This window comes from Sphingobacterium yanglingense, from assembly GCF_004363245.1.
Lineage (GTDB): Bacteria > Bacteroidota > Bacteroidia > Sphingobacteriales > Sphingobacteriaceae > Sphingobacterium > Sphingobacterium yanglingense.
Map to the genome: position 1 here is coordinate 317,625 of NZ_SNYV01000013.1, position 341,314 is coordinate 658,938.

Here is a 341,314-nt window from a genome sequence, read left to right on the forward strand (position 1 = left end):
GTTGGTAACGGTGTAGGTGTCCCAGTGCGGTGTATTGGATGGTATCTGGTATACCATCAGTATAGGTGATATCGGCATTGCCTATTTTAATTGGCTTCTCACCCTCAGGTTCTTCTAATAACTCACCTCCGCGTTCCATCATATAGAGGTGCGCTGTGAGTATATTGACCCCTTTGTGGTCACAATATTGATCTGCCAATGTTTTCCAATGTGCGCTGAGCCACTGGTTGAGTTGATTAGATTTGTCTTCAATCCCTAGAAATTGCTTGAGCCGTATCTCATTGGCATAAGGCGTCGTAAGCAAACGTACGGGATAGGGAATATGTTTGAGCTGGATCTCCAGGAATCCATGATCTGTTTTAGTGATTCGAAAATGATCTTCACTGGCAAATGGACTAATCAATGCATTCGGATAACCGATAAAGATAATACCGCAGGCTTTGGCCAATGGGTCGGCCGAGTCTATACGGTCTGGCGAGTCGTGGTTGCCAGCGATTGCAATCACTGGGCGTTTCCCATTTGCTGTAAGTCGTTTTAGGGTGTTGTATAAAAGTTCTGTAGCTTCTACGGAAGGGTTGAATGTGTCAAAAAGATCGCCAGCGACAATCACTAGGTCTACTTCTTGTTGTTCAGTAATTTGGCATATTTCATCTAAAACCTCCTTTTGTTCTTCCAGTCTCGAAACAAAATCAAGACGTTTTCCTAAATGCCAGTCAGCGGTGTGGAGTATTCTCATGGATATAAACCTGTATTTAATTTTTTAATGTCCTCTAGAGATAGGACCTCTTTTTATAGAGGAAAAATACAGATTTATATCCGAAATAGTAGTTAATAAATGTAAAACTTTAAGGTTGTATCGATACGGTTTTAGGTTCTTTGTTCCCATTATGACATGTTTCGCACGTAATGTTTTGAATAACACCCTCGTGTTCATGCTTGAAATATTTAGTGTTTATTTTTTTTGTCATCTTCATCATTTCCCGAGCGATGTTTTTATGAGGATTTGAATCGCTGGCGAAATCTAAGCCTTTTTCTCCATTGGGTTTTGCCGCATGACAATAGTTACATTTTACCCCTAAGGCAGTGTTAAAGCCCTTCATGACTGTCTCTAAGTCTTCATGTGAGATGTTTTTAGGAAGTACTTTTAGGTTTTTTGGACCATCGGACTGAACTTTTAAGGGAGCATCTGTAAAAGCGCTGATGGTAAAGACTACGGTCATAATACCGGATAGAATAAGGAGTTTTGAACGATTTATCATGGTTATTTGTATTTTGCTATAGGCAATATAACAATTTGTTTCTAATTGTCATAATAAAGTCATACAAAACGAACTCATATTATTACTTGTCGTCCTGTTGAGTAGCTAATATTTAAAGATTGGGAAATGACGTTTTGAAACGTCATGATGGTTTTATAGCTTTGCGCTCTTAATAAGCGACAACGTAATTTATGAAATATCCATGCAGCAGAAACTACATAGATACGAATGACTGCGAAGCTGCATGCCTTCGATTTGAAATAAGAAATAGGCATAATATACTTTGGATATTCCATATGACCGTTAAAAGACAAATTATTTACATATGAAAAAGAGCCTTTTTATAGTGTTATTATTTATCTGTCCGATGATCCAGGCTTTCTCGAAGGATATAACACCGATAAAGAATAAAACAGCCTACGATTTTTTGTTACGGTTACCGGAAAACTATGAAGAGACAGGCGCAAAGCAACCAATTTTGGTCTTCTTACATGGAAAGAGTTTGTCGGGTACTGATTTGGCCAGAGTAAAGCGCTATGGTGTTTTGTATGCTATGGAAAGGGGACACGATATTCCGGGAATTATTGTCGCACCGCAGACATCCAACGGTTGGAATCCTGATCAGGTAATGGAGGTGATCGACTACGTTCTTTCTAATTATAATGCAGACAGTTCGAGGGTGTATGTATGTGGAATGAGTATGGGAGGTTATGGGACGATGGATCTCGCTGGGAAATATCCAGATAGAATTGCGGCTGCCGTGGCTATTTGTGGTGGTGGTACGCTTGGATATGCTTGCAATCTGACACAAGTCCCCTTATGGATTCAGCATGGGAACCGTGATAGGGCAGTACCGCTATCAGAATCAAAAAAAATGTTTAATGCGATCAAAAAATGTGACAGTGATGCAGATGTTACGTTAACAGTTATTGCAGGGGGGACCCATGGTAGTGTGGAGCGATTGTTTCATCAGGATGGAATCTATGACTGGTTGTTTTCCTATAAGAAGTCGATCGGAGATGAAAAGGCTATAAAATAGAAGAAGGAGGTATATACCTCCTTCTTCTATTTTATAGCGCTAGATCTGAGGATCTACAGTGCATCAATTTTTGCTTGAATAGCTTTTCCTTTATCTTCTTGTTGAAGGAAGTCATAAAGACCTTTTAATCCTTTTAAAGCACTTTCATTTTTAGGGTCGTTTTCAACAACTTTTAAAAAGTGAGCTTCTGCAGGTTTGATTTGCTCTTTCAGTTCATTGATTTTTGCAGTGAACTGATTGTTAGATAGACTCTTGTCTTCATTTACTTTTTGGAGCTTTTCGCGAATACCATTCATCAATACAACACCCGCATTTAGATTTGCATCATTATAGTTAGGGTCGATCTGTACTGCTTTTGTGTAAGCTGCATATGCTTTATCCGTATCATTATTAGCACTATGTGCAATTCCTAAATAGTAGTACAGATTTTTGTTGTTTCCATCCTTGGAAATCTGGTTTTCAATCTCGCTGATAATTTTAGCCTCGTTACCAACAATAAGGTTCAACTCTATATTCTGTACAACAGCATCGTTCTCATTCGGATACGCTTTTGCTGCCAATGCAGCATACTCTAAAGCACTTGTAGTGTCTTTGAGTGATAAGTAGAGTTTCGGTAAGTCTACCATTACAGCTTTGTGCTGTGAGTAGTCTTTTTTATCAATAAGTTGCTTATACTTATCAATACCGTTTTTGTAGTCGTTGTTCTGTATAGCTGCTAATCCTGCATAGTAGGTTAGGGTAGTGTCGCCAGGCATATAGTTCAGAGCTTTGCTAAACGAGTCGTAAGCAGCTTGATACTCTTTTTTGTCCCAAAAACCAACACCATGATTGAAATTAAAAGAGTATAGGTTCTGTTCTGCCACTCCAAGGTTTGAAGCATTTTTATTGTCTTTGTCCAACTCTTTCGCTTTGGCTATCGCCTCAGCCGCTTTTGTCGCGTTTTCTTCGCTTTTTTCGTCTACTGCCAAACTTGCATAAACCAATGAATAGTATGTCCACGTCTCGGCTAAATCTTTGGTCTTTTCATGCACAGAAGCAGCATCAATGGCTTCCTTTGCTGTTTTTAGGAATGATGTTCCTAATTGGGCAGAGCCAGTGCTTCTCAACTCTTCATATTTTTGAATGTTGGAGGCGGCTTTCTTCAGGTTGCTCGATTGCGCAAATACGGTAGTACCTGCTGTGACCATCGCTGATAAAATTATTGCTTTTTTTAAATCCATATCTAATTCTAAATTATACTATTTTTAATTGTTGGAAAGCTGATTCAGTAATACATTGACCCGATCCAATTGGTCGTCATCGTCAGCCGCTTCATAGTACATTGCTAATCCCTTTAGCGCATTGATTGCGTAGGGCTGTATACCATTGGCTTTTAAGAGATAATCCTGCGCACTATATTGTGCTTCAAGATTGTCCTTGTCTTTCAAAAATTGATTCAAGAAAATAAGTCCCATCGCAAGGTTAGCGTCGTAGTTATTTTCATCGAGTTCTATGATTTTGGTGTAGTACTTCTTCGCCAAATTGATGTTTCCTCCATTTTCATTCGAAAATCCCGCCAGGTAAAGCAATTCTACATTTTCGGGTTCGTATTTAATGGCCTCATCAATAATTGGTATGATAGCTGCATAGCGCTGATAATCCGCGTAATTCTGAATCAACAAAAAGAGAATCTTTTTGTTGTCCATAAATTTATTTCTTGCAGCCTGCAGCGTATTGAGATAAAGCTGTGGTTCTTTCTTTGTATTGTATAATGTCGCGAGAGCCAGATATTTTTGAGCATCAGCATCGGTGGTTTTGATGATCTGACTGTAGTAATTTATAGCATCATCTGTTTTCCCTGCCTGTGCAGCCAATAGTGCTAGGTTATTTAAAACATCCTCGGATTTAGTACCAAGCTGTTCTACCCTTAAAAAACTGTTATAGGCTTTTTCATAATCCTTCGCTTCTATTGCTTTATTTGCTTTGTAAATATAAGCTGCCGTAAGATTTTGATTTACATAATTAATTTCACTTTCAAAGCCGCCTTTATCCTTATGCTTTAATTTTTCTATTGCAGAAAGTGCGATGTCGATTGGATCTCGATCTGTCTTTATTTTTCGGGTAGAATCTGCGTAGGCAAGTGAACTATAGACTAGCGCACGAAGGATGTTGTTCTTTGAAGATAAAGAGTCTTTCTTAGAAGCAAAAGTGGCATCACTGAATTTTTTTGCACTTTCCAGTTGCTTGATGTCACCCGTCTGTGTATAACGAGCAAAACTGTTGGAGCCCTCTTTATGATTGGATTGGGCTACAACAGTTGCGCTTAAACTTACTAATAATAGGGAAGCTATTATTGTTTTCATGTTTTAATTATTCTGTTTCGTCAGTCGCTGAATCTTCAACATCTTTAGTTTCAGAAGTGGCATCAGAATCTACGTCAGATTCTTCACCCTCTTCTTCCTCTTCTCTTGCGACTTTTGTAATCGATGCTATTTCGTCTGTCTCTTTCAGTGTTATTAGGCGAACTCCTTGTGTAGCACGTCCCATGACACGAAGTGAGTCTACTCCGATACGGATTACAATACCTGACTTGTTAATGATCATTAAGTCATCATTGTCCGTAACACCTTTGATCGCGACAAGTTCTCCTGTTTTTTCGGTAACGTTGATTGTTTTGACCCCTTTACCACCACGGTTGGTAATACGGTAGTCTTCAATATCTGTACGCTTACCATAGCCTTTTTCAGATACAACAAGTACACTAAGTTCTGAATTATCCACACTAATCATGCCAACAACCTCGTCTGTAGTGGTGTCTAGTGTAATTCCACGTACACCAGTAGCAGTACGGCCCATTGGGCGGACGGTGGATTCGTTGAAACGAATAGCACGGCCTGAGCGTAAAGCCATTACAATCTCGCTAGATCCACTTGTCAAACACGCTTCAATCAGTTGGTCTCCTTCATTAATATTAATAGCGTTGATTCCATTTGCACGTGGACGTGAGTAAGCCTCTAAAGATGTTTTCTTAATGGTACCTTGTTTAGTACACATGATAATGAAGTTGTTCTCTAGGTACTCCTGGTCTTTCAGGTTTTTAACTAATATGTATGCTTTTATTTTCTCATCTTTCGGAATATTGATGATATTCTGTAAAGCTCTACCTCGTGATGTTCTACTACCTTCTGGAATCTCAAACGCTCTTAGCCAGAAACAGCGACCTGTTTCGGTAAATAGAAGCATATAGTTGTGGGCGGTAGCAGTGATGATGTGCTCTGTAAAATCTTCATCACGGGTATTGGAACCTATCGCTCCTTTACCACCACGTCCTTGACGTTTGTATTCAGTTAAAGGGGTACGTTTGACATAGCTGTTGTGTGATATCGTGATTACGATTTCTTCATCATCAACAAAGTCTTCCATTGTCATGTCTTCTGCTGAATGGACAATGATAGATCTGCGCTCGTCTCCGTATTTTTCTTGGATTTCTAAGAGTTCGTCTTTGATAATTTTCATACGAAGACCCTCATCAGCAAGTACTTCTTTCAAGTATTCGATTGTCTTCATCAATTCTGCGTACTCTTCTTTTATTTTATCACGTTCTAGTCCGGTAAGACGACGTAACGTCATGTCTAGAATTGCGCGAGCCTGTAGGTCGGATAGTCCGAACTTTTCCATCAATCCTACTCTAGCGTCCTCTGGAGTATCTGAACTACGGATTAATTTGATGACCTCATCCAAGTGGTCTAACGCAATCAGATATCCCTCTAATATATGGGCACGTTTTTCAGCTTCGGCTAGTTCGAATTTAGTACGGCGTACAACAACATCATGACGGTGTTCTACAAACTCGTGAATCATGTCTTTTAGATTCATCAACATCGGACGGCCTTTTACAAGGGCGATGTTATTGACTGAAAAAGATGATTGCAAAGAAGTATGTTTGTACAGGTTGTTCAATACTACATTGGCGTTGGCATCACGTTTTATTTCATAGATAATACGTACATCACGCGTTGACTCGTCTCTAATCTCCGAAATACCTTCGATTTTTTTATCATTGATAAGATCAACCGTACGCTTGATCATGTCTGCCTTGTTGACCAAATAAGGGATTTCGGTGACGATAATGATTTCGCGACCTGATTTTGTCGTTTCAATCTCGGCCTTAGCACGCATAACTACACGGCCTCTACCTGTTTCAAATGCCTCACGCACACCGTTGAAACCATAAATGATACCACCTGTAGGGAAATCAGGCCCCTTGATATATTGCATTAATTCCGGAATCTCGATATCTCTGTTGTCAATATAGGCAGCGATACCTCCGATTACTTCCGTTAAGTTATGAGGAGCCATATTGGTCGCCATACCTACTGCGATACCAGAAGCACCATTTACAAGTAAGTTAGGCACTCGGGTAGGAAGAACAGAAGGTTCTTCTAAAGAGTCATCAAAATTGAGTTGAAAATCAACGGTGTCTTTTTTGATGTCAGAAAGCATTTCTTCTGCGATTTTGCGCAACCGAGCCTCGGTATAACGCATTGCAGCAGGGGGGTCTCCATCCAACGAACCGTAGTTTCCTTGACCATCTACTAATGGGTAACGCATGGACCAACTTTGAGCCATCCGTACCATTGCTTCGTAAACAGAAGAGTCACCATGTGGGTGATATTTACCTAAGACATCCCCAACAATACGAGCTGATTTTTTATAAGGTTTGCCCGAGTTTACTCCGAGCTCTTCCATGCCATATAATACACGTCTATGCACGGGCTTAAAGCCATCTCTTGCATCTGGGAGCGCTCTTGACACGATTACCGACATCGAGTAGTCGATGTAAGCGGACTTCATCTGGTCTTCGATGTTGATTTTGACTACCCTGTCATGAGCAGGAACTAGATTATTTTCATTTTCTGTTTCTTCAGCCATATTTACCTGGTTTCTGTAAAACTAATAAAGTGCCATTTAATAAGGCACTACGCATGCGAAGATACGATTTTTTTTTCTGAAATTGTCTGTTTTTAATGGACATCAAGAACTTTCATGTCTGTTGGTGATCCAAAGGAATCATGAAAGTTTTTTCTGAAATTCTAGGGCCGGAGAGGGGGTTGGGTTTTTAAAGCGAATAGAATAACGAATCTCAGTTGCCACTGATTTGATTCTCTAATTTTTATTATTGACATAAGAATGCAAACCTACTAGCGAGGGCCTAATGGAGCGATAGTGACTTTGTTTTCTGAAGTAAAGATGTGTAATGCTTTTTTTTGTTATTATCGACTGTTTTTTGTGTGGATATTTTATTAAATCGGCTAAATGATTGATTATTTGGTAATAATTAATTGTTTGTGTTATTATTAATATAAAAAAACTTGTTACATTTGTTCATAATTTCACTTATTACACACAAACAACGAGATGAAACATAATTTTGGTGCTGGTCCTTGTATCCTGCCACAGGAAGTTTTTAAAGAGGCCTCTGAGGCTGTATTAGATTTTAATAATACAGGGTTGTCTATCTTAGAGATTTCTCACCGATCAAAGGAATTTGAAGCAGTAATTGTAGAGGCAGAGCGTTTAGTACGTGAGCTGCTGAATGTGCCCCTGAATTACTCTATTTTATTCCTACAAGGTGGAGCGAGTCAGCAATTTGCAATGTTGCCTATGAATTTACTGCCTGAAGGTGGAAAAGCAGCATATTTGGATACTGGGGTATGGGCTTCAAAGGCCGCAAAAGAAGCCAAGAATATAGGTTCTGTAGAAATTGTCGCATCTTCTAGCGATAAGAACTATAACTATATTCCCAAAGGGTACGCTATTCCTTCGGACGCAGCTTACTTTCACTACACTTCAAACAATACAATTTACGGGACGGAAGTTTTTGAGGTTCCTGCAACGACAGTTCCAATCGCTGTGGATATGTCGTCGGATATCTTTAGTCGAGATATTGATATTCGTGATTTTGATTTGATCTATGCCGGAGCCCAAAAAAATATGGGACCAGCAGGATTGACACTTGTTATCGTCAAAGACGAGATTTTAGGGAAGACGGGACGCACGATACCTACTATTTTTGATTATCAACCTCATATCAAAGCAGGTTCAATGTACAATACACCTGCTGTATTTTCTATTTATGTGGCTATGCTTAATCTTCGCTGGTTGAAAGCTAAGGGGGGCGTAGCGGTTATCGAGCAGGAAAATATCATCAAGGCACGTACGCTGTATGATGAGATCGATCGAAATCCATTTTTCAAAGGAACTGCTGAGGTCGAAGATCGATCACGCATGAACGTAACTTTTGTAATGGATTCTCCCGAATTGGAAGCAGAGTTTTTAGCCTTGGCCAAAGAGCGCGATTTGATAGGTATTAAAGGACATCGTTCGGTTGGTGGATTCAGAGCTTCTATCTATAATGCTTTGAGTATAACTTCTATCAATGCGCTGGTGGATGCGATGCGCGAATTTGAGGATAAACATAAATAGTGGGTAGTTATGGAGTTATCGAGTTGAGAGGTTAAGGAGTGAGCAGTTGAATATGGTGACAAGATTATAGGATAACTCGATAACAAAATCATAAAAAGATAAAATAATGAAGATTTTGGCAAATGATGGGATAGATCCCATCGGCAAGAAGATATTAGAAGAGGCGGGATTTGTAGTTGATACAGTACACATCGCTCAAGAGGAGTTGATTAATAAGCTTAATGGTTATGATGCGGTCACAGTACGTAGTGCTACCAAATTAAGGAAGGAACTCCTTGATGCCTGTCCTAACATTAAAGTGATAGGTAGAGGTGGGGTCGGGATGGATAATATTGATGTCGATTATGCCCGTTCGAAGGGGATTACTGTGGTGAATACGCCTGCAGCTTCGTCACACTCTGTCGCGGAATTGGTTTTTGCCCATCTACTGAATGGAGTGCGCTTTCTGTTTGACTCGAACCGGAAGATGCCTGTTGAAGGAGCTACCAATTTTGGAGGTCTAAAAAAAGCTTATGCAACAGGAACAGAATTGAAGGGCAAGACTCTTGGCGTAGTTGGTTTTGGCCGTATTGGAAGGGCTACTGCGCAAATTGCGTTGGGATTGGGTATGGATGTAGTCTACTACGATTTATTTCAAGGACCTGTGTCTTTGACATTGAGTCTGTCTGGAGGTGTAGAGGTGGATTTGGCCGTTCGTCAGGTTGAATTGGAGCAGCTGTTTAAAGTTTCTGATTTTATTTCGTTGCACGTCCCATTTTTGGATAAACCGGTGATCGGTAAAGAAGAGTTTGCGTTGCTAAAAGATGGTGTTGGGTTGGTTAATGCATCGCGAGGAGGCGTTATTGACGAATTGGAACTGGTAGAGGCTCTGAATTCAGGTAAAGTTGCATTTGCTGGATTGGATGTTTTTGAAAACGAACCGACTCCACGTGAAGCATTATTGACGCACCCTAAAGTATCACTGACTCCGCATATCGGAGCAGCGACGGATGAGGCTCAAGAACGTATAGGCGAGGAACTCGCCTTATTGTTAATCGAAAGTCTGAAGAAGTAAAGCTTCCGCTAAATAAATTTTATGCGGCACATACCTAAAAGGTTTCTGTGCCGCATTTTTTTTGCGATATACTATAAAGTGGGTAAGAGTATAGTTAGGATTGTAATTATGATATTTTCATTTTTTCAATATTAAGAATGAAAAATTCGCATAATATTCGGGCTAATTGGGTATATTCACGCTCTAAAACAGATTGTTACTGTTTTTTTTAAGGTGCGAGGTTCTGTGGATTGAACCTTTTGAAATATAATATAAAGTTAAAAGTGTAATTACTTCATGAAAATTCTAAAATTCGGTGGTACTTCCGTAGGAAGTGCAGCACGTATCAAAGGGTTGTTGGAAATCGTTGACCCTAACGAACGTCAAATTGTGGTGTTATCTGCCGTGTCAGGTACAACTAATGCTTTAGTAGAAATTGGACAAGCTTTTCTTAATAGGGATAAGCAGTCTGCCAAACAACTAATCGATGCGCACAAGGATAAGTATGAAGAACTTATTAAGGAGCTCTTTACCACCGAAGAAGGGCTTAAGAAGGGGAAGCAGCTTATTGACCATCATTTTCATGTGATAGCATCTTTTGCGAATAATGAAGTGTTTACGCCGACAGAGGAAAAAGTGATTTTGGCGCAGGGTGAATTAATGTCTACGACACTTTGGCATTTTCACCTAGAGGAGATTGGTGTTCCTTCGGTGTTGCTTCCAGCGCTGGATTTTATGAAAATCGATGAGGATAATGAACCTGTTGTAGACTATATTACACAAAAAATAACTCCCTTATTGGAAGCTCATCCAACTAATAAATTATTCATCACTCAGGGATTCATCTGTCGAAATTCCTTCGGTGAGGTGGATAACCTACGTAGGGGAGGATCTGATTATACAGCATCCTTAATCGGTGCTGCAGTACAGGCTGAGGAGATTCAGATCTGGACCGATATTGATGGGATGCACAACAATGATCCTCGTATTGTAAAGAACACATCGCCTATCGCACACCTTTGTTTTGACGAAGCAGCTGAATTAGCGTACTTTGGGGCTAAAATACTGCATCCACAGAGTGTATTTCCCGCACAGCGTTATAATGTGCCGGTCCGCTTACTAAATACGATGGATCCTACTGCGCATGGAACATTGATATCCAAAGGTGGTTCTGAAAAGGGAGTCATTCGTGCGATCGCTGCGAAAGATAGTATTACAGCAATACATATACATTCTTCAAGAATGTTGTTGGCTTATGGTTTTTTACGCAAGGTATTTGAGATATTTGAGCGTTACAAGACACCAATTGATATGATCACTACGTCGGAGGTAGCAGTTTCGTTGACAATTGATGACACGAGCAATCTTTTGGAGATTATTAAGGAAGTGGAGCTTTTTGGTAAGGTGGGGGTTGATGAGGGGCAGACTATTGTTTGTGTCGTTGGAGATTTTGGAGCTAATACACACGGCTATGCAGCACGTGTATTGGATGCGGTCAAACATTTGCCGGTCCGTATGATATCTTATGGAGGTTCGGATTACAACGTATCTATACTGTTAGATTCGAAGCATAAGATTGAAGCATTACGCTCTTTACATAATAGGTTGTTTTAAATATTTAGAATAGAATAGAAGGCATGTTTGGAAATAATGAATTATTAAATCTTTTCACAGGGCAGGAGACACCATTTTATTATTACGATTTAAAGCTGTTGAAGCAGACGCTACATGAAGCCAAAGTAGCAGCAGACAAACGTGGCTTTCATGTACATTATGCATTGAAAGCAAATTTTAACAGTAGGGTGCTCGCTGTGATTCAGGCTATGGGATTCGGTGCAGATTGTGTGAGTGGTAATGAGGTGCAAAGATCAATCGATACAGGATTTGCTGCTGATAAAATTACATTCGCTGGTGTCGGCAAGTCTGATAAAGAGATTGTGATGGCGCTAAAGCATCGAATCTTTGCCTTCAATGTGGAGTCTATTCAGGAACTGGAGGTGATCAATGAGCTGGCCGGACAACATGGTGAACGGGCTAATGTTTCGTTGCGGATTAATCCCAATGTTGACGCGAATACCCATCATTACATCACTACTGGACTTGATGAAAATAAGTTTGGTGTTCCGAATTCCGAATTAGAGAAGGCGGCAGCGGTAATCAAGACTTGTGCGCACATTGACCTCGTGGGGCTTCATTTTCATGTGGGATCCCAGATTACGGATCTTAATGTATTCAAAAGTCTCTGTGTGAAGGTCAATGAATGGAAAAATTGGTTTGAAGAACGTGGAACCTATATTCGGATAATTAATGTTGGAGGAGGTCTAGGTGTGGATTATAATAATCCGGACGGTAATCCAATAGCAGACTTTGAGGCTTATTTTGATGTGTTTGATAAGTTTTTAGAACGGAATGCACAACAAGAGGTACACTTTGAGTTAGGACGTGCTTTGGTGGCACAGTGTGGTACCTTGGTTAGCAAAGTGTTGTACACAAAAAGCGGAGCAAAGAAAAACTTTTTGATCCTTGATGCAGGAATGACCGAGTTGATGCGTCCAGCGTTGTATCAAGCGTACCATAAGATAGAGCGAGTAGGGGAAAGTTCTACTGAAGAACAACTTAATTATGATGTAGTGGGGCCAATCTGCGAAAGCTCGGATAGTTTCGGTAAGGAAGTGTTGCTCCCGGTGAGTAAACGTGGTGATTTGATTGCAATACGGACTGCAGGTGCATACGGTGAAGTAATGGCTTCAAATTATAATCTGAGAGATGAGATACGCTATCTGTACTCTGAATAGACTATTGTTTTTAAGGAAGCCTCGTTAGTATTTTTAACGAGGCTTCTTTTTTTAACCGAATATTTTCTTTGTTTTAGTGTATCGAAATGTTTTTTTGTTCGTTATATATCTAGTATATAAGATGAAAATATCTTGCTGTATAGAACATAAAAGTGGAATTATCCAAACAAAATATGAGTTACAGTTGTATGTTAGGTAGGGATTGTTTTGAAGGGAGGTACGATTGAGGTTTAAAAAGAGATTAAAAATTAACAAACAATAAAAAACATGAAAAAAATATCTTCAGTATTAGTGTTGGCATTAGCCCTATTTGGAAGTTGCTCAAATCCATCTAGAGTAAAGGATACGGAGAAGCAAACGCAGACCCAAGATGAAACTAAAACAGTGTCGGTAGAATTTGTAGGTGATATGGCCATCAAGAAGGCAGAAGGAAAAGTCGCCCTTTATGCTGTGTCGGAAAATATCGCTGACGTTCCTGCGACATTAATCATGGAAGAAAAGATCGATCAGTCGAAGTTGCCATTTACGGTTACATTTAAACTACCAGCTAATCATGAGCAACTTATCAAACCTGCTGTCAAAGAGGGAGAGCCAATTAAATATTATGTTTCTCTCGATTGGGACTCTAATGGTGATGGTCAGTCTGGGGCTGGAGATGTAGCAATTGATTATGATGAAAAATTCCCTAATGTGGTGATCGGAGAGACTACACAGGTTTTTGTCCGTGAATCAAAATAGGGTTGGAGATCGCACTTAATAAAACGAAGTGCACTGAAATAGATAGAATATAAGAAGAAATGTACTATGTAGCTATACAGGTATGTTTCTTCTTTTTTTTTACCTAAATATGAGCAGTAAGGCAGGGGATACCATAGTGAAGTTGTGTAACTTTGAAAGCAGATTAATTATCCTTCATAAATTTATATACATATGCATACAAGAGAACTCAAAGTGTCAATAAAAGTTAGTGCCCCTAAGAGTGTAATAGATAGTACGGACGGACCTTATTTTTATAATATTGGATTTGAAAAGGAGGAGTTCGTTGCAAAGAATGAAGTTGAAAACGGTCTTGAAGCTTGGTTTGAAGGGTTTGAGTTGATTACTAGAACTGGCGAAGCGGCTGTCGATGTGTCTGACGAGGAACTCGTGACTGCGAAGTTGCATTATACCGTTCTGGTGGAAGGAAAATCGAAGTAGCAACACGGTTAGTCTGGACTATGTTTTTTTTGTAAAACTGTAGGGGCGGTCTCTTCTGTCTCCGATTTACCTTTGTGATACAGTAAATAGTAGAAGCGCGTGATGACCCTAAGGTCATCAGGTTTTAATTTTGATGCAGATGAGCGAAATAATCAGTAATTTAAACGGTATCCTCCGAAGGATAGAGATAGCATGTCGAGATAGTGGTCGTGATGTTAGTGAGGTAAAGTTGCTCTTAGCGACAAAAACAGTTCCGGCCGATCGTATTATAGAAGCACTTCGGGCGGGACAGACGCTGATTGCTGAAAATAAGGTTCAGGAGATCAAGGAGAAATATGAAGAGCTACAATCGGTGCCACATACCAGTCATTTTATCGGACATCTGCAGTCGAACAAGATAAAGGATATTTTGAAATATAATATCACTTGTATACAGTCTCTGGACCGATTGGATGTGGCAGAAAAACTGCAGCAAAGACTGGAGTATGAAAAACGGAAGATCGAGGTGTTGATACAGGTGAATACTTCTGGCGAACAGAGTAAGTTCGGAACACATCCTGATCAAGCGGTCGATTTGGTGCGGGAAGTGGCCCAATTTAAAAATATTGAAATCAAAGGCTTGATGACAATCGGTTTGTTCAGCGCAGAAACAGAAAAGGTAAGACCCTGCTTTCAATTGCTGAAAAGTATACAACAGGAAGTATTAGCACAAAATATAGCGGATGTGTCTATGCAAGAGCTGTCTATGGGAATGAGTGGGGATTTGGAAACTGCGATTGAAGAAGGGGCTACAATTGTACGGGTGGGGACTGCCATCTTTGGGCAGCGTATTTATGCGGATAGCTACTACTGGGACGAGACCAAGGCCTAAGCACTGTTCTTTAGGATTTTTCTATCTGTTGCCTTTTTTTTGAAATTAAAATAACTGCCCAGAATAGAAGAAGGGTCACTATGGTTGCGATCAAACTTGTTGTAAAAATCGCATTGATGTTTACTCCAGGGTTTAATATAAATAGCGAAGAAAAAGCAACTATAAAATAAAGTATACCAGATAGAACGGTTTTCATATTATATGTTTTATTCTTGTTTTGAATGTTCTTAAGCCTGTTTTTTTTTACATAGATGTATACGTCGTAGGCTTAATGAGGTTGTGTTTTCTAAATCCTGTCAAACTAATTACTCCTATAACGTGATTCTTTGGAAATCGCGACAAATTACATTAAAATTTTATGGAGATATTTACGGGTTTCCGTAAAAAATGCAGAAGAGATATATACTTGTAGATGGGGCATGGGAACGCCATCTACAAGCATTTTTTTGTATAGTTTAAATTGCTTCAGCTTTTTCGACGTTTTCTTCGAGATATTTTTCTAAGCTGTCATCCATTTCGTCCATCCAAGCGGTATGATGAGGGATAGCTTGTGTGCCATCCATTACGGATTTGTATACTTGATCACGATAGTTCAAAATGTTGTTTTCTTTGTCCTTAAGCCAACTTTTGAACATAGCAGAAACTTTATCCACATTAAAGTCGGGATAGTCAGTCAGCCCTATGAGTTCCTTGATATAGTCCGTTTGAAAATCAACATGTTCAGCACCCGTGTTAGTTTGCTCTTCATAATCCATCCATTTTTTGATGTCTTCTGTACGGTTCTCTTTTCCTGGAATCGAAATTCGGCCCAGCATATAGTCGCGGGCAAACCAGGCCTGCGTGTCAAACATGTTGAAGGTGTAATATTGATCCTGCATACCCAAATAAAGGAGGCGTTCATTATGATTGAATACCACGCCTTTGTAAAGGTCGTCTGGATAAAGTCTGTTTTTCGTTTTTAATCTCAGGTCATCCGGTAAAAAGGGGAATTTATGTTGATAGCCTGTACACAGGATAACAGCATCAAACTCTTCGGAAGAGCCATCTTTAAAGCAGGCTTTAGAACCTTCAAAATGTGTCACAAGAGATTTTTCTTTGATTCCTTCTGGCCAATTACAGCCTATAGGATTACTACGATAGGCTATAGTTACCGATTGGCTTCCATGTTTGTAGCATTGTACACCAATGTCTTCCGCCGAGTAACTGCTTCCTATCAAGAGTAGGCGCTGATCCTTGAATTGGTCTGCACCTCTAAAATCATGGGCGTGCATTACTGCTCCCGGGAAATCTTCAATTCCTTCAAAATAAGGGAAATTTGGAGTAGAAAAATGACCTGTACCTACCACCAGGTAGTCGAAGTATTCTTCGAAAGTCCGATTGTCCTTTAGGCTATCAAAAACTACTCGAAACTGCTGCTTGTCTTCGATATAATCGACCCATCTAGCTACCGTATTGAACTGTATGTAGTTACGGGCATTACTTTGGTTGATTCTACCTTGTATATAATCAAAGAGAACTTCTCTAGGAGGGTAGGAAGATATAGGTTGGCCGAAGTGTTCGGAAAATGTATAGTCTGCAAATTCCAGACATTCCTTAGGTCCGTTAGACCACAGGTATTTATACATACTCCCATGAAGGGGTTCTCCGTATTTTCCTACACCGGTACGCCAGGTGTAGTTCCACATACCGCCCCAATTATCTTGCTTTTCATAACATCTAATTTCTGGGATGGGATTACCTTTTTTCTGTTCCGATTCAAATGCTCGTAGCATGGCTAGCCCACTCGGGCCAGCGCCAATAATACCAACTTTAAAATTTGTCATATAATACTATTAATAATAAAAATTTAAGTCGCCTCATAGAAGCAACCGTGTTAAGTTCTAGAAAACGAATCTTTAGATTCAAGACCATTCCGAATAAATCCGAAATGCAACAGAAGAAATTCTTGGGAATTTCTAATCAGATGGCAATGCCAAATAGAAAGGAAAAATTAGGTTTTACCAAACGGTAAACATATTGAATACTATTGTACAACTCTATATTTTGTAGAGTAGTTTTTCCTTCAAAAAATACAATATACGGAAAATTAAACGATTATGCAAGTTTAGCCGGGAGGGAGCAGACAGATAAGCATGCTCTGGCTTGAAAAAACTCTTTTTTGACTTAGGTCAATGTCTAGCTTCCAGTGCCCCCATACCTTTGTCCGCAAATGAAAATTAAAATATAAGTTTATATGAAGAATGTTTTACAAGCGGAACCAGAACTTGGGTTTTATCAGGCTATTGTTCCAATAATTATTTCTGTTTTTTGCGTCTATTTGACGATAGGTATGGTATTGGGGGTTATCCCTGGATTTGTGCAGGAGGCACTGGGGTTTGATAGTGTAGTTGTTGGAATAGTCATCGGTTTACAGTTCTTATCAACTTTATTGACACGTGCCTATTCCGGTAAGATGACGGATACTAAAGGTGCGAAGGCGAGTAAGATGCTGGGTGTTTTTTTAGCTATTATTGCCGGGGTGACGTATATCTTAGCTATTTCGTTTCAACATAAACCAATAGTGTCTGTTAGTTTTTTGATGATAGCACGGATCATTCATGGCGTGGGGGAGAGTTTTTTGATCACAGGGGCATTGACATGGGGGATAGGACTGGTTGGATCTGCAAATTCGGGCAAAGTGATGACTTGGAATGGAATTGCTATGTATGCTGGGATAGCATTAGGAGCACCATTGAGTATTTTTATGGGTAAGAATTATGATCTTCTTTTGGTCTTTTTATTGATCGTCTTACTACCTGCTGTCAGTTGGTTGGTCACGTTGCGGCTACCTCGACTACAGGTCGAAAAAATCACCGTTAGAATGCCTTTCTATAAAGTAATAGGTGCTGTTTCGGGAGAGGGGATGAGTCTCGCTTTCTCTTCGATGGCATTTGGTTGTATTGCCTCATTCATTGCTCTGTTTTTTATACATAAAGAGTGGGGAGATGCTTCGTTTGCCTTTCTGACATTTGGAGTTTGCTACGTATTGACCCGTATTTTTTTTGCTTCTTTTCCTGATCGGTTTGGAGGCTACAAGATTGCACTCTTGTCGCTATTGGTAGAAGTGGTGGGGCAAATGCTGATTTGGACAGCTTCATCAGAATTGATGGCTATTATAGGGTGTGGATTGACCGGAATAGGATTCTCATTGGTTTTTCCTGCATTGGGGGTATTGGCATTACAACGGGTACAACCTCAGATGCGCGGTACTGCACTAGGAGCGTATGTCGCTTTTGTTGATTTATCTTTAGGCTTAGCGGGGCCTCTAGCGGGGTTGGTAGCAGGCTGGTTTGATTATCAGACGGTGTATTTATTTGGGGCTATCAGTTGTGTGTTAGCAATCTTATTGTTGTTGTTCAACAAGCGGCGCAGTACCGTGACGGGGTGAAATGGTTGAGGTACTATTTCGACGTTAGTATCAGGATAATTTAGATTAGTTAACGTATTTTTATTAGTAGATTTGTGTAATACAGGTTTACAATATCAATGACAGAATTATTAGCATCTTATATCAGAGACAAAATAACAGTGACAGATGAAGAGTTGCAGACGATATTGTCTTATTTTAAGTTTATCAAGCTCAAGAAAAACGAGGTGTTGCTCTCGCATGGTGAGGCGAGCCAAAGAACATTCTTTGTAAATAAAGGTTGTGTCCGGATATTTTTTATCAATAATGATGGACAAGAATCGACACGTTACTTTGCTTTTGAAAATCAGTTTGCTACGGCTTTAGTCAGTTTTATTACTTCTGAGCCTTCGGAAGAGCTTATACAGGCCGTAGAGTCTTCTGAAGTCTTTTATATTACACATAAGAACTTTTTCCATTTATTGGATACGATACCACAATGGGAAAAGTTCTATAGGGGGTACCTCGAACTGGCTTATGTGAATAATACGAACAGATTGATGTCATTTTTGACACAGGATGCTATCGAGAAGTATCGCTTACTACTGGAAGAGAATCCTGTAGTGGTGCGGCGACTTTCTAATAAGATGGTGGCTTCTTACCTGAATATATCCCAAGAAACATTGAGTCGATTGAAATCTAAGCTGTAAGATTACAGGATACTAACTAATTCATTTTTCTTAATATTTTATGAATGGTATTCATATTTCGTGAAGTGAATAAGTTCTTTATATTTTTTTTTGCTAATGTTTTTCCAAATTTTGAGTCTAAAGTATTTCCTTTTAATACCTTCCAGTATATGTTTTCGCCAATAATCAGAACCTGTTCTTGTTCTGTATCTATGATTTTTTCAATTTCTTCATTTAATAAGTTCTCCGTTTGATATTCTGTAGCTGTAATAATGCAATAAATATGAAATAGAGGATCACTTTCAAAGGGATTTTCCCGTATAATTCGTTCTATTTCATTTTTAGTTTTTATAAACATAAATGCTTCATAATTGAAATGTAGCGACAATGCTTTTTCTAGAATTTGTTTAAGCTCACTCTTTGGTTTCTCCGAATCGAATAATATATTTCCGGATGCTAGTATAGAGTATGCTGATTTAATTCCTTGATTTTCAAATAGTGTACAGACATCTTTCATTTTCATGTTAGTTCCGTTAACATTTACTCCTCTCAAAAAGGCACAGTATGAAACTGTTGAAATATCGTTTGGCTTATTCATGGTAAAAAAATATGCACAAATATACCAGTTACACGTCATTAGCGAAATAGTTTATCTTTAAGACCAAATTAATGTAACACTTGTCACAGATATTCAGATTTATTTGTGCCATTTTTGTGAGAACGAAAATAAAGGAGAAATGGAGATTTTAGGTTTCTTATCATCTATTTTGATTGGTCTATCTTTAGGATTGATTGGAGGTGGAGGGAGTATTCTTACGGTACCCGTATTGGTCTATTTTTTTAAAGTTGATGCGGTTTTAGCGACGGCTTACTCCTTATGTGTGGTCGGTACGACAAGTCTCGTGGGGTCTATTACCTACTTTAAGCAGAAACTTGTTAATCTGCGTACCGCATTTGTGTTTGGTATACCATCTATTATCGCAGTAATGGTGACCCGTATTTTTGTGTTGCCTCTTATTCCAACGGTAGTTTATACTTCAGACGCTTTCTCGGTTACAAAGAATATGCTGGTCATGGTCTTATTTGCTGTTTTGATGGTATTGGCCTCTTATCATATGATACGAAAAAATAATGGTGAAGAGATGCAGGAACCTGGAAAAGATGGACACGCTCTAGGCGTTCTTTTTATACAAGGTGCATTGGTGGGAATTATCACTGGTTTTATTGGAGCAGGAGGAGGGTTCTTGATCATTCCGGTTCTTGTTAACAATTTGAGGGTCCCAATGAAGGAGGCGATTGGGACATCTCTTTTGATAATTGCCGTCAATTCGCTTATAGGTTTTGCATCCTCCTTACCTGATATTATAGTCGACTGGTCATTCTTAATAAAGATTGTGTTATTGGCTATAGTTGGAGTATTTGTGGGGACCTATATTGCGCGACGTATTGATGGGCATAGGCTAAAACCTGCGTTTGGTTGGTTTATTCTAATAATGGGATTTTATATTCTGACTAAAGAACTCTTTTTTTGACCGATACTTGTCATATTATTGGTCATATGTAACATAAGTAGCTGTATCATTACAGAATAGTATGGATATTTGTATAGGATTTGATAAATAGTAAATTGAAGATAAACTTTAAAAATATTAACTATGTTTTTTAAGCACGTATATGATGAAAGCCTTGCACAGGCCAGTTATTTGATCGGATGTCAGGCTAAGGGCGAAGCCATTGTAATCGATGCGCAGCGGGATGTTGATGTCTATCTAGAAATTGCAAAGAAAAATAATCTACGCATCACGCATATTACCGAAACGCATATACATGCCGACTTTTTAAGTGGATCTAGGGAGTTGGCCGCTATCACCGGAGCGGAGCTTTTCCTTTCTGATGAGGGGGGAGAAGATTGGCAGTATCAGTTTGAACATCATGGATTGCGGCATGGAGACACGATAAGTGTTGGTAATCTAACACTAGAAGTACTGCATACCCCAGGTCACACACCCGAGAGTATTAGTTTCTTATTGACGGATCATCCTGCAACAGGTTCTCCGGTTATGATTTTTACGGGCGATTTTGTTTTTGTAGGCGATATTGGTCGTCCCGACCTTTTAGAGAAGGCCGCAGGTATTGTAGGGACACAAGAAAAGGGGGCGAGACAAATGTACCAATCTGTACAGCGTTTTGCCGAGTTGCCAGATTATATACAAGTCTGGCCAGGGCATGGAGCGGGATCGGCCTGTGGTAAAGCTCTTGGCGCTGTGCCAAGTACCACGGTCGGATATGAAAAGATCCGTAACTGGGCCTTTCAGTTTTCCAATGAAGAAAACGCATTCATAGATTATCTTTTAGATGGGCAGCCGGAACCACCAGCGTATTTTGCGATGATGAAACAGCTTAATAAAGTAGACAGACCGTTGCTTGTAGCGGTACCAAAGCACCCGCACTTGACGAAAGAACTATTCATCTCCGCTTATAATAATGGGGTGCAGGTTATTGATACGCGCGAAAAGACTGTCTTTGCTTCAGGTTTTCTACAAAGTAGTATCAATATTCAGAATAATAAGTCTTTTTCAACTTGGATGGGTTGGCAATTGAATTATCAAGAGCAGTTTATCTTGATTGCCGATGAATCAGAGATCGAAGATCTGACACGGAAGTTAATGCGTATCGGTATGGATAATATGTATGGTTATATTACCGATATAACGGAGTTGGGCTTGGAATTGAATACCGCTGATGTTGTTGATAGGGATGTATTTAAAACCTATTTGGATAGAGATGATGTGCAGTTGATCGATGTGAGAGGAGAGAGTGAGTATACTGCAGGACATATCAAAGGAGCGGAGCATATTTTTGTTGGTACTTTGCAAGATAACCTGGATAAGGTGAGCCGGGATAAGCAAGTAGTGATTCATTGTCAAGCTGGAGACCGTTCGGCTATCGCTTATTCTATTCTTAGGAAGCATGGTTTTGAGAAGGTAAAAAACTATTCAGGTGGAATGAAAGATTGGAAAGATGCCGGAGAACATATAGAAGCGTAGCCTATGTAGCTGGCTGGTAGACCGAATAATTTGTTGTTAAAATATGGAAGGGCTCTGAGCTGGTGGTAAAAATTCTTGTCTAACGGCTATTAGTACTTTTTTTTATTGAAATCGTAAATAGAGTTGAGTTTCTGCCCTTAGTTTTGGATATTTGTTAAAATATTCTCTTGTTTTAACTACTTTAGAGCGGTAGTTATACAAAAACTAAAATTATGCAGACATCGATAGAAATAATTAAGAACAGGTCAGATATTGGGGCCGGTACTAGGGGTGCGGATTTAGGGATCGATGCGATGGAAATAGCGGCAATCAATAAAGGGAGTGATTTTTTTCATAGGTATCCCTTTGTAGATGTACGTACACGTAATGAATCTGTTTATGAAAATGATCAGCATCCATTTGCAAAGTATATCCCTTATGTGTATCAACAATGTGAGGAAGTAGCATCTGTGGTCGAAAATTGCCTTTCAAATGGTAAATTCCCATTGGTATTCTCTGGTGACCACTCGTCCGCAATGGGCACAATCAGTGGGATAGAAGCAGCTTTCCCAGATAAGACACTTGGTGTTATTTGGATAGATGCGCATGCTGATATCCACTCGCCTTATACCACGCCATCAGGAAATATGCATGGCATGCCACTTGGTGCAATGCTGGGCGAAGATAATTTAAAATGTAAGATTAATGACCTCGACGAAGAGACCGAAACCTATTGGAATAAGTTGAAAGATTTGAAGGTCAAAGGCCCAAAAGTGAGCCCAGCTCATTTAGTGTATTTTGGCGTACGGGATACCGAGGATCCAGAAGATTCGCTCGTAGCGGAGTTGGGGATACGTAATTATATGGTTGCAGAAGTGAGGGAAAGAGGTGTCGAGACGTGTGTGCATGAAACACTAGAACGACTCGCTAGCTGTGACATCATATATCTTTCCTTTGACGTGGATAGTATGGATAGTGAGTTAATCTCTGATGGTACAGGTACACCAGTACCTCGAGGTTTTTTCCCGCAAGAGATTTCGATGTTATTAAGAGGTTTGACCGATTCTGGTAAAGTTCAATGTTTAGAGGTGGTAGAAGTGAATCCGCTTTTAGACAGACAGGGCAATAAAATGGCGGAAGTTGCTTTCGATATCTTAGAACAACATTTTCAAGATAAGAGCCAATAGAGGCCGGCTTTCATTTTAAAAAAGCGCATAATATTTTAAATATTATGCGCTTTTTTATTGCGTTTATTTTAATGTATGAACATTGTTGTTGTTTTATTTTTAATGAAAATGTATTTTGGTTGATATTTTTTTATAGAAAAGTTTATTTTTGAATATATTTTATAATCTAAATTAATCTATTCAAATGAAGAAAATGATTCCAATTATTGTTTTAATTGCTTTGGCCATTGTAGGCATGCTTGGGCCATGTGCAGAAATGGCAAACCGGTCCGACGTCAAGCTAGATTCTGGAGATACAGCCTGGTTACTGACCTCCTCTGCACTGGTACTAATTATGACTCCAGGTTTGGCATTTTTCTATGGGGGGATGGTCAGCAAAAAGAATGTAATCTCGACTATGTTACAGAGTTTTATTTGCATGTGCCTAATATCAATCGTATGGGTTGTCTTTGGCTTTAGTTTGGCATTCGGCGAAGATATTGGAGGAATTATTGGTGATCCTCGAACTTTTTATATGATGAAAGGGATGCTTGGAAATGTCGTGTGGGAAGGACTACCTACAGTGCCCTTGATTCTTTTCGCGATGTTTCAATTGAAATTTGCTATTATAGCACCCGCTCTGATCACTGGAGCCTTTGCCGAACGTGTTCGTTTTAACTCTTATATGGTATTTATTCTACTCTTTAGTATATTTATTTATATGCCCTTGGCCCATGCGACCTGGCATCCCGAAGGTCTTCTCGCTAGGTATGGCGTGTTGGATTTTGCAGGGGGGACAGTTGTGCATATGTCTGCTGGTTGGGCTGCATTGGCTTCAGCACTTTACCTAAAAGGAAGAAGAACCCCCACGCATTCACCAGCTCGGATAAGTTATGTGATTTTAGGAACCGCATTGTTGTGGTTCGGTTGGTTTGGTTTTAATGCAGGATCGGCAGGAGGAGCTAATAGCTTGGCTGCACATGCATTTGCAACGACCACGGTCGCTTCCGCTGTAGCGGCCATGTCTTGGATTTTTGTAGATATTATTCGAGGCAAGAAACCGTCTGCAATGGGAGCATGTATTGGCGCAGTCGTTGGGCTCGTCGCGATTACCCCGGCGGCTGGATTTGTGAGTATATCGCATTCTATCGTTATTGGTTTAACTGCAGCTTTAGTAAGTAATCTATTCGTTTTTCTACGTAGTAAAACCCATATTGATGATACGTTGGATGTATTTCCTTGTCACGGAGTGGGAGGTATGGTAGGTATGATTTTGACAGCGGTATTCGCACATAATTCGATAAATCCACTTGTGAAAGTCAACGGATTATTTTTTGGAGAGACTGGTTTGTTTATAGTGCATGTAGTTGCACTTGTCGCTGTATCGATTTTTGCATTTTTTGGATCGCTACTGCTTATTAAACTTACTGATCTGATCGCTCCGTTACGTGTTCATGAGAAGGATGAGGTGTTGGGGTTGGACAGAACTCAGCATGACGAAGAATTATAAAAAAACGCCTGAAGCGGGGAGCTACAGGCGTTCTTAACTAACCAATTATTAACCTAAATTATGAATACCCAAAGTTAAGGGTATAAGCCTGTTTAAAATGTTAAATACTTGTTAATATTATTGTAGTAATAGTATTGTGACATTTCTCATGAGCATATCGTAAAACTCTGTTTTTATGAGAATAAGCTATGTCGGTAAGAGATTGGTGATATGCCTCTTATTTTTTTAAATATCTTCGAAAAATAGCTTGGCGACGGATACCGCATTGCGTATGCGATTTCAGCAATGTCCAGTGTTAAATCCCGCAAAAGCAATTGGCTATGTTCAATACTCACCTCGTTTATCCATTGCTTGGCTGATTTTGAGGTAATGTGTTTGACACAGCGGTTGAGGTAATTTTCGGATAGGTGCAATTTTTCAGCGTAGAAGGATACCGCTCTATTTTCAATGTGGAACTGATTGACCAATTTTTTGAAATAATGGACAATTTCTACTTCGCGTCCAGACACTCTATTCTCCTGAGCGTAGGTGTTGAGCCTGGATAGGATAGAATAAAATAGAGGTAGGTGTACATTTGCCCTACTTTGAGGCAGATTCAGTTCATTCTTTAATAGATTTAGGCTAGCAATTGTAGCTTCAAAATCATAGGGACTTAATTTATAAAACGGTGTATAATTGAATTCGACTTGTTTGCCTTGAAATAAACTATACTGTGTGTAGATGTTGGATTCGTAAGCGAGGACATAGCCGCTCACATCTTCCGAAACAAATTGCGTATCTGTCCATACACCTTCGCTAATATGTGCACATTCTCCTTGTGAAATAGTGTGTATTTCGTTATTGATACATTGCTTTACGGATCCGTGGGTTACGATAATCAAAAAACTAAAAGAAGTTCTGTACGATAAGGCGGGAATAAGTATACCTTTTAAATACCGTTCTATTTCATAGACCTGTAAAGCATTTGAATTGCTTAAAATTTCCTCTTCAAGATAAGGAAAGTAGGTGCGCTTATATTCCTGGCTCGATAAAATTTTAAAAGTACTTTTCATGATCATATGCAAAAGAATACAATTCAAAATTACGAAAAGAATGTCTATGCGGAAAATGCCTAAAAAGGACAATGAATAGCCTAGTTTGGCTAATTTTTCGGAGAATTGGTTCCTTAGTTTTGCTGAAAAATAAAGCTAATAGAGTAATATGTATTTAACACATCAAGAACGGGAAAAGTTGCTTTTACTTACCGCGGCATCTGTGGCCGAGCGGAGGAAGCAGAAAGGGCTTAAGCTGAATTATCCAGAAGCTGTAGCCTATTTGTCGGGATATATAATTGAAGGGGCACGAGAAGGGAAAACCGTAAAGGAATTAATAGAGCGGTGTACCCAACTTTTAAGTGCTCATGACGTAATGAATGGTGTTCCTGAGTTGCTACAGGATTTACAGGTGGAGGCTACTTTTCCTGATGGAACAAAGCTGGTGTCTATACATCATCCCATTTCTGGCACAGATGATAAGAAAAATGAACCTGGACAATATGTATTTGCTGAAGGAGATATTCTCCTATCTGAGAATCGTAGTAGACAACGGGTAAAGGTTATTAATACGGGCGACCGTCCGGTACAAGTAGGCTCGCATTATCATTTTTATGAAGTTAATCCAGCGCTTCACTTTGATCGGGATGCGACGATGGGTTACCACTTGGATATTGCATCAGGTCTGTCGGTTCGGTTTATGCCAAAAGTAGAGATGGAAGTTGATCTGGTTGCCTATGGTGGAGAAAAGCAGATCTACGGATTTGCAGGTAAAGTCAATGGCAGTGTAGCGCAAAAGGAGGAAAATTAAGATGAAAAAAATATCACGTAAAGAATATGCAAGTTACTTTGGTCCTACCACTGGGGACAAGATAAGATTGGCAGATACCGATCTATGGATACAGATTGAGAAGGATTTTACCACCTACGGAGATGAGTTAATTTTCGGCGGCGGAAAGGTGGTGCGCGATGGCATGGGACAGCATCCAACGGCTTTGCAGGAAGAAGTGTTGGATACAGTAATTACCAATGCGGTCATATTAGATCATTGGGGAATTGTAAAGGCGGATATCGGTATCAAGAACGGCAAGATTGCGGGAGTTGGTAAGGCAGGTAACCCCTTGATTATGGATGGAGTGACAAAGGGAATGGTTGTAGGAGTGGGGACCGAAGTCGTAGCTGGGGAGAATCTCATCGTGACAGCTGGTACAATCGATACTCATGTACACTATATCTGTCCACAACAGTTTGATGTTGCACTACAGGCTGGCACAACCACCGTGGTCGGAGGGGGAACAGGTCCAGTGGCTGGTACCTTGGCTACCAACTGTACTTCTGGTGTTTGGAATCTGCGAAAAATGGCCCTAGCGACAGATACTATTCCTGTGAATTTTGTGTTTTTAGCTAAAGGAAATAGTTCGAGTAAAACCGCTTTACAGGAATTGATTGACGCCGGCGCTGGTGGGCTCAAGATTCATGAAGATTGGGGAAGCACGCCATTTGTGCTGAATAATTGTCTTGAGGTCGCCGACCAAGCAGATATACAGGTATGTATACACACCGATACGCTTAATGAAGCCGGATTTGTTGGAGACTCATTGGCTTCCTTTGCTGGGCGCTCTATCCATACTTATCATACCGAAGGAGCAGGAGGTGGACACGCTCCAGATTTGTTGAAAGTTGTTGAATACGATAATATTCTGCCGTCATCGACTACGCCTACCAATCCATTTACTATCAATACGATAGATGAGCATTTGGATATGATGATGATATGTCATCATCTCGATAAGAATATTCCTGAAGACGTTGCTTTTGCTAAGTCGCGTATTCGTGCTCAAACTATTGCAGCCGAAGGGCTATTGCACGATATGGGAGCTATCTCTATGATGAGTTCGGATTCTCAGGCGATGGGGAGAATAGGTGAAGTGGTGATGCGTACATGGCAGATTGCCGATAAGATGAAAAAGGATAGAGGTGTGTTGGGGGCTAATAAGCTTAATGATAACTTCAGAGCAAAACGCTATGTGGCAAAATATACGATCAATCCGGCAATCACACATGGTATTGCGACTCATGTAGGGTCTATTGAAGTGGGTAAGTTGGCAGATTTGGTATTCTATAAACCGCAGGCTTTTGGTGTCAAACCTGAGATGGTGATGAAGGGCGGGATTATTGCTTATGCAGGGATGGGGGATCCAAATGCCTCAATATCTACTCCTCAACCTTATATGTATCGCCCGATGTGGGGTACGCATGGGCAGGTCGTCGGACAGATTTCAGCACTATTTGTCGCACAATCTGCGATAAATCAAGGTGAACTGGAAGAGCTTGGCGTTAAGAAAATGCTTGTTGCTGTACAGAATACCCGAAACGTAAAGAAAACAGATCTCATTCATAATGACAGTATGCCTAGCATCGTTATGAATCACAATACCTACGACATCAGTATTAATGGCGATGTTGTAGCGGTAACACCTTCGGCATTCTTACCGATGGCGCAATTATATATGCTGTAGCTTTTTTCATTTTTTATATTTATTTCGAGCCGGATAATTCTCCTTTTTATCCGGCTTTTTTGTTTGTATAATACTCAGAGCTTGTGGAAAGGTCATTAAATTGATATTTTTGATACTCGGGATATAGGTTTTATTCTAAGGGAAATATGATGATCGAACAATTTTTTTTAAGCTTTGGCATTTTCAGTAAAGAAGAGATAGCTGGTTTTTTGACTTTATTCGAGCAGAGGCAGCTTCCTAAATCCAGCTATTTTGCTCAGGCAGGGCAAGTCTGTCGGGAAGTCGCATTTATAGAATCGGGAATATTCCGTTCCTATTATCATACGGAGAAAGGGGACGATGTTACCTATTGTTTCCGTTTTCCTAATGGTATGCTAGGGGCTTATTCCTCTTTTATCTCGGGAGAACCGAGTGTCGAAAATCTGCAAGCACTTACTGAAGCCAGGATTTGGGTTCTAACTAAGAAGAAGATAGAAGACCTGGAGGTATCCAACTCGAAATGGACGAAGTTCTTGAAGATCATTGCCGAACAACAATATATGGAACTTGAAGAACGTGTGTTTCAATTACAAAAAGAAAGCGCTTCATCGCGCTATGCCAGTTTGCTTAAAAAACAACCTGATTACATACAATCCATACCTTTACAGTACCTGTCTTCTTATTTGGGTATCACCCAACGACATTTAAGCCGTATCCGAAAATCGCTTTCTTTTTAGACATTTGTCCTGTATAATTGGTCGGTACAGCTGTTAGCTTTGCATAACATATTTCAGCAGCTATGAAGAAAATCGTAATTATCAATGGACACCCCAATAAGGAATCTTTTAACAGTGCACTGGTACATGCTTATGAGGAAGGAGCCCTTGGGCAGCAAGCCGAGATAAGGGTTATTCCTATTGGTGAGTTACAATTCAACCCTAATCTACAGTACGGATATCAACAACGAATGGAATTAGAACCCGATTTGATGCAAGCATGGGATAGCATTTTATGGGCCGACCATCTCGTTTGGGTTCATCCCGTTTGGTGGGGAGGGCTCCCGGCAGTAACCAAGGGATTTGTCGATCGACTCTTTCTTCCCGGTATGGCGTACAAGTATCGTCCAAATTCTGTATGGTGGGACAAGCTATTATCAGGCAAGACCGCACATATTATAACCACACTGGATCAACCAGGGTGGTATTACCGACTGTTTTTTGGAAGACCTAGTGTCAATCAATTGAAAAAGTCAATTTTAGAATTCTGTGGAATCAAACCGGTAAAAGTTACCTATGTTGGTGTTATACGTAATTCAACGGATGCTCAACGTACGAAGTGGTTGGATAAGGTCAGAGGTATTGGGCGAAGATTGATATAGTTTACTTTGTACCCAAAAGCAAATGCTTGTAATAAAAATTTATTAGGTTTGTTGGCTTAAGTTAAGTAGTACCTTTTTATTATTCTATAATGTGTTTTAATCCGCGTATTTTTTCTGTTCTTATTCTTTCTATCTTTTCTATGGCCTGTTTTAGCCAAAATCTGGAGAACGAACAGAAAGACCGAGACTTAAAGATATTGCTGATTTCGGATTTGAATGATGCCTATGGTTCGGTCACTTATAGTACAGAAGTACACCGTTTGGTGGGACGGATAAAAGACATTAATCCAGATATTATCTTGTGTGGGGGCGATATGGTTGCTGGACAAAAAGCCTCTTTACATAGGTCTCAGCTAGATAGTATGTGGAGCGGATTTCAGACTGCGGTCTTGGAGCCCATTCACCAAATGAATATTCCTTTTGGTTTTACCATGGGTAACCACGACGCTTCGCCTAATTATAAAAGTGATCGGGAAGCAGCTTCTGCATTTTGGATAGCTTATAAAGATCAGGCAAAGCTTACCTTCGTCGATGATACACACTTTCCGTATTATTTCTCTTATCTAAAGAATAACATCTTATTTTTGAGTTGGGATGCTTCGTCATCCGTTATCCCCGATGCGGTAAAGAACTGGATGGCAACACAATTATCCTCCGATTATGCACGAAAAGCAAGAGGACGGATAGTTTTGGGACATTTGCCCCTATATGCTCTGGTGGAGGCGAAGAACAAACCTGGTGAAGTAATAGATGATGCCGATGCGACCTTAGCTTTCTTTAAGGACTACGGTGTAGACATGTATATTTCCGGTCATCAACATGCTTATTTCCCTGGATCCAAACAGCAAGTCACGCTCCTACACAGTGGTTGCCTAGGGGGAGGACCTAGACCATTGATTGGTCATGACGCGCCGGCTTACAAATCTTACGCAATTATTGATATTCCAAAAAAAGGAGGGATGAGCAAGGCGAGTATACTTGGTTTTGTGGCACCAGATGATCGTAAGGTAACACTTAGTGCGCTGCCCAGAGAAGTAACCGGGTTCAATGGAACTGTAAAACGTATAGACCACTCTCTTACAGGAGAAAAATTGAATTTACCCAAGCTGCCTAAGGAGGCCTTGCCCGCAAAGAGTATTGTACAAAAACTATCTGAGTTAGATAATGAACAGCGGGAAAAAGCTATTGCCAGGTTCTTTCTTGAAGGTAACTTTCCGAAGTTTATGCGAAAACTAAAGCGTATTGATGTAACCGGTATGGATGAAAAAGGAAACAAGATTGATGCCTATTATTATGTCATGCCCGATTATTTGATGTTGGGCACGGATGCCGATTTCGTGCGATTACCGATACGACCTAGCACGGCTCAATATATAGCCGATTCGCTAGGATTGGTGTTGAGTAACAGTAAGGTCTGTGATGCTGTTTATCAGCAGGCTAAGGTAAAACTCGAGCCTTTACCCTTAACAGAAGATAGGGAGCAGTTCAGTACTTTCGTGGCACATAATACCCTCATCGAACAGCAGCGTAAGGGAAGAAAAGGTCTTATTGCCGGGATTAAGAAAGATGTCGTATCAACTGAAAAACTTCGTGGTACCAAGGGGAAAATGGCGTTGTATGGTTGGCATAGATTGGATGGTAAACCTATACAACCTGTCTTTACAGGCCATGCCGAATATTATGTGGACTATAGCCATGGGATTCGGTTTGTATATCCTTATCTCTTCGTAGGTAAGATGAAAATTGCGTTTGATGATGCGCTAATGAATCCCTCATTGCGCCTTCTGTTGACCGATGAGAACGCAAGTTCTTATTATAATTACCCTTGGTAATCCAGCAAATGAGATACATCTGGACTATGTTGTATTGTTGTTTCTGTATCATTTGACTGTTCCAGTTTAGACCTATGTTTGTACAGTGTTTATTAAACCCCGTACAACTATGGTTAAAGCTATTTTTTTTGATGTAGACGGTACTCTATTACGATTTAATGAGGAAACTATTCCAGATTCCATACTCGATAGTCTACGCTGTTTAAAAAACAGTGGAATAAAGGTGTTTGTCGCTTCTGGGCGTTCCTATGCCCAGATTAAGCGTGTCACCGACTTTCCTTTTGATGGATTTGTCGCTTCCAATGGGGCTGTTGCCATCGATACCGAAGGAAAGGTTCTTTATAAATCATCAATACCTTATATCGATTTATTTAATCTGGTGCAATACCTGGAGTCTACATCTTCCGGATTTTGTATTTCCTATATGACTGAAGAAGGTGTTTTTGCTAATGATATCAATGAATTATTGAAACATCATTATTCACTTATCCATATTCCCCTTCCCGAAAAAAGACCGTTGTTAGAGTTATTACGCTCCAAGGTGTTTCAGCTTACTGCCTATATCGGCCCGGAGCGGGAAAAGACGCTTATTGATAATATTATGGTCAATTGTGTGGCGACGAGGTGGCATGATGATTTTGCGGATATCAATAATCAGCGTTACAATAAGGCTACGGGAGTCGCCTTTTGGTTGCGCTACTATGGTCTTGCAAAGCGCGATACGATGGCTTTTGGGGATGGTGGTAATGATATCGAAATGCTTAAATACGTGGGGTATGGGGTGGCTATGGGGAATGCCCGCCAGGAGGTGAAGGATATCGCTTATCACGTCACGGGTGAGGTCGATGAAGCGGGTGTTGTACAGGCGTTAAAGTATTTTAACCTGTTACAGGAGGAAGATGGACTGATTACACTCTAAATATAATAGCATCATGAAAAAAGACAGATATGAGATCAGTAGAAGGCTTTTTTTGAAAGCCGAAGCACTTATTCCCGGTGGAGTTAATTCTCCTGTCCGGGCATTTAATAGTGTAGGCGGAAATCCTGTTTTTGTTAAAAAAGGAAAAGGGGCTTACCTGTACGATGCGGATGATAATACCTATATAGACTATGTGAATTCTTGGGGAGCCCTCCTGTTTGGCCATGCTTTCTTTCCAGTTGTCGGTTCCATTCAGCAACAAGCGCTTTTAGGTACTTCGTATGGTATTCCTACAGAAGCGGAGATAGAACTGGCAAAATTATTTGTCGATGCTGTACCTCATGTGGAGAAGGTTCGATTTGTCAATTCTGGGACAGAAGCAACGATGAGCGCTATTCGACTTGCGCGCGGATTTACAGGAAGAAATAAGATTATCAAATTTATTGGCTGTTACCATGGTCATGCCGATTCCTTCTTAGTGGCTGGAGGCAGTGGCTTGTCCACATTGGGGATTCCCGATTCGGCGGGGGTACCAGAGGGAGCGGTAGCGGATACTTTATTGGCTGATTTCAACTCGCTAGATAGTGTCGCGCTTTTGTTTGAGCAGTTTCCAGAAAGTATTGCGGCAGTAATTGTCGAGCCGGTAGCCGGCAATATGGGCTGTGTAGCACCATCGGGAGGTTTTTTGGAGGGTTTACGTAAACTTTGTTCCCAGTATCAGGCTTTATTGATTTTCGATGAAGTAATGACCGGGTTCCGTCTGGCACGGGGAGGAGCACAGGAGTATTTTAAGGTGGAGGCAGACTTGGTGACTTTTGGAAAGATTGTTGGTAGCGGATTGCCCGTCGGTGCATTTGCTGGTAAAAGACATATTATGGATCAGTTGGCCCCCTTGGGACCTGTATATCAAGCAGGGACACTTTCCGGGAATCCTTTAGCGATGTCGGCAGGAATAGAGATGCTGAAGCGTATCAATAAGGATGAAGCGTTGTATCGGAGGATTCAACATAAGACTTCCTATCTAGAGGAAGGGTTGAAGTCCGTATTTGAGGAATTGCAGGTTCAGGTCTGTATCAACAGTGTAGGTTCTATGATTTCTCTGTTTTTCAATAGCGATGTGGTGACGGATTATGCATCAGCCCAAGGTGCAGATGCAGGTATATTTCGTGCGTTTTTCCATGGTATGCTAGAGCAAGGAATCTATCTTCCGCCTTCTCCATTCGAGTCTTGGTTTTTGTCCGATGCACTTACGCAAGAAGACCTGGATTATACGATTGAAGCAGCGCGTACAGTGTTAACGGGGCTTATAAAAAATAAAATAGCAACAGAATCTACGCTAAGCTGGACTAGGTGATTTTGCCTGAACTGTCATGGCAAATTGATCCACATATGGCGTATCTTTGGGTAACAAAAGATGATCTACTAAAACGAAGATCTTAAGGTCAGGTGACTGATTGGAAGGTAAAGGTTTGCAAGACCTTTTATAATGGTTCGAATCCATTCCTGACCTCTTCTTTTCCAAAGCCATATTTTCCCAAGCCTGGGTTGATTCTAAATCATATTCTTTAAAACGAGTAATTATACTTTATGGCAATGTCAAGATTTTATCCTTTACTTTTTAGTTGTTTACTGTTGTACACCCCGCAGGTTTCCAAAGCACATGTCATGCTCCCGACCTCTTTTTCATTCCGTGACATGGATTGGATAACCTGCCTTGGGGTTGTATTGGTTTTATTTTTGTTTATCGCATCGACTTTGTTATATAAGTACATCAATCAATACTGGCAGTTATTGCAAAACCGTATGCAGCGAGAAGAAGAGGATGGAAAACGTTTGGAGTACCTGATACGGGATAGCAATGCTGAACAGATAAGCCGATTGTGGAATATAATCAATCAATTGCTTAAAAATAAGAGGATTGGAGCTGTTCTTTTCTTTATGTTGGGAACGGTTTTGCAGGGGAGGGCACAGTTTTACGAAAAAGTCGAAGATTTGGATTTGCTCAGCCAAGGTGGTGTATTGGTGACGATGGTTCTGGTAGCGATCCCACTTGTTGTCGCTATTATCCTGCTGGTTGTACAAATCAGGAAGCAAGTGCGCAAGTCCGCTCATATGGGAACAAAGAAGGAAGCAGAGGAACTTGCTACCTATATGCGGAAACAGGATGATATAGATGCCGCTGTTTTTGAGAAGCGGATGGGGGCACTTCAATACCGACTCTCGGATCAGGAATTGAGTGGGGAAGCTGCGATATCTGATGAAAAAGGACTGTTGCAGAGTCGAAATCTCGAAAATCTTCCTTTTGTGGCAAAAAAGCGAAAAGCACTCCCTAGGCCTAAAATAGATGCTTCAAGTTCCAGATTGATACAATGGTTTATCGGTACCGCTACATTTTGGCTGTTATTTGGCACGACCGTAGGTGAATATCTGGGGATTAAATTTATTGCGCCCGATGCTGAAGCTATAAGTTGGCTTAGTTTTGGACGGCTACGTCCAGTGCATACCAATGCGGTTTTTTGGGGTTGGTCATCTCTGGGGATGATTGGGCTAGGCTACTATATTGTTGCTAAAGTGAGCAATGTACAGCTACAGAAAGTCAATTGGGGATGGTACTCTTTGATATTAATCAATGCCTCCGTGTTGTTGGGTAGTCTCAGCCTGATGGCGGGGATAAACAATGGAGGCGGAGAGTATCGTGAGTATATCTGGCCCATCATGCTGTTGTTTGCTTTGGGATTGGCTTTTACTTTGGGTAGCTATCTCAAAACAATAGCAAAAAGAGAAACTAAGGAAATCTATATATCCAATTGGTATATCGTTTCGGCTGTATTGTTCATTTCTATCGTTGCGGTAGTAGGTTATCTTCCTTCTTATCAGGATGGATTGGGCGAGACGATTATTCAAGGTTACTATATGCATCAGGCCGTAGGAATGTGGTTTATGTTATTTACCTTAGGGATTGTCTATTATTTTCTGCCCCAACAGCTCAATCGGCCAATTTACTCCTATAGTCTAGGAATATTGGCTTTTTGGACACAGATTCTTTTCTATACACTGATCGGTACACATCACTTTGTTTTTAGTGCTATTCCCTGGTGGTTACAGACGGTGGCAATTGTCGCCAGTGCAGGTATGGTGATTCCTGTGGCGGCAGGTACGACCAACTTCATCATGACTTTCCGTGGCGCTTGGCACAAGGTGAGAGATAGTTATTCCCTTCCTTTTTTTGTGGTAGGTATTGTTTTTTACTTTACAGGGTCTATGCAGGGTACGGCAGAAGCCTTCCGGTATACGAATCTGCTCTGGCATTTTACCGATTTTACGGTAGCGCATTCCCATATGACGATGTATGGTATCATTGCCTTTTTGCTATGGGGCGGTATCTATGCCTTGCTTCCCCGTCTTACGGGAAAGGAATCGGGACAGGCTGCTATAGGTACTCATTTTTGGCTCGCATTAATTGGTCTGATGATTTATTCGGTCTCCTTGATGTATGGAGGGACATTGCGCGGTTTGGCATGGATGGAAAATGTGCCATTCATCGATAGCGTGACCTTAATGATGCCTTATTGGCTGTGGCGAGCGATAGGCGGAACTTTAATGTGGATTTCCCATATCATATTTGCGTACAATGTGTTCCAGATGATGGCTGTGGGGAAAGAGGAGAAATCACTTGTAGATCAGGTTGTCGATTATTTGGAAAAGGAAAATATCGAAACTAATTAAAGGAGGAAGCTAAGAAATGGAAATTTTTAATAATCATAAAAAGCTATTTACAACAGCTACGGTTTTATTTCTTTTACTGACTGTTGTTATTGCTATTGTGCCGGCTTTTGATAATCAGATGAATAATGGGCCGCTACCGGATGCTCAACCGCTGAGTGAAAATGCAAGAAAAGGTAGGGATCTCTATATATCCAATGGTTGTGTAGCATGCCATAGTCAGCAGGTACGTAATGTGCATATGGATAAAGTGTGGGGCAATAGACCATCCATAGCCGCTGATTATGCATTGAGCACGCGGGTGGATACCTGGCGAAATACCGCAACATTGATGGGAACCGAACGGACAGGACCCGACCTGACGGATGTGGGAAATAGGCAGCCTAGCTTAGATTGGCATCTCCTACATTTATATAACCCGCGTCTGGTTGTTAAGGAGTCTATTATGCCGGCTTATCCTTGGCTGTTTGCATATAAAGAGGTTTTGGAAGAAGGGGATATTGCGGTAAATGTGCCTATGGCTATGCGGAGAAATAAGAGGGTGGTGGCTACCCAAGAGGCGCTATATCTTGTCGCTTACCTGCAGGAGCTGAAGCAGGCTCCATTGCCCGAGGCGACAACTACGCCATCTTTTCTCTATAAACCCGAAGAGAAATCGGGGGCTACGGAGTCAAAGGCAGATGATGGCCTGTTGGACGGTCAGGTACTGTATGCGGCCAATTGCCAATCCTGCCATCAGGCTTCGGGCGAAGGCTTGGCAGGAGCATTTCCTCCGCTGAAAAACAGTAAGATCGTGCTTAGCAAAGACCTTAAGCTTTATGTGGATATTATTATGAACGGTTATGATTCCAGACCCGAATATAGTGCGATGCCTGCGGTGGGGCATAATATGGGCTGGACTGAGAAAGAAGTAACTGCGATTATAAACTATGAACGTAACAGTTGGGGCAATAAAGCGCCCAAAGTGAGCGAAGAAGAGGTTAAAGAAGTTATGGAGTATTTAAAAACACAAATGAAGTAATGAAGAAGTTAAGAAGTATACTCATTATTGCGTTTTTCATAATGCAACAATCGGTGTGGGCCTGTCCGGTCTGTGATAGGCATCAGCCTAAGATATTAAGGGGTGTGGTACATGGATCGGGGCCAGATAGTCAATTTGATTATTGGATTATAGGTGTTGTAGCTTTGATTGTGCTGGCTACACTCTTTTTTTCGGTTAAATGGTTGATTCGGCCTATGGAAAAAGAGCGTACGCATATCAAGCGGATGATAATCAACGAAGTGGATGTTTAAAGTGTATAGCGATGGAAGCGAAGAGCAAAATATACATATTTATGGATCAGGAGGTTAACCCTCTAGCGGTAGTGACTGCACCTATTCATATTGAGATTGATACCCGAAAACTGGTTGACGGTAAGCATAGTTTGAAATTGGTCAGTAAAGATCCTTCTGGTAAGGAGGGAATACGGATTATTCCTTTTGAGGTACGTAATGGTCCTGCAATAGCAGTGGAGGGTATTCAGGAGAATGCTGTAGTCGATGGTGTAGTACCCATTATGATTAATGCCTATGGTAAGGGGGATCAGAAATCTTTTTTGATATCGGGTAGCGAGACTCCGCAGACGATTCCATTTTGGGTTTGGATTTTACTGATTTGTTTTATTGCCTGGTCGTTGTATTATCTGGTTCGCTATATGAATCTCCCCGTTGGGGAATTGTAGTGAACTTGCTGGATCAGTAGCTATTGCACATTCTGTACTAGCAATTTCATCCATTCGAAACTTACTTTTGCAGAAAATAATAGCGGAACTCCGTATTTAACTTAAAACTTTTACGCATGATGGAATTAGACAACTTTATTTTTGATCTTATCGCTAAGGAGCGGGACAGGCAATTGAAAGACCTAGAGCTTATTGCTTCTGAGAACTATGTAAGCCCACAGGTGATGCAGGTGACAGGTTCTGTATTAACTAACAAGTATGCTGAAGGATACCCTGGTAGGAGGTATTATGCAGGTTGTGAGGTGGTAGATCAGGTAGAACAGGCGGCTATAGACCGTATAAAGAAGGTATTTAAAGCCAGTTATGCCAATGTGCAACCGCATTCCGGTTCCCAGGCTAATGCAGCGGTGTTGTCGGCCTGTCTTAAACCGGGCGATAAGATACTTGGCTTTGATCTGGTGCAGGGTGGGCACCTCACACACGGAGCCTCGGTCAATTTTTCAGGCAAGCTATACAAAACCAGTTTCTACGGCGTCGATAAAGAAACTGGTTTTTTAAATTATGACCGGATCCAAGAGATTGCCTTGCAGGAACGGCCGAATCTGATTATTGCGGGGGCTACGGCTTATTCCCGTGATATCAACTATCAACGATTTAGGGTTATAGCGGATAGTGTGGGGGCATTGTTGTTGGCCGATATTGCACATCCAGCTGGGCTTATTGCTAAGGGATTGCTGTCTGATCCAATCCCGCATTGTCATGTGGTGACCAGTACAACCCATAAAACTTTACGTGGACCACGTGGAGGAATAATATTAATGGGTGCTGACTTTGAGAACCCCTTCGGGCTCCGAGATAATAAGGGGAATATACGGATGATGTCTTCACTTTTAGATGCTTCGGTTTTTCCTGGAAATCAGGGTGGCCCATTGATGCATATTATAGCAGCTAAAGCGGTTGCTTTTGGTGAGATACTTACAGCAGAATATGATAGCTATATTAAGCAGGTACAGAAGAATGCCAAAGCCTTTGAAAAAGCCCTTCGTTCCCGCAATTTTGATATGGTATCCGGTGGTACAGATAACCATTTGCTGTTAATCGATCTTTCTAGTTGGTCTATATCTGGACGGGAAGCCGAATTGGTTCTGAATAACGCAGGTATTACTTTGAATAAGAACATGATTCCATTCGATACTAAATCAGCGTTGCAAACGTCTGGCATCCGGGTTGGAACACCGGCGATTACCACACGTGGATTGCTAGAAAAGGACATGGAAACCATTGTCGATTTGATGGGGGACGCATTGCGCAGCAAGGATGATGCTAATAAGTTGCAGCGTATTAAAGAGAAGGTAAGTAATTGGATGTTGGAGTATCCTTTGTATTAACCATAGAGTTTATCCGTCCTTGCGAATGTAGTGAAGCAATCTCATTGTTAGTAGGAGATTGCTTCGCTTCATGTTATTCCGCTCGCAATGACGAGGACTATATCCGTCCTTACGCAGCAAATGAAGCAATCTTGATTTGTCAAGTCTCTATTAAATTTGTAATTTCATTTTTATGGAACGAGGTGGATGTGTATATATATTAACCAATAAGAATAACACTACTTTGTATACTGGTGTTACTTCAAATTTGCAATCAAGAATTTACGAACACCTTAATCAAAAATATAAACATTCGTTTTCTGCTAAATACAATTTGGTTAATTTGGTCTATTATAAATTCTATCCAACAATAGATGAAGCTATTGCTGAAGAGAAACGGGTAAAAGCAGGAAATAGACAGAACAAAGAAAAGCTTATCAATTTATTCAATCCACAATGGGAGGACTTGTATGGTAAAGAGGTTAAGCATTGGTAATGGAATTTATCCGTCATTGCGAATGAAATGAAGCAATCTCATTGTAACTAGGAGATTGCTTCGCTTCATGTTATTCCGCTCGCAATGACGACAGCTATATCCGTAATTACGAATGTAGTGGCGTAATCTAAATAAATCTTTTTTACTGGGCTAATCTTGCTTTCGCTAGTATATCAGCGAGGGCAATAATTCCCTCTTTTATCTGTTCTTCGGATACCGAACCATAGCCTATACGAAGTCCTTCATAACCAGTGTTTTCGTGGTAGTTGGAAGGATGTAAGATGGAAATTGATTTTTCCTTTAGTCTGTCAAATACCATAGTCCAGTTAACGGGGTATTTAGGACAGATCCAAAAGGCAAGTCCGCCTTGGGGGATATGGTAGGTAACCTGTGTAGCAAGATGTTCGTCCAACATTTTTACCATAAAGTTCTGTCTGGATTGATAATGGAGGGTAGCTTTTCGGATATGACGTTTTATCGTTCCGTCTTTTATGAGCTCTAAAACAGCTTGCTCCATAATACTATCACCTTGAATGTCTATAATACGACGTAAATCAATGATACTATCCAGCAGTTTTTGGTTTTTGGTGGCGAGATAGCCTATCCGAAGAGCCGGGGCGACTACCTTACTTAAAGTGCCTATATAGACTACGTTCTCTAGTTCCGAGAATGCCGAGATGGGTTGTAATGGGCGGTATCCAAAATGGAACTCATAGTCATAATCATCCTCTATTATGGTAAAATTATATTGATTGGAGAGGCTGACCAACTCTAATCTACGTTGCAAACTCAGGGTCACTGTTGTCGGATATTGCCGGTGCGGAGTGAGGTATATCGCCTTTATTTTTGGATTTGAAACGAGGTGTGGTAGGATGTCTTCGACGACAATTCCATCTTCATCTACAGGGATATAAATTAGATTTGCACCCGCTTTTTCAAATGTTTTCCAGGCTGAACTATAACCTGGTGATTCGACGAGCACATAATCTCCAGGACGCAAAAGGCATTGTGATACCAAATACATCGCCATTTGGCTTCCTCGGGTGATGCACAGCTGATTTTCATGTAACTGCATGTTGCGTTCCTGGTTTAACATGCTTGCGATGGCTTTTCTAAAGTCCAGATTACCATTTGTTTCTGAATATCCCATCATTTTCCAACGGGCGTTGCGTTTGAAAATCTGGCGATAGGCCCGTCCCAATTGATCTACAGGAGCAATTTTGCTATCGGGATGTCCATCATCAAAAGGGATATGTGCAGGTAGTTGTGGCTCAGTGCTAATACCGCCTTCTGATTGTAAGGATTTTGATTTGGAAGAAATCGGGAGATTATGCGAAACAAAGGTTCCTCGTCTTTCCTGACTGGTTAACCATTCTTCATTGAGTAATACCTGAATAGCTTCAATAACGGTGTTTCTGTTGACTTGTAGGCTGTTAGCAAGCGTACGGCTTCCCGGTAAGGCGGTGCCTTTGGGAAGACGGCCAGATTTGATGCTGTCGATTATTATATCTGCTATTTGCAAATAGATTGGTTTGGTAGACGATTTGTCTATTTCGATATCAAGTGTCCAAGGTCTTAACATGTCGTGTCAGATTTAAGTTTCCTACTGGTCCAAAGATACGATTGTTTGTAGATGTTTTCTATACCAGATGGATATGATGGAAGTTGTTTGTTTTGTTTAATTATTTGTTTTTGAGCCGATTGTGTTTTGTTCGTTGTTTTTGGTCTGTTGTTTTAAAGCAAAACTGGACTAGTTGGGTTGTCTAATTTAGACGGAATTTCGTGTTTCTAAAAGATGATCGTTAGATCTCTAGTCATGTAGTTTTAAATTTTTTCATCGTATGAACCCATTTGCCGTATTTCAGAAGTCCAATATTCATATCGTAAGCGCTAAAGGTAGCTATGTATATGACGAAGATGGGCGAGCTTATTTGGATATGTATGGTGGGCATGCCGTTATTTCTATAGGGCATGCGCATCCACATTATGTCAGTACTTTACGACAGCAATTGGACCGTATTGCATTCTATTCCAATGCAGTGGAGAATAAACTGCAGGATTGCTTGGCGCTAGAGTTGGGAGAGCAGTCCGGTTACCCAGATTACAGCGTGTTCTTCTCTAATTCCGGAGCTGAAGCCAATGAGAATGCGATAAAACTAGCATCATTCCATACCGGTCGGAGTAAGGTACTGGCGATGTCCAATGCCTTTCATGGACGTACCTCCGCGACAGTAGCAGCCACTGATATTGGTTCTATGCGTGCACCGATCAATGAGAATTTCAACTTTGTTTTTACGCCTTTTAATGATATTTCCAGTCTTAGAAAGCAGTTGGAAACAGAGGTGTTTTGTGCTGTTATTATCGAGGGAATACAGGGGGTTGGGGGGATACATGTGGCGGATGACGCCTTTCTGAATGACGTACGGTCGGCCTGTGATGACACGGGTACGCTGCTGATATTGGATGAGATCCAGTCTGGATACGGACGCTCAGGACGTTTTTTTAGCCATCAATATGCAGGAATAAAACCTGATTTGATTACGGTAGCAAAAGGGATTGCGAATGGATTTCCTATGGCTGCAACCTTGATATCCCCTTCGTTTAAACCTGTTTTAGGGCAATTGGGGACGACTTTTGGAGGAAATCATCTGGCTTGTGCGGCCGCTTTGGCCGTGTTGGAGGTCATGAAAGACGAGAAGTTGCTTGATAATGTGGTTGTGGTAGGGGATTTTCTTCGTGAGGAGCTGAAAAAACTAGCTGGGGTAGAGGAAGTCCGTGGTCGGGGATTGATGATCGGGGTTGAGTTTGAAAAAGATATAACAGCATTGATGGATAATCTTTTGTATCAAGAAGGGGTATTTACAGGATATGCTGGGAATTATACGTTGCGGTTGTTGCCAGCGTTGAATTTTAGCTTGGAAGAAGCACAGTTATTTCTGAAAAAACTAAAAAACGCATTAAAAAATGAAGGATAAAGAAGCCAAAATAGTAAGCATACAGAGTCTAGTGTCAACAGGATATGTGGGTAATAATATGGCTATGTTTGCTGCCCAGTTGCACGCATCTGATGTCTGTATGCTCCCTACGGTGGTACTGTCCTCGGCTACCGATAACCCCAATTACAGGGGGGATGTGATGCCTTCTACGCTCTTTTCAGAGCTGGTAATAGGTGTAGATTTGGGGTTGGATAGGGCGAGGCTTCATTATTTTATGACAGGTTATATCTCTGCTATACCCCTTATCGATATTACTGCAACATGGATTTCTTCCTGTAAGGATAATCATTGTATAGCTCATTATATCTATGATCCAGTCTTCGGTGATTTCCGTACTTCTGGACTATATCTATCCGAAGAAGCGGTTGTGCATTCCCTAAAAAAGCTGCTTCCTCTATGCGATATTATGACTCCAAACCACTTTGAAATGGAGTATATATTGAGCGGAAAATTTGAAACTCGAGAAGAATTACTCGAATTATTGACTCATTTTCCGGAGTTAAAAGACAAGAAAATCATCGTTACAGGAGCCCATTTACGGGATACGCCGGAGGGATATCTGGAGAATTTGCTCGTTATTGATGGGCATATTCAGCGGTTTATGGCGGCTCGTATACCTATAGAAGCAGTGGGAACAGGAGATCTTTTTACCGCATTGGTGACTGTAATAATGAAGAATGGACGGACGGTTTCGGAGGCAATAGACTATGCCACGGAGTTTATTTCGTCGGTTTTGAGTCAGGTAAATAGGCGTGATTCGAACGAAATAAGAGCAGAAGATCTGCTCTATGCAAAGGAGAAAATGGATGTTTTACAAATTTATAAAGGAGGTAAAGAAGATGAAAATTCATAAGGAAGGAAGAGGTTCTATAGGACTCGCGGTAGGTGTTTATGTGTTGTTAAATCTGTTGTCATTTTATTTTTTTTACGGGATTTCGCCTCTTATCAGTTGGTCGATTTTACTGTTGAGCACGGTCCCATTCGGTCTTGTTATTTACTTTTTTAGAATACCTTTTCGACATCATGCGCATAGTGACGATTGGGTAATTGCTCCTTGTGATGGCAAGGTCGTGGCTATCGAAGAGGTGGAGTGTGACGAATATTTTGAGGGTAGAAGGATTCAGGTTTCTATATTTATGAGTGTGCTAAATGTGCATGTCAACCGGTACCCTATTGGTGGAAAAGTAATCTATAGAAAGTACCATCCGGGTAAATATCTTTTTGCATGGCACCCCAAATCGTCTACCGAAAATGAACGTTATACGACAGTTCTGCAACATAGAAACGGGCAGCTTATTTTGGCAAAACAGATTGCTGGAGCTTTGGCAAAACGTATCGTAAATTACAGCGAAGAGGGGACGGAAGTAAGGCAAAGTGAGGAGCTGGGATTTATCAAGTTTGGGTCTCGTATGGATGTGCTTTTGCCGTTGGGTACGGAGGTGCTGGTGAAGCTGGGAGATAGACCTAAAGGGGGAGTGACACCTATCGCGAAGTGGTGAATTTAATGTTAATCTTTTTGTTTATATTTTTGGTTTTAAATGTCTGATTAAGTTGTTTTTGTGATTTTTAATATTGTTTTGTTAACAAATTTTCAATGCGTTTAAGGTGTTTTAAGCTATTTATGCGTTGTTTTTCTTACTAAGTCTTGTTTTTTATATCAAGTTTTAGTTTTTCTTAAATATGTTAATTAATTCTATATTAAAGAGTAGTAGTTGGTAATTGCGAAATTCGTAATTGTATTTTAAGCTTGTTTTGAGATCTGCTTTTAGAGAAATGGCTTAAGGTGAGTGCTTACTCTCTTTTGTGATTTTTGAACCGAATTCCAGGTTACAAGATGGGGCTTGATTGGCAGGAAATAGAGTTAATTTTAATGCTTTTTTTTGACTTTTACTGAGAGGTTATTGGAGGGGGATACGATAGGTTTTAGTTGTATGTGCTACGTTCAGTTCGATACTTGAAATCGGTCCTGCACTTCGGGCGCAAGCTCGGTTTGTAAATAGACGATGTCGTCATTGCGAGGTACGAAGCAATCTGCAAATCCTGTAGGGACTGCTTCATGTTATTCGCAGTGACGAGAGCGTTTACTTTTCGAAAACGCTCATTCGGATTTTTAGAAATAGGGATGGATTGTCGGGCGTTGGTTTCTCAAAAATGAAGTCTAGAAAGTAGAGGGCGAAAATAGGAGGCCAAGTGAGAAACTGGTAAAAAGAAAAAGGTTTTCAAACGGGGAGAATGAAAACCTTTTGTAACCAATTATAAACCTAAATTATGATACCACAAAGGTAGTGTATGTTTTACACTTGTGCAAGTCTTTTTTAATTTTTTTTAATAATGTGTTTTCTGGGGTTTATTTAAAATCTCTGGATGGGAACAGTTCACCTTGGACTCCATTTGTGTTTGTTCTGTCCGGAGCTGTTTTTCCGTTGGTCGAAGTTGATTTCTGTATGGAGCCTATATCTCGGCTTCGGGTTTTGATTGCCAATAGATGATTCATGTTATGGCAGGATTCGACGACGACATGGATGACCTCTCCTTCGATCTGAAGCTTGCCGGTGACGAGTAGCAGTTGAGATTGTAAGATGACCTTACGGTAGGTTTCAAAAGTCTTGGCCCATACCACAAGATTTGAAAATCCGGTTTCGTCCTCGATGGTTATGAAGAGAACACCTTTGGAGGTGCCCGGTCGTTGGCGAACCGTAATCAGTCCGCAGACTTTTATCCACATACCGTCACGCATGGTGCTGAGTTTGGCGGAGGGGGTGACATGGAGGGTGTCCAGATTTTTCCGGGCAAAGCTTACCGGGTGTGCCTTGAGTGAAAGTGTGGTGCTTGCATAGTCGGCCATGACATGTTCCATCGGCGACAAGGTAGGTAGTGCTACTTCGGTTTCGAAAGTACTGTTCGAAGGCTGTCCCGTAAAGGCTCCCGTCGGATGGTCTGCTAAAGCCGCAACTTCCCAAAGTGCCTGCCTTCGGTCTAGCCCTATGGAACGAAAGGCATCTGCATCACTCAGTTTTTCCAGTGCGCTTAAGGGGACGCCAGCTTCGAACACCGTGTTGACCGATTTATAAGCCTTCTGGCGGCCTTTTGTTAAAAGGTGAGCATCTGCTTCATCCAATCCTTTTACTTGCCTTAAACCGAGTCTTAATGCGTAATACGACCCCGTTAACTCTTCTAGTGTGTTGTTCCATTCCGAATGGTTGATATCTACAGGTCTAACCTGTACCCCATGCTTACGTGCATCGATGATAATCTGTGCCGGAGAGTAGAAGCCCATGGGTTGACTGTTGAGCAAAGCGGCTGCGAATACGTCGGGGTAATAACATTTGATGTATGAGGAGACGTAGACGAGCAGCGCGAAGCTGGCGGCATGACTTTCAGGGAAGCCATAACTTCCGAAACCTTCCAGTTGTCGGAAGACGCGTCTGGCAAATTCTTCTTTGTAGCCGTTGTTGACCATTCCCTCTACGAGCATGCGTTCGTACTCGGCTACTTTTCCTTTGGACTTGAATGTTGCCATGCTCCGACGGAGACCATCGGCCTGTGCAGGTGTAAAGCCTGCGGCGACGATTGCGATTTCCATTGCTTGCTCCTGAAACAAAGGGACACCTAAGGTTCGTTTCAGAATAGCTTCTAGTTCGGGCGAAGGATAGTCTTCGGCTTCTTCTTTATTTCTTCTTCTCAGGTAGGGGTGCACCATGTCTCCTTGGATCGGTCCCGGGCGTACAATGGCGACTTCGATAACTAGGTCGTAGAATTCCTTTGGTTTCAGTCGGGGCAACATGGACATCTGGGCGCGGCTTTCAATCTGGAATACGCCCAGTGTATCGGCATGGCTAATCATTTCATATACATTTTTATCCTCTTGAGGTACATTAGCTAGGGTCATCTCTTTCCCGTAATGCTGTTTGATTAAATCGAATCCTTTACGGATGCAGGTGAGCATGCCCAAGGCGAGTACATCTACTTTGAGGAAACCTAGAGCTTCGATGTCATCCTTGTTCCACTCGATGTTGGTACGGTCTTCCATTCGTGCATTCAAGATGGGGCACAGTTCGGCCAGGTTGTTTTGGGTGATTACAAAACCGCCTGTGTGCTGGCCGAGTTGTCGCGGAAAGCCGATGTAGGTTTCGGTCAGTTCCAGTACCTTCCGCAGGAACGGGTCTTGTGCACTGAACCCCTGTGAGGTTTGTTCCTGTCCGTTGAGCCATTCTTCGGTCAGTTCGTACTTTGATTTGGCCAAGTGATCTACTGCGTCCACAGAGAGCCCCATAGCTTTGCCGACATCCCGTATGGCTCCCTTCCAATGTACTTGCGTTACTGTGGCAACAATGCCCGAGCGGTGGCGTCCGTATTTGTTGTAGACGTACTGCATGACTTCTTCCCGACGTTCGTGTTCAAAATCGACGTCAATATCAGGCGGTTCGTCTCGTGCGTCTGACATAAATCGGGCAAATAGCAGATTTATTTCTGTCGGATTTACCGAAGTGATACCTAGGCAGTAGCATACGGTCGAGTTGGCTGCGGATCCGCGTCCTTGGCAGAGTATTTCCCGTTCACGGGCAAAACGTACCAGGTCATATACGGTCAGGAAGTACGAGGCATAATTCTTTCGGGCTATGAATTCGAGTTCCATCTGTATGGTCGCTTTTATCTTTTCGGGTATATCTCCGTCAAATTGCCGGTCGGCACCTTTCCAGGTTTGATACTCCAGCTCTTCCTGTGGTGTTCTTCCTTCGGTGGTAATTTCTTGGGGGTAGACGTATTTCAGTTCATCCAATGAAAATCGGCAGGCTTTGGCAATTTGTAGTGCATTATGGATGGCCTGTGGGTAGTTGCGAAACAGGCGGTGCATTTCGTCTATCGGTTTGAGGTAGCGTTCGGCATGGGCATGTAAGCGGTAGCCTGCCGTATGGATAGTGCATTTCTCCCTGACACAGGTCAGTACGTCTTGTAGTTCACGGCGCTCAGGATTGTGGTAGTGTACATCATTGAGGGCCACGATGGGGATTCCAAGTTCTTGTGATAGCTGGTTCAGTCGAAATAATTTTTTGTGGTCGTCCCCATTGTACAGAAAAGATGCGCCCAGGTATAAATTGTCATGAAGTTGTTGTTGGTACTGCTTTAGCACTACACGGAAGTCCGGGGCAAAGTCGAAGTTTTCATGGAGCGTTTTTGGTGGTAGGATGACAAATTTTATGCCTGTAGCATAGCGAAACACATCTGCGCTATAGAGGTGGCACTCTCCTTTTTCAGCACGAAGGTTGCCTGTTGTGAGCAACGAAGAGAGCTTGCTGTAAGCTTTTATGTCGGTGGGGTAGGTTAGCAAGCTAGGGCCGTCGAGTAGGTCTAGCCGACAGGCCGGGATAAAATGGATGGCCTTCCCCCGTGCTGCCCGATGGGCGCGTACGATTCCGGCAAGGGTGTTGCGGTCGGTTATTGCAATAGCTTTGTAACCGAGCTGTACCGCTTGCTCGACCATTTCTTCGGGGTGTGAACCTCCCCGTAAAAAAGAGAAGTTGCTGGTGGTTTGTAATTCTGCGTATTCCATGTTCTATGTAAAATAACCATGAAGGAACCATTTGGGGTGGCCCTGTCCGTAATATCCGGAGCGAAACAACCAATATCTCGCTCCTTTTTCATCTTCCACACGATAGTAATCCCTCGGTTGTTCGCTGCTGATCCACCATTCCTGTTCGATGCGTTCAGGACCATCTGCTTTGACGAGCTTGTACACTTTCTTGCGGTGCCTAAAAAGTGCCGGGGGATAATCGGGTAGGGGCACCATGACCTCTATGGGTTCGGGCTGTGTCAGTAGGTGTAGGGGGCGCAGTGTATAGTTGGGCCAGCTCGATTGAGGCTGCATGTCCAAAGAAACGGTGGGTTCTATGGCTCGTTCGGGCCAATGGTGGGCCGACGGTAAAAAACGATGGATGCTCTGCGGGCCTAATTTGGCTGCAATGTTGTCCAGTAGTTCCGCGATTTCCGGCTGACCACCTTTAGTTAGCCAAAGGCCTTCCTGTGGAAGAACGCTGTTTTCTACCAAAGTGGCTTCCAAAACAAATAACTCAATACCTAAAGCAGGCTCGATGTTGGGTATCTTGAGGTCAAATAATTTGAAAAGATGCGAAGGGCTACAGGAAGCTCTTCCTGTGCCTATGTGGATGGATTGTAGGTTACCATCGATGCGATATCCTCTGAATACGGCTTGACGCAGTCCCTTCTCTTCTTTTCTTAATCTATCACACAAGGTGTTTAAGAGTCGTTCTAAGGCTATCTGGATGCCTGTGTTGGTCGATATAGGTTCTAAGCAAGATAGCCGCTCTTGATAGATCGGTATGGGCTCTATGGAAGTGATGTGTTCTTGCTGTGTCCCTAGGGCCTGTTCTAGCCGGGTGATGAGTTCATCTCCAAAACGTCGTCTTAATGTGCTTTTGGGGATGTGCATAAACTCTTCAATATAACGAAAGCCCAGTTTGTGTAGGCGCTGTTGTATCTGTTGGGAAATCCGGAGTGCTGATGGGGGTAGTCCGGATAGGGCTTGCGCTTGTTGTGCTGCAGGGACGATGCTGAGTCGTTGGGTATGACGGGCAACTGCCCAAGCTGTGCCTATGGTGTCGGCAATTGCTGCTTGTGCCTGGTAGCCCCCTTGGTCGAGCCTATCGATAATGTTGTTGCCGTATTTTTCTTCACCTCCCCAGAGGTGTGCACAGCCCGATATGTCAAGGACGATGCCATCGGGAGTTTGTAAGTCTACGATGGGAGCAAAACGGATGCACCATTCGCCGAGTGCTTTTAGTGTCTGGCTAAGCAGAATATAATCATAGGTCGATGATTCCAGTTGAGGTAATATAGCCTGGGCATCGGCGAATACCATACCACAGGATAAGCCTTCTTGTAGCGCAGGTCTATTTGCTGCTTGTATTTTTATACGGCCGTTTTGGGCAAGAGTGAGCACAAAAGGGGCTTTCCTGCGTTCGGGCTGTTCCTTTTCTGCTCTATCGGTTCCGAAGAAGGGTAACCAGATGCACATATAACGCTTAGGCATATTGTTCGTTGTTTTGTAGTCCCATTGCTGGGTGTGCTTCATTAGGTAGATGTACCAGTCGATTGTTTTGCCAGCATACCTGCCATTTTCCAGGTCTGCCGTTGCGGACTTTCTCTAGAGAAATCTCCCAAGTGGGATAACCTACTCCAGGGAGGCCGTCTGGAACATTGCTGGCGATGGCGCGGATTTTCCATCGGGTCACACAGGCCAAGGTGTTTTCATGTCGAGGGCGCCTCCGATGTAAGAAGCCGGTAACATTGCTTTTCTCTACAGCGAGCTGTAAGCGTTGGGACTCGGAAAAACTGACTTCTTCCATTTCTGCGACTACGGCTGCCAGTGCGGTGCATTTGAGGGCCTGCTCCATGACCCATAGGGCATCTTTGTCCTGTGCGACATCCACAAAGATGACTTTGTGTGGTGCTAACCCGAAATGCGATAGGCCAAGGGGGGATAAGCTGCGTTTGGTACTGATCCAGAGACAAAAATTGCCTGCATGCATAAGTTTGGCAACTAAACTGGCAATAAAACCATTGGTAGCGGTGGCGTGGACTGCAGTGGGACTGATGAACTCATGGACTGCGGCGGTGGGGAATACTTCGAAAGGAAAAGCGGATTCTATCTCGGCCAAACCAAAATCAATCCGGCTTAATAATCCCGTATTGGGTTTGAAGCCTTCTAATTTTAAAATCTTTTCCTGAAGTTGTCTTATCACCTCTTGTTTTGCTGTCCCCTCCATACGCTGTGCTCTTTGTTTTTAGTTCATTCTTGTATTTACCGCATTGTTTACTTATTTTTGTTATTAATAGTAACAATTTAATGTTATCTATAATAACAAATGAAGTCGGTAAATCAAAAAATATTTTTTGCTTCCAATATTAAATTCCTGCGTACACGCCAGGGATTGAGTCAGGAAACAGCTGCGGAGAAATTAGGGTTAACAAGGGCGAAATTAGCTTCTATTGAGGCTGGAAATACGAAAGCGCCTCAACCTGAGGATTATCTTAATTTCTCTAATTTTTTTTCTGTAAGCATCGATACCTTGCTCAAGGTTAATCTTCCGCTATTGGGTGAATTGAAACTGAGAGAGCTGGAATCGGGTAATGATGTTTTTATAAAAGGAGGGAATCTTCGGATATTGGCTATTAGTGTAGATAAAAGTAATAATGAGCATGTGGAGTATGTGCCGATCAAGGCCAAAGCAGGGTATGCGGCGAGTTATGCTGATCCTGAATTTATAGCTTCACTGCCAAAGTATTCACTGCCGCATCTACAGGGAGGGACTTTCCGTATTTTCCCTATTGTCGGTGATTCGATGCTGCCGATTCCAGATGGGAGTGATATTACGGGGAGCTATGTAGAAGATTGGACGGCTCTTTCTGCTGGTACGCCTTGCATTGTGATTCTCAAGGGACAACAGGATGTTGTATTCAAATTGGTCACCTGGCTTCCAGAGGGACAGTTTCTATTGTCGTCACTTAATTCTACTTATAGCCCTTATACAGTGCCTGCGGAAGAGGTGCTGGAGATATGGAAGTTCCATGCGTATAGTACGCGTGTTTTTCCGGATGAACAGTCGGATTTATCCATGGTCATGGCGGCTATAAAAGATTTGGAACGGCATGTTACGACTTGTATATCACCTCCACCTCAGGATTGATAGCTTGAATAGTACGGATAAAACCGGCTTTGTCTTTTGGGGATATCAGAACGGAATCGAAGCTGTTGTAAAATAGTTCCAACCGATCTAGGGATGCGGCAGGTGAGCTAATCATATTGTTGGTCTCTACAATCTTTCGGATGCTGTCTATGGCAAGATCTTTTTTATAAAATATTCCACTTCTGATTTTTAATGTGTTTTCTTCGATAGTATAGCGGGTGTTGAGTAGGCTAGGAAGGCATATTGCGGAGGTCAGTAATAAAAGGATTATAGCTTCCCATACATGCGTGTGGTGGTATAACATAATAGCAGGTGCAAGTAAAATAGCAACTAGAAGTAAGATTAGCAGTCCTTTGCTGATTTTTGATTTAAAGACCATGTTTTTTATTGTTTTGGCTATATTGTTAACCGTCTTGCTAAGATACAATATGTTTTGTGTTCTTAATCCTGTCGAAAAAAAATAAACCTTTCCTCCAAACAAATGTAGCTCTTAACTGTTTTTTTATTGAAATTTTAAAATGACATGATTATGAGTCTAAAAAAAGTATTGTCAATGTTCTTAGTGGCTGGGGTTGTCACTTTTGGAACAATTTCTTGTAAATCCAAGATATCGGATGCGGATTTAAAAACGAAGGTAGAAACGGCAGTTAGTGCAAGCCCGGCAGTATTGGTGGATGTCAAGGATGGGGTAGTTACCTTGACTGGTACGGTCGGTTCGGAAGATGAGCGTATGGCTTTAGAGAGTTCAGCTAAAGCAGCGGATACTAAAGGGGTGAAATCTGTGGTCAATAATATTACGGTAAAGGCTCCTATAGAAATCAATACCAATGATGCGGATCTGACGGCTAAAATTGTGGACGCAACAAAAGATTTTCCAACGGTAAAAGCTACCGTAGTAGGTGGTGTGATTACGGTCACAGGCACATTAGAGCAGGCGCGGGTTATGGTGCTGAAGCAATCGTTGGATGCCCTGAATCCCAAGAAAGTGGATATGTCGGCGTTAGTTGTTAAATAGAGGTTTTAAAAAAAAGAAAATATGTCTTTATTAAATAAATATAAAGTTTTGATTGATACCGCTAATGCTTCTGGTATCAGTGATCTGCAGATGGCAGAGCAGGATGGAGTTTTACAAATAAGAGGCACAGCTCCGAATGCTGATGTTAAGAATAAATTATGGGACATCTATAATCAGATAGACCCTAATTTTTTGTCCGGCGATGTGGTGATGAATGTAGATGTGTCTACTGCGGTAGCAGGTACACAGGCTCGTGTCATTACCGAGAATTCAAACCTTAATGTACGCAAGGGACCAGGGACAGATCAACCTATCGTTGGAAAGGCTGCTAAAAACGAAATCATCACGTTAATCAGTAGAGCTAATAGCCAATGGTGGTTGGTACGGACAAAAGATGGGGAAGAGGGGTACTGCTACGCGCAATATCTAGAGCCCATCGGCTAATTTTTAGTTTTAAAGAAAAAGATTTACTGTTTTTAATTTTGCAAAAGCCCTGCGCTATATATAGTGTGGGGCTTCGCTGTTTTTCTGAAAGTGCTTGTTTATTAAAAGTTGTTTTTGTTGTATTTTTTAAGAATAAAATTATATATATCCATTCTCTGTGTGATAGTTTGTTTTTTGGAGTAGATCAGAATTTATTGTATTTTTTTCTTGTTTATTGCGTTTTATTTTAATTAAATCCTGACTTTCTTTTGAAAATTTTAATTATTCGCTGAATTTTATTGATTTTATATTATGTTATTGGGATTTTTTTGAATGTTTTTCAATTTTGTCAACACAAATAGCGCAAGGCATTTTTAGAAATAAATTATGATTTATACTCGTAGGAGTAGCAAGAAAAATTACCATCAATAAACTTGAAAATTTAAAAAAATGTGTGGAATTATCGGAGCATTCATGCTCAAGGAAACCGAATCGTTGCTAAGACCTAAAGTTTTAGAAATGGCCAAAAGAATACGTCATAGAGGTCCCGATTGGTCAGGTGTGTTTAGCTCTCCAAGAGCGTTTTTAGCACATGAAAGATTGAGCATCATTGATCCAGAAACAGGCAATCAGCCTCTCCACAGCTCAGACGGAACGGTGACTGTGGTGGTGAACGGCGAGATCTATAATTATAATGAATTAAAAAATCTTACCCCAGATTATGAGTATCAGACAGCTTCTGATTCGGAGGTTATTTTGGCTCTTTACCTAACCTACGGTATTTCTTTTATTGAAAAATTAAACGGAATTTTTTCTTTTGCCCTCTATGACCACACAAAAGATAGTTTCCTGATTGCAAGAGATCATGTCGGGATTATCCCATTGTATTACGGGACAGATTCCATAGGGCAGCTGTTTGTCGCATCCGAACTAAAGGCCCTTGAAGGGTTTTGCACACAGATCGAACAATTTCCTCCAGGGCATTATTTAGACAGTACTGTCGGAGTAAGACCCATCTGCTGGTACCATAGACCGTGGCAAGAACATCCTGTTTGCACAACTGCGGTAGCCGATATCCAGCGTGCACTTGAAGCAGCTGTTAACCGACAGCTAATGTCCGATGTGCCTTTTGGTGTTTTATTGTCGGGAGGTCTGGATTCTTCAGTCATTGCCTCTATTGCAAAAAAGATGCTCGAGCAGCGTGATCAAATATCGTATAACCGCAGCAAGACGGTGCTACATTCTTTCGCTGTGGGGCTGAAAGGTTCGCCAGACTTACAGGCAGCACGTAAAGCAGCAGAGTTTATAGGTACCTATCATCATGAAGTCCACTTTACAGTGCAAGAGGGCCTAGATGCACTGCGCGATGTTATCTATCATTTAGAGACATACGATGTCACGACAGTAAGAGCCTCTACACCGATGTATCTTTTGGCCAGAGCGATCAAGTCCCGGGGTATAAAAATGGTGCTTTCAGGCGAAGGTGCTGATGAACTCTTCGGAGGCTACCTATATTTTCATAAAGCACCGAATGCACAGGCATTTCACGAAGAGACGGTTCGTAAGCTGAGTAAACTATACCAGTATGACTGCCTGCGTGCCAACAAAGCACTTTGCGCTTGGGGGGTAGAGGGGCGTGTACCGTTTCTTGATAAAGAATTTATGGATGTAGCGATGGGGCTTGATCCAGAAGAGAAGTTAATAAAGGACGGTAGGATTGAGAAGTGGGTACTTCGCCAAGCTTTTGAAAGCTATCTCCCGCACAGCATATTATGGAGACAGAAAGAACAGTTTTCAGATGGGGTGGGTTACAGTTGGATTGATACATTAAAAGAAGTTGCAGAAAGAGAAGTGTCTGATGTCAATTTCAGTCATGCCGCAATTACCTTTCCAATTCAGACCCCTAAGACTAAAGAAGAATATTATTACCGAAGTATTTTTGAAAGCTATTATCCATCTTCGGAGGCAGCGCTTACAGTACCTTCGGTCAAGTCTGTCGCATGTAGTACGCCCGAAGCTTTAGCTTGGGATGCTTCCTTTCAGGATCAGAACGATCCTTCAGGCCGAGCGGTAGCAAATGTGCATCAGCAGTCGTATTAAAAATTAATCAATATCAATTGAGGCTTAATAATTTGAGTTTAATGGAGCGTAATATTTAGATCAATTTCCCCCAGGGTAGTTGTTGTACAATAGCAAGCGGAATCTGGGAGAATCCAAGCAATGAGTTATTGTCAAGCTTATTATATAAGAGTTTGATGTCTTTTTCTGATGCCACATGCAAGACAAGTAATTTATCCGCTTCTATATTAATAATCTGCGTATTATGAGATCTTAAAATATCTAATGTTTTAAAACTTTCTGAATCAAATTTCATCTGATAGGTAGCCACTTGGAGTACAGCCCCAAACGATACACTTACATCTAGAATACCGTCGATAGCCTGTATTTGATTAATGAAGGTATCGACATAAAGACCTTCGATTTCGATTTCAATAGTGATCAGATTCACATCCTTGACATCGGTTAAGGACTTGGAGATCGTGCACACCTTGTATCCTTTCTGTGAGATGTGTTTAAGCAGTTGTGCTGTTGTTTCGTCGCTCGAGTTGCAACTGATACTGAATAATTTGCTTGTCATATTACTTTTTTTAAATAAAAAAGCCCCCCGGTTTTAATGGGAGGCTTGTGTAGTATATTGTTTAAAAAATATTAAATAATAATTGCTCCTCCCATTTTAATTAAAATGACGACACAGACAGCGACCACAACGACGTTGAGTGAGGAAAAAATTATATTTAACGCTTGTCTGTTCATTATCATATACTAATAACCAAATATATCGGTAAGACTTAACTTAGTGAGCTTTCCGATGCGGCTAAGCTGCTCATCGCTTACGTTTTTTTCAGAAGCTACGATACAGTACGTGTATGGCTTATTTGCTAAACCAGCTGCATGTATGGCTTCAATATCCGCAAACTGCATGGTTTTTACATTTTCATACCAGCTTTTACGACGGTCGTGCTCCATACCTTTCTTTAAGTTCTGTAAATAGCTGAATACAATACCATCTTTACGGATACGCTGTGTCTCAATGTCGCTTAAAAAACTTCTTTTTGCGGTTTCGAATGCTTTTTCTGAACGCGGCATAGTATTCAACAGATCGTTCATGCCGTTTACTGCATCAAATATTTTATCCGATTGTGTACCGATAAAAGCCGAAGCTTGAAAAGGATCTTCTTTTTTCGAAGGAGTGCTGTACCTAGCGTACGTAGTATAGGCTAATCCTTTAGCCTCACGAAGGTTTTGAAAGACCACAGAACCCATACCGCCACCAAAATAACTATTAAACAAAGCAACACCTGCTTCCTTATCGGCTTGGTAATCTTCACCCTTACGGTACCAGCTGATATCCGCCTGCACCATTTCGTAATTCGCAAACAATACCGTGTTTTCCGATTGTTCTAAACGCGTATAGCTGCTTTTTGGAGGCATAGCAGCAAATGTTTTTGGTGATTTATAATATTTCGTTAAGGTAGTATTATAGTTCTTTAACTCAAGAGGGCTGTACGCTACGATCTTATGTTGATAATCCATCATACCGTGTAAGAGAGCTACTAATTCTTCACCTTTGATTGCCATTATGGCATCGCTTGACAACTGATCATTAAAAGGATTTTTCGACCCGTAAGTAGCGTAACTCATTAGACCCTGCATAATGTTGCGCTTATTGGTCTTATTATTTTGTCGCTGCTGCATGACGTCGTTTTTAAGATTTGCCAAAGCAGCTTCATCCACTTTACAGTTTTTCAGTAGATCAGACAATAAAAGCATTGCCTCTCCGTAATTTTCCTGTAATCCCGTTAACGTTATCCGTGTCTCATCGGTTCCGATATTGATACTATAATCACAAGCTAACTTATAAAAAGCTTCCTGGACCTGTGCCGCTGTCATCTTATCCGTACCCAGGTAAGAAAGATAATTACCTGCTAAAGGCAATAACTTTTGATTCCAGCTTCCCATATCAAAAAGAAAGGTCTGGCGGAATAACTGATTGTCTTTGTTCTGTATGTATAGTACTTCCGTTTGTCCTGATTTGCTGTGTTCAATATCACGTTTGTAATCCAACCACTCCGGTGAAACAGGTAGGGAAGGCATGGCCGCGATCTCCGCAAGGTACGTAGATTGTTTATCAGCATTCGTCTTTACAGGTGTGATCGGTGGTTTTTCCACTTTTGCAATAGCGTCCGGCTGGCCTTGTTTCTTGTTCACGACAATGTAATTGTCCTGAAAGAAATCATTCGCAAACTTAACAATCTCCGCTTTCGTAACTTTAGATAGGATATCTAGGTATGTTACCTGCTGGTCCCATCCTGCGCTCTTGGTACGGATAAAATCGGTTACCAGATTTTCGGTACGCTCTTTATTACTATCCAAGCCTTGGAGATAAGCAAATGTTGCATTAGCGCGGATAGCATTGATCAAATCCTCGTCAAACTCACCCCTTTTTAATAACGCCAGTTGCTCCAGTAGCAATGCGCGTACTTCCTCTAGCGTCTGTCCTTGTTTCGGATAGCCATAGAGCATAAAGAAACCATAATCCTTTTGCTGGTTTATGTTCGTCCCTGCCGCCAACACCCGTTGTTTCTGCGTTAGATTCAAGTCGATTAAGCCCGCTTTACCGTTAGACAGAATTGCACCGACCACATCAGCTAACAAAGCTTCGCGGCTGTCGCTTTTACCAACACGGTAGCCCATCATCATATACTGCGCACGAGGACCGGATACTTCTAAAGTTTGGGATTTTTGTATAGGCTGCTCTTTTACGTCGCTATCGGCAACTGCAGTTCCGGCACGAAAGTTTCCGAAATTTGCATCTACCTTCTTAATAATCTCATCAGAGTTAAAATCACCTGCTAATACAATAGCCATATTATTGGCTACATAATACTGATCATAAAAAGAACGGATTACTTTTAGAGAAGGGTTCTTCAGATGTTCCACGGTACCTAATGTCGTTTGCTGTCCGTAATTGGTTTTCGGAAATAAAGCCTGCAGCAAAGCTTCAGAGGCACGGTTGCCATCGTTGTCCAGACTCATGTTTTTTTCCTCGTACACGGTCTCCAGTTCGGTATGGAAGAGCCTAAATACAGGATAACGAAAACGCTCGGCTTGGATCAATAAGAACTTATCGATCGAGCTCGAGGGAATGTCCTCTTTATAGATGGTCTCGTTAAACCAGGTATGTGCGTTGGTATTCTGCGAACCAATATTAGACATCAATTTGTCGTACTCGTTGGCGATGGAATAGGTAGAAGCTTCTCCCGACAGACGGTCTATTTCTTGATAGATGGACTTCCGCTTAGTAACATCCGTTTCCTTCGTATACGTTTCGTAAAGATCTTCTATTTGATCAAGTAGTACCTTCTCTTTATTCCAGTCTGACGTGCCAAATTTGCTCGTTCCCTTAAAAAGAAGGTGCTCCAGATAGTGTGCTAAACCAGTATGTGTTGATGGATCATTATTGCTTCCGGCACGTACCGCAATTTGTGCAGTAATGCGCGGCTCGTTTTTGTTTTCCGTCAGGATAACCGTCATTCCATTCTTAAGGGTGTAAAAACGGCTATTCATCGGGTCATTGCTTACGTAACGATAGCTATAACCACCTGATTGGCCTTCTTTCCAGCTATGCTTCTCTTGCGCCTGTACCGAAGATACTACACTAAGCCCGATGAAAAGCGTGAGCATCCGCAGGATAATCGTTTGTTTTATCATGTTATGTGACTAAAATTTATAGTGTAAACTAATGTGATTTATTTTATGGATACAATGAATGTTTTTTTTGTGCGATAAAGCAAAAATGACAGTGATTAAATAAACCTTTTTTTTATATCGTTCTTAATTAACAGATTAAGTAAACTTCCATATTTTGTAGAGCAAGTACAATACGGAGTCTGGTTTTCAATATTTTTTTTATTTTTTTAGTTATATGACAATATATTTTTTGGTGGTCTGGCGAATGTGGCGTGCAAATACTATAAAGCTATCTAAATAAGAAACCCATCTTATATTCATTAACAATTCGTTGAAACATAATGATAAGGATTTAAGTGAATTGTCTCTTTTGAATCAAATACCATTTTTTAATAAAAAGGAATAGCATCCGCACACCTACGAAGAGTTGATAAGAATTAGTCCGGAGATCAAAGTCAACGAAAATAAATAAACATTTGTCTTGGTAAAGTATTCTCAATATCATTAAAAGCAAAAACCATTACTCACTGTATTGCAATCGTATCGTAAGGACTATTTTTGTGTTGAACCTGTTCGTCTTATCGTCGGTATTCTGTTGTAGCCCTTTGTGAAGAGGCGGCAGATCTGGGAGGAGTTCGTCTAGTTTTTTAACAAAAAGTTGCTTTAAGGACGCTAATGTTGGTTTACTCTTTCTGTATTAAAAAAATACAATAATTATTTAATATTCTTAATTTCTATCTTTGCAGAAAGATAGATTATCTGTGTTTTTTAGTAATGACTCTTATACTTTTAAAAGTAAGCATTTATGAATAGATTAGAATATTTGAAGCGTTTTATTGGTAGAGAATTTAAGAGATCGCCTTCACCTTTCATGCGGTGGCTGAATCCGATAATTCTGATAGCAGAAGAGGGGCATTTAGAATTTAAGTACACAATAAGATCGGAATGGTTAAATCCGATAGGTTATCTGCATGGAGGAGTTACTGCAGCTATAATAGATGATATATTAGGTGCTACAATGTTTTCATTTAATGATGATACTTTTTATATTACGATCAATAATAGCATAGATTACTTCTCTATTGCTAAAGGTGGGGATGATATTGTTGCAGAGACAAAAATAATAAAAAGGGGAAAACAATTTGTGAATGCGCAGTGCGAGATCTGGAATGACAGCAAAACGCGATTAATAGCTAGAGGTACGTCTAATCTCTTTAAGACCTCATCAGAAATTTAACACATGGCAATAACGTTCCGTTGATAGTAATGTTAATCAATATGAAGGGGCGTTTTTCATCTGTTTTTTTATAACTTTGCTATTGACCTATTCAATGGCTAATTACAATCGATATACCGATCAAGATTTAGTCACCTTGCTAAAGCAAGGTGACCAATATGCCTACACCGAAATTTATAGTCGTTATATTAAGCTTTTGTATACGTTTGCATTAAAGCGTCTGCCTAACGAACAAGAGGTAGAAGATATTTTGCACGAAATCTTTATGTCACTTTGGAATAAGAGAGCTGAACTCGATGAAAGTCAACCCATAGCCCCTTACTTATACAATGCGATAAGATATCAAGTGCTAAATATATTTTCAAGAAAAAAAATCACGGATCGGTATCTGGATTCTTTTAATCAATTTCTTCTGAACGAATATCAGGTAGACGAAACGGATCACCTTATACGGCATAATGAGCTTGCAGCATTGATTGAAAACGAAATTGAAGCTTTACCGAAAAAAATGCGAGAAGTTTTTAATCTGAGTAGGAAGGTCGGATATTCGAGAAAGCAAATTGCAGAAGAGCTGGGTATTTCCGAAGAAACGGTGAAAAGTCATATGCATCACGCATTAAAGATTCTTAAACGGAAACTAGGAACATTTATACTTCTTTTCTGCTTGTAATTATTCTAGTAAACCTTTAGAGGTGTTCTTATTAACTTCTTAAAAATTTCTTAATTTTTTTTTAACCCTTATTAGGGTGCAGATTTATATTGGTGTATAAAACTTGAAGAAATGATAAACCAAGATGAGTTTACCGAACTTTTGGCAAAGTATCGTGAGGGACAATGCACAGAGCAAGAAAAAGCACTGTTAGAAAGTTGGATAACTTTTGGTGCTTTCGACGGACCGGTTTATGATGACGAAAAACTTAAGGAAAAAATACAGAGAATTAGTGTCAGGCTACCAATAAAAGAAAGGAGGCGTAGCAATTATACAAATCTACAACGAACAATCTATATCGCAGCTTCGCTAGCGGCAATCTTGCTAGCTGTCTGGTTTTTTCATATAAATAAAAATGAAGCCATCCAAGACAGGATCAAAAAGGAAGATGTGCTTGCCTATATCGAACCCGGTAAGGATCATGCATATATTACATTGGCAAATGGGCAGATTATAAATTTGGAAGCTGCTACTAATGGGGTTTTGTTTGATAAAACAGGGGTGAAGATTAATAAATTGTCCTCAGGTGAAATAGTTTATGAGGTAAACAACGATCAGAACGCGAATCTAAACGCTATGAATACGATCGAAACACCACGTGGAGGCCAGTATAGAATCATTTTACCTGATGGAACAAAAGTCTGGATGAATGCTGCCTCCTCCCTGAAATTTTCGACGGGCCTTTCCAAGTTAAAGGAGCGAAGAATAGAATTAAGAGGTGAAGCCTTCTTCGTCGTAGCGAAAGATCACAACAGACCCTTTATTGTAGAAAGTAGAGGGCAGGAAGTGGAAGTTCTTGGTACAATTTTCAATGTTAGTGCATATCAGGAAGAACCCAGCATAAAGACTACACTGATAGAAGGATCGGTTAAAGTAACCCACCAGGGAATAGTGAAAAAGCTACAGCCCAACCAACAAGCAATAGTTACAGAACATATCGATATAAAACCTGTAACCGGGAATGTCGAGTTAGCATGGAAGAACGGAGATTTTGATCTTGAAAATGACGATTTCCATAGCTTAATGCGGAAAATATCGCGGTGGTACAATGTAGATATAGAATATGATCCATCTGCCCCAAATGAATTGAAACTGGGCGGCAAAATTTCAAGAAATAAGAGTATAACCTCCATTTTAAACATAATGGAGGCTACAGGCGAAGTAAGCTTTGAAATCAAGGGAAGGAGGATTCTTGTAAAAAGATAAAATTATAAACGGTATGACACGATAAAAAGAGAGCCGGAAATGGTGGAACATTCCCGGCGATTCGGGTGTCATTTGAAAGATGCATTACTAACTTAATCAAATTTTTAACCCAAACAAATGTATAAATTTTATGCGAAATGTTTTGGTATGCCCGGTTGGCATGTCAACAAATTAATGCTTATTATGAGGCTAATAATTGTCTTAATATGTTTCAGTATGCATTTGAGTGCCAAGAGTGTAGCACAGAATGTGACTTTAAAGGGGACGGGTCTTTCTTTACAAAGCGTGTTCAATAAAATCAGATTTCAAACCGGATATGATTTTATTTACAATAAAGCTTTATTGGAGAGGGCCGCCAAAGTGGATATTGACGTCCAAGATACTCCACTAAAGGAAGTACTTAATAGTTGTCTTGAAGGACAGCCATTTATATATACCATACGAGACAGAACAATAATTCTCAGAGCGACTGCACGAAACACTAGTATAGAAGCAAACCCTGTTCAAACCTCAGTCGATGGTCAGGTCTTAAACGAAGCTGGACAGCCGCTAGTTGGGGCGAGTATTCGGGTGATAGGGTCAAGTATTAACACCAAAACGGACGAAAGCGGAAAGTTTAGCATACCAAACATTCCCGAAAAATCTCGCTTAGAAATTTCCTACGTAGGATACGAAGTGATGGAATCCCAGACAACCGGTGAATTTCTTATTATTCGTTTGGAACCATTGACTACCGTACTGGAAGAAGTAAGTATCGTTAATACAGGATATCAGAGCATATCCAAAGAGCGTAGTGCAGGTGCATTCGCCAAGCCTAATCAAGAATTAGTAGCTAATCGCTCTACAAGTATGAATGTGCTTCAGCGTCTTGATGGTCTTGTCCCAGGGTTGAATGTCAATAATTCGCCAGGTGCAGAGTCATTTCTTATTCGTGGTTTAAATTCCATTAATTCCAGCAGATCACCATTGGTCGTTGTGGATGGCATTCCCACGACAAGTATAGATGCTATAAACCCACAGGATGTTGCGGATATTACTGTATTGAAAGATGCCACAGCAGCTTCGATCTGGGGAGCTAAAGCTTCGAATGGTGTTATCGTTATCACAACAAAAAAAGGTGTTCAATCAGAAAAGGTCCGCCTAGAATACGACGGCTTTATAAATTTTAGAGGTAAACCTGATTTAGATTACCTTCCAGTGTTAAATAGTCAACAGTACATACAGGCCGCAAAGGATGTTTTTGATCCAGTGATCTATCCATGGAATACCGCTAGTGCTTACACGTTAGGTGCAATAGGAATGCCGGTACATGAATCGATATTATACGACCAATATAGAGGTATTATTACCGCTTCTCAGGCAAACAGCCGTCTGGACAGTTTGGCATCGATTAACAATCTTCAGCAAATACAGGATTTATGGTACCAAAATGCCATGCTCATGAATCATACCCTATCCATTACTGGTGGAGGTAAGGTGCATTCATTTTATGGGTCAGCGGCCTATACAGATACAAAGTCAAGCCGTGTTGGTCAGCGGGACAATACATACAAAGTCAACGTGCGACAGGACTTTAATTTTAACAAATTGGTGAGAGCATATCTTATTACGGACCTTACGGCGAATAAAGGGAAATCTCCCCGGAATGTTTCTGTTGACTCTAGATTTTATCCTTACCAATTGTTCCGGGACGCCGCAGGCGAAGATATTTCAATTCCTTACGTAGGGGAGCTGTCCGATCCAGCAAGAATTGATGCAGAAGCTAGAAGTAGAATCGGCTTGGGTTACAAACCTCTCGAAGATGCTGATCTTGCCCAGGCCAATAACAACAATTTGCTGAATAGAATTATAGGTGGGCTCACCATCAATCCCTTAAAATTTTTACGTTATGAAGGTGTGTTTGGTTATATAAGAGGGCATAATAAGTCATCTTTATACGATGACAATTTGAGTTTTGTACAACGCAATGAGCTTGTCCAATTTACAGTTGCACCTTCCAGTACGTCTGCACCTGTCTATTATTTACCTTTAGCAGGCGGGAAATACTCTGTAGGTAATGCACTTCAGAGCGAGTGGACCGTTAGAAATCAATTGGTATTTGACCACAGTTGGGATCAGTCCAAACATCAGTTGACGCTATTAGCCGGTCAGGAGGCGCAGGAGCAAAAGCTGACCCTCAACCAAAGCGTTGTGCGTGGATACAACCAGCAACTAAGGAATGCAATACCGGTAGACTATGCAGCGCTTTCTTTAGGTATTCAGAATCCTGTTATTCCCAATAATTTTAACAGAAGTGTGCTTTCGCCGGATTTTTATACCGAATCGGAAAGCCAGATCCGTTTCACCTCCTATTATGCTAATGGTGCGTATACGTATAAACAGCGATATGCTCTTAATTCAAGCTGGCGCGTTGACCGAAGTAATTTATTTGGTTTAGATAAGGGAGCGCAGGGCAAGCCCGTGTGGAGTGCCGGTGTTAAATGGAATATTGATCAGGAAGAGTTTATGAAAGAGATCGGGCTAATAAATAAGTTGGCTGTACGCGCCACGTATGGCGTTACGGGCAATTCACCGATACCTGGAGTGGCATCCTCGTATAATATTTTAACATCTGCAACTTCTGCCTCATTGCCAGGAGGTAGAAGTTATTCCGTTGCTACTGCCGCAAACCCCAGCCTGACTTGGGAGCGGACAAAAACAACCAATTTTGGCCTAGATTTTTCCCTAATCAATGATAGGCTTTCAGGATCATTAGATTATTACAATAAGAAGACTGAAGATCTGATTGGGCAACTACCCGTGAATTCACTCACAGGATATTCCGTTATTGTTGGAAATTACGGCAGTTTAAAAAATAACGGGATAGAGCTGTCCATAAATTCGTTAAACATCAATTCTCCTGCTTTTACATGGACAACCTTATTAAATCTAGCATACAACAGAAATGAAATAACCGATCTGAAATATCTTACGCCTATTTCAACAGGGCAACAGATGATTGACCAGCGGTATTTTTCAGGGTACTCTGCTTTTGCACTGTTTGCTTATCCTTACGCCGGATTGGATGCTATGGGAGACCCTCAGATTAGGAAATCTGGAGAAGTCACTAAAGCCAGAAATGTGGCAACGCCCGACGACATGCTTTATATGGGTACCAGTCAACCCCCGATTAGTGGCGGATTGTCCAACACATTTTCGTACAAAGGATTCTCTTTAGGTATCAATGCAGTCTTTAACCTAGGTCATCATATGAGACGGGATGTTGGTAGCTTTTTCAGCGGACGTTTGATCGGTACGAATGCTTTAGTGCGGGTTGCTGGAAGCTACAACTCAGCCATTAATTTGTCACAGGGCAATATAAATTCTATTTTTCTAGAGAGATGGCAAAAGGCTGGTGATGAAAACCATACCGATGTGCCCTCTTATGTGAGCAATACGGCATTGTCCAATAGCAGAAGGGATATCAACTATTATGTGTATGGCGACAATAATGTCCTAGATGCTTCTTATGTTAAACTTAGGGACATCACGCTCTCGTACAAGATGCCCAAATCCTTCTTGGATGCAACAAAGACCCGGAGCGTCACCTGGAGGATGCAGTTATCAAATATTATGCTCTGGAAAGCAAATAAATTCGGTATCGACCCCGAATTTCAAGGGGTCGGTACAGCAGCGCCGTTAGGCGGGGATCCCGAACGTGTCACAGGCGTTACACGTGGCATAAGAAGTATGCAGGGGACGATAACCATAGGCGCTCATGTATCATTTTAATTTAACAAGACACAGATGAAAAATATAGGTAAGATTACGATATTAGTGTGGGTTTCCGTTCTATTTATCGCGTGTAAAGGCGATTTTCTTGAAGTTACGCCTCCTGGTAAATTAATTGCTTCAACCACGTCAGATTATGATTTACTTCTGAATAGTTTAACTCTAGGCAATCAGTTCATTACAAAACCCCAAGCTATGGGGGATGAGATGGCTGGGATAGAGCCTTATTATGCAGGAGCGACACAACAGCAACAGCGCGCTTTTCAATGGGAGAAGGATATTTATGAACAAAATGAAGATGCGCAGGAAATAAGTGATCCAACAAAAGCACTTTATTTGTATAATATAGTGATAAATGAGGTGTTGGCTTCGGTAGGGGGGAGTGAAGCACAAAAGAAGACCCTACAGGCAGAGGCATTAGCAGGAAGAGCATGGACATATTTTCAATTGATTAATTTATTTGCTCCTCCATACGTAGCAGCGACTGCGGCAACAGACAAAGGCTTTCCCATCATTGATCGGGCAAACGTATTGCTTAATAATTTTCAGCGAAACACCGTTAAGGAGGTCTATGATTTTATTATTAACGATCTGCAGTCAGCCTTGCCTTATCTAGACCAAGTACCTAGACATAGATTCCGCATGTCTAAACCTGCCGCACAAGCGTTGTTAGGTAAAGTATACCTTTTCATGGGCCTTTTTGAACAAGCGCTTCCACATCTGGATACAGCAATGAGCGGAATTAATACCTCAACATATCCAGTCCGGCTGTACGATTATAACGTAACATTTGGTCCTGGCGGCGCCTTTTTACCAATTACAATTTTCGGACCACTACTACCCAACCTGTATAACTATGAGGAAAATCTGTACGCTAGACAGTCAATTGGCGACTGGACTGGCGTATCCAACGCACTTGTATTGACACCCGCGACAATGGCACTTTATGGGCCGTCAGACTTGAGGCGGAACTTTCTTCATTCCGCTCCTTATCCGAGTGGTGCAAATTTTCCGCTAGGTATGGCGCGAAAAACAGCACCTTTTTCTCCCATTATTGGCATGCTCGTGTCCGATATTTATCTCATGCGAGCAGAAGTCAGGGCGAGGTTAGGAAATCTTACAGGTTCAAAAGCTGATCTAGAAGCATTAAGAATCAAAAGGATGCCAGTGTCTGCAGCGCCTGTTCCCAACTCGGTTGCTATCGATCGGATTGCGCTGGTTAAGTTTGCATTAGAAGAACGAATCCGGGAATATTCCGGATTGGGCTATCGTTGGTATGATATGCGAAGGCTTTCGGTCGATGCCGAATTTAGCGCTACGGTTAAACGTGAGCATACAATATATACCAACCAAGGGAGTATTGCAAAAACATTTACGTTAACAAATAATAGGCTCACGTTCAAGATACCCCCAAAAGTATTGGCCGAAAATCCGCAGATGCAGGATAATGACTAAATAGTTTATAAGTTTAATAGAAAAAGAAAATCATGATAAAGAAATTGTCATTTGTTGTGTTGGGATTATGCTTAGCAATAGCCGTCTTCGCACAAGAACAAAAAGAAAATACACCAATTGCCGACAAGGCCAAGGTAGAACGGGAAGAATTAATAAATAGACTTTATGCCGAAAAAGATGTCGATAAAGTCAAGTCGATCGCTCTTGAAATCGTAAAGAGAATAGATACCGATCCGACGTGGTCGAGCGAAAAGAACAGAAGGGACATGTTTCGTATGCATCCATTGTATGCCTATCTAGATGCAGAAGATTTCGATGGGTTTAAAAAATTCCTTAATGAGTTGGGTGAAGTGACGGGAACCGAGCGCATACATTTTGCGACTGCGGGATATGCAAGGAGGGCAGTAGCCAAAGGGATAGACCTGGATTTTGCTGGACAAATTATGGAAAAGGAAAGAAATTGGGCGCGCGAAAAGATGGAGGATGCAAAACGGGTTGCAGATAGTACAGCTTCTATTCTGGCAGGACGGGAGTATGGCTATGCCTTATTTACCACTGACCAGGCACGCCTAGCCTACAAGCTGGGAGAAAAGCAACGTGCTTTAGAATTATCGACAGAAGCGATGCGCTATAATGTCAAGCGCAAAGATGCGGATCTGACTGATTTTTATGTCAAGTTAGCTACCGAGCTTTATCCATCCGATATGCTGAAGAAAGAGTTGGAACAGCTCATCGAAAGCCGTATGTCCACGGCCAATGTTGTTGACCGTTTAAAGGCCATTTTTGAAGAAGAAAATAAAAGTAATCAGGGATTCGACCAGTATTTAGCTTCACTCAATAAATCACAGGTAGCGGAAAAGATAGAAGAGCTGAGAACAAAGATGCTTGACGAAGACGCCCCTGTTTTCAGTCTGAAGGACTTGGATGGTAACACAGTCACTCTTGATGGACTTAAAGGAAAGGTCGTCATTTTGGATTTCTGGGCAACTTGGTGCGGACCCTGCAAAGCTTCATTTCCCGCAATGCAGTCGATGGTCAACAAGTATAAGGATGACCAAAATGTGCATTTCCTTTTTATCGATACCTATGAGCGCGGCGATAATAAGGAAAAAAATGCGAGTGACTATATTAAGAGCAAAAACTTCACCTTTCAGGTCCTTATGGACAATACGGATGAGGTGGTGAAAAGTTATGGTGCTAAGAGTATCCCCGCCAAATTTGTTATCGATAAGAATGGACGTTTGAGATTTAGGGCCGCTGGCTTTTCCAGCGACTCCGATTTAATGGCAGAGATAGAAGCGATGATACATCTAGCGGAGCAGGAATAAGTCCATGGAATAGCGTAGTCTTACATTGCGGATTAGACTACGTTATTCTATCCCTAAATGTCCATGTTAAATAAAATACACTCTTCTCTCTAATTCTAGGGGATGGCTTTGGATTACCCATATAAATGTTTAATATTGCTTTAAATATCTTCAAAGTCCTTTATGTCCCAAATTCTTGATAACGACGAATCTGATGTGTTAAAAGACCTTCGTAAAGGTAAACACACCGCATTTGCGCGTATCTATGATAGTTATTGGAAAAAGATGCTGTTAATAGCCTGGAATCACACCCGGGATGAAAGCCTCGCTGAAGACATTGTCCACGAAGTCTTTCTGAAATTATGGGACAACCGCGAGAACTATCTTATTACCCATATAGAAGGGTTTCTTGCTACCGCCATAAAATATGCCGTTTTTAATTATCATCGCAAGGAAAAAAACAGACTTATTCTAGTAGAAACACAATATGAGGTGGAGCAGATCCAAGATGGAGAAAAGGAATTGGACCGGTTGTTTCTTGAAGAATATATACGCGATGTCGTAGAGCAAATGCCTGACAAATGCAAGATCGTTTTCAAATATAGCCGTGAGGATGGTCTCAAAAATTCAGAAATAGCAGCCCTGTTAAATATTTCTGAGAAGGGAGTTGAAGCCAACCTGACCCGCGCGATTAAAATTCTTAAAACCCGAATGAATAAAGATGGATTATATGTACTGGTCTCATCTTACCTCCTCGATAGCATACTTTAACATTTATTTTACTTTTTTTTAATATGGATATAGGGGTAATGCTTTTCCATTACTTTACCTATTATATACCCCTAGTTTATGAACATAGATAGGATTACGTATTTAGTGGACAGACTGCACACCGGAATCATATCGGATGTGGAGAATAATGAACTTTTAACTTGGTACAGAAGTGTGGCCTATCAAGACGCCGAATATCCTACTGAAGAATTGAAGGTTAAAGGACGGATGTTGTATCGTCTGCTGAAAGATACAGGTTTTATACATCAGCTCGAGACTAAGAGACGGAGATTGAAAAGTATTTGGTACAGTGCGGCGGCCTGTTTACTTTTATCTTTTTTTGCGCTTACCTTTTTCCTCTATTCAGCTAAAGACAGAGACAAGGGACAACTTCTTGTTCAAGAAAACAAGGTCGACTACCTTCCTGGTGGGAACAAAGCCCAATTGCTCCTTGATGATGGTTCCGTTATCGATTTAAATAGCCATCAGTCATCCTTAATAATGGGCGATAAGATTACCTATGCCGACGGATCAATGGTTGAAAACAAAGAGGTATTGCGCAAAGGGTCTTCCCAGCTTGAGTTGTCCATTCCGCGAGGAGGGCAGTATCAGCTCACCTTAGCCGATGGCACCAAAGTCTGGCTCAATTCAGAATCCCGCTTAAAATATCCCCTTCATTTCACAGGGAAAGAGCGTACTATAGAATTAGAAGGAGAGGCCTATTTTGAGGTTTCGCATAATTATAAGCCGTTTGTCGTCAAGACAGATCGACAAAGGATCCAAGTACTGGGCACAAAGTTCAATGTTTCCAGTTATAGCGATAATACAGTCGCTACCACGACATTGTTAGAGGGAAGTGTCCGCGTAAGCACCCCCTATGGAAATAATTTGCTTGCGCCTGGTCATGAGTTGGTCGTTACCACTTCGGGATCTAAGATGAACGAAGTATATGCCAAAGACGCCATCGCTTGGAAGGAAGGCCTTTTTGTCTTCGACAATATCACCTTAGACGCCGTGATGGACAAGGTCTCGAGATGGTACAATGTAGATATTCATTTTGTCGACGAGGGGCTAAAGAAGGAACTAGTGTTTGCTGTGATTAAAAAATCAGAAAACATTTCCGTCGTACTGGACAAAATTGCCAGCACAGGAATTGCTGCTTTCAAGGTAGAGCGTGGACATATCAACGTTACTAAAAACTCAAAAAAATAAATTAAAGACTTTTATTATGAACAATACAAATGCCCCTTAACGTACATATGCCGGAATGAAAAGGGCTCCATCCTGCAAGTCGAAGCCCTTTTACTTTCTGTATTGATTTACACAGTATAATTAATCATCCCTATTCAAATCTAATAGGGCAACTAATCACATTAACAAATGTACAAAATTAACCTAAAAAGCGTTAAAAGACTTCGGTATGTGCCGCTGTCAAGACTATTTCGCATTATGAAATTAACCATTTTATTTCTGCTTATTGGATTTATACAAGTCAGTGCTGCCTCATATGGGCAGACTCTTTCCATCAAAAAGCAGGACATGACCTATCGGCAGCTATTCAAGGAGATTAGTAGTCAGACTGGGTTTGAGATCTTACTCCACAGCACCAATTTTAATCTAAATAAGCGTGTCGACGTGGATTTCAAGAGTATGCCTTTAATGACCGCGCTCTCTTGGATTAAATCAAAGGAAAACTTAGATTTTAAGATTGAAGGACAAAGTATTTTACTGCGGACGCTGGATAAAGAAAGTCTGGTTAAAGAGTCACAGCAAATGGAACGAGTGAGGGGGACGGTTACCGACGAAAGCGGTAAGCCTTTGTCCGGTGCTACACTACGGGTCAAGGGAAAGAATATAAGCACCGTAACAAATGAGAAAGGGGAGTTCAGTCTACTTGTCGTGCTCAATCAAGATGTTTTGATGGTCAGTATGATCGGTTATAATTCAAGAGAAGTTAAAATAAACTCAAGTACGCCACTTTCGGTTAAACTTCAGATTCAACAAACCGATATCGAGGATGTGGAGGTGACGGTGAATACCGGGTACCAAAGAATTCGACCGGAGCAAAGCACAGGAGCCATCGCTACGCTAGGCGAGAAGGAGTATAGCTCGCGGATCAACACCAATTTTTTAGATGGTTTGACCAATAGATTGCCAGGTCTTATGATCAACAATGATGTACAGTTTACCAGTAATGGTACTTCTCGCCCTTTGTTCAATATACGCGGTATCTCCACGATGTCTGCCAATCAAAGCCCGCTGATTGTGGTTGATGGGTATCCTACCGAGCTGACGCTGGATATGCTTGATCCGAATGAAATTTCTTCAGTCACAATTCTTAAAGATGCGGCTGCTGCTACCGTATATGGCGTACGGGCGTCCAATGGAGTTATTATCATTAATAGAAAGCAAGCGGCAGTAGGTAAGCCTAAATACGCTTTTCGAGCGACAGCGGGTATCCGGCCTAGTGAGAATTATAACCGCTATAGATGGGATGACAATCAGTCCGAAGTAGTCATGGCTTATCAAAAGAGTTTACATTCTGCCAATATCAATTCAAATACGTGGCATCAAGCGATAACCGCTACCTTGGGTCGAGAGCAACGACCCGAAACATTCTTTATCCTTGCACAATTGGCCGGAAAGGCAATTACACAGGAACAGGCAGATCAACGATTTGCTGAACTAATGAGTTACGATAACAAGAACGATTATCGTAAATTATTCTTACAGACTGCGGTCAACCAGACCTACAATTTTAATGTTTCCGGTGGAAGTGACAAGGCTACATATTATCTGACGGCAAACTATATTAATAATCGCCCGAATTCGATTGCGAATGAGAACAGTAGATTTATGCTTTCCGGTAGGAGTAACCTCAAGCTGTCCCAAAAATTGTCTCTCGAATTTACGACAGATTATCAAGAACAGTTTGCCAAAAGCTCACCGGTACCCGGTATAGCTTCCATGGCGCCTTACGAGCGACTGCAGGATCCCTCAGGTGCACCCCATTTTATAACCGGTTCTGGTATCTCTCCAGTGTACAATTCCTACTTGGTATCCCAGGGCTTATACGACCAGTTATATTACCCTCTTGTCGATGTCAATGAGATCAACGATAGGACAAATTCGGCAAACAACCGATTTACAGCCAACTTTAACTACAAGCTGGGCAATGGTTTTGACCTGTCCTTTGGCGGTATTTATGAGACTTCCCGCTCGGATATAAATTATCTAGCTTCAGAACAATCTTCAGTTGCTAGGCGCTACGTCAATAGTTATGCGACCCGTAGTACAGATGGAATCTTAAACTTTCCGGTTCCTAGAGGCGGTTTTTTAAGACAGGATGATACCAAGACCAGCAGTTATACCGGACGTGCGCAGTTAAATTATAATAAGACTTTTAAAGAAGTACATACGGTCAATGCCATTGCTGGAGCAGAGGTTAGAAACTTGGTCTACAAAAGTCACCGTTCTTCTTATTTTGGATACAATGACGAGACCCTACTGCACCAACCTGTAGATTATGCTAGTATTGCGACGGGAATGGTTCGAGGCTCCTACAATTTACCTTCCCCACTTCAGAATAGTTTCAACAGCTTATTTGATCAGCAATATGTCGAGGATCGGTTTATATCGGCTTATACCAATATGGTATATTCGTATAAGGATACCTATTCACTCACAGGTAGCATGCGTATCGATCAGTCTAATCTTTTCGGTACCGATCCCAAGTATAAATACAAACCATTGTGGTCTCTGGGGGCAGCTTGGAATATTCATAAGGAGAGTTTTATGCAACATATAGATGCTATCGATCAATTAAAATTGCGCGCTGCATATGGTTTTAATGGAAATGTTGCTAAGATGTCTTTACCTGAGGTCGTCGCACAATCTGCCTTGAATCAATTCACCTTCCCGAGATCTACTTCTTTGGAGTTAGTTTCTTATGCCAATAGCAGCCTACGTTGGGAACAGACCAAGAATATAAATATTGGTTTAGATTACGGCCTGTTGAAAAATATCAGCGGAAGTATTGACCTCTATAAGAAAAATAGCACAGATTTGTTGGGGTCAGCACTTATTGATCCGACTATCGGAGTCAGCCCTTCGCTCATCAATAAAGCAAATATCAATAATACCGGAATCGAGTTTGCACTACGAGCCGATTGGATAGCTACCGATAAGCTTAATTGGAATACAGGCCTTATATTGGCTAGAAATACCAGCAAAGTAACCGAAGTATACCAAAGAGGCGATTATAACCCCGAGACATTGCAAGCTATAGGGTTTGTCAAGGGGTATCCTGTAGGCGCACTATTTTCGCACAGGTGGGCAGGGCTTGACGGAGCTGGCTATCCGATCATTAAAGATGACCAAGGTAAAGAGTTCAGCACCAATATCAATATTCCTAATAATGGGATGTATGAGTTGATGCGTAGAGAGGATTCCGGGCTCACGTATTACCAGGGTTCTTCGATTCCAACTATCAATGCCGGTTTTAGTAATCGCGTAGACATCGGTAACTTCTACATTTTTGCGATGATCAACTACTACGGCGGTTTCAAAACCCGAATACCCAGAGCAAATCCATCATTATTACGACCATTAGAAGGAGCGGGCTCTTACTGGAAGCAGGCCGGTGATGAAAATACAACGGATGTAATGGCACTGGTAGCATTCGAAAAAGATAATCCTAGAAATGCTTACAATTATGCCGATACGTATGTGGTCAATGGTGCATACATTACCCTAGGGGATTTGACTTTATCGTACAACTTCAATCAAAGTCCTTTCATCAAGCGCGCGAGATTTACCAATTTTGAAGTCAAGGCACAAGCTTCCAATCTTTGGACCAAAGGGTTTAACAGAGACAATTATAGTGTGGCGACGGGTAGCTATCAAAAAACATATATGACACCTACTTACACGCTGGGCATTTTTACCAATTTTTAAATTTAGAGCGATGAAAATAAATAAAAACATGATCATTCTATTTGTTGCAATAACCAGTATCCTTACAGGATGCGACAAATATTTAGATATAACCCCCAAAGGAAAGAGGCTACTTACCACAGTCGCGGACTACGACCAGTGGTTGAATAGTGAGCTTTTGATTAATACCGTTGGACAGGCATTTAATACGCTGAACCTTTTGAGTGATAATGTAGACAACGTTAATATCACCAATCCACCAACAGCAGAATACGAATTGGTCTATTCCTGGGCACAGCAGTTTACAACTGACATGCAGGCACCACCTGTATTTTGGGGAGATCATTATGCGATCATCAATCATTTCAATACCGTCTTAGTAGGTATCGATGAAGCCACAGGGGGTACAAATGTGCAGAAGAAAAGTTTAAAGGCAGAGGCGCTTCTTGGAAGGGCATACGAATACTTTTATTTAGTCAATTTATATGGCAGACCATACGATAGCGAGACAGCGGACAAGGATCTGGCAGTGCCATTTGTGGTTTCCAACGATGTATCACAGCTCGTACCCGATAGAAGCACCGTCGCCGAAGTAAACCAGCGTATTATTGAAGATTTAAATTTTGCCGTCAACGATCTGCCTGCGGACAACAGTGCAAATAGATTTAGAGGCTCAAAAGCCGCAGCATATAGTTTACTGGCACGAATATATTTCTATCAGCGCAATTACGCAGAAGCTCAGAAAAATGCAGCATTAGCGCTTGATTTTACCAATGCCACGATGCTCGATCTGAATGAACCGGTTACCTCCGTACAGGTCAGTATACGACGTGACGTAATTTATGGACGAATGTTTATGGGAAGTAATACCGTTGCTTTGGAATACATGCAGTCTTTTGCCGAAAATGATCTTCGCGTGCGTACTTTTTATAATAGTGCAGACGATTATACGTTTATCGAAAGAGGCGCTACCCAATATTCACCTTTACAAGTGACACCTCAGTTTATTTACGAAAACTCAGGCACATCCGTACAGGAGATGAAATTAATTATTGCCGAGTGTGCCGCTCGCGACGGTGATATTGCCCTGGCACTGAAGCATCTGGATGAACTGCAAAAAAATAGATTGGATCGCGAGACCTATGAACCTTATGATACGGACGATAAGGAAGCTCTTTTACAAGAGATCTTGCTGGAAAGAAATCGTGAGCTAGGATTCAGTGGTCTTCGCTGGTTCGATATGCGTCGCTTGGATAAAGAAAATCGTATGCCCACGATACATAGACGCGATGCGCAGGATAACATCATTTTCTCATTGGCACCGAAAAGCGATAGGTATACGCTACAAATACCAATACAGGCTTTAAGTTTCAATCCGGGGATGCAACAAAACCCTTAACCTTCACTAACAAATAGATATGAAAACAAATTTTATATATAGCCTTGTTGTTACTAGCCTTTTGATAACAGCATGTCATAAAGATTCGGATAGCCCAAAACTACCCGAAGGACAGGTTGCTATCCAGACTCCAACGGATAAAGATACCATAGAAATGCCTTTATCTATATTAAAGGACTCCGCAATTGTATTGAATTTTAATGCAGAACTGTCTGGGAAATCATCATACGATCATTTGGTCAAATTTTCCATCGATACGAATCAAATGACAAACTATCGTGCGCGTTATGGCAAAGGCGAAGTCTTACCCTATACGTCGTACCTATTTTTTAAGCCCTCAGCTACCCTTCCTGCCGGAGCTTCTGTTTCAGAATCGGCAATACTCAATATAGGACTACAGACCAAGTTGACAGAATATACGACTTATGTACTGCCTGTCGTGGTCGAGTCTGTAGATGGCAATCCGGATGTGGTTAGTAAGCGTGTCCTTTATCGTGTCTTTAAAACTGGTCGTCCACTTTTTATCAAGAAGGAAGGTTGGAGCCTTGTGAATTTTTCTACGCAAGGATCGGCTTTACCGGCGACAAATGTTCTGGATGCCAGCCTGACCACCTATTGGGGATCCGGTTTTGCAATGAAGATGCCACAATGGGTGACGATCAATTTTAATAAGGATATTATTTTTAGTGCTGTCAATTACTCCTTTCCAGCAAATATGCGCTATCCGACACGTGGTGGTTATCCGACATTAATTAAGATCGAAACGAGTATGGACGGTACGACTTGGGTAGACAAAGGTAACTTTACGGGTAATTTGGTAGAGAATAGTCAAGTGCTTAATATTGGACTTACCACAGCGCGATACATGCGGTTTACCGTCTTAGAAGCCGCTAAATTTGTCGGTACCACAGATATTGTATATATCAGTGACATTATGTTGATGCCTTAGATTTTTTAGAAGATGCAAAAATTAATTATCACAGTTTTTCTTTGGTTGCCATTTATCATTAGCGCGCAGACGGAGTTTACAATTCAAGGCAAGATCGGGACATTAGACGCACCGGCTAAGGTTTATCTGGGTTATAATGATGATGGAAAGAGCAGGTCTGATTCTGCGGTACTAAGCAAAGGACAATTCACTTTTAAGGGGAAGGTAAAAACACCTGCACTAGCGATGTTAACTCTTCGGGGTGCATCATCGCGTGGAGGAGGGAGGCAGTCTGACCTCTTGATGTTTTATATCGAGAACTCTCTGATTAAAATCACTTCAATAGATTCAATTAAACACGCCACGGTGGAAGGTTCGCTGACCGAAGATGAGGATAAAAAGCTAAAGGAATTACAACGACCTTATATTGCTGCATTAGATTCTTTGAAAAAGATAGCAGGACGCGCAGATGATACGAATGGTATAGCTAAAAAATATCAATCGGAACTTCGGGCTGTGACTAGGACGTTTATTTTACAGCATCCCAATTCTATGGTCTCCCTACGTGCTTTCAAAAAAATCGAGTTGGCCTATAACTTTAATCCAGATACTGCCGCGTTGATTTTTGAAGCATTTTCTCTCGAGATGAAAGAGAGTGCTTATGGAAAGGAACTTGCCGGGATAATCAAAATTGGACTGGAGACCAATCGAGGAATGTTGGCTATCGACGTCGCCGAACCAGATACCTTAGGGAGTATCGTTAAGCTATCTGATTTTAGAGGGAAGTATGTCTTGTTGGATTTTTGGGCATCTTGGTGTGCTCCTTGTAGAGCAGAGCATCCACATCTGTTAGCTGCATACCACAAATATGGTGCTAAAGGATTTACGATAATGAGCGTTTCCTTAGACAATCAGCATTCCAAGCAAGCGTGGCTTGCTGCGATCAAAAAGGATGGTCTTTTATGGACGCAGGTATCAGAGCTTACAGGCTTCAATAGTAAGGCATCTAAAGACTATGGGATAAAGGCTATTCCTTCCAATTTTTTGATAGATCCCGACGGAAAGATCATCGCTCGAAATCTTCGAGGTCACGAATTAGAAGAAAAGCTTTCAGGCCTACTGAGTCGTAATTAGATCAACAAGTATAATCTTCGTGTCGTTTCTTGTTTAGACTGTTATGCAGATAAAGTAGGTAAGGTGCAGATTGCTAAGGATTATATATAATTATCAAAAAAAAAGAGGCTGTATCAGCCTCTTTTTTTTGATTAATTTAAAGCTTTTTCTAACATCTCTTCCAACGCCTTATGACTTAAACGCCTTCCGAGAATGGTGCCATCCGGAGCGATTAGAAAACTATCCGGTATAGGTTGTACCCCGTATAATTCTGCTACAGGAGCCTTACCCGTAGATAGATCCGAAGCCTGTGGCCAGTTTAGACCATCTTTAACAATCGCCTCTTTCCATTTTTTCTCGTCTTTTTTGACATCGATAGAATATTGCAATATCGTAAATCCTTTGTCTTTGAACTTTTCGTACGTTGCTTTCATATGTGGGTGCTGTGCTCTGCAGGGTACACACCAGTGCGCCCAAAACTCTAATAATACATATTTTCCCTTGAAGTCGCTTAGCTTTATTGGCGCTCCCGTCGTATCGGAAGAAGTGAAATCTGGAGCCTTTCGACCGATAGCCACAGTTTTATTTGCGGCTAATTTATCTGCTATATATTTTCCTTGGCTAGCTTTCTTTAGGTTAGGAGATAAACTATTGTAAAGGGTTTCTGCGAGATTCAGCGGCATGTTATCCTGTAGCACATACAAGTAACCGAGACTGATTTCAGAGTCTGGATTTTCTTTGATGAAATTGATCTTGAAATCATTAACTGAATCTGTCTTTGCCTTTATCTGATTCCCGAGGTCTTTATATTCAGCTGATTTTTCATCCAGTACCCTGATTTTCTGTATCAACGCCGACCTGCGGTCATAAATAGGGACTAAATACGCCTGAGTTTGCGTATATTTTTCATTCGTTTGAGTACCCGAAATTTGAAGATAGCTCAGTGAATCCATATTCCCAGAAATATTAATATTTCCAGGTTCAATATAAAAATAAGCCATTTTGCGCGACGCCATATCCCCAAAATAGATGTTTACAAAATCCGTTCCTTGAGTTTTTCCTTTGAGCAAAAATTTTCCTCCTTTGCTTTTTGCAACAAGGGTATCTACCTTATTTGCTATTTGGTTATGTATCACCACAGCAACTTGTTCATTCTGGAGGCCTTTGATATTCCCAGTAATTTTGAAAGAGGCAGGTTTGGGCATCTGTGCGACGGCACCCACAGAAATGAATGACAATGCTAGAAAAATACGAACTACTTTTTTCATATGTGTATAATTTTTGTGATCCGCCAGCTGGCGGATCATTTTGTTTTTTATTAATGAGTGTTTTTGAGATGTTTAATACGTGTTCTGTACGATAGCACCATTACTCGATATAATCTCTGTTACAGGTATCGGACTCGCATACCGCCTCGAATTTTTGGGTAAGGAATACGTTTTGACAGACTCGTTAAAAAGTACATTCGTACCATTGTAGGGATAGAAATCTCGAGTTAAAACCACATCATCATTGGGGTCCTCATTGTTGTTATACCTCCGGATGTCAAACCAGCGTTGTACAAAAGGCATTTCTCTTCTTCTTTCTTCCAGTATCTTTTTTATAGCATCATCTTTAGATGTCGCTGTCAGTGTGACCCAAGTTCCAGGTTTCATACGTTTTGCTCTCAAAATATTCAACGTATTGATTGCTCCCATATAATCATCGGTACGCGCCTGTGCTTCGGCTTTCATAAGTAACACCTCGGCAACAGTTGGGCCTGAAGGGATCCATTCTTTAAAGAAAAACACATAGCCCGGATAGCTGTAAGCGGGTTTGACCATCCCTCGATCATAAGAGTAGTTCTCAACCATGTGGTATTGATAACGTAAGTCGTTTGTTTGGTCATAGAGAGCCAACAGCTCTTGGCTTGGTATATACCACCAAGTACCCACACTCAACATCCTGAAATATAGAAATTCCTTCCATCCGATCATGTCGGTTTGATCGCTCTGATTATCATGCGTGTAAGGGTATTTCAGGGTTACAGTTTCCGCTTGCTGCGTCCCTGCATTAATACCTACAGTTCCGTCTATGCCATAGCGCATTTCTGTATTATAGTCTACAAGGGTACTATAGTCCTGCAAAACCGCATTCGCATGTGCAATGGTTTTGTTATAGTCGTTTTTGTGCAGATAATACCGAGCTGCGAAGGCATTCACACCTTCTTTACTGGCCCGCCAGTGTTTAGCTCTTCCGGATTGGGTTAAAGAAACAGGCGTCTTCAACGCTTCCGATAAGTCAGATTCGATGAGCTGATATACTTTTTCCAAGGATTGCCTTTCTATGGCTTCTTCAAAACTGGTACTCGTCTTTAATGGTAGCCCCAATTCATTTTTATTCGCATCCGTGTACGGGAGACAATAGGTGTTGGCTAGTATCCAGTAACTGTATGCACGGATAAAGTGCGCATCGGCTTTAATAATCGCTTTTTCCTGTTCAGTACCGGTTACGTTGTCTAGATTACTTAGCGCCATATTGGCGGTGAATATCTTTTTATATTCCTCCGTCCAAAGGTTATCGCGTTGTTCGTTAAGGAGAAATTGCGTATCCCAGGTTGCGAATTGTATAGCTGCGATATTGGATAAGACGGATCGGCCTCCATTGTAGAGGTTAACAGTCAACCCCCAATCGTCTGTACCATAGGTTTGTGCACGATTTTCTTCTCGGTAGAAAGTAGATTGATTATCTAGCAATGCATTCAGCTGTGCAGTAGTCTTAACCACCAGTGCGGATGTTTTAGAAGGCGGCTCTTCTAAGAATTTTTCGCAGGATAGGAGCGTACAAGAGACCGCTATCAAAGCGAGTATAGTATAAGGATGTATATATTTTATGCTCATGATTTATCTTATTATAGTTCACATTTAATACCCAGTGAGATACGTGGTTGCGGTTTTAATGTACCTAACGGATATTCAGGATCCTCTCCGGCATTATTCGCTACTACGGTGAATAGATCATTCCCCTGTGCAAATACCTGAATACGCTTCATATTAATTCTCGTACTTAAATTTACAGGAAGGTTATAGCTTAAGTTGATCTCCTGCATGCGGAGATGCGAAGCGCTCTCGACCAAGTAATTCATGTAGGGGTGGAATCGATCCCAAAAATAGTATCGGGGTTCGATCTGGTTCAATGGAAGTGGGACTATTTCCATTGGATCCCCATTTGTTACTTCCCCTACTTTTTTATTCGGTAGTACACGCGAACTCAGCGTCGCCGGATAGTTAAATCCTTTTCTTTTGAACTGGTGTCCAAACTTTCCGGTAACGATAAACGATAGATTAAAATCATAAACTTTAAACGAGTTGGTAAATCCAAAAGTATATGGAGCTACAGTAGTCCCCATATTTAACAGGTAGGAGGTGCCATCACCCGGAGTGGCTGCCGCAAAATCGTAATTTGTGCCATTAAGTCCTGCTACGGTGGGTTGATTATTGATTACTCCCGTGTATTCGTAAGCCCACAGGGTATTCGCATCTTGACCTTCGACATAAGCCACAGATCCACCGCCCACAAGCCAAGAGGCATTGTAATTCGCTACAAACAATTGCGTGATCTTGTTCTTATTGTACGAAAAGTTCGCATTACCTCTCCAGACAATATCATTTCCTTTGATCCGTTGTATCGTTCCCAGTTCCAGCTCGATCCCCTTATTGGTCATCGCAGCATTGTTTAAGTTCTGACGAGTAGTTCCATTCACGGCAGGAATGGATAAGGTCGCTATCAGATCTTTGCCAGATTTATTGTATATGTCTACTTTACCATACAGCGCACCTTGAAATAAGCTGTAATCGACACCAATATTCCATGTGCCTGTTTTTTCCCAGCGTAATGTTGGGTTTCCAAAGCTTGATATAGTAGCACGGTAGTCTCCGGTATACAGGTTTGGCGATGATTCTATTGCAATCAATGGACGGAAAGATGTCGAACGGTCTACGTTACCGTTATAGCCATAGGTAGCGCGTAGCGCAAGATGGTCTACCCAATCCACCTGTTGCATGAAATCCTCTTTATTCAGACGCCAGCTTCCCCCCAGTGACCAAAACGGTGCGTACCGATAAGACGGGTCATCTGTTATCAGGTTTGATGCATCCGTACGTATGCTTCCCGATAGCGTATACTTTGATTTATAAGTATATGCTGCATTTGCGAATAAGGAGAAATAGCGATCTGTAATGTGCGTGAATTTATTTACATAACCAAAAGACTGATTATAGCCGGTCCAATCCCTTATAGGAGCTGTCGGCGTCCCCGGACCATTCGGAAATATACCGACACTAAGTGTCTCTTCATTATAGCCATATGCTGTAGGTGCGTTGGAGGTCTGTGATATCAAATGATTTATCTCTGTTCCTCCAATAAAATTGATCTCATGGTCTTCGCCAAATTGACGATCAAAATTAAGTTGGTTACGGAAGATATAAGATTCCGTCTTACTGCTATTTTGTTCTAAAATGCCACCTTTTGGAAGATTCAACGTAATACGGTTAGTCGCTCTATCCCAGCTAGCAGCAGTGTTTACAGCATTTCTGACATAGAAAGTGTTTTCGTTGTTAAAATTTCTGTTAGTGGTGTTAAACAATTCATATTGTACCTTCGTGTCAAAAGAAAGCCCTTTGATTATTTTAAAGGTCAGGCCAGCTTGTAGTCGGGTATTCAGTTGCTCGCTGGTATATTTTCTGTTTTCAATTTCCTGGATAGGATTATAAGACCAGTCAGCATACGGAAACCGATCCATAGGTACCAAGCGATCTAAAATCGGGGTGTAATATTTCGAGATATTGGTTAGCGAGCCATCTTCATTTCTAAGCATTTCATAGGGAGCGATGTTCGCTATATCTGCTAAAGGGTTTGGCGATCCATAAGGATTTACATTATAATTGACACCACTCCGGTTTACTTTGTTATAATTGACCAATCCTCCAAAATTGATTTGCAGCCATTTAAAAACATCGGCAGATGTATTATAGTTGACCGTATATTTTTTGTTATCCGATCGTTTAAAGTTTGATTGTGTATCTTCAAAAAGTAAAGATACCCTATTCGACATTCGTTCTGTCGAGCCTGATAGATCCAAAGAATATTGCTGTACAGTAGGATTGGTGAGTAGCTCATCACGAATCTGTTTTTTGTTGTCCAGGGTTTTGTACTTGGCCAACAACGCGTCCCTTTCTGCTAGAGAGATATAGCCTAGATTGTGCTCACTCATCGCTATAGTTCCCGGTGACCAGGATTTATAAACGTCGTTCGGAAATACACCTCCATTGATCTGTGCTCCCCAGTTGCCAAAAGATTTCATCTCATAGTCGATCGTTTCGGATGAGGAGGCTAACGGATTCACATAATCTAGATCTAACTTTTTAGAGATACGCGTGAAAGCAGAGAAATTTACAGCTAAAGGAGTTCCTTTCTTTCCTTTTTTCGTGACTACCACGATTACACCATTCGCAGATTTTGCACCCCATATCGATGCTGCCGCCGCGTCCTTTAATACGGTCACACTTTCCACATCATTGGGATTGATTGTGCTGAAATCACCTTGTATTGGAAATCCATCCACCACCACAAGAGGCGCTGCATTTTGATTCCGGATTCCAAAAGGATCACGGATATTCAGCGCCGTCTGTCCCCTGATTTCAAATCTGGGATTACCATCAGTGTCCAGTGTAGCTTGCATCCCTGCCGTAGTACCGATAAGGCGTTGCGCGATGCTCGTAGCAGGTTTTTCCAGTTGTTCCTGGCTTATCGTGTTAAAAGACCCTGTAGCTCTTTCTTTTGATATTGTCTGATATCCCGTATTAACTACTGATACTTCTTCCAGTTCCGAGGTAAGCAGCTCCATTTTTATCGACAATGTATGGGCTTTACCTACCGTTATTTCTTTCTTCTTATACCCGAGAAAAGAAAGCTGCAATACGGCGCCTTCATCGACTCCGGATAGGATAAATTCTCCAGCAGCACTGGTTTGTACAGCGATATCTGAGTTTTTTACACGTATAGTTACCCCCACCAATGGAGATCCCTTTTCATCCAGTACGATACCCCTTATATCCACAGCGGCAATAGCTGATGAACTTTTAGCAATTTCATCTTTTTTTCGTATCAGAACAGTCTTATCATTTATGGCATAAAATAAAGGTTGATTTTTAAGACAGGTCTCCAAGACATTCGTGATACTGGCATTTTTAAAATCGACATCAATTAGTTTAAGGTGATTAATATCTTTGTCGAGGTAAATAAAATCATAACCGCTTTGCGCACTTATTTTATCCAATACCTGTTGGAGTGATATATTCTTCCCCTTTATAGTAATCTGGGCGTTGGTAACGGCGCTTACCTGCATCAGAGAAAAAAGCATTATGAATGTGGTCAACTTCATAATCAATAGTATTTTTTGGAGCATTTTCATACGAATATTCGCCCCATATTTTTCATCAATTTTCATTAATTTTGAATTGTTTGGTTAGTTGAGTATTAGTTCTCGTAATGAATTGTAATGATTGGCCAAACAGTTAAGCGGGGGTAGGTCGAAGTACTCCCGTTTTTTTTAGCCATTTAGTTAGAATATGTTATGGCATGACGATAATCCTCCTTCCTTCAATTTTAAATTTGGCAGCTTTTGTAAACGATATTTTGTCTAGAATTTCCGAAATATCGTCGTAGCGGCTGATGGAACCCGTGAAAACTTTATCACTGAAATCTCCTTTATAGATGACTTCTACATCGTACCATCTAGAAATTTTTAACATAATGCTTTCCAAGCTTTCACTTTTGAAAATGAACTTGCCGTTTTTCCAGGCGATCATTCTCTCTGCATCCACATTCAGAATTTGGGTTTTGTTACCATGGAGCACAACTTGTTGATTTGGCTCTAGGAGCGTATTGTTAACCTTTACCGATCCTTCCAGTAGGGTAGTGCGGCTAATTGATTCTTCGCTATAACTGTTTATGTTAAAGTGGGTACCCAGCACCTCCACGGTTTGATTTTTACTTTCTACGACAAAAGGTTTTTTAATATCCTTAGCCACTTCAAAGTAGGCTTCTCCGTCCAGTTTAACGAGACGCTTTTTTGACGTTCCCATATGCGCAGAATAAGTTAAGCTGGTAGCGGCATTTAGCCACACCTTAGTTCCATCCGATAGGGTGATCTGATAGGTTCCCCCTTTTGGAGTGGTGATCGTCTGTGTCAGGGTAGCCGAAGAGCCCTGGGGTACACCAAGCACAGTGCCATCATTATAGGTCAGCTGTTCATCATCGATCACGATACCGTTTTGATTTTCGCTCAACACGATTTGTTCGCCATTCGCTAAGGTGATTGTGGCTTTATTTCCCCCTGGCGAAATCAGTCTCTGTTGTTCTACTTTTCCTGTCAAAGGGATCTTTACCTGTTCTTTCTTGTACATTAAGGTACTTATTAGTACCATAGCGATTACAGCAGCAGCGGATATTGCCCATCTCCATAGCCCTATCTGTTTACCTCTTTTCTGTTGGATATAAGAAGGGTCTTTTATTATGCGTTGATAAAGTGCCTCACTTTGGGAGACTGAAAATGGATGTTCTTCTAAATCTTTCCAGTCTTTATCCATAAATAACTCTACGTCATCAACAGACTCGTATTCTCTGATTAAGGACAATAACTGGCGGTATTCATCTTCATTAATTTGACGATTCGTGTATTTCTCCAATAAATCTTGGATAATGTATTTTTCGTTGCGCATGTATTCAACAGTTAAAAGTTGGAGCTATTAACTGTAATACACCTCAAAATAGGGAAGGGAGTAGTCGGAAATGAAAAAAAATGTCAAACGTAGACAAACCTTCTATAGCTAATGTAGAAATAATATTGCTGCAAAGAGGCCAGGGTAGCTTTCGAGATAAAAACGAAGTGTTTTAAGTGCTTCAGCACTATGTTTTTTAACGGTTTCCTTGGAGATATTGAGTTTTTCGGCGATCTGTAGATGGCTTAGTCCTTCGTACCTACTCATTTTGAATACCTGGTGCTGTTGTGGAGACAACTTAGTGATAGCCTGATCCAGAAATTTTTGTAACTCTGCAGCGTGTACAATATCCTCTGTACTATTGCTTAATTCGATATAATTAGACCACAAGGCTTCCGCCGCCGCGTTAGATCGGGCAGCATCACGGATACGGTTCAAGCACAGTCTTTTGCAGATGGTATACAACAGAGAGCTTATAGGTTGTTCTTCGTCAATGTTATCACGCGTTGTCCAGAGCTTCACTAGGGCATCATGTACGGCTTCTTCCGCTAATTCTTTACTGTGCAAATACCGCAAATTGAAGTGATAAAGTTTCTTATGCCATCTATCAAATACCGCACGAAAGGCAAGCTCGTCATTCTGTTTAAGCAAAATGATGAGTTCCTTTTCAGAATATCCAGTATAAGAATTCATAAATATAATTATCGCACTTCTAAATAGGCAATTTTGGTCAGCCGAATTACAAAGGTAAGCCAAGATAGTTATATTTTTAAATTTATCCGTGCTGTCAAGCTTTTATTATATAAGGACAGCTCTTCCGTCTGACGTTTTTTGAAAAATAAAAAGGGACTGTCTAAAAAGTAACCAATAGTCGTCATAGCGAGCCTGAGGAACGACGGTGTGGCAATCTAATTGGCTTAAAATACAGATTACTTCGTCATTCTTTACCGATTGTCTCCGACGTAAAGAGCTCGTCGGAGACAATCGGTACAAGCTCTCGAAAAGACGAGAATTTTGACCTTTTTGGACAGTCCCTATTCGAAAACTAATGATGATAATATCAGCTTCCGGGCTTTAGTTAGGGGTTATTGGGCATCCCAGGATTTGCATCGATGACTCCCCGAGGTAGGCGTAGTGTCAATCTTAAGGGATCCAAGGTATATGATTCCAAAGCGGCTCCATTTTGACCATCGTACGTGATATGTGTATAGGTCGTATTCTCGAATAGCGGATCATTCGATAATCTTCGCATATCAAGCCATCGATGTCCATATAATGCAAATTCGCGTACGCGTTCTTCAATTACAAATTTTATCAAGTCATTTTTAGATACAGCACTTACAGTAGCATCAGCCTCGGGCATGCGCATTTTTCTAAAATTAAGGAGTGTGGTACGCGCTTCCTCTGTCCGATCTAGACGTGCTTCACATTCGGCTTGCATGAGTGTTACGTCTGGCATCGTGACTCCATGTGCTACTTGAGCACCTGTAGGCCCCTTCCTTCGCATCATTCCTGTTACCGGAAATGTTCCCGTTCCTTGATACGGAACGTTTGTGAAAGACTTTAAGCGCATATCATTTGGTTTGTACAATTCGCTTACCCAAGGAGCTAATAATATCTCATTTCCATTCAGTATCCATTGCGATATACTTATCCGAACCATTACATCCTGTATATTATTAAATCCTGATCCGACGGACCAATTGGGATTCGTGTAGGTTTGGTTAAAATCATATAGCCCCACTTCGAAACTCGTAGGCAAGTGTCCTTTTGCTGTTTTGATCCACTCCAGCGCACTTTTATAATCCGCCATATACCAGTAAATCTTCGCCAACGTAAATTCTGCCGCAGCACGGCACATACGAAGTCTATGCGGTACATTTATAGGCATATCCGGTATAGACGATTTAAGGTCTGATATCATCGATTCATAGACCTCTTTAACCGTAGCCCTTGTAAAATTATTTTGTGTGACATCAGCGATCGTGATAAGTGGTATACCCAGGTCGGTAGCCGCAGTTTCCGGATGATATGGCTTGCCGTAATAATTGACCAGCATCATGTTAAAATAAGCTCGAGAAGCGATTGCTTCTGCTTGGATACTTCGTTTATATTCCGTCGATCCTTCTTCAGAATTCATCACCTCATTGATGATTTTATTGTAGAGGTAGATGTTCTTTATCGGATCCTGCAGTTCAGAGGCACTTTGTTCCTGCTCGTAGATATCCGCTTCCCACCGAAACAAGCGCTGGAATCGTAAATTGGTCGCATTAAAGTAGGTGGATAGCGTTGTCACATCATCGCCTAGTACCAATAGCGGGATATCAAATCCAATAGATTGAGAGGTATAGAGCATATTTTCATACTCAAAGGTTTTACTGGCTATCAAGCTCCCTTTTGGAGCTACTTCCAAGAAATCTTTTCCACAGGAGGTCAAGAGCGTTATTAATAACAACAGTAAGCCAATTTTATTTAAGAGAGTCATAGTTCAACGGTTAAAATGAAAGGTTAGCCCCAAAAGAAATTGTATTTTGTCCGGTACGAAGCGCGCGCGTACCACCAAAAGTTCCTAAGCCCTGAAATTCAGGATCTATACCGTATTTATTTGCTTTCCAGAGCATGATGTTGCCCAATTGACCAAATAATCGGAGATCACTGATACGTAGTGGAGCTAGCAGCTCCTTAGGTAGGTTATAACTAAGTGTCAGATCCCGGATCTTCACAAAGGAGGCATCAAGAACATTTGTATGGCCTAGCATATAATAAAAGGTACTACGACGTGAACTGTTGAGACTTGTATTACCTACGAAAGAGGGTATATCAGTCGTTAACTCGTCACCTGCCGCCTTCCAGCGATCAGCAAAATCACTATGAAAATTATTTTGGTACGCATTGACTGTCGTATATCTGTTATTCACATCTCTACGCATCACATGACCGGCATTAAATACCATGTTGATTTGTAATCTCCACCCGTCATAGCGAAAACTATTATTAAATCCACCAGACCATTTGGGTTGGGTTGTACCCGAATAGAGGATGTCTTCCGGTTTAGACACATTTGGCTTTTTGGTTGTGCTACCATCATTCAATTGGATCAAAGGATCTCCCAATTCATCAAGCCCCACGTAATTGTAAGCAAAAATAGCGTAAGCCGAGTAATCCTGTACGTTACGCTCGCTTACTTTTCGGGCACCAGTAGTAATGCTGTTTGCATTATAGGATTTGGTGACACGATTCGTATTATAAGCACCATTGAGGGTTGTCCTCCAGTTAAATTTGCCGTGCTGTATGTTGTTGGTCGTTAACGAAAGCTCTAAACCGCGGTTTCTAATTTCTCCGGCATTACCCAATATGGTAGGGGATACCGCCGCTGCAAAAGGATTAAGCAACATCAAATCAAGTAATCCATCTGTCTTTTTCCAATAAGCATCCAATGATCCTGAGATTCGATTGTTAAGCAATCCAAAATCGATTCCAAAATTCGTGTTCTTGGTGAGCTCCCAGGTCAACCTTCTGTTTGCCGGACTATTGATGGTGTAGATATTGCCATTTGGTACTGTATACCCAGAAGGTACCCTTGCCAACAAAATGTCTTGTGATGAAGCTGTACCGGGCGATGGCGAGTTACCCGTGATACCATAGGTCGCCCTCATGCGAAGTTCATTAATCCAATCAATTTCATGTGCAAAACTTTCTTTTTTAATATTCCATACGCCCCCTATACTATACACAGGCTTATTTTGAGCTGATTTATCTTTTCCAAACAGATTCGATTGATCAATCCGCCAGCTCGCATTAACGCCATATTTCTCAAATAGCATATAGGTTAGCGTAGAATAGAAGGATATTAGCCGAGCATCTAGATTTTGTACGGAATAAATATCAGGTGAGTAGAATGCTAATCCGCCTGTTGTCGGATATATTATTCCTTGGAGTGTACTAGAAGAAAGTGTTTTATAGTCCACCATCTGTACCGTATTTAGATTATCGTCATAGCCCCGGATCAGTTCATTGACATTATCCGTGCTTTGAGACTGTATCTCATTTCCTGCAAGTACAGTCAGCTGATGTTGTCTCCCGGACCAGTTCTTGTTAAATACGAACTGATTTCTTAACGTATAATCCTCTCTACTGGTATTAGCGGTACGCAACCGCCCGCCGTTACGGGGCATATGATAAGTTACAGCATTCGTAGATGGATTGAATACAGCGTAGCTTAAGACTTCCTTTCTGACATCAAAAGCCTTTTGATCCTCAAATTGCCGAGATTCATTTTTGCCTTTGGTGTAGCTATACGTACCTTCAAAACTTAATCCTTTGTAGAGGTCTACTTTTAGTCCTGTGTTTATCCTTACCGCTAGACCATTGGTGCGTGTGTAGCCGAATCCTGGTTCATCTAGCGGAACATAGCTTAGGTCGGTTTTTCCTCTGGATTCTGCTGTATTACGGAGTTGATCCGTGAGCTGACGCCAAGAGATATCTATGTTATTTCCATTGACATCCTGAAACAATTGGTATGGCGTAAACCGAGAATCAAAATTTGTCCAAGGATTACTTCTCCCCATATTATTAGTTACATCAGTTACCAAGTACAGATTGACTTTAGAACCAAATTTGAAATCCTGTCTTAGGTTTAGTTTAAATATATCACTGGCGTTATCCGGTCTATTGCCGATACCTCTATTTCCGGTATAATTTAAAGAGCCGTAAAAAGCATATTTGTCAGTAGCCCCACTAGCCGCAATGGAGTGGTTGTTAACTATATTATTTCGAAAGAATAAATCAGAAATTTGTGCGCTGTTGGAGAGTTTTGATAGACTGTCCAATCGTTGGTCGACCTGTTGTTGCGTAGCGAGTCCTCGGCTCAGATCATACAGTGCCAGTTCATGCGGAGCCACGATGGGCGTGATGCCAGCGTTTATATTTGTCCAAGGCACGATCGTTGCGTCAAAGCTTTCCCGGGCAGCCTGTATGTAGGATCTGCTGTCAAGCACAGGGAGGTAACTTAAGTCTGGCCTCTTCTGTATCCGCAAAAAGTTGCTATATTCTAATTTTAGTTTTCCACTACCTTTTTGACCTTGTTTGGTCGATATCACAATTACCCCGTTTGCAGCGCGGGTACCCCAGATAGATGCAGCGGTAGCATCTTTTAGTACGTTTACTTCGAGTACGTCATTCGGGTTGATCAAGCTGATATCCTCATACGGTACACCATCCACGACAAAAAGCGGAGATCTGCTCGTCGTCGATACGCCAAATCCACCGATGTTGATGGTACTGCCTACAGTCGAAAGACCCCTAACTTGAAAAGGGTCAGCTCCCGGTGCGTTGTTGACCGTGAGCCCGGGGATTAGACCATCTAGTCGCTGTATTACGTTCATCGTACCTACGCGGTCGTTATAGATATCCATGTCAGGTTTTGAAATGGACCCCGCAATCCGTTCTCTCGCAATACTTTGATACCCCGTATTGACAGACACGTATACCTCATCCACGTTGTTTAGGTTGGGAAAAAGACGTACAGTTACGGCTGCATTCGACATTATTTGCTTGTTGATAGGTATCTGTTGGGAGCGATAGCCGATATATGAAATGAGTAAGACATCTTCCTCACCAACGTCTATCCGAAAGCTTCCATCTTGGTCAGATTTAGTAGATTTGTTCGCATTTCGGACCAGGATGCTGGCTCCAGGCAGCGGCTTGCCAAGAGAGTCTACAATACTACCCGTTATTTTTATGGAATCCCGTGTCGATATCTTTTTGATCTCCTCGCTCTTTTGCGGTACATTTTTCTCCGAAAGAAAGATCGTTTTGTTTCCGATGCGGTACGTAAACGGCTGATCTTTTACGACTAAGGATAAAAACTGATCAAGTTGCATGTTTTTGGCATCGATGCTTATCGGTTTAGCCTGTTCTAATAAATCTAAATTGCCGAAAACAGAATAATCGGTTTGTTTTTTGATAGCGGCAAATACATCTTTCATGGCTAGTTTTTTCGTTGAAAGCGTAATTTTTTGCCCCATAACCGGAAATAAGGAGATCACTAAAAGTAATGTTCCCATCCACTTTAAAGCGTCTGATGTCCAGCCATTGAACTTTTTGCATCGAGATTTTTGCTCGTGTGCATTAATTATTTTTTGCATATTTTTGTACTAATTAGGTTAATTAAAATGTCGCACATTTTTGTCGACCAATTTTCACCGGAGATGTTGCTGCATTTCCGGTTTTTTGTATATCGTCGACGCGTAATTGTTAGTCGAATTTGTTCTTTTGTATCGTGTTAATTACTTAATATCGTTAACCTCCTTTCTTTTAATTTGAAGCGAATACCCGATTCCTTTAAGGCATTCAATATATCAGAGAGACTTTCTTCTCGGCTTATTTCACCAAAGAATCGCGTCTGTGGTATGTTGCCTGCATAGTTCACCTCGATATCATACCAGCGTTCGAGCTGTTTCATGATTTCTTCTATGCCAGATCCGTCAAAGTTAAATACCCCTTTTTTCCAAGCCAGTACCTGATCGATATTTTCTCCATGTAAGATGGCTATTTCTCCACTGGATTTGTTTGGGTCAATGCGAGCCTGCATACCGGGTTTCAGTACGGCTAGTTTATTGTTATGTTGCACGCGCACACTACCTTCTATGAGTGTCGTATTGATTGTTTTTTCATTGGCATAGTTGTTTATGTTGAAATGCGTTCCCAGCACTTCAACAGCGCTATGAGCATCAGTTTTTACAATAAATGGTTTTTGTTTGTTGGATGTAACCTCAAAATAAGCTTCACCTTTCAATTCAACCTCACGTCGTTCGGAGTCAAATACCGTAGGATATTGCAGACTGGAGGACGCATTTAACGATACTTTAGTTCCATCCGATAAAACGATTTGATAAGTGCCGCCACGAGAAGTCTGTAATAACAATTGTTGGGCAGGTTCCACCGTTTTACCCCCTACGGATGATCCGTCTGTATATGCGATTCCATCCTTATTGACTACAATTCCACTTTTAGATTCGTTGAGATCGATGCGGCTACCATCAGCCAGTAGGATGAAGGCTTCCCCCTGTGCTGGTTTTATATCGGTTACCTGACTTTGTTCCGTCTCGGTTTGCTTAGTATATAACCATGTACCTATTCCACCACCTATCACCAGAAGAATTGCCGCTACATAGGGCAGCCAGTAACCAATCGTTTTGATTGGTCTATTTTCTTCTGTGGCAGGCCGTATCGGCGACTGGTTTTGGATATGCCTTAGCGTACGAGCGATATCGACAGGTATACTGTGAAAACTTTCAAGATCTTCTCGCAATTGGTTGGCATCATCGATTTTTCGGAGTATTGCGCTATTAGCTTCCGAACTATTTGCCCAGTTCTCTACTTTCAGCCTATCCTGTTCATCCAGCTCATCTCTTAAGTATTGCTGTAAAAGCGTAATAATTTCATTTCTATCTAGCTCCATCTTGATTCGTATTGATAGTCCAATTGGTGTCTTCTTGCTAGTAAAACGAGAAGAACAATGTAAATCTTTGGAAAAAAGATAAAAAAAATAACTTAGTTGAAACTAGCGAAAAGTAAAAGGCAGAAAAAAGGATTGGTCTTCTTGAATAGCGCCCTTATTGCTTTCGTAGCCTCGTGCTTATGGATAAAAACTGCATTTGCCGAGATGGATAGCTGTTCCATGATTTCATCGGTCGTTAAGCCGTCAAAATAGCTAAGCAAGAATACCTGCTTTTGTTTTTCGGGCAGTTTGCAGACCTCCTCATAGATAGCTTTGAGGAGCTCCGTATAAATAATATGTGATTCAATGGTCTCGGGGGCCAAAATAAGAAGCTCGTCATTTATACTTATATCTGAAGGACGGTTCTTAGGAGATTTTAAGTAGTCCAAACACGCATTTCGTACGACTACATACAGATAAGACTTCAGTTCGGATGCGCTATTAATTTTTTCTCGTTGGTTCCATGTTTTTAGAAAACTGTCATCAATGATTTCTTCGGCTACCTCTAGGTTATTCAATATGTTCTTAGCAAAAAAAAGCATCTCACGTTGATGCTTATTGATAAAGTATTCCAGTGCCACGACATCTCCGCTTTGAAAGCGAAGAAGCATATCATTATCTTTAGGATTAGCACTTATGCTCATGGATACTTTTGAGAAATTGTTGCTAAATAATGAAATCTTTAGCAAAATAGCAAGCAGATTGAAGATGAGATGACTGCATAACGGCTAATAGAGATTCAATGTTCCAGAGGAAATCTAATCATACCGAATAAAATTTTAGCCCAGCGGCCCGAATCATTCTACAGGGTGAGATAAATGAAATAGAAAATAGTGGATAAGTTGTCGATAAATTATTCTTAAAACAATCATTTATGAATCGTCGTAAAAAATATTTTAAGATAATTGGTCCTATATACTATCTTTGGTCTAGATTTCAATAGCTTATTTTTAACCTTTTAAAGCCCTTGGATATTAAAAATCTTTCAGATTTTCAGTTAGTTGCGTTGTTGAAGGACGGGGATTCCGATGCTTATAGCGAGATTTATAATCGGTATCATGCGGCGCTTTATGTGCATGTTTTTAACAAACTTAGACTTCGGGAAGAATCAAGAGATATCGTTCACGAGCTCTTTGCGAGTTTATGGAGTAAGCGTAGTGAAACGGAGATAAAAGGTAATCTTTCTACTTATTTATATGTTTCTGCCCGGTACAAAATATTTGATTTCATTGCCCGACGTGATACCGAAAGCAAATACATCAGCTCAATTAAAGATTTTATAGATAAAAACACCTATATAACGGATTATTTGGTGCGGGAAAAAGAATTGCAATTGTTGATTGATCAGGAGATAGCAGCCCTACCGCCTAAAATGCGGAGAATATTTGAACTTAGTCGCAACAACCACCTTACCCATAAGCAAATAGCGGATGAACTTGGGTTGTCCGAACAAACTGTAAAAAAGCAGGTTCAGAACGCATTGAAGATTTTGCGATCCCGACTGGGGCCAGCTGTATTTATTGCCTTTATCCTCTAAAGGTACCCCGTAAAATAAAATTTATTTTTTTCTACCCCCAAGTCCTTTCTCGTTCGACTCTAATTAAAATGAACGAAGACTAGCCTCATGGAACATAAAGACGTAATTGCCTTATTGCACAAATATCGATCAGGAACTTGTTCTGAAACAGAGCGCGCGCTACTGGAAAGCTGGTATCTTTATCATGATAGCGACGCCATAAAGGATTTATCTCCCGAGGAACTTAGTGTAGACCTCTTGATGATCAGAGAAGGACTGCCTCTGGTCAAAGCGACACCTGTACTAAAATTGTGGCGACCTAAAACTTGGGCGGTAGCCGCCGCAGCGATTACCGTGATTACCTTAGGTGTTTTGCTGTACAAAGTTTCCTCTTCTCATGTAGATTTGCAACTCGTAGATCAGGAGGACAACGAGTTGCTGTTTGACGATGTTGCTCCGGGAAAAAAATCAGCTACAATTACCTTAGCCAATGGCAGAACCATCGAATTGAGCGACAGTAAGGGTGGGCTTGTGGTTGGAGATCAACTCAAGTATGATGATAATACCGCAGTCGAAGAAGGTACACTGAGAGATCTTGCCGGGCAGGAGCTGACTATGCTCGTTGCTAGGACACCTAAAGGAGGTACATATGCGTTTGTTCTTCCCGATGGGACACGAATTTGGCTCAATGCAGATTCCTACGTTAGCTTTCCTTCAAGTTTTAAGGGAGATAGGCGAAAGGTCACATTGACAGGAGAAGCATATTTTGAAGTAGCGAAAGACAAAAATAGGCCTTTTATGGTATCTACCTCAGATCAAGATATTGAAGTACTGGGCACACATTTTAATGTTAAAAGCTATCCCGATGAAAGTGATGCCAAGACAACGCTATTGGAAGGCCGTGTCAAAGTTATTCCAAGAGAAGGAAGCTTTAAAATCCTGAACCCGGGACAGCAGGCTGTATGGTCCAAAAATAAGCTACGGCTATTGACGGTAGACTCCGAATCCGAAGTCGCTTGGAAAAATGGAGATTTTGTTTTCACTGGGCAGGGAATCAGAGACGTCATGCGTACTATTTCGCGTTGGTATGATGTTGAAGTAGATTATCAGACCGACCCAGGCGATATGAATCTGGAGGGAGCGGTTTCTAGATCAAAGAAATTATCCGTGATATTAAAAGTCCTTGAAAGTAGCAGTGATGTAAGATTTAGGGTCAATAACAACAAGATAATAGTAACCAAATAATCGAATCATAAATCTTAATACTAAAAAGGAGGTGTACCGAGTAAAATAGTTATCCAATTATCCCGTGATTTACCGAACTAGGAAGGTATGATATCAGCTAGCGAATTAAATTACTGCAAACTTAAAATCAATGAACCGAATTTTGCTCCAATCTTTAAACGGGATAGAGCAGGATTTGAAAACCACTAAATTAGATGAATAAACAACTTACCAATGTAATAGGTGATCCACCTAGCCGCGCACATAAAATAAAGTCTCTTATGAGGTTTGTTTGGGTATTGTGCTCCGTCGTTGTGTTGCAGTCTGCAGCTTTCCCTACATTAGGGCAAACGATCAATATCAGTGAAAAAAACACGTCAATTTCTGCCATTTTTCGGCAGATCCGTCAGCAGAGCGGGTATGACTTTCTCTATAACAAAAATCTTATCAAAGACGTAAAAGTTACCGTCAAATTGAATAATGCCTCTATCAACCAGGCATTAGAAGCCTCCCTAAAGGGCCTAGGTCTGACCTATAAAATCAATGATAAAATCATCTTTTTGGAGCGGCATCAAGAATCTGCCGCCAAGCAAGATTCGATGATTTACGGTCTTGTTATTGACCAGGCAACTAATGTAAGAATGCCGGGCGTCACCATTACGAATGTAAGTACTAAAGTAAAAGCCCATACCGATGTCGATGGTGCTTTTGAAATACCTGGGGAAAAAGGAACCAGATTGTTAGTCAGTTATATTGGTTACGAAACTGCTGAAATACTGGTTCAAACGGCAGATTATCATATCACGGTAAATATGAAGGAAGCTGTCAATGTCATGGAAGATGTGGTAGTCAACGGAATTTTTACCCGTAAAAAGGAAAGTTTTACAGGGTCTGCGGCCACCTTTGGAAAAGAAGAGTTGCTTCGTGTCGGTAATCAGAACGTCATAAAGAGTTTGGCCAACTTGGATCCCTCGTTTAAGTTAGTGGACAACCTGCAGTTCGGTTCCGATCCAAATCGTCTGCCCGACATTCAGCTACGTGGTCAGTCTGGACTGCCTGATTTGAATAGCGAATTTCGTTCCAATCCAAATTTACCGCTCTTTATCGTGGATGGTTTTGAATCCACTTTACAGAAAGTGATCGATCTCGATATCTATCGTGTAGCTTCCGTTACGGTACTTAAGGATGCGGCTTCCAAGTCAATTTACGGTTCTAGGGCAGCTAATGGGGTTGTAGTAATTGAAACTGTTCGACCTGCCGCCGGAAAGTTGCAGATTTCTTTTAACAACAATATAAATGTTGAAGTCCCGGATCTCCGTAGTTATAATCTCGTGAATTCGATGCAAAAGCTTGATGTTGAGCTTGCTGCAGGGATCTATTCGGGCGCCGAACCTAGTGACCAGGTAAATCAATTGCGTCAATATAACAGGAACCTAGAGGCTGCCTTAAGCGGTGTCAATACAGACTGGCTGGCTCAACCCGTTAGAAACGGGGTAGGGTACCGTAATTCGATCAGAGCAGAAGGTGGTGATGCCGCATTTCGCTATGGTGTGGATCTCATGCACAATAAGATTACGGGTACCATGAAAGGATCAGATCGGAACACCTTAACTGGGGCCATAGATCTATCTTACAGGCTTAATAATATTAGCATAAACAACATTTTGACCATAACTTCAAATAAGGCCAATAATTCACCTTACGGATCATTTGAGAATTTTGCGCGTCTAAATCCCTACAATTCACCTTTTGATAGAACTGGAAAGCTTCAAAAGATCGCGAACTACAACGTTAAAAATGGAACCGAGACAGAAGGCGGGGTGCTACTACCCGACAATATACCCGTTTTCAACCCATTATGGAATGGTTACATCGGCGTATTAGATAATGATGCTTACACCGATATTATTAACAATTTCAATGTAGATTGGAGAATATCCTCAAATTTGCGGATAAATAGCAGATTTAGTGTGACTAAGCAAGTGACGGAACGCAATATATTCCTACCACCGGACCATACCAGTTTTGGCAATTTCACGGGAGAGGATGTACAACGTAAAGGAAGTTATACCAAAGGAAACGGATCGTCCATATTGATGAATGGTAATCTTAACCTGAGCTATCTGAAACAGATTGACAAACATTACATCACATTCAATTCCGGAGTAGACGCAAATACCCGTGAAAGCGAAAACCTGAGCTATATTATAGAAGGTTTTAAGGATAAAGATATTAATTTTCCATCCTACGGTCTTCAGTATCAAACCGGTTCGCGTTTAACAGGAATTGAAAGTATTCGTCGGGAAGCAGGGGCTTTTGCTTCTACGAATTATAGTTTTGATGATCGGTATTTAATGGACGCTTCGTTGCGATTTACGGGGAATTCGCAGTTTGGTACCAACAATAAATGGGGAACTTTCTGGTCTTTAGGCTTAGGCTGGAACATACACAAAGAAAAATTTATTGCCGAGCATAATATTTTCGATCAACTTAGATTGCGTGGGACTGTGGGTTATACGGGATCTCAGGATTTTGAATCCTATTTAGGTATGACTACATTTCAATATATCCAAGATCGTACCTACCTCAACGGAAACGGATCCTTTCTGGTTGGAATGGCCAATCCAAATCTACGCTGGCAGCGTAAAAAGGACAATAATGTGGGACTTGATATGACGACGTATGGTGGTAAATTGAATCTAACACTAGAATATTACCTTAGCTATACGGATGGATTGTTAACACAGGTCAGTTTGCCTCCGTCATCGGGTTTTCAGATGTACACGGCCAATTTGGGTGAAGTAAAAAATACAGGATGGGAGGGGCGAGCGACCTATTCCATCTTTAAAGATGTGGAATCAAGAAAATCTTTATCCGTCTATGGAACCTTCGCTCAGAATAAGAATACCCTGATTAAGATCTCAAATTCTTTAGGGGCATGGAATAAAGGACAGGACACCATCAAATCAAATCTACCTAAGCTTCGATTTATTGAAGGACAGTCCTTAAATTCAATTTGGGCCGTTCGTTCATTAGGCATCGACCCTTCAACAGGTCGTGAAATTTATCTGACCAAAGATGGTGATGAAACATTTGAGTGGAACGCCGACGATCAAGTTGCCGCAGGGGATTTAATGCCCAAACTTCAAGGTAATTTGGGTTTCGACTTGCAATTGAAGGGTTGGCAGTTTAATGTCGCTTTTGCTTATCGATGGGGTGGACAGATGTATAACCAGACACTTCTGGACAAAGTGGAAAATGCAAATATTTACAACAATGTGGATAGACGCGTCTTGAATGATCGTTGGCGCAAGCCAGGTGACCAAAGTTTTTTTAAAGACATTGCTAACCCAGAAGTAACGCGTCCGAGTACCCGGTTTGTGGAGGATTGGAGCGAACTTACTTTATCAACTATTAATGTTGCGTATGAATTGGAACGTTTGAATTTTATACAGAAAATTGGGCTTCGCCGTGCAAAACTTGGTTTTAACGCCAATAATCTGTTTGTCATTTCTACGGTTAGGCAGGAGCGTGGTACCGATTACCCTTTCGCTAGGACGTTGTCTTCTACTTTACAAATACTTTTCTAATTAATCCTATGGAAACTATAAAAAAATATAAATCATTTATTTGGCTTTCCGCGCTGGCTTTTACGGTGTGCATTTCTTCATGCAATAAATGGCTGGATGTGGATCCCGATTCGAGGGTCAAAGACGACAAGTTTTTTGCAGAAGAAGCGGGCTTTAAGAATCTATTGAATGGCGCATATATCACGATGGGTGATACCGAGGCCTACGGTCGGGAGCTTTCTTACGGATTGGTCGATGTATTGGCGCATACTTACACTTGGTTGCAGAATTCTGATGCCAGAAGACCCTATATAGATGCCATGGATGGCTTATATGCTAATGCACCGACCCAACAGTTAATACATAATGCTTGGTCTAAAAGCTATAATGTGATTGCTAATCTGAACATATTGATGGAGCGGCTTGAAAATGCAGATCGATCGATATTTCAACCGAAGAATTATGAAATTATAAAAGGAGAAGCCTATGGTCTGCGAGCTTTTCTGCATTTTGACTTACTCCGTCTTTTCTCCACAAGCTATTTAGCGGGAGGCGAGAATTTACCGGCTATTCCCTACAAAAAAATGTACGGAACATCCCTGACTCCCGTTTCTACAGCCAAGGAAGTGGTTAATGAAATTCTTTCAGATTTAAAAGTGGCCGAAGAATTATTAAAAGTTGATCCTATATTCACAGGCGAAGTAATAGCTACTACTACCGACGAAGGATACCTTAGCGAGCGCAAACTTAGATTTAACTACTATGCGGTCAAAGCATTGCAAGCGCGGGTTTATCAATGGATCGGAGACAGTGCGAATGCGCTCTCGGCAGCTAAGACGGTAATCGATGTGAGCTCAACCAAGTTTCCATGGGTGCTGAACTCCGCGCTAACCGGTGAAGAAATCGTCAAAGACCGGGTGTTTACTACGGAATTTGTATTTGGCCTCTATCAACCCAAAATGTTGGAAAATCAAACAGGCTATCTGACGGAATTGTCCGCTGTTACAGGTATAGGTTTGGTTATGAGCGCAGCTACTCGCGACCAGATCTATCCAGTCAGCGAATCAGCCGCCGACGTACGTGCAGTTTACCTTCTCCGGTTCGAAGGATCCAATACCTACCTAGGGCGATTGGAACAGCATGCGGATAGGGTAGAGCGATTTTCTAAGCGGATGCCGATTATCCGAATTCCCGAGATGTATTATATCGCAGCGGAAGCTGAAGCAATAAGTAATCCAGCAAAAGCTGTCGAATATCTGGCTACGGTACGGAGCATGCGTGGTGTAAGCGGTTCACTGTCTCCTGCTCTTACAAGCGAGCAGATTAATGCGGAAATACAAAAGGAAATGCGTAAAGAATATGCCTCCGAAGGCCATTTATTTTATTATTATAAGCGCCTGAATAAAACAGCCGTTCCTGGTCATGTAGGACCATATAATACAGCAAGATATAAACTTCCTTTACCTCCGGCAGAAATTGAGTTTGGAATTTAAAATTACAGATATGGAAAAGTATTATTTTATTGTAATTGCGTTGATCTTCTTTTTTTCTTGTAAAAAGAATGATCAAGCCCCCTTTTTCGACGCGAATACCTCCATCAGTATATCGGGAGATAAACAGCAAGGGACAAAGGCCGATTCCCTGGTATATTCTTTTGCCGTCCAACCGTCTTCCTTGCAGGAGACGAATATCAAAATTCATGTTCGTACCGTCGGGAATATAGTAGATAGCGATCGAGAGTTCAGTTTGGTGATTAATCCAACATTGACCACAGCTGAAGATGCAGAGTTTGAGTTTCCAAAAGTCTTCACCATGCCGGCAAATGCGAGTACGACGACGATTAATGTAAAAATTAAAAGAAGCGAACGCCTTAAAGCGACAAATGCAAAACTCGTTATTGATGTCGCCGAAAATAAGGAGTTTAAACCAGCACCAATATTTAAAAGTTTAACAGATCCCTATCAGACAAATCGCTTTTCAATAGTATGGACAGATGTGCTTACAAAGCCAGCCGAGTGGGACGATGGCGTATACTTTCTCTATATGTTTGGCGAATGGAGTAAAACCAAGCACCAACTTATCATCGACGCGACAGGTCGAGCCTCCTACACGGATTTAGTACCTTTTGAGGAAGAGTGGTATGCTATTCTTGCGAAGTCTTCAGCCTGGTTGGCCGAATACAATGCAGCACATCCAGACGACCCCTTGGTCGATGAGCATGGAGATATTGTCGAGTTCTACTTTTAAAAATTAGTAAGTCATTATGAAAAAACTGAAAATAGTAAATGCATTCGCGTTTCTCGCTTTTATATTATCGATTGCTGCCTGTAAAAAGGACCATGGTAACTACGATTATAAAGAGCTACCCCTTTTCCAAATAGACACTTCGGGGATGTCAGGCATTTTTGAAACCATTCAAAACCAGCCATTGACTATCTCGCCCAAAATTAGATTTGAAGGTAATGAGAGCCAGCTTCAGTATTTATGGCGTCTTTACGATGGAGGCGAAGTGCCCGTCATTGACACCTTGTCTAACGTACGGGATTTCGATGAGTCAATCCATAGAGAGCCAGGGAACTATACGTTAGAATTACGTGTGCAGCAAAAGGAGGATAAACGCATGCAGATTGCGACTTTCCGCGTCAGAGTTCAATCACCTGGTTCTTATCCTTCGGGCTGGCTGATTGCCTATAATGAGGGAAGCGTGGCCGATTTTGATTTAATTACCGCTCCTCAATTTCTGACAGCAGGGATCAAAGACACTGTTTACAAAGCATTATATGCGACGGCCAATGGTGCTATAATTCCTGGAAGCATTGTCCAGCTTCGTATTGCCAGGGATTTTTCTAATGGTTCTTTGCAAAGTATATTTTTAAGTACGAACGAAACCAGTGTACAAATGTCTCACAATACCTTTCTGCATACGAAGGGATTTAATAACATGTTTACTGATCTACCTAACATTACCAAGCCTCAATTTATAAATGACGCAGGTGATGCGATTGTAAATAACGGTGTGGTTTATTCTGGTCTACAAGGAATCTACTTAGCCAGATTACTTGCTCCTAATGCCGCACCGTATACTGCAGCCCCGATGTTGCACCAGTATCTGAATTATGCGACAGCATTTTATGATACGCAACAAAAACGTTTTCTGCAAATACCAGAGATGGGTTCGCTGGCTATGGATTTAAGTAGCGATGGGCTGTTTGATGTGAGCGACATTGGCATGGACCATCTTTTGTACACCCCAGGATTTCCGGTATCCACTTCCACTCGAGGTATGTGGAATGTTTTTAAAGACGATGCCGACCGTCGCTTTCTATTAGCGACCGATCTGAGTGCCGACACTGCCTTGGCAAAGATTAACATTACGGCTGCGCCAAATATCAAACAGGCCAAGTTCTTTCAGGCGGGTTATTTGAGCGCCTACTGTCTCTATGCCGACGATCACAAGATCTATCGCATCCAGCCTGATATGAGATCCGGAACGACCTCAATTAATACAGAATCAGGGTTTGCTGTGACTGGAGATGAAGTTATAGTATCCATGAAAATTTTTAGGGCCAATAGCAATGCGCTCAATCATAAAGGACTGTTCGTTGCGACCTGGAAAGAGACCGAACAAGAAGGGAAATTATATTTGCTTCCTTTGAATGAAGTAAGTGGCGAAATTGGTTTACAGCCCTTAAAAGTATGGACTGGTTTAGGAAAGATCAGGGATATGGGATTTAAGTAATGATATTTTAAAACGAATTAAATAATAAATAAACTAAATGCTATGAGAATATTAGGAATAATTATTTTGAGTGTCTTTGCGTTAGCAATGAATGCTCATGGACAAAAACAGTATACAATAAATGGGTATTTGCCCGGGTACAAGTATTCAAAAATATACTTGCGCAAGGCTCACGATGTAGACTCTACAATAGTTAAAAATGGTAGATTTGTATTTAGAGGGACGGTATCAGAACCTACTTCCTCTGCCTTTTCTGACCGAAAAGAGGAGGTCAGATCATTTATCCTGGAGGGCGGTACCTATACCATAACAGGTGATAGTAGTTTGAATACGGCTCAGATGACGGGTGCCGGTCCGACGGAGCTTCAACGTCTAGCTTTAGAACAATCAAAGGAGCCGATAAATCAGAAACTGAAATTATTAGAATCACAAATGATTCATCAACTGACGAAAAAAGATACTGCGGCCGCTATCAAGACAAGTGACGAAATGAGGTCGCTATTCAGTGATTTGGACAAAATTGACATGGATTTCATTGTTAATCATCCGAAAAGTTTTCTTAGCTTTTTCATGATTTGGATCATGTCGCAGGTTGATGACCCTGCTAAGGCCCATCTACTGTATGATAAACTGGATCCATCAGTAAAGAATTCCGCTGTTGGTAAACGTGGCAAAGCTGCTTTTGATAAGCAAAGAGCGGTAGCTGTGGGAAGTCAGGCGCTTGATTTTACAGAAAGTGATATAAACGGTAAGCCGTTTACACTTTCGAGTCTTCAAGGCAAGTATGTTTTCTTGGATTTCTGGGCAAGTTGGTGTGGGCCTTGCAGAGCAGAACACCCAGCACTCAAACAGGCCTATGAAAATTTTAAAGATGAAGCTTTCACCATTGTAAGTGTTTCGTTGGATAGAGATAAGGATTTGTGGTTGAATGCTATTAAAAATGATGGACTTCCAACGTGGCACCATGTGTCTGATCTTAAGGGGTTTAACAGCGTATCGGCAGAGTTGTATAGTATTTCTGCCATTCCATTTAATATATTGATAGATCCTGAGGGTATTATAATTGCAAAAAATCTTCGTGGTGAAGACCTTGAGAATTCTTTAAATCAAATATTTAGAAAGTAGATAACTCGGGATATGAACAAAATAAGCTTTCTATTGGTTACTATACTGATCCCATTTTTCTTAGTTGCACAAAATACAGGAATTCAGTTTACGAACGCTTCTTCTTGGAAGGAAGTGCTCGATCTGGCGCGTGCAGAGGGAAAATACATATTTGTGGATTGTCACACCACCTGGTGCGCGCCTTGTAAAGCGATGTCGAGCGAGATATTTCCTATGCAGGAAGTTGGTGATTTCTTTAATAAGCGATTTATCTCGGTTTATCTTCAGATGGACACTTCCAAAAAAGATAATGATTTTGTGAAAGGATGGTATTCGGATGCATCAATGATTAAAAATAACTATACGGTCAAGAACTATCCTACTTTTCTATATTTCAGTCCAGATGGTGCGCTTGTTCATCGTACCGTAGGATCACTGACTGCGGATCGTCTGATCGATGAGGGAAATGCGGCTATGAATCCCGAAAGACAATATATGACGCTAATGAAAAAGGTGGAGAGGGAAGATGTTTCTCCGCGTGAATTACGTAATGGAGCCAAAGCAGCACAGGCTGCATATGAAAAAGATAAGGCGGCTAAACTCGCACTTCGGAGTATGGAAGCCGGTACCATTAATGATTTTTTGTCTAAAGAAGGGTTTGAATTTTTAAGTTTTTACACAGTTAATAGTCAAACTACTACCGATGTGGGCTTTAGAATGATCTTGGAAAATAGTGATTTGATCGATAGTACTATTGGTAAAAATGCCTCTGCACAGGTAATTACAGAAATGTTGGGTAAGGAGGTAAGAGGTGAAATAGACGAAGCAAAGGATCCTAATTGGGATAAAATTCTTGATTTTTTACAATCAAAGTACCCACGATATGCCGAGCGAACTCTATTTGCTGAAAAGACAAGATATTTTTCCCAGAACTTACTTTGGAACGAATTTGTAATGACGATTGAGGAACGGTTAAAAAGCGATCCGCTATCAATTGACAGCGAAAGCTTGTCAAATTTCGTATTGCTAATTGCTACAGGGGATAAGGTTGATGAGCAGGGGCATATGGCAGGATTAAAATGGAGTAAACAAGTATTGGCTATTGATGAACAAACAGCAGAAAGGCTGTTTTTCCATGCGGTACTTTTTTATAAGCTCGGCAAACAGCAGGAAGCGGTTGCATGGCAACAAAAGGCAGTCGATGAAGCTTCGGATGAAGATCAGCCTTGGTTTCAGGAGGTATTGAAAAAAATGTCTGGGGGGCAAGAGTTAGGCTTTTAAAAAATTAATGTAAATCAAATTTAAATATATATGAAACGTATTCTATTAATATTAATACTCGTTTGTCCATTATTTATGTTTGGACAGGATAAAAAATCTAAACTATTTGTTATCAACGGGGATTTTAAGAATTTGACTGAGAATCCAAGCAAAATTACTGTCATTGGAACTATTGGAGGCAAGGAGTTACAACGTGCCGAATTTCCCGTTGAGGACGGGAAGTTTGAAATAGCAATTGATCATCCCAATTTTGATAATTTAATTCTCTGGTTTGAGGACGTTGAATTTGAGGGGGCGACCAGAGAACCACTTCATGTATATGGCAAGAATGGCGATACTTTTACCATTAAAGGTGATGTCAAAAATGTCTCCGCCGCACATATAGAGGGAGGAAGTACGATCAGCAATGAACAAACTAAGCTCGCTATGTTATATGTAAGGGATGTCAGGTCAGAGAAAATGAACGATTATGAGTTTATCAAAAAATATCCCAATAGCATTCATGGTGCGGACGAAGTATATCTTCGAAGCCTCTGGATGTCTGCCGAGACCGTTGGATCCATTTACAATCCGCTTACCGATGTGGTGAAAAATTCGCCTCAAGGTAAGTTACTTGCTAAACGCTATGGGGTTCTGCAAAGCATTGCAAATGGAGCAATAGCACCGGATTTTGATGGGGATAAATATTTAGATGGATCTAAAGCAAGCCTCAAGGATCTTCGCGGAAAGCACGTTCTACTGGAGTTTTGGGGAAGCTGGTGTGGAGTGTGTCGCGAAGAACATCCACTTTTTAAAAAAATTTATGAAAAGTACAAGGATAAAGGATTTGAAATTGTTAGTGTATCGCAAGAAAATGGCGACGACATAGAAGTACTTCGAAAAAGTTGGAAGAAGGCTATAGACATGGACAGTATAGGGATGTGGAAACATGCCCTGGACAATGAAACCTCAACCGGTAAAATGAAGATGACCGAAAAATACGGAATATTAGCTTTCCCTACACTCGTTCTGATTGGACCTGATGGTAAGATTATTGACCGATTTCTTCCAGCCACACACAATGTAACGAAGGAAGAACTTGGCGTGCGCGATACGGAAGAATTAGAACGTAGAATAGAATCCGTAATGTCAGGAGGAGTGTAGAAATCCAATACGGATATACTACTCGTTCTGATTTGCTGTGTTAGCCGCTTTTTTAGAGAATTTACTATCTTAGATTTGTTTAAACAGGTTGAAGAAGACTAAAATAGAAGGCGTTTTTGTAATATTTTTTCCTCTTGATAGTGTAATTATGGTTAAACCCTTATTCGAAAGGTTTGAAAATTGGGTTATCCAATATCTTTCAAGATCCTAAATGGTCAATTCGCTGAAGTTTCAATGAGCTAATAATAACTAATTGAGACTTCAGTGAATTCTTATGTTTTCTCGTTAAGGAAATAATACCTTCAATTTGAAAAACTGATACCTTGGGGATCATTCTTGCTTCTTTTCCGAATAATTTGCGGAGATATACGCTAATCAATTGATTTGTCGATTTTTTTGACTAAAAATCGGCAAGATCAAACTTCTTTTTCTTGAATGTCGTGTTACTTCTTGTCTTTTTATCAGCTGGTTAAGATATTTGTTATGTAGCTATTTCATAACCCTTAGATAAATTGCAATGCGTTTCAAAGCACAGACTTCCAAATATCATGACCGATTTTTAGTTTCTTACTTGCATGATATTACTTTCAATACCCCTATTTTTGCCATCAACTACAATTATAATGGGCGTGAAGGAGTACTGTATGTCAAACAGGAAAATGCCGGTATTACTGGTCAGGTCAACGATCGAATAGCACTTTATTGGCTTAAAAGATTTAAAACAACAATTTCTGCCAACTGCCTGCCACAATATTTCCAAGGCGATGAGTTTATGAAGTGTTCCTTAGATGCACTTTTAGATCGGCTCTCTAGGGATAATGAAATTAACGCATTAGATAGCTTCCTTCTGAAAGACCGTCTGCGTCAGTATTCCGAGTCAGAGTGGGAAGACATAATGGAAGAGGTGCATTGCAGCATGACCTTTCAGGAAGCATATCATCAACTTCTTTTTCAAGGTATCCAGGTCGATGCCTTTGTCAGTAGCCGGGTCAATGACGGTATGCTTGCCGCTGCTAAGAAATATTTCGGCGCTAAGTCGCAAAATATTAAGCTGGGCTATATAACGAATGAATTAGTCTCCTCTTTTGTAAATATCGCAGCCGACCTTTATCAGGAGATTGGCAACTGTGAGATCACCAAGATTATTTCTTTTTTCAGGACGCAGTTAGGCCTCAACATAGGTCCTGTTTCGGCCTCTAATATTTTGGGTTCGATTAAAATGCAAACCACACAGTTACAAGGATCGGTATTCCTCACGACATTGGTAGATAGGCAGGATGACGCCTGGATTAGCCAGTTGGTGGGCGACAGGTGTGATACGTATCACATGCCGGATTTAGTATTTGCAGGTTATAGTGTTATTCCTGCCACCGAGAGTGCGGTTTCACTTCTTTGATAGGAGTTTAGCTTCAATATATAGTATAAAGCGTCTTCAGCAAATAACCTTAGACGCTTTAAATTAAACAAAATAAACCCCGAATTGAATAATCTGTTCGAAATATAAAGTAAATAAAGTTGGCCACTTTTGAATAAAAATGACCAACTAAAAAATTACAGACTTTATATTCTGACACAAATGTAAGTAGCCTATCCTAGATCGCAGCCAGATATTTATACTTCCGAATATTTTGTTAAATCTATTTGTTTTCGGAATGAATTCCGACTTGTCCAATTGTTTTTTGTCTTTTTTTCGAAAATTAGTTTGTTTCTCATATTAGGGGCTTTTAAGGTGGATTTGTTTTGCTACACCTATTATCAATGATGTCGAGTTTTTAATAGCCATGCAGGATTAAGTTGTAGATATGGATAGAGGTGTAAAGCAAGCGAGTGCCGTAAAAGCCAGCCCACCGGAAGAGCTACGATAATAAAAACGCCTCAATTTGTATAAAGTGAGGCGTTTTCTATTAATGAGCAGTTAGCTCCTTATAACTGTCAAAATATGATTTCAGCAATCTTTTCTGATCGGTTGATACATTTTTGAATTTTAGTTTTTTAGTCACACTCGTGAATCCGTGTTTTTCAATTAATTCACCAAAAGACGAATTGAAGAAAGAAGAAGAAATAGCCAAAGACCCTATTAGATCGATCTGAATTATTTCATTTACATGGATGGATTTTTCCAAAATAGAATATAATTGAAATCCAGCTACATTAGTACTTGTATTATCTACAAGATTGTTGATTTGTAATGTTTTCATGATTATATTTTTATTAGTGTTATTCGAAATTTTGGTAATTTAAAAATTTATTTTGTATTCATGATGTATGATTGCTGTAAAAAATATGTCAGTTAACAATATTCAAAGTCACTGATTTTCAGTTTTTCTAGATTGTCAATCATTATTTCTATTTCAATAGCTGTGCCAAAGAAGCATTTAATATCTCTCATCTTAAAGCTGACACCTGGGTTATTTATTATCCATTTGTCATATGTTACCATCCTGAATTCACCTTCATGAAAATTTGTTTCATCCAATAGGTTATTTAATCCCAGTCCCCGGTTTCTTGGGGGTGACTGTGTTGTGTTTTTCAGCGTAAAAGCCCAGGCTATAGCGTCTTCACTCGCCCAAATCTCTTCACCTTTAGACAACAAGTAGTTATTTACACAGTTAGTCAACCCGATACCTGTATCACAAATTGCCAATCTAATTGAGTTTTTGTTTTTTAATGTATTGAGCATGAGCCACTACACCGGTTTTAGACTTAGCATGGTCAAGGCAGTTATTTAATACTTCATCTAACAATATGTAAGATATATTAAATGTATATAAATAAAGTTATTGTTGCAACAATGTTGCTTTTGATGTAAAATGTTTTTATTTTTGAATAAAGAAATATATATGGAAGCGATACCTAAGAGTTTTGAAGAATGGAAGAACTGTATTGAAGAAAAATGCGGAATTCCACTGACGTTGGAGTTTGCAGAAAAGCGGTTCTCTATTTACACGAATGATCACCTGCCGGAAACACAGCGTTTTGTAAAGCTGTATGGTGCTGGACATCTTTCGAACATCAAAGAGTGGCTATCGATCGTCATTCAGGAAAAGCGATATCAAAAGTAGATAACAAAATAATAAGCAGAGATCATGAAGAAGAAATTACCGGTAACCGTACTCAGTGGCTTTTTGGGAGCAGGAAAGACCACGTTGTTAAACCATGTTCTCCATAATAAGGAAAATCTACGGGTAGCCGTAATCGTCAATGATATGAGCGAAGTCAATATAGATGCACAGACCGTAGAGCGCGAACAGGTACTCTCACGTACGGAAGAGAAATTGGTCGAGATGAGTAATGGCTGCATCTGCTGCACACTGCGTGAAGATTTGATGGTTGAAGTGGAGCGACTGGCTAAAGAAGATAGGTTCGACTACCTATTGATCGAAAGTACCGGCATCTCCGAACCCATTCCTGTAGCACAAACATTTAGTTATGTGGATGAAAATAATGGTATAGACCTGTCGTCCTTTAGTTACATTGATACGATGGTGACAGTGGTCGACTGCTACAATTTTTTCAATGACTTTGGCAGTGCGGAGACCTTAGTGGATAGGGAGTTGACAGATGATAGTCTGGACAGTAGAACCATTGTCAATCTACTCACCGATCAGATCGAATTTGCCAATGTGATCATTCTCAATAAATCCGATCTGGTGTCAGAGGAAACATTGGGCATTCTGGAAGCAGCCATCCGCAAACTGAATCCTGGCGCCAAAACTATCCGGACCCAATTTGGTAAAGTTCGCCCCAAAGATATTATCGGGACGGGCGCATTCGACTTTGATCAAGCCTCCTCTTCAGCGGGATGGATCAAAGAGCTGGAAACAGAACATACACCAGAGACCGAAGAATATGGTATTTCATCCTTTGTGTTTCGCTCGCAGAGGCCATTCCATCCGCAAAGATGGCGTAAATATCTACATGAAAATTACCCTCATAACGTTATTCGCGCTAAGGGACTATTCTGGCTAGCTTCCCGTCCTGACGCCGCTATCAGTTTCAGTCAGGCTGGCGGCAGTGTTCGCTTGGAGAATGCCGGATCATGGTGGAGCAGTATGCCCGAAGACATGCGCTATCAATATCCAGGTTATGCAGACATACGTAGTGACCTGCTAAAGCGATGGCATCCAGAGTGGGAAGATCGGAAGAACGAACTGGTTTTCATCGGTCAGGATCTGGACAAAGAAAAGTATATGTCAGAACTGGAGGCCTGCCTACTGACAGAAGATGAAGCCGATGACTGGCGTTTTACGTGGTGGAAAGATGAATTTCCGAAAAACCTTTAAAGCTTAGTTATCGATTTGTGAAAACTAGGACTATGGAAAGATCGAGTGAAATATTGAAAGAAAATTACATAAGACCTACAAGGTTGCGGGTACAGGTACTGAACATCTTGATTTCTTCAGAGCAGTCGTTCTCATCCACAGAGATGCGGCATTATTTTGAGGAAGTCCAGGATAGGGTCACCATCTATCGAATATTGAATCTACTTTATGAGGCTGGCATACTCGAAAGAACCGTGGATACCGATGGCGCGATAAGGTATTTTTACTGTGCTAAAAATACGACCTTAAGTCCCTCTTTTCGATGTCTCAGTTGTGGAATGATAGCCCAGCTCAGTCCGCTGCCTGATTTTTATCAGTATGAATTGGGTAAATACCAGGTCGATAGAGCGGTTCTTCTTTTTTCTGGAATCTGTGAAGATTGTAAAAATAAGGAGTTAACCTAGATTAGGTTTTATTGCAGTAGCTATAGTTAAAAACTTGAATAATATGCAGGAACAGGCAATACGTCCAGTAACGGTTCTTATAGGATTTCTGGGGGCAGGCAAGACAACTTATCTGAATGCGCTTAGGGTTGCTAACCCTGACAAACGGTATGCTATCATTGAGAATGAAATAGGACAGGTTAACGTAGACGGTCAGATCCTTCACCAGGATCAGGATCTACTGATAGAACTGCAGGACGGCTGTTTATGCTGCACGCTCAATAGTGATCTTTATGCCGCTCTTGATCAATTGAACCAAAGGGCTTCAGATTTTGATGAATTGGTTGTTGAATGTACCGGCTTGGCCTTGCCTGCTACGATCATAGAACCCTTTACAGTCCATCCTGTCTTTAAGAGAATTTTCCCATTAAAGAGAACAGTTTGTCTGGTGGATGCCGAATTGATAGAAGATCAATTACAGGAAAGGGACGAGGTCCTGAGACAGATCACGGCAGCAGATGTCATTTTGATCAACAAGACGGAGTATGTACATCCTGACTATGTGCTGTCCTTAAAAAAAAACTTGGCAAAACTTAACCCATTGGCTTCAGTTTTCCTAGAACGGGCAAAAGGTGTATTTCCTTTTGACGAAATTGAAAAAGTCAGATATATCGCCCAGAAGTCTTTTTTTTTCTTAGTAAATAGAGCAACTGGTCAGGCTGAAAGTGTGCCCTTGATTTCAGATACAGTAGGTAAGGTACATAAAGATATCACTGTCAAAACCTATGTTTTTGACCAAGAGTTTAATTTTATACACCTCTACTTTTTCTTAAGCAGACTTGTAGCCAGTCATCAAGATAAAATATATCGGATGAAAGGAATTGCTTTTAAGAGCGAAGAAAGAAGAAAAATATTTGTTCAGTCCGTTGGATCTCGAATCGATGTAGATTATGGAGGAGTTTGGGAAGAAAACGAAACCCGTCAAAACACCTTTGTATTTATCGGAAAGGATATAGATGGACTGAGGGTGGACGAGTACCTTAATGAACTGTTAATAATTAGTATAGACAAAGTCAGTTAGAAATGAAAATACAGATAAAATTTATTTTTCCACTACTCTTGATGGTTTTAAACAGCTGCAGTCCTCAGAAACAAGATATTGTATGGAAGTGGAATAAGGACAATGAGAAAATGCACTTCTTTGTCGGTCAACAAATACCATTGCGAGTAGACATTAACAGTAAAGATAGACCTGATTCCGTCTGGATACAGATCAAACAAGTCGATGGAGGCAATTGGTCATATTTAAAGCCTGTGCCGTCTCATCTATTATTGTCGCATAGTCCTTACAGTGTTGAAACCAATATAGAGGTCCCAGACACAGCTAATACGGGCAAATACAAAGTCGGACTTTTTGCAAAACTACCGGATGGATCCATCATTCAGGATATAGTGGATATAGATCTAAGTATAGATACATCTTTTCCATGGATATCAGACCTAGATATTGGGCTCAATGCCAGACAGGACGATCTCCATCTTGCCGCTGATCTTTCTGCTGCTAAGAAAATCAATAAAGTGCATGTTTATATTGAAGGGGCAGGCTGGAAGGGCAGCTATGATTTTCAAGGCAGTAGTCTGAAAGATCGGATAACCGCACATTTTCACGAACATGTAGATATTAAAGAAGCCCCTGCTGGTGATTACTCCCTACAGTTGGTTTTAACTGATGGTTTGGGAAGAGTTACCAAACAAAAAGGAAGCTTTAAAAAAACGAAATAGAAAATACACAGTAATCAGAAATTACGGTATGGGCACCAAAAAAAATCTTCACAAGAATAAAACTGTAAAAAGCTACAATACGATCGCTGCCGGTACTTTTCAAATTCATCTTTAGGGACACTTAAATGAACACGTTTCTTATAAGTACGAGGAGTGATTTTAAACGTTAAAAACCGCAAGGAATAAAACGTCGTATATTCTTAGCTTCAATATATAGTATAAAGCGTCTTTGGCGGATAGCCTTAGACGCTTTAAATTAAACAAAAATAACCCCGAATTGAATAAACTGTTCGAAACATAAAGTAAATAAAGTTGGCCAGTTTTGAATAAAAATGACCAACTAAAAAAATTACAGACTTTATATTCTGACACAAATGTAAGTAGCCTATCCAAGATCGCAATCAGAAAATTATACTTCCGAATATTTTGTTAAATCTATTTGTTTTCTGAAGAAATTCCGATCTGTCCAATCGTTTTTTGTTTATTTTTCGAAAATTAGTTTGTTTCCCGTATTAGGGCGCTTTTAAGGGGGATTTATTTAGATTCTCTCTTTTCATGGTTTAGTTTTTTCTTTCGGTAAATTCTCTTCCATCATTTAAATTGCTGTTTGCCATCTTTGATTTTTTTTGCTAATTATTTTAGTTTTAATGATTTTGCATTTGTATCTTTATGTGATTAACCAATAGAGAGAATTATGAATACAGGACAACGATTAAAACCTGCTAAGAAGAACGATGAACTTCTGAAAGCGATCTTCGAGGATAATTTTCCTGATTTTTTACGTTTTATGTATGCAGAAGCAGAGGATATCTTCGATCTGGATCGAGGATTGACTTTTATGGACAAAGAGCTGTTGGAGATTATTCCGGACCGCGATCGTAAGAAAGGCAAGCGTATCGCTGATCTTTTAGTGAAGGTATTCTTGAAGGACGGTAGAGAGAAATGGATTTTGGTCCATACCGAGATCGAGGGCGGTAGCGACGACCGGTTCTCGCACCGTATATTTGAGTACCACTACCGTATACTGGATCGTTATCGCGTTCCTGTAGAGACTATTGTTGTTTTTACTGGTAGTCGTAGCCAGCGGCGGTCCGACGAATACCGGTACAAAGTATTCCGCACTTCGTTCGAGTTTCGCTACTTAAGCTATCAGATATTTGATCATCAGGAGTCCGAGCTCCTTGCGATGGACAATATATTTGCGTATATTGTATTGGCATGTCAGAAAGCTTTGGATGAAAACAAGCTGCCTGAAGAGGAACTGGCCGAAGAGCGTAGTACAATAGCTCGAGCGCTTATCGAGACCAATAAATATAGTAAAGACCGTATAATGAGCTTTTTAGTTTTTTTAAAGAGTTTTCTTTTTATACGAGATAAGGATTTAAATAGTAACTTTGACAAATACATTTATCAAGTGACAGGAGGCACAATTCAAATGGGTGTAATAGAGACCATCAAAAGACAGGAAAGAGAAAAGGTTCAGCTTGAAGAACGAGCGAAAGCTGAGGCTGAGAAATTAGCTGAGAAACGTGAAATAGCTCTAGAATTCAAAAAAATGGGGCTACCTCTAGCCGATATCGCCAAAGGTACCGGGCTTACCGTTGAAGAGATCGAAAAGCTTTAGCTAGAATACATCGATATAATAACATATTAAGATAGCCATCCGGTACGACTGGGTGGCTATTGCTGTTTTATCAGCTCCCTTTACGGCGATGCGAGTGCTTGCTTATGTGTTGTATTATAGTGGTATACAGTGTTATATTTATATATTCATAAAAGGCTCCGCGCTAGCGGTTTATAATTGGTTTAAAAAAAGGTAGCCCTTGCGTCCCGCGAGGGCTGCTTAATTTGATACAATACCCATTTGCAATCATCTTCCATGTAGTCTTTGACGAATTCCATGCCTAACTTGTCGAACACGTGGATAGAAGCGGTATTCTCTACGCGAGCCCTGCCTAAGATCTGTTTCATGCCTATTCTGGCGAATCCATCCGCCATGATCGCTTTAGCGCTTTCTGTAGCGTAGCCTTTTCCCCAATGCCTTTTATAGAAGCGGTAGCCGATGTCATACTCATCCTCCTCCGGATGATATTTCAATCCGCACCATCCTAAGATTTCCCCCGTCGATTTTAATACCACAATCATGCGGCCTACACCGTATTCTTCATATTGAGTGTAATTTTCCAAAAAGCACTCGGTAGCTGTCATATCGACAAACTGTATATCGCCTGTATACTGCAACACTTCTGGGTCGTCATTCAATTCATACATAGCTGCACCGTCTTCTTTTCTGAACGGACGAAGCATTAATCGTTCTGTTTTAAGCTCGAGCCTAGATAGTACAATCGTTTTTATACACTCTTCTCGTATCTTCCACAACTCATCGAGCGAGTAGGAGATTTTATTCTCTTCAATCCAATTGTCCACAAAATCCTTGTGGTACTTGACCTTAAAGTCGGTAATCTGATCGGGTTGGATTTCGAGCTCTTGAATTATGTCAAGTTCAAATTTGGTTTCATTAATGCCAATACCAGTACAGTCTAAAATATAATTATAAGCCCGAAGGTAATTATGAGCTTCCGGGATGTATTTGAGCTTATATTTTTTAAGAGTGTCTTTTATGGCTGGTGTATTCTTAGCATTCATAGCGAATATACCAAGCATCAATTGAAGTTCTTCATTGCCATTTTCATCAGCTAGACGTTTCAATAATACATGTTTTGTACTGCAGGTGCCACATTGTTCCTCAAAAAGACATAGTACATTATCTTTATCAATATTACGCCTATAATCTAGTTTGGAAACCCATTCTGCTGCTTTTCTAAAGGAGGGGAAACCCTTATCAATTGCTACTTTAGAAATAGGACCTGATGATTCCGAGATTTCAAAGTCCACAGGTTTAAAGAATAATCTTCTTGAAAATAAGTTAGTACGGCTGTTATTTAGAATAGGATTTCCTGACTTCCTATTCGTATAATAATCGAGGGCTCGAATCATGTAGCGAGGATGAAAGTTTCGCCCGAAATTTTCCTCTTCCCGACATACATCGAATATTTCTAGTGCAGTTTTTGTATTATTGAAAAAGCCTTCACGATATAGGGTGAAAATAAAATCCCGCAAAGTCTGTTCGTCTTCTAATTCAAGACTAGTAGGTAATTCAACATGTTTTTCCTCTTCTTGAATTGAATATTTTCGATGGGAATCTGATATCCCTAAAATTTCCATATCTATTTCAAGTAATAACTTTCTCTTTAATCCTATAGATTTTTTTACTACTACCGAATAGTTGTTATTGTGAGCAATTGTCGGAAAAAGATTCTCTAACTCGTCCTCAAATATTAATAAAACATAGTTTGTATCCTCGGTTGAAAACCAAGACTTTTCTAATAAGCTTTCTATATCTCGTATAAAAAAATCGTGTTTTCCAATGAGGAACGAACACTCATATGCAGAATAGCCAATTTTCTTTCGATATTTTCGAAACATAAGGGCTTTATCCACAGAATAGACGGGAAGGGATATTTGAAATACTTTTAGCTTAGTCATAACTTCTAACCAAAGTTAGTTAAAGAATTAGATAATTAGTTTGTCAACTAACTCTTCCTTTAAGGCTGATTTGGGGTAGAAATCTTTTAAAGTATAATTTCTGTTTGATTTTTTTGAGTAATAGTCAGCAATTTTATTCAGCTGTTCATCGTTATAGGTTTCTTTATGGTACTGACTCTCTATCGGTCCCAATATATTATTGTCCGTTAAATTATTGATGGCTTTTGACACTTCCCGCTGACTAATGTTTAAAATTTTCCTAATGGCCCTGACAGTATTAATTATATATAGATCTATGGATGAAATTTTTACCGGTTTTCTCATAATGGCATTAATCTCGGTATTGGTAATGTACTCTGATGAATGGAAATAAATTTGTATTAATGCAAATATTTGTTTATGTTTGTTTTATGAAATGATTTTTATAAAAATCAAGGCATTTGACTAAATAGAGTCTCGACAACAAATTCCGACAATTTGAAACAGAACGAGACAGTAGGAAAATGCCCGTGTAGATATTTTTGTACCTTTGGTGCAAGCTATAGCTCATGGGCTTCCTATTGTAAATCCGTTTCTGTAAGGCGTCGGAACCTTGTTGTACGGTGGATAGGAGCTCGCTATAGTAAACTTCTAACCCCCTAGGGACTCATAACATAAACAAGTTATGAGAAAACAAAGAGCAAAAAACATTATTAAGCCTCCTTAGTACTAAAGGGATAGAAGTCATTATTCGTGGCTTTATGAGTCGAGTGCCAATTATAAAACGCTAAATTCCTATATAAACCAATTCTGCACTAAACGACTTTATCAGTTTACTTTTTTTATTTAAAAATGTGTGGCCTGATCGAGGATTAGGTACGGTTGGTTATTGATAGAAGTAACGCTCTGACCCGCCCTCATTAGGTCACACATAATGAATCCAAAAATGAAGAATTTTAATGGGGCTGGAAAAGAACTGCCTAAAGTGCAAATCTGCGCCTACGTAATAAAGCATATTGCTTACAGCCTATGGCCTAAAGCATGTTTAATAATATTCTGTGTGTTGTTTAGTTGGTCTTTGGTTTCTCCTGCTTTCGGGCAGGAGGACAAAGGCCTTAATGAGGTGCAGCCATTACGCATCGGACAGCGTATACCCGATGAATTCTGGGCGAAAGAACACCTGTTTTTTATCAATGGCGATACCATACGCGGTACACTAGAAGAACATAAAGGTAAAATGTTAGTATTGGATTTTTGGTCTTCAGGATGTGCACCTTGTCTTTTGCATCAAAAAGAAATCGAACATTTTAAAGCAATGTATCCTAATGAATTGGCTGTGGTTATGGTCAACAGTAAGAAAACTCGCGAGAAGTATGATGTGCTAGTTAAGCACATTAATAATGGACGATTCGCAAAAGCTGGAATGCACGGTTTAATCTCCATTATTGAAGACACCTATTTGGAAAATATGTTTTCTTATTACTGTTTTCCCAGCTATTTCTGGATTAATGAAAGTGGTGTTTTGCAGACTCATACCTTCCGTAATCTTTTGGATCGGGAATATGTACCACCTTTCCTTTTAAAGAAATAACTATGAAGATATTTCTATTTATAGTATGTGTGCTGATCGGTATCAGCGCACATGCACAAACGATACTGCGCGGAAAAGTAGTAGATACGCTTGATAACGGTCTGGAAGGTGTATCGATCCATACCGACAATAACGGGTCGCTCGCCAAGACCAATGAACAAGGTGAGTTTGAGATTCTGTCAAATTCAACACGCGGCACCCTGGTCTTTCGCCATATAGGTTACCAACAGATGACAAGGCGATTTGATGGAGCAGATAATAGCATCCGTGTGGTCATGTATTCCACAAAGACACAGATCGATGCTGTAGAAGTGGTCAGTACAGGGTATCAGTTCATTCCTAAAGAGCGTTCGACAGGCAGTTTTGAGCATATCGACAATAAAATGTTCAATACACGTACAGGGAGCAATGTGCTGGAGCGTATAGAAGGACTGGTACCGGGCTTACAGTTTGATAATCGTAAAGGTAGTGGGAGTGCCGAGATCAATATCCGGGGGATCAATACCTTGTCACAGTTCATGACAGGACCGCTTATTGTCGTAGATAACTTCCCTTATCAAGGCGATATCAACAACATCAATCCAAATGATGTAGAGTCTGTGACTATTCTCAAGGATGCGGCGGCTTCGTCGATATGGGGTGCACGGGCGGGCAATGGCGTGATTGTTATCACGACCAAGAAGGCCGTAAGCGCTGATAAAGCAGCATTGGAATACAGCTCGACGCTGAACTCCCCAGCCAAGCCAAATCTTATGTACTATCCCCATATGTCGGCCTCGGATTTTATGGAGGTCGAACAGTTTTTGTTTAATAATAAGCATTATGACGCCGCCTATTTCGGCAATGATCGAATCAGGAATAATACGGTATTCTCACCTTATGTAGACATGCTGTACCAGGAGAAGGTAGGAACTGTCGATCACTCCGATGTGGACCGTTTTGTAGCGCAATCCCGCGTTACGGATTATCGCCGCGAAATGATGGATATCTTCTACCGCGCACCTATAGAACAGCAGCATTTTCTTGCTTTCAGCAACCGCTCATCGAGGATGTCCAATCGCATCACCATCGGTTATGATAGAAAGCTAGGGGATAAGTTGGGAATGAAAAATGACAGGATCAATATACGCACCGTTACAGGGTTAAATATTCATCCCAAACTGTCTGCGGAAGCTAGGCTAGCCTTTAATGAGGGCAATAGCGAGGCTTATGCCGATCTGATGAGCCATAGTTATATCATAGGCGGGGGAAAGATTTCACTATATCCTTATGCTCGTTTTCGTGATGGGAGCGGTAATGCGCTACCGATCGCAAATAGCTATAATCTGGAGTATATAATGGGGCTTACGGATAGGCCTTTGTTGGATTGGGGGTACTATCCTGCAAATGAGATAGGTAATTCGTTGTCTTCTGTGGCCAGAAGGCATATCAATGCACAGTTTCTAATGGATTACAGACCCTTGGAAGGGTTGGCGCTTAATCTGCATTACAATATGGAGAACGAGTCCAGTGATTCCGAAATGCTCTACCGGAAAGATTCATTCTATACCCGCAATCTGATTAACCGATTTACCCAAGTAAATGGAGCTCAGGTAAAGCATATTATGCCGATGGGGGCCATCAGAAACTCGACAATAACTGACATGCAAAGCCATTCCTTACGGGCACAGGCGAATTACCGCAGGACACTTTTTGACAATCACGAGGTGGTGGGACTATTAGGCGCTGAGGTATTCGCAAATAATACGAAGGGTAAAGGTTTTTCGGTCTATGGATACGACGAAGACCTGATGACCAGCCAGGTAGTCGATCTGGTCAATGCCTATCCCATATACGATGGGCTGGCTGGCAACAGCCGAATTCCAAACAGTGGTGGCCAATCGCTGTATTTGAGACGTATGGTCTCCTTCTACGGAAATATGGGCTACACCTACAAAGAACGTTACGGCTTCAGCTTTTCGGCACGAAAAGATGCATCCAACCTGTTCGGAGTCAAGACCAATGACAAATGGAATCCGCTATGGTCTGCGGGAGCAAGCTGGACCTTAAGCAAAGAGCCCTTTTTGCATAACGAACTATGGCTGACAAACCTACGTGCAAGGGCTACTTATGGGCACAGCGGCAATTCGGGAGGAGTAGCGAATACGCTGCCAATAATAGCACATACCACTGCTGCAGCATCCGCTATCACCCAGTTACCAAGAGCGCTAATCCGAGTGCTATCTAATCCTACGCTGCGATGGGAGGATGTCCGGACGATCAATATGGGGATAGACTTTGGCCTTTGGAACAATGTGCTGAATGGCTCTATAGAGGCCTATGATAAGAAATCTACCGATCTTCTGTCCAATGACAGAATGGATATTACTACGGGGTATTCAACTATTACCCGCAATGTGGCCGAACTAAGAGGAAGAGGAATAGATGTTAAACTCACCAGTAGTTATACACTAGGTAATGTGTCAGGTAGAAGCAGTGCCAACTTTTCGTACAGCCGCACAGTCGTCAAAAAGTTCTATGGGACAAATTTTAACGGGCAGAACTATGTGCAGCGTGCAGGACGGTCGATCAACCCAGTGCTGGATAAGGAAATATATCCGGTATTCTCCTACAAGTTCGCAGGTCTTGACCCTACCAATGGGGATCCTCAAGGATACCTGAATGGGGAAGTAACAAAGCAGTATAGCAGTTTGATCAAAGATAGTATTCAGAATCTAGCATATCATGGTACCGCACTACCGCCTTATTATGGATCATTCATGCAGGAGATCAGTTGGAAAAAAATAAGATTTTCATTCTTACTTTCCTACAAATTTGGGCACTACTTTCAAAAAAGTACGATCAATTATCAAGATCTTTTCAACTCGTGGATCGGCCATCAGGACTACAGTAGACGCTGGCAGAAGTCTGGCGATGAGCTTCATACCGATGTTCCATCATTAGAATATCCCATCAGCACAAATCGCGATCTGTTTTATAGTAATTCATCTCCTCATATTCTAGACGGGGCACTCTTGCGACTACAGGACATTGGTCTGGACTATACCGCAAAAGCACGGCTGTTTCGTCAGCAGGTACAGGTGAATTTCTATATAAAGGCAAACAATCTCGGTATCCTTTGGAGAGCTAATCGATTTGGGTTGGATCCTGATTATTACGATTTGCCATCTGCTAGACGGTATTCTGTCGGTTTAAATATTAATCTTTAAAAGCTGGTGAAATGAAGAGTATAATAAAATTAATACCCGTTCTTGGGTTGTCTGTATGGCTATATAGTTGTGCAAATTTTCTGGATGCCAAACCTGATAATACCCTTGCGCATCCCAGTACACTGAAGGATTTGCGGGCTATTCTGGATAATGAAAATGCCGTTAATGATGTATACCCCAGTACGCTGGCTATGGCATCAGACGAGTTTTATATGACCTATAAGGGATATGCACAGATGACGCAACGGATTCAGGATATTTATATTTGGGAAGATCAGGGGATAGATGCCGGTTGGACTACATCTTATAAAGCCATCAGCCTGGCAAATGTCGTATTGGAAGCATTAGAGCGTATCAAAGGTGGTGACCAGCGTTTACGGAATCAACTCGAAGGAGAGGCGTTGTTCTTACGGGGATGGATGTTCTTTCATCTGGCACAGATCTATTGCCCACATTTTTCGATACACGATACCGGCGAAGGCTTAGGCATAGTGTTGCGCATGGATTCGTCGTCCGAAGTGAAGATTGGGCGCTCAAGTTTGAAAGAAACGTATAGGCAGATCTTCGGAGACCTCAACCGGGCATTGGAACTGCTGCCCGAAGAATCCGAATACATCACGAGGCCCGCAAAATTGGCCTGTTATGGAGCGTTGGCGCGCGCATATCTGACTGTAGAAGATTTTGTTGCCGCCGAAGAAATGGTAGATAAGCTGTTGAAACGGAAAGATGAGCTTTGGGATTATAACACGGTCAGTGGTGTCGGATTATACCCATTTGTATTAGCGGATAATATAGAGTTGATATATTATGGTCGGGCAGCATCGACCGGAGAATTTATATACAATCCAAATACCTACATAGACCCTGCTTTGTATAGCCTATATGAAGAGCATGACCTGCGGAAGAATCTATACTACACAGCTGGGGCAGAGGGGATGAAGTTTCGCGGTTATTACCATGGCAAGCTGGCTGACTATTTTGGAGGGATTGGCATGGATGAAATGTACCTGATCAAGGCCGAATGTGCAGCAAGACGTGAGGATACCCCGACTGGACTAAGGTATTTAAATACCCTTTTGCAGCATCGTTATAATTCCGATTATTTTAACAGTTTGACCATATTGGATAGCGATATCCTGTTGCGTAGGACACTTGAAGAACGGAGGAAGCAATTGGTCTGTAGGGGATTGAGATGGCAGGATTTGAGACGTCTGAATAGAACGAAGAGTCTAGAGACAACAATCCATAGAGAGATGGAAATAGATGGGGAATTAAAGGTTTATACCCTGGAACCTAATAGCCTTAGGTATGTGTTCTTAATTCCTTACTTAGCGACAGAGATGGGGCATTACGAGCAAAATCCGCGGTAGTTCGTTTGTTTGTTTAATGGACTGCCAGCATACTATGTATAAAGAATACGGGCAGTCCATTTTTTTTAATTTGGCCTAAAATCCTTAACCGTAGTGTTTAGAATAGGCTCTTCTGCTTCTGGATCCGTTAATGAAGCCAGAGATTCCTGGATCTCTTCTCCCACAGTAGAGCTTCCCGCAGGAGCAGTCATGATAGGTCTGCCCAGTGCATCTACGGGTGCCTCGATCTGGCAGATCGTCTGCTGAGGTAATCCACAAGGCTTGTTCGGGTCCGGATTTGGACTGTAATGATCCGGATTTAGTGGATTTGTCCCTACAAAATAGAGTGTTTCGGTAGCTGCCGGAGCCTCTATCTTAACGGTTTCCTTTTTCATTACTTCTTTCGCAATTGCAATCGTGCCGACGGCAATGAAAGTCATCATTAAAGTGAATAGTAATGTCTTCACTGTTTTGTTTTTTGTCATAACATCTGTTATAAAATAAATTCCCTTTAACCTTCACCTTGAAGATTATAGACCAAAGGTAGTCCAGGCATTGCTCACGGAGTGGCTTGGCTAGCTACCTGCCGATGGATTAGTTAGCCCCTCGTCAGCATCTAATCCTTGTATATAGGCTTGTGCCGTGATACCCGTTTGCTTTTTGAAAAAATGGCAGAAAGCCCCTAGCGAATTGTAACCACAGTCATAAGCTACCGCGCTGATGCTTGTCCCAAGCGCAAGCAACAGCTTCGATTTTTCCAATAAGAGATCATTCTTGTAACTGCTTAGCGACTGCTTGTACTGCGCAAGAAAGGCGCGCTTGATATACGACATGCTCAGTTGTAGATCTTCGCCAAGTTGGCTCAGTCTGAATTCCTGCCCCTCTTGCGCTACATATTGCTGGAGGAGTTTCTGCACTTTCTCTGCAACCAGTTTGCCTGCACTGCTCATCTCGTATTCTTCCAGCACTTTATCCCTGGAGATCAGCAGCAGCTCCGTCAGCCCGTCCAATACAAACCGCTCGGTATTGAGCTGCCCACTCTCCAGATGGGTCAGTAGATATTGGATCCGCGCTTTTGTCCGCGGCCCGACCCGAAAATCGATGCTGTACTGGGGTTCGGTCGCTTCCCTTCGGTAGGCCTCAATCAGTGCATGCAGAAATCGAAACGGCCGCTCGTTGCCCTGTCGGAACAGCTGCCCGTCAAAGTAAAATCCAAATAGCTGGGTGTAGCTCTCCGGTACCGACAGGTAATAACGTTCCTCGGGTAGATACAGATAGCGGGCACGCCCCGGTGCTATCGTGCAGATAGGATGTTGTAAGGCATCCAGTAGATAGATTTCCTCCTGTCCGTCCATGAGGTAGAGTACATGCAGGTCGGCCATATCGACCTGTATGGTAAATGAAACGGGTTCTTCTAGCCAGAGGTCATGACTATACAGATAGCCATAGTGGCCGTCAAACTCCTGCTCGATAGCTTCGGCTTCACCATTTACAAAATAGGAGCAGTCTGCATGCCGGATCGAAAGCCTGGGGCGTGGATGGTTTAGTGCCTTGGATGCTACCGCCGCACCAAAGTAATCCGATAATTCGTAATGTAATGTCTTTTTCATCAATTGGTTGGTTTACGAGTGGCATTAATAAATCGGCTAAAGAAAGGGTTTGTACCATACCTGTCAAGAGACAGGGGTGACATCATAGAATCTGGTTTTGAGATTGCTTTCGTTAGCATCATTTAGCTAAGGATTTTAAGCGTAACAGGGGGTGACAATAATTTTCATCGCCACAATCAACGCGTTCATCCCTGGTCAGGGCCTATCTATCGTTTTTTTCTTATTTGTGAAGAGACCTGCTTACGTTTGGATATACATAGACAAGTAGGGCGCCCCCTTGTATGGTTTTACTAAACAACAATATTATGAACACAACACTCAAAATTGCTGTGCAGACACAACCTGCAAAAAAAGTATTGGCATCGGCTTTACGACGCAAAGCGCACCCGGTACCCGGTATTAATACACCTATTTTTCAGAATGGAAGGCGACCTAGTCCCTGTGATGTCATATTTCCTGGGTTGGATTTGCTATAACAGATAGAAGGCATTTGCCGTGGGGGCGTTCTTTACGCCCACGGCATTTGCTTAAACCTTACTTTTTTATTTAAAATTATGGATCCACAACACCATTATTGGGCGGAGCTACAGCGCATCCAGACCAATTTAGAGTCCGACAATATAAAATGGGATATCGACACGATAAGCACCTTTACTTTCATGAGCGCCAATTTAAGCCATTTTCTACCTATGTTGAAGTTGAATACACAGAAGAAAATTTTTAGTCGGGCACGCACGCAGCAATGGCTCAATGCAATGGACGTAACGCTGTTTGCAGGCACATATCCTTGGCGTATTCAGGGATGGAACGATTTTAGAAAGCGACTCATAGTGCAGCCCGGTATCATTGCTTCCTTTCATTTTGGGGCTTATCAACTGATCTGCTATCTAATGGTCAAAGCCAAAATCCCGTTTGCCCTGCTGGTCGCCGCAACGGTCAAGGACGATTGGACCACGCGTAACGCGGTACTTCTCGAAGCGCTCGAAGAGGCACGTGCCGAAGGTCGTTTTGTACTACTCGATGCCAATAGCCCCGCCGCTCTACGCCAGTTATATAGCTTGCCGAAGCAAGGATTTCAAATCCTCATATTTGCCGATGGACTCGAGACTGTGGTCGGCAAGGATAGCCCATCCTTAGAAAGCATATCGTTTCTAGGTCAGAATATCGCAGTAGGTCGCGGAGTGGCCCAGCTCGCACATACCTTGCAGCTACCGATATATCCAATGATAGCGCATAGAAAGAACAAATCCGTGCAGTTAGAGACTTTGCCTACCATGTTTTCAATAGCCAATACGGATCGGAGGATCTTTGCTACAGCAGTCCTCAATAAACTCTTTGGTTGGTTTGCAACTTTCGTCATCCGATCGCCCGAGCAATGGACACTATGGAGCCATATTCATGTACTGCGAGGCGACGAGAAATTAGCATTGGGCGTATGGTATACACAGGAATCAGACTCTTTTAAAGATTCAGCGAAGTATGGTATTTTTAAAATGGGGGATTACTGTTATGTGTTGCGAAAAAAGGACATGAAATGTTTTTCGATAAGCAAAGCGGAATTTGAAACTTTAGCGCAGCAATGGTATACGGATCATACTGTAATTCGATAAATGCAACTTAATTTGTATTTTGGGAAGATAAACTTAAGTTGCTACCTATGCAAAGTAAAATCTTCTTGGAAGAAAACGCCAAAATACAATTATGGGGTTGGCCGATATACTTTTTACTAGTACTCTTGATCAATCATCATGTAAGACCCGAGAAAACATTCATAGACCAATTAGTAGCCTGCGGCTTGTTTTTTCTGGCGTTCAACGGATGTATTTTAATTCTGTACTTGGTCATGATGAAAAAATGGATCTGGAAATCTGTGCTCTTGGTGATCCTACTTTACCTGTTGATGACCGAATCCATCCATTTCATGGGCGGGGTGTGGATCGATCTCAAAGAGGATATCCATTCGAATGAAACGGAAACTTATTATTGGAATATGTTGAACAAATATATTGGGGCGTGGACAATGGCTGCTGTGTTGGTATTTCACATCAAGGCCACGATTAATGCAAGGCTTAGAGAAGAGGAAGCCCGCTTGCGGCATGCCAAAGAAATAGAAGCCAAGGAAATGGAGTTTGCTTTTAGAACCTTACAGAACAATCCACATTTCTTGATGAATGTATTGACCAACTTAAAGCAGCGGGCGGCGCAGGTTTTACCCGACGTCGCCGAACATATCGGACAGACAGCGACTTTAGTCACCTACCAGCTTTCAGCATCCAATGAGGGTACAAAGCAGGTATTGCTCTATAAAGAAATAAATGCTTTGCAGCTTTATTTGGCCTTAGAACGCAGCCGGTTTACAGAATGCTTTGTAGATTTCGAGATTACCGGCAAGGCCTCACACCACAAAATGGTACCGACGACCTTGATTACGTTAGTTGAGAATGCATTTAAGTATGGGCTGTATACCGATTCGTACAATCCCATTAAGATTAGACTAGACATAACGGAAGATCAGATTGTATTCCAATGTACCAATACCATAGATCAATCAAAGCAGGATAGACCATCAATGGGGTTGGGGCATAAGATAATGCGCACCCGCCTTGATTTTGTCTACGGGGAGAGATATAGCTTTGAGGCTTCAAAGACGGAACGGAACAAGTACCATGTTAAACTGATCATAGAGCAGAAACAATAAAGTTTAGATATTCCATATGACAGATAAAAAACAAATTATAGACATATGAAGCGATTAAAATGTTTGGTGGCAGATGATGAACAGATGGCGGTAGACGCCATGAAAGATTTAATTAATAGACGCCACGATCTGGTATGCACGGATACAACGACGGATGCCCGTCAGGTTGTCGACCTTGTCGAAAAGCACCGCATTGAATTGGTCTTTTTAGACCTCCATATGCCGCATGTTCACGGCATTGATTTAATAGAACAGCTACGCGGACGCGCTGAAATTATCTGTTGCTCAGCAGACCAGCTCTATGGGGAGAAGCTCTTTATGTTAGGCGTGGCATTCTACCTCTTTAAACCCATACAAGAAGAGAAATTTGCAACTGCCATCGAAAGGGTATGGGAGATAAGAGCTACGAAAACAAAGGAAGATTATGCCAACAGGGTGGTTCCGCTGGATCTGCATCAAAATATAATGCTTAAAAAGACGGATGGCAAACATATAAGTATCGAACTGATAGATATGGAATGTATAGAGTCCAGTGGCGACAATTGTATAATAACCCATACCGATGGTAAGGACGAAGTTTGCTACGGGTTAGGATTGTTCGAAAAGCTACTTCCGGCCAAAAACTTTATTAGGGTGCACAAAGGGTTTATGGTAGCTTTTAAAAACATCCGCGATATTGATTATACGAATGGCATCATCAAGCTTCGTAATTCATCGGGAACAACAATACCCATAGGGCCCACATACAGGAAGAAGGTGAGAGAAGTATTTGTTGGAAAAGAATTAAAAAACATATGATATGGAAAATGGTACCTTACAAAAATCCTATCAGGAGCTATGGAGCGCTTTCCTTCATTTGCAGGGGCATGATATTCCGCAAGAGGAACAGAAGACCAGGTTAGCGCATTTTAATAAGGAGATCTTAGAATTTTCGGCGCAGTTTGAACAGTTTTTGCAGCAGTTATTTCAAGAGATCACCGTACGCGCTGGCATGCAGGAGGCTATAGATCTTTCATTACTTAAGTCTGAGGCCTATGAAGCTTTTTTTAAAGATCAGCTCCAGTTTTACAGGCAATGGCTCAATCACTTTGATCAGCTTTTGACGCACGCCTCTGGTAAGTGTACCATGGGGCTCACAAGTCGTCAGGTGTTGCTATTTCTAAGGCTGGCGCGTGATATGGAGCTGCTGTCCGAAAAGCAGCTGAAACCCTATTTCTACTTTTTAAGGGCTAATTTCCGTACCACATATCAGGAGTCACTATCCTATGAAAGCATTCGTAAAAAATACAGCCAACTGGATGAACGTACCCTAAAAGACGTCAAACATCTGCTGGAAAAAATGCTGATCAAGCTATCTGCATACAAGACGACAGCATTGAAAAAATAATCGCACTAAATAAACCGTTAACCAATTTGATAAATCGCTTCGCGAATGGAGTTTGGAATGTATATTATTAGTTTTTACAATGATGGAATATAGCTTGCAGAAAGGGTGACAATATACATCAGCTGGTGGGATAGAAGCACATAATATCTTACCCTATGGAACAATTATTACACGTACTGATTCAACAACAGAAAAAGCACATCAAACTAAACAAAAATCAAAACAAACTCATCACGATGTTAATCGCCGTATTGAAGCCTACGGACAAAGAAAGGTTAAAGAGCACCATAATGGACAATGCCGACCTAAAAGAAATCTTCAAAGTGGCCGACACCAAGTTCTACCGTATCAAAAAACTTTTTCGCACTTACGAACTGGACACCAAGGACTATTATCTTGCCGATGAAATTCTTGAAGTAATGAAAAAGAATGAGCGCGGTGGGTGACAAAGAAGACACCGGTACAACAAGATGCTAGAGATGGCGTACTTCGGTACGCCTTATTAGGGCTTGCCCCAAGCGCGACCCAATAAACTTCTAAGCAACACACAACGATCAGCCTAGCCCAACCCAAGCGCGACCCTAGGATAAGCCTAGCTTCACACAAGAAGAACCCAAGGTAGATACAAGGACAGGCCTAGCTAGACCCAACGATTAGACTTCGACGAGACTATCTATATACGGCTTATACACAACAAACAGACAAGAAGCAAACAACAAAGCAACAAGACAGCTTTAGGGATTTTTTAGTTATATCCGGTCCAACGCACTATTTTTCATAATCGGATGCACTTCCTTTTTCTTCCTAATTCATCTTATTCCTTCCTAATCCTTCGCAAGGGTTTGGTAGCCATTGTTTTATAGGTTTTTGTTTAAACCTTTGTCATGTAATCGATGACGGAAGGCGCCCCGGAACAGCATTACACAAACAGATTTTTTAATAAAATTAAATTTAACAGAAATGGCAAAGTCAAGAGACAACGTAGTGATGCAGGGAGCATCAGGAAAAATCGGAAGAAACCTAGTGTTTCGTCAAAAAGGTGATCAGACGATCATCGCGAAGACACCGCGTAAAGTAACCGGCCGCATCGCGACCGAAAAGCAAAAAGCGGTGCAGATTAGATTTTACGATGCATCGCAATATGCAAAGCGTGCAATGCTCGATCCCTTATTAAAAGAGGCATATGCCGCGAAGGCAAACATCAATCAAAGTGCGTACAATGTCGCGTTTAAGGATCACTTTAACGATCCCGAAGTACGCAGATTGGACGATCGGGCCTACAAAGGAGAAATCGGAGATATCATAAATATTAATATTAAAGATATCATGAAGGTAACAGAAGTCAGTGTGGAGATTCTGGATCAAAGTAACACACCCGTAGAATCAGGATTGGCAATACCTACCGATAGTTCCAATTCAGAGTGGACCTATACAGCCACAGCGGCAAATGTTGATTATGTAAATGCAAAGTTTAACATCACGATGCTCGATACACCAAAGAAAATTACGACGGTGCAAAAGGCATATGGTGAAGACATGAATCCGTAATTAAGCCGTAAAAACAGGGGCGGAGCTAGACTCCGTCCCTTTATAACCTTATAACAGTCATAACCTTCATAACCTTCTCAACCCTATAAACAAAATATCATGCAAACAATAACAATCAATCCCTCATGGCTGGCCCAGGGCTGGTCAGAGGAACTAACACTCAAGCAAAAGCTATTCTTTGGCTTACTGTTTATCATCATCGGTTGGATTATGCTGTCTACTGTACTGCAGCTTCTTGATCCAGCAGTTGGGGTACTGGACTTCGGGACACTTACCTTGCTGGTATTCGGGCTACTCGTCGGCTGGCTAGCAGTGTACATCAGCATTTGGCTGCAAGAACTCTTGTGGCATCCGTTTAAATACTTCAGACAACAATTCGATAATCATTTTAATCAATTAACATCATGGCAACGGTGTATTCTTTATTTCTCGGTCTTCTTTTTACTGTTATATGCAGTTATAATGGGGATGGAAGTGGTGTTTTAATATCTAGTTTTAAAAGTTTATTTATTCCCATCAGTTCCCATCCGTCATCTCGATTGGAGCGTAGCGAAACAGAGAGATCTAAAGACTTTGCAGGTATCAATAATAATAGCTTTTTATTCTCGCTCAAGCCGCGAGGGGCTCATCTTTATTCCTTGATGAATAAAGAAGCAAACAAATCAAGACTTGGGCAATACGACGCTAAATATTTCTTGACAGGTCTAAACATCTCGGAGCCGTTACACTTCGCTCCACTTCATCGATATGTTTTTAACGACCATCAAAAAATATTTTTAACGCTGTATCGCCTTAGGTCGTTGGACGACGAAAAATCGAGAACTCAAACGGTCTCGCAACCTAGGCCAATTTATTCCGGTATTGCTAGTAGAACCGCTTTTTTATATAATTCTAGTAGCCCCTCACAATTACTCCATTTATCGCCTGCAAAATTTTTGACAATTGCAGTGGGATGCACCTCCTTTGTGTCAAAAGTTTTAAGCGATGAGTTTTTTGCCTCCTTTTTTGCGGAAAAAAAGGAGGAGCCCCGCCACGGCTCGAGTGGCATAAGAGCTAATCATTCTGGCAAAGAGGACAAAAGAAATTTAATAATACAAATAGCAAGCAAAGAACTTGGAACCCACGAAGCTACCAGTAACAACGACGGGCCACGAATAGAACAATACCTCCGCTATACAAACCTTGGTAAAGGCTATGAATGGTGCGCTGCCTTCGTAAGCTGGGTTTACGGACAGGCTGGATTATTACAGCCCCGCAACCCATGGTCTCCCGCCTTATTTCCCAAAGCACGGCAGATTGACAAAGTCAAAGCAATGCCAGCAGATGTCTTCGGGATTTATGGTGTCAAAGCCAAACGGATTAATCACGTAGGTCTGGTCAAAAAAATGTCTAAGGACTACCTGGTCACCATCGAAGGAAATAGCAACGATAGGGTAGAGTGCAGGCGACGGCATCTACGGACAATCTATGCAATAGCCAATTGGGTTAATGAGTGACAAGTGACTAGTAACTAGTAATGTGTGACCGGTAATCAGCGAACAACTTTGTCACTCCGTCACTGATCACTCCGTCACCCTGAGCGGAGTCGAAGGGTCTATGAACCATACAGGAATACATATTAAACATGCACTGGATATGAACAAAATAATCATAAGCTTTTGCGTCCTCGCAATTTGCTACGGATGCAAAGTAAACAAAGAAAAAAGTGAGCGGCTGCTGGAAGACAGGCAGACGCAAAGCAGACTGGAGACCAGTACCTCATGGCTACAGTTCAACAATTTGGACAGCACACATCGGTATTGGTACTACACAGGGGATAGCACTTTCTTTTTTCATCCCGATTTTGGACTGTGGGGGCATTCCGGTCAGATTACTTATATAGAGCAAAAAAGATCCGAGACAAATAGAAAGCAGCTGTTAAGCCAATACGATAGCCTTAGCACAGTGAAGGCTAAGATACAACTCGATAGCTATAAAATATGGACGAGCTATCTTATGCGCAACTGGATTTGGTTCTTGCTGTTACCTATACTGACAGCGGTTTATTGGATGTATAAAAAACTAAAGAAGGCAGCTCGCTTATAGTCAGGAGGTTTAACCCTTTGTATTAATCTGTCTGAAAAAAACACATCACGAACGCAATCGATTGCGTTAATTCTGATGAAATTGAGTTAATTTTAGTCATTTTATAGATATTTTACTGAATATTGGTTGTACTGTTGTTGTTTTTTAGATTATTGGAGATTTTTGTTGAATAATATCTTGTTTCCAATGAAGTCACTGTCGCCATAAATTATGGAACCAATAAAGTCGGGTAAAATATATAAACTCACCCTCTATCCCGATTGCAAAAAAACGGGAGAAAAACGGGTACTCATACTAGAGCAAAGAAGTAACCGGATATTTCAATCTGTTGATGCGGATAGCAAGATTTTTTTGAAATTAAAACCATTCAATAGTTGAAATTAGATTTTCCTTAAGTATGAATTTAGATCAGACAGACATAAAGCTACTAAGGTTGGTTCAGGAAAATGGAACGCTAAGTAATAAAGATCTTGCGTTGAAAGTTAACAAGTCAATTACTTCCGTTTATGATCGCCTACGTAGACTGAAAGAAAATGGTTATATTACTAGGGTTGTTGCGATTTTAGATAGACAAAAAGTTGGTCTAGGATTAGTGTCTTTTTCACAGGTATTCCTATTAGATCATAGAACTGGATCGATTAAGAAATTTGAAGAAAGTGTTGCAGCGTTTGATGAGGTGATGGAATGTTTTCAGATGTCAGGCTCTTACGACTTCCTTCTACGCGTGGTAACATCGGACATGGAAGAGTACCATAAGTTTTTGAGGAATAAATTGTCGACACTAGCAAATGTAGATAAAGTCCAGACTTTTTTTGTGCTTTCTGAAGCTAAATCCGAAACAGTATATCCTGTGCTGTAACAGAAAGTTTTTCCTTTTATGCAAAAGCGTCCTTAGGTTGGGAACCTCGGACGCTTTAAACTAACCAATTATAAACCTAAAATCTTTCAGTTTTGAAACTTGATTTTATACAGCAAATATACAGATTGAGTTTTTTTTAATTAAGCGAAGTTTAAACTTCCGAATATTTTGTTATTTAATCTTCTTTCAATGTGAAATTTCGATAGCTATCCTTCCTATAATATAATGAGCCGAAAATTATTCTTTTATTATACATTTTCTGTTCCATTGGTATTGCTGTTGTCGATGATGCGGTTCAATAATATTGACCGGTTTTCGTCATCGCTTTATTCAATTCTTTCATCCCTTTCGCCCATTAATGATTAATTTATTGAGGATATCTTGTTCACTATGCTTTTTTGCTAATATTTGACCTGTATCGATATCTTTTGGTCATTATAATGAAAGAATATTTGCGTTTTTCGATAAAAGAATATGACATTCTTTTTAGATTCTTTATCGCGCTCCTAGGTATTGATAAAAAAGAACTGTAACTTATCATTGGTCGAGTATTTCTTACGTGTAGCATGCATCCCTAGAAATGATATTTCGGCAGCTTCTTTCTTAGAACTAATAAAGACCGAAATTATCAATATTTTCCACCTTTATATTGTGATAGTAGCCAAAATTAAAATCTGAATTGGAATTAAGAGCTTTGATTTTGAGACAGCTTAATTAATTTGACGTATGAAGGGGAAGATATATGTTATATTAATAGTTTAAAAATATTACCATTAGACCCCGTTAGGTAAATTGTTTTGCCGTCGGGGCTTTTGCTAATCGTGTTAAAGCTATCCTGGGATATGTTTTTCCAGTTCATGCCTCCATCGTAGGAAATGTCTGTGCCGGATGTCCCGGTAGTCAGTACAATATTTTCGGTGATATAACATACATCAGAACGGTAACCTTGTACAGGGGTGTCTGGTTTGAACCAGTTTTTGCCTGCATCGTTTGTCAAAAGTATACTATTACTATTGTCCTGATCGGATAGGTAATCGCCACCTACTGCAATTCCAGTATTGGGATTGATGAAATCAATAGCAAATATTCCTGTGGAAGCTTTACCCGATAGGATCGGACAATCGTATTTGTCTACGCGGAGGGCTTTGGGGTTGAAGTCAAAAAAACTAGCATATTTTCCACCTGTGCCAATGTACAGGTGGTTTTTCCATTGTTTCATCGAGGATCCCGAAGCTGCAAAAGCGGCTTCACCCGAATCGGCAAACAGGATGAACTCATTGCTTACATCTTTCCATGAATTTCCTTTGTCTGTTGTCTTTAAGAGTTGAAAGGCACCATCGATAGGATCACCTAAGATATAGCCAATTTTTCCATCAAAGGTTAGATCATCAAGAAAAATCTCAGGCCTGTTATCTTCATACACTTTGGCCCATGTTTTTCCAGCGTCTTTAGTTTTTAGAACAATAGCTGGAGAGCCTACGCCCATGATTAGGGCTTCCTTTTTGTTGATGACAGCTATATCTCTGAAGTCAATATTTTCATATCCTACAGGGTTTACCCAATGCCAACTTTTACCTTTATCTGAGGAGTAGCCTACAGTTCCTTTGCTTCCCGATACCCATACGATTTCTTTTCCATAGGTTGCCAATCCTCTGAAGCTAGAGGGTTTGTTTTCTACTAGAGGTACAAAGGTCTGGGCGGCGCTTGTTGTTAGTATGCCAAGTGCTCCGGCAATCAGGGAGATTGTTATTTTCATTCTTTTGTTAGCTTAATTCTGCCATAAGCTTATTGAACTCTTCGCGTAAGGTAGATAGTTCGGTCTCTAATGTGGCTACACGTTCTTCTAAGGCTTGTACTTGGGAGCTTGATCCTGTGGTGGTCGGTATTGAATTTGCCTCGTAGTCTTCTTCGTCAAATTGTCCAAAAAGGTGGATATATCGGGCTTCTTTCTGTCCAGGACGTTTGGCTAGGAGTCTGACGTAAGGAGTTTCTTCTTCTGAAAGCTTGTTTAATAACTCTTGTACTTCATCCAGTGTTTCAAATTCATAAAGACGCCCTGAGTTAGAGTTGATCTCTCCTGCAGTGAGGGGGCCTCTTAAGAATAATAGACATAATGCTGCTAATTCGGCAGGGACTAAGGGGTATTGAATAGCTATGTTGTGTTTGTATTTGGTGACACGTGATCCTCCGCCTACAACAGTAGATACTAATCCACGACGTTTTAAACCATCTAATGTGCTGATGATCGTGCTTTCGTCATAGTTGACTACAGGTTTGCGTGATGTTTTCTGGTTACAGGCTGCTTGAAGACTGTTGATGGTCATAGGGTAATATTCGGGGGTAGTTTTTGACTTTTCCAACAGGCATCCTAAGACGCGAATCTCTTCTGAGCTTAATTGAGGTAAAGTTTTTATTTCTTCCATTGTTGTATGTAAAGTATAATTGTTTTCTAAGATAGTAAACTTCTCGCTCAAGCCGCGAGTGGCTCTTACTTTTTTCCGTAAAAAGTAAGCAAAACTCATCGCTTCAAAGTTTTGCAACAACGTGTATCTATTCCTGCAGTTTTGCAAAACTTTGGAGGCGATAAAAGAAGAAAATGTAAGGGTTTTGCTTTAAATTGGTATTATCATAGAATTCTGAGGAATCACGAACTTCTAAAGTTTGGATATCTTCCTTTCCAAGCTTGTAGATTTAACTTCGTTGAGCGCTTCAGGCTTTTCTGTTTCTCTACGCTGCAACAGAGATGGGGAAGAAGTAAATAATTCCCTGAATTATTTACTTCTTTGTATTTTCGTGGGCTGAAAATATAACGAATTGCTTAAAATCGCTCATCATACCAAATATGTTCACCCTGTGCGTGAGGGGCATCGCTTTCCGATGTTGAAGTATGAACTGATTCCTGAGCAGCTCTGCTACGAGGGGCTGGTGTCCGCTGTTAATTTTTTTGAACCGGAGATGGTTGATTTTGAAACGGCAGCGCTGGCTCATGATGTGGACTATTTGCGTCGACTGTTCGATTTGACGTTGGATGCTAAGATGGTACGACGTATAGGTTTTCCTTTGTCTCAGGAATTGGTAGAGCGGGAGCGTTATTTGGTGGATGGTACCTTGAAATCTGCTTTGTTTGCGTTGGAGTATGGTATTTCCTTCAATGTGGCCGGTGGTACACATCATGCTGGACGTAATTTTGGAGAGGGGTTCTGTTTGATGAACGATCAGGCGATAGCGGCGGCTTACCTGTTGAAACAGGGGTTGGCAACGCGTATTTTGATTATCGACCTCGATGTGCATCAGGGTAATGGTACGGCGCATATCTTTGAAGGAGTTTCTCCAGTCTATACTTTTTCGATGCATGGAGACAAGAATTTTCCTTTTATCAAGGAGCGCTCGGATAGGGATGTCGCTTTGGAGGATGGTATTACAGATGACTTGTATTTAAAGCTACTAAGCGAGAATCTTGCCTTTCTTTTTGAAACGGTTAATCCTGATTTTGTTTTTTATCAAGCAGGTGTGGATATCTTAGGTTCGGACAAGCTTGGGAAACTGAAAGTGTCTGCTGCTGGATGCCGAGAGCGGGATCGGATGGTGTTAGAAAGCTGTAAGGTGCATAAGGTTCCTGTTCAGATCAGTATGGGGGGAGGGTATTCGACTCAGATTCGTGATATTGTCAATGCGCATGTCGAAACCTATCGAGCAGCAATTGATATTTTTGATTTTTAACTTTTAACTTCTGACTTTAAATTTTATACTATGTTTTTTTATCAAGATGCCTCTTTTGAAAATTTATCCATACATCATGTCGGTAATAAAGCCAACGATGAGTTCTATATTCTATCGGAGGCGCCTGTGGATTTAGTCGGAGATGAGGTGTTACCAGATTTACTGATGCAGTACTTTATGAAACCTTTTGTCAAGGCTAATGAAGTGTATCGTTTTTTTCATCCGAATGAGGAATTGCAACTTAACGAAGTTTATCACTTTAGTAAGAAATTTTTCGATAGAGAGATTGATTTTCATGAATTTTCGCAACAGGTTACTAAGCATCTGTATGAGGTGTCCGAACACCCTAAGATTAAACCAGGCGAGGTGTATGTGGTATCGCTAAAGAATGTGCAGATGGAAGGGGAGGATTGGAATGCTGTGGGAATCTTTAAGTCAGAGAATAAAGAAGCTTATTTGAAAGTATACCCGGAGCAAGGGGGCTTTCAATTGAACTATGAGCAGGAGGCTATCAATATCAATAAACTGGATAAAGGGGTCGTTATTGTCAATACAGAAGCTGAAGAGGGATTTAAAGTTCTTGTCGTAGATCAGACCAATCAGTCGGAAGCAGTATATTGGAAAGATAATTTTCTACAGCTTAAATCGAGAAATGATAATTATCAGCAGACCGGTAACCTGATGAAGGTGTATAAAAATTTTGTCAACGAGAAGCTGGATGAGGTCTTTGAGTTGGAAACTGCGGATAAGATAGATCTTTTAAATCGGTCTATGAATTATTTTAAGACGAAGGAGACATTTGATAGTGCTGAGTTTGAAGAAGAGGTTATCGGTAATCCTCAGGCGGCGGGATTGTTTAATGAGTATAAACAGAATTTTGAAGATGAGTTTGATTTGCCTTTTCAGGCTAACTTTGAGATTGCTACACCCGCTGTAAAGAAAATGCAGTCTTCCTATAAATCGGTCATTAAGCTGGATAAGAATTTTCATGTTTATGTACATGGGAAACGGGAATATTTGGAACATGGGTATGATGAGGAGAAGGGAATGAACTACTATAAGTTGTATTACGAAAATGAGAGCGAGGGGTAATAACCGACATAATATTAAGTATTATGTGATTTTGGGAGGTGCGGTGCTTTTCCAATTTGTACAGTTCTTGTTGAAAGACCAGCCGGAATGGATAGAACGGTATTATTCGCGAGGGTTCTATCCGCTGTTTTCTTATTTGTCTGTTATTCTCTTTTCTTGGGTTCCGTTTAGTGTGGGAGATTTACTTTATTTCCTATTTGTCCTCGTTATTGTGGGTTTATTTATAGGGATAATGCGGTCTTTGGTAAAAAAGAACTGGCAGAAAGGAGGGCGATATGCATTGCGTCTTTTGACTTTCCTTTGTGCGCTTTATACTTTGTTTTATGTGAATTGGGGGCTTAATTATTATAGGTTACCCATTACCAAGCACCTGGGGCTAGATGTCGATGAGACGCATGCGGATGATTATAGGGATGTGCTGGGAAAGTATATTGTGATGGCTAATACCTTGCGGGATCAGCTGGATGTAAAAGGTCAGTCCCGATTGGGGGTGAGGGTGGATCTACAGGAGTATATCCGGCAGGATACTGTGTTTACTCCTTTGCTTTCCAAGACTCAGGTGCATGCTAAAAGTCCTTTGTCGAGTGCATTGGTTTCTTACTTTACGGTGTCTGGATATTTCAATCCGTTTAGTATGGAGGCTCATGTCAATCAGGAGATTCCTAATTCTTCATACCCTTTTGTGTATGTGCACGAGTTGGCTCATCAAATGGGGATTGGATTTGAAGATGAGTGTAATTTTATTGCTTTTCGCTTATTGGTGGATCATGAAAATAGATGGTACAGATATGCCGCGTATTATGCTGCGATACAGAGCCTCTTGAAGCCTTTGTACGGGAATAAAGAGCAATTGGAGCGTGTTCGTAATATGCTGTCTGAAAAAGTACGTGCAGATTTTAAGGAGGAGTATGCTTTTTGGCAATCCAAGTATGGTTGGGTTGAGCAGCTTACCAATCTGTTTTATAATCAATATCTACAGCATAACAATCAGCCCGAGGGGTTGGCGCGCTATGATATGATGGCAAAGCTTATCGTTGCTTGGGAAAAGCAAAAGCGCCATGAATTATCTGCTCCGGATCTAGGGAAGTTATATGCTCCTCCAGTAGTTAAGTAAGGCTATCGGAGGAGCTGTAATCCTGTTTTAGGCTACTGTTTTTTTCTTTTTCTTCTTCTTGATTTTTTCTATAATTTCAGTAATTAGAGGGTAGGTGTTGCCTTCTACTTTATCTAATTCCCTTGGGTCAAGCCAGATTGCTTGTGTGATGTCTTCTTCGGTTTGCGGGATTAATTTAGGGACTTTGTTTACACCCATTCCATACCACTTGGTTTGTTTTAGGACAAATTTGCCCCGCATGTAATAGGTGTGGTAGGTTGTTGCAATTTTAGGGCCTAAATAGTTCACTTTGATGCCGCATTCTTCTTCGACTTCACGGAGAGCAGCATCTTTCATTTTTTCGGACTCTTCGACCTTTCCTTTCGGTAAATCCCATTTGTCGAGTCTGTAAATAAAAAGGTAATCCCCTTCTCCATTTTTTACCAATCCACCTGCTGCATGAATTATTTTTACAGTAGATAGTATGTTTTTTAACACTTGGTTAATGTTTGGGTGTACATAGAGGTAAGTTATGTCATTGTTTTTCGTGATACTGTTGAAAAGTTTTTCTAGATCAATATCTTGTAAACCAATAGTTTGTACGTTCCCTTTGATAGAAGGGGCAAAATCTGCTAAAATTAGCAGGCTTTGGTTCATATAAATTTTATAAATTTGTGCCATGAATAATTTTAATGAGGTTGAACAAAAAATTGCTGAATCCTTATTGCAAATTAAAGCAATAAAATTACAACCTAAAAGTCCTTTTACATGGGCATCAGGGTGGAAGTCTCCAATTTACTGTGATAATCGTGTCGCATTATCGCATCCAGCTATTCGTACGTATATACGTCAAAAGCTTTCTCAGTTAATCCAAGAGGAGTTTGGATCGGTAGATATGATATCGGGTGTGGCAACAGCAGGAATACCTCAGGGTGTATTGGTTGCACAGGATTTAGGTTTGCCTTTTTCTTATGTACGTGCTAGTGCGAAAGAGCATGGCCGTCAAAATTTAATCGAGGGAGAGGTTGTCTCAGGACAGCGTGTAGTCGTTATCGAGGATCTCGTCTCTACTGGAAAAAGCTCATTGCAAGCAGTAAAAGCTTTGCGTGATGCAGGATGTAATGTTGTTGGATTGGTTTCTATCTTTACGTACGGTCTAGATGTAGCAACAACAAACTTTGCTGAGGCAAAATGCCCATTATTCAGTCTATGTGACTATAATGCCCTTATCCATGTTGCAGTAGATAAGAGTTATGTTCTAGAGGCTGATATTGCTGTTTTAGAACAGTGGCGTGTGGATCCAGCGAACTGGACGTCTGAAGTTTAAAGATAGAGTTACATTGGTGACAAAGGTTATGAAAGTTACAAACGAGATCTCTGTCACTTTAAAATATTAATTTTAGAAGAGATGACTATTATCCAGAACAACGTAGTAATAAATAAGCCTATAGGCGATGTTTATGCTTTCTTGGCTGATTTGAACAACCACGAGCAGCTGATGCCTGAGAATATTTATAATTGGACATCGACTGTGGACGAGGCTCGCTTTACCATTAAAAATATGGCGAAACTAGCCCTGAAGATCAGTCAGCGTGTTGAGAACAAAGAGATTGTTTGTGTGCCTTCTGAAGAGGCTCCTTTTGAAATCAAATTGGCTTGGAGATTGGAAGAGCAGGGTGCAGGAACTAAAGCTACGTTTGTCATCGAAGCACAGCTTAATATGATGATGAAAATGATGGCTTCGGGACCTTTACAAAAATTGGTCGATCATCAGGTTCAACGGTTGAAAGAGACGTTAGGATAGTAAAGATTGTTTTATCAAAAAATAATGAAGGGTAGATTTGTTTCTACCCTTTTTTTTATTCGCCGAAAGTTGTGGATAATAGGGGAAATTGGTGTAAAATTTTTGGTTTTGAAACGTTTTTATTGACAGGAGAGTGATATTGTAACGATTTGGATTCAGTATTTTTGTATATACAGATTTAGAATTATCTTTAGCCCATGGAATTAAATTTGAGAAGACCGTTAGCCTTTTTTGACTTAGAAACTACAGGTGTAAATATTGCTACGGACAAGGTTGTTGAGATTGCTATCGTAAAAATATTACCTGGCGGTGGCGAGGAAGTATACACAAAAAAGGTTAATCCCGGGATTCCAATTCCAGCAGCGTCATCGTTGTTTCACGGCATTTATGATGAGGACGTAAAAGACCTGCCACTCTTTAAAGAATTGGCACAAGAGATTGCTGATTTTATAGGAGATGCTGACTTAGCAGGGTATAATTCCAATAAATTCGATGTCCCTATGCTGATGGAAGAGTTCTTAGCAGCGGGAGTTGATTTCTCTTTGGAAGGACGTGCTTTTATCGATGTACAGAATATATTCCATCAAATGGAGCAGCGTACGCTGAAGGCGGCTTACCGTTTCTATTGCGATCAAAGTTTGGAGAATGCGCATCAAGCTGAGGCAGATGTCCGTGCTACTTATGAGGTGCTTAAAGCGCAGTTGGACAAATATAATGGAGTTGCTTTTGAAGATAAGCATGGAGACGTATCTTACCCTGTAGTGAATGATGTTCAGGCACTACATACGTTTACAAACCTGTCCAAGCCTGTTGATTTTGCGGGCCGTTTGGTCTACAATGAAGAGGGGGAGGTGACTATTAATTTTGGTAAGCATAAAGGTAAAAATGTGACGGATGTATTTGATGTAGAACCAAGTTACTATGCCTGGATGCAAAATGGAGATTTTCCACGTTATACTAAAAAGGTGTTAGAGAATATCTGGAATGCATATAAGAGCCAGAAAAAAGAAGTAAAAACAAAAGAGGCTACTGAGGGGGGAGGTCATGTGAAACGTGAGTTTAAGAAAAAGGTAGACGAGCCTAGTAAACCTATAACGAATGATATGTTAAAGGGGTTGCAAGATAGATTTGGGAAGTAATATAGAATAATAGAAAATAGATGAATACACAACAAGAGATTGAACACGTAAAATGTCTAATCATTGGCTCAGGTCCGGCTGGATATACTGCAGCTATTTATGCGGCGCGTGCCGATTTGAAGCCTGTCGTTTATACAGGTATAGTACCTGGAGGACAGTTGACTCAGACTACTGAGGTGGACAACTTTCCAGGGTATCCGCAAGGTGTAACTGGTCCAACGATGATGGACGATCTTCGTGCGCAAGCAGAACGCTTCGGAACAGATGTGCGTTTTGGTTATGCTACTAAAGTTGATTTCTCTAAAGAAGGTGGTATACACACTGTTGTTATTGATGGTGTGAAAACTGTTACTGCAGAGACTGTGATTATTGCTACTGGTGCTACAGCTAAATATTTAGGACTGCCTTCTGAGCAATTATATATGGGTGGTGGTGTTTCGGCATGTGCCGTATGTGATGGGTTCTTCTACAAAGGACAGGATGTGGCTATCGTTGGAGCTGGAGATACAGCGGCTGAGGAAGCTACTTATTTAGCTAAGCTATGTAATAAGGTACATATGTTAGTTCGCCGTGACGAGTTCCGTGCTTCAAAAGCAATGGTGCACCGTGTAATGAACACGAAGAATATTGAAGTTCACTATATGAGCGAAGCACAAGAAATCCTAGGTGACGGTCAGGTGGTTACAGGTGTACGTGTATTGAATAACCAAACAAAAGAAACCAAAGACTTAGAGGTAACAGGTTTCTTTGTCGCTATTGGACATCAGCCAAACACAGAGTTGTTCAAAGACGTTTTAGATATGGACGAGACTGGTTATTTGATTACAAAACCAAATATTACAGCTACTAATATCCCTGGTGTATTTGCTTGTGGTGATGTACAGGATAATGTATACCGTCAAGCAATTACTGCTGCAGGTACAGGATGTATGGCAGCTTTAGAAGCTGAACGCTATTTAGCTGCTAAAGAAGACGGTGAATAGTAACTGTTTTTCAAATAAAAAAGGGGATTTTTCAAAAGAAAATCCCCTTTTTTTATTTTAATGTAGTCCACCAAAGAGTTCGAGTGCTTCTTCTCTTGAGGATACAAAGTGGATTCGTTTCATGCGATTGCTCTCCCGTATGAAGTCTTGCAAACTTTTGCTTTCATAAACTGTAAAATCTCCTACTATAGCGAGGTAGGCTTGATAGGTGGAGAATTTTTGAAGGATATCACCTGCTAGTTTGGTTTTTAGATTAAAGAAGTTTGGAGTGATATTCTCTTGATATAAAATCAATTTGTCTGCATCACTATAGAGGCAGTTCATCATCAGATTTAATGCATCTTCCTGATTTTGAATAAAAGTTGCTTCTCCTGTTATCTCTGCAATCTTGCCCTGTTTGGCCGGTATGTAATTGATTTCCATAGCTCGTTTTGTCTGTTGCTCTAAAAATGTGCTTATCGTAAAGATAAGCAAATGAAAGGCTATAAAAAAAGGACTATTTTTTTTGAAATAGCCCTTTTGTATTTGATTTTAAATCCGAAATGGTGCTTTATGTGTTGGACTGTTCGTTTTTATTGATAAATACAAACTTTCCGTCAAAGACATCCAACTGTATGATAGAATCACTCGTTACGTTACCGGCCAGAATTTCCTTGGATAGCTCATTAAGGATGCGTTTCTGAATGACACGCTTCAGTGGTCGGGCACCATAGATTGGGTCGTAACCAAGCTGTGCTAACCAGTCTAACGCATCTTCGGATGCGGACAAGAATATATTCTGCTCTGCGAGCTGTCTTTGTACACGGTCAAACTGCATGCGTACAATGCTTCCGATTTCATTTCGGCTCAATGGGGTAAACATGATGATTTCATCAATTCTGTTCAAAAACTCCGGACGTATGGATTTTTGAAGAAGTTCAAAAACTTCGTCTTTTGTTTTTGCAACAACTTCATCTCTATTGGTATCCGTCAAGGTCGCAAAATTCTCTTGAATCAAATGCGAACCCGTATTGGATGTCATGATAATGATGGTGTTTTTGAAGTTTACTACCCTTCCTTTATTATCCGTAAGGTGGCCGTCATCTAATACCTGCAGCAAGATGTTAAATACATCTGGATGGGCTTTCTCTATTTCATCGAGAAGAACCACCGAGTATGGACGGCGTCTTACAGCTTCCGTAAGCTGTCCACCTTCATCGTAACCAACATATCCCGGAGGCGCTCCTATTAACCGGGATACAGCATGACGTTCTTGATATTCGGACATGTCGATCCTAACAAGGGCATGTTCGTCATCAAAAAGAAATTCTGCCAACGCTTTTGCTAGCTCTGTCTTACCGACACCTGTAGTTCCCAAGAATATAAATGAACCTATCGGTTTTTTGGCATCACTTAAGCCTGCTCTCGAGCGACGTATGGCATCAGAAATAGCTTCGATAGCTTCTTCTTGACCGGCTACCCGTTTGTGAAGCTCCTCTTCTAGATTCAATAGTTTTTGACGCTCAGATTGCACCATTTTGTTTACAGGTATGCCGGTCCATCTGGACACGACGTCGGCGATGTCTTCCGAGGTCACTTCTTCTTTCAGCATACGGCTGCTCTGTTGTTTTTCGTTGAGTTCAGCTTTTAGTTTTTCGGCATTGTCCTGTGCTTCTTTGATTTTTCCGTAACGTAGTTCAGCTACCTTTCCGTAATCACCTGCTCGTTCGGCTTGGTCGGCTTCGAGTTTGTAGTCCTCAATGTTTTGCACCTCTTGGTTGACTCGGTCTACCAGTGTTTTTTCGGATTGCCAAGCCGCTTTTAGTGAATCGCGTTCACTGGATAGATTTGCGATTGTTTCTGATAGTTCAGCTACTTTCTTATCATCATTTTCCCGTTTTATAGCTTCCCGTTCGATTTCGAGCTGCATGATACGGCGTTCCAGTTCATCAACTGCTTCTGGGACGGAATCCATCTCCAGGCGTAATTTGGAAGCGGCTTCGTCGATTAAATCAATCGCCTTGTCTGGTAGGAAGCGGTCTGTTATATAACGTTGTGATAATTCTACAGCAGCTATGATGGATTCATCGAGTATCCGTACTTTGTGGTGTGTTTCATAACGTTCCTTAAGCCCTCTTAAAATAGAAATAGCATCTTGCGTATCAGGCTCTTCGACCATCACCTTTTGGAAGCGACGTTCGAGGGCCTTGTCTTTTTCAAAATACTTTTGGTATTCATTGAGTGTGGTGGCACCTATAGCACGGAGTTCACCACGAGCTAGTGCTGGTTTTAGAATGTTTGCGGCATCCATAGCACCTTCTCCACCGCCCGCACCAACTAAGGTGTGGATTTCGTCGATGAATAGGATAATCTCGCCATCACTATCGGAAACCTCTTTTACTACGGCTTTTAATCGCTCTTCAAATTCGCCTTTGTATTTTGCACCTGCGATCAAGGCTCCCATATCTAATGAAAACACGGTTTTGTTCTTTAGATTTTCTGGCGCATCGCCCTTGATGATACGGTGTGCTATTCCCTCGGCAATAGCGGTCTTACCAACTCCTGGTTCCCCGACTAGAATAGGGTTGTTCTTGGTTCTGCGAGAAAGTATCTGCATTACTCTTCTGATCTCTTCGTCCCGCCCGATGACTGGATCTAATTTTCCGGACTCCGCGAATTCGTTTAGATTGCGTGCATACTTGCCTAAAGCATTATAAGTAGCTTCAGCATTCTGATCGGTCACTCTATTGTTACCGCGCAATTCCTTTATTGCAAGTTTTAAATCCTTTTCATTGACGCCTTGATCTTTTAAAAGTGCAGAAGTCTTGTCATTTGCTGCTAATAAGCTTAATAGCAGGTGTTCGACAGATATATATTCGTCGTTGAATTCTTTTAAATAACTCTGTGCTTTTTGCAGGACAGTAGATGTAGAATTGCTAAGATAAACGTTGGTACCGCTTACTTTTGGCAAGGATTCTATGAGCTTGTCTACTTCGGATGTGATGTATCCGATATTTACATTCAATTTTTTTAATAGATGACTTATTATATTTTCATCTACTGCTAATAATGCTTTTAATAGATGTGCGGGCTCAATAGCTTGTTGTTGATTGCCTACCGCAATCTCTGAAGCCTTTTGTATGGCTTCTTGTGCTTTGATTGTATAATTGTTGAAATTCATTTTTAATATGTTGAAATAAGGTGTTTACTATTTTATATGTAATTGTTAAACAAATTGAATGCCTTACGGTTTTTTTGAATTAAAATCTGAATTTTTGTCTTGTTTGATGCTGTTTAACTGTCAAATTTTCCGATTTGCGATAAATCTTATATTTTCGTGGTGAATTTCAAGGTATTATAATCCGTAATGGGTAAAATCACGTTTGGTACTTGCATAATCGCGTTAAACTTCTCATATTTGCACCGTTGAATCCAACAGGATTTACGCCTCCTTAGCTCAGCTGGTAGAGCAACTGACTTGTAATCAGTAGGTCATTGGTTCGATTCCGATAGGAGGCTCTTGAGAAACTCAGATGTTAAGACATCTGAGTTTTTTTGTTGTAGTCTGTTTTTACCTATATATTATTTCTTTTATAGTCTTTTTGTTAACCTTAAGTTGAATTTTAAGAGAATTTCGTGTTTTTATTCGAAAACAAATGTATTTCCCTTGCAAAATGGAGCTGAAATAGGTATTTTCATTTCCAATTATTATAGAAATGTTCCGATGGGTATCTATAGTAGTAAGTCCTTGAAGCCGAAAATAGTAACTTTAAGTAATTTTAAAAAGATGGTAGATGATAGAAATTAAAGATCTGCACAAGTCATATCAAATGGGGAAAAACTCTTTACATGTTCTTAAAGGTATTGATTTTATGGTTAAGGAGGGGGAGTTTGTTTCTATTATGGGAAGTTCCGGCTCGGGTAAGTCTACACTTTTGAACATTATCGGTATTCTTGATGAGGCCGATAGTGGTACTTATATGTTAGATGGTGTTCCTATTAAGAATCTTAATGAGACGATCGCTTCCCGTTATCGAAACAAGTTTTTAGGCTTCGTTTTCCAGTCGTTTAACCTTATCAATTATAAAAGCGCTTTGGACAATGTAGCGCTGCCTTTGTATTATCAGGGGGTGGGGCGTAAGGAACGTATGGAGCGCTCCATGTATTATCTTGAAAAAGTCGGACTGGCAAATTGGGCTAAACATTTGCCCAGTGAAATGAGTGGGGGGCAAAAACAACGTGTGGCTATTGCTAGAGCTTTAGCCGCAGACCCCAAAGTATTACTTGCCGATGAGCCAACAGGAGCTTTGGATACCAAAACATCATATGAGGTAATGGAACTGATACAGCAAATCAATGATGAAGGAAAGACTGTTCTTATCGTAACACATGAGTCTGATATAGCAGAGATGACAAAGCGGATTGTGTTCCTTAAAGATGGGCAGATTGAGTCGGATAAACCCGTTAACCAAGTGAGAGCGTCACAATATGTTTAGCATAGAAAGATGGCAGGAGATATTTGAAGGATTGTTTAAGAACAAGCTTCGAACTGTTTTGACCGGAGTATCTGTGGCATCGGGAATTTTTATCTTGGTGATTCTCCTTGGTGCAGGTAATGGTATACAGAATGGTATTCAGAAGCAGTTTGAACAAGATGCTGTAAATCGTATTTCGGTTTGGCCCGGTATTACACAAAAGGAATATAATGGACTAGGAATTGGTCGTGAGATTCAACTTCATAATTCGGATTATACCACGGCATTGACACTTCTATCCGACTATATTGAATATAAATCTGCCGTTTACTCCGTCTGGAGCGGAAATATGGTATTTAAAAAAGAAACCGGAACATATAGGGTGGAAGGAGTGCATCCAGACTATCAATTTATCGAGAATGCTTCTGTTGTGAAAGGAAGGTTTCTTAATCAATCTGATATCACGAATTATGAAAAGCATGTTGTAATCGGGCAAAAGGTCGCTAATGATTTGTTTAAGGGGGAAGAGGTGTTGTTGGGACAGGAACTAAGCATTTCGGGTACTATTTATAAGGTAATTGGGGTTTTTACGGATCCTGGAGGTGAAAGGGAGGAAAGCCGGGTGTATATTCCTATTTCGACTGCTCAACGTGCTTATAGTGCCGGAGACAAGATTCGTAGTATTGTTTTTACGCTAAGAAAGAATACTGATTTTGATAATGCAGTTGCTGAATCACATGAATTCACACAGAAGCTAGAAACCTTTCTTAGAGCACGGCATACTATTGCTCCTGATGATAAAGGGGCTTTGTATATTAATAACTCATTGGATCAGGCAAAGAATATTTACATAATAACTGGCGGTGTAAAGGCTTTCTTTTGGTTTGTGGGTATATGTACTATTATCGCTGGAGTGGTAGGGGTTGGGAACATCATGCTTATTATTGTAAAGGAAAGAACAAAAGAGATCGGTATACGCAAAGCTTTAGGGGCGTCTCCTTTTTCCATTATTTCTATGATATTACAAGAAGCGGTCTTTATTACGGTGGTAGCTGGTTTTTCTGGACTCGTTTTGGGATTGCTTGTGTGGGAGCTTGCAGGCCCCTCGATTGAAACTGATTTTTTTACGCGTCCTGAAGTTGATTTTAATGTTGCTATTACTACATTGGTTATTTTGGTGGTAGCGGGTGCTTTTGCGGGTTTTGTGCCTGCTTATAGAGCAGCCAAAATCAGACCGATTATTGCACTAAGGGGGGATTGATATGTTCAATAGAGATAACTGGAGTGAAATAATCGCAGCTCTTTCTGCTAATCCGTTTAGAACGTTGATCACCGCTTTTGGTGTGTTCTGGGGGATATTTATTTTAATCATACTATTGTCCGCGAGTCAGGGCTTACAGAATGGTATTAAGAGACAGATGGGAGGATTGTCCACGAATACGATGTTTATGTGGGCCAATTCTACCTCGAAACCTTATAAAGGGCTCCCTCAGGGGAGAAGTTTTAACTATAAAAATGGTGATGTAGAAGCTATCAAAGAGCGGATAGATGGTCTGCTATACGTGTCCCCAAGAAATCAGTTGGGGGGATTTGGTGGTAATAATAACGTAGTAAGAGGGACAAAAACGGGTGCTTACAATGTTTATGGTGATTATCCGGAGTTTATTTTGCAGCAGCCGATGGATATTGTGAAAGGGCGCTTTGTCAACTATGGTGATATTGATAGTAGACGAAAAGTTGCAGTGATAGGGGAAGGGGTGATTCGGGAGCTGTATATGCCTGAGGAAGAGGTCTTGGGGTCGTATATAAAGATACAAGGGGTTAATTTTATGGTGGTTGGTGTCTACAAGAGTATTTCTAATCTGGGGGGCAATGCTGAGGAAAGCCAGAAGGAGATCTTTGTGCCATTTACAACTTTTCAACAAGCATTTAATTATGGTGATGTGGTCGGATGGATGGCGATAACAGCAATAGAGGATATGCCGATTACAGATATCAAGCCGCGTATTTTCGATTTGTTAAAGCATAGGCATAGTATTAATCCTGAAGACGATCGGGCTATTGGGTATTTTGATTTGTATCAGGAGTTTAAAAAAATCAATGGTCTGTTCTCTATCTTGACTGCGGTTTCTTATTTCGTAGGTATTTTTATCTTAGTTTCTGGAATTATTGGAATTGTAAATATCATGCTGATTATCGTTAAAGAACGCACGCAGGAAATAGGGATCCGTAGAGCTTTGGGGGCGACGCCATGGATAATAATAAAACAGATACTCGCAGAGTCTGTTGTGCTATCACTTATCTCAGGAATGGCTGGGATTATTTTTGCATCATTTATACTGAGTTTTATTAACTGGGCTCTTGAGAAAGCGCCCAATGCCAATGAGATTCCGATTGTAAATCCAAGTGTGAGTTTGGGCGTAGTGGCCGCTGCTTTGTTGATATTGGTCTTCGCTGGGCTTTTGGCAGGATTAATCCCGGCAATTACAGCGGTGAAAGTAAAGCCAATTGATGCCTTACGGGTAGAGTAGGGCTAGGTGTGTTGTATATCGATTAAGATTTAAATATTGAACTTTAAACTAAAAATATAAGATGAAAAAAGGCTGTACGATTTCAATTTTAGTTTTTTTAGCACTTGCTTTTGCAGGTGCTTTAGTCTGGCTGTATCAGAAGAATAAACAACCGACGGTGATTTACGAGACAGTACAAGCTGAAATTCGCTCTATTTCTAAAAGTACGGTAGCTACCGGGAATATTAATCCCAAGGAAGAGGTGTTGATTAAACCGAATATCTCAGGTATTATCGACGTAGTTTATGTTGAGGCTGGGGATTATATCAAATCGGGAGACCTGATTGCAGAGATTAAGGTGGTGCCGAATGTCTCTAGCCTGAACCAAGCGAATAATCAGATTGAATCGGCTAAAATAGATTTGGAGAACCAAAAACGGATATTTGATCGTCAAAAGATGCTTTTTGATAAAGGCGTAATTTCAGCAAATGATTTTGATGCTGCGCAAACTACTTATAGACAGGCGCAACAGACTTATAGTTCTACGGTACAGAATGCGGAGATTATTAGGACGGGAACAACAACTGGGCTGGCGAGTATGGCGCAAACCCGGATTCGTTCGACGGTGTCAGGAATGGTATTGGATGTGCCGGTAAAAAAAGGAAACCAGGTCATTGAGGCTAATAATTTTAACGAGGGAACGACGATTGCGAGCCTTGCTGATGTCAGTAATATGATTTTTGAGGGAAAGCTGGATGAATCAGAGGTAGGTAAGATCCGGTTGGGCCTTCCTTTAGAAATCACTGTTGGCGCAATTGAAAACAAAAAGTTTCACGCTGTTTTGGATTATATAGCACCTAAAGGAGTAAATGAAAATGGAGCCATGCAGTTTCCGATCAAAGGAAATCTCATCAACAAGGATACGACGTTTATTCGTTCGGGATTGAGTGCTAATGCTTCTATTGTTTTAGAAAATGCTGAAAATGTATTGGCGCTCAAAGAGGGGGTAGTCCAGTACGATGATAAAACGAAGAAATCTTTTGTTGAAGTAGAGGTGGCTCCACAAAAGTTCGAGCGTAGAGATGTAGAACTTGGAGTGAGTGATGGGATTTATGTGGAAATAAGGAATGGGATTACTAAAGATAACAAGATTAAAATATGGAACCAAGTCAAGAAGTAATCCAAGCAGTTAACGGGGTGCCGTCATTTTATAGAATATTGGAAGCTCAATGGAGCTGACAAATAAAAGTTATAACTAGCGTATACTGAAGAAAGAAACATGAATATTGTGTCAAAAATAATTGCTATTGTTTGTCTTTTTGTGGCAAACGAAGCTTTCTCCCAAAAGAAATGGACATTGGAGGAATGTGTAGCTTACGCTATCGACAATAACGTTTCTATTGGACAGACTGAACTGGATAATAAGCTCGCTGAAATAGATAAGAAAGATGCTTTCGGAAGTTTTTTACCTAATGTGAATGCAAATGCTTCCCATTCTTGGAACAGAGGACTGAATACGAATATTACTACTGGTATCTTAGAAAATCAAACTACACAGTTCACTTCAATGGGGGCATCTCTAGGTATTGATCTTTTTAAGGGGATGCAGAATCAAAACCGTTTCAGAAAAGCAAAATTGGCATTGATATCTTCTCAATATCAACATCTGAAAATGGAGGAAGATGTGGCTTTGAATGTGGTTAATGCTTATTTGCAGGTTCTGTTCAACAAAGAGGCTGTCAAAGTTCAGACACAACAGTTTGAAACGGATAGTCTACAGTTGGTGCGTTCTGAGGTTCTGGTTGATGCGGGTATGATTCCTAGAGGGGATTTGTTTGATATTAAAGCTACTATTGCAACAGATAAACAGCGGATTATTGAGGCTCAGTATGCTTTGTTGATATCTAAAATGAGTTTGGCTCAACTGCTTCAGATGAAGGAGTTCAAAGATTTTGATATTGCAGATGTGGCGTACGAATTTCAAGTGAATAATATTTTATTAGAGGGACCTGAATCTATTTTTGGAAAAGCTAAGAATGAAAGAACCGAGCTGAAAATTGCGGAAAACAATGTGAAAATAGCTGAAAAGGAGATCGAAATAGCTAAAGGAGCCTATCTGCCTACGCTTAGTGGTTTTTATGGATTCAGTTCGCGTGTTTCATACGCTAAGATTCCAGATGGACAAGGTGGACTTAAGAATCCTCCTCCTTTTTTTGAGCAGTTTAATCTTTATAAAGGGCATAATTTTGGATTACAGTTGAGTATCCCGATTTTTAACGGATTTTCGACCCGTAATAATGTTTCAAGGTCTAAGGTGAACCTAGATAAAAGTAAATTGAATTTACAGCAGACGGAGCTTGATTTGGAGCGGAATATATATACAGCATATTCGGATGCTAAAGGGGCGTTGGAAACTTATATGGCAACGAAGGAAATGTTGAAAGCACGGGAAGAAGCGTTTCGCTATACAAAAGAACGTTATGAAAATGGAATGGCGACAGGGTTTGATTATAACCAGTCGCAGACGCTCTTGGTAAATATTCAATCCGATTTGTTAAGAACAAAATACGATTATCTGTTCCGCACAAAGATATTGGAATTTTATTTTGGTATTCCGATCATTAAGAGGGAGGTGCTTGAGGGGCAGGAATCTGATTAATTACCGTATGTTTTAATCGTTTGTAAGGTTAAAACATACGGTTAGGGGGGGGAGTGATCGGCGCACCGATTAGCTTTCTAATTCGATGATTTCCTCCGCAATTTTTTCCCAATCATTTTGTAGTTGTTGGTATTCTGCTTTAGTCGAATTGTATTTACGGGTTGTGTCCTGTAATTTGATCGCATCGGAATATATTTCCTCGTCAGCAAGTCGTATTTCTAATTCTTTAACATCTGCTTCCTTGAGTGCAATTTGTTGCTCTAATTGGGCCAATTCCTTGTTCTTTTTCAGGATTAGCTTTTTGTTGTCATCTGTAGGGGCTACCTTCTTCTCTTTTTTAGGTTCTTCTTTTATGACCTTTTTCTCTACCACTGGCTTCTGAACACGTTTTGAATTCCAGACTTCATATTCTTCATAGGTGCCTGGATACTCTTTGATTTCTTTGTCTTCGATAAACCATATTTTATTGGCTATATTATCTAAGAAATAACGGTCGTGAGATACCACAATCACTGTGCCCTCGTATTGTTGTAGCGCTTGGATCAGGATATTAACTGAAGCCATATCTAAGTGGTTCGTTGGCTCATCTAATACCAGGAAGTTGGCATCTGCAGTTAACGCTTTGGCTAATGCTACACGGGATTTTTCACCACCGGAGAGTACTTTGATTTTCTTGAAAGCATCATCTCCTGTGAATAAGAAACAGCCTAAAATAGAACGTAATTCTGTTTCTGTGTGTGTGGGTGCAAATGCCTGCATTTCGGCAATAATAGAATTTTCTAAGTGTAAAGCTTCCAATTGATGCTGTGCGAAGAATGTTTGCGAGACGTTGTGTCCCTGAGTAACTGTACCTTCAAAGTCTTTATCATCCTCTGCAACAATACGTAACAGTGTCGACTTACCTTTACCATTGGCACCGATTAAAGCAATTTTATCCCCTTTTTCTATGATAGCCTCTGTATTTCTAAGAATCTCGAGATTTGGATACGATTTAGAGATATTCTCCAAAGTCACGACATGACGTCCTGATGGCTTGGAAAATTTGAAGCTGAAGTTAACTTCAGGATTATCATCATCTACATCATCTACACGCTCCATTCTATCGAGTGCTTTGATTCTCGACTGGGCCATTTTAGCTTTTGAAGCTTTCGCACGAAATCGCTCGATTAGACGTTCTTCCTGTTTAATCTTGGCTTGTTGATTCTTGAATTGTCCAGCTTGTATCTCATTACGCAGAGATTTCTCTTCTAGGTAATAGGAGTAGTTTCCAGCGTATAATGTTAGTTTTCCTTTTCTCGATTCTACCGTTTTTTTGATAATGCGATCTAAAAAATACCTATCATGGGAAACAATGACTATCGCGCCATCAAAAGCTTGTAAGTAGTTTTCCAACCATTTGATAGAAGGTAAATCCATGTGGTTGGTGGGCTCATCCAACAGTAAGATGTCTGGTGTCTGTAATAAGATACGTGCCAACATCACACGCATACGCCATCCTCCAGAGAAAGTTGCAAGTGGTCTTTTTTGTTCTTCTTCTGAAAAGCCTAGACCGGCTAATATCTCGTGCGCCCGAAATTCAATATTGTATCCATCTAATGCTTCGAATTCCATTTGCTTATCGCTAAGCTTATTGAGGATGTCGTCGGAATAGTCAGTCTCTAGGCTTTTAAGTAAATTTTCAATTTCTAAATGCAATTGATTTTGGCGTTCGAAAGCCTCCATCGCTACATGCACGATGCTCTTGTCAGAATGGTAAGACAATAAATCTTGATTTAAGTAACCAATTTTTAAATCTTTCGCCATTGAAATGGAACCAGAGGTAGGTTTATATTGACCGACAATAAGTCGTAATAATGTTGACTTTCCAGCGCCATTTGCACCGATTAGACCAACTTTGTCACCTGGTTTGATGTGCCAGTTTGCCTCGTCGTACAAGGCTCTAGAGCCTATTTCAAATGTTAAATTGTTTATTGATATCATTTCGTATGTGTACTATTTGACTTTTAAAAGCCATACGGAATATCCAAATTTTAGTGTGCTCGTATCAGTCTAATGCGAGTTATAGATATTTCAATTGCAAAAGTAGTGATTATTTCTGCTTCTTTTCTACCTTTGTGCAGATATGCTATAAGCATACCAGCCTTTTATCGGCTATATTATTTGCTATATTTTATTTGCTATTATGTATAAATTGGTAAAGCCTTTTTTCTTCTCTATGAATCCTGAAAAGGCACATCATACCGTCACGGGGGGGCTCAAAACATTCTCAAAGATTTGGGGTGCAAAGGCCTTGCTCAAGTCTATTTATAGTGTGTCCGATCCACGTTTGGAACGAGAAGTTTTTGGACTTAAGTTTAAGAATCCAGTGGGACTTGCAGCTGGTTTTGATAAAAATGCAGAATACATTGAGGATATGGCCAAATTTGGATTTGGTTTTATCGAGATTGGTACGGTAACGCCTAGGCCTCAGCCTGGGAACGATAAACCACGTATGTTTCGCTTGGTGAATGATGCTGCCTTAATCAACAGGATGGGCTTTAACAACCAAGGGGCGGATGTGGCTGCGGGACGATTAAAGCATCTTAAAGATAGAGAAGGGGTTATCATTGGTGGTAATATTGGGAAAAATAAGGTTACTCCAAACGAAGAGGCTGTAAATGATTATATCTATTGTTTTCACGCGCTGTACGAATATGTGGATTATTTTGTAGTAAATGTGAGTTCGCCGAATACTCCGGGATTACGAGATCTACAGGAGAAAGAACCGTTGATGCGAATTTTAGATACCTTACAACAGCTCAATTTGGAGAAACCGAAAGCAAAGCCAATTTTATTGAAGATTGCGCCGGACCTGACCGATAGCCAATTGGATGATATTGTAGAGATCGTTACAGAAACTAAGATCGCGGGGGTAATAGCGACGAATACAACAATTTCTAGAGAGGGACTTTGTAGTGCTTCTAGCTTGCTTAATGAAGCTGGAGGAGTAAGTGGTAAACCACTTACAAAGCGCTCTACCGAGGTGATACGTTATTTGTCTCAAAAGTCGAATAAAAGCTTTCCGATTATAGGTGTAGGGGGGATACATTCTGGACAGGATGCTGTAGAGAAGTTGGAAGCTGGGGCGGTATTGGTACAGGTATATACCGGTTTTATTTATGAAGGTCCTGGACTGGTCAGTGATATCTGTAAGTATATTCTTAAGAAAGAAAAGTAATTTTAAGTTTTTTAACTATTTGAGGTAAAAAATCAACGGTTTTATTTGTTACCTTGTATCCATCAAATTTATAATGATATGATGTATAAAAAGCGCCTTTTGCCAATTACGATTTTACTAGGTGGAATTGTAATGAGTAGCTGTGTGAGCAATAAGAAATATGTGGCCTTAGAAACCCAGCATAGAGATTTGGCTGAGTTGTATCAAAAAGGACAGATGGATCTCACAGAAAGCCGAGCGAAGATCAAAAGTTTGGAAGATCAGCTGGAATATGAGCGTAAGAATAATGCTTCACTTAGGGAGGCTTATGCTAAGCTACAGTCGACATTGGATAACAGTATTGCACAAAACTCTCAAGGAAATGTGAATATTTCTAAGTTGGTTGACGAGATTAATGCATCTAATAAGTATATACAACACTTAGTGAACACGAAAAATAAAAGTGATTCACTTAATATGGTGTTGACGAACAATCTAACGCGTTCTCTAAGTCGTGAAGAGCTTAAAGATGTGGATGTACAGGTGTTGAAAGGTGTGGTTTATATATCGTTGTCAGACAATATGTTGTATAAATCGGGTAGCTATGAGGTCTCTGACAAAGCTGGAGAGACATTGAGTAAGATTGCGAAGATTATCCAGGATTACAGAGATTATGATGTGTTGATCGAAGGTAATACCGATACGGACCCTATCTCTAAACCAAATATCAGGAACAACTGGGATTTGAGTACATTACGTGCTTCTTCTGTAGTACAGGCTTTACAGACAATGTACGGTGTGGATCCTAAACGATTGACTGCAGGCGGCCGTGGCGAGTACAATCCTATTGCAGATAATACTACAGCAAATGGGAAAGCTAGAAACAGACGTACGCAGATTATTATTACACCAAAATTAGATCAATTCATGGAATTGATTGATAAGGCTCCGGAGACGGAAGCACCTTCTATCTAATTTTTGGTATAGAGCAATATTGAGGTCCTTGAATTTTATTCAAGGACTTTTTTTTGGAAATATCTCTGTTTTGAGGTCCTGTGAGACCTTTAATTGCGGTCGGTGTGCCGAAGTCGTAATAAAAGTTTTGTCTGGTGCAAGGGTACGGCAGAGATTGGCATGATTGTTTGGGAGAAGCAAGTATGTTAAAGAATCATTATCTCGTCGCGTTTGTGGCTTTATCGGTTAGCTTTATTTTTGGAAGTTGTAGTTCAATATATATGCCCAATGTGCCTGCAACACCTATGTTTAGGCATCAAGGAGAGGGATACCTTTCTGGGCATGTGAATTTGAAGGGGAACGCATCAGGAACTGTGGCAGTGTCCCTTACCGATCATGTTGCTCTTTTGGGGAATGCTTCAACTGTAAATCATGGCCGTGAATCCAACACACATTTCAGACAATGGCTGGCAGAAGGTGCAGTTGGTTACTTTACAGAAATAGGAAAGTCCAAGAGGCAGATTTTGGAAATCTATGGAGGCTATGGCTTAGGAAATTCTCGAGAATTAGACCAGCGTGCTTCTATACGTGACTATGAAGTGGTTGGGAACCGTAAAATGGATTTTGATAAAATATTCCTACAGGTAAATTATTCATCAACTACAAAGGGTCGGTTAAACCTATTCGGTGGCAAGCGGGTCTTAAATTATGGGACTGCGATACGTGTCAGTCGGGTAGGGATGACTGATTTCTGGCTGGATGACGTACAGGCTGACAAGGAAGAAAATCTTTTTATTGAACCTGTTTTTTTTACCCGAATGGAGTTGTTGAAAGGGCTTCAGTTGCAGTATACGACAGGATTTAATATTGGTGTTGTAAATAATTCGTATCTCAAGGCAGGAAATTCTATTTTTACACTGGGTGTCGCTTATAATTTTGGCCGGGCAACGGGCAAAAAGAAAAAATAAAATGAACAAAATGAATAGATTAAAAGTTGCAGTATTACTGCTTTGTACTTGGTTTATGTCTAGCTGTGCTATAAATCAAAAGGCTCAGGTGGAGGCATTGAGTAAATTTAATTATGATGTAGAATCTGTAGACCAAATTCGATTGGCAGGCAGGGATATTGATTCTTACCAATCAGGGGGGAGTGCTTCGTTGGCTAGTCTACCAGGGATCGCGATGGCTTTATTGCGTCAGGATCTTCCACTGGAAGCTCGGGTAAATTTGAAGATCACTAACCCTACGTCTACGGTGACCAAGATTAACGAGTTTAAATATATTATTGAAATGGCTGGTAAACCACTTTTTGAAGGTGCTGTAGCAGAGAATATCAATCTTTCCAATGGACAAAGTATGGTGGTGCCGTTGACTTTTTCCGCTAATATTTTTGGTGTGGCCAAAGAGCAAGGTTTTGATAAGGTTCTTAATGATATCTTTACCAGAAAGAGTAATGGATTCTTTGCCTTGAAAATAAAGCCTTCTGTAAAAATTGGTGGTAAAAATTTCTTTTACCCTGGATATATCACGGTGGATAAAGATTTCGGAAAAAGTGTCTCTAAAGCTGTTGAAAAAGGATTGGGGCAATTGTAAAGCCTTACGGATGTTAGGCTATACATTACCGATTGAATGTATAGCCTAATGTCCATTCTATAAAATCAGCCTTACCTGTATGGGCTTTTATAGATATACCTGCGTTGAGGTTTTTGTAAACGTAATAGCGAACCCCTGCTCGTAAGAACACTCGTTTTATTTCTCCATTGAAGTATTGGTTGTGGATGTAGTAACCGACGTTTCCATTGAGTACCAGGTCTTTGTTTAGAACATGGACCAGGTAGAATGCTGGGCCTCCAGATAGTTTTGCACTAAGCTTTCCTGTTTTATCTTCTGCGATTTCTTCGTTGTTTCCGGAAGCAGAGTAGAATATATCCATCCCTCCACCGAGCCGCCATTTCTGACTCACGTGCTTACTGGCGTAAAGGCTTAATGTTGTCTTAAGGAACTTACGGTCCATATCACGAGCCACTTGTTTTAAACCTGCTCCAAAATTTATGTGATAGAATATATTATCTGGATAGGACTCTATGCTTGTAGTGTCTTTCTTGTATGTTCTGCCATCAGGCTGATAAGTGATAGAGGCTGTTACAGGGACGAGATTTACACCTTTATTTGGGAGTTTAAGGGCTCCATTGGAAAAATGGTGAAATGCAAGACCTAGGCCTGCTTTGAACTTTGAGGATAGTCTGTACTGTGTGCGTATACCAAAGTCTATGTATACATTGTTTTTGGTTGCAATTGCTAGGTTTAAGGGATTTTTGTCCTCGTCATAAGGTTTGAAGTTGCCGGAGAGCCCTAGCCCAATGCGGTAGTCGAAAGACCATTTTTCGTTGTCGATGTTGCCGAACGGGGTCTGTACGAAACCATATATTGCGTAAGGGCTTCCAACGATGTCATTGTTGAAGGTACTCGAGTAGAATCCTATTCCATAAATCGGGTTATTGTACAATTTAAAGTATTTATCGCTCTTGGTATTCATTTTCCAGCCTACCTTAAGGTTGAACGCATTGTAATAGGCATCTTTGAATGTGGTGTTTTTTAGCTCACCTGTTGCTAAAATACCACCATTTTCTATTTCTGCCTCTAATATTAAGGAGTTCTTAATATGGGTATTTGTCAAGGTATCTGTTGAGGCTCGTGTAAAACCTATTTGTAGTGACACACCTAAGAGTAGTAGGATGAATTTAGTTTTCAAGATAATGGATAATTAAATATCAAGTTATAAATTTGGGCAAAAATATTAAATTATAACTAATCTTGAGCCTGATGGTTAACTTTTTCATTATCATTGTTTGTCTACTGATCGGATATTTGTTTCGTTTTTTCAAATTAGCGAGCAAAGACAGTTATAAAATTGTTAACAATTGGGTTATTTATGTAGGATTACCATCGATTGCTCTTTTGTATATTCCCAAAATTGATTGGACGTTAGCTTATCTTTTTACGGGTTTGTTACCTTTTTTTATATTCGGACTTTCTTATGTTTTTTTTCGGTTGATTCAACCTCTACTAGGTTTTTCTGCTAGAACACTGACGACATTGATTATTGTTTCTGGTCTGAGTAACACGTCGTTTGTGGGGTTTCCGCTTATCATTAGTTTTTTTGAAGCAGAACAGTTAAAAGTTGGAATTGTAAGCGATCAGGCGACTTTTTTTGTTCTTTCTTCTTTTGGTGTTCTGTTGGCGGCTGGCTCGAAGCGAAATAGGCTCCATGCAAGGCAGAAACTTAAACTTGTAGGGCGTCGTATACTTACTTTTCCTCCATTTATTGCGGTTGTCTTGGCATTGTGTTTTCAATATTTTCTCCGGACTGCTTACTTCGACGATTTTTTTTCCAGCCTTGCCGCTACCGTGAGCCCCTTGGCTTTGTTTTCTATAGGTTTGCAGTTGCACTTTCATCATATTAAAAAGGAGATGAAAGCCATTAGTGCTTCGCTGTTCTATAAGCTGTTGTTGGCTCCTGCTTGTGCATTACTATTTGGTGTTTTTTTGGGGTGGAAAGGAATGTTTTTTCAAGTGTCGGTTTTTGAGATGGCGATGCCTAGTTTGGTAGCCTCTAGTATGGTGATTCAAAACTTTGGTCTCAACTCTAAATTGGCGAATACTATTATTGGCTTGAGTATATTGTTCGGGTTGATGCTTGCTTTTTTGTGGCATAGTGTAATTATTACACTTCTGTAACATAAATGTTATATACAATTGGGTCTATAATTTGATTTTACTTTTACCTTTATTAAAACATTAAAGGCAATTAGCTTATAAACCCGTTGTGAGATACATGAAGAGACTTTTTTTTTCGTTATTGATATTGAGCGTCAGTTCTATAAAGGCTCAGGATAAACCATTTAAGAAATACATTCAGGAAATTAAAGGCACTTCTTTGTCCTTTTCTATGGAAGCTATTCCTGGGGGCAAGTTCAGTATGGGAAGTAACTCCGGTGAATCGGATGAATCTCCGGTGCACGATGTTAAATTGGCTCCGTATTGGATGAGTACGTTTGAGGTGACCTGGGATCTTTATGAACCATTTTTATACAAAGATTTTGAACTTTCAAAGCAGAAGGAAGGTGAGATCCCCTCAGTAGTTGATGCGGTGACTAGACCGACTAAGCCATATTTAGATATGACTTTTGGTATGGGCAAGGAGGGGCATCCTGCTCTGGCTATGACTCATTATAATGCGATTCAGTTTTGCAAGTGGTTGTATGTCCGAACGGGGGTGTTCTATCGTCTACCTACGGAGGCAGAATGGGAGTTTGCTTGTCGTGCTGGCTCAAATGATGCTTACTTCTTCGGGAATCAAGCGGATTTATTGGGAGACTATGCGTGGTATGGTGCCAATAGTGATAAGCGTACACATAAGGTAGGTGAAAAGAAACCCAATGCGTACGGTTTGTATGATATGCTCGGGAATGTGTCTGAATGGACGTATGATCAATATGTGCCTGATTTTTATACTCAGTTTAAGGACAAATTAGGAGATAACCCAGTGGCTGAGCCAACTGAATTATATGCTCATGTGGTGCGCGGTGGAGCTTTCGATAGTGAAGCGAAAGCTTTGCGTTCGTCGGCTAGATCTGCATCGGATCCTGTTTGGAAACAGTTGGATCCTCAGATGCCGAAATCGAACTGGTGGTTTCCAGAGGCTCCTTTTGTGGGGATGCGATTGGTGAGACCAGTGAAAGCACCTTCTCATGAAGAAGCTATGGCATATTATGATAAAGCTCCGATAGAAGATTTTTAATATTTTTATTTACCAGTTATAAATAGTTAAAACTATGAATAGTTTCAATAGGAGAGATTTTATAAAGTCTACTTCAATCATTGCGGGAGGCGCTGCCATGAGTGCAGCTCCCTTTAGCTCTGTATTTGCGGCAGGGACTGATGTTATCAAGGTAGCATTAATTGGTTGTGGAGGTCGAGGAACCGGTGCAGCTGTCGATGCATTAGAGTCTGGTCAGAATATCAAAATTGTAGCTATGGCGGACACATTTCAGGATAACCTGGATTCCGCTTATACCAATTTACAGAAGAAATATGCGGCTAAAATGGATATTCCTGAGAGTCGTAAGTATGTTGGATTTGATGCTTATAAAGCAGCTATTAAAGATGCTGATGTGGTGATTTTGACGACTCCTCCGGGATTCCGTCCGATGCATTTTGAAGAGGCAATAAAGGCAGGTAAGCACGTGTTTATGGAGAAACCTGTTGCTGTAGACATTCCTGGTATCCGTAAGGTACTCGAAGTTGCTGCTGAAGCAAAGCGTAAAAAATTAAATGTTGTAGTGGGGCTGCAGCGTCGCTATCAGACAAATTATCGTGAAGCTATAAAGCGCATTCAAGACGGTGCTATCGGTGATGTGGTAGCTGGCCAGGTCTATTGGAATAGTGGCGGTGTGTGGGTTCGTCCGCGTAAGCCAACACAGACGGAGATGGAATACCAAATGCGAAACTGGTATTATTTTAACTGGTTGTGTGGAGATCATATTGTAGAGCAGCACGTACATAATATTGATATCGCAAATTGGGTGAAGGGTAAGTATCCAGTATCTATTGAAGGGACGGGATCGCAAGCACATCGTACAGGTAAAGATTATGGTGAAATCTACGATAACTTTGCTATTGAAATGACATATGATGATGGTTCTGTCGTGTATAGCCAATGTCGCCACTATGAAGGTACGCATAACCGTGTGGATGAAACTTTCCAAGGAACCAAGGGGAGAGTTTATTTATCAGCAGGTAACCAGGCTGTGTTATGGGATGCCAAAGGGAATGAAATATATCGTCACGATGCTAAAGGAAATCCTAATCCTTACCGTCAAGAGCATGTTGAATTATTTGCAGCTATTGCTAATGGCGAATACAAATTTGATAATGCGGAGTACGGGGCCTACAGTACTTTGACAGGTATTATTGGTCGTTTAGCATGTTATACTGGAAAAGTGATTAAATGGGATCAGGCTATTCAGTCTAATATCAATATTATGCCGGAGCGTTACGCTTGGGATGCTCTTCCAAAGCCTCTTCCTGATGAAAATGGTTTATACCCGGTTGCCGTACCTGGAATTAACACACAGATCTATATATAGGCTATTATAATGGTTCTTTTAAATATCCACAGACTACTATTGTGTTTTTCAACGTACGATTATGTCCGTGGATATTTTTTTTCTATAATTTTTTTTGCGTTGGGGTGTTGCGCTTATGGACAACATCCCTATGCTTTATCGGGTAAGGCACAAGGAACTACCTATCAAATTAAATATTATTCGGATAAGGAGAAAGTTCTTAAAAGTGAAGTAGATAGTGTACTGGGTGTAATTGACCGATCTATGTCTTTGTACGATATGTCTTCTACAATTTGTCAGTTTAACAATCCAGATACCTCGCAGGTTATTATGGATAGGCATATGAAAAAAGTAATAGATGCTAGTATGAAGACTTATAAAGAAACTTCCGGCTATTTTGATATTACGGTGTATCCATTGGTTAAGCTTTGGGGATTTGGTGCAAGTGGAGCTCGGACAGTGCCGAGTCTTAGGGAGGTCGATAGTGTAAAGCAGATTATCGGTATGAACAAACTGCGTATTAAAGGTAACTGCCTGATGAAACTTGAACGGAATGTGTCAATTGATTTAAATGGTATTGCGCAGGGATACTCTGTGGATGTGCTTGCTGAACATCTAAAAAGTAGGGGGGTGAAAAACTTCTTGGTAGAGCTTGGAGGGGAGATTCGATCGGTTGGAAGTAAGCCAGATGGACCTTTTGTGGTGGAGTTGTATAGACCAACACATATTGCCAAAGGGGAGATGCTGCGGGTGAAGATGAGCAACAATGCTATTACCAGTTCGGGAGTCTACGAACAACAACGCAAAGTAAATGGGAAGATGATATCTCATCATATGAATCCATTGACGGGACAACCTTTACAAAGTAGTATCGTAAGTGCTACGGTAATTGCAAAGACAGCGATGGAGGCTGATGCACTGGATAATTATTTTATGAGTTTAACACCGAAGGAAGCTATTCGCTTTGCTAATAAGCGCAAGGGGATAGAGGTGTATATTGTTTATTTTGAGGATAATACTTTCAAAGAGTTGCAAAGCTCGGGATTTAATAGCTATATTTATTAAGTAATCAACGCATAAACCTATTAATAAAATAATGAAGAGATCTGATTTTATAAAAAACTCAGGATTGCTATTTGGCAGTAGTTTGTTGGCCCCAGCGGTCTCTCAGGCTACTGTGAAGGAGAAAGATACAAAGTTGGGTGATCCATTTCGCCTTGATTATGGCCCACACCAGGGCATGTTTAGCGCTAGTGCCGGTAAGAATTTTCTAGATGAGATAAAATACATGCACGACTTAGGTTTTCGGAGTATTGAAGATAATGGAATGCCTGGACGAACTGTCGACGAACAAAGGAAAGTAGGAGAGCTACTGGCCAAGTTAGGGATGCGTATGGGCGTGTTTGTAGTACCTAAAGGTGGCAACGGAGCAAATACACTTGCCGCTGGCAAACAGGAGCACATCGATATTTTTCTTAAAGGTTGCCGGGATTCTATTGAAGTCGCGAAACGAGTGAATGCAAAATGGATTACGGTTGTTCCTGGAGATTATGAGCGACGTCTTCCAATCGGTGTGCAGACTGCCAATGTAATTGAGGGACTGAAGCGTGGCGCTGAGTTACTAGAACCTCATGGTATTACAATGGTTTTGGAACCACTAAGTGATACGCCTGATTTGTTTCTGCGATTTACAGACCAAGCTTATGAAATATGTAAAGCGGTAAATAGTCCATCATGTAAGATACTATACGATGCTTACCACCAGCAGAAGAATGAAGGTAATCTGATCAATTTTATGGATCAATGCTGGAGTGAGATTGCTTATGTCCAAGTTGGTGATAATCCTGGACGTAAAGAACCAACAACAGGAGAGATAAATTATAAGAACGTATTTAAATGGCTTCATAACAAAGGCTACAAAGGTATAGTGGGGATGGAGCACGGCATGTCCAAAGGCGGAAAAGAAGGGGAAGATGCTTTGGTCAAAGCCTACAGAGAAGTCGATAATTTCTAATCAATTTAAACTTATGAATTCAACTACGAGAGTCAAACTATCGTTTATGATGTTCCTTGAATTTTTTATTTGGGGATCTTGGTTTGTTACATTGGGAACATTCCTTATCAAAAACTTAAGCGCAGGCCAATTCGAAATCGCAAATGTGTTTTCGACACAGTCCCTTGGTGCTATCATCGCTCCATTTATTATCGGAATGATAGCGGATCGTTATTTTAATGCAGAACGGATACTAGGTGTTTTACATTTAGTCGGTGCTATCTTGATGTATCAAATGTATCAAGCTCCTGATGTGGCCGTATTCTACCCTTATGTATTGTCGTATATGATTCTGTATATGCCTACTTTGTCTTTGGTGAATTCTGTATCATTTAGACAGTTGTCTAACCCCGAGAAGCAATTCTCTGGAATTCGTATTTGGGGAACTATTGGTTGGATTGTCGCTGGATTATCAATAAGTTATTTGTTTAAGTGGGATGGTGCTGAAGCCTCTGCGCAGGGAGCTTTGAAAAATACATTCTTGATGGCTGGTGTCGCTTCTCTGGTGCTAGGATTGTTTTCTTTTGTTCTGCCTAAAACACCTCCGGTTAAAGTATCTGCAGAGGAAAAGCCTTCATTTGCTTCAATTATTGGATTGGATGCAATTAAGTTATTAAAAGATAAGAATTTCTTGATTTTCTTTGTTTCCTCGATCTTGATTTGTATCCCCCTTGCTTTTTATTATCAAAATGCAAACCCTTTTTTAGATCAAATCGGTTTGGAAAACCCAACAGGGAAGATGACTATTGGTCAAATTTCAGAAGTTGGATTTCTTCTGCTTTTACCGTTGTTCTTTACCCGTTTTGGATTCAAAAAGACCATTTTGGTGGGGATGTTAGCATGGGCGGTTCGCTATTTGCTTTTTGCCTACGGAAATGCGGGAGATCTTTCGTTTATGTTGATCTTAGGTATTGCTTTGCACGGTATCTGTTATGATTTCTTTTTTGTTTCGGGACAGATCTATACTGATAGTAAAGCTGGAGAAAAATATAAAAGTGCTGCACAAGGTTTGATTACCTTGGCTACTTATGGTGTCGGACAATTAATCGGATTTTGGGTAGCTGGATATGTTGGTGAAATGTACAAAGATCTCCAAGAATCTAATGTCGCTGCATTTTGGCAACAGACTTGGATTATTCCTGCAGGCATTGCATTGGTGGTAATGGTGATTTTCATGCTGCTCTTTAAAGATGAGAAGGTCGGAACGGCAGCTAAAGTTTAGTTAAGTAAAAAGAGAGAGTTTGTTAAATAAAAAATATTTAAAGTCATGGTAGAAAACAATACATATGATGCAATTGTAATAGGTTCAGGTATAAGTGGAGGTTGGGCAGCAAAGGAACTGACAGAGAAAGGACTGAAAACAATCATGCTGGAACGGGGGCGTAATATTGAACATATTAAGGACTATACCTCGCCAAATAAACATCCGTGGGAGTTCCCACATGCAGGTGGGCGAACTCAGGAAATGATTGCTGATTATCCGGTGTTGAAACGCGATTATCCGTTGAATGAGAAAAATCTTGATTATTGGGTGAATGAAAAAGAGAGTCCTTATACTGAAATCAAGCGTTTCGATTGGTATAGAGGTTATCATGTGGGTGGACGTTCGTTGATGTGGGGTAGACAGTCTTACCGTCTTGGTGACTTGGATTTTGAAGCGAATTTGAAGGATGGGCATGGTGTAGATTGGCCGATACGTTATAAGGATATTGCGCCTTGGTATAGTTATGCAGAGAAGTTTGCTGGTATATCTGGGAATCGCGATGGAGTAGCCTCTCTTCCCGATGGTGATTATATGCCCGCGATGCCTTTCAATATTGTTGAGAAAGATCTGGCAGCTCGTCTACAAAAGGAATATGGTGGTAAGCGTCATTTTCTAATGGGTCGTACGGCAAACATTACTGTTCCTCATGAAGGGCGTGTCAATTGTCAATATCAAAACCAATGTTGGTTGGGATGTAACTTTGGTGCATATTTCAGTACGCAATCAGCAACATTGCCTGCGGCTGTTAAAACAGGTAATCTTACGTTAAGACCTTTTTCTATTGTTACTAAGATAATATACGATAAGGATACGAAAAAAGCTAAAGGGGTTGAAATCTTAGATGCAGAGACAAATCAAACGTATGAGTATTATGCGAAGATTGTTTTTGTATGTGCTTCGGCTATGAATTCTACCTGGGTGTTGATGAATTCGGCTACCGACGTTTGGGAAGGTGGGTTAGGTAGTAGTAGTGGTGAGTTGGGGCATAACTTGATGGATCATCATTTCCGTTGTGGTGCAGGAGGTACTGTGGAAGGGTATGAAGACAAATATATCTTTGGAAGACGCCCTACGGGGTTGTACGTCCCACGTTTTGTGAATGTGGAAGGAGATACCAAGCAGCGTGAGTATGTGCGTGGATTTGGCTATCAAGGGGCAGCCGGTAGAGGACGTTTTTCGGGCTCTGTAGAAGAAGAGGCTGTAGGTGGAGCATGGAAAGATGCTATTTGCGAACCTGGGTCTTGGTATGCAAGTTTCGGTGCTTTTGGTGAGATGCTCCCTTATCACGAAAATCATATCAAATTGGATAAGAATAGTAAGGATAAATGGGGGTTGCCTACACTGGCTATTGATGCGGAGATCAAAGACAATGAGATCAAGATGCGTGGAGATATGCAGAACGAGATGAAGGAAATGTTGGAGAGCATTGGTGTGAAGGACGTGAATACCTATGACAATGTATATGGCCTTGGACAGGGTATCCATGAAATGGGAACTGCCCGTATGGGAAGAGACCCGAAGACATCTGTACTAAACGGAAATAACCAAGTTTGGGATGCGCTGAACGTATTTGTTACAGATGGTGCGGCGATGACCTCTGCTGGCTGTGTGAATCCATCTTTGACGTATATGGCTTTGACAGCGCGTGCAGTAGATTTTGCCGTAGGCGAACTTAAAAAAGGGAATTTATAATATTAATAGGACTCTGTTATGAACAACGAAAGTAGAAGAGATTTTATTAAAAAGGCTGCAATAGCAGCTGCCGGTGTTACTATTGTACCCCGACACGTACTCGGTGGACCAGGGTTTCGTGCACCTAGCGATATGTTGCAAGTTGCTTCTATTGGTGTAGGTGGTATGGGAGGTTCGGATGTAAACAAAATTTTTGAAAGTAAAAAGGCGAATATTGCCTATCTCTGTGATGTAGATAAGGCAAGAGCGAAAGGGTCTGTAGAAAAATTTCCTAATGCTAAATTTTACACTGATTTTAGGGAAATGTTAGATAAGGAAGCGCAGCATATTGATGCTGTATCTATATCTACACCTGATCATAACCATGCTATACAGGCATTGGCGGCAATGGAGCTAGGTAAGCATGTGTATGTGCAAAAGCCATTGGCTCATGACGTGTGGGAAGCACGGGCGCTAACTCATGCAGCGAAGCGCTATAAAGTGGTAACGCAGATGGGAAATCAAGGTGCTTCTGGTGATGGTGTGCGGCAGATGCGGGAATGGATTGATGCAGGGCTGATTGGTGATTTGGTGGAGGTTTATGCATGGACGGATCGGCCGGTATGGCCTCAAGGGATTGCTTGGCCTGCTCAGAAAGCAGCAGTTCCATCGACCCTGGATTGGGATAAGTGGTTGGGGACGGCTCCTTACACAGATTACTTTGATAAATTGGTGCCTTTCAATTGGAGAGGTTGGTGGCCTTACGGCACTGGTGCACTTGGAGATATGGGCTGTCATAACCTAGAAGCTCCGTTTAGTATCTATGGATTACAATATGTGAAAGATGTACAGGCGAGTGTGGGCTCTGTATATGTCGATGAGTTCAAACGCGGATATTTTCCGGAATCTTGTCCTCCATCGAGTTCAGTAACTATGACTTTTCCAAAGACAGCAAAGACGAAAGGGGATGTAAAGGTGCATTGGATGGATGGTGGTATACAGCCACCTCGCCCGGATGAATTAGGAGCAAATGAGAAGTTTGGTGACGGAGGAAATGGTATTCTTATTATCGGAAAAAAAGGCAAGGTCTTAGCGGATACCTATGCGGCTAATCCTCGGTTGTTGCCTACTGATAGGCCTCATAAAAAAGTCGCTGAAAAATATGCAAGGGTACAGGGGGGAGCAAATGGACATTGGGCGCAGTGGGTGGAAGGTTGTTTGGCAGGGTATGGTAATATGGAGATGTCTTCACCATTTGAAATTGCAGGACCTTTGACAGAAGCTCTATTGATGGCAAACTTGGCTATCCGTGGCGCTGATTTAAAAATTGATAATAAATATCCTGGTCGGAGCCTAAAGTTACTTTGGGATAACGAAAATATGCGCGTAACAAACTTTGAAGAAGCAAATCAATTTGTTAAACGTACCTATAGACCAGGTTGGGAAGTAAACTATACATTTTAAATAGATAAAGATGAATAGAAGAGAAGCAATACAACGTGTGGCCATGATTTTGGGTGGTTCCGTAATTGGTGCTAACCTATTTTTGGAAGGTTGTACACGGCCTGCGTCTAAAGACGTTGCAGGACTATTTGAGAAAGATATTATTGAACGATTAGGTGATTTGGCTGATGCTATTTTGCCTCCTACGGGAACGCCAGGTGCTAAGGAAGCCGGTGTTGGTAGTTTTATTCCGGTTATGGTAAGGGATTGCTACACGGAGAAACAGCAGAAGGTGTTTTTAGAAGGTTTTGCCTCTTTGGATGCAAAAGCGAAAGAGATAAAAGGTAAACCTTTTGGTGAGCTTCCTATTGAAGACCGTACAGCAGTAGCAGCAGCACTTGATAAAGAAGCTGGTGAGTTCAATAAGAAACAGGCTGAAGAGCAAAAGGAAATCCGTGAGAAAAATAAGGTGAAACAAAATGAGCTTTACCATTCGGAAGAGAATGATCCTTCACATTGGTTTACCATGTTCAAGCAATTGACGCTTACTGGATTCTTTAATTCGGAATTAGGTTGTACGAAAGCACTTCGTTATGTGAAAGTGCCTGGTCGATATGATGGCGACTTCCCATACAAAAAGGGGGATAAGGCATTTGCTTAACCGCATAGTATAGGTTAAAAAATCGGGTAGTGTAATTGAAGCGCTACCCGATTTTTTTATTATGTTAGTTGGGGCTAAATCCCTAACTTTAATTCAAAACTATATAAAGCTATCCATGAGCAATCGTAAGCAAATTGATGCAATCGTTGAGAAAAATAATGACAATATGCGAAAGCTTCATGACATCGTCAAACAGACTATGGAAGAGGAAGCGCTTATTGTAGATCGTTTGGTGCATCCACCTAAGGAGATTTTGAGTAGGGGGCAGCGTATATCAGATAGGGTTGCGCAGTTTGGCGGAAGTTGGCGTTTTATAATTATTTTTATCGTTATTCTACTGGTGTGGATCGCCTTTAATACACTGGCCCTAAAAAGTGAACAGTTTGATCCTTATCCCTTTATTCTGATGAATCTTGTACTTTCCTGTGTTGCGGCTTTGCAAGCACCAATTATTATGATGAGCCAGAATAGACAAGAGGAAAAGGATCGAATGCGTGGCGAAAATGACTACTTGGTGAATCTAAAAGCTGAACTCGAAATACGAAGTCTTCATCAAAAGATGGATATTTTGCTTGAAGAACAGATTAAAGGTCTGTATGAAACTCAACAGGAACAGTATAAGTTGATTAAAGAGCTGTACCATAAAATTGAAAAATTAGAGCGCAAACTGCCTGGTTAAGGACTATGATAACTGAACGACTTAGACATTTTAATGCCCTGTTTTGTTTGTTGTGGTTGATCATAACTACCGTAATCTGGACAGTAAGTGATTATCAGCAACATGACCTGTTTTCGAAAACCATCTCTGTGATGGTACCACTCGGTGCGCTTATCCTATCCACATATATTCTTTGTAACCTGCTACTCCCTCAAGCTGTTGGTAAAAATAGAGGGTATTGGACTGTGCTTGTATTGGTAAGCGTGGCTTTGGTACAAGGTGTTTTATTGTACCTCTGTGAAGAGTTGCTTTTTTTTTTAGGACAGAGGGGCTTTATCGTATTGGATAGTGAACCTCGGGATACCTTTTGGCTTTCTATTATTAATGCAACTCCAATCGCGTTGTTATTGAATTTGGGCTTTGGAGGATTACGTTTTTTCTATGAACATGCTAAGCTCTCTGAAAAACATCATGTTCTACAGAAAAATCTTTTGGAAAGTCAGGTTGCGGCATTACAGGCACAGATTAATCCCCATTTCATGTTTAATGTATTGAATCATATTCATATATTGATGCAGAGCAATGTTGCAAAATCCTCCACTTTGTTGTTGAAATACGCGGATATGTTGAGGTATCAACTTTATGAAGGGAATAAGGATTCGACCTATTTAAAAACTGAAATAGCATTTATAGATAATTTTATTGAGATAGAACGGGTCCGTTGGGATGATCGATTGGTTATTGATACATTCTGGGATATTGAAGATGTACAGGTTCGTACATCACCATTGTTGTTTTTTACCCTATTGGAAAATGCGTTCAAATATGTGTCGCGTCCAGAGGATAGTAAGGGATTTGTAAAGGCCGAAATGGAGCAGAAAGAGAATCGTGTTGTTTTTGTTGTAGAGAATTCGGTTTCGAAAAGTCATCTTGTTGAAAAAAATGAGGGGAATTCTGGATTGGGCTTGTCCAATCTTCGAAAAAGATTGGATCTTTTATACACAGATAGGTATAAGTTGGACATTGTACACAGCGCTGAGTCGTATAGGGCTAGATTGTTGATTTATGTGTAGTTTTGATGACGATGGATATACTAACTTGTCTCATAGTTGATGATGAACCTCTAGCAGTGGAGGGAATGCGTTTTTATCTGGAACAGATTGATGGAGTTATTGTTGCAGATCATTGTTACTCAGCTTTGGAGGCCCGCAAAAAGCTGAGAGATGCTCCAGTTGATTTGATTTTTTTAGATATCAATATGCCAGGTATTTCTGGATTAGAACTATTAGAATGCTTGGAAAATCCTCCTATGGCAATTTTAACAACAGCGTATTCTGAGTACGCTTTGGAAGGGTATCGGTTGGATGTCGTTGATTATTTGCTCAAACCGATAGCCTTACCTCGATTGTTACGCGCTGTAGAGAAGGCTCAGGTGAAGAAAAGTCAAATTGGACAGTCGGAACTAGCCAAAAATGAGTTATATATCAAACATGAGGATTGTTATGTACGAATAGAACCTCAGGAGATTGTTTTTGTAGAGGCTATGCAAAATTATGTACGGATACATACTGTTAAAGGAACTTATGTATCCCATCAGACTTTAAGCGCTCTGATTGAAAAGTTGGGGAATAAGTCTTTTTACCAAATCCATAAATCTTTTCTAGTGAATACAACATGTATTGATAGTATCAAAGGTAATCGAGTTATCGTTAATGGTCAGGAACTGCCATTGTCTAAACATCGAAAAGAAGATTTCTTTAAGAAGATTGTGAATATCTAAATATTAGAAATGAATGGTTGCCTTTAGCATAGTGCTATGATGAGATAGTTCTGGCGTGATGTTGATATGTCTACGATCCTTAGATGGGTTTAATATATTTTTTATTTTTGGAGTAAGTAAATAGCTTAATTCTGTTGATAGGATACCAAATCCTGCTCCCGCAACAACATCGCTGAACCAATGTTTATTGTTAATAATACGCAATGCACCGGTTCCAGCAGCGATAAGATACCCTGATGAAGCAATCCATATATTTTCGTCTTTATATTCCTTAAAAAGCATATGTGCGCCTAGGAAGGCTGTCGCAGTATGACCGGATGGAAAAGATTTTGAATTAGAATCATCTGGACGCATAACTCCAACGCTACTTTTTAGGGTATGCACACTTAATAGCGTTAATAGTGCCGCCGTGCTTAAGAACTGCGTGCGGTCGACGATATTGTGTTTTGCTTGTAGTCCAGTGAAATCCAAAGCATATACGGCAAGTATTGGTGTGTACTGCATGAAATCATCAATACGGGTACCTTTTGGGGATATTCTGTTGGCATATGCTTTCGTGTCTCTATCTAGGTGTTGCAAGCTAAGAATGCCCTGTCGCGCTACACCATAACCAATCAAGCCTCCAGCCATTAAAAAAGGTTGATAGCGTGTTGGAGATGTTGCTTTTAGTTGAAGAGGATTTACGGGGTTTGTTGTGCTATCAGCCTTTAACTGGAATATAAAGAGGCAAAACAATAGTATATAGAAGAGTATAAGCTGAATTAATTTGTACATTATCTTTGCGTTTTTTTGCAAAGATGTATACCATTAAGGCTGGCCTAAAAAAAGTTTGACCACTGTATCAAGCATGTTGATAAGTGGTCAAATATGAAGGATGAACGGAAATAGGTTTAACGCTCTATGTCCTTTAAACTGTTCATTTTTTTATATTCCAAGAATCCTTTTATATCTTCAAAGTGCTCACGGACACGTTTGTTTCCAAATTCAAATACTTTGGTCGCTAGTCCGTCGAGGAAATCTCTATCGTGGGACACTAAAATAAGGGTGCCATCAAAATCTTGAAGTGCGTCTTTGATAATATCTTTGGTCTTCATATCCAAATGGTTGGTAGGCTCATCGAGAATCAGTACGTTGACAGGCTCCAAAAGGAGTTTAATCATAGCTAGCCTGGTTTTTTCACCGCCTGATAGGACTTTTACTTTTTTAGTGGTATCATCGCCGCTAAACATAAAAGCACCCAACATATCCTTGATCTTGACACGAACGTCGCCTACAGCAATCTGATCAATGGTTTCAAACACGGTCAACTCTTCGTCTAGAAGGGCCGCTTGGTTTTGTGCAAAATACCCTATTTTGGCGTTATGACCTACTTTTAAGCTTCCTTCAAAGTCTATTTCTCCCATGATGGCTTTGATCATGGTTGATTTTCCTTCACCATTTTTACCAACGAAAGCAACTTTCTCTCCACGTTCTATTACCATCGCTGCTTTTTCAAATACGACATGGTCGCCATACTTTTTAGTAAGCTCCTCTACCATCACAGGATATTGGCCTGAACGAGGCGACGGTGGGAATTTTAATCGTAAAGCTGATGTATCGACTTCGTCTATCTCGATTATTTCTAGTTTTTCCAACATTTTGACACGAGACTGTACCTGTAAGGTTTTGGAATAAGTGCCTCTAAAGCGGTCGATAAATTCTTGGTTGTCCGCTATAAACCTTTGCTGTTCTTCGTATGCTTTTAGCTGATGTAAACGACGGTCTTTACGTAGCTCTAGGTAATGACTGTATTTTGCTTTGTAATCGTAGATACGTCCCATTGTTACTTCGATGGTACGGTTGGTGATATTGTCTACGAACGCTCTATCGTGGGAGATAACAATGACGGCTTTGGCCGAATTGATTAAAAAATCTTCTAACCATTGGATACTCTCGATATCCATGTGGTTGGTTGGCTCATCGAGAAGGATTAAGTCTGGTTTTTTTAACAAAATTTTGGCTAACTCGATTCGCATGCGCCATCCTCCAGAGAACTCTGAGGTCTGACGTGTAAAATCCGTACGTTCGAAGCCTAATCCTTTGAGTACTTTTTCAACTTCAGCGTCGTAATTGGTTTCTTCGATAGAATAGAACTTTTCACTGAGTTCGGACACACGCTCGATTAGCTTCATGTAATCGTCCGTTTCATAATCGGTACGTACGTTTAGCTGCTCATTCAACGCTTCTAATTCATCACGCATCTGATAGACTTCTTCAAAGGCTTTTGAGGTCTCTTCGAAGACGGTCATATTGTCCTGCGTTAACAAATGCTGTGGCAAGTAGGCGATGACAGCATCTTTCGGCCCTGATACGTTGCCGTTTGTGGGTTTGCCAGCACCGGCAATGATTTTTAATAAAGTGGACTTGCCAGCACCATTCTTGCCCATAAGGGCTATTTTATCATTTTCATTGATAGAAAAAGATACATCGCTAAAAAGAGTTGTCCCTCCAAATGATACGGAGACATTATTTACGTTGATCACGATACGCCTATGTTAAAATAAGTTGCAAAGATAGTATTTAGAAGTTAGATGTCGGATATCAGATTTGAGATATCCGTCAACGGTAGAATCTATTGATTACCTTTTACCTCAAAAGGCTTTGGCTTGATGTTCTGGGCAGTCTATACGAAGATCTGTGGTAGCTAGTTTTTGATTTAACAATCGGCAAAAATGAAGTGTTCCATCATCAGAAGATTGGTAATAGGAACAGCTGATACACATTCTCTGAACACTTATTATTCCGGATTGATTGAGATGAGTGACAATTTCTAGAAGGCTGGATAATAGTATTTCTTTACTCGTATCGTTTAAATTATGGATAGGTGTTCTTATTTCTTCTGTAAATAAGGAGGTCTGTTGAGCGACTTCTCTTCCTCTGTCTGTTAGATGGATGGTGTAACTTCTTGTATCCTGTTCCTCATATTCCTTGGCAATGAGCTCTTTTTGCTCTAATGTTTTGACGGTCTCGCTGATCGTTGCCTTGGTCATGTTGAATTCTTCAGCGAGGTAACTTACTTTCCGATTTTCGGTATCGTGGTGAAGTAGAAAAATTAAGAGCTGTATTTGAGTAGGCGTCAGAGGAAATTCTTTGCTCTGACGCCACAGTAGTACACGAAAAGATTGGGTTATTCTTTCCAATGAAGCTACAATTTTGCTTTCTATATTGCTGTTCTGTTGTTCCAGATCAAAATCGGATCTGTTCATGTTGTCTGCTGCTTATTTACAGTTTTCCATTTCATAGATGAAAACTCCTTTTTCTTTTATTTCATTTTGCCACTCGGTTCGGACCTGTTCTACATGGCAGAATTGGCATTCATGTGATGTCAGAGGTTGCCCTTCCTGGTTTTTACTTTTAAGGTAATCTCTTCCATAATTGTAAATTACAGCAGCATCAGTTATTGCTGCAGGTACAATAATGTCAAAGTGCATAATTGTACCGTCCTTTTTTGTTACGTAGGTATCCCAAACAGCTACTTGCATTTTTATTGATTTTAATAATTGTGTGATTCTATTTTAATACTAAAAATGCCCCACAAAGATAGTTATCCTATCTAAGTGGGGCAAGCTTTTAACCTTTTACATCTGAAATCGATGCGCCAAAGTTGATGTGTAGTACATTTCCTTGCGGTGTTACTAAAGCGGGTACAGACTTTACGCCAGCTTTCTCTGCTTCTTCTATCCGGTCTCTGACTTCACCAATGTGTACGACTTCTACGTTGTCGATTCCTACAAGGTTGACGATGTCGTGCTCTGCGCTAACGCATACGGGACATCCTGCGTGGTAAAAAATTGATTTTGACATGTTCACTAAATTTTAATTCTGTCTCTGAGGCAATATTGCCATATTCAAAAGTAGTTAGGATTCCTAACTAAATCAAGGAGCAGTCTTCTATTTGCTACTGGTCTACCGTTGTTTTTTAATTCTGTACCATCTCGAGCGGCTTGTTGTTTTAAAAGCCGTATTTTACTTTAAGTATATTTTTCTTTGTGTTTACTTTTAAAACTCTTATTCCATGAAGCTCTGCCGTATCGGTAGCATGAGTGCCTCCACAAGCATAATTCAGGTAGTTGCCTATTTTTACAAGTCTAATGCTTGTATCCGCCTGGGGGGTGAAGTGAGAAGTTCTAAAGGAGTCTTTGTATTCGGAAGAGGCTGTTGAAACTATTTTGGAATGAATTGGGATCTTTTGGCGGATAAAGGTATCTAAGATGCTGTTGATGTCTTCTATATCAATGTTCTGGACTGTATTTGCTGTGTCAAACTCTATTGCGCTATTACTAGGATAGTGTGAACCTTTGATAGGGGTAAGATTGAGTTTAAGCTCTTCATATATTATCGAGGTGATAAGATGCCCGGCGGTGTGTAGTTGTGAATTTACTGCTCGCTTGATGGGATCAATTTTAAGGGTAATAATTGCATTGTCTTCTATTTCCTGCCTATCGATGTAGATTTTTAGACTATTGGAGTGAAAAGCCCCTTTGATTATCGGGATTGTTGTATTACCAATGGTTATCTCTGCGGTGTCACTTTCTTGTCCGCCTCCACCCGGAAAATAACAGGATTCCTGAGGTATGATAAAGAATCCATTATCATCCGTGCCATAATCTAGGATCTGTGTTTGGTTTAGCGTAGTCTTAGGACTGTGGTAGTATATCAAGTGCGTTTCCATATTTTGTTTTTTGTATTTGACAGGTGTAAAACTGCTGTATTTAAAGGAAACAAAATAGGAGGTTCATAACATCTGGTAATTGGTTAACATTTAAGGTCTTTCATTGCTCCTTTTCTATAGTGTCCAGGAGTGATTCCATAGTGATTTTTGAATGCTTTGATAAAGTGGCTTTCATCCGAAAAGCCGCATTGGTAAGCGATGCCTGCGTTGGAGAGGTCTCCCTTTTCGAGAAGTTCTCTGCTACGCTCAATCTTTCGTCTGCGGATCAATCGACTAAGGTCTTCACCAAAATAGCGGGGGAAGGTCCGTGAAAGATGAACCGCTGAGATTCCTATTTGCTCGGCCAATTGCTGTAAGTCTAATTGGTTAAAGTCGTAAGAATCAGATATGATTTCTTGGAGTCTATTGACCCATTTGGGAGGATGTCCTAAAGTGATTTTTTGTGCATCGCGTTGTAATAGCGCAAAAGCCTGTAGCAACATGCCTTCAATTGCTATGGGAGTGACGGCATCTTGTACATTGAGTTCTTTGTATATATTTTGGAATAGGGATTTAATCTCGGGATGATGTATGTTTATGTTACCCTCTATGATATTGGGATCTAACTCTTTTTCATGAAACCATTTCTTTTCAATCTCGATATGAAAATAATTGACACCTTCTGAGATGCTCTCATTGTAGTGGGGTTCTTGCCAATTGTGATAGAGCAGTGTATTGCGCGAACATTGTATTTTCTCTTTTTTATTGACCTCAATAAAACTTCCTTTGACGCTATAAAGGAAATAAGCGTTCTCATGATAATGCCAAGGCACGTGGGAATTAGGGGCTATTATTGCTTCGCTTATAATTAGATTGTTGAATTGAATCTTTCTTTTGCTTTCTCCGAAATGTTCGCCTAATGTCAATGATTTCATGTTTTTAGCTTTAAATATCGTTTTCTTCGGTATACTGTTGTAACATCTTACGTGTTCTGCGTTTGATACGATCGACTAAGTTTTTGGGCGCCAATACTTTCATAGATTCTCCAAAACCTAATATTTCGCGTTCTAATTCGAAATTCAATACCACATCGAGTCGTATCAATACTGTACCATCAGCTTTGGTCTCCAATAGTTGTTGGGAGGGGTGTAGCGGTTTCGTTATGACATAAGGAGCATTTTTGGAATCGACACGTAATATGACACGATGCCCCCTGTCTTTTTCTGATCTTGTGACACCGATTGTATCTGCATAATAACGTTCGAAATCTATACCATTGTAGGGCACATATCCTGATTTTTCCATCTCGTTCAAGTCTTCTATACGGTCTAGTGCTAGTGTAATGAGTGTATTTCCTTTTTTTGGTTTACATAGGACAAACCACCTATTTCGATATTCCTTGAGTAGATAAGGATAGTATACAGTTTCTTGTTCGGTTTTTGATTTAAAAGATTTATAGCTTATGAGTAGGGGGATCTGTTCACGTATGGCTTTGTGTATAGGGGTAATCCAGTTTAATCCTTTTAATAGATTGTTGCTTTCCAGTTGGATATGGGAAGGGGATTTGTCGGTTTGCTTGGATAGGCTATTTTCTAAGCGTACAATCATGTCGCTCATTTCTTCAAAATAGGAAAAACCATTGAGGTACTTTAGAATGTCTACAGCATCTTTCATTTTAGATAGATCACGGTCGGAGAGAGGCGAATTACTGATGGAATAGTTGGGAACGTCGTAGGTGTAAAATTTACGGTTGAGAACGACAATGGGTGCATTATATCCCAGTTTATTGCTTCGCATCAATTGTATATCTCCCTGTATGGTTCTTTTGCTCACCCCACTGTGTATACCTTCAAACTCATAAAGTCCATCGGAAACCCGTTCTATCAAGTCTTCTAGCGTCCATTTGCGGTGGGTCTGTCGAAGACAGTCATCAATGATTTTGTATCGAATAAGCGCGAGTTTATTAGCTGCCATAAGGTGTGGTAAGAGAAATATGTACAGTGTAAATATAGTGTATTTATTTTACTACGCATTCTATTTGCGTAATACTATCCTTTTCTTTTCTTCTTGTTTTTTATAGTATTTGATAAACAGCTTTTTATGTTATTTTTTAAAATATTTTTTAATACGCATAACTGTTGCGTAGTAGAGGCTGCACCTTTGTAATGTCGGTAACGACGATTGTTCTTTGATTAAAAATAGCGTCAAGCTTTAAGATATGTGCATAAAGCACAAAGAAGCCTTTAATATCGTATAGGCTGCCCTGGTCTCCTGTTTCTGAATAGCAGGATAGTGTTGGTTCAATAGAATACAATATACTGGCAAAGTATACGGCTTAGGGGGAGGAGTTGCGCATTGCGCAACTACAACGTTGTATGTCGCAGGTTCGAATCCTGCTTCCGATTCGTCGGAATAGTTCAGCCTGGTAGAACAGCAACTCATCAAACGTGGGTTCGAATCCCACTTCTGCGGAAGTAGAATAGCATAGTGGTCGAATGCACAGAATTTAGGGATTCTGCTTTGATTAAGTTTAGACTTTCTTTCAAAAAGTCTTCATTAAAGCTTTTCGTCTTTTGTTCGGTTGTATTTGTTTTTTAGGAGAGTTGGGTCAGTATCACTGATTCTTGCTCGAATAAAGGATGGGTAGAACAATCGTAACCGTACTCTGCAACTCAGGACAGGTGTTTTGGCGCTGTGATCATAGGAATAGTTTTATAGCCTATGGGAATAGGACTAAAATACTCCTCCTGGGTTCCGTTTGGGAGCGATGGACAGAACACGAAAAGCTTATTAAATAATTTGTAAACAGCATTAAAAAGAAATATCATGAAAAGAGTAACAGTAAATGTAAATCAGGTGGGCATAGTTGTTAAGCATAATTTGGCAGTGCGTGTGCTGACACAAGGAAAGTATTGGTTGGGTTTTGGAGAAAAATTGGAATCCTATGATCTGTCTAAACCATTTCATACCAGTCATGACGTCGATGTCTTACTGCAGATCGAAGGTTTCTCTGCTGTTGTCGAAGTAGTCGATATTGCTGACGATGAATTGGGGTTGGTTTTTGTGAACAATAATTTTAATAAAGTACTTGCGTCTGGACGTCATGTGTTCTGGAAGGGCTTGCAATCGTATCGTATACAGATTGAGAATATTTCGGGTATTGCTATTTCGGATACGGTATCGCGGCAACTTTTGGAAAAGCAGACATTGGCTTACTATGTGCGTCAATATAAGATCGAAGCGTATGAGAAAGGGGTGTTGTTTGTCGATGGGACTTTTGTAAAGCTATTGGAAGCAGGTACTTACTATTGGTGGAAGAACGCTACAAGCATTGCTGTGAGTAAGGTAGATGTACGTGTGACTACCCTAGAGATTACTGGACAAGAGATTTTGACGAAAGATAAAGCACAGCTAAGGATTAATTTCTCGGTACAATACCAGGTTAATTCGATTGAGCGGGCTTTGGTTGAAAATAGGGATTTTGAAAAGCAATTGTATTCGTCGATGCAGTTGGTTTTACGTCGCTATATTGGACAGATGACGCTGGATGAATTAATGGAAAATAAAGTAGAGATTTCCAAATATGTCATTGAAGCTACAACGGATGACGCCGACGGTTTGGGGGTACGATTGTTGACGGGCGGGCTTAAGGATATTATTTTGCCAGGTGATGTGCGGGAAATCATGAACCAGGTCTTGATTGCAGAGAAGCGTGCACAGGCTAATGTAATCATGCGACGAGAGGAAACAGCTTCTACGAGAAGCTTATTGAATACGGCGAAGCTCATGGAGGAGAATACCATGTTGTTCAAATTGAAGGAGATGGAATATGTGGAGAAGATAGCAGAGAAGATCAACAGTATCTCGGTATCTGGAAATGGTCAGATTGTCGATCAATTAAAACAGTTGTTCGTTAAGTAGGGGATATTGTAGAAAAAAATAGAGGTTTAACAGGAAATGGAAAATAAGAGAATCAATGGTAATGATTTATTGGCAATAGGCTATAAAGAAAACCATGCAATGGGTGTAGCATTAAAGATTAATAAGAGACGATTAGGATTTACGCGAGAGCAGATGCTGACCAATTTTAAAGCGGTATTAGCAGATCCAAACAGGTTTTTGACGGACGAAGTATTCAGGCCATTGGCAGAAGTGCTGTTGCAGTTAGATACCATTATGGAGAAATGTGTTCCATTACGCGATGAATCCATAGCCTATAGGGTGTTTGGGGAAGAGCATATCGAAGCAGGAGCTAGAAAACAAATGGATATAGCAATGAGATTGCCGGTTGCGGTTACGGGAGCGCTTATGCCAGACGCTCATCAGGGATATGGGTTACCAATTGGGGGAGTATTGGCTACTGATAATGCAGTGATACCATATGGGGTAGGGGTAGATATCGGCTGCCGTATGGCTTTATCCGTATTTGATATCCCGGCGACTTATATCGAGGAACATAAAGATAGATTGGAGGAATTGATTATGAAGCATACTCGTTTTGGAGCTGGTAACGGATATCTGAAGCACGAACGTGTCGATCATGAAGTGTTAGATAGCTCCGTGTTTGAGTCCAATGCTTTTGTTCGGGCCTTGAAAGATAAGGCTTGGACGCAATTAGGTTCTTCGGGCGGGGGGAATCACTTCGTTGAATTTGGGGTAATGGAGTTTGCCGATTCAGATACTGCTTTAGGGGTAGCAAAAGGGAAATATCTAGCGCTGTTGACACATTCTGGATCACGAGGGTTAGGTGCGACTATTGCAGGGCATTATACAAAGCTAGCAAAGCAATTGTGCAAGCTTCCCTATCAGGCAGAGAATCTGGCCTACCTTGATTTGAATTCGGAAGAGGGACAGGAGTATTGGTTGGCGATGAACCTGGCAGGAGATTATGCTTCTGCTTGTCATGAGGTGATCCACGATAAGATTATACTTGCATTGGGAGCCGCTCTGCTGACAAAGATTGAAAACCACCATAATTTTGCTTGGAAAGAACAGTATAATGGGGCAGAAGTAATTGTGCACCGTAAAGGGGCAACGCCAGCAGGTAAAGGTGTAATGGGAATTATTCCGGGCTCTATGGCTACTCCCGGTTTTTTAGTCCGCGGTAAGGGTGAGGTGGCTGCTGTTAACTCTGCTTCTCATGGTGCCGGACGATTGATGAGTCGTACACAGGCTATTAAGACGTTCTCTGCAGCGGAATTGAAGATGATGCTGGCTGATAATGGGGTGCGCTTGTTGGGAGCGGGAATGGATGAAGCACCAATGGCTTACAAAGATATCCATACTGTAATGGCTGCTCAAACTGGATTAGTGGATGTGGTAGCTACTTTTTTACCTCGGATTGTCCGTATGGCAGACGATGGTTCTAGAGAAGATTAGGGTATTCAATATACCTTATAAAATAAGGGTTGCAACGAGTTGCAACCCTTTTCCAGAAAATTGATATAGGTATAAAGTTATTTTATTTAAGCTGTATTTTTACAAATCCAGTTAGTGTTCCTCCTTCTTTTACTTCGAACGATTTCGTAGCGGTATTGGTAGCGTAGTTATACTCGAAATAGGCGTTCACCCCAGCAGATGCAGCTCCCCTTAGTAGAACTTTATCATCTATTTCAACTACTGCTAGTGCAGCGCCTGGGTTTACTCCAACAGGTATGCCGTTAATCTCCTTAAACTCTTTTTGATTGACATTGACCGAGTAGAACTTCCAGATATCTTTGCTGTTTATATTTCCAGTTGGCCCCCCAGTTAGCGGATCTGTATTTAAGACGAGAATTAGCTGGCCGTTTTTAGCATGCACACCAACAAACTTGCCATCATCTGCTGCTCTGAAATCGGAGAAGCGCAGTGTCCAGTCCTTGTCAATATTTGTCTCATTGGCTTTTATACGAACTATTTTCGATTTTCCTCCAAGTCCTTGGGCATGTGTTCCCTGTGTTACGATGTAAAGGTCTCCATTGGTGTCAAAGTCGTACATTGGGTTATCGTTGATATAGGCGATACCTCCCGCGTTTTCGATTTTTATCGTTTTTTCGTGTTTACCTGTAGCGATGTCTATAACGGCGATATAGATGTCTGGGAAATAATCGTCGAAAAAGCCGGCTTGCTTTGCTGCGGTCTTTCCATAGGTGATATTGGCAAATAACTTACCTCCTTTTATTGCAAGGAACTTTTGGCCTATCGCTTTGAATTTGATGCCTTCGGCATCGTTTTCTTTTATGTTTTCATTCACTGCTTGGGCGAGTTCTATGGAGCCCGTATTCCTCATCTCGGCAGGGCTGAATTTTTGGATATTCAAAGGTTCTGCGGCATCCCAATAAAAGCCCGAAGTCTCGTTTTGTATCACAAAGTTTCCTGTTCCAAAATATTTGGCTGCTTCTGTTGGGTTTTTAGAAGAAATGAATTGTCCAACAGTTACTTTCCCATTAGGGGCTACTTCTATCTTCTCGATACCTTGAGCAGCGTCGCTACTGCGGACCATTTTAAAAATCCAATTGCCATAGGGTCTCCAGCCTGCCATACCATTTACACCCTGGAGTGAATTCTCTCCTGTTACATTTGAAATAGTTCCGCTAGGGTACTGATCGAATGCTGATATGTAGCCGCCTCCATTCGGTTGGTTGCGATCGGTGACCGTCATAACGACATATTTAGATTTTGCCTGCCCTCCTGGATCTGGCTCAGATGTCTTGTCACTTTTGCAGGCACCGAAGAACAGACTGCTAGATAATAGTCCCAATATGAGTTTTAAACTGATTTTATTCATAGTATTAACTTTTGATTGATTTTATATAATAATTTATTTTAAAATGCCAGCTGCGTCCAGGGCGCTGTATTTTATAGTAATCGTATAATTTAGAGTTCATTAGATTCTTGACTTCTGCACTCAGTGACCATCTTGAAGAAGGAAAGACGTAATTGAACCCAATATTCATTAGACTCTGATCAGGAACTAAGTCTTTTGTGTCGACTTGGGAGCTACCTGTAAGTCCCAAGAAACCATCCGCTTCTTTGTCTTTCGGAATATGGACTAGATAAAACTCACGGATGAAGTTATAATGGATATAAGGTTTGATTGCATCGTTTTTGGTGAATACATTTTGGAAATTAGCCTTCAAACCAATATTGCTAAAAAAATAAGGGGTATTGGTAAGACGAGTACCTTCGATCCATTTATACAGTGGTACACCGATGTCAATCATACGGATATCCTGCCAGGTTGCATTTCCTGTAACTTCAAAATTCTTGAACAGTTTATAAGAGAGGTCTATATCAAAACCATAACCTTGTATGCTGTCTAGATTCTTATATTGTGAGAATGGGGACTGTATTGGTGTCAAGAGTATCATCCCTTTGGTGCGACGGTAGAAGGTTCCTACTTCTGACGCGAAGTTGTTCGTAGCGTAACGATAGCCTAAGTTGGCATTAAAGCTCCGCTCTGGTTTTAGGTCAAAATTAGGCGCTCTGGTATCATTATCCCCAAACAATTCCTCTTGAAGGGGGAGGCGATTGGTCAGCTCGACGGAAGCTCTTATGAAGCTCTTATTATTGATCTGATATTTGATAGCGTTTCCAAATCCCCAACTTCGGTCGGATATCGACTTATACTTATTTAAGTCGGTATCATTGCTTAAGAATGCATTGATTCCCCTCGATGTAAAAGAAAAATGTTTAATAAACAGTTGGTTTGTCAATTTTTTGTCGAACCAATTGGATTCCCAAGATAATCCCAATATTGATTTTTGATAGGTTGCCTCTTTGCTCAATACGTCTATATCAGTCCCCGTGAAGCGGAATCCTAGAGGGTCACTCCCTTGGCGTGTATTACGATTGAGGATAAAGTTAGCATGAATCTGATGTTGCGGAGCAATATGGAAAGATAGTGCCGTTCTGTTAATTATATTTTTATAATCTATGCTCGCTAAAGAAGGGTTTGGACTTTCTCCAACGGAGGTTCCAGGCGTAAATTTGCCATACCAGTCAAAAGTGCCTTTTAGGGTGTCGGTTCTGTGGCGATTGGTGCTACTGTAAGAAACAAATTGGTCTAAGTCGATGCGATTATCCCAAAAGGATTTTTTATAACGGATAGAAGGAACGATCCCTTTGTTGTTGAGTTTGATTGCGCCATATGGGTTCGTCATTAACGCGGGATGCTGGGATTGTCTGTCTATTTGGTAAAGAGCTATGGACAAGCGTAACTCATCAGCCCATTTTTTGTTTTTAATACCCGCATAAGCTTCTGTAAAATAGTGCTTGTAAGCGTTATGGAAGAGTTTTACCCGCGCTGGTTTTAGATTTGCGTTCTCGTCTACAGTCTCGATATCAACCTTGTAGTTGTTGTCAGAATAATTGACAAAGGCATCTATGCCAGCAAACCAATTGTTCTGAAACTGTTGCTGTCCCGACAGATTGATTAAGTGGGTGTTAAATGAACCTACTTCATAAGAAGCCTGAAATGTTTTTTTATGATTTTGGCTGGTCACTAGATTGACGGCCCCACCTAGAGCATCACCACCTAGATTTACGGGTATCACTCCTTTATAGATTTCGACATGTTCCAATTGATTGATCGGAACATTGTTGATGCCATAGCCACCACCGAGGTATTCTAATGGGATTCCGTCACGGAAATATTGCACTGCATTTCCTTGGAAGCCGTTTATAGATACATCCACTTGATTGCCGACTCCACCACTTTGTCTAATACGTATACCTGGGGCTCTGTTCATTACCTCAGCTAGCGAATTAGGTTGTTCGGCGACAGCTTTAGCGTCTATTATGATACTCCGTATAGGTTCTTCTTTAAGTTTTTGTATTTGTGTTTTTCCCCGTACCTCAACTTGGTCTATTGTATTTTCCTTAGGGTAGAGTGTTATTTCTAGGAAGACTTTCTTAGCGTTATCTATATCTAGGGTATCCATGTGAGGGACATACCCGATTGCAGATATTCGAATAATCTGTCTTCCCTTTATAGCTTTTGTGCTTTTGAATGAACCGTCCGAGCGTGATAGGATAGTCTGATCAGCTATTTTTATAGTCGCATCCGTAATAGGACGACCGTCCTGTTGTATAACACGACCTTGTATCCTATCATTTGATTGGGCGAAGAGTAAATTTGTTAAGCAGTATGAAAATAGCAAAAAAGCAAAGCTATAACTATAGCGCATATCCTTTCTAGTAATAAATTGAAAACAGTGCAAATATAAATCTTTATTTAGATTAAATGTAAATAAGTGGATTATTATTTAGAATCTTTCTAATTCAGTTTGAGGGATAGAGATTCAACTAGAGATTGTAGGTTTGTGATGATTTAGCTATTTTGTAGCAAATAGGTGTAACGGCGTGATTCTGTAGGGGATTGACATGAGGGGAACATAGATAGGATTTAATAGTAATAAAAAGAAGGCTAATAATGAAGAATTTCTTTTTTGTTTTAGAAGGAATATCGACTGTATGTCCCAGGGCTAGCGTGATCTCCCTCTTTAAAATCAAAAGTTACGTAGTTTACTCCTGTTTGTTCAGTCAGGGTGAATGTAGCTAAAGCGATATAGGCCTGAGCACCTGTGGATCCCATCTGCTGGGTCAGTACTTCAGGATGTTCTATTTTCACTTTTATGGTATCAGCGCCTTGTCCTACAAGAGTTAAGGTGACTTTTCCTTGGTATGTTTTATTGATTATGTTTATAGCTTCTGCCGCGGTAACGGTATTACTACGATTGGAGTCAAGTCGAATTAGAGTGTCTGCATTGTAATCATAGCTCCATATGGGCGAATCATCGACAGGGAGGCTATCCGTATTTGAGTAGGATTGCTTTTTTTGTTCTGACTCGCTGTCTGAATTGTTTTGTGTAGGACCGTTACAAGCTAAAAATAACGTACATGACAGTATGGAAGCTATTTTTGATAAAGCGGGATATTGCATGATTATTTTTTTGATAGTTACTCGTAATTAATAACGAAGTAAGTATGCTTAAAGGTATATAAAAATGTAATGAATTGTTTTTTATAAGGCTTGCGAAAAAGTTGTTACTGCAAAAATAAAAAATTTCGTGTATATTGTTGTGCAGACATTGTGTCGCATAAGAATAGGTGTGTGTATGCTTTTAAACCAATTTTTTTATGGGAATGATATTGTCCGATGCCGTACTTCTTGATATTTTGAGCTATTCCTCCTCTGAATCAGTCGCTGTCTACGACAGTGATGGCCTACGAGTTAGATTTGTTAATAAAAAGATGTTGTCTTACTGGGGTGTAAGGGATTCAGTTGTAGGAACAACATTAGGAGGAGAAGAAATGACTGTTGCCATTAATTGGCTTGTTCAGAAAGCAAAGGAGGTCTGGAGAGCTGGTTCGCCTTTTATCGCTAGTGCTATGCCCATGGAGGTTTACTTAGATGGGAAAGTAGAAACTTGCTATTTTGATATGGAGTTAAGGCCGTTCTTGGATACAGAGGGTAATACCTACGCATTGTTACATTGTTGTACGATAAGTGCTGCCGTGAAAAAGGAAGGAAGGGGCAAAGGCGAGATCGAGAAGCGGGTTTTAGAAGACCTTTTTAATACCACAACAGATGTAGCCCGACTGACTCAAGCTAATGTTAACACCATTAAGTCATTGTTTGCTAATTATCAGGATGAAGTTCAGCTGAAAGAAATGGCTAAATCCATTTTTTCGAGAATAATCGTGCGTGAGGAGCAGTTGGATATGGCATTAAAGGCGGCTAATTTTGGTACTTGGACTTTATATTTTGATAGCAATAGGCTGCATTGGGATGAGATTACACAATCGCTCCTTGGCTTTGAAGGTGTAGAGAGCTTGGATGTTTCAGTGGCCATGGAGGCTGTAGTCCCGCATGATCGAAAATCTATTGCAGATATTATTGAAAATGCAAAACGTCCGGGCAATGGCGGAGAATATGAGATTTTATTTCGTGTTAATAGTCTGAAATCTAATTCAATTCGGTGGGTGAATAGCAAAGGGAAAGTGTTCTTTGATCAAGATGGAATTCCTTTGTGGCTGATAGGTGTATCTAGAGATGTGACGGACAGTATGCTCCAACAAGAGCAAATTACAACTTATCATCATATAATCGCTCAGAAGGAAAAGGAACTTCGGATGGTGATTGATGCGGCTGGGATAGGAACATTCAGCATTTCTAAAAATATGGATGAGATTTGGTTCAACGAACATGCCCAAAAGCAATTTGGATTTGAATTAGGATCTTCTCTAGGTTTTAAACAATTTCTGTCCTGCTTTTCGGATAAATACCGTAAGCCGCTGCACGAAGCATTTTTTCAACTGGTGTCGAATAATGTACCTATGGATATGCTGTGTGAGATTGAAAACGTGCAGACTAAAGCGAGTATATGGATACAGCTTGTGGCTATACAGTATCTTGATGGGCAACAGACCTATATACAGGGGATTCTGATTGATTTGACACAGGCGAAAGAAGAGATGCAGCGTAAGTTGGACTTTATTAGTATTGCTAGTCATGAACTTAAGACTCCGTTGACAACTATTTTAACATTTTTACAGCTCTTGTCTCAACGATACCACCAATTTGAGGAGTCAAAGAAGATTGAGATGCTGGGACAGGCGTTGGATCAGGGGGGACGTATGAAAAATCTTATAGAGGGCTTTTTGAATGTCTCCAAACTTCAGAACGGACAATTGGAACTGGATAAATCTGTGTTTAATTTTTGTGATCTAATGGAAAAGATTAAGGCTATGTATGAGGTTATTCAGCCTAATAACAAGCTTTATTTTAATACTTCCAGCTGCTTTTTGGTGAATGCTGATATGCACAAAGTGGAGGGGGTAATTCTTAATTTTATCAATAATGCAATTAAGTATACTCCTGTGGAGAGTTCAGTGTATGTGACCACATTTATTGAAGGTGCACAGTGTGGTGTTACCGTAACGGATCAGGGACTAGGTATACCTATTAAGGACCAGCCTTATATATTTGATAAGTTCTATCGAGTGAATCAAAAAGGAGGGGAAAGGATTCAGGGGTTTGGGATTGGCTTATATATATCTGCAGAAATTGTCAAACAGCATGGTGGACAAATTGGCCTTAGAAGTACCTACGGCAAAGGTGCTGAATTCTGGTTTTCATTACCTGTGCACCGCGTAATAGAAAAAATCTCATATGATGTAGGAAATCTAAACTAAAATAGAAAGAAAAGAGAGCTTCGGTGGTTTTGTGAAGCTCTCTTTTTTTTATTCCAACCGTTTTAGACGGAATAACAACTGTTGAATGGTTTCTTGAGCATCATCTATTATGGATTGGGAGAAGGTCTCTGGAAACAGAGATTCTCTCGTGCTCTCGATACGTGCATAATATTGCTCTATGTGCTTAATATGATCTGTTGGACGCTTGGTTTCTGGTATGATTATATCCAGTGTTCCCTTTAAAGCAAATGTGGTCTCCACCAATCTATCTGTAATATCTATAAGTGAATCAATAGCTTGGTCTAGGGATATATGCGTCTCATAGCTCCCTTTTCCGGTAATCGACCAATGGATTAATTTTAGTGAATTACGGAATGCAACTAGTTCTGCTAGAAAATTAGCTACTTCTTTGTTGTTTGATTTTGTACTCGCCATTTTTACCTGTTTTATACTTAATTGAACTAAAAGATTGTTGTCCAAAGAACAGGCAAAACTATTTTTTGTTTTTTATAGAGGGTAACTATCTTTTTTATTACCTCCGTTGTTACATAATCATCTAGTTATTTAGAATCATTTTAAATATATCTTGCATTTTATTTAGAACTTATCTAAATTAGCGGCGCTATGTCTAGGAAGATGCATAAAATATATGTCCATATTGTTAATAATTGCTCCAGCTTTATAGGTGCCCCATTGTATTTGACCGGAACCTTTAATAATTGGTCTCCTGATCATCTTTATGTCGGCGAGATACCTGAGATTGGAGAATCTATAACTGTTGAGCTCCCTGAAGTACAGGAGGGAGACTTGGAGTTGAAAATGAGTCGCGGAAGTTGGGGAAGTCTATCTACTTCGGGAAGCGGAAGATTAGAAGGGGCTCATATGACAACTGTCAGCGCTGATTCAGAAGTGTTTTTGACGATTGAAAGTTGGCGAGATCTCTTTCCAAAGTCTACGGCGAGTAAACATGTACATGTATTGGCTGAAGATTTTTACTTTCCAAAACTGAACGTTTATAAGAAAGTCTGGATATATCTTCCTCAAAACTATTTAAAGGATGATAGGCACTATCCAGTTATTTATATGCACGATGGGCAGCATTTATTCGACGAAGCGACTTCAACGGGAAGAGCTGGACCTATAGAGTGGATGGTAGACGAAACAATAGACGGTGCTATAACGCCTTCTATTGTTGTAGCAGTAGCTCACGATGAAGATTATGAAGTGAGGAAGGAGGAGTATATGGTGCACGTGGGGGAGGAACTATCAACCGCTAAGGGATGGTGGTATCTTGATGACCTCGTCCATCGCCTTAAGCCTTATGTGGATCGACAATATAGAACGCTTATGGACCCTCTAAATACAGCTTTGGTAGGGAGTTCCTTGGGGGGGCTTGTTTCTATCTATGCTGGTCTCAAGTATCCGGAAGTCTTTGGAGTCATTGGTGCTTTTTCTCCATCTATATGGATGGATGAGGAGAATCTTTATGCTTATGCCAGTAAAGAGTTGTTTAATGGAGGCGATAAGCATAGGGATCAAGAACTGTACTTCTACGTCGGTAGTCGGGAAATAAAACGACGCATAGGAGCAACAGAGGTCAACATGGGAGAGGATTTAACGCGTTATCATCTCTGGTTGGAACCGCATTTTAAGGGGAAATTAAGTCTGGCTATAAATTCTGAGGGAAAACATGGTGCAATATATTGGCAAGGTGCGTTCCGAAGATTCTATACCTATTGGGAAAATAAAATAAATTCTTTCAAGCATAAAAACATACACTATGAATGTAAGTAAATTAAAACAATTGAATGGCTATCCGTCGAAGACTTTGTTGTTGGTCTCTGGTTTATTGCTGGGTAGTATGACTTCTTCGGCTCAGGAGGTCGAGAAATCTTCGCGTGCCGGTACAGGTGTCTATGAAGCTGTAATCAGCAAGAAAGATGGTCATATCTACGTTACAGGAGCCGGTTCTAGAACGGCACCAGGCGGCGCTATCTATAAAATAAATCCGAGTAGTCTTGCGATCGTAGATAGTATCAGTCTTAAAGATAACCCTCCATTTGGAATTGGTATTAACAATAAAACCCAAACAGCCTATACTACTAATACGCGAACAAATTCGGTCAGTGCGGTCGATTTAAAGACTGGAAAAGTGTTGGCAACAATAGTCAATGGAGCCGATAAATCACATACCCGAGAGGTGTTGGTGGATGAGGTTAATAATATCGTCTATGTGTCTGATGTGGGCGATCCGAGTAGTATATGGGTTATAGATGGTAAGACAAATAAATACCTTCACTCGATAGAGAATCTTGGAAAGACAGCTACTGGTATGAGTTTCTTAAACGGTACAGATAAAATTTTCTTAACGGTCATTGGAGAGAATGCTATTTATGTAGTGGATACAAAAAGTAAACAAGTCGAAGCTAAGTTTGCTTCAGGCGGAGAAGGTCCAGTAAATATTACAACAGATGGCGAAAGGCTATTTGTTGCGAATCAGAAATCCGGTACTGTAACTGTTTTAGACGGACAGGGAACTCTACTACAGAGTATTCCGACAGGAGCAGGTGCTATTGGTATCGCTTATGATGCGGTTAAACAACGTATCTATTCTGCAAACCGTCAAACGGGAACTACAACAGTCATTGATGCGAAAACATTAGCTGTATTGGGTGATTTTGAAACAGGTTCTCACCCTAATCATGTGAAAGTGGATCCTGTATCTGGAGCGGCTTTTGTGATCAATAAAACTAAGGGTGGTAAACCCGTGGAAGGTCAGCCTGCAGTGGTTGATACCAATGGAGATACTATTACGAGATTAAATTAACAATAGGTCTGCTATAATGCCGCAGGGAGCTTTGGTAGGTGTCAAAGTTCCCTGCGGCTTGTCTGTTTTTTGTGGTATGAGCTGTAGAATGTAGTGTACTATAGAAGTATAATTGAAAGATTTGAGTTTTTTAAAGAATAGTTTTTTTGTCTGGGCCTGTGCGCTAATCATATTACTTGTATTGATGTGGTTTTCTCTTTTTACAGGGGTGAAGGATGTTCGTTTTTGGGATTTGTTCGGAGACGGGGATAAGTTAGTTTTTTTTGTGGTTAGCCGTATCCCACGGACCTTAGCGCTGATTCTTGTTGGCTCGGGCGTCAGCATTGCGGGATTTGTCCTACAGCAACTGTCACAAAATAGATTTGTTTCTCCCACGACTTCGGGAGCTTTGGAGGCCGCGAAGATGGGGATATTGACGGCTTTGATTTTTATACCTAACTCTTCGTTGTTTGTACGGATGTTATTTGCGTTAGGATTCACCTTTCTGACCTCTTTTCTCTTTATATTTTTTGTACATAAAGTTAAATTGAGAAGTACTGTTTTTATTCCATTGATAGGGTTGATGTTTGGTAGTATTTTGAGCGCTGTATCAACCTTTTTTGCCTACAAACACGGAATCGTACAGAATATACAGGAATGGCTTTTAGGCGATTTTTCATCGGTTATGCAGGGGCAGTATGAAGCGGTATTTTTAGTCTTACCGGCGGTAGCGATTATCTATTTGTATGCAGATAAGATAACCATTGCCGGGATGGGAGAGAGCTTTGCCAAGAGTCTAGGTTTGTCGTATGAGGCGATTGTCTATCTGGGCTTATTTGTTGTGTCAATGGTGGTTAGTTCATCGGTTGTTACAGTTGGGGCAATTCCTTTTCTGGGGCTTATTGTTCCGAATGTGGTGAGTATGATTGTTGGGGATAATTTTCGGAGGACACTTCCTTTAATTGCGTATGTGGGTGCTGTTTTTTTATTGATTTGTGATTTAATGGGCAGGCTTATGGTTTATCCTTATGAGGTACCTATAGGGATGATTGTTGGTGTCATCGGCAGTGTTGTGTTCTTGGTTTTGATTTTAAAGCGGAAATAGTGGGAGGAAAATTTAAGTTTTTGATAATAGTGGCCTTGTTGCTCCTGGTCGGAGGATCTTTTATACTTTATGGTGTAGAGCTTACGAATAGTTATTCGATTGAAAAACGCTCTATTCGTTTGTTGAGCATGCTTGTGGTTGGCATTAGTGTGGCTTCTTCCTCGATTATTTTTCAGACTATTACCGCAAATCGGATTTTAACCCCTTCAATTATGGGATATGAGGCCGTTTTTATTCTTTTTCAGACGCTGATTGTTTTTTTGTATGGTGACAAGGCGTTCAAAGTAATCAGTCAGCAGGAGAACTTTTTTTATGCTATTCTCTTTATGTTGGGTTTTTCCCTGCTGCTGTATTTTCTGCTTTTTGGTAAAAACCGGAGAAGCATGTATTACCTACTGCTTACGGGAATGGTTTTGGGAACCTTGTTTATGACTTTGAGCCAGTTTTTGCATGTACTGATTGACCCAAACGAATTTTCTATTGTACAGAACTTTATGTTTGTCTCATTTGCTAAGATGAATACAAAACTCTTAAGTGTAGCAGGGATAACGATGCTTGTGGCTTTAATCTATACCGGATGGAATGCAAGATACCTTGATGTAATGGCATTGGGACGGGATCAGGCAATAAGTTTGGGAGTGGACTACGATAAGATGGTTAGACGTTTTCTATTTGTCATTTCTCTTTTGGTATCTGTTTCTACAGCTTTGGTCGGTCCAATTACGTTTTTAGGTATTTTGGTCACCAATTTGACTTACGAGCTATTCCGGACACGTAAACATCGTTACATGTTGGTGATATCTAGTTTGGTGGCTTGTCTTACACTGATTCTTGGTCAATTTTTAGTAGAGCATGTTCTACAGTTTTCTACGACGGTCAGTATTATTATAAATTTTATGGGTGGGGTATATTTTATGTATTTATTATGGATAACACGGAAAAGAATAAGTTAAAGTTTGAAACAATAGCTAAGTATTATGGCAAAAAAGAGGTGTTGAAAGATGTCTCGGGGAGTATTGCCAATAGGAAAATTACGTCTTTGATTGGACCTAACGGAGCGGGTAAAAGTACATTGTTGTCTATTATCAGTCGATTGATAAAGCAGGATGGTGGGACGGTTAGTTTCTTGGACAAGGAATTGTCTACTTATAAAGGTACAGACCTGGCGAAGAAGCTTTCTATACTAAAGCAGTCCAATCATCTGGACTTGAAATTGACTGTACGAGATCTGGTCTCTTTTGGTCGATTTCCTTATAGTAAAGGGAAATTAAGTGCTTTTGATGAGCAAAAAATCGATGAAGCGATTGCATTTTCTGATTTAATGGATTTGCAGGATACTTATATCGATGAATTGAGCGGAGGACAGCGACAACGTGCTTTTATCTCGATGATTATTGCTCAAGATACCGATTTCATACTTCTGGATGAACCTCTTAATAATCTAGATATGAAACATGCAGTACATGTTATGAAGACATTGCGTCGTTTGGTTGATGAACTGGGAAAGACGGTGGTCATTGTGATTCATGAAATCAACTTTGCAGCTCAGTATTCGGATCGAATTGTTGCACTGAAAGATGGGAATATCTGTTATGATGATGAAACGGCGAAAGTTATCGATCCAGTAGTCCTAAAAGATATATTTGATATAGAGTTTGATATTATCGATAGAAACAATAAAAGGATTTGTAATTATTTTAATCTATGAAGAAGAGTATACGTATGAGGGTAGGAAACTTATGTAAGATAACAATGTGTGGTTTGTTGTTTTTGGGTATGATTGCTTGTCAATCCAATTCAAGCAACGAGAAGGTGGAGGGTGTTTCAGATAACCTAATCACAGTACATCATAAATATGGCGATATCGCAATAGCTGTGAAGCCAGAACGTGTCGTGGTCTTGGATATTGGTGCGTTAGAAACGATGAAGGAGTTGGGCTTGGTTCCAACAGGAGTGCCAAAGAAATTTTTGCCGGATTACCTTTCAGATTATCGTGATAATCCATCTATCACGGATGTGGGCTCCGTTATTGAACCGAATTTTGAGGCCATTTCCGCATTGAAACCAAATTTAATTTTTATATCGACAAGACAGGAACGTTTTTATGATGAACTGAGCGAAATAGCCCCCACGGTCTTTGTAGGGACAGATAATAAAAATTATTTATCCTCTTTTGAAGCTAATGTTCAGATGATAGCTTCTATATTTTCAAAATCGGAGTTGGCAACTATTAAGCTTGACTCGTTAAAACATAGAATAGAGACCGCTCAGGAAAAATTTAAAGATGATCCGAATAAAGCGTTGTTCTTGATTTATAACAACGGTAAATTCAGTGCATTCGGTAAAGGTTCTCGATTTGGTTTTATCCACGATGTATTGGGGATAAAGCCTGTTTTAGATTTAGAAGATGAATCGGTACATGGGCAACGTGTTTCTAACGAGCTTATTGCAGAAGCTAATCCGGACTATCTATTTATTGTAGATCGAAATGCCGCTGTATTGGGGAAGACAGCTACTCGGGAAGAGGTGGAGAATAAGCTGATTAAAATGACGAATGCCTATAAGAATAGGAAGATGTTCTATCTGGATCCTAATGTTTGGTTTATTTCGGGAGGAGGATTGACCTCCATCAATTTGATGGTAGATGATATTGTTCAATTAATTCAATAATAATATGGAAAAGACAGTTATTGCAAGACATATATTTAAGGTAACGGCTAAAGAATACGTAACCCCGCATTATATCCGTGTTCGTTTAAAAACGGACGAAGATACCGATTTTGGAAAATGTACTTTGGGAGCGAATAATAAGATTTTTATTCCCCCAACAGGGGCAAAGGAAGTTCAATTTGCAACTTTCGATAGTGAACGGGGAGAATGGGTAATGCCTGATGAAAATCTAACACCATTGGTACGTACGTATACACATCGTGCATTTGATTCGGAAACAAATGAGGTGACTATTGATTTTGTCAATCATGGAGACAATGGACCGGCTTCCGCTTGGGCGAGAAATGCAGAAATATATGATCAGTTGGGAATAGCAATGAAAGTGAGAGAGACCAAGCATTACACGGAAGCGGACTGGTATTTCCTGATTGGAGATGCGACGGCAATCCCCGTTATCTGCTGTATCCTGGAAAGCCTCCCTGCTGATGCTAAAGGATATTGTATCGTAGAGGTCCCTAGTGAAGCCGATATTCACCCTGAAGTGAAACATGACGGGTTTCAAATCGAATGGATTATTAATGCTCATCCTGAACAAGGTAGTACAATTGCAGAACGGGTGAAAGCGGTAGTTTTGCCTACTGAAGGTTCTAGATTTGCTTATGTCGCTTGCGAATACAGCTCTGTACGTTCATTGCGTTCTTATTTTAAAGAAGACCTGGGATGGAGTAATCGCGATTATTACGCATTCTCCTATTGGAAAGCTGGTGTGGCAGAAGACAAGTCTGCCGCTGACCGACAGGAAGAAAAAACGAAGTAATGTTACATAGCCCTCTAATTTTTTAACAAGAAGTAGAGGGCTATGTTAACTTTTGTGTATTTAATGGTTTTTTTACACAGTTTTAACAAAAAAGCCTGCTCTTAACACGTACTTAATATTGGGTTAAACTTTTCTTTATATTAAAGTGCCACTTTTGTGGTAATGAAGAGAATCAGACCTATTGGTTTAACCTATTTGGGACTCGTGGTACTGACTGTTATTTACAGTTGTACGTCCAAAGATCATTCCATAAAGATGAAAGGCTCGGATACCGAGGTTAACCTAGCTGTTAACCTAGCAGAGAAGTTCACAGCGATTGATCCTAGTTTTAGTATTGCCATATCAGGTGGTGGATCCGGTTTAGGGATTACATCGTTATTGAACGGGCAGGCTGATATTGCCAATTCCTCACGGCCTCTTTCTGAAGAGGAAATAGAACAGTTTAAAAAGAAGGATATTGCACTGAAAACCGTCGTTTTCGCTGAAGATGCAACGGCCTTTATCGTCCATAAGGATTTGCCTTTGGAGGAATTGGATCTAGAAACGCTTGCTAAAATCCTAGATGGTACCATTAAGAATTGGAATGAATTGACACCTGTGAATCTTCCTATTAATATCTATGGGCGTCAAAGCAGTTCGGGGACTTATTCTTTTGTGAAGAAGAAACTGAAGATTGAGTTTTCGGCGGCAGCAAAGGAAATGACTGGTAATGCACAGATTATTGAAGGAGTAAAGGTAGATAAATCTGGTGTTGGTTACATTGGAGCAGGATATGTAGGGGATGAGCCAGAAACGAAGCAAGGCATTCGATTAATTAAGATAAAGGAAACTCCTACAGCTGTTGCCTATTCTCCCAACGATATCGAAGCGATCAATAATAGTTTGTACTTTTTTCAACGTCCGTTATATCAGTTTGTTATCGCTAGCTCCTGGGAAAAAGTTCGGCCTTTTATCGAATTTGAGCAAAGTGATAAAGGTAAAGAGATCATAAAGGACCATGGTTATTATATTAAGGATTAGTAGAGATATCTTCATAAAGAAATAATTCAGACACAGATGAAGTTTAAAACGCGATTGTCTTTGGATGTAGCATTCAAATATATTTTTAAAATAACAGGACTCCTTGTGTTGGCGGCATTGGGAGGAATATTAGCCATGTTGGTGTACAATTCATTTTCTTTCTTTTTGGATGTGAAGCCACTGGATTTTATTACAGGGTTGGAATGGAACCCGACAGGAAAGACTCCAAAGTATGGTATGCTTCCGCTTATTCTCAGTACTACATTGGTCACCTTTGGGGCGATGGTAATCGCTATACCTTTGGGGATCGGTACCGCAGCATTTATAGCAGAATATGCCAGCCCTAAATTGAAGAATATCCTGAAACCAGTGATTGAAATGTTGGCTGCGGTTCCCTCTGTAGTAATTGGTTTCCTGGGAATTGTATTGGTCGGTCCCGGGCTGGCAAATGTTGCGAATTTGCCGAATGGCTTGAACGCACTCAATGGAGCTATCTTGCTTGCAGTAATGGCTTTACCAACTATTATTACGGTTGCGGAAGATGCTATTCATGCTGTCCCTAAGACGTATAAGGAGGCTAGTTATGGTGTCGGAGCTACTAAATGGCAGACCTTATGCCGAGTTGTTATTCCTGCGGCAGCACCGGGTATTATCGCGGCAGTAATGCTAGGAGTAGGGCGTGCTATAGGCGAGACAATGACGGTGTTGATGGCTACGGGAAATGCTTCGTTACTGCCTGAGGGAATGTTTGATTCGGTAAAGACGATGACAGCTACGATCGCTATTGAGATGGGGGAAGTACCTTATCAGACCACCCATTATTTTGCACTTTACGCCATTGCTACCGTATTGTTCTTCATGACACTGATAGCGAATTTGGTAGGCGAATTTTTTATTAACCGTTTTAGAAAGTATCATGCAGCGTAGGAAGTTTAATTTTACATCAATCATCGAATGGGGTACGCTGTTGTTCAGTACGGGATTAGTATGTTTCTTTTTGATTATTGTTCTTTGGGAGATTGTATCTAAAGGTGCGGGAGTCTTATCTTGGGAGTTTATAGCGGAGGTGCCGCGTGAAGGAATGACTAAAGGTGGTATCTTAACCCCTATTATTGGTACTGTATTGTTGACGTTGCTTACCGCTTTGTTTTCTATTCCTTTTGGCGTGTGCTGTGCTATTTACCTGAATGAGTATGCTGAGGATAACTGGTTGACGCGTATTATACGTGCTGCCATACGTAATTTGTCGGGAGTTCCTTCTATTATATACGGTTTGTTTGGATTAGCTTTATTTGTACAGGCATTACAGTTTGGTACTTCTATGCTATCGGCAGGCTTGACCTTAGGGCTACTTTCTTTACCTTATATTATTACGACTACGGAGGAGGCTTTGATGCGTATTCCGGCCAGTACGCGCGAAGCAGCTCTTGCCGTAGGAGCTACTAAGTTTGAAACTATAAAAGATGTGGTATTGCCATCGGCTATGTCCGGTATTTTGACGGGTGTTGTTCTTACATTGTCCAGGGCGGCGGGAGAAACAGCACCTATTCTATTTACGGGAGCGGCGTTCTATATCAACGGAGTAGGAGGTGCTATTGATAATGAGTTCATGGCTTTGCCTTATCACCTTTATATGCTTTCTACGCAACATCAGTCTATTGAAGAGGTACGTCCTATCGCTTACGGTACGGCTCTAGTATTAATTATTGTTGTCTTCTTGCTGAATCTGACAGCTTTCTATATACGTTACAAATACAGGAAAAATGAAAACTAAATTATCTGCAGAAAATCTAGAGATAAGTTTCGGAACAAAAGAGGTGTTGAAAAAAATTAACGTTTCTTTTAATGAGCATGAAATCACAGCATTGATAGGTCCATCTGGCTGCGGTAAGAGTACTTTATTACGTAGTTTTAACCGTATGCACGATCTTTCTCCTGATGCCAAAATTACGGGATCACTTAAATTGGAAAATTTAGATCTCTACGATCGAGCTATTCCTGTTACAGAGATAAGAAAGCGGATAGGTATGGTTTTCCAGAAAGCGAACCCGTTTCCCAAGAGTATATATGAAAATATCGCTTATGGATTGAAGATTAACAACTTGCCTCATGGTAAGGATGTGATTGAAAAAGCATTACGGGAAGCCTTTTTATGGGATGAGGTGAAGAATGATCTGAAGATGCCTGCTACACGTCTTTCGGGAGGACAGCAACAACGCTTGTGTATTGCTAGGGCTGTAGCTTTGCGTCCGGAGGTTATTTTAATGGACGAACCCTGCTCTGCGCTAGATCCTGTGAGTACGTTGAAGATTGAAGAGTTGATTTCTCATCTGAAGGAAAAATATACTATCGTGATCGTAACGCATAACATGCAACAGGCGCAAAGGATTGCTGATAAGACAGTCTTTATGTATCTAGGAGAGGTAAAAGAAGAAGGGGAGACCAGCCAGATATTTAATGCTCCTGAGAACGAGATGACATTGAATTATATCAATGGTAACTTTGGTTAAATTGTTTGTTTTAATTCTGTTGCTTCCGTATGAAAGCAACAGAATTAAAGTGTTATAGACTGATGCCTCTCTTCCAAGGTATAAAGTCATCCTGTTGTAGTTGTACGGCTTTGGGCACTATCTCTCCGTTAGCGGTCTTGATACATAGTTCAAGGATGTCTTCCCCCATTTCCTGTATTGTTTTTTGACCTGAGATAACACCGCCTGTACTAAAGTCTATGATATCTTTCATACGGGTAGCCACTTGGTCATTGGTTGCAATTTTTAACGTCGGACATATCGGATTGCCTGTAGGGGTTCCCAATCCTGTGGTAAACAGAATTAATGTGGCTCCAGATGCGGTTTTACCTGTTGTCGCTTCGACATCATTACCGGGAGTACACACGAGGTTCAGCCCAGTATGGGTGATGGGTTCAGTGTAATCTAAGACATCCACTATGGGGGAGTTACCACCTTTTTTTGCAGCCCCATTACTTTTCATCGCATCTGTAATCAAACCGTCTTTTATGTTGCCGGGAGAAGGATTCATATGGAACCCAGATCCAATTTTCTCTGCTGCCTCTCCATAGCTTTCCATCAGTTTGACAAACTTATCGGCATGTTCCGGATTACGCATTCTATCTAACAGTTGTTGCTCGACACCACATAGTTCCGGAAATTCGGCTAGTAGGACGGAGCCACCTAAGCCGACCAATAAATCGGAGGTGTACCCGATAGAAGGGTTTGCAGATATTCCACTAAAACCATCAGATCCGCCACACTTGACGCCTAAGACGAGTTTACTGAGTGGGGCCTCTTGACGTTCTATTTTATTCGCTTCAACGAGGGCATTGAACGTATCCGTCATCGCTTTTTCTAGGAGCATGGTTTCTGTTCCTACTGCCTGCTGTTCAAAGTGCAATATAGGTTTGTCGAGTGTCGGATTCCTTTGTTTTAATTCGTCTAACAGCAGTTGCAACTGTAGGTTTTCACAGCCTAATCCTAATATGGTAGCTCCCGCTACGTTAGGATGATCGATGTATGCTGCTAATAGCTTGCCGAGTATTTGGGCGTCTTCGCGGGTTCCCCCACATCCACCTTCGTGTCTCAGAAATTTTATCCCATCGATGTTTTTAAAAAGCCGTCTCTCTGTAGGTCTACTAGGGTTATCTAGGGTAAATTCACTTAATGTCTGACCATTATTGTAGGCGTCTACGAGATGCGCTACGTAATCCTTGTAAGGATTACTGATACTATACCCTAGATTTTCGAGCATGGCTTCTTTGAGAATATCTAGGTTTCTATTTTCACAGAATACCGTGGGAATAAACAACCAATAGTTTGCTGTTCCTACCCGGCCATCAGCGCGGTGATAACCTTTGAAAGTTCTGTTTTTGAAACGGGATAAATCAGGTGCTTCCCATTGATGGCGATAGCCCTGATAGCTATATGGACTACTCGCATGAACGGTATTTGATGTATTGATAAGTTGACCGCAGTGCATGTTTTGAGAGACTGATCCGACGACCTCTCCGTACATATATATAAGTCCTCCTCTTTCTGAGTCTTCTGCTAGGAACTTGTGTTTTGCAGGAATCTTCTCAGTTACGGTATATGTTTTGTCGTTTATAACGATAGATGCTCCTGCTTCTAATTCTTGTAATGCAATAATCACATTGTCTTTTGGATGTAGTTGTAGTGCTTTCATAAACGTTGCATGATTTGATGTATTGATACTGTTTCCAATTGTTGGAGATGCTGTTTTATTGCGGGAGCCCAAGACGGCCAAATCATAAGGTCTGTCCCCCAGATGGTTTTATTGGATAAGAATTCTTCTATTTTGTCAAAATTTAGATTTTTAAACTCATCAGCTAGGCTTTTGTCTTCTAACAGATGTGTGTGTGTGTTCATCAAAAATAGGTAGGCCGCAAATCCGAAGCTTATATATTGAGGAGCTTGCTCTTGAAATGTGTACCAGTAGGATAATAGAGGCAGTACCCGGCTTTTTATTTTAGCATGGTAGTTTTGCGCAATATTGGCCCACTGATGTTGTATGAATGGGTTTTTAAACCGGTCAATAATACGCTCGGAAAAAAAGGCCAGTTCCTTTTTTTGTATTCCCTGTGCTTCCAGTGAGGGAATTATTTCTTGATTTATCAGCTGGCTGATAAATCTTTCGTAAGTCGGCTCAGCAAGTGTATCCTTTACGAATTGATGTTGTGCTGAGAATGCTATCGCAGCCATCAGGGTGTGGGTGCCATTAAGTATCCTTAGTTTGATCTCTCGCACTGATGCTATGGATGGTAAGATGAAGGTATGTGGGGAGAGACCTATAAAAGAAAGCTCTTGTTGTACATAATCATCTTTACTTTCGATCGCCCAAAGGAAATAAGGTTCTGCTGCGATAGCCAATTTATCGGTATAGGAGGAATCTTGTAATGTAATTGCTCCAGGTACAATACGGTCAACTAATGTATTGCAGAAATAAACATAGGTATCTAACCATTGGATAAATGCGCTTGGTAAGCTGTGACCTGTAGCTAGTTTTCTTACGATTTGTGCTAGTTTGACCGCATTGTCATCTATTAGCTCTGTGGGTAGTACGATAGCTTTTGATTCGTCTGTAGCTCCCAAGTGCTGAAAACGTGCATAGAGATAGCTTGTCAATTTGCCTGGAAAGCTTTTAGGTGGGCAAGCAAAGATATCGTCATCGGTATCGACAATTCCTTTCTCCGTAGTGTTGGATATGATGATGTTTATTTCTTTGTTTTGGGCATGCTCGAGAATAGTATTCCATGAAGTGTTGACATCGAGTATGTCATTTACGCAGGTAATTATTTGTTGTGTTGTTGTTTCTTTATTGTTTTGGATGCCAGCAGTACGTAGAGTGTAGAGTCCATCTTGTTGTAAGAAAGGTTCTATACTCCCTGTTTGAGTCGATTTGATCATTACAATTCCACCATTGAATGTGCCTGACCGATTGGCTTCTTCGATACAAAATGCAGGTAGGGCACGCAGCAGTACGCCTGTACCAAATAGTAAGACACGAGTAGGTTGTTTAGGAGAGGAAAGGCACTCCTGGTCTACTTGATTGCTGATTTTGGGAAGATTTTCTCTGTTTAAATGCATGGCTTAATGAACTTGATTACCGCTGGATATTAAAGTAATTGTTGCAATTCTATCCTTTTTTTGACAGTTAAAGAAGTAAATTAATCGGTAGCGTTATCGGAACTATATTTGGCCATTTGATTGCAAACCTGAGGAGAATCTTATTTCTTTGAACCTATCGTCTGCATGAAGACGGTATTACTATAACCCTATTTATTATGATGAGAAAAGAACTTTTAACGCGAGTCTTCTCACTTGGATTGCTCGCACTTCTTGGGATACTACAGATTAGTCTGGCAATTGCGCAGGACAATGTATCCAGGAAATTTACCGTTACGGACAAGTCCAGTCAGACTAGGCTTGTCGGTGTATCATTAATTAACAAACGTACCAAACAATCTACAGCTACCAATGCTACAGGAGAGGCTAGTCTACAAGCTGCTTCGGGGGATCAGATTCAGATCCAGATGGTCGGTTATAAGACATTGGTGCATATCGTTACATCCGCTCAGGATGTCCGTGTTGAACTGGAATCTCAGCAAGAGGCCATATCGGAGGTGGTAGTCACAGCATTGGGTATAAAAAGGGAGACTCGGGGACTCACTTATTCTACGCAACAATTGGCTAGCGATGCTGTAAACAACGTCCGGGATAATAGTGGTAACATTATGACCAATCTGACGGGTAAAGTGGCCGGTGCTACAGTAACTACAGCCTCTACCGGGCCAGGAGGTGCAGCACGGGTCGTGTTACGGGGTAATAAGTCGATTAATGGAAATAATAATGCTTTAGTAGTAGTCGATGGTGTGCCTTATGATAATACAGCTGGCCCTCAGGCGACTGGAACAACACCTAATTATGGTACCAGTGACGGAGCGGCGAATATCAATCCAGACGATATTGAATCCATTAATATTCTAAAAGGACCATCTGCAGCTGCTTTGTATGGGGTAAGGGGAGCGAATGGGGCAATTATTATTACGACAAAACAGGGGCAAGCTGGACGCTATAGTATCGATTATAATGGTAGTGCATCACTAGACCAGGTCAATATGCTGGCTGATTTTCAAAACTCCTATGGTCGCGGAAATGGCGGAAAGAAAGGTGTAAATATCGGAGAAAGTTGGGGCGAACAAGGTACTACTTATAAAAATAATGTAAGGGATTTCTATAGAAATGCTGCTACGTTTAATAACAGCATCAGCACTTATGGAGGGACTGAAAAAGTGCAGGGCTATATGTCTTACAGTAATAATAAGATCGGAGGGATATTTCAAGGGAATGACTTGAAACGGAATAGTCTGAATCTGCGACTGAATACGGAATTGATTCCAGGTCTTAAGACGGATGTCAAGCTGAACTATGTCAATCAGCAGATTGCTAATCGACCTCGATTGGGTGATACAGGGATGCCGATAGAGGCCTATATCATGCCTAGAGATATGGATGACGCAGAATTGAAAGATTTTGAGACAATTGATCCCTCTGATGGTAAACCACTGCGCAAGTATTGGTCGGGTTCTTCTATCTATGATAATCCTTATTGGAGTGTAAATCGCACATCTGTCAATGAAGCCCGGGATCGGATTACAGCATTGGGTTCGGTTTCGTATCAACTGACAGACTGGTTGAATGTATTGGGACGTTATTCGTTTGATACATATAAGGATGTGATGGATGGATCATTCTATCATAGTACGGTCTCCTTGGGCGACGTACGTGCTGGCGGTAAATATTATCAAACACATACCCAATATTCGGAACAGAATTTTGATTTCTTGTTGAACGGGAAGCACGAACTGAATGAGGATATTCAATTGAACTATACGGTAGGGACAAGTTTTTTGAAGCGAAAGTATAATAGCTTTCAGAATATGGCTAATGGACTGAGTATCCCGAACCATTTTTCTTTTTTAATGGCGACAACACCTGAATTTAAGGATATTAAAAACTATGAGCGGAGATTGAATTCTATTTATGCTAGTGCACAATTGGGTTTTTACAATAATATTTTCTTAGACTTGACAGCACGTAACGACTGGTCGTCTACATTATCCTCGCCGCATAGTTTCTTTTACCCGTCCGCAGGTCTGTCGGTTGTTTTCCACGAATGGTTGGAACTCCCTGATTGGGTTACATTCGGAAAAGCTAGAACTTCCTATACAAAAGTTGGAAATGATCCTGATCCTTTACTCTTGGCACAAATATATCAATTTGGCTTGGGTGCTGAAAAGGGATTTGTATTTAGAAGCGCAACCAAATCTATTCCTGACTTAAAACCTGAGGAAACGACGTCTTTTGAGGCCGGGGTAGATATGAAATTTTTTAACGATAGGTTGGGATTTGATGCTACTTATTATAAGAGCAATACGGTCAATCAGCTGATGTTTATCCCTATGCCAATGGCTAGTGGGTTTAGTAGAGAGTATATCAATGCCGGTGATATCCAAAATAGCGGGTTTGAGATACAATTGACTGCTGTGCCTGTGCAAAAGGAAAACTTTAAATGGAATACGGGAATCAACTTTGCCGCCAATACGAGCAAAGTCCTGAAACTACACTCGAAAACGAAGCGCGTTGACGTCACTGCGAGTACAAAATATGCTACAGTGGTCGTCAATGAGGGTGGAAAATACGGTGACTTGTATGGACATAAGTGGAAACAGGATCCGGGTACTGGAAAATATGTTGTCGATGCTACGGGCTTGCCAGTTGTAGAAAGTAATCAAAAGTTGGGTAATTTTAACCCTGATGCATTGATTGGTTGGACGAATAGCTTTAATTATAAGCGATTTACATTGAATACCCTTATCGATGCACGTATCGGAGGAGAGATTGTATCGGGGACTGCCGCTTATCTAGCTTCTTATGGTGTAGCCGAATTTACAGAGAAGTATAGAGAAGGTGGTTTGGTTCTGGATGCCGTACAGGCAGACGGTAGCGCTAATACAGTGGCTATTACCGCACAGCAATTATGGCAGAAGGTAGGACAGAACGGTCGTGATGCCTGGGGTGATTTTTTTGTGTATGACATGACTAATGTCCGTATGCGTGAGCTGGCATTGGCTTACAAATTTGATGTAAGCAAGATTAAAGGATTGCAGGCAGCCCAAGTGTCTCTAACAGCGAGAAATCTATTCTTCTTCTATCGTGGTAAGTCTAAATTGGATATCCCAGGAATCGGTAAGATCAAAAACCCTATTGACCCTGAAGGAGCGCTGGGATCGGGTAATTATCAAGGCGTGGAAGTTGGTCTTGCACCAGGTGTGCGTACTTACGGTCTAAATCTTAAACTGACATTTTAACCAAAGAAACCATGAAAAGATCAATAATATATAGTATAGTAATCAGTATGGGGTTATTATCCTGTACCAAGGACTTCGAAAAAATAAATACAGACCCTGATAATCTAACCGAGGTGGGGCCACGTGAACGGCCATTCATGTTTGCTAAAGCACAATCATCGGCAGCGATGAATCGCTCGTTCTATCAGACGGTACAGAATTTAGGTCCAGATTTGTATGCGCAGTACTTTGCATTGACTACGACCTCATTCAGGACAGACCGTTATGCATTGACACCCGATTGGCAACGTCGTTTCTGGACAGTAGTATATGTGGATACTGCTCCACAGCTAAAATCTATTTTAGATAATGTCGAACCTAATTCAGGTGAGGCTGCATTGGCCAATATTCAATGGGTGTATGCATTTCATAGACTGACGGACCAGTTTGGACCTATACCTTACTTTGATGCGGGAGAACCGAAGGATGTAATTCCTTATGACCCTGTGGATAAAATCTACGATGATTTTTTCAAAAGACTAACTACTGCGGTGGACAATCTGAAGGCGCTTCCTGCCGGAACGAAAGTTTATCAAGGGTATGAACTGATGTATGGAGGTGATATCAATAATTGGATCGCATTTGCGAATTCTTTACGGCTTCGTTTAGCTTTACGTATCTCTAAGGTGGATGCTAGTCGAGCTAAAATCGAAGCGGAGGCCGCTGTGACATCCGGTGTGATGGTAAATAATGGGCAGAATGCTTCGCTTTCGAAATCATTGAATGGAAATGATACAAATGGCTTGTCTCAAGTGGCTGCCTGGAATGAGTTTGCGATGAGTTCTACTATAGCCTCTTACTTAAAAGGCTATGTAGACCCCCGTATGGATAGGTATTTTCAGCCTAGTGTGATTGGAGGTACATTTAATAGCTTGCGGAATGGTATGCCTGCAGCCGATCTGGGTATAGTAAGGAATCAAGCCGGATCTAATTCTAATGTGGGCAGATATTGGGTGGAATATGTAGGAACAAGTTCGGTACTTACACCAAATTTGGTTGCACGTTTTCATATCATGTCTGCTGCAGAGTCTTATTTTCTACGCGCAGAGGGTGCACTGAACGGCTGGAATATGGATGGTACTGCTCAAGCCCTATATGCAGAAGGGATCAAGTTGAGTATGCAGCAATGGGGGATAAACGATGCCGGTCAAATACAGGCTTACTTGAGTTCTTCTGTTCAGCCAGTCGCGCCTGGTGATTATCACAATTCTCCGGCGGTAGCTACTACTCCGGTGAAATGGGATGCTGATCCGGCGGTGCAACGTGAACAGATTGGAACACAAAAGTGGCTTGCTATCTATCCTGATGGTATGGAAGCTTGGGCGGAGTTTCGGAGATCGGGATTTCCAAAGATGTATAATCTGTTGAATTCGGAGAATGCAGATCTTCCTGTAGGTACTTTTATCAAAAGAATGCCGTATCCATTGACTGAGGAAACGAATAATTTGGAAGAGTTAACTAAAGGAAGGGCTTTGTTGGGAGGAAAGGACAATGCGGCAACACGTGTATGGTGGGATGTTGATTAATAATTTATGCGACTCTATATCTATTTTCTTTTTATGATGGCTTCTACTTCTATGGCGATTGGACAGGATGCGGTACCCGAGGTACTGGGAATACCCAAGCATTTGGATCGGACAGCTAGCTATGTACAGCATAGATTGAAAGAGGTATGTATGCAACATAATAGTTCTAAAGAATCGATCTACGGATATGTGACTTCTCATCTCGGCTTAGATAAGGCGGAGATGGGAAGCTTGGATGTACAGGTGGTAAAGGAGATGGATCTAGGAGATTTTGTACTCCGTTATATTGTATTCCAAACGATGGAAGGGGTCTACGTCCCGGCTCATTTGTATGTCCCCAAAGGAGAGGGGCCTTTCCCCGCAGTGTTGAATAGTCATGGGCATTGGCCTAATGGAAAGGCGGGGGAGATTGTGCAGCGTACGGCCCAGTTATTGGCTAGGAATGGTTATGTCTGTTTGACTATGGATGCCTGGGGCTCAGGAGAAAGGGGAGCGAACCATGTCCATGAGTATCATGGTGCGAGGTTAGGTTCATCCTTACTTGATCTGGGTGTCCCCTTGATGGGAATGCAGGTTCTGGAGAATAAAAGGGCAATCGATCTGTTGCAATCATTAGAATATGTGGATAGCGAACGTATTGCTGCCACTGGGGCTAGTGGAGGTGGTAATCAGACGTTTTGGATTTCTACTTTGGATGAGCGGGTAAAAGCTGCCGTACCTGTGGTGAGTATCGGTACGTTTGAATCCTATATCCTGAACAGCAACTGCGTGTGTGAGCTTTTACCACACGGATTGATGCATTTGGAAACAAGTGATATGCTGGCAGCGGTGGCGCCCAAACCTATTAAGATATTATCCGCATTACGTGATGGCAATGCCGCGTTCAATGTTGGTGAAATGTTGCGCACGTTTAATAAAGCCCAACCTTTTTATAGTGATATGCATGCTGCGGAGAATCTCTCTTATGAATTGTTTGATGAGAAGCATGATTATACACTACCTATGCGATTGAGTATGTTAGACTGGTTTGATTCCTGTTTTGACGTGAAAAGAAATAAAGTGGATACCCTGTTTCATCAGATAAGCGATGCCGAATTGCGAGTTTTAGATGATGCTACACTAAAAAGCAAGGTGCCTACAACCTCATCCTACGTGAAAAAACGCGCAGCACACCTGTCGAAAGAGTTGCTGTCGAATAGTCATTTAGCTATAAAGGAAAAAATGGGGGAGCTGGATGAAATGCTCCAGGTACAGAGGGATAGTGTCCAACATGTAGAATCTATACCTGATCAGGGAAAGTATCAGCGTGTGGTCATCAGTACTGGCCAAGGCAAGTTAATACCTCTTGTGATAGAACGTTCGGTAGAGGTGACAAATAAGTTGAAAATTGTATTTGGTTCGAAAGGGAACATGGAGGTCGCTCCGGAAAAGATATCAAGCTGGGTAAAAGCTGGTGAAACGGTGGTATTGGTTGATCTTTTCGGCTTGGGCGAACGTAGCTCAACGACTGCCGATCAGATCGATGGGCAGTTGCCTCGTTTTCACACCTTGTCGCGATCGTTGTTATGGTTGGGAGAGTCTATGATGTCTATCTGGCTATCCGAGATGGATGTGGTTATCGCATACATCAAAAAAGAGTTTCCTAATACCGAAATCGAAGTAGTGGGAGATAGAGAGACGGCGGTCTGCGCCTTGATGTACGGGGCTATGTCTCCTTCTGCTATGCAATATCTCCTTTCTGATCTGCCCTACAGTTATGTGCCTGATTATGTTGCAGCAGCGGACCGAACAAAAGAGGGAACTAATATGGCGATGCATTTACCGGGTATTATCTCTTGGGGGGACGTGCAGTTGTTGTTGGCTCTTGGAAAAGGAGCGTTCTATGTTGATGGATTGATTGGTATTTCCGGCCGAAAAGTCTTAAAAAGTGAACAGCTTGATTTTGAATATAAGGTAAAGCGTCTAAAGAAAATGTTAAATAACGAAAGTGTAATTCACTTTAATTAATGAACTATGGGAACAAATAGAAGATCATTTTTAAAACTCTCTGGATTAGCAGGGCTGGGATTGATGGCTCCCGCATTACAGTCAAGTACTGTGGTGCAAGATAAGGGTAAACTCAAGAATATCAAAAAAGAGGCAGAGAAGAAATATAAGCCAATTTTTAATATGTCTGGCTATGCTGCACCAGCTTTAGATACGGTAAGATTGGCCTTTATAGGTGTTGGAAATAGAGGTTCTGCTGCAGTCGAGCGAATGAGTCGGATAGAAGGGGTACGTATACAAGGAATATGTGATGTACGGGCCGAAAAGGCGAATGCCGCTAAAAAACGTATTCAGTCAGAAGGACACAAAGCACAGTTATATACTGCTGGTGATACAGCATGGAAAGATATGTGTTCAAGGGAAGATATTGATCTAGTTTATATTGCTACACATTGGCAGACACATGCAGAGATGGCTATTTATGCTATGGAGCAGGGAAAACATGTCGCTTTGGAAATACCCGCCGCAACAACGGTAGAGGATTGCTGGCGACTGGTGATGACTTCTGAGCGTACCAAGAAGCACTGTGTTATTTTGGAAAACTGTTGCTATGATTTCTTTGAATTATTAACATTGAACTTAGCAAGACAGGGATTCTTCGGTGATATTGTACATTGTGAAGGGGCCTATATACATGACATCTTGAATAGTTTTTTTGATGAAGAGAAGCGTTATGATTTTTGGCGATTGAAGGAGAATGCGCATCGGAATGGTAATCTCTATCCAACTCATGGGATAGGGCCCGTATGTCAAGTGCTTAATATCAATAGAGGTAATCGATTGGAGTATCTATCGTCGATGTCCTCTGCTGATTTCAGTTTACACAATAAGGCGAAGGAAATGGCTAGCAAGGACAAGCGGTTTGAAAGCTATCTGGATAAGCCATTCCGGGGCAACATGAACCTGTCAAATATTATGACGCATAGTGGTGCTACGATCGCACTGCAACATGATGTGAGTACTCCTCGTCCTTACTCTAGGATTCATATGGTGAGCGGGACGAAAGCATTTGCGCAAAAGTATCCACTTCCTGGAAAAATAGCTATTGGGCATGATGACTTTCTAACAGAGGACAAACTGAACCAACTCCAAATGGAGCATGAGCCTCAGATCATAAAACATATTGGCGAGCTTGCTAAGGATATCGGTGGACATGGGGGGATGGATTTTATGATGGACTGGAGGCTAATCGATTGTTTAAGAAACGGATTGCCTGTGGATATGGATGTGTATGATGCCGCATCCTGGAGTGTTATCGGCCCATTGAGTGAATGGTCGGTGGCAAATGGCTCCAAACCTATAGCAATTCCTGACTTTACAATGGGAAGATGGAAAGATAACATTGTTCATGATATCAACTTAAAAACCGGAGGCAATACTAAGGTAATTACCTTGTAGTGTTGTGTTCATATATCGAATGGATTAAACATAGGCATGCTGCCCGTTAAGGGCTGTGTCTACTATATTGTATACTCATAAATAATTTTATTGCTAATGAAGATTGAAAGATTTGAAACACGTCAGGATTTAGGAAAACATGCAGGTAAATTGGGCGCAGAATGGATTAAACAAGCGATTGCAGAAAGAGGGGAGGCAAATATAATATTGGCTACGGGGCAGAGTCAGTTTGAGACAATCGAAACACTGATTGCAACTGCGGGTATTGATTGGTCTAAGGTCCGTATGTTCCATTTGGACGAATATATTGGGATGTCTATTACACATAAAGCAAGTTTTCGTAAATATCTTACCGAGCGTTTTGTAGCAAAAGTAGACCCTCTATTGGAGGTAATACTGATCAATGGCGAAAATAATCCGGAGGAAGAATGTGAGCGATTGGAGAAGAAAATAAGCGCACATCCGATTGATGTTGCTTTCGTTGGAATCGGAGAAAATGGGCACTTGGCATTTAATGATCCACCTGCAGACTTTGATGTTGAAGATGCTTATCTTATTGTGAATCTGGATCAGCAATGTAGACAACAACAAATGGGAGAAGGATGGTTTGGAAGTCTTGAAGAGGTGCCTCTACAGGCTATATCGATGTCTATCAAGCAAATAATGAAGTCAAAAAAGATTGTGTGTGCGGTGCCTGATGCACGAAAGGCGGAAGCGGTTAAAAACTGTCTGACATTACCAATCTCTAACTTGAACCCGTCTAGTATACTACAACAACATGAAGACTGTGTGGTATTTTTAGATCAAGGATCGTCTTCTAAATTATAAGATACATATTTATGACCACACAGACATTAGATAAGAAGAGTACGTATATTTCGATTGGAATTATCGGGATGATGTTTTTTATTTTCGGCTTTGTTTCCTGGGTGAATGCCATCTTGATTCCTTACTTTAAGATAGCCTGTGAATTGACAAATTTTCAGTCCTATTTGGTTGCGTTTGCATTTTACATTTCTTATTTGGTGATGTCTATGCCTTCTTCCTATCTATTGAAACGTGTCGGGTATAAAAAGGGAATCGTTGTTGGTTTTTGGATTATGGCTATAGGGGCATTGCTTTTTGTTCCTGCTGCATTTGGACGAACATACGTTATTTTCTTGTTAGGATTATTTACGTTGGGTGCTGGTTTGGCTGTTTTACAAACTGTTGCTAATCTGTATATCACGCTGGTCGGAGATAAAGAGCGAGCAGCCCAGCGTATCAGTATCATGGGAATATGTAATAAAGGAGCCGGTATATTGGCTCCTTTAGTATTCTCCTGGGCTATTTTAAGACCTAGTGATAATGAGCTTTTTAAGGCTATTCCATTGATGGATGATATCTTAAGAGCAGAAGTACTTGATGATCTGATCTTGCGCGTGGTGGTTCCCTATTCGGTTATGGGCGCTGTTCTGTTTTTAATTGGATTGTTTGTTCGGTTTTCGCCTCTTCCTGAGATTGAAAACCCCGAAGGTACGGAAGTATCTGCCGGTCGTGATAGCTTATTTCAGTTTCCGCATCTGGTATTAGGTGCGATTGCAATTTTTCTACATGTCGGGACGCAGGTAATCGCGATAGATACCATTATCAGTTATGCCGACTCCATGGGTGTATCTTTGTTGGAAGCGAAGTCCTTTCCTTCTTATACGCTTTCTGCTACTATTGTGGGGTATTTTATGGGTATTCTCTTGATCCCAAGGGTGCTGAGCCAAAAGCGAATGCTGCAGATTTGTAGTTTGTTAGGGCTTTTCTTTGCATTGATGGTGTGTGTAATGAACCAAGATGTAGGTTGGATGGGGTATGAGGTGAATATTTCTATTTGGTTTTTGGTATTTATAGGTCTCCCTAATGCTCTTATCTGGGCTGGGATATGGCCTTTGGCACTCGATGGCTTGGGGAAATATGCAAAACAGGGATCGGCACTGTTGATTATGGGGCTGTGTGGTAATGCTATTCTTCCGATGATCTATGGAGCTGTTGCGGATAAGGCGAACGAACAGTTAGCTTATTGGGTACTTGTGCCTTGTTTCTTGTATATTGCATTCTATGCTTTTTATGGGCATAAAGTTACTTCTTGGAAAAAGGTTTAATATTTTCTACTTATGCTAACGATTATAAATGCGCATGTAATCAGCTCAAATGGCATTATCGATAGAGGCTGGGTCTCTATAAAAGACGACTGTATTGTAGCTATTGGCGATTATAAAACATTACCTAAAGAGGGGGGGCAAGGTGAAATTATAGATGCGCAAGGTTTGTATCTATCCCCAGGTTTTATTGATATACATGTACACGGAGGAGGTGGTGCTGATTTTATGGATAATGAGTTGGAGGCTTATCTTACCATTGCTGAAACGCATGCGAAGTTTGGAACAACAGCGATGTTTCCAACTACGTTGACGAGTGAGGCCGAGTTACTATGGGAAACTTTTAGTGTATATGAACAGTCCCTCTCTATGAATCAGTCTGGGGCTAGGTTTTATGGCTTACATTTAGAAGGACCTTATTTTGCCATGAATCAACGGGGAGCACAAGACCCCCGTTTTATTAGGAATCCGGACCGGCTAGAATATCAGTCTATTTTGACTAAATATAGACATCTGATCGCTCGTTGGAGTGCAGCTCCGGAGCTACCAGGCGCTTTGGAATTTGGCGATCATGTCTGTGAAGCTGGAATTGTGCTGGCATTAGGGCATACCGATGCGGTATATGAAGATGTGGTCCGTGGGGTGGCACATGGTTATCGTCTCGCTACACACTTGTATTCGGGCATGTCAGGGATGACCCGCAAAAATGCATTTCGATATGCAGGGGCAATCGAGTCTTGTTTATTATTGGAAGAGATTGATGTGGAGATTATTGCCGACGGTATCCATCTACCGGAGCCTTTCTTAAAGCTGATCTGTAAGAATAAGAGAAAGGATCAGATTGTCCTTATTACCGACGCGATGCGAGGTGCAGGTACATCGGATAGAGAGAGTATACTGGGGAGTAAACAGAATGGAACTCCTGTAATAATAGAAGATGGTGTCGCAAAACTACCGGATTTGACTTCATTTGCGGGGAGTGTAGCTACAGCGGATCGTCTAATTCGGACGATGGTTGATATTGCTGAAATCCCATTGATGGATGCGGTACAAATGCTAACGCTCAATCCAGCGCGAATTATGAAAATAGATAGTCAAATAGGAAGTATCGAGAAAGGCAAACAGGCCGATCTAGTATTATTTGATGAAAAGATAGCGGTTAAGATGACTATTGTGGGGGGAAAGGTAATTTACAAAGCCTGATCTTATCAGACGGATTGTCTCTCAATTAGTTTTCCGGAGATGAGTATTTCTCGAGGTTCGAAGTCTTTATTTTTAATATGCCGTATCAATAATTGACAACTGCGGCATCCAATCTCAAAGGCGGGCTCTTCGATGGTGGTGAGGTTGGGTTCTATTACTGTAGCGATGGGGTCATTGGTAAAACCAATTACACCGAAGTCTTGTCCTACACGAATACCGACTTGGTTAAGAGCCTGTATAGCGCCTACTGCTTTACGGTCGTTTACTGCGAAAATCGCGTTCGGTGGCTGAGGGAGGGTAAGAAGAGCCTTTGTATCATCAAATCCATGAGACTGTCCAAATCCTGAAAAGACAATATACTCTTTTCGATGGGGTATCTTGGCGTCGGTGAGGGCCTGTAGATATCCGCGGAGTCGCTCTTGAGTGAATGAAAGTTCTGAAGGGCCTGCAATATGGGCTATTCTATCATAGTTTTTGTTGATCAAATAAGTAGTCGCTTGGTATGCACCGTCAAAGTCACTCTGTACTACTTTGGAGGCATGTATTTGTTGTGGAACTCGATCAAAAAAAACAATAGGTAGCCCTGTACGCATCATCGTTTCAAAATGTTCAATGATATGGGAGTTGGATGAGATAGAAATCAATAATCCATCTAAGCTGCTGGTAGCGATATTTTCAATGAGTTTTTTTTCCCGTTCTATATCGTCGTTCGTGACGTATAGGATGATGTTGTACCCCTGATTATAGGCTTCTTCTTGTATGCCGGATATTACAGTCGAAAAGTAGTAGTTGGTAATGAATGGAATGACGACTCCTATATTCTTTGTATTACCTGAAGCTAGAGCTGATGCATTTTTATTGAGTTTGAAGTTCAGCTTTTCGGTAAGTTCTAAAACACGTTTTTTTGTTTCGGGATTGACATCGTATGCATCTCGGAGTGCACGCGATACTGTAGAGACGGAGATGTCCAACATCTTTGCTATATCTTTTATACCAAAACTCTTTTTCATAACCATGGGAGGAATAAATTACCACCTCTAAAAATACACAGAATGTATAGAAAATTGGCTAAGTATTGAAATTTTAGTGTCAAATTTATGACATCATCTGTCCGATAGCGATTTTGGAAAATAGGTGGTAAATAAAGATTGTCTAGATAGATTGGGGCCTATTTAAACAATCTTTATCTCCAATTTAATTTTTAAAAGGATTTAGAACATGTTCCATTCGATATACCCGATCTTTTAAGGAAATTCGGTTTATGACTTGTCCATTGGCGTTGAGAATGAGGCCTAGTCCCTTTACTGAGCTTGCTGTTAAAAAGTGATTTTGTGGTAATAAACTCACACTTCCCATAATGGCAGAGTAGTATGATTCGTCCAGTTTTAATTCTTTGGCTATCGTTGCTGTTTTTTGTGATTCATCCATATTGAATAACAATATACGACTGTATTTTCTATTATCCGAACCGTTATCAAATAGTAGGAGCTGCTCTTTATTGACCATGTGGGCGTAGTGTTGGTATAGGAAATTGTACTTGTGGTCCATTTTAATATCTCCTTTATCTCCTAATTTCCACATGACTTTTCCTGTTTTCGCGTTTATTTTCCAGATCTGATGTAATGCACGAAGAGATAGAATATAGTTGCTATCTTTATCCTGAAATACAGAGTTTATCCAAGGTTGATCTTTTAAATTGGAATCATATTCGTCTCTTACATCAAAGGTATTCCATTCCCATACTTTGTTTCCTTTGGCATCCCATTCCACCAAACCATCGCCTGGATATCCGCCTTGAAGGACATTGGTTATGGCCAGGTAGTTTCCTTTGTTATTGATAATGGCATCATGATGTATAGTCTTGTCAAAAGTGGTGTTACCTTTACGATGAATAAAAAGAGTATCCCCAGCCCAACTTCTTTCTATTAGTATGTTTCCATCTCCAAATGGGGTGTGGTCTTCATCCTCAATGGCTAAAATGGTGTTGTTTTGGGTTATCTTTACACTTTTTATGGTATTGGGGGTGCAGAGGTACCAAACAAGGTTTCCTTTGTTGTCTAGCAAGTACATACATCCTTGTTTTGTCATGCTGGCAAATAGATAGTATCCATCAATAGGATAGGGGAATGTACTTTCACTCTTGATATAAAACTCACTCACATGCTGCGGGATATCTGATGTCTTAAAGGTTCTTGTTGATTGTAGTTCTTCATGAGGCTTTCCGTTTCTCGTACTGTGAATACTATATTCATAGACTGCCTCCGGCTGTAGTTCGAGAAGAGAAAAACTATGTTCGTAAGCCGCATCAGACATAATCCATTGCTCATTATTATCCCGTTGTTTTCGAATTTTTAACGCTAGTTCGTCTTTTTGTTGTAGCTTGATGCGGATGCGCGCTGTTAAAGCTGCGTTTTCGTCGTGAATTACAATAGCTTCGATAAGGCGATTAGATTCTATGTCTGCTGTTTTCTTTGCACAAGAGATACAGTACATAAACCCTGTACCAAAGAGAATAAAGAGCAGGAGTTTGCCCCCTGCCTTTATTTTTGATTTTATTTGTCCCACCATACGCGTTTTAACCAATCGTTTTGTCCACCAATACGTGCTAAAGCCTCTTCTAGATTTTGCTTGTTTTGTATGGCCTCTGATTCTGGGTAGAAAAAGCGTCTAGGCATGATACCTCCGGTGCCACTTGTATACCAATCTACTGAAGTAAAATGCACGAGTTTCGGATATCCAGTTCTTCTATAGTTGGCATAGGCCTCAGCTCCATTTAAGAAGAAGTTGACCCACATCTGACTATGGATATGATCCATCCGTTGTTCAAAATCTGTCGGGAAAGGAAGGAATCCGATTTTGAGTTGATCAATCTCCGGTTGAGAAATGGATGGTGCATCTGGATAAAACTTCATCATCTCACAGCTAGCTTGTATCCCCTTTAGGAAGTGTTCTTCACTATTGGATAGCCCAGCCCAGCCTCGAGCCGCTGCTTCGGCTTTGAGAAATTCGACCTCAGCATAGGTGAAATGAAAGAAAGGAGCATCTAGTGCTGATACATAGATACTGGGTTGTAAGAATTTGAGATTGTGACCGACAAAAATTGAGTTTCCTTTGTCATCGGTAATATTACCATAATCTCCCCATTGGCTCCATGCCATAGCTCCTGGAGCTACGCCTAGCGGTTCTATAAATTTGGAGATGTCTGTGATGTTGGAAGACATCCCGATAATTCCATCACCTAGATACGTACCACCATAGATATGTAAGCGTGGATCATGCACATTCTTCATATAATCGACCAAGGTTCTGACTAATCTAAAACCTCCAGAAATAGGTTCGTTCTTAAATACCTGCGATCGTCCATTGCCTCTTAATTCGTCGTCCCTATAGCTGATGTTCATGTGTTTCATCATACAGATGTCTTGATTGCTACTCATAACCCCACTGCTCAGTGCTTGCTCAACTTGTTTTTTTGCTTCAGCTTGATTTACTTTGGTCAACCGAAATCCTAGACGAAGATGTAGTGAATTGGCAAAGCGTTTCCATTTTGATACATCGCCATTATAAAAAAGATCTCCCTGAACTTTTTCTTTGCTCTGGTTTAACTGGTTGACTGACTCTTGAAGCTCTTTGAAAAAGTCTTGGTAGATATCTTCTTGTTTGTCGTATTTGGGACGATAAATACGATTAGGATATCCTTTTACAGCATCAAAATAGGGAATGTCTCCATACATGTCTGTTAATCTAGAGAATATATAGACCCGTAATATACGACAGGCTGCATTCATGTTTACCATTTCCGGATCGGCAGACGTTTTATTGATGATGTCTTGAAGGTTAGTGAGTTCGCGGGCATATACGGTCTCCCAATGGCTGTACCAATGGTTTTTTTCTAAAATTTGATACATTCCCCCATGACGCGTCCACCATGCACCTCCTAGATGCTGGATGAGTGGAGATGCGATACCTAAGTCATATTTCCAAACATCTTCGCGGTCGCCAGAAAGGCCTGTTTGAATTTTTGTAAGTTGGTAGGCGGGATCTATTTGTTCAATGCCTACTGGATTAGTATTGAGTGATTCGAAGTTTTTTGTACAGGAATGGAGTCCAAAGGAGACTGCTACTATACAGATAGTGTATTTTAATGCTTTCATATTTTATTATTACTATAAAGGATTAGAAAACAGCCTTTAGATTAAAACCAAAATTACGACGTCCTGGCAGTGAGCCATATTCAAAGCCCTGACCATTTCCATTGTTATAATTGGATTCAGGATCTATGTTTTTTACTTTTTTATGTATAGTCCATAAGTTTCGACCGATGACACCAATTGATAGTTGTTGTAAAGGCAGATTCTTCATAAATGCTTTAGGTAGAATGTAGTTGATACCTATATCGCGCAGCTTAATATAACTGGCGTCATAGACAAATTCGCTAGGAATATTGCCAGAGACAACTTGCCAGTAGTTAGAAGGGTTCACGGGAACGGTGTTTTTTTCTCCCTGCTCGTTGACACCTTCACCAATAAATCCTCGGCCATCTTGTTGGATTCCTCCGGTTGGTAATCCAGCTTGTTCGGCGGCACGGATTTCCTGTTGGTATGAATTCCAGGAATCTCGTCCACCTAAGGTCGCCAAATGTCTACCTTCGGCATACATTCGTAAATTACTCATGGAATAGATACTGCCTCCTTGTCGGATATCTAGTACTGCTTTGAGGCTGATGCCTTTAAAGGAAATCTGATTGATCAATCCTCCTGTCCAATCGGGTAAACTGCTACCCAGCGATACGGGAGCATTGGTGAACAATGGAAGACCATCTACTCCATGTATTATTTCTCCTTTTTCGTTGCGTTGGTATGTGTTTCCGATAATGGTTCCAAAGGGTTTCCCTTTTTCTGCGATAATGTTTACGTTGGCCCATGTTGCCTGTGCTACTGTATAAGCATCTACATCTACGTAGAAATCCTGAACAGTGTTGTAGTTCTTTGAGAAATTGAAAGAAAGATCCCATTTTAAACCATTACTTAAGGCTAATGGAGTAGTCCTCAGCAAAACTTCAAAACCTGAGTTTTTAAGCTTTGCAGCATTGAGAAATGCGAAATCATATCCCGCCGATTTGGGGATAGGTAGGTCTACGAGAACATTGTCCGTGATTTCGTTATAGTAAGTTATGTCTAATCCAACACGATCGTTAAATAAACCGATGTCAGCCCCCAATTCGAAGGAGGTTTTACGTTGTGGTTTAAGTTCTTCTTTTGGGATACTACTGCCTAATATTTCTCCCATTGGGTAGCCATGTATAGACATCCCACTCATGGCATACATAAAACGTGTACGGTATGGATCAGCGTCTGAACCTACTTGTCCAAAAGAGGTTCTTAACTTGGCGTAACGTAGATAGGATGATTTGATGTCAAAAGCATCGGATACGACGAAGCTAAGGTCTGCAGAAGGGTAGAAGTAAGAATTGCTTTCTTTAGGAAGGGTAGATGACCAATCATTACGTCCCTGTAGATTTAGGAAGAGGTAGTTCTTGTATCCCAGTTCAAAAGAGCCGAAAAGTGATTGGTTTTCTTTCCTAGGATGTAGCGGTTTGACTACGAGTTGTTCAAAGTTATTGATGAGATCAATCCCCGGTGCACTGATTTGTGAACCTAAACTAATCATCTGCTTACGATCATACTTCATAATGTTACCACCGAGCATAGCGCCTACTTTCCAGTCCGTGTTTAGCTCTTTTTTGAAGTTTACCATAGCTTGATAATTGTCTTCTCTCACTTTGAGGTCATTGAGCTGAAGTTGGCCGGAGGTTCTAGCCGGGGTATGGAGGTCATAGAAGTTTTTGAAATCGAAATTATAGAAATCTGTTCCTGCACTTAATGAGGCATTCCAGTTTTCGTTGATTTGATAGTTCAATACGGCACCACCGCCTACACGCATTTTATCACTGTCATTTTTTGTTTTATTCAATGTCCAATAGGGATTGGCACGGTATTCATTTCCCGTGTAATTGATATGCCTACCTTCTTCATCTTCATAGGCCTGTAACCAAGATTGATCAAAGTTACCTGCTAATCCAATTAATCCAGTTCCTATGTTGTTAAGCTCATCACTCAAAGCAGGGCGGTTTTTTACGTTTTCACGCATGAGTGATGCCTTTACTTCCATCGTTATTTTGTCGGTCAGTTTTGCATCACCTTTGAATGAGAAGTTATTACGGTCATATCCGCTTTTGGGAATGATGTCCTTGCTATTTACGTTTGAGTAGGAGAATCTTAGGCTTCCATAGTCATTACCACCTTGCAAAGACAACGTATTGATATTGGTGACCCCTGTCCTAAAGAATCCTTCTACGTTGTTTTCAATGAATTTATAGGGACGCATGGTACCATCGCGCTGAACGATAGAGTCTAAGTCGGTGTATCGCGGACCCCAGTTATTAAAGATACGGGCATTCTCTGGTGTTAGGTGAGGTAGACCATTATTTCCTTGTCCGTATATTTTTTGTACATCTTCCTGTTTTGTAGATATATGGTCTGTGGTCAAGGAACTATTCACCTCGATTCCTATTCCTTTTTTTCCTTTTCCGCTTTTCGTCGTGATCAAAATGACGCCATTGAGTGCACGTGCACCATATAATGCGGCAGCGGAAGCTCCTTTTAATACGGATATATTTTCGATATCATTGGGATTGATATCCGCAAGCCCATCCCCAAGATCATATCCTCCTTGTTGGTCAGCACTGCCTATATTGCCGTTTATTGCTGGCACTCCATCTATTACGTATAATGGCTGGTTGTTGCCCTGAAGCTCACGAATTCCACGTATGACAACACGGCTTGATCCACTGGGGCCAGCAGAGGTTGTAGAAATGTCCACGCCAGCCACTTTACCAGCCAAAGAGGCAATAGGGTTTGCTTCTCCAAAGCCCGAGATATCATCTCCTGACACATCGGATACTGCATATCCGAGCTCTCTTTTCTGCCGTTTGATGCCTAGGGCAGTGACGACCACATTTGATATTTCCTGAGGTTGTTCTTTTAACGTTACTTGGATAGCGGTACGGTTGCCTAGCGGTATCTCCTGAGATGCATAACCGAGGTAACTTACTACAATTGTTGAATTGGGGGCTATATCTTGAAATGTAAAACCTCCATTGCTGTCGGATACTGTTCTCTTAGATGTTCCTTTTACATGTATACTTACTCCAGGAAAGGGGATACCTCGTTCGTTCATTATGTTGCCTTTCAACGTGATCTGTTGTAGTACTGTGACATGCTCTATGGGACGTCGACGAACGATTACAGTATTGTCTGTAATTGTATATTCTACGGGCTGTCCAGCGAAGCAAATATCCAATACAGCCCGGATATCTTTATCCTTGACCTGAATGTTTACAGATTTAGCATCTTTGAGCATAGGAGCATTATAAACAAAGTCATATTTCGTTTGACTGATTATTTTTTCTATGATATTGGACAAAGAGCTGTTCTTTTCCGTCAACGTTATCTTTTGTCCAAAAGATTTTGCTTGGACCTGTATCATAGCTACGACTGTTAATAAAAAGGTTATCTTGGTCATAATAAGGGTCTTGAAAGAAAAGATTCCACTTTTCTTAAACAAATTAATTTTCATACATTTGATTGGGTTTAATTGATTAAATGAAATACTATACGCTCATTTTTTCAACGATTACAACTCGTAGGCTGTTGCGTCTCCAGCGCACAGCCTTTTTGTTTGTATATCATTGTACTATTTCCTTAAGTCTTTATCATAAAATTGTTTTTAGGTTATTAATTCGGTTTATAATTTTTAAGGAGCCATGACTATGACTTTACGTCCTATTGTTTTGAATCTAATCGTTTGTGTGGCTTCTAGTTTATTGAGGATATCTTTAATGTTATCTCTTCTAAGTATTCTTGCGGAGTATTCCTTATCGCTCATTTCTCCTTCATATTGAACTTCGATGTCATACCAGCGTGCCAACTGTTGCATGATATTTCGTATTGGCATATCCTTGAAGTCGAAGTAGCCTTTTGTCCAGGATAGTTCGCTGTTCAAATCGACTTTTATGAGATCAATTGTCCCATTTTCATTATGGATATCGGCAACCTGTCCAGGTACTAGTTTCATTTTTGTCTTGGGTGTATTCAATTGAATAACACCTTCTAAAAGAGAGGCTCTTAAGTGATTTTTGTCGTAAGCATTTATGTTGAATTGGGTGCCTAATACCTCGATCTGGGATTGTTGTGCAGTGACAATGAAAGGGCGGTTTTTGTCTTTCACTACATCAAAATAAACTTCGCCTTCGATAGATACTTTTCGTTGTGCCCCAATGAAGGGTAGGGTAAAACGAATGACACTTTGTGCGTTAAGAATCACTTTGGTACCATCCGGTAGTGTCATATGGTATTGTGCCCCTTTGGGCGTTTCTAAACTCGTATATTTTGGAGTGACATCTTCTGTGTGCTCAGGATCGTTCAATTTTAACTGCCCATCGGAGACTGTATAAAGTGAGGATCCAATTTTACCTTTATGATGTGTTTCCAAATCAATGGAGTTACCGTCATGCATTTTCAAAATAGCTTTGTCAACACCAGGTATTATTTCGGTTTGAACTAGAGATGCTTCCGTTTTTGGAACTTTGTGATAATGGCTTATCCAAGCTATTCCTAAGGCCAGTAAGATGCTCGCTGCGATCGCCACACGGGTCCAAGGAAATGATTTAAATCGGCTAGTTTGGGAGTGAACACGGACTCCAATCTCTTGTTTGGTCTTGAGCAGTACACGATCGAGTATGTCCTCTACCTCTTCCGTATCAGTCCACTCGACTTGAGTATGGTCCTTGCTGCGGTACCAGTTTAGCAATTCCTGCTGCTCCGTAACTGTAGCAGTGCCGTCTATATAGCGTTGGATAAGTTCCTGCAGTTTGGTATCCTTCATTTTTATTTTTCTTATATCTGATAAAAGCCTGTTCTTTGTGGTTCATATGGTTATATGAGCGTTATATTATAACTCGTTGGGTGCTTTTATATAGAGGATAGTACGATAAGGGAAGGATTACCCTTAGTCGATAAGGATTTTATTTTATTATTTTTTCTAAAGCGCTGCTAGCTAGCAATATAAATATGCCATTGTCATTGAGATATCTTCGAACTGATTTGAGTGCTTTAGTGAGATGAGCCTCTACAGTCTTTTCAGAAATCTTCATTTTTTCAGATATTTCTCGGTTATTTAATCCTTCTTCGCGACTGTATCTATATACAAGGTTACATTTTTCGGGGAGCTGTTCTACGGATTCGTTGATGAGTTCTTGGAGAAATTTAGCATGTAGTTTTTCCTCGAAATGAGCATGATCAATGGTGATGTTCTGATTAATAATTTCTTGTCGTCTTCGTTCCTTATATATTGCTTTGAAGACGGAGAATCGTATAGCTGTAGCAAGATAGGGTTGGAGTTTTTGTACATTTAGTAAATCCCGCTTATCCCATAGCCCTACAAAGACTTCCTGTACAAGTTCCTCTGCAGTTTCCTTATTCTTACAATAGTTATAGGACATTATAAACAGCTTTTTACTATACCGCCTATAGATTTCAGTAAACGCAGAATCGTCTCCATCTTTTAATAGAGAAGTTAGGGAAATATCTGATAAGGTTTCATAATTGGACATAAAGTTATCTCGGATATTTCTGTAAATATATACAAATAAAGTTGAAAGGTGAATATAAGCAGGTCAACCACTTAATAAACGGTAGATTCTAGAAAAAAGTAAAAAAATCTAAACGTTTATGCAGGGTAGCTGTTCTATTACCGAAACAACATATTAAAAATCATAATAATAGAAAGGAGAAAAACTATGAGCAAATTGACTTGGAAAGGCCGTTGGAATGAATTGAAAGGAAAAGTAAAACAGCAGTATGCAGATCTGACAGATGATGATTTGTTGTATGCGGAAGGAAAAGAAGAGGAATTGTTGGGTAAATTACAACAGAAAACAGGAAAGACCAAAGATGAGGTTGAAAACTGGTTGAATGGCTTGTAGTCTATAAGCTTTTATAGAGACCTAAAAAGAGCCCTTTCCTACAGACAGGGCTCTTTTTTCTTTGGATGTAGACCGTACTGATATGGTTCTATCAAAGTAGGCTCAAGATGTTTTTTTAAATATTTATACTCTTTTAAAATATGAAAGAACGAATTGTAAATTTTGTGTTGACTTGAATCTATTTATGGTTTATTTAGTTCCTGTATTTATCATGAAGTGGTCACTTTGTAGTGCATTTCATTTAATTGGTGATTTATGGAACAAAATAAACAATTGGAAATAAAAAGAGTTATTTTGAAAATTTATGGGTTTCTATCCGCCTTGTTAGTAACAGATCTTGTGGCCTATTTCGGCTTTGAGATTAGTCTAAAAGGGTATTTTGCTGATATTATTCTTTTTTGGTTGTGGTGGTTAGGCAGTTTTTTGATAGTTGTCATTTTTTGGAAAAGACTTTTAGCTAAGTTATTCTTGATAGGGATGGTGTCCTTTGTCTTATTGAGTATGTTGCCGATGGGATTGCCATTTTATGCGCTTGTACTATCTACGACACCTTTGGGCTTATGGTTGAGTAAGGATCTGAATTCAAGTTACAGGGGGCAGATTGTCTCCTACAGCGTGATGGTTCCTCCTTGGTTGGAGGTTATGGAAAAGAAAGGAGTAATAGAAAGACGTGTGCTTCAATGTAAAGACAGGGAGTTGCTCGATGACCGTTTAGATGTGAAAATGCGTAATGCAAGAGATATATCTTTTGATAGTGAAACGGATACTACATTGACATTGAAGCTGTTTTACACGGGGGCGCAGAAGACACTGGTTTTTGACAAAAGAACTGGAGCGATAAGAAATAAGTCCTACTAATCTGTGTATTTATTTGGTTGTTATAAACCTTTAGGCTTTTTGGATGGTTACTAAGATGATGGCATATTTCAATAAGTGATAGTAACCGTTAAAAATAAAAAACAATTATGTTTCCGGCTTAAGAATAAAGTCGCTACTTTGGTAGCAATCTAAAATGAAATAGGCATGAAATTGCGGTTATATAGTTTGCTCCTGGGGTTTGTGTTAAGTAGTTCTTATGTATGGGCTCAGACGGAAAAGAAAGAAGATACAACAACCTCTGACTCCATTAAGAAGGAAATCATCTCAAAAGGTGAGACTACCTTGTTGGAAATGCGCAAGCAACAGAATGATGATTCACTGCGTAGAAAGTACCTGGAAAATGAGTTGCTTTCCTCAAGAAGGACGGATGTGTATGAACAACGAAAGCTAATAGAGGAACTTGCTTTCTTAAAGAGCAAGGACTCTCTGTTGATTGCTAAACGGCGACTAAAAGTCGATTCGTTAAGAGCAGTCAATAAAGGAGCTCCGGTGGCTCCTTTTAAAGATACTCTTTTTACTATTTTCAATTCAATAGGAAGTTATTCTGCTAAAGAACGTGCTGCTGGAACTGCAGAACGAATTGAACAGCTTGAGGCCAATTATGAGTTTAAATCAGATTCGTTACTAATTCGACAGACTGAAGACAACTGGCTTTTGTTGTGGCGTGATCAAGTGATTTTGAGTGTAAATGAGCAGGACGCGTTGTGGGCGAATAAAGAGGCCGGAGAATTAGTAGCCTCTTACAAAACAACCATTGCACATGCGATTGATCAGTATCGAGAAGAAAATAGCTTTAGTCGCTTGCTGACTTCTACGGGAATAGCAATTGCCGTTATACTTGGTGTAGTCGTTATTATCGTTGGGCTTAGGAAATCTGTCAATTTGTTGAAATTGAGAATGATTAAGTCTAAGAAAAGACGATTTAATGGTATTGTAATAAAAGGTTATCAACTGGTGTCACCAGCGCAAGAGATGAAGTTTATCTGGTTGATTACTGGTATATTACGATGGTTGTTGATATTGACAGTGATATATCTAGCACTACCCATACTATTTAACCTATTTCCATCGACCAAAGGTTATGCTCCTATTTTGATAGGTTATTTTATGTCGCCTCTTAAGAAAGTAGCACTGGCGATGATTGATTATTTTCCAAACTTTGTCACTATCATCGTAGTTTATCTGGTATTTCATTATGCATTAAAAATGTTTAAATACTTTGCTGATGAATTGGCCAATGGTTCACTAGTGATTAAGGGATTTTATGCAGATTGGGCGCTTCCTACTTATCATATTTTGCGCGTATTGCTCTTAGCTTTTTTCTTTGTCGTTGTATTTCCTTATTTGCCAGGGTCTGAATCTCCTATATTCCAGGGTATTTCTGTCTTTATTGGCGTGTTGTTTACCTTTAGCTCTGCAGGTGCTCTTGGTAATATTGTCGCCGGTCTGATGTTGACCTATATGCGGTCCTTTGTCATCGGTGATCGAGTCAAGTTTGGTGACGTAACGGGAGATATTGTAGAAAAATCACTGTTGGTTACGCGTATACGTACACCGAATAATGAAGTTGTATCGATTCCCAATTCTCAGATTATGAGCAATCATACGATAAACTATAGTGCTGAAGCTGGTCAACAAGGGTTGATTATTAATACGAAGGTAGCGATGGCCTATGATGTACCATGGCAGACGTTTCACGAGCTTGCTAAAGCGGCTGTGTCACGTACGGAACTTTTAGAATCTACTCCAGAGCCTTTTATATTTCAAAGCAGTCTAGACGATTTTTATGTTACCTATCAAGTAAATGCTTATACAAAGCATCCGCATAGGCAAGCATTTATCTATTCGGAATTGCATAAACACATAATGGATGTATTTCATGAGGCTGGTATAGAAATGGTATCTCCAAAATATCATGCAGTACGGGATGGAAGTGTAAAGGATATGCCAGAAAAGTATAGGGGAGTGCCCGTGCGACCATTTCACGTGGATGTAAAAGAGGTCAGGGATAAAGAATAATTTTTTGTTCTGGTTTTAGAATTCGTTGGTTGAAAAGAAATTCAAATAGGGAGTCGATAAGATGATGTTTAGCGCTAAGTATAAGAATATCTTGTTGGATCTGGATGGAACGCTCACGGATCCTGCAGAGGGGATTACTAAAAGCATTGCCTATGCTTTGGAGTCGATGGGGATTTTGGTTGAGGACCTGAATGACTTGAAACGTTTTATAGGTCCTCCTTTGAAAGATACATTTATAACAGCGTATGGCTTTGATGAGTCTGCTGCCTTTCAAGCGGTATCGAAGTATCGTGAACGTTTCGCGGCTGTAGGGCTTTACGAAAACCAACTATTCGAGGGTATTCCTTCGCTGTTGGAATCGCTAAAGCTAGAAGGCTATGATTTATTTTTGGCCACTTCTAAGCCAGAGGTATTTGCGATAAAGATTCTACAGCATTTTCAACTGGATTCCTTCTTTAGTTTTATCGGTGGCGCTGCACTTGATGAGTCTCGTCCAAGCAAAGGGCATGTTATTGATTATGTAATGAAAAAATCTAATCTAACCCTGGTTGAAAAATGTGTGATGATCGGAGATCGTGAGCATGATGTATTAGGTGCAAAACGTTTTAATATGTCTAGTGTAGGTGTGCTTTATGGGTTTGGGGATCGAGAGGAATTAGAGCAGGCAGGAGCCGATTATATTGTGGATAGTATACCTGAATTGGAACGGTTGTTAATGGGTTGAAATAACGGATTCTTATTGTTTTTATAGGCATTGTAAACTCGCTGTTAATTCGTTTTTTTAAACAGTTTTTTGTATATTTATAGTTGTGTAATCGAGGTGTTTTACAACGATATATGTATAGTGAGATAGCCTTTAAAAACCCGTTACATTTCATGCATTTTAAACTCTTCTGTCAATTTACAAAGATCGGTCTGTTTACTATTGGAGGTGGCTATGCTGTCATCCCTTTAATAGAAAAAGAAATCGTCAACCAAGGATGGCTTGACCGTACGGAATTTTATGAATTGCTCGCGATTACAGAATCTCTCCCCGGTGTATTTGCTACTAATATCGCAGCTTTGGTGGGATATAAAGTATCTGGTGTCCGAGGGGGAATTTTAGCTGCTCTTGGAACTGTAATAGCTCCCTTTTTTATTGTTATTCTAGTTGCCGCATTTTTTGGAAAGGTACAGGACAATCCCTATGTTGTCAAAGTGTTTAAAGCACTACGTCCTGTTGTAGTTGGACTGATTGCTGCCCCTTGTTATACAGCCTTCAAGGCTAATAAAATGACTCTTAAAAGCTTGATTATCCCTATAATAGCTTTAATACTTATGTTTTTCTTTCATCTTTCTCCGGTATGGGTCATTGTTTTTGGATGTGTAGGGGGAATTCTTTACCATAAGTTCAAGGGAGAGCAACGGCAATTGCCTAAAAATTAGCTAAAATGATATTTTATAAACTCTTTTGGGTATTTACAAAAATAGGTTTTTGGGGATTCGGTGGAGGCTATGCAATGCTATCCCTGATTCAGGAAGAAGTTGTAGATCGAAATAGTTGGATGACTAAGCAGGAATTTACCGACCTCGTAGCGATTTCGCAGCTTACTCCAGGGCCCATTGGTATTAATACAGCAACCTATGCTGGATACAGTACTTTGATACATGCAGGATATTCCCATCCGATAGCCATCGTGGGAGCGGGGATGACAACCATTGCTTTATGTCTACCTTCCTTTGCAATGATATCAGTGATATCTTATTTCTTCTTAAAATTTAGATCTAATAGGTATTTTTCTTTAGCGATGGATGGTGTCCGGCCTATCAGTCTTGCTTTAATTGCTTTAGCAGCTCTCTCGCTCACCAATGGAGATAATTTTATTGATTATACGAGTCCTATCCTATTTATTACAGCTATAGTATGTTCAGTCAGATTTAAAGTTCATCCCATTCTTATACTGTTAGGGGCAGCACTTGTTGGACTTGTTATATATTAATTGGAGTATATTTGTGTTATTTTAGTTTAATAAACGGCGCGATTTATGTTTTGACTTTCTATATTTAGTTAATTTAGTTTACTCAAAGAAATAGATATATGAGATTTAACACACAACCTACTCTTGAGAACGAGCAAGTCATTCTATTACCGCTACAGGAGGGAGATTTTGAAGATTTGTATAGCGTAGCCTCCGATCCAGAAATATGGACTCAACACCCTAGCAAAGATCGTTGGAAAAGAGATGTCTTTGAAGTGTTTTTCGAAGGAGCAATGCAGAGTAAAGGAGCTTTTAAGATTATTGATAAAAAAACGGGCGAGGTGGTAGGAAGTACAAGGGTATATGATTTTGATGAATCTAATAATAGTATCTTTGTTGGTTATACCTTTTACGGGGTGTCCTATTGGGGCACAGGTGTTAATAAAGGGGTAAAAAAGCTGATGTTGGATTATCTTTTTCAATTTGTTTCTAAAGTTATGTTGCACGTCGGTTCGGAAAACCTAAGGTCACAAATTGCTGTAGTACGTCTTGGTGCGGAAAAAGTTGGAGAGGTAGAAGTAGGATATTACGGCGAAGTTCCGAAGATTAACTACGTTTATGAAATCACCAAAAGTAGCTGGAGTAAAAATACGATATAATAGAGCTAATGGAAAAAAAAGAACTTTATCCTTTTCTTAAAGATATACAGATTAAAATAACTCAGAATGATAATCAACAGGATTTAATAATGGTTTATGATAAGGTTGATGAGGTAATTAAGGACCATGATTTTTATCACCAGACTCCTTACTTTTTATCAGAATGGCTTATTCTAAAGGAGCAGGTTTTAAGATCTGACTCCGAATCATTGGGATATTTCGAACGGTTTTTAGAGAATATAATGTATGAAAGTGCTACGGGCGTATATTCAGCATATGCGGACAGTAATCCCTAAAAAAGCTGTTTCAGCTAGTGAAATGGATGATGGGGCTAATTTCTTTGACTATTCGTTCGTAATAAACCTCCGAAAGGAGAATACTCCTGTAAGACAGGTTGCTAACAGCGCATGTATTACAAACTCAACCTTTCCTACAGGAAGGATATAGTTGGATATGAAAAGCATAACAAGGAAGTAAATTGCGAAATAGGTAAATAGCAGTATTACAAAAGGCTTGATCTGTAGCATAATTTTAAATATTAGCTGTGCATTGAAAATTAATTTCGGGCATTTGAACTATTATTGACTTCTTAACGCGATGCACTAAAACACGTTGTTAAGGAGTCTTTTACTTATAAGAACGCTTTTTTCTTAGAATTGTTTATTTTATAAGCCATATACTTGTTTTCCAGGATATAAACTTTGTGTTCCTAAGCGATTCTTGGATGAAGTTAGGGAATAGAAACCTAATTTTGAAGGGCTTTACAAAAGCATAATAATTTGATAATCCGTATGATGTTTTCAACTATAGTTTTTTAAATGGTAAAAACGGTTTTGTGATTGTCTCCTAATTTTTTACTTTTGCCTCATCGATCATTAAAGTTGAAAAGATTAAAAATAAAAGTCATGTAATACATTGTCAATATTCAGAAAGAGAGTTAGTTGTTTGGAAGAGATTTCGACAGCTGCTATTCTTATGGTTTGATAGATGTATGTTATACTTTGAATTTTATAAAATGGAATCAACAAAATATGGTCGTACCTACCATTTCCCTTTTTCACCGGGGACAAGCAGTGACGATCGTTTTAATCATAATTATTGGGAAGATATACAGCGCTTTTCGGAGTTGTTGTATACTGAAAAGTTGGATGGAGAAAATAATTGTCTATCCAAACGGGGCGTGTTTGCAAGATCCCATGCGGCTCCAACAATTTCACCTTGGACAGCACAACTACGCGAGCACTGGGCTAGTCTTAAAAACGACTTGGGGGATTTGGAGTTTTTTGGTGAAAATCTATATGCTGTACACTCGATTGAATATACTAAGCTAGAGCATTATTATTATGTATTTGCCGCACGTATCAAAGATATGTGGCTTTCCTGGGAGGAAGTATGCTTCTATGCAGCATTGTTTGACTTGCCTATGGTCCCGGTATTGAAAAAGACGAGCGTAAAGGAGTTAAGTGCGGATCAGCTTCGGTCAGATGTGGAGAAATTGGCAGGTCAGGTTTCGACGTTTGGGTCTATCGATCCAAAGACAGGAGAAGTATGTACTTCTGAAGGGTTGGTATGTAGAAATGTGAATGCTTATTCCGTGGCCGAGTTTCCGCATCATGTTTTTAAATATGTAAGGAAGGGACATGTGCAGACGGATGAACATTGGACAAGATCGTGGAGAAGAACACCACTGATTTGGGAAAGGGGGGGACTGTAATGATTTGGAAATTGACAGAAAGCAAGGAGTGGGAGATTTTAGAAAAGAAATTCTCTTGGGTTGATGATATGCAGGATGTACCTCAGGACTCTTTGCATCATGCAGAAGGAAATGTGGCTGTACATACGCAGATGGTCATAGACAGTCTACTGAAAGATACTGATTTTCAGTGTTTAGATGAGCAACAGAAAGAGGTGCTCTGGACATCAGCGTTAATGCATGACATCGAGAAACGGTCTACGACATTAGTTGATGCCGTGGGGCGGGTGAGTTCGCCTAGTCATGCGCGAAAAGGTGCTCAGACTACACGTAAAATTTTGTTTAGAGATTTTGATACGCCATTTAATATCCGAGAGAAAATTGTGTCACTAGTACGCTATCACGGGCTTCCTCTATGGCTGATGGATAAACCTGACCCTATGAAAAGTGCTTTGGAAGCCTCTCTACAATTGGATTTGAGCCACTTGAAAATCTTAGCGAAAGCCGATGCTAAAGGCCGAATTTGTCAGGATATGGATGCATTACTGTATGCGTTGGAGATGTTTGAGCTGTATACTAAAGAAATCGGATGTTGGCAGTCTGCACCTAATTTTAAGACTCCTAATGCGCGTTTTACCTACTTTAACACCTTAGATGGTTATGTGGATTATGTTCCCTTTGATCGTTTCAAATCGGAGGTCATCGTATTATCAGGGCTACCAGGAATGGGTAAGGATTATTACATTTCGAAGTTGGATAAGGATCTGCCTGTTATCAGTCTGGATGATATACGCAGACAATATCGTATTGAGCCAACGGATAAGAAAAGGAACGGTTGGGTGGTACAGGAAGCAAAGGAAATGGCGAAAAAGTATCTTCGAACAGGTCAGGGATTTATATGGAATGCAACAAATATCACCGCATTGATGAGAAAGCAACTTGTTGATTTGTTTGTCGATTATCAGGCTTATGTGAAGTTGGTTTATATTGAGAAACCTTACGGTATTTGGCGGACGCAGAATAAGAATAGAGCGTATCCTTTGCCCGATATAGTATTGGATAAAATGTTACATAATCTGGAGGTACCTCAACTGACCGAAGCCCATGAAGTTAGTTATGAGGTGTATTGACAATAATGCTTCAATGAATAGAAAGAGCAGTAGCTTGTCGACAGCGACTTTAAAATTCATTAGCAAGATTGTTGGGATACTTCCAAAATCTAAAATGTTGGCAGGCATTAGTGGATATACTCTGTGATGGGGTTTTTAGTAGTTTTTGTTAGAATAGAGGAAGGGCGGTACTATTGGTACGTTGTTTTGGGATATAGTTTTTTGAAAGCATTGTATACCGCCTGATGGATTACCGTCGCGTGTATCTCGTCAGGCATATAATCAAAGACAATATTCGTGTTCTTGTTATTTCTAAGGATGTTATATAGGCTTTCGGCTTCCAAATACATTTTGGTGTCTTCTTCTCTGTTAGGAACACCTAAATAAACATTAACTTTCTTTTTTAGATTTTCCTTTAGAAGTTGTTCTGCGTTCTTTAAGAGTAGCTGTTCTCCCCACCAAAGGCTAGGGCTAACAATAATATAATCGTTAAATAGGTTGGGACGATTTAGAAGAATTTCTGTAGCCAGAAGTCCGGCCAAAGATTCTCCAATGATCGTCTTCTTAGTCGTAGTCTTGTACGATTGATTTATATAGGGTTGTAGCTCTTCTTGAATAAAGTCTATAAATTTGCCAGAACCACCGTATTGGGGGAAACTTGATTTTTGAAAACCTTCTTTCTCTATAAAGTCGGTATTCTCAACGGCAAAAGTAAAATCTCTACGCCTTGTATTACCTTCTATGCCAACTACTATTGAACGCGGAAAACGGGCAATCCAGGGTTGAGTGTTGAAATGTACAGTCCCAGCTACGTGCAACCAATCTTCTTTTTTTCCGCCATCCAATACATAAATCACCGGATATTTAACGGTATCCAGTGCATTATATTCTTCTGGAAGGTATATGTTTAGCGTCCTTTTTTCATTCAGTATTTTAGATTCTAAAAGTTCAGATTTACCGATGATCAAGGGAGCGCTTTTACTTTGGCAAAAACATAGACTCGTGTAAAAAAGAGTTGTTAAAAGAATAAGTGCTTGTTTGATTGACATAATCTGTATACTGAATAAAATAGATGTAGCGCTATATTTGATTGGATAGACCAATATAGCTTTATTAACACAAAGCCAAACCTACATAAATTCGCAGTTAGACGCAAAAAAATGTGTAGTAATATAAAAGCGAATTTTGTAGCTCTCCTCATCTATTTAGAATCTTTTTTAGAGGAAATATAATGTGAAAAGAGCATATAAATTTAAGAAGAGTTTCTGTTTTCTATTTTGGAATATGGTTTCCCGTATTGTTAAAGAACACGATTCTCTTAAATTTGACAGAAAAGCTATTTATGCGAATCACTGCTCAACAACATTTGATTGAAGATATACTGGACGCTATCACAACGAGTAGCTATGGTATAGGTATCGGACTGAAATGTGATGTGACCTCTAAGCTGGATGGAGATAATTCTTATATTGAGTTTGTCCCTAAAAAAGGTTGCTCTATTGATATAAAGGATTGGTTTTGGTTTGGCTACCATATTAGATAATCAGTCGATCCTTTTTTCTATAGACACTTGAATCCTAGTTATTCATTTAACAAGGGAAATGTGTGTGTGTGCACCGTTCAATATTTCTTAAAGACCAGCTTTTCTCAATTTTGGATTGTTTTATTCAATGTCGAGAAATAAATTATCTGTTATAAATATTAACGGCCGTCATGTTTTCAAAATATAGTGTGTCAGATTTTGTTTGTAGTCTGATAGAAGTCTGTTTAAGGTCAGGACTGATATTTAATACTAAGTCTATCGGTTCGTCAGGATGCTGTGTCGTAATTTGATCAAAAAGTCTAAATACTTCGCTCTCATCAAATTCTAGGTAGGCATTATGTTTTTTTCCATCTTTGAAGAACGTAAAGTTTAGATAGTCAGGTATAGCTTGTGGCGCATACTGCTGTTGTGTAATTTCTTCATTAAAGAACTGGTATCTTTCACCATTAAATAAGCGGAACTTCAGTTGTGCCTTTGTTTGTCCAAAATCGTTTATAGTAATTCTCCAGTTGTTTTTTTTACGGTATTTGCCTGTCCAGGTTCCGAATGGAATAGGTCGGTTGTTATGTACTATTTTTCTAGATTGAACATTGTCCTCACAAAGGCAGGTATCATGGAGTACCTGCTTGCGTATCTCATCTGTTACTAGGTCATAGTCTTTTAGTTGATCGATGCTTAGTTCTGTTGCTTTGAATACTTCAATCTCTCGGGTATCATTAAAACTTGAAATCCATAACACAACATCTCCTCCTGGTGCAATACCTGCAATGAGCTCGTTGTAATTGGACTGTATAATTTGATCCAACTTACCACTCATGTCATGCTTTAGCCCTTGTTTGAAGTACTCGGATATTTTTGACTTATTTAATTTTGTATTTAAGCTGTAGTATTTGTTTTCTAGAAAAGAATACCAGTACAGCCTCAAACTATCCGGTATTACGATTGGACCTTCATCTGAAGATTTGAAGGTTGTTTCTCCATTGCCCCATTGATTCGAATAAACCTTTTGAGTTTCCAAAAGAGTGACCGGGTTACGATCTCCCTTTACACTCATGACAAATCGACTTTCAGAAAGCAATTGTACAGGGTAGCCTTCAGGCGTTGCTATTCCTTGCTGATAATCGTATTTTTCTGTTTGCAAGTAGACACGCTCATTACTATATCTTGCGCGCTCTTCCTTAGAAGTAGCCCATAGTGAGATAACACATGTTATCATAAAGCATATTGCGGTAATATTGAAGGCAAGAGCTTCTTTATTAAAAAACCAACCTATTAGTAGAAAGATGAGAAATTGAATAGGAATAGCGAGTAGTATCAGTGCGGCAACTAACAGCTCCTGTGGTACATAGGAACTGTTGTGAACAATTTGAAATCGTAGAAAAAAGAAATAAATAAGCAAATTGACTAATCCAACACCAGTGGCAAGGAGAAAGAGTTTGAGATAGTAATTCATTTGTATTGCTGTTTTATTTGTCTTTTTTGATTGACGTCTCTAATAATGTCTCACCCCAGGCGTTTAATTTCCACAGTACCTCTACCAATTTGTCTCCAAGGGGTGTGAGCGAATACTCAACACGAGGCGGAAGTTCGTTGAAGCTTTCTTTTTGTAGAATACCAGCTTGCTCAAGTTCTTTTAGCTGTTGGTTGAGCACACGTCTGTCTACTTTTGTAATTCCTCTTAATATTTCGCTTGGTCTTTTCTCGCCCTCATTTATGCGCCATACAATGGGAACTTTCCATTTTCCACTAATCGCATTGACCGCAAATTCTAACGGACAAATTTTTTCTTCTATTGCTCTTTCCTTTATTTTCATCAGTTGTTTTATTTTTTTATTGGATGATGGGAGCTTCCCCGATGTTATCGTGATCGGTTTCACAAAATTGACTTTTTTATCCCATAGGGGCAATAATATGCGGTATTGTGGATTCCAATTTACTTTTAAAACTTTGTAAAAATAATAAAGAAAAAATGAAAAAATTAGCCGAACAGATTAATACCCTGAATGAAAGTTTAGCAGAACAACTTCCAGTAGAAATTTTGGAGATATTTGGTCGATCTATTGCTGACTTGCAAGCTCAGAAATATAAAGAGAACAGCATTCTAGTAGGTCAGACATTCCCTGAATTTCGTTTACCTAATACCAACGATAAAGATGTTGCGTTAAAAGACATTTTAAAAAATGGAAAAGCGGTCGTTGCTTTCTTTCGTGGCAGTTGGTGCCCTTATTGTAACTTAGAGTTGAAGGCTTTACAGGAGAACCTAAAGGCGATCACCGATAAGCAAGCTACGCTTGTGGCAATTTCACCGCAAATTGTTACTCATAATGTGTTGATGAAGACGGACTGTCGGTTGGAATATGAGTTGTTGACGGATAAGGACAATATATTGGCTAAGGAAATAGGAATTAGTTTTGGGCTTCAAGAATATGTTATTCCAACTTACGAAGGGTTAGGAATAGATCTGTCGATATACAATGGTAACTCAAATAATGAGCTACCTATGCCCGCAGTTTTTTTGCTAGATACAGACGGTACTATTTTATATAAATTTGTAGAAGAAAATTATATGCAAAGAGTTGATATTGAAGAATTGATTGGAAACCTATGAGTGAAAGTAAACGAAAAGGAGCAAGAAGTACCAAAGATATTCCTGTAGAAATATTAGAACAGCTTAATCGCGGTGAGATTGAAACGGCCAACCTTGTGGAGTGGTTGGCCGTAGACCAAAGACTCCTATTAGAGAATTTGTTGATTAGTAATAATCGGACGGTATATCTTGAGCCTATTTTGTCGAAAATCAATGATTTAGAGAAGAAGACGGTCAATACGATTAATGAAGTAATAGGAGTAACGATTTTCAAACAAGCTGTAGCGAATAATGATTATGAGTTTCTTGAAGTATTAGCCAATCATAAGGCCGATTTGATACGTTGTTGGGCAACCTATACGATTGGTCAGGATGAAAAACTCTCTATAGCGGAGTCGCTAAGTCGGATACAACCTTTTGCGGCAGATCTTCATTTTGGGGTACGGGAAATTTGTTGGATGGCATTAAGAAATAAAATAGCTCAAAACCTGGCTGAGAGTATTGATATACTTTCGGAATGGACTACGAGTTCTGATGATAATGTAAGGCGATTTGCAACGGAGGCTATTAGACCTCGCGGGGTATGGTGTACACATATTAACGAACTGAAAGAAAAACCGGAGTTGGCACTACCGGTATTAGAACGATTGAAAGCCGATAGCGCAAGGTATGTCCAAGATAGTGTTGGGAATTGGCTGAACGATGCGAGTAAAAGCCAACCACAGTTTGTTAAGGAATTGTGCAAACGATGGGAGAGTGAAAATACGGGTAAGGAGACTGCGTATATAGTCAAGAAAGCGCTAAGAACGATTAATAAATAATCTAGTCGCCTCCTTCTTGATTGTCTCTGGGCGGGCCGGAAGGAGGCCGCTTTTTATTTAGAAGCTTTTCTGATTAGTTTGAATGCCCATTCGTAATGACTTGATGTCGCTGAGACAAGATAAGCTCCGAGAGAGGTGGTACCTGTCCATTTGTACTTTTTCTTCTCAAACAACTCCTCGTCTGTATGGCTTTTGATTATTTCTTGAATCTCATTATATGAGTTTATTAACCGTTGTCTTGTATCGCTTAGATTTGAATGTTGACAGTCTTCCCAAATCTTTTTGTTCAGTTCGGGTGTTTCTTTCCAGGAGTAGCCTGTTGCAGGCATGGCTGGCTTTTGTCCTTCGCTACCAATTTTATACCATTCGAGCATCAATAGGTGCCAATGATGTAGGTGACCTAATACATCACGTACATTCCTATTCATTGTTCCAGGAGGAAATTCAGCTTTAGGGTCTGGGAGACTATCAATTAGGGACAATAGTTTGTCAAAACTACTTTGACTCAGCGTGATTAGAGATTCTTTATTGGTAGGTCTTGCCATTATGTTTGGTGTGTTTCGTTATGAAATTATTAAAGTACTCCAGTGTAAGCTATTAGATTAACAGGTTTGATTATACTCAGATGCTGAATTACGCCTCAATTTAAAGAATAATTATTGATTTTTCTGTTCGGTAGATAATATTTGTTTCTATCAATTACTCCTATGATCGCGATTTATAGATCTATTTTTCTCCGAAGATTCTTGTGAGGTGGATGATGGCATGCGTAGGGAAGATTAATTATATTTGTGGCATGAGGACTTCAAACTAAGAGGTGTATGTACAGTGAAAAGGCGTTGTCATTGTTGATTGAGCATTTCCAGGAACTGGTTTCTTTGGATAATCTGGCAATTGACAGTATTGTTACTAAAGTTGATCTTATTAAACTTCGCAAGAAGGAGTTTCTTCTTGAAGAGGGACAGGTTTCCCGTCATATGCGATTTATAGTTGAAGGAAGCCTCCATGTTTATCATATTGACGAAAAAGGCAAGGAACACACAACGCAGTTAGGGATTGAAAATTGGTGGATTAATGACTTGTATAGTTATTTAAGCCAACAGCCTTCAAAAATGTTTATTCAAGCCAATGAGGATACAACAGTCCTACAGATCAGCAAGTCCAATTTAGAGCTGTTGTATAAAGAAGTACCAGCGATATCTGAGTTTTGGCGCTTGAAAATGCAAAATGCCTATGTCAACTTACAGGAGCGGACATTCGAACACGCGCGCTTTGACGCTTATTCTAAGTACCGAGCTTTCGTTGGGCAGTACCCTAATATAGAACAACGGTTTCCCCAGTATATGATAGCTTCCTATTTAGGCATTACCGTTGAATATTTAAGCTATTTGAGAAAAAAACACCTAACCGACCTTTCTTAAGAAATCTTAAGTTTATTAGGCTTCGAACAGGATAGTTTTGTCGACATAATTTCAAGGATTGAGATATGAAGATAAGACTACCTTTAATAATGATTGCACTAATGACGCTTAAGGCTAATGGACAGAAGCTTTCTTATACCCCCGATTTACTGTTAGGTAACCGCTCTTATGCCTACATGCATAATGTCAATTATCATTTTAACAGTTATTTAAGAATCAACAATTTGATTTTGTTTGATACGGAGTATGCTAATGATAAGGAAAATATATTTTTCATCCGAAATACGTTGTCTTATAGCGTCTCCAAAAAAATATCCCTTAATGCGGCTGTAGGTGTTAAAAATCCCGGGAAATTTTTTGGATTATTTGCACAATATCGTACGATTGGCTCTGATTATTCGCTATCCTACTCCATGGGTACTACCTATCAGTGTACGTTTACTCTCGAACAGTCGATTGCCTTTGAATATACCCCTAATATCACAGAACGGTTAGATGGATATTTTCATGTTTTGGCAATCGTCAATTTAGAACCTGGTAATTATCAAAGAGGTTTGCAACAAGTGCGGTTAGGACTTAAACAGCAGCGACTAAACTATGGACTTGCTTTGAACTTAGACCAATGGAATAATAATGAAAAGCAATTATATAACACAGGAATCTTTATAAAACACAATTTTTAAATATTAAAAACAATGAATAGGAATATTGACTTAGGAATTTTTATTAGCAGAGTAGCCATTGGATTCACTATGCTAGTCTATGGGGTAAACAAGTTGGTGCACGGAATAGGATTTATCACGGGTATGATGCGTGATTTGGGGTTGCCTTCATTTTTGTCTTATGGTGTCTATTTAGGAGAGATCGTAGCACCTATACTAATTATCATCGGATTCAGAACGCGGGTGGCAGGGCTTGTTTTTGCACTCAATTGTCTGACAGCTATAGTTCTTGCTCAGCGAGATAATTTATTTAGAATTAATGATTTTGGGGGCTGGGCTTTAGAACTACTAGTAATTTATATGTTGATGGGCGTGTGTTACTGGTTTACGGGAGCAGGTAAATATGCCGTTTCAACATCAAATAAGTGGGACTAACGATCAAAAGGCCTTATATCCAAACCGGATACTACGTAACAAACGGTTTGGATATAATTTATAGTTTTTCACATGCCTGGGAAAAATCTTGAATAAGGTCTTCTATGTTTTCTATGCCGACTGAAATCCGAAGCATTCCTTGATTTATACCTGCGACTTTTTTCTGTTCTGAAGAATGGTGCCCTCCCCACATACTCGCCGGATGTACGATTAATGATTCCACACCGCCAAGGCTTGCCGCATTGGCAAATATTTTTAAGTTTTTTAGGATTATCTGTGCATGTTTATATTGTTCTTCTTCTGTCGCTCCAGCGACTTCAATGCATAGCATTCCTGTAAAACCCTTCATTTGTCTTTTTGCCAATTCGTGTTGTGGGTGGGAAGGGAGACCGGCATAGGCAACCGATTTGATATAGTGGCTTTGTTCCAACCACTCAGCGAGTAGTTGGGCATTCTCATTCACTTGCTTCACCCGTATCGAGAGTGTTTTTAGGCCACGAAGTAATAACCAAGAATCGAATGGGCTCAAACTCGCTCCCAAAACTAAGGACCGTCTCCATGCGCTATGAATAAATCCTTTGGAACCACAGATTGCACCCGCAGTCAGGTCAGAATGTCCTCCTAGGTATTTGGTTGCGCTATGAACGATAACATCTATTCCAAATTCGGAAGGAGTCTGATTTATCGGAGAGGCAAAAGTATTGTCTACCATCGTTAAAATGCCTTTTTCTTTTCCTAATCTTCCGATGAATGAAAGATCTGTAATATCCAAATTTGGGTTAGAAGGAGTCTCTATATAGATCAGTTTAGTGTTTGTTCTTATTGCTTTTATAAAAGCATCATTATCTGTTTGGTCAACATAAGTGACCTGTACCCCATAATCTGTCAAGAATTCCTTTAAAAAGAGAGAGGCACCTGAATAGTGCGATTGTTGAGCTACAACATGGTCTCCGGCTTTAACCGTAGCTAGTACAGCTGTGCTTATGGCAGCCATACCTGTCGCTAGAACAAGTGCATCCTCTGTCTTTTCCAACGAAGCTAAAATCGATGCGACTTGGCTATTGGTCGGGTTGCCGTGTCTGTGGTAAAACTCAGGGTGTTTTGTTTCACTGGCTGCGATAATATATTCATCAAGATTGTCGCTGGCGAGGTATGTAGATGTTTGAAATATAGGAGTTACTACGGCATTGGTCCGATTGTACTCTTTACCCATATGTATACTGTCGGTTTCTAATCTTGACATAGTTGAGGCGATTTAGTTAGGTTCTAATGTACGAATAAATCAACGAACTTGATTTATGAAAAAGATCATTAGTTACTCCTACTGATACCTTTTCTTTCAAGAATGTTAAGAAAATTGGAAGATATCGCATATTAAAATGTTGATTTTAATACACAGTGGCATAGTAGCTTACTGTTTTTGTGTGAAAATAATAGTAAAATTTGCGGCAAGTAACTTCGGTTTGTTCTTCTTTGTGCAACACCCTTATGTATAATTAATCTAAATAAAACATGTCAAGAGTTACAGCGGTAGCGATTATATTTTTAATACACTTATCTTTTTTAGGGATCGCCCAAGACAATGGGAGAATATCAGGTCGGGTTTTAAATAGTTCAAATACGGAGATACCATCTGCTTCGGTTAGTATAAAACGACTAAAGTATGTTTGCAAAGCAGATAATAATGGTGACTATAAATTAACGGCTGTCCCGGCAGGTACATATATGTTGGTTGCTTCAGCAATGGGTTATAAGACACAGGAAGTAAAAATTAAGAGTAATGGCACAACTCCCATTACATATGTTTTTATCCTCGAGACCGATCACCGGGAATTAGAACAAATCGACATTTTGGGGAGGTCGGAGACCGATGAGATTAATAGACAGGCCTATAATGTTACAGCAATTGATGCTAAGAAGCTAGCAAATACTACTATGGATATTGGTCAAGCGCTAAACCGTGTTTCTGGTGTGCGTATCCGAGAGAATGGAGGGATGGGATCTAATATGAATATTTCTTTAAATGGCTTTTCTGGAAACCAGGTTAAAGTTTTTATTGACGGGTTGCCTATGAGTAACTTTGGATCATCTTTTCAGTTAAATAATATTCCTATCAATTTTGCGGATCGAGTCGAAGTGTATCGTGGTGTAGTACCTGTCTGGTTAGGCGGTGATGCTTTGGGAGGAGCGATCAATATTGTAACCAGAACTGATCCTGGAAAATATGTGGACGCGTCCTATTCTTACGGGTCTTTTAATACGCACAAAACAAGTTTTAACGCTGGTTTTGTAGGGAAATCAGGATTAACCTTCCAATTAAATGCTTTTCAGAACTATTCTGATAATAATTATTGGGTCGATGTGAACATTGAAAATATACAAAAAGGCACACCCACCTATGGGCAATACGTCTATGACCAGCGTGTAAGGCAGTTTCATAATAAGTATCATAATGAGACTTTAGTGGCTAATATCGGAGTCTCTAATAAAAAATATGCTGATCAGCTTTTATTCGGGGTGACCCTTGGACAGAATAAGAAAGAGATTCAGAATGGAAACCATATGAAAACGGTTTATGGAGGGCGCGAATCGCTAGGAAATATCGTACAACCCAGCTTTAAATATATGAAAAATAACCTCTTTACGGAGGGATTGAACGTTAGCATGAGCGGAAGATATAATCTCGGTAAAGAACGTAGTTTGGATACAATGGCAAGAAAGTTTAATTGGGCAGGAGAGTCCGTTCCGAAATATCCTGATCGCCCAAACATGCCAGCAGGAGAAAACGAGCTGCAAGACTATCGTTATCGAAATAATAATTCTGTGTTTTCGGCAAATGTAAACTATACTTTTCGTGAAAAACATAGTTTGATCTTAAATCATCAGTTTACGGGCTTCAATCGTAAAGGCTATAACAGCTTACAGCCCGATTTATTGGATAATAACATACCGAATAAGACATTTAAGAATATCACAGGTTTAGGCTATGGTTATGCAATTAGTAAAAAATGGAATGTCAACGTGTTTACAAAATACTATCATCAGAAGACGATATCAAATACACTTAACAGTGGAACTATTGTACGTCAGGATACCAGTACAGGGTATGGGGGGTATGGCGTAGCGACTACTTATTTTATCATTCCAGATTTACAGCTTAAAACTTCCTTCGAGCGCGCAATACGCTTACCTGAAAATGCGGAGCTTTTTGGTGATTTAGAAAACCAATCTCCTAATCCCAAATTGCGTCCCGAAAGCAGTTATAATTTTAATTTTGGTATCGCCTACTTCAAGAAGTTTGATGAATCCCATCGTATGAGTATTGATGCAAATTATCTTTATAGAGATGCTATGGATTTTATCAGACCATTTGTAGGACAGGAAGATGTCAATGGAAAGCGGAAAATGCAGTATATAAATCTGCGTAAAGCGGTCAATAATAGTTTTGATATCAATATACGTTATTATTATAAAAGCCTACTTTCTTTAGGAGGAACAATGACTTATCAAAATCTGCTTAATAATACCAAGGTGGAACCTAGTAAAATTAACGAAAGCAGTATCTACAAAAATCGTTTGCCCAATATACCGTATACCTACGGCAATTTTGATACGAATGTCTATTTTCAGGATTTCCTGGATAAAGGGGCTGTATTAAGCTTTGGATATAACTTGATGTACGTATATGATTTTTTCCTGGATTGGGCTAGTTATGCCACTCCCTCTGCTCGATTTGTAGTGCCATCACAATTATCGCATGACCTTAACTTAGTATATACACTTAAATCAGGGAAATACAATATCGCGTTTGAATGTCTGAATTTTACGGATGCAAAACGTTATGACAACTTTGCTTTACAAAAACCGGGTAGAAGTTTCAACCTTAAGCTCCGATACTTTATTAAAAACAATAACATTTAATTATTATAATCATGAAAAAAAGAACGTTACTAAACTCATTGTTAATGTTGGGAGTATGCTCAACCGCATTATTCTCCTGTAGCAAGGATAAGAATGATGACAATACATCTGTGGTGGAAAATCCCTCTACGTTTGTATTTGTAGTAAATGCGGATGGCTCTTCAGAAGGAGGAAGTGCAGGATCATATGTTGTAAATGTAGATGACGTCAGTAAGGGACAACTGAGTATTATCGGGAATGGGATACCTTCCAATGAGTTTTACTTTAACGTACAGAACAACTATGTATTCGGTCTAACTTACAGCAACGAAGGTCCTATGACACCTTACGGCTTTAATGAGAAAGGTGTATTGACCCGTTTTGATAGAAAAACAATTAATACCATACGTCCAGGGATATACGGCAACTATGGTAGTAAAAATATTGTTATTGGTTCTACCAATAGAGCCCTTACTAATCCTGTAGCTACCCTTTTGAACGTTGATGTGGAAGCTAATAGAATCCAAAATGAGAGTACGTTAAATCTTTCAACCGATATTGCTGGAGCGGGCCGTATGATTGCATGGACAGGCTTATTCCAGGTAGGCGATAAGATTTATGTTCCTTATCAAATTACAGAAGGAGTTGGTAATTGGGGCGGAGAAATTGTTGAACAGAATAAAGCGACAATTGCAATATTTGATTATCCAGGGCTTAAATTGGTCAAGAAAATAGAGGACGACCGTGGTAGTTATATCGGAAACTGGGGAAGTAATCAGGGGATTGGTGTAAGTGCTAATGGCGATGCTTATACGTGGTTTACTGCTGGAGAGAAATCAAAAAACAAATCAGGGATTTTACGTATCAAAAAAGGAACAGATGAGTTTGACAAGTCCTATTATTTTAATGTAGAAGATTTAGGTAAAGGAAAAATTGCACGTGGTAATCACTTGAGTGGTGACAAGTACTTAATGACGATGTATCAGACAGCGGAGACAGGTGGTACTGCAGGTGGTAAGGTCAATCTTGCAATTGTGGATGTTGCCCAAAAAACTGTAGTAGAAGTAAAAGGAGCTCCGGATCACGATCAATCTTCATACAATAATAAGGTATATACAGAGAAAAATGGTAAAACAGCATATTATGTTTTACAAGACCCTGCTGATGGCGAATTTTATGTATATGTAATTGATGTGGCTACAGCAAAAGCAACTAAAGGTCTTAAATTCGTAGGAATATCTGATGTGAATGCATTCAGCAAGTTAGAAACTGGAGTTAATTAGTATATAACTTTAACCGTATTTAAAAAGGCGATTAAAACGAAAGTTTTGATCGCCTTTTTTTATATTTACCTTGGACGGTCTTAAGTCGTGGTATGGTCTTAAATATTTGCTTTTTTGGGGTACAGGGTACTAAACAAGTATACTGTAATTACAGCAAGTGGAAAGGATATTAATGCTGGATTTTCCAATTGATGCAGTGCATTCTCAGCGCCTAGTCCATATTTATCCCACATTGTCGGTGATGTTAAAATAATGGCAAGGGAGGATATGATTCCCACCACTATGGAAGCAGCAATTCCTGATGATGAAGTTTTTTTCCAAAATAGCAAAAATAGAATCGCTGGCAGATTGGCAGAAGCAGCGATGGCAAATGCCCAACCAACCAAGAAGGATACGTTTATTCCTTGGAAAGCCATGCCTAGTAGTATAGCAAAAACACCTACCACCACTGCAGCTATTTTTCCAACTTTAACCTTTTTGTCATCATCTAAGTTTTTCTTAAGATATACATCGATAAAATCGTGGGCTATAGCTCCGGAAGACGCAACTATCAGCCCTGCTACGGTACCCAATACAGTTGCAAATGCCACTGCTGATATAATAGAAAACAGGGCCGCACCAAATGCTCTGGCTAGAAGAGGAGCAGCCATATTGCTCGATTCGACATCCATCACTCCATTGACTCCTGCACCAAGTCCAATAAATAAAGTCAGAATATAGAATCCTCCGATAGCGGCTATAGCCAATATAGTTGACTTTCTCGCATCTCTAGGAGTTTTCACCGTATAGTAACGAATCAATATATGAGGTAGGGCTGCTGTTCCTAAAAATAGGGCTAGCATTAATGATACAAAGTCCATTTTACTCCATAGGTTTGCATCACTGCCAATTTTATATTTTAGTCCTGGAAGCATGAATTTAGAGCCAGGGGTGGACTCTGGATAATAGACAGACACCTGTTCGTCACCATCTGTCAACTTTACCTGTAAGAATCGTACTATTTCGCTATCTTTTATTGTCGATAAGAATTCAAATGGACCTAGAGGGCCCGTTTGGGACAGTTCTTGGCCATTTACAATAATTTTGCTTAAGTGACCAACTTGATAGAATTTCCTATTGTCTTTGGGTTCACCATTATACAGCACGGTGCCATCAGCTCTTTGAGTAATGGTTAATGTTTCTTTTAACAAATTATCCTCTCCTCGTGCCCATTCAAACCACCTTTCGACACCGTTTTGTTCTAACTTGACAAAAGTTTTATTACCTACTTGCTGTTGCGCGATAACACTCCAGTCTTGAGCAGAGACAATTTTATCGTTTTCTACCTTAGGGGACAATTCCAAAAATTTATGGTAAGTGTTTCCATTAAAGTTAGGAGGAGTGGATAGACCGTTTTTTAGGATATATACCGTCAGCACTGTTGAAAGTACGATGAGTAATCCTCCTTTTAGAAATTGAACATACGTTGTAGATGCCATACCAGCACTTGCTACAATGGCAATCACAATAGCACCTACTAAAATTACACCAGCCCAATGTGGCAATCCCAATAGCGGCATCACAAGATCACCTGCACCAACCATTTGTGGAATAAGGTAAAAAATAGATATGATTAATGTACTTATAGATGCGGTCAATGTAATTGCTCTTGAATTGAATTTAGCATTTAACGCATCCGTAAAGGTATATTTTCCTAGTCGTTTAAAGGGTTCGGCAATAAGGAACAAGGCCACGATCCACCCCGCTAAAAAGCCGATAGCATATAAAAAGCCATCAAAGCCAGCGATAGCAATCATGCCGCAAATGCCAAGAAAAGAAGCTGCGGATAGGTAGTCTCCCGCAAAAGCGATGCCGTTTACAGCCCAATGAATCTGACCTCCAGCTGCGTAGTAGGAGGAGGAAGAACTTTTTTTGCGTCCAAAGTAAAATGACAGTCCGAGCACTAGACCAACGAAAACAAAAAAGAATGCTAAAGCGGTGAAAGAAATATCATATATCATTTGTTTTCTCCTTCCGTTAGATTTTCGGTTTTTTCTGCTTGATCTTCGTATTTTGTACAGTAATAGTTATAAACTATGCCCAAGATAACGGCAAAAATAATTAGTCCAATCCCGTATGTCAAAGCCAAATTGAGTCCCCAAAATACTGTAGAGGCTAATAGTTCGTATTTGAATACGCCTAAAAATACAAAACCTGCATAACAGATTAAATAAATGAAAAATAGGCGTACGCCCAATTTGGATTTTTGCTGAGTTACAATCTCTTTTTCTTCAGCAGTGTTGTTGACATGCATAAGTTTGAGGCTTACTAAATTTATAATCTGGTTTAAATTTTAATAAAATCGAAATCGACTTCTTTACAATTTTACAAAAAAAAACGGAAAATAATATGTTTATATCATAATCAATTCAAACCCGTAATCGCTTTACATTGTCTTTCTTTATTATTTTCCCAGTTTTATTAGCCGGATAAAGATGGAGTTTATTGGAGCTGGGATAATAAAAAAAGTTTAACTGTAAGATGTTGATAGCTAATAGTTATAAGGTGTTGCGGATTCTTTTTTCAATTTTAAACGGTAATTAGTCTTGTGTTCTGTTTTTTATTCGGTGACATGGGGATATTTGCTGTTGTTTTATTGAATTTTGATCTCGTTGGTGTGAATTGTGTTAATAGTGTCCAATTTTGCAATAATATTTATTGTCTTAACCTCGTTTGGTAGATAGGAAGTATCTCTTTTAGACAGATGTTCGGTCTAGGGGGAATTATGAGATAAACACCATTTTAAACTTAACAAATATCATGAACATCAAAAAAGTGCTTATTGCTAATCGCGGAGAGATTGCCATCCGTATTAGTAGAGCATGTAATGAATTGGGCATTGCAACAGTTGCTATCTTCACTTATGAGGATAGGTATTCTCTTCATCGGTATAAGGCAGATGAAGCCTATCAAATCGGAGATGATGGGGAGCCTTTAAAACCTTATTTGGACATAGATGCGATTGTCCACACAGCCAAGCTATGCGGAGCTGATGCAATCCATCCCGGCTATGGTTTTCTTTCTGAAAATCCAAAATTCGCACAGCGATGTGCAGATGAAGGTATTCTTTTTGTAGGACCTTCTCCTCAGGTTATGGAAATGTTAGGGGACAAGGTCTGCTCAAAAGAGGTGGCTGTGAAAGCGAATGTTCCTATTATTAAAAGCAGTCACGGACTATTATCCGATATTTCTCGCACCTTGACAGAGGCAGCTCGTATTGGGTATCCTGTTATACTAAAGGCTTCAGCTGGAGGTGGTGGACGCGGTATGCGTATTGTGCGTAGTGCTGAGGAGCTAGAAACGGCTTTTTTTAGTGCGCAGCAGGAAGCATTTAATGCCTTTGGTGATGGTACAGTCTTTTTGGAGAAATATATTGAGAATCCTCGTCATATTGAAGTTCAGATTGTGGCAGACCGGCATGGCAATGTTGTGCATCTTCATGAAAGAGATTGTTCTGTACAACGTCGTTTTCAAAAAGTTGTAGAGGTAGCACCTGCCAGTAATCTTTTGCAAGAGACGAAAAATTCACTCTATCGGTACGCTACAGCTATCGCTCGGTTGGCCCATTATGATAATGTGGGTACAGTAGAGTTTTTGGTAGATAGTGAAGAGCAGATCTATTTTATTGAAGTCAATCCACGTATACAGGTCGAACATACCATTACTGAGATGATAACAGGTGTAGACCTTATTCGTACACAATTATATATTGCTTCAGGACATGCTCTGTCAGATCCTTCATTGATGTTGTCAGATCAGGAAGTGATCAAAACTAACGGATTTGCTATACAATGTAGGATTACAACAGAGGATCCTGTAGACGATTTTCGCCCTGACTACGGTACCATAGTCACTTATCGCAATGCTGCAGGTTTTGGGGTTCGCCTTGATGAGGGAAGTGCTTATCCCGGGATGAAGGTCAGCCCATTCTTCGACTCTATGTTGGTGAAGGTCAGTACTCATGGCAAGACTCTGGAAGAAGCCGCATATCGAATGGATAGGGCATTGCGTGAGTTTCGAATTAGAGGCGTAAAAAATAACATCGATTTTTTGGAGAATTTAGTGACACATCCTGTCTTTTTGGCGGGACAGGTCAACGTCGGATTCTTAGCTTCCAATCCGCAGTTATTCAAACCTTCTAAGCGGTTAGACCGCGGCACAAAACTGCTTTCCTTTTTGGCAGATATATCAGTCAATGGAAATCCTGACATAGGTAGTGAAAAGCCCACAAATTTGGAGAGACCTATTGTGCCAGTATACGATGCTAATTCTCCTTTTCCCTATGGATCTAAGAATAGACTGGATGAGATTGGTGCAGATGGATTATGCCGTTGGTTGAAGGAAGAAAAAAGCATCCAATATACGGATACCACTTTTCGGGATGCTCATCAGTCGTTGTTGGCAACACGTGTACGTAGTTATGATATGCTTAAAGTTGCGGAAGGTTTTGCTAAAGCACATCCACAGACATTCAGTATGGAAGTATGGGGAGGTGCGACATTTGATGTAGCGTTACGTTTTCAGTTTGAAGACCCATGGCAGCGTTTGGCAAAACTCAGAGAAGCGATTCCTAATATTCTTTTACAGATGTTGATACGTGGCTGCAATGGTGTTGGCTATTCGGCTTATCCTGATAATCTAATTGCTTCATTTGTAGAGAAAAGTTGGGAAACTGGTGTAGATATTTTTCGAATTTTTGATTCTTTAAACTGGATGGAGAATATTGCACCTTGTATCGATATGGTGCGCAAGCGGACAGGAGGTATCGCAGAGGGGGCCTTGTGTTATACGGGAGATATACTAAATCCCAAACGGAGTAAGTATAACTTGAATTATTACCTGCAATTAGCTAAGGATCTTGAAAATGCAGGTGCCCATATGCTGGCCATTAAAGATATGTCTGGATTATTAAAACCTTATGCTGCCCAGGAATTGATAACAGCTTTGAAAGATAAAGTATCTATTCCCATACATCTACATACCCATGACACGTCTTCTGTGCAGGCAGCGACCTATTTAAAAGCGATAGAAGCTGGTGTAGATGTGGTGGATTGTGCTTTGGGAGCATTATCGGGACTTACCTCGCAGCCTAATTTAAATGCTATGATAGAGGTAATGCGTTTTCAAGATCGTGAATTACCTTATGATGCAACATCCTTACAGGAATACAGTGATTATTGGGAGTCTGTACGTAAGTATTATATCCCTTTTGAGTCCGGTATGAATGCAGGATCGGCCGAGGTTTATCAACATGAGATTCCGGGAGGGCAGTACTCCAACCTGCGTCAACAGGCAACAGCTTTAGGCTTAGGGGAGCGTATCCCAGAGATTAAGAAGGCCTATGCTGAAGCTAACATCCTATTCGGAGACATTGTGAAGGTGACACCTAGTTCCAAAGTGGTGGGAGATATGGCACAATTTATGGTTTCCAATGACCTACAGACTGAAGATGTGCTTTCCAAGGGAGAAACACTCTCATTTCCAGACTCCGTTATTTCTTTCTTCAAAGGAGACATCGGTCAGCCAGAGGGGGGCTTTCCATCCAAAATACAGCAGATTGTTTTAAAAGGACAAACCGCAAGTACAGAGCGTCCAAACAAATACTTACCTGCATTGGATGTTGAAAGTGATTTAGCGGAATTCCGATCGCTGTACGGTGATGACCTTGCAATAACAGATTACCTTAGTTACAAGTTTTATCCAAAAGTATTCCTAGAGTATTTGGAGGCTTATCGAAAATATGGAGATGTGTCGCTGATATCCACCCCAATTTTTCTGTACGGTATGGAGATAGGCCAGGAAACAACCATCGACATTGCCAAAGGAAAAACTTTGTTGGTGAGACTGTTGTCCATTAGCCCGGCAGATGATGATGGGCGAAGGACTGTGTTTTTTAAACTAAACGGACAGACTCGGAATATAGATGTCGTGGATCGGTCGATTCATACCGAGAAGAAGGTACATGAAAAATGTGACACAAGTGATCCAAATCAGATTGGATCACCATTACGAGGTATGTTATCAAAGATTCATGTCAAAGAAGGTGATATTGTGTCTGAAGATACAGCATTATTTGTAATAGAAGCGATGAAGATGGAATCGACAGTTTGCGCGGTCTCTGCCGGACGAGTGAAAAAGATCGCTCTTCATTCTGGTACGATGGTCGATACTAATGATCTGATTATTCTGATCGAATGAAAGTCTGTTGTTAACTAGAGATAATTTACTTTTTCGAATGTAATAGTGTCCGTAAAAACACGTTTTACGGACACATACATTTCATCTAGATGACCTTATCCCAAGACAGGGGGCGCCCTATAGCGATAGGTTGTTGACAAAAGCTTAATAGAGACTTATTATCAAGTTTATTGTACAGTAATCGAATATCTTTTTCTGAAGCAATATGTACAATTAATAATTTGTCTGCTTCAATATTAATGATATGTGTATTGTGGGATTTTATTCGATGTAGTATATCAAAGGTATTTGAGTTACAACTCATTTGATAGGTAGCTATATGGAGTACAGATCCAAATGATACAGCGACATCTAATACCCCGTCAAGTTGTAGAATCTCCTCAATAAATCGATCAATAGAACGTGCGTCTATCTCAAGTTCAAGAGTAATCAGTTTGACATCTTGAACATCTGTTGAAGACTGGGACATGGTACAGATGTTGTAATCTGTTTTTGAAACGTACAGTAAGATCCTTACCAAGGTTTCATTGCTCGATTTGCAGCTGATGTTGAATAATTTACTGGTCATGTTACTTTTTTAATAATAAAAAAAGCCTCCCATTGTTATGGGAGGCTTGCTATATAGATTTGTTTTAAAAATGTTAAATAGTAATTGTTCCTCCCACTTTGGTTAAAATGACGACACAGACAGCGACTACAACGACGTTGAAGGAAGAGAAAATTATATTTAGTGCCTGTCTTTTCATGTGCGTTGGCAATCTACAAAAATCAGCTGGAAACGACAAAGAATATTTTTTTTATCAAATCAGACATTTACATATTCAGTAATTAAGGCTATTTTTTCGTTGTAATCCTTTCTGAATAAAATGCGAATGCTTTTAATTCATCTTTTTTATACTTACTGTGGGCTGAACCAAGACAGGGAAATTTACGGAATTCGCGATAAAGCAGTATTCACTCGCTTTTTTATGTAATTCTATGGCTAGGTCTGCCATTTCTTGTTTTCGGACCCTTACTCTTGGACTTAAGATAACCTCTTTAAAGTTACCTTTTCCATCTTTTTGTTCTATCATCTTGCCTTCAGCTGTATCCCAATATTCCTCTACAATAACGCCATTGTTTGAACAAAAATGCAAGTACCACAGCATATGACAAGAGGAAAGTGATGATACCAACAAATCTTCTGGATTGTGTTTACCCTTGTCTCCTCGAAAAGCAGGATCGGAAGACCCGCTTATTATAGGCTTTCCTGTAATAATTATATCATGGTCTCTTTCGTAATTTTTATAATGATCTGTTCCTGACCCATTGTTTCCAGTCCATTCAATTTTAGACTGATACCGGTGTACTTTCATTGAAATTGTATTTTAGAATATTAGCAATACTAACATAACGCTTTTTTGAGGCATTTTTTATAGGCCAGTTATCTTTTTTATCCTATTTAATTGACTACTTTAGCTTAATAGGACATATCAATATCCGAAAGATAACGAAGCTATGAAAAAGCTATTAATATTAATTTCCTTCTTACTTCCTTTATTAGGAAGCGCCCAGTTACAAACTGTTTTTCAGCAGAAAGTAGATTCTATTTATCAAAAATATAGTGATGCTATAGGGATCATTGTCCATGTAGAAGCCCCTTCTGAGAATATTTCCTGGAGCTATGCCAAAGGTGTAGCTGATACGCAATCCAATAGCATTTTAGACAGCCAACAGCCTGTTTTGATAGCCAGCAATACTAAACCCTATGTGGCAGCCTCCATTTTGAGATTAGTAGAAAAAGGGCAGATTGATTTAGAGCAATCCATCCAAGATTTATTGTCCACTACCACTCGTAAACGATTTGAGGTAGCGGGATATCATTTGAATACCATCACGGTCAAACAACTGCTGTCCCATACTTCAGGTATACGGGATTATGTAGATGAAACCTATTTTGCGCTTGTGGGTCGTCGTCCTGATTATGTTTGGCAGAAGGAAGAACAAATAAAAAGAGCAATCGAAGCTGGTGCTCCTCAAAAAGTGGGAGAAAAGTTTAGTTATGGAGATATTAACTATCTGCTTTTAACGGAGATTATTGAACAGAAGACACGTCAACCATTTTATAAAGCTATTCGGGAGCTATTGAAATATAAAGAATTGGGACTGAATCAAACTTGGTTTATAAACTTGGAAGATTATCCAACAAAGACGCTCCCCTTGGCTCATCAGTACGCAGACAGATATAAATGGGATTCCTATACCATAAATCCATCATGGGATCTTTATGGTGGTGGTGGAATAGCGGCTACAGCAAAAGATGCAGCCTTATTCTTTCAGCATTTGTTCAATGGGAATATAATAGAAGACAAAAAGCTTCTCGAAGCCATGCATACTTATGTTCTTCCTGCAGACCAATCTAAGTACTGCTTAGGGCTTTATCATTTTGATTTTGGATTCAGCGTTTTTTACCATGGAGGTTGGTGGGGAACTGACGTTGTTTATTCGCCTGCATCCAATGCAACCGTTACGGTGTTCACTTTGCAGAAGGATTTGCAGCATGTAATTAATCCATTCTTAGGGCGTTCGTTTCTGACAATGTTGGTGGATAAGCATTAATGCCTTCTTTTGAACAGGTTTTTCTATGACCTGACAGGTTTGCCTTTTCGATGATTGCATATTATTCGTCTGATTTAGGTATATCGGTACTTTGAAGGTTAGTATATTTGCCTATAAATGTTTATATTTTAATTCTGAATAGTTTATTATGCATTGGAAGAGAGCTCTTATAATACTTTTTTGTTGGTCTGCTTATTTTACTGAGGTGGTCGGGCAGGAGGTTTTGCCCCACGATAATTTTGATATTACTACTTTACGGAATATCGCGCGGACACGTACCGATGGTAGGAGTCAGGTGTTTCAGACCATTTCGGATGCCAATAATTATGTAAATATTGGCGTACCAATTGGCTTGTTTGCTGTTGGTGCAATTAATAATGACAAAACTATGCGTCAGAATGCATTATACATAGGTACGAGTACAGCAATCACTGCTGTCGTTAATTACGGCCTAAAACAGTTGTTCAAACGAAAGAGACCGTTTCGGAAATACAATAATTTTGTAGCAGTGACACAAGCTAGTGGCTATTCATTCCCATCAGGACATACCTCATCAGCTTTTTCTAATGCAGTCTCTTTATCGCAAGCATATCCCAAATGGTATGTTATAGCACCTTCTCTTCTATGGTCCTCCAGTGTGGCTTATTCTAGAATGTACCTCGGGGTACATTATCCTTCGGATATAGCTGCAGGAGCTTTATTAGGGAGTGGGGTAGCCACAGGAATACATTTGATACGTCGATAAGATAAAAAAAGGTAGGATCAAAAGCCTACCTTTTTTTATTCTTCATGGTCATTTTAGCCTTTGCTCCGCCACCATAATTGTATGTCTTGCTGTTGCTCTCTTTTTTGGGGTGGAAAGCTCCACCTTGAGATTCATCTACCTTTTGTTTACTCTTTGGCGCGTTAGAGGGACGATAGATGACTAGCTCCTCTGGAAGTGGTATAACCGGGATTTTTTCTCCTAGGGATTGTTCCAGTTTTTTGACCTCTGGAAGTTCTAGATCAGTAGCAAAAGTTATCGCAATGACATCCTCGTCATTAGTCTTTGCAACATGTTCCATGAAAACGTCTCCACTTTCAGGAATTTCAAAGTGAAATATAAATGGGATTCCAGCTAGATCAATATCTGTAGTTCCTTCATTTGCTACAATAAGGATTCTACACTCTGGTATTTGTTTGAAGTCATTGATATCATCAATACCAGCATTATCATGAAAAAAAGGGTTTAATACTGTGACTTCTCCTTTTTTTGCATGTAGGCTCTGACTTAGTTTTTGAGCTGTCAGTCGGCTATTGACGAAGACAACCACCTTGTCAAAGACCTCCTCATCACGCATCAGAAGATTGAGTAGATTTACTTTTGTTGTAAAATTGGGAACATGATACAGCATAAGCTCGTGTGTTTCCACTGTTTTCTCGCCAAGTTCGTCTATTTCAATAACTGTAGCCAACGACATGAAGTCGTCAATCATAAGATGCAGCTTATCGTGTTCTACCGTGCTGAAGGCTAGGTATTGTACCTTGCCACAGCTTTGGGCGAGTTCACGTACTGGGGTCGACATCCCTTGTTTTATTATCTCTTCCGCATCATCAATGACGAAGGTTTGAATACGATTTAGGTTAAGACCTAATTTTAAATATACAGCGCGTGCACGGTTCGGAGTTGCAACGACGATGTCTACACCTCGTACCAAATCTATGATTTCATCTTCCGTGCTTCCACTCGCTTTAAGTCCCATGATATAGAGATCTTTATTTGCACTGATGATTTTAAAACGCTCTACTATATCGTTCACTCGCTCTTCGTTAGGGGCTAAGACTAGGACTTTGGGAGCTTCATCGTGCGTGTATTTCAAGCGCATTAATGCTCCAAGTATATAAGTGGTCGTCTTGCCAGCCCCTTCAGGTGCAATACCAATAAGACTATGTCCACCGACGATACGTGATAGGGTTTGTAATTGAAATTCTTTTGCTGTAAAATAGCCTAGATCATTCATGGATCTATGAAGACGTTTACTAAGCTTTAATTTATCTAAGGACACTGTTGAATTGTTAAATGAATATCAAGTCCCAAAGTTAACTAAAATATATTTGCTAGTTGCTTGCTTTATCCGATAGAGCAAAATATAACGATCGAATAGATGATGTATTAATTTCAGTATGTACAGTCATTCCTTGGATAGTGACTATTTTTGATCGTCAAAAAACCTAATTTTAATATTGATGACAAAGTCAGGAAATACATTTTCGGTAGTTGATTTGATTTCAAGAGTAGACAAAATGTGTGGGAGGAACATATTTTTCTTAGTTTTGAGGGTGACTATATAAGCAGACTGTGATTTGTTTTTTATAGTCTCTGTTTTATGGATAATGTAAATCAAGATATGCAGGACGAATCGGAATATGTGAACCTTGAATTTGAAGAATTTCAGAAGATACAAACTCCTATCGAGTTACATCAGCTTGCTCAACATTGTTATTTTTATATTCAACAATGGATAGTCGAAAGCAAATATTGTAGCGAAGCTACTGCGCTCATGATTTTTTGGAATTCCACCCCCTATGAGTATGTACGTTATAGTTGGAAAACTAAGAAGGGGACCAACGAAGATCTAGATCTCATCCGGACCATCATCAATAACTTTGAGAAAGGCTTTTACCTGAAGACAGATATAGCTTACGATCCGTCCGAAAAGATTGATTGTGCGGAGCGAATTCCAGAAATAGTATTGCAGCCTGTTATAGGAGAGGAACCTTATATCTATTTTGATGAAGAAGAAGTGCGTGGTTGGTTCGGCGAACATCTGATGAATCAAATTCAGCGATGCGATAGTACTATCGAACTCTATAATATTGCTGTGTTTTTAAAACATAAAGAATTTGAGGTCTACCAAAAGATTATAGGACATCCCTATTGTGATGTAGCCATTGCCCTCATGACGTATTGGCGTCTTGAGCACTATTCAACGTTAAGCCTCTATGCCGAAGACTGGTTATCTATTAAGTCTATACTAGATTCTATCGAAGAAAGTTTGACCCAACAAAGATATCCGCAAGTATTCAGTTACGATCCCAATATTGAAGTCAAACCGATAAAATGGAATATCCCGAACTATATGTTTGTTAAGATTAGCTAGTCACTTAATGGTAAGCGCACTCAGTTGCCTCCTGAATTAAATTCTGCATGCGGTTTATCTTTTAAGGGAGATAGGAGTTTAGGGCTAGATCAAAGACTTGTTAGAAATACTTCTTGCCGACGGCAAATTGTAAAATAAGGATAACGGATTGTAAAGGACCGTCCATGAACCATAAATTTGAATTAGTTTAGAGGTGAAAATAGAAAAGAGTGCAAGAATAAATGAATAGAGTACAGCAGATTATCTTTATCCTTTTTTTGGTAATTAATAGTAATTCTTTACAAGGACAGTCCAAGGAACAATGTCTTGAGATGCTTAATGACAATCTACTTCTATTGGAAGGCTTCTTAGACGCAGATAAATACAGACCAACGGATCTCAAGGATTTACGAGCAGTTTTCACTGATCAGCCCTATAGGGTAGAAAATAAGATCAAAATTGATGAAGTGTACCTTTTTCCCAAGGGGTACCCGCCCATTACAAAATACGTCTATCCCAACACGTTAATTGAAGTAAGGTACGATCGGTTTGATATATCCCAAATTCTGGGAAATGATTATAGTTTTACACTAGATTTCATGGATAATATTGCAGACGCAATTTATAAAGTAAAAAAAATATACTTTTTAGACGGGACCACACAGGAAGGGGAGGATCTGATAGCTGATAAAGTGATTTCGAAACAATTTGGTAATCAAACCTTGGAGATTAAGGGGACGAAACTGATTAAAAGCTTCGATTTTAGTTTGGAAACCAATTTGAACAAAGAGATTGTTTACGAGCTTCATGAAGGCGGACAAATCATACAGACTTCTGCGGGAACAATCGAAATCATACATTGTACTAATGGATATGTACGGATTAAAGTTCCCGAATCGATGCGACATGTCATTAAGATTATAGCAGAGGATGGACAAGGGCGTCAATTGTCAAAAGTAATGTCAGGAAAAGGGGCAGCCTATAGCAGTGAGCATTTAACACCTCACATAGAAGCTGTTAAACGGGCAATAACAGCGCTCGAGAACGACGAGATCACATGTGGCGAAGTCTTTGGTGAGCTTTCCTATGAGCATATTATAGCAGATTTACAAAAGAAAGAGAACTCAGTTTTTTTAACCGAGTATTTTGTTTCTGATTTCGAGAAAGCTTCTCTCGTTTTTTGGGACAAAACACAAGTAGAGAAGAAGGTCTATCTACGTAACTCAGCTGATCAGTCTGATGGAGGTCCCGAAGTCTTTTATGAAAGATGTTCTTGTGCTGTTGCACAGGATAAGAAAAGCGGACTATTTGGAATTATTGGCTTGGATGGAAACTGGATTATTGCACCGAGTTTTTTGAAATTAAATGCACAATGGGGAAATAAGAGCTTATTTTGGGGACAACCATCTACCGAAGAGAAAAGTTTTGAGTATCTTTACGATAAAGAAACAAGAACCTTAATAAGAATGTAATTGAAAATTCTGGCGCGTTTTAGTTTGCTTTTAATACTCATTTTTTCGCTTTAATCCATGACCATCTATTTTGATGAAGAAGAGTACATCAGATAACTTGCATTGCGGTAAGTCATATAGGCTTCTTGATTAAACCTCTGTTTTACCGATCCACTTTTCCACTGATGGGGATTGATATTTGTGCATCAGTGTCAATAATATATCGATATCATGGCTCATCAATAACATCTCCCTATATATCGGTTTTAGAAAACCTTTATCGATCATGTTTTCTAAAAAGGAAAGTAGTTCATCATAGAAACCATCGATATTTAATATAGCGATAGGCTTTCTATGTAGCCCCAGCTGTGCCCAAGTTAACATCTCGAACAGTTCTTCCAAAGTCCCGAACCCACCTGGTAGAGCTATTACTCCATCAGAAAGTTCATTCATCTTTGTCTTTCGTTCATGCATGGTATCCACGATGATCAGTTCGGTTAGCTCATGATGTGCGATTTCCTTTTTACGGAGAAAGTGGGGGAGTACCCCTATAGCCTGACCTCCGTTTTTCAATACACCATTTGCAACAGCTCCCATCAAACCCACGATGGCCCCACCATATACGAGCTCTATATTTCTATCCGCAAGACAGGCCCCAAGTCTATAGGCTTCATCCTCAAATTTTTGTTCTTTCCCTGCGCTGGATCCGCAGAATACAGTTATACGTTTTATCGTCATAGGTTCTATTCTAAATTAGTAATCCACTAAGTAATTGTTTAGTTTAACTCTCCCAGGCAATATTTTTTTCTCCGTTGAGGTTAATAGAGATTGCTAGGACCTGATCTGATATTTCTTTGTTCAACACATAGTCGGCCACAATTACATCGTCGTGAAAGGCGATGGTTTGAAGTTTTAGAGCAGCTAATAATTTTTGAATCTTTTCTGGTGTTGTTGTACCCTCCTCAATAATTTCAGTCCATTCTTCAGGTAGTTCTTCTAAGTGAAATTCCAAATATTCCAAGACAGTCTGATCTTCCTTATTGTTGAATTCCCGCCTAAGGAATTGACCGTTTTCTTCGTTGAAAGCATTAAGGTCACCCAATATTTTTGTTGCATTTAGAAAATACTGTTCATCTATTTCCTCCTCAGCAAACCACATCAAAACAATTTCCCTGTTCTGAAAATCAATAGGCAAATAACCTTGTTCTTCCGTAATGTTTTCAACATCTACTTTCTTTAAAAATGGTAGTTCAAAATGTTTCATACTATTAGTCTGTTTAAAAATTTAAGAAACAGTCGTTGGATAATTAAATCTCCGATCGACTGGAACCATTGACAAGAACGGCATCGCTCTCATTTTTTGATCAATAGTTCGGATATTTTTTGTGCTGTCGGTTTTACGTTTTTTGAATTTTCTTCACACACGTCGAGCTCGAGACAATTATCATCCGTCCACCCCACAGCATTACAGGTCCCATCGTCATATCTATCAGCCAGAGTTTTATAAAGATTTTTGAACTTCAGGGGCAATACCTCTGGATAAGCAAAATCACAGACTGTCACTGTAGCACAATTCATTAAATCTTGTCCATTGATCGCAACCAAGTTATTTATTGGATTATAGATCCATTCCCTTATATACCAAAATTCGTTGTCACAATCTTCATCCGAGTCCTCATCAATCCTACATTCACTTACAAATTTATACTCCTCGTTTTTTGTGATATTATAAATAGAAAACTCCATCAGATCGTTGCCTGAGATGAGGTATTCATTGTTGTTGGAATGCCTGATATATTGATAGAATAATTTTCCAAAAGCATATCTGGAAGTAAATATCTGACAACCTGTTTTATCGAACAGTTTTATATTTTGGCAGCTGATTGATTTACCATAATTATGAGTTATATCATAAGAATGGTTGTAGTTGTCGATGATCAATTTGAATTCGTCCGTCAAAGAATGAACTTCTTGATCTACAAAATACGCCTTTTCAAAAATGTATTCATATTGCTCAAAATACTTTTCATAAGTAATACTGTCCGCAAAGTTTTTCATTCCATAAGCTTTCTCAATGGTTAAATATATTCAAAAATGATCAATCAGGAGAATAAATCTGTTCTTGGCATTGATCCGCAGAAATAATCTAGTATGGAATAATATCTAATGAGGATAAGTAGTTACTGAAGCCACACAACTGAATTATTTTTTTAATTTTACAGTACACAGAAAGCGGAAAGTATAAACGCCTTAAAAAATACAGCGGATTTTATTTCAACACATATTACAAGCACATGTCACAGATACCCTTTTTACTAACGAATGAGCAGCGGCAATACCTAGGCATAACAGCGGTTGCAGATTCCTGGGAGCTTGTTGCATTTTCGGACTGTTATTTATACTATGATAAAGATACTATTGTAAAGCAGATCACCGTTAGTGAGGACTCATATTATGAACGCGATTTATTGGAAGAAACCGCAGAGAGTAGGACCATACTCTTACCTAAAACCGCTAAAGGCAAACCTAAGAAATTAAATCACTCTGCTATGTCATCCTTTAAGGGAATAGGAGTATACTTTAGTTTCAGTTCCACTTATCTCTCCCTCTCAAACTATACAACACAGACCACCTTTTTCGAACATCGTTTCGAAAATGGAGATCTCGATTTTTTAAGAGACTGGTTGGATAATTGGGTAAAAGAGAGCTCAGAATCCGATCTCGAGGAAATTACCGAATTCAAAAATGGGCTGCGTCAAAATTGTAAGTATAAAGAAGGTGATTTTTTTACTTTCAAAATCGGACGTAGAGAATGGGGATTTGGACGGATTCTCCTAGATGTTTCCAAGCTGCTCAAACAGAAAGACATGAGAGAAAGCAAAAACTATGGCTTAACCAATTTAATGGGCAAACCTTTGATCGTAAAAGTATATCATAAAATAAGTCGGACCCCTACAGTGGACCTAGAAGAGTTGGCTCGAGAGAAGGCACTACCGTCTCAAGGCATTATGGACAATCACTTTTTTTATGGGCAGAATCCCATTATCGGGCACAGGGCGCTAGAGATAGAGGAACTGGATATGCTTATATCCTACGGACAGAGTATAAATTACGAAGATAGTGATTGCGTTTACCTACAATATGGACTTATATTTAAAGAAACTAGCATTTCTAAATACAATAAATTTCTGTCCATTGAAGGCAAAAGCTATTCGGAAAACCCCTATACAAACGACGGCATAGGGTTTGGCTTAGAACTGGATTATCTGCAAGCCTGTATTGGAGACGATAGTAATAATCCATATTGGTTAGATACAGAAAATCACTCCAGTAAATACGATTTACGTAATCCGTTGAACAACGGGATAAAAGAAGAGGTTTTCAACGTATTTGGCTTAGATCCTGATATATCCTATGCCGGGAATTTGGCATTAACACAGAAAAACTAAAATTAGATACTTACTAAGTGTCGCTGCTTATTGTTCAAAAGAAAGAGCTTAAAGAATGGTAAAGGTGATTTGTAGTAAGAGAAGCCCATATTTGGTCCAAATAATAGAGAGCCTTCTTGGCTCTCTATATTAGTCCTCTGCTTACAATGGTTTTACAGGAATACAGATTTCCAGGATGAATTTCTTCTCTGGGTGTTGATTATTGTCATTATGATAAATTTCATAAGGACTGGCTTCTCTTGGCTGATAGCCACTTTCAGATAGCCAGGCATACATCGTATTCCAGGCCTTTTCAAAATCTTCGATACCTATCTCAAAATAACCTACAGCGTACTTACCTTCCTCCGTTTGGGATTTCCGGATTTCCCCCTCTACATCCACATCTCTATCTACCGCCAGGCAAGCATCGTTACGCATCTTTTCGACTTCAGTTATAGAGGGATCATCATGGTAGATTGATACCGCTTTTGTATTTGCGTTTAGTAAACCTCTTGGAGCGGCCCATTTAAAGAGTTCTTCGTAAGCTCTTCCAATCTGATTAAAGGCTCCCGTACGACGATAGCAGATTAGCTTTAATGCAGGCATTTGTTTGATTTCAATTTTAGTGTCCATAAGTATTAATTGTTTTAATTCGACACTACAAAATTGGGCATCTATCTGTTGAATATTTTTGCCGATCTTGCTCACTGCATTGCCATTCTTGCTATATCGGATTCCTTCTTTACTAAAAATGCCTTTTGCTTCTTGTCTGAATTCTTTAGCACTCACATTAAAGTGCTTTTTGAAAGACCTACTAAAGGACGATATGTTTTCAAAGCCACAGTCCAATGCAATGCTAGCAATAGATAGTTTCGTCTCGCTCTGGAGTAAGCGACCCACTTTTTCCATTCTTATACGTGAGACATATGTATTGGGCGTTTCACCTGTCATGAGCGTGAATATTCTGTGAAAATGGAAAGGAGAGAAGGATGCAATATCAGCCATTTTTGACAGGTCGATAGTTTGATCTAGATGCTGGTCAATATATTCCATTACCCGAATAATACGGTTTATGTATTCCTTTTTGCTTAAGTCTTTTGAGTTCATTGCCACAAAGATAGTTAACTTCATTAGGCTGTCGTTTGCAAATCTTGCTGACTTGATTCAGATTAACCTAATTGATTATATATATTTGTCTGTACCAATAATTGTTTTGGATTAATATAACCCTATGGCAGCACTTATGTATAACAAGATTGTTTGTTTTTTTAAAAATAGAGCGTATGAAGAATTTAGATAATGAGTGGTTTGATTTCACGATAAAATATGTCGACAAATTAAACGATAACGACGGAAATTGGGATGCCCTTAGTGAAGAAGAACAGGAGTTAGCTGCACTTTGGCGACTCGAAGCCGATATGTACAACGGGGGCTTTTTACAATTTTTCTGCAATTGGGGACCTCTTTGCTTTGAGTACGCTATACGGGCATTAACTAAGCTACAGGCCGAAGAGTGTTTAGCCATCCTGCAGCAACAGTGCGGTATCATTATGCGCTTGGAGAATAATAAAGAAATCAAAGCACTCTGGGACATCCCTAAATTTTTGACAGAAGACGAATTGAACGAAATCAGCGATGTCCTCGATCTAAAGTATTGGGATAATCAAGATGATATCGTGAGCAAGACACTGCATACTTATTCAGTACTTTACGAAGCTTCAATAGCCGATGGATAGATTTGATTATTTATGACCAAGACAGAACTACAAACCAAGCTAACGATTTTATATCAAACGCTCTTTGATCTAGATCCGAAAGAAAATAACGAAATGGACAAAAACTGGTTAAATGGTATCACACCATTTGTTAACAGTATTCCTGATAAGAATTTTCCATTTTTCTTGTTGGTCGAAGAGGTAGGTGATACCGTTGAGTTTATTATCAATACCCGAACTGCTGATTTATTTCGGGCCGAAAGCGAAGACCTAAATAATGATAAAGATTTTATTCCGCAGATCAGAGTAAAAGACCATTGGGAGTCATTTGAGTTTGATATCTCCACCTTACTGCTTACCGAATATGTGGACTGGCTTTGGCAACAGACTACTGATAAGTTAGAAATGTCAATTTCAGGGTATGGGATATATGTTCCGATTAAAGAATATTGGAACCAATTTCTGAATCCCTTCTCGTATCCCAATAAGATTTGGATCGGCAAGGAAATGAAATCAATTATCCTGCTGCAAAATGAAAGCGGCCTGTTGAAGTGTCTAGCAAAGGATAAATCGACTTTAAATGAAGCACAGAGAATATTGGAGCGTTAGATTCAGACCCGAAGTTGAAACTTTAATATTTTAATTGATTTTCTCGGGACTCAAGTATTAAACTTTTTCACTAATATTGAAAAAACAATGTTTACTTACAATATCAAAACTCCCACCATGCGTCTCATTACATTATCACTTTTGCTCTTATGTGTCTTCGCGACGCAGGCCCAGCAAGCCACTGTTTATAACCCCAACGCCGATGCCCAAGCTGAAATAGCAACGGCACTTACACAGGCCAAAGCCGAAAACAAACACGTGTTTCTACAGATTGGTGGTAACTGGTGTAGTTGGTGTTTACTGTTTAATAAATATGCTCACGAAAACGATACGATCAAGACAGCCTTTGATAAAAACTATGTAGTTGTCCATGTCAACTATAGCAAAGAACAAAAAAACGAAAAGCTATTGGCTTCTTTGGGATACCCTCAACGGTTCGGCTTTCCTGTATTTGTTGTACTTGATGCAAAGGGTAATCGTCTGCATACACAAAATACAGCACTTCTAGAGCAGGGGCATGGTTATGATACCGAGAGAGTATTAGGCTTTTTGGAGAACTGGTCGCCTAAGGCGTTGGATCCCGCCAGTTATGCAGAGAGAAAGTAAATTCCAATTGTTTTCCTGTTCAGTGGAGGAGAATAAAATAAGTTCTTCTGTAGCTCATTCTAAATATGGCATTGCATCTCACATTAGAGAACATCTATAAGTTATATCAGATAGATCCATCTACAAAGATGGAGGGCATTGTCATTTTACGGCAGACGAATAGTACAGATATAGAGATTGGACCGAATAGTCGTCTATTTGACGGTCTACTACTCGGTTTTTTGATACGAGGCACTATGAAGGTTCAGCTACACTTTTTAGAACATGAAATTCAGGCCGGCGATATAGCAGTACTGCAACCGCAATTAATGATAGACACCCAATCATTAAGTCCCGACGCAGAAATTGTCACTATTGGTCTCTCATTGGATTTTATGGCAGGTTTTCCTATGATGCGAGAGCTTGTGATGAACGATCAGGTGCGTTGGTATCCTATCATTAGCCCATCAGAAGAAGAGGTTAAGCTTCAACAAGAGTTGATAACTCTTCTAGAGCATTTCTATCAAAAAAAAGCGAGTAGAAAGAAAACAGAGATGCTCCAATATTTGGTAGCGACCATGATGTCCATGATAACAGAAAAATACGCTGCTTTATCAGACAAAAAAAGTATAACCAGAAGCCGTACGCACGAACTCCTGGATGATTTTTATGTGCTGATTTCAAAGTATGCACAGCAGGAGCGGAGTGTGGGGTTCTATGCCGATAAGCTTTATCTGACACCGCAGTATCTCTCTACTTTTTTAAAGCAGCATACCGGCCGGTCAGTCTTGCAATGGGTCGATCAGATGGTGGTTCTCCATGCCAAAACCCTTCTTCGGTCGACTAGTCTCTCCATTAAACAAATCAGTAGTGAGTTGAATTTTGGAGATACAAGTCAGTTCTGTCGATCATTCAAAAGAGTTACAGGTATTTCCCCTAGAAGCTATAGAAATACCAAGTAGAGGATGTTTTCTATAGCACCATCTTACAAATCGTATGAAAAACCCTTAAAATCGAAAAAAAGCGCTGTCAAACTGTATCTAGATTTGCAGCATGAAGAAATCGACAAAAAAAGCAGCTATAGGTTTTATATTTATCACTTTACTGATCGATATAACAGGTTGGGGAATCATACTGCCTGTAGTACCTACACTGATCAAAGAACTCATTGACGGAGATATTAGCCAAGCCGCGGCCTATGGCGGTTGGCTCGGATTTGCTTATGCCTTTACACAGTTTGTCTGTTCGCCCATCGTAGGCAATCTCAGCGATCGTTACGGGAGAAGGCCGATTATTTTAATTTCCCTTTTTGGCTTTGCCATAGATTATATTTTTCTAGCGTTGGCACCTTCCATTGTTTGGCTTTTTGTGGGGCGGGTCATAGCTGGAATAACTGGTGCCAGTATGTCCACAGCAAGCGCTTATATTGCCGACATATCGACAGACGAAGACCGTGCTAAGAATTTCGGTATGATCGGTGCCGCTTTCGGTCTTGGCTTTGTGATAGGGCCCGTTTTGGGCGGCTTACTTGGACATTATGGTGCTAGGGTTCCCTTTTATGTCGCGGCTATTTTGTGTTTGTTCAATTTTCTGTATGGATATTTTATACTTCCCGAAAGCTTAGATAAAGATAAACGAAGAGAATTTAATTGGAAACGGGCCAATCCAATTGGTTCATTTAAGTTCTTGGGCCGACACCCTGAAATATCAGGAATAATCTTCGCTATGCTATTGACCTATATAGGACTCCATGCCGTACAGAGCAATTGGCATTTTTTTACCATGTACGAGTTTGGTTGGGACGGGCGTATGGTTGGCATTTCCCTCGGGCTCCTGGGGTTGTTATTAGGATTAGTACAAGCCTTCCTTATACGTTGGACAATGCCTAGATTCGGTGAAGAAAAGAATATCTATTATGGGCTTTTCTTTTATGCCTTCGGACTGATGTTATTTGCTTTTGCAGGACAAGGATGGATGATGTTCGTATTTCTTATTCCTTATAGCTTAGGTGGTATGTGTGGGCCAGCATTACAATCAGTCATTACTAAAAATGTACCTCCAAATGAACAAGGGGAGCTTCAGGGGACATTGGCTAGCTTAGTAAGTGCTACCTCCATTATAGGTCCCCCTGTCATGACCGGTTTGTTCTCTTATTGTACACAAGACGATGCTCCTTTTCAGTTTTCAGGCGCTCCTTTCTTACTGGCTTCAATATTACTATTTACCAGCTTAGTGATTGTGTATTTTAACTTTAGGAAAAAAAATACAAGGGAGACTGTCTCTAGATAGAACCCTATACAAGACATTGATAAGCCCCGCCATGAGTGGGGCTTATTATTTTCAGGTTGACACCTCATTATTTTAATTCGTAAAAATCTCTCTTCCCAATCTTAATTTTGGTGTCCTTTTTTAACGTAATATCCATGTAGGGGTCTGTTATTTTCTCCGTATCCACCTGCACAGCACCACTTTCAATCAATCTCCTGATTGCTGATTTTGTTTGACCTTTTTTCAGTTGGACGCATAGTTCTACCAAACTGATTGTTTTACTGTCAGACTGGATTTCAGAAATAGCAATAGGTTCATAGACCTTCTCTTCAAAGTTTTTATTCTGAAATTGATTGGTGAAGAAATCCTCCGCCTTTTGAGCTTCCTCTTGATTATGGTATTGGGTAATGATATTTTTAGCGATGATCTTTTTGATATTCATTGGATTTTCCCCGTTGGATAATCTTTCTCTTAATGCCTGCTTATCTCCAATAGAAAAATCAGTAGTCAGATCTAAAAATTCATCGATCAGACTATCCGGAACAGACATCGTTTTTCCGAACATTTCAGTCGGCTCATCCGTGATTCCGATGATGTTATTGAGCGATTTACTCATCTTTTCCTTCCCATCCAGCCCTCTCAATAGTGGCATGCATAGCACAATCTGAGGACTCATTTCAAACGTTTCTTGAAGCTGTCGTCCCATTGTACAGTTAAAAAGCTGGTCAGTTCCCCCCATTTCAATATCAGCTTTGATATTTACGGAATCGTATGCCTGTAAGATAGGGTATATCAATTCGTGCATACCGATAGGTGTGTTTTCAGTAAAACGTTTATTAAAATCATTTCGATGCATCAGCTGGGCAACAGTTACTTTTGATAGAACCTGAATCACCTCGGAAAAAGAAAGTTTGTCCAACCAATCGGAATTGAACACGATTTTAGCTTTACTAACATCAATTATTTTTGACAACTGATTGAGGTAAGTCTGTGCATTATGTTGAACATCCGCTATTGACAGTGGCTTTCTGCTTTTATTTTTGCCTGTAGGATCACCGATTCTAGCGGTAAAACTACCTACCAAAATCACAATCAGATGTCCAAGATCTTGAAATTGTTTGAGTTTTTTTAAAACCACGGCATGACCCAAATGTAAATCAGGAGCCGTAGGGTCAAAGCCTAGTTTAATAATTAGTTTTCGGGACTCTTTTTGCGCTTGCGCCAGTTTCTCTTCCAGACCGTTTTCTGGAAGAATGATTTCCACATTTTCTTTCAATTTTTCAATCGTTTCCATTTTTTTTAAAATAAAAAAGCCCGAGCGTAAGCTCGGGCTTTGAGGTTATGTTATTTAAATATATTACGTTAGTTATTCATTTTGAAACAGACATAGCCTTTCCGAGCAGATACTATTTTGTAATAATAAGTGCCATAGAAAGGGAATGGTAACATGTTGTCCAAGTGTCTCATCTCAGTACAAAGGTAGTTTTATTATTTTGATATCCCAATAATTCGTTTTTTCGATAGGTACAACGTTACTATCACAGCAATTCCTACTTTCCAATTTCAAAATTGTATCGAAGCGAGTTTATAATCATATAAAAGAGTACGTCAATCGGGTAACAAAAACTTAACACACTGTGTTAGAGTAATGCAGTTATCTTTGTTTCGATGGAGCAATTTTCAGATACCGAATTGTTAGCACTCATACAAAGAGATAGCCAACAGGCCTTTGCTGTGATATTACATCGTTATAGGGTGCAGCTATACAAACAGATTTATCGCCGCATAGGGGACGAGGAAGAAACCAAAGATGTATTACAAGATATTTACATATCACTCTGGAAACATCGGAACAACATTTATATCAAGGATACCTTTGCTCCTTATCTATCCAAGGCAGCCCATTACGCTATCGTAGATCGTTACCTGTTCCAGAAGAAATCAAATACCCTCAAACTTGCCCTTACCCGTCAGGAGCAGTACCAATGGTCGGCAGAAGATCAAGTCCTTGCCAATGACCTTGAACATGATCTCGACAGATTACTGACCAAAATGCCTTATAAAGTACAGGAGGTGTTTAAGCTCAGCCGCAAGGAAGGGCTATCCATAAGAGAGATTTCCGTTAAGCTCGGACTTTCCGAACAGACCGTCAAAAATTACCTTTCTACAGCACTGCATATTTTTCGCAAGCACCTCGGAGAGAAGAAGCTTTCCTATTTCCTGCTGATCGCTTTTTTGTTCCATTGATCATAATGGTTGCTTTCCTACCAAGTGCCTAACAATCCTCAATACCTCTTATTAGGTAATACGTTCTTAATGTAAAAACAACATTTTTTTAATGGTACTGCTTGTCCAATTTTTCGATAATAATAGTGTATGGGCAAACAGAACAACCACCGATTATTGGCAGATAAATACAGAAATGGACAATGCACCCCTGATGAAGTCAAGCGTATACAGTCCTGGTATGAGCAGTTGGAAGATTATGGATTCCCTGACGAGCAAGAGCTTGAGCGCGCTTCAGAAGAAGTGACCGCACAAACACTCCGTCAGGTCGCAAAATTACAACAACAGAAAGCCTTAAGACGCATGATATGGCAGATAGGGGCTGCAGCCGCAGTCATCCTGCTACTGCTCCACTTTTGGCCATCTCAGGATAAGCCAAAGGCCAGCTTCACTTCCCTTGCCCATGTGGCTGATATACAGGAAACGATTACCAGTAACGGAGAGAAAAGAAAATTGATCCTGCCCGACGGTTCTTCCGTCACACTTAATGCGTCTTCGACCGTACGATACCCTAAGGAATTCGGGGTTGAAAACCGTGAAATAGAATTGGATGGGCAAGCCTTTTTTGATGTCGTTTCAGACCCTAAGAAGCCATTTTTAGTGCATACAAAAGATTTGACAGTAAGGGTGTTAGGTACAAGTTTTGACGTGAAGGCCTACACAGGCGAGCAGCAGGCTGTTGTTCGGGTGGCCACCGGAAGAGTCGCTGTTTCAACAGGTAGAACTACCGCCAAACAACTAGCACTCCTTCAACCGGGAGAGCAGTTTGACTATAACAAGAACCAGCATCTTGGAAAAACAGTTCCCACAGAAATCAAAAAAATAACCGATTGGCAACAGAATATCCTGCATTTTGAATTTGTTCCTTTGATCGATATCTGCAGAGAACTGGAGCGTACCTATGGTATTCCTATCATAATCGAGAACAATGATATTTTACAGGAGCGCTATCATCTTAATGTACAGAGCGAAACCATAGACAATATCCTTTTGCTATTGAGCAAATCAGGCGAAGGATTTTCTTACGAAATCAGTAAAGGAAAAATAATCATCAAATAATTCAAGTCATTGTCAGCCCCAAATACGATTGCCTATGTAGTAATAACGCCAAACCACATTTAAAAAGCAAAAAAGCGGAAGTGGTGGAACACTCCCGCAGAAAAAGCTTTCATGATCTTACATTCTCATTTTAAAACCATTAAAAAAAGCTATGTGCAATTTTACAAAAATTCGTACACTTAAACTACTACGTTTTATGTCAAGAGTAACCTTCGTGGTCTCTATTATCACCCTGCTTAGCGCAGGAGTCCTATTTGCTAGTGAAGTGAGGTCGCAAAATCTCGCAAAAGTAACCGTTAATCTCCATCATCGTGTCACTACAGTACACGAATTGCTTGCCGAACTGGCAAGACAAACCGATTTTACTTTTGTCTATACACTGGAGACAGGTCGCATCAAAGTAGACCCACCTAATGTCGACCACAATAAGCTCGATGTGGTCCTACATTGGCTTACCGAAACAAAAAAACTGAATTTCGAACAGGTCAACAAATCCATGGCTGTCAGCAATGCACAAGAAAGGGCCAAGCAGCAAACAGGTCGTATCTCTGGAAAGATCTTGGACGACCGCGGCGAAGCGCTTCCTGGTGCATCCGTAAAGGTTCTGCAGACCAACCAATCGGCAAGAAGTAGTGTAGATGGTAGCTATTATTTCGATATCGTTTCCGGTAGTTACACTATGGAGGTCAGCTACATCTCTTTTCAGACCAAGCGCGTCACTCAGATCCAAGTAAATTCAGGACAACTCACCAGTCTCAATATCGTTCTGTCCTCGTCTACCAGCGCTTTAGAACAAGTCGTGGTTACAGGTAGCTACAAAAAGGAAAGCGTAGCCGGACTTTACGCGGCTCAGAAAAATGCAGCTTCCGTCACCGATGGAATCTCCGCCGAGCAGATTGCGCGAACACCCGACAATGATATGGGCCAAGTGCTCAAAAGGGTAACGGGGCTGACTACCGTTAACAACCGAAGCGTCATCGTACGAGGAATGTCCGATCGCTACAATCAGGCTATGCTCGATGGCATTGTGATACCGAGCACCTCACAGAATAGACGGGACTTTTCCTTTGATATTATCCCCACCGAAATGGTGAGCTCTGTAGTGGTTAATAAAACGGCAACACCAGACGTATCGGCCGAATTTTCCGGCGGGCAGGTGTCTGTAAATACCATAGACATCCCCGAACAGAATTTTACCAGTATACAGCTTGGTACAGGGGGCAACTCGCGCACCACCGGCAAAGATTTCTATCGGCTGGGCGAGCGCCATACCAACGAGTACCTTGGTTTTTTTGATAAATCGGCAAAACTGCCCGATGGTATCAAAACCTGGCAATGGAACAATCGGGCCTCGCAATTGGATGCGCCTCCGGGGTATATCCTGGATGATCCCGAACTCAACGCTATACCACTCAATCCGGTTGAGTTTGGTGATGCCGTCAAATACAACGATCTGGATGCCATTGCCCAGTCCAAAAGATTGAATAGTAATGCCATGCGCCTCTATAAGTATAAAGCTGCACCCAATCAAAATATCCGTTTTTCGCTCGGTCGCCGTTATGAGCTGAAGAATGGAAACCGCTTTGGTTTTGTCGCTTCCGCGAATTTTAGGAATGAACAGAATATCGTTTCTTTTAACAATGTGAGACGATCCCCGATGAACCATTACATAGACAGTACAGGGCTTGGTGATAATGGTGCAGGAACATCTTATCGGTTCAACAGTAATGGTGGGTTAGTGGCCAATATGGGGTTACAGGGACAGCGCTTTAAGGTTACCCTAAAGAACATGTATGCCCGTACCTACAGCGACAATTACAACGAATCTATCCAAACAGCTCGAGAGGATTCCCAACCGATCCCCACCAAGCTAGTCTATCAATTGCCTGAAGCCATGTCTCTACAACAACATCAGTTGACAGGTGAATATCAACTTCCGTTGAAGATTAAAGCCGAAGGGATGTTTACTGTCAATAAAATCAAGCAACAGATTTTGGATGAACGAAAGCTATCCTATAGGTTGACCACGATCATTGGCGATGAGCCCTATTTTCAGACTCCCGGTTTAATGACCCATTCTTCGGCTTCCACAGGAAACACATTCAAAGATTGGCGTATGTGGACAAACATCGACGAAACAGATTACAATTGGAGCGCAGCCTTTTCCCGTAGATTCGGAGAAGGAAAAGATGTATCTACCTCGATGAAGCTTGGTTACCAGGCGTGGACAAAGAAAAGATCATTAGATCTGAATAAAATGGTACCCTGGACCAGGTCTTGGATCGAAGGCACCACCAACCAAAAAGCACCTGCTATCGAACTTCCTTACGACCAGTTATTTGCCAATGAAAACATAGGCAATGGGAATAATCAAGCTTACTATTATGCAGATGCCTTAGGTGGACGGTACTATGATGGTGAGATGAGTTCGCATGCGCTATACCTGATGGCCGATCAAAAACTTTGGAACAGACTTCGTCTGGTATACGGTGTGCGGGCAGAGTATTTTGATCTGACTTCAAAGCAAGAAGAATTGTATCGTAGATCCTATCAGGATGAACCAGATCCCGATGATGTACAACGGCACCGGTTTGGTGTAAAGGAGAGCAGCTGGCGTTTCCTCCCATCGGTCAATGCGACATATAGCCTCACTCCAGAGTTTAATATCCGTGGGAGTTATTCCAGAACTGTGATACGCCCCGATTTCAGAGAAGTAGGTATGTTTGGTATGTACGACTTCGAAATAGACGGGTACGTATATGGAGAGCATGTACAGTCGACCCTGATCGACAATATAGACCTACGACTCGAGTGGTATCCTTCTCCCGGAGAGATTATTTCCTTGACAGGATATCATAAAAATCTGGATAAACCCATCGAACTGATCCATTCGGGCAAGGGGCTCAACGAGTATACCTACGCCAATATGGAGAGTGCAAAGAATCTGGGGCTGGAATTAGAAATCCGTAAAAACTTCAGTTTTCTATCCGATAAGGACTGGGTGAAAGACCTTTTTATATCGGCCAATGGGACGCTCCTCCAGTCCAAGGTCAATGTACTCAGTCATTGGGACTGGATCAATAATCCCGAAACACAGGTGGCCGAACGCGTTCAGCAACGCTATCCTAATCAAGACAGACCGCTGATCGGTCAGTCCCCCTGGTTATTGAACCTCGGACTCGGCTATTGGGGAGACCGTTATGGTGTCACGGCCAGCTATAATCACCGCGGCCCTCGGACCAACCTCGCAAATGTGAGCTTGGCAAGGGTTGAGTATGAACTGGCCCCCAAACAACTGGACGCTCAATTGTATGCCCGCTTTTTAAAGAAAAAAATGGAAGTGAAGCTCAATATAGCCAACCTGTTGGATGACTGGACCCGTTATTATTCCAATATAAATGACTACGAACAAGATGAGAATAAACTTGATGTATTGAAAAAAGGTAAATCCATACGATACAGTAAAGAAGAGGGCGACAACATCACCTATCGCCGAAGAGAGGGACGACGTTTCAGTCTTAGTGTCACTTATAATTTTTAATAAGCGTTTAATGCCTTCAGATATTAAAAAATAAGCATATGAAAGTAAACATAAGAAACAGCATAGCAATAGTTCTATTATTGATCAGTACATATTCCTGCCAAAAGGGAGAATATGTAAATTCATTCTCCGAATTTGTCGAAGTCTATTTTGATGCCGATAAAACGGCATTACGTAATAATGGGGCGGGTGTTTTTATCGCAGCCAAGTACAATGGTAAGCCGATCGAATGGGATATCAATCGAAAAAAAATCAAAGTGGTACCTGGTAAGGCAAAATTTGAGTTCTACGATACCCGAAATGGAAAAACCGTTGCCGAAAAAGATATTGATGTCCAGTCAGATTCCAAAAATGCGTATACCTTATTCCAACCGACCATGGAAGCCCCGGTTGCTTTTATAGATCCCGATGCACAAGCAGCAGAAAGTCCAGCTCCTCCCGGACATATCAAAGTCAAAGTCGCTAATTATGCCCAGGACCTTATTCCTTTTGAAAAGCTGGATATCCGAGTCTCGATCAGTTACTATGATGTCGACTGGAACGAAGTGATCAAAGAGGTCGGTGTCATCAAAGACGTAAAGAACAGTATCGATCAGGCAGCGTACTATATCTTACCCGATGGTTTACCCAGTCCATTGCCTGACCTACCCAGCAACTATCTCTTCGAATTCATAGATAGCAATACGGGGGAGGTATTGCTCAATCATGGAGGAACAAACTATTCCAATATGGCATTTAGTCCTGGAAGTACCGATCCTCTACCGGCCAAAAATATATTTACGCTGTACATGGTCTCTAGAGAAACCTGGGGCGAAGCACCTCCATTCATCAAAAAAGGCGACACCTTCTATGAAATAGCGACTAACATACTTTTTGCAAATTAATTTATTATAATATAAATAGCGATTACAACTGTTGATTTTTGTAAAGTAACAAGGAGTCGTACCGTGTAATCATCCGTTATACAGGGGCTGTGTCAAATTTCAGGATACAGCCCTTTGCGTTTTACATGTAATTAATTATAAGAAGATGAATCACTGAAATAAAGTGCTCAAGTTATGAGACAGTATTAATCTGAGATAAGTTTAAAGCAAATCTAAAAATAGGATATAGTGTTTTGACCGAAGTCACATACTATTTATAGTGGGAGCATAAAGCGGTTTTGCACAAAATCATAATAGATACTTAATCTTCAGCTCATTTCTGATTGACATATTTGCGCTAATCCAGATCAGGATTATGGACAAGATCGACGGACAATACTTTATAGCTAGAACTAATCTTATGGTTATGTGTCGGATTTTTTTTAATTTGATCAACGAAAAAATAACACAAAGTATATGTTCTCATTTTTTAAAAGACAGCGCCCACGGAAACACCTAAAGGTTGATCAATCCGACAAAGGTGGCTTCAAATTTTCACTGGACCTTAGAGAGCATCAATTAGCAGACTCTTTTAAGGTAAAGATCCCAGTAGAATTTGTTCCTTATGAAAGCGATAGATTCCGTGCAAAAACTGAGGATGACCAAAAAGCTATTTCGATAACAAACTATCAAAAAAAATGGGAGGGCGAGGTAATCGATCAAAAATTCTTTAAAGAACTCAAACTGGCCTTGTACGAAAAGTTTGTAGATGAAGGCGGTTATGAGCCTTATGATGATTTAAAGGCCACTGACCATTTTATCCGCAAGAGCTTTAAAGTAGATCAAGAAACACAATACTACTTTACCAGCGCTCGAATAATTGGCGACAGACTGGTTATTAGTGAGTTTATTATTAGGGAAATAGGCCTGTATAATAGACTTATGATGCCTACACTCGAAATCATCAATAATTCCTTGGAATATACAGGAGACAGTTAGTCCCTAATAAAGGATAAATCCAGATCATGCTCCGGCAATTTCTTTCAAAAAACTCAGGAAACTGTCTGCGTACAACTCAAATTCCCATACTCCAGCTCCATGGATGCTTTTGTAGATAGGGGCGTCGTTATCTTTAATCTGGCTAATATCTATACAGTATGGATCAGCTCCCGCATCAGCGATGACAACGAATTTTTTCGGCCATTCTTCAATGATTTGATTCGTTACGGGGTTGAATGAATATCCTTCCTGTCTTTCCAACAAGTCGGAAGCTCCGTATATATTTAAACCTTGGAAGTATTTCTTACTGTCTATGTACACATTCAGTGGCGAATAATTTTTAAGAAACAGCACATAGTTTTCAGGTAGTTCCCATCTTTTCGCTATCTTCAGCATGTCTGCTTGGTCTGCAATAACAAGCCAGTTTGCTGGATTTGATAAGTCCTGATTTTTACGTCGTTTTGCCTCCAGTTTTTTGTTAAGTTTTGCAACAGCTTTCTCAAGCGATGTTTTAGGTTTTTCCAAGGAGTCGTGTGTTTTAGGTTTATCATAACCCTCACCGCGTTGATAGCCCTCTTTCTCCCAGGATTCCACTTCCGCTATTCTTAGATCTTCTGCTTTCCAATATCCTGGATCCTTAGGCAGATCGCGATCAAAAGCCTGTTTGCTGTATATTGAAAGACTTTTGATTGCTTTTGCTCGGACCGAAGTTTCTAGATTTTCGTTTTTTACAAGTTCTATCAATGTTCTAAAAGATTTTTCTCCTTTAGTTTTTAGCAATCCATCAATTCCCCAATAAGTCAGTTCAGGTTGAGTAACACACCACTCGAAAAAAGGAATATACTCCGTTTCATTTTCGTCTACGAGCTTTATGATATCTGAGAGTAAAAAATTCCGCCAATGTAAAATTTTTCCGTTCCTCGCATATTCCGTCAATACATGCAAGACGTACGTCCGTTCCGTAGATGAATACTTCTTTAAAAGCTTCTGTATCAGTTTAGCAAATGCACCACCATCGGTCTCCTCAATTATTTGCTGTGTTAATTTCTCTAAGTTTTTGTCTTTCATGCTTCCTTAGGGATAGATCCTTGTTTTTTCGATATAGCCTGCTTTCCCGTCATCACCGGCACACATCATTGTATTAGCAATATAGATATATTCCTGTGATATTTAAAGTAGGTTTGAAATCAGTTATTATGTAGTCTTTTAAGGTGTTGTACAGCACTCGGTAAGAATGTCATCGTACTGAAGTTATTTCAATACCTAAACATTCTAAAAATTGATATATTTATCGACAGATGAAAGACCTTGCCTTTTCTGGTGCTATAGCTATCGACCAAACGTTGAAAAAAGCAACTACAAGCGATATGAGAAGGTACGGCTATTGTAAGCTAGTAAATACGAAACAATTGAATATGAACCCTATGAAGACCTATCTTTTGCCTATTTTTTATGCCATGTTGATTACTATTAGTTGTGGTGCACAAGTATATGCTCAACAAGCTTGGGTCGGTAGAACAACGGGCGATTTGCCTTATATCGAGTATAGCGATGGGATGGTAAGGTTGGGAGCCGATAAAATGACTTTTATAGATACAGGCGTACGTGTCATGGTGGTCGATTCTGTAGAGAATAGATATAAGATCAAGTTATCCAAAAATTGGCAGGCCTATATTCCCAAGCATTTTGTAAGCCTTAGTACACCATTGTCAGACAGTGTTACTTCTGATGATATTCTGAGTGGCCCTTGGCATCTGTCGGCAAAAGATAATTACGACGTATTGACCATAAGTTTACCAGATCGGTTACCATACCGGAGTTTTCAGCTTGTAGAGCCCAACATAATTATCGTTGACGTATTTGGAGTGATATCAAATACCACATGGATCACCCAGTTGAAAAAAGCCCGTATCGTAAAAAATGTGTACCGCGAGCAATTGGAAAGCGATGTTTACCGTATACACATCGATCTAGAAGGAAAGCAGAATTGGGGCTATTCCATAGATTACGACAACAAGGCTTTACGCATATCGGTCAAGCATGCTCCGACGAAAAAAGGAATCAAAAATCTCTTTATAGCCATTGATGCCGGCCATGGTGGCAATTCAAAAGGTGTAGTAAGTCCTAATGGTAGCGAGGAGAAAGTCTATGCCTTAAGATTCGCTAAGGAATTACAAACATTATTGCACAAAAAGGGAGTGAAAAATGTTTATTTGACACGTGCCGAAGATATTGATATTGCGACTACAGATCGTGTACTGAAGCTTAGGACAGTAAAACCAGATTTGCTGATCAGTCTGCATTTGAATGCCTCTTCCAAGACAGAGGTGAAGGGCGTCAGTACTTACTACCATCACAATGGCAGCAGAGCGGTTTCGAAATATATATTGGATGAAATGCTTGATCTGGGATTGAATGAATTTGGTCTGATCGGCAATTTCAACTTCCTATTAAACTCGCCTACAGAATACCCCAATAGTTTGGTAGAAATTGCTTTTCTAAGCAATCCAGAGGATGAGCAGAGGATACTAGACGAAAAGTTTCATAAGCAAACGGCAGACAAGATTTACAAAGGAATCGTAAGATGGTTAAAAGAAGTGCAATAATTTCATTTGACTTTCTTTTTAAAACGATTCTATACACCATTCTATCTTTGTTAGTTGTCGCAAAATTTGCGACAACCACTTTTTCTCTCTACATTATCTAACGTCCCTTGTATATTCTTCAAATGGCTGATTGTTAAAATCTCCACCTATAAAAAGCCGATCCTGCGATTTAGTTTCGCCCCTTGCAATAAATAGGATAAAAGACTCCGCATCTCCATAAGGTTTATCATCACGTTCCCTAAAAAATATCAAATAAGGATTCCCATTCAATTCTGTCAAAATAAAAGGATGAGCCTTTTCAGTCTCCCTTCGAGCAACTTTCATTATACCAGCATGATAAATTTTAAATTCTTTTAAATGCTGGAAATAATGATCCGAGATTGCTTCCAGAACAGTAGGATCGCTGATGAATTCTAGATTATTATTCTTTGCTTTCCATATTCCATCAATCGAACTGGCCACGACATTTTCTTTGTTGTAATTGATTTCAAGCGTTTTTTTTGTTTGAGAAAATAAAAACGCTGGCGACATTGATAGCAGGAAAAAAAGCAAAATTCTCATTCGTGTTTGTTCTAATGTGTTTTGTTCGTGCATATTTCAGCGAGGCTGACCTTATTTCATAGGAAAGTTTTCTAGCCCTTTATCTGATGCATTTTGTAAAAATACATTTATCCAATCAATCCATATAGACTTTGTCCGTAAATAAAATCCCTAGCTATTCATCTGAATATACTAACCGGATGACAGGGGACAAGCGCATGCGGTCAACCCAACTCAGCTATTATTCACATAGAACTCGCTTTTTCGTACCTTTATGGTATGGGGACTAGAGTCACAACTTGCCCCGTGCAAACTAAAAAGAGAAAAACATTAAAATGAAAAACCTACTCAGGCTATTTGTAGTTTTATTATTCGTTGTTCCGTGTAAAGCACAAAATAACAAATACCCTCAGCTTATTGACGAACAAGAAGACTATTATGCTAATTACTCTTATGCTGATTATAAAAGAGAATTTCATCAAGAGTACGCTTTTTTCTACAAAAGAACCGTTACCAAAGACAGCAAAAGCCACAGCGAAACCGTAAGAAATGAACAGTTCCCCTGGGAAGTACTAGAAAACTCCAATCCAACAGGATTTTTCAATCAAATAACAAACTCAATAAGTATAGAAGATCTAGGAAAGGAGAGGTTTAATATTACAGTTTCCTATGATTTGACAGACAGGCAAATAAGCGAATATCAAAAAACAAGAGGAATTGAGAATACAAATAATTTATCGAGCTTACTAACTTTTGAAGTCCTGTCAACTGATATCACCAATACAGCAACAAAGGAAAAAGTGGTGTTCGAAGAGAATTGGGTAAAATCCTGTTGTGATATTTTTCCAATTAAGAACCCCACAAAGGAAAGACTATTTTTTTATAATCATAAGCATATTGCCCCTAAACAATGCGCTGGGAGCATATCTGTCAAGCTTAAACTTCCTGCGGAATATAGCTCAACGGAAATCACACAAAATGATATCGGTAAAACCATTGAAATTGCAGGAAATCAAAAAATAAAACTCATCGAGTTCATTGATAACAAAGTTCATTTTGAGGTGCTGAATAGCGAAAAACTCAGATCGGAGATCAAATTTATAAACGTTTCACCTACCATCAAGCATATCTATATGCCAAAGTATTTGTATGATGTTTTTCGAACCAATCCTAAAATGAAGTATTCGAAATTCGAGAAAGAATATCAAAAATACCTCAATACAGAAGATGATAATTTACACGAAAACACAGTTTATGTATACACACTAGAAGGGAAACCTGATAAGTTTTATTTTTATTCACCCGTTGAAAAGACACTTTTGGAAAAAGAAATAACTTTAAACCTTAATTAATACCAAACCCAATTAAAAATGAGTTGCAATATTCAAACTTAAATGGGTCAAAACGAAGGAAAGAATCTTCCAGTGGTACTAATCTCTTTTTTTTAGACGAATTATTAAAGTAACCAAATGCAGTATATACATACCATAGAAATTAAAGTCAGTGCCGAACACCTAGATCATAACAATCATGTTAATAATGTACAGTTTGTCAATTGGGTAGAGCAGGCCGCCGCCGAACATTGGGACATCCTAAAAGTTGAAACACCTTACCAAAACGATTATTGGGTCCTGTACGACCATCATATCCAGTATAAGAAACAGGTATTTCTGGGTGATACGATCCTAGTCAAAACCTATCCTCAGGCACCCGAAGGCGTCAAACAGCCCCGAAAGGTCGAGTTTTATGTCAATGATAAGCTCATGGTAGACTCCCGTACACTATGGGTACTTTGCGATAGCGAGACCAACAAAGTCCGTAGACTAGGAGCAGATTGGTTAGCACGTTATGGTTTTTAAGGGGTAAATACGTTTTACGCCGATGACTTCGCGCTCGAGGTATTTTATTAACTTTGATCAATATCTCAATAAATGAACCTTAAAAGTCTGATAATAATTTACCGTCAAAATCTATTTTATAGGTTTTCCCACTGAAGTCAGTAAGGAGAATCCCATTACTTTCAATTTTATCTCCCCTTTCATTACCTGCATATACAAAAATATGAGAACCATCAAACTCCGATTTCTTATTACCGTCTTGGTTATCAAGAGCTCACCATGTACAATGTAGCTGTGCTGCTGTGTATAGATATTGGATACCGTGACCTTCAACTTCGAGTTGACGAAAGGTAATATCCCCCTCGTATTTTTTTAGACCATTTGCTATCCTTTTCAGTTTCTTCTATGGATATATCTTTATCAGCAGTTTCGTGATATGTCAGGATCGGAATATTTTTGAGTACGCAGATTCGAGAAGTATCACTGTCGTTCACCCAGCCACATAGCGGCAGGACAGCAGTAATCTTTTCAGGGTGATCCAATGCTGCAATATACTTCATCGCCTGTGTTGGCAGTGTACTATTATATTCACGATGAATAATGATATTCTCTACTAGCTATCTAAAGATGAACTCAAAAAGATCTTTTCGCTCTCCGCTGTTGTTTTGATAGAATTTTTCTTCTGGGCCTCCTTGAATTTTATTCGGATAGCTTTTCCCTAATCCAGTATTTTTATTTAGCTCCATTTGGTGTATAATTGACTAATACATGTCTTAAGATTCTAAATTACAAAAAATAGGGGGCGAATAGTCCCGAACTAGACGGTATTATCTTACCTGAGTTTGGTTTCTTCACCAAATGGAATATGAAAACAGATGGAGGTATAAATCAAAACTTGTGGTTGTTGCATTTAGCTTATTGTAAGTTTTATATCTGAGTAAGGAACGTCTTCAATAAGCCACAGTCGGAGCGAACTTAATATACATTTAATATTACAATACGTCTAACTAAACCGGGGTTATTTACTTTTGCATGAGTTTTAATATCGTCTATCTATCAGTCTTTAAGGAGAAAAAAATAAATAAAATTAATTTACGCCCAAGAGCTGTCTTATCGTACTATATTAATTGGCTAGCTCTTTTGTTTTATATTTTGCTACAAGATGCAAATACTAGTGAAAGCTTGTTTTAAAATGTTCTGTTTGGAATGAAATCACTAAATTACAAAAAAAGTACATAACCGATTTTTAGGGATAAATAGATCTAAATGATTAACCAATAATTCTATTTTGTGAAGACGAAATATTATCATACATGTAGCGATAGTGAGTTAATGATCTTTCTCTTAGAAAGTGATCACAACGCTTATATGGAAATATATAATCGTTACTCGAAGGGATTATACATGAAGACACTTCAAAAAGTTGGTGACAAAGACGAATCTAAGGATTTGCTTCAAGAAGTATTTACTGCTTTATGGCAAAATCGCTTTTCCTTAACCATTGATACTCCATTAGGAGGCTATCTTTATGCAACACTTCGTTACATGATTATTAAGCGTATAGCACACGAGAACGTTCGAGCGAACTACTTAAGCTCTCTTTCCCAATTGTCTTTGATAGATGATGTTCTGACCGATGGATTGGTTCGTGAAAGAGAGCTTAAACAAGTTATCGAAAAGGAGATTTCTCTACTTCCCGACAAAATGCAAAAGGTCTTTCGAATGAGTCGTGAAAGGCATCTGTCTCACAAAGAGATTGCTTTCCAGTTAGGTCTTTCCGAATCTACCGTCAAAAAGCATATCAATAATGCCCTAAAATCTTTACGGGTCAAGTTAGGCGCTTTCAGTATTTTGATCGGTTTAACATTAACGCATTTATTTTTTTAAATTCTTTTACGCCCAACGTTCAATTTGTAGTACTATACTTAAGACAGACATTAATATTCTGATAAGTATGGACGAAAAAGATAAGCAAGAACTCTTAAAGCGTTATTTGGCAGGAGAATGTACTTCTCAAGAGCGGCTACAGGTCGAACAATGGTACGAGCTGTTGAGCAAGGAAGAAGATAGCCTTGTTATAAATACTACTACAGACTTAGATCACGATATTGATGAAGTGCGGTTCCGCTTATTATCTTCTTTGCATTATAGACGAAAATGGTATACCTATGCATCTATAGCAGCCATTTTCGTAGGTGTATTTATTGCAGCTTATCTATATTTCACACAACTATCGTTTCTGACTATAGAAGATACAAAAATTATTGCCGAAACATCTCCAGATATTTTTCCGGGAGGTCAGGTAGCAGTACTTCAGTTAGAAGATGGTACTGAAATCCCTCTAGAAGGCGTTTCTAATGGAGTTATTGCTACAGGAAATAATCATACGGTTTATAAAAAAGCAGATGGACAACTTGACTATATCAGAAATCAAGAAGGAAATGTGGACAGAGATAAATCAATAACCAACACCTTGAAGACACCTCGTGGAGGGCAATACCAACTTAATCTACCCGATGGATCCAAAGTTTGGCTGAATGCGGCTTCTCAACTTACATATACTATAGATAATAACCGGTCTGATCGTGTCGTCGATCTACACGGAGAGGCTTATTTTGAAGTAGCGAAGGATCAAAGTAAGCCATTCAAAGTTCGTTCTAAAGGTCAGATTGTAGAAGTTTTAGGTACACATTTTAACGTTTCTAGTTACGATGACGACCCTAGTATAAAAACGACGTTATCCGAGGGGGCTGTTAGAGTCACGGAAACTATAAGTAATAAAACCATTCTTTTAGAACCTGGTCAACAATCCACTTTAGATCGTGATCACCGATTAACTGTCGACCGTGTCAATGTTTTAGATGCTATCGCATGGAAGAATGGTAAATTTAGTTTTAACCAATCTGACATCTATGCTGTAGTGAGGCAGCTTTCTAGGTGGTATAATGTAGAAGTTGTATTTAAAGGGAAAGCTAAGAATGTACATCTGTCCGGCGAAGTCCATCGAAATACGAATGCTTCTACTGTACTCGAAATCCTCTCTTTTTATAATTTGAACTGTAAAATTGAAAGTGTGGATGGTGTTAAACGTATTATTATCGAATAAAGTAATACTAAATATATAATCGTAAAATTATTAATCTATGAAAAGAGAAACTTAAAAAAATTATGTAGCTCAAAAAAACGTCTTCCGAGTAGGATCAGAAGACGTGAATGTAAGAGCGCTACCCAAAAAAGTCTATTAATTAAATACCAACTCAAACACACAAAGTTAATGAAATTAATATTTCGTACAACAGCCGTTCGGTCAAGATGGTTGTTTTTTGACAAACCTACTTACAGAAAAATTATTATGAGGTTTCAGGTAATTGCTAGTTTTCTTTTACTGATGTTTATGCAAGTCCGGGCCGATATTTTGGCTCAGAGTGTCTCCGTCAAAGTAAGTAACACACCTTTAGAAAAAGTTTTTAAACTCATAGAAAGACAAACCGGATATGTGTTTCTCTATGACGATGTCGATTTGAAAAAGACAAAAATCAGTTTATCTATTCAGGATGCAACTATAGAAAAAGTATTGGAAGCCTGCCTACAAAATCTTCCAGTGAGCTATAAAATTGTTGATAAAAATATACTTTTTAAAACACAAGTAAGACCTATTAGGGGGCAGCCAGCAGCAGATCGGCTGCAACAGCAGGTAACTGGTGTTATCAAAGATAGTACGGGATATTACCTTTCAGGGGTTGAGATAAAGGTACGAGGAACCGGCAAAGTGACGGTTAGTGATGTATCCGGTAGATTTAAGATTGAAGCTGCCGCTGGGCAATATTTAGAATTCAGTTTGTTAGGTTACAAAAAGCAGGATATTGTTGTAGGAGATAAGCTCGATATGGACGTGGTATTACAAACCGTTACTGCAGATCTAGAAGAAGTCATAGTTGTAGGGTATGGTACACAAAAGAAAATCAACCTCACCGGTGCGGTTTCTCAAATTAGTGGTGAGCGTCTAGAAAATAGAGCAGTTACCAATATTGGTCAAGCCCTGCAAGGGACAGTTTCTAATTTAAACATCAATAGTACAAACGGAGGCGCACCAGGTGCCGTGTCCAGTTTTAACGTTCGCGGTTATACGGGCTTTTCATCCAATGGGTCTGCTATTTCTCAGTCTCCGCTTTTCGTGGTAGATGGTATTCCTGGTGTCGACATTAACACGATTAACATTAATGATGTCGAGAGTATCAGCGTGTTAAAAGATGCGGCATCCGCTGCCATTTATGGTTCCAGTGCCCCCTATGGTGTTATCATCGTTACAACAAAACAAGGCAAAATTGGCAATAAACCAACCATAACCTATAATAACAACTTCTTGATGTCTGAACCTATTAATTTGCCAAAATATATGCGTTCTATAGACTTTGCTAACCTTTACAACGAAGCAGCCGATAATGTTGGAGCTAGTCGGCCTTTTAGCGACGACGCATTAAAGCGTATTCAAGATTATCTTGATGGTAAGATTACTACCGAAACTATTGTGAATCCTGCTCCTGCTACAGACGCTTATTTTGAATGGGGTAATGCTAACGCCAATAATGATTGGTTTGATATACTATATCGTGACTATCAGTTCAGCCACCAGCATAATGTCGGTGTTTCAGGCGGTTCGAACTCCACAAAATACTATGTTGGTCTAGGCTATAACAAACAGAATGGGATGTACGATTTTACAAAAGACTCCTACGATCGCTATAATATCCGCGCCAATCTTTCCACTGCTGTTACTTCGTGGATGAATTTCAATTTTAGAAGTGCCCTTTCTCGCGGAGTTTCCGATTCTCCTACGGCCGAGGGAAATTGGATGCAGGTTCTGGCTGCTCGAAATTGGCCGACAGAACCTTTGTATACGCCCAATGGAAGTTTTGCCTCTGAAAACAGAATGGCTGGGTTTGTAAACGGCGGTCGTACAAATACAGTTTCAGATAAGGCTACGCTTACCGGTGAGATCGAAGTTAACCCCTTCCCCGGATGGAATATAACGGCTAATTATACTTTTGATGGTGCATATATAGATATGGAAAAGCATACTAAAACCGTATACGTTCAGCGTCCGAGTGGTGCAAATCAAGCATTATATGCTCCAAATGCATTCCAGCGACAGAGCAATAAAAATCAACATTATACCGTCAATCTTTTTAGTTCATACACAAAAGAATGGAATGGGCATTCATTTAGAGGATTATTAGGCTTTACACAAGAGCTTTTCGATAATACCGGTGTAAATGGGCTTAATTACTATTTATATTCTAATGATAAGCCTTCCCTTTCGTTAACATATGGTGCCTCACCAACGTTAACCGACAATGCCTCTCAACTCGCTATCCGTGGAGGTTTTGGACGAATTAATTACAACTACCAAGGTAAGTACTTAGTTGAGTTTAATGGGAGGTACGATGGTACTTCAAGGTTTTTATCAGATAAAAGATTTAAATTTTACCCTGGTATTTCTGGAGCGTGGGTAGCTTCTCATGAAAAGTTTTGGAAGCCTGTTCAGCCGTACGTAAATAGTTTTAAATTCCGTGCTTCGTATGGGCAGCTAGGAGATCAGGCATTTACCAGTAGTTATTATCCTTTTTACCCTTCCCTCGTCACAGTAAGCCCTACATCCAGTAACTTTTTGTTTTCTGGAGGTAGAGAGGCTTATATTGGCCAACCTCCTTTGGTAGATGCTGCTCTGACATGGGTGACTGTTAAGACTCTTGATATTGGTGTAGACATGGCAATCTTTAACAATAGGCTAAACTTTACTTTTGATTGGTATAAACGAGTGGCCGATGATTTTGTTGGTCCTGCCGAGGCTTTTCCTGCATTTTTAGGGACAGCAGCACCAGAAGTCAATAATACGGGAATGGTGACTTATGGAGTAGATTTTACCGTAGGTTGGAAAGACAAGATCAATGATTTTAAATATGGCGTAGATCTCGTACTAAGTGATTATCAAAGCAAAGTTCGTAGATACCCTAATCCTACGGGTTTGAATACCACCTGGTATAAAGGACGGAAATTTGGAGATGTTTGGGGCTATCAGACTGTAGGTTTTTTTAAAAACGATGAAGAAATCCTTGAGTCCCCGAAACAAGATCTTATCTACAGCAGGTGGTCAGTCGGCGATATACGTTATGCCGATTTAGATGGAGATGGTATAATTTCTTGGGGCAATAACACCTTAGAGAATCCAGGAGACCGGAACGTCATCGCTAATACTACACCACGGTATTCGTTTGGCGTTAATCTGAGCGCACAGTACAAAAATTTTGATTTTGCAGCTTTATTGCAAGGAGTAGGAAAGCGAGACGCCATCTTTTCTAATGCTAATGTATGGGATGGGGCATATTTTTGGGGTATTACTGGAGATATGTATACAGGTATGCTCACGACCGAACAGTATGATCGTTGGACCCCCGAAACACCGAATGGTTATTATCCCAAGTTTTACTTGGGTGGTGAAATGCAGAAAAATTCGCAGCCACAAACTCGTTATGTTCAGGATGCTGCCTATTTAAGGGTCAAAAATATACAATTGGGCTATACGATGCCTGCAAATGTTTTAAAGACTATTGATAGCCAAAAGCTGCGGTTTTTCTTTAATATAGAGAATATGATCACTTTTACAAAGCTCCTTAAAACGATGGATCCAGAGTTTTCTACAACAGATGGTCGTGTGTATCCATTCCAGCGCGTTTGGTCCTGTGGTATGAATATTACTTTTTAAAATTACCTTTTATTCTCATTTAAGATATGAAACGATATATATTTATTTGGCTAAGCTTTTTGACATTGCTGAGTTCATGTAAAGACAACTTTTTAGAACGGTCACCGATTATTAACATCAGTGATAGTGATTATTGGACTACTGTTAATGATTTGCGTTTGTACGTCAATAATTTTTACAATGACGATGCTCTTTTACCCTCTCGACGAGCTTGGGGGAGTGGTCCTTTTACAATTGACGCTGGCGAAGGCAGCGACACAAACGTGCCTACTAATTATAATAGAAGAATGAACGGTGAAGGTACTTTGCCTTCCTCTGGTGGTGGTTGGTCAGCGTCCGATTGGACACCTTTACGAAATATAAACTATTTTTTAGATAATTATAATAAAGTGCAAGCACCTTTTAAAGAAGTACAGGCCTATGTAGGCGAGGCTTTGTTTTTTCGCGCCTTATTCTATTATGACAAACTTCGCAAGTTCGGTGATTTACCTTGGGCTTCGACGCTAGTTGGCACTGATTCCGAGTCATTATTTTCTGGACGGCTACCCCGTAATCAGGTCGTTGACTCTATACTATTAGATTTGGATAATTCTATTAGTTATCTCTCGGCACGAGCAGGTGGGGCATGGAGTGGCAGAGTCACTAAAGAAGTTGCTTTGGCGCTTAAATCCCGTGTTGCCTTGTATGAAGGTACCTGGGAAAAGTACCACAGTCTGAAAAACACACGATTTAAAGTAGTCGGTGAAGACGGTAGTAAGTTTTTAAATATTGCAGCAGATGCTTCTGGACAATTGATAGCAATGTCTGAGCGATCAGGATATCCTGGTTTAGATAATGTAGGTATTGAAAATGGGTATTGGTTACTTTTCAATCAGAAAGATTACTCTTCAAGTAAAGAGGCGTTATTTTGGCGTAAGTATTCTGCTTCAGAGAGGATTACCCATACATGGACTCGCTATTCAATTAATGGAGGAGGTATGGGGTTGTCCAAAGATATGGTCGATTCTTACTTATGTTTGGATGGTCTACCAATAAGCTTGAGTACGCAATATGTTGGCGACCGTACATTAAAAGATCTGGTTAAAAACAGAGACCCCAGATTGGCACAAACTATACATGTTGACGATCAGCAGCATGTCAAATGGTACGCTACTAAAGAATATTTTACTACTCCCGCTTTCGAAATTAATGGAGCTAATAATACGTCTACCGGCTATCAGATTTATAAAGGGCATACAGGTGATTTTGAAGAGTACAGTGTTTCTCAAAGTACACAAGGGTACGTTCATTTCCGTTATGCCGAAGTTCTATTGATTTATGCCGAGGCCAAGGCCGAGTTGGGCACAATTACCCAGATTGATATCGATAAAACAATCAATGCACTGCGTATCCGTGCTGGTATGACCGTAGGATTATTACAGTTAGGTAATATTCCTGTTGACCCCAACTGGGAATTTCCTCTTTTATCGCCTATATTAAATGAAGTGCGCCGTGAACGTAAGATTGAGTTAGCTGCAGAATGGTATCGTGTTGATGATATTTTCCGTTGGGCTGCAGCAGATACTAAAATTTTCGGTCAGCGTCCTTTAGGTGCTTATAAAAAACAATGGGAAAACTATCCAGGGGCGACAGCTCAATTCATTAAGTCTTTAGCTGCTCTTCCTGTAAATGCCGATGGCTATATAGATCCATTTAAAATATATGGCATCATGGATAAAGGCTATCAATTTAAGCTAGATCGCGATTATTTATTACCTATTCCTACCAATGAGATCACGCTTAATCCAATGTTGAAACAAAACCCGGGATGGTAATTTTAGAATTGAATATTAGAGCAATTAAATAAACGATTATTATGAATACATCAAATAAAATATTAGTTATCAGCAAATTTATAGTATTAGTATTTCTTCTTTCGTCCTCATGTGCTGAGGGAGTACTCTCTGAAAGTCCAGCTTTGGAAAAATCGATCGGTGCGGATTTCCCGATAGCAATTACCAACCAAGGTGCAGGGCGTATACAGGTTTTTGATTCCGGATCCACAAATTGGAATACCAGTGCCGCGCTTCTGTGGTCATGGTATCCTAACTCTACAAATGGCTTTGCTGCTTCTACACCAGGTTGGGGTGCTCCATCTGATGTTAAGCTGAGAAACAACAGTTTTTTTGGCGGTCAGGTAATGGCTGTAGCCGATTCTCGAGGATTTTGCGCTCTAATTCCTTATCCTGCAGGAGATACAAAGTATTGGTCTGCCAATGTAGGGCTACCCGGTGCAGGGCTTCACAATCTTCATGCTATCGAGCTACTGCCCAATGGTAATACCGCCGTAGCAGCATCTAATGGTAGTTATGTACGTATCTATACTTCTTCTCAAGGCATCAGTTCATCCAGTTATGTAAGCTTTACCTTGAGTGATGCCCACGGTCTACTTTGGGACCCCGCCAACAATGTACTTTGGGTTTTGGGCGGTTCTGTTCTTACCGCATTAGAAATTACTGGTACTGCCGCGGCTCCCATAATAACAGAAAAGATGGCTTTTCGTGTTTCTTTACCATCAGCTGGAGGGCATGACCTTTATGCTTATTACGGAAATAATGACATTTTATGGGTCACCACTCATTATGGAGTATATCAATTTGACAAAGTCAGTAAGACATTTACAGCTGTAAGTGGTGCGGCATTTGGTACGGCTGTAAAGTCGATTGGGAATCAGCCATCGGGACACATTGTACAGGCCCGACCATCGACCTGTACTGACGGATGGAATACTAATACGGTTCAGTACTATAATCCAAGCCTTTCACGTACTATTACAGGAGCTTGCTTTTATAAAGCGCGTGTTTGGTGGCAGGAATATCAATAATTATTAAAAACAGGAAAATGAAATATCTTTTGATTAAAAAAATCTTACTTCTTTCTTTACTTTATATTTATAGCAGCTCCGTAGCTCAGGATCTACCTTCTGCTACGAACGCAGCTCCTTCGCTAAGTGAGGAAGGGAGCTATACTTGGATACTTTTGCCAGACCCCCAAACTTATTCCAAGTTTGGTCGCAACCAATCTATTTTTGTTAATATGATCGACTGGATAAACGATCAGAATGACAATCTAAACATTCAAATGGTTCTTTGTACAGGAGACCTTGTTGAACAAAATAATATTGTTATTCCTGACAGTATTAATGGAGATCAATCCAGTCACGCGCAATGGCAGTTTATTTCCAGTGCATTTTATAAACTAAATAATAAAGTACCTTATATTTTATGTACTGGAAATCATGATTATGGTACTAAAAGTGCTGAAAATCGTTATTCTCAATTTAATAGCTACTTTCCTCCTCAAATTAACCCTTTAAATGATAAAATAATATTAGAAACATTTCCCAACGCGGAAGGGGCTAATACATTAGAAAATGCAGCTTATGTGTGGGATGATCCTAGCGGTCGTTCTTTTCTGATCTTCTCATTGGAATTTGCACCCCGTATGGAAGTAATTAAATGGGCCGATAGTTTAGCAAAAGTGCCTCAGTATAAAGAGCATTTAGGCGTATTGCTCACACACAGCTATCTGAATTCTGATGGTAGACGAACCCATCAGGAAAATTATCCACTTAAGAATGCACACTATGGTAAAGTTATTTGGGATAAATTTGTATCACAGAGTCCCCAGGTGCAGTTTGTTTTCGCCGGCCATATTGCCAACAGCGATACCCATCGTGATCAGGTGGGCTATCGGCAGGATAAAAATGCACACGGTAAACCCGTTCATCAAATGCTTTTCAATGCTCAGCGAGAAGGAGGAGGTTGGCATGGCAATGGAGGCGATGGCTGGCTGCGAATTTTAGAGTTTATACCTCAACAGCGCAAAGTAAAAGTTAAAACTTTTTCACCTTACTTTTTCATATCACCTGGTATGAGATCAAATGCATGGCGAACTGCAGAGTATGATGAGTACGAGATGATTTATTAGTAGATAGAGAGGCTGCCTACAAAGATGGGCAGCCTCTTTTTAAAGACTATGGAAAACAGATTGTCGTACACTGCGGTGCCAATTGCAGATCGCATACTGTATACATTGTTTTCAGAGAAAGGTCTGCGATGAATTATGCAGTTAGCTAGTGCTTTATAAAGCTTATCAACACCCTATCCAACTAGCCTTTGATGCATTGATAAAACAAGGAGCAGCCCCACTAAAGATTGCTGTAACCAGTTATTGTTTTGGAGGTACTGGCGCGCTTGAAGCCAGCAGGACTTCCTTCCTAAGGTGTAGTCAGTATCCATGGCGGGTTGGCCCGTGCATCAGACCGATCAGTTTCGCCGATCAAAATTAAAGTCCTGGTCGAGCACCCAGCAGAATACAAGTCCATCAGCAAAAAAGACTACGATAATTTTATTGTCGAGATAAATACCGCAAAAGCAGATTGGCAGATCATCACCTATGCCAATTGTGGGCATATCTTTACCAAGCCTGAGTCGGCCGATTACAATTCCCTGATGGGCCAAAGAGCTTGGAAACACACGCTTCTTTTTTTAGGGGAATTATATAAAAGTAGCGAAATGCAGTATTTAGCCATTAAACTATTTAACATAGACCATGACGGATATCCAAGACTGACTCCATGTCAATTTTCCACACAGTGTGTGGGAAATGTTATCATCTGTTGATGTTGTATAGATTCAACAACTTGTCTGCCCGCTAGCCAATACAATTTTATTTAAAAACTTGAGAAGGATTTGTGGTACACATGTTTGAAAATACAATCGCAAATTATCAAAAATCGTAGAATTTGGTAAATTATATTAATATCGTTGATTTCCTATACGATTGATTATAGAATCTTTGCTTTATTAAAAGGTATTTTTATATTTATTCACTAATTAAACTTTACAACCTTGAAAATCATGAGGTGTTAAAGAGTATTATGAACAATCCGGCAAGAGATATTGTAGACTAATTATTGAATCGAAGAATCATTATGTATTTAGAAATTGACGAAGAGAGTTTTAAGGAAGTATTCAACAAATACTATGATAGAATTTATTCAGGATTTTATAAAAAAACACAATCGTATGAAGTAGCTCAGGATTTAAGTCAGCAAACCTTTATTAAGTTTTGGAAATACCGTGATACTTATACTGTAGATTTAACGATCGAAATTCAGTTATTTAGGAAGGGTAAGTTGGTTTTTATTGATTGGTTGAGAAAAGAAGCAAAAGAAAGGCAATTGATTGATAATTTAAAACGAAACGATACAATCCCTATGAATGACCTCTCATTGGATATGAGGGATTCCTTAAATCACGCTATAAGTCAATTATCGGCCGTTAGAAGAGAAGTATTTAAATTGGCTTATATTGAAGGATATTCACATAAGGAAATTGCTGAAAAAATGAATATTTCTGTTAGAACAGTAGAAACTCATATCTATAAATCCGTTCAACAATTAAGGAAAGTCCTCGCCTTAATTTACATTCTTCTTCATATCTGAAAAATAAATCTTTTTTCGAGTACGTAATTATGCTTTATCAAACGTATATAAGTGTAAAGTGACTCAAATTATAAACTGTGAAAAAAGATTTATTAAAAAAATTCATGTCTAATCAATGTCCTTATGGGGAGTGTGAGTCTATAGCGCGCTTTCTAGAAGAGAATGAATATGAGCTAGATAAAATTGATATTTTTGAAGATCTTCAAAAATCAGAATTGATTTCCATTTCACAAAAGGAAAAGAATAGAGTCTTTAAATTGATTGAGCCTAAACGCAATAAATTCGTTGTTTTTAAAAGAGTATTGGCGGCGGCTTCAGTATTATTATTTATTGCTTTTTCATTTTATTTTTTTAGAGAAAATGAAAAAAATAAAGAGACTGTAGCCCAAGTTTGGATAAGTATTGTAAATACTAAGGGAATCAATCAATGCTATGTCTTACCGGATAGCAGTCGAGTAAACCTCAATCCAGGCTCCCACATATCTTATCGTGCTGATTTTGCTAAAAATCGGGAAGTAATTCAAAAAGAAGGCGACGTTACTTATAGTGTTTTTCCAAATGAAAAAAGTCCATTTCGAGTAGTCAACCAAGGGGTTCAAACTAGAGCTATTGGTACAATGTTTAGAATATCAGCTTATGACGAAGATCATTTGATGGTTAAGTTATTGGAAGGGAAGATCGTGGTAGAGGATTATAATGAAAAATATCCGGAGAAAGTAATTTTAAAGGAACCAGCTACGCTGCTTATCAATATTGCAAATTTTAGTCATAAACTAGTTCGTGACAGGGGTATTTCTACAAAGCAAACACGGTTCAGGAAAGGAGCTGAAATTCTACCACCTAATAGTTCAATCGCTTGGTCAAACCGGCTTGTAGAATTTAAAGGCGTTTCGAATGCTGATCTTTTCAGTATTATGGAGCATTTATTCGCTGTACATATTGCAGTAGAGAATCCGGAAATTGAAAGGGGCAATTTTACTGGTAAATTATATCAAGATGATAATTTAGAGGATTTGTTAGAGATATTCTGTCAGATAAATGGATGTAGATATACCATTCAAGACAACATAATAAAAATTAAATAATTTTTAACTAACCATCATTATAAACAAATTTTACTGATATGAGAAGTAAAGTAATTTACCCAATGCTAATTTATGGGCTATTCTCACTTTTTCAAGAAGCTCATTCACAGAACAACATTCGTGCTACTGGAAAAGTAATGTCAACAGAAGGTGAGGCAATCTCCAGTGTAACAATCGAAGTCCAAAATGTGGCTACCAAGAAAAAGGAAATCTTTCATTCAAATGAAGAAGGGGTTTTTAATTTAAGTAATTTAGCCGTGAATGGAGTATACAATATTTATACGCATCATATTGGCTTTCAGGTTGATTCTATCGTTAATTTTACCCCCAAAATCAATCAGACCAATAGTATCCTAATTCGCTTGCGTCCGGATAATACAAGTCTTGACGAGGTTGTTGTCATCGGTTATGGTACTATTCAGAAGAAAGATTTGACGGGCGCAATTTCGACTTTGGATGGAAAAGATATTGCTTCTAGAAAGACGACACAATTATCTCAGGCTCTACAAGGTGCAATTCCGGGGGTAATGGCAACAAGAAATAATAGTGCTCCAGGTGCGGCGGCCACTATAAGAGTTCGAGGCATTACTACAATAACTGACGGTGGATTAAATCCACTGATTATTTTAGATGGAGTCCCTATAAGCGGTTTAGATCAGGTCAACCCGAATGATGTAGAAAATGTAACAGTGTTAAAAGATGCTGCTTCAGCTTCAATTTACGGTTCACGAGCTGCTGCAGGGGTTATTTTAATTACATCAAAAAGAGGAAAAGAAGGAGTCCTATCATTAGATTATAACACTGATCTCGGATTTGAAACACCGACCCAACTTCCTGAATATGTAGGAGCACAAAGATATCTTCAATTGGTTAATGAGCTACGTTGGAACGACAATAACAATAATCAAAATGAGTATCCTATTTATGCGAAGGATCTAGTTGAAAATTACAATAACTTAAATTTAGAAAATCCGAATCTTTATCCGATTACAGACTGGCAAAGCATTCTATTAAAAAAGCGAGCAAGCCGCCAATCGCATCAGTTGTCTGTGGCCGGATCAGGTAAAAACCTAAGAACACGATTCTCCTTGGGTTATGATGATACAGATGCATTATATGTGCACAGGAACTATGAAAGACTTACCTCGAGACTTAATAATAATATAGACGTTACCGATTATCTGTCAGCGGTAGTTGATTTGAGTTTCAAACGGACAACGGACAATCGACCTTCAATAGATCCAATGTATAGAATGGGGATAACAGCCCCAATATACGCAGGAATGTGGGATGATGGCCGAGTGGCCGCGGGTAAAGATGGAGATAATATTTATGGCATGTTGACCGAAGGCGGTCAAACTAAGTATCAGTATACACAGTTTGGGGGAAAAGTAGGGTTGGATCTTAAGCCGCTGGATGGCTTAACTTTAACAGGTGTTATAGCACCTATGTTTAACTTTGATCGGACAAAGGCATTTCGAAAGAAAGTACCTTATACTGCTTGGAATAATCCCGAACAAAGACTTGGCTATATAAACGGTTACGAAACCACTAAGCTTACAGAGAGCAGAGTTGAGAGTTATCAATACACCACACAATTTTTGGCGAATTACACGAAAGGGTTTGGTAAGCATAATTTGAATTTACTTGGCGGGTATGAGTTTTTTTATTATTACAATGAGGACTTATCAGCATCCCGAGATCAATACCTGCTTAGTAGTTACCCTTATTTAGATTTAGGACCATTAGAATTTCGCGACAACTCAGGATCAGCATATGAAAATGCTTATCGCTCCTATTTCGGACGAGCGATGTACAACTTTGCAAATAAGTATTTTATTCAAGCTAATATCCGTTACGATGGATCATCTCGGTTTGCTAAAGAATACCGTTGGGGGATGTTTCCATCGGTATCAGCGGGATGGTCGATATCAGAAGAAAATTTCATGAAGGATATATCGTGGCTAGATTTCTTAAAAGTTCGTGCTTCCTATGGTACATTAGGCAATGAACGTATCGGTAACTATCCTTACCAATCCTTAATTGAATTTTCTAACGGAGCGCTATTTTATAACGGGAATACCGCTGTTTCTGCTCAATCCGCCTCGCAATGGCAGTATGCTATTCGAGACATCACGTGGGAGAAAACGGAGTCTTACGATCTGGGGCTAGATTTTACGGGATTAAGCAATCGGTTTAATGCGACATTCGATGTGTATAAAAAGATAACTAGCGATATGTTGTTGGCTTTACAGATACCAAGCTTTATTGGTTTTAATAATCCAAATCAAAATACGGGAAAAATGAATACCAAAGGATGGGAATTGGCATTGGGCTGGAAGGATAAAGTCAATAAGTTAAAATATGCAGTTTCCTTTAATATTTCCAATTTTAAATCGGTAATGGGTGATTTGGGAGGAACTGAATTTCTAGGGGATCAAGTGAAAAAGGAGGGAAGTGAGTTCAATGAATGGTACGGTTATCTTTCAGATGGATTATTTCAAAATACGGATGAGGTTACCAATTCACCTGTTTTAAATGCTAACGTTAAGCCCGGAGATATAAAATACAAAGATATTTCAGGACCAGACGGTGTTCCAGACGGTAAGATTTCCCCTGAATATGATAGAGTCTTTTTAGGAGGCTCTTTACCACAATATTTGTATGGCGGTCAGATAAGCTTAGGTTACGGTGGTCTAGCTTTAAATGTTGTTGTGCAAGGTGTCGGAAAACAGAAGACACGCCAAACAATAGACATGATCCAGCCTTACCAACAAAATTGGGGGAATTTTCTTTCGATACTCGATGGCAATACCTGGAGTAGATACAATTCAGATGAAGAAAATGAGAATGCAAAATACCCACGTTATTCCAATACCTCTGCATCGAATAACTACGCCATGTCCGATTTTTGGATGATCAATGGCAAGTATTTTCGTCTCAAGTCGGTTAATCTTTCTTATCAGATTCCAGAGGTATTTCTCGCAAAATATGCTATAAAGGGATTAGGATTATCATTTACTGCAAATGATATTTTAACTGTCAATAAATTTCCGAAGGGCTGGGATCCCGAAATGACCTCATTTACTTATCCTATTACAGCTTCGTATCTATTTGGAATTAATGTCAAATTTTAATTTAATGATCATGAAAAGTAAATTTTTATACCTATGGTTATCTCTGTTTCTGTTTTCATGTCAGAAACTAGATTTAAATCCATTATCTCAAGGATCCAGCGAAACATGGAATTCTGATGCGGACGAAATTGTTATGTCATTAAATGATTTATATCGCGAAGCTCTTTGGAAGAAGGATGCCGATGAGTGGACTGATGATTGGATCAATCGGGATGGTTTAACTGATATTACAAATGCTACCATAAACGGGCAGACTAATTTTGTCATTACAAATTGGAATGATACTTATAAGGCTATTGCTCGCGCAAATATAGTTTTAGAGAGTATGGAAAGAGCGGGAGGCAAGATGACTGAAAATCAGCTCAACATGTATAGAGCTGAAGCGAGATTTGTTCGCGCGTGTATGTATTCTTATTTATTGAGCCATTTTAGAAATGTTGTATATACAGACAAGACACTTACCATAGAAGAAGCGTTGCAAAAGGGGCAAATCAGTCCAGATGAATTGTTAGTTAAGATTTACGAAGATTTTGATTTTGCCATTAGTAATTTGAGAGAATCTTTTAGTTCCAATGAATTAAAAAGAGCAACCAAAGGAGCGGCCATGGCTATGAAAGCCCGAATAGCGCTTTATATGGGCGATCATAGTACTGCTAAGACCGCTGCTAAAGCTTGTATGGATTTAGGATTGTACAAATTGCATACTGATTTTGGAAGTTTGTTTTTATCTAGAACGAAGCAATCTTCAGAATCTATATTCTTATTGCCGCGATCAATTGCTCTAGGTGTTACAGTAAGTGGTAGACAATCTTATGTGTCCAGAAATGCTGGCGGTTGGGCCCAGTTTGACCCTTCTTGGGATTTATTATTCTCTTTTTTAGGATCAGATGGACTTCCTGTAGACCAGTCTCCATTGTTTGACCCAAAGAATCCATTTGTCAATAGGGATCCGCGCTGTGCAGAGACAATTGTACCTTTCGGTTCTGCTCATCTAGATTATATTTTTGACCCACATCCATTATCTCTAAAGACTAGAAAAGTGTCAACAGGTTTGGATGTGACTAATAATGATAATAGAGCTGTTGCGACTTACGCGTCATTCAATGGATTAGTCTGGAAAAAGGGAGTTGATTCAGATTGGTTGTTGAACTCTTGGCGAGTCGAACCAGATAATATTATCATTCGTTTTGCAGACGTATTACTGATTTATGCAGAAGCAAAAATTGAACTTAATGAAATTGATGATTCCGTTCTGGACGCTATAAATGAGGTTAGGGCGAGAGCTTATAAGGTTGATAAATCGTCTACGGGTTATCCAAGGGTTACCACCACAGTTCAATCTGAGCTTCGAAAAGCACTTCGCATCGAAAGAAGAATGGAATTTGCATTCGAAGGCCTACGTTATATGGATATAATTAGATGGAAAATAGCAGAAAAAGTATTGAATAAACCCAATTACGGATTGTTAGATCCAGTGGATTTAGTTGCAAAGGTAGTTAATACGGGCAAGTGGTTCATCCCAGCAGCCCCAACTATCGATGCCGATGGCGTAGCTGATATAACACCCTTTTATACACAGGGGCTTGTTAAGCAGATTGCATTAAGAAAATTTGACGCCAAAAAGCAATATCTGTGGCCGATTCCATCTACAGAGGTTTTAACAAGTGGGCTTCAGCAAAATCCAAACTATTAATAATTAAGGGGTAACGTGTCAAAATTATCTTGAGTTAAATGATTAAAACAGGATTTGTCTATTTGATTTTGAGTTTGAATAGTTTGTTGCTATTTTCTCAGTCTTGGGATTCATTAAAGAAAGAAAAAGATCCCATATTTTCTTTCACTGTAAATGATACCCTTAGCTTTCCGATTTACATTGTAGAAAATGTATCTGATAAGGGAAGGTACTACGCAGCAAAATTGCAGACCAATGTATGTAATGATCAAATTTGTCTACCTATTGAGGTCAATTTGTTTTGGGATCTCTTAGGGAATTTTCATCATTTTAGTAGAGAGTCAGGTTTCAACTTTACCAAGTTTGATCATCAATATTTTGATGAGTCTGATTATGATAAGCTGAATCAGATTCTACTGGATAGTTTATCTCCACTACGAGACTATGCTGTCGAAGATTTACTTGATAAGAGTGAGAAAAAGTTTTCCGTTCAGATCGATGCGGTTACGAGACCTACTTCCAAGCTTTTTTCTACTGTAACAGTACCTGGTGCCCTTTATACGGTTTACACGCTTTGGCATATTGTTAATGGCCCGATAAAACTTAAGTTGAATGATTACACGAACAAAGAATACACTAGTAGAAAGTGGCAGCATTATTTTGCCACCTCTCAATTGCCCATATATCAGGAGTATTTTTTAAAAAATATCACCATTCAAGATTTAGAATATCTTAAGGGAGATGTAATTAATTTGCTTTTTGCCGAGGATGATTTCATTCCTCATTACGTCATTGATATACTAGCGCCAAGTACATTTAATACTCCAAAAGAATATAATATCATATTAAGACGGTTGGAACAATTGAAAGGACATGTCGTAACAGAAATATTGAATTCAATCACCGCACTTGATAGTGAATCTAAAGAGTTAATTACAAAATACAAAGATGGTTCAAAGGCGTCTCCAAAGCAGAAAGAAATAATAAAAAGAATTTTAAATCATGAAGTATCCAAATAATGATTTTACGAAGTCATTACAACCTTCAATGCATTAGAAATATCATTTATACTAGAGTGGGAGATAGTGTATATAGTAGTCGAATGCAATCGTGTCTAATAACAGTTAATAATCAAATCTTAAAAATATGAAAAATAACAGAAGAGACTTTTTAAAGGCGATCGGTATTGGATCAGGAGCACTATTGGCCGATCCAGTTATTGCTAAAACTTTGTCGAAAAAGGATATTGAAGCAATTCAATTAAAAGGACCAGAATCCGTTTTTGCTATCAGAGAGATGGAGACAGACTATGTTGTAGTCGGAGGGGGGATGGCTGGTTATTGTAATGCTTTAGCAGCTGCTAGAAATGGACTGAAAGTCGTGTTTATACAGAATAGGTCCCGGTTAGGCGGCAATGCGAGTTCCGAAATCCGGATGCATATTTGTGGAGCTACCCAGCTCGGACAAGTGTGGCGCGAGACAGGATTACTTGAGGAAGTGATGCTTACCGAGTCTTATACCAATCCACAAAGATGTTGGGAAATGTTAGACTATGTTATGTATGATAAGATCGTGTCAAACCCCAATATCACTTTGCTTTTTGATACGATGTTATATGATGCGACTACAAAGGGAAGCAAAATTACCGAAATACAAGCTTATTGTTCTCAAACAGAAGAAATATACAATGTGAGAGCTAAATATTTTGCAGATTGTACAGGTGATGGGACTTTGGCAGCAGTCGCTGGTGCTGAGTTTATGCGAGGCCGAGAAGCCAAATCAGAGTTCAATGAACCTTTGGGACTTGAAACCAGAGATGATATTACGATGGGCAATAGTCTGTTATTTCAATCGCAAGAGCATGATAAGCCGATGCCTTTCATAGCGCCAAGTTGGGCTAGAAAATATAAATTTTCTGATTTCAAACACCGGAAAATTCATTCTTGGGAATACGGTTATTGGTGGATAGAATTAGGAGGATTAGAAAATATTGTACATGACGGGCAAAAAATAAGACATGATCTGATGGCTGTTGTCTTTGGTGTTTGGGATTATATTAAAAATTCAGGAAACCATCCAGAATCTGCCAATTGGGCTCTGTCATGGTTTGGGTCTATACCCGGAAAGAGAGAAAGCCGGAGGATTACAGGAGATTATATTATGACTCAAAATGATATTCTCAAGTTAGAAAATTTTGAAGACAGAGTAGCTTATGGAGGTTGGCCGTTAGACGATCATCTTCCGGCAGGAATGGATGATACTTCACTTAGTCCATTCAGGGCGATTGCACTTAAGGGACCCTATTCCATACCACTAAGAAGTCTCTATAGTAAAACGCACGAAAATTTAGTGATGGCTGGTCGAAATATATCCGTGACACACGTCGCTTTATCTACAACGCGTGTTATGGCAACTTGCGCGACGATGGGACAAGCTATCGGTACAGCAGTAGCATTATGCGTCAAAGACGGCTTGACGCCGCGGCAATTAGCCAGTAATAAGTCCAAGCTTAAAGCGTATCAACAGCTATTACTACGACAAGATCAAGCTATTCTAAATATTAAGAATGAAGACCCTTTAGATTTGGCCAGACAAGCAAAGGTTTCTGCCTCTGCTTTTATACCAGGGTTTGAGGCCCAAAAAGTTATAGATGGGTATAATCGGGATGTGCAGGATGGAGACAGTCATCAGTGGAGAGCCAATATCGCTAATCGCGAACAATATATTGAGTTGAGTTGGGGCAAATCACAAAAGATCAGAGAAGTTGAGATTACTTTTGATTCTGGATTGAACAGGCACTTACGTCTTTCAGGAGAGTATGGAACGATGAGAAACCAAAAAAGAGGGGCTCAACCTGAGATGTTGAAAGAATATGTAGTAGAACTTTATAACGGAAACTCATTGGTAAAAAAAGAAGAGATTACGAACAATATTCTGAGAAAAGTAGTTCATAGTTTTGAAGGCCTGAATGTTGATAGAGTTCGCTTGGTAGCGCAGAAGGCACATCAAGATGAAAATGCTCGAGTATTCGAAATCAGATGTTATGCCTAGAAAAGAAATAAGAACAATCAAAAGGAGTTATCATGATTGACTTAAACGGAATAAATGCACTGACATTAATATTTTCTGCGCTCCTGATTTTTGCCATTGCTTATCGGTTTTACGGCGTTTTTATTGCCAATAAGATACTAAGGCTAAATGCAAAGAATGTGACACCGGCTGTCGAATTTGCCGATGGCCAGGATTACATAAAGACAGATAGAAGAGTGCTATTTGGTCATCACTTTGCAGCTATTGCTGCCGCAGGTCCACTAGTTGGACCTGTTTTAGCAGCTCAATTTGGATATCTGCCAGGTACTTTATGGATACTGATCGGTTGTGTTTTAGGAGGAGGCGTACACGATATGGTTGTACTTTTTGCTTCGGTAAGGCATAAAGGTGAAAGCTTAGCAACTATTGCCTCTAAAGAGGTCTCAAACCCTATTGGAGCCATTGCAGGGATAGCAGTGCTTTTTATTTTGGTTTTAACCTTAGCAGGATTATCATTAGCCTGTATCTCGGCAATGCATGAGGCTCCCTGGTCTTTGTTTACTATAATTTTAACGATGCCAATAGCCATTATTATGGGATTGATAATGCGTTATAAACAAGGGTCCGTAACTTTTGCGAGTTTTCTAGGAGGAGCATTACTTATAATTGGTATTATTTCTGGACAGCACCTTATGTCCATACCTGTAATTGCAAATCTTTTTAATTGGAGTAGTAGTACGATCTCCATTGCAATAGCATTTTATGGATTTTTGGCATCCGTTCTCCCAGTCTGGTTATTACTGGTCCCGAGAGACTATCTTTCAACATATCTTAAGATTGGGACTATCCTTATGCTGGCCATTGGGATAATTTTTGTAGCCCCTACTATTCAAATGCCAGCTTTAACCGATTTTATAAATGGAGGCGGCCCAGTTATAGGCGGACCTGTATTACCATTTATCTTTATCGTTATTGCTTGCGGCGCCATTTCTGGTTTTCATGCTATCATTGCCACAGGTACAACACCTAAAATGATTGGCAACGAGCGAGAGATTCTATTTGTTGGTTATGGCGCCATGCTTGTAGAGGGGTTTGTAGCACTTATGGCTTTGATTGCAGCTTGTACCTTGATGCCAGGAGATTATTTTGCTATCAATACCCCCGTAGCTTACTATCAAGATTTCCTGACAGAATACCCAGAACTTCATACAGTAGACTTACCATATTTTATAGATAAAATAGGCTTGGATCTATATGGGCGCACAGGTGGAGCCGTTTCACTTGCTGTTGGGATGGCACATATATTTGATAAAGTACCATTCATGAATGATGTATTGGCCTACTGGTATAATTTTGCTATTATGTTTGAAGCCGTATTTATATTGACTGCCATAGATGCCGGTACACGGGTAGGACGTTTCTTTTTGCAGGAGATGTTAGGGACATTATTACCTCAATTTAAGAATAAAAATTGGTGGCCCGGTGTTATTATATGCAGTGCTGCGTTTACTTTCTCTTGGGGATATCTAGTTTATACAGGTAATGTAAGCAGTATTTGGCCTTTATTTGGAATTTCTAATCAACTTTTAGCCGCATGCGGATTGATCGTATGCACGACCATGCTTATCCGCATGAATAGGAAATTCTATGCTCTCTGTGCGGCGATTCCAGGCATATTCATGGTAATTGTCACATTTTGGGCTGGTTATATCCAAGTGATTCACATGTATCTTCCCAAAGAACAGTATCTTTTGGGTGGTTTGGCTGCCATTGCTATGTTATTAATGGCTATTGTATTTACAGGTGCATTCGTAAAATGGTTTTATTTGTTAAGATCACCTGGAACAATATTAGATGCATACGGCGATGAGGTTAAGTGTTTAGTGGATAGATAATCGTTCACTCTTAATAATTTGAAGCGAGAGATAAGGCTATGCCTAGAGTAAGGAATTCAAAGGACTTAATCATCAGCTTGATCAATCGACCTCTTTCTGAACTGTCAAGGATTCCTTGACAGTTGAGTTTTCTTCCGATTCTCCTTAATTTCTTTCAGGATCATTTTTTTTTTATTTCTAAAATACGAGACAAATTCGGCTTCCTTTGTTTTAGCAGCCACTGATAGATATCGGGATTAGTTTCGTATAGATATTGGATACCGTGACCTTCACCTTCGAGTCGATGAAAGATAATATTCCCCTCACATTTTTTTAGACCATTGACTATCCTTTCGGTTTCCTGTATGGATATATCTTTATCTGCAGTTCCGTGATATGTCAGGATCGGAATATCTTTGAGTACGCAGATTCGAGAAGTATCGCTATCATTCACCCCACCACATAGTGGCACGATAGCAGCAATCTTGTCAGAGTGATCCAATGCGGCAATATATGTCCCGTAGCCTCCCATACTTATCCCTGTCACATACACACGGCTTTTATCCACGCGGTAGTTTGAAATTACTTCATTGTAGAGCGGATCAAACCAATTTTCTGTAGACCAGTATTTGCCATCTGGGCATTGAGGAGCGATAATAATGAAGTCGAATTCCTTACCCTGATCTGCTAGATAGGGAAGACCATAGATCTTTAGTTTTTCTAGATCATTTCCCTTCTGTGAGCCACCATGTAGATAGATTACCAGAGGATAACTGGACGTGTCCGTATTATACTTTTCAGGTAGGTAGGTGAGGTGTTTATAATTGACTTTTGCTTTTTCTTGGGCAATTGATAGCGCCGAGTAAAAGCAAAATGCAATAATCGAAAGAACACGAATTGATGAACAACTCTTTGAACTGAAAATTCTGAAGAAAGATTTGATTTCCATTTTAACCAACATGTTTTATTTTGCAAAATAGCTTATTTAAATTAAAGCTCCGCGAATTTGAGGGGGTAAAAGACGAGATGGAATTGTACCTCCGCTGTCTTCAAAAATAGCCAAAAACAGGGATTCAAAAGACGGATATAAGTTGCGAATTTTGCATTTAAGATAGTTTTGGTTCAAGATTAAAAGCAAGTAAAACTATAAGCAGATACAACTAAAATTTATACGTAAATGAATTTATCTTATTTTAAAATGGCAACCCTATGTGCCACGTTAACCTTTTCGCTAGGCATGACAACTCTTGTTTCCTGCAATCCACCCAAAACATCGACCAGCGATGAAAAAACAAACACCAATACACCAAATGTAGAAAACCTGGTTTCCGATTCGTTGAAAGTAGAGAATCTCGCAATAGAACTCAAGAAATTAAAACCTCTAAGCGAAGCTGAATTTAAAGACAAGTTCACTAAAATATTCGATGGTTTTCAACTTACCGATGTACAAGCTTATGAGGATAACGAAAAAGGCTCATCGGCTTATGCAATGTATGAAAACGGTGAAAATCACATTTATCTTTCGATAGCTGATGGAGCAGGTGTAGGCGCAGAAAAGGTGAGAGAAAATATGATAAGCTATCTGGAAATAAAGAAAGATGTACAGCCAGGCGATAAAACTACCATTATAGAATACAAAGGCTGGCAGTCATTTTTTGATGAGAGTATGTTTGAAAGTGATAAGATGACGGCAATTCATTACCTGGAAGGGAATAGGTATAATGTTGTAGCTCAGGGAACAGGCGTCACACTAGCTGAGATAAAGAGCTTTTTGGATAAATTAAGCTTATAATCACAGAAAGGCGTCCAACTCTGCTACAATTCGTTTAGATTGCGTATGATGCAGATAATGAGAACCGGGCAATAAGACTAGTTTTCCCTTATCCACGCTGTTGGCTTGCTCTTGGTGCAGTGCTGTCCAGCCTTTGACAGCCGAGTTTTCATCAGCAAATAATAAAACCGGCAAATGCTTCGGGAAAGCTAGTTCTTGAGCGTCTTTAAAACTATTAGTCAATGATGCGGCTTCCCGGTGCAAAGTATTGTTTCCCGTTACTTTCATCGTAATCATGTGCTGTTGTTCAAAACGCTGTACTTCTGATTCGTCCTTAGGTTTTTCATTTCCAAAAAACGTTAGTACTGCACGTACTACACCTGCCTTGGCCAAAAAATCCAAGGGTGCCGAATTATAACCCGGCCAAGGTTGAGTTGGCACACTCGTATCAATCCCCACAAAAGCGGTTGCTTCACCCGGATATCTGTTGATGTATGCCAAGCTGTACAGTCCAGCAATGGAATGCCCCATCAGTATAAATCGGTTTAGATTTAATTGCTTCACCACCTCGTGGATCTCTTCCGCCATATTATTCAGACTGCGTTCACGATTTGTTTCACTGCTCAATCCGTACCCATAAGGTTCGATCGTGATCACAGTATATTTTTTGTCTAATTCCCTGATCAATGGTTCAAAATCCAATCTTGGGCTTGCCGTTCCAAATCCCGTGAGCAATACAATCGTGTCTGCACCGTGTCCATCGATTGTCGTATTCATTGTACCGTCAAAAACCTTTATTTTTTGACCATAATCTTCAATTTTATCCGCTTCGCTGCTCAAATTGATTTGATGAATCACAAATGTTGCGACGAGCACCATAGCGATTATCACTACCATTCCGATGATTGTCTTCAAGAATATTTTTGATATTCTCTTTATGAGCGAAGGACGGTTTTTATCCATTTTTTTATTTCGGTATGATTTTACAGAATTACAGCTTCAATACTTAATCGCGTGGGTATTTCGAATCACTTCAGTCCCACTTTTGGCAACCCTTTGTTGGCGGTTCAGGTCTTATTTAAAATAGGTTAAACTATCTTTTGCATTTTCGATGATGTTTTTCGGATATTCATCGCTCAATGATATTTTCTTCATTAGGTCAAGATATGTTTGAAAATTCGGGTTATTTCTGTCATTAATCAACCTATGCAATAAATGAAGCGTAAACTCGGTAGGCTTTCTTTCAATTGATATTAATAGCAATTCCTCATATCCTTTTTTGTAATGATTTTCCAAGAAACTTCCTAGCGGTCCAGGTCCCCCAAAGTCAATGTCTGGACTACGTTCGATAAGCAAAAGAATAGGCTCAATTGCGTCGAAACTATTTTCCAGTTCATCTAACTCCTCAGTGACCTCATAAGCTGGGTCAATAAAATTGTATTTATTTCCTGTTTCTTCAGCCTTTTTTATATAAGTTGCAAGTCGGTCGACAATGTTGCTGATTTGTTCTGTCATATTTTCTATTTTAAGTGTCTGTTTGCGCTCTGCTAAGCTGACCGCTAACATCTGTATTTGCGAAACTAATATACAAAAACCTTCGCCAATCCAGACCTGTAGGTGAAATGTGTATTATTTCTATTTATCTTCGGTCAGTGCTTTTTCATCCAATGCCGTTCATCAAGACCTGCGAGACATCGATTACGACTCCGTTTCGGTTAGAATTATCGATATTTTGTACTGTATCGGCTAGCGTATGAATCGTATGCTTTTGCAATATTGGGCATATAAGCCTCTAGAGAAGGATATCTGTGGCGGTTGTTCGCATAGTTATGTAGCTCTTGCACAAGATCTTCAATCCATAGAAATCCCTTATCGATCTGGGTGTTCATCTCCGCCTGTATCTCTCCTTTAGCAAAGTGATGGTCCTGCATATATTTTATCACCGCGGCTCGTACCATCGCTTCGTTCAGCATTGCTTCCCAACTCGTATAGGCTTGCTTTTTCATCTTATCTCCGACAATACTATAGAGTGCTTCACCACTTTTTCGAAAAGGTTCAGGATTATTTTCGAGTAGGTAATTGACGAACGGATGGTTTAGCTCATGTACCAGTATTGGAAAGTAATCATTCATTTTGAAGCATACCATCCCTACATCATCCGTTTCCCAGGCTCCCATAATAGCATAAGTAGTTTTTCCTTCTGCCGTCTGGGCTGTCGCAGCGTAGTTAGCACCACCATTTCCTAGTGCGTTTACTACGACAAATTTCTCTTCTACAACTTTACCATAAAATGAATTGAACCAGTCAAAATCAAGCTTTTTAAAGATAGGAGAGAACCTGTCCCGGGCTGATGCGTAGAGCTGCTGTTGCTTGTCAAAGAGGCTTTCAAAATCAGTATCTACATAGAATGACTTTAAGAGGCGAACAAACTCATTCGCATCTTTTTGCCCCCATCTATAACTTGGGATACTGTCCGAAAAATCTGTGATAGGATTCAGTGAACTGTCCAGGTGTATTGCCATAGCCATTGTCGCATCATAACCAATCCCTTTTGTTTTTCTAATATCTTTCACAAAGTTGATGAGTTCATGATTTTTATAAGGTCCGAAGTGATTCTGAATTTCGTCGGTATATTTTTTAAACCGTTCTAGGCTATATTCTCTGCATTCTGCCAATCGGAATACAATACTTACCAATTCTATCCGTCGGTCTACAAGAGGCCCCTGAATTCCGGCATTATGTTGTGCCTGAGTTGACAGACTGAATATGGAAAGGATCAGAATACCGGTTACTTTTAATTTATTGTTTGTTCTAAATAGCATACATGTTGTTTTGGAGCAATATCGCCGAAGTATTGAATACATCAAATAGATTATCGGTGAGGAGCCACCTTTTGTCGGTAAAGCAGGTTCAGTTGCCCCATCTGTTCTATAAACTCAGTTTATTCTCACTTGGATCAAATCTGTTATCTGAAATCGACATTTGATTGATGTCTGTTCTTGCAATTGCTTTTATATGCTCCAATTCCTCTATACAATCCGCCTCACTGAAATCGTGCAAAGGCCCGATGAAATTATTCTGCACGACGGTTATTCCGCAATATTCCAAAATCCCCTTTTGCAATTGAATCAGTCCGCTCGATTTATAGACATCTTGGTACACTTGCCACGACATATCACCAGCCGTAGTGATGATACGCCCTGTTTTTCCTGTTAGCAAACCTTCGCTTGGTTTATCCTTATGACTTCTAAAAGTAATTCCGGGCAGAAAAGCCCTATCAAAAAATCCCTTCATAATCGAAGGCATACCTAGCCACCAAATCGGATGAATCCAGACCTGATGTTCGCTCCAACGAATATCTTCTAATGCTTTCAGCAGATCGGGTTCAAGTTCCATTCTCTGCCGATAACCAAATTGTAAATTGGGATTAAAATCCAATGCCCCAATAGGGATATATCGCACTTCGGCGCCTAAATCCAGCACTGTTTTTATATACGTATCTGCAATAACCGTATTTAAGCTTGCTTGATCAGGATGCCCGTTGATAACCAATATTTTCTTCATTTTAATGTATTTATAATATCCTGAAACAATGCTATCTGTCGTTGGTAAAAGTGTTCCGACAAAGAGCAATCGAAGAAATCAAAAGCATGTACAGCAGCCTTAATTTCCAATAAATGAACCGGTACACCCAAGTCACCTAGTTTTTCAGCATACAATTTTCCTTCATCTTTTAGTGGATCAAATTCGCAGACAATGATCGTTGCCGCTGGTAATCTTTCGAAGTCCTCCTCCGAAAGTGGTACAGCATATTTTGGCGTAAATTCTATCTTATCTTGTAGATAATGCTTCCACATCCACCTTGCTGCGGTTCGTGTCTGCATAGGAGCATCCGCCAACTCACGCATAGAATCTGTCTGTAGTTGATTACTCATCGCTGGATAAAGCAGATATTGATGTTGGATATCGACCTGATTTTTATCTCTTGCCCAATGGGTTACGGAGGCGGCAATTGTCGCTCCCGCACTGCTTCCTCCTATGATTAGCTTATTCACATCTCCGCCTATCTCTTTTGCATGTCGAGATAACCACAACAGCACCTCACAACCATCTTCCATTGCGGCAGGAAAAGGATTTTCCGGAGCCAATCTGTAATCTACCGAAACAATCAGCATATTGCTCGCCAAAGCCAACCGACAAAGTATAAAATCATACTGCTCTGGCGTGCCGTATATAAATGCTCCACCATGAAAAAACAGGTATACAGGCAGATCTTCCTTTCCTTTTGGACGATACAATCTACACCTGATTGTCCTTGATGTATCACTTGATTGGACGGCTATATTCTCGACTTCTAACTGTTGCGGAATCTCCAGAGGAATCTCACTTAAGGACAGATCCTTTTCTTCTTTTCTGATACGAATCGGGTTATTGATCAATAGATTTTCATAATCTATGGCACTATACGGACTATTCAAGATAGCTTGTGCTAGTTCTTCATCTATATTTTTTATCATTTGTGACATACAGTTGCATTATTACAGAGTGACAACTACTTTCCCAACGGTTCGTCCCGTTTCTATCTGTAGATGCGCCTGAGCCATTTCGTCAAATGTGAACACTTGCGAGACGTGAGGTTTTACTATACCTCTTTCCAAAAAAGAAGCTATAATCTCCATATCTTTTTTACTCGAATATACCGCTATAAAATAACAGGCATGCAGTTGCTTTTCCTGTGCTTTTTGTTCATCCTCTTTTGTGTGTCCAGAGGGGAGGGCCACAATCGTCCCAAATGGTTTCAATACCTGTAGCGATTTTTGAAAGTTAGCACCTCCAATCGCTTCTACGACAAAATCAATATCCTGCAACACCTCTTCAAATGCTGTAGTTCGGTAATCAATACATTCATCAGCCCCCAATCCCAATACAAAATCCTTGTTTGCCGAAGATGTGGTCGCAATCACATAAGCGCCCAAATGTTTGGCAATCTGTATGGCAAAGTGACCAACACCACCCGAAGCAGCATGAATCAAAACTTTGTCTGTTGATCTCAATTTTCCATAACTATCAAAAGCCTGCCATGCTGTCAAGGCGGCCATTGTACTGGCTGCAGCTTCTATATGCGTCGTGTTCTTCGGTTTCATAGCCAAATGCTCAGCCGGAGCTGCAATGTATTCAGCGTAAGCTTTTCCATGTCCTACAAAATTCACCATACCAAATACTTCATCACCGATTATGAATTCAGTAACATCTTCTCCTGCTTCCACAATTTCTCCCGAAATATCCCATCCCAAGATTAAAGGATCAAAATGTGCCAAATCCTCTGCCAATGGTGCCTGTCGATTTCGCACTTTACAATCCACTGGATTAATACTTATGGCCTTCACTTTAACCAGTACCTCATTAGCCTTTATTACAGGCATTTCAATGTCTTTGTAAAGGAGATTTTCTATACCTCCAAACTCTTTTAAAACTATAGCTTTCATTTATACTCACTTTGGATTATGCAAAAATAGACCTATATAACGCCGGTTAACAGGTATATATCGGGTGCATTTCGGTATATTTGCATTTATGGCAAGAGAGAATATTTCAAAATCACTCGAGGTTTATTACGAAATAATAGATTGTTGCCCGCTTCGGGACCGGCAATTCAATTTTTTTGAATTCGTATACGTATTATCCGGCAATGGCGTACACGGCATCAATGGCAATCAACTTCCTTTCGAGGCAGGCGATCTTTTTCTAATCACACCCCATGATTGCCACTCCTTTGATCTGGATGGTATTTGCGAATTTATGGTTATCCGTTTCGGAGAATATTACGTGCGGGAGTACCAATGGAAAAGTATCGATCATATCGAATGCCTGCTGTACAATGCCTCGGATCTATCCGGAACTGTATTGATCAACCACGAGGATAAGAAAATGGTTAAGTCATTGATACAACACTTACAACAGACAATTAATCAAGAAACGGTATATACCGAAGATCTGGTGCGGCATTTGGTCAATGCATTGATCGTCATTGCTGCGCGAAATATAGCCATAATCAAACCCAAAAACATAAGCCAGCATGCCGAAAACCGTATCCTGCAGATATTGGATTATATCCAGGAGCATATTCGTGTTCCAGAACGTCTGTCAATTGCTGTAATAGCCGAAAGATTTGATCTATCTCCAACCTATTTGGGAAGCTATTTTCGTAAACAATGCAACGAATCCCTTCAGCAATATATCTCCTCTTACCGAATCAGACTTATTGAGCATCGCTTACGTTTTAGCGATAGGAGGGTACACGAAATAGCGGATGAGTTTGGTTTTACAGACGAAAGCCATATCAACAAGTTTTTCAAAAGACATCGGGGCATGAGCTTAAAACAATTCCGTGATTCGGTTATGAAAGTTGTCTGATCACATCACTTCCTATTCATCCAATCCTGATAAGACACAACACCCAATTCTGGTTTTGCATCACCCTCCAGCAGGGAAATGAATTCAAGATTGTTTCCATCAGGATCTTTGAAATAAATTGCTAAGGCCGGCATCCATGCGAATACCATTGGATCACTTGTGCCATTTTTCAAGAAATTGTAAGGTTCCAGTTGGTTTTTATTCAGGAAGTTGACAGCATCGTTTAGGATAAACTCCTTTGTACTGCTGAATGCAAAATGGCGCGGTTCAATTTCTTCGTCTGTCTGCCAAAGGCCCAACATATAGTCTTTGTTTTCACCAATCCAAAGAAAGATAATAGGACGGGTTTCGTCACGATGTGCAAATTTTAAACCTAAAATTTCAGTGTAGAATTTTAATGATTTTTCTAAATCCCGTACTTGTATATGTGTTTCGTAAATTCCCGTTATCATTGCTTTTTCTTTTTAAATTCAAAGCAAATTTAAGCGCAATTATTGGCTTTTCGATTCTAAATCTATTTCTTATTCATCATACTTTATTCATCATATTTTAAATATTGAAAGTGATTTGGTTGGTCACAATGGTTCTGACCCCGGAGTTTTCACGGCAATGTATTTTAACTCTACAACTAAAATCGGCAAAATAATTTTGGTTAATACAGATACTGATTTTACTGATAATGTATGGCCAGAAATTGAAGAAATATGGAAATCTTTATCTGATTACGAGAAAACAATTAGTAAATAAAATTCAGTATTAATAGGGCGTCATGGTTCATGCTAATCCTCATCGGAGGGTAGACCCTACAGAAATTAAAACAAAGCGATGCTAAGTGAAATTATAGCTAAATACGAAGGGCGGGCAAATGCTTTAATCTCTGAGAATACAAACTATAAAATTTTAGAATATGGAATCGTTCCATATAAATCATCCTATTCGTGATGACACCTTAAATTTAGATATTTGTCCTATGTATCCAACCTTTTTTAAAATATCCCTACGGCCATTATTGTTAACTATCTTTATTCTTTTTTCATATGATAGCCAGTCCCAAATAGTAAAAGATGATCTCATCGTATTCATTGGCGAAAAAATAAGTTTGGAAAGGGATACGAATGATAAAATGTTTGGAATCGATACCATTATTAACGGACAAGATACCATATTCAGCGGGTGGCAGAAGCTTGGTTATAAATATGAAGCCAAATATAAGGTACTAGATAAGATCCATGGTCACTATGATAAAGATACGATCGATTTTGTACTGTATGATCATGAGGGCAATCCCGAGGTTGCAGAGCACAATACCGTCATGCTCTTTGTATCAAAAGTTGATGGCGTTTTATATCACCAAAAGTACCAGTACTTTCCTATGTATATAACTACCGAGGGAAGGTGGGCCTCTCCATATTCAGTCCAAGATTATAATCACGCCTACAAATATAGTATTACCGTGAAGCCAGAGATCATTCCTTTCAAAGACGAAGTCTATTTTTCGGTTATACATTTACATCCCGACAAGATTGCAAAAATATATTCACCACAATACTTTGAAATTAGAGACAGAAAAGCGTATACCAGATATGGCAATTATCCCGACGATCTCCTTAAGCTAAAGTTACAGACTGTATTAAAGGCCAGAGGTATTTATCTCGAATGAGGAGTAAATGTAATTAATCCCGTTATTATTTCTTGCCCTCAAGCCTTTTTTGCGTAGCGATCAGTTTTCTCGATATATCAAAGTAGATATCTTTAGCTTGTAGGTACTGCGTAGGGTCTACCTCAAAGTAATCACAAAGTCCCACGAGCTTCTGTCCGTGTATTTTTTCTACATCAAAGTAGGAGTACAGCATGTTATACTCATCTGCTATAAAGATTACCTTTAGCGCAGTCTCGCACGACCGTCCGTCACCACTGGTAGCGATTGTTTTGCGTATCGCCCTATACCTATTCTGGTATTTCAGACCTTCTTCAGTCTTTTTGGATTCAAACAGTGCCATAGCCATGAGGTTATTTGCACTTAAGCTCACCGGGTTTATCTGTAGCACCCTCTCGCATTCAGCGATCAGCTTTTTGTAATCCTTTGATTTCGCTATTTCAGCTAATTTTCCATCCGCATTTTGGGCGGAGAGATAAGTGTTTTGAAAAGAAAAACCATAGTAGATTAACATATACTCCTCTGGAGTCAACGTCTTATCAAAAGCATTATATCGCTTCAGTAACTTCGGGTAATGAGAGTCTTTATTCTTATCCTGTATACGACGTTCTATTTCTTTATAATCTACCTTCAACATCACTTGTGCTACCAGTAGTCTCGTTGAAAATAGCGCAAGGATAGTTATAAGAAGCGTAATTCCTTTTCTATTCATTGTCATGGTTTATTTGTGTGTATTCAATAAAGCTACAAAATAACAGCTTCACCGATTGAGCCTTCATGCAGATTCCTGCATCACTATTCTTTTTTCGCGTGGATCCAAGTCCACGTGCCATTGGATTGAAATGGCGTACTGATGCTTTTTGAGTTCTCGATCAGGATTTTGGTGAAGTACGATTTATAATACCACGCAAAGAATATCGAACCCAAAGTCGGCTTTTCAATTTCGGTAAAATCCATCCCTATTTCTCTAGGAGTACCTACTTTAAAACCTTTAAACTGCCCTTGATAATAACTCTTATCATCAATAATCCGTGTGCCCGCATAGTCTATGGTATAAATAAACTCAGCACCATATACCGCTACATTATTTGGTTGGAATGCCGGCAAGATCCATACCGTAAACGTTTGGTCTTCATTTTCTTTGATATACTGATTAAATCTTAGATTGACCGTGTCTTTAATCGATTTTAACTCATTGTTTGCCGTCTGCAATGCTCTAGCGTATCTGTGAAGCAAAGTCGTGTCCACTGCTTCATTTGTCTTATTCACCTTCAGATCGTCACTAATTTTAAAATGAAATACAAGATCGAACTTGTTCACTTCATATTTTCCATATATAGCGTGCCAGCTGCCATTTCTTTCAAAGCAGAACCACTCATTCCCCAAACGCTTTATCTCGTTCGGATCCTGCGCCATCACACTATCTGATGTGTGCCATGCTACTATATCATAGCGGTAGAGCCATTCTGCAGTCTTCATCTTACTGTTGAAATCCATGATATCAAAACCAATATCACTTGTATTCTGACCATAGGCAAAAGCTGTCAAGCTCACAAAAAATACTAATAAAAGCTTATTCATATACAATCAAACTAGAGAGTTAGTCAATGTTGCCGTTTCCAAAGCTAGATGTAAGATACCTTCGTTTCCTTTTTTATTCGTTGATATTTTCATGTTTTGATCACACTAACTGGTTCCCGTACCTAAACATACTAAAAATTGATATATTTATTGATAGATGAAAGACGTTACCTTTATAATGTTATCTGGCGCAGGGCTAGTACTGGTATCCATTTTTCTTTCAAATACACGTAAACTTCTTTCGACAGTAACAGATAAACCCAATAAAATGATAAACGCATCTTTCGAGTGTGAAATTTTAAGAGCAAGCAGGACTAGACTGTTGCAAATAATTGAAGACTGCGATCCGGTCACTTTGTTCAAAATCCCAGAATCCTTTAACAATAATATAATTTGGCACGTTGGCCATTGTATTACATCCCAGCAAAGACACATGTACATGCGCAGCGGTTTACCAATGCATATTTCCAAGAAATTTGAGGAATGTTTTAAAATAGGATCTTCTCCGGCATCTTGGAAAGTGTCTCCAAATGTTGAAGAAGTGAAGCATCTATTGATTGATACGGTAGACAAGCTTGAATTAGATCTAGAATCTAATATATTTGTTCACTATACTCCCTTTGAGTTACCAATCGGATTTCACGTAAAAAATCATATTGAAGCACTTAAAGCATCAAATTATCATGAGGCGGAGCACAGCGGTATAATTCTCACCTATTTGAAGTTGCTGAATAGAAACTAAGTTATCTGTCTGTTTTACAGTAGAAATACGATTAAGTCAACTTGGCTGCATAGTTTTTTATTTCGCGAAAAACCAATTACTCATGTCTTGTTTGTTTTCAGAGGAATTCGTGAGCACTTCGTGGTTATATTAACTTTTTTCTTAAATTTAACGCATAGGAATTTGTTTTGGTTCACCTCAGAGCTGAATTTAAGCTTTCAGCCCTAAAGTCCCCGCCTTCAGCAATATTCAAACTGTTAGCGGTCATTGGGAGAGGTAAGATTTTTTAACAAACACAAAGGAGGTCTAATGACAGAACGTAACTTTAATCCGTCTTTGCGAGGATCCAGCCAGTAGGCGGTGACGAAGCAATCTTAAAAATGGCTTTACGATATATAGCTTCTAGATCGGTTTGCTACGCATCTGCCTTCGGCGGTCGTAGCCTCGCGATGACGGCATCGTTTGTAAACCGAGCTTGCGAGCTCACCTTAGGTAATCTGTCATTGGTACGAAATAACTGTCAAAAACTAAACTTATGACAACATGAACGAAGGAAGACAAAAAATAATTCAGAACTATATTGACGGTTACAATGAGTTCGATATAGAAAAAATGATTTGTGATTTTGACGACAATATCATTTTTAAAAATGTTCAGAATGGCACAGTGAATATGATATTGAATGGAATAAATGAGTTTAAGCAACAAGCCGAACAAGCGAAATCATTTTTCGATAATAGACAACAACAAATCACTTTCTTAAAACACAACAATGGCACCACGGAAATAGAAGTAGATTATTCTGCGACTTTAGCAATGGACTTTCCAAATGGATTGAAAAAAGGAGATAAATTAGAGCTAAAAGGAAAATCTGTTTTTGTTTTCTTCGGCGACAAAATTATTCAACTAACTGATGAATATTGAGTGGAACTATTCAATACCAATGCATAAAATATAACTATGAGCTATTTAGTAGATTTTAAAAATGTTAACGAGAAAGGATTAGAAACATCACCGTTTGCATCTGCACTTGCTGGCTTACGGGCCAATGAAGCCCGATATTTTCAAAACAAATACAAAGCAGAATTTGTAACAACTCCAGTTTCAGATAGCACAGAAACTTTGGATTGGATCACAAAAATTCTAAAGGAAGAACGCAATATTGTCATTGCATCAAAACCATTAGAAACCGCGTCACTACTTGTAGAAGGAATTAAATGGGTGTTTGTTTTTTATGAAAGCGGTCTTTCCATAAATGTACTATATACCTTAGACAACCCCAAGAAAAGAGCCGTAGGTTTCAAACTTTCCGAAGGTATGGAAGTGCCGGAAGAACTGAACAAATTTAAATTTGCCCGGCAGAAATCAAAATTGGCAGGGACAATAAGAGGTTCATTTTTTGTGATTAAAAAAGAATATTAAAGGCATTTCGATGGCAGAAGCGATAATCAAATCTTTTAAATCCCAAGAAGCCTGGCGGCATTGGTTAGCTAAAAATCAAGATATGCAGGAAGGCATTTGGTTACAAGTGTTCAAAGTTAACTCCGGAATAGAATCCATAAAAATTACAGAAGCTTTGGACGAAGCGCTTTGCTTTGGTTGGATTGACGGACAGCGCAAAGGCTATGATGAACAATCGTATTTGCAGAAATACACACCAAGACGAGCACAGAGCATTTGGTCAAAACGCAATATTGGTATAGTGGGAAAACTCATTGCAGACGGAAAGATGATGCCCAGAGGGTATGTAGAAATTGAAAAGGCTAAAACTGATGGTCGATGGGCAAGAGCTTACGACTCACATACTACGATGCAGGATGCCGAAGACTTGTTGCAAGAATTAGCAAAGGATAAAGAAGCAGAAACATTTTATCAATCCCTTAGCAAGACCAATAAATTTGCTATCAATTTTAGATTACAAACCGCTAAGAAGCCTGAAACAAGAGCCAAAAGACTGAGGGAAATTTTGACAAACCTTCAATTGAAAAGAATGTGACAGAATACTAAGCTAGAAGTATACCGGTCCCCATCCATTTACCAATTGATTTTTTTTAGTAGAGCTAATAACGCTACAGTTTCCCGTACAAAAGCTATTTCTAGTCCTTGTATTTTATATAATATTGTTTGTTTAGTTGTTCATTTACAGTTATATTCGCGTATGACCGATTAATAGACACTAAGCTTAATACCAATTATGAGAATCCATGGCTAACAATGAAATCATACTTTACCAAGCTGATAATTTACCTGAACGGATCGAAGTAAGGATAGAGGACGACACGGTTTGGTTATCTCAACAGCAAATGGCTGAGTTATTTCAGCAAACAAAGCAAAATATTAGTTTGCATATCTCCAACTGCTTTAAAGAAGGAGAATTAGACAAGCAAGCAACTATCAAGGAATCCTTGACAGTTCAGAAAGAAGGAAGCAGAAACGTAAAAAGAAAGATTGAATACTATAATCTCGATATGATTATATCTGTAGGTTACCGTGTTAAATCAAGACAAGGTACACAATTTCGTATCTGGGCAACCAATGTGCTACGGGACTATATGTTAAAGGGTTATGTGCTAAATCAACGGATGAGTCGTCTGGAAAATACCGTAGAAGGTTTGGTCAATAAGGTGCAGAATATCGATTTTCAAATTAAATCCTCCGATTTACCCCATCAAGGGTTGTTTTTTGATGGCCAAGTGTATGACGCTTATAAATTTGCCAGTGATGTTATAAAAAAAGCGAGATCTTCCATCGTCCTCATTGATAACTATGTAGATGATACCGTATTAACGCTATTGAGCAAAAGGAAAAAGAACGTAAAAGTACATATCTACACCGCTAGCATCAGCAAGCAATTGCGCCTGGATGTAGAAAAGCACAATCAACAATACCCAGACGTTGCGATCCATGAATTTAAACAGAGCCATGACCGATTTTTTATTATTGACGGTAGCGAGCTTTACCATATAGGCGCATCGTTGAAAGATCTGGGAAAGAAGTGGTTTGCTTTTTCAAGAATGGATAGCTTGGTGGAAGAGGTTTTGGCCAAAGTTAAAATGGTAAATGATAGGAAATAGCGATCCTGGCTATAGACGGGTACCTTACCCAGTGAGTAAAACTCATCGATAAAGATGCTACAGTCCCAGTTCCGCTACAATGGTTCCGATGGCTACCTTGTCTGGGAAGACAATCCCTTGCAGATTGAAGAAACCGTCAACGAAGATTTCCAAGGCATCGATTACGATTTCCGGGTATTTGACTATCCTACAGCATTGCGTAACCGGCTTCTCCGCCAGCCTCCATACCGCTCAGGGGCTGGACTGCGACTATATAGGAGTTATTATCGGAGACGATCTCATCATACGCAATGGTGTCGTGCGGGTCGATCCTACCAAGCGCGACAAGGACGATAGAACCATACTTGGCTGGAAGAAGCCAATGAAAGCGAACTCTGCAGAGACAGCCGAGTTATTGACCGTTATTAGGCACTTCAAGCATTGAAGCTCCAACATGGGGCCCATCGTCAGTGTAAAACCTATAGGATTTAATTCTCTTCCTTAATCTATGAGTATATGATCGCCGAAGCTATCAACCCGGTAATAGCAGCCAGCAGGGTAGTGATTTTAATAGCGCGTGAATGAGTGTTTGAAAACAGAAGTGCAAAAACGCCTACTATTGGTGATAAGAAAAAGGTAACATCTAATACTCTTTTATTTCCGTCTTTGTACTTTTCTAGTTTACTCATATCTAATAGCTTTATTGGTTTTGAGCCTCTGTGCATACTAAATATAGATATAATTTTTGAGAAGTTATGTGATCAATATATTTAAAAGTATAATCTTAGTCCCGATTTTCCTACCTTGTATAGGACAAACAATTACTATTGTTGATTTATGTATGGTTTTAAGTCAAAGTACACACTGGATTTTTTGAATAAGGCGCATATCAAAAGCTCATCACATAAGGATGAAATTTTATCTGGCTCGTTATGTGGTTGTTTTTATTGTCTACAAATCTACATGCCTCATGAGATAGTTGAATGGATTGATGAGCCGGATGAGGGAGAAACTGCTATTTGTCCGAATTGCGGGATTGACTCCGTATTAAGTTCAGAGCTCCCGATATCAGATAAAGTGTTTTTAGAAGAAATGAATAGCTATTGGTTTAGCTAAAGAGTACTCTATTGTAGAATGAGTAAAAGACACAAGAGAGTTTTCTGTATTTTTATAGTCTTTCTTATAAAGCAGGACTAGCAGAGGGCAATCATGGAAAGAGGGGGGAGGTCCTTTAAATATTGAAGGGCAGCCTACGTTTAATCTCTAATTAATTTCCTCTTTTTCGATTTAACCCAAACTTGTTCAAGCTCATATTTGCTTGGTTCAGTAGTTGGATAATCGTTAATCATATTCCATATTTCTACGCAATCTATAATTCCGGCTTTAATATGAACATTTATGTCCGCTAAAATTTTCAATTCACTATTTTTCAAATGGACACCGTCAATTCTCTCGATAGCGTTTCCATTAATATCTTTGGTTTCTATATTTTCGGTTGGGATTTTATATTTTTCAATTCCCCTCTCTGCATCAAAATATACAAATAGTCCTATTGTACTATGTTCCGTTTTTCCTTCTTTTAGAAATGGGATTTGGTGGCGAAGTCTTTCTTCGAATTCAAAGTCTTCAAATATTAGGTCAAAAATGTCTAAAATAAGTTGGGATTTTATCATTGAATAATTTATTTAAAATCATCTCATTGAACATTGCCTGTTAGAATTGTCTTGGCTAAACTAATATACAGAATTCTTTGCCAATCCAGCTATATAGGCGAAATGCGTATAAAGCCTCTTGTCATTGATGTAAGGTTTTAAAGATGAGTAATTTTGTTTTTAGAGTTGTGTGGAATAGGGAAACAATATTTAACGCGTTTGATAGATTTAACTACGCACCGCTGTTGTATAGGACTTATATTTATACAGTAATAATTTTATGAATCCGCACCCTTTAGAATTATAATAGATCAGATATATCCCTTGCATTCGCAGGGGATATATTGTATAAAGCTTATTTTTTCCTTAATAGTGCAGGCTTTCTATAGCGATATAAGTGTACATCTCTTTGTAAAGAGGTGCTGTTTTGCCGTTATTAGGCACTTCAAACAGTGAAGCGCCAGCCTGGGTACATGGGAGCGACCCAAAAGGAGAAATTGCCTTTCGGGGGTACAGGATGTACCCATTTGAAGATATAATCAATATCAAAAAGCAGGTCCGTAGTAGTACTATCTATATTGTCATTCTGAAATATAAAACCATAGATACTCGCATCATGCCAGCCCATCTGTTCATAGTCGTATTCAGTCCAAATAGTCTTTTCGAGTTTATAGTCTTCCATAATGCTGGTATATTTTCACCTTACAGCTATTTGTACGTTCGTTTAGATCTTTTAAAAATATTTTAAATTATTTCGCTCCCCACATCTCAAGAGCATACTTCACATTATCATTGTTCAGGTCTTCTAATTGTTTTAACGCTTGGTTGGATTTCTCCGTATTAATCGTTTTTAAAGCGTGTACGCATTTTCTTAATGTCGCTTCTAGCTCATCGTCATACCATCTGAACTGCTCTTGATTTAGTGCGATATTTAATATCGGATCTACAAATCGATCATCCGTTAATCTTTCTAAATAAATTGTATCAACCAGATCCTCATGCCGACTATGCCAAGTTCCTACGAGGGCTTTCTCGATATATTCATAGCAATCATTATCAAAGCTATCAGAACGTCTATAGTCAATACATTGCATAAGCCGCTGCTCATTTTTACTTTCCACAGCCTCTTTTAGATTTTTTTTCATAACATGTCTTCGATTAAACATACTCCGATATCCCTTTATGATAATATCTATCATGCTAAAGTGTTTTTGTCAGCGAGATAATCTTTCACATATAATATTCCTACTAAATCTACGGATTTCACTGTACTAGTTTCAAATCAGTTTTTAATTCTGAATTATAATTGGATTTGATTTTTAAATATAACCTTTTTAATGCATCACTTTTCGGATTTCCTTTCATTCCGACTAATATCCTTCCAGAATCAATTAGAACTTCAATGTGGAGTTGAAAGCTTTCTTCATGGGGGAAGGACAGTCTGAAAATAATTCCAGTTGCAGATTGTCTATAATCTGGGTTTTCATATTCTATTTCAGTTAATGTAATTTCTTTTGGATCATCTAGAATAGCATCAAAGTCTTTTAATAAGAAGCTTTGTAGAGCATCACCAATTATTTTTAGTTCTGCGATTGTTTCATCATCATTTTCTATCAAATAAATTTTTTGTAAATCAATCGTTTTCAGATACTCATAGGTATTCATAGCCATTTTATTTTTGAGCGTTTATTTTTTAGGGAATAAGTGTATAGGTATAGAAATAAGATCTCCTAGGGTAGGTACAACACTAGGGGCATAATAGTGAAAAGTAACTTGGTTGCTCAATCCCATATTCAGTCTTTGCTAGTTCTGAATATTATAACGCCCATACCAAATATAAATAGCGCTCCATACAGCAGCATATTACTTTGTTCCATTTCTATTACATCTTCCTGGCGTAAATAATGCCTTCCTTGGCTTGCCATCGAAGTGATCCGGACATTCTCCTCCGTATTCAGTAGTTTTACTTGACCTTTAGGGATAGAGAGCGTTAAGATGTCTCCCTTACGTACAGTCGATAGAAAATACTGCTCCTCAAAGATGTTCAAATAATCCGCAGGTATTTGAAACACGTTTCTATACGTATCCAGCGTCAGATAATATTCATGTAGGGTACGTTTATATTTCACGATCTCCTTAAAATCGTAGTTCACCATTCGTCCTTCTACCTTTATCAGGTCATCCTTCGACTTGATTTCTTCCTTTGTAAGGAACATATACACGAAACTTAAAGAAACTAAGGTAGTGAACAGCAGACCCAGGTATTTGCGCGATAGGTACTTTCTCATTTACAGCTCAATTATCAGTCTCTTTTTTGTAGTTCATCAACATTCATTAGCTCCTTACCAATGGAGCTATTCTATCCGCTTTAATAGCCGAAAATAGATCATCCTTTCATTACCATCATCCAGTGTCATCATCAGATTTCCCTTTTTAATATTAAGCTTCTTGATGTCCCTATAAAACAGATTCACGCCCCACAGTTCCAGATAGTCCTCATTTTCTTTATTATCAATAGTTACGTATTCTCCATCATACTCATAGTTGGGCGTCTTGTCTGCGGGTAGCATATCGAATATTTCCTTCAGGTCCTCCGATGTGTAGTCGTAGTCCTTGTCAGCCATCATCGAGTATACTTTTCCGTTTTCGTAAAATGAGAACCATTGGTATTTCTGCGGCCAGGGGTTCACCTTATTAGCCTTGCTCTCGTTCGGGATTTCCACTTTTTTCCAAAAGCCTATGATATCGGCCAGTTTGGGGAGTCCGGCATCCTCAGACTGATCTTGCTGTCCCAAAGCTGAGAATGACAAGAATGTCAATAGGATTAAGAATATATTTTTTGTTGTCATATTTCCATTTTTTAGTTTACCAGATGGCTACTGCTTTCAGTCTCCCTTTATTTGTATTATCCTAGGGGAGTGTGAGCGTGTTGTTCCGTAATAATCGTTTGTTTGGCAATTAATAATCGAGGATAAAAGTAATGAATACTCCGTATATTCGATATACTAGAATCCGATTTTAAAATTAATCTTAGTCGAGCGAATATCACTACGGTTTCCCGTACAAAAGCTATTTGTATTGCTTGTATTTTTATACAATATTATTTGATTCACTATTAGATTTCAAGTATCTTGGAGAAGACTTTATAGAGCAGTAGTTTAAGGATCATCTTGCTGTAGTCTTATTAACCAATGAAATGCTCCTGTCTACTACTTACTGTAAATAAATGTGCTTCATTAAAATAGAAAATCTATAACTTGTTAGAAAAGATAAATGACTTTTGAACCTCAGAAAATCACTAGGGCACATGTTCTTGCTGCTGCCGAAAAAATTAATAAAGGTGAGCATCAATTTCGAGATTCTACCCGATACGATGCTTTAGTTAACGATGTATATTACCCTCCGAAAGAACTTATGCGTGTTGCTCATGAATTTGCTACGGGCGAATATTATTGGCAATACGGTGGGGGTGAACCCACTAATAAATGGATTAGAAACTTAGGCTTTGATATTGTCGAAAAAAATGAACGCGAGAATAATCAAGCTAGGGTTATTAAGGAACTCATCGAGCGATACAAAAGTTTGGTTAGAAGTAACGGAAATTCAACTGAAATATATAAGTTCTTTCTAATTGCAGACTTTCAAAAGAAATGGGATATTAATGCCGCTGATTTTACAGCAATGTATGCGCAAATAGATTTCAAAAACCTTATATACCATAGTAGCGCTTTGTCTACACTTAAATTTTTTGCAAATAATGAACCCGAATTTCTCAGAAGTCAGCTTTTAAAATTGTACAACGAAGAGGTTGACTTTGAAAAGAGATTCCCAGAATTTGCCAGTGTTATAAACTCAGCTTACAAAGATAAATTTCCAAATCTCAACGGAGGCATTGATGAAAGGACGGTAGCCACTCTTATGACCTTTGCATATCCAGAAGGCTACACGTTTTACAAGAGTTCATTTTATAGAAAGTATTGCCAGCTTATAGGACTCTCGCCTGTAAAATCAGGGGAAAGGTATTTCGACTACCTACAGCTTGTGGATGATTTGATCAGCGATTATATACTAGTAGATCATGAACTTAAAGCTATTCATGCAGATTATTTAAAAGATTGCACCTTTAAAGATAACAAGTATTTTGTTTTAGCTCAGGATATCCTGTATCAAGTTTTGGATAGAGGAGATGTTATCGAGAATGAATCAGATTTTATCACCCCCCCAACATATACCGATATGCCACTAAATCAAATTCTTTTTGGCCCTCCAGGTACAGGTAAAACTTACAATACGATTAATCGTGCTTTGGAGATCATTAATGACAAAGAAGTACAGGTCCTGGACTGGACCGATAGATCTGCTGTCAAAGAATTATTTGATAAAAAAGTTGATACAGGGCAAATCATTTTTACAACCTTTCATCAATCCATGTCTTATGAAGACTTTATAGAAGGGATCAAACCTGAAAAGCCAGAAGCGGGAGACGGATTTGTGAAATACAAAGTTGTGGATGGTATTTTCAAAGATATCAGTAATAAAGCCGCTCTGGACATTGTCGAATTAAGTCGATTAACATTAGCCGAAAAAGTACTTAGCTTTTCAGAAGCCTATGATTTACTTATAGATGAAATCGAAGACGTTAGAAGTCAGGGTAACGAATATACTTTTACCCTCCGCAATGGTGGAAATATCATGGTAGATGGTATTTCACAAAGTGACAATATTCATATCAAACATAATAAAGATGCAAGATCCTATATAGTTTCTAAATCACGTATATCCAAACTTTACAACGGGCTAGAAGATTTCGAAAATGTCGCTAATATTAATCAGACATATCGAGATCTTATTGGGGGACACAATGCTTCTGCCTATTGGGCTGTCATGAATGTAATTCACCAGAAAATAAAAAATAACCAAGTACCTACGATCAGCTTTAAAAATATTAAAGAAGAAGAGAAACAAGAGATTCTACAGAAAGTAAAGCTTGAAGACTTTAAAGATCAAGTTGGAAAGCCCTATGTTCTCATCATAGATGAAATCAACCGAGGTAACATTTCTGCTATTTTTGGAGAGCTTATCACATTACTAGAAGACTCAAAGCGTGCAGGAAGAGACGAAGCCTTAGAAGTAATACTCCCTTATAGCAAACAAAAGTTTTTCGTACCTTCCAATCTATACATCATCGGTACGATGAATACTGCAGATAGGAGTGTCGAAGCTCTAGATACGGCACTAAGAAGACGGTTTTCTTTTACAGAGATGATGCCAGATCTCGAATTGCTAAAAGATGCTTATGTTGGCGAGTTGAGTTTGAGAGGTATTTTAGAGAAAATCAATAAACGAATAGTAGCGTTATTGGATAAAGATCATCAAATTGGACATTCCTACTTCATCAATGTTAAAACGCTTAAGGATTTATCTGCTACCTTTAAAAACTGTATAATACCCTTATTACAGGAGTACTTCTATCACGATGATGAAAAGATCGCATTGATATTGGGTGAGGGGTTTGTAACCAAGAAGTCTGAAGAGTTAGACGCTGGCAGAGACCTCTTCGCCAACTTAAGCTTTGATATCCGTTTGCCTTCGGTTCGTTCTACCTACAAGATCATCCCTGTTTCAGAAGACAATATCCTAGAAGCAATACAGAAACTCTAGTAACATGGCACAAGTGATTCAAGTGTACGAGTTTGACAGTTTATTTCTAGGCAAGATTTACACTTGTCCAGATGGTACATCCGTCCGATTCGAGAAAAGGCACTTTGATGCACTCCTGAAGTACAACGAGCTGCACGGGAGCAAGTATTTTAATCCTATATATGAAGGCGTAAAGTTTAAAAGCTACGTAGGTATCGTGCAGATCGATGATCTTACCATCGAAATTTTACCAAAGATTCAGCGGGTAGGTAAGGCAGTGGACTGGCGGGGGGTATTGATCGATATGCTCCGTCAGACCGAGCAATTGCGAGTCGATAAGATTAGTAATGCCTTTGTAGACCATCAGAATATACACCTTTTAGATATTTACTTTGATTGGTTTCTGTCCGAAATTGAATCCTTATTACAGCGAGGGCTTATCAAGAGCTACTATACAGAGAGTAAAAATACCCTAGCCCTTAAAGGAAAGTTAGATTTCGGAAAGCACATACAACACAATTTCATTCATCAAGAGCGTTTTTTTACGACACATCAAGTATACGGTACAGATCACCTCTTCCACCAGGTTATGAAAGTAGCGCTCGATATTGTAGCGAAGATGTCTCGAGGTACCTATCGTTTTGGTCGTTGCAAAACAGTACAGTTACATTTTCCTGAGGTAACAGACACATTGATTAGCCCAAAAACCTTTGAACAGCTATCCTTCTCTCGCAAGTCTGAGCCCTACCGTACAGCTCTAGAGTTAGCGAGGTTAATTATTCTAGATTATGCACCAAATGTAAAGTCAGGAACGGAGAATATGCTGGCTCTATTGTTTAATATGAATGACCTTTGGGAGAAGTTTATCCTGGTCCAATTACAGCTTGCATCAAAGGACTGGAAAGTCAAAGGACAGGAGTCAAAGCGTTTCTGGAAGACAAAAAGTATCCGGCCCGATATTGTATTGGAGCATATAGATAGTAAGAAGGTTTTTGTAATCGATACCAAGTGGAAGCATTACAGTTACGATAGTATTTCCTCACATGATTTACGACAAATATTCGTTTATGCAGATTATTGGTCTGCAGCAGGAGGAATGTTGTTATATCCTCATCACGTCGGGGATGACTTGCCAGCCCTATCCGACACCTATCACGGAAAGGGATACACAGCGAAGATAGGTCTGTTATCTATTTTGAGTGATACGCTTACCCTACGAAAAGATATTGGAGAGCAGATTTTGTTAAAGCTGGAGAATTAGATTGAGCTCAACGATTGATAATGTTCTCCTCTTTGTGGTCTGTTTGCGGCACTATAAAGTCAAAAAATCATGATTATTTTTGTTTTTGAAAATTTCTACAAAAATAAATTTGGATAATTCAATATAACTATTGATATTTGCATTGTTGAATTTGAAAATTTCTACAATGAATTATTATATAATTAAAAAGCTTAAAGATATCTCTTCTTTCGCCTTTGGTAATCACATTAGTGATCTCGGCAATGAGGGTGTTAAATATCTTCAAGTAAAAAATTTTGACGAATACGGTAGCTTTTTGGATAATGTAGAGCAGTTTGTAGCATATGATGAGATTGGTAGAAATGGATTGCTAAATGAAGGTGATATTTTGTTTGTGGGCAAGGGGATGAAATTCTTTGCTTATAAGTATGACCGACGTATAGGCGAAGCTTTAGCTTCCTCTATTTTTTATATCATTCGTGTAGATCAGTCAGAGATACTTCCAGATTATTTGGTGTGCTTACTTAATCACCCTAAAAGTATGACTTACTTTAATGGTGTAAGTGCCGGAAGCTCTATTCCTTCCATTCGTAAAAGCGAATTGGGAGATTTTGAAGTTCACTTACCTCCGTTAGATGTGCAAGCGCAAATTGTAGAAATGTATTTATTACATAAGCAAGAATTGGATATGTTATCCCAGTTAAAAGAAAAAAAACAAATCAGATTTAATCAAATTATAAACGAAATATTAAAATAGAAGATATGGCTACAAAACTTACACAACAAGAAATTAATAAGATCGTATGGAAAGCTTGTGATTCTTTACGCCCAGTGATGGGTAGTGGATCTTATAAAGATTATATTTTGACCTTGTTATTTGTCAAATATTTATCTGATGTATGGAAAGAGAAGGCGAGAGAGTTGTCTATTAAATACGATGGAAATCAAGAGATGGTCAAACGTCAATTGAAGCGTGAGCGTTTCTTTTTGCCTGAAGAAAGTACATTTGATTATCTATATGACAATCGTAATGAAAGCAATATTGGCGAGTTGATTGATATTTCGCTGACCAAATTAGAGGATGAGAATAGAGCGAAACTAGAGAAAGTATTCCGTAGTATTTCGTTCAATTCTGAGACGGCTTTTGGTCCGACTAAGCAGCGTAACCAAATTCTTAAGAATTTGTTGAATGATCTTTCTGAGTTAAACTTGGAACCATCACACCTAGCGAATAATGATGTGATTGGCGATAGCTACGAATTTCTTATCTCTATGTTTGCAGGTGAAGCTGGCAAAAAGGCCGGAGAATTCTATACGCCATCTGAAGTTAGTACATTATTGGCGAAGCTAGTAGATGCGCAGCCTGGCGATCGTATCTGTGATCCTGCTTGTGGTTCGGGCTCTTTGTTAATCAAGGTAGCCAAAGAAATCAAAAGTAAAAACTACGCCTTGTACGGGCAAGAGAATAATGGTTCTACGTGGGCATTGGCACGTATGAATATGTTCTTGCATGAGGAGGATAATGCAGTGATCGAATGGGGAGACACCTTAAATAATCCACAGCTAAAGGAAGCGGATGCTTTGATGCGCTTTGATGTGGTAGTGGCTAATCCTCCGTTTTCATTGGATAAATGGGGGGCTGAGGAGGCTACTGCTGATGAATTCAATCGTTTCCACCGTGGTGTGCCACCTAAATCTAAAGGGGATTATGCTTTCATCACCCACATGATTGAGACAACTTTTGAAGATAAAGGCAAAGTAGGTGTTATAGTACCACACGGCGTATTATTTAGGGGAAGTAGCGAAGGTAAAATTCGCCAACAGTTGATTGATGAAAATTTATTAGAAGCCGTAATAGGTTTACCTGCCAACTTATTCTTTGGTACGGGTATCCCTGCGGCTATATTGATTTTCAATAAAGCGAAAGGTGCTAAAGAGGATATCTTATTTATCGATGCGAGTGCAGAATTCGAATCGGGCAAGAACCAAAATAAGATGAATGAAACGCATATAGCAAAAGTGGTATCAGAATTTCAGAAATTTAAGAACCTACCTGCTTTAGACTGCGAGAAAGGTGAAGTGCTCACAGATAAATTCTCTTATCGTGCTACACTGAAAGACATCCAAGATAATGAGTACAACTTGAATATTCCACGCTATATTGATACGTTTGAAGAAGAAGCAGAGGTAGATATCAAGGCTGTGCATGCAGAAATTGTTGATTTGAAACAACAGTTGACAGAAACAGAATCTAAGATGGAACAATACCTTAAAGAGTTAAACTTAATCTAAACCGATGGCTATGCAAGTATCTGCAATTATCTTATATCCCGCGGGTAAAACATCTGCTACATATAACGAAGCAATTGGCAGAAAAAGAATATGAAAAAGCTTAAAAAGCGAATCTATTAACCATTATTAAATATACAGATTATGATAAATGATATACATAAAAAGCAAGAATTTAATGAAATATTGGAATTACTTAGTGAAAATCTAAGTATAACTAAAACTCAACACGAGGCAGCTGTTCAAAGTTATATAGCGGTAGGTAAATTTCTATCCAATGACAATTCTCCTTTAGCAGAATATGAGCCATATATAAAACCACAAGGTTCATTTATTATTGGAACAACTATTCAAACTGTTGATCCTGATGGTGATATTGATTTGGATGTCGTGTGCGAATTTAAGAGTAAACCAGAAAATTGGGCACAACTCCATTTAAAAAATGCAGTTGGTGATAGACTTAATGAAAGTGAAAGATATCGAGATTTGCTTGATGAAGAAGGCCGTAGGTGTTGGACGTTAAAATACAGAGAGAATGCGGAGTCTTCTAACCAGAGGTATCATATGGATATTTTACCCGCTCTTATATCTAATGGATATTCAATTCTCTTGGAAAAGGCAATGTCTGCCGATACTTATGAAGAATTTGACGAACTAAGATTAAGTATTACAGACAAAGAGGAAGGCAACTACCATCATGAAATAAGACCAGAGTATTGGAAGCAAAGTAATCCTTATGGGTATGCTATATGGTTTATGAATAAAGCTAAGACTGTAAATGGCGTTAAAAAAAGATTATACTCATTGAATGAATCTGTAAAACCTGCGCCTGAATATCAAGAAGCTAGATTGCCACTTCAAAGAGTTGTCCAGCTTTTAAAAAGACATCGCGATATTCATTTTCAAAATGAGCCGAATGAAGAGGTGAAGAAGCAAAAACCAATCTCTTGTATAATAACGACACTAGCTGCTCGAGCGTATCGTGGTGAAGAAGATTTAATTGATGCGATGTGGGGTGTTGTTAATCGTATGGAAGATGAAATTGAATTTAAATTTAATCCTGCACTGAACAAAGATATTGAATGGATTTCAAATCCTACAAACACTTCAGAGAACTTTGCTGACCGGTGGAATGATGAAGGCTCAGTGAGACGGGAGAATTTTTACGCATGGTTAGATAAAGTAAAGCTTGATTTGAGAGAGGCACACTCAAAATCCGGTTTATTTAATATCTCAGAGTCTCTTCAAGCATCGTTTGGTAAGGATTCAGTGACAAAAACATTTTCTGATTTAGGAAACCGTCGTCGATTATTAACTGAGGCTGGCGAAAATTATGCAGATAGAAGATCTGGTATACTGGGAGCTGTAGGGGCTACACTATCGGGTGCTTCAAAAGTTAAATCCCATAGCTTTGACGGAAATGATCAGATCTAAGAAACTTACTATTTACAATCAGTTATCAGGTCTCAAAAAAGATTTTGGCTTTGGAGAGAGTAAAATTATTGGAGGTAAAACACTTCAATGGGTAGGGATTTTAAAATCCTCACCTATTGGGGATGAATACAAAGTGAAACTTACTTATGAATTAGGGGAAAATCCTAATGTATTTGTACAGGAACCGGCACCATTAAAACTAGCAAAGGGCGAGACTGTATTGCCTCATATATATAACCACAAAAAACAACATTTGTGTTTGTACAATAGAAAGTGGGATGAATGGAATAGTTCAAAGCCAATCGCACAGACTGTTATGATTTGGGCTATAGAGTGGCTATATCATTATGAACTATGGTTAATTACAGGCGAATGGTTAGGGGGTGGAACAGTGCATGGTAATTCAAAGAAATAATGAAAATACAGTACATATCAGATCTTCATTTAGAATTACAAAAGAACAGGGCGTTTTTTGAAAAATATCCTGTTCAATCACATGCTGACTATTTAGTACTTGCTGGGGATATTGTACCATTAAATCAGATCGATCAAATAAATTTTTTCTTGGATCATATCAGTCAGATTTTTTCTAAGGTGTTTTGGGTACCTGGTAACCACGAATTTTATGGTTCAGATTACAAGCAGTACCAATCGTGTAATATACCGATAAGAGAAAATGTATTTTTAATCAACAACCAATCGGTCCTTTTAGATGATTATGAATTGGTTTTCTCTACTTTATGGACCAATTTAGACTTAAATAAAAGATGGTTTTTGCAGTATCATATTAACGATTTTAAATATATCAAATACCGAGGGGATCATATAGATGCATTGGATTATAATGGATTTCACACCGATGCGCTAAGTTTTTTGGTTAATAAATTACAGCAACCAGATCGTCTTAAAAAAATCGTAGTAACACATCATTGCCCTGTGATGGTATGTATCTCAGATCAAGAAAACTTTAGTTCCGTATATGGTACACCGTTAGATAAGCTGATTTTAAAATACCAACCTTTGTATTGGGTATATGGGCATACAAATACAACCAGCGAGATAACAGATATTGGTAACACGAGGTTACTAACCAATCAATTTGATAAAGAAAGAGAGATAAAAGGTTTTATAAAAATTATTGATTTTTAAATTAGTAACACTTTTTCTGCATAATAACATTAGATTTGTTATCGTGCAAATTCAATGTTAGTATTATGGTTCAACTAAAAAATTACATCAACGAAATAATAGGAATACATTGCGAGGTAAAGCCTTTAAGCAAGGCAATACTAAGTCAATTACCAATATATCTACGTAATGCGTACCAGTGGCACGAGTTGTTGATACATAATCAACAATTTATCATAGCATATGCAGAGACAGATGATGAGTTTACTATTGCAGCTATAGACACACAATTAGCTAATATAGAAGAAAGGCTAAATCAACCCATAATTCTTTGCGTAGATGAAATAGAAGCGTATAATCGTAAAAGATTAATCGAAAAAAAGCGGGCATTCATTATACCGTTTAAGCAGCTATATATACCTTATTTATTCATTGATTTTACGGAGTATAGATACCAAACAAAAGGGCGTACTGCACAAACGTTGCAACCTTTTGCACAAGTATTAGTCATTGCACATTTACTAAATACAAATGATCGTTATAGCATCGAAGATATCGCTTTTAAAGAAATTGCAAACCAATTTCAAATAAATACCATAAACATTTCGCGCGCAGTCGAAAATTTAGTCGAATTAGATTTAATTGAAATCGAGCAGCACGGTCGTTATAAAAGGTTTCACTTTAAATGGGATAAAAAAACACTGTGGGAGAAAGGTTTAAAAGACAATCTATTAATCAATCCAGTATCTAAACACTATTTTGTAGAATATAATTTTGATTGGAATTTACCATTATTGAAAGCAGGAGATACAGCCTTGACAGAATATACCAATATGAATCCAAGCGATCAGATAGCTTTTGCAGTAGACAATCAAACATTTAACTTAATCAAGAAAAATAATAAACCGGATACATTCAATGAGTTTGGAGGAAGCTATATGTTTCAGATATGGAAATACGATCCAAATTTCATCAACAGAATCAGTCAATCAGCATTAGACAACGTAGATCCAATCTCTTTATTTTTAACGTATAAAGATGATCATGATGAACGTGTGCAAATGGAATTAGAACACTTAATCAATAAATTTATATGGTAAAAGGCATAGAACAATTTAAAGCCTATTTTGAAACTTTTCCAGATAACTACATTATTATCGGAGGTACTGCCTGCGATATGATTATGGAAGACGAAGGTCTAAAAGCTCGTGCTACGAAAGATATTGATATCATATTGGTGGTAGAAGCTTTAAGTCCGGAGTTCTTAAAAACATTTTGGCAATTCATAAAAGATGGTAATTACAACCGCAAAGAAAAAAGTAACGATGAACGCCAATATTACCGCTTTCTAGAACCAGAAAATGACGAATTTCCACAGCAGATTGAATTGTTTTCTCGTAATCCAGATTTGATTGATTTAGATCCCGATACGCATCTGACACCTATTCCGGTAGATGATGATTTAAGTAGTCTATCCGCAATATTATTAGACGATACGTTTTACCAATTTATAGTACAACATAGTGTGGTGGTAGCAGGTATTCATCGAGCAAATACAGAAGCTATAATTGTTTTAAAAGCAAAAGCATACTTAGACATTGCCGGACGTATCGCACAAGGTGTTAAAGAAGATAGCAAGCACCTGAAGAAGCATAAAAACGATATCTTCAAATTAGCTATGCTATTTAACGGCGAAGAACGATTTGAGCTGCCTCAATCCATCAAAGATATGTTTATCGCATTTCTTAAATTGGTTAAAAATGAGCTGCCTACTCCCGATGTTTTTAAAGCAATGGGAATGAAAGGCGCTACAAGTGAAGTAGCATTAAATGCAATAAAGTCTGTTTTTAACCTAACGGACGTAGATTTAGCATAGAACAACACAACAAATGACAAAAACAACACAATATAAAAACTGGATAGTAAAATCAATTGGAGAATCTGTATACACAGTAAATATTCCAAAAAAGATACAAACTAAAGATTATAAACCTGAAGGTAAATACCCAATAATAGATCAAGGGAAGAAAAAGATATGCGGTTTTGGTAATGAAATAGAATATCTAGTGATGGATATTCCATTAGTTATGTTTGGTGATCATACGAAAGAGGTTAAGTATTTAGATTTTAATTTTTTAGTAGGTGCTGACGGAACAAAATTACTAAAGTCAAAACTTTTAACTACAGAATTTTTATTTCAAATCCTTTCTTATTATAAAAAATCATTACCTGATTTAGGGTATTCAAGATATTTTACAGAACTAAAAAATATTGACATTAAAATTCCCCCACTACCAGAGCAACAAAAAATAGCAGAGGTATTGTCTACTTGGGATAAAGCTATCCAAGATACCAATGCCATCATCAAAAAACTGGAAGCAAGAAATAAGGCGCTGGCGAATAAATTGATTTCATTCAAAGATTCTTTTAGCCATAAGAAAATTAAAGAGGTAGTCGATAGAATAAAAAAGGCGTTTATACCAATTAAAGAAGAACTATATACTCAAATTGGTATAAGATCTCACGCAAAAGGATTGTTTTATAAAGAGCCAGTTACAGGAAAGGAGTTAGGAAATAAGTCTGTATTTTGGATTGAGCCTAATTGTTTTGTTGTAAATATAGTTTTTGCTTGGGAACAAGCGGTAGCTAAAACTACTGATAAAGAGCTTGGATACATTGCATCGCATAGATTTCCTATGTATAAACCCAAAGAGGGGGTGTTAGATTTAGATTATTTATTGTATCTATTTAAAACTCCTAAAGGGAAAGATCTTTTAGAGTTAGCATCACCTGGCGGAGCTGGACGAAACAAGACTTTAGGTCAATCAAATTTTTTGGACTTAAATATTCCTGTTCCTCCGATTGAAGAACAAAGAAATGCTGTAGAAGTCTTGAATACCGCCAATCACGAATTGAAGCAATACCAAGAAAAGTTAGAAGTGCTTAAACTGCAGAAAAAAGGTTTGATGCAGCAGTTATTAACTGGTAAAATAAGAACAGTATGAGCGAAAATAAATTTCGAGTTCTTAGTTTAGATGGTGGAGGAATTCGTGGTGTTTTTCCAGCTGTAATCTTAAGTGAAATAGAAAAAGAATTAAAATTTAAGGGTAAAGAAAATTGGCAAATATATCAAAATGTAGATTTGATTTTCGGAACATCTACAGGTGGTATTTTAGCTTTAGCGTTGTCATTAGGAATACCCGCTGAGGAAATTAAGAATTTATACTTCAATAATGCTGAAAAAATATTTGGTAATAAAAAAGGATTTCTAAAATGTATTAACTACTCATCACACGACAGATCAAGTTTGGAAAGCCTATTAGAAGATGTATTTAAAAAACATCATAATAGTTCTATTCCTAAACTTAAAGATTGTAAAGTTCCTGTTGGGGTATCAATTTACGATTTAAGCATTGGAAAACCATCTGTACTAAAAAGCCTTTACCATCATAGGTTTACTCGTGATCCTAATCTTCCATTACTAGATGCTGCATTATCAACCTCATCTGCACCTACATATTTTGATCCATATTCTGGTAACATGTATAAAGATATGAAAGGGGATGTTCTTCAATTTAAAAATAAAGTAGATGGTGGTGTTTGGGCTAATAATCCAAGTCTAATTGCTTTGATTGAAGCTCAGAAAGCTTTTAAAAAAGAGTTAATTGATATTAATTTACTTTCAATTGGTACAGGTGAAAGAATATTCCTTGAACCTAATCGAGAAAAAAAATTTGGAATTTGGTATTGGATAAACAACAAGCGTAAAAGAATTATAGAGTTATTTATGCAAGGTCAATCTCAACAAGTTGAAAATATTTTGAGCTTATTGAAGAATGGTATAGATAGACAAGAGCCAGATAACTTTAGTTATATCAGATTGAATACTTTATTCAAAACAGAATTGGAAAATATAGAAATGGATGAAACTAACATCGATAGACTAAAAGATCTGGAGATTCGAGCATTAGAAGTTTACAATGAGAATAAGGTCGAGATTTATAAATTGATGAATATAGATATATGAAGCACATTAGAAAATCATTTGAAAAATTTAAATCCGAATTATTATCAAAAGGATTTTATGATATTTTCAAAGCAGTTTTGATTTTTGCAGTGGGCTTGTTTTCAACATACTTAATTAGTCTATTGCCTTTGGTAAAGACTTTTTTATTTGCTGATGTTATAATTCCAATATATTTGATCGTAGCTCTTACATTATTCATTATTAGTCTGTCTTTTTTACTATTTAGGTATAAGTCAAGACTGGATAATTTAATACGAGATAATAATCTTGATGAATTAACAGGCTTAAAAAACCATAAAGCATTGAAAATTTTATTAGAATCTTTAATTAAAGATTTTAAAGATAATACAAGTATTATCCTAATTGATATTGACGATTTCAAATCCTTTAATACAAAGTACGGTTATGGAGAAGCTGATTTGATATTAAAAAAGTTAGGCGAATTACTTGGAAGTGATAAAAGAGCAACAGATGAAACTTTTCGTTTCTTTCAAAGAGGTGATGAATTTATTGTTGTTGCTAGGGAAACAAATCTCGGACAGGCTTTACAAGCAGCTGAACGCAAAAGAATAATGGTTGAAAATAATATTTTTTCAATTGCAGATAACAAGCATCGTTTAACGATTTGTTGTGGGGCAACAATATTGAAAAAGGATGATTCTATTGAATCTTTAACTGATAGAATCTCCAAAGCTTTAAAAGAAGCTAAAGGTATAGAAGGTAAAAACAACACAAAATCAATTAGTTAATATGATTCCATCATACATAGAAGATCACATAAGCCAATTGCCAGCATTACAAATGCTGATTAAAATGGGCTATACTTATCTGTCACCTGAAGAGGCTTTGGCACTGCGTGAGGATAGGAAAAGCAATGTGTTGCTCCATGATATTCTGAAATCACAACTGCAAAAAATCAATAGCATCAACTACAAAGGGCAGCAACATGCTTTTACCGAAGCGAATGTATCTTTAGCGATAAGCGAACTCAAAGATCTGCCTATACATCTAGGTTTTATCAATGCTAATCAGCATTTCTACGATCTGATTACTTTGGGTAAGAGCTTAGAACAAACCATCGCTGGCGATCGTAAGAGCTTTTCATTTAAGTATGTCGATTGGGAGCATCCTGAGAACAATAGCTACCACGTGACAGAAGAATTTTCGGTGACACGTTCGCATCGTTCCGATACGTATCGTCCAGATTTAGTCTTGTTTGTCAATGGTATCCCTATGGTGATCATTGAGTGTAAGTCTAATGCCATCAAATCTCCAGTAGAGGAAGGTATTTCACAGCATTTGCGCAATCAACAGGAAGATGGTATCCGTGATTTATACGTGTATTCCAATTTATTATTATCCTTAGCAGTAAGTGATGCGAAATATGCTACTACAAGTACACCAGCTAAATTTTGGTCGGTCTGGAAAGAACAGTTCCGGACAGATAAAGAGACGCAAGCCTACGAACAAACGCTCTATGATTTGAAACAAGCTGACTTGCCAGAAGACAGTCGTTCAGCCGTTTTTAGAACCAGATATTGGTCTACTATACAGTATTTTTACCAATTAGGAAAGCTTGAAAGAGAAATTACAGCACAAGATAGACTATTGTATAACCTTTGTCGCCCAGATCGATTATTAGAAATGATGTTTCGCTTCTTGTTATTTGATGAAGGTATCAAGAAAGTAGCACGTTACCAACAGTATTTTGCTATTATCAAGACTATACGCCGGATAGAAAAGGTCGATGCTAGTGGAAAACGTAGAGGTGGGGTGATTTGGCATACCCAGGGGAGTGGCAAGTCGCTAACGATGGTGATGTTGGCGGAACAAATAGCGCTGAGTAAAAAGATTAAAAATCCGAAAATAGTCTTAGTGACTGACCGTGTGGATTTGAATTCACAGATTACTGAAACATTTCAAAAATGTAATATTCCAGTCGACGAAGCAGCTACAGGTAAGCATTTGATCGATTTATTAAAGAACAATTCGGATGCTGTCATCACGACTATTATCAATAAGTTTAAAGCAGCAGTGAATCAAGAACCTGAGGGTTTTAGTTCATCGGAGATTTTTGTGTTGATTGATGAAGGGCATAGAAGCCAATATAAAACCTTCAATGTGAAGATGCGAAAAACCTTCCCTAACGGCTGTTTTATCGCGTTTACTGGTACACCTTTGATGAAGTCGGAAAAGAATACCGCCGATAAATTTGGCGGTATAATTGACGAATATACTATTAAAGACGCTGTAGATGATGGGGCAGTTGTACCGCTGTTGTATGAAGGAAGGCACAATTCGATTACCGTCAACGAAAAGCCATTAGATAATTTCTTCAATAAAGTTTCAGAGCCTTTAACGGAATATGGTAAAGCAGGCTTAAAGCGCAAATACAGTTCTAAAAATGCAATCAATAAAGCCGATCAGGTTATATATGACCGGGCTTGGGATATCACTGAGCATTTTGTGAGCTTTATTCAAAATACCGGTTTCAAAGGACAATTGGTAGCACCCAACAAAACGAGTGCTATTCTATATCGCAAATACCTGAATGAGATTGGTAAAGTGAGTTCAGATGTGGTGATCTCCGCACCAGATACGAGAGAGAATTACGAAGATGCTTTTGAAGAAAATGAGGACTTGGTACAATCATTTTATAAAGCCATGATGGATAAGTATGGTACACACGAGAAGTATGAAAAATCCATTATCAATGCTTTTAAAAAGCAAGAAGAGCCCGAGATTATTATTGTAGTTGATAAGCTCCTGACAGGTTTTGATGCGCCAAGAAATAAAGTGTTATATCTCACTAGAAGTTTGAAAGAGCATACCTTGTTGCAAGCCATTGCACGTGTGAATCGGCTAGCAGAAGGCAAAGATTACGGTTTGATCGTAGACTATTACGGCAACTTGGAAAATTTAGATAAAGCCATAGAAATTTATTCTGGATCAGACGAGATTGATCCTGCTTATTTAAAGGGCGCAACGACGGACGTTAAGGATGTGATCAAGGACTTGCCACAAGCACATTCGGAGGTTTGGGCTATATTTTCTTCTGTCAAAAACAAATACGACACCGAGGCTTATGCTGTGCATTTAGGCGACGAGGAGCTACGTCATTTATTCTATGAGAAATTGTCAAAGTTTGTACGCCTATTCAGCTTAGCGATGTCTACCATTGAGTTTAATGATGTAAAAAACGATGAGTTGATTGAGAAATATAAGAAGGATAGCAAATTTTTCCTTCAATTAAGAATCGATGTCAAACGGAGGTATTTTGATGAAGTAGACTTTAAAACCTACGAAGCGCAGGTACAAAAACTAATAGATAAACATATTACTACAGATGGTGAGGTATTAAAAATCACAGAGCCTATCGATATTTTTAATAAGCAAGAACGTGATAGTGAAGTAGAAAAACTGGTAGGTAAAGCTGCAAAAGCCGACCATATCGCAGCACGTACTTCCAAAGGAATCTCTATTAAATTGGACGAAGATCCTATTTTTTATAAGCGTCTGTCAGAATTAATAAAAGCAACCATTCAAGATTACAAACAAAGCCGTATTGATGAAACCGAATATCTTAATCGGATTAAAGATATTGAACAGCGTTTTTTACAAGGTCAGCAAGATAATGTACCTACGAGTATTGAAGGTAATAAAATCGCTATTGCCTATTATAATTTTATACAAGATAGATTAATAAGTTATCTACACGAACGCAATCAAAACGCTGACGTAGCTTTGAAAATTCAATCCTTGATTAATGATGTAACCACTGCCGACAACAAACCTATAGTCGATTGGAAGTTGAACAAGGAGATAGAGAAACAAATATGGAGCGAATTAGACGATTATTTTTATGGATTAACTATGACGCTTTCAACACAAATCCCTTTCGATGTATTGGATGATTTTGTAGAGGAAATTATCAAAATCGCAAAAAAACAGATGGATTAAGTATGAGGATTGAGTATTCATATGGTAAACGAAAGATAGAAGCAGAGATTTTATATTCAAATAGGAAAACCATTGATTTGCGTGTCTTCCCAGAGGGTAATGTATTGATTACGGCACCTGAGGGCACCGAACTATCTACGATAATTGAAAGGGTAAAACCAAAGTCCAAATGGCTGATGACCCAGTTACGAACATTTGAATTGTATCGACCATTTACGCGTGAGCGATTATATGTTCCTGGGGAGACGCATCGTTATTTGGGTAGACAATACAAATTGGTCATCAATAGAAAAGATAAAGGAAATACAGTAATCAACTTAAGTAAAGGTCTATTTACCATAAATACCGCTTCTGATAATATAGAGGCGATCATTCAAAAATTTTATAAAAGTAAAGCCGAAGAAGTTTTTGATGAGTTATTGCAGAAGCTTTTGGGCCAATACCCTCAATTCAAGGTTTATGAGATTACCTTAAGTCATCGCTTTATGAAAAAGCGCTGGGGTAGTTGCTCTATGGATGGTAAAATATTATTAAATACAGAACTCGTTAAAGCAAGTAAATCCTGTATTGAGTACGTAATGCTGCACGAACTTTGTCATCTTATTGAACAGAATCACTCAAAGCAATTTTATGCATTAATAAGTGACTTATTACCCAACTGGCAAAAAGTAAAAGAGAAGTTAGAGCGAGATTTGGCATAAATTGTGTTTGTAGGCTTCACTGAAAAGGAGAGGCCTACAGATACTTAAACTGAAGTAGTCAAGACTTAATCTGACAGTTGCAATAAATTAACAACTGAAAAATAGATTAGAGTTATGACAACACAAGAAAAAATCATCAAGAACA

Annotated in this window: 289 protein-coding genes, 2 tRNA genes and 1 pseudogene (1 of these 292 running past the window's edge); 202 read left to right on the plus strand and 90 right to left on the minus strand. The window is 39.8% G+C overall.

What is annotated here, in order from left to right; all coding sequences use genetic code 11:
• Together CLV99_RS09710 and CLV99_RS09715 are read right to left on the minus strand one after the other, a co-directional pair.
• Window positions 1-736, minus strand: the 5' portion of a protein-coding gene (locus CLV99_RS09710) for a metallophosphoesterase family protein (protein WP_133584309.1). 491 nt of this gene lie to the left of the window's left edge; 736 of the gene's 1,227 nt are visible here — the first part of the coding sequence; its start codon is at window positions 734-736; its stop codon lies beyond the left edge, outside the window.
• A 109-nt stretch (window positions 737-845) separates the two neighbouring features.
• Window positions 846-1,259 carry a c-type cytochrome gene (locus CLV99_RS09715; protein WP_246032729.1) on the minus strand — a complete coding sequence of 138 codons (414 nt, stop codon included), beginning with the start codon at window positions 1,257-1,259 and terminating at the stop codon, window positions 846-848.
• A gap of 325 nt (window positions 1,260-1,584) precedes the next feature.
• Between CLV99_RS09715 and CLV99_RS09720 the strand changes: the two genes are divergently transcribed.
• Window positions 1,585-2,298, plus strand: a complete 714-nt coding sequence (locus tag CLV99_RS09720) for a carboxylesterase family protein (protein WP_133584310.1) — start codon at window positions 1,585-1,587, stop codon at window positions 2,296-2,298.
• A gap of 53 nt (window positions 2,299-2,351) precedes the next feature.
• Here the strand turns inward: CLV99_RS09720 and CLV99_RS09725 are convergent, their stop codons facing one another.
• Genes CLV99_RS09725 through gyrA form a run of 3 tightly spaced genes read right to left on the minus strand, consistent with a single transcriptional unit; the run spans window position 2,352 to window position 7,209 of the window.
• On the minus strand, window positions 2,352-3,518 hold the full coding sequence (locus CLV99_RS09725) for a tetratricopeptide repeat protein (protein WP_133584311.1): 1,167 nt from the start codon (window positions 3,516-3,518) through the stop codon (window positions 2,352-2,354).
• Window positions 3,519-3,542: 24 nt separating this feature from the next.
• A complete protein-coding gene (locus tag CLV99_RS09730) occupies window positions 3,543-4,640 on the minus strand; it encodes a tetratricopeptide repeat protein (protein ID WP_133584312.1) in 1,098 nt (365 codons plus the stop codon).
• Between the two features lie 7 nt (window positions 4,641-4,647).
• Window positions 4,648-7,209, minus strand: coding sequence for a DNA gyrase subunit A (gene gyrA / locus CLV99_RS09735; protein ID WP_133584313.1), 2,562 nt, complete (start codon window positions 7,207-7,209; stop codon window positions 4,648-4,650).
• Between the two features lie 486 nt (window positions 7,210-7,695).
• Between gyrA and serC the strand changes: the two genes are divergently transcribed.
• The 7 genes from serC (at window position 7,696) to CLV99_RS09770 (ending at window position 14,659) form a co-directional block, all read left to right on the plus strand.
• Window positions 7,696-8,763: a 3-phosphoserine/phosphohydroxythreonine transaminase gene (gene serC, locus CLV99_RS09740; protein WP_133584314.1), complete on the plus strand. Its 1,068-nt coding sequence runs from the start codon at window positions 7,696-7,698 to the stop codon at window positions 8,761-8,763.
• Window positions 8,764-8,869: 106 nt separating this feature from the next.
• Window positions 8,870-9,817 carry a D-2-hydroxyacid dehydrogenase gene (locus tag CLV99_RS09745; RefSeq protein WP_133584315.1) on the plus strand — a complete coding sequence of 316 codons (948 nt, stop codon included), beginning with the start codon at window positions 8,870-8,872 and terminating at the stop codon, window positions 9,815-9,817.
• A gap of 276 nt (window positions 9,818-10,093) precedes the next feature.
• Window positions 10,094-11,410 (plus strand): aspartate kinase, encoded by a 1,317-nt coding sequence (locus tag CLV99_RS09750; RefSeq protein ID WP_133584316.1) that lies wholly within the window; start codon window positions 10,094-10,096, stop codon window positions 11,408-11,410.
• Between the two features lie 23 nt (window positions 11,411-11,433).
• Window positions 11,434-12,591: a diaminopimelate decarboxylase gene (gene lysA / locus CLV99_RS09755; RefSeq protein ID WP_133584317.1), complete on the plus strand. Its 1,158-nt coding sequence runs from the start codon at window positions 11,434-11,436 to the stop codon at window positions 12,589-12,591.
• 267 nt (window positions 12,592-12,858) lie between these two features.
• Entirely contained in the window at window positions 12,859-13,329 is a 471-nt protein-coding gene (locus CLV99_RS09760) for a hypothetical protein (RefSeq protein WP_133584318.1), read from the plus strand.
• Between the two features lie 192 nt (window positions 13,330-13,521).
• Entirely contained in the window at window positions 13,522-13,788 is a 267-nt protein-coding gene (locus CLV99_RS09765; protein WP_133584319.1) for a hypothetical protein, read from the plus strand.
• A 139-nt stretch (window positions 13,789-13,927) separates the two neighbouring features.
• The gene (locus CLV99_RS09770) at window positions 13,928-14,659 is read left to right on the plus strand and encodes a YggS family pyridoxal phosphate-dependent enzyme (RefSeq protein WP_133584320.1); all 732 of its coding nucleotides are present in this window, start codon (window positions 13,928-13,930) and stop codon (window positions 14,657-14,659) included.
• 455 nt (window positions 14,660-15,114) lie between these two features.
• Here the strand turns inward: CLV99_RS09770 and CLV99_RS09775 are convergent, their stop codons facing one another.
• Entirely contained in the window at window positions 15,115-16,482 is a 1,368-nt protein-coding gene (locus CLV99_RS09775; protein WP_133584321.1) for an NAD(P)-binding domain-containing protein, read from the minus strand.
• A gap of 410 nt (window positions 16,483-16,892) precedes the next feature.
• Here CLV99_RS09775 and CLV99_RS09780 point away from each other — a divergent pair, with 410 nt between their 5' ends.
• Window positions 16,893-18,086: an MFS transporter gene (locus CLV99_RS09780; RefSeq protein WP_133584322.1), complete on the plus strand. Its 1,194-nt coding sequence runs from the start codon at window positions 16,893-16,895 to the stop codon at window positions 18,084-18,086.
• A gap of 98 nt (window positions 18,087-18,184) precedes the next feature.
• On the plus strand, window positions 18,185-18,754 hold the full coding sequence (locus CLV99_RS09785) for a Crp/Fnr family transcriptional regulator (RefSeq protein WP_133584323.1): 570 nt from the start codon (window positions 18,185-18,187) through the stop codon (window positions 18,752-18,754).
• 16 nt (window positions 18,755-18,770) lie between these two features.
• On the opposite strand, the gene CLV99_RS09790 is transcribed toward CLV99_RS09785, so the two are convergent.
• Window positions 18,771-19,331 carry a DUF1697 domain-containing protein gene (locus tag CLV99_RS09790; RefSeq protein WP_133584324.1) on the minus strand — a complete coding sequence of 187 codons (561 nt, stop codon included), beginning with the start codon at window positions 19,329-19,331 and terminating at the stop codon, window positions 18,771-18,773.
• A gap of 139 nt (window positions 19,332-19,470) precedes the next feature.
• On the opposite strand from CLV99_RS09790, the gene CLV99_RS09795 reads away from it, so the two are divergent.
• The 4 genes from CLV99_RS09795 to CLV99_RS09810 all read left to right on the plus strand — a co-directional run bounded on the left by CLV99_RS09795 (window position 19,471) and on the right by CLV99_RS09810 (window position 24,435).
• Complete coding sequence (locus CLV99_RS09795) at window positions 19,471-20,265, plus strand: sulfite exporter TauE/SafE family protein (protein ID WP_133584325.1); 795 nt, start codon at window positions 19,471-19,473, stop codon at window positions 20,263-20,265.
• A 123-nt stretch (window positions 20,266-20,388) separates the two neighbouring features.
• Window positions 20,389-21,780 carry an MBL fold metallo-hydrolase gene (locus CLV99_RS09800; protein ID WP_133584326.1) on the plus strand — a complete coding sequence of 464 codons (1,392 nt, stop codon included), beginning with the start codon at window positions 20,389-20,391 and terminating at the stop codon, window positions 21,778-21,780.
• Between the two features lie 212 nt (window positions 21,781-21,992).
• Window positions 21,993-22,946, plus strand: a complete 954-nt coding sequence (gene rocF / locus CLV99_RS09805) for an arginase (protein ID WP_133584327.1) — start codon at window positions 21,993-21,995, stop codon at window positions 22,944-22,946.
• Between the two features lie 184 nt (window positions 22,947-23,130).
• A complete protein-coding gene (locus tag CLV99_RS09810) occupies window positions 23,131-24,435 on the plus strand; it encodes an ammonium transporter (protein WP_133584328.1) in 1,305 nt (434 codons plus the stop codon).
• Window positions 24,436-24,608: 173 nt separating this feature from the next.
• Here CLV99_RS09810 and CLV99_RS09815 read toward each other — a convergent pair whose 3' ends face one another.
• Entirely contained in the window at window positions 24,609-25,487 is an 879-nt protein-coding gene (locus CLV99_RS09815; RefSeq protein WP_162850086.1) for a helix-turn-helix domain-containing protein, read from the minus strand.
• 148 nt (window positions 25,488-25,635) lie between these two features.
• On the opposite strand from CLV99_RS09815, the gene CLV99_RS09820 reads away from it, so the two are divergent.
• From CLV99_RS09820 to CLV99_RS09880, 13 genes are all read left to right on the plus strand, one after another.
• Entirely contained in the window at window positions 25,636-26,277 is a 642-nt protein-coding gene (locus CLV99_RS09820; protein WP_133584330.1) for an urease subunit gamma, read from the plus strand.
• Between the two features lies 1 nt (window position 26,278).
• The gene (gene ureC / locus CLV99_RS09825) at window positions 26,279-27,985 is read left to right on the plus strand and encodes an urease subunit alpha (RefSeq protein WP_133584331.1); all 1,707 of its coding nucleotides are present in this window, start codon (window positions 26,279-26,281) and stop codon (window positions 27,983-27,985) included.
• Between the two features lie 146 nt (window positions 27,986-28,131).
• Window positions 28,132-28,701: a Crp/Fnr family transcriptional regulator gene (locus tag CLV99_RS09830; protein WP_211348498.1), complete on the plus strand. Its 570-nt coding sequence runs from the start codon at window positions 28,132-28,134 to the stop codon at window positions 28,699-28,701.
• Between the two features lie 62 nt (window positions 28,702-28,763).
• Complete coding sequence (locus CLV99_RS09835) at window positions 28,764-29,342, plus strand: NAD(P)H-dependent oxidoreductase (RefSeq protein ID WP_133584332.1); 579 nt, start codon at window positions 28,764-28,766, stop codon at window positions 29,340-29,342.
• A 140-nt stretch (window positions 29,343-29,482) separates the two neighbouring features.
• On the plus strand, window positions 29,483-31,174 hold the full coding sequence (locus CLV99_RS09840; RefSeq protein WP_162850087.1) for a metallophosphoesterase family protein: 1,692 nt from the start codon (window positions 29,483-29,485) through the stop codon (window positions 31,172-31,174).
• A 109-nt stretch (window positions 31,175-31,283) separates the two neighbouring features.
• Window positions 31,284-32,093: a Cof-type HAD-IIB family hydrolase gene (locus tag CLV99_RS09845; RefSeq protein ID WP_133584334.1), complete on the plus strand. Its 810-nt coding sequence runs from the start codon at window positions 31,284-31,286 to the stop codon at window positions 32,091-32,093.
• A gap of 13 nt (window positions 32,094-32,106) precedes the next feature.
• Window positions 32,107-33,447: a glutamate-1-semialdehyde 2,1-aminomutase gene (gene hemL / locus CLV99_RS09850; protein WP_133584335.1), complete on the plus strand. Its 1,341-nt coding sequence runs from the start codon at window positions 32,107-32,109 to the stop codon at window positions 33,445-33,447.
• A gap of 239 nt (window positions 33,448-33,686) precedes the next feature.
• Window positions 33,687-35,819: a cbb3-type cytochrome c oxidase subunit I gene (locus tag CLV99_RS09855; protein WP_246032730.1), complete on the plus strand. Its 2,133-nt coding sequence runs from the start codon at window positions 33,687-33,689 to the stop codon at window positions 35,817-35,819.
• Between the two features lie 16 nt (window positions 35,820-35,835).
• Window positions 35,836-36,837 carry a cbb3-type cytochrome c oxidase subunit II gene (locus CLV99_RS09860; RefSeq protein WP_133584336.1) on the plus strand — a complete coding sequence of 334 codons (1,002 nt, stop codon included), beginning with the start codon at window positions 35,836-35,838 and terminating at the stop codon, window positions 36,835-36,837.
• A complete protein-coding gene (locus CLV99_RS09865; RefSeq protein WP_133584337.1) occupies window positions 36,837-37,109 on the plus strand; it encodes a hypothetical protein in 273 nt (90 codons plus the stop codon). The genes CLV99_RS09860 and CLV99_RS09865 overlap by 1 nt, the downstream gene beginning before the upstream one ends.
• 11 nt (window positions 37,110-37,120) lie before the next feature.
• Window positions 37,121-37,537, plus strand: a complete 417-nt coding sequence (locus CLV99_RS09870) for a cytochrome C (RefSeq protein ID WP_133584338.1) — start codon at window positions 37,121-37,123, stop codon at window positions 37,535-37,537.
• Between the two features lie 119 nt (window positions 37,538-37,656).
• The gene (locus tag CLV99_RS09875) at window positions 37,657-38,925 is read left to right on the plus strand and encodes a serine hydroxymethyltransferase (protein ID WP_133584588.1); all 1,269 of its coding nucleotides are present in this window, start codon (window positions 37,657-37,659) and stop codon (window positions 38,923-38,925) included.
• A gap of 172 nt (window positions 38,926-39,097) precedes the next feature.
• Window positions 39,098-39,400 carry a GIY-YIG nuclease family protein gene (locus tag CLV99_RS09880; RefSeq protein ID WP_133584339.1) on the plus strand — a complete coding sequence of 101 codons (303 nt, stop codon included), beginning with the start codon at window positions 39,098-39,100 and terminating at the stop codon, window positions 39,398-39,400.
• A 142-nt stretch (window positions 39,401-39,542) separates the two neighbouring features.
• Here the strand turns inward: CLV99_RS09880 and pdxR are convergent, their stop codons facing one another.
• Window positions 39,543-40,982, minus strand: a complete 1,440-nt coding sequence (gene pdxR, locus CLV99_RS09885) for a MocR-like pyridoxine biosynthesis transcription factor PdxR (protein WP_133584340.1) — start codon at window positions 40,980-40,982, stop codon at window positions 39,543-39,545.
• A 259-nt stretch (window positions 40,983-41,241) separates the two neighbouring features.
• On the opposite strand from pdxR, the gene CLV99_RS09890 reads away from it, so the two are divergent.
• Genes CLV99_RS09890 through CLV99_RS09900 form a run of 3 tightly spaced genes read left to right on the plus strand, consistent with a single transcriptional unit; the run spans window position 41,242 to window position 43,895 of the window.
• The gene (locus tag CLV99_RS09890; protein WP_133584341.1) at window positions 41,242-42,375 is read left to right on the plus strand and encodes an aspartate aminotransferase family protein; all 1,134 of its coding nucleotides are present in this window, start codon (window positions 41,242-41,244) and stop codon (window positions 42,373-42,375) included.
• On the plus strand, window positions 42,365-43,249 hold the full coding sequence (locus CLV99_RS09895; protein ID WP_133584342.1) for a PfkB family carbohydrate kinase: 885 nt from the start codon (window positions 42,365-42,367) through the stop codon (window positions 43,247-43,249). Before CLV99_RS09890 ends, CLV99_RS09895 begins: the two co-directional genes overlap by 11 nt.
• Window positions 43,236-43,895, plus strand: coding sequence for a phosphatidylserine decarboxylase family protein (locus tag CLV99_RS09900; RefSeq protein ID WP_133584343.1), 660 nt, complete (start codon window positions 43,236-43,238; stop codon window positions 43,893-43,895). The genes CLV99_RS09895 and CLV99_RS09900 overlap by 14 nt, the downstream gene beginning before the upstream one ends.
• Window positions 43,896-44,743: 848 nt before the next feature.
• Here the strand turns inward: CLV99_RS09900 and CLV99_RS09905 are convergent.
• Genes CLV99_RS09905 through CLV99_RS09915 form a run of 3 tightly spaced genes read right to left on the minus strand, consistent with a single transcriptional unit; the run spans window position 44,744 to window position 50,180 of the window.
• The gene (locus tag CLV99_RS09905; protein ID WP_133584344.1) at window positions 44,744-47,947 is read right to left on the minus strand and encodes an error-prone DNA polymerase; all 3,204 of its coding nucleotides are present in this window, start codon (window positions 47,945-47,947) and stop codon (window positions 44,744-44,746) included.
• A 3-nt stretch (window positions 47,948-47,950) separates the two neighbouring features.
• A complete protein-coding gene (locus CLV99_RS09910) occupies window positions 47,951-49,444 on the minus strand; it encodes a Y-family DNA polymerase (protein WP_079645759.1) in 1,494 nt (497 codons plus the stop codon).
• A complete protein-coding gene (locus CLV99_RS09915) occupies window positions 49,437-50,180 on the minus strand; it encodes an ImuA family protein (RefSeq protein ID WP_133584345.1) in 744 nt (247 codons plus the stop codon). Before CLV99_RS09915 ends, CLV99_RS09910 begins: the two co-directional genes overlap by 8 nt.
• Window positions 50,181-50,279: 99 nt before the next feature.
• Here CLV99_RS09915 and CLV99_RS09920 point away from each other — a divergent pair, with 99 nt between their 5' ends.
• Window positions 50,280-51,101: an XRE family transcriptional regulator gene (locus CLV99_RS09920; RefSeq protein WP_133584346.1), complete on the plus strand. Its 822-nt coding sequence runs from the start codon at window positions 50,280-50,282 to the stop codon at window positions 51,099-51,101.
• On the opposite strand, the gene CLV99_RS09925 is transcribed toward CLV99_RS09920, so the two are convergent.
• A complete protein-coding gene (locus CLV99_RS09925; protein ID WP_133584347.1) occupies window positions 51,067-51,480 on the minus strand; it encodes a PH domain-containing protein in 414 nt (137 codons plus the stop codon). The two genes, CLV99_RS09920 and CLV99_RS09925, sit on opposite strands and share 35 nt — an antisense overlap.
• Window positions 51,481-51,630: 150 nt before the next feature.
• Here CLV99_RS09925 and CLV99_RS09930 point away from each other — a divergent pair, with 150 nt between their 5' ends.
• From CLV99_RS09930 to asnB, 3 genes are all read left to right on the plus strand, one after another.
• Entirely contained in the window at window positions 51,631-52,116 is a 486-nt protein-coding gene (locus CLV99_RS09930; RefSeq protein ID WP_133584348.1) for a BON domain-containing protein, read from the plus strand.
• 21 nt (window positions 52,117-52,137) lie between these two features.
• On the plus strand, window positions 52,138-52,560 hold the full coding sequence (locus CLV99_RS09935; protein WP_133584349.1) for an SH3 domain-containing protein: 423 nt from the start codon (window positions 52,138-52,140) through the stop codon (window positions 52,558-52,560).
• Between the two features lie 429 nt (window positions 52,561-52,989).
• The gene (gene asnB, locus CLV99_RS09940; protein WP_133584350.1) at window positions 52,990-54,639 is read left to right on the plus strand and encodes an asparagine synthase B; all 1,650 of its coding nucleotides are present in this window, start codon (window positions 52,990-52,992) and stop codon (window positions 54,637-54,639) included.
• A 55-nt stretch (window positions 54,640-54,694) separates the two neighbouring features.
• Here asnB and CLV99_RS09945 read toward each other — a convergent pair whose 3' ends face one another.
• Both CLV99_RS09945 and CLV99_RS09950 read right to left on the minus strand, forming a co-directional pair.
• On the minus strand, window positions 54,695-55,177 hold the full coding sequence (locus CLV99_RS09945) for a hypothetical protein (RefSeq protein ID WP_133584351.1): 483 nt from the start codon (window positions 55,175-55,177) through the stop codon (window positions 54,695-54,697).
• Window positions 55,178-55,362: 185 nt separating this feature from the next.
• Window positions 55,363-58,311 carry a M16 family metallopeptidase gene (locus CLV99_RS09950; RefSeq protein ID WP_246032731.1) on the minus strand — a complete coding sequence of 983 codons (2,949 nt, stop codon included), beginning with the start codon at window positions 58,309-58,311 and terminating at the stop codon, window positions 55,363-55,365.
• Window positions 58,312-59,095: 784 nt separating this feature from the next.
• On the opposite strand from CLV99_RS09950, the gene CLV99_RS09955 reads away from it, so the two are divergent.
• From CLV99_RS09955 to CLV99_RS10010, 12 genes are all read left to right on the plus strand, one after another.
• A complete protein-coding gene (locus CLV99_RS09955) occupies window positions 59,096-59,527 on the plus strand; it encodes a PaaI family thioesterase (RefSeq protein ID WP_133584352.1) in 432 nt (143 codons plus the stop codon).
• 94 nt (window positions 59,528-59,621) lie between these two features.
• Window positions 59,622-60,197: an RNA polymerase sigma factor gene (locus tag CLV99_RS09960; protein WP_133584353.1), complete on the plus strand. Its 576-nt coding sequence runs from the start codon at window positions 59,622-59,624 to the stop codon at window positions 60,195-60,197.
• 111 nt (window positions 60,198-60,308) lie between these two features.
• Window positions 60,309-61,442 carry a FecR family protein gene (locus tag CLV99_RS09965; RefSeq protein ID WP_133584354.1) on the plus strand — a complete coding sequence of 378 codons (1,134 nt, stop codon included), beginning with the start codon at window positions 60,309-60,311 and terminating at the stop codon, window positions 61,440-61,442.
• Window positions 61,443-61,625: 183 nt separating this feature from the next.
• Complete coding sequence (locus CLV99_RS09970) at window positions 61,626-65,213, plus strand: SusC/RagA family TonB-linked outer membrane protein (RefSeq protein WP_162850088.1); 3,588 nt, start codon at window positions 61,626-61,628, stop codon at window positions 65,211-65,213.
• A gap of 15 nt (window positions 65,214-65,228) precedes the next feature.
• Window positions 65,229-66,668: a RagB/SusD family nutrient uptake outer membrane protein gene (locus CLV99_RS09975; protein WP_133584356.1), complete on the plus strand. Its 1,440-nt coding sequence runs from the start codon at window positions 65,229-65,231 to the stop codon at window positions 66,666-66,668.
• A 32-nt stretch (window positions 66,669-66,700) separates the two neighbouring features.
• A complete protein-coding gene (locus tag CLV99_RS09980) occupies window positions 66,701-67,996 on the plus strand; it encodes a TlpA family protein disulfide reductase (protein WP_133584357.1) in 1,296 nt (431 codons plus the stop codon).
• Between the two features lie 162 nt (window positions 67,997-68,158).
• A complete protein-coding gene (locus CLV99_RS09985) occupies window positions 68,159-68,746 on the plus strand; it encodes a sigma-70 family RNA polymerase sigma factor (protein WP_133584358.1) in 588 nt (195 codons plus the stop codon).
• A 78-nt stretch (window positions 68,747-68,824) separates the two neighbouring features.
• Window positions 68,825-69,958: a FecR family protein gene (locus CLV99_RS09990; RefSeq protein WP_133584359.1), complete on the plus strand. Its 1,134-nt coding sequence runs from the start codon at window positions 68,825-68,827 to the stop codon at window positions 69,956-69,958.
• Between the two features lie 237 nt (window positions 69,959-70,195).
• Window positions 70,196-73,702: a SusC/RagA family TonB-linked outer membrane protein gene (locus CLV99_RS09995; RefSeq protein ID WP_246032732.1), complete on the plus strand. Its 3,507-nt coding sequence runs from the start codon at window positions 70,196-70,198 to the stop codon at window positions 73,700-73,702.
• A 10-nt stretch (window positions 73,703-73,712) separates the two neighbouring features.
• Window positions 73,713-75,080, plus strand: coding sequence for a RagB/SusD family nutrient uptake outer membrane protein (locus CLV99_RS10000; protein WP_133584361.1), 1,368 nt, complete (start codon window positions 73,713-73,715; stop codon window positions 75,078-75,080).
• Between the two features lie 19 nt (window positions 75,081-75,099).
• Window positions 75,100-76,029 carry a discoidin domain-containing protein gene (locus CLV99_RS10005; protein ID WP_133584362.1) on the plus strand — a complete coding sequence of 310 codons (930 nt, stop codon included), beginning with the start codon at window positions 75,100-75,102 and terminating at the stop codon, window positions 76,027-76,029.
• Window positions 76,030-76,041: 12 nt separating this feature from the next.
• Window positions 76,042-77,142 carry a TlpA disulfide reductase family protein gene (locus CLV99_RS10010; RefSeq protein ID WP_133584363.1) on the plus strand — a complete coding sequence of 367 codons (1,101 nt, stop codon included), beginning with the start codon at window positions 76,042-76,044 and terminating at the stop codon, window positions 77,140-77,142.
• 131 nt (window positions 77,143-77,273) lie between these two features.
• Here the strand turns inward: CLV99_RS10010 and CLV99_RS10015 are convergent, their stop codons facing one another.
• The 9 genes from CLV99_RS10015 to CLV99_RS10055 all read right to left on the minus strand — a co-directional run bounded on the left by CLV99_RS10015 (window position 77,274) and on the right by CLV99_RS10055 (window position 93,026).
• A complete protein-coding gene (locus tag CLV99_RS10015; RefSeq protein WP_162850089.1) occupies window positions 77,274-78,389 on the minus strand; it encodes a TlpA disulfide reductase family protein in 1,116 nt (371 codons plus the stop codon).
• 72 nt (window positions 78,390-78,461) lie between these two features.
• Entirely contained in the window at window positions 78,462-80,000 is a 1,539-nt protein-coding gene (locus CLV99_RS10020; protein WP_133584365.1) for a RagB/SusD family nutrient uptake outer membrane protein, read from the minus strand.
• 11 nt (window positions 80,001-80,011) lie between these two features.
• On the minus strand, window positions 80,012-83,608 hold the full coding sequence (locus CLV99_RS10025) for a SusC/RagA family TonB-linked outer membrane protein (protein ID WP_133584366.1): 3,597 nt from the start codon (window positions 83,606-83,608) through the stop codon (window positions 80,012-80,014).
• 124 nt (window positions 83,609-83,732) lie between these two features.
• Entirely contained in the window at window positions 83,733-84,881 is a 1,149-nt protein-coding gene (locus tag CLV99_RS10030) for a FecR family protein (RefSeq protein WP_133584367.1), read from the minus strand.
• 108 nt (window positions 84,882-84,989) lie between these two features.
• The gene (locus tag CLV99_RS10035) at window positions 84,990-85,574 is read right to left on the minus strand and encodes an RNA polymerase sigma factor (RefSeq protein WP_133584368.1); all 585 of its coding nucleotides are present in this window, start codon (window positions 85,572-85,574) and stop codon (window positions 84,990-84,992) included.
• Window positions 85,575-85,959: 385 nt separating this feature from the next.
• The gene (locus tag CLV99_RS10040) at window positions 85,960-87,366 is read right to left on the minus strand and encodes a RagB/SusD family nutrient uptake outer membrane protein (protein ID WP_133584369.1); all 1,407 of its coding nucleotides are present in this window, start codon (window positions 87,364-87,366) and stop codon (window positions 85,960-85,962) included.
• 10 nt (window positions 87,367-87,376) lie between these two features.
• Window positions 87,377-91,027 (minus strand): SusC/RagA family TonB-linked outer membrane protein, encoded by a 3,651-nt coding sequence (locus CLV99_RS10045; RefSeq protein WP_133584370.1) that lies wholly within the window; start codon window positions 91,025-91,027, stop codon window positions 87,377-87,379.
• A gap of 137 nt (window positions 91,028-91,164) precedes the next feature.
• Window positions 91,165-92,343, minus strand: a complete 1,179-nt coding sequence (locus CLV99_RS10050; protein ID WP_133584371.1) for a FecR family protein — start codon at window positions 92,341-92,343, stop codon at window positions 91,165-91,167.
• A gap of 92 nt (window positions 92,344-92,435) precedes the next feature.
• Entirely contained in the window at window positions 92,436-93,026 is a 591-nt protein-coding gene (locus tag CLV99_RS10055) for an RNA polymerase sigma factor (RefSeq protein WP_133584372.1), read from the minus strand.
• A gap of 323 nt (window positions 93,027-93,349) precedes the next feature.
• Between CLV99_RS10055 and CLV99_RS10060 the strand changes: the two genes are divergently transcribed.
• From CLV99_RS10060 to CLV99_RS10105, 10 genes are all read left to right on the plus strand, one after another.
• On the plus strand, window positions 93,350-93,919 hold the full coding sequence (locus tag CLV99_RS10060; RefSeq protein WP_133584373.1) for an RNA polymerase sigma factor: 570 nt from the start codon (window positions 93,350-93,352) through the stop codon (window positions 93,917-93,919).
• An 87-nt stretch (window positions 93,920-94,006) separates the two neighbouring features.
• On the plus strand, window positions 94,007-95,143 hold the full coding sequence (locus CLV99_RS10065) for a FecR family protein (RefSeq protein WP_133584374.1): 1,137 nt from the start codon (window positions 94,007-94,009) through the stop codon (window positions 95,141-95,143).
• Between the two features lie 194 nt (window positions 95,144-95,337).
• Window positions 95,338-98,712, plus strand: a complete 3,375-nt coding sequence (locus CLV99_RS10070; RefSeq protein WP_133584375.1) for a SusC/RagA family TonB-linked outer membrane protein — start codon at window positions 95,338-95,340, stop codon at window positions 98,710-98,712.
• An 8-nt stretch (window positions 98,713-98,720) separates the two neighbouring features.
• Window positions 98,721-100,184 carry a RagB/SusD family nutrient uptake outer membrane protein gene (locus CLV99_RS10075; protein ID WP_133584376.1) on the plus strand — a complete coding sequence of 488 codons (1,464 nt, stop codon included), beginning with the start codon at window positions 98,721-98,723 and terminating at the stop codon, window positions 100,182-100,184.
• Window positions 100,185-100,194: 10 nt separating this feature from the next.
• Window positions 100,195-100,938, plus strand: coding sequence for a DUF4843 domain-containing protein (locus CLV99_RS10080; protein ID WP_133584377.1), 744 nt, complete (start codon window positions 100,195-100,197; stop codon window positions 100,936-100,938).
• 16 nt (window positions 100,939-100,954) lie between these two features.
• Window positions 100,955-102,430 carry a PKD-like family lipoprotein gene (locus tag CLV99_RS10085; protein WP_133584378.1) on the plus strand — a complete coding sequence of 492 codons (1,476 nt, stop codon included), beginning with the start codon at window positions 100,955-100,957 and terminating at the stop codon, window positions 102,428-102,430.
• A 42-nt stretch (window positions 102,431-102,472) separates the two neighbouring features.
• Window positions 102,473-103,555, plus strand: a complete 1,083-nt coding sequence (locus CLV99_RS10090) for a TlpA disulfide reductase family protein (protein ID WP_133584379.1) — start codon at window positions 102,473-102,475, stop codon at window positions 103,553-103,555.
• A gap of 12 nt (window positions 103,556-103,567) precedes the next feature.
• The gene (locus tag CLV99_RS10095; RefSeq protein WP_133584380.1) at window positions 103,568-104,815 is read left to right on the plus strand and encodes a thioredoxin family protein; all 1,248 of its coding nucleotides are present in this window, start codon (window positions 103,568-103,570) and stop codon (window positions 104,813-104,815) included.
• 30 nt (window positions 104,816-104,845) lie between these two features.
• The gene (locus CLV99_RS10100; RefSeq protein ID WP_133584381.1) at window positions 104,846-105,958 is read left to right on the plus strand and encodes a TlpA family protein disulfide reductase; all 1,113 of its coding nucleotides are present in this window, start codon (window positions 104,846-104,848) and stop codon (window positions 105,956-105,958) included.
• A 517-nt stretch (window positions 105,959-106,475) separates the two neighbouring features.
• Window positions 106,476-107,354 carry a hypothetical protein gene (locus CLV99_RS10105; protein ID WP_133584382.1) on the plus strand — a complete coding sequence of 293 codons (879 nt, stop codon included), beginning with the start codon at window positions 106,476-106,478 and terminating at the stop codon, window positions 107,352-107,354.
• A 508-nt stretch (window positions 107,355-107,862) separates the two neighbouring features.
• Here the strand turns inward: CLV99_RS10105 and CLV99_RS10110 are convergent.
• Both CLV99_RS10110 and CLV99_RS10115 read right to left on the minus strand, forming a co-directional pair.
• A complete protein-coding gene (locus tag CLV99_RS10110) occupies window positions 107,863-108,156 on the minus strand; it encodes an STAS-like domain-containing protein (protein WP_133584383.1) in 294 nt (97 codons plus the stop codon).
• Between the two features lie 92 nt (window positions 108,157-108,248).
• The gene (locus tag CLV99_RS10115; protein WP_133584384.1) at window positions 108,249-108,638 is read right to left on the minus strand and encodes a hypothetical protein; all 390 of its coding nucleotides are present in this window, start codon (window positions 108,636-108,638) and stop codon (window positions 108,249-108,251) included.
• 142 nt (window positions 108,639-108,780) lie between these two features.
• Between CLV99_RS10115 and CLV99_RS10120 the strand changes: the two genes are divergently transcribed.
• From CLV99_RS10120 to CLV99_RS10145, 6 genes are all read left to right on the plus strand, one after another.
• A complete protein-coding gene (locus CLV99_RS10120; RefSeq protein ID WP_133584385.1) occupies window positions 108,781-109,020 on the plus strand; it encodes a hypothetical protein in 240 nt (79 codons plus the stop codon).
• A gap of 24 nt (window positions 109,021-109,044) precedes the next feature.
• Window positions 109,045-110,241: a GTP-binding protein gene (locus CLV99_RS10125; protein ID WP_133584386.1), complete on the plus strand. Its 1,197-nt coding sequence runs from the start codon at window positions 109,045-109,047 to the stop codon at window positions 110,239-110,241.
• A 32-nt stretch (window positions 110,242-110,273) separates the two neighbouring features.
• A complete protein-coding gene (locus tag CLV99_RS10130; protein WP_133584387.1) occupies window positions 110,274-110,684 on the plus strand; it encodes a Fur family transcriptional regulator in 411 nt (136 codons plus the stop codon).
• Window positions 110,685-110,727: 43 nt separating this feature from the next.
• Window positions 110,728-111,744 carry a CobW family GTP-binding protein gene (locus tag CLV99_RS10135; RefSeq protein WP_133584388.1) on the plus strand — a complete coding sequence of 339 codons (1,017 nt, stop codon included), beginning with the start codon at window positions 110,728-110,730 and terminating at the stop codon, window positions 111,742-111,744.
• Between the two features lie 2 nt (window positions 111,745-111,746).
• A complete protein-coding gene (locus CLV99_RS10140) occupies window positions 111,747-112,445 on the plus strand; it encodes a hypothetical protein (RefSeq protein ID WP_133584389.1) in 699 nt (232 codons plus the stop codon).
• A 694-nt stretch (window positions 112,446-113,139) separates the two neighbouring features.
• On the plus strand, window positions 113,140-114,069 hold the full coding sequence (locus tag CLV99_RS10145; protein WP_133584390.1) for an RpnC/YadD family protein: 930 nt from the start codon (window positions 113,140-113,142) through the stop codon (window positions 114,067-114,069).
• A 182-nt stretch (window positions 114,070-114,251) separates the two neighbouring features.
• Here the strand turns inward: CLV99_RS10145 and CLV99_RS10150 are convergent, their stop codons facing one another.
• Window positions 114,252-115,991, minus strand: coding sequence for a GNAT family N-acetyltransferase (locus CLV99_RS10150; protein ID WP_133584391.1), 1,740 nt, complete (start codon window positions 115,989-115,991; stop codon window positions 114,252-114,254).
• A gap of 925 nt (window positions 115,992-116,916) precedes the next feature.
• Here CLV99_RS10150 and CLV99_RS10155 point away from each other — a divergent pair.
• Genes CLV99_RS10155 through CLV99_RS10165 form a run of 3 tightly spaced genes read left to right on the plus strand, consistent with a single transcriptional unit; the run spans window position 116,917 to window position 122,140 of the window.
• The gene (locus CLV99_RS10155) at window positions 116,917-117,561 is read left to right on the plus strand and encodes a TlpA family protein disulfide reductase (protein WP_133584392.1); all 645 of its coding nucleotides are present in this window, start codon (window positions 116,917-116,919) and stop codon (window positions 117,559-117,561) included.
• Between the two features lie 2 nt (window positions 117,562-117,563).
• Window positions 117,564-120,770, plus strand: a complete 3,207-nt coding sequence (locus tag CLV99_RS10160) for a SusC/RagA family TonB-linked outer membrane protein (RefSeq protein ID WP_133584393.1) — start codon at window positions 117,564-117,566, stop codon at window positions 120,768-120,770.
• Window positions 120,771-120,781: 11 nt separating this feature from the next.
• The gene (locus CLV99_RS10165; protein WP_133584394.1) at window positions 120,782-122,140 is read left to right on the plus strand and encodes a RagB/SusD family nutrient uptake outer membrane protein; all 1,359 of its coding nucleotides are present in this window, start codon (window positions 120,782-120,784) and stop codon (window positions 122,138-122,140) included.
• 65 nt (window positions 122,141-122,205) lie between these two features.
• Here CLV99_RS10165 and CLV99_RS10170 read toward each other — a convergent pair whose 3' ends face one another.
• Window positions 122,206-122,604 (minus strand): hypothetical protein, encoded by a 399-nt coding sequence (locus CLV99_RS10170; RefSeq protein ID WP_133584395.1) that lies wholly within the window; start codon window positions 122,602-122,604, stop codon window positions 122,206-122,208.
• A 90-nt stretch (window positions 122,605-122,694) separates the two neighbouring features.
• Window positions 122,695-123,729 carry a helix-turn-helix domain-containing protein gene (locus tag CLV99_RS10175; RefSeq protein ID WP_133584396.1) on the minus strand — a complete coding sequence of 345 codons (1,035 nt, stop codon included), beginning with the start codon at window positions 123,727-123,729 and terminating at the stop codon, window positions 122,695-122,697.
• 305 nt (window positions 123,730-124,034) lie between these two features.
• Between CLV99_RS10175 and CLV99_RS23225 the strand changes: the two genes are divergently transcribed.
• The 11 genes from CLV99_RS23225 to CLV99_RS10225 all read left to right on the plus strand — a co-directional run bounded on the left by CLV99_RS23225 (window position 124,035) and on the right by CLV99_RS10225 (window position 132,306).
• A complete protein-coding gene (locus CLV99_RS23225; protein ID WP_162850090.1) occupies window positions 124,035-124,205 on the plus strand; it encodes a hypothetical protein in 171 nt (56 codons plus the stop codon).
• Window positions 124,206-124,283: 78 nt separating this feature from the next.
• On the plus strand, window positions 124,284-125,339 hold the full coding sequence (locus CLV99_RS10180; RefSeq protein ID WP_133584397.1) for a lysophospholipid acyltransferase family protein: 1,056 nt from the start codon (window positions 124,284-124,286) through the stop codon (window positions 125,337-125,339).
• A 47-nt stretch (window positions 125,340-125,386) separates the two neighbouring features.
• Complete coding sequence (locus tag CLV99_RS10185) at window positions 125,387-126,427, plus strand: sensor histidine kinase (protein WP_133584398.1); 1,041 nt, start codon at window positions 125,387-125,389, stop codon at window positions 126,425-126,427.
• A gap of 45 nt (window positions 126,428-126,472) precedes the next feature.
• On the plus strand, window positions 126,473-127,225 hold the full coding sequence (locus CLV99_RS10190) for a LytR/AlgR family response regulator transcription factor (protein ID WP_133584399.1): 753 nt from the start codon (window positions 126,473-126,475) through the stop codon (window positions 127,223-127,225).
• 1 nt (window position 127,226) lies between these two features.
• Window positions 127,227-127,814, plus strand: a complete 588-nt coding sequence (locus CLV99_RS10195; RefSeq protein WP_133584400.1) for a hypothetical protein — start codon at window positions 127,227-127,229, stop codon at window positions 127,812-127,814.
• A 155-nt stretch (window positions 127,815-127,969) separates the two neighbouring features.
• Window positions 127,970-128,260 (plus strand): hypothetical protein, encoded by a 291-nt coding sequence (locus CLV99_RS10200; protein ID WP_133584401.1) that lies wholly within the window; start codon window positions 127,970-127,972, stop codon window positions 128,258-128,260.
• Window positions 128,261-128,774: 514 nt separating this feature from the next.
• Entirely contained in the window at window positions 128,775-129,362 is a 588-nt protein-coding gene (locus tag CLV99_RS10205; RefSeq protein ID WP_133584402.1) for a hypothetical protein, read from the plus strand.
• 99 nt (window positions 129,363-129,461) lie between these two features.
• On the plus strand, window positions 129,462-129,848 hold the full coding sequence (locus CLV99_RS10210; RefSeq protein WP_133584403.1) for a hypothetical protein: 387 nt from the start codon (window positions 129,462-129,464) through the stop codon (window positions 129,846-129,848).
• Between the two features lie 479 nt (window positions 129,849-130,327).
• Window positions 130,328-130,858: a CHAP domain-containing protein gene (locus tag CLV99_RS10215; RefSeq protein ID WP_246032733.1), complete on the plus strand. Its 531-nt coding sequence runs from the start codon at window positions 130,328-130,330 to the stop codon at window positions 130,856-130,858.
• 139 nt (window positions 130,859-130,997) lie between these two features.
• On the plus strand, window positions 130,998-131,447 hold the full coding sequence (locus CLV99_RS10220; protein WP_133584404.1) for a hypothetical protein: 450 nt from the start codon (window positions 130,998-131,000) through the stop codon (window positions 131,445-131,447).
• 397 nt (window positions 131,448-131,844) lie between these two features.
• Complete coding sequence (locus CLV99_RS10225) at window positions 131,845-132,306, plus strand: Lrp/AsnC family transcriptional regulator (RefSeq protein ID WP_133584405.1); 462 nt, start codon at window positions 131,845-131,847, stop codon at window positions 132,304-132,306.
• A 745-nt stretch (window positions 132,307-133,051) separates the two neighbouring features.
• Here CLV99_RS10225 and CLV99_RS10230 read toward each other — a convergent pair.
• Together CLV99_RS10230 and CLV99_RS10235 are read right to left on the minus strand one after the other, a co-directional pair.
• The gene (locus CLV99_RS10230) at window positions 133,052-134,062 is read right to left on the minus strand and encodes a WD40/YVTN/BNR-like repeat-containing protein (RefSeq protein WP_133584406.1); all 1,011 of its coding nucleotides are present in this window, start codon (window positions 134,060-134,062) and stop codon (window positions 133,052-133,054) included.
• Window positions 134,063-134,069: 7 nt separating this feature from the next.
• Entirely contained in the window at window positions 134,070-134,729 is a 660-nt protein-coding gene (locus tag CLV99_RS10235) for a YceH family protein (protein ID WP_133584591.1), read from the minus strand.
• 391 nt (window positions 134,730-135,120) lie between these two features.
• Here CLV99_RS10235 and CLV99_RS10240 point away from each other — a divergent pair, with 391 nt between their 5' ends.
• Genes CLV99_RS10240 through CLV99_RS10250 form a run of 3 tightly spaced genes read left to right on the plus strand, consistent with a single transcriptional unit; the run spans window position 135,121 to window position 138,232 of the window.
• The gene (locus CLV99_RS10240) at window positions 135,121-136,026 is read left to right on the plus strand and encodes a histone deacetylase family protein (RefSeq protein ID WP_246032734.1); all 906 of its coding nucleotides are present in this window, start codon (window positions 135,121-135,123) and stop codon (window positions 136,024-136,026) included.
• Between the two features lie 30 nt (window positions 136,027-136,056).
• Window positions 136,057-137,118: a nucleoid-associated protein gene (locus CLV99_RS10245; RefSeq protein ID WP_133584407.1), complete on the plus strand. Its 1,062-nt coding sequence runs from the start codon at window positions 136,057-136,059 to the stop codon at window positions 137,116-137,118.
• Window positions 137,102-138,232: a DUF3810 domain-containing protein gene (locus tag CLV99_RS10250; protein ID WP_133584408.1), complete on the plus strand. Its 1,131-nt coding sequence runs from the start codon at window positions 137,102-137,104 to the stop codon at window positions 138,230-138,232. The genes CLV99_RS10245 and CLV99_RS10250 overlap by 17 nt, the downstream gene beginning before the upstream one ends.
• Before the next feature lie 27 nt (window positions 138,233-138,259).
• On the opposite strand, the gene CLV99_RS10255 is transcribed toward CLV99_RS10250, so the two are convergent.
• Entirely contained in the window at window positions 138,260-138,892 is a 633-nt protein-coding gene (locus CLV99_RS10255) for an NUDIX hydrolase (RefSeq protein ID WP_133584409.1), read from the minus strand.
• Between CLV99_RS10255 and pyrE the strand changes: the two genes are divergently transcribed.
• From pyrE to trxB, 4 genes are all read left to right on the plus strand, one after another.
• Complete coding sequence (pyrE, locus tag CLV99_RS10260; protein ID WP_133584410.1) at window positions 138,891-139,538, plus strand: orotate phosphoribosyltransferase; 648 nt, start codon at window positions 138,891-138,893, stop codon at window positions 139,536-139,538. The two genes, CLV99_RS10255 and pyrE, sit on opposite strands and share 2 nt — an antisense overlap.
• Before the next feature lie 81 nt (window positions 139,539-139,619).
• Window positions 139,620-140,015, plus strand: a complete 396-nt coding sequence (locus tag CLV99_RS10265; protein ID WP_133584411.1) for an SRPBCC family protein — start codon at window positions 139,620-139,622, stop codon at window positions 140,013-140,015.
• Window positions 140,016-140,212: 197 nt separating this feature from the next.
• Window positions 140,213-141,154, plus strand: a complete 942-nt coding sequence (locus CLV99_RS10270) for a 3'-5' exonuclease (protein ID WP_133584412.1) — start codon at window positions 140,213-140,215, stop codon at window positions 141,152-141,154.
• 20 nt (window positions 141,155-141,174) lie between these two features.
• On the plus strand, window positions 141,175-142,137 hold the full coding sequence (trxB, locus tag CLV99_RS10275) for a thioredoxin-disulfide reductase (RefSeq protein WP_133584413.1): 963 nt from the start codon (window positions 141,175-141,177) through the stop codon (window positions 142,135-142,137).
• Window positions 142,138-142,194: 57 nt separating this feature from the next.
• Here trxB and CLV99_RS10280 read toward each other — a convergent pair whose 3' ends face one another.
• Both CLV99_RS10280 and clpB read right to left on the minus strand, forming a co-directional pair.
• Window positions 142,195-142,560 (minus strand): DUF4180 domain-containing protein, encoded by a 366-nt coding sequence (locus tag CLV99_RS10280; protein WP_133584414.1) that lies wholly within the window; start codon window positions 142,558-142,560, stop codon window positions 142,195-142,197.
• Window positions 142,561-142,687: 127 nt separating this feature from the next.
• On the minus strand, window positions 142,688-145,297 hold the full coding sequence (clpB, locus tag CLV99_RS10285; RefSeq protein WP_133584415.1) for an ATP-dependent chaperone ClpB: 2,610 nt from the start codon (window positions 145,295-145,297) through the stop codon (window positions 142,688-142,690).
• Between the two features lie 265 nt (window positions 145,298-145,562).
• Between clpB and CLV99_RS10290 the strand changes: the two genes are divergently transcribed.
• From CLV99_RS10290 to CLV99_RS10315, 6 genes are all read left to right on the plus strand, one after another.
• Window positions 145,563-145,635: transfer RNA gene (locus tag CLV99_RS10290), tRNA-Thr, on the plus strand.
• A 275-nt stretch (window positions 145,636-145,910) separates the two neighbouring features.
• On the plus strand, window positions 145,911-146,612 hold the full coding sequence (locus CLV99_RS10295; RefSeq protein WP_133584416.1) for an ABC transporter ATP-binding protein: 702 nt from the start codon (window positions 145,911-145,913) through the stop codon (window positions 146,610-146,612).
• Complete coding sequence (locus CLV99_RS10300; RefSeq protein WP_133584417.1) at window positions 146,605-147,852, plus strand: ABC transporter permease; 1,248 nt, start codon at window positions 146,605-146,607, stop codon at window positions 147,850-147,852. Before CLV99_RS10295 ends, CLV99_RS10300 begins: the two co-directional genes overlap by 8 nt.
• Window position 147,853: 1 nt before the next feature.
• Entirely contained in the window at window positions 147,854-149,122 is a 1,269-nt protein-coding gene (locus tag CLV99_RS10305) for an ABC transporter permease (protein ID WP_133584418.1), read from the plus strand.
• 61 nt (window positions 149,123-149,183) lie between these two features.
• Window positions 149,184-150,281 carry an efflux RND transporter periplasmic adaptor subunit gene (locus CLV99_RS10310; protein WP_133584419.1) on the plus strand — a complete coding sequence of 366 codons (1,098 nt, stop codon included), beginning with the start codon at window positions 149,184-149,186 and terminating at the stop codon, window positions 150,279-150,281.
• A gap of 108 nt (window positions 150,282-150,389) precedes the next feature.
• Entirely contained in the window at window positions 150,390-151,760 is a 1,371-nt protein-coding gene (locus CLV99_RS10315; protein ID WP_211348500.1) for a TolC family protein, read from the plus strand.
• Between the two features lie 69 nt (window positions 151,761-151,829).
• On the opposite strand, the gene CLV99_RS10320 is transcribed toward CLV99_RS10315, so the two are convergent.
• Window positions 151,830-153,740 carry an ABC-F family ATP-binding cassette domain-containing protein gene (locus tag CLV99_RS10320; protein WP_133584421.1) on the minus strand — a complete coding sequence of 637 codons (1,911 nt, stop codon included), beginning with the start codon at window positions 153,738-153,740 and terminating at the stop codon, window positions 151,830-151,832.
• Window positions 153,741-153,942: 202 nt separating this feature from the next.
• Here CLV99_RS10320 and CLV99_RS10325 point away from each other — a divergent pair, with 202 nt between their 5' ends.
• The 4 genes from CLV99_RS10325 (at window position 153,943) to CLV99_RS10340 (ending at window position 157,503) form a co-directional block, all read left to right on the plus strand.
• Window positions 153,943-154,977, plus strand: a complete 1,035-nt coding sequence (locus tag CLV99_RS10325) for a quinone-dependent dihydroorotate dehydrogenase (protein WP_133584422.1) — start codon at window positions 153,943-153,945, stop codon at window positions 154,975-154,977.
• Between the two features lie 81 nt (window positions 154,978-155,058).
• Window positions 155,059-155,931: an OmpA family protein gene (locus CLV99_RS10330; RefSeq protein ID WP_133584593.1), complete on the plus strand. Its 873-nt coding sequence runs from the start codon at window positions 155,059-155,061 to the stop codon at window positions 155,929-155,931.
• Window positions 155,932-156,113: 182 nt separating this feature from the next.
• Entirely contained in the window at window positions 156,114-156,878 is a 765-nt protein-coding gene (locus tag CLV99_RS10335; RefSeq protein ID WP_133584423.1) for a hypothetical protein, read from the plus strand.
• Between the two features lie 10 nt (window positions 156,879-156,888).
• A complete protein-coding gene (locus CLV99_RS10340; protein ID WP_133584424.1) occupies window positions 156,889-157,503 on the plus strand; it encodes a hypothetical protein in 615 nt (204 codons plus the stop codon).
• 25 nt (window positions 157,504-157,528) lie between these two features.
• Here CLV99_RS10340 and CLV99_RS10345 read toward each other — a convergent pair whose 3' ends face one another.
• A complete protein-coding gene (locus tag CLV99_RS10345) occupies window positions 157,529-158,662 on the minus strand; it encodes an acyloxyacyl hydrolase (RefSeq protein WP_211348502.1) in 1,134 nt (377 codons plus the stop codon).
• Between the two features lie 71 nt (window positions 158,663-158,733).
• Here CLV99_RS10345 and CLV99_RS10350 point away from each other — a divergent pair, with 71 nt between their 5' ends.
• From CLV99_RS10350 to CLV99_RS10405, 12 genes are all read left to right on the plus strand, one after another.
• Window positions 158,734-159,648, plus strand: coding sequence for an AEC family transporter (locus tag CLV99_RS10350; RefSeq protein ID WP_133584425.1), 915 nt, complete (start codon window positions 158,734-158,736; stop codon window positions 159,646-159,648).
• A 97-nt stretch (window positions 159,649-159,745) separates the two neighbouring features.
• Window positions 159,746-160,711, plus strand: coding sequence for a formylglycine-generating enzyme family protein (locus CLV99_RS10355; protein WP_133584426.1), 966 nt, complete (start codon window positions 159,746-159,748; stop codon window positions 160,709-160,711).
• A gap of 34 nt (window positions 160,712-160,745) precedes the next feature.
• A complete protein-coding gene (locus tag CLV99_RS10360) occupies window positions 160,746-162,059 on the plus strand; it encodes a Gfo/Idh/MocA family protein (RefSeq protein WP_133584427.1) in 1,314 nt (437 codons plus the stop codon).
• Between the two features lie 99 nt (window positions 162,060-162,158).
• Window positions 162,159-163,103 (plus strand): FAD:protein FMN transferase, encoded by a 945-nt coding sequence (locus CLV99_RS10365; RefSeq protein WP_162850091.1) that lies wholly within the window; start codon window positions 162,159-162,161, stop codon window positions 163,101-163,103.
• 31 nt (window positions 163,104-163,134) lie between these two features.
• The gene (locus CLV99_RS10370) at window positions 163,135-164,052 is read left to right on the plus strand and encodes a hydroxypyruvate isomerase family protein (RefSeq protein ID WP_133584429.1); all 918 of its coding nucleotides are present in this window, start codon (window positions 163,135-163,137) and stop codon (window positions 164,050-164,052) included.
• A 13-nt stretch (window positions 164,053-164,065) separates the two neighbouring features.
• The gene (locus CLV99_RS10375) at window positions 164,066-165,313 is read left to right on the plus strand and encodes a nucleoside permease (RefSeq protein WP_133584430.1); all 1,248 of its coding nucleotides are present in this window, start codon (window positions 164,066-164,068) and stop codon (window positions 165,311-165,313) included.
• Between the two features lie 45 nt (window positions 165,314-165,358).
• The gene (locus tag CLV99_RS10380; protein ID WP_133584431.1) at window positions 165,359-167,047 is read left to right on the plus strand and encodes a GMC oxidoreductase; all 1,689 of its coding nucleotides are present in this window, start codon (window positions 165,359-165,361) and stop codon (window positions 167,045-167,047) included.
• Between the two features lie 18 nt (window positions 167,048-167,065).
• The gene (locus tag CLV99_RS10385; RefSeq protein ID WP_133584432.1) at window positions 167,066-168,490 is read left to right on the plus strand and encodes a Gfo/Idh/MocA family protein; all 1,425 of its coding nucleotides are present in this window, start codon (window positions 167,066-167,068) and stop codon (window positions 168,488-168,490) included.
• Window positions 168,491-168,500: 10 nt separating this feature from the next.
• Entirely contained in the window at window positions 168,501-169,130 is a 630-nt protein-coding gene (locus CLV99_RS10390) for a gluconate 2-dehydrogenase subunit 3 family protein (protein ID WP_133584433.1), read from the plus strand.
• A 115-nt stretch (window positions 169,131-169,245) separates the two neighbouring features.
• Entirely contained in the window at window positions 169,246-169,809 is a 564-nt protein-coding gene (locus CLV99_RS10395) for a DUF1003 domain-containing protein (protein WP_133584434.1), read from the plus strand.
• A gap of 5 nt (window positions 169,810-169,814) precedes the next feature.
• The gene (locus CLV99_RS10400; RefSeq protein WP_133584435.1) at window positions 169,815-170,861 is read left to right on the plus strand and encodes a sensor histidine kinase; all 1,047 of its coding nucleotides are present in this window, start codon (window positions 169,815-169,817) and stop codon (window positions 170,859-170,861) included.
• A gap of 11 nt (window positions 170,862-170,872) precedes the next feature.
• Window positions 170,873-171,568, plus strand: a complete 696-nt coding sequence (locus CLV99_RS10405; RefSeq protein ID WP_162850092.1) for a LytR/AlgR family response regulator transcription factor — start codon at window positions 170,873-170,875, stop codon at window positions 171,566-171,568.
• A gap of 3 nt (window positions 171,569-171,571) precedes the next feature.
• Here CLV99_RS10405 and CLV99_RS10410 read toward each other — a convergent pair whose 3' ends face one another.
• The 8 genes from CLV99_RS10410 to CLV99_RS10445 form a co-directional block, all read right to left on the minus strand.
• Window positions 171,572-172,342 carry a phosphatase PAP2 family protein gene (locus CLV99_RS10410; RefSeq protein WP_133584437.1) on the minus strand — a complete coding sequence of 257 codons (771 nt, stop codon included), beginning with the start codon at window positions 172,340-172,342 and terminating at the stop codon, window positions 171,572-171,574.
• 116 nt (window positions 172,343-172,458) lie between these two features.
• The gene (locus tag CLV99_RS10415) at window positions 172,459-174,090 is read right to left on the minus strand and encodes an ABC-F family ATP-binding cassette domain-containing protein (protein ID WP_021070624.1); all 1,632 of its coding nucleotides are present in this window, start codon (window positions 174,088-174,090) and stop codon (window positions 172,459-172,461) included.
• A 108-nt stretch (window positions 174,091-174,198) separates the two neighbouring features.
• Window positions 174,199-174,813: a MarR family winged helix-turn-helix transcriptional regulator gene (locus tag CLV99_RS10420; protein ID WP_133584438.1), complete on the minus strand. Its 615-nt coding sequence runs from the start codon at window positions 174,811-174,813 to the stop codon at window positions 174,199-174,201.
• Window positions 174,814-174,825: 12 nt separating this feature from the next.
• Entirely contained in the window at window positions 174,826-175,089 is a 264-nt protein-coding gene (locus CLV99_RS10425; protein WP_133584439.1) for a DUF2024 family protein, read from the minus strand.
• Window positions 175,090-175,177: 88 nt separating this feature from the next.
• Window positions 175,178-175,411 carry a thioredoxin domain-containing protein gene (locus CLV99_RS10430; protein WP_133584440.1) on the minus strand — a complete coding sequence of 78 codons (234 nt, stop codon included), beginning with the start codon at window positions 175,409-175,411 and terminating at the stop codon, window positions 175,178-175,180.
• Between the two features lie 148 nt (window positions 175,412-175,559).
• The gene (locus CLV99_RS10435; protein ID WP_133584441.1) at window positions 175,560-176,279 is read right to left on the minus strand and encodes an alanyl-tRNA editing protein; all 720 of its coding nucleotides are present in this window, start codon (window positions 176,277-176,279) and stop codon (window positions 175,560-175,562) included.
• Between the two features lie 83 nt (window positions 176,280-176,362).
• Window positions 176,363-177,193, minus strand: a complete 831-nt coding sequence (locus tag CLV99_RS10440) for a helix-turn-helix domain-containing protein (protein WP_133584442.1) — start codon at window positions 177,191-177,193, stop codon at window positions 176,363-176,365.
• Window positions 177,194-177,203: 10 nt separating this feature from the next.
• Window positions 177,204-178,232, minus strand: coding sequence for a helix-turn-helix transcriptional regulator (locus CLV99_RS10445; RefSeq protein ID WP_133584443.1), 1,029 nt, complete (start codon window positions 178,230-178,232; stop codon window positions 177,204-177,206).
• Window positions 178,233-178,663: 431 nt separating this feature from the next.
• Here CLV99_RS10445 and CLV99_RS10450 point away from each other — a divergent pair.
• The 3 genes from CLV99_RS10450 to CLV99_RS10460 all read left to right on the plus strand — a co-directional run bounded on the left by CLV99_RS10450 (window position 178,664) and on the right by CLV99_RS10460 (window position 181,637).
• Window positions 178,664-178,730, plus strand: a tRNA-OTHER gene (locus CLV99_RS10450).
• 354 nt (window positions 178,731-179,084) lie between these two features.
• Complete coding sequence (locus CLV99_RS10455; protein ID WP_133584444.1) at window positions 179,085-180,179, plus strand: slipin family protein; 1,095 nt, start codon at window positions 179,085-179,087, stop codon at window positions 180,177-180,179.
• Window positions 180,180-180,215: 36 nt separating this feature from the next.
• Complete coding sequence (locus tag CLV99_RS10460) at window positions 180,216-181,637, plus strand: RtcB family protein (RefSeq protein WP_133584445.1); 1,422 nt, start codon at window positions 180,216-180,218, stop codon at window positions 181,635-181,637.
• 82 nt (window positions 181,638-181,719) lie between these two features.
• Here the strand turns inward: CLV99_RS10460 and CLV99_RS10465 are convergent, their stop codons facing one another.
• From CLV99_RS10465 to CLV99_RS10475, 3 genes are all read right to left on the minus strand, one after another.
• Window positions 181,720-183,024 (minus strand): hypothetical protein, encoded by a 1,305-nt coding sequence (locus CLV99_RS10465; RefSeq protein WP_133584446.1) that lies wholly within the window; start codon window positions 183,022-183,024, stop codon window positions 181,720-181,722.
• Window positions 183,025-183,028: 4 nt separating this feature from the next.
• On the minus strand, window positions 183,029-185,425 hold the full coding sequence (locus CLV99_RS10470) for a TonB-dependent receptor (RefSeq protein ID WP_133584447.1): 2,397 nt from the start codon (window positions 185,423-185,425) through the stop codon (window positions 183,029-183,031).
• 266 nt (window positions 185,426-185,691) lie between these two features.
• On the minus strand, window positions 185,692-186,180 hold the full coding sequence (locus tag CLV99_RS10475; protein ID WP_133584448.1) for a hypothetical protein: 489 nt from the start codon (window positions 186,178-186,180) through the stop codon (window positions 185,692-185,694).
• Window positions 186,181-186,377: 197 nt separating this feature from the next.
• Between CLV99_RS10475 and CLV99_RS10480 the strand changes: the two genes are divergently transcribed.
• Window positions 186,378-188,435 carry a sensor histidine kinase gene (locus CLV99_RS10480; RefSeq protein ID WP_133584449.1) on the plus strand — a complete coding sequence of 686 codons (2,058 nt, stop codon included), beginning with the start codon at window positions 186,378-186,380 and terminating at the stop codon, window positions 188,433-188,435.
• Between the two features lie 48 nt (window positions 188,436-188,483).
• Here the strand turns inward: CLV99_RS10480 and CLV99_RS10485 are convergent, their stop codons facing one another.
• Window positions 188,484-188,870 carry a DUF5856 family protein gene (locus CLV99_RS10485; RefSeq protein ID WP_021070603.1) on the minus strand — a complete coding sequence of 129 codons (387 nt, stop codon included), beginning with the start codon at window positions 188,868-188,870 and terminating at the stop codon, window positions 188,484-188,486.
• 189 nt (window positions 188,871-189,059) lie between these two features.
• On the opposite strand from CLV99_RS10485, the gene CLV99_RS10490 reads away from it, so the two are divergent.
• The 11 genes from CLV99_RS10490 (at window position 189,060) to pstB (ending at window position 199,363) form a co-directional block, all read left to right on the plus strand.
• The gene (locus tag CLV99_RS10490) at window positions 189,060-190,229 is read left to right on the plus strand and encodes an alpha/beta hydrolase (RefSeq protein ID WP_133584450.1); all 1,170 of its coding nucleotides are present in this window, start codon (window positions 189,060-189,062) and stop codon (window positions 190,227-190,229) included.
• Window positions 190,216-191,262 carry a YncE family protein gene (locus tag CLV99_RS10495; RefSeq protein ID WP_133584451.1) on the plus strand — a complete coding sequence of 349 codons (1,047 nt, stop codon included), beginning with the start codon at window positions 190,216-190,218 and terminating at the stop codon, window positions 191,260-191,262. Before CLV99_RS10490 ends, CLV99_RS10495 begins: the two co-directional genes overlap by 14 nt.
• Window positions 191,263-191,383: 121 nt before the next feature.
• Window positions 191,384-192,346: an ABC transporter permease gene (locus CLV99_RS10500; RefSeq protein ID WP_246032735.1), complete on the plus strand. Its 963-nt coding sequence runs from the start codon at window positions 191,384-191,386 to the stop codon at window positions 192,344-192,346.
• Entirely contained in the window at window positions 192,346-193,299 is a 954-nt protein-coding gene (locus CLV99_RS10505; RefSeq protein ID WP_133584452.1) for an iron chelate uptake ABC transporter family permease subunit, read from the plus strand. Before CLV99_RS10500 ends, CLV99_RS10505 begins: the two co-directional genes overlap by 1 nt.
• A complete protein-coding gene (locus CLV99_RS10510; RefSeq protein ID WP_133584453.1) occupies window positions 193,272-194,054 on the plus strand; it encodes an iron ABC transporter ATP-binding protein in 783 nt (260 codons plus the stop codon). The genes CLV99_RS10505 and CLV99_RS10510 overlap by 28 nt, the downstream gene beginning before the upstream one ends.
• Window positions 194,051-195,016 carry a siderophore ABC transporter substrate-binding protein gene (locus CLV99_RS10515; protein ID WP_133584454.1) on the plus strand — a complete coding sequence of 322 codons (966 nt, stop codon included), beginning with the start codon at window positions 194,051-194,053 and terminating at the stop codon, window positions 195,014-195,016. Before CLV99_RS10510 ends, CLV99_RS10515 begins: the two co-directional genes overlap by 4 nt.
• Before the next feature lie 4 nt (window positions 195,017-195,020).
• The gene (locus CLV99_RS10520; protein WP_133584455.1) at window positions 195,021-195,833 is read left to right on the plus strand and encodes a siderophore-interacting protein; all 813 of its coding nucleotides are present in this window, start codon (window positions 195,021-195,023) and stop codon (window positions 195,831-195,833) included.
• Window positions 195,834-195,995: 162 nt separating this feature from the next.
• The gene (locus CLV99_RS10525) at window positions 195,996-196,853 is read left to right on the plus strand and encodes a substrate-binding domain-containing protein (RefSeq protein WP_133584456.1); all 858 of its coding nucleotides are present in this window, start codon (window positions 195,996-195,998) and stop codon (window positions 196,851-196,853) included.
• Between the two features lie 36 nt (window positions 196,854-196,889).
• A complete protein-coding gene (pstC, locus tag CLV99_RS10530) occupies window positions 196,890-197,780 on the plus strand; it encodes a phosphate ABC transporter permease subunit PstC (protein WP_021070594.1) in 891 nt (296 codons plus the stop codon).
• Window positions 197,770-198,627: a phosphate ABC transporter permease PstA gene (pstA, locus tag CLV99_RS10535; protein ID WP_133584457.1), complete on the plus strand. Its 858-nt coding sequence runs from the start codon at window positions 197,770-197,772 to the stop codon at window positions 198,625-198,627. Before pstC ends, pstA begins: the two co-directional genes overlap by 11 nt.
• The gene (gene pstB / locus CLV99_RS10540; RefSeq protein ID WP_133584458.1) at window positions 198,617-199,363 is read left to right on the plus strand and encodes a phosphate ABC transporter ATP-binding protein PstB; all 747 of its coding nucleotides are present in this window, start codon (window positions 198,617-198,619) and stop codon (window positions 199,361-199,363) included. The genes pstA and pstB overlap by 11 nt, the downstream gene beginning before the upstream one ends.
• A 52-nt stretch (window positions 199,364-199,415) precedes the next feature.
• Here pstB and CLV99_RS10545 read toward each other — a convergent pair whose 3' ends face one another.
• Together CLV99_RS10545 and CLV99_RS10550 are read right to left on the minus strand one after the other, a co-directional pair.
• On the minus strand, window positions 199,416-201,050 hold the full coding sequence (locus CLV99_RS10545; RefSeq protein ID WP_133584459.1) for a UxaA family hydrolase: 1,635 nt from the start codon (window positions 201,048-201,050) through the stop codon (window positions 199,416-199,418).
• Window positions 201,047-202,471, minus strand: coding sequence for a tagaturonate reductase (locus tag CLV99_RS10550; RefSeq protein ID WP_133584460.1), 1,425 nt, complete (start codon window positions 202,469-202,471; stop codon window positions 201,047-201,049). Before CLV99_RS10550 ends, CLV99_RS10545 begins: the two co-directional genes overlap by 4 nt.
• Before the next feature lie 197 nt (window positions 202,472-202,668).
• Here CLV99_RS10550 and CLV99_RS10555 point away from each other — a divergent pair, with 197 nt between their 5' ends.
• From CLV99_RS10555 to nagA, 7 genes are all read left to right on the plus strand, one after another.
• Window positions 202,669-205,755: a SusC/RagA family TonB-linked outer membrane protein gene (locus CLV99_RS10555; protein WP_133584461.1), complete on the plus strand. Its 3,087-nt coding sequence runs from the start codon at window positions 202,669-202,671 to the stop codon at window positions 205,753-205,755.
• 11 nt (window positions 205,756-205,766) lie between these two features.
• A complete protein-coding gene (locus CLV99_RS10560) occupies window positions 205,767-207,320 on the plus strand; it encodes a SusD/RagB family nutrient-binding outer membrane lipoprotein (RefSeq protein WP_133584462.1) in 1,554 nt (517 codons plus the stop codon).
• A 6-nt stretch (window positions 207,321-207,326) separates the two neighbouring features.
• On the plus strand, window positions 207,327-209,327 hold the full coding sequence (locus CLV99_RS10565; RefSeq protein ID WP_133584463.1) for an alpha/beta hydrolase family protein: 2,001 nt from the start codon (window positions 207,327-207,329) through the stop codon (window positions 209,325-209,327).
• 6 nt (window positions 209,328-209,333) lie between these two features.
• Window positions 209,334-210,764, plus strand: a complete 1,431-nt coding sequence (locus CLV99_RS10570) for a Gfo/Idh/MocA family protein (RefSeq protein WP_133584464.1) — start codon at window positions 209,334-209,336, stop codon at window positions 210,762-210,764.
• Window positions 210,765-210,860: 96 nt separating this feature from the next.
• Complete coding sequence (locus CLV99_RS10575) at window positions 210,861-211,592, plus strand: glucosamine-6-phosphate deaminase (protein ID WP_133584465.1); 732 nt, start codon at window positions 210,861-210,863, stop codon at window positions 211,590-211,592.
• Between the two features lie 11 nt (window positions 211,593-211,603).
• Window positions 211,604-212,896, plus strand: coding sequence for a sugar MFS transporter (locus CLV99_RS10580; RefSeq protein WP_133584466.1), 1,293 nt, complete (start codon window positions 211,604-211,606; stop codon window positions 212,894-212,896).
• Window positions 212,897-212,908: 12 nt separating this feature from the next.
• A complete protein-coding gene (gene nagA, locus CLV99_RS10585) occupies window positions 212,909-214,096 on the plus strand; it encodes an N-acetylglucosamine-6-phosphate deacetylase (RefSeq protein WP_133584467.1) in 1,188 nt (395 codons plus the stop codon).
• A 5-nt stretch (window positions 214,097-214,101) separates the two neighbouring features.
• On the opposite strand, the gene CLV99_RS10590 is transcribed toward nagA, so the two are convergent.
• From CLV99_RS10590 to CLV99_RS10615, 6 genes are all read right to left on the minus strand, one after another.
• Window positions 214,102-215,106 carry a LacI family DNA-binding transcriptional regulator gene (locus tag CLV99_RS10590; RefSeq protein WP_133584468.1) on the minus strand — a complete coding sequence of 335 codons (1,005 nt, stop codon included), beginning with the start codon at window positions 215,104-215,106 and terminating at the stop codon, window positions 214,102-214,104.
• Window positions 215,107-215,290: 184 nt separating this feature from the next.
• On the minus strand, window positions 215,291-216,664 hold the full coding sequence (locus tag CLV99_RS10595; protein ID WP_133584469.1) for an aryl-sulfate sulfotransferase: 1,374 nt from the start codon (window positions 216,662-216,664) through the stop codon (window positions 215,291-215,293).
• Window positions 216,649-218,250 carry a SusD/RagB family nutrient-binding outer membrane lipoprotein gene (locus tag CLV99_RS10600; protein ID WP_133584470.1) on the minus strand — a complete coding sequence of 534 codons (1,602 nt, stop codon included), beginning with the start codon at window positions 218,248-218,250 and terminating at the stop codon, window positions 216,649-216,651. The genes CLV99_RS10595 and CLV99_RS10600 overlap by 16 nt, the downstream gene beginning before the upstream one ends.
• A gap of 22 nt (window positions 218,251-218,272) precedes the next feature.
• Window positions 218,273-221,734 (minus strand): SusC/RagA family TonB-linked outer membrane protein, encoded by a 3,462-nt coding sequence (locus CLV99_RS10605; RefSeq protein WP_133584471.1) that lies wholly within the window; start codon window positions 221,732-221,734, stop codon window positions 218,273-218,275.
• A 177-nt stretch (window positions 221,735-221,911) separates the two neighbouring features.
• On the minus strand, window positions 221,912-223,042 hold the full coding sequence (locus CLV99_RS10610) for a FecR family protein (protein WP_133584472.1): 1,131 nt from the start codon (window positions 223,040-223,042) through the stop codon (window positions 221,912-221,914).
• A gap of 139 nt (window positions 223,043-223,181) precedes the next feature.
• A complete protein-coding gene (locus CLV99_RS10615; protein WP_133584473.1) occupies window positions 223,182-223,769 on the minus strand; it encodes an RNA polymerase sigma-70 factor in 588 nt (195 codons plus the stop codon).
• Between the two features lie 186 nt (window positions 223,770-223,955).
• Here CLV99_RS10615 and CLV99_RS10620 point away from each other — a divergent pair, with 186 nt between their 5' ends.
• The 10 genes from CLV99_RS10620 (at window position 223,956) to CLV99_RS10665 (ending at window position 232,479) form a co-directional block, all read left to right on the plus strand.
• Entirely contained in the window at window positions 223,956-224,141 is a 186-nt protein-coding gene (locus CLV99_RS10620; RefSeq protein WP_133584474.1) for a CsbD family protein, read from the plus strand.
• 255 nt (window positions 224,142-224,396) lie between these two features.
• Window positions 224,397-224,999 (plus strand): hypothetical protein, encoded by a 603-nt coding sequence (locus tag CLV99_RS10625; RefSeq protein WP_246032736.1) that lies wholly within the window; start codon window positions 224,397-224,399, stop codon window positions 224,997-224,999.
• A gap of 165 nt (window positions 225,000-225,164) precedes the next feature.
• Window positions 225,165-227,039, plus strand: coding sequence for a mechanosensitive ion channel family protein (locus CLV99_RS10630; protein WP_133584475.1), 1,875 nt, complete (start codon window positions 225,165-225,167; stop codon window positions 227,037-227,039).
• Between the two features lie 61 nt (window positions 227,040-227,100).
• Window positions 227,101-227,763 (plus strand): HAD family hydrolase, encoded by a 663-nt coding sequence (locus CLV99_RS10635; RefSeq protein WP_246032737.1) that lies wholly within the window; start codon window positions 227,101-227,103, stop codon window positions 227,761-227,763.
• 152 nt (window positions 227,764-227,915) lie between these two features.
• The gene (locus CLV99_RS10640; RefSeq protein WP_133584476.1) at window positions 227,916-228,464 is read left to right on the plus strand and encodes a chromate transporter; all 549 of its coding nucleotides are present in this window, start codon (window positions 227,916-227,918) and stop codon (window positions 228,462-228,464) included.
• A gap of 5 nt (window positions 228,465-228,469) precedes the next feature.
• Entirely contained in the window at window positions 228,470-229,018 is a 549-nt protein-coding gene (locus tag CLV99_RS10645; protein WP_133584477.1) for a chromate transporter, read from the plus strand.
• 98 nt (window positions 229,019-229,116) lie between these two features.
• A complete protein-coding gene (locus CLV99_RS10650) occupies window positions 229,117-229,656 on the plus strand; it encodes a GNAT family N-acetyltransferase (protein WP_133584478.1) in 540 nt (179 codons plus the stop codon).
• Between the two features lie 8 nt (window positions 229,657-229,664).
• Window positions 229,665-229,952, plus strand: a complete 288-nt coding sequence (locus tag CLV99_RS10655) for a hypothetical protein (protein WP_133584479.1) — start codon at window positions 229,665-229,667, stop codon at window positions 229,950-229,952.
• 719 nt (window positions 229,953-230,671) lie between these two features.
• On the plus strand, window positions 230,672-231,370 hold the full coding sequence (locus tag CLV99_RS10660) for an RNA ligase family protein (protein ID WP_133584480.1): 699 nt from the start codon (window positions 230,672-230,674) through the stop codon (window positions 231,368-231,370).
• A complete protein-coding gene (locus CLV99_RS10665) occupies window positions 231,328-232,479 on the plus strand; it encodes an AAA family ATPase (RefSeq protein ID WP_246032738.1) in 1,152 nt (383 codons plus the stop codon). The genes CLV99_RS10660 and CLV99_RS10665 overlap by 43 nt, the downstream gene beginning before the upstream one ends.
• Before the next feature lie 170 nt (window positions 232,480-232,649).
• Here CLV99_RS10665 and CLV99_RS10670 read toward each other — a convergent pair whose 3' ends face one another.
• Window positions 232,650-233,426: an alpha/beta hydrolase gene (locus CLV99_RS10670; RefSeq protein ID WP_246032739.1), complete on the minus strand. Its 777-nt coding sequence runs from the start codon at window positions 233,424-233,426 to the stop codon at window positions 232,650-232,652.
• Between the two features lie 374 nt (window positions 233,427-233,800).
• Here CLV99_RS10670 and CLV99_RS10675 point away from each other — a divergent pair, with 374 nt between their 5' ends.
• A complete protein-coding gene (locus CLV99_RS10675; RefSeq protein ID WP_211348504.1) occupies window positions 233,801-234,001 on the plus strand; it encodes a hypothetical protein in 201 nt (66 codons plus the stop codon).
• Between the two features lie 142 nt (window positions 234,002-234,143).
• On the opposite strand, the gene CLV99_RS10680 is transcribed toward CLV99_RS10675, so the two are convergent.
• Both CLV99_RS10680 and CLV99_RS10685 read right to left on the minus strand, forming a co-directional pair.
• Window positions 234,144-235,454: a DUF2931 family protein gene (locus tag CLV99_RS10680; protein ID WP_133584483.1), complete on the minus strand. Its 1,311-nt coding sequence runs from the start codon at window positions 235,452-235,454 to the stop codon at window positions 234,144-234,146.
• Between the two features lie 13 nt (window positions 235,455-235,467).
• The gene (locus CLV99_RS10685) at window positions 235,468-235,815 is read right to left on the minus strand and encodes a winged helix-turn-helix transcriptional regulator (RefSeq protein ID WP_133584484.1); all 348 of its coding nucleotides are present in this window, start codon (window positions 235,813-235,815) and stop codon (window positions 235,468-235,470) included.
• A 155-nt stretch (window positions 235,816-235,970) separates the two neighbouring features.
• Between CLV99_RS10685 and CLV99_RS10690 the strand changes: the two genes are divergently transcribed.
• On the plus strand, window positions 235,971-236,609 hold the full coding sequence (locus tag CLV99_RS10690; protein WP_133584485.1) for a peroxiredoxin-like family protein: 639 nt from the start codon (window positions 235,971-235,973) through the stop codon (window positions 236,607-236,609).
• Window positions 236,606-237,409, plus strand: coding sequence for a DNA alkylation repair protein (locus CLV99_RS10695; RefSeq protein WP_133584486.1), 804 nt, complete (start codon window positions 236,606-236,608; stop codon window positions 237,407-237,409). The genes CLV99_RS10690 and CLV99_RS10695 overlap by 4 nt, the downstream gene beginning before the upstream one ends.
• Window positions 237,410-237,462: 53 nt before the next feature.
• Here CLV99_RS10695 and CLV99_RS10700 read toward each other — a convergent pair whose 3' ends face one another.
• Window positions 237,463-237,954, minus strand: coding sequence for a ClbS/DfsB family four-helix bundle protein (locus CLV99_RS10700; protein WP_133584487.1), 492 nt, complete (start codon window positions 237,952-237,954; stop codon window positions 237,463-237,465).
• Window positions 237,955-238,230: 276 nt separating this feature from the next.
• Here CLV99_RS10700 and CLV99_RS10705 point away from each other — a divergent pair, with 276 nt between their 5' ends.
• From CLV99_RS10705 to CLV99_RS10715, 3 genes are all read left to right on the plus strand, one after another.
• Window positions 238,231-238,830 (plus strand): Crp/Fnr family transcriptional regulator, encoded by a 600-nt coding sequence (locus CLV99_RS10705; protein ID WP_133584488.1) that lies wholly within the window; start codon window positions 238,231-238,233, stop codon window positions 238,828-238,830.
• A 65-nt stretch (window positions 238,831-238,895) separates the two neighbouring features.
• On the plus strand, window positions 238,896-239,513 hold the full coding sequence (locus tag CLV99_RS10710; RefSeq protein WP_133584489.1) for a hypothetical protein: 618 nt from the start codon (window positions 238,896-238,898) through the stop codon (window positions 239,511-239,513).
• A gap of 12 nt (window positions 239,514-239,525) precedes the next feature.
• Window positions 239,526-239,927 carry a DoxX family protein gene (locus tag CLV99_RS10715; protein WP_133584490.1) on the plus strand — a complete coding sequence of 134 codons (402 nt, stop codon included), beginning with the start codon at window positions 239,526-239,528 and terminating at the stop codon, window positions 239,925-239,927.
• Between the two features lie 58 nt (window positions 239,928-239,985).
• Here CLV99_RS10715 and CLV99_RS10720 read toward each other — a convergent pair whose 3' ends face one another.
• Entirely contained in the window at window positions 239,986-241,170 is a 1,185-nt protein-coding gene (locus tag CLV99_RS10720) for a trans-sulfuration enzyme family protein (protein ID WP_133584491.1), read from the minus strand.
• 269 nt (window positions 241,171-241,439) lie between these two features.
• Here CLV99_RS10720 and CLV99_RS10725 point away from each other — a divergent pair, with 269 nt between their 5' ends.
• Both CLV99_RS10725 and CLV99_RS10730 read left to right on the plus strand, forming a co-directional pair.
• Window positions 241,440-243,848, plus strand: a complete 2,409-nt coding sequence (locus CLV99_RS10725; protein WP_133584492.1) for a TonB-dependent receptor — start codon at window positions 241,440-241,442, stop codon at window positions 243,846-243,848.
• Between the two features lie 11 nt (window positions 243,849-243,859).
• Complete coding sequence (locus CLV99_RS10730) at window positions 243,860-245,110, plus strand: DUF4374 domain-containing protein (protein ID WP_133584493.1); 1,251 nt, start codon at window positions 243,860-243,862, stop codon at window positions 245,108-245,110.
• A 98-nt stretch (window positions 245,111-245,208) separates the two neighbouring features.
• Here CLV99_RS10730 and CLV99_RS10735 read toward each other — a convergent pair whose 3' ends face one another.
• Together CLV99_RS10735 and CLV99_RS10740 are read right to left on the minus strand one after the other, a co-directional pair.
• Window positions 245,209-247,110 (minus strand): solute symporter family protein, encoded by a 1,902-nt coding sequence (locus CLV99_RS10735; protein ID WP_133584494.1) that lies wholly within the window; start codon window positions 247,108-247,110, stop codon window positions 245,209-245,211.
• On the minus strand, window positions 247,107-247,403 hold the full coding sequence (locus CLV99_RS10740) for a DUF485 domain-containing protein (RefSeq protein WP_133584495.1): 297 nt from the start codon (window positions 247,401-247,403) through the stop codon (window positions 247,107-247,109). The genes CLV99_RS10735 and CLV99_RS10740 overlap by 4 nt, the downstream gene beginning before the upstream one ends.
• A gap of 506 nt (window positions 247,404-247,909) precedes the next feature.
• On the opposite strand from CLV99_RS10740, the gene CLV99_RS10745 reads away from it, so the two are divergent.
• The gene (locus CLV99_RS10745) at window positions 247,910-251,347 is read left to right on the plus strand and encodes a pyruvate carboxylase (RefSeq protein WP_133584496.1); all 3,438 of its coding nucleotides are present in this window, start codon (window positions 247,910-247,912) and stop codon (window positions 251,345-251,347) included.
• An 85-nt stretch (window positions 251,348-251,432) separates the two neighbouring features.
• Here CLV99_RS10745 and CLV99_RS10750 read toward each other — a convergent pair whose 3' ends face one another.
• Complete coding sequence (locus CLV99_RS10750) at window positions 251,433-251,915, minus strand: hypothetical protein (RefSeq protein ID WP_133584497.1); 483 nt, start codon at window positions 251,913-251,915, stop codon at window positions 251,433-251,435.
• Window positions 251,916-252,225: 310 nt separating this feature from the next.
• Window positions 252,226-252,702 (minus strand): OsmC family protein, encoded by a 477-nt coding sequence (locus tag CLV99_RS10755; protein WP_133584498.1) that lies wholly within the window; start codon window positions 252,700-252,702, stop codon window positions 252,226-252,228.
• Window positions 252,703-252,844: 142 nt separating this feature from the next.
• On the opposite strand from CLV99_RS10755, the gene CLV99_RS10760 reads away from it, so the two are divergent.
• Entirely contained in the window at window positions 252,845-253,945 is a 1,101-nt protein-coding gene (locus tag CLV99_RS10760) for a serine hydrolase domain-containing protein (RefSeq protein WP_133584499.1), read from the plus strand.
• 148 nt (window positions 253,946-254,093) lie between these two features.
• Window positions 254,094-254,690, plus strand: a complete 597-nt coding sequence (locus CLV99_RS10765) for a phosphatase PAP2 family protein (RefSeq protein ID WP_133584500.1) — start codon at window positions 254,094-254,096, stop codon at window positions 254,688-254,690.
• Between the two features lie 25 nt (window positions 254,691-254,715).
• On the opposite strand, the gene CLV99_RS10770 is transcribed toward CLV99_RS10765, so the two are convergent.
• On the minus strand, window positions 254,716-255,945 hold the full coding sequence (locus CLV99_RS10770) for a DEAD/DEAH box helicase (RefSeq protein ID WP_246032740.1): 1,230 nt from the start codon (window positions 255,943-255,945) through the stop codon (window positions 254,716-254,718).
• A 366-nt stretch (window positions 255,946-256,311) separates the two neighbouring features.
• Between CLV99_RS10770 and CLV99_RS10775 the strand changes: the two genes are divergently transcribed.
• Window positions 256,312-257,085 (plus strand): DUF4274 domain-containing protein, encoded by a 774-nt coding sequence (locus CLV99_RS10775; RefSeq protein WP_133584502.1) that lies wholly within the window; start codon window positions 256,312-256,314, stop codon window positions 257,083-257,085.
• Window positions 257,086-257,306: 221 nt separating this feature from the next.
• Window positions 257,307-258,536, plus strand: coding sequence for a hypothetical protein (locus tag CLV99_RS10780; protein WP_133584503.1), 1,230 nt, complete (start codon window positions 257,307-257,309; stop codon window positions 258,534-258,536).
• A gap of 129 nt (window positions 258,537-258,665) precedes the next feature.
• On the opposite strand, the gene CLV99_RS10785 is transcribed toward CLV99_RS10780, so the two are convergent.
• The 3 genes from CLV99_RS10785 to CLV99_RS10795 all read right to left on the minus strand — a co-directional run bounded on the left by CLV99_RS10785 (window position 258,666) and on the right by CLV99_RS10795 (window position 260,573).
• Window positions 258,666-259,253, minus strand: a complete 588-nt coding sequence (locus CLV99_RS10785; protein ID WP_133584504.1) for an LOG family protein — start codon at window positions 259,251-259,253, stop codon at window positions 258,666-258,668.
• A 43-nt stretch (window positions 259,254-259,296) separates the two neighbouring features.
• Window positions 259,297-259,779 carry a DUF2004 domain-containing protein gene (locus CLV99_RS10790; RefSeq protein WP_133584505.1) on the minus strand — a complete coding sequence of 161 codons (483 nt, stop codon included), beginning with the start codon at window positions 259,777-259,779 and terminating at the stop codon, window positions 259,297-259,299.
• Between the two features lie 89 nt (window positions 259,780-259,868).
• Window positions 259,869-260,573, minus strand: a complete 705-nt coding sequence (locus CLV99_RS10795; RefSeq protein ID WP_133584506.1) for a hypothetical protein — start codon at window positions 260,571-260,573, stop codon at window positions 259,869-259,871.
• Window positions 260,574-260,809: 236 nt separating this feature from the next.
• On the opposite strand from CLV99_RS10795, the gene CLV99_RS10800 reads away from it, so the two are divergent.
• Window positions 260,810-261,964: an immunity 26/phosphotriesterase HocA family protein gene (locus CLV99_RS10800; RefSeq protein ID WP_133584507.1), complete on the plus strand. Its 1,155-nt coding sequence runs from the start codon at window positions 260,810-260,812 to the stop codon at window positions 261,962-261,964.
• A 141-nt stretch (window positions 261,965-262,105) separates the two neighbouring features.
• Here CLV99_RS10800 and CLV99_RS10805 read toward each other — a convergent pair whose 3' ends face one another.
• Window positions 262,106-263,074: an AraC family transcriptional regulator gene (locus CLV99_RS10805; protein ID WP_211348505.1), complete on the minus strand. Its 969-nt coding sequence runs from the start codon at window positions 263,072-263,074 to the stop codon at window positions 262,106-262,108.
• Window positions 263,075-263,226: 152 nt separating this feature from the next.
• Here CLV99_RS10805 and CLV99_RS10810 point away from each other — a divergent pair, with 152 nt between their 5' ends.
• The 5 genes from CLV99_RS10810 (at window position 263,227) to CLV99_RS10830 (ending at window position 267,141) form a co-directional block, all read left to right on the plus strand.
• Window positions 263,227-263,679 (plus strand): DMP19 family protein, encoded by a 453-nt coding sequence (locus tag CLV99_RS10810; protein WP_133584508.1) that lies wholly within the window; start codon window positions 263,227-263,229, stop codon window positions 263,677-263,679.
• Between the two features lie 12 nt (window positions 263,680-263,691).
• Window positions 263,692-264,267, plus strand: coding sequence for a hypothetical protein (locus tag CLV99_RS10815; RefSeq protein ID WP_133584509.1), 576 nt, complete (start codon window positions 263,692-263,694; stop codon window positions 264,265-264,267).
• A gap of 87 nt (window positions 264,268-264,354) precedes the next feature.
• On the plus strand, window positions 264,355-264,873 hold the full coding sequence (locus CLV99_RS10820; RefSeq protein ID WP_246032741.1) for a thioredoxin family protein: 519 nt from the start codon (window positions 264,355-264,357) through the stop codon (window positions 264,871-264,873).
• 65 nt (window positions 264,874-264,938) lie between these two features.
• A complete protein-coding gene (locus CLV99_RS10825; RefSeq protein ID WP_133584510.1) occupies window positions 264,939-265,814 on the plus strand; it encodes a helix-turn-helix domain-containing protein in 876 nt (291 codons plus the stop codon).
• A 91-nt stretch (window positions 265,815-265,905) separates the two neighbouring features.
• The gene (locus CLV99_RS10830) at window positions 265,906-267,141 is read left to right on the plus strand and encodes a TCR/Tet family MFS transporter (RefSeq protein ID WP_133584511.1); all 1,236 of its coding nucleotides are present in this window, start codon (window positions 265,906-265,908) and stop codon (window positions 267,139-267,141) included.
• Window positions 267,142-267,208: 67 nt separating this feature from the next.
• Here CLV99_RS10830 and tyrS read toward each other — a convergent pair whose 3' ends face one another.
• Window positions 267,209-268,414, minus strand: coding sequence for a tyrosine--tRNA ligase (gene tyrS / locus CLV99_RS10835; protein WP_133584512.1), 1,206 nt, complete (start codon window positions 268,412-268,414; stop codon window positions 267,209-267,211).
• Between the two features lie 374 nt (window positions 268,415-268,788).
• Here tyrS and CLV99_RS10840 point away from each other — a divergent pair, with 374 nt between their 5' ends.
• The 5 genes from CLV99_RS10840 (at window position 268,789) to CLV99_RS10860 (ending at window position 275,868) form a co-directional block, all read left to right on the plus strand.
• Window positions 268,789-269,367 carry an RNA polymerase sigma factor gene (locus tag CLV99_RS10840; protein WP_133584513.1) on the plus strand — a complete coding sequence of 193 codons (579 nt, stop codon included), beginning with the start codon at window positions 268,789-268,791 and terminating at the stop codon, window positions 269,365-269,367.
• Window positions 269,368-269,496: 129 nt separating this feature from the next.
• Window positions 269,497-270,465, plus strand: a complete 969-nt coding sequence (locus tag CLV99_RS10845) for a FecR family protein (RefSeq protein WP_133584514.1) — start codon at window positions 269,497-269,499, stop codon at window positions 270,463-270,465.
• A gap of 196 nt (window positions 270,466-270,661) precedes the next feature.
• Window positions 270,662-274,006 carry a TonB-dependent receptor gene (locus CLV99_RS10850; protein WP_162850093.1) on the plus strand — a complete coding sequence of 1,115 codons (3,345 nt, stop codon included), beginning with the start codon at window positions 270,662-270,664 and terminating at the stop codon, window positions 274,004-274,006.
• A gap of 38 nt (window positions 274,007-274,044) precedes the next feature.
• Window positions 274,045-274,890, plus strand: a complete 846-nt coding sequence (locus tag CLV99_RS10855) for a hypothetical protein (protein ID WP_133584516.1) — start codon at window positions 274,045-274,047, stop codon at window positions 274,888-274,890.
• A 456-nt stretch (window positions 274,891-275,346) separates the two neighbouring features.
• Window positions 275,347-275,868, plus strand: coding sequence for a hypothetical protein (locus tag CLV99_RS10860; RefSeq protein WP_133584517.1), 522 nt, complete (start codon window positions 275,347-275,349; stop codon window positions 275,866-275,868).
• 24 nt (window positions 275,869-275,892) lie between these two features.
• On the opposite strand, the gene CLV99_RS10865 is transcribed toward CLV99_RS10860, so the two are convergent.
• A complete protein-coding gene (locus tag CLV99_RS10865) occupies window positions 275,893-276,936 on the minus strand; it encodes an SMI1/KNR4 family protein (protein ID WP_133584518.1) in 1,044 nt (347 codons plus the stop codon).
• 230 nt (window positions 276,937-277,166) lie between these two features.
• On the opposite strand from CLV99_RS10865, the gene CLV99_RS10870 reads away from it, so the two are divergent.
• On the plus strand, window positions 277,167-278,474 hold the full coding sequence (locus CLV99_RS10870) for an N-acetylmuramoyl-L-alanine amidase (RefSeq protein WP_133584519.1): 1,308 nt from the start codon (window positions 277,167-277,169) through the stop codon (window positions 278,472-278,474).
• A gap of 93 nt (window positions 278,475-278,567) precedes the next feature.
• On the opposite strand, the gene CLV99_RS10875 is transcribed toward CLV99_RS10870, so the two are convergent.
• On the minus strand, window positions 278,568-279,068 hold the full coding sequence (locus tag CLV99_RS10875) for a type 2 periplasmic-binding domain-containing protein (protein WP_133584520.1): 501 nt from the start codon (window positions 279,066-279,068) through the stop codon (window positions 278,568-278,570).
• Between the two features lie 281 nt (window positions 279,069-279,349).
• Between CLV99_RS10875 and CLV99_RS10880 the strand changes: the two genes are divergently transcribed.
• The 16 genes from CLV99_RS10880 (at window position 279,350) to CLV99_RS10955 (ending at window position 303,922) form a co-directional block, all read left to right on the plus strand.
• The gene (locus CLV99_RS10880) at window positions 279,350-280,366 is read left to right on the plus strand and encodes a hypothetical protein (protein ID WP_133584521.1); all 1,017 of its coding nucleotides are present in this window, start codon (window positions 279,350-279,352) and stop codon (window positions 280,364-280,366) included.
• Window positions 280,367-280,483: 117 nt separating this feature from the next.
• Window positions 280,484-280,873 carry an acyl-CoA thioesterase gene (locus tag CLV99_RS10885; RefSeq protein WP_133584522.1) on the plus strand — a complete coding sequence of 130 codons (390 nt, stop codon included), beginning with the start codon at window positions 280,484-280,486 and terminating at the stop codon, window positions 280,871-280,873.
• A gap of 1,311 nt (window positions 280,874-282,184) precedes the next feature.
• Window positions 282,185-282,739: an RNA polymerase sigma-70 factor gene (locus CLV99_RS10890; protein WP_133584601.1), complete on the plus strand. Its 555-nt coding sequence runs from the start codon at window positions 282,185-282,187 to the stop codon at window positions 282,737-282,739.
• Between the two features lie 67 nt (window positions 282,740-282,806).
• The gene (locus CLV99_RS10895) at window positions 282,807-283,958 is read left to right on the plus strand and encodes a FecR family protein (protein ID WP_133584523.1); all 1,152 of its coding nucleotides are present in this window, start codon (window positions 282,807-282,809) and stop codon (window positions 283,956-283,958) included.
• A 168-nt stretch (window positions 283,959-284,126) separates the two neighbouring features.
• On the plus strand, window positions 284,127-287,615 hold the full coding sequence (locus CLV99_RS10900) for a SusC/RagA family TonB-linked outer membrane protein (RefSeq protein ID WP_133584524.1): 3,489 nt from the start codon (window positions 284,127-284,129) through the stop codon (window positions 287,613-287,615).
• A 26-nt stretch (window positions 287,616-287,641) separates the two neighbouring features.
• Window positions 287,642-289,429 (plus strand): RagB/SusD family nutrient uptake outer membrane protein, encoded by a 1,788-nt coding sequence (locus tag CLV99_RS10905; protein WP_133584525.1) that lies wholly within the window; start codon window positions 287,642-287,644, stop codon window positions 289,427-289,429.
• A 41-nt stretch (window positions 289,430-289,470) separates the two neighbouring features.
• On the plus strand, window positions 289,471-290,478 hold the full coding sequence (locus CLV99_RS10910; RefSeq protein WP_133584526.1) for a DUF6528 family protein: 1,008 nt from the start codon (window positions 289,471-289,473) through the stop codon (window positions 290,476-290,478).
• On the plus strand, window positions 290,460-291,584 hold the full coding sequence (locus tag CLV99_RS10915; protein ID WP_133584527.1) for a metallophosphoesterase: 1,125 nt from the start codon (window positions 290,460-290,462) through the stop codon (window positions 291,582-291,584). Before CLV99_RS10910 ends, CLV99_RS10915 begins: the two co-directional genes overlap by 19 nt.
• 305 nt (window positions 291,585-291,889) lie before the next feature.
• Window positions 291,890-292,279, plus strand: coding sequence for a dienelactone hydrolase family protein (locus CLV99_RS10920; RefSeq protein ID WP_133584528.1), 390 nt, complete (start codon window positions 291,890-291,892; stop codon window positions 292,277-292,279).
• A 311-nt stretch (window positions 292,280-292,590) separates the two neighbouring features.
• Window positions 292,591-293,103 (plus strand): RNA polymerase sigma factor, encoded by a 513-nt coding sequence (locus tag CLV99_RS10925; protein ID WP_133584529.1) that lies wholly within the window; start codon window positions 292,591-292,593, stop codon window positions 293,101-293,103.
• A gap of 77 nt (window positions 293,104-293,180) precedes the next feature.
• The gene (locus CLV99_RS10930; protein ID WP_133584530.1) at window positions 293,181-294,188 is read left to right on the plus strand and encodes a FecR family protein; all 1,008 of its coding nucleotides are present in this window, start codon (window positions 293,181-293,183) and stop codon (window positions 294,186-294,188) included.
• Between the two features lie 38 nt (window positions 294,189-294,226).
• Window positions 294,227-297,325: a SusC/RagA family TonB-linked outer membrane protein gene (locus tag CLV99_RS10935; protein WP_133584531.1), complete on the plus strand. Its 3,099-nt coding sequence runs from the start codon at window positions 294,227-294,229 to the stop codon at window positions 297,323-297,325.
• Window positions 297,326-297,335: 10 nt separating this feature from the next.
• The gene (locus CLV99_RS10940) at window positions 297,336-299,018 is read left to right on the plus strand and encodes a RagB/SusD family nutrient uptake outer membrane protein (protein ID WP_133584532.1); all 1,683 of its coding nucleotides are present in this window, start codon (window positions 297,336-297,338) and stop codon (window positions 299,016-299,018) included.
• A gap of 38 nt (window positions 299,019-299,056) precedes the next feature.
• Entirely contained in the window at window positions 299,057-300,016 is a 960-nt protein-coding gene (locus CLV99_RS10945) for a hypothetical protein (protein ID WP_133584533.1), read from the plus strand.
• A gap of 127 nt (window positions 300,017-300,143) precedes the next feature.
• Complete coding sequence (locus CLV99_RS10950) at window positions 300,144-302,048, plus strand: FAD-dependent oxidoreductase (RefSeq protein ID WP_133584534.1); 1,905 nt, start codon at window positions 300,144-300,146, stop codon at window positions 302,046-302,048.
• Window positions 302,049-302,080: 32 nt separating this feature from the next.
• Window positions 302,081-303,922, plus strand: coding sequence for a carbon starvation CstA family protein (locus CLV99_RS10955; RefSeq protein WP_211348507.1), 1,842 nt, complete (start codon window positions 302,081-302,083; stop codon window positions 303,920-303,922).
• A 160-nt stretch (window positions 303,923-304,082) separates the two neighbouring features.
• Here the strand turns inward: CLV99_RS10955 and CLV99_RS10960 are convergent, their stop codons facing one another.
• Window positions 304,083-304,850, minus strand: a complete 768-nt coding sequence (locus tag CLV99_RS10960) for a carboxylesterase family protein (protein WP_133584535.1) — start codon at window positions 304,848-304,850, stop codon at window positions 304,083-304,085.
• Window positions 304,851-305,078: 228 nt separating this feature from the next.
• On the opposite strand from CLV99_RS10960, the gene CLV99_RS10965 reads away from it, so the two are divergent.
• Entirely contained in the window at window positions 305,079-305,693 is a 615-nt protein-coding gene (locus CLV99_RS10965) for a hypothetical protein (RefSeq protein WP_133584536.1), read from the plus strand.
• Here the strand turns inward: CLV99_RS10965 and CLV99_RS10970 are convergent, their stop codons facing one another.
• The 6 genes from CLV99_RS10970 to CLV99_RS10995 all read right to left on the minus strand — a co-directional run bounded on the left by CLV99_RS10970 (window position 305,694) and on the right by CLV99_RS10995 (window position 311,158).
• Entirely contained in the window at window positions 305,694-306,635 is a 942-nt protein-coding gene (locus CLV99_RS10970; RefSeq protein WP_133584537.1) for an alpha/beta fold hydrolase, read from the minus strand.
• Window positions 306,636-306,746: 111 nt separating this feature from the next.
• Entirely contained in the window at window positions 306,747-307,187 is a 441-nt protein-coding gene (locus CLV99_RS10975) for a hypothetical protein (RefSeq protein ID WP_133584538.1), read from the minus strand.
• 206 nt (window positions 307,188-307,393) lie between these two features.
• Entirely contained in the window at window positions 307,394-308,494 is a 1,101-nt protein-coding gene (locus tag CLV99_RS10980; protein WP_162850095.1) for a DUF4932 domain-containing protein, read from the minus strand.
• A 106-nt stretch (window positions 308,495-308,600) separates the two neighbouring features.
• Window positions 308,601-309,236 carry an NAD(P)H-dependent oxidoreductase gene (locus CLV99_RS10985; RefSeq protein WP_133584540.1) on the minus strand — a complete coding sequence of 212 codons (636 nt, stop codon included), beginning with the start codon at window positions 309,234-309,236 and terminating at the stop codon, window positions 308,601-308,603.
• Window positions 309,233-310,198 carry an alpha/beta hydrolase gene (locus tag CLV99_RS10990; RefSeq protein ID WP_133584541.1) on the minus strand — a complete coding sequence of 322 codons (966 nt, stop codon included), beginning with the start codon at window positions 310,196-310,198 and terminating at the stop codon, window positions 309,233-309,235. The genes CLV99_RS10985 and CLV99_RS10990 overlap by 4 nt, the downstream gene beginning before the upstream one ends.
• A 12-nt stretch (window positions 310,199-310,210) precedes the next feature.
• Complete coding sequence (locus CLV99_RS10995) at window positions 310,211-311,158, minus strand: NADP-dependent oxidoreductase (RefSeq protein ID WP_133584542.1); 948 nt, start codon at window positions 311,156-311,158, stop codon at window positions 310,211-310,213.
• 88 nt (window positions 311,159-311,246) lie between these two features.
• Between CLV99_RS10995 and CLV99_RS11000 the strand changes: the two genes are divergently transcribed.
• Entirely contained in the window at window positions 311,247-312,086 is an 840-nt protein-coding gene (locus tag CLV99_RS11000) for an AraC family transcriptional regulator (RefSeq protein WP_211348508.1), read from the plus strand.
• A 5-nt stretch (window positions 312,087-312,091) separates the two neighbouring features.
• Here the strand turns inward: CLV99_RS11000 and CLV99_RS11005 are convergent, their stop codons facing one another.
• Entirely contained in the window at window positions 312,092-312,538 is a 447-nt protein-coding gene (locus CLV99_RS11005; RefSeq protein WP_133584543.1) for a VOC family protein, read from the minus strand.
• Between the two features lie 518 nt (window positions 312,539-313,056).
• Here CLV99_RS11005 and CLV99_RS11015 point away from each other — a divergent pair.
• On the plus strand, window positions 313,057-313,746 hold the full coding sequence (locus CLV99_RS11015; protein WP_133584544.1) for a hypothetical protein: 690 nt from the start codon (window positions 313,057-313,059) through the stop codon (window positions 313,744-313,746).
• Window positions 313,747-313,771: 25 nt separating this feature from the next.
• Here CLV99_RS11015 and CLV99_RS11020 read toward each other — a convergent pair whose 3' ends face one another.
• Together CLV99_RS11020 and CLV99_RS11025 are read right to left on the minus strand one after the other, a co-directional pair.
• Complete coding sequence (locus CLV99_RS11020; protein ID WP_162850096.1) at window positions 313,772-314,455, minus strand: DUF4919 domain-containing protein; 684 nt, start codon at window positions 314,453-314,455, stop codon at window positions 313,772-313,774.
• Between the two features lie 83 nt (window positions 314,456-314,538).
• A complete protein-coding gene (locus CLV99_RS11025) occupies window positions 314,539-315,324 on the minus strand; it encodes a hypothetical protein (RefSeq protein ID WP_133584546.1) in 786 nt (261 codons plus the stop codon).
• A gap of 268 nt (window positions 315,325-315,592) precedes the next feature.
• Between CLV99_RS11025 and CLV99_RS11030 the strand changes: the two genes are divergently transcribed.
• From CLV99_RS11030 to CLV99_RS11055, 7 genes and pseudogenes are all read left to right on the plus strand, one after another.
• Entirely contained in the window at window positions 315,593-316,066 is a 474-nt protein-coding gene (locus CLV99_RS11030) for a DinB family protein (RefSeq protein ID WP_133584604.1), read from the plus strand.
• 522 nt (window positions 316,067-316,588) lie between these two features.
• The gene (locus CLV99_RS11035) at window positions 316,589-316,969 is read left to right on the plus strand and encodes a nuclear transport factor 2 family protein (RefSeq protein ID WP_133584547.1); all 381 of its coding nucleotides are present in this window, start codon (window positions 316,589-316,591) and stop codon (window positions 316,967-316,969) included.
• A gap of 36 nt (window positions 316,970-317,005) precedes the next feature.
• Entirely contained in the window at window positions 317,006-317,467 is a 462-nt protein-coding gene (locus CLV99_RS11040) for a phage tail protein (protein ID WP_133584548.1), read from the plus strand.
• A gap of 10 nt (window positions 317,468-317,477) precedes the next feature.
• Window positions 317,478-318,041, plus strand: coding sequence for a YdeI/OmpD-associated family protein (locus CLV99_RS11045; protein ID WP_133584549.1), 564 nt, complete (start codon window positions 317,478-317,480; stop codon window positions 318,039-318,041).
• 208 nt (window positions 318,042-318,249) lie between these two features.
• On the plus strand, window positions 318,250-319,119 hold the full coding sequence (locus CLV99_RS11050; protein WP_133584550.1) for a virulence RhuM family protein: 870 nt from the start codon (window positions 318,250-318,252) through the stop codon (window positions 319,117-319,119).
• A 54-nt stretch (window positions 319,120-319,173) separates the two neighbouring features.
• Window positions 319,174-319,273 (plus strand): annotated as a pseudogene (locus CLV99_RS23560) (hypothetical protein); the annotation flags it as partial.
• Window positions 319,274-319,297: 24 nt separating this feature from the next.
• Window positions 319,298-319,543, plus strand: coding sequence for a DNA/RNA helicase domain-containing protein (locus tag CLV99_RS11055; RefSeq protein ID WP_394347253.1), 246 nt, complete (start codon window positions 319,298-319,300; stop codon window positions 319,541-319,543).
• A gap of 61 nt (window positions 319,544-319,604) precedes the next feature.
• Here CLV99_RS11055 and CLV99_RS11060 read toward each other — a convergent pair whose 3' ends face one another.
• From CLV99_RS11060 to CLV99_RS11095, 7 genes are all read right to left on the minus strand, one after another.
• Window positions 319,605-319,787, minus strand: a complete 183-nt coding sequence (locus CLV99_RS11060; protein ID WP_133584551.1) for a hypothetical protein — start codon at window positions 319,785-319,787, stop codon at window positions 319,605-319,607.
• A 567-nt stretch (window positions 319,788-320,354) separates the two neighbouring features.
• On the minus strand, window positions 320,355-320,771 hold the full coding sequence (locus CLV99_RS11070) for a hypothetical protein (RefSeq protein ID WP_133584553.1): 417 nt from the start codon (window positions 320,769-320,771) through the stop codon (window positions 320,355-320,357).
• 424 nt (window positions 320,772-321,195) lie between these two features.
• On the minus strand, window positions 321,196-321,432 hold the full coding sequence (locus CLV99_RS11075; RefSeq protein ID WP_133584554.1) for a hypothetical protein: 237 nt from the start codon (window positions 321,430-321,432) through the stop codon (window positions 321,196-321,198).
• A gap of 67 nt (window positions 321,433-321,499) precedes the next feature.
• A complete protein-coding gene (locus CLV99_RS11080; protein ID WP_133584555.1) occupies window positions 321,500-321,949 on the minus strand; it encodes a hypothetical protein in 450 nt (149 codons plus the stop codon).
• A gap of 64 nt (window positions 321,950-322,013) precedes the next feature.
• On the minus strand, window positions 322,014-322,415 hold the full coding sequence (locus CLV99_RS11085; RefSeq protein WP_133584556.1) for a hypothetical protein: 402 nt from the start codon (window positions 322,413-322,415) through the stop codon (window positions 322,014-322,016).
• A gap of 128 nt (window positions 322,416-322,543) precedes the next feature.
• Complete coding sequence (locus CLV99_RS11090; protein WP_133584557.1) at window positions 322,544-323,038, minus strand: hypothetical protein; 495 nt, start codon at window positions 323,036-323,038, stop codon at window positions 322,544-322,546.
• A 66-nt stretch (window positions 323,039-323,104) separates the two neighbouring features.
• Window positions 323,105-323,599: a hypothetical protein gene (locus CLV99_RS11095; protein WP_133584558.1), complete on the minus strand. Its 495-nt coding sequence runs from the start codon at window positions 323,597-323,599 to the stop codon at window positions 323,105-323,107.
• 424 nt (window positions 323,600-324,023) lie between these two features.
• On the opposite strand from CLV99_RS11095, the gene CLV99_RS11100 reads away from it, so the two are divergent.
• The 14 genes from CLV99_RS11100 (at window position 324,024) to CLV99_RS11165 (ending at window position 341,169) form a co-directional block, all read left to right on the plus strand.
• The gene (locus CLV99_RS11100) at window positions 324,024-326,411 is read left to right on the plus strand and encodes an McrB family protein (protein WP_133584559.1); all 2,388 of its coding nucleotides are present in this window, start codon (window positions 324,024-324,026) and stop codon (window positions 326,409-326,411) included.
• 4 nt (window positions 326,412-326,415) lie between these two features.
• A complete protein-coding gene (locus CLV99_RS11105) occupies window positions 326,416-327,651 on the plus strand; it encodes an McrC family protein (protein ID WP_133584560.1) in 1,236 nt (411 codons plus the stop codon).
• A gap of 166 nt (window positions 327,652-327,817) precedes the next feature.
• Window positions 327,818-328,387 carry a restriction endonuclease subunit S gene (locus CLV99_RS11110; protein WP_133584561.1) on the plus strand — a complete coding sequence of 190 codons (570 nt, stop codon included), beginning with the start codon at window positions 327,818-327,820 and terminating at the stop codon, window positions 328,385-328,387.
• Window positions 328,388-328,392: 5 nt separating this feature from the next.
• Window positions 328,393-329,922, plus strand: a complete 1,530-nt coding sequence (locus CLV99_RS11115) for a type I restriction-modification system subunit M (RefSeq protein ID WP_133584562.1) — start codon at window positions 328,393-328,395, stop codon at window positions 329,920-329,922.
• A 141-nt stretch (window positions 329,923-330,063) separates the two neighbouring features.
• Window positions 330,064-331,353 (plus strand): nucleotidyltransferase domain-containing protein, encoded by a 1,290-nt coding sequence (locus tag CLV99_RS11120; RefSeq protein ID WP_133584563.1) that lies wholly within the window; start codon window positions 330,064-330,066, stop codon window positions 331,351-331,353.
• Window positions 331,340-331,768: a hypothetical protein gene (locus CLV99_RS11125; RefSeq protein ID WP_211348511.1), complete on the plus strand. Its 429-nt coding sequence runs from the start codon at window positions 331,340-331,342 to the stop codon at window positions 331,766-331,768. The genes CLV99_RS11120 and CLV99_RS11125 overlap by 14 nt, the downstream gene beginning before the upstream one ends.
• Window positions 331,768-332,502: a metallophosphoesterase gene (locus CLV99_RS11130; RefSeq protein WP_133584564.1), complete on the plus strand. Its 735-nt coding sequence runs from the start codon at window positions 331,768-331,770 to the stop codon at window positions 332,500-332,502. The genes CLV99_RS11125 and CLV99_RS11130 overlap by 1 nt, the downstream gene beginning before the upstream one ends.
• A 65-nt stretch (window positions 332,503-332,567) precedes the next feature.
• Window positions 332,568-333,581, plus strand: a complete 1,014-nt coding sequence (locus CLV99_RS11135; RefSeq protein ID WP_133584565.1) for a hypothetical protein — start codon at window positions 332,568-332,570, stop codon at window positions 333,579-333,581.
• A complete protein-coding gene (locus tag CLV99_RS11140; protein WP_211348513.1) occupies window positions 333,575-334,357 on the plus strand; it encodes a hypothetical protein in 783 nt (260 codons plus the stop codon). The genes CLV99_RS11135 and CLV99_RS11140 overlap by 7 nt, the downstream gene beginning before the upstream one ends.
• Before the next feature lie 13 nt (window positions 334,358-334,370).
• Window positions 334,371-335,486: a restriction endonuclease subunit S gene (locus tag CLV99_RS11145; RefSeq protein WP_133584566.1), complete on the plus strand. Its 1,116-nt coding sequence runs from the start codon at window positions 334,371-334,373 to the stop codon at window positions 335,484-335,486.
• Complete coding sequence (locus CLV99_RS11150; protein WP_133584567.1) at window positions 335,483-336,508, plus strand: CBASS cGAMP-activated phospholipase; 1,026 nt, start codon at window positions 335,483-335,485, stop codon at window positions 336,506-336,508. Before CLV99_RS11145 ends, CLV99_RS11150 begins: the two co-directional genes overlap by 4 nt.
• Window positions 336,505-337,257 carry a GGDEF domain-containing protein gene (locus CLV99_RS11155; RefSeq protein WP_133584568.1) on the plus strand — a complete coding sequence of 251 codons (753 nt, stop codon included), beginning with the start codon at window positions 336,505-336,507 and terminating at the stop codon, window positions 337,255-337,257. The genes CLV99_RS11150 and CLV99_RS11155 overlap by 4 nt, the downstream gene beginning before the upstream one ends.
• 1 nt (window position 337,258) lies before the next feature.
• Window positions 337,259-340,468 carry a type I restriction endonuclease subunit R gene (locus tag CLV99_RS11160; RefSeq protein ID WP_133584569.1) on the plus strand — a complete coding sequence of 1,070 codons (3,210 nt, stop codon included), beginning with the start codon at window positions 337,259-337,261 and terminating at the stop codon, window positions 340,466-340,468.
• A 2-nt stretch (window positions 340,469-340,470) separates the two neighbouring features.
• On the plus strand, window positions 340,471-341,169 hold the full coding sequence (locus CLV99_RS11165) for a M48 family metallopeptidase (protein WP_133584570.1): 699 nt from the start codon (window positions 340,471-340,473) through the stop codon (window positions 341,167-341,169).
• The last annotated feature ends 145 nt before the right edge of the window (window positions 341,170-341,314 follow it).

Coding starts and splice junctions, on each gene's coding strand:
- CLV99_RS09715 (WP_246032729.1), bottom strand. CDS start 1,259: ATGATAAATCGTTCAAAACTCCTTATTCTATCCGGTATTATGACCGTA.
- CLV99_RS09720 (WP_133584310.1), top strand. CDS start 1,585: ATGAAAAAGAGCCTTTTTATAGTGTTATTATTTATCTGTCCGATGATC.
- CLV99_RS09725 (WP_133584311.1), bottom strand. CDS start 3,518: ATGGATTTAAAAAAAGCAATAATTTTATCAGCGATGGTCACAGCAGGT.
- CLV99_RS09730 (WP_133584312.1), bottom strand. CDS start 4,640: ATGAAAACAATAATAGCTTCCCTATTATTAGTAAGTTTAAGCGCAACT.
- gyrA (WP_133584313.1), bottom strand. CDS start 7,209: ATGGCTGAAGAAACAGAAAATGAAAATAATCTAGTTCCTGCTCATGAC.
- serC (WP_133584314.1), top strand. CDS start 7,696: ATGAAACATAATTTTGGTGCTGGTCCTTGTATCCTGCCACAGGAAGTT.
- CLV99_RS09745 (WP_133584315.1), top strand. CDS start 8,870: ATGAAGATTTTGGCAAATGATGGGATAGATCCCATCGGCAAGAAGATA.
- CLV99_RS09750 (WP_133584316.1), top strand. CDS start 10,094: ATGAAAATTCTAAAATTCGGTGGTACTTCCGTAGGAAGTGCAGCACGT.
- lysA (WP_133584317.1), top strand. CDS start 11,434: ATGTTTGGAAATAATGAATTATTAAATCTTTTCACAGGGCAGGAGACA.
- CLV99_RS09760 (WP_133584318.1), top strand. CDS start 12,859: ATGAAAAAAATATCTTCAGTATTAGTGTTGGCATTAGCCCTATTTGGA.
- CLV99_RS09765 (WP_133584319.1), top strand. CDS start 13,522: ATGCATACAAGAGAACTCAAAGTGTCAATAAAAGTTAGTGCCCCTAAG.
- CLV99_RS09770 (WP_133584320.1), top strand. CDS start 13,928: ATGAGCGAAATAATCAGTAATTTAAACGGTATCCTCCGAAGGATAGAG.
- CLV99_RS09775 (WP_133584321.1), bottom strand. CDS start 16,482: ATGACAAATTTTAAAGTTGGTATTATTGGCGCTGGCCCGAGTGGGCTA.
- CLV99_RS09780 (WP_133584322.1), top strand. CDS start 16,893: ATGAAGAATGTTTTACAAGCGGAACCAGAACTTGGGTTTTATCAGGCT.
- CLV99_RS09785 (WP_133584323.1), top strand. CDS start 18,185: ATGACAGAATTATTAGCATCTTATATCAGAGACAAAATAACAGTGACA.
- CLV99_RS09790 (WP_133584324.1), bottom strand. CDS start 19,331: ATGAATAAGCCAAACGATATTTCAACAGTTTCATACTGTGCCTTTTTG.
- CLV99_RS09795 (WP_133584325.1), top strand. CDS start 19,471: ATGGAGATTTTAGGTTTCTTATCATCTATTTTGATTGGTCTATCTTTA.
- CLV99_RS09800 (WP_133584326.1), top strand. CDS start 20,389: ATGTTTTTTAAGCACGTATATGATGAAAGCCTTGCACAGGCCAGTTAT.
- rocF (WP_133584327.1), top strand. CDS start 21,993: ATGCAGACATCGATAGAAATAATTAAGAACAGGTCAGATATTGGGGCC.
- CLV99_RS09810 (WP_133584328.1), top strand. CDS start 23,131: ATGAAGAAAATGATTCCAATTATTGTTTTAATTGCTTTGGCCATTGTA.
- CLV99_RS09815 (WP_162850086.1), bottom strand. CDS start 25,487: ATGAAAAGTACTTTTAAAATTTTATCGAGCCAGGAATATAAGCGCACC.
- CLV99_RS09820 (WP_133584330.1), top strand. CDS start 25,636: ATGTATTTAACACATCAAGAACGGGAAAAGTTGCTTTTACTTACCGCG.
- ureC (WP_133584331.1), top strand. CDS start 26,279: ATGAAAAAAATATCACGTAAAGAATATGCAAGTTACTTTGGTCCTACC.
- CLV99_RS09830 (WP_211348498.1), top strand. CDS start 28,132: ATGATGATCGAACAATTTTTTTTAAGCTTTGGCATTTTCAGTAAAGAA.
- CLV99_RS09835 (WP_133584332.1), top strand. CDS start 28,764: ATGAAGAAAATCGTAATTATCAATGGACACCCCAATAAGGAATCTTTT.
- CLV99_RS09840 (WP_162850087.1), top strand. CDS start 29,483: ATGGCCTGTTTTAGCCAAAATCTGGAGAACGAACAGAAAGACCGAGAC.
- CLV99_RS09845 (WP_133584334.1), top strand. CDS start 31,284: ATGGTTAAAGCTATTTTTTTTGATGTAGACGGTACTCTATTACGATTT.
- hemL (WP_133584335.1), top strand. CDS start 32,107: ATGAAAAAAGACAGATATGAGATCAGTAGAAGGCTTTTTTTGAAAGCC.
- CLV99_RS09855 (WP_246032730.1), top strand. CDS start 33,687: ATGTCAAGATTTTATCCTTTACTTTTTAGTTGTTTACTGTTGTACACC.
- CLV99_RS09860 (WP_133584336.1), top strand. CDS start 35,836: ATGGAAATTTTTAATAATCATAAAAAGCTATTTACAACAGCTACGGTT.
- CLV99_RS09865 (WP_133584337.1), top strand. CDS start 36,837: ATGAAGAAGTTAAGAAGTATACTCATTATTGCGTTTTTCATAATGCAA.
- CLV99_RS09870 (WP_133584338.1), top strand. CDS start 37,121: ATGGAAGCGAAGAGCAAAATATACATATTTATGGATCAGGAGGTTAAC.
- CLV99_RS09875 (WP_133584588.1), top strand. CDS start 37,657: ATGGAATTAGACAACTTTATTTTTGATCTTATCGCTAAGGAGCGGGAC.
- CLV99_RS09880 (WP_133584339.1), top strand. CDS start 39,098: ATGGAACGAGGTGGATGTGTATATATATTAACCAATAAGAATAACACT.
- pdxR (WP_133584340.1), bottom strand. CDS start 40,982: ATGTTAAGACCTTGGACACTTGATATCGAAATAGACAAATCGTCTACC.
- CLV99_RS09890 (WP_133584341.1), top strand. CDS start 41,242: ATGAACCCATTTGCCGTATTTCAGAAGTCCAATATTCATATCGTAAGC.
- CLV99_RS09895 (WP_133584342.1), top strand. CDS start 42,365: ATGAAGGATAAAGAAGCCAAAATAGTAAGCATACAGAGTCTAGTGTCA.
- CLV99_RS09900 (WP_133584343.1), top strand. CDS start 43,236: ATGAAAATTCATAAGGAAGGAAGAGGTTCTATAGGACTCGCGGTAGGT.
- CLV99_RS09905 (WP_133584344.1), bottom strand. CDS start 47,947: ATGGAATACGCAGAATTACAAACCACCAGCAACTTCTCTTTTTTACGG.
- CLV99_RS09910 (WP_079645759.1), bottom strand. CDS start 49,444: ATGCCTAAGCGTTATATGTGCATCTGGTTACCCTTCTTCGGAACCGAT.
- CLV99_RS09915 (WP_133584345.1), bottom strand. CDS start 50,180: ATGGAGGGGACAGCAAAACAAGAGGTGATAAGACAACTTCAGGAAAAG.
- CLV99_RS09920 (WP_133584346.1), top strand. CDS start 50,280: ATGAAGTCGGTAAATCAAAAAATATTTTTTGCTTCCAATATTAAATTC.
- CLV99_RS09925 (WP_133584347.1), bottom strand. CDS start 51,480: ATGGTCTTTAAATCAAAAATCAGCAAAGGACTGCTAATCTTACTTCTA.
- CLV99_RS09930 (WP_133584348.1), top strand. CDS start 51,631: ATGAGTCTAAAAAAAGTATTGTCAATGTTCTTAGTGGCTGGGGTTGTC.
- CLV99_RS09935 (WP_133584349.1), top strand. CDS start 52,138: ATGTCTTTATTAAATAAATATAAAGTTTTGATTGATACCGCTAATGCT.
- asnB (WP_133584350.1), top strand. CDS start 52,990: ATGTGTGGAATTATCGGAGCATTCATGCTCAAGGAAACCGAATCGTTG.
- CLV99_RS09945 (WP_133584351.1), bottom strand. CDS start 55,177: ATGACAAGCAAATTATTCAGTATCAGTTGCAACTCGAGCGACGAAACA.
- CLV99_RS09950 (WP_246032731.1), bottom strand. CDS start 58,311: ATGATAAAACAAACGATTATCCTGCGGATGCTCACGCTTTTCATCGGG.
- CLV99_RS09955 (WP_133584352.1), top strand. CDS start 59,096: ATGAATAGATTAGAATATTTGAAGCGTTTTATTGGTAGAGAATTTAAG.
- CLV99_RS09960 (WP_133584353.1), top strand. CDS start 59,622: ATGGCTAATTACAATCGATATACCGATCAAGATTTAGTCACCTTGCTA.
- CLV99_RS09965 (WP_133584354.1), top strand. CDS start 60,309: ATGATAAACCAAGATGAGTTTACCGAACTTTTGGCAAAGTATCGTGAG.
- CLV99_RS09970 (WP_162850088.1), top strand. CDS start 61,626: ATGAGGCTAATAATTGTCTTAATATGTTTCAGTATGCATTTGAGTGCC.
- CLV99_RS09975 (WP_133584356.1), top strand. CDS start 65,229: ATGAAAAATATAGGTAAGATTACGATATTAGTGTGGGTTTCCGTTCTA.
- CLV99_RS09980 (WP_133584357.1), top strand. CDS start 66,701: ATGATAAAGAAATTGTCATTTGTTGTGTTGGGATTATGCTTAGCAATA.
- CLV99_RS09985 (WP_133584358.1), top strand. CDS start 68,159: ATGTCCCAAATTCTTGATAACGACGAATCTGATGTGTTAAAAGACCTT.
- CLV99_RS09990 (WP_133584359.1), top strand. CDS start 68,825: ATGAACATAGATAGGATTACGTATTTAGTGGACAGACTGCACACCGGA.
- CLV99_RS09995 (WP_246032732.1), top strand. CDS start 70,196: ATGAAATTAACCATTTTATTTCTGCTTATTGGATTTATACAAGTCAGT.
- CLV99_RS10000 (WP_133584361.1), top strand. CDS start 73,713: ATGAAAATAAATAAAAACATGATCATTCTATTTGTTGCAATAACCAGT.
- CLV99_RS10005 (WP_133584362.1), top strand. CDS start 75,100: ATGAAAACAAATTTTATATATAGCCTTGTTGTTACTAGCCTTTTGATA.
- CLV99_RS10010 (WP_133584363.1), top strand. CDS start 76,042: ATGCAAAAATTAATTATCACAGTTTTTCTTTGGTTGCCATTTATCATT.
- CLV99_RS10015 (WP_162850089.1), bottom strand. CDS start 78,389: ATGAAAAAAGTAGTTCGTATTTTTCTAGCATTGTCATTCATTTCTGTG.
- CLV99_RS10020 (WP_133584365.1), bottom strand. CDS start 80,000: ATGAGCATAAAATATATACATCCTTATACTATACTCGCTTTGATAGCG.
- CLV99_RS10025 (WP_133584366.1), bottom strand. CDS start 83,608: ATGAAAATTGATGAAAAATATGGGGCGAATATTCGTATGAAAATGCTC.
- CLV99_RS10030 (WP_133584367.1), bottom strand. CDS start 84,881: ATGCGCAACGAAAAATACATTATCCAAGATTTATTGGAGAAATACACG.
- CLV99_RS10035 (WP_133584368.1), bottom strand. CDS start 85,574: ATGAATTCTTATACTGGATATTCTGAAAAGGAACTCATCATTTTGCTT.
- CLV99_RS10040 (WP_133584369.1), bottom strand. CDS start 87,366: ATGACTCTCTTAAATAAAATTGGCTTACTGTTGTTATTAATAACGCTC.
- CLV99_RS10045 (WP_133584370.1), bottom strand. CDS start 91,027: ATGCAAAAAATAATTAATGCACACGAGCAAAAATCTCGATGCAAAAAG.
- CLV99_RS10050 (WP_133584371.1), bottom strand. CDS start 92,343: ATGGAGCTAGATAGAAATGAAATTATTACGCTTTTACAGCAATACTTA.
- CLV99_RS10055 (WP_133584372.1), bottom strand. CDS start 93,026: ATGAGCATAAGTGCTAATCCTAAAGATAATGATATGCTTCTTCGCTTT.
- CLV99_RS10065 (WP_133584374.1), top strand. CDS start 94,007: ATGGAACATAAAGACGTAATTGCCTTATTGCACAAATATCGATCAGGA.
- CLV99_RS10070 (WP_133584375.1), top strand. CDS start 95,338: ATGAATAAACAACTTACCAATGTAATAGGTGATCCACCTAGCCGCGCA.
- CLV99_RS10075 (WP_133584376.1), top strand. CDS start 98,721: ATGGAAACTATAAAAAAATATAAATCATTTATTTGGCTTTCCGCGCTG.
- CLV99_RS10080 (WP_133584377.1), top strand. CDS start 100,195: ATGGAAAAGTATTATTTTATTGTAATTGCGTTGATCTTCTTTTTTTCT.
- CLV99_RS10085 (WP_133584378.1), top strand. CDS start 100,955: ATGAAAAAACTGAAAATAGTAAATGCATTCGCGTTTCTCGCTTTTATA.
- CLV99_RS10090 (WP_133584379.1), top strand. CDS start 102,473: ATGAGAATATTAGGAATAATTATTTTGAGTGTCTTTGCGTTAGCAATG.
- CLV99_RS10095 (WP_133584380.1), top strand. CDS start 103,568: ATGAACAAAATAAGCTTTCTATTGGTTACTATACTGATCCCATTTTTC.
- CLV99_RS10100 (WP_133584381.1), top strand. CDS start 104,846: ATGAAACGTATTCTATTAATATTAATACTCGTTTGTCCATTATTTATG.
- CLV99_RS10105 (WP_133584382.1), top strand. CDS start 106,476: ATGCGTTTCAAAGCACAGACTTCCAAATATCATGACCGATTTTTAGTT.
- CLV99_RS10110 (WP_133584383.1), bottom strand. CDS start 108,156: ATGAAAACATTACAAATCAACAATCTTGTAGATAATACAAGTACTAAT.
- CLV99_RS10115 (WP_133584384.1), bottom strand. CDS start 108,638: ATGCTCAATACATTAAAAAACAAAAACTCAATTAGATTGGCAATTTGT.
- CLV99_RS10125 (WP_133584386.1), top strand. CDS start 109,045: ATGAAGAAGAAATTACCGGTAACCGTACTCAGTGGCTTTTTGGGAGCA.
- CLV99_RS10130 (WP_133584387.1), top strand. CDS start 110,274: ATGGAAAGATCGAGTGAAATATTGAAAGAAAATTACATAAGACCTACA.
- CLV99_RS10135 (WP_133584388.1), top strand. CDS start 110,728: ATGCAGGAACAGGCAATACGTCCAGTAACGGTTCTTATAGGATTTCTG.
- CLV99_RS10140 (WP_133584389.1), top strand. CDS start 111,747: ATGAAAATACAGATAAAATTTATTTTTCCACTACTCTTGATGGTTTTA.
- CLV99_RS10145 (WP_133584390.1), top strand. CDS start 113,140: ATGAATACAGGACAACGATTAAAACCTGCTAAGAAGAACGATGAACTT.
- CLV99_RS10150 (WP_133584391.1), bottom strand. CDS start 115,991: ATGACTAAGCTAAAAGTATTTCAAATATCCCTTCCCGTCTATTCTGTG.
- CLV99_RS10155 (WP_133584392.1), top strand. CDS start 116,917: ATGAAGAATTTTAATGGGGCTGGAAAAGAACTGCCTAAAGTGCAAATC.
- CLV99_RS10160 (WP_133584393.1), top strand. CDS start 117,564: ATGAAGATATTTCTATTTATAGTATGTGTGCTGATCGGTATCAGCGCA.
- CLV99_RS10165 (WP_133584394.1), top strand. CDS start 120,782: ATGAAGAGTATAATAAAATTAATACCCGTTCTTGGGTTGTCTGTATGG.
- CLV99_RS10170 (WP_133584395.1), bottom strand. CDS start 122,604: ATGACAAAAAACAAAACAGTGAAGACATTACTATTCACTTTAATGATG.
- CLV99_RS10175 (WP_133584396.1), bottom strand. CDS start 123,729: ATGAAAAAGACATTACATTACGAATTATCGGATTACTTTGGTGCGGCG.
- CLV99_RS23225 (WP_162850090.1), top strand. CDS start 124,035: ATGAACACAACACTCAAAATTGCTGTGCAGACACAACCTGCAAAAAAA.
- CLV99_RS10180 (WP_133584397.1), top strand. CDS start 124,284: ATGGATCCACAACACCATTATTGGGCGGAGCTACAGCGCATCCAGACC.
- CLV99_RS10185 (WP_133584398.1), top strand. CDS start 125,387: ATGCAAAGTAAAATCTTCTTGGAAGAAAACGCCAAAATACAATTATGG.
- CLV99_RS10190 (WP_133584399.1), top strand. CDS start 126,473: ATGAAGCGATTAAAATGTTTGGTGGCAGATGATGAACAGATGGCGGTA.
- CLV99_RS10195 (WP_133584400.1), top strand. CDS start 127,227: ATGGAAAATGGTACCTTACAAAAATCCTATCAGGAGCTATGGAGCGCT.
- CLV99_RS10200 (WP_133584401.1), top strand. CDS start 127,970: ATGGAACAATTATTACACGTACTGATTCAACAACAGAAAAAGCACATC.
- CLV99_RS10205 (WP_133584402.1), top strand. CDS start 128,775: ATGGCAAAGTCAAGAGACAACGTAGTGATGCAGGGAGCATCAGGAAAA.
- CLV99_RS10210 (WP_133584403.1), top strand. CDS start 129,462: ATGCAAACAATAACAATCAATCCCTCATGGCTGGCCCAGGGCTGGTCA.
- CLV99_RS10220 (WP_133584404.1), top strand. CDS start 130,998: ATGAACAAAATAATCATAAGCTTTTGCGTCCTCGCAATTTGCTACGGA.
- CLV99_RS10225 (WP_133584405.1), top strand. CDS start 131,845: ATGAATTTAGATCAGACAGACATAAAGCTACTAAGGTTGGTTCAGGAA.
- CLV99_RS10230 (WP_133584406.1), bottom strand. CDS start 134,062: ATGAAAATAACAATCTCCCTGATTGCCGGAGCACTTGGCATACTAACA.
- CLV99_RS10235 (WP_133584591.1), bottom strand. CDS start 134,729: ATGGAAGAAATAAAAACTTTACCTCAATTAAGCTCAGAAGAGATTCGC.
- CLV99_RS10245 (WP_133584407.1), top strand. CDS start 136,057: ATGTTTTTTTATCAAGATGCCTCTTTTGAAAATTTATCCATACATCAT.
- CLV99_RS10250 (WP_133584408.1), top strand. CDS start 137,102: ATGAGAGCGAGGGGTAATAACCGACATAATATTAAGTATTATGTGATT.
- pyrE (WP_133584410.1), top strand. CDS start 138,891: ATGAATAATTTTAATGAGGTTGAACAAAAAATTGCTGAATCCTTATTG.
- CLV99_RS10255 (WP_133584409.1), bottom strand. CDS start 138,892: ATGGCACAAATTTATAAAATTTATATGAACCAAAGCCTGCTAATTTTA.
- CLV99_RS10265 (WP_133584411.1), top strand. CDS start 139,620: ATGACTATTATCCAGAACAACGTAGTAATAAATAAGCCTATAGGCGAT.
- CLV99_RS10270 (WP_133584412.1), top strand. CDS start 140,213: ATGGAATTAAATTTGAGAAGACCGTTAGCCTTTTTTGACTTAGAAACT.
- trxB (WP_133584413.1), top strand. CDS start 141,175: ATGAATACACAACAAGAGATTGAACACGTAAAATGTCTAATCATTGGC.
- CLV99_RS10280 (WP_133584414.1), bottom strand. CDS start 142,560: ATGGAAATCAATTACATACCGGCCAAACAGGGCAAGATTGCAGAGATA.
- clpB (WP_133584415.1), bottom strand. CDS start 145,297: ATGAATTTCAACAATTATACAATCAAAGCACAAGAAGCCATACAAAAG.
- CLV99_RS10295 (WP_133584416.1), top strand. CDS start 145,911: ATGATAGAAATTAAAGATCTGCACAAGTCATATCAAATGGGGAAAAAC.
- CLV99_RS10300 (WP_133584417.1), top strand. CDS start 146,605: ATGTTTAGCATAGAAAGATGGCAGGAGATATTTGAAGGATTGTTTAAG.
- CLV99_RS10305 (WP_133584418.1), top strand. CDS start 147,854: ATGTTCAATAGAGATAACTGGAGTGAAATAATCGCAGCTCTTTCTGCT.
- CLV99_RS10310 (WP_133584419.1), top strand. CDS start 149,184: ATGAAAAAAGGCTGTACGATTTCAATTTTAGTTTTTTTAGCACTTGCT.
- CLV99_RS10320 (WP_133584421.1), bottom strand. CDS start 153,740: ATGATATCAATAAACAATTTAACATTTGAAATAGGCTCTAGAGCCTTG.
- CLV99_RS10325 (WP_133584422.1), top strand. CDS start 153,943: ATGTATAAATTGGTAAAGCCTTTTTTCTTCTCTATGAATCCTGAAAAG.
- CLV99_RS10330 (WP_133584593.1), top strand. CDS start 155,059: ATGTATAAAAAGCGCCTTTTGCCAATTACGATTTTACTAGGTGGAATT.
- CLV99_RS10335 (WP_133584423.1), top strand. CDS start 156,114: ATGTTAAAGAATCATTATCTCGTCGCGTTTGTGGCTTTATCGGTTAGC.
- CLV99_RS10340 (WP_133584424.1), top strand. CDS start 156,889: ATGAATAGATTAAAAGTTGCAGTATTACTGCTTTGTACTTGGTTTATG.
- CLV99_RS10350 (WP_133584425.1), top strand. CDS start 158,734: ATGGTTAACTTTTTCATTATCATTGTTTGTCTACTGATCGGATATTTG.
- CLV99_RS10355 (WP_133584426.1), top strand. CDS start 159,746: ATGAAGAGACTTTTTTTTTCGTTATTGATATTGAGCGTCAGTTCTATA.
- CLV99_RS10360 (WP_133584427.1), top strand. CDS start 160,746: ATGAATAGTTTCAATAGGAGAGATTTTATAAAGTCTACTTCAATCATT.
- CLV99_RS10370 (WP_133584429.1), top strand. CDS start 163,135: ATGAAGAGATCTGATTTTATAAAAAACTCAGGATTGCTATTTGGCAGT.
- CLV99_RS10375 (WP_133584430.1), top strand. CDS start 164,066: ATGAATTCAACTACGAGAGTCAAACTATCGTTTATGATGTTCCTTGAA.
- CLV99_RS10380 (WP_133584431.1), top strand. CDS start 165,359: ATGGTAGAAAACAATACATATGATGCAATTGTAATAGGTTCAGGTATA.
- CLV99_RS10385 (WP_133584432.1), top strand. CDS start 167,066: ATGAACAACGAAAGTAGAAGAGATTTTATTAAAAAGGCTGCAATAGCA.
- CLV99_RS10390 (WP_133584433.1), top strand. CDS start 168,501: ATGAATAGAAGAGAAGCAATACAACGTGTGGCCATGATTTTGGGTGGT.
- CLV99_RS10395 (WP_133584434.1), top strand. CDS start 169,246: ATGAGCAATCGTAAGCAAATTGATGCAATCGTTGAGAAAAATAATGAC.
- CLV99_RS10400 (WP_133584435.1), top strand. CDS start 169,815: ATGATAACTGAACGACTTAGACATTTTAATGCCCTGTTTTGTTTGTTG.
- CLV99_RS10405 (WP_162850092.1), top strand. CDS start 170,873: ATGGATATACTAACTTGTCTCATAGTTGATGATGAACCTCTAGCAGTG.
- CLV99_RS10410 (WP_133584437.1), bottom strand. CDS start 172,342: ATGTACAAATTAATTCAGCTTATACTCTTCTATATACTATTGTTTTGC.
- CLV99_RS10420 (WP_133584438.1), bottom strand. CDS start 174,813: ATGAACAGATCCGATTTTGATCTGGAACAACAGAACAGCAATATAGAA.
- CLV99_RS10425 (WP_133584439.1), bottom strand. CDS start 175,089: ATGCAAGTAGCTGTTTGGGATACCTACGTAACAAAAAAGGACGGTACA.
- CLV99_RS10430 (WP_133584440.1), bottom strand. CDS start 175,411: ATGTCAAAATCAATTTTTTACCACGCAGGATGTCCCGTATGCGTTAGC.
- CLV99_RS10435 (WP_133584441.1), bottom strand. CDS start 176,279: ATGGAAACGCACTTGATATACTACCACAGTCCTAAGACTACGCTAAAC.
- CLV99_RS10440 (WP_133584442.1), bottom strand. CDS start 177,193: ATGAAATCATTGACATTAGGCGAACATTTCGGAGAAAGCAAAAGAAAG.
- CLV99_RS10445 (WP_133584443.1), bottom strand. CDS start 178,232: ATGGCAGCTAATAAACTCGCGCTTATTCGATACAAAATCATTGATGAC.
- CLV99_RS10455 (WP_133584444.1), top strand. CDS start 179,085: ATGAAAAGAGTAACAGTAAATGTAAATCAGGTGGGCATAGTTGTTAAG.
- CLV99_RS10460 (WP_133584445.1), top strand. CDS start 180,216: ATGGAAAATAAGAGAATCAATGGTAATGATTTATTGGCAATAGGCTAT.
- CLV99_RS10465 (WP_133584446.1), bottom strand. CDS start 183,024: ATGAATAAAATCAGTTTAAAACTCATATTGGGACTATTATCTAGCAGT.
- CLV99_RS10470 (WP_133584447.1), bottom strand. CDS start 185,425: ATGCGCTATAGTTATAGCTTTGCTTTTTTGCTATTTTCATACTGCTTA.
- CLV99_RS10475 (WP_133584448.1), bottom strand. CDS start 186,180: ATGCAATATCCCGCTTTATCAAAAATAGCTTCCATACTGTCATGTACG.
- CLV99_RS10480 (WP_133584449.1), top strand. CDS start 186,378: ATGGGAATGATATTGTCCGATGCCGTACTTCTTGATATTTTGAGCTAT.
- CLV99_RS10485 (WP_021070603.1), bottom strand. CDS start 188,870: ATGGCGAGTACAAAATCAAACAACAAAGAAGTAGCTAATTTTCTAGCA.
- CLV99_RS10490 (WP_133584450.1), top strand. CDS start 189,060: ATGTCTAGGAAGATGCATAAAATATATGTCCATATTGTTAATAATTGC.
- CLV99_RS10495 (WP_133584451.1), top strand. CDS start 190,216: ATGAATGTAAGTAAATTAAAACAATTGAATGGCTATCCGTCGAAGACT.
- CLV99_RS10510 (WP_133584453.1), top strand. CDS start 193,272: ATGGATAACACGGAAAAGAATAAGTTAAAGTTTGAAACAATAGCTAAG.
- CLV99_RS10515 (WP_133584454.1), top strand. CDS start 194,051: ATGAAGAAGAGTATACGTATGAGGGTAGGAAACTTATGTAAGATAACA.
- CLV99_RS10520 (WP_133584455.1), top strand. CDS start 195,021: ATGGAAAAGACAGTTATTGCAAGACATATATTTAAGGTAACGGCTAAA.
- CLV99_RS10525 (WP_133584456.1), top strand. CDS start 195,996: ATGAAGAGAATCAGACCTATTGGTTTAACCTATTTGGGACTCGTGGTA.
- pstC (WP_021070594.1), top strand. CDS start 196,890: ATGAAGTTTAAAACGCGATTGTCTTTGGATGTAGCATTCAAATATATT.
- pstA (WP_133584457.1), top strand. CDS start 197,770: ATGCAGCGTAGGAAGTTTAATTTTACATCAATCATCGAATGGGGTACG.
- pstB (WP_133584458.1), top strand. CDS start 198,617: ATGAAAACTAAATTATCTGCAGAAAATCTAGAGATAAGTTTCGGAACA.
- CLV99_RS10545 (WP_133584459.1), bottom strand. CDS start 201,050: ATGAAAGCACTACAACTACATCCAAAAGACAATGTGATTATTGCATTA.
- CLV99_RS10550 (WP_133584460.1), bottom strand. CDS start 202,471: ATGCATTTAAACAGAGAAAATCTTCCCAAAATCAGCAATCAAGTAGAC.
- CLV99_RS10555 (WP_133584461.1), top strand. CDS start 202,669: ATGATGAGAAAAGAACTTTTAACGCGAGTCTTCTCACTTGGATTGCTC.
- CLV99_RS10560 (WP_133584462.1), top strand. CDS start 205,767: ATGAAAAGATCAATAATATATAGTATAGTAATCAGTATGGGGTTATTA.
- CLV99_RS10565 (WP_133584463.1), top strand. CDS start 207,327: ATGCGACTCTATATCTATTTTCTTTTTATGATGGCTTCTACTTCTATG.
- CLV99_RS10570 (WP_133584464.1), top strand. CDS start 209,334: ATGGGAACAAATAGAAGATCATTTTTAAAACTCTCTGGATTAGCAGGG.
- CLV99_RS10575 (WP_133584465.1), top strand. CDS start 210,861: ATGAAGATTGAAAGATTTGAAACACGTCAGGATTTAGGAAAACATGCA.
- CLV99_RS10580 (WP_133584466.1), top strand. CDS start 211,604: ATGACCACACAGACATTAGATAAGAAGAGTACGTATATTTCGATTGGA.
- nagA (WP_133584467.1), top strand. CDS start 212,909: ATGCTAACGATTATAAATGCGCATGTAATCAGCTCAAATGGCATTATC.
- CLV99_RS10590 (WP_133584468.1), bottom strand. CDS start 215,106: ATGAAAAAGAGTTTTGGTATAAAAGATATAGCAAAGATGTTGGACATC.
- CLV99_RS10595 (WP_133584469.1), bottom strand. CDS start 216,664: ATGGTGGGACAAATAAAATCAAAAATAAAGGCAGGGGGCAAACTCCTG.
- CLV99_RS10600 (WP_133584470.1), bottom strand. CDS start 218,250: ATGAAAGCATTAAAATACACTATCTGTATAGTAGCAGTCTCCTTTGGA.
- CLV99_RS10605 (WP_133584471.1), bottom strand. CDS start 221,734: ATGAAAATTAATTTGTTTAAGAAAAGTGGAATCTTTTCTTTCAAGACC.
- CLV99_RS10610 (WP_133584472.1), bottom strand. CDS start 223,042: ATGAAGGATACCAAACTGCAGGAACTTATCCAACGCTATATAGACGGC.
- CLV99_RS10615 (WP_133584473.1), bottom strand. CDS start 223,769: ATGTCCAATTATGAAACCTTATCAGATATTTCCCTAACTTCTCTATTA.
- CLV99_RS10620 (WP_133584474.1), top strand. CDS start 223,956: ATGAGCAAATTGACTTGGAAAGGCCGTTGGAATGAATTGAAAGGAAAA.
- CLV99_RS10625 (WP_246032736.1), top strand. CDS start 224,397: ATGGAACAAAATAAACAATTGGAAATAAAAAGAGTTATTTTGAAAATT.
- CLV99_RS10630 (WP_133584475.1), top strand. CDS start 225,165: ATGAAATTGCGGTTATATAGTTTGCTCCTGGGGTTTGTGTTAAGTAGT.
- CLV99_RS10635 (WP_246032737.1), top strand. CDS start 227,101: ATGATGTTTAGCGCTAAGTATAAGAATATCTTGTTGGATCTGGATGGA.
- CLV99_RS10640 (WP_133584476.1), top strand. CDS start 227,916: ATGCATTTTAAACTCTTCTGTCAATTTACAAAGATCGGTCTGTTTACT.
- CLV99_RS10645 (WP_133584477.1), top strand. CDS start 228,470: ATGATATTTTATAAACTCTTTTGGGTATTTACAAAAATAGGTTTTTGG.
- CLV99_RS10650 (WP_133584478.1), top strand. CDS start 229,117: ATGAGATTTAACACACAACCTACTCTTGAGAACGAGCAAGTCATTCTA.
- CLV99_RS10655 (WP_133584479.1), top strand. CDS start 229,665: ATGGAAAAAAAAGAACTTTATCCTTTTCTTAAAGATATACAGATTAAA.
- CLV99_RS10660 (WP_133584480.1), top strand. CDS start 230,672: ATGGAATCAACAAAATATGGTCGTACCTACCATTTCCCTTTTTCACCG.
- CLV99_RS10675 (WP_211348504.1), top strand. CDS start 233,801: ATGCGAATCACTGCTCAACAACATTTGATTGAAGATATACTGGACGCT.
- CLV99_RS10680 (WP_133584483.1), bottom strand. CDS start 235,454: ATGAATTACTATCTCAAACTCTTTCTCCTTGCCACTGGTGTTGGATTA.
- CLV99_RS10685 (WP_133584484.1), bottom strand. CDS start 235,815: ATGAAAATAAAGGAAAGAGCAATAGAAGAAAAAATTTGTCCGTTAGAA.
- CLV99_RS10690 (WP_133584485.1), top strand. CDS start 235,971: ATGAAAAAATTAGCCGAACAGATTAATACCCTGAATGAAAGTTTAGCA.
- CLV99_RS10695 (WP_133584486.1), top strand. CDS start 236,606: ATGAGTGAAAGTAAACGAAAAGGAGCAAGAAGTACCAAAGATATTCCT.
- CLV99_RS10700 (WP_133584487.1), bottom strand. CDS start 237,954: ATGGCAAGACCTACCAATAAAGAATCTCTAATCACGCTGAGTCAAAGT.
- CLV99_RS10705 (WP_133584488.1), top strand. CDS start 238,231: ATGTACAGTGAAAAGGCGTTGTCATTGTTGATTGAGCATTTCCAGGAA.
- CLV99_RS10710 (WP_133584489.1), top strand. CDS start 238,896: ATGAAGATAAGACTACCTTTAATAATGATTGCACTAATGACGCTTAAG.
- CLV99_RS10715 (WP_133584490.1), top strand. CDS start 239,526: ATGAATAGGAATATTGACTTAGGAATTTTTATTAGCAGAGTAGCCATT.
- CLV99_RS10720 (WP_133584491.1), bottom strand. CDS start 241,170: ATGTCAAGATTAGAAACCGACAGTATACATATGGGTAAAGAGTACAAT.
- CLV99_RS10725 (WP_133584492.1), top strand. CDS start 241,440: ATGTCAAGAGTTACAGCGGTAGCGATTATATTTTTAATACACTTATCT.
- CLV99_RS10730 (WP_133584493.1), top strand. CDS start 243,860: ATGAAAAAAAGAACGTTACTAAACTCATTGTTAATGTTGGGAGTATGC.
- CLV99_RS10735 (WP_133584494.1), bottom strand. CDS start 247,110: ATGATATATGATATTTCTTTCACCGCTTTAGCATTCTTTTTTGTTTTC.
- CLV99_RS10740 (WP_133584495.1), bottom strand. CDS start 247,403: ATGCATGTCAACAACACTGCTGAAGAAAAAGAGATTGTAACTCAGCAA.
- CLV99_RS10745 (WP_133584496.1), top strand. CDS start 247,910: ATGAACATCAAAAAAGTGCTTATTGCTAATCGCGGAGAGATTGCCATC.
- CLV99_RS10750 (WP_133584497.1), bottom strand. CDS start 251,915: ATGACCAGTAAATTATTCAACATCAGCTGCAAATCGAGCAATGAAACC.
- CLV99_RS10755 (WP_133584498.1), bottom strand. CDS start 252,702: ATGAAAGTACACCGGTATCAGTCTAAAATTGAATGGACTGGAAACAAT.
- CLV99_RS10760 (WP_133584499.1), top strand. CDS start 252,845: ATGAAAAAGCTATTAATATTAATTTCCTTCTTACTTCCTTTATTAGGA.
- CLV99_RS10765 (WP_133584500.1), top strand. CDS start 254,094: ATGCATTGGAAGAGAGCTCTTATAATACTTTTTTGTTGGTCTGCTTAT.
- CLV99_RS10770 (WP_246032740.1), bottom strand. CDS start 255,945: ATGAATGATCTAGGCTATTTTACAGCAAAAGAATTTCAATTACAAACC.
- CLV99_RS10775 (WP_133584502.1), top strand. CDS start 256,312: ATGGATAATGTAAATCAAGATATGCAGGACGAATCGGAATATGTGAAC.
- CLV99_RS10780 (WP_133584503.1), top strand. CDS start 257,307: ATGAATAGAGTACAGCAGATTATCTTTATCCTTTTTTTGGTAATTAAT.
- CLV99_RS10785 (WP_133584504.1), bottom strand. CDS start 259,253: ATGACGATAAAACGTATAACTGTATTCTGCGGATCCAGCGCAGGGAAA.
- CLV99_RS10790 (WP_133584505.1), bottom strand. CDS start 259,779: ATGAAACATTTTGAACTACCATTTTTAAAGAAAGTAGATGTTGAAAAC.
- CLV99_RS10795 (WP_133584506.1), bottom strand. CDS start 260,573: ATGAAAAACTTTGCGGACAGTATTACTTATGAAAAGTATTTTGAGCAA.
- CLV99_RS10800 (WP_133584507.1), top strand. CDS start 260,810: ATGTCACAGATACCCTTTTTACTAACGAATGAGCAGCGGCAATACCTA.
- CLV99_RS10805 (WP_211348505.1), bottom strand. CDS start 263,074: ATGAAGTTAACTATCTTTGTGGCAATGAACTCAAAAGACTTAAGCAAA.
- CLV99_RS10810 (WP_133584508.1), top strand. CDS start 263,227: ATGAAGAATTTAGATAATGAGTGGTTTGATTTCACGATAAAATATGTC.
- CLV99_RS10815 (WP_133584509.1), top strand. CDS start 263,692: ATGACCAAGACAGAACTACAAACCAAGCTAACGATTTTATATCAAACG.
- CLV99_RS10820 (WP_246032741.1), top strand. CDS start 264,355: ATGTTTACTTACAATATCAAAACTCCCACCATGCGTCTCATTACATTA.
- CLV99_RS10825 (WP_133584510.1), top strand. CDS start 264,939: ATGGCATTGCATCTCACATTAGAGAACATCTATAAGTTATATCAGATA.
- CLV99_RS10830 (WP_133584511.1), top strand. CDS start 265,906: ATGAAGAAATCGACAAAAAAAGCAGCTATAGGTTTTATATTTATCACT.
- tyrS (WP_133584512.1), bottom strand. CDS start 268,414: ATGGAAACGATTGAAAAATTGAAAGAAAATGTGGAAATCATTCTTCCA.
- CLV99_RS10840 (WP_133584513.1), top strand. CDS start 268,789: ATGGAGCAATTTTCAGATACCGAATTGTTAGCACTCATACAAAGAGAT.
- CLV99_RS10845 (WP_133584514.1), top strand. CDS start 269,497: ATGGGCAAACAGAACAACCACCGATTATTGGCAGATAAATACAGAAAT.
- CLV99_RS10850 (WP_162850093.1), top strand. CDS start 270,662: ATGTCAAGAGTAACCTTCGTGGTCTCTATTATCACCCTGCTTAGCGCA.
- CLV99_RS10855 (WP_133584516.1), top strand. CDS start 274,045: ATGAAAGTAAACATAAGAAACAGCATAGCAATAGTTCTATTATTGATC.
- CLV99_RS10860 (WP_133584517.1), top strand. CDS start 275,347: ATGTTCTCATTTTTTAAAAGACAGCGCCCACGGAAACACCTAAAGGTT.
- CLV99_RS10865 (WP_133584518.1), bottom strand. CDS start 276,936: ATGAAAGACAAAAACTTAGAGAAATTAACACAGCAAATAATTGAGGAG.
- CLV99_RS10870 (WP_133584519.1), top strand. CDS start 277,167: ATGAAAGACCTTGCCTTTTCTGGTGCTATAGCTATCGACCAAACGTTG.
- CLV99_RS10875 (WP_133584520.1), bottom strand. CDS start 279,068: ATGCACGAACAAAACACATTAGAACAAACACGAATGAGAATTTTGCTT.
- CLV99_RS10880 (WP_133584521.1), top strand. CDS start 279,350: ATGAAAAACCTACTCAGGCTATTTGTAGTTTTATTATTCGTTGTTCCG.
- CLV99_RS10885 (WP_133584522.1), top strand. CDS start 280,484: ATGCAGTATATACATACCATAGAAATTAAAGTCAGTGCCGAACACCTA.
- CLV99_RS10890 (WP_133584601.1), top strand. CDS start 282,185: ATGATCTTTCTCTTAGAAAGTGATCACAACGCTTATATGGAAATATAT.
- CLV99_RS10895 (WP_133584523.1), top strand. CDS start 282,807: ATGGACGAAAAAGATAAGCAAGAACTCTTAAAGCGTTATTTGGCAGGA.
- CLV99_RS10900 (WP_133584524.1), top strand. CDS start 284,127: ATGAAATTAATATTTCGTACAACAGCCGTTCGGTCAAGATGGTTGTTT.
- CLV99_RS10905 (WP_133584525.1), top strand. CDS start 287,642: ATGAAACGATATATATTTATTTGGCTAAGCTTTTTGACATTGCTGAGT.
- CLV99_RS10910 (WP_133584526.1), top strand. CDS start 289,471: ATGAATACATCAAATAAAATATTAGTTATCAGCAAATTTATAGTATTA.
- CLV99_RS10925 (WP_133584529.1), top strand. CDS start 292,591: ATGTATTTAGAAATTGACGAAGAGAGTTTTAAGGAAGTATTCAACAAA.
- CLV99_RS10935 (WP_133584531.1), top strand. CDS start 294,227: ATGAGAAGTAAAGTAATTTACCCAATGCTAATTTATGGGCTATTCTCA.
- CLV99_RS10940 (WP_133584532.1), top strand. CDS start 297,336: ATGAAAAGTAAATTTTTATACCTATGGTTATCTCTGTTTCTGTTTTCA.
- CLV99_RS10945 (WP_133584533.1), top strand. CDS start 299,057: ATGATTAAAACAGGATTTGTCTATTTGATTTTGAGTTTGAATAGTTTG.
- CLV99_RS10950 (WP_133584534.1), top strand. CDS start 300,144: ATGAAAAATAACAGAAGAGACTTTTTAAAGGCGATCGGTATTGGATCA.
- CLV99_RS10955 (WP_211348507.1), top strand. CDS start 302,081: ATGATTGACTTAAACGGAATAAATGCACTGACATTAATATTTTCTGCG.
- CLV99_RS10960 (WP_133584535.1), bottom strand. CDS start 304,850: ATGGAAATCAAATCTTTCTTCAGAATTTTCAGTTCAAAGAGTTGTTCA.
- CLV99_RS10965 (WP_133584536.1), top strand. CDS start 305,079: ATGAATTTATCTTATTTTAAAATGGCAACCCTATGTGCCACGTTAACC.
- CLV99_RS10970 (WP_133584537.1), bottom strand. CDS start 306,635: ATGGATAAAAACCGTCCTTCGCTCATAAAGAGAATATCAAAAATATTC.
- CLV99_RS10975 (WP_133584538.1), bottom strand. CDS start 307,187: ATGACAGAACAAATCAGCAACATTGTCGACCGACTTGCAACTTATATA.
- CLV99_RS10980 (WP_162850095.1), bottom strand. CDS start 308,494: ATGCTATTTAGAACAAACAATAAATTAAAAGTAACCGGTATTCTGATC.
- CLV99_RS10985 (WP_133584540.1), bottom strand. CDS start 309,236: ATGAAGAAAATATTGGTTATCAACGGGCATCCTGATCAAGCAAGCTTA.
- CLV99_RS10990 (WP_133584541.1), bottom strand. CDS start 310,198: ATGTCACAAATGATAAAAAATATAGATGAAGAACTAGCACAAGCTATC.
- CLV99_RS10995 (WP_133584542.1), bottom strand. CDS start 311,158: ATGAAAGCTATAGTTTTAAAAGAGTTTGGAGGTATAGAAAATCTCCTT.
- CLV99_RS11000 (WP_211348508.1), top strand. CDS start 311,247: ATGGCAAGAGAGAATATTTCAAAATCACTCGAGGTTTATTACGAAATA.
- CLV99_RS11005 (WP_133584543.1), bottom strand. CDS start 312,538: ATGATAACGGGAATTTACGAAACACATATACAAGTACGGGATTTAGAA.
- CLV99_RS11015 (WP_133584544.1), top strand. CDS start 313,057: ATGTATCCAACCTTTTTTAAAATATCCCTACGGCCATTATTGTTAACT.
- CLV99_RS11020 (WP_162850096.1), bottom strand. CDS start 314,455: ATGAATAGAAAAGGAATTACGCTTCTTATAACTATCCTTGCGCTATTT.
- CLV99_RS11025 (WP_133584546.1), bottom strand. CDS start 315,324: ATGAATAAGCTTTTATTAGTATTTTTTGTGAGCTTGACAGCTTTTGCC.
- CLV99_RS11030 (WP_133584604.1), top strand. CDS start 315,593: ATGATAAACGCATCTTTCGAGTGTGAAATTTTAAGAGCAAGCAGGACT.
- CLV99_RS11035 (WP_133584547.1), top strand. CDS start 316,589: ATGAACGAAGGAAGACAAAAAATAATTCAGAACTATATTGACGGTTAC.
- CLV99_RS11040 (WP_133584548.1), top strand. CDS start 317,006: ATGAGCTATTTAGTAGATTTTAAAAATGTTAACGAGAAAGGATTAGAA.
- CLV99_RS11045 (WP_133584549.1), top strand. CDS start 317,478: ATGGCAGAAGCGATAATCAAATCTTTTAAATCCCAAGAAGCCTGGCGG.
- CLV99_RS11050 (WP_133584550.1), top strand. CDS start 318,250: ATGGCTAACAATGAAATCATACTTTACCAAGCTGATAATTTACCTGAA.
- CLV99_RS11060 (WP_133584551.1), bottom strand. CDS start 319,787: ATGAGTAAACTAGAAAAGTACAAAGACGGAAATAAAAGAGTATTAGAT.
- CLV99_RS11070 (WP_133584553.1), bottom strand. CDS start 320,771: ATGATAAAATCCCAACTTATTTTAGACATTTTTGACCTAATATTTGAA.
- CLV99_RS11075 (WP_133584554.1), bottom strand. CDS start 321,432: ATGGAAGACTATAAACTCGAAAAGACTATTTGGACTGAATACGACTAT.
- CLV99_RS11080 (WP_133584555.1), bottom strand. CDS start 321,949: ATGATAGATATTATCATAAAGGGATATCGGAGTATGTTTAATCGAAGA.
- CLV99_RS11085 (WP_133584556.1), bottom strand. CDS start 322,415: ATGAATACCTATGAGTATCTGAAAACGATTGATTTACAAAAAATTTAT.
- CLV99_RS11090 (WP_133584557.1), bottom strand. CDS start 323,038: ATGAGAAAGTACCTATCGCGCAAATACCTGGGTCTGCTGTTCACTACC.
- CLV99_RS11095 (WP_133584558.1), bottom strand. CDS start 323,599: ATGACAACAAAAAATATATTCTTAATCCTATTGACATTCTTGTCATTC.
- CLV99_RS11100 (WP_133584559.1), top strand. CDS start 324,024: ATGACTTTTGAACCTCAGAAAATCACTAGGGCACATGTTCTTGCTGCT.
- CLV99_RS11105 (WP_133584560.1), top strand. CDS start 326,416: ATGGCACAAGTGATTCAAGTGTACGAGTTTGACAGTTTATTTCTAGGC.
- CLV99_RS11110 (WP_133584561.1), top strand. CDS start 327,818: ATGAATTATTATATAATTAAAAAGCTTAAAGATATCTCTTCTTTCGCC.
- CLV99_RS11115 (WP_133584562.1), top strand. CDS start 328,393: ATGGCTACAAAACTTACACAACAAGAAATTAATAAGATCGTATGGAAA.
- CLV99_RS11120 (WP_133584563.1), top strand. CDS start 330,064: ATGATAAATGATATACATAAAAAGCAAGAATTTAATGAAATATTGGAA.
- CLV99_RS11125 (WP_211348511.1), top strand. CDS start 331,340: ATGATCAGATCTAAGAAACTTACTATTTACAATCAGTTATCAGGTCTC.
- CLV99_RS11130 (WP_133584564.1), top strand. CDS start 331,768: ATGAAAATACAGTACATATCAGATCTTCATTTAGAATTACAAAAGAAC.
- CLV99_RS11135 (WP_133584565.1), top strand. CDS start 332,568: ATGGTTCAACTAAAAAATTACATCAACGAAATAATAGGAATACATTGC.
- CLV99_RS11140 (WP_211348513.1), top strand. CDS start 333,575: ATGGTAAAAGGCATAGAACAATTTAAAGCCTATTTTGAAACTTTTCCA.
- CLV99_RS11145 (WP_133584566.1), top strand. CDS start 334,371: ATGACAAAAACAACACAATATAAAAACTGGATAGTAAAATCAATTGGA.
- CLV99_RS11150 (WP_133584567.1), top strand. CDS start 335,483: ATGAGCGAAAATAAATTTCGAGTTCTTAGTTTAGATGGTGGAGGAATT.
- CLV99_RS11155 (WP_133584568.1), top strand. CDS start 336,505: ATGAAGCACATTAGAAAATCATTTGAAAAATTTAAATCCGAATTATTA.
- CLV99_RS11160 (WP_133584569.1), top strand. CDS start 337,259: ATGATTCCATCATACATAGAAGATCACATAAGCCAATTGCCAGCATTA.
- CLV99_RS11165 (WP_133584570.1), top strand. CDS start 340,471: ATGAGGATTGAGTATTCATATGGTAAACGAAAGATAGAAGCAGAGATT.